Source organism: Streptomyces dryopteridis (assembly GCF_049606955.1).
Taxonomy (GTDB): Bacteria; Actinomycetota; Actinomycetes; order Streptomycetales; family Streptomycetaceae; genus Streptomyces.
Genome location: NZ_CP187113.1, coordinates 284,470 through 745,842 on the forward strand (window position 1 = coordinate 284,470; position 461,373 = coordinate 745,842).

The following is a 461,373-nucleotide window of genomic DNA, read 5'->3' on the forward strand; positions in this document are numbered from 1 at the left end:
GCCTGTCGCGGCACACCCACGGGTGGCTGACCGGGCACGCGGTGGCGGGCACGGTGCTGGTGCCGGCGACGGGTCTGCTGGAGCTGGCCCTGACCGCGGCCGAGCGCTCCGGGGCGGGCGGCGTCGAGGACCTGACGCTGGCCGCGCCGCTGGTCCTGCCCGAGCGGGACGGGGTGCTGGTGCAGGTCTCGGTGTCGGCCGCGGACGCGACCGGCGGACGGGAGCTGCGGGTGCACTCGCGGCCCGACGACGGGGACGCGGCCGGGGTGTGGACCCTGAACGCGCACGGTCGACTGGGCGCCGTCGACCCGGCTCCGGCGGCTTCGGCGGCCTGGCCGCCGGCCGGGGCGACCGAGGTGGACCTGACGGGCGCCTACGAGCGCCTGGAGGCCATCGAGTACGCGTACGGCGAGCCGTTCCGCAACCTGCGGCGGCTGTGGACGGGTTCGGCCGGGGAGCTGTTCGCGGAGGTGTCGCCCGGTGAGGCGATCCGTTCCCAGACGCAGTCCTTCACAGTGCACCCGGCGCTGTTGGACGCGGCGCTGCACTCCCTGCTGCCGGGCGTGGCCGCCGCCGAGGGTCGGGCCTGGCTGCCCTTCTCCTGGTCCGGGGTCGCGGCCTCGGCCTCGGGCGCGGGTTCGCTGCGGGTGCGGCTGGTGCCGGAGGGTTCCGGTGACCCGGAGTCCCCGGTGTACGCGCTGGAGGTGACGGACGGCATCGGCGCGCCGGTGCTGTCGGTGGCGGCGCTGGCCCTGCGTCCCCTGTCGATCGAGGCCCTGCGGGCCGCGTCGGGCGGGGTCGCGGACGGCCTGTTCGGGGTGGACTGGACGCCGCTGCCGGCGGCGGGCGCGGTCGACACCTCCGGGTGGGCGGCGTTCGGCGGGGAGCGGGAGGCGGCCCGGTTCGGGCTCGGCCTGTCGCACGCCGGACCGGAGGCCCTGGCCGGGGCGCTGGACGCGGGTTCGGCGCTGCCGCCCGTGGTGGTGCTGGAGGCCGCCGACGCGGGGGCCGCGAGCGGCGCGGACCTGCCGGAGCGGGCCCGGGCGAGCGTGCACGGCGTGTTGGCGACGGTGCGCGGCTGGCTGGCCGAGGAGCGGTTCGAGGGCTCCCGGTTGGTGGTCGTGACCCGGGGCGCGGTGGCCGCGGCCGCCGGGGACCCGGTGCCGGGCGTGGCGCAGGCTCCCGTGTGGGGTCTGTTGCGGGCCGCGCAGACGGAGAACCCGGGCCGGCTGGTCCTCGTGGACCTGGACGCCGAGGGCACGCTCCCGGTGGGGGCGGTGCTCGGCGAGGAGCCGCAGCTCGCGGTGCGCGCCGGCTCCGTGCTGGCGCCGCGACTGGCGCGGACGGAGCCGCCGGCCCCGGACGCGGCGGGCCCCGACTGGGGCACCGGCACGGTCCTGGTGACGGGTGCGACGGGTGCGCTGGGCGCGGTCCTGGCCCGGCACCTGGTGCGCGAGCAGGGGGTCAGGGACCTGCTGTTGGTGAGCCGTCGGGGTGCCGAGGCGCCCGGGGCGGCCGAGCTGACGGCCGAGCTGACCGAGGCGGGTGCCCGGGTGCGGGTGGCCGCGTGCGACGTGACCGACCGGGAGCGGGTGGCGGCCCTGTTGGCCGAGGTGCCCGCGGACCGTCCGGTGACGGCCGTGGTGCACACCGCGGGCGTGTTGGACGACACGACGGTGGCCTCGCTGACCCCGGAGCGCCTGGACGGGGTGCTGCGACCGAAGCTGGACGCGGCCTGGCATCTGCACGAGGCCACGGCCGGCCTGGATCTCAAGGCATTCGTGCTGTACTCGTCCGTGGCGGGGCTGTTGGGGACGGCGGGGCAGGCCAACTACGCGGCCGGCAACACCTTCCTGGACGCGTTGGCCGCGCACCGTCGGGCCCTGGGCCTGGCCGGCACCTCGCTGGCCTGGGGTCTGTGGGCCGAGAGCAGTGACCTCAGCGGTCACCTGGCCGAGGCCGACCTGCGGCGACTGGCCCGTTCGGGTCTGCGGCCGCTGGCCACGGACGACGCGATGGCGTTGTTCGACGCGGCGCCCGCGACGGGCCGCGCGGTGCTCGCCGTGACCCGGTGGGACACCGCGGGGCTGCGGAACTCGGGCGAGCCGATCCCGGCGCTGTTGCGGGGGATGGTGCGTCCGGCGCCGAAGCGGGCCGGGGCGGCGCAGGCCGCGGCCGAGACCGGGCCGGGTCTGGCGGAGCGACTGGCCGGGCTGCGGCCGGCGGACCGGGACCGGATGCTGCTGGACCTCGTGCGGTCCTCGGTGGCCGGGGTGCTCGGGCACGCCGACCCCTCCGAGATCGGGGCGGACCGGGCGCTTCAGGAGTTGGGCTTCGACTCGCTGACGGCGGTGGAGCTGCGCAACCACCTGATGAAGGCCACCGGGCTGCGACTGCCGGCGACGCTGGCCTTCGACCACCCGACGCCGGGCGCCCTCGCCGAGTACGTGCGGGAGCGGTTGGGCGTGGTGGAGACCGCTCCCGACGAGGCGCTGCTGTCCGAACTGGCGCGGATGCGGCCGGGGCTGGAGGAGGCGGCCGGCGACGAGGGTTCGCGGGAGCGGATCGCGGCCCGGTTGCGGGAGCTGTTGGCGGCCGTGAGCGCGGCCGGTGCGGCGGTCGCCGTGGCGGAGCAGGTCGAGGACGACCTGGACGAGGCCACGGACGAGGAGCTGTTCGCGCTCCTGGACGAGCTCGACTGATCCCGGCGGGTCCGGGGTGGGGCGGCGGCCCGAGGGCGTGCCGCCGCCCCGCCCCGGACTTCAGGGCCGGGCCATTGACCACGTGTGTGAAGGGGAGTTGGAGAGAGATCATGGCGGACGAGGACAAGCTCAGGGACTACCTCAAGCGGGCCATCGCCGACGCGCGGGACGCCCGCCGGCAATTGCGGGAGGTCGAGGACCGGGCGAACGAGCCGATCGCGATCGTGGGCATGGCCTGCCGGTACCCGGGCGGAGTCGGTTCGCCCGAGGAATTGTGGAAGCTGGTCACGGAGGGCACCGACGCGGTGTCCGGGTTCCCGGAGAACCGCGGTTGGGACCTGGAGAACCTGTACGACCCGGACCCGGACCGGGCGGGCACCTCCTACGGTCGCGAGGGCGGGTTCCTGCACGACGCGGACGGTTTTGACGCCGAGTTCTTCGGGCTGGCCCCGCGCGAGGCGCTGGCGGCCGACCCGCAGCAGCGGCTGTTGTTGCAGACGGCGTGGGAGACGCTGGAGAGCGCCGGGGTGGACCCGCACGCGCTGCGGGGTTCGCGCACCGGCGTGTTCACCGGTGTCATGTACAACGACTACGGATCGCGGCCGCACCTGCCCTCGGAGGGTTTCGAGGGCTACCTGTTCAGCGGCAGCGCGGGCAGCATCGCCTCGGGCCGGCTGTCGTACACCTACGGGTTCGAGGGTCCGGCGGTGACGGTGGACACGGCGTGCTCCTCCTCGCTGGTGGCCCTGCACCTGGCGGCGAACGCGCTGCGCAACGGCGAGTGCGACCTCGCGCTGGCCGGCGGGGCGACGGTCATGTCGACCCCGGTGGCCTTCGTGGAGTTCTCGCGGCTGCGCGGTCTGGCCGCCGACGGCCGCTGCCGGTCCTTCTCGGCCGAGGCGGACGGCGTGGGCTGGGCCGAGGGCGTGGGCCTGCTCCTGGTGGAGCGGCTCTCGGACGCGCGGCGCAACGGGCACGAGGTGCTGGCGGTGCTGCGCGGCAGCGCGATCAACCAGGACGGCGCGAGCAACGGCCTGACCGCCCCGAACGGTCCGGCGCAGGAGCGGGTGATCCGGCAGGCGCTGGAGAACGCGCGGCTGGCGCCGGCGGACGTGGACACGGTGGAGGCGCACGGCACCGGCACCCGTCTGGGCGACCCGATCGAGGCCCAGGCCCTGCTGGCCACCTACGGCCAGGACCGGCCGGCGGACCGTCCCCTGTACCTCGGTTCGCTGAAGTCGAACATCGGGCACGCGCAGGCCGCGGCCGGCGTCGGCGGCGTGATCAAGATGGTGGAGGCGATCCGGCACGGGATCCTGCCGCGCACCCTGCACGCCGAGAACCCGTCCCCGATGGTGGACTGGGAGGCCGGCGCGGTGGAGCTGCTGACCGAGGAGCGGGCCTGGCCCGAGACGGGCCGGCCGCGTCGCGCGGGCGTGTCCTCCTTCGGTTTCGGCGGCACGAACGCGCACGTGATCGTGGAGCAGGCGCCCGTCGAGGAGCCGGCCGAGGAGTCGGCGGAGGGCTCCGGCCCGGCGCCGGTCGCGGAGCCGGCCGTGGCGGGCCCGGTGGCGTGGACCCTGTCGGGGCGGACCCCGGAGGCGGTGGCGGCGCAGGCCGCGCGGCTCGCGGAGCACGTCGCGCGGTACCCGGAGCACAGCGCCCGGGACCTCGCGTTCAGCCTGGCGACCACCCGCGCCCACCACCCGCACCGCACCACGCTGACGGGCGAGTCGCGGGAGCGGTTGGCCGAGCGGCTGACGGCCCTGGCGGGCGAGTCGGCCCCGGCCACCGGGACGCCGACGGGCGGCAAGTTGGCCTACGTGTTCACGGGTCAGGGTGCGCAGCGGATCGAGATGGGCACCCGCCTCGCCGCCACCAACCCCGTCTTCAAAAAACACTACGACGAAGCCATCGACGCCCTCGACCCCCACCTCGACAAACCCCTCCGCCACGTCATCCACACCGGCGAAGCCCTCGACGACACCCAATACACCCAACCCGCACTCTTCGCCCTCGAAGTCGCCCTCTACCGACTCCTCCACCACTGGGGCATCCGACCCGACTACCTCACCGGCCACTCCATCGGAGAAATCGCCGCCGCCCACTGCGCCGACATCCTCACCCTCCACGACGCCGCCACCCTCGTCACCACCCGCGCACGACTCATGCAGACCATGCCCACCCACGGCACCATGATCGCCGTCCAAGCCCCCGAAAACACCCTCCTCCCCCACCTCCAAAACCACACCCACCACCTCACCATCGCCGCCCTCAACTCCCCCACCAACACCGTCATCAGCGGCGACACCACCACCGCCCACACCATCGCCAAAACCCTCAACGACCAAGGCATCAAAACCCGCCAACTCAACGTCTCCCACGCATTCCACTCCCCCCACATGGACGGAATGCTCCCCACCCTCCACACCACCGCCAACACCCTCACCTACCACCACCCCACCACCCCCCTCATCTCCACCCTCACCGGCAAACCCGCCACCGACACCGACCACCGCACCCCCACCTACTGGACCGACCAACTCCGCCACACCGTCCGCTTCCACGACGCGGTGACCGCGTTGGAGGCCGAGGGCGTGGACACCTTCCTGGAGGTCGGACCGGACGCGGTGCTCAGCGGTCTGGTCGCCACGGGCACCGGGCAGCCGGACCGGACGGTCGCGATCCCGCTGATGCGGGCCGGTCGGGACGAGGCCGAGACGGTGACGGCGGCCCTGGGCGCGCTCCACGACCGCGGCCACGCCGTGGACTGGGCGAAGGTGCACGAGGGCACCGGCGCGCGCCGGGTCCCGCTGCCCACCTACGCCTTCCGGACCCGTTCGTACTGGTTGGAGTCGAGCGCGCCCGAGGCCCCGGTCGCGGCCCGCCCGGCCCTGACCCACACGGTCTGGGAGCCGGCGAAGGTCACGGTCGGCACGGCGGGGCCGGCGCACTGGGCGGCCTGGGGCACGGACGTGCCCGCGCAGGACCTGTCCCTGGCCGACGCGGCCACGCTGGCCGGGACCATCGCGTCGGGCGTCCGGGTGGACGCCGTGGTGCGTCGCCTGGCCCCCGGGGCGGGCGCGGCGCACGCGGCGCTGGAGCTGGTGCGCCGGGTGCAGGAGTCACACGAGCTGGCGGAGCGGCCGCTGTTCGTGCTGCTGGACGGCGGCACGACCGCCGGCGGCGCGGTGGACCCGGACACGGCCGCCGCGTGGGCGCTGCTGGCCTCGGCGCAGACCGAGTCGGCGGGCCGGATCCTGCTGGTGGACGCGGACGCCTCGGTGACCGGCCCCGAACTGCTCGCGGTGCTGGCCACCGGGCAGAACCGGGCGGCGGTCCGGCACGGGCGGATCCTGCTGCCCCGGGTGACGGGGGTGCGCGAGCCCGCGTCCGGGTCGGCCCCGGAGTGGGACCCGAAGGGCACGGTGCTGGTCACCGGCGGCACCGGTGAGCTGGGGGCGACGATCGCCCGGCACCTGGTGTCCGAGCACGGCGTCCGGCACCTGGTGCTGGCGGGGCGGGCCGGCGCGGACGCGCCGGGGGCTCCGGAGCTGCGGGAGGAACTGACCGCCCTGGGCGCCTCGGTCGAGGTGCGGGCGGTGGACGTGGCCGACCGCGCGGCGCTCGCCGACGCGCTGGCCGCGGTCCCCGCCGAGCACCCGCTGACCGGCGTGGTGCACGCGGCCGGGGTCCTCGACAACGGGCTGCTGGCGAACCTCACCCCGGAGCGGCTGGACGCGGTGCTCGCCGCGAAGGCGGAGGGCGCCCGGAACCTGGACGAGCTGACCCGGGACGCGGACCTGGCGGCCTTCGTGCTGCTGTCCTCGACCACCGGCACCTTCGGCTCGCCCGGCCAGGCCAACCACGCGGCCGCGAACGCCTTCCTGGACGCGCTGGCCGTGCGCCGCGCCGCCGAGGGGCTGCCCGCGACCTCCGTGGCCTGGGCCCTGTGGCGGGACAGCGCGCGGGGCGCCGCGCTCGGGGCGGCCGAGACGGCCCGCTTCGAACGGGACGGGTTCCGTTCGGTCTCGCACGAGGAGGGTCTGGGGCTGCTGGACCGGGCCCTGGCCGCCGGGCTGCCGCACGTGCTGGTCGGCGCGCCGACCACGCCGGTGGCGGTGCTGAGCGTGCCGGCGCTGGAGGAGGACGGGCCGGCGGCGCGTCCGGTGACCCTGGGCGAGCGGCTGGCGGAGCTGTCGCCGGCCGAGCGCGAGGAGCACGCGGTGGAGCTGGTGTGCACCGAGGCCGCGCTGACCCTGGGGCACTCCTCGGCGGCCGAGGTGCCGGCCGAACGCCCCTTCCACGAGATGGGCTTCAACTCGCTGACGGCGGTCGAGCTGCGCAACCGGCTCGGCATCGTGGCCGGGATCACCCTGCCCATCACGATCGTCTTCGACTACCCGACCCCGGCCGACCTCGCCGCCCACCTGCTGGTCGTCACGGCCCCGGTCGCCCCGGACCCGGCGGCGGCGGTGCTGGCCGAACTGGACCGGATCGAGGACTCGTTGGCGGTGGCGAGCATCACCGACGAGTCCGTGCGGGCCTCGGTCTCGGGCCGGCTGCGGACCCTGTTGAACCGGCTCGGCGAGAGCGAGCCGGCGGCGGAGGCATCCGGGCTGCTGCTCGCGGAGGCGTCCACGGACGAGCTGTTCGACTTCATCGACAACGAGCTGGGGCGCGAACTCGGCTGATCGCGGCCCGGGGCCGGTCCGTCGCCCGACGGACCGGCCCCGGGCTCCGCACCACCAGCGTCACCCTTTTCCACACCTCACCCATGGAGAGACTGATCCCGCATGTCCGATGACCCGTCCAAGGAACAGAAGCTCGTCAACTACCTGAAGTGGGTCACCGAGGACCTTCGGAAGGCCCGTGACCGGATCACCGAACTGGAGGCGGTGGACGAGGAGCCGGTGGCCATCGTCGGCATGGCCTGCCGCTTCCCCGGCGGGGTCACCTCGCCCGACGGCCTGTGGCGACTGGTGCGCGAGGGCGGCGACGGCATCGGGCCCTTCCCCTCGGACCGCGGCTGGGACCTGGAGGGTCTGTACGACCCGGACCCCGAGGCCCTGGGCACCAGCTACACCCGCGAGGGCGGGTTCCTGGAGGGCGCGGCCCTCTTCGACGCCGGGTTCTTCGGGATCTCCCCGCGCGAGGCGAAGGCCATGGACCCGCAGCAGCGGGTGCTGCTGGAGACCGCGTGGGAGGCGCTGGAGGACGCGGGGATCACCCCGGCCTCCCTCAAGGGCAGCCGCACGGGCGTGTTCGCGGGTGTGGTGGAGCAGAGCTACCTGGGCCTGGAGGGCCCGGAGGAGCTCGAGGGCCACCTGATGACGGGCCGGTTGAGCAGCGTGGCCTCGGGCCGCATCTCGTACGCGCTGGGTCTGGAGGGCCCGGCCCTGTCCGTGGACACGGCGTGCTCCTCCTCGCTGGTGGCCCTGCACCTGGCGGCGCAGTCGGTGCGGCGCGGGGAGTCCACGCTGGCGCTGGCCGGCGGCTCCACGGTGACAGCGACCCCGGGCGGGTTCGTGGACTTCTCCCGGCAGCGCGGCCTGGCCCCCGACGGCCGCATCAAGTCCTTCTCGTCCACCGCCGACGGCACCGCCTGGTCCGAGGGCGTGGGCGTGCTCGTCGTGGAGCGGCTCTCCGACGCGCGCAGGAACGGGCACACGGTGCTCGCGGTGCTGCGCGGCTCCGCCGTCAACCAGGACGGCGCGAGCAACGGCCTGACCGCCCCCAACGGCCCCTCGCAGGAGCGGGTGATCCGGCAGGCGCTGGAGAACGCGCGGCTGACCACCGCCGACGTGGACGTGGTCGAGGCGCACGGCACCGGCACCCGGCTCGGCGACCCGATCGAGGCCCAGGCCCTGATCGCCACCTACGGGCAGAACCGGCCCGAGGAGCGCCCGCTGTACCTGGGCTCGCTGAAGTCGAACATCGGCCACACGGTCGCGGCGGCCGGCGTGGGCGGCGTGATCAAGATGGTGCAGGCCATGCGGCACGGGGTGCTCCCGCGCACCCTGCACGTCTCGGAGCCCACCCCGATGGTGGACTGGTCGGCGGGTTCGGTGGAGCTGCTGACCGAGGAACGGACCTGGACCACCCGGCCCGACACCCCGCGTCGCGCGGCCGTGTCCGCGTTCGGCGTGAGCGGCACCAACGCGCACGTGATCCTGGAGCAGGCACCGGCCGAGCCGGTGTCCGAGGAGCCGGCCGCCCCGGTCACCGTGACCGGCCCGGTGCCGGTGCTGCTGTCCGGGAAGTCGCCGGAGGCGGTGGCGGCGCAGGCCGCGCGGCTCGCGGAGCACGTCGCGGACCACCCCGGGCAGTCGGTCCGGGAGATCGCCTACAGCCTGGCGACCACCCGCACCCACCACGCGCACCGGACCGCGTTGGCGGCCGAGGACCGGGAGGAGCTGGCCGGTCTGCTGACCGGTGTCACCGCCGAGGACGCGGGCACGCCGACGGCCGGGAAGCTCGCGTTCCTGTTCACGGGTCAGGGTGCGCAGCGGATCGAGATGGGCACCCGCCTCGCCGCCACCAACCCCGTCTTCAAAAAACACTACGACGAAGCCATCGACGCCCTCGACCCCCACCTCGACAAACCCCTCCGCCACGTCATCCACACCGGCGAAGCACTCGACGACACCCAATACACCCAACCCGCACTCTTCGCCCTCGAAGTCGCCCTCTACCGACTCCTCCACCACTGGGGCATCCGACCCGACTACCTCACCGGCCACTCCATCGGAGAAATCGCCGCGGCCCACTGCGCCGACATCCTCACCCTCCACGACGCCGCCACCCTCGTCACCACCCGCGCACGACTCATGCAGACCATGCCCACCCACGGCACCATGATCGCCGTCCAAGCCCCCGAGAACACCCTCCTCCCCCACCTCCAAAACCACACCCACCACCTCACCATCGCCGCCCTCAACTCCCCCACCAACACCGTCATCAGCGGCGACACCACCACCGCCCACACCATCGCCAAAACCCTCAACGACCAAGGCATCAAAACCCGCCAACTCAACGTCTCCCACGCATTCCACTCCCCCCACATGGACGGAATGCTCCCCACCCTCCACACCACCGCCAACACCCTCACCTACCACCACCCCACCACCCCCCTCATCTCCACCCTCACCGGCAAACCCGCCACCGACACCGACCACCGCACCCCCACCTACTGGACCGACCAACTCCGCCACACCGTCCGCTTCCACGACGCGGTCGAGACCCTGCGGGGTCTGGGCGTGACCCGGTTCGTGGAGATCGGTCCGGACGCGGTGCTCACGGCCCTGACCCGGGACGCCCTGGGCTCCGAGGTCGCCGCGATCGCCCCGCTGCGGCGCGAGCGCGACGAGGCCGAGACCACGGCCCAGGCCCTGGGCGCCCTGCACACGGCCGGGGTGGCCGTGGACTGGGAGAAGGTCTTCGAGGGCACCGGCGCCGGCCGGGTCCCGCTGCCCACCTACGCCTTCCGTGCCGAGCGGCACTGGCTGGACACCGACGCCCGCGCGGCCGCCGCCGACGCGGCCGGCCTGGGCCTGGGCGAGGCCGGGCACCCGCTGCTGGGCGGCGTGGTCGACCTCGGCGAGGAGGGGCTGCTGCTCACCGGCCGGCTCTCCCGCCACACCACCTCCCGGCCGGCCGGTCCCGTGCCGCCGGCGGTGCTCGTGGAACTCGCGGTCCGGGCCGCCGACGAGGCGCACGGCGCGAGCCTGCTCTCCCTGGACGTGGCGGCCCCGCTGGTGCTGCCCGCCGAGGGCGGCCTGCACCTGCAGGCGCGGGTCTCCGGCGAGGACGCGGACGGCCGGCGCGAGCTGGTGCTGCGCACCCGCCCCGAGGACGCGGACGTGGCCTGGAGCGTGCACGCCCGCGGCCTGGTCGGCCCCGTGGCCCCGGCGGCCGGCGGCCGCGCCGACCTCGACGCCTTCACGGCCCTCGCGGCCCTCGCGCCCGCCGACGGCGACGGCGAGCAGGACCCGATCGCCCGCGTGCTGACCGCCCTGGCCCGCCCGGCCGAGGGCTCCGGCGGCGAGGTGCTGGCCGAGCTGACCCTGCCCGAGGAGTTCGACGCCGAGGCCGACCGCTTCGCCCTGCACCCGCTGCTGCTCGACGGCGCCCTGCACGCCCTGGCCGCCGAGGTCGGTCCCGGTCTCGTGCCCACCGCCTGGCGCGGGGTGCGGGTGCACGCGGCCGGCGCCCGCATCCTGCGGGCCCGCCTGCGTCCCGTCACGGACTCCGACGCGCCCGCCGACACCTGGACCGTGGAACTGACCGACCCCACCGGCCGACCGGTGGCCGACGTGGCCGCCGTGACCCTGCGGGCCGCCGACCCGGCCGCGCCCGCCGCCGTCGCCGACCGCGACCACGAGGCCCTGTTCCACCTGGACTGGCAGCCGCGCCCGGTGCCCGAGGGCGGGGTCCTGCCCGCCGGCGCCTCGGTGGAGGCCCTGGCCTCCGCGTCCGGGGTCGACCCGGTGGCCGCGCTGCACGAGGTGGCCGACCGCGCCCTGGCCCTGGCCCAGGACCGGCTCGCCGACGAGGACCCCGAGCGGGGCCCGCTGGTGGTGCTGACCTCGGGCGCCGTGGCCACGACGGTCGGCGAGGCCGTCACCGACCCGGCCGCGACCGCCGCGTGGGGTCTGCTGCGTTCCGCGCAGTCCGAGGCCCCGGGCCGGATCGTCCTGGTGGACGCCCCGGCCGACACCGACCCGGCCCTCGTGGCCGCCGCCGTCGCCGGCGGGGAGCCGCAGCTCGCGATCCGCGGCGAGCGGGTCCTGGTGCCGCGCCTGTCGCGCTCCCGGCGCCCCGAGCCGACCGCGTCCGCGCCGCTGTCCTTCCGCGCCGAGGGCACGGTCCTGATCACCGGCGGCACCGGCTCGCTGGGCTCCCTGTTCGCCCGGCACCTGGTGACCGAGCACGGGGTCCGGCACCTGCTGCTGGTCTCCCGGCGCGGCGAGGGCGCCCCCGGCGTCGCCGAGCTGACCGCCGAACTGGCTGCCCTGGGCGCCGAGGTGACGGTCCGCGCGGCCGACGTCTCGGACCGCGCGAGCCTCGCCGGGGTGCTGGCCTCGGTGCCGGCCGCGCACCCGCTGACCGCCGTGGTGCACACGGCGGGCGTGCTGGACGACGGCCTGGTCCCGGACCTGACCCCGGAGCGACTGGCCGGGGTGCTGGTGCCGAAGGCCGACGCGGCCTGGCACCTGCACGAGCTGACCGCCGACGCGGACCTCACCGCGTTCGTGCTGTTCTCCTCGGTGGCCTCCCTCGTGGGCGGTCCCGGTCAGGGCAACTACTCGGCCGCGAACGCCGCCCTCGACGGCCTGGCCGCGGTGCGCGCCGCCGCCGGGCTGCCCGCGACCTCCATCGCCTGGGGCCTGTGGGCCGAGGCGACCGGGTTGACCGGTGAGCTCAGCGAGGCCGACCTCGCCCGCATCGCCCGCACCGGTCTGCTGCCGGTGGCCAACGCGCAGGGCCCGGCCCTGTTCGACCTGGCGCTGCGCGCGGGCCGACCGGACGCCATCGCGACCCCGCTGGACTTCGACGTGCTGCGCGAACAGGAGCGCCCCGGCGTCGTGTTCGCCTCCCTGGTGCGGCGACCGGCGCGACCGGCGGCCCGGGTGGACGCGGCGGAGGCCCGCACCCTGGCCGAGCTGCTGGCCGAGCTGGCGCCGGCCGAGCGTCCCGCGCTGGTGCGGGAGACGGTCCTCACGCAGGTCGCCGGGGTGCTCGGGCACGCCGACACCTCCGGCATCACGGCCGATCTGCCGCTGGCGCAGCTCGGGTTGGACTCGCTGACCTCCGTGGAGCTGCGCAACCGGCTGGCGGAGCGGACCGGGCTGCGCCTGCCCGCCACCCTCGTCTTCGACCACCCGACCCCGGACGCGCTGGCCGCGTACCTGACGGCGGAGCTGTCCCCGGACGCGGAGGGCTCGGGCCCCGCGCCGACGGTGGACTACGCGGCGGACATCCGGCTGGACGAGGAGATCCGACCGGCCGCCGAGGTGGTGCGGGTCGTCACCGACCCCGACGTGGTGCTGCTGACGGGCGCGAGCGGCTTCCTCGGCGCGTTCCTGCTGCGGGACCTGATGCGCGACACCCGCGCCGAGATCCACGTCCTGGTGCGCGGCGCCGACGACAAGGCCGCCGAGGAGCGGCTGCGGGACAGCCTGCGCTGGTACCGGGTGTGGGACGAGATCGACCCGGCCCGGCTGCGGGTGCACGCCGGTGACCTGGCGCGGCCCCGACTGGGTCTGTCGGAGGAGCTCTTCGACGAACTGGCGCGGACGGTGGACGTGGTCCACCACGCGGGGGCGACGGTGCACTGGCTGCACCCGTACGCGAGCCTGCGGGAGGCCAACGTGCGCGGCACGGAGGAGATCCTGCGGCTGGCCGCGCGCCACCGGACGGTGCCGGTGCACTACGTGTCCACGGTCGGCGTCTTCGACGGGGCGGTGACCCCGGGCGTGCCGCTGCTGACCACCGACCCGACCGGTCCGGCCGAGGCGCTGCCCAGCGGCTACCTCCAGAGCAAGTGGGTGGCCGAGCAGGTCATCGGGATCGCGAAGGACCGCGGCCTGCCGGTGTCGATCTTCCGAGTGGACGTGATCTCCGGCGACCAGGTCAACGGGGCCTGCCAGACCCGGGACTTCGTCTGGCTGACCCTGAAGGGTCTGATCCAGTCGGGCGGGGTGCCGCAGGGGGTCGGCGGCCGGTTCCACCTGCTGCCGGTGGACTACGTCAGCGCCGCGATCACCACGATCGCGCGTCAGGCCGAGGCGGACGGCGGGGTCTTCCACCTGTTCAACGCCGACTCGGTGGAGCTGACGGAGGCGGTGGAGCGGCTGCGGGCCCTCGGGTACGCGCTGCGCGACACCGACCGCGAGGCGTGGGACGCGGGGGTGCGGGCCGACAAGGGCAACGCGCTGCTGCCGCTGCTGCACGCGTTCGAGATGATGACCTCGGACACCGACGGGTTCTACCCGGCGATCGACACGGGCACCACGGAGGCGGCCCTGGTCGGCACCGGCGTGGCCTGCCCGCCGCTGACGACCGAACTGTTCGCGAAGTACGTGAGGTTCTTCGTCGAGGAGGGGCACTTCCCGCCGGCGGCGGTGTGACCCGCGGCCGGGCCCGGTCCGGCGGCATGTGAACGGGCGGTGGCCCCCTCCCCGATCGGGGAGGGGGCCACCGCCCTTTCGTCGTCCGTGCCGGGGTGCCCGACGGGTCAGCGGACCTCGCCGTTCCAGCGCCAGCCGTTCCGTCGGGGCAGGTCGGGCAGGGCGACGCGGCCGGTGCACCACAGGAGGGTGTCGGTGGGCGCGTGGCCGGTGGGGGCGTCGGGGAAGAGGCGGGAGACGACGGGGGCGGCCAGCTCGTCGGGGATGCTCCAGTCGAGGTCCAGGCCGCGGGCGATGTCCCGGCCGTGGACGAGGAGTTCGAGGGCGCCCATGGCGGCGAAACCGGTGCGGTCGGAGTGGCCGTAGGGGTGCCAGGCGCGGACCTCCTCGGGGGTGGTGTCCACGGTGGTCGCCAGCAGGGTGCCGGCGATGCGGATCCCTTCGAGGGCGGCGGGCGCGGGGGCCTGGGAGTCGATCGAGCCGAACAGGGTGATGTACCGGTCGGTGGGCCGGGCGATGAGGAGTCCGGCGTATCCCACGACGCCCAGGGCGATGTGCGAGAGGGTTTCGCGGGCGCTCCACTGGAGGTCTCCGGCGGTGCCGGACCAGTTCCGGTCGGCGCCCTTCTCCAGGGCTGCGGTGCTTTCTTCTGCGGCGGTGCGCACGAGTTCGGACCAGGAAATAGTCATGGCACAGATGGTGCCACAGGCAATTCCCCCGGGCCGCCGCACTCATTTTCCGGTAACAGGCCGGTAATCGAGCCCGAAGGGAAAGAGAGGATTCACGATTACCGACCGATGGGCGCCTGCGGCCGGATCACCTCCGAGCTTTCAGTACTGTTCCCTTTGCCAAGAGGAATTGTCACGAGATTCACGACAAGGATTCCTCCGAACAGCGATCGAGGAGCCGCCCGTGCCCGCCGTAAACGACCTGAAGTCCTTGCTGGAAGCCGTTCGTGAGATCGTGCCGGCACTGCGCGAGAACGGACCCGCCGGCGAGGAGCGACGGTGGCTCCCCCAGGAGAACCTGGACCTGCTGGAGAAGGCGGGCGTGTTCCGGATGGCCGTGCCGAAGCGGTTCGGCGGCCTGGACCTGTCCGTCGCGGAGCAGTCGAAGGTGATCGCGGAGATCGCTCGCGGCTGTCCGACCACCGCCTGGGTGACCATGGTCTGGACGACCAGCGCGTGGACCACGACCCTGTTCCCCGACCGGACCCAGGAAGAGGTCTTCGCGCCCGGCGCGGTCCGGATCTCCAGCGCCTTCGCCCCCACCGGCACGGTGCGCGAGGTCGAGGGCGGGTGGATCCTGAACGGCACCTGGCGGTTCAACACCGGCACCCCCGGGGCCGAGTGGGACCTCACCGCGGCCATGGTGGAGCGCGCCGACGGCGTCCACCAGGAGGTCGTGGCGATCGTCCCGATCGGCGAGCTGAGCCTGGCCGATGACTGGCACGTGTCATCGGGCGCGGCCACGGGCTCCGTCACCACCACCGCCAAGGACGTGTTCGTCCCCGCCCACCGCGTGATCGACTTCGACGAGGCCGTGGCCTCCGCGACCGGGGACCGCTCCAACACCGGCGCGACCGGCCGTGAGTACGGGCTGATGAGCTACATCGCCTCGGTCTGCGCGTCCGCGTTCGTGGGCAGCGCCAAGGGCGCCCTGGAACTGTTCCTCGACCGGCTCCCCGGTCGCGGGATCACGTACACCGACTGGACCGACCAGAAGCTGCACCCGCTCACGCAGATCCAGGTGGCCACCGCCGCCAACAAGATCGACGCGGCCGAGGCCCTGTTCGAGAAGTCGCTGGCGCTGATCCAGGAGCGGGCCGACGCGGGCGGGCAGCTCACGGACACCGAGAAGGCCGTCGTGCGCGGGCGCACCGGTTTCATCGTGCTGCTCGCGAAGGAGGCCGTGCAGATCCTCTTCGACGCGAGCGGCGGCTCGGTGATCCGTCGCGATGTGCACATGCAGCGTTTCCACCGCGACGTCCAGGGCTTCTCGCTGCACGCGCTGCTCCAGTCGGACGCGAATCTCGAGGTCCAGGGTCGCGTTCTGGTCGGGCTGGAACCCGGCACCCACTACCTCTGATCCATCGGCGGCGGGAATCGCGGGCGACGGCCGGGGTTTTCCGGTGTCGCCCGTCCCGCAATGCCCCGGAGCACCTCGCGCGACATCTTTTCTTCTCTCTTCACGGAGGAATCCTCATGAGTGACACCCGCACCCCGGTGACGGTCGTCGGCCTCGGTCTGATGGGACAGGCGCTGGCCGCCGCGTTCCTCAACGGCGGCCACGCCACCACCGTGTGGAACCGGACGCCGGGCAAGGCCGACGAGCTCGTGGCCCGGGGCGCGGTCCCGGCCGCCGACCCGGCCGCCGCGGTGGCCGCCGCCGACCTGCTCGTGGTGTGCCTGTCGACCTACGACAACGTGCGCGAGGTGCTCGGTGGCCTCGGCGAGGGGCTGCGCGGCAAGACCGTCGTCAACCTCACCTCCGGTTCCTCCGACCAGGGTCGCGAGACCGCGGTCTGGGCCGCCGAGCAGGGCGCCGAATACCTCGACGGCGCCATCATGATCACCCCGCCCGGGATCGGCTCCGAGACCTCGGTGCTCTTCTACGCCGGTGACGAGGCCGTGTTCAAGAAGCACGAGTCGGCCCTCGGCCTGCTGGGCGGCGGCACCACCTACCTCGGCGCCGACCACGGCATGCCGGCCCTGTACGACGTGTCCCTGCTCGGCCTGATGTGGGGCACGCTGAACAGCTTCCTGCACGGCGTGGCCGTGGTGGAGACCGCGAAGGTCGGGGCTCAGCAGTTCCTGCCGTGGGCGCACATGTGGCTGGACGCGATCAAGACGTTCACCGCCGACTACGCGGCGCAGATCGACGCGGGCGACGAGAGGTTCCCCGCCAACGACGCCACGCTGGAGACCCACCTGGAGGCCCTCAAGCACCTGGTGCACGAGAGCGAGGCCCTCGGGATCAACTCCGATCTGCCCAAGTACTCGCAGGGGCTGATGGAGGGCGTCATCGCCCAGGGTCACGCCAAGAACAGCTACGCGGCCGTGCTGAAGGCGTTCCGCAAGCCCTCCGCCTGATCGCACACCGCACGACACCGTGCCCGGCCGTCCACATGGGACGGCCGGGCTTCCTCGAGGCCCACCGCCCGGTGGGCCTCCTCGCCACCACAACGGGGGAGACGAGAATGAAGATGACGAGCAGAAACACCTCACGGCGCGGGGTCCTGAAGTTCGCCGGCGCCGGCCTTCTGACGGGCGCGCTGGGCATCTCCGGCGCCGGGGTCGCGCGGGCCGCGGAAGACGTCCTCTGGGACGCCGTCGTCGTCGGCGCGGGCTACGCCGGGGTCACGGCCGCCCGCGAGCTGGCGGCGCGCGGCCTGAACACGGTGATCCTCGAGGCCCGTGACCGGGTCGGCGGCCGGATCCACACGAGCGATTTCGCGGGCACGCAGGTCGAGCTGGGCGGCGGCTGGTTCGGCCCCGGGCAGCACCTCGTGGAGCGCGAGCTGGCCCGCTACCACATCGCGACCACCCCGGACGTCTCGCCCACCGTGGCCGTGATGCCGGGTACGAACGGGTTCACCCAGGGCGCCCCGGCGGACGTGTTCAGCCGACTGGGCGCGCTGTTCACCGAGTTCTACCGGGGTTCGGAGGTGTGGTTCGAGCGCCCCTCGGACCCGCTGTTCCGCGCGGACCTGCTCCGTGACGTGGACCGGCTGTCGCTGGCCGACCGAATAGGCCAGATGACCCTGTCGCCGGTCGAGCACGGCTGGGTGGCCGGGTCCACGGCGCCGTTCGCGGGCGGGAACGCGGGCGGCGGGTTCACCGGGCTCGCCCAGTGGTACCAGTTGGCGGGCGGCACCTACGACGCCTTCCACGCGACGATGAGCCTGAAGCCGGCCGGCGGCATGATCTCGGTGCTCCAGGCCATGCTGAACGAGTCCCGGGTGCCGGTGCGGTTGAACTCCGCCGTCACCGCCGTCACGCAGAGCACCACGGGCCTGACCTCGGTCCGCACCGCCGACGGCCGCACCCACCGCGCGCGCGTGGTCGTCATGGCGACCCCGGTGAACACCTGGCGCACCGTCGACTTCCGGCCCGGCCTGCCGACCGCCCACGCGGACGCCAGCCGCGAGGGCGTCGGCGTGCCGCACGCCACGAAGCTGTGGCTGCGGGTGCGCGGCGGTTCCGAGGCGGTCTACGCGCAGGACGTCGAATCGGGCCCGATCCAGATGCTGATGCCGCAGCAGCAGCTGTCCGACGGCCGCATGTACGTGGCCTTCTCCTCGCCCGGCCTCGACGTGACGAACCAGGCCGCGGTGGCCGCGGCCGTCCACGCCCTGATCCCCGGTGGCACCCTGGTCGGGTACCGGGTCACCGAGTGGGCCAAGGACCCGTGGGCCAAGGGTGGTTGGGGTCTGCGTCGGCCGGGTCAGCTGCTGCGTCAGCTGCCGGCGGTGCAGCAGCCGCACGGGCACGTGGTCTTCGCCGGTTCGGACATCGCCAGCGGCTGGTACGGGGCCTTCGTCGAGGGCGCCCTGGAGTCCGGTTTCCGGGCCGCCGACCAGGCCCTGGCCCTGGCCGGCTGAGCGGTCCCGACGGACCGACGCCCCGGATCGCGTGACGGCGCCCGGTGACCCGCTCGGGTCACCGGGCGCTGTCAGTGGCCCCGCCTACTGTCGTGGACATCGCTCGGGAAGCCGATCAAGGGGAGCCGCCGCATGTCCGCGCAGAAGATCAAGCACAAGGTCAACCACGTCGCCCTGGTCGTGGACTCCTCCGGGTCCATGCGGCCGCACGAGTCCCAACTGGTGCGCGTGGTGGACGAGTTCGTCAAGGGTCTGAAGGCCGAGTCGGACAGCCTGGGGCACGAGACCCGGATCAGCCTGTACTCCTTCGACCACCACGTCGAGAACCTGGTGTGGGACATGGACGTGAAGCACCTGCCGTCCATGCGCGGGCTGTACCGGGTGAACAACGGGGCGACGGCCCTCATCGAGGCATCGGTGAAGTCCCTGGAGGACCTCGGGCACATCTGGGAGGAGTACGGCGAGCACAGCTTCCTCCAGATCGTCGTCACGGACGGCGAGGAGAACGCCTCCGGCGGGGACCGGCGGCACGACGGGGACATGGCGATCCTGGGGCCCTGGCTGGAGCGGATCACGGCCAAGCTGGGCGCCCTGCCGGAGCACTGGACCTCGGCGATCCTCGTCCCCAACTCCCTGGCCAAGCGCACGGCGCAGAACTACGGGTTCCCGGCCGGCAACATCGCGGTCTGGGACGCCGATTCGCACCAGGGCGTCGAGGAGGCGATCGGCACCGTCCGGGCCGCGGCCACGGGCTTCCTGCGGGGCCGCGAGCAGGGCGTGCGGGGCACGAAGAACCTGTTCGCGGTCGGTCAGGACCTGTCGGTGGACGACGTGCGGGCCACCCTGGAGCCGGTGCCGGTGGACCGCTACCGGCTGCTGAAGGTGGACCGGGAGATCGCGATCCGCGAGTTCGTCGACTCCCACCCGGGTGTGACGTACCAGCGGGGCTCCTGCTACTACCGGCTCGGTTCGCGGGTGGCGGTGCAGGCGGACAAGGAGGTCGTGGTGGTCGAGAAGGACACCGACCGCGCGTACACCGGCGACGCGGCCCGTGACCTGCTGTTCGGCACGGGGGTGCGGGGCACGGTCGCGGTGAAGGCGGGCCACAACCCGAAGCTGGAGGTCTACGTGCAGAGCCGGTCGGTGAACCGCAAGCTGAAGGCCGACACCCGTCTGCTGATCATGATGTGAGCGCGCGGGCGCGACGGGGCCTCACGGACTCTGTCGCAGGGCCGCCAGCTCGACGTCGACGGCGCCGCGCACCAGCTCCCGCGCGTGCTCGATCCGCGTCCCACCGCTGAGCCAGCGCATGCTGAGCCCCTCCAGCAGGCCGGTGAGGCGTTCCGCCGAGGCCGCCAGCGCGGAGGCCGGGGCGGTGGGGTGCACGTTGCCCAGCAGGGCGGCGACCTCCTGCACCCACACCAGGGTGGCCCGGGCCAGGTCCTCGCGCAGGACCTCGTCGAAGACGGCGCTGGCCCGCAGTTCACCCCAGGCCGTGCTGTTCTCCCGCACCTCCGCGGTGTCCTGCAACTCCAGCAGGAGGGTCTCCTCCAGCTCCTCGCGCGCGCTCGCGGGCGGCGCGCCCGGAGCGCGGGCGGTGGTGTACCGCTCGGCGCGGTCGCTGATGAACTCCAGGGTCCGGCGCAGCACCCCGGTGCGGTCCTTGAAGTGGTAGTAGACGAGGGCGGTGGACACCCCGGCCTCGGCCGCGAGCTCCTCCACCCGCAGCCCGCGCACCCCGCGCCGGGCGATGACCCGGGCGGCCGCTTCCAGGATCAGGGTGCTGCGGGATGCCATGGCGGCACTCTACCGGGCCGGGGCCCTGGGCTCAGATGCGGCCGACGACCTTGCGGGCGCGGACCCGGACGACCACGCGCGTGTCGTCGTCCTTGGAGGCCGGGTTGAAGTCGGCGTAGTCCTTGCCGGTGTACTTCCGGGACAGCGCGTCGATCAGCTCGGGGCCGCCCTCGGTGGTCATCTCCACCGTGCCGCGCACCTCGGCGTAGGTGTAGGGGGCGGCGGGCGGGTTGATCAGCACGGTCACCCGCGGGTCGCGGCGCAGGTTGGTCTCCTTGCGGCGGCCGACGGTGGTGGAGAACAGCAGGTCCTCGCCGTCGCGGGTGATCCAGACGACGGAGAGCTGCGGGCTGCCGTCGGGCTGGATCGTGGCGACGGTGGCGAAGGGGTGTTCGTCGTCGATGTACTGCTTGAGTGCGTCGGAGAGCACGACACGGGCTCCAAATCGTTGACGGGAAAACCATCTGTCTCTTCCGCCACCGTAGGCCACCGGGACCGCCCGATCACCGCCGCGCGCCACCCGGACGGGGGGCGGCCGGTCGCACGGGGCGCACGACCGGAGCGCGCGGGCGGGCACGAGCGCCCGCGCGCTCCGGTGGGCACCCTTGAGCCGTGCGGAACGGGGTAGGCGCCGCCGGGGCCCGGCACCCGTCGGGCCCGGTCCCGCACGAAGGGAACCCGTCATGAACCGCACCCGCCCGATCCGCGCCCGTGTCCTGGGCACGATGGCCGCCGCCTTCCTCGCGGCCGGCCCCCTGCTGGTCTCCGCCCCCGCGTGGGCCGCGAACGACGCCGACCGCGCCTTCGTGGTCGAGGTCCACCAGGGCAACCTCTTCGAGATCCAGGCCGGTCAGGACGCCGCGAAGCGCGGCGGCACCGACTGCGTACGCCAGGCCGGCGCCAGGATCGCCGCCGACCACCGCAAGCTCGACGCCGACGTGACGGCCCTGGCCCGCAAGATCGACGTCACCTTGCCCACCACCCCCTCGGACCAGGCCCGGGACACCCTGACCGAGCTCCGCGACACCGACGGCGCCGGCTACGACGCGCTCTGGGTCTCCACCCAGGTCACGGCGCACGAGGACACCCTCAAGGCCATCGACGCCCGCGTGGCCGCGAACACCGACCCGGCCGTGACGGCCGCCGCGAAGAAGGCCCGCCCGGTGGTGGCCGCCCACCTCGCCATGCTGGACAACGGCGCCTGCACCCCGATGAACATGCCCAGCGCCCCGGCCATGCAGCATTGACTCACGCCGCACCAAATCAAGACGCTACACGGCCCGTCGCCGCACGTCGGCGGAGGCGGGCTGATCGTCGTTCACGGGGTGGGCTCAGGGGTCCTCGGAGGTCGGGGTCACGAGGTGGGGGCCGTTGTTGCGGACGTTGTTGACCTCGGTGGAGACCGGGGTGACCGTGAGGCGGCCCGCCCCCGGGGTGCGCAGGAGGGCGCGCAGGGCCGCCGGGTCCGCGGGGTTCGGGTCGAGCCACTCGGCGTAGTCGGCCGGGTCCAGGGCCAGGGGCATGCGGGGGTGAACGCGGCCGGCGCGGTCGGTGGCCTCGGTGGTGATGATCGTGGCCGTGGTCAGCCAGGCGGCCGGGTCCCCGTCGTCGGGGACGGAGGGGTCGCGCCAGAACTCGTACAGTCCGGCCATCGCCAGTACCCCCGCGCCCTCGGGGCGGATGAAGTACGGCCGTTTGTGGGCCTTGACGGAGCCCTCGGCGGGCACGGTCACCCATTCGTAGAAGCCGTCGGCGGGCAGCAGGCAGCGGCGGCGGGCGAAGGCGCGGCGGAAGGCGGGCTTCTCGTGCACCGTCTCCACCCGCGCGTTGATCATCCGCGCGCCCACCGAGGGGTCCTTGGCCCACGAGGGCACCAGTCCCCACCGTACCGACCGCAGCCGGCGGGCCGGCTCGCCGGTGTCCCGGTCGGCCCGCTCCAGGACCGCCCACACCGGGTCGGTCGGGGCCACGTTCCACGAGGGTCCGGGGGCCTGGTCCCGGAGCTCGGGTTCGGCGGCGAAGAGGCCCGCGAGGTCCTCGGGGGCGCGGGAGGAGGCGTATCGACCGCACATCCTTCCACTGTGCCGGCCGGGGCGGCCCGGCGCCGGGTGGGCGGGCCGGGCGGGCGGCCGTCGCGCCGACTTCCGTTCGGGATACTTAGGTTAGGCTAAGCTGACTGCGCACGGACGCGCCGTCGTTCGACGCGCGCCGGCGGGGAGGGGGACGAGAAGAGCATGGACCTGCCCACGCCTCGCCCGCGCCCCGTGTTCGACGCCTCCATCCCGCCACGCCCGCACGCCCGATGGGCCCTCGTCACCCCCCGCGCGGCCCTGCCGATCCACGCCGTGCGCGGCCGCTCCACCGAGCCCTCGTCGCACGGCGCCCGCGGGAATCCGTGAACACCACGAGAGAACGGAAGAACATGACCGTACGGGTCTCGGCGGCCGGTACCGGCGGCCACGCCGGCGGGGAACCGCGCCTCCCCCTTCTCACGCGTCCCGACCTCGCGACCGCCCCGGGCGATCTGCCCTGGCCGGCGGAGCTCCAAGGGCGCACGGTCGTGGTCAAGTTCGGCGGCAACGCCATGGTGGACCCCGCCCTCCACCGCACCTTCGCCCAGGACGTGGTGGAGCTGTGGCAGGCGGGCCTGCACCCCGTCGTCGTGCACGGCGGCGGGCCGCAGATCAGCGCCCTGCTCGACCGACTGGGCCTGGAGACCCGGTTCGAGGCCGGATTGCGGGTCACCACGCCCGAGATCATGGACGTGGTCCGGATGGTGCTGACCGGCCGGGTGCAGCGCGAGCTGGTCGGGGCCATCAACGCCCACGGGCCCTTCGCGGTGGGCCTCTCGGGCGAGGACGCGCACACCATGACCGCCGTCCGCAGGCCCGCGTGGGTGGACGGCCGGCCGGTGGACATCGGACTGGTCGGCGACATCGTCGGGGTGGAGACGGGCATGCTCCGCGGCCTGCTGGAACAGGGCCGCATCCCCGTGGTCTCCCCCGTCGCGCACGGCGCGGACGGCGAGGTCTACAACGTCAACGCCGACCTCGCGGCCTCGGCCCTCGCCGTGGCCCTGGGCGCGGACCGGCTGGTGGTCATGACCGACGTGGAGGGCCTGTACGCGGACTGGCCGCGCAGCACGGAGGTCGTCGAGCGACTGACCGCCGACCGGCTGGACGCCCTGCTGCCGACGCTGTCGAGCGGGATGCTGCCCAAGATGGAGGGCTGCCTGAAGGCGGTGCGCGGAGGTGTCGGACGGGCCCGGGTCATCGACGGGCGGGTGCCCCACGCGTTGCTGCGCGGGGTGCTCTCCGAGGAGGGTCCGGGCACCACGGTGGTGGCGCAGGAGAGCCGGACCGTCGAACTGGCCGCCGGTTCCTGAGATGTGACGGTGCGCCAGGGCCTCCGTCGCCGGTTCGCGCTCCGGCGGCGGGGGCCTCTCGCTGCCTTCGGGCCTCGCTACATGGCGCGGGCCAGCACCCGCGCCCCGCGTCCCGGGAGCAGGGTCCGGGTCCAGGCGGTCGGGGCCTCGTGGGGGCGTTCGCCGGTGAAGCCGTGTCGCAGGAAGAGTCGGCCGCTGCCCGTGGTCGCGGTGAACAGGGTGGTCAGGGAACGGGCGCGGGCGCGGGCGAAGGCCGCGTGCAGGAGTCGTGCGCCCATGCCCGAGCCCTGGCGGTGCGGGGCGACGCAGAAGTTGTACAGCACTCCCGCGTCCCCGTATTCGCCGAGCGCCAGGCAGCCTTCGAGCCGGCCGTCCGGGCCGTGGGCGAGGAGGAACTCGTGGGCGTGCGCGAGGTAGAGGGACAGGGGGCGTTCGCGCAGGGCGCCCGCGCGGGCGAAGGGGCGGGACAGGGCGGCGACGGCGGGCCCGTCCGTGCGGCGCGCGGGGCGCAGGGTGAACGCGAACTCCTGGGTTCGGCTCGGCGATTCGGGAGTTCGGGGCAGCAGCGTGGCCGTGGTCACGGGGTTCCTTCCTCGGTGCACCGTTGCCGGGCGTGGGGGGGGTGTCGGTCGAACTCCCGGGTGGGGCCGCGGGCTCGTCCACCCCGAGGACCGATCGAACTTAGGGTACCCTTACTTACCCGAATGCTCCAACCACCACCCCCCGCGCGACCCCCTACGCGCAGGCTCGGCCCGGGTATTCCCCGGTCTGCGGCGCCCCGCTGCCGATCATCAGGCGCAGGACCTCGCCGAGCGCCGGTTCGTCCAGGTCCACCGGCACGTTGTACTCCAGGTCGAACACGAGGGTCTCCCCCGCGTCGGCGTGCCAGACCACCCAGCTCGGGGGTACGTCGGTCGCGATCACGGCTTTCCCGCCTCCCATGACTGTCGCCCGTCCACCCAGGTGGACAGGACCTCGATGTCCGCGATCCGGGAGGTCTCCACCCGGCGCGGGTCGTCCCCGAGGACGACGAGATCGGCCCGCTTGCCCGGGGCGAGGCCGCCGATCTCGTCCTCCCGGTGACAGGCGTGGGCCCCCGCCGCGGTGTAGGCGTACAGGGCCTCGTCCACGGTGATCGCCTCGTCCGGCCCGATCGACGCGCCGGAGGCCGAGGCCCGTTCCACCATGAACTGGACGCCCCGCAGGGGCGCGCCGTCGGTGACGGGCCGGTCGGAGCTGCCGACCAGCGCGATCCCGTGGTCCAGGAAGGCCCGACCCCGGTACATCCAGCCCGCGCGTTCCTCGCCCATCACCCGCGCGTAGTCGTCCCCGAAGGAGTGCAGGAAGGTGGGTTGGACCACGGCGGCCACGCCGAGGGCGGCGAACCTGGGGAGTTGGTCGGGGCGGATCAGCCCGGCGTGTTCGATCCGGTGCCGCGCCCCGGGGCGGGGTCGCAGCCGCTGGGCCCGTTCCAGCGCGTCGAGCGCGAGGTCGGCGGCGCGGTCCCCGATGGCGTGGACGGCGAGCTGCCAGCCGGCGAGGTGGCCGTCCACGATGAGTTCGGTCAGGGCCTCCGGGTCGTCCTGCAACTGCCCGGTCCCCCCGGTGCCCTCGTAGGGGGCGGTGAGGGCGGCGGTGCGGGCCATCATGCCGCCGTCGGTGTAGATCTTGAGCGCGCCCAGGGAGAGCCACGCGTCGCCGAAGCCGGTGCGCATCCCCAGGTCCAGGGCGCGGCGCAGGCCGTCGCGGTGGTGGGCGGCGCGCGGGCGGAGCGTGTCCCCGGCGGCCATGAGCCGCACGCGCAGCGGCAGTCGGCCCTCGTCCCGCAGTCGCTGGTAGGCCCCGATCTCGACCGGGCTGTGGCCGAGCAGGCCGCCGCCGACCCCGGCCTCGGCGACCGCCGTCACCCCTTCGGCGAGGCAGGCGCGGGCGGCGCGTTCCACGGCGTCGGCGATGTCGGCCTGCGCGTAGGGCAGGCGCAGGGCGCGCGCCGCCGTCATGGCGCCCTCGGCCAGGAAGCCGTCCCGGTGCGGGAGGTCGGCGGGCAGCAGGTCCAGGACGGCGGTGTTGACGACGCAGCCGTGGCCGGAGTCGTGCACGAGGAAGACCTTGCGGCCGTGGGCGACGGATTCGAGTTCGGCCGCGGTCAGGTGCCGGCCCAGGGCCCGCTGGTCGTAGCCCATGACGTCCACCCAGTCGCCGGGCGCGCCGGCGTTGGCGGTGGCGCGGGAGACGACCGCGAGCACGTCCTCGACGCGGGTGCAGGGGGCGACGCTCGGGGCGTTCGCCTTCAGCCCGGTCCAGGCCAGGTGGACGTGGCTGTCGATGAACCCGGGGAGCACGGTGGCCCCGTCCAGGTCGACGACCTCGCGGGCGGGCAGGGAGGTCACCGCCTCGTCCAGGCCCACGATCCGGCCGCGCCAGACGCCCAGGTCACGGGCGACCGGGCGGTCGGGATCCATGGTGATGATGTTGGCGTTCGTCAGCCGTGTGCACAGCATGGCCGGGTCCGGTCAGCCGTCGACGGCCTCGGCGAGGGAACGGGGGCGCAGGTCGGTCCAGTGGGTCTCGACGTACTCCAGGCATGCCTCGCGGGTGGTCTCGGCGAGGGCGACGGTCCAGCCGCCGGGGACCTCGGCGAAGGCGGGCCAGAGGGAGTGCTGCCCCTCGTCGTTCACCAGGACCAGGAAGCGGCCGTCGGCGTCGTCGAACGGGTTGGTGCTCATGCGGGGGTTCCTCCTGGAGCCTGCGGAGCGCGGGGTGTCACGCGCGGCGCACGGATCGGGAATGGGATCTGGCAAGGGGATCTGGCAACGAAAGCGGCTCAACACTTAGGTTAGGCTCCCCTAATTGTAGACCCTACTGGTTTTCCCTCCGCCCTCACAAGGAGACTTCGATGCGCGCATCCGCGCGGGACCGCGCCTCTGCCCCCGCGTACCGGCGAGGAGTTCGGCCGTGACCGAGAACCCCTTCGCCCCCTTCCTCCCGGACCCGACCGCCGAGCCCGGCACCGACGCCTTCTGGGCCGCCGCCCCGGGGCCGGTGTCCGTGCCGGCCGCCGACGGCGGCTGGCGCACCCTGTTCCTGTGGCGCGGCGCGCCGGCCGCGATCGAGTTCGAGGGCCGGTCCGAGCTCACGGCGATGCTCCGGTGGGGGGAGACGGACTGCTGGTACGCCGTGGTCCCCATGCCGCCGCGGCTGCGGATCACCTACCGCTTCCGGGCCGAGGGGCTGACGTACGCCGACCCGTTCAACCCGGTCGGGGTCGGCGGTGAACGCTCCCTCGCCGCCACCCCCGACGCGCCCCCGCAGCCGCACTGGCCGGTGGTGGGCCCCGAGGACGTGCTGCCCCTGCCGCGCGTCCGGGTCCGCTGGACCTCGGCCCGGCTCGGCGGGCGGCGCACCGTGCGGGTGCACCCGGTGGCGGGCGGCGGGCCGGTGGTGCTGCTGCTCGACGGGGACGACTGGCTGCACCTGCACCCGGCGGTGACCGCGTTCGACGCGGCCGCGGCCGCCGGTGAGCTGCCCCCGGTGACGCTGGTGTTCGTGCCGGCCAAGGACCGCGACGCCGAGTTCGGGTGCCGGCCGGAGCTGTGGGAGGCGATCCGGGACGAGCTGCTGCCGCTGGTCGCGCAGAGCGGGGCGCCGGTCGACACCGACCGGGTCGTGGTCGCCGGGCAGAGCCTGGGCGGGCTCAGCGCCCTGTACGCGGCCCTGGAGTTCCCGGGGCTGCTCTCCGGGGTGGCCTGCCAGTCGGGCTCGTTCTGGTGGACCCCGAACGCCGCCGAGCTGCCGGACCCCTTGGGCGGACCGGTCGGCGGCGCCCTGGCCGCCCGGCTGGCCCGGCGGCCCGACCTCTCCGGTCTGCGCGTGGCCTTCGACCTCGGCGAGCACGAGCCGCGGATGCACCCGCACGGCGAACTCGTGGAGTCCCTGACCGAGAAGGCCGGCGCCACCGTCCGGGTCTCCCGCTCCCCCGCCGGGCACGACCGGGCCGGCTGGCGGCACGCCCTGCTCCGGGACGTGGCCTGGGCCCTCGACGCGTAGGCGCCGACGCGGGAAGCGCGAAGAGACGCAAAGAGAGAGGGGGCCGGGCCCGGACGCGAGCGTCCGGACCCGGCCCCCTCTCGTTCACGGGGTCACCGGCGGCGGGCCGTCAGCGGGTGACCGCCAGGGCGTACGCCTCGTCGGAGGCCAACAGCCCCCGGTGGGTGCCCTCCGCCGCGACCACGCCCTCGTCGAGCACGAGGACCCGGTCGGCGGCGTCGAGCAGCGCGGGGCTGCTCGTGATCACGACGGTGGTGCGGCCCCGGCGCAGGTCCGCGACCCGGCGCGCCACGAGCTGTTCGGTGACGGCGTCCACGGCCGTGGTCGGGTCGCGCAGCACCAGCACCTCGGTGTCGGCGGCCAGGGCGCGGGCCAGGGAGAGCCGCTGGCGCTGCCCCCCGGAGAGGTTCGCCCCCCGGTCGCGGACCTCGTGGTCCAGTCCCTCGCGGTGCAGGGCGACCACGTCGGTGAGCATGGACGCCTCCACGGCCTCCGCGAGCAGGGCGCTGGTGCCCGAGGGGTCGATGTTGGACCGCAGCGTGCCCGCGAAGATCTCCCCGTCGTACGGGTTGACCAGCATGTGCTCGCGGACCGCGGCCACCGACAGCTCCGTGAGCCGCCGTTCGCCGACCCGCACCTCGCCCTCGTACGCCTCCGGCGGCACCGACAGGGCCAGGATCGAGGCGAGTTCCGCCGCCGCCCTCGGCTGGTAGGCGGCGATGGCCGTGAACTGCCCGGCCGGGACCTCGAACCGCACCCCGCGCAGGGATCCGTAGCGCACCCCGTCCACGGCGAGGCCCGCGCCCGGGGCCGGGTGCTCCTCGCCGCCCTCGGCCACCGGCGGCGCGGACAGCACCAGGGCCATCCGCTCCGCCGAGGCGCGCGCCATCATCACGTACTTCGGCATGTCCGAGAACAGCCGCAGCGGCTCCATGATGAACTGCGCCAGGCCCACGGCCATGACCAGTTCGCCGATGCCGATGCGCCCCTCGAAGGCCAGCCACCCGGCCGTCAGGGTGACGGCCGCCGCCAGGGTCGCGTTCAGGGCCAGGGCGGTGCCCGCGTAGACCCCGTTGACCCGCGCGACCACCACCGACTGGTCCCGGGCCTCGGCACTGACCTTCCGGTACGAGCGGAAGGCCGCGTGGTTGCCGCCGAAGCCGTGCAGCGGGCGCAGGCCGGTGATCAGGTCGGCGACCTTCGCCCCGGCCCGCGCCACCCGGGCCTGCTGTTCCTTGGTGCTGCTGCCGATCCGCTTGGACAGCACGCTCAGCACCGACAGGATCGCGACGGTGCCGACCATGACCAGCAGGCCGAGCCGCAGGTCGGCCAGGCCGAGCGCGATCGCGGCGATCAGCACCGCTACCGAGGAGCTGATCAGCATGGGCACGACCTCGACGATGTCGGCGGTCTGGTCGGCGTCCTCGGTGGCGATGGTCAGCACCTCGCCGGACTTCAGCCCGGTGTCCCGGGCCACCGGTTGCAGGCCGCAGGCCGCGACCCGCACCCGCCACCGGTGGGCCTCGGTGGTGTTGGCCTTCTGCAGGATGCGCATCCCGAACCGCCACGACAGGGACACCGTCGTGATGATCACGGCCAGCGCCCCGATCGCCAGGGCCAGGGAGAGGGGGCTCCGGTCCCGCAGCGTGTGGTCGACGATCAGACCGAGCGCGATGGGGAAGGAGGTCTCGGCGGCCTGGTACAGGCCCATGAGGACGGTGCCCCCCGCCATCGCGCCGGCGTTGCGGCGGATGGCGGTGCGCAGGATGTCCGATCCCGGCCGGGGGGATCGCTGGGGGTCAGGAGTTGTCATCGATGTGGCGCGCAATCGCTTCCGGGGTGCGGAGGGTGAACAGGTCGCGGATGGTGATCAGGGGACCGAACTCCCGGCGCAGGAGTCCGACCAGACGTACGGCCAGCATGGAGTGTCCGCCCAGCGAGAGGAAGTCGCCCACGGCGCTCACCTCGTCCTCGTCCAGGTCCAGGGTCTCCGCGAAGTACTCGCAGACCACGGTCTCGGTCTCGGTCTCCGGGCCGCGCTCGCCGTCGGTGAGCAGGGCGCCGAGCGGCTTGGGCTCGGGCAGGGCCTTGGTGTCGGCCTTGCCGTTCACGGTGAGCGGGATGGCGTCGACCTCGGCGTAGTGCGTCGGGCGCAGGAAGTCCGGCAGGCCCGCGCCCACCTCGGCGGCCACGGTCGCCAGGTCGGCCCCGTCCAGGACGAGGTAGGCGGCCAGTCGGTGGGCGCCGTCGACCTGGGGGTCGGGCTGGGCGACGGCGGCCGTGAAGCGCACCGCGGGGTGCGCGACGAACGCGGCCTCGACCTCGCCGAGCTCGACCCGGTGGCCCCGGATCTTGACCTGCTGGTCGGTGCGGCCCAGGTACGTGAGGTTGCCGTCGGGGCGCCGGATCACGAGGTCGCCGGTGCGGTACATGCGCTCGCCGGGGGCCCCGAACGGGGAGGCCACGAACCGGTGGGCGGTCTGGGCGCTCTGCCCCAGGTAGCCGCGGGCGATGCCGACGCCCGAGACGTACAGCTCGCCGGGGGCGCCGTCCGGCAGCGGTCGCAGCCACGGGTCGAGCACGAACACCTCGGTGTTGTCGATGGGCACGCCCACCACCGGGTCCTCGCATTCGAAGGTGCCGACGCCGAGGGTGTTGATGGTGTACTCGGTGGGCCCGTACAGGTTGTAGCCGACCGTGCCCTCCGTGTCGGCGAGGCGCCGCCACAGGGTGGGGGTGACGGCCTCGCCGCCGAGCAGCACCAGCGCGGGGCGCCGGGCGGGGTCGTCGAGGAGTCCCTCGGCGACGAGCTGCTGGGCGTAGGTGGGGGTCACGTTGATCACGTCGATCCCGTGCTCCGCGCAGTACTCGACCAGGCGCGGGGCGTCGCGGCGCAGTTCCTCGTCGCAGATGTGCACCTCGTGGCCGTCGGCGAGCCACAGCAGCTCCTCCCACGACATGTCGAAGGCGAAGGAGACGGTGTGGGCGATGCGGAAGACCCGGTCGCCGTGTTCGGCCAGCACCGGCTCGAAGATCCGGCGCTGGTGGTTGATCAGCATGTTGGTGAGGCCCGCGTACTCGGTCACCACGCCCTTGGGGCGGCCGGTGGATCCGGAGGTGTAGATGGTGTAGGCGGGGTGTCGCAGCCGGTCCGGGTCGCCGGGGGCGAAGGTGGTGACCGGCGCGGCCGGGGGCAGCGGGCGGTCCAGTTCGATCAGGTCGCCGGTGAGGCGGTGGGAGACACCGCTGACGGTGAGGATCAGGTCCGGGCGGGCGTCCTCGACGATGGCGGCGATCCGCTCGTCCGGGTGGTCCAGTTCCAGCGGCACGTACGCGGCCCCGGTGCGCAGCACGGCGAACAGGGCGACGATCCACTCCGGGGTGCGGGGGACGGCCAGGCCGACGGTCCGTTCGGGGCGCACGCCCCGGGCCGCGAGCACCCCGGCCAGGGCCCGGCTGCGGTCGCGGAGTTCGCCGAAGGTCATGGCGCGGCCGTGGGAGACGAGGGCGGTGCGCTCGGGGAAGCGGTCCGCCGCGCGGTCGAAGCGGTCCACGACGGTGTCGGTGCCGATCTCGGTGCGGTCCTCGGGGGCGGCGGGCCGGCCGAGGCCCGGCAGGGCGCCCAGCGGGCCGTCGGCGTCGGCGAGGGCCTCCAGGACGCGCACGTAGTCGTCGAGGAGGAGGCGGGCGCGGTCGGCGTCCCCGTGGCGGTGCTCCAGCTTGATCGTGAGCCGGTCGCCGGGGGTGACCACCCAGGTGAACGGGTAGTGCGTGGAGTCGTCGGCCTTGACGGCGGTGATGCCGTGGCGGGCGTTCATGCGGCCGAAGGCGTCCATGTCCAGGAAGTTCTGGAGCACGAACAGGTTGTCGAAGAGGGCTTCGTGGCCGGCGGCGCGCTGGATCTCGCCGAGGCCGAGGTGTTCGTGTTCCATGGCCTCGACCCGGGCGGACTGCACCCGCGCCAGGTACTCCCCGACGGTGTCCCGGGCCCCGGCCCTGGTCCAGGTGGGCACGGTGTTGAGGAGCACGCCGACGATCTCGGACAGGCCCTCGCCGTCGCGGCCGGAGACGGTGACGCCGAACACGGCGTCGGAGCGGCCGGTGTGGGCGCCCAGGAACAGGCCGAAGGCGCCGGTGAGCACGGAGTTCAGGGTGACCCCGTGCCGCTTGGCGGCGTCCCGCAGGCGGGTGGAGCGGTCGGTGGAGAGGGTGAGCACGCGGGCGGGCGGCAGGTCCTCGGTGAGGACGGGGGCCGGGCCGGCGAGCAGGGTGGGGCCGGGGAGTTCAGCGAGGTGTTCGGCCCAGAAGCGCTCCGAGAGGGCCTGGTCCTTGGCGGCGAGCCGGCGGGCGTGGTCCTCGAAGCGGGGCTCGGCCTCCGCGTGGGAGGGCCGTTCGCCGGCGAGGACGGCCTCGTAGGCGGCGAACAGGTCGCGCAGCACGATCTCGCGGGACCAGCCGTCCCACAGCAGCAGGTGGTAGCTGAGCAGCAGCCCGTCACGGTCGTCGGGCAGCCGGACCACGGTCAGGCGGACCAGCGGCGGCGCGGTCAGGTCGAAGCCGGTGTTGCGGTCGCGCACGCGCAGCGCCTCGACCTCGGAGGCGTCGGCGACCTCGACGGTGTGCACGTCGACGCGCCGGCCGGCCTTGAGGGTCTGCACGGGGTCGCCGTCCTCGCCGGTGGCGAAGCCGGCGCCGACCACGGGGTGGCGGGCGATGACCGCGGCCATGGCCTCGGCGAGGGCGGCGGTGTCCAGGCGGCGGTCGAAGGCGAACCAGTTCTGCGCCACGTAGTGCCCGGTGGAGCCGGCCAGTTGGGCCTGGAAGTACAGGCCGCGCTGGAGCGGGGTGACGGGGGCGACGCGCTCGGCGGTGACGGCCGCGTCCGCGACGGTCTCCAGGGCGCGCAGCCAGTGGGCGGTGATCTCGTCGGGGATCTCCTCGGCGAGGGTGAACTCGGCGTGCAGGGCGCCGGTGGCCCGGTCGGTCCAGGCGTTGACCTCGACGGCGTAGGGGCTGCCCTGGTCGCCGCCGGTGATCCGCGGGACCTCGGACTCCGAGCCGCGGCCCAGGTAGTTGAAGAGGACCTGGGGGCGGGCGGTCAGCAGGGGCGCCGTCTGCGGGTTGAGGTAGCGCAGTCGGCCGTAGCCCACGTGCCCGGCGTCGTCGGTCCGGCGGGCGGTGAGCTCGCGGGCGGCGGCGACGGGGTCGGTGTGGGCGCCGAGCCGGACGGGGGCGATGGCGGTGAACCAGCCGACCGTGCGGGTGTAGTCGTGGTGTTCGGCCTCGGGGACGCGTCCGTGCCGTTCCAGTTCGACGGCGAGGTCGGCGGGTTCGGCCTGGATCCGGGTGAGGGCCGCGCGCAGGGCGCCGCAGAGGAGTTCGGTCAGGTCGAGGCCGAGGGCGGCGGGCGCGGTGCGGGTCACCAGGTCGGCGACGAGCGGCGGCAGCACGACGGTCCGCTCGCGCGGGGCGCCGACGGCGGGCAGCAGCGGCGGGGCCTGGAGGGTGTGGATCCAGTGCCCGAGGTCGGCGGTGTCTGCTCCGGCCCGCAGGGCGAGGGCCTCGGCGTACTCGGCGTAGGAGGTGGTCGGCGGGGCGATCTCCTCTCCGCGCAGGGCGGCGGCGATGTCGTCCAGCAGGATCAGCCAGGAGACGGCGTCGACCGCGAGGTGGTGCGCGGTGATCACGAGGGTGTCGGCGGCGGGCAGGTGGGTGAGGACGAGCAGCCGGCCGGTCTCGGGGTCGAGGTGGTCGGCGGCCGCGTCGGCCGCGGCCTGGGCGTCGCCGGTGTCGGCGCGCAGGACGAGGGTCTCGCGGGCCGGTCCGACGTTCAGGGTCCACACGCCGTGCTCGGTGCGCAGGCGGGTGCGCAGGGCCGGGTGGGCGGCGGCCAGGGCGTCGGCGGCCCGGCGGACCTCGGCGGTGGTCGTGCCCGGGGCCAGTTCCGTGGTCCTGGCCTGCGCGAACCGGGCGAGGGAGCCGCCCAGGGCGCGCTGGCGCAGGATGATCGGGGTGGGTTGGACGGGTCCGTCGGCGCGGCGCGCGGGCGCGGTCGCGGGGGCGGTGGCCTGGCTGGTGGCGGGCAGGTGCTCGGCGAGGGCCCGGGGGGTCTTGCGCAGGAACACCTCGCGCGGGGAGATCGCCAGGCCGAGCGCGCGGGCGCGGTTGACCAGGGTGATCGCGACGATGCTGTCGCCGCCGGCCGCGAAGAAGTCGGTGTCGGCGTGGGCCCCGGGCTCGCCCAGGACCTCGGCGAAGACGCCGACGAGCGCGGGCACGGCGGACCCGGCAGCCGCGGGGACGCCGGGCCCGGTGCTGTCGGGCGCGGTGCTGTCGGGCAGGGTCTCGTCCTCGGCGGCGCGCGCGGCCAGGGCCTTGCGGTCCAGCTTGCCGTTGACGGTGAGCGGCAGGGCGTCGGTGGTCAGGACCCGGCCGGGGACCATGTGCACGGGCAGCCGGGCGGCCAGGCGCACGGGCAGGTCGGCGGGGGCCCGGCCCACGACGTGGGCGACGAGGTGGTCGCCGCTGTCGGCGACCGTGACGGCCGCGTCGACGATCCCGTCGAGTTCCCGGATCGCGGCCTCGACCTCGCCGAGTTCGATGCGGAAGCCCTTGAGCTGCACCTGGTCGTCGGCGCGGCCGACGAACTCCAGCTCCCCGTCGAGGGTGCGCACGGCGAGGTCGCCCGTGTGGTACATGCGGGAGCCGTCGTCGGCGAAGGGGTTGGCGACGAAGCGGCCGGCGGTCAGGCCGGGGCGGCCCAGGTAGCCGAGGGCCAGTTGGTCGCCGGTGACGTAGATGGCGCCGACCCGGCCCGGGGCGACCGGGCGCAGTGCGTCGTCGAGGAGGTGGGTGACCAGGCCGGGGATGGGTCCGCCGATGGGGCTGACGTCGCCGCCGGCGAAGTCCTCGGCGGTCAGCACCCGGTGGGTGACGTGCACGGTGGTCTCGGTGATCCCGTACATGTTGACCAGTTCGGGGGTGTCGACGCCGTGGCGTTCCACCCAGCCGCGCAGCCGACCCAGGTCCAGGGCCTCGCCGCCGAAGATCACGCGGCGCAGGGCGGGCAGCGGTTCGCCGGCGTGCCGGTCGGCCTCGATGAACCGGTTGAAGGCGGAGGGGGTCTGGTTGAGGACGGTGACCCCGCGCTCGCGGACCAGGCGGTGGAAGTCCACCGGGGAGCGGGTCAGCGCGTAGTCGGGGACCAGCAGTTCCGCCCCGTGGACGAGGGCGCCCCACAGTTCCCAGACCGCGAAGTCGAAGGAGTAGGAGTGGAACTGGACCCACACGTCGTGCGGGCCGAACTCCATGTCCGGGCGGGTGTTGGCGAGGAGGGTGACCACGCTGGAGTGCGGCACGACCACGCCCTTGGGGCGGCCGGTGGAGCCGGAGGTGTAGATGACGTACGCCGGGTCCTCCCAGGCCGCGGCGGGCGCGGGTGCCTGGGCGTCCGCCGTGGGGAGGTCCTCGCCCTGGACCAGGACGCGGGCGGCGACGCCGGCGCGGTCCAGCAGGGCGGTGAAGCGTTCGCGCTGGTCGGGGGCGACCACGACGACCTGCGGGGCGGAGTCGGCGAGCACGTACTCCAGGCGCTCGTCGGGGTAGGCCATGTCGAGCGGCACGTAGGCGCCGCCGGCGCTGACGACGGCCACGAGCGCGACGACCTGCTCGATGGTGCGGGGGACGGCGACGGCCACCCGGCGGCCCGGGCGGACCCCGGCCGCGCGCAGGGCGCCGGCCAGGGCGTCCTTGGCCTCGGCGAGTTCGCCGTAGGTCAGCGAGCGGCTGCCGCCGTCGAGGGCGCACTGGGTGACGGCGGTCGCGGCCGGCCGGCGGGCGGCGGCCTCGTCGAAGAGTTCGGCGAGGGTGGTCGGGGCGATCGGGTCGGGGGTGCGGACGGAGCGCGCGGCGAGTTCGGCCGCGGGGGTGTCGGGGTGGGTCAGCAGGCCGGCGAGGATCCGGGTGAAGCGGTCGAGGAGGTCCCGGGCGGTGCTCTCCCGGAGCAGGGCGGAGTCGTGGATGAGGTTGAAGCTAGGGCGGCCGTCGGGGTCGCGTTCGACCACGAGGGTCAGCGGGTAGTGCGGGGCGCCCTCGTTGACGAGGTCGCCGATCACGAGGCTGTCCCCGGGCCGGCGCAGGGCGTCGAGGTCGGTGGCCACGTCGAAGACCACCAGGGTGTCGAAGAGCGAGCCGACGCCGGCCCGGCGGCCGATGCGGGCCAGCGAGACGTGCTGGTGCGGCAGGACGGCGCCCTGGTGTTCGCGGACGGCGGCCAGGAGTTCGCGGCCGGTGTCCCGGTCGGTCCAGCGGGCGCGCAGCGGGACGGTGTTGATGAACAGGCCGACCATCTCCCCGATGCCCGGCACGTCGGCGTCGCGGCCGGAGACGGTGGAGCCGAAGACCACGTCGCGGGAGCCCAGGACGCCGCCCAGGGTCAGGGCCCAGGCGCTGTGCACGGCGACGCTCAGCGGCACGCCGGCGGCGCGGACGGCCGCGTCGAGGTCCTCGACGCCGGTGTCGGCGAGGTCGGCGGTGGTGTCGGCGAAGCGGTCCGAGGGGGTGTGGCCGGGGGCGACGAGGGAGGGGCCGGGCAGGTCGGCGAGTTCGGCGCCCCAGACCCGGTCGCTCTCCTCGGCGTCGCGGCCGGCGAGCCAGGTCACGTAGTCGGGGAAGCCGCCGCGCGGGTGGACGGTGCCGGGCGCGTGGTACTCGGCGAGCAGGGTGCGCAGCATCGGCGGCACGGACCAGCCGTCGGCGATGACGTGGTGGACGGTCTGCACCAGCACGTGGCGGTCGGGGGCGGTGTCGCGGAACAGGGTGAACCGCATCAGGGGGCCCGCGGCCAGGTCGAAGCCGGCGCGGCGGTCGCGTTCGGCGTGCTCGCGGATCTCGGTCTCGGTGACGCCGGGGCGGTCGAGCACGGTGAAGGGCGCGGTGACGCCGCTCTCCAGGACGGAGACCACCCGGCCGTCGGCGAGCGCCGTGAAGCGGGCCGCGAGGTTGGGGTAGAGGGCGAACAGGCGGGTCGCGGCGGCGGCGAGCCGCTCGGCGTCGAGGGCGCCCTCCAGCGTCAGCAGCTGTTGTTCGACGTAGCTGCCGGCGGAGTCCTCGTCGAAGACCGAGTGGAAGTACAGGCCCTCCTGGAGCGGGGTCAGGGGCAGCACGGCGCGCAGCTCGGGCCCGTCCAGGGCGTCCACGTCGGCCTGGGTGAGCGGCACGAGCGGGAAGTCGCCGGGCGTGTGGCCGCCCTCCTCCAGCGCGGCCAGCGCGGCGAGGGCCGCGCGGAAGTGGCCGCCGAGGGTGTCGATGTCCGCGTCGGTGAACATGCCCTCAGGCCAGGAGATCGTGGTGACGAGTTCGAAGGCGCCGCCGGCGGCGGGTTCGGCGATCGCGTTGAACTCCAGGGCGCGCTGGAGCCGCATGCGGGGGTCGCGCTTCTCGCCGAGCTGGCCGGTGGCCCCGGAGAGCTGCCAGTCGCCGGCGGCGCCGGCGTCGAAGCGGCCCAGGTAGTTGAAGAGCACCTGGGGGGCGGGGGTGTGGAACGCGGCGCCGGTCAGGTGGCGCAGGACGCCGTAGGAGAGGCCGTTGCCGGGGACGCGGGCGAGGTCCTCCTTGACCGCCTTGAGGGCGGCGGCGAGGTACGCGGGGTCGGTGAGGTCGGCGGCGGTGCCGGGGTCGACGGTCACCGGGAAGAGGGTGGTGAACCAGCCGACGGTGCGCGAGAGGTCCGGTTCGAGGCCGGCGCCGGCCGTGACGTGCCGGCCCTCGCGGCCGTGGCCCTCCAGTTCGACGTGGGCGAAGCTCTGTTCCTGTCCGCGGTCGCGGCGCCAGCGGGCGAGGGCGACGGCCAGCGCGGTCAGCAGCACGTCGTTGACGCCCGCGTGGAACTTGGCGGGGATCTCGCCGAGCAGGGCGGCGGTGACGGCGGCGTCGGCGGTGACGGTGGTGTGTCGTTCCCGCGCCACGGTGTCCTCGGGGGACAGCGGGCGGCGGCCGAGCAGGGCGTCGGGGCCGGGCAGCGGGCGGGACCAGTGGGCGCGGTCGGCCTCGAAGTCGGTGGTTTCGAGGAGCTGGGTCCAGCGGCGGAAGGAGGTGCCGACGGGGGCGGGTTCGACGGGGGCGCCCTCGCGGTGCCGGCGCCAACCGGCGGCGAGGTCTTCCATCAGCACGCGCCAGGACACGCCGTCGATGACCACGTGGTGGGCGACGAGGACGAGTTGGCGGGCCTCCCGGCGCCAGACGGCGCGCAGCATGACGCCGGCGTCGGGGTCCAGGCCCTCGCTCGCGAGGTCCACGCAGGCGTCGAGCGGGAGCCCGCTCTCCTGCCAGTGGGCGCGGGCCTCGTCGGCGGCGGGGATCTCGAAGCCCCAGTGCTCGCCGCGCACGAGGCGGGCGCGCAGCATGTCGTGGCGGGCCACGAGGGCGGTCAGGAGGGTGTCGAGGGCGTCGGCGGTGAGGTCCTCGGGGGTGTTGACCACGACGGACTGCACGAAGCCGTCGACGGCGTCGGTGGCCTCGCCGAGCCACCGCAGGATGGGCGAGCCGGTGACGGGGCCGGTGGGGACGTCCTCGTGGTCCACGCGACCCGCGTCCTCGCGGCTCGCGACGGCGGCCAGGGAGCCCAGGACACTGTGGGCGAAGATCTGTCCGGCGGTGACGTACAGGCCCTTCTCGCGCAGGGCGCTGAGCAGGGAGATGGCGAGGATGCTGTCGCCGCCGAGCTGGAAGAAGTCCTGCTCGACGCCGACCTCCGCCAGGCGGAGCACGGCGGCGGCGGCCGCGCACACGTCGCGTTCGGCGTCGGTGGCGGGTCGGACGAGAGTGCCGGTGACGATCTCGGGCTCGGGCAGGGCGCGCCGGTCCAGCTTGCCGTTGGGGGTGAGCGGGAACTCGGTCATGACCACGAGGTGGGCGGGCACCATGTACTCGACCATGTGCTCGACGGCCCATGTCTTGACCTGCTCGGCCCGCAGGTCGGGGGCGTCGGCGGCGGGGATCACGTAGCCGACGAGGTAGGTGCCGCCGGCGCTGTTCTTCTTGGCGACGACGCAGGTGTGTCGGACCCCGGGGTGTTCGGCGAGTCCGGCCTCGACGTCCTCCAGCTCCAGGCGCATGCCGCGGATCTTGACCTGGTTGTCGGCGCGGCCGAGGAAGTCCAGGGAGCCGTCGGGGGCGAAGCGGGCCAGGTCGCCGGTGCGGTAGAGCCGGGAGCCGTCGGCGGAGAAGGGGTCGGCCACGAACCGGGAGGCGGTCAGGCCGGGGGCGTTGACGTAGCCGCGGCCCAACAGGAAGCCGCCGACGTAGAGTTCACCGCCGACGCCGACGGGGACCGGGCGCAGTTCGTCGTCGAGCACGTACAGGCGGGTGTTGGGGTTGGCCTTGCCGATGGAGGTGGAGAGCCGTTCGGCCGCGCCGCGGTAGACGACGTGGGAGACGCCGATCGTGGTCTCGGCCGGGCCGTAGCCGTGGTACATCGGGACGCCGTCGAGCTTGACGCGGAAGCGCTCGTACAGCTCGGGGGTGAGGACCTCGCCGCCGCACCAGACGTGGCGCAGGCTGTCGAGGCGACCGGAGTCGCCGGCCATCTCCAGCAGGACGTCCAGCATGGAGGAGACGAGGTAGGTGAAGGTGACGCGCTGTTCGGCGATGACGCCGAGCAGGTGGTGCGGGTCGCGTTCGCCGCCGGGGCGCAGGACGACGAGGCGGCCGCCGCAGACGAGGGGGAGGAACACCTCGTTGATGGATATGTCGAAGGAGAGCGGGGCCTTGAACAGGGAGGCGTCGTCGTGGCCGAAGCCGAGGATCTCGTCGACCTGCCACAGCAGGCGTTCGCTGATGGCCTCGTGGCGGATCATGGCGCCCTTGGGGCGGCCGGTGGAGCCGGAGGTGAAGATGACGTAGGCCAGCGAGGTGCCGTGCACGCCGATCCCGGTGGGGTCGGTGGGGCGGGCGGCGTGGGCCCAGTGGTCGAGGTCGACGGCGACGGCGGGGGGTTCGGTGTCCTCGTGCGCGCCGGTGCGGTTGAGCTGGAGGACGACGCGGGCGTCCTTGACGACCACGGCGCGGCGGGCGGCGGGCCACTGCGGGTCGAGCGGCACGAAGGCGCCGCCGGCCTGGAGCACGGCGAGCAGGCCGAGGACCATCTCGGCGGAGCGGTCCAGGGAGATGCCGACGACCTGTTCGGCGGTCAGGCCGCGCGCGACGAGTTCGTGGGCGAGTTGGCGGGAGGTCTCGGCGGCCTCGCGGTAGGTGAGCGAGCGCCGCTCGTCGACGATGGCGATCGCGTCCGGCCGCAGGCGGGCCTGTTCGGCGAACATCTCCACGATGCTCGGCCGGACGCGATCGGCGTGGGTGTCGTTCCAGCGGGCCAGGGTGTCGAGTCGTTCGGCCGCGTCGGACGGGCCGATGGTCGAGACGGGCCGGTCGGGGAAGTCCGTGAGGTCGTCCAGCGCGCGCTGCGCGTCGGTGGGGTCGACGCCCTCGGGGACGGTGATGCCGATGCCGTCACCGGCGCCGGTTTCGGTGATCTCCCAACCGAGCGGCGCGCGGCCGCCGTTGTCGACCCAGGCGATCAGGTCGACGAACAGCGTGCCGGGGGCGAGGTCGAGGCCCTCCGGGCTCTGCCCCGTCGCCCAGTACGCCAGGCCGTGGGCACAGGCCCCGGCGAGGGTCCGGTCGGAGTGGCCCCCCGTGCGCCGGCGCACGTCGGCCAGGCGCGTGGGGGAAATCAGCACGAGACGAGCGCTCGGTTCCATCATCGATGACTCAACACCCTTCCAAGGTACGAAGGCTAGCCTAACTTAATTTAGGCTTACCTAACTACCCTCTCTCCAGGCCCTCCAGAGCCGCGCGTAACGCCCGCCCAGGGCCACCAGCTCCTCGTGCGTGCCCTCTTCGACCACCCGGCCCGCGTCCAGCACGGCGATCCGGTCCGCGGCCATGGCCTGGGTCAGCCGGTGGGCCACGAACAGCGTGGTCCGACCGGCGCACGCGGCGCGCACGGCCCGTTCCAGTTCGGCCGCGCCCTCGCTGCCCGCCTCGGCGGTGGACTCGTCGAGCACCACCACGGGAGCGCGACCCAGGACCAGGCGGGCCAGGGCGATCTGGGCCACCTTGGTGCCGTCCAGCCGCTCCCCACCCTCCCCCACGTCCGTGTACAGGCCCTCGGGCAACGCCTCCACCCAGTCGCCGGCGCCCACGAGTTCGAGCGCGGCGAGCAGTTCGGCGTCCTCGGCCTTCGGCGCGGCCAGCCGCAGGTCCTCGGCCAGCGGGCCGGAGAACACGTGCGTCTCCTGGGTCAGGAAGCTCACCAGCTCGCGGGCCCCGACCTCGTCGAGGTCGGCGAGGTCCGTCGAGCCCACCGAGACCGAGCCGGTCCCGGGTCGCTCGATGCCCGCGATGATCGCGGCCAGGGTGGTCTTGCCCGCCCCGGTCGCGCCGACCAGCGCGAGCGAACCCCCGGCCGGGATGCTCAGGTTGACCTCCCGCAGCACCGGGTCCCGCGAGCCGGGGTAGGTGAACGACAGCCCCTTGACCGTCACCGCGTGCGAGTCCCCGGCGAGCGGGCCGCTCTTGTCCTCGCCCACCAGGCGCTCCTCGGTGGACTCCGAGACCACGCCGACCAGGCGGGTCAGGCTCGCGCCGGACTTCTGTGCCTCGTCGAAGGTGAACATGATCGCGCCCAGCGGCGTGAACAGCCGGTGGAAGACCAGCGGGGCGGCCGCGACCTCGCCGAGGGTGGCCGATCCGGTCTCCAACAGGGCGTAGCCGACCAGGAGGATCAGGACCAGGCCGATGAACTCGGCCCGGTTCTCCCGGCCGACGAAGCGCCCGAAGAAGCGGAACACCTCGATGCCGAGGTCCTTGACCCGCCGCGAGTCGGCGTCGACCTTCTCGCGGAACCTGTCCTCCAGCCGGTACGCGCGCACCGTCTCGATGCCGTTCAGGCCGCTGATCAGCGCCTGGGCGCGGTCGGCCTGGGCGGCCCGCTGGGTGCGGTACAGCGGCGCGGACCGGGGCAGGTACCAGCGCAGGGCGAGGGCGTAGGCGGGCAGCGCGCAGGCGCCCGCCAGACCCAGCCGCCAGTCGAGGCCGAACATGCCGATCGTGGCCACGGCCACCAGCACGCCGGCCGAGAACACGGTGGGGATGGCGGAGCGGATGCCCTTGGACAGGACGGCGACGTCGTCGCCGACCCGGGAGAGCACGTCGCCCCGGCCCACCTGTTCGACCCGGGCGATCGGCATGGCCAGCACCGCGCGCACCGCGCCCTCGCGCAGTCGCGCGAGCAGGTCGGCGCCGAGCCGGCCGATCAGGTACGTGGACACGGCGGTGGCCGCCGCGCCGAGCAGCGCGGCGGCCACCATCAGCGTGCCGATCGTGATGAGCGTGGAGCTCGCCCCGCCCCCGGTCACCTCGTCGACCACGCGGCCGAGGAGGAGGACCGGGAGCATCTGCAGCGCCGCCCCGGCCACCGTGCTGAACACGGTGGCCGCGGTCAGCCACGGGGTGGCGCGGCAGTGTGCCGCGACCCATCCCGCCGCCTCACGGCCCGACGTGGTGCGCAGGGTCGCCGGGGTGACGCTCGTGTTCGTGGTGCTCACACCTAGCCGACCGACTTGACGAGCTCGTCGATGGCGTAGGGCATGGACAGCAGGGTGGCCTGGGAGAGGGCCGCGCCGGCCGCCGGGCCCTCGCTGTCGAGCAGGTAGGAGACCTTGTTGTCCTTGGCGACCTTCAGGTTGGCGAAGAGGTCGAACTTCTTCAGCGCGTCCGTGTCGGCCTTGTCGTTGATGACGAAGACGCGGTCGACGTCGACGAGGTCCATGCGCTCGGGCGAGAGCTGGGTGTAGAACTTGTCACCGGCGATCTTGTCGATCTCGGTCTGGCCCTTGAAGCCCATGCCGCTCAGCAGCTGGCCGCGCACGTCGGTGGTGGTGAAGGGGGCGACGGAGTCCTTGTACCAGGACAGGGCGACGGCGGTCTGGTTCGCGAACTCGGGGTGCGCCTTCTTGACCGCGGCGAGCTTGTCGTCGATGCCCTTGATCATCGTCCGACCCTCGTCGGCCTTGCCGAGCGCCGTGGCGATGTGCAGGGCGTTGTCCTGCCACTTCGCGCTGAAGGGCTCCTTCTCGGCCTTGGTGCGGCCGACGGTCGGGGCGATCTTCGAGAGCTTGTCGTAACCGGCCTGGTCGATCTCGGAATAGACCGCGATGATCAGGTCGGGGCGCAGGGCCGCGATCTTCTCGAAGTTGGGGCCGGCGTCACCGTTGTTCATGATGACCTCGGGCTTGGTGTCGCCCCACTTGTCCTTCACCCAGGGCCACTGGGTGTTGATGTCGGGGCTGGTGCCCGCAGGGTTCGGGTACTGGTCGACCATGCCGACCGGCTTGACGCCGAAGGCCAGGATGGTCTGGTCGTCGGTGTAGCCCACGGAGACGACGCGCTTGGGCGCCTCCTTGACCGTGGTGGATCCGAACGCGTGCTCCACGGTGACCGGGAAGGCGCCGGAGGCCGCGGGGGCCTTGGCGGCGTCGTCCTTCTTGGTCGACTCCGAGTCGCCGGAACCGCAACCGGCGAGGAGACCCACGCCGAGGGCCGCGGCGGACACCGTGGCCGCCACCCGCCGCCAGGGCTTCATACGGGTCGTTCGATCGAGGAGCATCCGGAAATCCCTTGCTTTCATGCCGTCACTGCGGGCCCCTGTGGGCAGGATGACCGTACCCGAGGGAAGTGAGGTAAGCCTACCCTAAGTTGAATCGCGTACCGTTCAGCCGGTCGCGTCCCGCACGTGATTGCGCCCGATCGGCACCACGAGCGGCCGGTCCCCGACCGGATCCTCGATCACCCGGGCCTTCAACCCGAAGGCCGTCAACAGGAGTTCGGGGGTTACCACCTCGCGCGGGTGCCCCTGCGCCAGGATCGAACCGTCCTTCATCACGATCAGGTTGTCGCTGTAGCGGACGGCCAGGTTGAGGTCGTGGAGCACCATCACCACGGTGCGCCCCGACTCGTGGAGGTCGTCCACCAGGTCGAGCACGTCCACGGCGTGCGCGAGGTCCAGATAGGTGGTGGGCTCGTCCAGCAGCAGCAGGTCGGTCCCCTGCGCCAGGGTCATGGAGATCCAGACCCGCTGCCGTTGCCCGCCGGAGAGGGAGTCCACCGCCCGGTCGGCCAGGTCGGCGACCCCGGTCATGGCCAGGGCCCGTTCCACGACGGAGGCGTCGTCGGAGGACCACTGCCGCAGCCAGCCCTGGTGCGGGTGCCGGCCCCGGGCCACCAGGTCGGCCACGGTCAGCCCCTCCGGGGCCACCGGCGTCTGCGGCAGCAGGCCGAGCTTCTTGGCCACGTCCCGGGTCTTGAGCCGGGCCACGTCGGCCCCGTCGAGCACGACCGAGCCCCGGGAGGGCTTCAGCAGCCGCGCCAGGGTCCGCAACAGCGTGGACTTGCCGCAGCCGTTGGGGCCGATGATGGTGGTGATCACCCCGGGCGGGACGGACACGTCCAGACCGTCGATGACGGTCCGTTCCCCGTACCCGACGCTCACCCCCCGGGCGGCCAGGCGCGACCCGGCCGTCTCGGACGGCGTCCCGGTGACCGGCTGGGTGACTGACTGAGCGACCAAGGCCCCCCCTAGTGTTTAGGCTTGCCTAACCTTTCTACCATCTAGCGGCGATTGGCCCGCACCAGCAGGTACACCAGGAACGGCCCGCCGATCGCGGCCGTCACCACGCCCACGGGCAGGGTGACCGGCAGCGCGGTCCGGGCCACGAGGTCCGAGCCGATCAGCAGCGCCGCGCCCGTGGCGGCGGAGGCGACGAACGGCGGGGTCGGGGACCCGGTCAACCGCATCGCGACCTGCGGGGCCACCAGGGCCACGAAGGGCACCGGCCCGGCCGCGCTGACCGCCATGCCGGCCAACAGCACCGCGCACAGCAGCAGCACCGCCCGCACCAGCCCGTAGCGCACCCCCAGACCCGCGGCCACGTCGTCGCCGAAATGCAGGGGCTTGAACTGGAAGGCCACGCAGCCCACGACCACCAGCAGGGCCAGGGTCCCCCACAGCGCCGTCCACACCTCGTCCCAGGACCGGCCGTCCAGGGACCCGACCAACCATGCCTGGGCCCGGGCCACGTCCCGGATGTCGGCGGTGACCAGCAGCCAGGTGGTGACGGCCTGCATGACCGCGCTCACCGAGATGCCGATGAGGATGAGCCGGAACCCGTCCACCCCGCGCCGCCAGGCCATGAAGTACACCAGCAGGCCGGTCCCCAGACCGCCCGCCAGGGCCGCCGCCGGCAGCCCGACCGAGTTCACGATCGCGCCGGCCGTACCGCCCGAGACGGTGACCAGGAACACCGCGACCGCGCTCGCCCCGCCCGTGACCCCCAGAATGTCCGGACTGGCCAGCGGATTGCGCGCGATGGACTGGGTGAGCGCCCCCGAGACCCCGAGCGCGACCCCCACGACGAGGCCGGCCAGGGCCCGCGGCATCCGCAGGTCCATGATCACGAACTGGTCGACCTGCTCGCCGAAGCCGAACAGGGTCGAGACCACCTGCGACAGGCTCAGGGGGAAGTCCCCCAGCGCGATCGACAGGCAGAAGAGCAGGAAGGCCACCGCCGTGATCACCAGGGTGGTGAACACGACGCGGGGCCGCCACACGAAGGACACGCCGCCTAGGCGCACGCCCGGCGTCGTCCGGGACTTCGTCACTGTTGCGTTCATGCGCTCTTGAACTTCCCCCGCCAGACCAGGATCGCGAAGAACGGCGCGCCCAACAGGGCCACCAGAACTCCCGCGTCCAACTCACCCGGGCGCACCACCAGGCGCCCGGCCACGTCGCACACCAGCAGCACCACCGCGCCGAGCAGGCCCGCGTACGGCACCAGCCAGCGGTAGTCGGGCCCGGCCAGGTACCGCGCCACGTGGGCCACCATCAGCCCCAGGAAGGCCATCGGGCCGCACGCCGCCGTCGCCGCCCCGGCCAGCAGGGTGATGGCGACGATGCCGGTGATCCGCATCCGCGTGATGTTCACGCCCAGGCCCCGGGCCACGTCCTCGCCCAGGTTGAGCAGGTTGACGGCCGGCAGGGTGGTGGCCGCGAGCAGCAGGCCGACGCCGACGAACACGCTCACCGGGCCGATCACCCCGAAGGGCACCCCGGCCACCGAGCCCGCGTTCCAGAACCGCAGCGCGTTGAGCGCCGCCTTGTCCGAGAGGGCGACGGCCGTGGTCATCGCCATCAGGAACACGGTCACCCCCTGGCCGGCCAGGGCCAGGGTCAGCGGGTTGCCGGCCCCCCGTCCGATGCTCGACAGCCCGAAGACCACGACCCCGGCGAGCCCGGCGCCGAGGAAGGCGAACCACACGTACTGGAAGGGGTCGGTGAACCCGAACAGGGAGATCGCGGCCACCACGGCGAACGAGGCCCCGGTGTTCACCCCCAACAGTCCGGTGTCGGCTATCGGGTTGCGGGTGTAGCCCTGGATCAGGGCGCCGCCCACCCCCAGCGCGATGCCCGCCACGATCGCCAGCACCGTCCGGGGCAGCCGCACCGTGTGCACGATCAGCCGGATCTCGGTCAGCTGCCGGTCGGCGTCGGGGGCCGCGAACAGGCCGCGCCACACCTCCGCCGGGCTCAGCCCGCGCGCGCCCACGGCCACGGAGACCACCGCGGCCAGCGCCAGCACGAGCAGGATCACCCCGAGCCCCACCAGCCGGCGCCGCCGCGCCCGGGCGATCAGGGCCTGGGCGGGACGGCCGGCGGGCCCGGCGGGCGCGGGCGGCACGCTCGCGACGGGGGGCGGGCCGGCGACCGGCCGGCTGAGGTCTGGGGGCACGGGGGGTTCCTTTCTCACTGCGTGCGCGGACACACCGCTGCCGTGCGCGCGGGGTGCGAACACCTCGCGGGCACGGCAGTGGGGCCCGAAGTACGGGTCAGCGCAGGCCGCCGCCGACGCCCTGGGCGACGGCGTCCGGCACGGCCTTGAGACCGCGGTCGAGTATGGAGTCCAGGATCTCACCCACCCGGATGGCGGTGTTCGACAGGAGGGAGGAGGTGATGCCGTGCGTGTGCTCGGTCCCGCCCTGGAGGTAGATCCCGCAGCGCAGCGCGGCGTCGGTGGTCACCCGGTAGTCGCGCTCGACCCGGGCCCGGCCCAGCTCGTCGCGCTCCACCCGGTCCGCCAGAGCGCCGAGCAGGCCCAGGCCGTCGGCCTGGAGGTAGCCGGTGGCGCAGACGACCACGTCGGCGTCGAGGCTGCTCTCCTCGCCCGTGACCAGGGACTTGACGGTGGCGCGGACCGCGTCGCCGCTCTCCTCGACCTCGGTGAGGCGCGAGACGTTCAGGAAGCGCAGGCGCTCGGTGCCGAGCACCTTCTCCTGGTACGACTGGCGGTACAGGTCGTCGATGAGGTCGATGTCCACCACGGAGTAGTTGGTGTTGCCGTGGTAGTCCATCAGGCGCCGCTTCACGTCGTCCGGGGCGGTGAAGTACTCGTCCACGGCCTGCGGGTCGAAGATGCGGTTGGCGAAGGCGCTGTCGTCGGCCGGGCTGTAGCCGTAGCGCGAGAAGACGGCGCAGACCTCGGCCTCGGGGAAGCGGCGGTGCAGGTAGGCGACGTTCTCGGCGGCGCTCTGCCCGGCGCCCACGACCACGAAGCGGGTGGGGTCGGTGCCCTCCAGGGCGTCGACCTTCCGCAGCAGGTCGGAGTTGTGCCAGACCCGCTCGGAGCGCTCGACGCCCTCGGGCATCACCGGGCGCAGGCCGGTGCCCATGACGAGGTTGCGGGCCCGGTGCACGACGACCTCGTCGCCGCAGCGGGAGGTCACGTCCAGGTACTCGACCACGCCGTCGCGCACGACGGGCTCGATCGAGACGACCCGGTGGCCGTAGGAGACCATGTCGTCGACCTTGGCCGCGGCCCACTCGAAGTAGTCGTGGAACTCGACCCGGAGCGGGAACAGGTTCTTGTGGTTGACGAAGTCGATCAGCCGCCCCTTGCTCTGCAGGTAGCAGAGGAAGCTGTACTCGCTGGTCGGGTTCCGCAGCGTCACGAGGTCCTTCATGAAGGACACTTGCATCGTGGCGTCGTCGATGAGCATGCCCCGGTGCCACCCGAAGCTCGGCTGCTGCTCGAAGAAGTGAGCGGTGACCGCCTCCTCCCGTCCGACGGTCGCGTTGTGCTCGCTCAGCGCGATCGCCATGGCGACGTTCGACGGGCCGAAGCCGATACCGATCAGGTCGTGGATCAGTGGTGCGTCGCCAGGAAGAGCCTGTGACATGTCACTCCCATTCGTGCAGGACGACCGCCGCGAAGGCGTCGCGTCAGGGGGCGGGAAAAAAGGGGTGCCCAGGCACACCGGGGACCGGCAGCCAAGCGGAACTTAGGTAAAGCTAACCTGATCTGGACCGACTGTCGACCGGGCAATCCGGACAAACTGCCCGCAACTCCTTCAATTGACCCCCGAATCAGGCTCATTGCATCGTTAGGTAAGGCTTGCTTTACTAAGCCCTGGTCATTGCACTCTTCGAGGAGGAACCTTTATGCGGGTCGTCATGTTCGGCTATCAGACCTGGGGCCATCGCACCCTGAAGGCCCTCTTGGACTCCGAGCACGACGTCGTGATGGTCGTGACCCACCCCAAGAGCGAGCACGCCTACGAGAAGATCTGGAGCGACTCCGTGGCCGAGCTGGCCGAGGAGCACGGGGTCCCGGTCGTCATCCGCAACCGCCCCGACGACGAGGAGCTGTTCCAGCGCCTGAAGGAGGCCGCGCCGGACATCATCGTCGCCAACAACTGGCGCACCTGGATCCCGCCGCACATCTACGGGCTCCCCAAGCACGGCACCCTCAACATCCACGACTCGCTGCTGCCGAAGTACGCCGGCTTCTCCCCGCTGATCTGGGCGCTGATCAACGGCGAACCCGAAGTGGGCGTCACCGCGCACATGATGGACGAGGTCCTCGACGCCGGCGACATCGTCGACCAGCGCGCCGTGCCCGTCGGCCCCACCGACACCACCACCGACCTCTTCCACAAGACGGTCGACCTCATCGCCCCGGTCACCATCGGCGCCCTCGCCCGGATCGCCGCCGGCGAGACCGAGTTCACCAAGCAGGACCGCTCGCGGGCCAGCTTCTTCCACAAGCGCGCCGAAGAGGACATCCGCATCGACTGGAGCTGGGACGCCGAGGTCCTGGAGCGCCTGGTCCGCGCCCAGTCCGCGCCCTACCCCGCCGCCTTCACCTTCCACAAGGGCAAGCGGCTGGAGGTGCTCGCGGCCGTGGTCTCCGAGGGCGTCTACGGCGGCACCCCCGGCCGGATCTTCTACCGCGAGGGCGAGGGCGTCGTGATCGTCGCCGGCGCCGACGCCCGCACCGGCCGCAACCACGGCCTGGCCATCACCCGCGTCCGCACCGAGGACGGCACCGAACTCCCCGCCGCCGAGTACTTCCGGTCCATGGGCGGCTACCTCACCGCGCGCCCCTGAATCCGCTCCGTGCGCGCCCGCGCGATCACTCCTCCCGCGCGGCGCGCACGGCCCTCCCGGGCGTCCGGGGCGGGCGCGGCGTACCGTCGGACGTGACACGTCGTCGGCGACCGGGCCGGCGACCCGGGCGCGGAGCGGTGGGGGTGGCGGGCATGGACGCGTTGTCGTTCCGCAGCGGGAGCCTGGCGGCGACGGAGGAGTTCCTGACGACGGCCTACACGCCGATGCGGATCGGCGGCCGGCCCCAGGACACCCGGGCCGCGGTGGAACGGCGCACGGTCGGCGGACTCACCCTGGACACGCTGGACTTCGGCTACACGATGTCCTTCGACGCGAACCCGCTGGAGCGGGTCACGTTGGTCGGCGTCGACCGCGGGGTGCACACCAGCGGTGAATCCGCGTGCGGCCCCGGGGAGACCCTGCTGGTGACCCTGCCGGGCCGGCCGTACGCGGGCGAGGTCCGGGAGGCCGCGTACACGATCGCGATGTTCGACACCGAGCTGCTGACCCGCGCCGCCGGCGGCGATGCCGAGCACCCCGTCCGACTCACCGGCCAGACCCCGACCTCGGCGGCCGGCCACGGCCTGCTGCACGCGACGCTGGGACACGTCCGGCACGTGCTCACCCGCTGCCCCCCGATCGACGAACACCCCCTGATGGTGTCCGCCCTCCTCGACCACCTGGCGGCCGTCACCCTGGCCACCCTCCCCCACACCGGGCCCGACCGGGCCGAACCCACCCGCCTGGACTCCCGCGACGCCGACAGCGACACCCTGCGCCGCGCCATGGCCTTCATCGAGGACAACGCGCACCGCGAGATCGGCCTGGCCGACATCGCCGCCGCCGTCCCGGTCACCGCCCGAGCCGTCCAGTACGCCTTCGCCCGGCACGCGGACACCACTCCCCTGGCGCACCTGCGCTCGGTCCGACTGGCCCGGGCGCACGCGGAGTTGAAGGCGGCCGAGCCCGGCACCACCACGGTCACCGAGATCGCCGCCCGCTGGGGCTTCGCCCACCCGGGCCGCTTCGCCACCCTCCACCGCCACACCTACGGCACCCCCCCGGCCACCCTCCTCCGCACCCCCCACCCCTGACCGGGGGGACCCTGCACCGGCAACTCACCCCGCGAACACCCGGCCCCAATCCACGTCCGCCGGCGGCACGAAGAAATACCCGCCCCCAGGTGCCGTCCCGGCGCCTGCCCATGATGCGCTCTTGGCCTCTATCGAATCCCGGTCCCGCAAGCCGGTGGCCAACCTCATCCGCCGCACCGCGAGACAGCCCCCGCCCACCGCCCACTCCGGCTCCCCGTCCCCCGCCCGGACGAGCACACGGGACTCCCACTCCTCCCGCTGATCGATCCCGGGATTCCCGTGCCCTTCGGCGAAATGGAACGGATTCCCGGCGATGACATTCCCGCCAACGGTCCCAGGCGCAGATCGAGCTCCTTCGACGCTCCAGCGCAGCCGCCATCCAACCAGTTGCCGCGACAGCTGTCGCACGGCTTTCAGCGGCCTCTCCCGGGAATCACTCCCGAGGTGCACCAAGAGATCTCCATGCGTCAGATCACGACCGTACAGGTCCCCGGGGAACGCGGGCATGTCCACAAGCCGTTGTGGACGCTCCCCCGAGCTGCGAACAGGTCGCCCAGCTCACGGCCTCGACCATTCGTCAGGTCGAAAACAGCCGCCGCCGCCTGGTATCGCTCGGGGACACGGCCCATCGGCACTGGCTTCCGAGGGGCGCGATCGGTTATGGATGATACGGCAGATCAAAGCCGGACCTGCGGGCCGCGCTTTCGTATACGGAAATCATCTCCGCGAGAGTGTCGATGATCTCCTGCAGGGGGAATCGCGCCTCTTGCAGGTTTTCGACAGCAAGACAGTCGCTCAACTCACGCACCGTCTCCTGGAGGATTTTCAGCGAATCCCCCTGAATCGCCACAGCCGGATGATTCCTTCCGGGAACTTGAATCACGGAATAATTCCCAAAAATTTCCAGAATCCTACCTGCGCGAACTTCTTCTTGACTCACCGGCCCCCCTGAGGGTGAAACACATACGGCTCCGTCTCAACGGGAGGGCTTGTGAAGACATCTTGCCGCCTACCCTTGCCCAGGGTCACATCCGCTTTCGGAAGAGGGCTCGAAATCCCACTCCTGAGTCGACTTTTCATCCCGGTGATCACACAGTCCCAGTCGGATTCGGCATCGTAGCCCTTGGGATTGGCAGCGGCTCGCGGCCCTCTTGCCCGACTTCCCACGGGTGAGGCTCTCCGGGGACTGCGCCGTGGCCCCTCCGACCGTGACGGACACCCGTCGGACCGTTGCGTGACAGGAACACCACGTCCTCCCCCAAGGCAGCCCCACAGAGCCCGACCGTCACTCCTGGCGGGCAGCGACACGGTAGTCATCCACGGCGAAGATCACGGATCTTTTGCGGACACCGCATCCGCGATCACGGCCGGAAAGCCACTGGACACGGCGGGGCCTCGACGGAGGGGTGGCCCGAATCGGAGGGGGTGCCCCGCGAGCTCCACGGCTGGTGATCCACACGCCTGGGGGGACAAGTGACGACGCGGTGTCGCGTCGGGGGTTGTGGGCTTCGCGGGCCTCGTTTCGACCGGTAACCACCCTCCTCCGCGCCGCACTTGACTCCGCCCCGGTCGTTCAGCGGGTTCGGCCTCGGGGTTTCAGGTGGGTCGGGGGGAGGGCCGGGGCCGGGATCGGGGGGCCGGCGTAGCCCTTGACCTCGCCGAAGCGGGTGCCGTTCGTCCAGTCCTCGCGGGCCTGGGCGATCTCCTCGTGGGAGCGGCCGATCCAGTTCCAGAACATGACGATCTCCTCCTCGAAGGGTTCGCCGCCCAGGAGCATCAGGGAGGAGTCGGACGCGGCGCGCAGGGGGAGGTCCGTGCGGCCGCAGCCCAGGTAGAGCATCGAGCCGGGGAGGACCGGGACGCCGTCCACGTGGGCCTCGCCGCCCATAGAGAGGATCGCGTACTCGAAGTCGGGCTCCAGGGGGAGGCGGAGTTCCGCGCCCGCCGTGAGGGTGAGGTCGGCGCCGATCAGGGGGCTGTAGGTGGTGCCGGGGGAGGTGGCCGTGTCCAGGGTGCCGAGGATGACGGTGGCGTCGAGGCCGGGGGCGGTGACGCGGGGCAGTTCGGCGTGGTGCTGGAAGTGCGGGTCCACGTGGCGGTGCGCGTCGGGCAGGGCCACCCACAGTTGGGCGCCGTGCAGGAGGCGGGAGTGTTCGCGGGGGCTCTCCTCGGAGTGGCTGATGCCGTGTCCCGAGGTCATCAGGCCGAGTTCGCGGGGGCGGACGGTCTGGAGGCTGCCGACGCTGTCGCGGTGCAGGACCTCGCCGTCGTGGAGCCAGCTGACCGTCTGGAGGCCCTGGTGGGGGTGGGGGGCGACCTGCATGCCGGGTTCGTCGGCGATGTCGTCGGGGCCGTAGTGGTCGACGAAGCACCAGGCGCCGACCATGCGACGGCCGAGGTTGGGGAGCAGGCGGCGGACCTCGGTGCCCTCGCCGAGGGTGACGGTGCGGGGGCTGAGGAGTTCGCGGACGGGTTCGGCCACGACGAAGCCCCGCCCGCCGCAGGTGGCGAGGGCGGGTTGGCGATCAAGGTTGCTCATGGCGTCCACGGTAGTCCTCCGGGGCGTGGAGGCACCCGGTGCGCGGTCCGGAATGTTCCGGGTCGGGCGGGTGTTGTGACGGTGTCGATCCACGGCACCGGGAGAGGAGACCCCCATGACCACCCCCACCCCCTTCGTCGCGCCCCTGGGCGACGCCGGTGACTCCGGGTACCACGAGCGGGGCACGGCGGCGGAGCGCTGGGAGAGGGCCCGGCTGTTCTTCGAGGCCAAGGAGTACGTGACGGCGGCGACGCTGCTGGAGCGGCTGGCCGAGGAGGCGCCTGAGCTGCTCGACGTGCGCCTGCTGTTGGCCCGCGCGCACTACCACTCGGCGCGGTTGGGGCCGGCCGAGCGGGAGCTGCGGGCGCTGCTGGAGCGGTGGCCGGTGGAGGAGTACGCGCAGTTGCTGTTGGGGCGGACGCTGCAACGGCAGGGGCGGGCGGCGGAGGCCGCGCCGTACCTGCGGCTGGCGGCGGCGATGGCCGGGGAGTTCCCCGAGGACTGAGGGGGACCGGGGCCGAGGTCCGCGGCGCCGGGCGCGCGCGACACCGCGCCCGGCCGTCCCCGGGTCGGCGTGGCGGGGGTGGGGCCGGGGCTCGGCTAGCCTGGGCACGGTGAACGCTCTGCCCCCGCTGACCACCCCGTTCGGCTCCTTCGCGCCGACCCGCTTCCCCGAGGACCCGCGCGATCGGCTCCGGGCCTGGGACGCCGCCGACGAGTACCTTCTGCGCCATCTGGCCGAGGGGACGGGCGAGCGGCCGCCGGTGCCCTTGGAGGGGCGGCGGATCGTGGTGCTCGGGGACCGCTGGGGGGCGCTGACGACGGCGCTGGCCGGGTACGGTCCGACGCAGCTGACCGAGTCGTACCTGACCCGGCGGGCCACGGAGGCGAACCTGCTGCGGGCGGGCGCGGAGCCGGGCTCGGTGACCCTGTTGACGACCCCGGACGAGACGCCGCCGGCCGGGGTGGACGCGCTGCTGGTGCGGGTGCCCAAGAGCCTGGCGTTGCTGGAGGACCTGCTGGCGCGGGTGGCGCCCCGGCTGGCGCCGGACGCGGTGGTGGTGGGCACCGGCATGGTCAAGGAGATCCACACCTCCACCCTGGAGGTGTTCGAGCGGCTGCTCGGGCCGACCCGCACCTCCCTGGCCGAGCGCAAGGCGCGGTTGATCTTCACGGTGCCGGCCGGGCCCGCGGCGGATCCGGCGCGGGCCGAGCGGGTGGCGGCCGCGGCCGCCGCGCGCCCGGTGCGACGGCGGCTGGACCGGGACGCGGGTCCGGGGTCGGGGTTGACGGCGGTGGGGCACGCGGGGGTGTTCTGCGCGGACCGGCTCGACATCGGCACGCGGTTCCTCCTCAAGCACCTGCCGACCGGGGTGCCGGCGGGTTCGGCGGTGGCCGACCTGGGGTGCGGCAACGGGATCGTGGGCACGGCGGCGGCGAAGGCCAACCCGGGGGTGTCGGTGCTGTTCGCCGACGAGTCCTATCCGGCGGTGGCCTCGGCGCGGCTGACGTGGGCGGAGAACGGGGGCGAGGGGTTCGGTTCGGCCCGGTTCCTGGTCGGGGACGGGCTCGCGGAGGTGGCGGCGGGCTCGCTGGACCTCGTGCTGAACAATCCGCCGTTCCATTCGCACCAGGCGACGACGGACGCGACGGCGGCGCGGATGTTCGCGCAGGCGCGGCGGGCGCTGCGGCCGGGCGGGGAGCTGTGGGTGGTGGGCAACCGGCACCTGGGGTACCACGTGCGGCTGCGGCGGATGTTCGGCAATTGCGAGTTGGTGGCGAGCGATCCGAAGTTCGTGGTGTTGCGGGCGGTCCGCCGAGGCTGACGCGGGGCCCGCGCACCTCATGTGACCAGCCGGTACGTCCTACACTCTGCCGCGTGAGCGAGCAGGCGCGGGGGCAGCGGACGGGGCGGTATCGGCGCGAGGAGTTGGCGCGGCTGGCCGGGGTGCGGGCGCGGAACCTGCGCTACTACCAGGAGCGCGGGTTGTTGCCCGCGCCGCGCCGGGAGGGCCGGTACGCCTGGTACTCGGACGAGCACCTGGCCCGGTTGCGGTTGATCGACCGGTTGTTGGCGCGCGGGTACACGGTGAACGCGATCGCGGAGCTGTTGGACGCCTCGGCGCGGGACGACGGGCTGGGGCGGTTGCTGGGCCTGGAGCGGGAGTTGACCCGGGACTGGGTGCGCGAGGAGCCCGTGGTGATGACGCGGGAGGAGCTGCGGGACCTGTTCGGACCCTTGGCCTCTCCTCAACACACGGCGCGCGCTGCCGAGTTGGGCTATCTGACGGTGGACGGGGAGGTGGTGACGCACCACAGCCGCCGGTTGTTGGAGGCGACGGCGGCGCTCGTGCGCGAGGGGGTGCCGCTGACGGAGGTGTTGGACGCCGCCGAGTTCGTGCAGGAACAGGCGGCGGTGCTCGCGGATCGGTTCGTGTCCTTGTTCCGGGCGCACGTGATCGGACCGGAGGGACTGGGGCGGGTTTCGGCCGGCCGGGTGCGTGAACTCGGGGCGGCGGTGGCGGCGTTGCGTCCGGTGGCGGGTGAGGTGGTGAGCGCGGAATTCGCACGTGCCATGGCCCGTCGGGTGGACGAGGAGGTCGCGGAGCTGCTCGGGGAGGGGCCTGGGGAGGGCTCCGCGGAGATCGACCAGTAGGCCGAAAGGCGGCGGTCCCACAACCTTGCCAACCCCCATTGGCACTCTTACATTCAACTCGTCGGTAACAACGACGGTAACACCGGCGGTAACACGCTCAGACCTTTCACAACGGTGCACAACCGACATACAAGGGGACACCCGGTGGATCAGTCACAGCAGTTATCGGGCACCGGCGGCGGAGCGGGCGGTCCCTCCGGCGCCGACGACGACACCGGCAAGGTGCGGTGGCGGCGGTTCGCCGTCCTGACGGTCCCCGCCGTCGCCGTCACCGCCGGTCTCGGCATCGCCCTCGCCCAGGGCGCGCTCGCCGCCTCCTTCGCCGTCTCGGGCCAGCAGTTCAAAGTCTCGGCCAAGAGCCTGGAGGGCGAGGGCTTCGCCCAGTACGGCAGCGTGGACGCCAACGCGCGGGGCGAGCTGCTCCCCGTCGCGGTCACGGCGATCCGCGAGGCCAAGCTGAACAGCCTCTGCCAGTCGGTGGTCACCACCCTGCCGGTCATCGGCGACATCTCGCTCAACCTCACCGCGGGCACCAAGAACCCGGTGGAGGCGAGCAACCTCTTCGTGGACGCCACCCAGCTCTCGGGCAACGCGGAGTTCAAGAACATCGAGATCGGTCGGGACGCGTCCACCCTCGACAAGGGCCCGACCGAGGCGCAGGGGATGCAGGACCTGTTCTCCCAGCAGGCCGACACCGTGAAGATCAACGATCTCCAGCAGGTGGCCTGGGCCACGAACGCCGGCACCTTCAAGCTCACCGGTCTCAACATGAAGATCACCAAGGGCAAGAAGGAGTGCTTCTGAGATGACGGCGACGGCCCTGTCCCCGCGGGCGAGGTTCCGGCGCTGGCGACGGAGCCGGCCCTTCTGGGGCGGGCTGCTCGCCGTCCTCGCCGGGGCCGAGATCTGCGCCATCCCCCTCGCGCCCCTGAAGGTCATGCTCCAGCAGGGGGTCGCGGGCATCCCGTCCGTCCTGCTGGGGCTGGTCCTGATCGTGCTGGGCCTGTCGGCCTGGTTCACGCCGCAGTCCCGCACCCTCGCCGGGGTCCTGGCCACACTGGTCGCGACCGCCACGCTCGTGTTGTCCAACCTCGGCGGGTTCTTCATCGGCACGTTGCTCGGCATCATCGGCGGCGGTCTGATCTTCGCCTGGCAGCCACGGCGCCGCCCGGCGGCCAAGACCCCGCCGCACCCCTCCCCCACGGAATCACCCGATCCCCAAGGAGTGCACCCATGAGCCGCACGCGTACCACCGTCCTCCTCGGCCTCGCGGCCGCCGGCGCCCTCGCCCTCTCCTCCGGTTCGGCCACCGCCGGATCCTTACCCCTCGCCGGCTCCACCACCGTCACCCCGGCCGGTCACGCCTTCAAGGCGACGCTGAGCGGCAAGGCCACCTTCAAGGCCGGCAGCGTCACCGTCACCTGCAACGTCTCCACCTCCACCGGCACGGTCCCGGCCGCCCCCGGCAACAGCAACCCCGCCGGCCCGGTCTCCTCCCCGATCACCGCCCCCACCTACACCTCCTGCACCACGAGCATGGCGGGGGTGAGCGCCACCGTCACCACCACCGGCGCCTGGTCGGTCTCCATGCAGAACGGCTCCCCCATCACCGCCACCATGACGGTGCCCACGGCCGGCCTCAAGGTCGTCACCAGCGGCCTCGCCAGCTGTACGGTCACCGCCGCCCCCACCGGTCCCGCCGGCGCCCCCGGCACCTGGACCAACGGCGCCCCGCCGAAGCTGACCTTCACCAACGTCTCGGTGCCGGTCACCGTCACCGGCGGCTTCGGCTGCCCGACCACCGCCACGAGCTCCACGTTCAACGCGGTGTACACGGTCGCCGACACCACCAACCCGGCGCAGCAGATCACCGTCGGTCCCTGACCCGACCGCGCCGCCGCACGGCGGCGCACCCCCGGGGGCCGTCGGCCCGGGCCCTCCCGCCCGGGCCGGCGGCCCCCGGCTCGTCCGAACCCTCCCCCCGCCCCGATCCGCTGCCGTAGCGTGGACTGTTCGCCGTGACCGAGGTGGGGGTGGTGGGGGATGCCCGACGACGAGCACGAGCCCGAACACGACGAGCACGGGCCCGAGCGCCCGGTGGACCTCACGGCCCGGACCGCGCGGATCGCGGCCCGGGCCGTCGCCCCCGGCGTCGGGGGCCCCGAGCGCCCGGACGCGGTGCTGTGGTGGAACACCGACCCGGCCGAGGAACCCCGCCCGCGCGCGGCCTGGCTGCCCCGCGCGATCCGGCCCCGCGAGTGCCGCGCCCCCGCCCCGGGCCTGCCGTTCGTCGGGCGCACCGGGGACGTGGTCGAACTGGCCTCGGCCCTCGCCTCGGCCCGCTCCGGGACCTGGGTGGTGACCGGTCCGCGCGGGGTCGGCAAGAGCGAGCTGCTGCGGCACACCCTGGCGGGCCTGCGGGCCGACCCGCGCGGTCGGCCCGACGCGGTCCTCCACGTGGACCTCGCCGAATTCGGCTCCGACGAGCCGCCCGCCGCGGTCCACCGGGCCCTGGGGCGGCTGCTGCGCGACCTGGGGCTGCCCGCCGGCGCCGTCCCGCAGGAGCCCGAGGGCCGCGCGCGCGTGTTCCGCGAGGTCCTGACCGCGCTGACGGCGCACGGGCTGCGCGTGCTGATCGCCCTGGACCACGCGGGCGAGCCCGGGGACCTCGCCCCGCTGCTGCCCCCGCCCGACACCGCCCTCGCGCTGATCGCGGGCCGCGAACCCGCCCTCGCCTCGCTGGCCGACCGGACCGGGGACGGGCGCCTGGTGCTGGGCCGGCTCTCCGAGGCCGACGCCGCCGAACTCGTGCGCGCCGCCGCCCGCGCCGCCTCGGGCGAGACCCCGGGCGGCCCCGTGGACGAACTCGCCCGCCGCCGCGCGCCCGACGCGGGGGTCGTGGCCCGGGTGGTGGCCGCGAGCGCGGGCCTGCCCGCCGCCCTGCGCCTGCGCGCCGGCAGCGGCACCGTCGGCGGCGCCCCGCGGACCGCCGGTCCGGACGGGGCGGGCGAGACGCCCACCGGACCGCTCGCCGACCGCGCCGTGCACGCCGCCCTCGACGTGGCCCGGGCCCGGCTCGGGCACGACGGCGCCCGACTGCTGCGGCTGCTCACCCTGGCCGACGGCCGGGGTCTGGTCCTGGCCGAGGTGACGGCGCTGTGGGGCGAGGACGCCGAACCCGCCTGGGCCGGGCGGGCGTTGGCGGATCTGGTGCGCGCCGGACTCGTCGAGCACCGACCGGCCGGCACCGTGGGCACCGAGGAGCGCTGGCTGCTGCCGCACCCCTGGGCGGACCGGGTGGCCGAGGAGGCGCAGCGCCGGGCCCGGGAGGACGGGCGGGCCGTCGCGTGGCGTCGACTCGGCCTCCACCGGGCCGGGTTGGCGGGCCAGGCGGTATCGGTGGCCGAGGCCCTGGACCGGGGGGACGCTCCCCCGCCGACCCCCGATTTCGAGCATCCCACGGAAGCCCTGGCCTGGTTGGAGGAGCACGAACGGGAGATCGTCGCGGGCGCGCACCGGTCGACGGAGCTGCGCTTGGCGGGCCCGGCCGAGGTGGCCCGTGACCTGCTGGAGCTGTGCGAGACGCTGCGGCCGTGGTTCGCGCGGCGCGCCGCCCACGGGGCCTGGGCCCGGCTGGCCTCGCTGACCGCGATGGTGGCCACGGCGGCCGGGGACCCCGGGGCGGAGGCCCGCGCCCTGCACCTGCTCGCCGACTGCTGCCTTGACCGCGCGCTGTGGGATCGCGCCGAGGGCCTGTACGCGGGGGTCCTCGACCGCGCGGCCGCCCTCGTCGACCCCGCGGCCCGGGCCCGGGCCCTGGACGGGCGGGGCCGGGCCCTGAGCGGCGCGGGCCGGACGGAGGAGGCCGAGCGGGCCCTGCGCGCCGCCGTCGCCGCGTACGGGCGGGCGGGTCGAACGGAGGAGGCGGCCGAGGCATGGCGGCACCTGGGGCTGTTGGCGGCCGGGCGGGGGAAGGGCCGGCAGGCGCTGTCCGCCCTGGAACGCTCGACGCGTGCGGCGACCGCCGCGGGGGACCGGCGGGCCCTGGCCGCGGCCTCGGGCGATCTGGGGCTCGCGCTGCTGCTGTCGCGGCGCCCGGCGGAGTCCCTGGCCCGGCACGTGACGGCGCGCGAGCTGTGCCGCGCGGTCGGGGACCGGGCCGGCGAGGGGCGCGAACTGACCGGCGAGGGCTGCGCGTTACGGGCCCTGGGGCGGACCGGGGAGGCCCTCGAACGGTTCGCGGAGGCCGCGGCGGTGCTGCGGTCATCGGGGGACGCGTTCGCCGAACACCTGGCGCGCGGGGATCTCGCGCCGCTGCTGCGGCAGACGGGCCGGCCCGAGGAGGCCCTGGAGGCCGGGGCCCGGGTGACGGCCTTCCACGAACGGATCGGCGCGGACCGCTTCCTCGGGATCGCCCTCCTCGCGGAGGGCTCGGGGCTGCTGGCCCGCGAACGCCCCGCCGAGGCCCTGCCCCTGCTGGAACGGGCGGTGGCCCTGTTGGCGGCGCTGCCGGACGCGCGGGCCGAGGAGGGCGAGGCCCAGGGGGCGCTGGCCCAGGCCCTGCGCGGGGTGGGGCGGCACGCGGAGGCCCTCGACGCGCACGCCCGTGACCTGGCCCTGGCACGGGCGCGCCGAGACCGGCCGACGGAGACGGCGGCCCTGCGCGGCCAGGGGATCACGCTGCGGGAACTGGGCCGGGAACGGGAGGCGTTCACCGCCCTGCGCAAGTCCTCGGCGGCCGGCGGCCCGGTGCTCGGCGCCGAGGGCACCTTCCCGCAGGCGGGCCCGGCGGGGGCCGTCCCGCGGGGGGCGTGGCGCTCGTTGGCCCGGTGGTACGCGGCGTTGACGGTGGCGTTCGCGGCCCTCGCGGTGGGGATGCGGATCTGGCCGGGCCCGGCGGGCACCCCGTTCTTCTGGATCTCGGCGGGCAGCGCCCTGTTGTCGCTGTCGGCGGTCTGGGGCTTCGGCCGCTTCGCCCCGGAGCGCGGCCTGGCACGCCTGGATCTGGCGAACTTCGGCTGGGGGGTGTTGGCCTTCGTCTGGATGCTGCTGTCGTGGCTGGTGCCGATCGGGGTGGTGGTGTCGCTGTTCACGGAGACGGGGTTCTGGGACCGGCCGGGGCGGGCGGCGACGCTGATCGTGCTGTTCGTGGCGCTGAACGCGGCCGTGTACCACGTGGGGCAGCGGGGCCGGGCGCTGCTGCTCCCGGGCCTGTGAGGGCCGGCGGGCGCGGCCGGGGCGGGCCGGCCCCGGCCCGCCCCGGTCAGCCGGCGCCGCCCGCCTCGGCCGCCTCCTCGTCGCGGAGGCGTTCCAGCAGCCGCAGCCAGATCTCGCTGAGGGTGGGGAACGCGGGCACGGCGTGCCACAGCCGGGCGAGGGGGACCTCTCCGACGACGGCGACGGTGGCGGCGTGGACGAGTTCGGCGGCGCCGGGGCCCACGAACGTGGCGCCCACCAGCACGCCCCGGTCGAGGTCCACGAGGATCCGGGCCCGGCCCCGGTAGCCCTCGGCGTGCAGTCCCGCGCCGGCCACGGCGCCGAGGTCGTGGTCGACGGCGCGCACCCGCAGTCCGGCCCGGCGGGCCTCGGCGAGGGAGGGTCCGACGGCGGCGGCCTCGGGGTCGGTGAAGACGACCTGGGGCACGGCCCGGGTGTCGGCGGTCGCGGTGTAGGGACCCCAGGGGGTCTCGTCGACGGGTGCGCCGTTGCCGTCGGAGCGCGCGCGGGCGGCGATGGCGGCGCCCGCGATCCGGGCCTGGTACTTGCCCTGGTGGGTGAGGAGCGCCCGGTGGTTCACGTCGCCGACGGCGTACAGCCAGTCGTGGCCGGGGACGCGGCAGGACTCGTCCACGTCGATCCAGGCGCCGGGTTCGAGGCCGACGGTGTCGAGCCCGATGTCCTCGGTGCGGGGCAGTCGGCCGGTGGCCATGAGGAGTTCGTCCCCGGTGACGGTCTCGCCGCCGGTGAGGACCGCGGTGACGGGGCCGGTGGAGCCGTCGCGGACCACGGCCTCCACGTCGACCCCGGTGCGGACCTCCGCGCCGGCCTCGCGCAGGGCCTCGGCGACGAGTTCGCCGGCGAACTCCTCCATCCGCGGCAGCAGCCGCGGGCCGCGGGCCAGCACGGTGACCCGGGAGCCCAGGCCCTGCCAGGCGGTGGCCATCTCCACGGCGACCACCGAGCCGCCGACCACGATCAGGTGCCCGGGGGCGCCCTGCGCGGAGGTGGCCTCGCGGCTGGTCCACGGGCGGGCCCCGGACAGGCCCGGGAGGTCGGGGAGCAGGGCGCGGCTGCCGGTGGCCACGATCACCGCGTGCTTGGCGGTCAGGACGTGGTGTTCGCCCTCGGGGCCGGTGACGCTGACCTTGCGGATGCCGTACAGGCGGCCGTGGCCCCGGTAGAGGTGCACGTCGACGGAGTCGATCCAGGAGACCTGTCCGTCGTCCTTCCAGTGGCTCACCCACTCGTCCCGGCGGGCCAGCACGGCCTCGGTGTCCAGGGGGCCGGTCACGGCGCCGGCGAGGCCGGGCACGCGGCGGGCGTCGGCCCGCGCGAGCACCGGGCGTAGCAGCGCCTTGCTGGGGATGCAGGCCCAGTAGGAGCATTCGCCCCCGACCAGTTCGCTCTCCACCAGGGCCGTCCTCAGGCCCGCGGCCCGGGTCCGGTCGGCCGCGTTCTCGCCCGCCGGTCCCCCGCCGAGCACCACCACGTCGTACTCCACCGCTTCGGTCATGTGTCCCAGTCTGACCCGGAAGGGCGGCGCGTATGCGCCGGCGCACCGCCCGACCGGCCGGTTTCCGTACCCGGGGGCGGAAACCGGAAGGCGGGCGGCGCGCCGGTGCGGGGCCGGGGCGGGGTCAGGCCCCGGGGGTCTCGGCCTGGCCTTGGGCGGCCTCGGCGGCGATCTTGGCGCGGACCTCGTCCATGTCCAGGGCGCGGGCCTGGCCGATGACGTCCTCCAGCGCGTTGGCGGGGAGGGCGCCGGGCTGGGCGAAGATCGCGACGCGGTCGCGGACGATCATGAGGGTGGGGATGGAGCGGATCTCGAAGGCCGCGGCCAGCTCGGGCTGGGCCTCGGTGTCGACCTTCGCGAAGACCAGGTCGGGGTGCTCGGCGGAGGCCTTCTCGTAGACCGGGCCGAACTGCCGGCAGGGCCCGCACCATTCGGCCCAGAAGTCGATCAACACGAACGGGTTCTCGCTGACCGTCGTGTCGAAGTTCTCCTTGGTGAGTTCCACGGTTGCCACGTTTTCCGACCTCCTGAAGGGTGTGCGTGCCGGGATCAACGATCGGGGGGCCCGTTCCATTCCAGGCACGTGCCGGATCGGTTCAGAACGGGTGCGCGGGCGCGGTGGCGCGCAGGGTGGTCCAGCGCAGTTCGGTGAAGGCGTCGAGGTTGGCCTCGCCGCCGAAGCGGGCGCCGGTGCCGGAGGCGCCCAGGCCGCCGAAGGGGGCGACGGCCTCGTCGTTGACGGTCTGGTCGTTGACGTGGGCGATGCCGGTGGGGATGCGGTCGGCGAGTGCGAGGCCGCGGGCGGCGTCGGCGGTGACGATGCCCAACGAGAGGCCGTAGGGGCCGGCGCTCGCGAGGGCCACGGCCTCGTCCTCGGTCTCGAAGGGGCGCACGGGGGCGACCGGGCCGAAGACCTCCTCGGTCCAGGCCGGGGTGTCCTCGCCGCAGCCGGCCAGGACGGTGGGCCGGTGGAAGAGGGTGTCGTCCTCGTGGACGCCGCCGGCGACGGCCTTGGCCCCGTGTTCGAGGCTGCGGGTGACCAGGGAGCGGACCCGGTCGAGCTGGCGGCGGTCGATGAGGGGGCCGAGGTGGACGCGGTCGCGGTAGGGGTCGCCGACCGCGAGGGCCTCGGCGCGGGCGGCGAGGCGTTCCACGTACTCGTCGTACCGGGAGGCGTGGACGAGGTGCCGGCCGGCGGTCATGCAGATCTGGCCCTGGTGGAAGAAGCTGCCCCAACTGGCCTGGGCGACGGCGGCCTCCAGGTCGGCGTCGGCGAGGACGAGGAGGGCGGAGTTGCCGCCGAGTTCGAGGTGGGCGCGGGTGAGGGTGCGGCCGGCGAGTTCGCCGACGGTGCGGCCGACGGCGGTGGAGCCGGTGAAGGAGACCACGCGGACGGCGGGGTCGGTGACGAGGGCCGCGCCGACGGCGCCGTCCCCGGGCAGGACCGTCAGGAGGCCCGGGGGCAGTCCGGCGGCCTCGAACACGGCGGCGAGGGCGAGGCCGCCGCAGACGGCGGTGCGCGGGTCGGGTTTGAGCAGGACGGCGTTGCCGAGGGCCAGGGCGGGGGCGACGGAGCGGATGGCGAGGATCAGGGGGGCGTTGAAGGGGGCGATGACCCCGACGACGCCGGCGGGGCGGCGTTCGGTGAAGGAGTGGCGGGCGCTCTCGCTGCGCAGCACCTGGCCGGTGGGGCGGGAGGCGAGGGCGGCGGCCTCGTGGCACTCCTGGACGGCGACGTGGAGTTCGAAGTCGGCCTTGCCGGGTATGGAGCCGGATTCGCGGACGAGCCAGGTGCGCAGTTCGTCGGCGTGTTCCTCGAAGAGGGCGGCGGCGCGGCGCAGGACGGCGGCGCGGGCGATGTGGCCGGCGGCGGCCCAGGCGGGTTGCGCCTCGGCGGCGCGGGCGGCGGCCGGGGCCACGTCGGCGGGGGCGGCGTGCTCGATCTCGGCGAGGGCGTCCCCGGTGGCGGGTTCGAGGACGGCGGCCCGGCCGCCGCCGAGGGGGCCGGGGCCGTGGTCGGGGCGGCGGCGGGTGGGGTCGATCAGGGGCATGGCGCGACCTCCGGGGGCGGGACACGGGGTGGGGGGCAGCCGATCGGCCGGATCATCGTGCCAGAGCGGACCGTGCGAACCAGATCGGTTATCGGGCATATGCGCTCGCCGTGCTGACCGAATTCCGCCCCGGAAACGTCAGGTCCCGATCGGGTCCGGAGCGATCCGGCCAGCGCGTGTGCTCAGTAGGTGACGTGGATCCGGCGGGCGGGGCCGTCCACGCGCACCAGGCCGCCGACCGGGATGACGAGTTGTGGGTCGGTGTGGCCGAGGTCCACGTCGAAGACGGCGGGCGCGGTGGGCGCGTACGCCTCCAACACCCGCTCCACGGCCGCCCGTTGGTCGGCGCGGTAGCGGGCCCGGGTCTCGGCGTCGGGCAGGTGGTCGAGGCTGCGGGCCTTGGCGCGGCCGACGAGGACGGCGGCGAAGCGGGCGAGCAGTCCGCGTTCGCCGAGGTTGCGGAGCATCCGGAACACCTCCTCGGCCGGGGGGAGTTCCTCGGAGGTCTCCACGAACAGGACCTCGCCGTCGCGGTCCGTGTCGCGCGGGCCGGTGCGGGCGGCGGCGAGCATCCAGGTGAGGATCTCCAGGTTCCCGCCCCAGGCCCGGCCCTCGACCACCCGGTCCGCGTTGCGCCAGGTCCAGCCCCCGGCCGGTTCGGTCTCGGGTTCGGCCTCGAAGGTCGCGGGATCGTCCCAGGGGCGGTCGAGGTCGCGGAAGGACTCGGCGGGGGTGAGTTCGAAGGGGCCGGTGTCGAAGAGGGCGGCCCGCGCGGAGGCGGCGGTGAGCGGGTGCAGGGCGCCGGGGCGGCCGAACTCGGTCATGACACTGGCCCCGTGGTAGGCGACCATGCCGAGCGAGCGCAGGAACAGCAGCAGGTTGGTGTTGTCGCTGTAGCCGAAGAAGGGCTTGGGGTGGGCGCGCAGGAGCTCGGCGTCCAGGTGCGGGATCACGGTGATCTGGTCGTCGCCGCCGATGGTCGCGATCACCGCCTTCACCTCGGGGTCGGCGAACGCGGCGTGCAGGTCGGCGGCGCGGGCGGCGGCGCTCGCGCCCGGGGTCCGGGTGGTGGGGTACTCGCGCACGACCAGCCCGAACTCCTCCCGCAGCCGCCGCAGCCCCAGTTCGTGGGGGCGCGGCAGCAGGCCGGCCAGGCCCGAGGAGGGCGAGAGCACGGCGACGGTGTCCCCGGGCCGCGGCTTGGGCGGGTGCCGCACGGGAGGGTGCTCGGTGTGGTCGGCGTCCATGCGGTCATCGTAGGTTCCGGCCCACCCGGCCGCCCGGGCGGGCCGGCGGGGTCGGAGCGACGGCGTCAGGGCGACGGCGTCGGGCCGGCGGGGTCAGCGTTCGAGGACCAGCGCGATCCCTTGGCCGACGCCCACGCACAGGGCCGCCAGGCCGACCCCGGAGCCGGCGGCGGCGAGCCGGTGCGCGACCGTGCCCGCCAGGCGTGCGCCGGAGGCCCCGAGGGGGTGACCGAGCGCGATGGCCCCGCCCCAGGGGTTGAGGAGTTTCGGGTCGAGTTCCGGCCACGCCTCCAGGCAGCCCAGGGCCTGCGCGGCGAATGCCTCGTTGAGTTCCACGGTGGTCAGCTCGCGGATCCCCCGGCCGGCGCGGGCCAGGGCCTTGGCGACGGCGTCGACGGGGCCGAGGCCGAAGAGGTGGGGCTCGATGCCGGTGACGGCGGAGGCCCGGATCCGGGCCAGGGGTTCGCGGCCGGTCGTGGCGAGCCCGGCCTCGTCGGTCAACAGCAGGGCGGCGGCCCCGTCGTTGAGGGGGGAGGCGTTGCCGGCGGTGACGGTGCCGGTGCCGTCCTCTCGGAAGGCCGGGCGGAGCCGGGCCAGGGCGGCGGCGGTGGTGTCGGGGCGCACGGACTCGTCGCGGTCGAGGGCGACGCGGGGGACGGGCACGAGCTCGGCGTCGAACCGGCCCTCGGCGTGGGCGGCGGCGGCCTTGCGGTGGCTGTCGAGGGCGAAGGCGTCCTGGGCCTCGCGGGTGATGCCGTGGCGGGCGGCGATCAGTTCGGCGCCCTCGCCCAGGGGGACGGTCCACTCGGGGGGCAGGGCGGGGTTGGTCATCCGCCAGCCGAGGGTGGTGGACCACATCTGCTGGTGGCCGGCCGGGTGCGGCCGCTCGGGCTTCCGCACCACCCACGGGGCGCGGCTCATCGACTCGACCCCGCCCGCGACGGCCACCGAGGCGTCGCCGACGGCGATGGCACGGGCCGCCTGGATCACGGCCTCCAGGCCGGAGCCACAGAGCCGGTTCACGGTCACCCCGGGGACCGTCACGGGCAGCCCGGCCAGCAGCACCGCCATCCGGGCCACGTCCCGGTTGTCCTCGCCGGCGCCGTTGGCGTCGCCGAAGTACACGTCGTCCACGCGGGCCGGGTCGAGGGCGGGGCTGCGGTCGATCAGGGACCGCAGGACGTGGGCGGCGAGGTCGTCGGGGCGCACCCCGGCGAGCGCCCCGCCGTACCGGCCGATCGGGGTCCGTACGGCGTCCACCACGTACACGTCTCGGATGCTGCTCACAGGGGGGTCTCTCCCGGGTCCGGCTCCGACGGGTCGACCGCGTGGCGGGGCGCCCGGGTCCGGCCGCACGGCGGGGCCGGTCCGCGCGCGCCGTCGCGGCGGAGGAGCGCCCGGTGGGGCGCGTCCGCAGTGTCCGTCCGATGATCGCGGCCTGTCAACGCCCGCCGGTTCCGGGCCCCGGCCGGGGGCGGGGTCCGGCCGGGTCGGGCCTCAGGTGGTCTCGCGGGGCACGGCCCGGGCCTTGCTCAGCTCGTGCCGGCCGGGCTCGGTCTCGGGTCGCGAGACGGCCTGGTCGACGACGGCGGCGAGGTGGTCGCCGCTGGGGACCTCCAGGCGGACGGTGCTGAGCCGGGGGCGCAGCATGCGGCCGATCATGAGGTCGTCGGCGCCCATCACGGCGACGTCCTCGGGGACCCGCAGCCCCTCGTCGGCGAGGGCGCGCATGAGGACCATGGCGTACTCGTCGTTGTAGGCGAAGACGGCGTCCAGCTTGGACTCCCGCCAGCGGGCGGCCAGCTCGGCCCCCGACTCCTCGGTGTAGGACATCGGCAGCGGCAGCACGGTCACCCCGGTGACCCCCTGTTCGGCGGCCTGGCGGGCGGCCGAGCGGGCGCCGGCGAGCCGGGGCGCGGAGAACAGTTCCAGGCCGTTCTCGCGGGGCACGACCACCCCGATGCGGCGGCGGCCGCGTTCGATCAGGTGGGCCACGGCGCGCAGGCCCACCTCGGACTGGTCCATGAGGAGGGCGTGGGCGCCCTCCACGGGCTCCTGCCCGAGGGTGAGCACGGCGCGGGCGCCGGCCCGCTTGAGGGTGGCGACGTTGTCCGCGTCGAGGGTGATCTCGCCGAGTGCGATCACCGCCACGGGACGCAGTTCGGCCCAGGCGCGGGCGGCCTGGTTGCCGGAGAGCCCGAGGCTGCCGTACTGGACCACGGTGTAGTCCAGGCGGCGCAGGGACCACTGGAGTTCGTTGAGGAAGGTGCTGTAGAGGGGTCCGACGGGGACGTGCGAGGTGGGCATGAGCACGATCCGGGTGTGGCCGGCGCGCAGGGTGCGGGCGGCCGCGTGCGGCACGTATCCGAGTTCCTCGGCGGCCTCGCGGACCTTGCGCCGGGTGGGCTCGCTGATGCGTACGGCGGAGGCGTTGTTGAGGACGTAGCTGACCGTGGCCCGGGAGACGCCCGCGAGCCGGGCCACGTCGGCGCTCGTCGGCGCGGCTCCGACGACGGGCGGCGGCGGGGCCGGGGGCGCGGCGGCGAGGGACCCGCCGAGGGTCGGGCCGGGGGGGCCTGGGGGCGCGGGGCTGCGGTCGGACGCGGTGGAGTCCTCGGGTCCGGTCGGCCGTTGTGGGGGGTGCGGTGACTGTGACATTGCCTCGGCATCTTTCCAGACCGTTCGGCCCGTGGGGCCGGCAGATGGCCTGAAAGGAATGCGAGAGTGGGGTTACACGATTCATTGGCACGTGTAATCGAACCGGGGGACGCCCGTGGCCTCGAATGCCCGGTCGACGCCGTGCCCGGTCCGGCCCCACCGCGGCGCCCGACGGCCGCCGGACCGGGCCCCGGGCGGACGCGCCGTCCGATCCGGCGCCGCCCGCACGCCGCGTCCCCCCGGCCGGCCCGCACCCCGCGAACCCGACCGCGCGCCGGGCGAGTCGCGCGCCCCGCCGACGCGCGGACCCCGGGGACGCCTCCCCACACGGCGACCACCCCTCCCCGACACCGACCGCGCCTCGAACGGCGGGCCGCCGCGAACACGAATACGCGCCGGACAAGTCACGCGCCCCGCCGGCGCACGAGATCGGCGACCGCCCTCCCAGGCACCGGCCGCGCCCCGAGCGGCGGGGCGGCACGGAACACGGGTTCCTGCCGGGTGGGTCGCGTCCCATCGGCGCACGAGATCCCGGGCACGGCGGCCCCTCCACAGCGACCGCCCTCCCAGGCACCGGCCGCACCCCGAGCGGCGGGAGGGCACGAACACGAGTACGCACCGGGGGAGCCGCACGTCCCATCGAGGCGTGGGATCCCGGGCACGGCGGCTCCTGCACGGCTACCGGCCTCCCAAGCACCGACCGTGCCCCGAGCGGCGGGGGGCGCGGACGCGAGATCGCGCCAGGTGCGTCGCACGTCCCATCGGGGCGCGGGATCCCGGGCACGGCGGCCCCTCCACTGCGACCGGTCTCTCAGGAGCCGGCAGCACCCCGGGCGACGACGGGCGCGAACACGAGCTCGCGCCGGGTGGGTCGCACATCCCGTCGGCGCACGGGGGTGTCCCGGGCACGCCGGCCCCAGCACGGCGGCCGACCTCACAGGCGCCGGCGGCACCCCCGGGCGGCGGGTGGGCGGGGAGCATCGGCGTGGCGCTGCGGGCCCGGTCCCGCGTGTCGGGGCGTTCCGCGGCTCAGGACGCGGCAACCGGTCCGGGAGGGCTCGCCGGGGCGCGGATCGACGGCCCCACGCGGACGTACGCGATGGGCGCCGGCGCCGGAACGGGCCGCGCCCCGGCCCCGGCGACTGCAAACGCGCGGGGCAGGCGCTCGTCCTCGCCGACTGGCGCCCGGGGCCGAGCCGGCCAGGCGGCGCGCGCCGCCCGTTCGCACCCTCCACACCCCCTCGGGCGCCGCGCACGCGATCTCTCGGGTGCCGCCCCCGATGGCCGCCGGCTTCGGCGCCGAGGCCGGCAGCGCCCGGCCACTGCCGAGCGGGGCCCGGCGCGGGTCGTGGCGGGGCTGGGCGCTGGCCGTGGTGAGGCAGGGACTTGGCGGGCGCGGTGGGACCCAGCGAGCGTGGTGGGGCCGGACGCAGGCTCGATGGGCGTGATGGGGCAGCCTGGCACGGGCCGTGGTGGAGCTGCGGGCGGACGTGGTGGGGCGGGGCCCGGCGGGCGTGGCGGGACGGGCCCGGCGCGCGCGGTGGCGAGGCCGGGCGCAGGCCCGGTGGGCGTGATGGGCGGGCCCGGCGCGAGCGTGGTGGGACCGGGCGCGGGCCCGGTGGGGCGGGGCCCGGTGGGGCGGGGCCCGGTGGGGCGGGGCCCGGTGGGCGTGGTGGGGCGGGCGGGGGCGGTGGGGTGGCGCTCGGTGGGTGCGGGGTCCGTGGGGTGGGGTGTGTGGGGTGCGCGGTGTGGTGTGTTTGGGGCCCGTGTGGCGGGGCTCGGACTCGTCAATGGTTCTACGTCGATCGCCCGGACGGGTTCCGTTCGGCGCGCGCCCTCCACGCCGAGGCGAGCGCGCAACCCGGCGGGCCGGTCCCGGGCGGACTCCCCCGCACGGCCCGTCGCCCTCGCCCCGGGCACCGTCAACGCGCCCCCGCCGGGCGTGAGGCGAGGCCGTCCGTCGCCGATCGCGCGCCCGTTCCGGCCGCTTCCGCGCGCCGCCGGCCGCGCCCCGGGCCCGTCGTCGGACCCCCGTCCGCGTGACCGTGGCCGAACCTCGATCCGCCGAACGGGTGGGGGCGAGCGGGCCGGTGGAGTCTTCAGCCTGTCGGCCCGTCCCCGGCCGCCGGCGGCCCACGCGCGCGGGCGCACGCCCCCGGTCGCCCTCGCGTGCCCGCTACCCTCGGCCGCATGACGGCCCTCTCGCGCACCGCCCACGACGGTTTCCCCGATCCCCGTGAACCCGAGCCCCTGCCCGGACAGTTCGGGCCGCACGCCACGGTGGAGGCCGATCCCTCCCGGATCGGTCCCGTGCGCACCTCGTACGCGCCCGATCACGACGGGGACCCGGATCCCGGCGAGATCGTGTGGACCTTCGTGCCCTTTGAAGAGAACGACGGGCGCGGCAAGGACCGGCCGGTGCTGGTGGTGGCCCGCGAGGAGAGCGGGGGCACGGTGTTGGCCGTGCAGTTGTCGAGCAAGCGGCACGACGCCGACCGCGAGTGGGTGCCGATCGGCTCCGGGCCCTGGGACCGGGCGGGGCGCGAGTCCTGGGTGGACGTGGACCGGGTGTTGCGGCTGCACGAATCGGGGATGCGGCGCGAGGCATGCGCGCTGGACCGGGCCCGGTTCTCGCTCGTGGTGGAGCGGCTGCGGGAGCGCTACGGCTGGCGTTGAACCCCGCCCGGCCCACCGAGGCCCGTGCCGAGGCCCGTGCCGAAAGCCGCGTCGAAGGGGGCGCGGACGGCCGGGTCGCGGTCCAGGATCGCGAACACCACGTGGTCGAAGGCGTGGGCGAAGCGGCCCGTGAGGTGGGTGTGCCAGGCGGCGGCCACCGCGGCCGGGTCGTTGCGGAAGACCCCGCAGCCCCAGGCGCCGAGGACCAGGCGGCGGTGGCCGTGCCGGGCGGCGACCTCCAGGACCCGTTCGGCCCGCCGGACCAGGGCGGCGGGGATCTCGGGGGCGCGGTCGGGTTCGGCCCGGCGGACGGTGCCCGCGTTCGGGGCGGGCGAGGTGAGGAAGGAGACCCGGAAGGGGTGTTCCAGGAGCCGGCCCCGGTCGTCGCGGAACACCGGCACGCCCGGGGAGTGGATCACCCGGTCGGTGTAGAAGGTGCTCGCTCCGGCCCGGTGGACCTCGTAGAACTCCCGGGCCGTCAGCAGCGTCTCGTACAGGGCGGAGGCCCGGCACAGGGCCTCTTCCTGGGCCTTGGCCCCGTTGACGTAGCCGCCGCCGGGGTTGCGGGCGGAGGCGAAGGCGAGGACGGCGACCGAGCCGTCCGGGGAGCCGGCGAGACGGCGGGCCGCGACCGTGGAGCTCTCGCCCGTCACCTCGAAACGGGTCGGGGTTCGCGCCGCCGCACCCGGCGCGTCCGCCGGTCGGCCCAATTCTCCTGGTTCGACCGATTCCGGCCCATATATTCTGGTCTGCGCCAGGGCTTCCGCCAGGGCGTCGGCCAGATCCACCGGCCGGCCGGACGGTGACCGGTACCCGCCGGTGGCCACGATCTTCGCGTTCTCCCTCGCCAGGGCCTTGAGTCTGCCGCTCATCGGATCATCCTGACGGGGCGGGTTTCGGCCGGCAAAGGAGTTTCGGGCGAGTTCCGCGATTCGTCCCCCGAGGACGGCGGGTAGGGAGGGTTGGCCAACCCACGGCACGCGACTGGAGACGAGGATCCCGTCATGGCCCAGGACCCACCGCACGCCCCCGTCCCACCGGCCCCGCACCCTCCGAGGATCACCGAACCGGAGGCCGAGGACCTCCTGCACGGCATCTGTTTCAAGACCGGCCCCCCGCGCCTGGTCGGCGCCGAACTGGAATGGCTGGTCTGGGACCCCGCGAACCCCCACGTCCCGCCCTCGGCCGAGCGGCTCGCCGCCGCGCACGCCGCCGCCGGGGCCCTGCCGCTGCGCTCCGCGCTGACCGTGGAACCGGGCGGTCAGCTCGAACTCAGCTCGTCGCCCGCGACCTCCCCCGCCGCCTGCGTGGCCGAACTGGACGCGGACCTGACGGCCGTGCGCGCCGCCCTCGCGCCCCTGGGGCTCACCTTGGTGGGGCGCGGCCTGGACCCCCGGCCGACCCCCCGCTACCTGCGCTCGCCGCGCTACGACGCGATGGAGCGCTACTTCGACCGGATCGGTTCGGCCGGGCACTCGATGATGTGCGGTTCGGCCTCGGTGCAGGTCTGCGTGGACGCCGGGCACGAGGCGGACGGCCCCCTGGGGCACCGGCGCCGCTGGGAGCTGGCGCACCTGCTGGGCGCCGTGCTCGTGGCCGCGTTCGCGAACTCGCCGGGTGCCCCCTCGGGGCCCTACGCGGGCTGGCGCAGCGCCCGCCAGGGCCTGTGGGCCGACCTGGACCCGGCCCGGTCGCTGGCCCCGGACCCGGCCGAGGACCCGCGCCGGGCCTGGCCGCGTTCGGTCCTGGACACGCACGTGATGTGCGTGCGCCGGGACGAGACCGGGAGCGGGGCCGGAGCCGACGGGGCCGGGGCCGACGGGGCCGGCGCGTGGGAGGTGCCGGAGAAGCTGAGCTTCCGGGACTGGCTGCGCGGCGGCGACGCCGGCCGGCCCGCCCGCCGCGAGGACCTCGACTACCACCTGACCACCCTGTTCCCCCCGGTCCGGCCGCGCGGCGGGCACCTGGAGCTGCGGATGATCGACGCGCAGCCCGGCGCCGACGGCTGGATGGTGCCGATCCTGGTGGTGCACGCCCTGTTCGACGACCCGGAGGCCGGCGAGACGGCCTGGCGGGTGGTGCGCGGGCTCGCCGAGCGGTCCGGGCCGGAACCGGCCCCGCGCAACGAGCTGTGGCGGGCGGCGGCGCGGCTGGGGCCCGCCGATCCGGAGCTGCGGTCGGCGGCGCGGGCCTGCTTCCGGGCCGCCGAGGAGGCGCTGCCCCGGCTCGGGGTGCCCGAGCCGCTGCGGGCCCGCGTCGCGGAGTTCACCGAACGGTACGTGGCCCGAGGGCGATGTCCGGCCGATGACGAGACCGATCCGTGGCGCCCCGTCGGCGCCGACGCGCGGGAAGCGGGGCAGCCGTGACCGAGACCGACCGCCCCTCCCCCGCGAACCCCGTGAACCCCGTGACCCCCGCGACCCCGCCGAACCCGACGGCCGCGCCCCCTTCCCCGCCCACGGCCCCCGCCGCGCCGGCGCCCGGCTCACGCGAGCACGCCGCAGCCGAGCTGATCGCCGCCCGTGAGCGCACCGCGGCCCTGACCGACGCCGTCCCCGACCCCGACCTGGTCGCCCAGCACTCCCCCCTGATGTCGCCGCTGGTCTGGGACCTGGCGCACATCGGGAACATGGAGGAGCTGTGGCTGCTGCGCCGGGTCGCCGGCCGGTCCGCGCTCCAGCCCGAGCTGGACCCCCTCTACGACGCGTTCGAGCACCCGCGCGCCGAACGCCCCAAGCTGCCGCTGCTGCCGCCGAAGGAGGCCCGCGCGTACACCGCCGAGGTGCGCGGCCGGGTCCTGGACCTCGTGACGAGCGCCCCCTGGGAGGGCTCGGAGCTGCTGGCCGACGGTTTCGTCTTCGGGATGATCGCCCAGCACGAACAGCAGCACGATGAGACCATGTTGATCACCCATCAGCTGCGGCAGGGGCCGCCCGCGCTGGCGGACCCCGCGCCCGCCGTCGCACCCCCGGGACCCCCGCTGCGGGCCGAGGTGCTGGTGCCGGGCGGCCCGTTCACGATGGGCACCTCCACCGATCCCTGGTCCCTGGACAACGAGCGCCCGGCCCACGTGCGGGAGGTCGCGCCCTTCCATCTCGACACCACCCCGGTCACGAACGCGGCCTACCTGGCGTTCATGGCCGACGGGGGGTACGAGGACCCGCGCTGGTGGCTGCCGGCCGGCTGGGAGCAGATCCGGGCGCACGGGATCACCGCCCCGCTGTTCTGGCACCGCGAGGGCGGCCAGTGGCTGCGGCGCCGGTTCGGGCGGGTGGAGCCGGTGCCGGCCGAGGAGCCGGTGGTGCACGTCAGTTGGTACGAGGCCGACGCCTGGGCCCGGTGGGCGGGCCGGCGGCTGCCGACGGAGGCCGAGTGGGAGAAGGCCGCGCGGCAGGACCCGGCGGACGGGAGCGTGCGCCGGTGGCCGTGGGGGGAGGCCGAGCCCACGCCCGAACGCGCGAACCTGGGCCAGCGGCTGCTCCGGCCGCTGCCGGTGGGCAGCCTGCCGGCGGGGGCGTCCCCGCTGGGCGTGCACCAGTTGATCGGCGACGTGTGGGAGTGGACGGCGAGCGATTTCACCCCGTACCCGGGGTTCCGGCCGTTCCCGTACCGCGAGTACTCCGAGGTGTTCTTCGGCCCCGAGCACAAGGTGTTGCGGGGCGGTTCCTTCGGGGTGGCGCCGGTGGCCTGCCGGGGCACGTTCCGCAACTGGGACCTGCCGGTGCGCCGCCAGATCTTCGCCGGGTTCCGCACCGCGAGGGACGTCTGATGTGCCGTCATATCGCTTATGTGGGGCCTGCGTTGACCATCGGACGGTTGGTGTTCGAGCCGCCGCACGGGTTGCTGCGCCAGTCGTGGGCGCCGCGCCGGCAGCGGCACGGCACGGTCAACGCCGACGGCTTCGGCCTCGGCTGGTACGCGCCGGGGGACCCGCGCCCGGCCCGCTACCGGCGGGCGACCCCGATCTGGGGCGACGAGGGCGCGGCGGACCTGGCGCGGGTGGTGCGCACGCACGGGCTGCTGGCCGCCGTGCGGGACGCGACCCGGCCGGGCGCGGACGGGGAGGCGGCGGCCGCGCCGTTCGCGGCCGACGCCTGGCTGTTCAGTCACAACGGGATGTTGCCGGGGTGGCCGGAGGGGCCGGCGGTGGAGCTCGCGGCCCGGGTGCTGCCGGCGCGGGCCCTGTGGGAGTCGGCGGCCCGGACCGATTCGGCCCTGGTGTGGGCTCTGGTGCTGGAGCGGCTGCGGGCCGGTCGGGAGCCGGGCGCGGCGCTGGTGGAGACGGTCGCGGAGCTGGCGCGGGCGGCGCCCGGCGCCCGGCTCAACCTGCTGCTCACCGACGGGGTCCGGATCCACGCCACGGCGTGGGGGGACTCGCTGTGGTGGCGTGCGGGGCCGGAGCCGGGCGGCACGGTGGTGGCCTCCGAACCTTTCGACGACGAACCCGGCTGGCGGGAGGTCCCGGACCGCACCCTGGTCACGGCGGACCCGGCCGGCGCGGTATTGACGGCTTTCGAGGAGAGTGTCCGGTGAGCGAGTTCAGTCTGACGAGGACCCTGGACGAGGACGCGGCCGAGCGCGCGCTGCGCGCCGACGTGGCCGAGGGGCTGACCGGGGCGGTGAAGTCGCTGCCGCCGAAGTGGTTCTACGACGCGCGGGGCAGCGAGCTGTTCGAGGAGATCACGCGGCTGCCGGAGTACTACCCGACGCGGGCGGAGCGGGAGATCCTGCGGGCGCGGGCCGGGGAGATCGCGCGGGCGAGCGGGGCCCGGACCCTGGTGGAGCTGGGTTCGGGGTCCTCGGAGAAGACCCGGCACCTGATCGAGGCGCTGCCCGAGTTGTCGGTGTACGTGCCGGTGGACGTGAGCGAGAGCGCCCTGTTGGGGGCGGCGGAGGTGCTGCGCGCGGAGCATCCGGGGCTGCGGGTGGCGGCGTTGTCGGCGGACTTCACGGCCCCGTTGACGCTGCCTCGGACACCGGGGCCCCGGCTGGTGGTGTTCCTGGGCGGCACGATCGGGAACCTGGCGCCGCGGGAGCGGGCGGGGTTCCTGCGGTCGGTGCGGGCGATGCTCGCGCCGGGGGACGCGCTGTTGTTGGGCACAGACCTGGTCAAGGACGAGGCGACGCTGGTGGCCGCGTACGACGACGCGGCCGGGGTCACGGCGGAGTTCGACCGGAACGTGCTGGCGGTGGTGAACCGTGAGCTGGACGCCGACTTCCCGCTCGACGCCTTCGCGCACGTGGCGGTGTGGAACGCCGACCGGGAGTGGATCGAGATGCGGCTGCGGGCCCGGCGGGCCCTGTCGGTGAAGGTCCGGGCCCTGGACCTGGTGGTGTCCTTCGCGGCCGGGGAGGAGATCCTGACGGAGATCTCGGCGAAGTTCCGTCAGGAGGGGGTGCGAGCGGAACTGGCTGCGGCGGGGCTTGAGTTGACGCACTGGTGGACGGACACGGCGGGCCGCTTCGCGTTGTCCTTGGCCGTGGCGGGCGAGGAGCCGGCGCCGGCCGCCTGAGGCCGGCTGGGGGGCCCGTTCCGCGCGGGCCGCGTCCGACCCGGGTCGGCCTCCCCCAGGGGGACGCCGGCCCGGGTCAGGGCGGTGCGGGCGGTGTGGGCCAGGGCCCGGCGGTCGACGTGCCGGCCGGGGGGTATCGCGGGCAGGACGCGCAGTTCGGCGCGGATGCCCCGAGCGCGGGCGACCCGCCACAGCGAGGCGGTGAGCGGGTCGTCGCCGACGAACGCGGGGGCCGCGGCGCGCCCCCCGTCGGGGCGCAGGTAGCGGACGGTGAGGGGGCGTACGGGAACCCCGGCGTCAAGGGCGGCCTGGAAGGGGGCGCGGCGGAACCGGCCGCCCGTCCGACCGCACCAGGTGCTGCCCTCGGGGAAGACGAGGACGCGGTCGCCGGCGCGCAGGGCGGCGGTGAGCGCGGCGACGGTGGCGGGCAGGGCGCGGATCCGGTCGCGGTCCACGAACAGGGTGCCGGCGCGGGCGGCGAGGCCGCCCAGGACCGGCCAGGCGCCGATCTCGCTCTTGGCGAGGACGCGGCCGGGGGCGACGGCGGCGATCAGGGGGATGTCGAGCCAGGAGACGTGGTTGGCGACGAGGAGCGTGCCGCCGCCCGGGGCGTTCGGGTCGACGCGGAACGCGCTGGGGTCGGGCAGGTCGGGGCGGACGCCGACGGCGCGGAGCACGGCGCGGGCGAAGGCGGTGGTGAGGCGGTGCCGGCGGGCGGCGGGCAGGGCGCGGGTGGGGGCGGCGCCGAGGATCCCGACGAGGATCACGAGGGCGAGGGCGGCGAGGCGCAGCACGGCCCGCGCGAGCCCGGCCCGGTCGCGCTCCCGGCCCGCGCGGGTCTCGTCGGGGCCGGTCTCGGGGGCGGTCTCGTCGGGGCCGGGGACGGCGCAGGCGGCGGGGGTGCAGGGCGCGGTGGGCAGCCAGACGCTCACGGGTCTCACTCCGCCGGCGCCAGGGAGAGGAAGTGGCGCAGGTAGCGGGGGTTGGTGCGCCGCAGGGAGAGCAGCACGAAGAGGTCGGCGCAGTCGAACTCGGGGTCGTGGGCGGGTTCCCCGCAGACCCAGGCGCCCAGTCGCAGGTAGCCGCGCAGCAGGGCGGGCAGGGCGTTCCGGCCGGCGCCGGCGGGGGTGACGTGGGCGGGGTCGGGGGTCCAGGGGCGGTGCGGGGTGACGCGGTGTTCGGCGGGGGCGAGGGCCTGGGCGAGGGTGGTGGCGCGGGCGTCGGCGGCGAGCCGGCCGCCGTCGGCCAGTGGCACGGAGCAGCAGCCGGCGAGCCAGGTGTGGCCGCCGCGTTCCATGTAGCGGGCGAGGCCGGCCCAGATGAGGGCGATGACGGCGCCGTCGCGGTGGTCGGGGTGGACGCAGGAGCGGCCGACCTCCACGAGCTCGGAGCGGATCGGGGCGAGGGCGGAGAGGTCGAACTCGGTCTCGGAGTAGAGCCGGCCGGCCGCGGCGGCCCGTTCGGGCGGCAGGATCCGGTAGGTGCCGACAACCTGGCCGCTGTGGCGTTCCAGCACCACGAGGTGGTCGCAGTGGGCGTCGAACTCGTCGCTGTCGAGTCCGGGTTCGGGGCCGTCGAGGCGGGCGCCGTACTCGCCGGCGAAGACCTGGTGGCGCAGGCGTTGGGCGGCCCGGACCTCGTCGGCGTCGCGGGCGAGGCGGACGGTGTAGGCGGGGGGTTCGGCGGGGCCGGTGGGGGCGAGGGCCCGCAGGGGGGTGCGGGGGCGGGGGACGGCGGCCGGGTCGACGATCGGGAGCGGGGCGACGGTCATGGCGTCTCCAGGTGCGCGCGGCGGGAGGCCGCTCCCGGGTGTGCGGGGGCGGCATCTCGTTTCTTCCGTGCGGTGCTGGAATCGACGTGACCGGTCGGCGACGGGGCGGTGTGGGGATGCCCAATGGTGGGTTCCGGCCGGCGGGCCGTCCGGGGACGGTGGGGGTCCGGGGGCGCGCGGGGCCGCGTGGGGTTCGGGGCACGCCTTCCGGGCCCGCGGCCGCCCGCCCGCGCCGGAAGGGGGAGGGGACGGCGGGGGCGGGCGGGGGCCGCCGGGCGGGGGGGCCGCGGCGGCGGGACCGGGCGCGCGGGTGGTCGGCGGGCGCGCCCGGGGTCGTGCGGGTGGGCTCAGCGGTCGGAGTTGAGCACGTCGGAGATGGCGGTGGAGGCGGTGCGGCCGGCCTCCTTGGGGTCCTTGCCGCCGAGGACGGCGGTCATGAACGGCTTGACGGGGTTCTTGGCCTCGACCTCGGCCCAGCGGGCGGAGTTGGGGGTGGCGCGGCCCTGGGCGGCGCCGGGTGCCATGGCGGAGACGCCGGGGTTGTCCTTGACGAGGTGGGCGAGGGTGTTCTTGTTGGGGACGTAGCTCATCTCGTGGGCGAGGTCGGTCTGCCACTTCTCGCTGATGAGGGAGCTGACGAGGTCGATGGCCCCGGCGCGGTTGCCGGTCCGCTCGGGGATGATCAGGTCGGAGCCGCCGGTGAACACGGCGCCGGCCTTGTCGGCGGCCTTGCCGGGGATCGGGAACACGCCGAGGCGGCCCTTGAGGGCGGGATTGGCCTCCTCGATCTCGCCGATCGCGCCGGGGGTGGCGATGATCTGCCCGATCCCGCCCTTGGCGAAGACCTCGGCCTGGGGCGGGGTCTCCTCGTCGGCGCCCTTGGGTCCCTTGCCGAGGGCCTGGAGCTGCTTGTAGAAGTCCATGGCGGCGGCGGAGGCGTCGCTGTCGAGGCCGGCGACCCACTTGCCGCCGGTCTCGGTGGCGAAGTCGCCGCCCTCGTCCCACAGGAACCCGGCGTAGACGTACCAGTTCTGGCCGGGGAGGTAGATGCCCTGGGTGTCGCCCTTGTTGATCTTCTCGGTGGCGGCGATCCACTCGGCCCGGGTCTTGGGCGGGGTCTTGACGCCGGCCTCCTCGAAGATCTGCTTGTCGTAGACGACGACGCGGTTGGCCGCGTACCAGGGCACGCCGAACTGGGCGCCGTTGAGCTGGCCGGGGTCGGCCAGACCCCGGAGCCAGTCCCGGCCGCCCCATTTGCCCAGGGATTCGAGGGTGAGTTCGGTCAGGCCGCCGGTCTCGATGTACTGGGCGACCTGGGTGTTGCCGACCTCGATGACGTCGGCGGTCTCCTTGGACTCCCCCTTGAGGACGGCGTTGACCTTGGCGCCGATGCCGGTCCACTCCTGGATCTTCACCTGGAGGTCGTAGTCCGGGTGCTCCTCCTCGAAGCTCTTGGTGAAGCGCGCGACGAACTCGTCCGAGGCGCTGCCCTTCATCAGCCAGAGGGTGACCGTCCGGCGGCCACCCGGGGCGTCGTCGCCCCCGAACGGGTTGCAACCGGTCACGGTCGCCGCGGTCACGGCCACGAAGGCCGTGCTCACGGCAAGCAAGCGCATCTTCACGAAGGTCACCTTCTGGGGGGCGTTCTCAGATGGCTTGAAATTGGCATAGACCAATAGGTCGGTCAAGGGTCTTTCGCCGGGGATTGTCTTCGCAAAACCCCCGAACCACCACGACCCGCACACCAGTTGCGCACATCTGTGCCACATTCCCCACCCCCCGTTTCACCAAGTGAACCGGACCAATCGCATGATAGGTGACCAACCGTCACCAAGGGGCGCCCCACTCGCCACCCACGATCCATACCGGTCGGGCGGCCGAAAATGCCGCCTCCCCCTCCCCCGGACACCGATTCCGGCCACCCCCGGGCACGCCGATACGGGGCCGCCGACCGCGCGATGCGCGCCGTCGACGACCCCGCCGCCGCCCGCCCGGACCCGACCCCGGGCCCGGCCCCGGGCTCAGTCCTCCGCGTCGAGCCGGAAGCCCACCTTCATGCCCACCTGGAAGTGCGCGACCCGCCCGTCCTCGATGTGCCCCCGGACCTCCGTGATCTCGAACCAGTCCAGCCCCCGCAGCTTCTCCGCCGCCCGCGCGATCCCGTTGCGCACGGCCTGGTCCACCCCCTCGGGGGAGCTCCCGACGATCTCCGTCACCCGGTACACGTGGTCTGCCATGGGACTGCCTCCTCGCTCCGCCGTCCCCTCCACAGTGCCCCCGGGCCCCCGCGCCCGCGAGTCGGGAATCCCGCGCGCCCGTACGCGTTGACCCGAACATGAGCCCTCGCACGCGCCCCGCCGACGAACCCTTCCTGCACGGTCGGGTCTCCCTCCTCGACCGCTCTCGCACCCGCGTCGGCGAGGAACCCGGCCGGGCCCTGCGCGACACCGTGGCCGCCGCCCGCGCCGCCGACGACCTCGGCTACCACCGGTTCTGGGTCGCCGAGCACCACTCCGTGCCCGGGGTCGCCGGCTCCGCCCCCACCGTGCTGGCCGCCGCCGTGGCCGCCGCCACCCGCGGCATCCGGGTGGGCACCGGCGGGGTCATGCTCCCCAACCACTCCCCGTTCGTCGTCGCCGAACAGTTCGGCGTCCTCGAATCCCTCTTCACGGGCCGGATCGACGTGGGCGTGGGCCGCTCGGTGGGCTTCACCGAGGGGGTCCGGCGCGCCCTGGGGCACGACCGCGAGGACGCCGACCGCTTCGAGGAGCAGCTCGCCGAACTCCTCGACTGGTTCGACGGCACCCGCGCCGCCCACCCCGGCGTGCACGCCCGGCCCGCCGAGGGCCTGCGCCCGCCCGTGTTCGTGCTGGCCACCGGCGAGGGCGCGGGCATCGCCGCCCGCGCCGGCCTGCCCCTGGTCGTCGGCGACCTGCGCCGGCGGGCGCGGGTCGCGGAGATCGTGGAGCGCTACCGCGAGGAGTTCAAGCCCGGGCCCCGTGCCGAGCACCCCCACGTCGTGATCTCCGGGACCGTCGCCATCGCCGACACCGAGGCCGCCGCCCACCGGATCCTCGCCCCTGAGGCCCGCTCCACCGCGTACGCGGCCGCCCGGGGCGAGTTCCCGCCGCTGATCCCGGCCGAGGAGGTCGACCCGTCCACGATGGGCCGAAAGGAGCGCGAACGCTACGAGGACGCCCTCACCGGCCACATCGTCGGCACCGAGACGGAGGTGGCCGCCGCGCTGGAACGCGCGGTCGCGGACACCGGGGCGGACGAGCTGCTGATCACCACCAGCGCCCACGACCGCGCCGCCCTCGCCGACAGCACCGCCCGCCTGGCCCGCCTGCTCGGCCTGCGCCCTCGCACCCCGACCCCGGCCGCGGGCGCACCGGCCGTTCACTAAAATGGGGCGAATGCGCCCCGAGCACCCCGTACCCGCCCACCCCGCCGACCGCGACCCCTTCATCAGGATCCTCGGGGCCCGCGAGCACAACCTGCGCGGCGTGGACGTGGCGATACCCCGCGACGCGCTCACCGTCTGCACCGGGGTCTCCGGCTCGGGCAAGTCCTCCCTGGCCTTCGCCACCCTGTACGCCGAGGCCCAACGCCGATACTTCGAGTCCGTCGCCCCCTACGCCCGCCGGCTCATCCACCAGGTGGGCGCCCCCAAGGTCGGCGACGTGACGGGGCTGCCGCCCGCCGTCTCCCTCGAACAGCGCCGCTCCCAACCGGGCTCCCGCTCCTCGGTCGGCACCGTCACCATGCTCTCCAACAGCCTGCGCATGCTGCTCTCCCGCGCCGGCTCCTACCCCGAGGGCGCGGCCCGCCTCGACTCCGACGCCTTCTCCCCCAACACCCCCGAGGGCGCCTGCCCGCACTGCCAGGGCCTGGGCCGCGTGCACCGCACCACCGAGGAACTGATGGTGCCCGACCCGTCGTTGAGCATCCGTCAGGGCGCCATCGCGGCCTGGCCGGGGGCCTGGCAGGGCAAGAACCTGCGCGACGTGCTCGACGCCCTCGGGCACGACGTGGACCGCCCCTGGCTCGAACTCCCGGCCGCCGAACGGGAGTGGATCCTGTTCACCGACGAACGCCCGGTGGTCACCGTGCACCCCGTGCGGGACGCCGACCGCATCAACCGGCCCTACCAGGGCACCTACACCAGCGCCCGCGCCTGGGTGCTCAAGACCTTCGCCGACACCCGCAGCGCGAGCCTGCGGGCCCGCGCCGAGTCCTTCCTCGTGGACGCGCCCTGCCCCGTGTGCGCCGGCGCCCGGCTGCGCCCCGAGGCCCTCGCCGTGACCTTCGCCGGACACGACGTGGCCGCCCTCGCCGCGCTGCCGCTGGCCGAACTCGACCCGCTGCTCGCGGACGCGGAGGGCGAACCGCACCCGAACGGGCTCACCGGGGCGGCCGCCGAGGCGGCCCGACTGCTCTTGGCCGATCTGCGGGCCCGGATCGCACCCTGTCTGGAACTGGGTCTCGGACACCTCTCGACCGATCGCCCCGCGCCGACCCTGTCCGCCGGGGAACTCCAACGCCTGCGTCTGGCCGCGCAGTTGCGCTCGGGCCTGTACGGGGTGGTGTACGTGCTGGACGAGCCCTCGGCCGGTCTGCACCCCGCCGACACCGAGGCCCTGCTCGGGGTCCTGGACCGGCTGCGGGCGGCCGGGAACACGGTGGTCGTGGTGGAGCACCAGCGGGCGGTGGTACGGCGGGCCGACTGGCTGGTGGAACTGGGACCGGGCGCCGGCGAGCACGGCGGACGGATCCTGTGGGCGGGCCCCCCGGAGGGCCTGGCCGGCGTGCCGGACTCCCCCACCGCCCGGTTCCTGGACCCGCACCCGCCGGCCCGCCGCGCCGCCGACCGCCGGAAGCCGCGCGGCGCGGTGCGCCTGTCCGACGTGCGCCTGCTGAACCTGGACGGGGTGGACGTGGACTTCCCGCTGGGGGTGTTCACGGCCGTCACCGGGGTCTCGGGCTCCGGGAAGTCCACCCTGGTCGGACGGGCCCTCGCGGAGGAGGTCGCGGCGCGCGCGGAGGACCCCGGATTCCCGGTGCGGCGCACGGTACGGGTGGACCAGAAGCCCATCGGCCGCACCCCCCGCTCCAACCTCGCCACGTACACCGGCCTGTTCGACGTGGTGCGCCGACTCTTCGCCGGCACCGAGGAGGCCCGGGAGCGCGGCTGGAAGGCCGGCCGCTTCTCGTTCAACGTGCCCGGCGGACGCTGCGAGACCTGCCAGGGCGAGGGCTTCGTCTCGGTGGAGCTGCTGTTCCTGCCGACCACCTACGCGCCCTGCCCGGACTGCGCCGGCAGCCGCTACTCCCCCGAGACCCTCACCGTGCGGTGGCGGGGCCGCACCATCGCCGAGGTGCTGGACCTGACGGTGGAGGCGGCGGCGGAGTTCCTGGCCGGGGAACCGGCGGCGGCGCGCGCCCTGCGGGCCCTGGAGGGCGTCGGACTGGGCTACCTGCGGCTGGGACAGCCGGCCACGGAGCTGTCCGGCGGTGAGGCCCAACGGGTGAAACTGGCCTCGGAGCTGCGGCGCTCGGCCCGCGAACACACCCTGTACCTGCTGGACGAACCGACCACGGGACTGCATCCGGCGGACGTGGCGGTGCTCGCGGACCGGCTGCACTCCCTGGTGGACGCCGGGCACACGGTGGTCGTGGTGGAGCACGACATGTCGGTGGCGGCGGGTGCCGACTGGGTGGTGGACCTCGGACCGGGCGGCGGCGCGGCCGGCGGCCGGGTGGTGGCCGAGGGCCGCCCGGAGGACGTGGCCCGCACCCCGGGCAGCCGCACGGCCCCCCACCTCTCCCGCGCCCTGCGCGGGGAGCTCTGAGCCGGCGGGGTCAGCCCCGCGGCTCGGCTCGGAGTCGCTCGACGAAGGCGCGCAGGACCTCGGGCCGGCGGTCATCCAGCACCGACTTGGCCTCGGCCCGGAGCTCGGGCGGGGTGGTCGGGGCGCCGATCAGTCGGGCGATCGCCACCGCGTCGTCCTGGTACCGGAGCTTGGGGTGCTCGACGTGACGGAAGTGGTTCGCCGAGCGCCCTTCGCGGAACACCGCCAGCGCACCGCGCTCCACGCCTCGGTCGTCGTGCTTCCGGGCGAGGGAGAGGGCCCGGGCGGCCCACACGTGGTCGTCGTCGGACTGCTGCTTGGGGTACTCGACGTCCAGGAACCGGCGCAGCGCCTCCGGGGTGCCGACGGCCAGGGCGGCCTCGGCCGCCTGCGTGACCCCGCGGTCGCCGGCCTTGCGCGCCGCGTCGAGGATCCGCTCGACCTCGGCGCGGTCCGCGCCCGGGTCACGGGTGACGACGCCGGTCGGGGCCGGTGCCGGGCCGAAGGCCGCCGCCGGGCCGGCGAGGAGGACCACGGGCGCCAACACGGCGACCGCGGCGGTCAGGAGGGTACGGGTACGGGTCTTCACAACGCGTTCCTTTCGCGAACCGATCATGTGATCGTTCGCAAGGTATGCGGCGCCACCGACAGCCGATCCGAGGCCCGATCCGAAACCCTCACAGGCCCTTCGACCCGGAAGAAAGCCCAGGTCGCAGGCGGGTGCGGGCCTTCCGGCCGACCCGCCCCGACCCCACCCTCACGCGTCCCCCGGCAGCAGGTGTTGGGGGGTTTCGCGGAAGGTCCAGACGCCGGCGGTGCGGGTGAGGGTCCACAGGACGTCGAAGCGGTCGGGCCAGTCCGCGGGGAGGCCGACGGCCCGGTCCGCGCCGAGGGCGCGCACGAGTTTGGGCAGGGCGGGCCGGTCCCAGCAGATCAGGACGGGGCCCTTCGCGGCGAGGGCGGCGGCGGCCGTCTCGCGTTCCCGGCCGGGTCCGTCCGGGCCGCGCAGGGGCAGGCGCAGGGCGCCGGCCAAGGGGGTGAGGGTCTGTCGGCAGCGGGGCAGGCCGCCGGCGGCGAACAGGGCGGTGGGGCGGGGCGGGCGGCCGGCGCGGGCGGGGGCGAAGAGTTCGGGCAGGGCCTCGGCCCGGCGCCGGCCGCGCGAGGCGAGCGAGCCCGCGTCCTCCTCCCCGTCGTCGCCCTCGCCCACGTCCCCGGGGACGGGTTCCTCGGCGTTGCGCAGCAGCAGGACCACCGCGTCGGGGGCGGCGGCGGGGCCGGGCGCGGGGTGGGTGGGGGCGTCCTCGGCCGCGCAGCCGGCGAGGAGCAGCGGGGCGAGGGCCGCCAGCAGGGTGCGGCGGCTGGGGGCGGGGGCCGGGGCGGGTGGCTGGCGCATGGGGCCCACTGTCGCCCACGGTCGGCGGGGCGGGCGGGTGCGGCGCGGCGGGGCGGGCGGGGGTGGCCCGGTCGGAGCAGTGTCGGACGCGCCGGTGCCCACCGGGGAGGCGTCCGGTGGGCACGGCGGGCCGGGGGCCGGGGAGCTTGGGCAGGGGGTCGCTCAGCGGCCTCCGGTCTTGCGCAGCGCCCGCAGCCACTCGCGGTTCATGGTGGTGATGGAGGTGAGCGGGATGCCCTTGGGGCAGGCGGTGGCGCACTCGCCGGTGAGGGTGCAGCCGCCGAAGCCCTCGGCGTCCATGGTGGCGACCATGTCCAGGACCCGGGTCTCGCGTTCGGGCGAGCCCTGCGGCAGCACGTTCAGGTGGTTGACCTTGGCGGAGGTGAACAGCATCGCGGAGCCGTTGGGGCAGGCCGCGACGCAGGCTCCGCAGCCGATGCACTCGGCGTGTTCGAAGGCGAGGTCGGCGTCGGCCTTGGGGACGGCCGTGGCGTGGGCCTCGGGTGCGGAGCCGGTGGGGGCGGTGATGTAGCCGCCGGATCCGATGACCCGGTCGAAGGCGCCGCGGTCGACGACGAGGTCGCGGACCACGGGGAAGGCGGCGGCGCGCCAGGGTTCCACGTCGATGGTGTCGCCGTCGGCGAAGGAGCGCATGTGGAGCTGGCAGGTGGTGGTGCGCTCGGGTCCGTGGGCGTCGCCGTTGATGACGAGGCTGCACGCTCCGCAGATGCCCTCGCGGCAGTCGTGGTCGAAGGCCACGGGGTCCTCGCCGCGCAGGATGAGGTCCTCGTTGAGGGTGTCCAGCATCTCCAGGAAGGACATGTCCTCGGAGATCCCGTCCACGGGGTAGGTGGTCATGGCGCCGGGGGCGTCGGGGCCGGTCTGGCGCCAGACGCGCAGGGTGAGCCTCATGCGTAGCTCCGCTGGGTGGGGTGGACGTACTCGAAGACGAGGTCTTCGCGGTGCAGGACGGGGGCGGCGCCGGTGTCGGTGAACTCCCAGGCGGCCGCGTAGGCGAACTCCTCGTCGCGGCGGGCGGCCTCGCCGTCGGGGGTCTGGGACTCCTCGCGGAAGTGGCCGCCGCAGGATTCGGCGCGGTGCAGGGCGTCGAGGCACATCAGCTCGGCGAGTTCGAGGTAGTCGACGATCCGGTTGGCCTTCTCCAGCGACTGGTTGAACTGCTCGCCGGTGCCGGGGACCTTGATCCGGCGCCAGAACTCGGCGCGGATCTCGGGGATCCGGGCGAGTGCGGTGCGCAACCCCTCGTCGGTGCGGGCCATGCCGCAGTGCTCCCACATGAGCTCGCCGATCTCGCGGTGGAAGCTGTCGGGGGTGCGGTCGCCGTCGACGGCGAGGAGGCGGGCGATGCGGTCGCGGGTCTCGGTGACGGCGGCGGCGACCTCGGGGTGGTCGGCGTCGGGGGTGTCGTGGCCGGGGTGGCGGGCGAGGTAGTCGTTGATGGTGGCGGGGAGCACGAAGTAGCCGTCGGCGAGGCCCTGCATGAGGGCGGAGGCGCCGAGGCGGTTGGCGCCGTGGTCGGAGAAGTTGGCCTCGCCGATGGCGAACAGGCCGGGGACGCTGGTCTGCAGGTCGTAGTCCACCCACAGGCCGCCCATCGTGTAGTGGACGGCGGGGTAGATCCGCATGGGGACCTCGTACGGGTTCTCGGCGGTGATCCGCTCGTACATGTCGAAGAGGTTGCCGTACTTCTCGGCGACCTTCTCGCGGCCCATGCGGCGGATGGCGTCGGCGAAGTCGAGGTAGACGCCCTGGCCGCCGGGTCCGACGCCGCGGCCCTCGTCGCAGACGTTCTTGGCGGCGCGGGAGGCGATGTCGCGGGGGACGAGGTTGCCGAAGGAGGGGTAGATCCGCTCCAGGTAGTAGTCGCGTTCGTCCTCGGGGATCTCGGCGGCGGGCCGGGTGTCGCCGTGGGCCTTGGGGACCCAGATCCGGCCGTCGTTGCGCAGGGACTCGCTCATCAGGGTGAGCTTGGACTGGTGGTCGCCGGTGCGCGGGATGCAGGTGGGGTGGATCTGGGTGAAGCAGGGGTTGCCGAACCAGGCGCCGCGCCGGTGGGCCCGCCAGACGGCGGTGGCGTTGGAGTTCATGGCGTTGGTGGAGAGGTAGAAGACGTTGCCGTAGCCGCCGGTGGCGAGGACGACGGCGTCGGCGAAGTGGGTGCCGATCTCGCCGGTGATCAGGTCGCGGGCGACGATGCCGCGGGCCCGGCCGTCCACGACGATCAGGTCGAGCATCTCGGTGCGGGCGTGCATCTCGACGTTGCCGGCGGCGATCTGTCGGGAGAGGGCCTGGTAGGCGCCGAGGAGGAGTTGCTGGCCGGTCTGGCCGCGGGCGTAGAAGGTGCGGGAGACCTGGACGCCGCCGAAGGAACGGGTGTCGAGGAGGCCGCCGTACTCGCGGGCGAAGGGGACGCCCTGGGCCACGCACTGGTCGATGATCTGGACGGAGATCTCGGCGAGGCGGTGCACGTTGGACTCGCGGGCCCGGAAGTCGCCGCCCTTGACGGTGTCGTAGAAGAGGCGGTGCACGGAGTCGCCGTCGTTGCGGTAGTTCTTGGCGGCGTTGATGCCGCCCTGCGCGGCGATGGAGTGGGCGCGGCGCGGGGAGTCGGAGAAGCAGAACTGGACCACGTGGTAGCCCTGTTCGGCGAGGGTGGCGCCGGCGGAGCCGCCGGCGAGTCCGGTGCCGACGACGATGACGGTGTGCTTGCGTCGGTTGGCGGGGTTGACGAGTTTGGCCTCGAAGCGGCGGCGGTTCCAGCGTTCGGCGACGGGTCCTTCGGGGGCCTTGGTGTCGCGGGCGGGTTCGCCCACGGTGTAGTCGGCGTAGGGCGGCCGGGGGGTCTCGGTCGCGAGGGTGGTGCGGTTCTCGGGCATGGTCAGTTCACCACTCCGGTCATGACGCCGACGGGCACGGCGACGAAGCCGGTGAAGAGGACGAGGGCGAGGGCGTTGGCGGCGAGGCCGAGCGCCTTCTCGCGGCGGGCGTGGCCGGCGCCGAGGCTGTGCGCGGCGCTGCGGAAGCCGTGGCGCACGTGCAGGCCGAGGGCGGCCATGGCCACGAGGTAGATGGTGTTGCCGTACCAGGTGGAGAAGGTGGCGAGGACGTTCTCGTAGGGGTGGCCGGCCCAGGCGCGTTCGTTGACCGTGAGGGTGGTCAGGTCGAGCAGGTGCCAGACGATGAACAGGCCGAGGATGACTCCGCCCCAGCGCATGGTGCGGGTGGCGTAGCTCGCGCGCGGGCGTTTGTGGGCGTAGCGCACGGGGCGGGCGCGGATGTCGCGGCGGCTGAGCTGGTACGCGCAGACGCCGTGGGCGACGACGGCGACCACGAGCACCACACGGACGATCCACAGGGCCCACTCGTGGTGCAGGAAGGGCGCGCCGAGGGTGCGCAGCCAGTGGGCGTAGCCGTTGAACTCCTCGGCGCCGAAGAAGATCTTGAGGTTGCCGAGCATGTGCAGCACCAGGTAGCCGAGCATGATCAGCCCGGACACCGCCATCACGGCCTTCTTGCCGAGCGTGGAGTCCCAGAGGGTGCGGGGGAGGGACGGTTTTCGGGGCGTCCGGGTTGCCAATGCCATGTTCTCGACCGTAGGGACGAAGGTCCCGAAAGGTCCAAGACATGATGGTGCTCATGTTGATAGGCCCTGCCTATGCAGGGCCTCTACGCTGGGAGGATGCAGTTCCAACAGTTGGTGTATTTCGTCGCCGTGGCCGAGACCCGACACTTCACGCGGGCGGCGGAGCGGGTGCACGTGGCGCAGCCCTCGCTGTCGCAGCAGATCAAGGCGCTGGAGCGGGAGCTGGGGGCGGAGCTGTTCCGGCGGGCCCGGGGGAACATCGCGTTGACGGACGCGGGCGAGGCGCTGTTGCCGTTGGCGCGCCGGATCCTGGCGGACGCGGACACGGCCCGGTTGGAGGTGCAGGAGCTGGCGCTGTTGCGGCGCGGTCGGGTGCGCCTGGGGGCGACGCCGAGCCTGTGCACGGGGCTGGTGCCGGAGGTGTTGCGGGCCTTCCACGCCGCGCATCCGGGGATCCGGCTGATCGTGCAGGAGAGCGGGTCGCGGGACCTGGTGCGGGAGCTGGCGCGGGGCGAGCTGGACCTGGCGCTGATCACGTTGCCGTTGCCGCCGGCGGCGCCGGCGTTGACCACGGTGGTGTTGTTGACGGAGGACCTGGTGGTGATCTCCTCGGCGGACCGGCCGGCGCCGGGCGGGGGCCGGCCGCTGACGGTGGCGGGGCTGCGGGAGGAGTCGCTGGTGATGTTCCGGCACGGCTACGACCTGCGGGAGATGACGGTGACGGCCTGTCGGGCGGCCGGGTTCGAGCCCTCGTTCACGGTGGAGGGCGGGGAGATGGACGCGGTGGTCGGGTTCGTGCGGGCCGGGCTGGGGGTGGCGGTGGTGCCGGAGATGGTGGCGGAGCGGGCCGGGTCGGGGGTGCGGACGACCCCGTTGGCGGGGGCGCCGCTGCGGCGCACGGTGGCCTTGGCGCACCGTACGGACGTCGCCCCGCCCCGGGCGGCGCGCGAGCTGCGCCGGATGCTGCTGGGCGGGGGCCTGGTGCGGGGCGCCGGGGGCTGAGGCGGGTAGGGGCGGGCGTGGGTCGTTCAGGGGCGGGCGGCGGCGGTCAGGGCAGAGGGTGTCAGGGCGGGGGTGAGGCCGCAGGCGAGCAGGTCGAAGGCCCGGTCGGCGGCGGCGTGGGCGAGGGGGGCGGCCTCGTCGGCGGTGCGTCCGGCGCGGATCAGCTCCCACGCGGCCCGGCCCAGTTCGTGCCGGGTGGTGATCAGGTGCAGGGCGCCGAGCCGGGCCACGAGGGGGTCGGCGCCCTCGGCGCCGAGGGCGTCGGCGAGCAGGTCCACCTCGCGGGTGGTGTAGCGGGCCATGCCCTCGGCGAGTTCGGGGGTGGCGTGCAGCAGTTCCATGTAGGCCAGCACGCCGGGGTGGTCGCAGAGGCCGGTGATGGGGTCGCGCGCGTCGAGGCCGGCCCGGTGGGCCAGGCGCAGGGCGGTCACGGGGTCCTGTCCGGCGGGGCGTTCGCGGACCAGGCGGGCGGCCTCGTCCTGGTGGTCGGCGAACCGGTCCAGGACCAGGTCCTCCTTGGTGGGGAAGTAGCGGAACAGGGTGGGTTTGGAAACCTCGGCGGCCCGCGCCACGTCGGCCACCGACACCTCGGCGAACCCGCGCTCCAGGAAGAGTTCCAGGGCGGTGCTCGCCAGCCGCGCGCGGGTGCGCGCCTTCTTCGTCTCGCGCAGCGATCCCTCCGCCGCGCCCGCGTTCTCGTCGCTCGTGGTCACCCCGCGAGCTTAACCCCACTCGTTCCCGGGTCACTTTCATTACCCGGTTGCATTTTTTACCGGGTTGCGTTTTCATTGAGGTCGAAGGGCGACGGACACGGCGGAGGCATGCGATGAGGAAGAACGGCACCGTGAGGAAGAACGGCACCGTCCCGGCGGGGCGGGCGAACCCCGAGGTCCTGGTGGTCGGCGCCGGGCCGACGGGATTGACCCTGGCCTCGGCCCTCGCGGCGAACGGGGTGCCGGTCCGGGTCCTGGACGCGCGGTCGGGGCCCCACCGGGAGTCGCGGGGCAAGGGGCTGCACGAGGACACCCTGGCCCTGCTGGACTCCCTGGGCGCGGGCGAGCGGGTGCGGGCCGCCGGGCGGCGCGGGATCACGCTGCGCAAGTACTTCGACGGCGAGTTCGTCGCGGACACCGAGGTGCCGGACGGCCTGGTGATCGGTCAGTGGCGCCTGGAGGAGGCGCTGCGCGGGCACCTGGCGGGGCTGGGGGTCTCGGTGGAGTACGGCAGGGCGGTGACGGAGCTGTGGTCGGACGTGTCCGGCGGCGGGGTGCGGGACTCCTCGGGGGAGGTCGTGACCTTCCGCTATCTCGCGGGCTGCGACGGCGGCCGCAGCGCGGTGCGCCGACTGACGGGCATCGCCCTCGACGGGGTGACGGCGGACGCGGCGGAGATGTCGGTGGGCGACGTCCGGGCTCCCGGCCTGGACCGGGACCATTGGCACCAGTGGTTCACCTCGGCGGGCGAGGGCGTCCTGATGTGCCCGATACCGGGGACGGAGATGTTCCAGATCCAGACCGGTGTCGAACACGACGAGGGGGGCGTGCTGCGGCCGGTCTCCCTCGCCTTCCTCCAGAAGCGTCTGGACCGGTGCGCGGGCCCGACGGGGATCCGGCTGTCGGATCCGACCTGGCTCTCCTCGTGGCGCCCGAACCTGCGGCGGGCCCGCTCGCTGCGTCGCGGACCGGTCTTCCTCGCGGGGGACGCGGCGCACGTGCACCCGATCGCGGGCGGTCAGGGGATGCGGGCGGGCCTCGCGGACGCCGTGGCCTTGGCCGACGCCCTGGCCGAGGCGCTGCGGGCCGGCGACCGGACGGCGGCCGGGGCCGCCGAGGACCGTTACGAGGCGGCCCGGTCCCCCGCCGCGGACGAACTCCTGCGGGACACCGCGGCCCGGCACGCCCGCGTCATGCGGGCGGTGCGTCGACCGGGCCGGGGCACGGAGGTGGGCCTGACCCCCGCGTGACCCCCGCGGCCGGGGCCGGGGTGGGCGCTGGGGCGGGGTGCCCGGGGCGTGGTCCGTGGCGGCGGACCAGGCCCGGCGGCGGGATCAGCTCGCGTCGCTGAGGCTGAGGGTGTGGATGCGGTCGGGGGCCCCGGGGCGGGCGTAGTACCAGCCCTGGGCCGTGTCGCAGCCAAGGGCCCGCAGTTGCGCGGCCTGCACCCCGGTCTCCACGCCCTCCACGGTGACGGCCAGCGAGAGGCTGTGGGCCAGGGCGACGATCCCTTCCACGATCTTCAGGTCCACCGGGTCGGCGGGCTGGCGCTGCATCCCCTGGGTGAAGGAGCGGTCCAGTTTGAGCACGCTGACCGGCAGCCGGCGCAGGTTGGCCAGGTTGGAGTAGCCGGTCCCGAAGTCGTCGAGGGCGATGTCCACGCCGAGGTCGGCGAGTCGGCGCAGCGGTTCGAGGAGGGCGTCGTCGGCCCCGATCAGGGCGGACTCGGTCAGCTCCAGGCAGAGGGATCCGGGTTCGAGTCCCTCCTGTTCGAGCACGGCGACGGTGTCGGCCACCAGTCCGGGGTGGTGGAGCTGGGTGGGCGAGAGGTTCACGTTGACCCGCAGCGCGCCGCCGTGGTCGCTCTGCCAGATCCGCGCCTGGCGCACCGACTCCTCCAGCACCCACCGGCCCAGCGGCACGATGAGGCCGGTGCGTTCGGCGAGCGGGATGAACCGGTCCGGGCCGAGCACCCCGTGCTGGGGGTGGGACCACCGCACGAGGGCCTCGGCCCCGCGCACCGTCCCGTCGTGCAGGTGCACCAGCGGCTGGTACTCGATGAAGAACTCGCCCCGTTCGAGGGCGGCGGGAAGGGCGGTGGTCAGGCCGTGCCGGGTGATGGCTCGGGCGTCGGCCTCCGCGTCGGCGAACTCGAAGCGGTTGCCGCCGGCGGCCTTGGCCCGGTACATGGTGATGTCGGCGCTGCGCAGCACCTCGGCCGGGGTCCGCTCCCCCGCCGGGCCCTCCACGATCCCGATGCTGCCGCGCACGGTGAGTTCCCTGCCCTCCAGCCGGATCGGGGTGGAGAGGGCGCCGAGGATCCGCAACGCGAGTTCGGTGACCTCGTGCTCGGTGTCGGTGCCGGTGGTCAGGGCCACGAACTCGTCGCCGCCGAGCCGCGCCACGACCTCGCCGGGCCCGGTGGTGCAGCTCTGCAAGCGGTCGGCGACCTCCACCAGCAGGCGGTCCCCCGCCGAGTGCCCGAGGCTGTCGTTGACGGCCTTGAAGCCGTCGAGGTCGAGGTAGCACAGCCCGAACCGGCCCTTGCCCGCGAGCGCCTTCTCCAGGCGTTCGAAGAACAGGGTGCGGTTGGGCAGGCCGGTGAGGGCGTCGTGGGTGGCCTCGTAGCGCAACCGCAGGTTGAGCAGCCGGCGTTCGGTGGTGTCCTCCATGAGGGCGAGCTGGTACTGCGGCAGGCCCTCGGGGTCGCGCAGCAGGGAGACGGTGAGGTTCGTCCACAGGACGGTGCCGTCGCGCCGGTAGTAGGGCTTCTCGGCCCGGTAGTGCTCCCGTTCGCCCCGGACCAGTTCCTCGTACATCCGCCACACGGTCGGCGCGTCGTCGGGGTGGCCCCACTCGCTGATGTTGTGGCCCCGCAGGTGGTGTTCCAGGCCGCCGAACATCCGCAGCAGGGTGTCGTTGACCTCCAGGATGTTCCCCTGGAGGTCGGCGATCCCGATGCCGACGGCGGCGCCCTCGAACACCGCCCGGAACCGGGCCTCGCTGGCGTGCAGGGCCTGTTGGGCGTCGCTGCGGGCGGTGAGGGCCGAACGGGCGATGGCCTCCTGTTCCCGCAGGGTGCGCTCACGCAGGGCGCGGGCGAAGCCGGCGGCGATCCCGTGCTGCAGGCGCGCGCAGCGGGCCCGGTACTCCTCCGCCTCCTCGGTGCCCGCGCCCTCGGGGCCGCAGTACAGCACGAGGTAGGACTCGACCACGCCGAGGGTGCCCGAGAGCACCTCGGGGTCGGTGCAGTGCAGGTCGACGAGTCCGGCCCCGACCCCGTGGGCGACGGTGGGGTCGAAGGGGCGGGCGTACAGGGCGCGGCTCAGCACGCGGGCCGGTCCGAGCAGGTGCTCCTCGAATTCCGCGCGGGTGAGCGAGGTGGCGGTGGCGGGGAAGATCGCGCGGCTCCAGATGCGGGCGAACCGGGCGATCCGGTCCTCCGTCCCCGCCCGGTGCGCGGGAGTGTGGGCGCCCCCGTCGGGCGCCCGGGCCGGGAGTCTCACGCGAGGCGTCCCACGCCGGCGAATCCGGAGGAGCCGTAGGGGTCCTCGGGGCGCGGTTCCGTGTCGCCCTCGGGGGTCTCGGGTCGCCAGAGCGGCATCGGGACCACGCCCGGGTCGAGCAGCTCGAACCCGTCGAAGAAACGTGTCACCTCGGCCTTGGAGCGCATGATCAGGGGGTTCTTGATCTCGCGGTAGACGCCCACGGTGCCGCCCGCGACCTCCTGGGGCAGCGGGATGCCCTCGTAGGAGGCGTGGGTGAGGATCAGCATGCTGCCGGGGGCGAGGGCGGCGCGGAGTTCGGCGACGGCCTCGTAGGGGTCGTCGGAGTCCTCGACGAAGTGCAGGACGGCGACGAGCAGCAGGGCCACCGGGCGGGAGAGGTCGAGCAGTCCGGTGGTCTCCGGGCTGTCCAGGATCTCCCGGGGCTTGCGGAGGTCGCCGGCGAGGATGGTGGCGTCGGCGGCCCCGTCGAGCACGGCACGGCTGTGCGCGACGGCCACCGGGTCGTGGTCCACGTAGACCACGCGGGCCTCGGGGGTGGCGGCGCGGGCGACCTCGTGGACGTTGCCGAAGGTGGGGATACCGGAGCCGATGTCGAGGAACTGCGTGATGCCCTCGGCGGCGGCGTGTCGGACCGCGCGGCGCATGAACGCGCGGTTCGCCTGCATCACCTTGGGCAGGCCCGGCATGAATTCCATGGCCCGTCGCGCCGCTTCGCGATCGACCTCGAAATTGTGCGATCCGCCCAGATAGTAATCATAGATGCGGGACACGCTGGGCACCGATATGTCGATGCCGGCAGGGGCCCAGTCGGGGCGCTCCATCGAGGTCTCCAAGACGTAGTCCGACCGGGTGCCGGAACCGCCCCCGGTGTGCTGTGGTGCCGAATGTACTGATCATCCGACGACCGGGCGAGCAAAAGCGGAAATCACCGATCCGTTCTTGGTCACACGGCAAAGCGAAGTGCTCGACTCGCGTCACTTCGTGATCGGTCAGGATCAAACTCTGGCGTGAATGCGCGGGTCCGCGAACGGCCGCGTTCGATTTTGGCTCAAACCTCCCCCTCCCCAAGATCCCCCGTTCAGGCGAACCGTACGCGATCCCCCCGCGCGCGGGCGTACGCGGGCCCATGCTCCCCGGGTGAACAGACCCCTTGCCCGGCGCCTGATGGTGGCCCCGGTCCTGCTGTGGGTCGCCTTGGGCGCGACTCCGGCCGCGGCCTCGGGCGGCTGCGCGACGGCATCGATCACGGTGGAGACGGGCGACGTCTCGGTCTCCCTCGTCGCGGCCGGCGGCCACGGCGGACACTGCTGCGGACACCACGGGCGCCCGGGCCGACCCCACGGCGGACACGGGCACCACCCGTGCGAGCCGCCCCCGCCCTGCCCGCCGAAACCGTCGCCCACCCCGACGCCCACGCCCACACCGACCCCCACCCCCAAGCCGACCCCGAAGCCGACCCCGACACCCACGCCCACCCCGAAGCCGACCCCCACCCCGAAACCGACCCCGAAGCCGAAACCACCGCCGAAGCCCACGCCCCCGCCCGCCCCGACCCCGCGCCCCACCCCACCGCCCCGGCCCCTCGTGGCCCCGGCGCCGCCGCCCCCGCCGGTCGTGGTCCGACGCGCCCCGGCTCCGCCGCCCGCGCCGGAGCCCACGCCCACCCCGACCCTCGCTCCGCGCCCCGCCGCCCGGCCGGTCGCGCTGCCCCACTACCGGCCGCCGGCCCGCCGCAAACCGGCCGAACACCACATCTCACCCCTCACCTTCACCCTGCTCACCGCCGCCCCCGCCGTGTTCGCGATCGTCGCGCTCCGGCCGCGGTAGACCCACCGACCCACCGATTTGGGAGTCATGTTGTCGGAATGGCTCGTCCTGTCCCTCGCGATGGCCGCCGCCTGTGTCGTGGTCCTGACCATCGCGTTCCTCAGCAACCGCAGACTGCGCGAGGACGACGACCCCAGTGAGACCCCCGACGTCATCGAGTACATGACGATGATGATCGGCGTGATCTACGCGATCGTGCTGGGCCTGGCGATCGCCGGCGTCTGGGAGGGCCGCGGGGCCGCCCAGGAGTACGTGCGCGCCGAGGCCCAGGCCCTGCACGAGGTGAGCGCCCGCGCCCAGGTGTATCCCTCGGACGTGCGGGCCCGGATCCGCACCGACGTGGACACCTACGTGACCTACGTCGTGAACACCGAATGGAAGGAGATGGCCGAAAAGGGTCGGCTCAGCGACAAGGGGACCGCGCTCCTGGAGAAGATCCGGCGCGACGTCACCGACTACCAGCCGGCCAACGACCACGAGGGCCAGGCATACCAGCCGCTCGTCGACCAGGTCGCCATCGCCGACGACGCCCGTTCCGGACGCGCCGCGAGCGCCTCGGACACCATGCCCGGGGTGGTGTGGTTCGGGCTGATCATCGGGGCCCTCATCACGGTCGGCATGATCTTCACCCTGCAGATCCGCCGCACCTTCCGCGAGATGCTGCTCGCGGGCCTGTTCAGCGCCCTGATCGCGTTCCTGCTGTTCCTGATCTGGGACTTCGACGCCCCCTTCGGCCGGGGCCTGGCGGCCACCGCCGAACCCTTCCTCACCCAGTTCCCGCACCTCGGCCTGGACTGAGCCCCGGGCCACGAGCCCACCCGCGCGCCCGCGTCCACACGCGGCGGGCCGAACCGGGGAGCCACCCCGTGCGCCTCCCCGGTTCGGCCCACACCCGTGACCCGTTCGCCCGACCCTGATCGCGGGTGACGGGCCGCGCGCCTAGCGTGACGCACGTCGAGGCGACCGCCCCCTCACACGGGATCCCCCTTCCGTGGCGGCCCCTCGGGGATGCGGAGTGCTCATCATGGGTGCGATACACACCTCTGCCCGGACCCTGTTCGTCCTCGGCGCCGCCGGCGCCGCCCTCCTGGCCGGCTCGCTCGGGGCCCACGCCGCCGACGCCCGCCCACCCGGCCCCGGCGCCCCCGCCGCGCCGATCACCTCCTTCGGCTTCGCCCTCAGCCCCTCCACGGTCGCCCCCGGCGGTGCGGTGGTGCTCTCGGTGACCGGCTGCAACGCCGCCTCCGCCACCGTGAGTTCCGGGGTCTTCGACTCCGTGAGCATTCCGCGCGGGCGCACCGCCCGGGTCACGGTGGACCGGGACGCCCGGCGCGGCGCCCAGTACTCGGTCTCCTTCACCTGCAACGGGGAGACGGGTTCCGCCGCCCTCACCATCGCGGGCGGCACCACCACCCTGCCCACCACCGCCTCCACCGCCGTGGCCCGCGGGGTCCGGGGCGGCCTCGGCGGCAGCGTGGCGGGCATGGACACCACCACCATCGGCGCCGGGATCGGCCTCTCCCTGGCCGGGGCCGCCGGCCTGGCCTTCGCCGCCCGTCGTCGGGCCGCCCGCCGGCACTGACGGCGCGTCACGCCCGACCCCGGCGGCATCCGCCCCGGTCCCGCCCGCACCCGGGTGGGACCGGGGCCGCCACCCGTTCGCCCCTCCCCCCTCGCCGAGCCCGGTCGGCGCCCTTAGCGTGCGAGCAGTAGGGCGTGACCAGGGGCGGGGACACGGATCGCGGGTCGGGACCCCCGCGCCGGGAAGGGAGAGCCATGATCGAGGAGGAGTGGGGGCAGCGCAGACGCCGGCCCTCGCCTTGGGGCGCCATCGCGTTGGTGCTGCTCACCGGGGTCGCCTTGATCCGCAACGGGGCGACGCAGGAGGAGGGGCCGCCGCAGCCGACGGCGGCCTCGGCGGTCGGCGGCGGGGTGAAGGCCCCGCCGCGCGCGTCCGCCGCGCCGCGCGCCCCGGACGAGGCCGGGCGGGAGTCGGCGGGCCCGGAGGGGGCCGTGCCGGCGCTGGACCACTCCTCGGTGCAGCGGGTGCGGATCCCCTCGATTCGCGTGGACGCGCCGGTGATGACGGTGGGTCTGGACGCCGAGGGCTGGATCGACGCGCCGCCCGCCCAGGACCCCAACCTCGCCGGCTGGTACCTCAACGGCGTCTCCCCCGGCCAGAAGGGCACCTCCGTGCTGGTCGGGCACGTGGACACCGAACGCGGCCCGGCGGTCTTCTACGGGCTGGGCTCCCTCGCCAAGGGCAGCCGGATCGAGGTGGACCGCTACGACGGGCGCACGGCGGTCTTCGAGGTGTACGGGGTGGAGGTCTTCGCCAAGGACGACTTCCCCGGCGCGCGGGTCTACGGGGACACCGGGGGCGCCGAGTTGCGCGTGATCACGTGCGGCGGCGGCTACACCCGCTCCAAGGGGTACGACGGCAACGTGGTGGCCTTCGCCCGCATGGTCGAATCCCGCTGAGCCGCCGCGGCCCCGCCGAACCGTGACGGTCGGCGGGGCCGCGCGGGCGTTCAGACCGGCAGCGGGGTGGTCCGGTCCGGCAGCACGGTGCGGTAGCCGCGCGCGAGCACGGCCGGCAGGTAGGACTCCAGGGCGCGCACGCTCTGGCTGCGGTCCCCGCCCGCGTCGTGGTTGAGGACGATCACGCCCGGCCCGACCCCACCGAGCACCCGGGAGACGATGGTCCCGGTGCCGGGCTCCTTCCAGTCCAGGGTGTCCACGGTCCAGGCCAGGGGCTCCATGTCGAGTTCGGAGCCGAGTTCGAACGCGGCCCGGTTCCAGGCCCCGTAGGGCGCGCGGAACCACTGCGGGGGCGCGCCGACGGCCTTGTCCACCACCTCGCTGGTGTGGCTCATCTCGCGGGCCAGCGCGGGGCGGGAGAGCTTGGGGATGAGCGGGTGGCTCCAGGTGTGGTTGCCGATGACGTGGCCCTCGGCGACCATCCGCTTGAGCAGGTCGGGGTGTTCGACGGCCATCTCCCCGCAGACGAAGAACATGGCGTGCGAGCGGTACCGGGCGAGGGTGTCGAGGATGGCGGGGGTGTAGCGGGGGTCGGGGCCGTCGTCGAAGGTGAGGACGACCCCCGCGCCGACCGCCGCGGTGTGCGGCAGGGATTCGACGGGGCGGGTGCGGACGGGGGCGCGGGCGGGTTTCGCGGCGCGGGCCGGGGGTTCGCCGGTGAGGGGGCGCAGCCGGTAGTCGGTCATGGTGTTGGGGGGCAGGCCGGCCCGCCCGGGGGCTCCCGCGGCCGGTCCCGCCGCGCCGGCGCCGGCCGCGCCGGTCCCCGTCGTCCCGGAACCGCCGCCGGTGCCGCCGGGGGTGCCCGACTCGCCTTGGACGGCCAGGCCGGCCGCCGCGGCGACTCCGAGGAATACGGCGCCGCGCAGCAGGACGCGCCGCCCTACTGTCGGTTCGTCAGTTTTCATTATTACTACGTATCAATGAGATCGGGCCGATTGTCGAGAGGCGCGGTGACACCTCCTCCGACCTGGCCTGATCCCACCCTGATGGGTGAAAAACGCGAGGGGCGGGCGGGACCTCACCGGTCCCACCCGCCCCTCGCGTTCCCCTTCGCTCAGCCGCGCCGCACCAGGGGGAAGGGCAGGGTCTCGCGGATGGTGAGCCCGGTGAGGAACATGACCAGCCGGTCCACGCCGATGCCGAGCCCGCCGGTGGGCGGCATCGCGTACTCCAGGGCGTCGAGGAAGTCCTCGTCGAGCTCCATGGCCTCCGGGTCGCCGCCGGCGGCGAGCAGGGACTGGGCGGTGAGCCGGCGCCGCTGTTCGACGGGGTCGGTGAGCTCCGAGTAGGCGGTGCCCAGTTCGGTGCCGAAGGCCACGAGGTCCCAGCGTTCGGCCAGCCGGGGGTCCTTGCGGTGTTGGCGGGTCAGCGGCGAGACCTCGGTGGGGAAGTCCTTGTAGAAGGTGGGCAGGGTGGTGCGCTCCTCGACCAGGCGCTCGTACATCTCCAGCACCACGTCGCCCCGGCCGTTCTCCGGGGTGTGCGGGACCCCGGCCCGGTCGCAGAGCCGGCGCAGCTCGTGCTCGGGGGTGTCGGCGGTGACCTCCTCGCCGAGGGCCTCGCCGATCGCCCCGTACACCGTCTTGACCGGCCAGGGCCCGGAGATGTCGTACTCCTTCACGCGTCCGTCGGGGCCGGCCTTGCGGGCGATCGGCCGGCCGAAGGCGGCGGTGGAGGCGCCCTGGATGAGTTCGCGGGTGAGGTCGAGCATCACGTCGTAGTCGGCGAATGCCTGGTACGCCTCCAGCATCGTGAACTCGGGGTTGTGCTTGTAGGAGACGCCCTCGTTGCGGAAGGTGCGGCCCATCTCGAAGACCTTCTCCATGCCGCCGACGCAGAGCCGTTTGAGGTACAGCTCGGGGGCGATCCGCAGGTACAGGTCGAGGTCGTAGGCGTTGATGTGGGTGCGGAAGGGGCGGGCGTTGGCGCCGCCGTGGATCTGCTGGAGCATCGGGGTCTCGACCTCCAGGTAGCCGCGCTCCAGCAGCCCCTGGCGCAGGGCCTGGACGGCGGTGGAGCGGGCCCGGACCACCTCGCGGGCCTCGGGGCCGGCGACGAGGTCGAGGTAGCGGCGCCGGACCCGGGCCTCCGGGTCGGCCAGGCCCTTGCGCTTGTCGGGCAGCGGGCGCAGGCACTTGCCGGTGAGCTGCCAGTCCTTCACGAGCAGGGAGAGCTCCCCGGTGCGGCTGGCGGCGATCTCGCCGGTGGCCACGACGTGGTCGCCGAAGTCGAGGCGGGAGGTGAAGGCGTCGAGGGTCTCCCGGCCCGACTCCTCGCGGGTCAGCATCAGCTGGAGGTCCCCGGACCAGTCCCGGAGCACGGCGAAGACCACGCCGCCGAGGTCGCGGACGAGCATCACGCGGCCGGCGAGGGTGGCGCTCTCCCCGGTGCGGGCGCCGGGCGGGTAGCCGGGGTGGGCGGCGCGCAGGGCCGCGACGGTGTGGGTGCGGGCGGGGATGCCCACGGGGTAGGGGTCGACGCCCTCGGCGATCAGCCGGTCGAGCTTGCGGTGCCGGACCAGGACCTGTTCGGGCATCCGGGGGGCACCGGCGGCTCCGGAGGCCCCGACCCGTTCCAGGCCGAGGGAGTCGATGGCCGGCAGGTGGGCGGTGTTGACGGGGGCGACCAGGCCGCGCGGGCGGGCGTTGCCGCGCAGTTTGCGCAGGCTGGGCACGGAGACGAAGCCCTCGGCGATGCCGGAGGCCAGGCTGACCCGGGCCAGCGAGCCGGCGTCCTGGTAGCACAGGAAACGGGGGTACCAGTCGGGCCCGTACTTGACGTTGGAGCGGTACAGGGCCTCCAGCTGCCACCAGCGGGAGAAGAACAGGAGCAGTTTGCGCCAGAGCTTCAGCACCGGGCCGGCGCCGATCCGGCCGCCCTCCTCGAAGGCGGAGCGGAAGACCGCGAAGTTCAGGGAGATCCGGCGCACGCCCAGGCGGGGGGCGGCCGCGCACAGTTCGGCGACCATGAACTCCATCACCCCGTTGGGTGCCTTGCGGTCGCGGCGCATGAGGTCGAGGGAGATGCCGTCCTTGCCCCAGGGCACGAAGGACAGCAGGGCGATGAGCTCGCCGTCCGCGTCGAATGCCTCGACGAGCAGGCAGTCTCCGTCGGCGGGGTCGCCGAGCCGGTCCAGGGCCATGGAGAAGCCGCGTTCGGTCTCGGTGTCGCGCCAGGTGTCGGCCCGTTCGATGATCCGGCGCATCTCCTCCTCGTCGAGGGTGGAATGGCGGCGGATGAGGGTGGTGGCCCCGGTGCGGCGGACCCGGTTGACGGCCTGGCGGGTGACGCGCATCTCGCGGCCGTCGAGGTCGAAGCGGGCCACGTCCAAGATGGCCTCGTCGCCCAGTTGCAGGGCGCTGAGCCCGGAGCGGGCGTAGGCGGTGGCGCCCTCCTCGGAGGCGCCTATGACGGCGGGTTGCCAGCCGTAGCGGCGGGCCACGGCCAGCCAGGCGTCCACGGCCGGGGTCCAGGCCCCGGGGTCGCCGACCGGGTCGCCGCTGGCGAGGGCCACGCCGGCCTCGACGCGATAGGTGACGGCGGCCTTGCCGTTCGGGGCGAAGACCACGGCCTTGTCGCGGCGGGTGGCGAAGTAGCCGAGGGAGTCGTTGCCCCCGTAGGCGGCCAGCAGGGCGCGGATGCGGGGTTCCTCGTCGTCGTGGAGGGCCGCGGTCAGGCGCTGGGAGCGGAAGAGGGTGGCGGCGGCGTTCAGCAGGGCGAGGGCGCCGAGGAGGCCGCACAGGAAGTACAGGGCGCGCGGGGGGTGGCCGTCGAACTGTCGGGCCGAGAAGAGCCCGCCGAAGACCTGTTTGGCGGCCCAGTCGAGCCGTTGTCCGTGCGGCAGGTCGCCGGGGAAGAGGGCGACCAGTCCCCAGCCGACGAGGACGGCGGCGAGCAGCCCGAGGCCGAGCACGAGCAGGGCCCGCCACAGGGCGCCGGGGCGGGAGGCGGCGTAGAACTCCTTGCGCGCCAGGACCAGCAGGGTGATCGCGCCGATCGCGACCACGAGGGAGGGGATCGACCACCAGTAGTCCTGGATCTGGACCACGATGAGCACGTCCACGAGGACGATCAGCCCCAGGTAGACCACGACGATCCACCACGCGACCTTCTTGCGGGTGGCGAGGGCGGCGGCGAGCAGGAAGAGGAAGACGGCGTAGGCCAGGTTAGGGCTGACCGGCACGATGACCAGGTCGAAGAAGCGCACCACGGGTTGCAGGAGCCGGCGCAGTCCGGGGGAGAGCGCGAGCAGGACGCAGAACAGGCCGAGGGTGCCGAAGAAGCCCGCGAAGCCGTCGGGCACGCGGGCCAGGAAGCGGTTGCGCGTGCCCTGGGTCCGGTCCTGCGCCGTGATGACACTCATGGTTGGCACTGTAGGGACGCCGGGCCGCTCGCGCGCGCCGAAGGGATAGCCTCGTACCCGTGAGCGAAAAGCGGAGCACGGCATTCGAACGGGGCACGGACGGGCCCAAGGTGATCCTGGTGGGCCTGGACGGCTCGGACAGCTCGTTCCGGGCGGCGGCGTACGCGGCGGGCTTGGCGCGGCGGCAGAACGCCCTGCTGGCGGTGGTGTACGTGCAGCCGGTGCTCTCGGGCGGGGTGGCGCTGGGCGCGCCGGTGGCCGACACCACGGAGGAGATCGCCGAGGGGCTGATGGCGGAGATCCGGGCCACGGCGGAGCGGCTGCGGGGCACGTACGACGTGCGCTGGGAGTTCCACACCTTCCGGGGCGACCCCTTCACGGGGCTGGCGACGGCGGCGGACGAGTTGCGGGCGGACGCGGTGGTGGTGGGGGCCTCGGAGCGGGCCGGGCACCGGCTGGTGGGTTCGGTGGCGGTGCGCCTGGTGAAGGCGGGCCGCTGGCCGGTGACGGTGGTGCCGTAGCGGCCGGGCCGTCACCGGGGCGGGGCGGGGTCAGCGGCCCATGGTGAGGCCGTCCTTCGCGGCGCCGCGGCCGAGGACGGCCTCGGAGATCGCGTCGCGGGTGTCGCGGTAGTCGGCGCGGTCGGGGTCGGCGGCGAGGGCGGCGGGCAGGTTGACGATCTCCCCGGCCTCGTTGTCGGAGAGCGTGGGGATGTACTCGGCCTTGGTGACCCGCCAGCGCTGTCCGGGGGCGGCGGGCGGGGCGAAGGTGAAGCGGGCGGTGGAGCCCTGGTTGCCGCGCGGGTCGAAGGCGCCCGTGTGGTTGGACATCCGGCCGGCGAGCTGGTCGCCCATGCCGTAGACGATCCAGGTGCCGTTGACCTTCTCGTACGCCTGGGGGACGTGGGCGTGGGTGCCCAGGATCATGTCCACGTCGGGGCGGCCGGCGGTGGCGGCGGCGGTCAGTTCGCGGCCGAGGGCGAGCTGGGTCTCGTCGGCCTCGGTCTCCCATTCGCTGCCCCAGTGCAGGCTGACGAGGACCACGTCGGCGCCGGCCTTCCGGGCGGCGCGGGCGTCGGCGAGGATCTTGTCCTTGCGCATGGTGTTGACGGCCCAGGGCTGTCCCTCGGGGAGGGGGTAGCCGTTGGTGTCGTAGGTGTAGGCCAGATGGGCGACGGTGGCGGTGCCGGCGCGGTAGGTGGCCGGTTTCGCGGCCTCGGCGGCGGTGCGGGCGGAGCCGGCGTGGCCGAGGCCGGCCTTGTCGAAGGCGTCGAGGGTGCGGCGGATGCCGTCGGCGCCGTCGTCGAGGGTGTGGTTGGAGGCGGTGGAGCAGCCGTCGTAGCCGGTGGCCTTGAGTCCGGCGGCGATCTGGGGCGGGGAGACGAAGGCCGGGTAGCCGGTGAAGGGGCCGTCGGCGTCGCCGTAGACGGTCTCCATGTGGCACAGGGCCAGGTCGGCGCCCTCGATGAGGGGTTTGACCTCGCTGTACATGGGGGCGAAGTCGTAGCCCTCGCCGCCCGCGGCGGCGCGGGCGCGGGCGATGGTGGAGTCGTGGGGCAGCACGTCCCCGCTCGCCACGAGGGTGAAGCCGCGGGCGGCGGGGGGTGTGGGCGAGGCGGCGGGCGCGCCGGAGGGGCCGAGTCGGGCGGGGGCGCCGGCGCCGGAGCAGCCGGCGAGGAGGCCGCCGGCGAGCAGGGCGCAGGCGACGCCGAGCGCTGTGCGACGGACGGTGCGGACGGGGCCCGTGCAGCTGACGGGGCGTGTGGACGCCTCACTCGTTCGGGGGGTCGCACGGACCTCCGGGTCACGGCTCGTCATCCTCGCACCTTCCGTTCGCCTCGCGGGAGGTCACACCCGGCTCCGGGCGGATCATCACACGATCTCATTGACGTTTCGTCATCTCGCAATTCATCCGTCACGAGGCCCCGAGTCAAGGAACGGATCCGTGGCACCGGCGGAATCCCACCCGATGGCCCCACCCGCCCGGCGCGCACGGCGCACACGCTCCGCGCTCCCCCGCCGGCCCCCGCCCACCGCGCGCCGGACGACCGTTCACCGCGTCGGGGCGCCCGTTCGTCGCGCGCGCGAGCCGCCCGCCGGATCGCGCGGGCGCTTGGGCGCAGGAACCGGCCCGGACGGTTCCGGGCGGGCCCGGGGCGTATCAGGGTGTCCCCCGGCGGACGATCCGGTCCGCGTCGATCACGGAAGGAGCCCCCGGTGCCCCCCTCCCCCCTCTTCGCACTCTCCCCCGCCTCCGCGTCCGCCCCCACCCCCGGCCCTCCCGACGAGGACGCCGTGGCCCGGCTCCAGCGCGAGCACGGCCGGGCCCTGTTCGGGTTCCTCCTCGGCCTCACGGCCGGCGACTCCCAGCGCGCCGAGGACCTGGTCCAGGAGACCCTGGTGCGGGCCTGGCAGCACCCCGAGGTCTGGGACACGGCCCACGGCTCGATGCGCCCCTGGCTGTTCACGGTGGCCCGACGGCTGGCCATCGACGCCCGCCGGGCCCGGCTGTCCCGCCCCCACGAGGTGGAGCCGGACGGCTGGGAGCACACCCCGATGCCCGGGGACGGGGCGGGCCGTTCGGTGACCGTCATCGACGTGCGGCGCGCCTTGGGCGGCCTGGGGCCGGAGCACCGGGCGGTCCTGGTGCAGGTCTACTTCCGGGACCGTTCGGTGGCGGAGGCCGCCGCCGAGCTGGGCATCCCGGCCGGCACCGTCAAATCCCGCACCCACTACGCGCTGCGCGCGCTCCGCCGCGACCTGCCCGGCTACGGACCCGCCGCCTGAGGGCCACGCGCGGCGAGCGGACGAGCGAGCGGTGGCACGTGTGAACGGACCGACCGGTCGAATCCGGTCGCACCCGGAAGCAGCCGGAGGACACCCGGGGGAAGAAGGGTGGGAATCGGTCAAATTCCGTGAACGCGCCCCGGCGTGCGGACACTGCCGGAAGTCTCGTCCCCGACGGCGCGTGGGCCCAAACCCCACGCGGCACACGGCCGGCGCGACGCCGGGCAGGCACGGGAGAAGGTGGATCGGGTGCGGCCCGAGAGCTCGAACGGCACCGACGGCGGGAACGGCACCCGGGGGGACGGACCCGCCGTCCCCATGGCCTGGCTGTACGCCGAGTACATCGCGGACGAGCTGCTGCGCACCGGTCGGCTGATCCCGGCCGGGAGCGTGGAGTTCCGCGCCGGTCGCGACACCCTCGCCCTGACCGTCTACCTCTCGGACGTGGCGGGGGAACTGTCCGGCATCCGTGTGGTCTCCCAACTGGACGAGTGGCTCTCGCTGACCGCCTACGGGCACCCGTGGCGGGACTGGGTGGAGACCCGCTTCCTGGAACTGCGGGAGGCGGAGCGCTCGCGCGGGGTGCCCGATCCCGACCTCGCCCTCGCCGAGACCGCCTGGCGCTGGCTGGACCGCACCGAACTCCTCGCCACCGATCTGGGCCCGGACACCGATCCCGACCCCACCCGCGCCCTCCTCGACGAGGTGATCGACCCGACCGGGATCGGCGCGGTGGACGAGAGCGCCCGGGTGTGGACCCCGGCCTGGCAACTCGGCCTGCCGCTCGGGCACCTCGCGATGCACCTGTTCTGAGCGGGTGCTCCCACCGGGGCCGGGTCAGGGCTCGCGCGGCACGCCCTCGGGTTCGGCGACGAGGCGGGCGAAATCGGCCTCGTTGCGCTCGGCCCGCCGCACGTACCGGCGCGCGATCACCCACACCAGCGGGTACACCGCCAGACCCAACACCGGCCACACCCACGCCTCACCGCCGGAGGCCCACACGAACAGCGGGGGCAGCGCGAGCACGGGCAGGCCGAGCGCGGCCAAGGCGATGAGCGCCGCCCTCAGTTGACCGCGCATCAGCGCGCGCACGTACGTGGCGCCGAGCGCGGTCTGCTCGGAGATCTCCGAACGCGCCGGCGCCGGTCCGCCCGCCCCACCGCGCGCCCCTCGCGGCACCCCGGTCACCACCTCGCGCCGGGGCCCGGGCCCGGCGGCGGCGGACGCGTCGGGGGACCGGGCGTCGGGGGGATCTGCGGGCACCGGCGCAGTCTACTGTCGGGTCTCGGCCGCGCCGGCCGGTAACGGCCGGTGGGCTCACTTCAGGAGCCGGGACATCCGGCGGTCCGCCAGGAGCCGGCCGCCGGTCTGGCAGGTGGGGCAGTACTGGAGCGAGGAGTCCGCGAAGGACACCTCGCGCACGGTGTCCCCGCACACCGGGCAGGGCTCGCCGGTGCGTCCGTGCACCCGCATGCCGCCGCGCTTCTCGGCCTTCAGCTCCCCCGCCGCGTGGCCCCGGGCCCGTTCCACCGCCGTGCGCAGGGTGCCGACCAGCGCCTCGTACAGGCCCGCCACCTCCTCCTCGGTCAGCGCCCCGGCCGTCTTGTACGGGGAGAGCCGGGCGGCGTGCAGCACCTCGTCGCTGTAGGCGTTGCCGACGCCGGCCAGCACGCTCTGGTCGCGCAACACCCCCTTGAGCCGGCCGCGTCCGCCGGTGAGCAGCGCGGCGAAGGCGGGGAGGTCGAAGCCGGGGGCCAGCGGGTCGGGGCCGAGCCGGGCGATGCCGGGCACGAGCGCGGGATCGCGCACGACGTACACGGCCAGCCCTTTGCGGGTGCCGGCCTCCGTCAGGTCGAAGCCGCTGTCGTCGTCCAGCGTGAGCCGGAACGCGAGCGGGCCCGTGCCGGGCCGGGGGGTCGCCAGGGCGGACATCCGGTCGTGGGTGCGCAGCCAGCCGGCCCGGGCGAGGTGGGTGATCAGGTGCAGGTCCCCGAAGGGCAGGTCGAGGAATTTCCCGTGCCGGACCGGGCGTCCGGCGGGCAGCCCGATCAGGGCCTCGACGGGCGGGTCGAAGGTCTTGAGGGCCTGGATCGCGCAGACCCGGACGCCCGCCGCCGATCGGCCGGCCAGCCGATCGGCCAGGTGCTCGGCGAGGGCCTCGACCTCGGGGAGTTCCGGCATGGCTCCAGCCTGCCGGGGATCGGCCCGCCCCGCGACCGGGCGCCGGGCGAAACGCTCGTGACCGGTCAGCGCCGGTCCGGTTCCCCGGTCGGCCGCTCCAGCGTGAACTCGCACCACACGCACTTGCCGGAGCCGCGCGCTTCCACACCCCACGCGTCGGAGATCCGGTCCACCAGGGCCAGCCCGCGGCCCGAGACCCCGGACTCCCCGGCCTCCCGACGGCGCGGCAGGGCGCTGGAGCGGTCCTCGACCTCGACCCGCAGGCGCCGTCCCGCCCCGGCCAGGGTGCGCAGGGTGACGATCGCGGGGCCCTCGGTGTGCACGAGCGCGTTGACGATGAGTTCGTCGGCGACGAGTTCGATCTCGTCGGCCCGTTCCCGCGCGCCCCAGGCCCGGACCGCCGCGCCGATCATGTGCCGGGCGGCGACCAGGCCCTCAGGGTCGCCGGGGGCCACGTGTTGGCGCAGCCTGCCGTGGGTGCCGGTGGTCTCCTCGGGGTCGCGGCGCAGGAGCAGCAGGGCCATGTCGTCGTCGCCGCCGCGTTCGTCGAGGGTGGCGCACAGCCGGTCGGCGAGGAGGTCGAGGTCGGTGGGGCCGGTGCGGACGAGGTGCACGAGCCGGTCGATGCCCTCGTCGAGGTCGGCGCCGGGGTGTTCGACGAGGCCGTCGGTGCAGAGCACGAGGGTGGCGCCGGGGTCGAGTTCGACGGTCGTGACGGGGTACTCGGCCCGGCCGAAGCGGGCGGAGAGCCCCAGCGGCATGCCGCCGGCGACGGGGAGCCGGCCGCAGTCCCCGTCGGGGCCGCGCACCAGTGGGTCGAGGTGGCCGGCCCGGACCAGTTGGAGCACTCCGGTGCCGAGGTCGACCTCGGCGTACAGGCAGGTCGCGAAGCGGTCGGTGTCGAGTTCGTCGAGGAAGACGGAGGCGCGGGCGATGACGGTGGCCGGTGCGTGGCCTTCGGCGGCGTAGGCGCGCAGCACGATGCGCAGCTGCCCCATGACGGCGGCGGCGTGCGTGTCGTGGCCCTGGACGTCGCCGATGACGGCGCCCACCCGACCGCCGGGCAGCGGGATCACGTCGTACCAGTCGCCGCCGATGTCCCGGCCCATCCGGGCCGAGCGGTAGCGGACGGCGATCCGGGCGCCGGCCACGTCGGGGATGCGGCGCGGCAGCATGGCCTGCTGGAGGCCCTCGGCGATCTCGTGTTCCTGTTCGAGGAGCATCGCGCGCTGGAGGCTCTGGGCGATGCTGCTGCCGAGGGCGACGAGCAGGTTGCGTTCCTCCTGGGTGAAGCCGTCCTTGTCGCGGTAGAGCAGCCCGATCGCGCCGATCGGGCGGGCCTGGGCGATCAGCGGGAGGTAGGCGGCGGCCGAGATCCGCATGCCCTTGATCCGGGCCCACAGTTCGGGGTAGTCGGCGGCGAACTCGGCCGCCGAGTCGATGAAGGCGGGTTCGAGGGAGCGGACCACGGCGCTCATGGGGTAGGGCTCGTCGATCCGGGTGTAGCGGGTGCCGGGGACGAAGCTGCCGGCGGGCCCCTCGGCGACGAGGTGGATCCGGCCGGCCTCGACCAGGCCCATGACCATGCCCATGGAGCCCAGCCGTTCCAGGCCGCGGTGGTCGCCGAGGGCGTCGATCACGTCGCGGACGGTGCGGGCGTGGGCGAGGGCCGCGGTGGTGGCCTCGACCACGGAGGTCTGCCGGCGGCGTTCCTCGTCGAGGCCGAGGCGTTCGGCGGAGTGGCCGAGCTCCTCGGTGGCGTCCCGGACGATCCCGATGACCCGGTAGGGCCGGCCGGCCTCGTCGCGCAGGACCCGGCCCTGGGTGTGGGTCCAGCGCAGGGTCTCGTCGCGGCAGCGGATCCGGAAGTACGCGCCGTACTCGCCGCCGGCGCCCCTGAGGGCCTCCGCGACGAGGGCGTCGAGTCGGCCGGCCTCGGCGGTGGGCAGCCGGGCGGCCAGGGACTCGGGCCGGCCGTCGTACTCCTCGGGCCGGGCGTCGAAGACGGCGAGACCGGCCGCGTCCATGTGCATCCGGCCGCTGAGCAGGTCCCAGTCGAAGCTGCCCATGCGGTTGAGCGAGAGGGAGAGGTCCGGGCGGGCCGGCCAGTCCTCGGGCGGCGAAGCGGCGCTCGACACCGCTCCACCATGACACACGGGGTCCTCAGGCGCTCTCCAGTGCGAACCCGTCGCCGGCGGGGGCCTCGGGGAGGTAGGGGGCGTAGGGGTCGCTGGGCACGGCGGGCTCGCCGGGCCCGAAGGCGTCGGGCCCGTAAGGGTCACCGGGGCCGAAGGGGTCGGGGAAGAGGGGGCCCGGGTCGAACGGGGCGAAGGGGTCCGGGGGCGGCGCGTCGGGGACGAAGGGCTCCGGGGCGGGGGGTTCGGGGGCGGGGGCCTCGGGGCGGGGCGGCTCGACGTTCGGCTTCGTACGCGGTTCGGTGCGGCGCTCGGACTCGGGTTCGCCGGGCGGCGGCGTGCCCCCGCAGGGCCCGGCGGCGGGCGGGGCCATCCGGGTGAGTCCGTCGGCGGTCGGCGAGGGGCAGGGCAGGGCGGGGGCGTCCCCGCCGGGGTGCTCGGGGTAGGGGTCGGTGGGGCTGTGGGCGGGGGGCGCGGCCGGGGTGCGGTCGCGGGCGCCGCCGTCGCCGACCCGGCGTTCGAGCCAGGTGTTGTCGCCGAGGTCGGCGAGGATCAGGCTGCGGCGGGGGTCGACGGTGGGTTCGATGACGACGACCTGCTCGGGCCGGTAGCCGGTCCAGGGTTCGCCGCGTTCGATCGGGGTGCCGCGCGGGGCGCGGGGCGGTTGGAGGGGGTTGCCGCAGGCGCAGCGGACCCGGGGCAGGCCGTGGGCGTCCACGAGGACGGCGCTGCCGGCCTGGAGGACGGCCTGGTAGGGCACGGCGTGTCGGCCCTCGCGCAGTCGGTGGTCGGTGACGCGCACGTCGGTGCGCAGGACCACGGGGGTCAGGCCGCGCAGGAAGGCGGCGGGGTCCCGGGTGTCGAGGTCGGCGGCGGCGGCGAAGGCGGCGGCGGTGTCACGGTCGGCCGTGAGCTTGCGCAGTTGGGCCTCGACGTCGCAGGAGGCGCGGCCCCGGGTGGCGCCGAAGAGTCCGGGGGTGGCGCCGCCGAGGGTGCGGATCCCGCGTCCGGTGGTGTTGGGCACGGGTGCTTGGAGGGGGGCCGATTCGCCGAGGGCGGAGCCGGGGGCGGTGAAGGGCTCGGGGCCGACCTCGCCGACGGGCCGCAGGTGCACCTCGCGGCTCTCGGCGTCGGGGCGGACCCCTGCCTCGGGCGCGCCGCAGGCGGCGGCGACGAGGCCGACGAGGGTCAGCAGGGCGGCGCGGGAGCCGGGGCGGCGCCGGCCGGCCCGGCGGTGGTTCGGGTTCGGAACGTCCACGTGCGGCTCTCCCTTTCGCCCGCTGGTTGCCTCCTGTCTGCCGGACGCCCGGGCGGGTCGCAAGCGGCGCGGGTGCGTTCGGCGGAGGGGCTGACCCGGAAGAGTGTTGAACATGTTCAGAACACTGCGTAGGCTGAGCCCCGTCGCCTGAACGCGTTCAACGACGGGGGAGGTTCGGCGACCTCCGGTACGGGCCCGAGCGGCCCGCGCCGGGGCCCCGCGGAGCGAAGGAGTCCGCCCCATGACCCGCATCACCGGCGCCGGTCGCCCCGTGCCCACCTATCCGGAGCGCGGCGCCACGGCCCGCACCCCGCTCCCCTCCGGCTACCACCACCTGCGCCGGCGCACGCGCCTGGGCGCCGGTCGGGCGGTGTTCGAGGCCGCCGGGACGGCGTTGACCACGTACGCGATGCACCGGGCCATGGGCATGGCGATCGAGGCGGACCACGCGGCGGCCCGGCCGGGCGGACGGGTCGGGGTGGGCCTGCGGATCGGCCCGGTGGGCCTGTACGCCCCGACCGAGGTGGTCTGGACGGCCTACGAGCCGCGCCGGATCGGCTTCGCCTACGGTTCGCTGCCGGGGCACCCCGAGTGCGGCGAGGAGGCTTTCGTGGTGAGCCTGGCCGCCGACGACACGGTCTGGTTCGAGGTGCTGGCGTTCAGCCGGCCCGCGGCGTGGTGGACCCGGCTCGCGGGCCCGCTCGTCCCCTTCTTCCAGCGCCGGTACGCGGCGCACTGCGGCCGGGTGCTCCGACGGCTGGCACGCCAGGGCGCGGCCGACGCGGCGGTCGAGGCGCGCACCTCCCCCGCCCCGAAGGACCGCCGGGTGCGCTCGGCCTGACGCACCCTCACCCCCGACCGCGCACCACACGGGCCGGGGGCGTCGGCGCGAACTCCCCTCAGCCGGCCGCGTGTTCGGCCAGCAGCGCCGCTTCGCGCTCGGCCGGCACACCCTTGCGGGGCCGGTCCGGGCGCTGCGGCGGCGGGCCGGGGAGCGAGCGCATCCAGGCCCAGGTGTCGGCGACCGTCTCGCCGATCGAGCGGCAGCTCAGCCCGCTGTCGAGGGCGCGCGTCACGTCCGCGCCGAACATCCCGTCGGCCAACTCGCCCTCGGGCAGCCAGATCGGGAGCTCGGTCCACGGTTCGATGCCGGCCGCGGCTATCGCCTCGGGCCCGATCCAACGCCACTCGGGCCGGGCACCGGTGGCCTCGGCGCAGGCGTCGAGGAATTGGCCCATGGTGGCGTGCCCGTGCGGGCCGACCAGGTCGTAGGGGCCGCCGGCGACCTTCGGCCCGGCCGTCAGGATCCAGTCGGCGAGGTCGCGCACGTCGATGTACTGCAACGGCTGGTCCGGCCGGCCCGGGGCCAGGGTGGGGCCGCCGCGCGAGACCCGCTCCAGCCACCACGCCAGGCGGCCCACGTTCTCGTACGGGCCGAGGATCAGGCCGGCGCGGGCGAGGACGGCCCGGTCGCCGAAGGACTCCAGGACGGCCAGTTCGGCGCCCCGCTTGTCGGGGGCGTAGTCCACCGAGTCGGCGCCCGGGTCGCCCTCGACCACGGGGTGCTCCTCCCCCAGCCCCGGGGTCACCGGCCAGGAGTACACGGAGCGGGTGGAGACGTACACGTACCGCTCGGCCCGGTCCGCGAGCAGTCGGGCGGACTCGCGGACGGCCTTGGGCGCGAAGCCCCAGGTGTCGACGACGAGGTCCCAGCGGTCGGGCGCGGCGGCGAGCGCGGCCAGGCCGTCGGGGGCCTCGCGGTCGCCGATGAGGACGCGCACGCCCTCGGGTGCGGGGTGCCGGCCGCGGTGGAAGACCGTCACGTCCCAGTTCAGGGCCATCGCCGCCTCGGCGACGGCGCGTCCGACGAATTCGGTACCGCCCAGGATGAGGAGTTTCATGCGCCCACCTTGGGTGCCCGGGGCGACGACGGGAAGACGTGATCGCTCTCCGCGATCACGCTCACGGCGTACCCGGCCGGGTCACGGGGCGTCCTGCCCGGGCGCGAACGTCGGTACGGTCCCGTCGCGTCCTCGCGACGGGACCGTCGTCACCGCGTGGTCGGCCGGGGGTTCTAGTCGATGCCGCGCAGGATGTGCGACTCGTTCGGGTCGTCCTCGTATCCGGCGAGCCGGATCGGGGCGAGCCGCGACCAGACCTCCAGGCTGCCGAGCTGCCCGTGACGGGTCCGGGGATGCCGGTGCCGCGTGTCGGGCCGCTCGGTGGGTGGGGTCTCGGGATGGGTCAGTTCAGGTGTCACCGCGCACTCCTTTGTGTCGCGTAACCCGTCGGGCGAACCGCGCCGGGCCCGGCCCGCGGGGCCGGGAGAGGTGAAGGGGAACCGGTCGCGGTGGCGCCGTTGTGCACACGGAGCGTGGCCTTGGTGGGGCCGTCCGTGGCCTTCAGCGTACACATATGAGCGGGGTGCCGCTCGATGGGAAGGCAAAAACACCGCCGTGGCGCGGTAATTTCGGGGTGTTCTCTTCGTTTCGCCACGGCGTGGCACGCCCGCGCACGCAGAACCATCCGATCACGATCACGCGCTGTCGCGCACGCCGGGAGAAACGCGAAGGGCCGTCCGCGACGCCGCGAAGCGTCACGAACGGCCCGATAAGCCGCGAAAAAAGCGGAGACGTTCACCCGTCCCTCACGGGTGGCTCACCATTTGCCGGGGGCATAGTCCTTCAGGAAGACGCCGTACAGGTCCTCGCCCAGCTCGCCGCGCACGATCGGGTCGTAGACCCGGGCCGCGCCGTCGACCAGGTCGAGGGGGGCGTGGAAGCCCTCCTCCGCCAGACGGATCTTGTCCGGGTGGGGCCGCTCGTCGGTGATCCAGCCGGTGTCCACGGCGGTCATCAGGATCCGGTCCTGCTCGAACATCTCCTGGGCGCTGGTGCGCGTGAGCATGTTCAGGGCCGCCTTGGCCATGTTGGTGTGCGGGTGCCCGGCGCCCTTGTAGCCGCGGCTGAAGACGCCCTCCATCGCGGAGACGTTGACGATGTAGCGGCGCTCGGCCGGGGATGCCTTCATCGCGGCGCGCAGCCGGCTGATCAGGATGAACGGGGCGGTGGAGTTGCAGAGCTGCACCTCCAGCAGCTCGACCGCGTCCACCTCGTCCACCGTCTGCACCCAGCTGTTGCTGTCGTGCAGGTCGGGCACGAGCCCGCCGGCGTCGATGGCGGTGCCGGCCGCGATCCGCTCCAGGGAGGCGGAGCCGGAGACCAGGGCCAGATCGGTGACGTCCTGCGCGCTGAGCTTCTCGCCGTGCCCGGTCGGCAGGGCCGCGACCCGCTCCACGGCGCCGGAGCCGAAGGTGCCGATGACCTCGGCGGCGGGCAGCTCGCCGGCCGGCAGCGGGGCCGACTCGGCGGCGACCAGCTCGCTGTAGGCGCCCGGGGAGCGGCGCACGGTCTGGGCGGCGTTGTTGACGAGGATGTCGAGCGGGCCCTCGGCGGCCACCGAGTCGGCGAGCGCGACGACCTGCGCCGGGTCGCGCAGGTCGATGCCGACGATCTTCAGCCGGTGCAGCCACTCGTGGCTGTCGGGCATCGCCTTGAACCGGCGGATCGCGTCGTTGGGGAAGCGGGTGGTGATGGTGGTGTGGGCGCCGTCGCGCAGCAGCCGCAGGCCGATGTACATGCCGATCTTGGCCCGGCCGCCGGTCAGCAGCGCGCGGCGACCGGTCAGGTCGGTGCGGGCCTCGCGGCGGGCGCGGTTGAAGGCCGCGCAGTCCTGGCAGAGCTGGTGGTAGAAGGCGTCGACCTCGACGTAGCGCGTCTTGCACACGTAGCAGGAGCGGGGCCGCTGGAGTATCCCGGCGATCGGGCCCTTGGTGGCCGTGGTGAGCGCCAGGCCCTGGGTCTCGTCGTCGATGCGTTCGGCGGAGCCGGTGGCGGTGGCCTCGGTGACGTTCTTGTCGTGCATGGTCTTCGCGGCCCGGCGCTCCTGCCGGCGGCGCTGCTTCACCGTCCGGTAGATCCCGGCGGTGGCGCGGCGCACGGCGATCGCGTCGGGGTGGTCCACGTCGATCGTGTCGAGTTCGTCGAGGACGGCGAGGCAGACGGCGAGCCGTTCGGGGTCGATGCCGGGACCGAGGTCCGCCCCGGTCGCGTCCCCTCCGGCGGTCACGGGGGCCGCCGCGTCGGGCGTCGCGTCCGCGTCCGCGCCCACGGGCTGGTCTTCGGTCACCGTCATGGCTGCTGCGTTCCTCGGCTCGGGTTTCGACCCGCGCGCGCCCGTGCGGGCGGCCGGCGGGAGGGGCTCGCGTGAAGTCCCCAAAGGCGGAACTTTACGGAGGGGGCGTGTCGGGAACCAAACCGGCGCCGTGCGCCTCACTCACGGCGACCCCTTCGTCACGATAAGGAGGGAACGTGAACACGCGTACCCGCAGGAATCTGTTCGGACTCGTGGGCCTGGCCGGCTGGGCGGCCGGGGCGGTCGTCGCGTCCGCGCTGATACCGGCGAGCGTCCCGCTGCCGGGGGCGGGCACCGGGCGGGCCGGGGCGCTCACGGCCCTCGGCGCCCGCGGAACCCCCGGGGCGCCGCGTCCGGCGGGCCTGGACGGGAAGGCCGGCGCGCCCGATCCCGGGACCGGGGCGGGCACGGCCCTGCGGCTGCTGCGCGAGGGCAACGAGCGCTACGCGACCGGCCGACAGCGGCACCCGCACGAGGACGGGCCCCGCCGGCGGGCGCTGGCGGGCGGTCCGCAGCGGCCGTTCGCGGTGGTGCTGGGCTGCGTGGACTCGCGGGTCCCGCCCGAGCACGTCTTCGACGTGGGCCTGGGCGATCTGGTGTGCGTGCGCACAGCCGGGCACGCGGTGGACGAGGCGGTGCTCGGCAGCGTCGAGTTCGGGATCACCGAGCTGGGCGCCCCGCTCGTGGTGGTGCTGGGGCACGAACGGTGCGGTGCCGTCTCGGCGGCGGTGGCCCGGGTCCGTGACGGCACGCGGGTGGGCGGGCACACGGGCCGGGTGGTGGAGGCGCTGGCGCCGGCGGCCCGGGCGGCGCGCGGCACCGACGGGGAAGGGGACGGGGACGGGGAGGGGTGGGTGGACCGGGCGGTGCGGGAGAACGTGGACCGGACCTGCGCGCGGCTGCGCGCCGACCGGGGCTTCGCCGGGGCCCGGGTGGTCGGGGCGCGCTTCGACCTGGACACGGGCCGGGTGACGTTCACGGGCTGAGCCGGGGCGGTGGGGCGCGACCGACGCGAGCCGGTCGCGCCCCCCTCGCCGAACGGGTGGATCGGGCGGCGGGCGGACGGCTCAGATGCCGACGCCGTGCCCGCGCAGATAGGAGAGCGGGTTCACGTCGGAGCCGTAGCCGGGACCGGTGCGGATCTCGAAGTGCAGGTGGGGGCCGGTGACGTTGCCGGTGGCCCCGGAGCGGCCGAGTCGTTGGCCGGCGCTCACGCTCTGGCCGGAGCCGATGGACAGGGCCGAGAGGTGGGCGTACTGGGAGTAGCGGCCGTCGGCGTGCCGGATGACGACCTGGTAGCCGTAGGCGTCGGACCAGCCGGCGGTGACCACGGTGCCGGGGCCCACGGCGCGGACGGTGGTGCCGGTGGGGACCGGGAAGTCCACGCCGGTGTGGTAGCCGCTGGACCAGTGGGAGCCGGAGACCTTGTAGCCGGTGCCGATGGACTCGTCGGCGACCGGGCTGACCCAGCCGGCGGAGCTGCCGCCCTGCGGCTTGACCTGCTCCTTCGTCGGGGTGGCGCGGGGGGTCGCGCTCTTGGTGGCGGTGGGGCTGGGCTTCGCCTTGGGCGTCGCGCTCGCGGAGGGGCTCGGGGTGGAGCTCGGGCTCGGGGTCGCGGAGGGGGTGGGCTTGGCCCCGCTCCCGGTACCCGTGCCGGTGCCGGGCTTGGCCCCGGTGCCGCCCTTGCCGGGGCTCGCGCCCCCGTCCTTGACGTTGCCGCCGATGGTGACCCGCAGGGTGAGCCGCTGGCCCGGGAAGATCAGGTTCGGGTCGGCGCCGACCGTGGACCGGTTGGTCTCGTACAGGGCCTGCCAGCCGCCCTCGACCCGCTGGTCCACGGCGATGGCGGAGAGGGAGTCGCCGGGGGCCACGACGTACGGGTTGGGCAGCACCGTGGTGTCGGTGGGGGTGGGCGTGGCGGTCTTGCGGGGCGCCGGCTCCTCGCGGAGGGTCACCTTGGGCTTGGGCGTGGGCGTGGCGCTCGCGCGCGGACTCGCGCTCGCGGAGGGTTTGGCCGACGGCGTGGCCTTGGGCGTGCCGGCTCCGACCTGGGTGCGTCCCTCCAGATCGGGCGCGGGGCCGCCGCGCGCGAGGCCGGCCTTCTTGGAGCAGATCGGCCAGGCCCCGGGACCCTGCCCCTTGAGGACTTTCTCGGCGACGGCGACCTGTTGGGACTTGGTGGCCAGGTCGGCGCGGGCGGCGTAGACGGTGCCGCCGTACTCGCGCCAGGTGCTCTGGGTGAACTGGAGGCCGCCGTAGAAGCCGTTGCCGGAGTTGATCTGCCAGTTGTTGTCGGATTCGCAGGAGGCCACGGCGTCCCACGTGTCGATCGTGGCCGCTCCGGCGCTTCCGGCGGCGACGAACGGCAGGGCGAGGCCCGCGCCGGACGCCGTGACGGCCAGGGCCGCACGGTTGGTCGCACCGGTCTGTGGGCGGCGGTGCCGACCCCGTTCACCCATGGGTTCCCCCTCGACAGTCGCGGACAACCGGTCAAGCTAACGTCAGAGCCGGAGCATGACAAGGGGAACAACAGAGCGCACGGATGCGGAAGTTGACACTCGGGAGCGCGTGACTCGACGTTCGCACCCTTTGTCGGAGTAACGTGCCGCTTGTCCCCCGCAATCGAGGCACTCGGAGCACGAGCATGAGCAGCAAGGCCCAGATCGGCGTCACCGGGCTGGCGGTGATGGGCAGCAACCTGGCCCGCAACTTCGCCCGCAACGGATTCACCGTCGCCGTCCACAACCGCACCGCGGCCAAGACCAAGGCCCTGGTGGAGGAATTCGGCCACGAGGGCGCCTTCGTCCCGGCCGAGTCCGCCGAGGAGTTCGTGGCCTCGCTGGAGCGGCCCCGTCGACTGGTCGTCATGGTGAAGGCCGGGGAGGCCACCGACGCCGTGATCGAGGAGTTCGCCCCGCTGTTGGAGGAGGGCGACGTCATTATCGACGGCGGCAACGCCCACTTCGCCGACACCCGGCGCCGCGAGCGCGAACTGCGCGAGCGCGGCCTGCACTTCGTGGGCGTGGGCATCTCGGGCGGCGAGGAGGGCGCGCTGCTCGGCCCGAGCATCATGCCGGGCGGCTCGTCCGAGTCCTGGACCTCGCTGGGCCCGATGCTGGAGCGGATCGCGGCGAAGGCCGAGGACGGCACCCCGTGCACCTCGCACGTGGGGCCCGACGGCGCCGGACACTTCGTCAAGATGGTGCACAACGGCATCGAGTACGCCGACATGCAGCTCATCGCCGAGGCGTACCACCTGCTGCGCGAGGTCGCGGGCTACGACCCGGCGCGGATCGCCGAGACCTTCCGCACCTGGAACCGGGGCCGGTTGGACTCGTACCTGATCGAGATCACCGCCGAGGTCCTCGCGCACGTGGACCCCGAGACCGGCCGCCCGTTCGTGGACGTGGTCGCCGACGCCGCCGAGCAGAAGGGCACCGGCCGCTGGACGGTGCAGATCGCCCTCGACCTCGGCGTCCCGGTCTCCGGCATCGCCGAGGCCGTCTTCGCCCGTTCCGTCTCGGGCCACACCGCGCTGCGCGCCGCCTCCCACGACCTGCCCGGCCCCACCCCGGCCGCCCTCTCGGGCGCCGAGGCGGACGCCTTCGCGGAGCGGGTGGAGCAGGCCCTGTACGCGTCGAAGATCGTCTCCTACACCCAGGGCTTCCACCAGATCCGCGCGGGCAGCGAGGAGTACGACTGGAACGTGGACCCGGGCGCCATCGCCTCGCTGTGGCGCGGCGGGTGCATCATTCGCGCGGCGTTCCTCGACCGCATCAAGGCCGCCTACGACGCCCGTCCCGACCTGCCGAGCCTGCTCGCGGACGAGGGCTTCGCCCGGGAGATCGGCTCGGCCCAGGACGCGTGGCGCGAGGTCCTGGCCACGGCCGTGGTCCGGGGCGTGCCGGTGCCGGCCTTCGCGGCCTCGCTCGCGTACTACGACGCGCTGCGCACCGAGCGGCTGCCGGCGGCGCTGACCCAGGGCCAGCGCGACTACTTCGGCGCCCACACCTACCGGCGCGTGGACCGCGAGGGCTCGTACCACACCCGCTGGAGCCAGGACCGCACGGAAGTCCGCACCGACACGGCCTGACCGACCCCGAGCCGGCCCGACGGAAGCCGGGCCGGCCGGCGCTCGTGCTAGCCGGCTCGCCCGAGGGGGCCGGGCTGGGGCACGGGCGCGGGGCCGGGCGGCGGCGGGACGGGGTCGGGCTCCGGCACCGGCCCCGGCGGGGTCGGCGTCGGGTCCGGCCACGGGCCCGGTCCCGGTACGGGATCGGGCGCCGGGCCGGGGACGGGTCCGGGCGGGGCCGGCACGGGATCGGGTCCGGTCGGCGGGGGCTGGGTCGATTCGATGTCTCGCACCATGCGTCCCACCTTCCCCCGATCCCGGGCACTACGCGCGCCCGGCCGCGACGGCCCTCACCAGAGCGAGGGATCCCCCGCGAGCTGCGCCTTCGCCGCCGCGACCACCTCGGGGGGCGCGGCGGGCGCCAGGTCCGGGTGCTTCTCGGCCCAGGCGGCGGCGTAGGGGCACAGCGGCACGACGGGCACGCCCTCCCGCGCCGCCAGGTCGTACAGGAACCGCACGAGCGAACCCGCGATCCCCCGCCCCTCGTGCCCGGGCTCGACGACGGTGTGCACGACGACGACCGCCCCCGCCCCGGGTTCCGCCGTGCGGGTGAAGCAGGCGATGTGGCCGACGACCACGGCCTCGTCCACGGCCCACAACCGGCCGGCGGCCCGCTCGTCCCTGATGGTGACCGACATCGGCCCCGCCCTCCCTCGGCTCAGACGGCGGCGACCGCGTGGGGCGAACGCCGCTGCTCGGTGTCGGGAACCGGCGCGGAGGGGTCCGCGCCGAGTTCCACGATCCGATTGTCCGCGTCCACGTGCACGACGCGCGGCACGAGCGCACGCGCCTCGGCGTCCTCGACCTGCGCGTAACTGATGAGGATCACGAGGTCCCCGGGGTGCACGAGGTGGGCCGCGGCCCCGTTGATCCCGATCACCCCGGACCCCCGCTCCCCCTCGATGACGTAGGTCTCCAGCCGGGCCCCGTTGGTGATGTCCACGATGTGGACAAGCTCCCCGGGCAACAGATCGGCGGCCTCGAGCAACTCGACGTCCACGGTGACGGACCCGACGTAATGCAGATCGGCCTGGGTCACGGTGGCCCGATGAATCTTCGACTTGAACATGGTGCGCAGCACGAGATCACTCCCAAAAGACGGCTCCCTGCCCGCTTTTGCGGGTCAAGGGCGTCCCGCACTCTACACCGACGTTCGATGGCGCCGAAGGGCCATGGGATCAGGGGGTGGTGTCCCAGCGGTGCTTGATTTTGCCCTCCGGGCCGAAGACGTCCAGCAGGTATCCGTTCTTCGGGGCGATCAGGCCCTCGCTCTTGAGAAAGCGGATGAGTGAACGGTCCAATTCCTCGAAGTTCTCGCCCCTGGCCTCTCGACTCCGGACGATGACGAGGGGGTCGCCGTCGGGGGTGACGCGGGTCTCGACGCTGTACACGTCGGTCTGCCCGCCGGACTTCTTGTACCGCTCGGCCGGCGCCGCTCCCTCGGCCGGCGCGGCCGTGGGCGTGACGATGGGGCCGGGCCTGCCGGACGAGGAGTCGGGGCGGTCGGCCTCGTCGTCCGAGGAACAACCCGCCAAGGCCAGAATTCCCGCACCCACGAGAATCCCGGCACGGCCTGCTCGCAGGACCATGGACACCCCTCTTCGATCACGCGAGGAATTCGACGACGGCGCGAGATGTCGGCGGGCACGGCCCGCCGACACGCGCGGAGGAATTCATCGTAATTCAGGCACCGGTGCGTGACGAGTGGTCACTTTTCCTTGTCGGGACGGCAATTCGTCCCGCCGGCGGACCACTTGTCCGTGGCTCGGCCTCGCCGGGCGCCGCTGTGGGCAACCTTCGCTCAGGTGTGTTGGGGGAGGCCCTTGAGGCGGATGAAGACCGTGGCCGGGTCGAGGCCGGCCAGGGTGAGGAGGTCTCCGAGTTCGGCGGCGGCCGTGGGGCCCTGGGCGGTGGGGCGGGGGGTGCCGATGCCGACGAAGGTGGCCGCCGGGGTGCCGGGGGCGGGGATCCGGAACGAGGTCCACACGCGGCCCACCTGGCGGATCAGGACCGGGCGGTGCCAGGCCATGAAGCAGGGCATCCGGCTGCCGCGGGCTCGGACCAGGACAGGGCCGGGCCAGAGGTCGTCGGGGAGGCCGGAGACGATCGTGACCGCCTTCGCGCAGGGGGCCTGGGGGTTGCCGAACTCGCCGGTGAGTTCCCAGACGCCGTCCTCGTAGGTGGCGTCGAGGCCGGCCTCGGACAGGGCGCGACGGGCCTGACCGACCGGGTCGGCGACGGCGTCGGCACGGGCCACCAGGGCGCTCACGTCGGCCGGGGTGAGCACGGGGGCGCCGTGCCGGGCGGCGGGCAGGCACAGGTCGGCGGCGTCGGCGGGTTCGGCGCGGGCGGCGGCCGGGCGGGCGGCCTGCCACAGGGCGCGGGCCTGGGGGCCGGCCTCGGGACCCTCGATGTCGGTGTGGAGGGCGAGGAGGGCGGTGTGGGCGGCGATCACGGCGTCGACGCGGGCCCGGTCCGAGTCGGGGACGGGGAGGGCGGCGAGGGCGTGCACGAGGTCCGCGCCCAGGGCGTGCCAGTCGCGGTCGGTCTCCTCCCAGAGGCCGCCGGCGAGCAGGCGCAGGTAGAGGGTGCCGGTGAGGAGGGTCGCGGGCAGGGCCCAGGGGCCGGGCGCGGGGTCGTCGCCCGAGGTCGGGGCGGGGGCGGTGAGGTGGTGGATCAGGTCGGTCAGCCAGGCCCGGCCGGCCTCGCGGTCGGCGTCGCCGACGACCGGGGGCGTGGTGGGCGCGCGGTGGCCGTCGAGGAGGTCGGCCAGGTCCGCGCCGAGCACGCGGCGGCGGGCGGTGTGGTCCGGGATCGGGGCCGCCGGGTCGGCGGTGCGGTCTTCGAGGAGGAGGAGCAGTTCCCGGGCGAAGCGACGGCCGGCCTCGGGGTCGGTGCCGAGCCGGTCGGCGGTGTGCGCGGCGATCGGGTGCGATCCGCCGGCCGCGGGCTCCGCCGTGGGCGCCGGAGGCGCCGTGACCGCCGCGGCCGGGGCTTGGGCGGCGTCGGCCGCGTTCCCGGCGGGGGCCGGGGCCGGGGCCGGGGCGGGGGGCGTCACGGGCGCGGGGGCCGTCACGGCGGGTGCCGGGGCCGGGGCGGTGCGGGCGTCGAGCGCGGGGGCCGTCACGGCGGCGACGGGGGTCGTCGGCTCGGGGGCCTTCGACACGGGTGCCGGGGCGGGGGCCAGCACGGTGGGCGTCACGGGCGCGGGGGGCGTCACGACGGGGGTCGGGGCCTCGAGGGTGGAGGCCGTCGTTGCGGGCTTCGGGGCCGGGGCGGCAGCGGTGACGGGCGTGGGTGCCGAGGGCGTCGGGGCCGGGGCGACGGGTGTCTGGGGGCCGGGTGCCGGTCGTGTCGCGGCGGGGGGTGTGGGCGCCGGCGCCGGGGGTGTGGGGCGGGAGTGGGGGGTCGGGGTGTCGAGGGGGGTGGGGGTGGAGGTGACCAGGGTGGCGTCGGCGAGCAGGCCGATCGCGCGGATCCGGGTGCCGGCCGCGGGCTCGGGTTCGGGCAGGCTCAGGGCGGCCGTGCGCTGGGGCGCGGGGATCGCGCCGAGGGTGCGCCAGGTGTCGGGGGTGCCTGCCGCGACGGCGTCCGCGATCTCGATCTCGATCTCGGCGTCGGCGGGCCGGGGGCCGAGGACGATCTCCGCGTGCCCGTCCCGCACGCGGGCGGCGAGCAGGGTGACGGGGGCTTCGCCGCCGGCGGGGCGGTCGGCGGGCGCGGCCGGGTCGGCCGGGGCGGCGGGCCCGTCGCCGGTGTCGACGACGAGGGCGCACGTGCCGGCCGGGGCGGGGGCGAGGCGGACCTCGGGGCCGGTGGGGGTGGTGTCGGGGGCGGCGCAGTGGAGTTCGACGAGGGCTTCGGCGAGGCCGCGCAGGTGCTCGGCCCACCAGGGCGCGAGGGCGACGGTGTCGGGGAGGGTTTCCAGCCAGTCGGCGAGGTCGGCGAGGAGGGGGTGGGAGGCACCGTCGTCGGTGGCGAGGAGCGTGCGGGGGGCGCCGTCGGGGCCGATCGCGACGCGGCAGGCGGCGTCGCCCAGGAGCAGGGTGAGGTGGGGGCGGAAGGCGCCGGGGCCGGCGGCGCGGCCGTGCAGGTGGGCTCCGTCGGGGCGGGCCGGGGCGGCGGCGTCGGGGCCGACGTCGCCGAGGAGGGCCACGTGGGCGCCGAGGGCGCGGGCGAGGTGGGTCGTCGGCGTGGGCCGGTCGGCGTCGGGTCCGAGGACGAGGAGGTGCCGCAGCTGTGCCCCGCCGGTCTCCTCGGGCCACCGCGCCACCAGATCTGCGGTGGTGGTGACGGACTGGATGGACACGATCGCGGTCGCGGTCACGCCGCCACCTCCGGGAGGGTGCGGGCCGCGCCCGTGGGACGCGGCGGGTACGGGTCTGGGGTGACGGCCGCGGGTCCGGGGCTCGGCGGGAGGGCCGAGCGGGCGCGCGGGCCGGGGCCGGCGGGACGGTCCGGGCGGGCGCGGGTGGGGGCGGGGCGCGGGAGGGCGTGAACCCGAGGTCGGGCCCTGTCCCCGGCCCGTTCCGGTCCCACCGTCGTCACCCGCATCACGTCGCCTTCCCGCTCTCTCGTGCCGAGGTTACCCCGACCCGTGAGGGTGAGGACGCGGGCGTAGGGTGGACGTGCGGCCGGTCCGTGCGGGCCGGTGCCGACGGAGCGCGGGAGGGTTCGTGACGGAGCGGAAGCCGCCGGGTGTGAGTCCGGAGTTCTGGGCCGATCGTCAGATCCGGGAGGCCGACGAGCGCGGCGATTTCCGGAGTCTTCCGGGCTTCGGCAAGCCCTTGGCCTCGCTGGACGCGCCGTACGACGAGATGTGGTGGATCCGGGACAAGTTGCGGCGGGAGGGTTTCTCGCCGCTGCCGCCGGCGATCGCGTTGCGCAAGGACGCGGAGGACGCGTTGGCGGCGGCGCTCGCTGCCCCGTCGGAGCGGCGGGTGCGGGAGATCCTGACCGAGGTGAACGAGCGGATCGCGGTGGCGCTGCGGCGACCGCCGCAGGGGCCGCCGTTGCGGTTGTCGGTGTTCGACGTGGACGCGGTGGTGGCGGACTGGCGGGAGCGGCGCGCTGGGTGAGCGCGCCGCTCGCGGGCGGGTGGTGCGGCGCGCTCAGACGAGGTGCCGGCCGCCGTCCACGGTGAGGCTCTCGCCGGTGGTGTAGCGGGCGTCGACGAGGTGGAGGGCGGCCTCGGCCACGTCCTCGGGGGTGCCGACGCGGCGCAGCGGGGTGTTGGCCTCGATCCAGTCGCGGGAGCCGTTCCACGCCTCTTCCTCGCCGGCGTACCAGGGGGTGTCGATGAGGCCGGGGGCGAGGGCGTTGACGCGGATCTCGGGGCCGAGTCGGGAGGCGAGCAGTCGGGTCATGTGGTCGAGGGCGGCCTTGCTGACGGCGTAGGGGATCGAGCTGCCCATGGCGCGCCGGCCGGAGACCGAGGTGATGTTGAGGACGCTGCCGTCGCCGCTCGCCCGCAGGTGGGGGACGGCCGCGACGGTGGTCTGCCAGGTGCCGATGACGTTCACGTCGAGGATGTCGCGCCACACGTCGGCGTCGGCGGCGTCGAGGTCGTCGAGGGGGATGAAGCGGGTGGTGCCGGCGTTGTTGACGAGCACGTCGAGGCGGCCGTGGTGGGCGACGGCGTCGGCGACGAGGGCGCGGGCGGCGTCGGGGTCGGAGACGTCGGCGGGGATGTGGACGGCGTCGGGGAGTTCGGCGGCGAGTCGGGCGCCGGCCTCGTGGCTGCGGGCGGAGTTGACCACGACCTTGAGGCCGGCGGCGGCGAAGCGGCGGGCGATGGCGGCGCCGATGCCGGACGAGGATCCGGTGACGAGCGCCACACGCTTTTCGGTCATGTCTGCCTCCCCTGAGCGGCCCCCGGCGGGCCGCGCCCCGCGAGCATACCTCCACCCAACGGAATCGTTTTTCCGCATGACGGAATAATAGGGGGTGGTGTCAAAGAGTCGCCCCGGTCGTCACCCCCGCGAAGGGTGACGGCCCGAGACCTCCCTCCCCTCTCCCCCGTCACCCCACCGCCGACCGCGGGCGGGAGGGCCGGCGCGAACCGGTGTCCCCGTTCCTCCGACCGGCCGCGCGCCGGTCCGACGATCCGATCGACCGCCCCTCGCGCACCACCCGTCACACGGTGCGAGCATGCGCGCACCGACAGCGAGCCGGCCGGAGCGTCCGCCCCGGCCGGGACGAGAGGGAGGCCCGTGACACCCCAGTCGACCGACACGGCGAGCACGCGACGTTCCGGACCCGCCCCGAAGGACCGCGTCAGACCGGTGGTCCCGGGCCCCGCGAGCCCCGCCGGCGCCGACCGCGGGACCCGGGCCGGGCGTCCCGCGCGCACCGACCCCGAACTGCTGCTCGCCGCCTCCGTCCTGCTCGCCGACGCCGCCCTCTCCGCCCGTCGCGCCGCCGCCGAACTCACCGGCGCCCTGACCGGCCCGCGCGCCCTGCTCGCCGCCCTGCGCGATCCCGCGTGGGCCGTCGGCGCCGCGTTCTCCTGCGCCCGCGCCCTCAGCAACCCGGCCGGTCTCGGCTTCGGCGCCAACGGCGGGGCGGTCGGCGAACTGGCCCGCGCGGTCGGGAACGTGACCCGACGGCGACCGGCGGCCGTGGCCATGGCCGTGGACGCGTTCGCGCTGCGGATCCGGGCGGCCGCCGCCGACCACCCCAACCTGGAGTCCCCGCACGCCCGTCGGCTGACCGACGCGATGACCGCCGGCGACCGCCTGGAGGCCCTGCGCGCGCTGGCCGCGCTCGTCGAACGCCTCGGCGTGACCCGCGCGCTGACCACCGTCAGCCCCGTGATCATGGAGCTGTGCGCCCTGCTGGGCCTCCTCGACGAGAACCCCGTCAACGACGCCTTCTCCTGGGTCACCCTCGCCGGCGGCATCCCCACCACCGACCCCTTCCTCGGCCTGCCCAGCTCCCTGCTGGGCTTCCTCAACCCCGGCCCCGGCCGCGCCGAACGCACCGACCCGGACCCGATCCTGGCCAAGGTGCTGGCCGGCTCCCGCAACGACGTGGTCAGCTACGTCAACGACATCGGCGCCCTCGGCAACCACGGGCTGGTGCTGCTGCGCGAGGTGGAGTGCGCGGACGGCGTGACCCGATGGGTGCTGCTGCTGCCCGGCACCAGCTTCGCCCTGCTCAGCAACAGCACCCCCCAGGACCTCGTCGGCGCCTTCGACGGCTGCCTGCGCACCGACACCACCTACACCCGGGCCGCCCGCAAGCTGCTGCGCCGGGCCGGGGTGCCCGCCGGCGCCGAGGTCATGTTCGTGGGCCACAGCCTGGGCGGGCTCACCGCCATGAACCTGGCCTCCGACCCCGAGGTCGCCGCCGAGTACCGGATCACGCACGTCATCGCCGTGGGCTCCCCCATCGACGGCAAACGGCCCGCCGACCACACCACCCGCGTCATCAGCCTCGTCAACAACCACGACGTGATCCCGATGCTCGACGGCCGCGGCCCCGCCTCCCCCCACGACCTGCCGGCCGGCTGGGTGGAGCTGGCCTGGCTCGACGAGTCCTACGACTACCCGCTCTCCCACGCCCCGCAGGCGTACTCCGACACCCTGCGCGGGGAGATGGCCCGGCACCGCGACACCACCAACGACCTGATCCGGCTGTACGACGGCGAGATCGTCGGCAACCAGACCTATCTGCTGCGCGACAAGTGAGCTGAGGGAGAGAACCACCGATGAGCAGCACCGCCGAGCACCCGACCGCCGACGCGGGCCCGGCAGCCACCGCCCCCACCCGGCCGCCCGCCCCCGCGTGGCCCTGGGAGCACCTGGCGGCCGGGGCGCGGATGGTCGCCGAGCGGCTGCCCTGGGCGGAGGCCCCGGCCCGCGCCCTGGGCCTGCCCGCGCTCTCGCCGCGCGCCCTCAGCCGTGAGCTGCCCGCGCCGGCGGGGCGGGCGCGGGCCGGGCGGCCCGTGAGCCTGCGGACCCCGGCGGGGAGCTTCGTGGTGACGGCGGACGCCGACGAGGGCGGCCGGCTGCTCGCGGACGCGGCGGCGGCCGGGGCCCTGGGGCCGGCGGTGGCGGTGACGGCGGCGGGGCGCCGGCGGGGCCTGTCGGCGCACGCCGCGCCGCCGGCCGGAGCGGACCGGGAGGTCTCGGACCCGGCGTGGGCGCCGTGGTTCGCGGCGCACGCGCGGGCGCTGTCGGCGGCGCGGCTGGGGGACGCCACGGTGGGGTGGGAGGCGTGGCGCGCGGAGGCGCACCGGCTCGCGCGGCGGCTGGTGGTGGGCGAGGCGGCGGCCGAGGACACCCTGCTGACGCACGTGGTGTTCGCGGCGGCGGCCGACCTCGGGCACCGGGGCGGCCCGGACCGGGCGGCGGCCCTGCGCCGTCGCCTCACCCCGTACCTCACGAGCGGGGACCCGGCGGAACTGCCGCGCACGGCGCACCTGTTGGCCCTGGTCTCGGAGGCCGCGGCGGGCACCGCCTGGCAGGCCCTCGGCCTGCTCGCCGGCGGGCACGGCCGGGCCGAGGACACGGCCGGGGCGCGAGGGCTGGTGGAACGGGCGCTGCTCTGGTGGCCCCCGCTCGACGGGGTCGCGCACCCGGTGCGCACGGCGTTCCCGTGGGGCGAGGTGGTGATCCCGGCGGGCGCGGAGGTGCTGCACCGCCCGGGGCGGCCGGTGGGCACGGACCCGGCCGCGGTGCGCGTGGCCCACGGGGCCGCCGATCCCGCCTCGACGGCCCTGTGCGGCGGGCCGGAGCCGTGCGCGGCGGCCGGGATCGCGGTCGGCGTGGCCGCCGAACTGGTGCGCGCGGTGGCCGCCCGCACCCGCCCGTTGGCCGTCTCCCCGGCCCTGGACCCGCGGCGACCGCCGACCCTGCTGGACCCGGCCGATCTCGTCCTCGCCCTGCCCGACCGGGAGCCCCCGGTCGAGGCGGTGGGGCCCGAGGGCTCGGCCGAGGCGCTGTCCGCCGGGTCGGCCGCTCCCCCGGCCCGTTCCCTGGCCCTGTCGCCGGCGGCCCACGGCATCCTGGCGCGGGCCGAGGCCGAGCGGTTGGAGCGGCACGCGGACCGGCTCGCGGCCTGCGCCGAACACCCGGGCTGGAGCGCCGACGAGGCCGGGGAGCGGGCACGCCTGGCGCTCCTGGACCACGCGGTCCGCTGCTCCCGCGCCGCCGAGGACGTGCGCCGCGCGGCCCACCGCCTCACCGACTGACCGTCCGCCCGCGGTGGGGCGGCCCCTCGCCCCACCTCGTCCCCGACCCGCCGTCCCGCTCTCCCCCGCCCGCCCCGCGACCGATGGGTGCCACCGCCGTGCCGACGCTCCCCCCGCCCCCACCGCCCGACCGGGCGGCCGTCCTCGCCGGTCTGGGCGGCTACGCCCCGCCGCGCGCGGTGACCAACGACGAGCTGTGCGGGGGCCGTTCGCTCGGCGACGAGTGGATCCGGACCCGGATCGGGGTCGAGAGCCGGTTCGTCGCCGACGGGGAGGCCACCGTGGACCTCGGGGTCCGGGCCGGCCGCCGGGCCCTGCGGGCCGCCGGGGTGGACTGGGTGGACGCCGTGGCGTACGGGGCGGGACCGGCCTGGGGCTCGACGACGCTGGTCTGGCCCGCCGTGCGCGCGTACGCGACGGCGGGGCCCTGGGACTCCCCGACCTGGCCCTGAGGAACCCGCCCGCGCCCCGGGCCCCGACCCCGGGCCCGGGCCACCGCTCCCCGGCTCCGGCCCCGGTCCCGCCGGCTCACCAGTAGGGCGTCTCCCGTCGGTCCCGGTCCACCATCTCCTGCAACCGCGCCCGCACCAGCGCGCAGTGCTCCGTGGCCACGCGGGCTCGCGCGCCCCGGCCGGCCGGGCTCGCCGGGGCCGGGATCCGCGGCCCGACGGTGACCCGCCATTTCGCGGGCAGCGGCACCGGGGAGGTCACCGGGAAATAGGGCAGGTCGAATAGGCGGGCCAGCAGCGGGACTTCGCCGAACTTCGGATACGTCTCCTCCGCGCCGATGACGGAGACCGGAATGACGGGCGCGCCGGCCGCAATCGCGGTGACCGCGAATCCGGGGCTGAAGGGGCGCAGCCGATAGCGTTCGCGAAAGGGCTTCTCCAATCCGGACACCCCTTCGGGAAACACCCCGACGAGTTCACCGGCGGTCAGGTGTTCCCACCCCAGGGTGGGCTCCAGCGGGATGGCCCCGTGCCGCCTGGCGTACGCGCCGAGCACCGGGAAGCGGAAGGCGATCGGGGCGGCCGGCACGCGCACGGTCCGCCCCAGCCCCCGCGCCAACACCTTGAGCAGCACGAAGGCGTCCAGTCCCCAGGCCCCGGAGTGGTTCGCGACGAGGAGCGCGGGCCCCTCGGACGGCACGTGCTCCAGCCCCCGCACCTCCAACCGGAACCAGTCGGCGACCAACCAGTCCAACAGCCGGTCCCACGCGCCCTCGCCCGCCTCCCCCACCAGCCGGCGCATTTCGCGGAGTTCCGCGCCCGCCACGTCGATGACCTCGAACACGCTGTCCGACACGACCACTCCATTCCTCGATCCGACCCATTCCGCGCGTCGATCACGTCAATCGCCCGCGCGCCGACGGGTTTTGAGGTGTTCCACCGCCGTGGTAGTTATTTGAGCACGCACCGGAGCCGTTTCCGCACCGTGCGTGATCGTTCGTTCTTTCGTCTTGTCAGTCCCGTTCCGTCCACCCGCTCACCGGGAGTACCGCCGTGACCACCACCACGCCCGAATCCGTCCGCACCCTGCTCGGGCAACTCCTCGTGACGCGTTTCGAGGTGCCCGCCGACGAGGTGCGGGACGCGGCGCCGATGGCGGAGTTCCTGGTGGACTCGCTGTTGGTGGTGGAGATGGCCATCGCCGTGCACGACGAGTTCGGGGTGAAGGTCGAGGAGGAGGAGCTGCGGGGCACGACCCTGGCCGAGTTCGCCGCGGTGGTCGAGGACCGCCGGTCACGCGCGTGACCGGCCGCGCGCGGCCCGCGGTGCGCGGGGCCGGGCCGGCCCGCGACTGAAGGACGGGCGGCGCCCGGTCGGGACACTCCCGCCGACCGGGCGCCGCCGCCCCGTGCGCCCCCCGCTCGCCCCGTCGGGCCGCCGCCTCGCCCGTCCCCCGCTGCTCCCCGGTCCCCCGTGTCACGGATCGCGGGGCGTTCGGCGCGCCACGCCGCGCGAACCCTTCGCGGCGGGCCCGTTCGGCGTCATCATGCCCTCCGTCGCACAGGGAGCGACGAGCCGCTGATCCAAGGGGGGACGAGGATGACGGAGCACGGGGGGCCGGCCGGTGGCCGGGGGCGCGGGGTCGTGGAGGGCGCGTTCGCGGTGCTGGAGGCGCTGCGGCGGACCGGGGAAGAGGCGGGGGTGACGGAGTTGGCGGAGGCGTGCGGGGTGCCGAAGGGCAGCGTGCACCGCTTGCTGGACCAACTGGTCGCGGTGGGGGCCGTGGAGCGTTGGGGCAGCCGGTACCGGGTGGGGCCGGAGCTGTACCGGATCGGGCAGGCATGGCAGCCGCACCCGGGGCTGCGGGCGGCGGCGCGCCTGCCCTCGCACCGGCTGCGGGCGGCGACGGGCGCGAGCGTGGTGGTGACGGTGCTGCACGAGGACCTGGCGTTGACGGTGGCCTCGGTGCCGGGCGCGGGCGAGGTGCTGGTGCCGGTGCGCAACGGGGCCGGGTTCCCCTTGGAGACGGCGGCCGGCCGGGCGCTGTGCGGGCCGCGCGGGGACGGGCCGACCTGGGATCGCGGCGGGCTGGTGCCGGGGGTGAGCTGCGTGGCGCTGCCGGTGCGGACGGCGGGGGCCCGGCTGCCGGTGGCGGCGGTCGCGGCGGTGCTGCCGGAGCGCGCCGTGTCGGGCGCCGGCGAGGGCGCGGGCGGCGCGGAACGGGTGGTGCGGGCGGTGGCCGAGGCCGCGGCGGCGGTGGCCCGGGGGCTGGCGCGTCCGGTCCGGGAGCCCACCGGGCTGCCCCGGGGCCTGCTGCGCTGACCGGCGGCCGGGCGGCGGGACGCGCGGCCCCGGGCCGCGGGCTCTACGCGCGTTCCACTGGGCGGAACGCGCGTGGACCGGGCCACGAGAGCGCGGGCACAGTGGGGTCGTGCCGGAGGAACACCGGCGCGGCGGGGCCGGGAGGGACCCGGGGCCGTCTCCACACGATCGACGGGGGACACGTCATCATGAACGAGACCACGCGGGGCAGCCGGGGCGACCGTTTCGTCCGACTCGGGGCGCGGGGCGCGGCGGCGGGGCTGCTGGCGCTGGGGGTGCTGGCCGGGTTCGCGGGCACGGCGTCGGCGGAGCCGATCGACTACGTGCGGATCGAGCTGCTGGACCTGACCTGCCACCAGCAGAGCGAGGGCGACCACGACGAGGCGTACCTGAAGATCACCGACGCGAACGGCAACCAGGTCAAGGTGTGGCCGGGGTCCGCCAAGTACCAGACGATGGGCGTGAACTACGTGCGCTCGCTGGCCGACGGGAACGGCAACAACGCGCTGGTGCTCGGCAAGCAGCAGGCCCGGACGCTGACCCTGTGGGACTACGACTCGACCAGCTCGGACGACAAGCTGGGCTCGACCCTGGTGACGGGCAGCGAGTTCGGCGGGGAGACGCAGTACCGCTCGCTGGAGGGTTCGGGCGGGGTGTACACGATCGCGTACCGCGTGATCGACATCTGAGCCCGGACCGCGGCGCCCCGCCCCGCTCCGTCCGACGGGGTGGTGCGGGGCGTCGCGGCGGGGGGCGTCGCGGCGCGGGTGCGGCTCAGCCGAGCAGGGCGTAAACGGTGGAGGCGGTGGCCGCGGGTTCGGTCGCGCCGTCGGGGGTCATCACCACGTCGGCGAAGGCGATCCGCTTGCCCAGCTTGGTGACGGTCACCTCGATCCGCACGTCGACGCCGAGCACCGGGCGTTGGAAGCTGGTGGACTGCTGGACGGTGGTCATCGGCCCGTAGCCGCCGCGCGCCGCGGAGATGGCGAGGACGGTGGCGGTGTCGGCGGCGGCCATCAGGGCCTGGCCGGACAGGCCGCCGCCGTCCCGGGCCAGGCGGTCGGACCAGGGCAGCAGGACCCGCAGTCGGTCGGGGGCCACCTCGGTCACTTTCAGGTCCAGGTCCTGGACCCACGGGGCGAAGTTGGCGGCGAGGATCTGTTCGGCTTCGGCAGGGGTGAGCGTCACCCGGCCGATTCTGGCGGCCGGGCGGGCCGGGGACAACACCCCGGGGGCGCGTGATCGTCCCACGCGCCCCCGGGGGCCGGTTCAGGGCCGGACGCCTCAGCGCCGGTTCAGAGCCGGTTCAGAGCCGGGCGGCCAGCTCGGTGCCCTGCTTCACGGCGCGCTTGGCGTCGAGTTCGGCGGCCACGTCGGCGCCGCCGATGAGGTGGGCGCGGATCCCGGCGGCGGTGAGGGCCTCGTACAGCTCGCGGCGCGGCTCCTGCCCGGTGCACAGGACGACGTGGTCGACGGGCAGCACGCGGGATTCGCCGGCGACGGTGACGTGCAGGCCCTCGTCGTCGATCCGGTCGTAGCGGGCGCCGGCGACGGTGACCACGCCCCGGTGCTTGATCTCGGCGCGGTGGATCCAGCCGGTGGTGGTGCCCAGGCCCGCGCCGACCTTGGTCTCCTTGCGCTGGAGCAGGTGCACGCGGCGGGGCGGGGCGGGCCGGTCGGCGGGGGCGAGGCCGCCGCGCGCGGTGTAGCCGGTGTCCACGCCCCAGTGCCGGGCCCAGACCTCGGGGTCGCGGGCCGCGTCCTCGCCGCTGTCGGTGAGGAACTCGGCCACGTCGAAGCCGATGCCGCCGGCGCCGAGGATCGCGACGCTCTCGCCGACCGGCGCGCCGTCGCGGAGCACGTCGAGGTAGCCGAGGGTCTTGGGGTGGTCCACGCCGGGCAGGTCGGGGACGCGGGGGACGACGCCGGTGGCCACGACCACCTCGTCGTAGGCGGCGAGGTCGGCGGGCTCGGCGCGGGTGTTCAGGCGCACCTCGACGCCGAGGGTGTCGAGCCGGTTGGAGAAGTAGCGGATGGTCTCGGCGAACTCCTCCTTGCCGGGGATGCGGCGGGCCACGTCGAGCTGTCCGCCGAGGTGTCCGGCGGCCTCGAAGAGGGTGACGGCGTGCCCGCGTTCGGCGGCGGCGCTCGCGCAGGCCATGCCGGCGGGGCCGGCGCCCACGACGGCGACCCGCTTGGCGGTGCGGGTGGGGCCGAGGACGAGTTCGGTCTCGTGGCAGGCGCGCGGGTTGACCAGGCAGCTGGTGATCTTGCCGCTGAAGGTGTGGTCGAGGCACGCCTGGTTGCAGCCGATGCAGGTGTTGATGGTCTCGGGGGCTCCGGCGGCGGCCTTGGCCACGAACTCGGCGTCGGCGAGGAAGGGGCGGGCCAGGGAGACGAGGTCGGCGCGGCCGTCGGCGAGGACGGACTCGGCGACCTCGGGGGTGTTGATGCGGTTGGAGGTGACGAGGGGGATGGACACGGCGCCGCGCAGCTTCTTCGTGACCCAGGTCCAGGCGGCGCGGGGCACGGAGGTGGCGATGGTGGGGATGCGGGCCTCGTGCCAGCCGATGCCGGTGTTGATGATGGTGGCGCCGGCGGCCTCGATCTCCTTGGCGAGGGCCACGACCTCCTCGGGGCTGGACCCGCCGGGCACGAGGTCGATCATGGAGAGCCGGTAGATCAGCACGAACTCGGGGCCGACGGCCTCGCGGACCCGGCGCACGATCTCCAGCGGGAAACGGGTCCGGTTCTCGTACGAGCCGCCCCAGCGGTCGGTGCGCCGGTTGGTGGCGGCGGCGATGAACTCGTTGATCAGGTAGCCCTCGGAGCCCATGATCTCGACGCCGTCGTACCCGGCGGAGCGGGCCAGGCGGGCGGCGCGCACGAAGGACCCGATGGTCTCCTCGACCTCCGCGTCGGTCAGCTCGTGCGGGGTGAAGGGGCTGATCGGGGCCTTGATCGCGGAGGGGGCGACGAGGTCCTCGTGGTAGGCGTAGCGGCCGAAGTGCAGCAGCTGGAGGGCGATCAGGCCGCCCTCGGCGTGCACGGCGTCGGTGACGACGCGGTGCTCGGCGGACTCCTCCTCGGTGGTGATCCGGGCGCCGCCGGGAAAGGGCCGGCCTCGGTCGTCGGGGGACACGCCGCCGGTCACGATGAGCCCGACCCCGCCGCGCGCGCGTTCGGCGTAGAAGGCGGCGAGCCGCTCGAAGCCGCCGGCGTGCTCTTCGAGGCCGGTGTGCATGGAGCCCATGATCACGCGGTTGGGGAGGGTGACGTGGCCCAGGTCCAACGGGCGCAGCAGGTGCGGATAGCGGGTGCCGTCGGCGGCGGTGGACCGGATCGGGGCAGTCATGGGGGCGCCTCCTCGCGCGGGGGTGGTGCCTCGTTTGTACCGAGCGCCATCGCCTTTTGCAACTAGGTGCACAACCGTGTCGGGGGCCCGGCAACCACTCCCACCAGCCCTTACACGGGACCAAAGCCCTCCGCATCCAGGGCCTGTGGCGGAGTTCACGGGTCAAGGGATGGCAAAACATGAAGGAATGTCCGATTTCAGCGCCGCGCGCCGCCCCCGCTCCCCGCACGCCCGCCGCGGGGCCCTGACCCTGGCGACCGTGTGCACGGCCCTCCTCCTGACCGCGTGCGGCGGCGGCGCGACGGCCCCCGCCGCCAAGGCGACCACTCCCCCGTCCACGACCCCGGCCGCGACCCCGTCCGCCCCCGAACCGGACCCCACCCGCGCGGCGGCCCCGGCGGCGGCCCTCCTGCCGGGCGCGGCCCGCACGGTCCGCCCGACCCTCGCCCCGAAGAACGGCGAGACGGTCGGCGTCGGCCAGCCCATCGCGCTGGTCTTCGAGAACACGAAGGTCCCGCAGGAACTGCGGGCCGGCATCGAGGGCCGCCTGAAGGTCACCACGTCCGCGGGGGTGATCGGCGCGTGGCACTGGGCGGAGGCCAAGGGCAACACCCACCTGCACTACCGCCCCAAGGAGTACTGGCCCACGGGCACGAAGGTGACGGTGGAGGCGAAGCTGGCGGGCGTCCGCCTGAACACCTCGACGGCCGCCCTGGGCGACCGCACCCTCACGTTCACGGTGGGCCCCTCGATGGTCAACAAGGTCGACCTGGCCAAGCACACCCTGACGGCGATCCGCGACGGCAAGGTGCTGCGCGAGATCCCGGTCAGCGGCGGCGAGGACCGGTTCAAGACCCGCGAGGGCATCAAGACCATCCTGGAGAAAGAGGGCACGGTCCTGATGGACTCCCTCACCATCGGCATCCCCCGCACCAGCCCGGACGGCTTCTTCGGCCGCTACGAGTGGAGCATGCGCGAGACCATCAGCGGCGAATACGTCCACGCGGCCCCGGACAACGCCGAATCCTTCGGCAAGGCCAACGTCAGCCACGGCTGCATCGGCATGTCGGTCGCGGACGCCAAGTGGCTCTACGAACAGAGCACGAAGGGCGACGTCATCGAGGTCACGGGCACCACGGGCAAACCCATGGACCCCTTCGGCAACGGCTACGGCGACTGGAACCTGACCTGGACCGAATGGCTGGCAGGCAGCACCCTGGGCGCCTCCCGCGACTGAGCGCGCCCTCATGCTCACACGACGGCCATAGCATTCATCTGCGCTACCACGCCCTCACACACCCAAACCGCCAGCTCTCAATTGAGCAAACCACTCCTCGAATCCACACCAAAGCGGTCCCATCAGGCCGAAACCTGATGGGACCCGTCCGCTGCCTCACCGCCCGGATGGATCCCGCGCGGTGAGGCAGCAACCACTAGACCGATCTATTAGCCATGCGGCCTCATCTGGCGAAATGTTTCGCGCATGGCCGGACTCAAATGATCGACGATCTCATGCCCTGGGCTACCGGGAAATGGAAGCCGCCACAGAAATGAAGTCACGATTACCTTGTTCGCCTCCTTATCTTCACGCCGAAACCAGTCGTCCAGGAAACCAAGGAAGCCTCTCCAGTCCAAGGCGCCAGGGTCATCCGAAATGAACGATTCAATCACCTCGGGGACGAGATCCCAGAACAGTGCATGCGCGAAAATCTGACCGTCATGGTTGTACAGGTGAGCCTGATACAAGTCATCCAGCAACGGAAACTCGGAGACCAATTCACGCACCAGCCGCACGTCGCCCGTCAAGAGCAGGAATCCAAGCCCGCATAGGTACGGAAGTCGCTATAATTTCCGGCATGCGCATCGTCGATAGCCGCCACCAAGCTCGTCAAAATTTGCCGATCCCTGTCATTCAATTCAATCACCTGATTCTTCACACCCTTACCCATGTTCATTTTAGCCCCTCCCAGAATCTTTACGAGCCCACCCCGGATTTGCCTGGTGCTGGCGACGTGGTCCGCGCCATTGACCTTCTCTCCACCCAAGGCCTCATGATTCGCCGCGGCGAAGGAAGTTCCGTCACCGATAGCGTCAGGCGCGCCCCATCCGTGGAACAGTCCATCAATCCTGTTCTGAAGAAGTGGGTTATCCGCCACGATAATGCTCTTACCGGCATTATGCACCAGTACAGCAGCATCACCAGCGATCACATAGTACGTGTGGGTGTCGCCGACAGTCAGATTGTGAACCGTCGCATTTCGAACAGTCCAGCGCTCTACCGAACCGACCTGGACGTGAGTACCCGCGCTCGTCCTCAGCCAGTTTCCGGACCGAAGATCCTTGGCCTCGACCCACTTCGAAAGCTCAGGAACCCAAAAAGGATGTGCGCTCGTACTGGTGATTGCCTGATCGTGTGCCCCGCCGCCGGCATTTCCATCAAGGGTGATTCGCACCAAATCCTTGACGCCTTGGCCCTTTATCTCGGCCGTAACCGTCGCGACCCGGGTTTCCCCCGTCGCCTCATTCGTGGCGAGGACCTGATCACCTACCTCCACTTCCTCAATCGGCACGGCAGTACCATCAGCCATCAGAACCAAAGTTCCAGGCACGAAGCTGTTAACGCGACAGCCGGCTACCGTTTCGCCACTCTTCCCGGCGCCGCTGGAACCGCTCGATCCACCGTTGCTTCTAGAGGACGCCCCCGAGGTTCCACCTGTAGCTTTAGCCCCACCGGATGACTTCCCTCCGGCACTCCCCTTCGAGAGATTTACCTTAGAACCACCACTCTTTCCCTTGGTCTCCCTCTGGGACGACGCCTTCGAGTTCGAGGTGGCCTGGGACTTCTTCTGGACGGGGTTGCCCGTCTTCTTCTTCAGGTCGACGGCCTTTGCTGCCGTCGCTTTCTTCTCAGCCTCGGCGGCTTTTTTCTTTGCCTCTTGAGCTGCCTTCTTTTTGGCTTCCTCGAGCTGCTTCTTCTTCTTTTCGAGAGCAAGCTTCTCGGCCTGTTTGGCCGTCTTGAGGATTTGTTCGGCCTTGGCCTTCGCCGTCTTCCAGGCACTGATCGCGGCCATGGTGCGTTTGACGACGCCCCAGATCTTGCCCGCGATCTTGATCGCCTTGAACACCCCGACGTTGTCGAGGATCAGCCCGCCGCAGGCCCACATGTCGCCGCCGGCGCAGGCCATCATGTCGTTCCAGCCGATGAACTCCTTGAACACCGCCCAGGCGACCGACATGATCACGTCGCTGAGGGAGCGGTTCGCGTCGACCTGGGCTTGGGCGACCTGCGCCGCCGTCAGGCCCATGCCCGCCAACGCCGCGCCCAGTTCCGAGGCCGTCAACGCGACCGAGAGGCCCGTGGGGTCGGCGAGGGTGACCGGGTTGTTGTGGGCGTAGGCGTAGCCGTTGGACTGCATCGGGTCGAGCAGGTCCAGGACCGGGTCCGCGGAGAGGAAGCGGCCGACCTCCGGGTCGTACAGGCGGGCGCCGAGCTGGGTGAAGCCCGAGGCCTTGCCGTTCTCAGCGCCGAGGAAGCCGGCCTTGGTCTGCGTCTGGGCGCCGACCGTGCCCGCGGTGCGCTCGTTGCCGAAGGGATCCTGCTTGCGGATCCGCACGCGCATGTTGTCGTTGAGTTCGACTTCCGCGTACTGGCTGCCCTGGTGGTCGCCCACCATCGCGACGAGGATCGACCCGCCGTCGCCCGACGCGTAGCGCATGACCGCGCCGCCCGGGGCCGGGTAGGTGCGTCGGCTGTCCACCAGGACGCCACCGCGTTGGACCGTGACCTCGGACTCGCCCAGGCTCAGCGTCGCCTGATTGCCCGTGATGGACAGCAGCTTCTGACCGGACGGCCCGTAGATGTAGCGGGTGTCGCGCTGCGGCTCCCACTTCTGGGTGGGTGCGGTGGTCGAGCACGCGGCCAGGACGGCCCGGGTGCTGTTCGCCGTGCCCGCGTCCTTCGTGGCCAGGCACATCTTGGACGTCGGGTGCGAGATCCGCCCGTCCGCGTGGCGCTGGAGCTGCTGCGCCGCCGAGCCGTTGCACTTCTGGATCTGGAACATCGAGCCGGCGGTGTTGCCGGTCGGGACGGCACACCAGGTGCCGTGCATGTTCAGCGTGCCCAGGTTCGCGTCCGGCTGCCCCGGGACCGGGGTGAAGGACCAGTCCTGGGCGGGGGTGCCGTTGCAGGTGTAGAGCTGCAGCAGCCCTCCGGCCGCCATCCCGCCGGCCACCAGGTCCAGGCACTTGCCCGCCGCGCCCACGTACGGGGTGCGGCCCTTGCTGCCCTCGCCGATGATGCGTTCGACCTGACCGTCCCAGGTCCAGGTCAGTTCCTGCTTGTCGCCGTTGTCCAGCGAGGTGATCGACTTGGTCTCGCCGGTCTTCTCGTAGAGACGCTCGGCCTCGGCCTTGATCTGCGTGCCCGTCGGGGTGACGAACTGCTTCGTGACCTTGGTGAGGTGGCGCGGCGCCGAGCCCTTGCCGTCGCCGTAGGTGTAGTCGGTGGTGGTGTCCTTCTTGGTGTCACCGCCGAGGTCCTTCTCGACCTTCTGGAGGCGGTTGCCGAGGAGGTCGTAGGAGTACTCGTGCCAGTAGCCCGAGGCATCCTTGCCCGCGGCGACCGTGGAGCTCTGCGGGCCGCCAGAGCAGGCGCCCTGGTCCTTGGCGGTCCATGCCTGACGGAGCTGGCCCAGCGGGTCGTACGCGAAGCACTGCCGCTCCTCGATGCCCGTCGCGTGCTCACGGATCGAGGTGACGTTGCCGGCGTCGTCGTAACCATAGGAGCGCTTCGAGACCAGGTTGCCCGAGACGACGGAGCCGTCGCCGGTCTGCTCTCGGTAGACCTGCTGGTCCTTCAGCTCACCGCTGGCCTCGTCGTAGCTCGCCTGGGTCCACACCCGGTAGGGGCGGGCGCCCAGGGTCGAGCGGAGGATCTGGCCGTGCGGGGAGTAGACCGTCTCGGCGCCGTACCAGTCCTTGCCCGAGATGGAGAGCGGCATGCCCTCCTCGTCGTAACGGACGTGCAGCGTCTCGGCGTCCAGCTTGCCGATGGCGGGGAGGTCGGTCTGCTCGACCTCACCGTCCTCGCCGTAGACCGACGAGTAGCTGTACGAGGACTTCAGGCCCCACTGGTCGGCCAGGCCCTTGGGGAGGGTCAGCGTCGTGGCGGTGGGCTGGTAGTCGTCCGTGTAGCCGTTGACGGACTGGGTGTACGCCTCACCGTCGGTGTAGCGGGTGGCGGTGGCCGGCAGGCCCTTGCCGCCCTTGACGGTGTCGTAGGTGAACTGGCCGAGCAGCTTGCCGGTCGGGCCGTCGAGACGGGACTCCTTCGGGCGGGACAGCTCGTCGTAGCCGGTCCACGTGGTGATACCGCGGGAGTTGCTCGTCGTCAGCGGACGGTCGAGGTGGTCGTACGTGAAGCGGGTGGTGCCGGCCTCCGGGTCGGAGGAGAAGGTCATCCGGCCGCGCTGGTCGTACTGCCAGCTCCAGCCGACTCCCGGCGCCGCCGAGTTCTCGGCCAGGATCATCTGGCCGTCCTTGTCGTACTGGTACCGCATGGACGTGAACGACTTGCGGTCGGCGTCCGTGTAGGTGTCGACCCGCTGGCTGCGGCCTTGGGCATCGGTGTAGATCTTGTAGGCGACGCCGCCCTCGGGGTTGATGAGGGTGGAGTGGTCGGCGCCGTACTCGTAGCGCACCGCGCGCTTGGGGTGGTCGACGCCGTTGAGTACCGGCATCTCCTCCAGGACGCGGCCCATCCCGTCGTGCGTGTAGCGCGTCGAGTTGGGGATGACCGAGTCCGCGAGGGGCGTGAACAGCTCGCCCTGCGGGGTGCCCTCGGCGAGGTAGGCGTCGTTGGTGCGCCAGACGTCACCGGAGCTGTTGTAGAAGGTGTCCGTGATCAGTCGACCGCCGCCCGAGGCCACGGTCTGCACCTGGCGTTCGCGGCCGAGGCCGTCGTACAGGGTGACGGACTTCTCGATCCGCTTGCCCTTGCCGCGCATCTCGGTCGAGACGTGCGGGGGCTTGCCCACCGGGGTGACGTACGTGGCCTTGAAGTCGGGCGTCTTGCCGGTACCCGGCTCGCGGCCGGGGGCCCAGCCCTCGATCACGCGGCCCAGCGGATCGAAGACCGCCCGGCTGACGTGGCCGTTGGGGTCGGTGGTCCGGTGCGCCGTGGCGCGGCCCGGGTCGATCTCCTGGATCTGCTGGTGGCCGAGTGTGTTGCGCTCGATCGTCTTGAACGCCTGGCCCGTGGCGGGCTCGAACGTCGTGGTCGAGGCGCGGCCGTCCGGGTCGGTGTTCTTGACCACGCGACCGATGGCGTCGAACGCGGTGGTGCCGTTCGACTGGTAGCCCGAGCCGTCTCCCTTGAGGCTCCAGCTCTCCGTGGCCAGGGCGCGGCCCGTCGCGGCGAGGGTCGTGCCGAAGGCCGTGCCGTCGTAGGCCACGCGGGTCGCGGAGCTGAGGGAGCGGAGGTCGCCGAAGTTCGCCGCCGCGCACGTGGTGGGGCTGATGAAGGTCTGCTTGGTCAGGCCGATGATATTGCGGCCCGTGTGGTGCAGGTACTCCAGCTTCGTGCAGGACTCGTCACCGGTCTTGCCGGTGTCGCCGAGCGATTCGACCTGCGTGGGCAGGCCGTGCACGGTGTCGTACGTCGTCTTGGTTTCGAGGACGCGTTCGGTGCGCTTGTCGTCGCCCGTGCCGGAGGATTTGGTGTACGCGATGTTGCGCGGTTCCGTGATCCGCCATGCCTTGAGGTCCGTGAGGCCGTCGTCGCGGACCCGCTTGGCGAGTTCCTGGGCCGCCGGGTACGTGACCGAGCGGGTGTTCCAGTCGGTGTCGGCCTTGTCGGCCGAGGTGTAGGTCAGCTCTTCCGCCACGCGGCCCGCGAAGGGTTCGCGGTCCTTGGCGATCTCGTTGCCGGCGATGTCCTTGACGGACACGTCGTCGCCGAGGCCCTGGAAGTAGCGGGTGACCGCCTTGGTCTTCTTCGCGCCGATCTCCGGGCTGTCGGAGCCGGTGATGACCGCGGTGCTCGCGAAGCCGGCGAAGTGCGAGTAGGTGCGCTTCGACTTCTTCGTGAACTCCTGCTGCGCCAGGCGCCAGGCCGCGTCGCGGTACTGGTACTCGGTGCGGTTGGCGTACGCGCCGTCGACGTTGGGGAGTTCCTCGATCGACTCGACCACGTACTTGTGGAACCAGTCGATCTCCTCGGCCTCCGGGTCCGGGTGCCAGTAGACCGGGTAGCACAGGCGGTTGTTCGCCTTCAGTGCCGCCGTGTCCTTCTTGCCGGGCAGGCCCTCACCGGTCGCGCATTGGCCTTGGGCCGCGCGGTAGTTGACGACGGTCTCGCCGCCGTACTCGTTGATGACGCGGCCGATGCGCAGGCGCGAGAAGCCCGGGGTGGGGTCGTTCGCCCCGCGCTGGACGCGGTTGGGCATGTCGTGCAGGTTGTGCTCGAACCGGATCGGGTTGAGCGTCGCCTTGTCGTCGGCGGTGCCCTTGGGGCCGTAGCCGGTGCGGTTGATCGACTCCAGCCACAGCGCCGTGTTCGGGCCCGTCTTCAGGACCGGGAAGCTGTGCTCCAGGGTGTACTCGTCGACCTTGTGGCGGACGGGCAGGCCCTGGACGCGCTGGATGGAGGTGGTGACCTTCGCCAGGCGCTTGCGGGTGAAGAACGCGGGACCCGCGTTCCAGCACTTCTCCTTGCCGCCCTTGCACTGGAGGTCGGCCGGGGTGTCGTACCAGATGCGGTACTTGCCGGGGTCCTTCGAGGTGAAGTTGGCCTCGGTGCAGTCGACGCCGTCCTCGGCGAAGCAGCGCTCGGCGACGGTGAAGTCGACGCGGGCCGGGGCCTGGACGGTGAAGAGGTTGTCCTTGCGCTGGCCGTACTCGATGTGGGTGAGCCAGCCGCCGCGGTCGTAGGAGACCGGGGCCTTGAAGTTGAAGTTCCGCGCGTAGTTGTTGGTCTCCTTCTGCCACCACAGGCTCATGGCGTTGCCGTGGATGTCCTCGACGTAGTCGAGGTTCCAGCGCCAGCCCTGGGTGCAGAAGGAACCGGCCCAGTTGCCCGCCTTGTAGCAGGGCTCACCGGGGTGGTTGCCGTAGACCGGGACGGTCAGCACCGAGTTGGTGGTCGGCTTGCCGCTGGTCCAGCCGGGCAGCTTGTGCCGGCCGAAGTGGTAGCGGGTGCCGTCCTTGGTGGTGACGACCCAGTACTCGCCGTCCGCGTCGCCGTTGCCGAGGGAGGTGTCCTTCAGCAGTTCGATCCGGGAGCCGTCGCCGTTGGCGGTGGTCCAGGTCTTCTTGGCGGCGTCGTAGACGAGCTCGACGGTGGCGCCGCCGAGGGTCATCGTGGCGTTCTCGGAGCCGAAGCAGAGGTCCGCGGTCTTGTGGGTCTTGTTGTTGGACCCGGGCTTCTGGGAGTCCTCGCGGCAGCTCGCGTACGTGCGCGTGATGGAGCCGGCGTTGTAGTCCCAGCCGTCGCCGACCCAGGATGCCTGGTTGTTGGCGGCGGAGGTGCGGCCGTCGGCGGTCTGCGAGGAGTAGTTGAGGCCGACCTTCGGGATCAGACCGCCGGAGGTCTCCGGGATCTGGAGCTGGTAGCCGTAGGTGAAGGCGCCGGAGGAGGCGCCGGCGGACCAGGATCCGGAGGAGGAGAGCGGGGTCGCGGTGAAGTCGCCGGTGGCCGAGGCGCCGGTGTCCAGGACACCGAGAGTGGTCGGTCCGGCGCGCGGGGCGGCGGGCGCCTCGCGCTGCGGCTTCACGAAGGAGACCGGACGGGCGGACGCCGCCTTCGCCGCGGCCTCCTCGGCGGCGCGGGCCGCGTCCTCGGCAGCGGTCTTCGCGTCCTTGTCGCCCTTGGCTTCGCTCTCGCCGGGCTTCGTCTCCTCGGCCTTGGCGGCGTCGTCCTTCTTCTCGACCGGCGGGGCCGGCGGGGTCCAGGCGGCGACGGCCTCGGGGCCGATCAGGGTGGCGACGGAGACGGTGCCCTTGACCACGCGCCGGTTGGGCGCGTTCTTCGCCACGGGCGAGCGGGTGGGCGCGGCCGCCACGGGGACGACCTCGGTGCGCGAGGTCAGCCGCTCGGCGGCGGTGCCGGCGCCCTGGGCGCGGCCGTCGGTGTCGACGGAGTACTCGGCGCCGGAGGCGCAGTCGCCGCTGTCGGGCGAGGTGAGCACGCACTCGGGGAGGGTGGTGAGGCCGAAGCGGTCCGCGGCCTGCGGTCCGTAGAGGTCGTTGAAGGCCGTGGTGTCCACGGTCAGCGCGACCTTGGCCTCGGGGTCGGCCGTGGCGGGCGGGGTGATCTGCATGATCATGCCCGCGAGTTCGGCCTTCTGGGAGGCGTCGTAGCCCGCCAGGTCGACCTTCCACTTGCCCGCGAGGGGTGCCGGGTCGGCGCCCTCGGGGACGCCGATGGCGATCGGGAGGTCGGCGACGGGCACGGTGTCCCCGGGCTTGGCCCCGCCGAGGTCGACGGTGCCGGTGCCCTGCTTCCACGGCGTGACGGCGGTCGGCTCGTAGGGGACGACGGGGACCTCGTCGGCCGTGGTCAGGTCCTTCTCGGCCTGCTTGTCCTGGCCGAGCGGCTTGCGGTCCGGGAGGTCCGGGAGGTCGACCTGCCGGCTGAGACCGTCGCCGGGCACGGCGTACGCCGATCCGCCGAGGGCTCCGACCGTGAGGGCCATGGACAACAACACGACGAGTCCGGAGCGGCGGTGCCGCTGCCGTCGTCTCGAGGACTCGGTCATGGGCGGGCCTCCTTGGCCCGCCCATGACCGAGGAAATGAAGCACGCATCTGCGTCGACTCCCACCCAAGGTGCTCAGTGATGAAGAGAGGTGAAGAACGCGGGCACCGGTCGTGAACAGCGCGACCGGCGCGCGCGAGGGAACTGTGCGACGGGTGGGACGGATGAGACAACTGGGGTTAAAAATGACCTAAGTCCCGATCGGAGTGATCTGCATCACCCCGCACCTGCTGTCAAGATCACATAAGGCGAACATGTGAGAAGAAACGGGCAAAATTGCACATACGCTCCTTTCTCGGCAAACGGCGGCCAGAATGTCGACTTGGCGTTTCGTCACCTGAAACCGGGTCAGGACTGTAAATTTTTGGCAACGATTCGCTTTTTGGATCACCAAGTTCCCGCGTGTGATCGTGTGCGCGCCCTGCACCCCGCTGTCGACCGGACGGGGTCGTGTGTGCTGCCCCAATCGCTCAGGTCACCCCGGGAGTAGGCCGACATGCCCCCACCGCCCATCCTCAGAACCCTCGTTCGCACGCGTGCGAACCTCATCGCCCTCGCCGCCGTCGTCGCGGCCTCGCTCGTCGCGGGCCTGCTGGCCTGGTGGCCGGCGGCCGGGAAGACGACCGTCACCGCCGAGTCCGCCGCCGACGCCACCCCCGCGCACACCGGCCCCCACACCGAGGACTCCGCCCTCGTCGAGGCCGAACGCACGGGCAAGGACGTGGCCGTGGAGACGGCCACCGACGCCACCACCCTCACCTGGGCCCAGCCCGACGGGAAGTTGCGCTCCACCATCTCCGCCGCCCCCGTCCGCGCGCGGACCGCGCAGGGCACCTGGGCGCCGGTGGACAACACCCTGCGGCAGGACGCCAAGACCGGCGGCCCGCTGAGCGTGCGACCCGTCAACGTGCCGGTCCCGGTGCGCTTCTCCGCCGGTTCCGACGCGAAGGACACCGCCGAGTCCGTGCTCGCCGAGGTGGACGTGGACGGGCACACCCTCACGTACACCTGGCCCGGCGCCCTGCCGAAGCCCGTGCTAGACGGCGCCCGCGCCCTCTACCCCGAGGTGCTGCCGGGCGTCGACCTCATGCTGGTCGCGCGCGACGAGGGCGGGTTCGCCCAACTCCTCGTCGTCAAGGACCGCGAGGCCGCGAAGAACGAGGCCCTGACGGAGCTCTCGTACGGGCTGCGCTCGAAGACCGCCAAGTTCTCGCACAAGGCCGACGAGCAGCGCGTCGCCGTGCTCGACGCGAAGTCGGGGCAGGAGATCGCCTCCCTGCCGACCCCCTTCGCCTGGGACTCGGCGGGCAAGGACCCCGAGGACAAGAACGCGAAGATCCGCACCGCGACGAAGACCTCCGCCGACGTGCTCCGCCTGTCCGGACTCACCGGCATCGAACCCGGCGCCCGCCAGGCCCCGATGGGCATCGAGCTGAGCGCGGACGGCGAGAGCGACACCCGGATCCGCCTCGACGTGGCCGGCAGCGAACTGCTCACCGACCCCGCCACCACCTTCCCCGTGTTCGTCGACCCGACGCTGACCAGCGGCTGGCAGGCCTGGACGGTGGCGTACCGGCCGTACCCGAACACGAGCTTCTTCAACGGCACCAACTTCAACACCGGCACCTCCGAAGCCCGGGTGGGCTACGAGAGCGAGACCCGGGGCACCGCTCGCTCCTTCTGGCGCATGGGCGTGTCCACGAACATCAAGGGCGCCAAGATCAGCTCGGCCACCTTCCGGGTGCTCAACACGCACTCCTGGTCCTGTGACAAGCGCACCTTCGAGCTGTACGGCACGGGCGCCATCTCCTCCGGCACCACGTGGAACAAGCAGCCGGCCTGGGAGACCTCCCTCGGCTCCAAGGAATTCGCGCACGGCCGCCCCGGGACCTGTCCCGACGCCTGGGTCCCGTGGGACGTGAAGAAGGTCGTGCAGAGCGCCGCCGACAAGGGCGCGGGCAACATCACCCTCGGCATGCGCACCACCGTCGCCAAGGAGAACGCCCGTGACGCCTACACCTGGCGCAAGTTCAAGGCGACCTCGGCCGAGCTGACCATCGTCTACAACCGTCCCCCGAACATGCCGGTGAACCGCGCCATGGCCCCGGGCGGCACCTGCAAGCCCGAGCCCCAGGGCCTGACCGTGGCCAAGGGCCGGCTCGTGGTCTCGGCCACCGCGACCGACCCCGACAACAACCTCAAGGGCCTGCGCTTCCGGTTCTGGAAGGTCGGCGCCCCCATCACGGGCGGCACCCTCGTCACCAACCTCAGCTCGGGCAAGGCCACCTTCCCGATCGAGTCGACCAGTCTCGCCGACAAGACCACCTACGCCTGGGACGTGCGCTCCGAGGACGCCGACGGGGCCTCCTCGCACTACAGCGAGGCGTGCATCTTCACCGTGGACAACTCCACCCCGGACACCCCCATCGTGACGAGCCCCGTCTGGAAGCCCGCCACCCCGGACGGTGCGACCTGGTCCACCGTGCGCTTCGGCGGCACCGGGCCGATCACCTTCCACAGCCCCGGCGCGGCCAAGTTCACGTACGCCTTCGGCGGCGTGTTCCCGATGGAGATCAAGGCCACCAACGGCTCGGCCACCGTGCCCGGACTCAAGCCCCCGCACGCCGGCCCGCAGACCCTGCAGGTGCACGCGTACAGCGCCGTCGGCAACCGCAGCAAGCCGGCCGACCACCACTTCTACGTGCCCCCGCGGGAGGCCGCCGACGGCCCCGGCGACATCACGGGCGACGGCATCTCCGACATCCTGATGATCGACGAGAAGGGCGACCTGCGCAGCTTCCCGGGTGACCGGGAGGGCGAGCTCAACGACTCGCTGGCCGCGTCCTACGACAACGCCGGCAACCAGAACCCCAAGGGCCACTGGTTCGACCCGGCCACCGGCAAGGTCGCGCTGATCTCGCACCACTCCGACACCTACCCCGGCGACGGCCAGACCGACCTGTTCTCGCGCGCCCCCGACGGCCGCTTCTGGGTGTACCCGGGTGACGGCTACGGCAGCTTCAACGTGGACAAGCGCCAAGAGGTCCGCGTCCCCTCCCAGGTCCCGAAGCCGTCCGAGTGGACTCAGATCCTCGCCACCGGCGACATCGACGGCGACAAACGCCCGGACCTGTTCCTGCGCACCGGCAAGTCCCTGTGGATGCTGCACGGCTACACCGGCGGCGCGTTCAAGTCGGCCACGCTGATGGAGAACACGGTGTGGAGCTCGGACCTGCGCGAACTGGTCTCCATCGCCGACATCGACCTCGACGGCACCCCCGACCTGCTGTGGCGCAGCCCCGGCAGCGGCAAGCTGTACCTGCGGCACGGCAAGCCGGGCAAGGTCGCGGGCAGCGCGGACATCAAGTCTCTGTCTCTGGCCGGCGAGTCCCGGGAGGGGTTCGACGCGCAGTACGGCACCAACTGGACGGCCGCCAACATCACCGGTCTGATCAGCGTGCCGGACCTGAACGGCGACCGGATCCCGGACCTGTGGATACGCAGCGGCCCCAACAAGGACATCCGCGTGTACCACCCGTCGAAGACGGACACCGGCGGGGCCAGGCGCACGGTCCTCACCGGTGACTGGTCGAAGGTGAAGGCGTTCGGCTAGCGCCGACCGGTCGACGCACGGGGCCCCGTGCCGCATCCCGCGAGGGGTGGGGCACGGGGCCCTTCGGCGTCTCCACCCCTGCGAGGGCGTACTCCTGGCGCCGGCCCGCGGCGGGCACCGCGCACGGAGTCCGCGGGGGGGGGTGCCGCGGGCGGCCGGGGCCGGCCGTTCCGACCCACCGGGCCGCACCGGGTCCGCGGGCCGGGGCACAGGGGGCACGAGCCGCCTCGGCGGCCCAGGGGACGATCGGGAGCGCGCCGGGCGAACCTCGAGCGCCCAGGCGGCAAGGCCGACCGCCCTGTCCCTGCCCCGTCCGCGACGGCCGGGGGTGGCGGGCTCGGCGCAGGGGCTCATGCCCGACGGTGGCGGCGCTCACAGGCAGGGGGCCCTGAGCAGGCGACACCGCGACGCGCGCCCCGCCCCGACCCACCGCCCCGTCCCCCGTCCCCTCCCCCGGGCACGCCGGAACGCCCGGCCGGCTGGGGGCCGGGCGGGCGTTCGGGGTGGGGTGGGTGGGGCGGGTGGGGCCGGTGGGCCCGGTGGGTCAGGCGCGGTGGAGGCGGACGGTGACGATCTGGAAGGGGCGCAGGGTCAGTTCGACCTCGCCCGTCGCCGTGCGCGCGCCGACGGCGGTGCCGGTCAGCGGGCGTTCCAGGATGTCGGACTCCACGGCCTCGGTGATCTCGAAGCCGGGGGTCAGCAGGCCCGTGGCCCGGCCGCCGCGGGACTCGTACAGGCGGACGACGACGTCGCCGCTGCGGTCCTCGGCGAGCTTGACGGCCTCGACGACGATGGCGTCGTCGTCGACGGTGACCAGCGGGGCCACCGGGTTGGCGCCGCGCACGACGCGTTCCGGCAGGTTGACGAAGTGGCCCTCGCGGACCGCGTCGCCGACCGTGGCGCCCGGGGCCAGCGAGTAGCGCAGGGTGTGGGTGCCCTGGTCGGTCTCGGGGTCGGGGTAGCGGGGGGCGCGCAGCAGGGAGAGGCGGATCGTCGTGGTCTGGCCGCCGTCGGCCCGCATGTCGCGGGTGACGTCGTGGCCGTAGGTGGAGTCGTTGACGACGGCGACGCCCCAGCCGGGCTCTTCGGCGTGGATCCAGCGGTGGGCGCAGATCTCGAACTTGGCCGCTTCCCACGAGGTGTTGGTGTGGGTGGCGCGGAAGACGTGTCCGAACTGGGTCTCGGAGGCGGAGCGTTCGGCCTTGACGTCGAGGGGGAAGGACGCCTTGAGGAACTTCTCGGTCTCCTGCCAGTCGACGTCGGTGACGATGTCGACGGTGCGGGCGCCGGCCGCGAGGGTGAGGGTCTGGGTGACGGTGGAGCCGTCGCCGAAGCCTCGGACCACGCGGACCTCGGCGGCCTCCTCGTCGGCACGCACCAGGTCCAGGCTGTCGAGGTCGACGAGGTCGGTGACCTTGTTGCGGTAGAACTCGTCGATGTCCCAGGCGTCCCACATGTTGGGGAAGTCGGGGTGGATCTGGAGCAGGTTGGCGGCCTGGCCGGGGGCCACGGACTCGCGGCCGGCGATCAGGTCGCGGGCCGAGACGATCAGGCCGCGGGCGTCGATCTCCACACGGATGAGCTCGTTGTCCAGGACGTGGCCGCCGTCGGCGCGCGGGGTGACCGTGACCGGGGCGGGCGCCGGGGCGACGGGGGCGGCGCCGCCGGCGGGGATGCCGCGGCGGGCATGCGGGGCGCAGTTGAAGACGAGGTCGGTGTCGCCGGCGCCGGCGAGCGCGGTCTGGGCGGCGACGGTGATCGCCTCCAGTTCGGCGCGCAGGGCGGCGTAGGTCTCGCGGGCCTCGCGGTGCACCCAGGCGATGGAGGAGCCGGGGAGGATGTCGTGGAACTGGTGGAGGAGGACGACCTTCCAGATCCGCTCGATGTCCTCGTAGGGGTAGCCGAAGCCGGGCACGCGGGTGGCGGCGGTGGCGGCCCACAGTTCGGCCTCGCGGAGCAGGGACTCGCTGTGGCGGTTGCCCTGCTTGGTCTTGGCCTGGGAGGTGTAGGTGCCCCGGTGCAGTTCGAGGTAGAGCTCGCCGGCCCAGACGGGGGCGTCGGTGTACTCGGCGTGGGCCTTCTCGAAGAAGGCGTCGGGGCGCTCGATCTCGACGCGGGGGGAGCCTTCGAGGTCGCGCTGGCGCTTGGCGCGGGCGAGCTGCTCGCGGGTGGGGCCGCCACCGCCGTCGCCCCAGCCGAAGGGGGCCAGGGAGCGGCTGCCGCGGCCCTTCTCCTGGTAGTTGCGGGCGGCGTGGGCCATCTGGGCGCCGCCGAGGTCGGAGTTGTAGGTGTCGACGGGCGGGAAGTGGGTGAAGACGCGGGTGCCGTCGATGCCCTCCCACCAGAAGGTGTGGTGCGGGAACTTGTTCACCTGCGACCAGGAGATCTTCTGGGTGAGGAACCACTTGTTGCCGGCGAGCTTGACGATCTGCGGCATGGCGGCGGTGTAGCCGAAGGAGTCGGGCAGCCAGACCTCGTTGGTCTCGATGCCGAACTCTTCCATGAAGAACTTCTTGCCGTACAGGAACTGGCGGGCCATGGCCTCGCCGCCGACCATGTTGGTGTCGGATTCGACCCACATGCCGCCGACGGGCACGAACTGGCCGTCGGCGATCTTCTTCTTGACGCGTTCGAAGAGTTCGGGGCGGTGTTCCTTGACCCAGGCGAGCTGCTGGGCCTGGGACATGGCGAAGATGAACTCGGGGTTCTCGTCCATGAGGTTGACCATGTTGGACGAGGTGCGGGAGACCTTGCGGACGGTCTCGCGCAGCGGCCACAGCCAGGCGGAGTCGATGTGGGCGTGGCCGACGGCGCTGATGCGGTGCGCGGAGGCGTTGGCGGGGGCGGCGAGGACCTCGGCGAGTTCGGCGCGGGCGGCGGCCGCGGAGCCGGCGACGTCGGTGAGGTCGACGGCGTCGAGGGCCTTGTCGATGGCGCGCAGGATGTCGTAGCGGCGCGCGTCGGTCTCGGCGAGCTCGATCATCATGTCGTAGAGGACTTCGAGGTCCTGGACGAGTTCCCAGACCTCGGTCTCGAAGACGGCGAGGTCCATGCGGGCGAGCCGGTAGAGGGGTTCGTCGCCGCAGGTCTGCTTGTCGCCCTCGTAGGTGACGGAGTGGTCGACGAGGATCGGGTTGGAGGCGCCCTCGATGTACCACTCGATGGTCTCGCCGCCCTCGACGGGGTCGCCGACGCGGACCCAGTCGTTGTAGGGGTTGAGTGCCTTGATCTCGGTGCCGTCGGCGCGGTGGACGAGGCCCTCGCACTGGAAGCCGGGCATCATGCGGTCGAAGCCGAGGTCGAGGACGGCCTCGACGGTGCGGCCGGCCCAGTCGGCGGGGACGGTGCCGGTGACCTTGAACCAGGTGGTGCCCCAGGCGGGGCCCCACTTCTCGCCGATCGCGCAGGGCTCGTACGTCGCGGCCAGTCCCTCGGTGACGGGGACGGGTTCGCCGGGGGCTTCCCAGCGGGCGAGGGTGAGGGGGACGGAGCGCCCGTGGACGGCGGGCTTGATGCGCTCCTTGAGGACGCGGCGGAGACGGTGTTCGGTGATGCTGCGGTCGTCATGCATGACGGCTGCTCCAGGAGAGGGGTCGTGCGGGTGTGGGGTGCGCGGATCGGGTCCGGACGGGAGGTCCGGGGGGGGCCGCCGCCCGGGAGGCGGGCGGCGGCCGGAACGGGGGCTCAGGTCTTGATGGCGCCTTCGCCGACGCCCTTGAAGAAGAAGCGTTGGAGGGCGAAGAAGAGCAGCATCATCGGGATGAGCGCGGCCATGGCGCCGGCGGCGATGAGCCGCTGGTCGTTGACGGTGGTGGCGCCGGCGAGGGTCTTCAGGCCGAGTTGGAGGGTGTAGTTGTCGCTGTCGGTGAGGACCAGGAGGGGCCAGAGGAAGTCGTCCCAGGCGCCCATGAAGCTGGTGATGCAGACGACGGCGAGGGCGCCCTTGGCGGCGGGGAGGAAGACCCGGGTGAAGCGGGTCCATTCGTTGGCGCCGTCGAGGACGGCGGCCTCCTCGACCTCCTTGGGGACGGACAGGAACGCGGCCCGCATGATCATGATGTTGAGGACGGAGACGGCGCCGGGGAGCCAGACGCCGATCAGGGTGTCCACCAGGCCCATTTCGCGGACCGTGAGGAACATCGAGATCATCACGGACTCGAAGGGGAACATCAGGGTCGCCACCAGGACGGTGAAGACGACCTTGCGGCCCTTCCACGCGGCCCGGGAGAGGGCGTAGCCGCCCATCGCCGCGAACAGCATGTTCGAGGTGATGGCCAGGGCCGCGACGATGAGGGTGTTGCCGACGTAGTCCAAGAGGGGGAAGGACTCGGCGACGCGGAAGAAGTTGTCGAGGGTGGGCTGCGAGGGGAGGAAGCCCTCGTAGACGTTCTCGTGCCGGCCCCGGATCGAGGTGAGGAACTGCCAGACGATGGGGCCGAGCATGACGACGAGCATCAGGCACAGGACCGCGTAGCGGCCGATCCGGCCGATGAGTCGGCGGCGTTTGTCCGCTCCGGCGGCGTTGCCGGTCGCGTTGCCGAGGGAGCCCAGGGTGGTCAACTCTCGTCTCCCTTCGAAAGACGGCGGCCCAGGAGGCTGAAGATCAGCGTCAGGAGGAACAGCAGCATCGAGATGGCGGCCGCGTAGCCGGTCTCACCGGTGAAGCCGAGGCCCACCTGGCGGATGAGGAACGGCAGGGTGCGGGCTCCGCCGCCGGGGCCGCCGCTCTCGCCGCCGAGGATGTAGATCTCGGTGAACACGCGGAGGGCGGAGATGGCGGAGAGGGTGCCCACCAGCAGCATCATCGGCTTCACCTGGGGGACGGTGATGCTGAAGAAGCGGCGGACGGGGCCGGCCCCGTCGAGGGCCGCGGCCTCGTAGAGGGAGGTCGAGACGTTCCCGAGGGCGGCGAGGTAGAAGACCATGTAGTAGCCGAGGCCCTTCCAGATGGTCACGATCATCGCCGAGACGAGCAGCATGGTGCTGTCGGTGAGGAACGGGATCGGCTCGCTGATGATGCTGAGCTTCTGGAAGACGGTGTTGACCAGGCCGTCGGAGCGGAGCACCCACTGCCAGATCAGGCCGACGACGACGGCCGAGGCGATGACGGGGGTGTAGAACGCGGAGCGGAAGAACCCGATGCCGGGGATCTTCGTCTGGACCAGCACCGCGAGGGCCAGCGGCAGGAAGACCAGCGCGGGCACCACGACGAGGAGGTAGAGGACGCTGTTGCCGGTGGCGACCCAGAAGTCGGCGTCACCCAGGGCCCGGGCGTAGTTGTCGAAGCCGACGAACCCGCCGCCGCGGAGGATCTGGGCGTCCGTGAAGGACAGGATGACGGTGTTGATGAACGGCCAGAGGCTGAACAGCGTCACCATCACGAGGCCGGGGAGCAGGAAGAGGTAGGGGGTCCACCACTTGCGGTGGCGCAGTCCCGTGTCCGCTTCCATGGCCGCCTTGGCCTGCTTGCGTCGCTTCTTCTCCCGGCGGTCGCCCGCCGGGCCGGCCGCGTCGGCGCGGCCGGTCGCCGGCGCGGGGCCGGCGGTGGGGGCGGAGCCCCGCGCGGCCGACGAGTCGGCGGTCGCGCGGAGTTCCGATCCTGCGGTGGTGGTCATGAGGTCTCCGGATTCCCTGGGGCGGCAACCGTCACTTCTTGGCGGCGGTGGCCAGCACCTTGTTGGCGGCCTCCTGGGCGTTCTTCACCGCGGTCTTGGCGTCGATCTCGCCGGTGATGGCGCGCTGCATCTCCTTGATGACCACGTCGCCGACCTGGTTGGACCACTCGACGGGGGTGTTCGCGTCGAGGGCGGCGGTCTTCAGCTGCTCGGCGCCGACGGCGCGGGCCAGGGTCTCGGCGTCCGTGCCGTCACCGCGGTCGGAGAAGAAGGGGTCGGCCAGGCCCTTGGCGTTGGACGGGTAGATGGTGGCGTTCTTCGCGAACTCGACCTGGTTGGGGCCGTTGGTGACCCACTGGGCGAAGGCGTTCGCGGCGTCGAGGTGCTTGGTGTTCTTCTTGATGCCGAGGGACTGCGAGTAGATGCCGATGTGGCCGAGCTCGCCGGTGACGGCGCCCGCGACCTGGGTCTTCTTGTAGATCTCGGGGGAGTTCTGCTTGACGTCCTTGACGAAGCCCGGGGAGCCCGGGCCGAAGACGATCTTGCCGCCGCCGTACTGCTGGGCCAGGTCGTCGGTCTTGAGCAGGGACTCCTTCGGCATGGCGCCCATGTCGTAGAGCTTCTTCATCCGCTCGACCCAGGCGACGGCCTTCTCGCCCTCGAAGGTGAACGCGTCCTTCTTGTCGTTCAGGATGGGGATGCCCATCTTCTGCCAGTCCCCGGGCAGCCGGCCCTTGGGGTCGGCCATGAACGCGGAGAACTTGCCCTCGGACTTGGTCGCGATCTGCTCGGCGTAGTCGAAGAACTGCTCCACGCTGGTCGGCGGCTTCTTCGGGTCGAGGCCGACCTTCTCGAAGAGCTCGGTGTTGTACGTCAGGATCTCGGGGGTGACGTACCAGGGGTAGGAGTAGACGCCCTCCTTGCCGGGGAGCTTGAACTGCTCCCAGGCGCCCGGGACGTAGTCCTTGCCGGTGCCCTTGTCGATCTTGGAGACGTCGTACAGCATGCCCCGGTCGCCGAGGAGCTGGAAGGAGTCGGTGGAGAGGTTGATGACGTCGGGCAGGGCGCCGGCCTGCGCGTCGGCCGTCAGCTTCTCGTTGTAGCCGTCGCCGGGGACGTCCTCCCACTTGACCTTGACGTCCGGGTGCTCCTTCTCGAAGGCGTCGATGACTCCCTGCACGTAGTTCGTGAACGTGGGCTTGAGTTGGAGGGTGCGGAAGGTGATCTCACCCGCGATCTTGCCGTCGCTCTTCGCCTCGTCCACCTCCCCCGCGCCGCCGCTCACGCCACATGCCGAGAGGACGAACATCGATCCGGCCGCCAGGGTGGCGATCGCAATCCGGGTCACGTTCGAACGAGTCATCGTTGCCGCCTTTGGAGAGTTCCGGCCTCACTGCCGGAGAGCGGTGCCCACGCTGGCCCGAAATCAAAGGCCCGTCAACGTGCCCAAAGTCCCACCGGCACTGGGTACATACGTCCCGAATCCGGACGGCAGGGCTCGGAGTGGCCCCAAAGTCATCCGTCAACACCCGCTCTGACCTGCACTGATGCGCTTTAGTCACAACCTCTTTGAAGCAGATGTCATTTTGATAACGAACCTGTTTGCGTGTCAGAGGTTGACGGGCGCACGGGCGAAGAGGAAAACTGTCACTAATGCGCTTTACCGCGCACACCGCGAAACCGCTTTACCCCTCCTGCCAACCCCACCCACACGGATCGTCCGGCACGTACCGCCGGTGAAAGAGGGATTGACAGCCGTGGCTGAGATCACGTTCAAGCAGACGAGCCTGACCTACCCGGGCGCCGAACGACCCACCGTGAAGGCCCTGGACCTGGAGATCGCCGACGGCGAGTTCCTCGTGCTCGTCGGCCCTTCGGGCTGTGGCAAGTCCACCACCCTGCGCATGCTCGCCGGCCTGGAGGAAGTCACCTCCGGCAGCATCCACATCGGCGGCCGCGACGTCACGCACCTGGCCCCCAAGGACCGGGACATCTCCATGGTGTTCCAGAACTACGCCCTGTACCCGCACATGTCGGTGGCGCAGAACATGGGCTTCGCGCTGAAGATCGCGAAGGTCGACAAGGAGACCATCCGCAAGAAGGTCGAGGAGGCCGCGAAGATCCTCGACCTCACGGAGTACCTGGACCGCAAGCCCAAGGCCCTCTCCGGCGGTCAGCGCCAGCGCGTGGCCATGGGCCGCGCGATCGTCCGCGAACCGCAGGCGTTCCTCATGGACGAGCCGCTGTCGAACCTCGACGCCAAGCTCCGCGTCCAGACCCGCGCCGAGATCGCCAACCTCCAGCGCCGCCTGGGCACCACCACCGTCTACGTCACCCACGACCAGGTCGAGGCCATGACCATGGGCGACCGGGTGGCCGTGCTCGCCGACGGCATCCTGCAGCAGTGCGACTCCCCGCGCACCATGTACGACCGCCCGGCGAACAAGTTCGTGGCCGGCTTCATCGGCTCCCCCGCCATGAACCTGCTGACCGTGCCGCTGCACGAGGACGGGATCCGCTTCGGCGGCACCACGCTGAAGATCAGCCGCGCCGCCCGCGAGGCCGCCGGCGGCGACACCGTCACCCTCGGCATCCGCCCCGAGCACCTGGACTTCCACGCCGCGCACAGCGACAAGGGCCTCCCGGTGACCTTCTACGCGGTGGAGGAGCTGGGCTCCGACGGCTACGCCTACGGCAACGTCCCGCTCTCCGAGGGCGACGAGCAGCCGCTGACCGTGCGCACCTTCGGGCGCGAGGACGGGCTGCGCGGCAAGACCATCCGCGTCATCCCGCGCCAGGACGAGCTGCACCTCTTCCACTCCGAGACCGGCGAGCGCCTCCCCGACTGATCCCCGCGACCGACCGCGAGGTTCATCGCCCCGGCCGGCGTCCCACCCCTTCACCGGGGCGGGGCGCCGGCCGGCGGCGTATCGCGGTGCCGGCGTCGTGACGGGAGCGCCGGATCCCGTGATCGGGCAGGCCACATGACGGACCGTCGGCCGGCCCGGGGGCCCCGGGTCCGCACGCCGCCGGACACGCCGACGGGGCCGGTGCCGGCGGGCCCGGGAGGCCCGTGGGCACCGGCCCCGCGGTGGAGGGGTCGGGCGTTCGGTGAGGGGGGATCAGGCGCGGATCGGGACCACGGCCACCGGGCACAGGCCGTGCTGGAGCACCGCGTTGGCGACCGAGCCCATCATCAGGGAGTTCGCGCGCAGCCAGCGGCGGTGCCGGCCGACGACCACCAGCTCGGCGTCACGGGAGGCTGTGACCAGCCGACCGGCGGGGTCGCCGGGGGCCACCACGCACTCGACGGTCACGTCCGGGTAGCCCCGGGTCATGAACCGCTGGAGGCGGGTGCGCTGGTTCTCGGCGAGGTCGCGGGCCGCGTCCGGGGCCTCGGGGCCCGCGCCGGGCGGGAAGCCGCCGCCGCGCTCGGCGACGAGGGAACCGACCAGGGTGAGCGCGGTCAGCGGCACCAGGTGGGTGGAGACGACCTGGAGCACCGCGCCCCGGCGCCGGGCCTCGGCGAAGGCGAAGTCGATCACGTCGTCGGTGGTCTCGTCGGGGGCGAGCCCTAGCACCACGCGCCGTTCGGCCTTCGGGTCACGGTCGCCCTCGGCGTCCAGACGGGCCGCGTGCGGCACGACCACGACGGGGCACGGGGCCTGGATCGCGCACACCCGGCTGTTGGAGCCGAGCAGCAGGGCGGCGAACCCGCCGAGCCCGCGCGAGCCCATGACCAGCAGTTGCGCGTCGGCGCCCAGCTCCGAGAGGGTGGCGGCGGGGCTGCCGTCCCGGGAGACGTAGGTGATCTCCGGCAGGTCCTCGCGACCGGCGAGCCGGGAGCGGACCAGGCCGAGGACCGGGTCGGAGTCCGGGACCGGGGGCGGCACCAGCGCCTCGCGCGGGGCCATCACCCGGGGATGCTCGGGCCGCACGTGCACCACGTGCACGCCGACCCCGCGTTCGCGGGCCGTGTCCAGGGCCCAGTCGAGGGTCTTGAGACTGTGCTCCGAGCCGTCCACCGCGGCCAGGACCGGATTGGTGTTCATGCCTCCAGCCTCACCCCACCGGACCGGCCCCGACAGGGGTCGAAGGTCCCCCCGGGTCCCGGGTGGTCCCGAGCTCACTTCATCCGGTAGCTGACCTTCTCGGCGAGCTTGCCGTCGGCGAAGCAGAAGCGGTAGACGGTCTCGGCCGTACCCTCGCTGTCGAGGTCGGCCGTGTACCAGGAGCAGGTGGAGCCGGCGGGCTGGGCCGGGCCGTCCTGCTTGAACGCCTCCTTCATGAAGCTGTCGCCGGAGGGCAGCTTGGCGCGGACCTCGGACTCGGTCTGGCCGACCCGGGCCGCCTCGTACACCTTGGGGTCGATCATCACCTTGTCCATGCTGTCCATCAGCTTCCCGAAGCCGAGGACGGCCGCGATCGCCGCCGCGACACCCAGCACCAGCATGACGCCGCAGCCGATCAGACAACCCTTGCGCGCAGCCACTTCTCTTCTTCCTCCCACGCGAGCCGTACGGGCCGGTCGGCCCGTCGTGCTTCGACTCTCGTCGATCGGGGGGTGACGGCGCTGTCCTCGAAAGTCGCGTCAGGTCGCTACCAAGGTCGTTCGTGGTCGGACCGGGCCATCCCGGTATACAGGGGGTGAGCCCGACTGTTGGGACACGGAGAGAGGAAACCCCCTGTGACCACACGTACCGAACCCTTGATCGTCGTCGGAGTCGACGGCTCCCAGCACTCCCGCCAGGCCCTGCGCTGGGCCGTCGAGCACGCCCGCTCGCTCGGTGGTCGGGTGCACGCCGTGGTGGGCTGGGAGTGGAACCGCAACCCCTTCGCCCTGGGCGCGGCCGCCGACCGGACCTCCGCGAACGAGTTGGTGACGATAGAGGACGCGGCCGGGCAGCGGCTGGCCGAGACCGTGGAGGAGACCCTCGGGGCGGAGCCCGGGGTGCGGGTGTGCCGGCGGGTGTTGCAGGGGCCCGCGGCGCAGGTGTTGATCGAGGCGGCGCGGGACGCGGAGGTGCTGGTGGTGGGCACGCGCGGGTACGGCGGCATCAAGGGCGCGTTGTTGGGCTCGGTGAGCCAGCAGGTGGTGCAGTACGCGCCGTGCTCGGTGGTCGTGGTCCGCGACCGGGCGGAGCGGGCCGCCGCCTGACCCGCCCGACCCCCGTGCGCGCGGCGCGCACGGGGGTCGGGCGGGTGTTCAGGCCAGGTCGGAGGGGTCGGTGTTGGCGCCGCAGAGGACGACGACCACGTTCTCGCCCGGCGCCCGCGGCAGGGCCCGCAGTCCGGCGAGGGCGGCGGCGGCCCCGTTCTCGACCACGATCCGGTGTTCGTCCCACAGGTCGCGGCGGGCGGCGACGATGGCCTCGTCGGTGACCAACAGGGCGGTCACGTCCGGGTGTCGGGCCGCGTCCAGGGCGTCCTGGGAGACCTTGAAGGCGCCGAGGGAGTCGGCGGCGACCCCGCTCACGGCGGTGGGGGTGGGCACGCCGGCGGCCAGCGAGGTGCCGAGGCTGGGGCAGTTCTCGGGTTCCACGGCGATCACGCGGATGCCGTGCTCGCGGGCGGCGGTGGCCACCCCCGCGAAGAGTCCGCCGCCGCCGACGGCGACCACGAGGGCGTCCACCTCGGGCAGGGCCGCGCGGATCTCGTCCACGAGGGTGCCGGCGCCGGCGGCGACGAGCGGGTGGTCGTAGGCGTGGGCGGCCAGGGCGCCGGATTCGGCGGCGAATGCCTGGCAGGCGGCGAGGGCCTCGGGGTACTGGGCGCCGACCACCCGCACCTCGGCCCCGTAGGACCGCAGGCGTTCCCGCTTCACCTCGGGGGAGGACTCGGGCACGAAGACGGTGGCGCGGACGCCGAGGTCGCGGGCGGCCCAGGCGCAGGCCGTGCCGGCGTTGCCGCCGGAGGCGATGGTGACCCCGGCCTCGGGCACGAGTCCGGCCTCGTGATGGGCGCGCAGGAAGTTGCGCAGGCCCTGGGCCTTGAAGCTGCCGGTGTGCTGGTGCAGTTCGAGGGCGTACCAGAGGCCGTCGCCGGCGGACACGACGGAGACGGGGCGGATCGCGCCGGCGTTGCGGCGGGCGGCGGCGCGGACGGTCTCGGCGTCGAGGGTCGCGGCCAGGACGGGGGCGGCGGGCCGGTCGGTGGTGCGGATGTCGCTCACGGCGGTTCGTGCTCCTTCGCGGACGGGTCGGTCGGGTACGGGTACTGCCGGGCAGGGCTCAGGGGCGCGGGGCGGGCGTGGCTCCGTGCGGGCGGCCGGCCTCGGCGATCAGGGCGCGCAGGGCGTCGCGGTACACGTCGGGGTCGGTGAGTCGGGGCAGGTAGGCCCCGAGGTCGGCGGTGAGGGCCGGGAAGCGTTCCGGGTCGAGGCCGGCGAGGACGGCGCGGGAGGTCTCGCGGGCGCGGGCCGGGTCGCGGTGGTCGACGAAGGCGGCGCTGCCGAGGGTGAGGAGGTACATGCGGCGGTAGCAGGCCATGGCCTCGGCGGGGCTCATGCCGAGGGCGAGGCTTTCGGCGAGGGCGGGTTCGACGAGGCGTTCCAGGAGGCGCAGGCCCATCCAGGGGCGGCCGCCGCGCAGGGCGAGCAGGCCGGCGTGGTCGGCGAGCAGGTCGTGCAGGGCGGTGAAGCGGGCCTCGGCGGCCTCGGCCCAAGGGGTGCCGGGCGGGATCTCGGGGAGGCGTTCGGCGAGTTGCTCCACGCACAGGTCGAGCAGGCCGTCGACGTCCCCGCAGCGGCGTTGGACGGTGGCGTGGGAGACGCCGAGGCGGGCGGCGACAACCCGGAAGCTGAGTCGGTGGGGGCCTTCCTCGTCGATGACGCGCAGGGCGGTCTCGGCGATGAGCGCGGGGGTGGCGCGGTCGGTGGCGGGGGAGCTGCGCGGCATGCGATACACCGTATCAGCCGGTGTATCGGATCTGCCGGGTCCGCGTCGGGCGTCTCGAACTCCGGGACGGACCCGCCGCCCGACCCGCCGCCCGACCCGCCGTCCGGCCCACCGCCCGTCACCCGCACGGACGCTCGTACCGCCACCCGTCGTGGTGATTGTCGGCTGATGGGACGGGTGGCGCGTTGACCCTGTGTGACGGGGCGGGTGCACTGGGGACGCCCGCGCGTTCAGCGGCCGCACCGACGGCCGGCGCGAGCGTTCGCCGGGCACCGGGGGTGTCGGCCGGACCGCACGAGCCGGCCCGCACCCCCGGCGCCCCGTACCGGCGCCGCACCCCGGGCCGGGCGGGCGGGGAGCGCGCGCACCGGCGGCCCGGACGACGCCACGCGCACCTCCCCCACGCCAAGGAGTCCCGCCGTGTCGCCTCGTCCGCGCCGCCCACGCGCGCTCGTCGGCCTGCTCAGCGCCGCCGCGCTCGCCGCCGGCCTGCTGCCCGCCGCCCCGGCCCTCGCCGAACCCACGGCCACCTCGGACCTCCCGCTGGCCCTGCGCCCGCCGCAGGGGTGGAACAACTGGGCGCACTACATGTGCGAGATCGACGAGGCCACCGTCGTCGCCAACGCCGACGCCCTGGTCTCCACCGGGCTCGCGGCCAAGGGCTACGACACCGTCACCGTCGACGACTGTTGGACCACCAAGAGCCGCGACGCGAACGGGGACCTCGTCACCGACGGCGCGAAGTTCCCGCGCGGCATGGCCTGGCTGGGCCGGTACCTGCACGGCAAGGGGCTGAGGTTCGGCATCTACCAGGACGCCGGGCACCTGACCTGCGAGCGCTACCCCGGCAGCGGCACCCCGGTGGGCGGCGGTCCCGACAACTTCGACCGCGACGCCCGGCTGTTCGCCTCCTGGGAGGTGGACTACGTGAAGATGGACGGCTGCAACGTGTGGGTGCCGCCGGGGCAGACCAAGGAGCAGGCGTACCGGGACGCGTACACGAAGGTCGCGCGGGCCCTGAAGGCCACCGGCCGGCCGATGGTGCTCTCCGCGTCCGCCCCCGCCTACTTCCAGGCCGGGGAGTACGGCGGGCCCGACTGGCACAAGGTGATCGGCTGGGTCCGCGAGACCGGTCAACTGTGGCGCGAGGGCCGCGACATCAAGGTGTACGCGCCGAAGGCCCCCGACACCTCCCGCTGGGCCTCGGTCCTCGGCAACTACGGCTACAACCGCTGGCTCGCCCGCCACTCCGGTCCCGGCAACTGGAACGACCCCGACTTCCTGCTGGCCGGCGCGCCCGGGCTGACCGAGGAGGAGGGCCGCAGCCAGGTGGCGCTGTGGGCCATGATGGCGGCCCCGTTCATCCTCTCCTCCGACGTGACGAAGCTGAGCGCGGCGGGGCTGGCCGCCCTGAAGAACGACGATCTGCTGGCCCTGGACCAGGACCCCCTGGGCCGGCAGGCCGCGGTGATCTCCTCCGACGGCACCCTCGACGTGCTGGCCCGGCCGCTGTCCGGCGGGGAGCGGGCGGTGGCCGTGCTCAACCGGTCGAACTCGGCGAAGGAGGTCGGCGTGCCGCTGACCGACATCGGGCTGTCGGGGTGCGCGGTCGCCGCGAAGGACCTGTGGACGGGGGCCACGACCCGGGTGGAGACCCGGCTGAGCGCGAAGGTCCCGGCCCACGGCACGGCGGTGTGGCGCCTGACCGGGCTCAACTGCGGGAAGGCCGTGCCCACCGGGCAGATCGTGGGCGCGGGCGTGACCTGCGTGGACGGCCGGCACCCGGGCGAGGCGGGCACGGCCGCGATGAGCGCGTGCGCGGGCACCTCCGACCAGCGGTGGCAGGTCCGCGCCGACGGCAGCCTGCGGCTGCTCGGATCCTGCCTGACGGCGGGCGAGGCCGGCGCGGTGACCCTGGCGGCCTGCGCGCCGGGCCTGCCGGGGCAGCGGTGGACGTACCGGCGTGACGGGGCGCTGGTGGAGCGGGTCGACGGGCGGTGCCTGGAGGCCCCCGCGCCGGTGAAGGCGCCGGCGGCGCCGGGCCCGTTGCGGCTGGTGCCCTGCGGGGACCACGTGACGGCGCAGACCTGGTCCCTCCCGGTCTGAGCCGCCGATGCCCACACGCGCGCACACCTCCCGCAGGTCCGTCCTCGCCCTGCTCGCGGCGGCCCTGCCGGGCCTGTTCGCGGCCGGGCCCGCGGCGGCCGAACCCGCCCCGCCGGGGCCGGGCGCCCCGGTGGGCCCCGGCGCTCCGATCGGGCCGCGCGGCGGCCGGCCGGGCGGCCGGAACCTCTTCGACGCGGAGCCGGCCCGCGCCGCGCTGCGCCGGCTGCTGCCCCGGCACGCCGCGCAGTTCGCCCTCACCGTCAGCCCGGACGGCCCGGCCGACGGGTACGCGATCGGCGGGGTCCGGGGCCGGATCACGGTGCGGGCCGCGACCGGCGCCGGGCTGCTGGCGGGGGTCGGGCACTACCTGCGCTCGGTGGCGGGGGTGGACATCGGCTGGCCCGGGGACAGCCTGGGCGCGCTGCCGAAGTTCCTGCCGCCGCCGGAGCGGCCGGTGGAGCGGACCGCCTTGGTGCCGCACCGCTACGCCCTCAACGACACCGACGCCGGGTACGCCGGGCCCTACCGTTCCTTCGCCGATCACGAACGCGAGATCGACCTGCTGGCCCTGCACGGGATCAACGAGGTGTTCGTGCAGGTCGGCTCCGAACTCCCGCTGTACCGGGCGCTGCGGGGCTTCGGGTACGCGGACGAGGAGCTGCTGGCCTGGATCCCGACGCCGGGCCGGCAGAGCTGGTGGCTGTTGCAGAACCTGAGCGGTTTCGGCGGGCCGGTGACGGAGCGGTTGATGACGGAGCGGGCCGCGGTGGGCCGGCGGGTCGCCGACCGGCTGCGGGAGCTGGGCATGACCCCCGTGCTGCCGGGCTGGTTCGGGACCGTGCCACCCCGGTTCGCCGCCCTCAACCCGGGCAACACGGTGGTCCCGCAGGGCGATTGGGCCGGGTTCGCCCGGCCGGACTGGCTGGACCCCACCTCCCCGGCCTTCGCCCCGCTGGCCGCCGCGTACTACGCGGAGCAGCGGGAGCTGTTCGGGGACAGCGGCATGTACCGGATGAGTCCGCTGCACGAGGGCGGCCGGGTGGGCTCCGTGGACGTGACGGCGGCGGCCCGGGCCGTGCAGCGGGCCCTGGACGACGCGCACCCGGGCGCGCTGTGGGCGGTGCTGGGCTGGGAGGACGATCCGAGCCCGGCCCTGCTCGCGGGGGTGGACACCGAGCGGCTGCTGATCCTGGACGGGCTGGCCGACCGCTACGACGGGCTGGACCGGGAACGGGAGTGGGGCGGCGCCCCGTACGCCTTCGGGTCGATCGTGAACTTCGGCGGGCACACCACCCTCGGCGCGAACACCGGGGTGTGGACCTCCCGGTTCCCGGCCTGGGCCCGCTCCCCCGGGCTGCGCGGCATCGCGTGGCTGCCGGAGGCCGGCGGCACCGACCCGGCGGCCTTCGCCCTGTTCACCGAGTTGGCGTGGACCCGGGAGGTGGACGGGCCGGGCTGGTTCGCGGCCTGGGCCGACCGCCGCTACGGCGGGCCGGACCCGCACGCGCGGGCGGCGTGGGAGGCCCTGCGCACGGGCCCGTACGGGACGCCCTCGGGCACCTGGTCGGAGACCCAGGAGGGGCTGTTCACGGCCCGGCCCTCGCTGACGGCGGCGAAGGCCGCGTACTGGAGCCCGACGGCGATGCGCTACCGGCCGGAGACGGTGCGGCGGGCCCTGGACGAGCTGCTGCGGGTGGCGCCGGCGCTGCGCGGGAGTTCGGCGTACCGCTTCGACCTGGTCAACACGGCCCGGCAGGTGCTCGCCGACCACTCGCGGGTGCTGCTGCCCCGGATCCGGGCCGCGTACGAGGCGAAGGACGCGGGCGCCCTGCGGGCCGCGATCGAGCGCTGGCAGGAGGCGGAGCGGCTGTTGGAGGCGGTGGTGGAGACCGAGCCCGCGTTCTCGTTCGGGGCGTGGACGGCGGCGGCCCGCGCCTGGGGGCACACGGAGGCCGAACGGGTCCGGTACGAGTACGACGTGCGCTCCCTGTTGACCGTGTGGGGTCCCGAACGGGGCTCGGAGCGGGGCCGGTTGCACGACTACGGCAACCGCGAGTGGGCCGGGCTGCTCGGCGAGTTCCACGCGCCGCGCTGGCGGGACTTCCTGGCCGGGCTGGAGGAGTCCCTGCGCACGGGCACCCCGCCGAAGGCCATCGCCTGGCACGCGCGGGAGGAGGCGTGGGCGCGGCGGCGGACCGAGCACCCGACGGGGCCGCGCGGGGACGCGTACGAGCGGGCGCGGGCGGTCGCGCGGGCGGTGGCGGCCGACCCGGGGCCCTGACCGGGCCGAACCCGAATCATCCGCGCACACGTGCGAGGTGTCCGTCGTTCGGGTGGCGCGGGGCCGGAGGACCGCTCGGGGCGGGCCGGTCCGGGTTCCCTGGTGCCGGGGGGGCGCCCCGCCCGCCCCGGCCGGTCCGACCCGGCCCGCCCTTCCCGTCGTCCCGTCAGGAGTGCCGTCGTGATGACCCCGTGTGAATCCCCCGCCGTCCCGCCGGTCGACGGGGCCGAGCCCCTGTCCGGTCGGTCGCCGTCCTGGCCCGGGGTGGTGGAACTGCGCAAGCGCGCGGGCGGCGACCTGCGCGCCCAGGCCGCCGCCCACGCCCGCCGCACGGCCACCCGCGCGGCCCTGATGCCGCGCCTCTAGAGCGGTCGTGACGCCAGGGCCCGCAGGTGGTCCCGCAGGGGCCCGGGCGGCCGGGGCGAGGGGGCCGGTGGGGCGCTTGCGCGAGTCCGCCGGTTGACGTGACGGGGCGCGAGGGTGCGGGGAGGATGGGGTGATGGATTCCTTCGGCGACGTGCCCGCCCCCTCGTCCGTTCCCCTGCCCGACGCCCTCGACCCCTACCCCGCCTCGCCCGCGTACGACGGTGGGTTCCTCGACGTGGGGGACGGGCAGCGGGTCGCGTGGGAGTGTTCGGGGAATCCGGCCGGGGTGCCGTTGTTGGTCGTGCACGGGGGGCCGGGGTCGGGTGGTGGGGTGGGGGCGCCGGCGCGGCCCGGGCCGTGCGATCCGGCGCGGTACCGGGTGATCCGTTTCGACCAGCGGGGCTGCGGGCTGAGCACCCCGCACGCCTCGGATCCGGGCACGGACCTGTCGGTGAACACCACGGGGCGGCTGGTGGCGGACATGGAGCGGCTGCGCGAGGAGACGGGGGTCCGACGGTGGGTGCTGTTCGGCGGGTCCTGGGGGTCGACGCTGATCCTGGCGTACGCGGTGCGGTATCCGGAGCGGGTGCGGGCGATCGTGCTGCACGGGGTGACCACCACCCGGCGTTCGGAGATCGACTGGTTGTACCGGGGGGTCGCGCGGTTCCGGCCGGAGGCGTGGGAGCGGTTCGTGGCGGCCTCGGGTCCGGCGGGGGCGGCGGCGGTCGCGGCGGGCGGGCATCCGGTGGCGGCGTACGCGGCGTTGGTCTCGGACCCGGATCCGCGGGTGCGGGAGCGGGCGGTGCGGGCGTGGTGCGCGTGGGAGGACGCGGTGTTGGCGGAGGAGACGGAGGCGGGCGGCGGGGTCGCGCCGACGGTGTACACGGACCGGGCGGTGCGGGACCGGGCGGCGTTCGTGCGGATCTGCGCCCACTACTTCGCGCACGGCGCCTGGCTGGAGGAGGGGGAACTGTTGCGGGACGCGGGGCGCTTGGCGGGGGTGCCGGGGGTGTTGACGCAGGGTCGGCGGGATCTGGCGGGGCCGCCGGACACGGCGTGGGCGCTGGCGCGGGCGTGGCCGGGCGCGGAGTTGCGGATGGTGGAGGGCGGCGGGCACCTGGCGACGGAGGAGTCGCGGCGGTGGGTGCGGGCGGCCCTGGACCGGTTCGCCGAGGCGCCCTGAGGCGGGGTGCCCCGGGGCGGGTCAGCCCTTCGTGACGTTGACGACGACGGAGTGCCAGCCGGTGGCGCCGTCGGGGACGGTGCCGACGCGGTCGCCGGTCTGGACGGCGCCGGTGCGGTCGATGGAGCGGGCCTCCAGGGTGTGGCCGCCGGGCGTGGCGTCCCACCACCAGACCCATTGGCGCCAGGTGTCCAGGCCGTCCTCGGCGCCGAGCTTGGCCCGCCGCCAGGGGCCGCCGTCGACCCTGACCTCCACGGCCTCGATCCCCCGGTGCTGGGCCCAGGCGACGCCGGCGACGGGGACCCGGCCGGGTTTGAGGTCGGCGAAGGGGCGGGGGGTGTCGATGCGGGTCTCGGTCTTGATCGGGCCGCGGGGGGACCAGGAACGTTTGACCCAGTAGGCGTCAAAGGCGTCGAAGGTGGTCAGGCGCAGTTCGCGGAGCCATTTGCAGGCCGAGACGTAGCCGTAGAGGCCGGGGACGACCATGCGGACGGGGAAGCCGTGCTCGAAGGGGAGCGGGGCGCCGTTCATGCCGACGGCGAGGAGGGCGTCGCGGCCGTCCATGACGGTCTCGACGGGGCTGCCGAGGGTCATGCCGTCGACGGAGCGGGCCACGAGCTGGTCGGCTCGTCCACCCTGCGAGGGGGGTTTCACCCCGGCCTCGCGCAGCAGGTCGGCGAGGGGCACGCCGAGCCAGCGGGCGTTGCCGATGTAGGGGCCGCCGACCTCGTTGGAGACGCAGGTGAGGGTGATGTCGCGTTCGACGAGGGGGCGGGCGAGGAGTTCGTCGAGGGTGAGGGTGAGGGGGCGGGTGACGCCGTCGCCGAGGATCGTCAGCCGCCAGGTGCGGGCGTCGACCTTGGGGACCACGAGGGCGGTGTCCACCCGGTAGAAGTCGCGGGCGGGGGTGGTGAAGGGGCCCACGCCGGGGATCCTCAGGTCGGCGCCGGCGGGGACGGGGCCGGCGGGCGAGGCGGGGGCGGGCAGGCGCAGGGTGTCGCGGGAGGCGATGGCGCCGCCCGCGTCGAGGGCGGACAGGCGCCGGCCGAGGAGGCCGCCGGCGGCGGAGACGAGGACGGTGGCGCCCAGGGCCCGGTGGAAGCCGCGCCGGTCCATGACCCAGGCGCCGGCGGGCCGGCCGTAGGGGGCGGGGCGGCGGAGCATCGTGGTCAGCAGGGCGAGGACGCCAGCGGCCACGGCGCCGGCGAGCAGGGAGGGCAGGGCGTCGGTGACGCCGGCCCCGGGTCGGCCGACGGCGATGCCGGCGCCGACCAGGCCGATCAGGGCGGCGAGGGCGATGCCGGGGCGGGGGCGGCGGACGGCGAGGAGCCCGGCGAGGGCGCCGACGGCGGCGAGGGCGAGGAGGATCCCGCCGAGGAGGACGGGTTTGTCGGCCGTGCCGAAGGTGCGCACCGCCCAGTCCTTGACCCCGATGGGGGTGGCGTCGATGAGGGCGCCGCCGACGGCGGTGATCGGTCCGGCCTGGGGGCGGATGGCGGGGGCGAGGAGTTCGCCCGCGCAGATGCCGGCGAAGGCGGCGGCGAGGCCGGCGAGCAGGGCGCGCCAACGGGTGCCGCGGGGGTTCGCGGCGCGTTGGCGGGCGGCTTCGGCCGCGTCGGCGCGGGCGTTCGCGCGTTCCGGGTCCGGGGTGTCGTCGTGCACTGTCTCGTTCTCCACATGAGGGGTTCGGAGCGAGCGGGCCGGCGGATGGGCTCGTGGGGCGGGGGGTTCCGGAGGGCCTGGGGACGATCATGTCCTAGGTCCGTCCGTTTCGGGACCTTCGCTGCGCATGTGGGCTACATAAAGCCGATAGCTTGTGAATGCATTCACAAGATCTTGACGGAGAAGATCTTGGCTACCGCGAAGGTGCATGTCATGGCCACTCTGCTCGACCGACCCACCAGCCCCATCAGCGCCGACGAGGTGTCGCGGCCCGCGGCGCTGGACGGCCGGGCGGCCCGCGCCACGCTCGCCGCCCTGCGCGTGCTCGTCGCCTGGACCTTCCTGTGGCCCTTCCTCGACAAGCTGTTCGGCCTCGGCTTCGCCACCAAGGCCGGCAAGTCGGTCCTCGACGGCGCCTCGCCCACCGCCGGCTTCCTCCTGCACGGAACCAAGGGTCCGTTCGCCCACAGCCTCGACTCGGTCGCCGGCGCCTGGTGGCTGGACCTGCTCTTCATGACCGGCCTGCTCGGCATCGGCCTGGCCTTCCTGCTCGGCATCGGCATGCGGATCGCCGCCGTCTCGAATGCCCTGATGATGGCCTTCATGTATCTGGTCAGCCTGTGGCCCGACACCAACCCGATCACCGACAGCCACTGGATGATCGCCCTGGCCGGCGCCGCCCTGGTCGTCACCCGCGCCGGCGACATGTACGGCTTCGGCAAGGTCTGGCGCCAGTCGCCCCTCGTCCGCCGCTTCCCGGTGCTCGCCTGATCCGCCCGCCCGCCCCCTCGCCCGACCGTCGCAATCCCGAACGGGCGTCCGAGCAGGGCACGTCGAAGCGCCCGTCCCGTGTGAAACGGGGCGGGCGCTTCGGTGTGTACGCACCCGCCCGGCCCCGCCGCCCCCCGTACATTGACCGGACACCCCGCCCGGCACCCGTTCCCCCGCCGGCGCGCGGGGACCGTCGCGTCCGAACCGGGAAGCGGGAGCCGGCACCGTGGAACTGACCAGCACCTCGTTCCTCGTCACCCTGATCGTGGTCACCGCCCTGGCGATGCTCGCCACGCTGCTGCTGTGGAACCGGCTGCCGCGCCCGGCCTGGCTGCGCTGGCCCGGACGCGTGGTCCTGCTCGTCCTGTGCCAGGCCGGCGCCATCGCCGCCGTCGCCACCTGGATCAACGGCGGCTACGGCCTGTACTCCTCCTGGGACGACCTGCTCGGCCGGAACGCCACGGACTCCTCCGTGATGACCGGCCCCCCGCCCGGCCGGGCCCGGTTCACCGCCGGCAGCGCGGGCACCGAGGGCACCTACTTCCGCGGGCCCCGCTCCCACCTCGCCGGTCAGGTCCTGGTCTGGACCCCGCCCGAGTACGACGCCCCCGGCGCCGACAAGACCCGCTTCCCCGTGCTGGTGCTGCTGCACGGCCACCCCGGCTCCCCGCAGTCCTGGATCGAGGCCGGCCAGATGCCGGGCGCCCTGCGCGAACTCGTCCAGCTCGGCGCCTCGCACCCCTTCATCCTCGTGATGCCCGAGATCTACCCCGGCGGGGTCAACACCGACTGCTCCGACCTGCCCGGCCGCAAGGTCGCCACCTGGCTCGCCGAGGACGTGCCGGCCCTGGTCGCCCGCGACTTCCGCACCCTGCCCGGCCCGCGCGGCTGGGGCCTGCTCGGCGTCTCCACCGGCGGCTACTGCGCCGCGAAACTGCCCCTGCAGTACCCCAAGGTCTTCGGCGCCGGCGCCGCCCTCGACCCCGACCCGCTCGCGGGCGACGCCGACGTGCTGCCCGACGCCGACGTCCGCACCCGCAACAGCCCGTTGTGGCTCGTGCGCCACACGAAGGCCGACGTGGCCCTCTTCCTCGCCACCTCCGCCCAGGACCGCGACAGCCCGCCCTACCGGCTGGAGCAGTTCGCCGAGGCCGCGGCCGGCACCGAGACCCGGGTGAAGACCCTGGTCCGGCCCACCGGCGGACACAACTTCCAGACCTGGGCCGGCATGTACCCGGAGGCCATCGGCTGGCTCTCCGCCGAACTCGCCGCCCCCACCACCGGCCCTCTCAAGCCTTCCTGACGGAGCGTCCGCTCAGGCCGCCGCCGAGCCCATCGGTCCCCACGGGTCCAGGGGCACCGCCCCGATCCGGTACCCGCGCTGGTCCAGCAGGTGCCCGCTGAGCTTCACCGGCCACAGGGTGATCGCCCGGTCCGTGATCGCGATCTGCGGGGCCCGCTCGGCCACCCGCGCCTCGAACCGGTGCGCGTCCTCCACCGACCGCACCCAGCCCACGATCAGCAGGTTGTCCCGCCCGGTCACCGCCGCGCACAGACGCACCTCGCGCATGCCCGTGATCGCCCCGGCCGCCTCCGTCAACGCCAACGGCGGGGCCTGCGCCCACAGCAGCGCCGCCACCGGCCACTCCGACAAGGGCCGCGCCACCTCGCAGCGGGCCTGGAGCCGGCCCGTGCCGAACAGCCGGTTCACCCGCCGCCGGATCGTGTCCGGGGCCGCGCCCAGCCGCTCGGCGAGCGCCGCGTACGAGACCCGCGCGTCCACCGACAGCTCGGTGCTGATCGCCCGGTCCAGCTCCCCCACCGTGCCCGGGGAGAACGACCGGGTCGCCGGGTGCGGGGCGCGCGCCGCCAGCCGGCGCACCTGCTCCTGGCTGAGCGAACGGAAGCGCCAGCGGCTGCCCTCGGCGTGGATGGTGCCCGCCAGGTGGGTCCGGCTCGCCACGATGTCGGGCATGGCGCCCAGCGTGAGCGTCACCCACCGCGACAGGGTCGGCAGATCCGCCGCGTGCACGGTCAACAGCAGGTCCCGCGCCCCCGTCACGTGCTCCACCGTCAGCACGAACGGCTGCGCCGCCAGCTCCTCCGCCGCCCGCAGCAGCCCGCCGTTGGCGCAGTCCACCTCGATGAACGCGATGCACCCGGCCCCGAACTCCACCATCGCCGGCCCCGGGTAGCACGTCACCCAGGCCGCACCGGCCTCGTGCAGCCGCTGCCAACGCCGGGCCACCGTGCCCGCGTCCACCCCGAGCACCGGGGCCAGCGCGCTCCACGGGGCCCGGGGCGAGATCTGCAGCGCGTGCACCAGGGCCTGGTCCAACGCGTCCAGCGTCAGCGAAGGCCCGGCCTGCGGCGTGACGGTGCGCGATTCCTGCACCCACTCCACCCCTCTGCGGTTTTCCGGCGTATTCACCGGTTCAAGCCGATTCCGCCCCCAGTGTGACACCCAGATCACCCGGATTGCCCCGGTCTTTGGGCCTTCCCTTGCTCTGCTCCCCCTTTCCCTTCACATGTCAGGAGGTGTCCGCATCATGTCGATCGCGGAACGTGCCGTGGAACTCCAGGACGAGCTGGTCCGGCTCCGTCGGGAACTGCACGAGGAGCCCGAGCTGGGCCTGGAGCTGCCCCGCACCCAGGAGAAGGTGCTGCGCGCCCTCGACGGGCTGCCGCTGGAGATCACCCTCGGCAAGAAGCTGAACTCCGTCACCGCCGTACTGCGCGGCTCCCTCCCCGGCGGCGCCGTGCTGCTGCGCGGGGACATGGACGCCCTGCCCGTCCGCGAGGACAGCGGCGAGTCCTTCGCCTCGAAGATCGACGGCCGGATGCACGGCTGCGGCCACGACCTGCACACCGCCGGTCTCGTCGGCGCCGCCCACCTGCTCGCCGAACGCCGCGAGAGCCTCCACGGCGACGTGGTCCTCATGTTCCAGCCCGGCGAGGAGGGCTTCAACGGCGCCGGCGCCATGATCGAGGAGGGCGTGCTCGACGCGGCCGGCAAGAAGCTCGACGCCGCCTACGCCCTCCACGTCACCAGCAGCATGCTGCCCTCCGGCATGATCACCGGCCGCCCCGGCCCCGCCATGGCCGCCTCCGACGCCTTCAGCGTGAAGCTGACCGGGCGCGGCGGGCACGGCTCGGCCCCGCACTCCGCGAAGGACCCGGTGCCGGCGATCTGCGAGATGGTCACCGCCATCCAGGCGTACGTGACCCGCACCTTCGACATCTTCGACCCGGTGGTCGTCACGGTGGGCACCCTGCACGCGGGCACCCAGGAGAACGTGATCCCCGAGCACGCCGAGTTCCGCGCCACCGTGCGGTCCTACTCCGCGAAGAACCAGGAGCGGCTGCTCACCGACCTGCCCCGGCTGGCCAAGGGCATCGCCTCGGCGCACGGCCTGGACGTGGAGGCCCACTACCAGGTCCTCTACCCGGTCACGATCAACGACCACGACGAGACCCACTTCATGATGCGGGCCGCCGGCGAGCTGTTCGGCGACGAGGTGCCGGTCATGCCGCAGCCGCTGAGCGGTTCGGAGGACTTCTCCCTGGTGCTGCGCGAGGCGCCCGGCGCCATGCTGTTCGTCGGCGCCACCCCGCCCGACCTGGACCCGACGAGCGCGCCGATGAACCACTCGCCGCAGTGCCGGTTCGACGACGCGGTGCTGCACCGGCAGGCCGCCCTGCTCGCCGACGTGGCCGTCAAGCGACTCTCGGCGACCGCGCCGCCGATCGCGGACTGAGGGGGAGGGCGCACGTGAACACCACCTCCGACCCGACCTCCGCCCCCGCGGGGGCCCAGGACACCCCGGCGGGCGGCGCGAAACTCGGCGCCGTGGTCGGCCTGCTCGTCTTCTTCGAGCTGACCAGCGGCATCCTCCAGGGCAGTGTGCTGCCCCTGATCCCGGGCATCCGCGACGACCTGTCGATCTCGACCGGCAACGCGCTGTGGATCACCGCCACCCAGTTCCTGTTCGCCGCCGTGTGCGTCCCCGTCTTCGGCCGGCTCGGCGACCTGTACGGGCACCGGCGGATGCTGCGGATCTCGTTGGTCTCCATCGCGGTCGGCTGCGTGCTGTGCGCCCTCGCCCCGAACCTGACCGTCTTCCTCCTCGGCCGCGCCCTGCTCGGCCCGCTGGCCGCGCTGCTGCCGTTGGAGATCGGACTGGTCCGGGACCGGCTCGGGGTGGCCGAGGGGCGTCGGGCGGTCAGCTGGCTGGTGGGTGCGCTCACCCTCGGCTCGGTGCTGGGCACCGCCGCGACCGGGCCGCTGCACTCGGCGCTGGGCGGCGATGTCCGCTCCACCCTGTGGGTGCTGGCCGTGATCGCGGTGGGCTGCGCGCTGCTGTCCTTCTTCCCCCGCATCCCCGAGACGCGGGTGCTGGCCCCGGGCCGGATGGACTGGACGGGTTCGGCGCTGCTCGGGCTCGGCCTGGTCTCGCTGCTGGGGATCTGCTCCCAGGGCAACAGCCTGGGCTGGAACTCGCCGGTGGTGCTCGGCGGGCTGGTGCTGGCCGTGACCATGCTGACGGCGTGGGTGCGGGTCTCGCTGCGCAACCCGAACGCGCTGGTGGACGTGCGGGCCATGGCGAACCGGGCGGTGGCCCCGCACTACGTGTCCGGGTTCGTGCTCGGCGCGACCCTGCTGGGCGGGCAGGCCGTGGCCGTGGCCTTCCTGGACGCGCGGCCGGAGGCGGCCGGGTACGGGTTCGGGCTGGCCGCGTGGGAGATCAGCCTGTGGATGGCGGTGCCGATGGTGCTGGCCTTCGCGACCGCCTCCACCTCCTCCTCCGTGGCCCGGATCATGGGCTACCGCAACATGCTGGTGCTGGCGTTCTCGCTGATCGCGGGCGGCTTCGGGATCCAGATCGCGGGCACCGGCACGGTGGGCCTGTGGGCCACCGGGTACGCGGTGGCCGGCGCGGGCTTCGGCCTGGCGCTGGGCGGGCTGCCCACGGTGATCGTGGAGGCCAGCGCCCGGGACCGGGCGGCGAGCGCGACCGCGATCTACAACAACCTCAAGACGGTCGGCGGCAGTGTCGCCGGCGCCGCCTCGGCCACCCTGTTCGCGACCTTCCTGGTGGCGGGCACGCAGATCCCGGCGCTCACCTCGTACCTGATCATCTGGGGGTTCTGCGCGGCGCTGGGCCTGGTGTCGGTGGTGTTGACCCGCAGGTCGAACACCGGCCGCTGAGTCCCTTCGTCCCGCGAGCCCGCACGGCGCGGTCGGCCCCTTCCCGGGGTCGGCCGCGCCGTGCGCGTTCCCCGTTCAGCGCCCCTTGCCCAGCCGGACCGGCAGGGCGCGGACCCCGTTGCCGATGAAGCTGGGCTGGGGCACGAGGTCCGCCTCGGCGACCGCGAGGTCGAGGTCGGGGAAGCGGGTGAAGAGGGCTTCGAGGGCGGTGACGGCCTCCAGTCGGGCCAGGGGTGCGCCGAGGCAGAAGTGGGCGCCGTGCCCGAAGGAGAGGTGGCGGGGGCCCTCGGGGCGGGTGAGGTCGAAGCGGTCGGCGTCGGGGCCGTGGGCGGCCGGGTCGCGGCCGGCGGCGGTGTACCCGGCGAGGACGGGGGTGCCGGCGGGGATGAGCCGGCCGTCGAGTTCGAGGTCGCGGGTGGGGTAGCGGAACGGAAACCAGCTGACGGGTCCGTCCAGGCGCAGGGTCTCCTCGACCACCGCGTCCCAGCCCGCCTCGCCGGCGCGGACGAGGGCGAGCTGCGCGGGGTGGGCGCGCAGCAACCGGACGGCGTTCACGATCAGGTTCATGGTGGTCTCGTGGCCGGCCACGAGCATCAGCCTCATGGTGCCGATGAGTTCGGCCTCGGTGAGCCGGTCGCCGTCGTGTTCGCGGGCGGCGATGAGGGCGCTGGTGAGGTCCTCGCCGGGGGCGGCGCGGCGGGTCGCGGCGATGGTGCCCATGAGGGCGACGAGTTCGCGGACGGCGGCCATGGCCTCGGCCGGGGTGGTGTCGGTGGCGACGATCACCGTGTGGGACAGCTCGTGCAGCCGGCCCCGGTGTTCGGGGTCCACGCCGAGCAGTTCGCAGATCACGCCCATGGGCAGCGGGAGGGCGAAGCCGGCGTGCAGGTCGACGACGCCGTCCTCGGCGCGGTCGGCCTCCTCGGCGAGCGCGTCGAGGAGTTGGTGGGTGAGTTCGCGCACCCGGGGCCGCAGGCGTTCGACCTGGCGGGCGGAGAAGGCGTTGCCGACCAGGGCGCGCAGCCGGCGGTGGTCGGGGCCGTCGGCGGTGTGCATGCCCTGGGCGTCGGCGAACACGCGCAGCGGCCAGTCCTTGGGGACGGTGCCGTCGTGCAGGACGGGGCAGTGGCGGGAGTCCTTGGCCACGTGCGGGTGGGCGAGGAGGGTGCGCAGGGCCTCGTGGCCGAGGACGGCGACGGCGGGCACGCCGCCGGGCAGGACCACGTCGGCCACGGGTCCGTGCTCGCGCAGCAGGCGGGCGTTGAGCTCGTGCGGGCGGCCGCCCCGCGGGTCGACGACGTGCGGGGCGGGTTCGGGGCTGGTCACGCCGGTACTCCTGGGGTCGCGGGCGCTGTCGTGGCCAACACTGCGGGGCGCGGGGCCCGTTGTTCAAGGGTTCGGCGGGGTCAGTGGCCCTCGACCACGGGTCGGCGGCGTTCGACGAGGGCCTCGAAGCCGTCGAGGACGCAGGTCAGGCCGAAGGTCCAGGCGTGTTCGGCGCCGTAGGCGGAGCCGTGGGCCTCGCCGGCGGCGCGGCCGACGCGTTCGGAGATCGGGTGGGCGCCGGGGGGCACGAGGCGGGCGAGGACGGGGGCGACGGCGGCCCACCACTGCGCGTCGGTGACGGGGGCGGCGCGGCGTTCGGCCTCGACGCGCAGTTCGGTGCCGACGGTGCGTTCGACGAAGCCGAGGAGGTGGGCGAGGGCGGCGTCCTGTTCGACGTCGGTCAGGCCCAGGTCCTCGAAGGCGGCGAGTTCGTGTTCGTAGGCGGCCATGACCCCGGGGCCGAGCGGGGGGCGGGTGAGGCCGAGGCCGGCGATCCAGGGGTGGGCGCGGAGCAGGGCGCGGCGTTCCTCGGCGACGGCGGTGACGCGGGCGCGCCAGGGGGTGTCGGGGTCCTGGGGGGTGCGGTCGGCGGTGCGCAGGGTGCGGTCGAGGAGGAGGTCGACGAGGTCGGCCTTGCCGGGGACGTAGGTGTAGAGGGTCATGGGGGTGACGCCGAGGCGGCCGGCGAGGGCGCGCATGGTGAGGGCGTCGATGCCGTCGGTGTCGGCGAGGGCGAGGGCGGCGTCGAGGACCTCGTCGAGGGTGAAGCGGCGGCCGGGGCCGCGGGCGGCGCGGGGGGCGGGGGCTCCGGGGTCGCGCCAGAGCAGTTCCACGGTGTGAGCGGGATCTCCGCCGTTCTTCTCCGGGCCGGTGACCACGGGTTTCTCCTCGTCTCGGGGTCGCGTCCGGCGACCGTCGCAATAAATTCCGTACGCAGTAGACTGTACTACGTATACAATTCTCTTCCGCCCCCTCCCCGTCCACCCTGCTCCGAGGAGCCCCTTTGCGCATCACGTCGACCACGACCGCGCTGACCGTCGCCGATCCCGAGGTCTCCGCCGAGTTCCTCGTGCGCCACCTCGGCTTCACGGTGGCCATGGCCGCCGACGGATTCGTCTCGCTGACCCACCCCGACGGGCCCTCCGTCGTCTACCACCGCACGGGCCTGGAGGTGCTCCCCGCCGATCTGCGCGACCGCCCGGCCGACGGCGTGATCCTGGCCTTCACGGTGCCCGACCTGCCGGCCGCCGCCGAGCGCCTGGAGCGGGACGGGGTGGTGTTCACCCTGCCGCCGCGCGTGGAGCCCTGGGGCGAGCGGCTGCTGCTGATCACCGACCCGAACGGGGTGGTGATCGAACTGCTCGACTGGATCACCGAGGACTCCTCCCCCACCCCGGACTCCTTCGCGACGGCCGACCACGGGGTGGGGCAGGTCCCCGCCGACGACCACCAGGTGATCCGCGTCCGCGGCGCCCGGGAGAACAACCTCGCCGAGGTTTCGGTGGACATCCCCAAGCGCCGGCTGACGGTGTTCACCGGCGTGTCCGGCTCCGGCAAGTCCTCCCTGGTCTTCGGGACCATCGCGGCCGAGTCCCAGCGCCTGATCAACGAGACGTACACGGCCTTCGTGCAGTCCTTCATGCCGAACCTGAACCGGCCCGACGTGGACGGCCTGCACAACCTGAGCGCCGCGATCGTCGTGGACCAGGAGCGGATGGCGGCCAACTCCCGTTCCACCGTGGGCACCGCCACCGACGCCGCCACCATGCTGCGGATCGTCTTCAGCCGGCTGGGCACCCCGCACGCCGGCACCTCCTCGGCGTACAGCTTCAACACCCCCGAGGGCATGTGCCCGCGCTGCGAGGGCCTCGGGCACGTCTCCGAGATCGACGAGGACGCCCTCGTGGACCGCGAACTCTCCCTGGACCAGGGGGCGGTGCTGGTGCCCGGGTTCGCCGTCGGCACCTGGTACTGGCAGGTGGTGGTCGGCTCGGGCTTCTTCGACCCGGCGCTCCCGCTGAAGGAGTACACCGAGGCGCAGTGGCACGACCTGCTCCACAAGGAGACCACCAAGGTCAAGGTCGGCACCACCAACCTCACCTACGAGGGGATCCTGACCCGGGTGCGGCGCACGATCCTCGCCAAGGACCGCGACGCCCTCCAACCGCACCTGCGGGCCTTCGTGGACCGGGCCGTGGTCTTCGCCACGTGCCCCGACTGCGCCGGCGCCCGGCTCTCGCCGGCGGCCCTGGCCTCGCGGATCGACGGGCTGAACATCGCCGAGTGCTCGGCCCTCCAGATCGACGAACTCGCCCGCCGGCTGGAGGGCGTGAGCGACGCGCGGGTCGCCCCGCTCCTGACGGGCCTGCGCGAACTGCTGGACTCCCTCGTGGAGCTCGGCCTGGGCTACCTCAGCCTGGACCGGCCCGCCGGCACCCTCTCCGGCGGGGAGGCCCAGCGCGTCAAGACCGTCCGCCACCTCGGCTCGGCCCTCACCGACGTGACCTACGTCTTCGACGAGCCCACCACCGGCCTGCACCCGCACGACATCCAGCGGATGAACGGGCTGCTGCTGCGGCTGCGCGACAAGGGGAACACGGTCCTCGTGGTCGAGCACAAGCCCGAGGTCATCGCGATCGCCGACCACGTCGTGGACCTCGGCCCCGGCGCGGGCACCGCCGGCGGGCACGTCACCTACAGCGGCGACCTCGCCGGGCTGCGGGCCTCCGACACCCTCACCGGCCGGCACCTCGGCCACCGTGCCCACCCGCGCGCCGAGGTCCGCTCCCCGCGCGGACACCTGTCGATCAAGGAGGCGCGGCTGCACAACCTCAAGGACGTCAGCGTGGACGTGCCGCTGGGCGTGCTGACGGTGGTCACCGGGGTCGCGGGCTCCGGCAAGTCCTCCCTGATCCACGGCCACCTCGCCGGCCGCGAGGGGGTGGTGATCGCCGACCAGTCCCCCATCCGCGGCTCCCGCCGCTCCAACCCGGCCACCTACAGCGGGCTCCTGAACCCGATCCGCACCGCCTTCGCCAAGGCCAACGGCGTCAAGGCCGCCCTGTTCAGCGCCAACTCCGAGGGCGCCTGCGGCAGCTGCAACGGGCTCGGGCTGATCTGGACGGACCTGGCGATGACCGCCGGGGTGGCCTCGGTGTGCGAGGAGTGCGAGGGCCGGCGCTTCACCCCCCGGGTGCTGGAGTACCGGCTGCGCGGGAAGAACATCGCCGAGGTGCTGGACCTGCCGGTGGCCGAGGCCCTGGAGTTCTTCCCGACCGGGCAGGCCCACACGATCCTGAACCGGCTCGACGCGGTGGGCCTGTCCTACCTGCGGCTCGGCCAGCCCCTCAACACCCTCTCGGGCGGGGAGCGCCAGCGCCTCAAGCTCGCGATCAACATGGCGGAGAAGGAGTCCGTGTACATCCTCGACGAGCCGACCACCGGCCTGCACCTGGCCGACGTGGACAAGCTGCTGGCCCTGCTGGACCGGCTCGTGGACGCCGGGAACTCGGTGATCGTCATCGAGCACCACCAGGCCGTGATGGCGCACGCGGACTGGCTGATCGACGTGGGCCCCGGCGGCGGCCACGCGGGCGGCCGGGTCGTGTTCGAGGGCACCCCGGCCCGCCTGATCGCCGAGGCCGACACCCTCACCGCCCGCCACCTGCGCCGCTACGTGGGCGCGGAGGACTGACCGGCCCACCGGCGAGCGCGGCGGCGGGTCAGCCGAGCCGCAGCTCCGTGCCCGCCGGCGGCGGGGCGAAGAACCGGGCCACCCGCCCGGCGTCCACCTCCGCCAGGCTCGCCGGCGACCAGCGCGGGGAGCGGTCCTTGTCCACGACCTGCGCGCGGATCCCCTCCACCAGGTCCGGTTCGGTCAGCGCCGCCACCGACACCCCGTACTCCCGCTCCAGGGCCCGCTCCAGACGGTCCAGGCCGCGGGCCCGGCGCAGGGACTCCAGGGTGACCTTCAGTGCCACCGGGGAGCGGGTCAGCAGGGTGTCGGCGGCGGCCGCCGCCTCCGGGTCCCCGTGCGCCCGCAGCGCGGCCACGATCCCCTCGACGGTGTCCGCGTCGTGGCAGGCGTCGATCCACACGGCCCGTTCCTTGGCCTCCCGCGCCTCCCCCGCGTCCACCGGCCGCGCGTGCCGGGCCACGGCCTCGGCGGCGGGCAGCTCGGCGAGGTCGGCGCGGAGCGCGTCGAGTTCCCCGGCCGGCACGAGGTGGTCGGCGAGCCCGCAGCGGATCGCCTCGGCGGCGCCCACCGCGCGCCCGGTCAGCGCCAGGTGCGTGCCGAGCCCGCCCGGGGCCCGCCGGCCCAGCAGCCAGGTGCCTCCCACGTCGGGCACGAACCCGATCCCGGTCTCCGGCATCGCGATCCGGGAGCGTTCGGTGACGACCCGCACCGAGCCGTGCGCCGAGACCCCCACCCCGCCGCCCATCACGATGCCGTCCATCAGCGCCACGTACGGCTTGGGATAGCGGGCGATGTACGCGTTGAGCCGGTACTCGTCGGCCCAGAACGCCGCCGAGGCGCCCCCGCCGGCCTTCGCGTCGTCGTGGATGGCGCGGATGTCGCCGCCGGCGCACAGCCCGCGCTCCCCGGCCCCGTCGACCACCACGTGCGTCACCCGCGGATCCGACTCCCAGGCCCGCAGCGCCTCGGTGAGCGCCCGCACCATCGGGTGCGTCAACGCGTTCAGGGCCCGGGGCCGGTTCAGCGTGAGCCGCCCGGCCCGCCCCTCGACCCGTGCCGACACCTCGTCCATGAGCCCGCGCCCCGCTTCCGCCGTGACCGCCGCCGGCCCGCCGCGCCGACGGGCCCGCGATCACCGTACCCCGCCCGTCGCGCCTCTCGGCGGGCCCGCCAAGGCGGCCCTACGGTGACGGGCATGGCACGTGTGGTGATGATGCTGTCCGTCTCCCTGGACGGGTACATGGCCGGACCGAACGGCGAGATCGACTGGCACATGGTCGACGAGGAGACGCACGACCGGATCAACGCCCGGCTCGCGGCGTGCTCGGCGTTCCTCATGGGCCGGGTCTCGCAGGACATGATGGAGGAGTACTGGCCGACGGCCGACGCCGACCCGGACGCCGACCGGGTCACGGTCGAGTTCGCGGAGATCTGGCGCGAGAAGCCCAAGCACGTGTACTCCCGCACCCGCCCGCCGGGCCCCGGCCCCTGGAACAGCACCTGGCGCTCGCGCGTGGACCCGGCGGAGGTCCGCGCCCTCAAGGCGCGCTCCGAGGGGGACCTGGCCATCGGCGGCGCCGAACTCGCGGGCGAGTTCCTGCGCCTGGGCCTGCTCGACGCCTGCCTGCTCTACGTCAACCCGATCCTGCTCGGCGGCGGAAAGCCCCTGTTCCCGGCCCTGACCGGCCGGATCCCGCTGCGGACCTCGCCGGCGGTCACCCTCGGCAACGGGGTGGTGGAACTCCACCACGAGATCCTGCACCCCGACACCCCCGCGACCCGACACCCCTGATCCCGGGGCCGGTTGACCGCACGCACGGCCCGGGAGTTACGGTGCGGGGCGCGACCGCGCACGCGGTCCCCCACCGCGCCCCCGACCGCCCCAGGACCTCTCGTGACGCATTCGATCAGACCACCGCTCCCCGGTGACCCGGCGCGGATCGCCGGCCGGCGCGTGGTGGGCCGGCTCGGCGCCGGCGGCATGGGCACGGTGTACGCCGTGCTCGACGACGACGGCCGCCGGCTGGCCGTGAAGACGGTCCACCCCCAGTTCGCGGCCGACCCCGAGTTCCGGAGCCGGTTCCGGCGCGAGGTCGCGGTGCTGCGCCGGGTCTCCGGGCCCTGCCTGGTGCCGTTCGTGGACGCCGACCCCGACGCCGAGGTGCCGTGGCTGGTCACCGAATACGCGCCCGGCGAGACCCTCGACGGATGGCTCGCCGCCCACGGGCCGCTGACCGGGGCCCGGTTGGCGCTGTTCGCGGCGGGCACGGCGGCGGCGCTGGCGGCCGTGCACGCGGCCGGGGTGGTGCACCGGGACCTCAAGCCCGCCAACGTGATCCTCTCTCCCGAGGGCCCGCGCGTGCTGGACTTCGGCATCGCGCACGTCACCGGCGGCACCGCCGTGACCCGCACCGGGTTCACCACCGGCACCCCCGGCTGGATCAGCCCGGAGCAGTACCGCGACGGGCTGAGCACCGCCCGCGGGGACGTGTTCGCGTGGGGCGCCCTGATCGCGCACGCCGCGCACGGCCGGCCCGTCTTCGGGGTCGGCGCGCCCGACGCCGTCGCCTTCCGGGTGCTCGGCGGGGAACCGGACCTGGACGGGGTGCCGGCCGAACTGCGCGAGCTGGTCGCGGCCTGCCTGGCCAAGGACCCGGCCGACCGCCCCGACATGGCCGAGGCGGCCCGCCGCACCCTGACCCTCGCCGCGAACGCCGGCACCACCACCCTCCCGGTCCCGGGAAGCCACCCGACCGACCCGACCGACCACGAGGACGCCGTCCGCGACGCGACGCACACCGCCGACACCGAGGCCGGGGCGCGGCCCGCGACCGTCGTGGACTCCCCCGCCCCCGGCCCCGCCCCGGCGGTCGCCGCCTTCGCCGACCTGCCCACGGCCGGCTGGGCGATACCCGTGCCCGAGGACCCGGCCTGGACCGCCCCGCCCGCCGCCCCCGCGACACCCGCCCGCGCCGGCCGGAACCGGATCGCGCGGGTGCTCGTGGTCTGCGCGGTGCTGGGCGCGCTGATCGGCGGCGGCGCGGCCCTGCTGCCGGGCCTGTTCGGCCCCAAGGGAACGGACGGGAGCACGGACGGCGGCGCCGACCGGGCCCGGGGCCCGGCGTCCTCCGCGCCCGCCGCCCCCGGCCCCTCCGCCTCCGCCTCCGGCGGGAGCGGGACCCCGGGTCCGGCCCTGACGAAGACGACCGAGCACACGCTGGCGCCGTGGGAGGCCGGGCAGGAGCTCTCGGCCGGGATCACGGTGGCCTCGACCCGACCGGGGTCCTGCTGGACCACCGCCCTGCGCACCGCCCGCCCCGACGCCTGGCGGTGCGGCAGTGACAGCGAGATCCTCGATCCCTGTTTCTCCTCCTTCCCCGACGGCCTGCTGGAGAAGAACACCGCCGTCCTGTGCCTGGGCTCCGACCCGCGCTCGGTGGTCCGGCTCGACCTCACCGAACCGCTGCCCGCCGACTCCTTCCGACTGCCCGACGACGGCACCCCGACCGCGATCGTCGCCATCGAACTGGCCGACGGCACCACCTGCTCGAACGTGGTCGGCAAGTCCACGGACCTGGCCGCGAAACGCCTGGACTACCTCTGCGAGGGCGAGGGCAAGGTGTACGGCGGTCTCGACACGAGCAAGCCGGTGTGGACGGTGAACCACCAGGCCAAGGGCGCCGCCAGCGCCGTCACCACCCCCGTGCGCGCCGTCTACCGCTGAGCCCGCGTCAACCCGTCGCCGCGTCCCGCCACCGGCCGCCTCCCGCCACGCCGTCCCGGCGCGTCGCCCTCGTGACCCCGGGGCGACGCCCGGGCTTGGTAGCGTCCCTCGCCCAGGGTGGTCGGCGGGCGCGGTCCCACGACCCGGACCGCGCCCTGCCGCCCCGCTCCCCCCACCACGCGAGAGGCAAGCATGTCCCAGACGATTCGCCGGGCCGTGATCCCCGCAGCGGGCCTCGGGTCCCGGCTGCTGCCCCTGACCAAGGCCGTGCCCAAGGAGATGCTGCCGGTGGGCGACCGGCCGGTGATCGAGCACACCGTGCGCGAACTGGTCGCCTCCGGCATCACCGACATCACCATCGTCGTGTCCGGCGGCAAGAGCCTGATCCAGGAGCACTTCCGGCCCAATCCCGGGCTCGTCGACCAGCTCCGGCTCGACGGGAAGGCCGAGTACGCCGACGCCGTCGAGGAGGTCGCCGAACTCGCCCATCAGGGGCACATCACCTATCTGTACCAGCAGGGCCCGTACGGCAACGGCACCCCGGTGCTGAACGCGGCGCGCGGCATCGACGAGCCGATGCTCGTGCTGTGGCCGGACGACGTGTTCGTGGCCGAGGTGCCGCGCGCCCAGCAGTTGATCCGCGCCTACGAGCAGACCGCGAGCCCCGTGCTGGCCCTGATGCCGATGGACCCGGAGCACGCGATGCGCTACGGCGTGCCGACCGTGCAGGAGGACCTCGGGGACGGGCTGCTGCGGATCAACGGGCTGGTGGAGAAGCCCAAGCCGGAGGACGCGCCGAGCCATTTCGCGGCCATCGGCGGGTACGTGATCACCCCGGCGATCGTGGAGGAGGTGCGGCAGCAGACCCTGCGCTGGCGCGAGCACCGGCAGGGCGAGGTGTACCTGACCGACGCGATCAACGCGTACGCGCACCGGCGGGCGGTGTACGGGCAGGTCATCCAGGGCCGCTGGTACGACACCGGCAACCCGAGCGGCTACCTGGTGGCCCAGTTCGCGCACGCCCTGACCCACCCGGAGTACGGGCCGCACCTGCGCCGGCTGGTCGCGGGCGACGACTCGGGCAGCACCACGGTCTGAGCGGGCCGCCCCGGACGCCCCGCGTCGCCGCGCCTGCCGCGCTCAGGGCAGGAAGCGGAACGCGGGGTCGTCCGAGCCGCGCACCAGGTAGCTCGTCAACTCCCGACCGGCGCGCGGCTCGTCGGCCGGGGACGCGGGCGCCGGCAGCCGCAGCGCGCGGTACAGCTCCGCCCGGTGCACGGCGAACGCGGCCTCCGTGGCCTCCCCGAACCGCCGGGCCCGCGCGGGCAGCACCCCGTACACGACCAGGGGCGCGACGAGCAGCCCCGCCGGGATCGCCCACCACGTGAAGGGCCACATGCCGGCGGCGAACACCAACCCCCACAGCAGGGCGGCCGTCGCCTGGTCCAGGGCCGCGCGGGCCCGCTCGGCCGCGAGCAGCACGGGTTCGGGCAGCACCGACGCGAACACCGGCCACACGACGACGGAGTCGAGCCCGTACCGGTCGGCGATCCGCCGCTCGGCGGCCCGGATCTGATTGCCGAGCCGGGTCGGGACCACGTACAGCGGGTCGACCGGGCGGCGCCGACGTTCCCGTTCGCACCGTTGGTAGTGGGCGAGCGCGGAGCGCGGGGCGTTGCGGGCCCGCACGGCCCCCATCGCCCGCTGCCAGTCGGTGTCGGCCTGCCCTGCCCTGCGCGCGGCGCCCGCGGCGAGGGCCTCACCGCCGATCCGCCACAGCGGGCCCGTGCCGGTCAGGAAGCGCAGCAGGGGGGTGGCGAGGGCCAGGGCGAGGAGCCCGGCGCCGGCGAGGAGGAGCACGCCGGCGACGGCGAGGAGCACGACGAGGGGGGCGCCGGCCTTCTCCGACCACGCGGTGACGGCCCGCACCCGGTCGAGGTCGCCGTCCGTCCAGAGCACGAGACCGGCGCAGCACAGCAGGAACACCATGGGTTGGAGGGCGAGGGCGAGCCAGCGTTCGAGGGCGCGGGGCCCCAGGAAGCCGAGCACCTGTTCGAGCACGGGGTACTCCTGTCAGGTCGGGGCGCGGGTCCGGGCGCGGGTAGGTTCAGGGGCCGGCCGTCCGGGTCAGGCCGGGTGTGGCGCACGCCTCGCAGGCCGCCGGGACCGGGGTGGCCGCGTCGGGGCGGTACCAGAGCTCTGGGCAGGCCCCGCACTTCCAGACCGAGACGGGGTCGACCACGCCCGCCTCGCCCAGGGGTCCGCCCCGGGCGTCGTCCTTGTGGATCCGTTCGGCGGCCGGGCGGTAGGAGGGGGCGTCGGCGAGGACGTCGGCGAGGTACGCGCGGGTGCCCCGGTGGCGGTGGAACAGGGCGGTGAGGCGTTCGGCGCCGGCCTCGTCGGGCGGGTCGGCGAGGAGGACTTCGAGTTCGGCGGTGAACGCGGCGGTGTGGGGGCCGAGCAGCTTGGCGAGGTGGGGGGTCGCCTTGTGGGCGGCGGCGTACACGCCGGGCACGTCCGTGCTCATGGCGTCTCCTTTCGGGGGGCGGCCGGTTCGAGGCCGCCGACGTGCAGGTGGGTCGCCCAGACGGAGGGCCGGTCGGGCAGGTTCCAGCGCAGGTCGAGAACGGCCTCGTACAGGGCGGCGGCGGCCACGCCGGGCCCTTCGGCGGCGACCGCCCCGTGGACCCGGCGCACCACGGGCAGGGCGGGTTCGCCGAGCAGGGGCCACAGGGTGCCGACGACCTGCCGGAAGCCGGCGAGGCGGAAACCGGAGGCCAGGTGGACGGCCTCGTCGGGGTTGCGGCGGCCGGGGGCGGCGGTGGAGCAGGCGGCGAGGAAGGCGAACTCGGCGTCGGTCGGGCGCAGGGTCGAGATGGCGGTCACGTCGAAGGGGCGGGTGGCGTGGTCGGCGAGCCGCAGTCGGCCGGCCGCCGGGTCGGCGGGGTCGGTGTCGGCGTGACAGGCGAAGTGGACGCGTCCGGCACCGGTCAGGGCCGCCTCGACCCGGTCGCGGGTGGCGTCGGGGCCGATGAGGCGGTCCACGGGGCCGGGGGCGAGGGCCGCGACGGTCTCCGCCTCCCGTTCGGTGTCGGGGTGCGGGGCGTCGGCGGGGACGCCCCGCGCGGTGGCGGTGGCGACCACGAGGGTGCGGGCCGGGCCGGCGTCCGGCCGGGGGCGGGCGGGTGCGCGGACGAGGGAGTCGAGGGTGGGGGTGTAGGAGGAGACGACGCGGTCGGGGACGGTCAGCGGGGCCTCGCCGAAGCGGGTGTCGTGGTGGCCGGCGGCGTGCAGGGGAAGGGTGGTGAGGGCCCCGGCGGGACACCACCAGACGCGGGGGCGGTCCGTGAGGGGGCCGTCGGCGGGGGTGTGGTGGCCGAGGGCGTCGAGGACGGGTCCGGCGGCGGCGTCCCAGAGGTCGGCGAGGATCCCGTGGATCGCGGCCTCGGCGGCGGGGTCCTCGGGGGTGTCGGGGTCGAGGGCCGCGTCGAGGGAGGCGGTGAGGAGGGCGGTGCGGTCGTCGACGAACCCGGGCGTGAGGAGGGGCAGGGGGACGACCTCGGGGGGCCGGCCGGCGCGCAGGAGGACGGCGTCGGAGCGGAACTCGGAGACGTTGACGACGACGGCGGCGCCGGTGGGTCCGGTGGCGGCGGCGAGGGTGTCGAGGTCGGGTGGGGCGAGGAACCCGGGGAGGGCGGCCTCGGTGCGGATCCGGGTGATGGTCTGCGCGATCCGGGCCTCGATCCACTGGCGCAGGTGGACGGGGTCCTCGGGCAGGTCGGGTTCGTCGAGGAGTACGCCGGGGGCGGGGCGGGCGGGGGTCCGGCGGTCGCCGGTCGCGTCGGCCGGGGGCGCGTCGGGGGTCTCGGTCTCGGCCAGGGCGCGGCGCAGGGTCCGCAGGCGGGCGGCGAGGTGGGGGGCGAGGGTGTCGACCTCGGCGAGGTCGGCGCGGCCGTCGAGGGCCTGGCGCAGCACGACCCCGCGTCCGCGTTCGAAGAGCAGCACCCCTTCGGTGACCCGGTCGGCGTTGAGGCAGCAGGCGAGGGCGTCGGAGGCCAGGCCGCGCAGGGCGGTGAGCCGGTGTTCGCGGTCGGCGCGGCGCAGGGCGGCCGGGGCGATCCGCAGGAGGTGTTCGACGGCCTGGGCGTACGCGTCGGCGGCCTCGGCCCACAGCCCGCGCCGGGCGGCGTTGCGGCCGATGGCGGCCCGGGCCGCGGCCACCAGGGGGGCCGGGGCCCGGTCGTGGGCGGCGGCGGCCCGCAGGGCGGCGGCGGCCTCGGCCCGGTCGGGCGCGCCGTCCCGACCGGCGGATTCGGCGATCCCGGCGAGCAGGAGGTGGGCGTCGGCCACCGCGAGGTGGGCGGCGGCGTGGGCCGCGGCGTCGGGGCGCACGTGGTCCAGGGCGGTCCGGGCGGCGGCCAGGGCCTCGGCGGCGTCCGCCGCGGATCCGGTGCGGGCCGCGCGGGCGCGGAGGGTGTCGCAGCGGACGAGGTGGGCGAGGGCCGCCGGGGCGGGAATGCTCTCGTCCAGTCCGATCCGGGCGAGGGCGGCCAGGGTGTCGTCGGCGGCGGTCAGGGCCGCGTCCTCCTGTGCGGGGTCGCCGCCGAGTTCGGCGCGGACCTGGAGGAAGCGGGCGTGGTCGGCCCGGATGCCGGCCTCCTCGGGGCTGCCGGGGTCGAGGGAACGCAGGGCGGCTTCGGAGGCGGTGACGGCGCCGTCGACGTCGGCCGGGTCCCGGGTGCGGACGTACCGGCTGTACCGGGCGACGGCCAGGTGCGCGTGGACCAGGCCACCGGCCGCCGGATGCGTCGTGGGCAGTCGGCGGGCGTTCTCGATGACGGTGACGGCTTCGTCCAGGTCCGCCCGGTGCCCCAGCCTCTCGTACCGCACGCGCAGGCAGTGGCCGAGGGTGGACATCGCCTGGACGAGGTCGGGGTGGGGGTTGGCTGTCATGACGGCGACGGCCTGCCGGTAGTGGTGGATCGCGGCCTCCAGGTCCTCGGGCGTCCCGCGCCATTCGGTGCGCAGGCGTCGGGCCCGGGCCTGGTCGAGGTGGAAGGGGCCGAGGTGGGGATGTCGGTCGCCGGCTGCGGCGAGGATCTCGTCGCCCACCTCGATGGCCCGGTCCAGGTCGGTGACGGGCTTGCCCAGTCGCAGGCCGCCGACGAGGGCCTGGGCGTACACGTGGCGCACCGCGAGATGGGAGGGATCGGCGGCCAGGACGAGGGCGTCGGCATCGCGGGCCAGGCGGACCAGTTCCGTGAGGTCCTCGGTGTGGCCGTGGCGGTCGAAGCGGGCGCCGTGGGCGCGGGCGCGGTGGGAGAGGTGGGCGGCGTGGCTGTGGCAGCGCCACGGGGGCCCGGTGTCCAGGAGCCGGGAGGTCTCCAGGGCCGCGTCCAGCATCCGTTCGGAGTCCTCGGGATGGTGCTCCAGTGCGTCGAGGAGCCTGAGGGTCACGCAGCAGGCGGGGGCGCGGTGGACGAAGTGGACGGCGATCTCGGGGTGGATCCGGTCGGGTGCGCGCACGGCCACGGCGCCCAGCCGCATCTCCATCGTCATCATCGCCTCCGCCCCGAGGTCCTTCGATCCCAGGGCGTTGTACCGAAGCCACCACACCACGCCGGCGACGAGCGAGGCGTCCAAATCGTCGAAGGGCACGGGCAGGAGCCGCTCGACCCTCTCCAGCGCCTCGGTGACGCGGGGTTCGAGGAGCGGACCCCGGGTCAGCGCCGCGGGTTCCGGCCAGAGCCGGGTCGCGAGCTCCTTCAAACAGGAGACCGTGCCCGCCAAATCGGTGGTGTGTCCCGGTGCGTGCTCGTCCATGCGTACCGCCCCCCGTCCGCGTTTCCCCGGCCCTTCCCTACCCAGCGGGGGGCGGCGGAATCGCGCCGGCGGCCCCGGCCCCGCGCACAGGGGGTCGGGGCCGCCGGAGGGTGGGGGGTGGTCAGGCGGAGCCGCGGGCTCCGGGCTTGAAGCCGTGGTTCCGGGCGCCGACGACGACGGCCAGGGAGACCAGGGAGAGGGCGAGCAGGGCCCAGGGGAAGGCGGCGGGTCCGGTGGATTCGAGCAGGATCCCGCCGACCACGCCGCCGCCGGCGACGGCGAGGTTGAAGACGGTGACGAGCATGGACTGGGCCACGTCGGCGCCGTCCCCGGCGGCGTCGGCGATGGCGGTCTGGAGCAGGGTGGGGGCGCCGCCGAAGGTGAGGCCCCAGGCGATCACGCCGATGACGGCGGCGACGGGCGATTCGTGGCCGATGCCCAGGACGAGGGCGGCGACGGCGAGGCCGGCGAGGCTGGCGACGGTCAGGGCGCGCAGCTTGCGGTCGACGAAGAGGCCGGTGAACCAGACGCCGACGATGGCGGTGGCGCCGAAGACGAGGAGCAGCACGTCGACGCGGGCGCCGAGGCCGGCCTCCTTCAGGAAGGGGGAGATGTAGGTGTAGAGGATGTTGTGGGCGAGGATCCACAGGAAGATCACGCCGAGTACGGGGCGGATGCCGGGGGTGGTGAAGATGGCCCGGATGGGCAGGCGTTGGGCGGCGGCCTGGCCGGGGAAGTCGGGCACGAGGGCGCGGACCCAGACGATCAGCAGCAGGGCGACCGCGGACATGATCCAGAACACGCCCTGCCAGTCGAAGACGGTGCCGAGCCAGGTGCCGAGCGGGACGCCGAGGGTGAGGGCGATGGGCTGGCCGACTCCGACCACGGCCAGGGCCCGGCCCTGGAGGTGCTCGGGGACGAGCCGGCGGGCGTAGCCGGCGAGGAGGCCCCAGATGACGCCGGAGGCCATGCCGGCGATGAAGCGGGCGCCGAGGGTGAGGGCGTAGTTCGTGGACAGGGCGGTGACGGTGTTGAACACGAACAGGCCGGCGACGGCGGCGAGGAGCAGGGGGCGCCGGTTCACGCTGCGGGTGGCCGCGATCACGGGGATGGCGGCGACGACGGAGCCGATGGCGTAGAGGGTGACGAGCTGGCCCGCGAGTCCTTCGGAGACCTGGAGCCCCTCGCCGATCCGGGGCAGGAGTCCGGCGGGCATCGTCTCGGTCATGATGGCGAGGAAGCCGGCGGCGGTGAAGGCCAGCAGCTTCAGGACGGGGAGCCGTTCCGGTGCCGGTGCCGCCTCGTCGGTGGGCCGGTCGGTGGTCTGACTGCCTGTGGTGGTCACGTGTCTCTCCAGGGTGACGCGTCGGCCGTGGTGCGGGGCCGGCGCGGCGGGTGCGGGTGGATCTGCGGGTGAGGGGCGCGCGGTTCGCGCGGGGTTCGAGCCGATCGCGAGCGGCCGGTGGTGGGATCAGTGGGACGAGAGCAGAGACCCCTGTCCGTGGATCTTGTCGGTGATGCCGTTGCTGCGCAGGGCGTGCCAGTACAGGACGGTGTTGTTGCCGATCACGGGCTTGCCGAGCCAGTGTTCGGCCTCGGCGGCGACGTCCTTGATGGCGACGTTGGTGCCGACCTGGACGATGGCCTCGATGTCGGGGCCGTCGATCTCGCGCAGGACGGAGCGCAGTTCGCTCTGGGAGACGTGCGAGATCCTCGCGGGGCTGGGCACGCCGAGGCCCTGGATGCGGACCACGTCGTAGCCGCTGTCCTTGAAGAAGCGGCTGACGGAGTCGTCGCCGACCGGCAGGTAGGGGGTGATGACGGCGATCCGGCGGGCGTCGTAGGCGGTGAGGGCCGCGGAGATGGCGTCGGGGCTGGTGATCACGGGGAGGCCGTCGGCGGCCTCGCGCAGGTTCGCCAGGACGCGGGCGTGGGAGTCGGGGCCGTCCCAGTAGCTCTCGGGGGAGACGCCGATGACGACGGTGTCGGGGTTGCAGCTGACCACCGAGCGGATGGCGGGGTGGGTGGAGTTGCGGATGCTGTGCATGACGTGGTCGAAGCCGGGTTCGTCGACCATGGAGTCGTCGCCGATGAGCATGCGTCCGGTGTGGTTGGTGACCTGGTGCGGGCGCAGGTCCTCCATCTCCGGCTGGGCGGAGGTGTTGGTGGAGGGCAGGACGATGCCGACCTTGAGGCGCGGGCCGAGGGAGTCGGTCATGGTGGGTGCCTTTCGTGAGGTGGTGCGGGAGGGGTTCAGGTGCCGGGGGCCGGCGGGGCCTGGGGGGCGAGGTAGCCGGGGATCTTCACGAGTCGGTGCTCGCGGCCGGTGATCTCGCGGGCGACGACGCGTTCGTGCCAGTTCTCGGGGTCCACGGCCTCCAGGGCGACGGAGACGGCGTCGGGGTCGGCGCCGAGCCGGCGGACGATCACGTCGGTGATGTCGGCGGCGAGTCGGGCGCGGGTCGTGTCGGTGAGGGGGACGGGGAAGTGGGTGATGTCCACGTGGGGCACGGTCGGCTCCGGGGTGGGTGGGGGGTGGGTGACGGGACGCGGGCGGTCAGTCCCGGGTCGCGGGGGCGGCGCCGACGGCGGCGCGCAGGGCCGCGGCGAGTTCGCCGACCCCGTGTTCCCGCAGGACGGAGTAGTGGTCGCCGGTGAGTTCGCGGATGTCGACGGTGGCCGCGTCCCGGCCCTCGCCGCTCTCGATGAAGGAGTACTCGTCGCCGGTGGCCTTGAAGACGGTGACGGGGGCGGTGACGCGGCGTTCGCGCCATTCGCGGAAGTCGTAGTCGAAGGCGTAGGTCTCGGCGACGACGCGGGTGATGCGGCGTACCAGGGCCTCGTCGAGACCCGGGATCCGGGCGACGACGAAGGCGACGAAGCTGTCCTCGTCACGGGTGGCGGCGAGGCAGTCGGCGACCTGCGGTCCGGTGACGGTGCCGGCGAAGACGGAGTGGAGGATGGTGACGTAGGCGGGGTTGGTCCACTCGGCGGCGCGGCCGTGGCGTTCGGCGTCGGCGGCGCGGACCTTCGGGTTGCCGGGGCAGATCAGCAGCAGGTGTTCGACGCTCTCGCCGAGCTGTTCGAGCTGCCAGGCGGTCTCGAAGGCGACGCGGGCGCCGAAGGAGTAGCCCCAGAGCCGGTAGGGGCCGGCGGGTTGGATCCGGCGGATCTCGGCCACGTCGGCGGCGGCCATCTCCTGGACCGTGGGGTGGGGGGTCTCGCCCGGGTTGATGCCGTGGGCCTGGATGCCGTAGAAGGCGCCGCCGAGGGCGCTCTCGCGGCCGAGCAGGCGCAGGTTCATCGGGTAGCCGCCCAGGCCGGGCCAGGCGAACACGGGCCGGGCGGGATCGGCCGTCGGGTCCTCGGCGGGGGCGCCGGGGTGGAGCAGGAGCAGCCGGGAGCCGCCGGTCTCGGCGCCGCCGACGGCGTCGGCGATCCGGGCGGCCAGCGCCGCGAGCCGGGGGGCCTCGAAGATCACCTGGAGCGGGAGGCGGATCCCGTGGTCGCGGTTGACGCGGTTGACGAGGGCCACGGCGGTCAGGGAGTTGCCGCCGGCCTCGAAGAAGTCGTCGTCGGCGGAGACGTCCTCGTACTTGAGGGCCTTGCCCCAGACCTCGGCGAGCCGGGTCTGGTACGGGCCGGCGGGGGCGACCCAGGGGCGGCCGGAGCCGGCGGCGCGGATCCGGTCACTGGCGGCGAGGTTTTTGGCGTCGACCTTGCCGTTGGCGGTGAGCGGCAGCTCGTCGAGGATGACCACCCGGTTGGGGATCATGTAGTCGGGCAGGAAGGACGCGAGTTCGTCCTTGATGATCTCGGCCGGGCCGCGGGTGTGCACGGCGTCCTCGTTCATGCCCTCGTCGGCGATCTGCCCGGGGGTGACCTTGCCGCCGAGGAAGAAGTACGAGGGGCCCGGCGCCACGCCCCGGTCGGCGAGGATCTCGTCGATCCGGCGGGCGGCGGGGAGCGGGTTGCCGCTCTTGGAGCTGTAGCCGGAGGACATGAAACCCAGGCCCAGGCCGTTGCGCTGGAGGTGGTGCAGGGTGGTGCCCATGGCGATGTGGTCGAGCCAGGGTTCGGGCGCGCGGGAGATCGCGGTGATGCCGAACGAGGCTCGGTCGTACACCAGTTGGTTGATGGCGATGACGTGCTTGCGGGCGATCAGCGCGTCCGAGAGGTGTTCGAGCCGGCCCTCGGTCCAGCGGTAGTGGCCGGCGGGCAGGTCGGCGATCCGGTCCGGGTGGGACTGGAGGTAGAGCTCGGTGTGGGTGGGCCGGGGGGTGCCGTCGTGGGCGTGGATCTCGAAGGTGCCGAGGTAGTGGTCCTCGGCGGCCACGTCGAGACGGTCCTTGACGGCCGGGTCGAAGGAGTGGGCGCGGATGTCGAGCCCGTGGGCGGGGAGGGTCTCCTCGAACACGCCCAGCATGTGGCCGGCCTCGAATTCGAGGACCTCCAGGACGTTGTTGGCGTAGACCGACTCGATGGCGCGTCTCTTGCCGAGGAAGTGGACGCGCAGCAGGGGCGGGGCGCCGGCGGGACGGGGCGCGGGGTCGGCGACGCGCACGAGGCTGTGGTCGGAGGGGTGGTGGTAGTGCAGGCCGGCGGGGACGCCGGGGATGCCGTCGACCTCCAGGTAGAGCTGGGTGGCGTAGAGGGCGCCGGGCGAGGCGTAGGAGTACTTGGGCAGGAGGCGTTCCTCACTGCGGACCGGGCCGAAGCGGCGCAGGATCGTGCCGAGCCGGTCGAGGTCGAGGTCGGCGGGGTCCAGGGGCGCGGCCGGGGTGAGTTCGCGCGGGGCGAGCAGGGCGTGCAGGTCGGCGCGGGTGACGGGGCCGCCGTCGTAGAAGCGGTAGGTCTTGCGGGCGAAGATCTCGCGGCGCAGGGCGGGGTCGGCCTCGCGGCCGGGCAGGGGCAGGGCGGTCCGGCCGGCGAGTTCCTCGGGGTCGCGGGCGCCGGCCTCGGCGAGCTGGGCCTTGACCTGGACCTTGCTGGACTTGGACTGGTGGTGTCCGCCGTGGTTGCCCTGGTCCATGAGGGCGGCCTCGCGGGGGTTGAGCTCGACGGCGGCCACCAGGCTCCGGAATCCGGTGCGCGGGTCGTCCACGACGACGGCGGCGGCGCGGCGGACCCAGGTGTGCTCCTCGACAGCCACGGAGATCTCGTCGAGTTCGACGCGGTAGCCGCGGAGCTTGATCTGGTTGTCGGCGCGGCCGACGCAGGTGATGGTGCCGTCGGGGTTCCAGTGGGCGAGGTCGCCGGTGCGGTACAGGCGTTCGGTGGGCACGAACGGGGAGGGGAGGAACCGCTCCTCGGTGAGGTCGGGCCGGCCGAGGTAGCCGCGGGCGAGTTGGACCCCGCCGATGTACAGCTCTCCGGTGGTGCCGATGTCGACGGGGCGGTGTTCCTCGTCGAGGATGAAGCAGGTGGTGTTGTCGACGGGCACGCCGATCGGGACGGTGCCGTTGCCCTCGGGGCCGTCGTCGCCGCGCAGTTCGTCGGGGTCGACGAGGCAGGCGGTGGCGTTGATGGTGGTCTCGGTGGGCCCGTAGAGGTTGACGAGGTCGGTGCCGGGCAGCTCGGCGAGCAGGGTGCGGGCCAGCCGGCGGGAGAGCGGTTCGCCGCCGGAGAACACCCGGGTCAGGGTGCGGGCGGTGCCGAGGCGTTCGGTGTCCACGAGGGCCTGGAGCAGGGTGGGCACGGCCTGGAGGGCGGTGACGCCGAGGCGTTCGACGGTGTCGAGGAGGGCCTCGGGGTCGCGGTGGATGCCGGGGGCGCCGACGACCACGGTGGCGCCGGCGGCGGGCGCGAGGATCTCCCACTGGGCGGCGTCGAAGCTCATCGGGGTCTTCTGCAGGATCCGTACGTGCTCGCCGAGGTGGCCGAACGCCTGCATCCAGCGGAGCTGGGAGACGATGCTGCGGTGTTCGATCATCACCCCCTTGGGCTTGCCGGTGGAGCCGGAGGTGTAGATGACGTAGGCGAGCGAGTCGGGGCGCGGGCCGCGGGCCGGGTGTTCGACGCGGTCCGGGGCGGGCGCGGTGCCCGCCGCCTCGTTCCCCCCGAGGCGGCAGGGCGCGGCCGATCCGGCCGGGGCGTGATCGGGCCCGCGGTCGAGGTCGGAGAAGGTGACGATCCGGGTGCCGCGCGGCACGAGTCGGTGGAGCGCGGCCCGCAGGTGGTCCTGGGTGACGACGATCCCGGCGCCGCTGGACTCGATCATGTACCGGATCCGGTCCTCGGGGTATTCCGGGGACAGCGGCAGGTAGGCGGCGCCGGCGGCGAGGATGCCCCAGGCTCCGGTGACGAGTTCGGCGGAGGGTTCGGTGTAGAGGCCGACGGGCGTGTCGACGGCCACCCCGGTCGCGTGCAGGTGGTCGGCGAGGCGGGCGGCCTCGGCCGCGAGCTCGCGGAAGGTGAGCCGCCGGTCGGCGGTGACGACGGCCGCGGCCTCGGGCCGGGCGGTGACCTGCTGGTCGAGCAGACCGGGCAGGCAGGCGCCGCTCTCGTGGCGCACGTTGCGGGTAGGTACGGCGAACTGGACGGTTGCCAAGGTGTTCCCCCATAAGAAACCGACACCTGCGCGGCGGGCGGGTCCTTCCCGCCGCCGCGGCTCGGCGTTGCTCCCCGGGCGGTCGGGGAGTCCGGGACGCGTCACCGATGGTGGTCTCGAACTCCCGTTCCCTGATTGGTCATTCAGGTCCGGAACGGGCTCATCGGTGGTGGGCGTCGCATCGACGGTTCAGAGGTAACCACACCTTCGATCCGACGGTGAAGGGCGGTCCATGCAAATTTAACAATCGTTCCAGAACTGCTAACCTCGCGTCATGTCTCCTCGCCCTCGCAGCTTCGACCTCAACCAGGCGTTGGACGCGGCCATGGCCACGTTCTGGGACAAGGGGTACGCCGACACCTCCGCCCAGGACCTCGTGGACAGCACGGGACTGGGTCGCGGCAGCCTCTACCACGCCTTCGACAGCAAGCACGGCCTCTTCGAGGCGGCCCTGCGCCGCTACGACACCGAGTGGACCGGCCCGCTCGTGGCGCGGCTGGAGCGGGGCGAGGGGCCGGCCCGCGAGCGGATCCGCGCGGTGCTGCTCGGCGTGGTGGAACAGGAGAGCGCGCCGACCCCCGAGCACCGGGGCTGCCTGGTCATCAACTCCGCGATGGAGCTGGCCGGTCGGGATCCGGAGGTCACCGAGATGGTCCGGGCCGCCTTCGCCCGGATCACCGCCGCCTTCGCCGTGTGCGTGGAGCAGGGCCGCGCCGACGGCAGCCTGGAGGCCGACCTCGACCCCGTCAAACAGGCCCGCTACTACCTCAACTCCATGTACGGGCTGCGGGTGTTGGGCAAGGTCACCGACCGGGAGGCGATGGTCGACATCGTGGACCGGATCCTGCCCCCGGCCGACGCCTGAGCCCCGCGCGGATCGACATCGGGACGCAACGCGCCCGTCACGAACCCGCCACGCGCGCGCCTTCCAGCCGCAGCAGGTTCTCCAGCAGCCCCGGGAAACGCTCGCCGAACTCGGACCGCAGCCGCAGCGCCATGCCTGTCCCGGTGGCCCGTTGCACGATCAGCCCGGCCTCCCGCAGCACCTTCCAGTGATACGAACGGGTGGACTTGGTGCCGGGCATCTCCAGCGCCGAACAGGCCAGTTCGACGCCGGGATCGGCGGCCAGGCGCACCACGACCCCGCGCCGGTGCCGGTCCGCCAGGGCCGCGTAGACGGCGTCGAGGCCCACCGCGTCGAGGTCCGGGTGCGAGAGCTGCACGACCATGCGCGACCTTTCATCGGGACGTCACACGCCCATCGTTGCGGGCGTCACCGCCACACCCCTAGGCTAGCCGGTACGAGAATTTTCGAACCACTCGCGGAGGAAGCCCGCGAGCCTCCCCACCCCGTTCGCACCCGCACCGCACGCGCACCAGGGAGTCACCATGTCCTCGTCCACCACCCCCCGCCCCGTCGTCGCCGTCCTCGGCACCGGCACCATCGGCGCCCCCGTCGCCCGCAACCTCGCCCGCGCCGGCTTCACCGTGCGCGCCTGGAACCGCACCGCCGCCAAGGCCGAGGCCCTCGCCGCCGACGGGGTCACCCCGCTCGCCGACCCCGCCGAGGCCGTCCGCGGGGCGCAGGTCGTGCTCACCGTCCTCACCGACGGCCCCCGCGTGCTGGAGGCCATCGAGGCCGCCGCCCCCGCCCCCGGCACGATCTGGGTGCAGCTCAGCACCGTCGGCGACGCGGTGGACGCGCTGGCCGCACACGCCGAGAAGGCCGGCCTGGTCTTCGTGGACGCCCCCGTGCAGGGCACCAAGCAGCCCGCCGAACTGGGCAAGCTCGTCGTCCTCGCGGCCGCCGCCCCCACCGCGCGCCCCACCGTCGAACCCCTCTTCGACGTGATCGGGCAGCGCACCGTCTGGGTCGGCGAGGACGGCCGCGAGGGCTCCGCCAGCCGCCTGAAGCTGGTCCTCAACACCTGGATCATCGCCCTGACCCACGGCGTCGGCGAGGCCCTGTCCCTGGCCGAGGGCCTGAACGTGGACCCGCGCCACTTCGTCGACGTGATCACCGGCGGCCCCACCGACAACGGCTACTTCCAGCTCAAGTCCGCCGCCGTGCTCAGCGGCGAGCTCGCGCCCAGCTTCACGGTGGACAACGCCGAGAAGGACGCCCGCCTCGTGGTCGAGGCGGCCGAGCGGGTCGGCCTGCGCCTGGACGTCACCGAGGCCGGCCGCGAGCGCTTCCGCCGCGCCTCGGAGCGCGGTCACGGCGGCGAGGACATGGCGGCCGGCTACTTCGCCAGCTTCGACGCGTAACCCCCACCCCCACCGCCCAGCCCCGACCCGCCCCGCCGACGAAAGGCCGAGCCCGTGAGCACCGACCGACACACGAGCGTCCTCATCGTCGGCGGCGGCGCCGTCGGACTGCTCCTCGCCTGCGAACTGGCCGCGCGAGGGGTCGACACCACCGTGGTGGAGGAACTGCCCGCCGTCCGGGACGTGCCCCGCGCCGGCACCCTGCACGCCCGCACCGTGCAGACCCTGCTGCGCCGGGGCCACCTGCGCCTGAACGGGACCGGCCGGCTCGACGAGCACCAGCGCTTCGGCTTCCACTTCGGCGGCCTGTCCGTGCTGGAGATCGACGCGCCCACCGCCGAGGGCCCGCCCATCGTCAACCGCTCCCAGGCCGACCTGGAGCACCTCTTCGAGGCGGGCGCGACACGCTCGGGCGCCAGGGTGTGGCGCGGGGCGCGGGTGGTGGACCTGGTCGAGGAGGCGGCCGGGGTCACCGTCTCGGTGCTGGCCGCCGACGGCGCCGCGCACACGCTGACGGCGGACTGGGTGGTGGGCTGCGACGGGGCCCGGGGCACCGTGCGCGAACGGGCCGGGATCACCTCGACCACCACCGAGCCCACGTTCGCCGCCGCCCTCGGCATGGTGCGGCTGCTCGACCCGGCGTCCGCGCCGGGCGGCTGGGCCCGGGGGCCCGGCGGCGGCACCCTGGTGAACGTGAACCCGTACGGGCACAGCCGGGTCATCGCCCACGACTTCACGAGGCCGCTGCCCGACCGGCGGCGACCGGTGACCCTGGGCGAGCTGCGGGCGAGCACGGCCCGGGTACTGGGCCGCGACCTCCCGATGACCGACCTCGCGCACGCCGCCCGCTACAGCGACTTCACCCGGCTGGCCGACGGCTACCGCTCCCCCGGGCACGGCCGGGTGCTGCTCGCGGGTGACGCGGCACACGTGCACGCGCCGCTCGGCGGACAGGGGCTGAACACGGGCCTCCAGGACGCCGTGAACCTGGGCTGGAAACTGGCGCTGGTGGCCCGGGGCGCCGCCCCCGCCGAGCTGCTCGACACCTACACGGCCGAGCGCCGGCCGGTCGCGGCGGCCGTCGTGGCCAACACCCGGGCGCAGGCCGCCGTGATGGATCCCCGCCCGGAGCGGGCCCCGGCGCGCGCGAGCGTGCGCCGTTACCTGGGCGACGAGGAGGCGCTGCGGGCCACGGCGGCCGAGGTCAGCGGGCAGTCGATCACGTTGCCGCCGACGGCGCCCGGGGCCGGACCGGACCTCGGCGCGGGGTGGTTCCTGCCCAACCACACCCTGGCCACGGCCGAGGGCCCGCGCACCGTGGCCGAACTGCTCACGGCCGGCCGACCCCTGCTGCTCTTCGTGCCGGCGGTGGGCGAGGGCCTCGCCGACACCGCCCTGGCCTGGGGCGACCGGCTGGACCCGGTGCCGGTGGCAGACGATCCGGCGCTCGGCTGGAACGCGGTGCTGTGCCGCCCGGACGGCTACACGGCCTGGTCCTCCCCCACCGGCACCCGCCCCGACCTCGGCGCCCTGACCCGGGCCCTCACCCACTGGCTGGGCCCCCTCCGCCACCCCGCCCACCTCGGCGAACGAACCTGACGGCCCGTCGCCCCGACCCGCGGGGGGTGCGGTAGATTGCGCCGGCGAATGATCCACTCGGGTGACGGCGCCACGGGGGCGCCGGGCCCTGAGAGACGGTGACACGGGGGCACGCATGGGTGGCGACGGGGCGCGGGAACGGCGCCGGCAGACCGATCTGATCGACTCCTGGCGGGCCGTGGAACTCTTCGCCCCGCCCGTGATCCCGGCCCGTCCCCGGCGCCCGCGCCCCGGGGACGGGCAGGTCGTGGACCTGGTGCCGGCCCCGGGCGGCCGGCTGCCCGGGCTGCCGTGGGCGGCCGGGCACCCGGTGACGGGCGCCGGGCGCGCCCCGCGCGGGCGGATGTGGCGGCACGAGGTGTACGGCGGGGTCTTCGACCTGGAGCGGCTGCGGCTGGCGATGGTCGCGAGTCTGCCGACCGGCACGGACCCGGACTCGGGGGCGCCGGCCCTGGACCTGGAGCTGACCGGGCAGAGCGCCATGTTCGCGCTGGTGCTGGACGAGCACGGGCGTCCGGTGGAGGGCACCTCGGTCATCTCGGCGGCGGGCTGGGCGGCGGGCCGGCTCTTCGACCCGGGTCCGGGCGCGCCGGGGTGGCTGGACGGGTTCGAGGACCTGGACGAGGCGTTCGGGACGGCCGTCGACGATCTGACGGCCGCGCCGCTCTGGTACGAACGCCCCGCACCGGCCACACCGGCCGGAGCGCCCGAACCGGCCGGTGCGGGGAGCGGCGAGGGGGCGGGCGGGGGCTGGCAGGGACTGCTCGCGGAGATCCTCGGCGGCGCGGCGGTGGCGGCGGTGGGCATGTTGTTCGGCGGGGTGGCCGGGGCCCTGGTGCAGGGCGCGGCGGAGCCGTTGGTGCGGCGGGCCGCCGACTGGGCGGCGGCCCGCCGCCGACCCGCCGGTCCCGCCCCGTCCCCCTCCCCCGGCGCGGGGGCGGGAGCGCCCGCCCCGGCCGCGGCCCCGGCGGCCGAGGAGGTGCCGGTCGAGGGCTCCGGGGCCCGGCCCGTCGCGTTCGCCGACCTCGTGGCGCTCTCCGCGCAGATCGCCGAGCTCTGCGGGGTCACGGAGCTGTTGGCCCCGCGCACCGTCCGGGTGCGCAGCACCCTCGTGCGGCGCCCCGTGAAGCGGCCGGGGCCGACGCCGGAGGCCCCGTTCCTCAACAGTCTGCTGCCCTCGGACCTGGGGCGGGTCCGGGACGCGGTGGCGGCGGACGGGGCGGGCGCGGCGCTCGGCGCGTACCTGACCCCGGGCGCGGACGTGCGCCGGGCGGACCGGGTGGACCTGCGGGCGGAGCCGGGCGTGGTGTTGGCGGGGGTGGCACCGGGGCTGGTGCCCGCCGGGCGGTGGCCCACCGCGCCGCGGTTCCCGCTGGTCCTGGGGCAGCAGTTCGCCGTGGACCGGATGCTCGCCGACCTGTCGGGGCCGGCCGGTGGGGGCCTGTTCTCGGTGAACGGGCCGCCGGGCACCGGCAAGACCACGATGTTGCGCGATCTGATCGCGGCGCTGGTGGTGGAGCGGGCGGGGGTGCTCGCCGGGTTCGACGATCCGCGCCGGGGTTTCACGGGGACGCCCTGGAAGGGACGGGATCCGCAGGGGTACCCGAGGACCGTGCGGGGTCTCGATCCGCGGCTCGCGGGCTTCGAGATGGTGGTGGCCTCGTCCAACAACGGGGCGGTGCGCAACATCACGGCCGAACTCCCGGCCCGGGGCGCGCTCGCGGAGCCCTGGCGGTCGGAGACGGACCACTTCGCCGATCTCGCGGGGGCGCTGCTCGGCGGGGAGCCGGCCTGGGGGCTGATCGCGGCGGTGCTCGGCAACAGGGGCAACCGGCGCGAGTTCGTCCAACGGTTCTGGTGGGGCCGGTTGCCGGCCGAGGAGGCCGAGGCCCGCGAGGAGGCCGGCGCGCCGCCGCTGGTGGGCATGGAGTCCTGGCTGCGGGCCCGCCGGGAGCCCGCCGACGGGCCGCCGGAGCGGGAACCGGGCACGCCGGAGGTGCTGCCGTGGGCCGAGGCCGTGGCCGCCTTCCGGGCGGCGCTGGCGGAGGTGGAGCGGCGACGGGAGCCCCGGCTGCGGTGGGAGCGGCTGCTGGCCGAGGCGGAGTCGGGGCGGGAGGCGGCGCTCGCCCCGACTGCGCAGGCGCTGGCGCGCGCCGAGGAGCGGGTGCGGGAGGCCGAGCGGGCTCATCGTCGGACCGCGGCGGAGGTCACGGACCGGGTGGCGCAGGTCCGGGTGGCCGAGGAGGCCCACGCGCGGGCGGGGGCGACCGTGCCGCGGGCCCGGCTGTCGGTGGAGGAGGCGCGCGCCGATCTGTCGGGGGCCCGTCGGGTGGCCGAGGACCACCGCAGGCTGATCGGGCGGCTGACCGCACTGCTGGAGGAGCCCGAGCCGGCCGGGCGGGGGCTGCGGGGCGGGCTGCGCCGCTTGTTGCGGAGTCCGGCCGAGCGGGAGGCCGAGTCGCGGGCGGCGGCGGCCGAACGGGCCGGCCTGCTGGACCGGATCGACGCCGGGCACGCCGCCCTGGAGACCGCGCTCGCGCGGGTGCGCGCGGCGGCGGCGCTGGAGTCCGCGGCGCTGGAGGCGGCGGCCCGGGACGGGGCCGCGGTGGACGCGGCGCGGGTGCGGGTGGTGGCGGCGCGGGCGGCCGAGACCGCGGCCCGTCGCGAACGGGAGCGGAGCGCGACGACGGTGGGGCTCGCCCACGAGGCGCGGGCGCGGGAGGCGGCGGAACACGAGCGGGCCCGGGCGGCGCTGCGGGCGCGGCGGGCCGAGCTGATCGCGGCGGCCGGGGCGCTGCCCTCGCTGCCGCTGGGTTGGGAGGACCTGTCGGAGGCGGAGCGGGAGTCCGGTTCGCCGTGGACGGACGAGGACTGGGGCGCGGCGCGCTCCGAGCTGTTCCTGCGCGCCCTGGACCTGCACCGTTCCTTCGTCGCGGCCAACGCCGCGGTGGTGTGGGGCAATCTGCGGGTGCTGGTGGAGGCGTTGGAGGGCCGGGACCGCGCGTATCCGGCGGAGCAGGTGCTGCGGGCCTGGCAGACCCTGTTCCTGCTGGTCCCGGTGGTGTCCACGACCTTCTCCTCGGTGGGTGCCATGTTCGCGCGGCTGGGGCGGGAGTCGCTGGGCTGGGTGTTGGTGGACGAGGCGGGGCAGGCGGCCCCGCAGGCGGCGGTGGGGGCCTTGTGGCGGGCCCGGCGGGCGGTGCTGGTGGGTGATCCGCTCCAGTTGGAGCCCGTGGTGACGATGCCGGTCGGGTTGCAGCGCCGGTTGCTCGCGGCGCACGGCGTGGGCGCGGAGTGGCTGCCCTCGGCGGGCTCCGCGCAGTCCCTGGCCGACCGCGTGAACCGGTACGGGACCCTGCTGCCGGCGCCCGCCGAGGAGGACGGGCGAGTGTGGGTGGGGGCGCCGCTGCGGGTGCACCGGCGGTGCGAGGAGCCGATGTTCACGATCGCCAACGAGGTCGCGTACGGGGGGATGATGGTGCACGGGACGGCGTCCGCGCCGTTCCCGGACGAGGAGCGCGACGGGCTGTTGCCGAGCCGCTGGCTGGACACCGGCGATCCCGGGCGGGACCCGGACGCGCCGTGGGGCGAACGGGACCGCAAGGCGTTCGTGTTCGTCCTCGACCATCTGCGCCGGGCGGGGGTGGCGCCGGAGCGGATCCGGATCATCGCCCCGTTCCGGGCCCTGGTCAAGGAGTGCGTGGCGGTGTGCGCGGAGCGGCCGGAGTGGACCTGGGAGCTGCGGGAGGAGCACTGCGCGACCGTGCACCGGGCCCAGGGCAAGGAGTCGGACGTGGTGGTGCTGGTGCTGGGCGGGAACCGGCCCGGGGCCCGGCGGTGGGCGGCGGGCGACCCGCGTCTGGTGAACGTGGCGGCGAGCCGGGCCAAACGGCGGTTGTACGTGATCGGGGAGCGCGCGTTGTGGGCTCCGCTGGCCCATTTCGACGTGCTCGCGGGCCGTTTGGAGGTCTTCGAGCACGTGCGCGACCGGGAGACCTGGGGTCCGGTGGGACACTGAGCGGGGGCGGCTCCGTCGGGGCCGGCCCCGGCTTCTACAGTGCTGTAGATTCCTGCGTGGCCGGCCCGGCCGGACCCACCCCACTCCTCGGCGTCGAGAGGCCCCTCCCGTGTTCGGTATCAGTGAGTTCGCGATCCTCGCCCTCGTCGTCGTCCTGATCTTCGGCGCCAAGAAGCTGCCCGAGCTGGCGCGTTCGCTGGGCAAGTCGGCCCGGATCCTGAAGTCCGAGGCGAAGGCGATGAAGGCGGACGGGTCGAAGGGCCCGGCGGCCGGCGCGGCCGGCGGCGCGGGCTCCCCGGTGATCGAGGGCGTGGTCGTCGACGGCCCCGCCGCGCGTCCCCGCGAGGACGGCCGCGGGGCCTGACGGCACTGCCCGCGCACGGCCCGCCCGGGACTTCAGTCGGCGCGCGGGCCCGGTCCGGGGGCGTGGGCGCGCGCCAGGTCGCGTTCGAGGGCGTCGAGGGCGACCCGGACCTCGGCGATCCGGTCGGCGAGCGCGGGCCCGCCATCGGCGCCGCCGACCGCGGCTTCGGCGGTGCCGTCGGCCCGCTCCCCCGTCCGTTCGCGGCGGCGTCGGTCCTCGGCGTGCGCCTCCTCCAGCGAGCCGAGGACCACCCCTATCAGCACGTTGACGAGCACGAACGAGGACAGCAGCACGTAGCTGCCGTAGTAGAGCAGGCTCCAGCGGGAGATCTCCAGGCCGGCGCGGACGGCGTCCCCGATGCCGTCGAGGGTGACGAGCAGGAACAGGGTGAGGGCGGCCCGCCCGACGGAGCCGAAGTGCTCGGGTTCCCGTTCCCCGAAGCAGACCCAGCCCACCATCGCGTACACGTACACCACGAGCCCGCCCACCAACAGGAACCCGGCCGTGCCCGGCAGGCTGCGACCGACCGCGACGAGCACGATCCGCAGTCGGGGCAGGAACCTGGCCGTGCGCAGGACGCGGGCCAGGCGCAGCAGCCGCAGCACGGTGGCGTTCTCGCGGACGAAGGGCAGGAAGGCGCAGACCACGACGGCGAGGTCGAAGAGGTTCCACGGGTCGCGCGCGAAGGCCCGCGGGCGGTCGGCGTGGGCGCCGAGGCGGAGCAGGATCTCGATCACGAAGAAGGCCAGGCAGGCGTGTTCGGCGATCCGTAGCGGGCCCGACCAGGCGGCGACGAGGCCGCTGTAGGTCTCGGCGCCCAGCAGCAGCGCGTTGACGAGGATCACGCCCAGTACGAGGAGGGCGAACCAGCGGGCCTCGGTCAGGAGCCGACACCGGCCGGCCAGACGTGCGCGGACCCCTGACGCGGACCCGGCCGGCGGTGCGGACGCGGGTGCCTCCGGTTCCCTCGGATGCTCGGACATCGCGGCTTCTCGCTCCCTCGGATCGTCGACCCTCCGTCAATCCGCGCCCCCACCGGGCCGGTTGACATGATGATCACTTCGGAAGCACTTCTACAACACTGTAGAGTGACGCGGGTCGAGCACCCCCATCGCACGACACGGGCGGGGTCGGACACTCTCCCCCGGAGCGATCCGACCCCGCCCGACCCACGACTACTTCGCGGCGTCCAACTCCGCCAGGGCCCGCGCCCAGCGCGGGTACTTCAGGGCGGCGAGATCGGCGACGGTCCGCACCCCGAACGCCTCCTCCAGCAGGGCGCCCTGCCGGTCGGACACCCCCTTGAGGGCGGAGACCGGCGCCGCGAGCACCTCCGCCGCGCTCTTGTCGGCCCAGCCCTTGTCGAGCACCCCACCCAGATCGATCGACGCCATCACGAACTCCTCCCCGAGAACCGCTTGTATCTACACGTCTGTAGAAGCATAGGGGCGGAATTCCGTACTCCGCTCCCGTTCCCGCGAGTTCGGCCGAAACCCCCGGCCGGCGGCCCGCCCCTCAGCCGCGTCCCGCGCCCAGGAACGCGAGCAGGTCCAGCGGGCCCGCCGCCCCGCCGGCCGCCCCGCGGTGCAGGTCGCGGACGGTGCGGGCGGCGGCCCGGGTGACGGTGTCCACGCCCGCGCGGCGTTCGAACCAGTGCCAGTCCCCGTGCGCGTTGACCTCCAGGAACACCGGCTCCCCGGCGTCGTCGAGGAAGTCGAAGGCGCCGTAGCGCAGGCCCCAGGACGCGGCCAGGGCCCGGGTCGCGGCGGCCGCGGCGGGCGGCACGGGCACCGCGCGGACCGTGACCCGCTCGGGCCGGTGCCAGATGTCCCCGGGATCGTCCTTGGTCACCTCGAAGGCGTGCAGTTCCCCGCCGGTGAGGTACACCCGGTGCTCGGTGTCGTGGTCCACGTGCTCCTGGAGCACCACCGGGGTGCCCGGGGGCAGGCCCAACGGCTCGCGCAGCCCGTCGCGGTCCGTGATCCGGGGCAGGTACCAGGCCAGCCGGCCGGGCGCGGGCTCGACCACGTGCCGGTCGAGGACCTTGAGCACGTACCGGCGCGCGGGCAGCCGGGCGGCGGCGGCCGCCGGGTCGGTGGTGACCAGCCCCCGGGGGACGCGGACGCCGAGTTCCCGGGCCCGCGCGGCCTGGGCCAGGGGTCCGGGGTCGGTGGCGCCGAGGGCCTGGGGCGCGGCGAGCGCGAGTTCACGGGCCAGCACCCCCCACGCGTCGCGGTAGGCCATCGGGCCGCCGCCGTCGCCGGTGGGGTCGGCGACGGGGGCGGCGCGGGCGGAGAAGTGCCGCAGCCACACCACGGTGGGCCGCAGGGACCGGCCGGCCAGTCGCAGGGTGCCGTCCGCCCGCCCGGGGTCGAGTTCGAGGGCGGGCAGGTCGTCGGCGTCGAGCCGGCGCACGGGCACGCCGATGCCGTGCAGCAGGGCGGTGACCTCGCGGGCCTCGCGGTCGCCGCGCCTGCCGAGGAAGAGCACGCAGGGTTCGGGCACCGGGGCTCAGCCGTGCCGGCCGGTGAACAGGGATTCCGCGACGGCGAACAGGCGCAGGGCCTTCTCGGCGCGGCGGTCGGGTCCGGTGGCGCGCAGGCGGGTGAGGAGTTCGAGGCCGATGGCGGCCTGGTCGGCGAGGAGGTCGAGGAGTTCCACGTCGGCCATCTCGCGGACCTCGTGGACCCCCCGGTCGAGGACCTCCAGGACGCCGATGCAGGCGTCGTCGCCGAACAGGGGCGCGGCCATGATGCTGTTGGGGACGTAGCCGGTGGACTCGGCGGCGTCCCCGGCGAAGTGCTTGGACTCGCGCAGGTCGTCGACGAGCATCGTCTGGCCGGAGGCCACGACCCAGCCGGCGATGCCGGTGCCGGCGGGGAAGCGGGTGCCGACGAGACGGTCGTCGCCCTCGCCGGCGACGGCCTCGAAGACGAGCTCGCCGGTGTCGGGGTCGACGAGGAAGATCGAGGAGGCGGCGGCGCCGAAGGCGTGCCGGGCGACCTCCACGATGGACCGGAGCAGACGCCGCTCGGTGGGTGTGGCGTCGTCAGCGGGCAGTGTCATGCGCACCTCCGTATCTGCCGGTCATGTTCCCGGCGCAGAGGAACAGGACCGTCTTGAGCTGGAACGGTGTGAGCCAGGGGTGCTTGCCGAGGATCAGCGCGCACAGGCCCGCGATGTGCGGGGCGGCGAAACTGTTGCCGGTGGAACGGATGGTGCCGCCGCCGGGCCAGGCCACGGGCACGCGGACGCCCCGGGCGTGGAACTCCACCGGCGGGGAGGGGTTGTAGTAGTAGGTCATCGGGTCGTCCTCGTCGTGGCTGGCGACGGAGATGACGGAGGAGAAGGACCAGGGGTAGCTGGGGACCGGCCGGTTGTGCGCGGAGACCACCAGGGCGCAGCGGCGGAAGTAGGCGCGGTCGACGAGTTCGTGGAGGCGGGCGGTGAGGGCGGGGCGGGTGGTGGCGAGGCTGAGGTTGACCACGTCGAAGCCCTCCTCCACCGCCCAGTCGAGGCCGGCGAGGAGGGCGGGTCCGCTGCCGGACTTGCCGTCGGTGAGGACCTGCACGGAGGAGATGGACGCCTCGGGGGCCAGGGAGCGGATCACGCCGGCGCAGGCGGTGCCGTGGCCCGCGCGGTCGGTGGGTTCGCAGGGCACCACCTCGACCTCGCCGGCCTCGTTCTCCACGACGGTCATGGCCCGGTCCACGGCGCCGACCAGGGGGTGGTCCCCCTGCACGCCGCTGTCGACGACGCACACCCGGACCCCGGCGCCGGTGCCGCTCCCCCAGGCCCAGTCGGGCGAGATCTCGGGCAGGGGGACGGCGGCGAACTCCTCCAGGGTCCCGGCCCGGGTCATGGCGCCCCAGGCCGGGACTCCGGGCACGAAGGCCCGGGTCGTGCGCCGCCACGGCGGGTCGGTCACGGTCGCTCCTCTCGTTCGGCGGTGTCGGTGAGCCAGGCGCGGACGGTGTCGGCGGGTCGGCCGGCCTCCTTGCGGAGGTACGCGGCCAGGGCCGCCTCGGCGGTCCGTCGGGCCCGGTCGGGGTGCCCGGCGGCGTGCAGGGCGAGGGCGGTCTCGAAGCGGACCTCGCCGACGAGGCAGGGGTCGTCGGTGCGCGTCAGGGTCTCCAGGGCCAGCTCGGCGGCGCGGACGGCGCCGGCGGTGTCGCCGGCGAGGGCGTCGACGCGGGCCCGCAGGGCGAGGCGGACGGCGCGGGTGCGGGTGTCGGCGGGGGTGTCGGGTCCGGGGTCGGCGAGGACGGCGGTCGCCCGGGGGCCGAGGGGTTCGGCGGCGCGCAGGCGTTCGCGGGTCTCGTACAGGCGCAGGGTGCCGGCGGTGCCGGCCTGGCCGAGGGCGGTGAGGGCGTCGGCGGCGGCGGCGTAGTGGCGGGCGGCCCGGGGGTGGGCGCCGGCGAGGGATTCGACGAGGCCGGCGGTCTGGTCGGCGGCGGGGCCGCCGAGGGTGAGGCCGAGGTCGACGGCGTGCCGGCGGGCCAGGTGCACGTCGGAGCGGGCGCGGGCCACGTGCCCGCTGAGGGCGAGGTGGCGGGCGCGGGTGAGGAGGACGGGCACGAGGAGGGCGCGGTCCTGGTCGAAGCGGGCCACGAGGTCCTCGCACAGGGCGACGGCGGCGCCGAGCGGGGTCGGGGACCACTGGGTGAGTTCGCAGATGGAGGCGAGGATGCGGTGTTCCTCGTAGGGGTCGCCGAGCCGGCGGGCGCGGGTGAGGGCGGCGCGCATCGCGGTCTCGGCGGCGCCCGCGCGGCCTTCGGCGAGGGCGCGCAGGGAGACGAGCTGGTGCAGTCGGCACCAGCCGAGGTCGTCGTCGGGGGCGGGCTCGGGGTCGGGGCCGGGCTCGGGGTCGCCGGAGCGCAGGGCGATGAGGCGGCGTTGGACGGCGCGGGTGTCGCGGCCGGTCGGGTCGGTGGAGCCGCGGTGGGCGCCCTCGGTGACGGCGGCGCGGGCCCGTTCCCAGCGGCCCAGGGCCGCGTGGGCGTCGGAGACGCGGACGGCGAGGACCCGGTGTTCGGGGTCGTGCTCGGGGGTGAGGTCCCGGCCGCGTTCCATGAGGGAGACGGCGGCGGGCAGGTCACGGCGGTGCAGGGCGCGCAGGCCGGTGTCCACGAGGGCGCGGGCGGCGCGGGTGGTGAGGGCGGGCAGTCGCGGGTCGGCGGGGTCGGCCTCGGCCAGCAGGCGGCGGGCCGCTTCGAGGTGGTGGACGAGGTCGTCCTCGGCGGCCGGGCCCCGGGCTCCGGCGGGGCCGGCGAGCCGGTCGGCGAGGGTGGCGTGCCAGTGGGCCCGGCGGGCCTTGGAGGTCATCTCGTAGAGGGTGTCGCGGGCCAGGGCGCGGGTGAAGCGGTAGCTGCCGGGCGGCCCGTGGGGGTGGATGACGCGGCCGGTGACGAGGCGTCGGAGGGTGGCGTCGAGGGCGGGGCCGGCCAGGGCGGGTTCGTCGTCGGCGAGGGCGCGCACGTCCTCGGCGGTGAAGGTGCCGCCGGCGCCGGCGGCCCGTTCCAGGAGGGCTCGTTCGACGGCGGGGAGCCGGTCGAGGCGGGCGGTGAGCAGGACCCGGATGGTGGTGGGGACCCCGCGGGCGGCGGGGCCCCGGTCGGCGGGGTGTTCGAGGAGGAGTTCCGCGAAGAGCGGGTTGCCCTCGGATTCGCGGACCACGCGGGCGAGTTCGGCCTCGGTGCGCACGGCGGTCGCCTCCTGCCCGGCCACGTCGGCGCTCTCGGCGCCGGCGGTGTGGGCGGCGAGGAGGGTGACGAGGTGGGCGGTGTGCGCGCGGCCGAGGGGGGCCAGGCGCAGGGTGTCGGGCGCGGCGGGGGCGTCCGGGCCGCCGGGGGGTTCGGGTCGGGGTTCGTCGCGGGCGGCGGTCAGCAGCAGCAGGGCGGTGTCGGTCTCGGCGGCGAGGTCGGCGACCGTGTCGAGGAGGGGGCCCCGGGCCCAGTGGGCGTCGTCGAGGACCAGGACGAGGGGGCCGCGCCGGCCCAGGGCGGCCAGCAGCCTGCGGAAGGCCCAGCCGGTCTCGTCGACGCTGACCGGCAGTCCCTCCTCGGGCCGCAGGTCCAGGGCGACGTCCAGGGCGGCGCGGGCGCGGGTCAGGTCGGGCGCGGCGCAGGCGGGGGTGTCCTCGGTGAGGGCGCGCAGGGCCTCGGGGGGCCCGCCGGGCAGGGTGCGGACGGCGTCGGCGAGGGGACGGTGGGCCAGGCCGGCGCCGTGCGGGCGGCAGGTGCCGCGCAGGACGGTGGTGTCGGCGAGGCGGGGGTCGGCGAGGAAGGCGCGCAGCAGGCGGGACTTGCCGATGCCGGTGGGCCCGGTGACGGCCAGCAGCCGGCCCCGGCGGCCGGTGCGCACCTCGCGCAACGCCTCGTGCAGGGCGGCGAGTTCGTGTTCGCGGCCGACGAGGGGCACGGGGTCGGGGAGCCGGTCGGCCTCGTCGGCGTCCAGGACCCGCCAGGCGGGCACGGGTTCGCGTTTGCCCTTGAGGGTCAGGGGGGCGACGGCCTCGACGCGGATCCGGGTGCCGACGAGTCGGGCGGTCTCGTCGCCGATCAGGATCTCGTGGGCGGCGGCGTGGGACTGGAGGCGGGCGGCGGTGTTGACCACGTCGCCGACGACGCGGGCGGCGCCGCCGAGGGCCCCGGCGACGACGGCCTCGCCGCTGGCGATCCCGCAGTGCGTGTCCAGGCGCACGGGGCCGGTGTCGAGGGCGGCGACGGCGTCCCGCAGGGCGCAGGCCGCGCGGACCGCGCGCAGGGCGTCGTCCTCGTGGGCGGCGAAGGCCCCGAAGACGGCCATGACGGCGTCGCCGATGAACTTCTCGACCACCCCGCCGGCCTCGGTGACGGCGGTGGTGCAGGCCGTGTAGTAGCGGTCCATGGTGCGCCGCAGGGCCTCGGGGTCGTGGGTCTCGGCGAGGGCGGTGGAGCCGACGAGGTCGACGAAGAGGGCGGTGACGATCCTGCGGCTGTCCGAGGCGGGCGCCCCCGCGACGAGCGGGGTGCCGCACTCGGGACAGAACCGGGCTCCCGGCGGCACCGTCGCACGACAACCACCGCACCGGGGCGTCTCGTTCACAGGAGTTTGAGGTCCTGACCCTCCACGTCTCCGGCGGCCGCGTCGAGGCGGCCCTTGACCGAGTTGAGGACCTGGACCTCCATCTCGCTCAACTCGGACAGGACGGTGCGCTGTTCGGAGGCCAGCAGGTCCACGGGGTGGCCTGCCTCGCGCAGGGCGCGCAGGGCGTCGAAGGTCATGACTACCGGGACCTCGTTTCCGTAGGGGGGCCAGTCGAACGGGACGCCGACCGGTCCGATGGAGCCGTCCGCGACCTCCCACCGGTCCCGGTTCCGCTCGGGGGCGGCGGGCAGCGGCGGCCAGGTGCCCTGGACGAGGGCGCCCTGGGCGTAGAGTCGCGCGATCATTTCCGTGCGGTTGGCGGCGCCCGTCCTCCGAAGCATGTTGCACAAATGCGCCGCCACCGTGTGCGGGCTTATGCAGAGATCCTTGGCGATGCGCCGGTTCGAGGAACCGGCGGCCACGAGCGATGCGATCCGAATCTCGCGTCGGGTCAAATCGCTTGCGCTTGGTGCGGCGTTCGAAGCGTGGACCTGCACGCGTAATTCGTCACCCACGGCAGTCAGAGTAGCCCCGGGCAAGGATCCGGACAAGAAGTCGATTTACATGAAAGGACCCTGACCAATTCCGGTCATCGCGCCGCCCCCTCTGCCCCGGTTCCGGTCCTTTCGGGTGACCGGATCCGGCCGCTCCGGCGTGCGCGGGGGCACGGCGGCCGCGGATCGCGGCGCCCCGCGCACCGCCGTCCGCCCCCGCGGGCCGCGGCTCGCCCCGACCCGGTCGAGGCATAGTCGATTGAGGGATAGGAAGGGGGTTCCGCCCGGAGCAGCCTTGCGGGGTGCACCAACCGGTGATGCAGTCCCCCTCTCCCAAGGAGTGACGTATGTCCGAGCCCCTGGAAGCCCTGCGCCGCGCCGGCACCCCCGTGGACCTGCTGTCCGAGTCCGAGCGTGAGGTGTTCTCCTCCCTGACCCCGGACGAGGTGGCCGTCCTCGGTTCGATCCAGGCCCGGCTGAGCGCCGTCTCCGCGGCCGTCGAGGGCCAGGTGGCGGACTCGAACACCAACGTCGTCTGCTGATCGAGCCCCGCGTGCGCGCGTCCGGTCCGGCGGCCCGCCCGGGTCCGCCGGACCGGACGCCGGCGCGCGCGGGCACCGCCGGACCCGAAGATCAGCGACACGCGCAGCGAGAAGGGCCGTCGATGGACCGAGTCAGCAGGTACCTGGTGCTCAGCGAGCGCGAGTACGCCGACGACACCGGCGTACGGGTGCGCCTGGCGTACAGCACGCGCACCGCGCGCGTGGTCGCCGTGGACCCCGCCGCCGCGCGCGCCCTGGCCGCCGGCGACCCGAGCGCGCTGGCCCCCGCGTGGACGGCCCCGCTGCGCGCCGCCGAACTCCTCGTGCCGGCCGGGCAGGACGAGCTGACGGCCGTCCTCGACCGCAACCGGCGGGCCTCCGCCGACCGCTCGGCCGTGCACATCGCCCTGCTGCCCACCTCCTACTGCAACATGGGCTGCGCCTACTGCGGGCAGGAGCACACCCGCGGCGGGCTCACCGCGAACCACCGCGACCGGATCCGGGACCGGGTGCTGCGCGCCATCGCCGCCCCCGCCACCCGCGCCGCGCGCGTGGACTGGTTCGGGGCCGAACCGCTGATGGGCTACGCCGTCATCCGCGACCTCGCGCCCCGGTTCGTGGCCGCCGCCGAGGAGCGGGGGGTCGCCTGGTCCTCGGTCCTGGTCACCAACGGCTCGCTGCTCACCCGCCGGAAACTCGACGTGCTGCTGCGCGACTGCCGGGTCACCCAATTCGAGATCACCCTGGACGGGCCGCCGGAGATTCACGACGCGCACCGCCCGCTGAAAAGCGGCGGGGGCTCGTTCTGGAAAATCGTGCGGACCGTCCGCGAGGTTCTCGACGACCCCGCCTCGCGCTCCGCGCATTTCACGTTCCGCACGAATGTGGACACCCACAACCAGGAGCACGTGCCCCGCTATCTGGAACTGATGGCCGAGCTGGGATTCGCCCGCCCGAACGTGTCCTTCTCGATCGTCCCGGTGCACTCCTGGGGCAACGACGTCTCCGCGATCGAGGTGACCCGGGCCGCGTTCGCCGAGCGGGAGCTGGGCTGGTTCCGGTTGCTGCTGCGGCACGGGCTGGGCGTGCACGTGCTGCCGAACCAGGTCAAGAAGGTGGTGTGCCCGGCCACCACCCGGTCCTCGGAGATCGTCAGCGGCACCGGCAACGTCTTCTCGTGCAGCGAGCACCCGCTGGTGCCCGAGGCCGAACGGGACCTGCCGCTGGTGCACATCGAGCGCGCCGGACCGGAGGTCCTGCGCCCGGTGGGGCCCTACGACGACTGGAACGACACGATCGAACGCGGCGGGGTCGGCTGCACGGGCTGCGTGTTCCTGCCCACCTGCGGGGGCTCCTGCCCCAAGGCGTGGGAGGAGGGCCACCCGCCCTGCCCCAGCTACAAGTTCAACGTGCAGGGCCGGCTGGACCTGATCGCGGCGCGCGGGGGCCTGACCCCCACCGGCGGGCCGCTCGCGGTGCCCGCCGGGACCCCCTCGTGACGGGCGGGCCGCGCCGGCTGCTGTTGGGCGTGTGCGGCTCGGGCAACGTGCTGGCCCTGCCGCAGTACCTGATGGCGCTGCGGCTGGAACTGGGCGCGGCCTTCGAGCCCCGGGTGGTGATGACCCGAGCGGCCACCGGAATCCTGCCGCTCGCCACGATGCGGCTGTTGTGCCCGGACGTGTACACCGACGGCGAGGACGAGTTGACGGTGGGGCACGTGGCGCTGGCCGCGTGGGCCGAACGCGTGGTGGTGCTGCCCGCGACCGCCAACACCCTGGGGCAGGCGGCGCAGGGCCTGGGGGCGGGGCTGTTGGCCTCGACCCTGCTCGCGCACGAGAACCCGGTGCTGTTCTTCCCGAGCATGAACCGGCGCATGTGGGAGCGGCCTCCGGTGCGCCGGAACGTGGCCCGGCTGCGGGCCGACGGACACGCCGTGATCGACCCGGTGGACGCGCCGGCCTGGCAGATCTCCACCCGTGACCTGCGGCCCAATCTGGGGCTGCCGCCGCCGAAGACGGTGGTCGCGGTGATCGACGAGTTCCTGCGGGCGCCGGTCGGCCCGGTGGGCGGATGAGCGGCACGAGCACACGAGGACGGGAGGGGACGTGACGGGACCCGGGGGCCGGCGGTGGGCGGGCGCGCTCACCGGCGGGCCGATGGCGGTGCGCGGGTTCCGGCTGCTGCTGGCCGGTCAACTCTCCTCCACCGTAGGCGACTTCTGCTACGCGGTGGCGCTGCCCTGGCTGATCCTGTCGGGAGACGGCGGGCCGGTGCTGCTCGGCACGGTGCTGGCCTGCTACGGCATCCCCCGGGTGGTGACCATTCCGCTGGGCGGGGTGATCGCGGACCGGTTCGGGGGCCGGCGGGTGATGCTGGTGGCCGACGTGGTGCGGGCGGTCGCGGTGGGTCTGCTGGCCGCGCTCACCCTGACGGGCACCCCGACCCTGGCGCAGCTCGCGCCGATCGCGGTGGTCCTCGGCTCCTGCTCCGGGGTGTTCGTGCCCGCCTCGTACACGCTGCTGCCGGCGTTGCTGCCCAAGGAGGACCTGGGGCGGGGCAACGCGCTGTCCACGATGGTCAACCAGGCCGGCGGGCTGCTCGGCCCGACCCTGGGCGGGGCCCTGGTGGCGGGGGTCGGGGCGGGCTGGGCGCTGGTGGTGGACGCCGTGTCCTTCCTGGTGTCGGCGGTGGTGCTGGCGCGGATCCGGACCCGGGCGGAGGCGCCGCGGGAGTCGGGGCCGGCCGGCGGGGCGGAGGAGCCGGCCCCGGCGGGGCCGACGTTCCGGGAGCTGTTGCGCCGGGGGCGGCTGCTGCACGTGGTGCTCGTGGTGGCCCTGGTGTGCAATCTCGCGTTCAACGGGACCATCGAGGTGGCCCTGCCCGCGCTGGCCCGGCAGGGGATGGGGGCCACCGGGTACGGCGTGCTGCTGACCTGTCTGAGCCTGGGCGGGCTGGCCGGTTCGCTGGTGGCGGCCCGGAGCCGGCCGGTGGACTCGCCCGCCTACCTGTTCGCGGGGCTCGCGGTGGTGATGGGCGTGGCCCTGGGCGCCGTGCCGTACGCCGGGGGGCTGGTGGGGGCGGCGGTGTGCGTGTGCGTGTACGCGGTGGCGAGCGGCTGGCAGAACATCGTCGTGGTCACCATGCTCCAGGTGTGGACCCCGCCGGCGTTGATCGGGCGGGTGATGAGCCTGGTGATGCTGGCGGTGATGGGAACCTTCCCGATCTCGGTGGCCGTGGCCGGGTTCGGGGTGCGCCGGTTGGGCGCGGAGCCCTTCTTCCCGGTCGCGGGCGCGGCGATCGCGCTGGCGGTGCTGGGGGCGTTGACGCAGAAGGCGTTCCGGGGGCACCGGGCCGGCACCGAGTACGCCTCCCCCGCGCCGGTGCCGGTCCCGGCCGTCGGCCTGGACCCTCACGAGGACACCCGCGCGGATCCGCGCGAGGACATCCGTCAGGACAGCAGTCAGGAGTCGCCGCGATGAGCGTGTTCGTTCCGTTGGGCCTGCCGCCGAGGACCGTGCGGGGCCGGGAGCCGGGGCGGGGCGTCCGGGATGCCTCGTACCTGCTGGTCAACCCGCCGATCACCGATCCGACCTCGCCCTACCACTCCATCCCGTACCTGGTGGGGGCGGCGCGGGAGGCCGGGCACGGGGTGTACGGCTGTGTGGACGCCAATCTGGACGCCTTCGAGTACCTCGCGGACCCGGCGAGGTTCGGCGCGGCCCTGGAGCGGGCGCGGGCGCTGCGCGCGGAGGTCGAGGCGCGGGCCGGGGCGCCGCTGCGGCACGACGAGATCCGCTACCGGCAGGCCCTGGCGGCGGAGGGGTTGACGGCTCACTCGGCGCGGGACGCGATCGGGGTGTTCAAGGATCCGGAGCTGTTCTACCACCCGCCGACGTACGCGCAGGCGGTGGCGGTGATGAGCCGGTGGTGGGAGCTGTTGGCGCTGGAGATGCCGGTGGGGGTGGCGGACGGGTTCTCGATGCGGGCGAAGTCCACGGTCAACCTGTGCAGCACGGCCGACCTCGCGGACCCGGAGGTGGTGGCCGCCGTGGCGGGCCCCTTCGAGGAGTACTTCGCGCGGGAGTTCCTGCCCCGGTTGCGGGAGCGGTCGTGGGCGGTGGTGGGCCTGTCGGTGAACTACACCAGTCAGTTGCCGGTGGCGCTGCGGATGGCGCGGCTGGTGCGGGAGGCGTTGCCGGAGACGGTGATCGTGTTCGGGGGCACCGAGACGGGTGACGTGGTGAAGTACGCGGCGGATCCGGCGGCGCCCTGGCGGGTGTTCGCGGACGCCGACCTGATCGTGCCGGGCGAGGGCGAGACGGCGCTGATCGGGATCCTGGACGCGGTGGCGGCGGGCGCGAGCCGACAGGATGCGGCCTTCGACGCGGTGGGCGGGGTGATGACGCGGACCCGGCCGGCGCCGGAGATCGCGTACGGCAGCGTGGCCTCGCTCGCGGGTCCGGCGTACGACGTGTGGGAGTGGGAGCGGTACTGGGCGCCGGAGCCGGTGATCCTCTACAGCCCGACCCGGGGCTGCTACTGGAACAAGTGCACGTTCTGCGACTACGGCCTCAACACCGACCGGCCCACCTCGCCCTCGCGGGAGCGTCCGGTGGCGGCCGTGCTGGAGGACCTGCGGGCGGCGGCGAAGCACGGGCGAACGGTGTACTTCGCGGTGGACGCGATGTCCCCGCGCTACCTACGGACGCTGGCGGCGGCCCTCGCCGACTCGGGGCTGGACCTGCGCTGGTCGGCGGAGCTGCGGTTGGAGCGGACCTTCCCGGAGCGTTCGGTGGGCGAGCTGCTGTCGGCCTCGGGGTGCGTGGCGGTGTCCTTCGGCTACGAGTCGGGCACCCAGCGGGTGCTGGACCTGATCGACAAGGGGGTGCGGATCGGGTCGGTGCCGGAGGTGCTGGCCGAGCTGGCCCGCAACGGGATCGCGGCCCAGATGATGGGCTTCACCGGCTTCCCCACCGAGACGGAGGCCGAGGCGCGGGCCACGTACGAGTTCCTCCAGGACCACGAGAAGCTGTGGACGACGGCCGGCATCGGGGTGTTCTCGCTGACGCCCGGGTCGATCGTCGCGAAGGACCCGGAGCGGTTCGGGGTGGAGCTGTTGCCGCAGTCGGTCTCCGACGACATCCGCAGGTACGTGCCCTGGCGGGACCGGGCCACCGGCGAGGTGCACTGGCCGGAGCCGACGGATCCGCGGATCCCGCAGGAGTACGTGGCGAGCACCCGCAAGACCACCTTCGACCGGCCCTTCGTGGGCGGCATCGACTCAGCGCACAGTCTCCTCTACTACGCGCGTTTCGGTCGGGGGCTGATGCCGGAGCGGGCCGGGGACGGTCCGGCGCGGGAGGAGGAGCCGCGGGTGCGGCTGGTCGAGGAGCCGGTGGTGACGGTGCCGTTCGCGTCGGCGCGGGCGCTGACGGGGGTGCCGGAGCTGATGGCCGAGGTGAGCCGGCGCAGCAAGGGGCACCTGGACACGACCTCGGCGGCGTTCGGCGACTGGCTGGCGGCGCCGGGGGCCTCGACCCCCGGGGCCACGTCGGTGCTGGTGCTGGCGCACGGGGAGCTGGTGGAGCTGCCCCCGGGGGTGGACTTCACGGCGGACACCCCGCTGACCCGGGCGCTGCGACTGATGCTGACGACGCAGGCCCGCGTCTGAGGACCGGGCCGCCGAGCGCGCGGGGCCGCCCACGGAGGTGTCCGTGGGCGGCCCCGCGCGCGTTCGGTGGTGCGGCCGGCTCAGACCGGTTCGGGCTGGGCGGTGCGGCGCGGGCCGGGCACGTCGGCGACGCCCGGGGCGGCCCCGGGGCCCGCGTCCGTTCCGGTGCCCGGGTCCTCCGCGCGGGCCCAGGCGCGGGTGACGAGCGTGTAGTGCGCGATCACGGAGGCCGTGGCCAGCACCATCAGCGGCCCGAACACCCAGGGCAGGCCGGCCATCGTGGCGCCCAGGAAGCGGTAGGCGAGCAGCAGGGCCGTGAAGACGACCGTGCCATGGACGACGAGCCGGATGCCGGCGCGGGTCCAGCCGCGGTCGTGGGCGCGCAGTCCGGCCTCGATGGTGAGGGTGAAGACCACGCCGGCGATGATGTCGGCGCCGTAGTGATAGCCGAAGCCGAGGGTCGCGCCGAGGGTGGCGACCAGCCAGAACGCGCCGGCGAACCGCAGCAGGCGGGGGCCCTTGCGGGAGTGGACGAAGATCGCGGTGGACCAGGCGGTGTGCAGGCTGGGCATGCAGTTGCGCGGGGTGAACTCGTCGAAGGGCATGTGCTGCGGGTTGAGATACGGCGGCGGCGTGTGCGGCCAGAGGTTGGCGACGGCCCACTGTCCGCCGTCGGCCCCGTAGGCGAAGATCGGCCCGACCACCGGGTAGATCATGTAGATGCCGGGGCCGAGCAGCCCGATGACGAGGAAGGTCCGCACGAGGTGGTGCGTGGGGAAGCGGCGGTCACGGGCCACGTGCCGCAGCTGGTACAGGGCCACGGCCACGGCGGCGACCGCGAGCTGCACGTACACCCAGTCCAGCACGTGCGCGGCGACCGGCCCGCCGGCCTGGACCAGCCGGCCCATGGCCCACCCGGGGTCGCCCAGCGCGCGGTCGGCGGCGGCGATGTACTGGTCGAGCACCTCGGGGCGGGTCTTGGAGGTGATGAACAGCCAGGTGTAGCCGGTCTTGCGGCCGGTCACGAGCAGCAGGCCGAGGCCGACGCCCTTGAGGAGCAGGGCGCGTTCGCGGCCGGTGCGCCGGACCAGGGCGAAGACCCCGAGTCCGAGGGTGACCCACAGGGCGCCGTTGCCGAACATCATCTGGGCGCCGACCAGGGCCCGGACCCCCCAGAACACGAGGTCGATGCCGATGGCCGCGCCGATCGCGAGGAACCGCTGTCGCCAGGTCAGCACCACGAGGGTGAGCGCCATGGCGGCGTACAGCAGCGGACCCGACTGGGGGGCGAAGATCACCTCCCGGGCCTGGACGGTGATCGGACCCGGCACCTCGTAGTGGCGGGCGATGACCTCCAGGGCGATCAGGAAGCCGAGCCCCACCGCGGCCACGCCGCCCCACAGGAGCCGTGAGCGACGGGTCGGGGAGGGGCCGGCGCCGTCGCCGGGCCGCGTGCGCGGTCGCGATATCGTTGATGTCAATTTTCTGCCGTTTTGTTGTATATAAAGGCAATCTCCGTAAGACCGAACATATTATCGGAGTGAACAGAGGGCATCGTGCGGTCGGGGGGCCTTCCGGCGGGAGCGACCGCCCCGCCCCCGAGGGCGCGCCGGGTGAGGGGTTCCTTCCGGGGGTCGGATACGGCCGACCCGGACCACCGGAACCCCCGCGTCCGGCACCGGAACACGCACCGGACCCCCGCACCGACCCCCGCCACCCGCGCGCCGACCCACGCGCGCCCCGCGCGAACCGACCGTGACCGACGCCACGTCCGCCCCGGGCCGCCCGCCCACCGGCCAATGCCCTCGGCGCACCCCGCTCCGGCCCCTCGGTACACGCGAAACCCACGGGATTCGAAAATGTCCGGAAAACCTCGGGGCCCACCCGTCTCCCCCGGTGCTCCGTTGAGCGGCGTCGACCTGCGACCCATACTGCGCGCACCGGCCCCGCACACCGGGCCCTCGTTCCTCGACTCGATCCCCTGGGGGAGACTTGCGCGAACGCACACGCCGGTTACGCGTCACGGGCTTGGCGGCCACGGCCGCCGCCGCGGCCCTGACCGCGGGCATGATCGGCCCCGCCCACGCCCTCGGCCCACGCCCCACCACCCCGGCCACCGCGTCCGACACCGGGCCCGCGCGGACCGCGAACACCGGACGGGCCCAACGGGTCCTCCTCGTCACCGGCGACCGGGTCACCGTCGCCGCCGACGGCCGCGTCCTGCGCTTCGAGCCCGCCAAGGGCCGCGAGAAGATCCCCGTGCGGATCGAACGGACCGCCGGCCGGACCCTCGTGACCCCCGCCGACGCCCGCGCCCTGATCACCGCCGGCACCCTCGACGAGCGCCTCTTCGACGTGGCCGGCCTCGCCGACCCGAAGCTACGGGCGCGCCACGGCGACGGGCTGCGGCTGATCGTCCGCTACGACGGCCCCGCCCGCGCGGCCCGCGCCGCCCTGCGCACCACCGGCGCCCGCGTCGAGCGCGCCCTGCCCGGCATCGACGCCGAGGCCCTCGGCCTCACCCCGGCCGCCGGCGCCGCGCTCTGGGAGGCCCTCACCGACCCCGCCAGCGGCGCCACCCGCTCCGCCGCCCCCGGCATCGCCCGGATCTGGCTCGACGGCGTCCGCCGGGCGAGCCTCGACAAGAGCACCCGTCAGATCGGCGCCGACAAGGCATGGCAGGCCGGGTTCGACGGGGCGGGCACGAAGATCGCCGTCCTCGACACCGGCGTCGACAAGACCCACCCCGACCTCAAGGACCGCGTCCTGGCGGAGGAGAACTTCTCCACCTCCCCCGACGCCGTCGACCGCTACGGGCACGGCACCCACGTCGCCTCCATCGCCGCCGGCTCCGGCGCCGCGTCCGGCGGCACCTACCGGGGCGTGGCACCCGGTGCGAAGCTGCTCAGCGGCAAGGTCCTCGACGACGATGGCTACGGCGACGACTCCGGCATCATCGCCGGCATGGAATGGGCCGCCGCCCAAGGCGCCGACGTGGTCAACCTCAGCCTCGGCGGCCGGGACACCCCCGGCGCCGACCCGCTGGAGACGGCCGTGAACACGCTGACCGCCGAGAAGGGCGTCCTCTTCGCCATCGCGGCCGGCAACGAGGGCGGCGATGCCACGGTCGGCTCCCCCGGCACCGCGGACGCCGCCCTCACCGTCGGCGCCGTCGACTCCGAGGACCGCCTCGCGCCCTTCTCCAGCCGGGGCCCCCGGCCCGAGGACGGCGCCGTCAAACCCGACCTGACCGCCCCCGGCGTGGACATCGCGGCGGCCGCCGCCCCCGGCAGCGTCATCGACACCGACCCCTCCGTCCCCCACCCCGCCCCCGGCTATCTGCGCATCAGCGGCACCTCCATGGCCACCCCGCACGTCGCGGGCGCCGCCGCGATCCTCAAGCAGCGGTTCCCGGCCTGGAAGCCCGCCGACCTCAAGGGCGCGCTGACCGCGTCCACGAAGCCCGGCGCCGGCTCCGTCTACGCCCAGGGCACCGGGCGCGTCCAGGTCGACAAGGCCCTCGGGCAGTCCGTCGTCGCCGACCGCCCGTCGGTCTTCCTCGGCACCCAGACCTGGCCGCACGAGGACGATGAGCCGCTCACCGGCAAGGTCGGCTACCGCAACCTCGGCGACACCGACGTCACCCTCGACCTGACCGTCGCGGGCACCGACGCCCAGGGCCGCCCCACCCCGACCGGCCTCTTCACCCTCGGCGCGACCAGGGTGACCGTGCCCGCCGGCGGCACCGCCGAGGTCGACCTCACCGCCGACACCCGGCTCGGCACCGCCGACGGCGTGTACTCCGCCCACGTCACCGCCACCGGCGGCGGCCAGAGCGTCCGCTCGGGCGCGGCCGTCGACCGCGAGGTCGAGTCCTACGACCTCACCGTCAAGACCCTCGACCGCCGGGGCGAACCCACCGACGTCTACGCGCACAGCCTCTCCGGGCTCTCCGGCGCCGCCGAGAACGTCCGCCTGAGCATCGACGGCGGGAACGGCACCCGGACCGTCCGCGTCCCCAAGGGCTCCTACTCCCTGGACGGGGCCGTCTTCCAGGACCCGGCCGACGGCGTCGAGGCCGGCATCGACTGGCTGGTCCGCCCCCGACTGGAGATCAACGGGCCCACCACCGTCGTCCAGGACGCCCGCACCGCCAAGCCCGTGGAACTCACCGTCCCCGGCCTGAAGAACCCCGACCTCGCCGTGCCCCTGTACGAACGGCGCACCGCGAACGGCTCCATGGGCTCCGGCTGGCTCCTGACGGACGGCCTCGCCGGCTTCCGCACCGCCCACGCCGGCCCCGAGGTCACCGACGGCTCCGTCCTCCAGTCCTGGAACGCGACCTTCCTCAAGGACCCCCGGACCCAGTACTCCCTCTCCTTCGGCGGCACGGTCCGCAGGCTCGCCACCGGCTGGGTCAAACACGTCCGGGCCCGGGACCTGGCCACCGTGGAGGTCGCTCTCGGCGCGTCCGTCGCCGACCGCACGGTCTACGCCGACCTGATGCCCGGCCTCCCCGGCTCCGCCCTCGGCGGCTTCAGCCTCTCCGCTCCCCAACCCGCCCTCGGCACCCGCACCTTCCTCGTCTCCACCGCCGACGGCGTCACCTGGCGCCAGTACGCCGAACAGTGGGGCGCGCCCGACGCCCAAGGCCGACCCACCGTCGAGACCGCGCACATCTCGCTCGGCTCCGACCGCTACGCCCCGGGCCGCACCCACCGCGAACGGGTGGGCACCGGCGTCTTCGGCCCGGTCCTGGCCGAGGGCACCGGCATCCTCCGCACCGCGCCCGACCCGGACACCGGCGAGCAGTCCCTTCTCGGCGTCGTCCCCCTGTTCGGCGACGGCGACGGCCGCGCCGGCTCGGTCGCTGGTGCCAAGGCCCGCACCATCCTGTACCGCGACGGGGTCAAGGTCGCCGAGAACGACGACCCGCTGACCGGCGCCGTCCCGATCCCGGTCACCTCACAGGACGCGGCCTACCGCCTGACCACCTCGGTCGAGTACCCGAGCACGACCACCGCCGTCTCCACCCGCGTCGAGACCGGATTCTCGTTCCGCTCGAAGCGGGTCTCCGAACTCACGACACTGCCGGCCTCCACCGTCCGCTTCGCGGCCCCGCTCGACCTCCGCTCCCGCGCCGAGGCCGACCGCCGGCTCCGCATCCCGGTCACGGTCCAGGGCTCGGCCGCCAGCCGCAACCTCAAGTCCCTCCGCGTCCAGGTCAGTCACGACGCCGGCAGGACCTGGAAGTCCGTCCCGGTGATCGACGGCCACATCACGGTCCACAACCCGCCGAAGGGCAAGGGCATCTCGCTGCGCGCCGAGATCACCGACAAACAGCACAACACCTCGACCCTGACCCTCCACAACGCCTACCTCACGAAGTAACCGCCCCCGAACACCCCCGCCCCCGGCCTCCACGAAGGAGCCCGGGGGCGGGGGTGTCGCGCGAACGCGCGAGAAAACCGAAAAGCCCGCAACGAATGAATTCGTTGCGGGCTCCGACCTGCGTTGTCACGCTGGTCGGGACGACAGGATTTGAACCTGCGACCCCTTGACCCCCAGTCAAGTGCGCTACCAAGCTGCGCCACGTCCCGGTGCTCGTTCACCTGGGCTTTTCTTCCCGGGCGGCCGTGCATGAAGAACATTACCGTACGTCGAGGGGTGCGTGTGCACCCCTCGTGGACGGAGGGTGTGGGCGATGGGTGAGCGGGATCGGGACGCGGCGGGGCGGGCGCGGAGCGCGCGGCCTCGGGACGGGCTGGGGCGGCCGTTGCCGTACGGGGCCGAGGGTGTGGCGCGGCAGCCGGAGGGGGTGGTGCGGACGCCGGAGGGGACGTTGCGGGAGGCCCGCCGGTTGTTGGCGGCGGGGATGCCGTTCCACGCGCACGAGGTGTTCGAGGACGCGTGGAAGTCGGGGCCACCGGAGGCCGCCGGGTTGTGGCAGGGGCTGGCGCAGGTCGCGGTGGGGCTGACGCACGCGGCCCGGGGGAACGCGGTGGGCGGGGCGCGGCTGCTGCGGCGGGGGGCCGCGCGGGTGGCGGGGGCCTCGGGGCCCCGGCACGGGGTGGACGTGGCGGCCGTCGCGCGGTGGGCGCGGGCGCTGGCGGACCGGGTGGAGGCGGAGCCGGGGCGGGCGGTGGATCCCGTGCGGGAGGTGCCGCCGCTGCCCGGCGGCTGAGGCCGGGCGGCGGCGTCGGTCAGGCCGCGGGCTGGAGCAGGTCCCAGCGGCCGCCGTAGAGGTCCTCGAAGACGGCGACGGTGCCGTAGGGCTCGTGGCGGGGGTCCTCCAGGAAGCGGACGCCGCCGGCGAGCATCCGCGCGTGGTCGGCGGCGAAGTCGTCGGTGTGCAGGAACCAGCCGACCCCGCCGCCGGCCTGGTCTCCGACGCGGGCGGCGCGGGCCTCGGTGTCGGCGCGGCCGAGGACGAGCGCGGACTCGACGGCGCCGGGCGGGCGGACCACGATCCAGCGGGAGCCGTCGGGCCGCGGGGTGTCCTCGACGAGGTCGAAGCCGAGGGGACCGGTGAAGAAGGCGAGGGCCTCGTCGTACTCGCGGACGAGGAAGGTGATGAGGGCGATACGGGCTGACATGGGCCCATCCTCCCTCATGGGCCGTGCGGGCCTTCGAGGAGGACGACGTCCAGGCGGCGGGGGCCGTGCACGCCCTCGACCCGGTCGAGTTCGATGTCGCTGGTGGCGGAGGGGCCGGAGGTCCAGGTCTGGGCGCGGGTGGGGTCGAGGTGGGGCAGGGCCAGGGGGACGGAGTCGACGACCTGGTCGGGGACGCGGACCACGCAGATGTGGTGGTCGGGGACGAGGGCGGCGCGGCGGCGCCCTTGGCCGGGGCCGCCGTCGGTGATCAGGGTGCCGGTCTCGGCGATGGCGAGGGCGCAGTCGGTGAGGACGCTGTCGACGGCGTCGAGGGCGGCGACCGGCATCGCCGGGTCGTCGGGGACGCGGCGCAGCTCGGGGTCGAGGGCGGCGGTCCAGGCGGCGGGGACGCCCTCGGGCACGAGGAGGGAGCGGGCGCCCCGGGCGGTGAGGAGGGCGGCGACGAGGGCGGGCAGGCCGGCGGGGTCGGTGCGGTGGACGTGGGCCCGGTACTCGGTGAGGTTGGCGGCGAGGAGGTCGACGCGTTCGGCGGGGGTGCGGTCGGGGCCGTGCCGGTCGCGGTAGGGGCGGGGCAGGGCCGCGTACTCGGCGTCGATCTCCTCGGGGCGGGCGGGGCCGGGGCCGCCGGCGTGGGCGTTGGCGCGGCGGATGCGGGCCAGGACGCGGTCCTTGGTGGTCACGGGCGGGGCTCCCCGGGCTCGGTGGCGGGTTCGGGGCGGGCGGGGCGGGCGGCCCACCAGTCGCGGAAGGTGACGGCGGGGATCTCGGGCAGGTCGCGGCCGTCGGTCCAGGCCCGGCCGGGGCCGGGGAGGCGGCGGCGGGGGGCGAAGCGGCGGGCGCGGGTCAGCAGGCGGGCGCCGGCGCCGAAGAGGCGGGGGTGGTCGAGGACGACGCGGGCGGCGCGCAGGGCGGCCCGTTCGGCGGCGTGCCCGGCGGCGGGTCGGACCCGGCCCCGGACGCCCTCGCGGACGGTCTCGCCGCCTTCGGCGACGCGGGCGCGCAGGGTGAGGAGGATCTCGGGGATGTCGATGGCGACGGGGCAGACCTCGTAGCAGGCGCCGCAGAGGGTGGAGGCGAAGGGGAGGGAGGCGTCGGAGGGGGTGTCGGTGCCGCGCAGTTGGGGGCCGAGGATCGCGCCGATGGGGCCGGGGTAGACGGAGCCGTAGGCGTGGCCGCCGGCGCGTTCGTAGACGGGGCAGACGTTGAGGCAGGCGGAGCAGCGGATGCAGCGCAGGGCGGCGCGGCCCTCGGGGTCGGCGAGGGTGTCGGTGCGGCCGTTGTCGAGGAGGACGAGGTGGAAGTCGCGGGGTCCGTCGTCGGCGGTGGTGCCGGTCCACAGGGTGGTGTACGGGTTCATCCGCTCGGCGGTGGAGGAGCGCGGCAGGAGTTGGAGGAAGACCTCCAGGTCGCGGAAGGTGGGCAGGAGCTTCTCCACGCCGACCACGGAGATGAGGGTCTCGGGGAGGGTGAGGCACATGCGGCCGTTGCCCTCGGATTCGAGGACGACGAGGGTGCCGGTCTCGGCGATGGCGAAGTTGGCGCCGGAGATCGCGACCTTGGCGCGCAGGAACTTCTCGCGCAGGTGCAGTCGGGCCGCCTCGGCGAGGGCGGCGGGTTCGTCGGTGAGGTCCTCGGGGGCGGGGCGGCCGTGCTCGGCCATGCGCTCGGCGAAGATCTCGCGGATCTGGGCGCGGTTGCGGTGGATGGCGGGGACGAGGATGTGGGAGGGCCGGTCGTCGCCGAGTTGGACGATGAGTTCGGCCAGGTCGGTCTCGGTGGCGGTGATCCCGGCCTCTTCGAGGGCCTCGTTGAGGCCGATCTCCTGGGTGGCCATGGATTTGACCTTGACCACCTCGCGCTCGCCGGTGGCGCGGACGAGGTCGGTGACGATGCGGTTGGCCTCGGCGGCGTCGGCGGCCCAGTGCACGGTGCCGCCGGCGGCGGTGACGGCGGCCTCCAGGCGCAGCAGGTAGTGGTCGAGCCGGCGCAGGGTGTGGTCCTTGATCGCGCGGGCGGCCTCGCGGAGCTCCTCCCAGTCCTCCAGTTCGGCCACGGCGGCGGCGCGGCGGGCGCGGATGGTGTGGGTGGCGTGGCGCAGGTTGGCGCGCAGCACGGGATCGTGGACGGCGGTGCGGGCCGCGTCGGGGAAGGCGGGCATGCCGAGGTCGACGCCGGTCACGGGCGGTCCCCTTCCGGTGCGCGTGAGGCGAGGATCTCGGCGAGGTGGCGGGTGCGCGGCCCGTCGCCGGCGCGGCGCAGGACCCCGTCGAGGTGCAGCAGGCAGGAGCTGTCGGCGCCGCACAGCACCTCGGCGCCCGTGGCCCGCGCGGCCTCGGCCTTGTCGCGTCCCATGGCCACGGACACGTCGGGGTTCTTCACGGCGAAGGTGCCGCCGAATCCGCAGCACTCCTCGGCCCCGGGCAGTTCGACCAGGCGCAGCCCGTCGACGGCTTCGAGGAGCCGGCGGGGGCGGTCGCCGAGGCCGAGTTGGCGGGCGCCGTGGCAGGAGGGGTGGTAGGTGACGGTGTGCGGGTAGTGGGCGCCGACGTCGGTGACCCCCAGCACGTCGACCAGGAACTCCGTCAGCTCCCACACCCGGGGCACGAGGTCGGCGACGGCCTCGACCAGTCCGTCGTCGCGGCCCTCGGCTGCTGCGCGGGCCGCGACCCGGGGGTAGTGCAGGCGGATCATCGCGGCGCAGGAGCCGGACGGGGTGACCACGTGCGGGTGTCCGGCGAGGGCGGCCACGGTGCGACGGACCAGGGGTTCGGCCTGGTCGCGCAGGCCGGAGTTCCAGGCGGGTTGGCCGCAACAACTCTGGCCGACGGGGAAGTCGACGGCGACCCCGAGCCGCTCCAGCAGGTGCGTGGTGGCAATGCCGGCCTCGGGCCGCAGGGCGTCGTTGACGCAGGTCACGAACAGGGCTGCGCGCATGATGGGCACAATAGCCGGGTGAAGAAGTTCTCTGTCATCGGCATCGGCGCGGGCGACCCCGATCACCTGACCCTCCAAGCGGTCAAGGCGATCGGGGCCGCCGACGCGTTCCTCATCCTGGAGAAGGGCGAGGAGAAGGCGGATCTGACCGATCTGCGGCGCACCCTCCTGGCCGAGCACGCGCGGCCCGGGCACCGGCTGGTCGAGGGCGTGGACCCGGACCGGGACCGGACCCCGGAGAAGTACGCGCCGACGGTGGACGGCTGGCGCAGCGCGCGGGCGGTGCTCTTCGAGCGGTTCCTCGACGAGGAGCTCGCGGACGGGGAGACGGGGGCGTTCCTGGTGTGGGGCGACCCCTCGTTGTACGACTCGACGCTGGCGATCCTGGAGGAGGTGGCGGCGGCGGGCCGGGTCGAGTTCACGTACTCGGTGGTGCCGGGCGTCTCCAGCGTGTCGGCGTTGTTGGCGCGGCACCGCACGACGTTGAACCGGGTGGGCCGGCCGGTGCAGATCACGACGGGCCGGCGGCTGGCCGAGGGCTGGCCGGCCGACGCGGACGACGTGGTGGTGATGCTGGACGCCCGGCACGCCTTCACCCACCACCTCGACCAGGACGCGTACATCTACTGGGGCGCGTACGTGGGCACCCCGGACGAGATCCTCGTCCAGGGGCCCCTGGCCGAGGTGGCCGGGGAGATCGAGCGGGTGCGGGCGGGGGCGCGGGCCCGCAAGGGGTGGATCATGGACACCTACCTGCTGCGGCGCCCCTGAGGCCCGTGCCGCCCGCGGCCCCGGCCCGACGGCGCGAGCGGCGGGGCGGTCAGCGGGCGGCGGCCTTGGCCAGCAGGGGCGGGAGTTCGGCGGCCAGGCGTTCGTACTCCTCGGGCCGGTTGTAGACCTGCCCGCAGACGCGGATCCCGCCGCCGCCCGGTCGGGGCCACACCAGCACCCGGATCCGCAGGCTCGCCGCGATCTCCTCGCGCAGTTCGCGGGCGGTGTCGTGGTCCTCGGCGAGGCCCGGGGGCAGCAGCACGGAGGCCATCGCGAGCCCGGGGTCGCCGGGCAGGGCGGTGAATCCGGGCAGGTCGGCGAGGAGCTCGGCCCCGTACCGGGCGAGGGCCGCGTTGTGGGCGCGGACCCGGGCGGCGCCGAGGGAGTCGAGGAGGTCCAGGCCCTCGGCGGCGGCGAGCCAGCCGGTGGGGTCGACGGTGGCGCGGGATTCGACGGCGCGCGGGAAGCCGGCCGCGTCGTCCCAGGAGGGCACCAGGGCGCGGATCCGGGGGCGCAGGTCGGGGGCGACGCAGAGCAGGGCGGTGCCGGGCGGGGCCCAGCCCCATTTGTGCAGGTTGCCGAACCACACGTCGGCGCCGAGGCCGAGCGGGTCAGGGAGCATGCCGGGCGCGTGGGCCCCGTCGACCACGGTGCGGACCCCGCGCTCGCGCAGGTCGGCGATCAGCTCGGGGCCGGCCAGGAGGCGGGCGGTGGGCGAGGTGACGTGGTCGATCAGCACGATCCGGGTGCGGGGGGTGAGGGCCGCCAGGATCCGCTCGCGGACGGCGTGCGCGTCGGGCAGCCGCGGGTCGAGGGGCACGGTGGTGACGCGGGCGCGCCGGGCGGCGGCCTCGATGACGGTGCCGTAGCCGTGGTCGGTGACGAGGATCTCGTCCTCGGCGGCCAGGGGGGTGAGGGCGTCGAGGGCAAGGTTGGCGGCCTCGGTGGCGTTGGAGACGAAGGAGAGGCCCTCGGGGTCGGCGGCCGGGCCGAGGTGGCGGGCGACGCGGGCGCGGGCGGCGGCGAGCCGGTCGGGGAGGTCGCGGAAGAAGAGGTCGGGGTCGGCGTCGAGTTCGGCGAGGAGGGCGGCGCGCGCCCGGCTCACGGGCCGGGGGACGGCCCCGTAGGAGCCGTGGTTGAGGTGGGCGAGGTCGGGGGCGAGGCGGAAGAGCTCGGGGCCGCCGGGGAAGGGGGCGGGCGCGGGTCGGGGCGCGGGGGCGGGGTCGGGCGTCACCATCGGGGTCTCCTGTTCGTGACGGTCGCGCGCGTGACGGTGTCGTGCGTGACGGTGCGTCATGGCGCCGTGCGCGGGGCGGCGGTGCTGGCCGGGTCGGGACGGCCTCGTCGGCCGGTGCCCTGCCCGGGGGCGGCGCGGGACAAACCGTGACGGGCCTCACGGGGGCCTGCCCCACCCCCGGCACGGGACCCCGCCCCACCTCGAAGCGGGGTGCGGACCGGCCGGCCGGGGGCGGGGTCGGCGCGGGATTCTGTGATCACCGGCCGAGCGGGGGAGCAGACCTCCGGGGCCGGTCCGACGTCCTGCCGCACCCGAGGAGTTCGCCCGTGCACGAGCGCCCGCAGTCCCGCCCGATCGCAGTCTCCCCCGGCACCGCGCGCCGGTTCCGCCGGCGCGGCCGGTCGGCCGTGGCCGCCGTCCTGGCCGGGGCCGCCCTGCTGGGGGTGGCGGGCACGGCCCCGGCCCTCGCCGCCGCCCCGAGCGCCCCGGCCGCCCCGAGCGTCGCCCCGGGCGCGGACGCGGAGGTGTCGGCGCGCCTCGCCGAGCTGGTGCGGGTGGGGAAGGTGCCGGCCGCGCTGGCGGCGGTGCGGGGGCCCGCCGGCCGGGACCGGTCGTACGCGGCGGGGGTCGCGGACCTGGCGACGGGGGCGCCGGCGCCCGCCGAGGGGCGGGTGCGGATCGGCAGCAACACCAAGACCTTCGTGTCCGTGGTGGTGTTGAAGTTGGTGGGCGAGGGCCGGGTGCGGCTGGACGCGCCGGTGGAGCGGTACCTGCCGGGGCTGCTGCGCGGGGAGGGGATCGACGGGCGGCGGATCACCGTGCGGCAGTTGCTCCAGCACACCAGCGGGCTGCCGGAGTACGTGGACCCGGCCGACGTGCTGGGCGATCTGACCAAGGGGCACACTCCCGAGGAGCTCCTCGCCAAGTCCCTCGCCAAGCAGGCCGAGTTCGCGCCGGGCACCGACTGGGGGTACAGCAACACCAACTACCTCGTCGCCGGGATGCTCGTGGAGCGGGTGACGGGCCGGTCGATCGGGGAGGAGGTGACCCGTCGGGTGATCGAGCCGCTGCGGCTGCGGAACACCTCCTTCCCGCGCGCCGAGCAGTTCGGGATCCCGGGGGCGCACCCGAAGGGCTACATGAAGCTCGACGCCGGGGCGCCCGTGGACGTGACGGAGCTGAACACCACGTGGGCCGGGGCGGCGGGCGCGATGATCTCGACCACCGCCGACCTGAACCGCTTCTTCTCGGCCCTGGTCGAGGGCCGCGTGCTCGCCCCGGCGCTGCTGCGCGAGATGCGCCGGACCGTGCCGGCCGCGGAGATCGGGCCGGGGGCGGGGTACGGCCTGGGCCTGGTGAGCACGCCCACGAGCTGCGGGAAGACCCTGTGGGGGCACGGCGGCAGCATCCCCGGCTACGGCACCGAGGGCGGGGTGACCGCGGACGGGCGCGCCGCGCACGTGGCCGTCACCCTGCGGCCGGGGGACGACCCGGTGGTCACCGAACGGGCCCACGCCCTGATCGACGCGGCCGTCTGCCGCTGAACCCGCACCGCTCCCCCGCCGCTCCCCCGCACCGCCCGGGCGCTACGGCCGGGCGGCCGGGGGGCGCATGGTCTGGCGGTGGGTGGGGGCGGCGCCGAGGGAGGCCAGCCAGTCGTCGAGCCGGTCCATGCTCGGCGGGTCGAGGACCTCGGGGTCGACGGTGGTGCGGATCTGGTGCGGGACGCCGGAGGCGAGCAGCAGCCGCAGGGAGCGTTCGGCGGAGGCCGCCGCGTGTCCGACGCCGGTGATCCGCTCGTAGCGGCTCGGCACGGCCTTCACGTCGAAGCCGACCCAGTCCACGAGGCCCTCGTCGAGGAGCCGGGCCAGCCGGCGGGGGAAGGCCCCGCCGGTGTGCAGTCCGGTGGCCAGGCCCAGGGCGCGGGCCTCGCGCAGGGCCTCGGGCAGGGCCCGCTGGAGCAGGGGTTCGCCGCCGGAGAGGACCACGCCGTCCAGGAGGCCGGAGCGGCGCGCGAGGTGGCCGAGGACCTCGTCCCAGGCGACCGCGCCGGGGGCGCGGGCGTCGAGGAGGTCGGGGTTGTGGCAGTAGCCGCAGCGCCAGGGGCAGCCCTGGCAGAAGACGGTGGTCACCAGTCGGCCGGGCCAGTCGCAGGTGGACAGTCGGGTCCAGCCGCCGATCCGCAGGGCGCGGGCGGCGGTGGCGCTGACGGGGGTGGTCATCGCGCCGGGGTCGCGGGGGCGGCGGCGACGCGGGCGGCGGCGGTGTCCACGTCGAAGTGGACGCGTTCGGCGTGTTCGCCGCGCTTGCCGATGTTGAAGGAGGAGACGGGGCGGTGGTAGCCCATGACCCGGGTCCACACCTCGCAGGCGGCCCCGCAGCGCTCGCAGCTCTCGTGTTCGCCGGCGAGGTAGCCGTGGTCGGGGCAGATGGAGAAGGTGGGGGTGATGGTGAGGTAGGGCAGGCGGAAGTTCTCCAGCGAGCGGCGCACCAGGCGGCGGCACGCCTCGGTGGTGGGGATCCGTTCGGACATGTACAGGTGCAGGACGGTGCCGCCGGTGTACTTGCCCTGGAGCTCGTCCTGGCGTTCCAGCGCCTCGAAGGGGTCGTCGGTCCAGCCGACGGGGAGCTGGCTGGAGTTGGTGTAGTACGGGTTGGTCTCGGTGCCGGCCTGGAGGATGTCGGGGTGGCGGCGCCGGTCCTCCTTGGCGAAGCGGTAGGTGGTGCCCTCGGCGGGGGTGGCCTCCAGGTTGTAGAGGTGGCCGGTGCGCTCCTGGAACTCGACCATGCGGGCGCGGACCCGGTCGAGGAGGCGGACGGCGAGGGCGTGGCCGTCGTGGGTGGTGATGTCCTCGCGGTCGGCGGTGAAGTTGCGGATCATCTCGTTGATCCCGTTCACGCCGATGGTGGAGAAGTGGTTGCGCAGGGTGCCGAGGTAGCGGCGGGTGTAGGGGAAGAGTCCGCCGTCGATCAGGTCCTGGACGGTGACCCGCTTGAGTTCGAGGCTGTCCTTGGCGAGTTCGCACAGGTGGTCCACGGCGGCCATCAGGGCGTCCTCGTCGCCGGCGTGCCGGTATCCGAGGCGGGCGCAGTTGAGGGTGACCACGCCGAGGGAGCCGGTCTGTTCGGCGCTGCCGAAGAGGCCGTTGCCGCGCTTGAGGAGTTCGGTGAGGTCGAGCTGGAGCCGGCAGCACATGGAGCGGATCATGTTCGGCGAGAGCTCGGAGTTGATGAAGTTCTGGAAGTAGGGCAGGCCGTACTTCGCGGTCATCGCGAAGAGCCGTTCGGCGTTCTCGCTCTCCCAGGGGAAGTCCCGGGTGATGTTGTAGGTGGGGATGGGGAAGGTGAAGACGCGGCCGGTGGCGTCGCCCTCGGTCATGACCTCGATGTAGGCGCGGTTGATCAGGTCCATCTCGGCCTGGAGCTCGCCGTAGGTGAACCCGCACTCCTCGCCGCCGATCACGGGGACCTGGTCGCGCAGGTCCTCGGGGCAGGTCCAGTCGAAGGTGAGGTTGGTGAACGGGGTCTGGGTGCCCCAGCGCGAGGGCACGTTCAGGTTGTGCACCAGCTCCTGAATACACTGCCTGACCTGCGCGTATTCCAGGGAGTCGAGGCGGACGTAGGGCGCGAGGTAGGTGTCGAAGGAGGAGAACGCCTGGGCGCCGGCCCATTCGTTCTGGAGGGTGCCGAGGAAGTTCACGATCTGTCCGACGGCGGAGGACAGGTGCTTGGGCGGGGCGGAGTCGATCTGGCCGGGGACCCCGTTGAAGCCCTCGGTGAGCAGGGTGCGCAAGGACCAGCCGGCGCAGTAGCCGGAGAGCATGTCCAGGTCGTGGATGTGCAGGTCGCCCTCGCGGTGGGCGGCGGCGACGGCGGGCGGGTAGACCTGCTCCAGCCAGTAGTTCGCGGTGACCTTGCCGGCGGTGTTGAGGATCAGCCCGCCGAGCGAGTAGCCCTGGTTGGCGTTGGCGTTCACCCGCCAGTCACGGCGGTCCAGGTACTCGGTGACGGTTTCGACGGCGTCGACGGTGCTCACGGCAGCCCTCCCACGAGGCTTCGCACGGATGTGGTGTGGCGCCGGCAGGTGTCGGACTCGTGGGCGGGCCCCGGGTGGGGCGGGCTCACTCACCGTTGCGGGGCAGTCCCGGTCTCTCACCTGGGTTCCCTCTTGCGTCGGTCGGGGCGCGCATGGTGTTGGCCCCGCCGAACCGGCAGGGCCAACACTACATATGGATGCGAGTGGTCCGTGCAACCACTACATATTGGGTGACCTTGGTCCTTGGGTCAGGGACCTCAGTCCCGGGCGCTGCCGGCGGCGTAGTACTGGAGGTCCTGCGTGGTGCTCGCCCGTTCCACCGGCCAGGGCAGGTCCACGCGGGGACCGGGACGTCCGTCGCGGGTCAGGGCGGCCTCGCTGGTGCCGGCGCGCAGGGGCACGGTGCGGGCCCGCAGGCCGGCCTCGGTGCGGGCGGTGTCGCGGGCGCCGCCGGTCGTGACGGAGACCTGGGCGGGGGCGGTGAGGAAGGAGAGGACCTCGACGGTGTCGCGGGCCGGGGCGCTGCCCTTGCGCAGGCTCATCAGCAAGGGCTGGCCGAGGGGGCCGGCGGCGCCGGCGAACTGGATCCGGGAGGTGAGGTAGAGCACGTCCCGGGTGATCCTCGGCGCCTCGCCGGTCTTGAACCAGGTGAGGTAGTAGGAGCTGATGTCGAGGTACACGTGACCGTTGTGCAGGGACGGGGAGACGTGGCTGCCCTCGGAGTAGTCGTTCCAGGTGGTGATCTGCACCCAGTCGGCGCCGTCCTCGATGGCGCGGGTCCAGGTCTCGCGGAGGGTGGCGGTGTTGCCGGCCTCGTCGTAGACCCCCTGGTTGGGGCGGGCGTCCTGCACGGAGACGGGCTGCATCCAGATCTTGCCCAGGGCGCGGGCACGGGAGACGTCGCGGGCGGCGCCCTCCTGCCCGGTGTAGCTGCGGCTGCCCCATTCGGAGAAGCCGAAGCTGATCGGGGCGAAGGCGGCGTGGTGGGCGTCGAAGTTCAGGAACAGCGGCACGAGGGCGACCTGGGTGCCGTACCGGGTGCGCAGTTCGGCGATCACGGCGCGCCACCAGTCCACACCCTTGGCCTCGGCCTTGAACGGCGAGACCACGAGCCGGCCGTCGGCGAGCCGGTGGGCGGCCGGGGAGCGGCCGAGTTCGGCGAGGGCCTTGGCGAGGACCTTGGGGTCGTCGGTGCGCAGCGAGGTCATGTCGGGCATCAGCATGATCCGGAAGGCGGGGTCCACGGCCTGGGCGGCGGCCATCAGCTCCTCGGAGCGTTCCCGGTTCTTGCCGGTCAGGGAGAGCAGGTCGAGGGTGAAGCCGTCGAGTCCGGCGGCGCGGGCGGTGCGGATCTCCTGACGCAGGTTGGCGCCTTCCCAGTCCCCGCCGGCGTGCGGGACCACGGGCAGCGGACGGTCCCTCAGCAGGCCGCCGTAGCGGGCGTGTTTGCCGTCCTCGCCTCGGGCGGTGAGGTAGTTGCGGGTGTAGTAGTCGCCGTCGGCGCTCGCGTTGTCCAGGGAGAGCGGGTACGGGGTGAAGTAGTGGGCGAAGACGAGCTTGCCGCCGCGTTCCCGGCCGGCGGCGCGCAGGGCGGCCGGGTCGGGGAGGTCGAAGGGGAGCACGCCGGGGCGGGTCCTGGCCTCGGTCTCGGCGCGTCGTTCGCGTTCGGCCTCGGCGGCCGCGTCCTCGGCGGAGGCCCGGGGCGGCTCGGCGCTCGGGGCGGGGTCCGGGTTCGCGTCCTCCTCGCCGGGGTCGGGGCGGGCGTTCCCGTCAGGGTCGGGCTCGGTGTCGGGGGCGCGTTCGACCGCGGCGCCGGGGGCGGCGACGGGCCGGCGGCTCTCGCCCGCGCCCGCCGTGAGGGGTTCCCACACGAGTCCGGCGAGGACGCCGGCGACGACGAGGAGCGCGGCCAGTCCGGCGAGCAGCGGCAGCCGGGAACGGCGCGCGCGCCGCGCGCCCTTCGCGCCCCGGCCGCCTCTTCGATGTCGGGTGGGTCCTGTGTCGCGTCCGGTGGCCATCGCGTCCTCCCGCAGGTGCCTGGGGCCGTTCGATCGACCAGCAGTACAGCCGATCCGCGGGGCCCCGGACAACCGTTCGCCCGAACCGGTGCCCCGGCACGTACGTCACCGACACCACAGGGGCTACGTCCGCCCCTCCGCCCGCTCCGGTGTCGGGGCGGGCGGAGGGGCCGGGGGCGGGGAGGGGAACGCGGAGGCCGGGGAGGGGTCCGCGCGGGGTACGGGGCGCGTCGGGCCGGTGGCGTGCGCCGCGTCGACGTCTATACGCGCTCCGTCATTCGCGCGATCCGGCTCAGACCCGGTCGGCGGCGATCAGCAGGTACTGGAAGCTGCCTCCCTTGTAGGCGTCGAGGAATGCCTGTTCGACCCCGGTGGTCAGGCCCGGCACCTGAGCGCGCATCTCCCAGTACGGGATGGTCGCCTCGGTGAGGTCCACCACGCAGTTGGGGACCAGGCGGTTGGCGGCCAGCTCTCGGAAGTAGGTGCTGCGGGGGTGGATGTCGCAGATGTAGTGGGCGTTGATCTCGCTGACGGCGCGGGAGGGCAGCCCGTAGGCGTCGTTGTGGCAGCCGGTGATGGTGACGTAGCGGCCGCCGCGCCTGAGCAGCCGGGCGTGTTCTTTGAAGAGCAGGCCCAGTTCGACGTACATGGTGCTCTCGTTGTTCCAGATCGCGCTCATCGAGCCGGTCTCGAATCCGGTGTCCAGCATGTTCTTGAAGTGGAAGGAGACCTGGTCCGCCACCCCGCGCTCGGCGGCCTGCGCGTTGGCGAAGGCGACCTGGGACTCGCTGATGGAGATGCCGTCGACCCGGCAGCCGTAGCGGAGGTTGGCGACGAAGCTGCCGCCGCCCCGGCCGCAGCCGGCGTCCATCACGCGGTCCCGGGGGCCGAGCGGACCGAGGTGGTCGGCCAGCAGGTCGGCCTGCGCGCACTCCAGGCGGTGCAGTTCGCGCACGGCCCGCTCCTCGCGGCCCGCCTCCGGGCCCTCCAGCACGCTCCAGTCCGGCTCCCCGATGCCGTAGTGGTGGTGGAAGGTGCCGTCGACCTCGCCGAGCCGGATGTTGACCGGGTTCTTCTCCCGGTTCCAGTAGTCGGCCACGGACCGCTGGTAGAGGCTGCTGAGGACGCGGGCTCCCGGAGCTTCCTGGGAGATGGTCATGGCGGGTTTCCTTCCCTGGGTGAGGGGTGGGGCTGGGGCGGGGGGGCTTCGGGGCGGCCCGCGCTCAGGCGCGGCCGGTGGAGATCTCGACGTTCTCCAGCACCCCGATGGCGTCGGGGACGAGGATGGCGGCCGAGTAGTAGGAGCTGACCAGGTACGACATCACCGACTTGTGGTCGATGCCCATGCAGCGGACGTTGAGGCCGGGTTCGAGCTGCTCGGGGATGAGGGCCGGGCGCAGCCCGACGACCCCCTCGTTCTCCTCGCCGGTGCGCAGCGCCAGGATCGAGCTGGTGTGGCCGTCGACGATCGGGATCTTCCCGCAGGGCAGCAGCGGCACCCCGCGCCAGGCGGGCACGGAGCGGCCGTGGACCTCGACGCCGTCCACGGTCAGGCCGCGTTTGTTGCACTCGCGGAAGAAGGCGGCGATGGCCTTGGGGTGGGCGAGGAGGAAGCGGGTGCCGCGCCGCATGGACAGCAGGTCGTCCAGGTCGTCGGGGGTGGGCGGGCCGGACCAGGTCGAGACGCGCTGGCCGAACTCGGCGTTGTGCAGCAGGCCGAACTCGCGGTTGTTGAGGAGTTCGGACTCCTGACGTTCTTTCATGGCCTCGACGGTGAGGCGCAGTTGTTGTTCGAACTGGTTCATCGGGTCGTTGTAGAGGTCGGCGACCCGGGTGTGGATCTGGAGCACGGTCTGGGCGAGGCTGAGTTCGTACTCGCGGGGGCTGAGGTCGTAGTCCACGAAGGTGCCCGGAAGCACGGCCTCGCCGACGTGCCCGGCGCTCAGCGCGATGGCGGCCTCGCCCCGTTTGTTGACGGGCAGCCGGCTGTGGGCCACGTACTCGTCGAGGTGCCGGCGCAGGGCCGGGGAGCGTTCCAGGACCTCCTGGAAGGCCCGCCAGCGCAGCACCATGACGGTGCCGGCGCACGCGGCGCGCACGGAGTACTGCCAGCGCGGGTCGGGGACGCCGAGGGCGTCGTCGCCGAGCTGGTCCCCGTCGGTGGCCACGCCCAGCAGTTCGGGGGCCCCGTACTTGCCGGTGGAGCGCTTCTCCAGCCGGCCGTGGGCGATGAGGAAGACCTCCTCCACCGGGGCGCCGGCCTCGACCACCACGTCCCCGGCGCGCAGGTCGCGCTGGACGAAGCGGGCGGCGAGCTCCTCCAGCACCCCGAGGTCGCCGAAGCCCTTCAGGGTGGGCAGTTCGAGGAGGGTGGGGGCGAGGATGCGCACGTCATCGGCGCCGCTCTGCACGAACGAGACCCGGCCGCGGCCGATGGCGTGGGAGAGCCGGCGGTTGACCCGGTAGGTGCCGGCGGAGACCTCGACCCAGGGCAGCATGCGCAGCAGCCAGCGGGAGCTGATGCCCTGCATCTGGGGGACGGACTTGGTGGTGGTGGCCAGGTTGCGGGCGGCTGCGGTGCTGAGACTGAGCCGGGCTTCGGCGGCCGGTGCGGCGGCGGCCGAGGGCTCCGGGGACGGCGCCTCGGTGGTCATGCGGTTCCTCCTGCGTGGGACTCGCGGAGCGGTGCGGTGCGGGGTTCGCGACGCAGCCCACGGTGCGGCCCGGACGCGGGCTCGCGCCGGCGGGGCGGACCACCGGGGATGTTGAAAGACCCGGCGGGGTTGAACGGGTGCACACACGTTCGACCGTCCGGGCCCGCTTTCAACGCACCCCGATTTTCAACACCGGCGGCCGGGGCCGACCCTGGCGCCCGGGGAGGTCCGCACCGCTCCATGGGGAGGTGTGCCGAGTGCAGGAGGAGCGATGCAGCACCCCGAGTTCGCGGAGCGATGGCTCACCCCCTTCCGGGACGATCCCGTCCTCACCCCCGGCCCCGCGCTGCGGGCCCTGCTGGCGGGCGGCACCCGCCTGGGCGGCGGGGTCCCGGCCCCGCCCCGGGCCCCCGAGCGGCCCGCGCCGCCCCCGGAGCCGCCCGCGGCCGACCGGGCCGTCGGACAGCGGCCGGCGCCCGAACGGCCCGCGCCCTCCCCCGGCGGGATCGTCGTCCCCGAGCTGTACTGCCCGGACGCCGTGCGGGAGGACCCGGGGCTGGTCCGGGCCGTGGACGACGGGATCGTGGCCTGGGCCGAGGAGATCGGCATCTACGAAGGGCGGCGGGAACGACTGCGATCGAGCGGTTTCGGCCGGTTGATGGTCCTGGCCCACCCGGACTGCTCCGATCCGGACCGGCTGCTGGCCGCCGCCAAGTGCGCGGTGGCCGAGTGGTCGGTGGACGACCACTGGGTCGACGAGGGCGAGGACACCGACCCCGCCCTGATCACCCTGCGCACCTCACTGGCGCACGCGGCGGTGGACCCGGTGCGGATGCCGCCCCGGTACCAGGCCCGCTTCGAGGAGACGGTCACCCGGGAGCCGGTGCTGCGCGCCTTCCGATCGGCCCTCGACCACCTGGGCTCCTTCGCCACGCCCACCCAGGTGGCCCGCCTGCGGCACGAACTGGCCTGCATGTTCGTCGGCTACGGGCAGGAGGCCCAGTGGCGGATGTCGGGCCGGCGGCCACCGGTGTGGGAGTACCTGATGCACCGGTACCAGAACGCCTTCTTCCCGTGCATGGTCCTCACCGACCCGGTCGGCGGCTACGAGCTGCCCGCGCACGAGTTCGCCGACCCCCGGGTGCGGCGCACCTACCTGTACGCGGGGATGGCCGCCGTGCTCCTCAACGACCTCTACTCGATGGGGCAGGAGGATCCGGGCGACAGCAACCTGCCCGTCCTGATCGCCCTTGAGGACGGGGTGGACCTCCAGGAGGCCGTGAACCGGGCCGCCGCGATCCACGACGAGATCATGCGCGCCATCGAACGCGAGTCGGCGGCCCTGACCGCCCTCGGCTCCCCCATGCTCGGACGGTTCCTGAACGGCGTGTGGAACTGGATGGGCGGATCCAAGCGGTGGCACGCCACGAGCCGCCGCTACCACGACGTGGCGGAGCGGTAGGTCCGGTCAGGGACCCGGACCGACGCGGGGACGGCGCAGGAGCGGCCCGTCCCCGGGTGCCGCCCGCCGCGCGGTCGCGCCCCGAGGCCCCCTCCCCCGCACCCGGACCGGGCCCTGCCCGCCGGGCGGGGGCCGGGACCCGGGCGCGGCCCGCGCCGGCGGGGCCGTGCGGGGCCCCGCCGGACGTGCCCCCGAGGAGGGGCGACCGCCCCCGGTCCGTCGCGACCGGGGGCGGTTCGACGTGCGCCCTCGCCGTGCCCCGCCTCAGCCCCGGCCCGGTGCGGGCCTGAGCTCGGCCGCCGCTCGGACCAGCAGGGCGTGCACCGTGCGGTTGCCCCGGACGCTGTGCAGTCGGCCGCGCATCCGGCGCAGCGCGTCCTCGACCCGGGCGGACTCCACGTGCGGGACGAGGTCGAGGAGTTCGTGCCAGGTGGCGCACGCCCGCTCCACATGGCCCTGGTCCAGCAGCAGTTCGGCCAGGCGGGCGCGGGTGACGGCCTGGGCGCGGCGTTCGGTGTCGGGGCGGTGCCGCAGGGAGGCGGCGAGCGCGGTGACGGCCCCGGGGGTGTCGCCGAGGGCGGCGAGGGCCTCGGCCTGTTGGTGGGCCAGGGCCGCCTGGTGGTATTCGCCGATCGCCGAGGACTGGCCGGCGGAACGTTCCAGCAGGCGTTGGGCGGTGCTCAGGTGGGTGAGGGCCGTGCGCCGGTCGCCGCACCCGGCCTCGGCGACGGCGAGCTGTCCGGTGACGAACGCGGCCATGATGGCGGGCAGTCGGGCGGATTCGCGCGCGGCGGCCTCGGCGAGTTCGAGGGACTGGCGGTGGTGCCCGAGGTGGTGCGCCTGCACGCTCATGGCGCGCAACACCGGGGCGTAGACCTGCGGGTCCCCGGCCTCCTGGCCCAGGCGCAGCGCGACCCGGTAGTAGTCCTGGGCGGTGCCGTGTCGGTTGGAGTCGAAGCAGAGGAAGCCCGCCGTGTAGGCGAGGCGGCCGGTGGCCCCCAGGAGCCGGTGGCGGACGGCGGGTTGGGCCTCGGCCCGCAGCCACGGGGAGACGGTGGTGGCCAGGTAGCGGATCAGCGCGGGCCGGGCCAGACCGCTGCCGAACATGCCGTCGGCGTTGCGGAACACGGGCAGCACGGCGTCGATGGCCTGGACGTGCTCCGGGCCGATCCGGGCCCGGGGCGGGGTGGGCGCGCCCGGGGCGGGGCGGTCCCGGCCGGGGTCGGGGAAGAGCTCGGGGTGCTCCGGGCGGTCGAGGTCGACGGGGGGCCGCCAGGCGCTGGAGTAGACGGCGGGGACGCGGGGGCGGGCGCGCCGGGCGGGCCGGGCGGGCCGGGCGGCGTCCTCGGTCGGGGTGCTGAGCGAGCCGAGCAGGCGCAGGCCCGGGGAGTGCTCGACCGGGGAGCCGGGGCCGGCCTCGGGTGCGGGGCGGGTCGCGGGGGCCGCGCCGGCGCGGGCGCCGGGCTCCGGGACGGCGGGCAGGGGGGCGGGCGGGGCGGGTCGGGTGGGCCGGGGTCTGATCAGGCCGGTGTCGGCGGGGGTGATCCGGCGGCCGATGCGGCGGGCGAGGGCTTCGGCGACGACGGCCACGACGTGGGCGGGGGGCCTGGTGCCGGCGAGCCAGTGGGCCACGGAGGTGCGGTCGTAGCGGAGGGTGAGGCCGGCCTCGGCGCCCACGGCGTTGACCGCGCGGGCGAAGTTCTGGCCGCTCCAGCGGGCGTCGGCGAGCAGGGTGCGGAGTTGACCGTTCGGTTCGCGATGGGGCATCAGAACCCATTTCGATCGTACTGGTGTGCAGTGTTTCAACACCGAGCGACATTCAACAGAGCAGCGGGACGCGGCTGGTACCACACCGTGCCGTCCTGCCCCTAACTAAGAGAAGTGCGCACGAGCACGGTCGGCCACACCGGCCGAAAACCGGCGTGCGGAAGCGTGCTTCCCGCGCCCGGCGCGGATTCGGGAGCCCCTGCGCTCCCCCCGCTCCCCCGCTCCCGCCGCGCACCCGTCGTCATCCGTCCTGACCCCGTCGAATCCGTTTGCGAGGGAGGTGCGTGTCCCCATGACCTCATCCGTGCGAGACCACGACGACCGGAAGGTCGCCGTGACCCTGGAGCGGTCCCGGCTCGCGGTCGAACCGGTGATGCGGCGCGCGATGGGCGCCCTGCCCATCGGCGTGCGGACCATCGCCGAGTACCACCTGGGCTGGCGCGACCACACCGGTGCGCCCGTCCCCGCCCGAACGGCCGGAAAATCGATTCGCCCGGCCCTGGTGCTGGCCGCGGCCCGTGCCGTCGGCGGCCGGCCCGAGGAGGCGGTACGGGCGGCCGCGGCCACCGAGCTCGTGCACGACTTCACCCTGCTGCACGACGACGTGATCGACCACGACCCCACCCGGCGCCACCGCGCCACCGCCTGGACGGTGTTCGGGACCGCCGAGACCATCGTCGCCGGCGACGCCATGGCGGCCGCCGCCGTCCGTCTCGTGGCCGACCGCCCCGAGGCCGTGCGCCGGCTCTCCGACTGCGTGATCGAACTGTGCGAGGGCCAGTACGAGGACTGCTCCTTCGAGGACCGCGACACCGTGACCGTGCCCGAGTGCCTGGCCATGGCCGAGGGCAAGACCGGCGCCCTGCTCGGCGCCTGCTGCGCCCTCGGCGGGGTCTACGGCGGCGCCTCCGACGGGGTGATCGGCGCCCTGGACGTGTTCGGGCGCGGCATCGGGATCGGTTTCCAGCTCATCGACGACCTGCTGGGCATCTGGGGCGACCCCCGGGTGACCGGGAAACCGGTCGGCGCCGACCTCGCCGCCCGCAAGAAGTCCCTGCCGGTGGTCGCCGCCCTGGTCTCGGGCACCGAGGCCGGGGCCGAACTCGCCGCCCTGTACGGCGGCGACCGGCCGCTGGGGCCCGCCGCCGTGGCCCGGGCCGCCCGACTCGTCGAACGCGCCGGCGGCCGGGACTGGGCGCAGGAGCAGGCATCGCTCCGGGCCGCCGAGGCCCTGGAGGCCCTGGCCGCGGCCGTGCCCGATCCGGCGGCCACCGCCGAACTGGTGTCCCTGTGCGAGCTGATCACCCGCCGGGACCGCTGAACCGCGCGGCGCCGGGTGCCGCCGACACCCCCGGCCCCGCGCGCCCATCCGGGCCCCGTCCCGCCCCTGAAAGCCCTCCTAGCCCGTCCCGCGAACCCGCCCGGCGCCCCCGTCCCGCCGGGCGGCCCTCGCGGCCACGCCCTCGAAAGGCCGTCCCATGCACACCCCAGACCTGCCGGGTGCCGACGTCGGTGCCCCCCTTCCCTCGGCACCCGGCAGCCCGTGCCCGGATCCCGCGCACGTCCTCGCCGAGGTCGGCGATCCGGCCCGGCTGCGCCGGCTGCCCGCCGAGCGGTTGCCGGAACTCGCCGCGCGGTTGCGCGCGTTCCTCGTGGAGCAGGTGTCGGCCACCGGCGGACATCTCGGCGCGAGCCTGGGCACCGTGGAGCTGTCCATCGCCCTGCACCGGGTCTTCGACTCCCCGCGCGACGCGATCCTCTTCGACACCGGGCACCAGGCTTACGCCCACAAGGTGCTCACCGGGCGCGCGGCCGGCTTCGAGAAGCTGCGGGCGCGCGGCGGGATGTCCGGCTACCCCAGCCGCGCCGAGTCCCCGCACGACTGGATCGAGAACTCGCACGCCTCCACCGCCCCCGGCTACGCCGACGGCCTCGCCAAGGCATTCGCCCTGCGCGGGTCGGCCGGCGCGGGCCGCCGAGTGGTCGCGGTCCTCGGGGACGGCGCCCTGGGCGGCGGGGTGGCCCTCGAAGCCCTCAACTGCGTCGGCGCGGGCTCCCGCCCGGTCGTGGTGGTCCTCAACGACAACGGGCGCTCCTACGACCCGACCGTGGGCGGCCTCGCCCGGCACCTGGCCGAACTGCGCTCCCGGCCCCCCGCCTCGGACGCGGGCCCGGTGCGGCCGGAATACGTGTTCGAGACCCTCGGGTTCACCTGCCTGGGGCCCGTGCCCGGCCACGATCCGATCGCCCTGGAGGAGGCGCTGCGCACGGCGGCGGCCATCGCGGGCCCGGTCCTCGTGCACGTGGTCACCGCCAAGGGGCACGGCTATCCGCCCGCCGAACACGACGAGGACGACCGGATGCACGCGGTCGGGGTCATCGACCCGCTCTCCGGCCGGCCCGTCGCCGCCCCCGCCGCCACCTGGACCGACGTGTTCGGCGCCGAACTCCTCGACCTCGCCGGCCGGCGTCCCGACCTGGTCGCGATCACCGCCGCGATGCGGCTGCCCACCGGCCTCGGCCCGTTCTCCGAGCGCCACCCCGACCGCTGCTTCGACGTGGGCATCGCCGAACAGCTCGCCGTCACCTCGGCGGCCGGCCTGGCCATGGGCGGACTGCACCCGGTGGTCTGCGTGTACGCCACGTTCCTGGGGCGGGCCTGCGATCAGGTGCTGATGGACGTGGCCCTGCACCGGCTGCCGGTCACCTTCGTCCTCGACCGGGCCGGGGTGACCGGCCCGGACGGGCCCAGCCACCACGGCATGTGGGACCTGGCCCTGCTCTCCGGGGTGCCCGGCATGCGGGTGGCCGCGCCCCGCGACCCGGCCCGCCTGCGCGAGGAACTGGCCGAGGCCGTGGCCCACGGCGAGGGACCCACCGCCGTCCGCTACCCCAAGGCCGCCGCCGGCCCCGACCTGACCGCCCTCGACCGGCTCGCCGACGGCACCGACGTGCTGGCCCGGCCGGCCGCCGGCCGACGCTCGGACGTGCTGCTCGTCGCGGTCGGGGCCACCGCCCCGGCCGTCCTCGACGCGGCCGCCGACCTGACCGCCGAGGGCCTGGGCGTGACCGTCGTCGACCCCCGCTGGGTGCTGCCGATCGGCCCCTCGGTGCGCTCGCTGGCGCTGCGGCACCGGCTCGTGGTCTGCGTGGAGGACGGGCTGCGCTCCGGCGGGGTCGGCTCCCTGCTCGCGCAGGAGTGCGCGGACGCCGCCGACCCGGGCGGGCCCGCGCCCCGCGTCCTGGCCCTGGGCCTGCCCACCGCCTTCCTCGCGCACGCGGGCCGGCCCGAACTCCTCGCCGAACACGGCCTGACCGGCCCCGGCATCGCCGCCTCCGTGCGGGCCGCGCTGCCCGCCCGCCCCGTCCGTCGCCCCAAGGCGCCCACGCCCCGGATCTCGCCCGAGAACACGGCCGCGCCCGAGGTTCCCAGCACGTCGAGGAGGTGGGGCGCGTGAGCCCCGTCGACCTGCCCCTGCCCGTCCCCCGGTCCGGGCCCGGCTCCGGGCCCCCGGCCGGGCCGAACGATCCCGCGCGCCCGGGGCCCGTCCGGATCGGACCGGCGCCCCGGCGACGCACCCGGGCCCTGCGGGTGGGCTCGGTCACGGTGGGCGGGGACGCCCCGGTGAGCGTGCAGTCCATGGCCACCACCCCCACGGCGGACGTGGAGGCCACGCTGCGGCAGATCGCCGAGCTGACCGCCGCCGGCTGCCAGATCGTGCGGGTGGCGGTGCCCTCGCAGGACGACGCCGACGCGCTGCCCGCCATCGCCCGCCAGTCCCGGATCCCGGTGATCGCCGACGTCCACTTCCAGCCCAAGTACGTGTTCGCCGCCATCGACGCGGGCTGCGCGGCGGTCCGCGTCAACCCCGGCAACATCAAGCGCTTCGACGACAAGGTGAAGGAGATCGCGCGCGCCGCCGGCGCGGCCGGCGTCCCGATCCGGATCGGCGTCAACGCGGGCTCCCTCGACGAGCGGCTGCTCGCCAGGTACGGCCGCGTCACCCCCGAGGCCCTGGTGGAATCGGCGCTGTGGGAGGCATCGCTGTTCGAGGAGCACGGCTTCGGGGACCTGAAGATCTCCGTCAAGCACCACGACCCCGGGGTCATGATCGCCGCCTACCGGCAGCTCGCGGCGGCCTGCGACTATCCGCTGCACCTCGGGGTCACCGAGGCCGGCCCGCTGCTCCAGGGCACCGTGAAATCCGCCGTGGCCTTCGGGGTGCTGCTCGACGAGGGCATCGGCGACACCATCCGGGTCTCCCTGTCCGCCCCGCCCGTCGAGGAGGTCAAGGCCGGCATCCAGATCCTGGAGTCCGCCGGGCTGCGACCGCGCCGGCTGGAGATCGTCTCCTGCCCCTCCTGCGGCCGGGCGCAGGTGGACGTGTACCGGCTGACCGAGCAGGTCTCGGCCGCCTTCGACGGGTTCCCGCACCCGCTGCGGGTGGCCGTCATGGGCTGCGTGGTCAACGGGCCCGGCGAGGCCCGCGAGGCCGACATCGGGGTCTCCTCCGGCAACGGCAAGGGGCAGATCTTCGTCCGGGGCGAGGTGGTCAGGACCGTCCCCGAGTCCCGGATCGTCGACACCCTGCTGGAGGAGGCCCTGCGGCTCGCGGCGGACGGGGAACTCCCCGACTGACCGCGTGCGCGCCCCGCACCCGGCGCGCCCCTCCCCCGTGCCCCCTTCGTTTCCCTCCCTCTCACACCGACACCCTCCGAGGAGAGCCCCCGCATGTCCGTCGAACCCGCCGCTCCCGTCGACCCCGCCGAGGCCGTGATCGAGGCCGTCGCCCGCCAGGCCCTCGGCACCGAGGCGGCCCGCCAACTGGCCACCACCACCAAGTCCGCCCCGCAGATGCAGGGCATCAGCTCCCGCTGGCTGCTGCGGATCCTGCCCTGGGTGGAGACCGGCGGCGGCACCTACCGTGTCAACCGCACGGCGAGCCACAGCGCCGGCGACGACCGGATCCGCTTCGTCAAGACCGGCTCCGACCTGCGGGTCGTGCCCCAACACCTGCGCCGGCTCGGGATGCTCCGGCACTTCCCGGACGACGAGGTGATCGCGGCCATCGCCGCCCGTTTCACCAAGGAGGAGTTCCGGCCGGGGGACACGGTGGTCCGCGCCGGGGACCCCGTGGACAAGATCCACCTCATCGCGCACGGCCGCGTGGAGCGGATCGGACGGGGCGCCTACGGCAACGACCTCGACCTCGGGATCCTCTCCGACGGGGACTACTTCGGCCACCACCCCGCCCCCGACGCCCGCTGGGAGCACACCGTCCGGGCCCAGACCCACCTGGTCACGATGTCCTACAACCGCTCCGACTGGGCCGCGGCCCTGGCCGGCTCCGAGGCCCTGCGCCGGCACGCCGAACGCTATCTGGAGGCCGAACGCACGGCGCGGCGCGGCAGCGAGGCGGTGGACCTGTCGGCCGGACACGTCGGTGAGGCCCGGCTGCCGGGCACCTTCGTGGACTACGAGGTGGAACCGCGGGAGTACGAACTGAGCGCGGCCCAGACCGTGCTGCGCGTGCACACCCGCGTCGCCGACCTGTACAACAAGCCGATGAACCAGTCGGAGGAACAACTCCGGCTCACCATCGAGGCGTTGAAGGAGCGTCAGGAGAGCGAGCTGATCAACAACCCGGAGTTCGGGCTGTTGCACAACGCCGAGTACGAGCAGCGGCTCTACACCCGCACCGGTCCGCCCACCCCCGACGACCTCGACGAGCTGCTCAGCCGGCGGCGCGGCCCCCAGTACCTGCTGGCGCACCCGCGCGCCATCGCCGCCTTCGGCCGCGAGTGCAGCCGGCGCGGGATCTACCCCGAGCCGATGGACTTCCAGGGCCACCGGGTGCCGACCTGGCGCGGCATCCCCATGCTGCCCTGCAACAAGATCCCCGTCACCGCCGAGCGCACCAGCTCGATCCTGTGCCTGCGCACCGGCGAGGACAACGAGGGGGTCATCGGCCTGCACCAGACCGGCCTGCCCGACGAGTACCGGCCGGGGCTGTCCGTCCGCTTCATGAACATCAACGAGCAGGCGATCATCTCCTACCTCGTGAGCACCTACTACTCGGCGGCCATCCTGGTCCCGGACGCGGTCGGGGTGCTGGAGGACGTCGAGGTCTCCCGCTTCCACGACTGACCGACCCGGAGCCGTTCCCGTGCATCCCACCGCCCCGCCCGCCGCACCCGGAACCGGGACGACCGGCGCCGACACCCACACCCGGGCCGACGCCCCGTCCGCGTTCACCCTGCCCGCCTTCTACGTCCCGCACCCGGCCCGTCTCAACCCCCACCTGGAGCGGGCCAGGGCCCACACCCTGGAGTGGGCCGAGTCCCTGGGCATGCTCGCCGGGTCGGGCGTGTGGGACCGCGCCGACCTCGCCGCCCACGACTACGGCCTGTTGTGCGCCTACACCCACCCCGACTGCGACGCGCGGACCCTGTCGCTGATCACCGACTGGTACACCTGGGTGTTCTTCTTCGACGACTGGTTCCTGGCACTGTTCAAACGCGTCCCGGACCGCGCCGCCGCCCGCGCCGCCCTCGACCGGCTCGACCTGTTCATGCCCACCACCCCGGGGACCCCGGTCCCCGAGCCGAGCAACCCGACCGAGGCGGGACTCGCGGACCTGTGGCGGCGCACCGTGCCCGCGCACGGCCCCGACTGGGTCGAGCGCTTCGCCGACACCACCCGCAACCTCCTGCTGGAGTCCCTGTGGGAACTGGACAACATCTCGCTGGGCCGGGTCGCCAACCCGGTGGAGTACGTGGAGCAGCGCCGCAAGGTCGGCGGCGCACCCTGGTCGGCCTGCCTGGTGGAGCACGCGGTGGGCGCCGAGGTGCCCGCCGCCGTGGCCCACACCCGGCCGCTGCGGGTGCTGCGGGACACCTTCTCCGACGGGGTGCACCTGCGCAACGACCTGTTCAGTTACACCCGGGAGGTCACCCAGGAGGGGGAACTCAGCAACGGGGTCCTGGTGTTGGAGAGGTTCTTCGGCTGCTCCACCCAGGAGGCCGCCGACCGGCTGAACGACCTGTTGACCTCCCGGCTCCAACAGTTCGAGCACACCGCGCTCACCGAGGTCCCGGCCCTCGCGCTGGCCGAGGGCCTGGGGCCGGCCGACACCGCCGCCCTGCTCGCCTACGCCCACGGGCTCCAGGACTGGCAGTCCGGGGGCCACGAGTGGCACATCCGCTCCAGCCGCTACACGAGCCCGACCGCCGCCGAACCGACCGTCGGCCCCTTCGGCGGCACGGCCGGCCTGCCCCGGAACTTCCTCGGCTCCGTCCTGCCCGGCCTCGCCCCGCTGCTGCGGCGGCACTCCCACACGCCGTTCCATCCCGTGGGCCCCACCGTGGTCCCGCCGTTCCGGGTGCCGTACACCACCACCTTCAACCCCCACCTGGACGGGGCGCGGGCCCGGTTGATCGACTGGGACCGCGAGATGGGCTTCTTCGACGAGGGCCTGTGGTGGGAGTCGAAGGCCGCCGGGTACGACTTCGCGCTCTGCTCGGCGGGTATCGTCCCGGGGGCCGGACCGGAGGAACTCGACCGGAACGCCGCCTGGCTCAGCTGGGGCACCTACGCCGACGACTACTACCCGATCCGGTTCGGCGCGACCCGCGACCGGGTCGGGGCCGCCCTCCAGAACGAGCGGCTCTTCACCCTGATGGACCTCGACCTCGCCGAACCGGCCTGCGGGCCGCCCGTCAACCCCCTCGAACGCGCCCTCGCGGACCTGTGGCGGCGCACGGCCGGGCCCTTGGACGGACCGGGCCGCCGGGTCTTTCGCGACGGGGTCCGGGTGATGCTCGACAGCTGGCTGTGGGAACTCGACAACCAGCTCCTGCACCGGGTCCCCGATCCGGTGGACTACCTGGAGATGCGCCGGCTCACCTTCGGCTCCTCCCTCACCAGCTCCGCCGGCCGGCTCGTCACCCTGAGGTCCGTGCCGGAGGCCATGCTGGAGACCTCGACCCTGGCGGCCCTGGAGGCGGCGGCCTTCGACGTCGCGGCCCTCTGCAACGACGTGCACTCCTACCAGAAGGAGGTGGAGTACGAGGGAGAGCTGCACAACATGATCCTCGTCGTGCAGAACTTCTTCTCCTGCGACTATCCGACGGCGCTGTCCGTGGTGAATGATCTGCAGACGGCCCGCGTCGAGCAGTTCCGACACCTCGGCACACACGAACTCCCTTTGCTCTACGAGGACTTGAACCTGGACTCCACGGCGCGGGCGGCGCTGGACGCGTACGTGGCCGACCTCGGACGGTGGCTGGCCGCGATCGAGAACTGGCACCTGCGCACGAAGCGCTACCGCGAGGAGGACCTGATCCGGCACCGCCGCGAACAGTTCGGACACGACCGCCCCGACCTCGCCCGACCCCTCCCCCGGAACCAGACGAACCTTTTGCCCTCCGGGCCGCCAATCCCCTGGCCTCGCAAGGGATTTGACGGATAATCATCGATACGCGGCCGGAAAAACACTTCCGGCCGGCCGGCGCCACGCATGCATGGGGGGCATCGTGCCGATACGGGACGCACACACGATCAACGGATCGAGAACGGACACCACCACGAGCGACACGACGATCGTGCTCCGCACGGTCACCCTGCCCCGGGGCACCCGGGTCACCGCCCTGCCGACCACCTCCGACGAGCTCTCCGCGCTCCTCGCCACCGTCCGACGCGGCCGGGTCGTCACCGTCACCGGCCGCTCCCGCGAGGCCCGCGGCCTGCTGGTCCGCGAGGTCGGCCGCCGCCTCGCCTCGAACTTCTGCGACGGGACCACCACCGTCACCCTCGAACACCCCTGCACCAAGGCCGAGTTCACCCACACCCTGAGCGATCTCACCGCGCCCGGCGATCCCGGGCCGACGCTCCCCGCGGCGCCCGAGGCCGCGTTCCGGCTCGCCGAACGGGACATGCTGCTCGTCCTCGACGGCACCGAGAACCTCACCGAGGACGCGGTGGGCTGGCTGCGCCGGCTGCTCGACGTGGCCCCCGGGGTCCGGGTCCTGGCCGCCGGGCCCCGACCGATGGCGGTGGCGGAGGAACGGGTGCACGTACTGCGCCCCGGCGCGGCCGGAGCCTGATCCCACCGACCGCGACCACGCCCGCACACGACCGCGCCCCGGCCGGGGGAAGTCCTCCGGCCGGGGCGCGGTGCGCGTGCGGTGGGGCGTGGCTCAGCCGAGCAGGCCGAGGGCCTGGTTCAGGGTGGCGGAGGGACGCATCACGGCGCGGGCCTTGGTGACGTCCGGCTGGTAGTAGCCGCCGATGTCGGCCGGGGAGCCCTGGACCGCGATCAGCTCGTCCACGATGACCTGCTCCTGCTCGCCGAGGGCCTTGGCCAGCGACTCGAAGGCAGCGGCCAGCTCGGCGTCCGCGTCCTGGCCGGCGAGCTCGCGGGCCCAGTACAGGGCGAGGTAGAAGTGGCTGCCGCGGTTGTCGATGCCGCCGAGACGGCGCGAGGGGGACTTGTCCTCGTTGAGGAAGGTCCCGGTGGCGCGGTCGAGGGTGTCGGCCAGCACCTGGGCGCGGGCGTTGCCGGTGGTGACGGCGAGGTGCTCGAAGGAGACGGCCAGGGCGAGGAACTCGCCGAGGGAGTCCCAGCGGAGGTAGTTCTCCTTGACGAGCTGCTGCACGTGCTTGGGGGCGGAGCCGCCGGCGCCGGTCTCGAAGAGGCCGCCGCCGTTCATGAGCGGGACCACGGAGAGCATCTTGGCGCTGGTGCCCAGCTCCAGGATCGGGAAGAGGTCCGTCAGGTAGTCGCGCAGGACGTTGCCGGTGACGGAGATGGTGTTCTCGCCGCGGCGGATCCGCTCGACCGAGAGCTTGGTGGCCTCGATCGGGGAGAGGATCCGGATGTCCAGGCCCTCGGTGTCGTGCTCGCCGAGGTAGGTCTCGACCTTGGCGATGAGCTGCGCGTCGTGGGCGCGGTCGGCGTCGAGCCAGAAGACGGCCGGGTCGCCGGTGGCGCGGGCGCGGGTGACGGCGAGCTTGACCCAGTCGCGGATCGGGGCGTCCTTGGTCTGGCAGGCGCGGAAGACGTCGCCCTCGGCGACCTCCTGCTCCAGGACGGTGTCGCCGGCGGTGTTGACGAGGCGGACGGTGCCGGCGGCGGCGATCTCGAAGGTCTTGTCGTGGGAGCCGTACTCCTCGGCCTTCTGCGCCATCAGGCCGACGTTGGGCACGGAGCCCATGGTGGCCGGGTCGTAGGCGCCGTGGGCGCGGCAGTCCTCGATGACGGCCTGGTAGACGCCGGCGTAGGAGCTGTCGGGGAGGACGGCGAGGGTGTCGGCCTCGTTGCCGTCGGGGCCCCACATGTGGCCGGAGGTGCGGATCATGGCCGGCATGGAGGCGTCGACGATGACGTCGCTGGGGACGTGCAGGTTGGTGATGCCCTTGTCGGAGTCGACCATGGCGAGGGCGGGGCCCTCGGTGAGCTCGGCCTCGAACGCGGCCTTGATCTCGGCGCCGAGGTGGGGCACGGAGTCGAGGCCGGCGAGGATGGTGCCGAGGCCGTCGTTCGGGGAGAGGCCCGCGGCGGTCAGGGCGTCGCCGTACTTGGCGAAGGTGTTGGGGAAGAAGGCGCGGACCACGTGGCCGAAGACGATGGGGTCGGAGACCTTCATCATGGTGGCCTTGAGGTGCACGGAGAAGAGGACGTCCTCCTGCTTGGCGCGGGCGATCTGCGCGGTGAGGAAGGTGCGCAGGGCGGCCACGTGCAGGACGGAGGCGTCGACGACCTCGCCTGCGAGGACGGGTACGGACTCGCGCAGGACGGTGACGGCGCCGTCCGCGGCGACGTGCTCGATGCGCAGGGTGTCGTCGGCGGCGATGACGGTGGACTTCTCGGTGGAGCGGAAGTCGTTCTCGCCCATCGTGGCGACGTTGGTCTTGGAATCGGCGGACCAGGCGCCCATGCGGTGCGGGTGGGCCTTGGCGTAGTTCTTGACCGAGGCGGGGGCGCGGCGGTCGGAGTTGCCCTCGCGCAGAACCGGGTTGACGGCCGAGCCCTTGACCTTGTCGTAACGGGCGCGGATCTCGCGCTCCTCGTCGGTCTTGGGGTCGTCCGGGTAGGCCGGAAGGGCGTAGCCCTGGGCCTGGAGCTCGGCGACGGCGGCCTTGAGCTGCGGGATCGAGGCCGAGATGTTCGGGAGCTTGATGATGTTGGCGGCCGGGGTCTTGGCCAGTTCGCCGAGTTCGGCGAGGGCGTCGTCGACGCGCTGGGCCTCGTCGAGGTATTCGGGGAACTGGGAGATGATCCGACCGGCCAGCGAGATGTCGCGGGTCTCCACGCGCACACCCGCCGTGGCGGCGTACGCCTGCACCACGGGCAGGAACGAATGGGTCGCCAGGGCCGGGGCCTCGTCAGTGTGCGTATAGATGATGGTCGAGTCAGTCACCGGTGTGCTCCGCTCCACGTCTCCATGTCCAACATTGCTTGACATCAAGATATCCCGTGATCGGGTGTGCTCGACCAGGCCCGTGCCCGAACCGGGAGGAGACGCGCGTCACTGTCGGTGTTCGCGCGGGCCTCCGGACGCACGGACGCGCCGCACCCGGCGGGGGGTGCGGCGCGTCGACGCGGTGCGCGGGGCGTGGGCCCCGGGTCCTCGTGACCTAGTAGACGGCGGGGGCGGCCTTGGGGTCCGGGCCGTACTGGTTGGGGTTGCGCTGGCCCTCGGTGGCGAGCAGCACGATCAGCCAGATGCCGCCGATCAGCGGGATGAGGGCGATGAGGATCCACCAGCCGGACTTGCCGGTGTCGTGGAGCCGGCGGACGGCGACGCCGAGGCCGGGGAGGAGCACGGCCAGCGAGTAGAGGCCGCCGATGATGGAGCCGGTGCCGAGCGCGTAGTCGATGATCGCGAGCACGATGGAGATGCCGAGGTTGACCAGGAAGAAGATCCAGTACTCCTGGCGGCGGGCCCGGCCGCTGAAAACGGCGTACTTCTTCAGCACGTCGAGGTATATGTTCACGCGTCCCCCTGGGAGTGCGGTGGTTCCGGCCCCGGCGAGTTGACGTGGCCGGGGCAGAATTTATGCCCCCCTTATAAGGGGGGCAAGCATCCGGAGGGGACCGTTGCAAGGCTGTGATTCAGGCCGAACACCCGCCGCTTTACGGCCTGTTCGACAATCCGTGCCGCGTCGTCACGCGATGGTGGGGTAAAGGGGATCGACCGTGACATTGCCCGCGCCGCGCACCCAACGGCGCCGTTCCGGAACACTCCGGGCGGCGCCGTCGAGGCCGACCCGCGACGGGGGGCGGGGCTACTGCTTCGGCATCAGCACGGTGTCGACGATGTACACGGTCGCGTTGGCGGTCTTCACGTTGCCGCAGACCACGGCGGAGGTGTCGTTGACCTTGTACGCCTCGCCGGAGCCGGCGGTGGTGACGGTGCCCTTCTCCAGGGTCGGGAAGGTGCCCTTCTCCAGGTCCTTCGGGGTCAGGCGCTGCCCGACCACGTGGTAGGTGAGGATCTTGGTGAGCATGGCCTTGTCGGCGAGGACCTTGTCGAGGTCGGCCTTCGGGATCTTCGCGAAGGCGTCGTTGGTGGGCGCGAAGACGGTGATGTCCTTGGCGTTGTTGAGGGTGTCCACCAGGCCCGCCTGCTTGACGGCGGTCACCAGCGTGGACAGCGCCGGGTTGTTGGACGCGGCGGTGGCCACCGGGTCCTTGGCCATGCCGTCGAAGCTGCCCGCGCCGTCCTTCGGGACGCCCGCGCAGGCCGGCCCGAAGGGCGCGTCCGCCTGCGCCATCGGGTCGGAGGCACCCGCGGCCGGGTCGGAGGCGGGGGCGCTGCCGGCGGGGGCCGCCTGACCGGCGGGGGCCTTCTCCTGCGAACAGCCCGTCAGGGCGAGGGGCAGCAGGATCGCGGCGGAGGCGGCGAGCAGGGCGGAACGGCGGAGCGGCGCGAACATGAGGGAGTCCTTCGGGGTCGGTGGCGAGCGGGGACCGGGCCGGTCCACGCCTCCGAGCGGTTCGTCCTCGTGCGGCCGGTCGGCCGGCGGGTCCCGCTCGGTGCGTGCTCACCGGTACTTCGCCCCCGGGTGCCGTCCGGATGGGTCCGGCCGTCCGATTCCCCCGATGGGGTGATCCCGGAGCGCCGGGACCCATCCGGACGCGCCTCGGCTCCGAAGGTGGGGGTGTCGAACAGAGAGGACCTTCCCGGATGCGGCAGCCCCTTCCCTTCACCGGCCGTGGACGGCCGGCAGGGGAACCCGACCCCCTTCCCGGCCTGATCGAACAGACGGCGCGCGGCGACCAGGACGCGTTCGCGCGTCTCTACGACGCCGTCGCCGGAGCCGTGCTGGGGGTGGTCACCCGTGTGGTACGGGACCGCGCCCAGTCGGAGGAGGTCGCCCAGGAGGTGATGATCGACGTGTGGCGACAGGCCGCCCGCTACCGGGCCGACAAGGGTTCCGTCATGGGCTGGGTGCTGACCATCGCGCACCGTCGCGCCGTGGACCGGGTGCGCTCGGCGCAGGCCGCGACGGCCCGTGAGCACGACAACGCCGTACGGGAGACCTCGCGTCCCTTCGACGAGGTCACCGAGCAGGTGGAGGCGCGGTTCGAGAGCGAACAGGTGCGCCGCTGCCTGCGCGGTCTGACCGAACTGCAGCGTCAGGCCGTCACCCTCGCCTACTACCAGGGCCTCACCTACCGTGAGGTGGCCGAGACCCTGCGGGCCCCGCTGCCCACCGTCAAGACCCGACTCCGCGACGGCCTGATCCGCCTGCGCGACTGCATGGGGGTGTCCGCGTGAACCTCGACGACCTCGCGACCCGGGAGCCCGACTCCTGGGACCATCCGTTCGCCCTGTCCGGCGCCTACGCGCTGCACGCCCTCGACCCGGCCGAACACGAGCGCTTCGAGGCGCACGTGGCCACGTGCGCGGCGTGCGCGCTGGAGGTGCGGGAGTTCACCGAGGCCGCGGCCCGGCTCGGGGCGGCCGCCGGCGTGACCCCGCCCCCGCGGATGCGGGAGGCCGTCCTCGCCCGTGTGGACGGGGTCCGGCAGTTGCCGCCCGAGGTGCCGCCCGCCCCGCCGGAGCCCGAACCGACACCGGCGCCCGCGTCCCGCACCGCCGGCCCGAGCGGCCCCGCCGACACCGACCCGCCGACCCCGCCCGGCGACACCTCCCCCCGCGGCACGTCCGCCGGGGCGCCCACCGGCACGTCCGCCGGTCCGGACCCGGCCGCGACCCCGCCGACCACGGGCTCCTCGGTCCGCCGCCGTCGCTGGCCGACGTTCGCGCTGGCCGCCTCCCTCACCGGCACGGTGGCCCTGGGCGGCGCCGCCTGGTGGCAGTTCGAGGAGGCCGACCGGGCCCGGGACGAGGTTCGCGCGGCCCGCGGCGAGCTGCGGGAATCGGCGGAGCTGCGCGAGGTGCTGGGCGCGCCGGACGCCCGGACGGCGGTGGGTCCGGCCGGCGGCGGGGCGACGGCGACCCTGGTGGCCTCGGCCGCCCGGGACCGGGCCGCGCTCCTGGTCTCCGGCCTGACCCCGGCCCCCCAGGGGCGCGTGTACCAGCTCTGGTACGCCGACGGCGGCCGGATGCGACCGGCCGGCACCTTCGACCGTGACGGAGCGGTGGTGCTGAGCGGGGCCACGGGCGGGGCCACGGCCGTGGGGATCACCCTGGAACCGGCCGGCGGCTCGCCCGCGCCGACCACGAACCCGCTGATGGTGATGAAACTCCCGGCCTGAGCACCCCACCGGCCGCCGCGGACCGCCGGACCGCGTCGCAGGTCGGTGCGGCACGACGCCCGGGGGCGGGCACCCCGCACGGGGGTGCCCGCCCCCGGGCGTGTCCGTCGGTGGGCGCTCGGCGGTCAGCGGCGCCGCTCGCGGCGCACCGCGTCGGCCGCCTCGCCGGCCATCTCCTGGGCCTTGCCCTTGAGCTGTTCGCCCTTGCCCCGGACCTTCATGCCGGTGTCGCCGGTGGCGTCGCCGATCTTCTCCTGCACCTTGCCCTTGAGCTGCCGGCCCTTGCCCTTGGCCTTCTCCTTGCCCATGGCCTCACACCCGACCTCTCGTGCCTCACACGCGGAACCTCCGCACCGCGCGACTACCCGCCCCCTCACGGTTCACGCGTCAGTGGGTCAGTGGGTCACCGGGTCAGCGGGTCAGCGGCGTCCGCCGGGAAGCAGGGAGGGGTTGAGGCGGGCGAAGCCCTCCTGCCGTTCGTACGGGTAGTAGGGGTACGGGGCGGGCCGGTGGGAGACGGCGTCGAGGCGGGCCACCTGCTCGGGGGCGAGGGTCCAGCCGACCGCCCCGAGGTTCTGCCGCAGCTGCTCCTCGGTCCGCGCCCCGATGATCACGGAGCTGACGGTGGGCCGGGTGAGGAGCCAGTTGAGGGCGATCTGCGGGACGGTGCGGCCGGTCTCGGCGGAGATCTCGTCGAGCACGTCGACCACGTCGTACAGCAGCTCGTCGGGGACGGGCGGGGCGTGTTCGGCGGTGGCGTGCAGGCGGCTGTCGGCGGGCAGCGGGACCCCGCGCCGCAGCCGGCCGGTGAGCCGGCCCCAGCCCAGCGGGCTCCACACCAGGGCCCCGACGCCCTGGTCGTGGCCGAGGGGCAGCAGCTCCCACTCGTAGTCGCGGCCGACGAGGGAGTAGTGGACCTGGTGGGCGATGTAGCGGGGCAGGCCGGCCAGGTCGGCGACGGACAGGGACTTCATCAGCTGCCAACCGGCGAAGTTGGAGGCTCCCACGTGCCGCACCTTGCCCTGGTCGACGAGGGTCCCCAGCGCGCCGAGGACCTCCTCGACCGGGGTGCCGGCGTCGAAGGCGTGCAATTGGAAGAGGTCGATGCGGTCGGTGTCGAGGCGGCGCAGGGCGTCCTCGACCACGCGGATCAGCCTGGGTCCGGCGGTGCCGTACTCCTCCCGGCCGGGGCCCAGCGGCAGGCCGGCCTTGGTGGAGATCAGCACCCGGTCGCGCCGGCCCTTGATCGCGGCGCCGAGCACGGTCTCGGAGTTCCCGTCCGAGTAGACGTCGGCGGTGTCGAAGAGGGTGACTCCGGCGTCGAGGGCCACGTCGACCATGCGCCGGGCCTCGGTGACGCCGGTGTCGCCCCAGGCTCCGAAGAGCGGGCCGCTGCCGCCGAAGGTGCCCGCACCGAAGGACAGCACGGGGACCTCGAAGTCGGACGCGCCGAGCGTGCGGTGTTCCATGACCTGCTCCCCCACAGCCATTAACGGGCCCCTTGACCCGTTAAGATGGGCCCACCGTACCACCGTGGTGCGCTCTAATGGAACCGGAGACCCGTTATGACGGCCGATGTCCCGCCCGACCCGACCGCCGACCCCACCCCGGACCCGGCCGGTGCCCCCGGCAGCCGACGTCCGGGAGGTCGCACCGCGCGCGTCCGGGCCGCCGTCCTGCGCGCCACCGGCGACCTGCTCGCCGAGGGCGGCCTCGACCGCCTCGACCCGGCCGAGGTCGCCCGTCGCGCCGAGGTCGGCAAGACCACCGTCTACCGCCGCTGGTCCTCCCCCACCGGACTCGTCACGGACCTGCTGGCCGAGATGGCCGAGACCTCCCTCCCCCGCACGAGCACCGGCAGTCTGGACGCCGACCTGGCCGCCAACGCCGACCTCGTCGCCCGCACCCTCTCCGACCCCCGCCAAGGCCCCCTGTTCCGCGCCGTCATCGCGGCCGCCTCGACCGACCCGGGGACGGCCGCCGCCCTGCGTCGCTTCTACGCGGTCCGCGTCGCCGAATGGGCCGGCTGCGTCACCGACGCCGTCGCCCGGGGCGAACTGCCCGCCGACACCGACCCGGAGGAGGTGGTCCGCGCCGTCTCCGCGCCCCTCTACTACCGACTCCTGACCACCGACCTCCCGTTGGACGCCGACACCGCGACCCGCGCCGCCCGCGCCGCCGCGACCGCCGCCCGGGCCGGCACCTACGCCCGCACGAGCCCCTGACCGGCACAACCCACCACCGTCACAAGGGCGTTCACCTCACCCACCACCCCGGACCCACCCCCACGATCGGGGTCCGGAGGCCGCCGCTACGATCATGCCCACGATGTCCCCGGATGTCCGTCCGGCGGGCATCTGTGCCGGACCCCACCACGAGCACGCAACCACAGGGGGGCGCGGAGTGCCCAGGGCCGTCCGCGACACGAACGCGACAGCACACCGTCCGAGGCAGGGGAAGCCCGAGGACGCCGGCGGGCGGATGCCGCTCAAGGAGCACATGCGCGAACTGCGCGACCGGCTGCTGAAATCGGTGATCGCGGTCGTCGCCGTCACCGTCCTCACCACGCTGGAATACCGCCGGATCATGGCCTTCCTGCTGCGACCGCTGCTCACCTCGGTCGGCTGCACCGACACGATCACCACCCGCGCCGACGGCCGGCCCTGCGCGCAGGTCACGACCGAGGGACTCGTCGGCCCGTTCTCCGTCGCCCTGCAAGTGGGCGTCTCGGCGGGCATCGTGCTGTCCGCGCCGATCTGGCTCTACCAGGTCTGGGCCTTCGTCGCCCCCGCCCTGCACGCGAAGGAGAAGAAGTACGCCCTCGGCTTCGTCGCCGCCGGCGCCCCCCTCTTCGGCCTCGGCGCCTGGCTCGCGTACCGGATCCTCCCGGCGACCGCGCACATCGCCCTCCAGTTCACCCCCGACAACGTCCAGAACCTCCTGCCGGTGGCCAAGTACCTGGACCTGGTGACACGGATGACGGTCGTCTTCGGCCTGGCCTTCGAACTGCCCCTGCTGCTCGTGCTGCTGAACCTGACGGGCATCCTCAGCGCCCGCCGGCTGGCCGGCTGGTGGCGGGGGATGGTCATGGGCATCACCGTCTTCGCGGCCTTCGCGACCCCGGGCGGCGACCCGCCGTCGATGCTGGCCCTGGCCGTCCCGATCCTGCTCCTCTACCTCCTGGCCCTGGCCGTCTGCGCCCTGGTGGACCACCACCGCCACCGCCACACCCCACCCACCCCCACCCCCGACACCCCCTCCCCCCTCCCCACCCCCCAGGACATCACCTGACCCCGCCCCACCCACCCCGAAACGGACCCCCCGTGCCCGCCGACCTCCGCCCATCCGCGCCCCTGCCCCCGTTCCCGCTCCGCCCCGGCGACCCCCGCCGCATCGGCCCCTACCGCGTCGTCGGGCGCCTGGGCACCGGCGGAATGGGCACCGTGTACGCCGGCCTCGACGCCACCGGCCGCCGGGTCGCCGTGAAGGCGGTACATCCGGCGCAGGCCGAGGACCCCGAATTCCGGGCCCGGTTCCGCCGTGAGGTACGTGTCTCGGCCCGCGTCCAGGGTCCCTGTCTGGTGCCGCTCCTCGCCGCCGACCCCGAGGCCGAGATTCCCTGGTTGGCGACCGCCTACGTGCCCGGCCGCACCCTTGCCGGGCACCTGGCCGAACACGGCCCGCTCACCGGCGCCACCCTGCACGCGTTCGCCGCCGGCACGGCGCATGCCCTGACGGCCATCCACGCGGCCGGCGTCATCCACCGGGACCTGACCCCCCGCAACGTGATCCTCACCCCCGGCGGCCCCCGCGTGCTGGACTTCGGTATCGCCCACGCCACGGACGGAACCTCCGTCACCCGCACCGGTTTCATGACCGGCACCCCGGGCTGGATCAGCCCCGAGCACTACCGCACGGGCACCTCGGGGCCCGAAGGGGATCTGTTCGCCTGGGCCCTGCTAGTCGCTCACGCGGCCGGTTGCAGACCCCCCTTCGGCACGGGGGCCCCGGACGCCGTCGCCTTCCGCGTGCTGTCCTCCGAACCCGACCTCGACGGAGTGCCGCCGGACCTTCGGGAACTGCTCGCGTCGGCCCTGGCGAAGAACCCCGCCGACCGACCCACGGCGCGGGCCGCGGAGGACCACTGCACCTCCGTGCTCGCCCGACAGACCACCCAGGTCACACCTGCGCGCGACTCCTCCGGACACGACGGGTTCCCGGCCCTGATGCGCCTCGCCTGGGACCTCCCCGGTCCTCCCGATCCGGCCTGGCATCGCCGCACCCGACGCTCGACCCGACGCGTCGCTCTCCTCACCCTCGTCGCCGCATCGGTCATCGGCGCCGTCACGGGCGCCGCCGTCGCCTTTCAAGGGCGTCACTCGGCACCGCCCACCGCCGCCCACGTCACGCCGGACCCCGCGCCCTCACGGACGACGACCCATCCCGCTCGGCCGAACCCTGCCCTCGTCCCTGATCCCGTGGCCTCGCCCACCAAGGCGGCGTCGCCCCGTCCCACTCCCGGCTACACCACCGCTCCCGTCGAGGAAGCCGTCGACATTCCGACGGTCGCACCGGAATCCGGACCGTGGCCTGGACCGTCCGGGCTCGGCGCGGCTCGTGTCCCCAGCACCGATCGGGCCGAGATCCGAGTGGCCACGGATGCCGTCCACCGCCTGTTCGGCGAATGGAACGGCAACTCCCGGCTCGTGTACGACCCTCGATACATCAACGACGCCAACACCAGCATCGGGTTCGCGCCCGCCGAAGCGGCCGCGTACATCTGGGCGATCAAACCGGAATGGGACTCGGCGACCCGTGAGGAGTGGGCCGCCACGGCCGATGCCGTCGCCTGCGAGGCGCTCACCGAGGAAACCCTCTCGGGACGCGCCTGGCACTATCAGCGCTACGCGGTGGCGGTGCTCGACGCCGATGGGCGGGCCGACTTCCTTCGACAGGGGACGGTCGGCTCCTGTTCCGCGTGACGTGCTCCGGTCCCGGAACGCGGAAGAGCCCGTGATGGAAGAGTTCCATCACGGGCTCCGACCTGCGTTTGCACGCTGGTCGGGACGACAGGATTTGAACCTGCGACCCCTTGACCCCCAGTCAAGTGCGCTACCAAGCTGCGCCACGTCCCGATACTCGTTGACCTGGGGTTTCCCCTGGCCGAACGCGCATGAGAACGATACCGCACTTCCGGGGGTGATCGCGCACGCCTTTTGTCGGGGTCCGGTCAGGTGGGGCCGGTCAGGTCGGGGTGGGCGGCCCTGAGGGTGGGGCGGGCGGCCTGGCGCCAGGAGTCCGCGAGGATCGCGCGCAGCTCCGCCACGTCCTCCAGGGCGGCGAGCCGGACCCGCAGCCAGTCGTAGTGGTCGTCGTGGCCGGGGCGGACGAAGAACTTGTCGGGTTCGGCCTCGATCAGTTCGCCGCGCTCCTCCTTCGGGCACTTCACGCCGATCGACGCGTCGTCGGCGGCGAGGGCCGCGAAGATGCGGCCCGAGACCCGGAAGGTCGGCATCCCCCACGAGGTCTTCTCCGTCGTCTCCGGCAGGGACAGGGCCAGGGTCCGCACGTCGCCGGCCGTCACCCGTTTCCTCACGGTGTCCCGCCTCCCTCCGTCGCGCGCCCGCGCTCCCCGTCATCCTCCCGCCGCGCCAGCAGCTCCACCAGTTCGGCGGCGCAGTCCTTGATCAGGGCCAGGCCCTCGGTGCCCCAGCGGCGCGGGACCACGTCCACGGCGCAGACCGTGCCCAGCACCATGCCCGTGGCGCGGTCGGTGACCGGCGCCCCCAGGTAGGAGCGGATGCCGTGGTCGCCGACGACGGGGTTGCAGCCGTAGCGGGCGAACTCGCGCACGTCCTCCAGGACCAGCGCCCGCCCCCGGACCACCACGTGCGGGCACCAGCCGCGGTCCCGGCCCAGCTCTCGGGCCGGATAGGCGCACGGGGCGGCGCCCGGAGCGCGGTGCAGGCCCGCGAAGCGCTGCCCCCGCTCCCCCACGAAGTTCACGCCCGCGTACGGGGTGGTCGTGGCGCGCGCGATCCGGCGCGCGAACGCGTCCAGCGTCGGGTCCGGGTCCCCGCTCAGTCCGAGGGCCCGCAGCCGGGCCACCCGCGCCGGAGCCCCCGGGTCGCCCGGGGTGAGGAGCAGGTGCCCGAGGTGCCCGGCGGGCTGCCGGGGGATGCGGATCGGGTCCGAGGTGGTCGTCACGGTGGTTCCCCCCGAGGGTCGTGGACGGTGGCGGGCAGGGTCAGCAGGTGCCGGACGAGGGCCACGAGCGTCGCGGTCGCGGAGCCGGCACGGCGGGCGTCGCAGGTGACCACCGGGATTCCCGGGTCGAGGTCGAGCGCGCCGCGGATCTCGTCGATCCCGTAGCGGTGCGCGTCCTCGAACTCGTTCACGGCGATCAGGAACGGGATCTCCCGCTTCTCGAAGAAGTCGACGGCGGGGAAGCAGTCGGCCAGCCGCCGCGTGTCGGCGACCACGATCGCGCCCAGCGCCCCCGCGCACAGCTCCTCCCACAGGAACCAGAACCGCTGCTGGCCGGGGGTCCCGAACAGGTAGAGGACCAGAGAGCCCGTCGGGTCGGCCGTGCGGGGCACCGAGAGGGTGATCCGCCCGAAGTCGAGGGCGACGGTGGTCGTGGCCTTGCGTTCGATGCCGTCGAGGGGGTCCTCTTCGGCGCTCGCGCAGCTCAACACCTCCTCGGTGCTGAGCGGCGGGATCTCGCTGACGGAGCCGACGAGGGTGGTCTTGCCCGCCCCGAAGCCGCCCGCCACCAGGATCTTCAGCGTGGTCGGGCGCGACGGCGGGCCGGGGTGCGGGTCGGCGTACGGGGCGGCGTAGGGGGCGGGGTGCGGAACGGGGTACGGGGCGTGGGGGCCACCGGGGGCCCGGTCGTCGATCACAGCTTCCTGCGCAGTCCGTCGAGGACCGCGAGCAGCAGCCGCTGATCGGCGCCGGTCACGGGCCCCGGGTAATGGGGGGCTCGGGCGCTCACCGCGCCCTGGTCGAGGAGGTCGGCGAGGATCACCTTGGTCACGACGGCGGGCAGCGCCAGCCGGCCCGCGACCTCGGCGACGGGGATGCCGTCGGGACGCGCCGCGCACAGCCGCAGCGCGAGGGCGTGCTCGGGGCCGAGGCCGAACCGGGGTCGGATCCCGGTGGCGGTGATCAGGGAGAGCAGGTCGAGGGGGACGGAGGGGCGGGTGCGGCCGCCGCTCGCCGTGTAGGGGCGCATCAGCCGGCCGGCGGCCTCGTCGTACCAGGGCGCGTCGCCCGGTCGGGCCGGGGCGGATGGGACGGGGGTGGGACCGGGGAGGGTCATCGGGTCGAACGGTCGGGGCCGGCGGGGGCGCCGCCCTGGTCCGGCACCACGGCCTCGCCCTGCGGGTCGAGGGGACGGCGCGGGGGCGCGGCGAGATAGGGACGCACGCTCTTGACCAGCATGGCCATCTCGTAGCCCAGCACCCCCGCGTCGGCCTCCCGGTCGGCGAGGACCGCGAGGCAGGTGCCGGCGCCGGCGGCGGAGACGAACAACAGCAGGGAGTCCAGTTCCACGACCACCTGCCGCACCTCGGCGGCCTGCCCGAAGCGGTGCCCGGCGCTGCGGCCGAGGGCGTGCAGGCCGGAGGCGAGGGCGGCGAGGTGGTCGGCGCTGTCGGGATCGAGGCCGTGCACGCAGGTCACCAGGCCGTCGGCGGTGAGAAGGACGGCGCTGCGGGTGAACGGGACCCGCTGCACGAGGCCGCCGAGCAGCCAGTCGAGGTCGGAGAGCCGCGGGGTGGGGTGGGCGCTGGTCGCCACGTCGCCTGCCATGGGGCACCGCTCTTTCGGGGGAGGTGAGGGGTGAGGGAGTGGAGGTGGGGGTGGGGGTGGGCCGCCGGCGGGCCCGGTCAGGGGCGCCGGTGCTCGGCCGGGGGCCCGACCGGTTCCGGGACGGAGCGGGGCAGGGGGGCCGCGGGACCCTCCGGGCCGCCGGCCAGCGCCTGGCCGGGCGGGCGGGGATCCGGAGGCGGGTTCGGGTTCGGGTGGGGGTGGGGGTGCGGGTGCGGGTGGGGGTCCGCGGGGCGGGTCTGGGCGCGACCGAAGCCGCGTTGGAACGCGGCCATCAGGTGCGGGTCGGCCGCCGGGGCCTCGGCGGCGGGCGGCGCGGGGACCCGGCCGGCGCCGTGCCCCACGCCGAGGGCCTCCTCGGCCGTGCGCCCGCCCCGACGCGGCAGCGGGGGTCGGGCCCCGCCCGGGGCCTCGGGCGGGGGCGGGGTGGGCCCGGAGGACGGCGAGGGGGTGCGGCGCCGCTCGGGGAGCGGCGGGACGGGGGCCGGGCCGGGGACGGGCGCGGAGGCGGGGGCGGGAGACGGGAGGGTGAGGAAACGGAAGGGGTCCGGGGAGGGCGCCGGGGCGGGATGGACGCCGGGGGCGTGTGTGGCGACGGGTGCGGGGGCGGGTGTGGAGGTGGGAGTCGGTGCGGCGGCGGGGATGGATCCGAGCGCGTGCGCGGTGGCCCCGTGCGCCGCCCACCCGTTCCGGGCCTCGGCACCGCCCGCCGGCTCGCCGGTGGCGTCCGGCTCGGTGCCGGCGGTGGCGGTACCGGCACCCGTGAGGAGGCCGGCCTCCGTGCCGAGGAGGGCCCCCGGGAGCACGACGGCCGCCCGAACCCCGCCGTACAGGTTGGGCCCGAGTTCGACGGCGATCCCGTGCCGTCGGGCCAGGGTCGCGACGACGAACAGCCCGATCCGGCCGTCGGCGAGCAGGTCGCGCACGTCGACGGTGTCCGGGTCGGCGAGGAGCGCGTTCAGGTGCCGGCGTTCCTCGTCGGGCATGCCGAGCCCCCGGTCCTCGACCTCGACGGCCAGGCCCGCCGTGACGGTCTCGGCCCGTACCAGGACGTCGGTGTCGGGGGCGGAGAACACGGTCGCGTTCTCCACCAGCTCGGCGAGCAGGTGGACCACGTCGGCGACCGCGTGCCCGCGCACGAGCCCGCCGGCCGGCGGGACGACGGTGACGCGCGTGTACTGCTCGACCTCCGCGACCGCCGACCGCATCACCTCGCTGAGGTCGACGGGCCGCGTCCACTGCCGTCGGGAGGCCGCCCCGCCGAGGACGGCGAGGTTCTCGGCGTGCCGGCGGATCCGGGTGGCGAGGTGGTCCACGTGGAACAGCTCCCGGAGCAGGTCCGGGTCCTCGACGGTGTCCTCCAGCGTGTCGAGGAGCGAGATCTCCCGGTGCACGAGGGATTGCAGCCGACGCGCGAGGTTGACGAACACCTCGACGCGTCGGTCGTCGCGGGCGTCACCGACCCGGTGCCCGGCCACCCTGCGCACGGCGGCCTGGGCGTGCTCGCGGGAGCGCCGCATGTCCTCGGCGAGCCCGTCGAACGGATCGGCCGACCCGCTCCGCACTCGACCCGACCGGCCGGGGCCGGCGGAGACGGTCGGGGCGGGGTGCGGTCCGGCGGGGTCGTCCGCGGAGCCGCCGGGCACGATCCGGTCGGTGACGGCGTTCAGCTCGGCCCGCCCCCGCGCCCCGACCCGCCGCAGCTCCTCGCACCGGGTGTGGATCATCCGCCCGGTGCGACGGGCCCCGAGGAGGGCGGCGACGAGCGCGCCGACCACCAGCAGGCCGCACCCGGCGAGGAGCGGCCCGAGCCGCTCGTCACGGGCCCCGTGACCACCCCCGAGCTGGAGCGTGAACATCACGGCGGCGGCCCCGCTGAGGGCGCAGGCGAGCACGGGCAGCACGGCCGCGCGGGTGAGCTGGGACGCGGGCCCCCGCCTCGGGGGCGCGGGCGGCGCGGCGTGTCTGGACGGGACGTGGCGGGCGGCGCGGAGGTGGGACATCGGCGTCCTCGTACGGGGCGGGACCCGGCCCGGGACGGGCCAGGTGTTGATCACCGGGTACCCACGCTAGACCGCGCGCTCCCCCCGGCGAACGGCACTCGGGGAACTTCGCCGACCTGCTTCCACCTCCGGAACGAGCGCTCGCACACCCGCCCGAATCACCCCTCACGCCCCCCGGGAGCGAGCCCGCCGGGGGCGGTGGGGGTGGGGTGGGGTGACGCGCTTGGCGGCGGCGGCGCGGAGGAGGAGGCCCGGGGGGGCGGGGTGCGTTCCCGTCTTCGGCTGGGTACGTGGCCGGGCTGGCCGCCTGCCGGCGGCGGGTAGGTCAAAAACGTTTCCCGGCAGCGGCCGGGAGGGGACCCGGGGTGGGGCACGTCGCCGCCTGCGGGCAGGTTCAGGGCCAGGGTGGCCGCCTGCCGGCGGCGGGTAGGTCAAAGGCTTTTCCCAGGGGCGGCGGAGGGGGCGCGGGGTTGGGGCCGTGGCCGTGCTGCGGTCCGCACGGGGCCCGGGCAGGTCCACGCCATACGAGAAGCCCGGAGGCGGCTGACGTGATCGCCGCCATGCACTCCGACCGTGCGTGGCCGCAGGACCACCGCGCCCACCGGCCCGTCCCGGGCGGCTGCGGGCCTCTCGTGCCCACCGAACCACGGTCACGGGACGCGCTTGCCCGGCCCGATCCCGACCGGGGGCCCGTCGGGCCCCACCACACCCCACCCGCACCCGGGCAGCCACCGAAACCCCGCGCCCCTCCCGGCCGCCGCCGGGAAACGCCTTTGACCTGCCCGCCGCCGCCAGGCGGCCACCCCGGCCACGACCGCGCCCGCACCCGGGCACGCACCGCACCCCGGTCTCCTCCCCGCCGCCGCCGGGAAACGCTTTTGACCTGCCCGCCGCCGGCAGGCGGCCAGCCCGGCCACGACCGCGCCCGCAGACGGCCACGCACCGCACCCCGTCTCCACTCCCACCCGCACCCCCCACCCCCCGATCGGGTGGTTCTCCGGCTCCGGGCGGAGGTGGGTGGGGGGCTCGGGCGGGGGGCTTGGGTGGGGATTCGTGTGGAGTGGAATCCTCCGGGGGCGATACGCGTTGCCGATGAGAGGGAAGACACGCCCCGAACCCTGTCCGGCCACGATTCACCTGGAGGCGCCTTGACCGGCCCCAGTTCCTTGCGTCCTCGGCTTCGCGAGTTGCGGTCCGCCGCGTTCGGAGCGGATCCGTCCGGGGCCCGGTTGGACCGGATCCTGCGGTCTCCGAACTTCGTCGACGGCTCGTTCCGGAATCCGGCCGGGGCCCGGCATCGGCCGTCCGGCAGCAGTCTGCCCGCGTTGGCGAAGGTGTACTTCGACAAGGAGCGCAGGCTGCGGCGTGCGCCCGTCGGGCCGATGCCCGTGTACCCGACGACCGTCGCGGATCTGGCGCGGCCCGCCGTGAGCGGGTTGCGGATGACGTGGATGGGGCACTCCACGGTGCTCGTCGAGATCGACGGGGCGCGGGTGCTGTTCGATCCGGTGTGGGGCGAGCGGTGTTCGCCGTTCCCGTTCGCGGGGCCCCGGCGGCTGCATCCGGCGCCGGTGCCGTTGGCGGCGCTCGGTGCGGTGGACGCGGTGGTGATCTCGCACGATCACTACGACCACCTGGACATGCCGACGATCAAGGCGTTGACGCACACGGGGACGGTGTTCGCCGTGCCCTTGGGCGTGGGGGCGCACTTGGAGCGGTGGGGGGTGCCGGCGGACCGGTTGCGGGAGTTGGACTGGAACGAGAGCACCGAGGTGGCGGGGGTGACGTTGACGGCGACGCCGGCGCGGCACTTCTGCGGGCGGGGCCTGCGCAACGAGCAGCACACGTTGTGGGCGTCGTGGGTGGCGGCCGGTCCGGAGCACCGGGTGTTCCACAGCGGGGACACGGGCTACTTCGCGGGCTTCGCGGAGATCGGGGCGGAGCACGGGCCGTTCGACGCGACGATGATCCAGATCGGCGCGTACTCGGAGCACTGGCCGGACATCCACATGACGCCGGAGGAGGGTCTGCGGGCCCATCTGGACCTGCAGGGGCAGGACGCGTCGCGGGGTCTGATGCTGCCGATCCACTGGGCGACGTTCAACCTGGCGCCGCACCCGTGGGACGAGCCGGGCGAGGGCAGTGTGACGGCGGCGGAGCGGGTGGGCGCGGGGTTGGCGCTGCCGGTGCCGGGGCAGCCGTTCGAGCCGGGGTCGAAGACGGTGCCGGTGGACCCGTGGTGGCGGGCGTTCGCGGTGCCGGGCTCGGGGTCGCGGCCGCCGGTGGGGGTGGGCGCGGGGGTGGCGCCGGGGGTCGGCGTGGCCGTGTCGGAGCGGGTCGACGAGCCGGTGGCGCGGGCCTGAGGTCTCCGGCGGGGGTTCACCTCCCGCCGTCCCCTCCGCCCGGCAGGCGGCGGAGGGGTCGGCGGCGGTGGTCAGAGGGGCAGCAGGTCGGGGCGCTTGGCCTCGACGTGGTCCCCGGAGGATTCGCCGCGCAGGCGGCGGCCGATCCACGGGACGAGGTGCTCGCGTGCCCAGTGGATGTTGTCGCGGGTGACTTCGGCGGTTCCGCGCGGGGGTACCGGGGGCCAGGGCTGGTCGGGGTCGGCGGGCACGGGCAGGCCGAGGACCTGGGCGGCGCGCAGGGCGACGCGGGTGTGGCCCTCGGGTGAGAGGTGCAGCCGGTCGGCGTCCCAGGCCCGGCGGTCCTGTACGGACTTCAGGGACCACAGGTCGAGCACGGGGCAGCCGTAACGGTCGGCGACGGCGCGCACGTGCGCGTTGTAGGTGGCCACCTTGCCGCGCAGGTGCTTGAGCACGGGCATGGTGCGGGTGTCGAAGCCGGTGGTGATGAGCACGGTGCCCACCGAGCCGGCGAGGTCGGCGACGGCCGCCTCGAAGCGTTCGGCGGTGGCGTCGGGGTCGCTGCCGGGGCGGATGATGTCGTTGCCGCCGGCGCAGAAGGACACCAGGTCCGGGGCGAGTTCCTTGGCCCGGGGCACCTGCTCGGCCACGATCTGGTCGAGCAGGCGGCCGCGCACCGCGAGGTTGGCGTAGCGGAAGTCGTCCTCGTCGCGCCGGTCCCCCAGGAGCACGGCGAGCCGGTCGGCCCAGCCCACGTAGGCGTCTCCCGGTCCCGGGTCCCCGACGCCCTCGGTGAAGCTGTCGCCGATCGCCACGTACGAGCCGATGCCCTGAGTCCGGTTGGTCGTCAGCCGGTTGATCGTCGTTGTCGTGTAATCGCCTGTCACGTCGGCCCATCCTTCACCGTGACCGGCGACCTACGCGACCGTAGCCAGGGCTTGACGGACCGTGATTCATGCCACCCGGCTGGTATGGAATAACCCGGAATAAAAGAAACGTGAGGCCGGAGCCCCAGGGGGATCCGGCCTCACGGTGTTCCGGGGTGCCCGGCGCGCGGTGGAGTGTGTCAGGTCGCGCGCCCGGGGGCGGGGTGCGTCAGATGCCGACGCCCTTGGCCCGCAGGTAGGAGAGCGGGTTGATGTCGGAGCCGTAGCCGGGGCCGGTGCGGATCTCGAAGTGGAGGTGGGCGCCGGTGACGTTGCCGGTGGCGCCGGAGAGGCCGATGCGCTCGCCCGCCGAGACGCTCTCGCCGGCGGAGACGGAGAGCGAGGAGAGGTGGGCGTACTGGGAGTAGCGGCCGTCGGCGTGACGGATGACGACCTCGTTGCCGTAGGCGCCGCCCCAGCCGGCGGAGACGACGGTGCCGGCGCCGACGGCGCGGACGGAGGTGCCGGAGCCGACGGCGAAGTCGACGCCGGTGTGGTAGCCGCTGGACCACATGCCGCCGCCCGCGCGGTAGGCGGTGGTGACGGTGGCGTTGACGGGGGCGACGAAGCCGCCGCCGGTGCTCGGGGTGTCGTCCTCGTCCGAGGTGCCGGAGCCCTGGGAGCCGCCGCCCTGGCCGGAGCCCGAGCCGGTCTTGCCCGAGCCGGTCTCGCCGGTCGCGGTCTTGCCCGAGCCGCCCTGGGACGTGGACTTCGACTTGGACTTCGACTTGGCCTTCGGGGCCGGGGTCTCGGTGTCGTCCGACTCGTCGGTGTCGGCGGCGCGCGGGGCGGCCTGGCGCTCGGCGGGGGCCTCGCCGCGGACGCCGATGCTGAGCTTGAGGCCCGGGTGGATCATGGCCGGGTCGGCGCCGACGGCCTCGCGGTTGTCGGCGTAGAGCTTCTGCCAGCCGCCGTCGACGTGCTGTTCCTCGGCGATCTTCGCGAGCCAGTCGCCGGACTCGACCGTGTAGGTGGAGGAGTCGGCGCGGGTCTCGACGCGCTGGGTGGGGACGGCGCTCTGGGCCGCGACCCGGACGACGGGGGTCGCCTGGGTCTGCGAGGTGGTCTGGGCCGGGAGCGCGGTGGTGGGGACGGCGCTGTGCGCGGCCGGGGCGGCGGCCTGGGCCCCGCTCGCGCCGAACAGCGGGAGCGCGAGGGCCGCGCCTCCGGTGCCGGCGACGGCCAGCCCGCGACGTATCGGGCGGGGCTTGGGGCGGCGGTGCTTACCCGTTCCGGGCATGAAGCGTTCCTCTCCGGCGCCTGCGAGGTGAGCTGTCGGGTTCGGGCGGGAGCTGCCCGGCCTGGGCTCGCGCGACCGGTGGGTCGCGGCGGGCGTCGGCTTCACCCCGAGCCGTTTCGCCGATCGGATGGATCGGGTGGACGGCGACTTACCTGGTTCCCCCGCTCCTGCCGTGCGCGAGTGTGGTCGGGTGCGTATTTTCCGGGCGGCGGCAGGATTCGGCGGTCCGCTCGGATGGGTGCTGACCGTAATCGAGGGGGGCGGGACAAACAAGCCGTGAATTCGCGTCAGGAATGAACGGAAGGGGGCGGGGGGTAAAACGGAGTCGACGGGAGTCCCTTGCGATGCGGCAACCACCGCCCTCATGAGGGAATTCGGTGGTGCGGATCACGCGTCGCGGGTCGCCGTATGATCTGCCTCACTTCGGGGGCGGAATCTGACGCGTACTCATGGAAACCCGTGGCCAACTAGTGTATTTCGGACACAGACCACCGCGCAGCGGCGCGGTGACGCACGGGAGGAGCCTCGGTTGACCCAGGGAATATCGGAGACGCCCGCCATCGAGCCCGAACTGTCCGGTGTGCGCAATTTCCGGGACGTGAAAGGACTTCCGACGCGGGACGGACGACACGTCAAACCGGGGCTTCTGTATCGAAGCGGGCATCTCGCCCACGCGACGGCGGAGGACACCGCCTTTCTCGCCGGTCTCGGGCTGCACACCGTCTTCGACTTCCGCAACGAGGCCGACATCGCGCTCGAAGGGCCCGACGTGCCGCTGCCCGGGGTGCGGAACCTGAACCTGCCGCTGTCCGACCCGGCCGACGGGCGCGAGTTCTGGGCCATGGTGCGGGCCGGGGACCTGCCCGCCCTGCGCGCGAACCTCGGCGACGGCGAGGCCGCCGCCCGCATGGTCTTCAACTACCGCACGATGATCGGCGAGCGGACCGCCGAGCACGGCACGGTGCTGCGCGCGCTGGCCGACGACCACGTCCCGGCCCTCATGCACTGCGCGGCCGGCAAGGACCGGGCCGGGGTGTCCGTGGCCGTCGCCCTGCTCGCCCTCGGCGTGGAGCGGGACGCGATCGTCGCCGACTACCTGGAGTCCAACGCCCCGCACCGCCGCTACCGGGTGGTGGCCGCCGACGGGGCCGAACAGCGGCGGGACCCCGAGATCACGGCGTTGCTCTCGCCGTTCTTCGAGGCCCGCGCCGAGTACCTGACCGCCGCCTTCGACGCCATCGAGGAGACCTGGGGCGACGTGGACGCCTACCTCGTGCGGGGGCTGGGGCTCGCCCCCGAGCGCCGTGAGCGACTGCGGGAGCGCTTCCTCGCCGGGTGAGGGATCAGCGGCCCAGGGCCGCCTGTTTGACCAGGGTCCGCCCGAAGTCCCAGATCAGCGAGCCGCCGCCGTGCGCCTCGTCCATCACGGAACGGAAGGCGGACACGAACCGGTCCGCGTCCGCCTCGTCGAGCACCAGCGGCGGGATCAGCTTGATCACCTCCAGGTGGTCCCCGGACACCTGGGTCAGGATGTGGTGCCGGTGCAGCAGGGGGCCGACGACGAGCTGCGCGAACAGGCCCTTGCGGGCGGCCTGGAGCACGCTCCAGCGGGTCCGCAGCCCCAGGGAGGCCGGCCGGCCGAACTCGATGCCGATCATCAGGCCCCGGCCGCGGACCTCGTGCAGCAGCTCGTACTCGGGCACCAGCGCGGCCAGCCGGCCGCGCAGCAGGTCGCCGACGCGCCGCGCGTTGCCCACGAGGTCCTCGCGCTCCAGCACGTCGAGCACCGCCAGCCCCGCCGCCATGGCCTGCGCGTTGCCCCCGAAGCTCGCCGAGTGCACCAGCACCCGGTCCATCGAGGAGTAGACCTTCCGGAAGATCCAGTCCTTGCCCAGGGTCGCGCCCACCGGCACGTAACCGCCGGAGAGGGTCTTGGCCACGCACACCAGGTCCGGCTCCACCCCCTCCTCGTGCTGGTACGCCCAGAAGTCCCCGGTGCGTCCCAGGCCCGTCTGCACCTCGTCGGCGATCAGGAGGGCCTTGTGCCGGCGCAGCAGCTCCTGGGCGGCCCGCAGCCACCCGGGCGGGGGCGTCAGAACCCCCTTGCCCTGGATCGGCTCCACGATCAGGGCGGCCACGTCGCCCCGGCGCAGTTCGCGTTCGAGGGCGGCCAGGTCGCCGAGCGGGATCGCGGTGTCGGGCAGCAGCGGGCCGAAGCCGTCCCGGAAGCCCGCCTCGCCGTTGACGGAGAGGGCGCCCACGGTCAGCCCGTGGAAGGCGTGGTCGCAGTGCAGGACGCGGTCCCGGCCGGTGGCGTGGCGGGCGAACTTCAGGGCCGTCTCCACCGCCTCGGTGCCGCTGTTGCCGAAGAACACCCGGTCCAGGTGGGGGGTGTGGGCCAGCAGGCGCTCGGCGAGCAGTCCGGGCAGCGGGGAACAGTCGAAGCGGGTCAGGTCGGGCAGGTCGGCGTCGATGACCTGGTGCAGGGCCGCGCGGACCGTCGGATGGTGCCGGCCCACGCCCATCACCCCGAATCCGGCCAGCATGTCGAGGTGGTCGACGCCGTCGGCGTCCCAGAAGTGCGCGCCGGCGGCCCGTTCGTAGTGCCGGTCGAAACCGAGGGTGTGGAGCATCCTCGGCAATTGCGGGTTCAGGTGACGGGCGTGCAGTTCGTAGCGTTCCGGGCCGCGTTCCGCGAGCAGCCGGGCCAGGTCGAAGCCGGGGGCGCCGGCCCCCTTCGGCGAATGTCCGGCGGGGGGACGCCGGTCCTCGGATGTGGTCACGTGCGTCTCCTTGCCGTCCTCTTTATCGGAGGCGGTGGATTTCCGCGCGATTTTCGGGAAAAACGCGCGTGGTGTGAGCATTCTGTGAATGGCGCGTCGGAGTTCGTGTGCCGGCGGGGGAAACGGGGAATGGGCGGCGGCCCGGCGCTGATCGCGCCGGGCCCCGCCCCCGTCGTCGCCGGGCCGGTCAGGACCGGTTGCCGCCCACGGTCTCGCGGGCGGCGCGCAGCGATTCCTTGAGGGAGCCCATGGTGGCGAGGACGGCCGTCGGCTCGTAGCCGCAGTGGGCCATGCAGTTCGCGCACCGCGGGTCCTTGCCCCGCCCGTACTTGCTCCAGTCCGTCTCCTCCACCAGCTCGCGGTAGGTGGGGACGTAGCCGTCGCTCATCAGGTAGCAGGGTCGCTGCCAGCCGAAGAGGGAGTAGTTCGGGATCGCCCACGCCGTGCAGTCGAAGTCCGCGCGGCCCTCCAGGAAGTCGAGGAAGAGCGGGGAGTGGTTGAGCCGCCAGCGGCGGCGGTTGCCGCCCGCGAACGCCTTGCGGAAGAGCTCGCGGGTCTGCTCCACGCCGAGGAAGTGCTCCTGGTCGGGGGCCTTCTCGTAGGCGTAGGCGGGCGAGATCATCATCTCGTCCACCTGGAGCTCGTCGTTGAGGAAGTTCAGCACCTCGATGATGGTCTGGGGGGTGTCGGTGTTGAAGAAGGTCGAGTTGGTGGTGACCCGGAAGCCGCGCCGCTTGGCCTCCTTGATGGCGGCCACGGCCTCGTCGAACACGCCCTCCTTGGCCACCGACTCGTCGTGCCGCTCGCGCAGCCCGTCGATGTGGACGGCAAAGGCGAAGTAGGGCGAGGGGCGGAACTTGTCGAGCTTCTTGCGCAGGAGCATCGCGTTGGTGCAGAGGAAGACGTACTTGCGGCGGGCCACCAGTTGGCGCACGATCTCGTGGATCTGCGGGTGCATCAGGGGCTCGCCGCCCGCGATGGACACCATGGGGGCCCCTGATTCCAGGACGGCGCCGACGGCCTGGGCCACCGGCATCCGCTGCTTGAGCACCCCCGCCGGATGCTGGATCTTGCCGCAGCCCTCGCACTTGAGGTTGCAGGCGAAGAGCGGCTCCAACTCGACGATCAGCGGGAACTTCTCCCGCTTGCGGAGCTTCTGTTCGAAGAGATAGGTCCCGACCCTGATGGTTTGTCGCAGCGGCATGGCCATCTGGCTCACCTCCTGGGGAGCAGCGAAGAACGGTGCCAGTCGAAGAACGCGGGCAGTGCGGAACGCAGGGCGCGAAAGGCCGATACTCCCCCGGTGAGGGTCCCGGGGCGCAGGAGTTCGTGGCCGGGGGCGTCCACGATCACCCGGACGGCGGCAACGCGCCGGGACGGGACGGTCGCGCCGGCCCCGCCGGGGTCGCCGGCGGTGGTGGGCAGGGCGCGGGCGGTGGCCAGGGTGACGGCCGATTCCATGTCCACGCCGGCGGCGCCGCCGGCGCGCAGCGCGTCCCGTTCCCGGCCCCGGACCACGTGGTCGGTGCCGAGCAGGGGGCCGCGGTGGACGGTGTGACGGGGCAGCAGGCGGGCGAGGTCCTCGGCGAGGGCGTCGGGGTCCGCGCAGGGGGTGTGGTCGGTCGGTGTGCCGGTCCGGTCGGCGACGATGAGGTCGCCGGGGCGCATCCCGGGGCGCAGGCCGGCGCAGAAGCCGGTGGCGAGGACGGCGGCCCCGCGCAGGGTGGGGGTGCCCAGGGCGCGGGTGACGGCGCGGCGGGCGGCCTCGGGGCCCATGCCGGTGCGCAGCAGGGCGACCGGTGCGCCGGGGGGCGGTCGGCGGGCCGGGCTCCGGGCCAGGGCGAGGCGTTCCACGCCGAGGGCGCAGACGAGGAGGAGGGGCGGGTGGTCCCGGGTCATCGGGGGGCCTCCGGGAGGGGCCGTGGGTCGCCGGGGTGGCCGTGGACGTAGCGGCCGAGGGCCGTGATGGGGAAGACCTGCCGGTACAGGTGGTAGTTGATGGAGAAGTCCCAGGGGAACCCGGTGCCGGTGAAGTGGGGTTCGTCCCAGGTGCCGTCGGGGTGTTGGGTGCGCACGAGGTGCTCCACGCCGCGGACGGTGGCCTTGTTCTCGCGTTCGCCGGCGGCGAGGAGGGCCATGAGGGCCCAGGCGGTCTGGGAGGGGGTGGAGGCGCCGCGGCCGATCCAGGCGGGGTCGCGGTAGGAGCGCTGGTCCTCGCCCCAGCCGCCGTCCTCGTTCTGGACGCTCTCCAGCCAGGCGACGGCGCGGCGGATCGCGGAGTGGTCGCGGGGGATGCCGGCGGCGACGAGGGCGGGGAGCACGGAGCCGGTGCCGTACACGTAGTTGGTGCCCCAGCGGCCGAACCAGGCGCCGTTGTCCTCCTGTTCCCTCAGCAGCCAGGCGACGCCGCGTCGGGTGCGGGGGTCGTGGGCGCGGCCCTCGGTGGCGAGCATCTCGACCACGTGGGCGGTGACGTCGGCGGACGGCGGGTCGATGACCTCGCCGAAGTCGCAGAAGGGGAGCCGGTTGGGGAAGGGGCTGGTGTTGTCGGCGTCGAAGGCTCCCCAGGCTCCGTTGGCGGACTGCATGCCGAGGGTCCAGGAGACGCCGCGGGAGATGGCGCCCTCGACGCGTTGGGGGTCGGGGTGGCGGACCCGGCGCAGGGCGAGGACGACCTCGGCGGTGTCGTCGATGTCGGGGTAGTTGTCGTTGTGGAACTCGAAGGCCCAGCCGCCGGGGGCCAGGCCCGGGCGGCGCACGGCCCAGTCGCCGGGTTTGGTGATCTCCTCGTCGAGCATCCAGTCGGTGGCCTTGACGAGGGCGGGGTGGTCGGGGGCGAGGCCGGCGTCGGCGAGGGCCACGGCGGCCAGGCAGGTGTCCCAGACCGGGGACTGGCATGCCTCGATCATGCGGGCGCCGTCGGCGCGGTGGACGGCGAAGCGTTCCAGCGATTCCAGGCCCGCGCGCATCACGGGGTGGTCCAGGTCGTAGCCGAGCAGGTGCAGGGCGATGATCGAGTAGACGGCGGGGGGTTGGATGCCGCCCCAGCAGCCGTCGTTCTCCTGGCGTTCGACGATCCACCGGCCGGCGGCGGCCATGGCGGCCTTCCGGATGCGGGTGGGGGCGACGCGGTGGTAGGCGCGCAGGGCGCGGTCCATGCGTTGGAAGGCGCCGCGCCAGGTGGTGAGGGGTGCGGGGGCCTTGGCGGGGGCCGGGTCGCGGGCGTCGGTGTGGAGTTCGTCGAGGGCGAAGGGGGCGGGGCGGACGGGGCGCAGGGCGGAGACGACCGTCAGGGGGACGATGGTCTGGCGGGCCCAGCAGCCGAAGTCGTAGATGTTCAGGGGGGCCCAGGAGGGCAGGAAGAGGAGTTCGGGCGGGACCTGGGGCAGGTCGTCCCAGCGCCACCAGCCGAAGAGGGCGAGCCAGATGCGGGTGAAGACGCGGGCCTCGGCGATTCCCCCGTGGGCGCGGATCCAGGCGGAGGCGCGGGACATGTGGGGGGCGTCGGGGGCGTCTCCGGCGAGGCGGAGGGCGACGTATGCCTCGATGGTGGCGGAGAGTTCGGGCGGGCCGTCGTGGAAGGTGGCCCAGGTGCCGTCGGGGCGTTGTTCGCCGCGGATGAAGAGGCCGGCGGCGTGGGTGATCGCGGGGTCGGAGCGGCCGAGGAAGCGGCGCAGGAGGAGGTCCTCGGCGTCCATGGTGACGTTGGTCTGGAGGTCGCCCTTCCACCAGCCGGCCTCGTCCTGGCGGCCGAGGAGTTCGTGGACGGCCCGGTCCAGGGCGGTGCGTACGGGGTCCTGGTCCCGGGGTGGGGCGGTGGGTGCGGTGCGCTGTTCCTCGCCGGGTGGTTCGGGCTGGTTTCCGCTGTCCGGTTCGGCGCCGGGTGCGCCGTCCGTCGTCGCTGTCATGGCTTCCCCTCGACGTTGCAGTGTCCTCTGCTGTGCTGGGGTGGCCGTCGGCCGGGCGGCGCCCCTGGCAGGGGGCGCCGCCGGTCGGCGACTGTCGCGTCATATGCGCGATCGGGTCCGTCCCTGGAACCGTGCGTGGTGGATCACCTCTTGCGGACGACGACGAAGTCGGCGAGCGCGGCCAGTTGCTCGCGCACGCGGGGGTCCATGTCGATCTCGTCGAGGGCGGCCAGGGCGCGGGTGTGCTGGCGGCGGGCCTCGTCCTCGGTCCAGGCCCGGCCGCCGGCCTCCTCGATGAGGGCGGCGCGGGCGGCGAACTCGGCTTCGGAGAAGTTCTCGAAGTCGTTGCTCTTGGCGTCGGCGGCCAGGAGCGCGCCGAGGCGGTCGGAGGCCGGTCCGCCGGCGGCGAGGGCCGCGACGACGGGGAGGGACTTCTTGCGCTGGCGCAGGTCGGACCAGGTCTGCTTGCCGGTGGACTCGGGGTCGCCCCAGATGCCGAGGAGGTCGTCGACGGCCTGGAAGGCGAGGCCGAGGTGGTGGCCGTACTCCTCCAGTTTGTCGGCGGTGCGGTCGTCGGCCCCGCCGAGGACGGCTCCGATGGAGACGGCGCAGGCCAGGAGGGCGCCGGTCTTGTTGCCCTCCATCTCCAGGCATTCCTCGACGGTGACGCTCTCGCGGTGCTCGTAGGAGATGTCCTGGGCCTGGCCGTCGATGAGCTTGCGGGTGGCGGTGGTCAGCCGGCGGGTGGCGCGGCCGGCCTCGACGGTGCCGAGTTCCAGGAGGAGTTCGCCGGCGAGCGCGAACAGGGCGTCGCCGACGAGGATGGCCTGGGCCGGTCCGTGTACCTTCCACACGGTGTCACGATGCCGGCGCTGCTCGTCGCCGTCCATGAGGTCGTCGTGGAGCAGGGAGAAGTTGTGGACGAGTTCCACCGCGACGGCGCCGGGGACGCCGGTCTCGGCGGAGGCTCCGGCGACCTCGGCCGACAGGAGGGCGAGGGCGGGGCGGACGGCCTTGCCCCCGTCGCCGTCGGCGGGCCGGCCCTGGGCGTCGATCCAGCCGAAGTGGTAGGCGGCGACGGTGTCCATGGGGGCGGCGAGTCGGGAGACGGCCTCGCGCAGGACGGGGGTGGACAGGGTGCGGCCCCGCTCCAGGAGGGCGAGGACGTCCACCCGCTCCGCGCTCGGCGCGGCCGGACTCGCGTGTCCGACCGCCGGGTTGCCCGGGTTCAATGGCTCTCCTCTGGTTCCTGTGCGTGAGGTGCCGAGGTCGGCACCGGCCGTGCTGATGGTCGTCATGTGGTCTCCCGCAGGGGGTGCGTGTGCGGGCGGCCCTGGGCGGCGAGGGCCGCGGCGGCGGCCTCGATGCCGCTGCGGACGGCGCCTTCCATGGTCGCGGGCCACCCGGTGGCGGTCCACGCGCCGGCCAGGAAGAGGCCCGGGAGGTCGGTTCTGGTTCCCGGTCGGAGCCGGCCGACCCCGGGGGTGGGGGCGAAGGTGGCGGCGCGTTCCCGGGTGACGAAGAAGTCGCGGACCTTGGCCCCGCGGGCGGCGGGCAGCAGCCGTTGCAGTTCGGGGAGGTAGCGCTCGCGCAGGACGGAGACGGGTTCGTCGATGTCCTCGCGGGCGTCGGACTGGGACAGGGCGAGGTACTGGCCGCCGGCGGGTCCGGCGTCGGGCAGGCCGGATGCCTCGGTGCGGTCGAAGACCCATTGGACGCGGCTGCCGAGCGCGGTGAAGAAGGGCCGGCGGACCACCTTGCGGTCGTAGACCACGTGCACGTTGAGGATGGGCGCGGTGTCGATGTCCAGGAGCCGGCCGGGGTCGGGGAGGGCGTCGGGGGGCAGCAGGTCGTGGGTCTCGCGTTGGGGGACGGCGAGGACGACGGTCTCGGCGTCGAGGTGGGCGCTGTCGGTGTCGACGCGCCAGGTGCCGTCGGGGAGCCGGGAGAGGGTGGTGGCCTTGGCGCGGGTCTCGACGCGGACCCCGGCCTTCTCCAGGGCGGCGCGGGCGCGGGTGTCGTGGAGTTCGCCGAGGGGGACGGCGGCCCAGCCGATGTCGGCGGCGCCGGGTTCGGAGAGGAGTCCGGTGCGGAAGACCTTGGCGGCCAGGGCGAGGGAGACCCGGTCGGCGGTCGCGTTGAGGGTGGCGACGCCGACGAGGTCCCACAGGGCGGCGACGGTGCGGGGGGACTGGCCGTGTCGGCGCAGCCAGGTCGCGAAGTCGAGTCCGTCGAGGGCGGGGTCGGCGGGGTCCAGGGCGCGCAGGGCGAGGGCGGCGCGGGCCACGGAGGCCCGTTCGCGCAGGTTCAGGTGGGGGTAGCGGGCCAGGGAGCCGGCGAGGTGCAGGGGGACGGGCAGGGCGGTGCGGCGCAGTCGGCCCAGTCGGGGGCGGTCGCCGCCCACGTCGAGGACGGGCACGTCGAGGCGGTCCTGGAGGGGGGCCAGGGCGGTGGCGTCGACGCGGTCGAGGAACCACCGGTAGGCGGTGCAGCAGCGGAGGTAGACGTGTTGGCCGTTGTCCACCGTGAGGTCGCCGCGCCGGAAGGAGAAGGCGAGTCCGCCGAGGCGGGGGCGGCCTTCGAGGAGGGTGACCCGCTGTCCGTGGTCGGCGAGTTCGAGGGCGGCGGTGACGCCGGCGAGGCCGCCGCCGACGACGACGGCGCGTCGGCCGGGGGGCGTCTCACGGGGCGGGGTCGGGGCGGCGGGCATCAGGTGCGCCTCCGGGCGGTGCGGCGGGAGACGTTGCGGGCGTCGAGTCCGGACAGGCCGCGGACGGCGACGTATGCCTTCTCGCGGGCCGGGAGCGAGACCCGGCCGCGGAGCACGGCCTCGGGTTCGCGTTCGATGCGGTCCAGCAGCCGGCGGTAGATGCCGGCCATGGCGGCGACGCAGGCCCCGCTGCGCCGGTCGAGCAGCGGCAGCAGCCGGTAGCCCTCGACGAACAGGGCGCGGGCGCGGCGCACTTCGTGGTGGACGAGGCCGGCGAAGTCGGCGCCGGGGGGCATCCGGTCGCTGCCGAAGCCGTCCTGGCAGCCGAATTTGGCGAGGTCCTCGGCGGGCAGGTACACGCGTCCGCCGGCGGCGTCCTCGCGGACGTCGCGGAGGATGTTGGTGAGTTGCAGGCCCAGGCCCAGGGTGTCGGCGTAGTGGGCGGCGCGGTGGGCGTCGGGGGCGCCGGGGGCGGTGCCGAAGACGCCGAGGGAGAGCCGGCCGATGGCGCCGGCTACGCAGCGGCAGTAGGTCTTCAGGTCGTCCCAGGTCTCGTAGGTCTCGCCGCGCACGTCCATGAGGACGCCGTCGATGAGTTCGTCGAGGCCGCCGAGGGGGATGGGGAAGCGGCGGGCGGCGTGGGCGAGGGCGACGGCGACCGGGTCGGTGTCGTCCTCCTCGACCTCGTCGGCCCGGATCCGGCCGAGGAGGGCGCGGGTCTCCTCCAGGCGGGCGAGTTTGACCTCGGGGGCGAGGGTGCCGTCGCCGATGTCGTCCACGCGCCGGGAGAAGGCGTACAGGGCGGACATGGCCTGCCGTTTGTCGGTGGGCAGGAGGCGGATGCCATAGGCGAAGTTGCGCGCCTGGGCGCCGGTGACGGCCTCGCAGTAGCCGTAGGCGGCGATCACCGGGGCGGACGGGACCTGCTGGGGTCCGGCGGGCGGGTGCGTGGGGCCCTCCACGGTCGGGCTCACCCCTTTCTCGGCGCTGAGCGCAGGACGGCGGCCACCTCGCGGAGCAGGCCGGGCTTGGTGGGTTTGGGGGCGCCGGGCAGCACGTCGAACCCGGCGGCGGCGATCGCGTCGAGCGCGGCGTGGCCTCCTCCCACGAAACCCGCGAGCAGCAGCCGGAGTCTGCCGTGCACGCTACCCACGAGGGGGGTGCCTTCATTCAGCAGGGCGCGTGCGCGTGCGCATTCGAAGGCGATGAGGGCGCGGACGGACGCGCCGGCGGTCGGGGCGGCGAGGGCGTTCTCGGTGACGTGGAAGCGGTCGAGGTCCTCGGCGGGCAGGTAGATCCGGTCGCGGCGGAGGTCCTCGGCCACGTCCTGGAGGTGTTCGACGATCTGCAGGGCGGTACAGATCAGGTCGGAGAGGCGGACCCGTTCGGGGGTGAGGGTGTCGGTGAGGCCGAGGACGAGTCGGCCGACGGGGTCGGCGGACAGGGCGCAGTAGGCGCGCAGGTCCTCGTGGGTCTCGTAGCGGCGGACCCGCTGGTCCTGTCGGTTGGCCTCGATCAGGGCCCGGAAGGGTTCGGGGCCGAGGTGGTGGGCGGCGACGACGGGGCGCAGCGCGGCCACCAGGGGGTGGAGGGGCCGGCCCGCGGGCTCGAAGACCCGGTCGAGGTCGGCTTCGAGGGCGTCGAGGAGGGCGAGGCGGGCGCCGGCGGTGTCGGCGTCGCTGCCGGTGGGGTCGCCGGCGGCGGTGTGGACGTCGGGGCGTCCGAGGAGGGCGGCGTCGGGGCCGTCGGGGGCGAGGTCGCCGTCGCCGATGTCGTCGACGAGGCGGGCGTAGCCGTAGACGGTGGTGAGGCCGGTGCGCCAGGCGCGCGGGAGGAAGGCGGGGGCGACGGGGAAGTTCTCGGCGGCGGCCTTGTCGAGGGTGGCGCGGGTCGCGTCGACGAGGGGGCGCCCGGGGGGCGCGGTCACCGGCGGCCGCCCGGGGAGGGGACGGCCGGAGTGCCTGGGGGCCGGAGAATTCCCGTAGCCATTGCCGTCACATCTCCCGTTCTACACTGCCGACCCAATACATCCTATTTCGGACACGCGGGCGGGGTTCACCCGGGGTGGGGAACGCCGCCCACCTGCGGGGAAGCTCTCCGCTCGCCACGAGTGAAGGACCGGTCCAGCTTACGTCGTACAACGGCCCGGAGGCCGCGCGGGTGCTCGGTGCGTCCCGGGATGTCGCGCGCCCGGCGGCCCCGAACGTGCCGGGGCCCCCGGCACGCGTGGTGTCGGGGGCCCCGGATCCGGTCGCGCGCGGCGGGCCGCGTCAGCGGGAGGTCTCCTTCTCGTAGGCGGAGACGACCTCCTCGGTGGGCCCGTCCATCAGCAGTTCGCCCTTCTCCAGCCACAGCACCCGGTCGCAGGTGTCGCGGATGGACTTGTTGCTGTGGCTGACGAGGAAGACGGTGCCGGCCTCCTTGCGCAGTTCGCGGATCCGCTGCTCGGAGCGGATCTGGAACTTGCGGTCGCCGGTGGCCAGGGCCTCGTCGATCATGAGGACGTCGTGGTCCTTGGCGGCGGCGATGGAGAAGCGCAGGCGGGCGGCCATGCCGGAGGAGTAGGTCCGCATCGGCAGGGAGATGAAGTCGCCCTTCTCGTTGATGCCCGAGAAGTCGACGATCTCCTGGTAGCGCTCGCGGATCTGCTCGCGGCTCATGCCCATGGCCAGGCCGCCGAGCATCACGTTGCGCTCGCCGGTCAGGTCGTTCATGAGGGCCGCGTTCACGCCGAGCAGGGAGGGCTGCCCGTCGGTGTAGACCTTGCCCGACTCGCAGGGCAGCAGGCCGGCGATGGCGCGCAGCAGGGTGGACTTGCCGGATCCGTTGGAGCCGATCAGGCCGATGGCCTCGCCCCGGTAGGCGGTGAAGGACACGCCGCGCACGGCGTGCACCTTGCGCACGCCCCGGGTGCTCTCGCCCTTCTTGCCCTTGAGGATCTTGGTGAGGGCGGCGGTGGCGCTGCCCTTGCCGGCGCCGCCGGTGTTGACGCGGTAGACGATGTGCACGTCGTCGGCGATGACGGTGGGGACCTTCGCGTCGACGCCGGTGGGGGTCTCGTTCTCAGCCACGGCCGTACCGCTCCTCGGACTTCCAGAAGTACACGAACCCGCCGAGGCCGATCACGACGGCCCAGCCGACGGCGAAGGCCCACACGTGCGGGGGCAGGTACTGCGAGCCGTACTCGTCGATCATCGCGAACCGGATCAGGTCCATGTAGACGGAGATCGGGTTCCACTGGAGCACGTTGCCGATCCAGCTCGGGTAGTCCTTCATGAAGGCCGAGATCGGGAACATGACGCCGGAGGCGTACATCCAGGTGCGCATCACGAAGGGCATGAGCTGGGCGAGGTCGGGGGTCTTGGACCCGAGCCGCGCCATGATCATGGCCAGACCGGTGTTGAACACGAACTGCAGGGCCAGGGCCGGGAACACCAGCAGCCAGGACCAGGTGGGCAGCGAGCCGAAGCCGACGGCCACCACCACGACCACGATCATCGAGTACAGCAGCTGGCCGAGCTGCTGGAGCGCGAAGGAGATCGGCAGCGAGGCGCGCGGGAAGTGCAGGGCCCGCACGAGCCCCAGGTTGCCGGAGATGGCGCGGACGCCGGCCATCACCGAGCTCTGGGAGAAGGTGAAGACGAAGATGCCGATCACCAGGAACGGGATGTAGACGTGTCGGGGCATCCCCCGGTCGGCCTTGAGGATCAGCCCGAAGATCAGGAAGTAGACCACCGCGTTGAGCAGGGGGGTCGCGACCTGCCAGACCTGGCCCAGTTTGGCCTGGCTGTACTGCGCCATCAGCTTGGCCCGGGAGAAGGCCGTGATGAAGTGGCGTCGGCCCCACAGTTCACGGATGTAGGCGGGCAGGGTGGGGCGGGCGCCGCTCACCGAGAGTCCGTACTTGGCGGCGAGCTGCGCGGGGGTCAGTCCCGCGTCGGCGGCCGGCGGCGCGCTCATGGTGAGCTCGTCGCCTCGTGTCGTGTCACTCAACTGTCGAGACTTTCGTGTTCCGGATGCGGCAGGGGAGGCATCACGCGGACCGGGCACCGGGCCCGGCCCCTCGCCCGCGCACGGTGTGCCGCGCGGGGCGAGGGGTCGGATCCGGACGGAGTCGGGGTCAGATCACGGGGGGTCTGCCCAACCTGGTCAGTCTCCAGACGGTACGCCACCGCATGGGGCGACGGGCACCGCAGGGGGTCCGCCAGCCCTCGGAGAAACCCCCGAACCAGGCGCGCAGGGCGGGACCGGAGGGCCGGCGGGCCAGCGTGAGCAGCAGCCAGACGCCGACGTAGACGGGGACCAGGGGGGCGGGGAGGTTGCGCCGGGCCAACCAGACCCGGTTGCGGGCCACGAGCCGGTTGTAGACCGCGTGCCGGGTGGGCGAGGTCGCCGGGTGCAGCAGCACCATGTCCGCGCGGTAGTCGATGGACCAGCCGGCGTCCAGCGCCCGCCAGGCCAGGTCGGTCTCCTCGTGCGCGTAGAAGAACTCGGCGGGCAGCGGGCCCACCTCGGCGATCACGGCGGTGCGCACGGCACTGGCCCCGCCGAGGAAGGTGGTGACGGCGGAGGAGCGCAAGGGGTCGGCGGCCCGCAGCCGGGGCACGTGCCGGCGCTGGGTGACGCCGGTGTCGGGGTCGGCGATCCGGAAGCTGACGATGCCCAGCCGGGGGTCGCGCGCGAACGCCTCCCGCAGCAGTTCACCGGTGTCCTCGCGTTCCAGCAGCCCGTCGTCGTCGAGGAAGAGGATCGCGTCCACGTCCCGGCCGGCCGGCCCGAACGCCTCGATGCCGACGTTGCGGCCGCCGGGGATGCCCAGGTTCTCGGGGAGTTCCACCCCGCGCACCCCCGCCGGCAGGTCGGGCAGGGCCACGCCCTGGCCGACCACGACCACCTCGATGGCCTCGCCGTGCTGGCGGGCCACCGAGTCGAGGAGCAGCTTCAGCTCGTCGGGCCGGGTGCCCATGGTGATGACGACGGCGCCCAGCCGCACCCCGCTCACCGGAGCCTGCTGGAGACGAGCACCGACAGCAGGTGCAGCACGGTCTGGAGCAGGGCGATGCCCGCCAGGACCGCGACGCCGAGCCGGGAGAAGAACAGGTCGTCGCGGACCGCGTCCACCACCGCCAGCAGCAGGATCAGCAGCGATGCCTCGATGCCGAGCACCAGCCGGTGGAACTTCAGGGCGGCGGCGGCCCGGCGGGCCAGGGCCATGCCGGAGGAGCGCGGCTCGGCCGCCGCCTCCTTCACCGGCGCCATGCCGGTGGCCGCGCGGGCCACCGACACCAGGTCCGTCTCGGCCTTGATGAGGATCGCGCCGACGGCCGCCAGGGTGCCGAGGAAGGCCCACAGCCAGTCGACGCGGCCCTCCCCCCACGGGTCGGCGGCGCGCAGGCCGAAGCCCACGAGGACGGCCGCGTCGCAGAAGTAGGCCGCGACCCGGTCCACGTAGACGCCGACCGGGGAGAACTGCTGCCGCCAGCGGGCGATCTCCCCGTCCACGCAGTCCAGGAGCAGGTACAGCTGCACCATGAGCACGCCGAGCACGGCGCCCCAGACGCCCGGCACGAGCAGCGCCGGGGCGGCCAGCGCGCCGGCCAGGGTCATCACGTACGTGAGCTGGTTCGGCGTGATCCTTGTGTTCACCAGGTACCGGTCGACCCGCAGCGAGATCTCGCGCATGTAGAGCCTGCCGGCCCAGTGCTCGCCGCTGCGCCGGTCCTTGACGCCCGCCGGGTGCACGACGGGCCTCAGTTCAGCTACGGAGGGTCTTGACATAGTCGGAGTAGGCGTCCCTGATCTCGGCTGCGGACAGGTTGAGGTGCTCCAGGACGGTGAACCGTCCCGGGCGGGTCTGGGGTGCGTACTCCACGGCGGCGACGAACTCGTCGACGCTGAAGCCGATCTCGGTGGGCACGACCGGCAGCGCGTGCCGGCGGAGCACCTCCGTGAACGTGCCGGCGGTCTCGCCGGCCCCGCGCAGGTGCATGGCGAAGGCCGCGCCGATGCCGACCTGTTCGCCGTGGAGGGCGGACCGCTTGGGGTAGAGCAGGTCGAAGGCGTGGCTGATCTCGTGGCAGGCGCCGGAGGACGGGCGGGAGTCGCCGCTGATCGACATGGCGATCCCGGACAGCACCAGCGCCTCGGCGAGGACCGTGAGGAACTCGTCGTCCCCGCAGCCGCCCGGGTGCCGCAGCACGGACTCGCCCGCCGTGCGGGCCATGGCCGCGGCCAGGCCGTCGACGTTCTCGCCGGTGATCCGGTGCGACAGCTCCCAGTCGGCCACGGCCGAGATGTTGGAGATGATGTCGCCGACCCCGGCCCGGATGAACCGGGCCGGCGCCTCGCGGATCACGTCGAGGTCGATGACCATCGCGATGGGGGTGGGCACCCCGTAGGAGCCGCGGCCGTTGTCGTTGTCCAGGATGGACACCGGCGAGCAGAGCCCGTCGTGCGAGAGGTTGGTCGCGACCGCGACCATCGGCAGCCCGACCCGCGCGGCGGCGTACTTCGCCACGTCGATGATCTTGCCGCCGCCGAGCCCCACCACCGCGTCGTACCGGCTGCCCTTTATCCGGTCGGCCAGCTCGACCGCCGAGTCGATGGTGCCGTCGCCGACGGCGTACCAGTCGGCGAACGGCAGCGCCGGCTCCAGGCGGGCGCGCAGGGCCTTGCCGGAGCCGCCGCTGACGGCCACGGCGAGCTTGCCGGAGGCGGAGATCCGCTGGTCGGCGAGGAGCTCGGGGAGCTTGTCCAACGCCCCCGGGCGGATGTCGACGACGACCGGGGAGGGGATCAGCCGGGTCAGTACTGGCACGCGATCTCCCGGCCCTTGGCGAGGTCGTCGTGGTTGTCGATCTCCACCCAGGTGACCTCGCCGATGGGCTCCACGTCCACCCGGAAGCCGCGGTCGACGAGCTCCTGGTAGCCGTCCTCGTAGTAGAGGTCGGGGTCGCGCTCGAAGGTGGCCTTCAGCGCGTCGGCCAGCTCCTCGGCGGCGGCCGGCTCGATCAGGGTGACGCCGATGTACTCGCCGGTCGCGGTCGCCGGGTCCATGAGCTTGGTGATCCGGCGGACCCCCGCGCCCTCCTCCGTGATGACCTTCATCTCCTCGTCGGCGAGGTGCTTGACCGTGTCGAGGGCGAGGATGATCCTCTTGTCGCCGCCGCGCGCCGCCAGCAGGGTCTTCTCCACCGAGACCGGGTGCACGGTGTCGCCGTTGGCGAGGATCACACCGCGCCCCAGGACCTCACGGGCGCACCACAGGGAGTAGGCGTTGTTCCACTCCTCGGCCTTGTCGTTGTCGATGAGGGTCAGCTTCAGGCCGTACTTGGCCTCCAGCGCGGCCTGCCGCTCGTACACGGCCTCCTTGCGGTAGCCGACCACGATCGCGACCTCGGTCAGCCCGACCTCGGCGAAGTTGCCCAGGGTCAGGTCGAGGACGGTCAGGCTCTCCTCGTCCCCCTCCGGGCCGACCGGCACGAGGGCCTTGGGGAGGGTGTCGGTGTAGGGGCGCAGACGGCGCCCGGCACCGGCGGCGAGGACAAGGCCGATCATGCTGGTTCTCCTTCGTCGTGTACGGCGGGTGCTCCGGCGGAGACCCAGAAGCGGATGCTCTCGACGAGCCCCACGAGTGCCACGTATCCGGCCAGGACGGCGAGCGCCCGGGTGAAGCCCGCGCCGCCGGAGGCGAACACGGCGGCGAGGACCGCGACCGCGAGGACCCGCCCTTCGTGGCCGCCGATCGCGAAGACCAGGGCGCGGGGGGGCGCCCCGGCGTCGCCGCGAATGCGATAGACCGTGTCGTAGTGATGGTAGGCGACCGCCGCGACCAGTCCGAAAGCCGCCGGGACGGCGCCCGGCAGCTCGGAGCGGACCGCGAGGATCAGGTAGGTGGTGTACTCGGCGGCCCGCAGCACGGGCGGCACCAGCCAGTCCAACGAGCCGGTGAGCGGCCGGGCCACGGCCGCGCCGGAGAAGATCGCGTAGACCAGGGCCGCGATCAGGACCTGGCGGCTGCCGAAGGGGTAGAGCAGGGCGGCGGAGATCAGGGCGGCGGCGCCGAGCAGGGCGGCGGCCGGGCCGATGGCCCCGGGGGTGGCGCGACCGAGGAAGCGGGCGACGAGGCCGGCGATCGGGCCGGAGTCGGCGAGGTCGGCCAGGGCCCGGGCGGCGCGGTCGGTGCGGGCCGCCTTGCGGGTCAGCGAGCGCAGTACCCGGCCGGCGGTGGTGTAGGCGGCGCCGAAGGCGCAGCCCACGAGCAGGGCCCAGAAGGTGATCCGGGGGGTGGTGAACGCGGTGAGCAGGGCGATCAGCGCCCAGCGTTCGCCGATCGGCAGGATGATCATGCGCCGGATCCAGACCGTCCAGCCGACGCTGTCGAGGCGGTCGGAGAGGGCGGCGGTGGGGCTGCTGTTGCCGGTGGCGTCGTGGTTGGCCTCGTTGAAGGCGAAGTCCACGACGTGCCGGCAGGTCATGAGGACCATCGCGCCGAGCGCGAGCGGCCACACGTCGTCCCCGCCGCGGGCCGCGCCGAGCGCGAGACCCGCGTAGAAGGAGTACTCCTTGGCCCGGTCGAAGGTGGCGTCCAGCCAGGCGCCGAGGGTGGAGTACTTCAGGGCGTAGCGGGCGAGCTGCCCGTCGGCGCAGTCGAGCACGAAGGACAGCATCAGCAGCACGCCGGCGGCGACGAAGCCGAGACGTTCGCCGGTGGCGGCGCAGCCGGCCGCGAGCAGGGCCGTGAGCAGGGAGGCGGTGGTGACCTGGTTGGGGGTCAGGCCGCGGCGGGCGCACCAGCGGGCCACGTACTTGGAGTACGGGCTGATGCAGAAGGTGGTGAAGAACCCGTCGCGGGCCTTGACCGCGCTGTTCAGGCGGACCCGCTCCTCGTCGACGGCGGCCACGGCGGCGTCCGCGCGGGCCCGGTCGGCGGCGTCGGCGGGGACCTCGGCGACGAGGCTGCCCAGCTCCGGGCGGTGCAGTCGGGCGCCGGCGGTCTCGACCCCGGCGGCCACGGCCGTCAGGTCCACCGGGGCGGAGTCGGGGGTCGCGGCGAGGGCCGCGCGCAGGGCCGGGCGGGCGCCGGCGCGGGCGGTGAGGGCGCCGGGGACGGCTGCGGCGTCGAACCGGGGGTCGGTGAGGCCCAGCCGGAGGCTGTGGGTGTGACCGACGAAACGGCTGTCGACGAGGGCGACCCGGTCGGCCTCGGGGATCGCGGCCTCGGCGGTCACGGCCTCGGCGTGGTCACGGGCGCCGCGGACCTCGAACCCGAGCGACCGCAGTTCGTCCGCGAGCGGGGATCCGGGGACCGGCGGACCGGTGAGGATGGCGGTCGGCAGACGAACTCACTCCTTGGGACGGGCGCCCACCCGAGAACGACGGGCGCCGGGGCGCGGCACGTCGGCAGAGGCTATCCGATGTGGGGAATGCCGGATTCACCACCCGTTCGGCCGCCGGTCGCCGGGGCGTGGGGCGCAGGACGGGCGCCGGTCGACGGGGCGCCCGTCGTGGGGGACGCGGGGAGGGGGCCGGCCGGTTCCCGGGGCTCGCGCGGCGGATCGCGGGCGGCCCGGGAGGCGGGACGGACGGGGCGCGGCGCGGGACCTTCGGCCGGGCGGGCGGGGGGTGGTGAGCTGTTACGGTGAGGGGGACCCGTGCGCACGTCCGTGCGCCCGCCCCGTGTTCGATCGCGAACCGGCGGCGCGGGGGTCGTGACGAGCCGGCGCCGGCGCGGTCCCCCATTCGGTCGGGGGCGCGGACGGCCGAACAGGGAAGAGGTGGGGTTGATGACCGTGCAGCAGGTCGCCGCCGTGTGCGGTGACATCCGGATCATCCCCGTTTCCTTCCGGGGCTCCGGCCAGGTCTGATTCCGCGCGGTCCCCTCCGTCGCGGCAGCGACCCGTCGGCCGGAACCCCTCTCTTCCAAGGGTTCACGTTGACCGACAACACCCGCTCCACCGATTCCTCCTTCTCCGACGCCTTCACCGAGGCGTTCCTCTCCCTGCACGCCGGGCTGCCCCGGCAGTCCCCCGGCTCCGAGGCCACCTCGCGCCGGCTGCTGTCCCTGTGCGGTGACCTCCCCGAGCGTCCGCGCGTCCTGGACCTGGGCTGCGGCCCCGGTCACGGCGCGCTGTTCCTGGCCGCCGAGGCCGGCGCCGAGGTGACCGCCGTCGACCTGAACGAGGGCTTCCTCGACGAGCTGCGCGCGTCCGCCGACGAACGCGGCCTGTCCGGGCGGATCCACCCGGTCCGCGCCGACATCGGCGACCTGCCCTTTCCCGACGGCTCCTTCGACCTGGTGTGGGCCGAGGGCTCGGCCTATCTGATCGGGTTCGACCGGGCGCTGGCCGAGTGGCGTCGGCTGCTCGCGCCGGGCGGCGCGCTCGTGCTCACCGAGTGCGAGTGGACCGCCGACGAGCCCTCCGCCGGGGCCCGGGCCTTCTGGGACGCGAACGCGTCCCTGCGCTCGCGGGCCCGGAACCTGGCGGCGGCGCAGGCCGCCGGCTGGCGGGTCCTGGACACCCACCTGCTGCCCGACACCGACTGGGACGAGTACTACGGTCCGCTGGGCGTCCGCGCCGAGCGGACGGCGGCCGCGCACGCGGCCGATCCGACCGGCGTGCCCGAGGGGGCCCGGGCGGCCCTGGCCTCGACCTTCGAGGAGATCGAGGTGCGGAGCCGGCACGGGCACGAGTACGGCTACACCGGCTACGTGCTGCGGCCGGTGACGGCCGGCACCGCGACGGACCCGCGCACCGCGCGCTGGACCGTGTCGGCGGAGACCCCCGCGGACCGCGCCGGGGTGTACGCCGTCAACCTCGCGGCCTTCGACACCCCCCTGGAGGCGGATCTCGTGGACGCGCTGCGCGCTGACGCGGACGCCTGGGTGCCGGGGCTGTCGATCGTGGCGCGGGACGGCTCCGACGGGGACCGGGTGGTGGCGCACGCGCTGCTGACCCGGGGCACCGTGGGCGGTTCCCCCGTGCTGACCCTGGCGCCCGTGGCCACCGATCCCGGGCTGCAGCGCTCGGGCGCGGGCGGCGCGGTGATCGCGGCGGCCCTGGCCGAGGCCCGTCGGCGGGGCGAGAGCCTGGTGACGGTGCTCGGGCACCCGGACTACTACCCGCGCTTCGGGTTCCTGCCGGCCTCCCGGTTCGGGATCGCGGCGCCGTTCGAGGTGCCGGACGAGGCGATCATGGTGCTGGTGCTGGACCCGGAGGCCGCGCTGCCCACCGGGACCATCGGCTACCCGGCCCCCTTCGGCGTCTGAGCCGACGGGGTGCGGGACCCGGCCGCGCGGCCGGGTCCCGTGCCCCGCGCGCCGGGTGCATACCACGGGGCGCGCGGCGGGGGCGCGGGGATGCCCGAAGTGCGGACGAGCCGGATTCGTGGGGCAGACTGAAGGTCGAAGTCCGATTGCGAAGGATGGGTATGCCGATCACACCAGCCACCGCCGACGGTCCCGTCGTCGCCGGTTCCGAGTCCTCCGTCACCGTCACCGACGGGGACGCGGCGATCATGCTCGAACTGGTCGACGAGTCGGGCACCACGATCGGCACGGCGGAGAAGTTGGCCGCGCACCAGGCGCCGGGGCAGCTGCACCGGGCGTTCTCGGTGTTCCTCTTCGACGAGCAAGGCCGGATGCTGCTCCAGCAGCGGGCCTTGGGCAAGTACCACTCCCCCGGCGTGTGGTCCAACACCTGCTGCGGGCACCCCTACCCGGGCGAGTCCCCGTTCGCGGCGGCGGCCCGGCGCACCCACGAGGAGCTGGGGCTGTCGCCTTCGCTGATGGCGGAGGCCGGCACGGTCCGCTACAACCACCCCGACCCGGCCTCGGGCCTGGTGGAGCAGGAGTTCAACCACCTGTTCGTGGGGCTGGCGCAGGTGACGCCCACCCCGGATCCGCGGGAGGTGGCCTCGACCGTGTTCGTGACGGCGAAGGAGCTCGACGAGCGGCACGAGCGGGACCCGTTCTCGGCGTGGTTCATGACGGTGCTGGACGCGGCGCGGCCGGCGATCCGCGAGCTGACGGGCGACGCGGCCGGCTGGTAGGCGGCCGCCCGGCACCGGGGCGCGCACGGGTCAGTGGACCGGCGGCGGGGTGAGCGGCAGGGCCGCCCAGATCACCTTGCCGCCGGTCGCCGTGTGTTCCACGTCGCAGACCCCGCCGGCCTCCAGGGTGATCTCCCGGACCAGCAGCAGGCCCCGACCGCCGGTCTGGCCGAAATCCGCCTGCACGGCCTTGGGGCGGTAGGGGTGCTCGTCCTCGACGGCGACCCGGACCCACTCCGGGCCGACGGAGACCTCGACGGCGACCTCAGGGGAGAGCAGCGCGGCGTGCCGGACCGCGTTCGTCACGAGTTCGGAGACGATCAACAGCAGGCCGTAAAGGAGATCCTCACCGGCCGTCGGCGCTTGGCGTCCGAGCAGTTCACGCACGGCGCGCCGGGACCGGGGAACGGATTCCTCGGTGGCCGGCGCGGTGAATCTCCAGGCGTTCTCGTACCAGGGCACGGGTGGGGGCGCGTCCTCGGTTCTGCCGGCCTCCGGTGGTGCGCTGCTGCCGTCCATGGCCCGTCCCCCGCTCTGCGTGGCGATCGTCTTCACGCGCCAAGACTGCGGAAGAGCATGGTCCGGACCGGCCGGGTGACCGGAAAAGGACCGCGATCGGGCATATTTCTTTCGAATGTGCCCGTGCGCGGTCCGGTTCCGATCGGGGTGTCCGGCGTGACCCTCGGGATCAGGCCGGGCCGGCCGACGGGGGCGGGGACGTGGGCGGCGGGGTGCCCCCGGGGCCCCGGGGATCGCCCTTGACGGTGCTCGTGGGCGGCGCGGCCGCGGGCGGGGAGTCCCCGACCATGCCGAGGATACGGCGGGCGCCCACCCCCAGGGCCACCAGGCTCAGGCCGTCGAAGAGCAGCCCGAGCGAGAAGAAGGTGCCGATCACGTACTGGCTGCTGCTCGGCCAGCTCCACAGCACCAGGATGCCGAGCAGCACCCCGAACGCGCCCTGCACGAGGGTGAGGCCGAAGTGCGGCCCCCGCACCACCAGCCCGCCGGCCAGCCGGAAGGCGCCGGCCGTCAGGAAGAGCAGGGCCGCGAACATGGTCAGGGCCTCGGCACTGGCCAGCGGACGGCGCAGGATCACGAACCCGGCCGCCAGGTTGATCGCGGCCACGATCACGGCCAGCCAGAAGTAGTTGCTCTTGCGCGACTGCACGGCCTGGAGCAGCCCGACCACGCCGCCCGCGAGCAGCAGCCAGCCGAAGAGGAACATCGAGGTCAGGGTGGCGAACCCGACGTAGACCAGGCCGACGAGACCGGCCAGCACCAGCAGCACGCCGAGGAAGGCGAGCCAGCCGAAGCTGCGGCCGAGTTTCCTGCGGTTCGGGGCCGGGTCGCCCGGCGCGGGCCCCGCGGGATCGGTCCGTTCCTTGCGGTCACCACGCATGAACCTGCCACCTCCCAGTACCCCCCGGGACGTATGGACCGATCATAGGATTCACCGCATGGACGCGCAGCTTCACCTCTCCGCGGCCGGTGCCGTGGCCACCGTGACCGTCTCCCACCCGGCCCGCCGCAACGCCATGACCCGCGCCATGTGGCGCCGGCTGCCCGAACTCCTCGACCGGGTCGCGGCCGACCCCGAGATCGCCGTGCTGGTGCTGACCGGCGCGGGCGACACCTTCTGCGCCGGCGCCGACATCACCGACCTGCGCGAGGTCGAGACCGGCGGCCCCGAGGACCCGCGCGTGCTCGCCGTCCGGGCAGAGGAGGCCCTGGCCGCGTTCCCCAAGCCGACCCTGGCCGTGATCCGGGGCCACTGCGTGGGCGGCGGCTGCCAACTGGCCGTCGCCTGCGACCTGCGGTTCGCGGCCGAGGACGCCCGCTTCGGGGTCACCCCGGCCCGCCTCGGCGTGGTCTACCCCGCCTCCACCACCCGCCGCCTGGCCGCCCTCGTCGGGCCCGCCACCACCAAGTGGCTGCTGTACTCGGGCGAGTCCATGGACGGGGCCCGCGCCCTGCGCACCGGCCTGGTGGACGAACTGTTGCCGGCCGAGGCCCTCGACGCCCGGGTCGCCGCGTTCACCGCGACCCTCGCCGCCCGCTCCCGGCTCACCCAGGCGGCCGTCAAGGAGTTCCTGGCGGCCGACGCCGACCCGGCCGGGCTCGCGGCGCGCGAGGCCGCGTGGACCCGGGAGGCCGACCGGGTCGGGGAGACGGCGGAGGGCGTCGCCGCGTTCCTCGACCGCCGCGCCCCCCGTTTCCCCTGGCCCGCCGACTCCTGAGCGGGCCCGGCCCCGCCCGGTGCGCTGGGTAGGATCGGGGCATCATGTCTGCAACCCTCGTCGCCAAGGAGCTGGCCGCCGGTCACGGTGAGCGCTCCCTCTTCTCCGGTCTGGATCTCGTCGTCGCCCCCGGGGACGTGATCGGCCTCGTCGGTGTCAACGGCGCCGGCAAGTCCACCCTGCTGCGGCTGCTCGCCGGCCTCGACACCCCCGAGGACGGCGAGCTGCGGCTGTCGCCGCCGACCGCCACCGTCGGACACCTGCCCCAGGAGCCCGAGCGGCGGCCCGGCGAGTCCGTGCGCGAGTTCCTCGCCCGGCGCACCGGGGTCGCGGCCGCGCAGGCCGCGCTGGACGAGGCCACCCAGGGCCTCGTGGACGGCACCCCGGGCGCCGACGACGCCTACGCCGCGGCCCTGGACCGCTGGCTGGACCTGGGCGGCGCCGACCTCGACGAACGGGCCGAGGAGGTCGCCGCCGACCTCGGGCTCGCCGTCAACCTGGACCTGGAGATGACGGCCCTGTCCGGCGGGCAGGCCGCCCGCGCGGGCCTGGCCTCCCTGCTGCTGTCCCGCTACGACGTGTTCCTGCTCGACGAACCCACCAACGACCTCGACCTCGACGGGCTGGAGCGGCTGGAGGGCTTCGTCAAGGGGCTGCGCGCCGGCACCGTCGTGATCAGCCACGACCGCGAGTTCCTCGCCCGGACCGTGACCCGCGTGCTGGAGCTGGACCTCGCGCAGCAGACCGTCAACCTGTACGGCGGCGGCTACGACTCCTACCTCGACGAACGCGACCGGGCCCGCCGGCACGCCCGGGAGGAGTTCGAGGAGTACTCCGACAAGCGCTCCGCCCTGGAGGGCCGGGCGCAGATGCAGCGCAACTGGATGGACAAGGGCGTGCGCAACGCCCGCCGCAAGTCCTCCGACAACGACAAGATCGGCCGCAACCTGCGCGGGGAGACCAGCGAGAAGCAGGCGTCGAAGGCGCGGCAGACCCAGCGGGCCATCGAGCGGCTGGAGGTGGTGGAGGAGCCGCGCAAGGAGTGGGAGCTGCGGATGGAGATCGCCGCCGCGCCCCGTTCGGGTTCGGTGGTGGCGGTGCTGCGCCAGGCGGCCCTCACGCGCGGGGAGTTCGCGTTCGGTCCGGTGAGCCTCCAGGTGGACTGGGCGGACCGGATCGCGGTCACGGGCGCGAACGGGGCCGGCAAGTCCACGTTCCTGTCGGTGCTGTTGGGCCGGACCCCGGTGGACTCGGGCGCGGCGGAGCTGGGTTCGGGGGTGCTGGTCGGCGAGGTGGACCAGGCGCGCGGGCTGTTCCTCGGCGAGGAGAGCCTGCTGGAGGCGTTCTGCGCGGCGGTCCCGGAGACCGAACCGGCCGAGGTGCGGACCCTGTTGGCGAAGTTCGGGCTGAAGGCGGCGCACGTGCTGCGGCCGGCGGCCACCCTCTCCCCCGGCGAGCGGACCCGGGCGGCGCTGGCCCTGTTGCAGGGGCGCGGGGTGAACCTGCTGGTGCTGGACGAGCCGACGAACCACCTGGACCTGCCGGCCATCGAGCAGTTGGAGTCGGCGCTCGACGCCTACGAGGGCACCCTGCTGCTGGTCACGCACGACCGGCGGATGCTGGAGCGGGTCCGGGTGACCCGCCGGCTGCGGGTGGCCGACGGGCGGGTCACGGAGGAGTAGCCGCCGCGCCGGCCGCCCGCCGGCCGCCCGTCAGCGGGCCTCGGGCGGGCGGCGGTCGCGGGCCATCTTCCGGGCCACGAAGGAGCGCGGGAGGTGGCGGACGGCGAAGGCGTACGCCTTGTAGTGCCGGCCGGTAACCGAGAGCGGCCGGCGCCGGGCGAGGTCCTTGAGGGCCTGGGCCACCACGTCGTCCGCGTCGAGCCAGACGGCGTCGCGCAGGGCGCTGACGTCCATGCCCGCGCGTTCCTGGAACTCGGTCCGGGTGAACCCGGGCGCGACGGCCAGCACCCGCACCCCGTAGGGGGCCAGGTCCACGCGCAGGGACTCGCTGAAGGCCGTCAGCCATGCCTTGGCCGCGCCGTAGGTGCCGGTGGGCAGCAGGCCGGCGACGGAGCCGATGTTGACGATCGCGCCCCGGCGGCGTTCGCGCAGCCCGGGCACGAGGGCGTGGGTCAGCCGCAGCGGGACCTTGACGAGGAGGTCCAGCATGCGCTCCTCCTCGGCCACGTCGTTGTACGGGAAGGGGCGGGGCAGGCCGAAGCCCGCGTTGTTGACGAGCACGTCCACGGGGTGTTCGGGGTCGGTCAGCCGGCGCTCGACCTCGGCGAGGGCGGCGGGGTCGAGGAGGTCGGCCACGAGGACCTCGCTCTCGGTGCCGTGGCGTTCGGCGAGTTCGGCGGCCAGCTCGGTGAGCCGGTCCTTGTCGCGGGCGACGAGCACGAGGGAGCAGCCCTTGGCGGCCAGGCCCCGGGCGAAGGCGGCGCCCAGCCCGGCGCTCGCGCCGGTGACGAGGGCTGTGGTGGTGCGGTGGTTCACGGCGGTGCTCTCGTTCCTTCGGTGGCGTGCGGTGGTTCAGGGGGTGTCGGAGCGGGCGGCCCGGGCGCTCGGGAACTCGGCGGTGACGGGCGAGCCGTAGGCGCGGGCGACGGCGACCAGGAAGCGGGTGTCCTGGGCGAGGGCGGCGGCCTCGGGGTCCGGGGTCGGGTCGGGGGCGAGGCCGGTGGGCAGGGCGCCGGGCTCCGCGACGGGCCCGTCCCCGGCGAGCAGGGCCCGACGGGCGTCGGCGAGCACGCAGGCGAGGGCGGCGGCCTCGACGAGTTCGGCGGGGACCCCGGCGGCGCGCACGTGGGCGCGGGCCCGGTCGGGGGCGTCGGCGGGCACGTGTTCGCCGAGGACGAGCATCGCGTCCCGGGTCTCGATGACCTTGCGGTAGCCGAGCAGGGTGCGGGGCACGGGCGGCCAGAGGGATTCGCCGAGTCGGCCGCCCCGGCCCCGGGTGAGCGCCACGTGCGGGACGGCGCCGACGAGGTCGTGCCACAGCGGCCACAGCCGCCAGGCGGTGGTGGTGCCGGCCCAGGAGTGGCGTCCGGTGTGCGCGAGGGGCACGACGAGGGCGGCTGCGCGCAGCAGGGCGTGCAGGTTCATCACGAGCGCCAGGTAGGGAAGCGGCCACACCACCCCGAACAGGCCCTTGAGGAGGTAGGCGAACCAGAACGCGCCCGCCAGGGCCGTGCCGAGGCCGAACAGGCGCAGGCCCAGGGCGAGGCCGGGGCTCTCGGTGCGCCGGCTGTAGCGCCAGCAGACGAACACGCAGGCGGTGTTGGCGGTGAGGTGGCACAGGATCAGGACGATCCAGTAGGTCATGGAGGGCACGGGCTCGCCCGGCCCGGCCATGGTGTGGGTGCCGTGGCCGGGGACGGCGGTGTCCAGGGTGACGAGGGCGGTGAGCAGCACGCCGGTGGAGATCCAGCCGACGGTGCGGGCCCGGCCGCCGCGGGTGGTGCCGACCACGAAGCAGAACACGGCGCCGGCGGAGAGCACCCCGCTGAGGTTGCGGATCAGGCCGACGAGGTGGGAGTGGCCGGGGTCGCGGGTGGCCCAGGCCACGAGGTCGGGCAGGTTGAGGGTCATCGCGGCGGCGGCGGTGGCCACGGCGAAGAGCAGGCCGCGCTGGTCGGGCGAGCGGACGGCGGCCGGGGCGCGGAGCAGGACCGCGAGCCACAGCAGGACGACGGCGGGCACGGCGAGGGCGTCGCCGAGGGCGACGAGCTGTTCGGTCACCGCGGGCCGCCGGAGCCGTGCGGGCGGACGCCGAGGGCGGATTCGAGCCGTTGCAGGGTGTCACGCGGGGTGCCGTGCGGGTGCAGCCCGGAGCGGGTGCGGATCATGCTCGCGAGCATCTCCGCCTCCTGCTCCTGCCGGGTGGTGTAGTTGGTGCGGCCCCGGACGACGGGCACGGCGTCCGCGTCGTCCTGGTCCTCGCCGGAGAGCCCGTGGTGCCCGAAGAGGATATGCCCGAGTTCGTGCAGGACGATGTGCTCGCGGTGCGGGAGCGAGGTGTTGGCCTCGTAGAACACGTAGTCGGCTCCGGCGGTGCCCACCCACAGGCCGCAGACGCCGCTCTCCGCGGCCTCCTTGGGCAGCGGGTGGAGTCGGATGGGGCGGCCGCGCTGTTCGGCGACGCGGGCGCACAGGTCGTCCAGCGAGAAGGGACGGGAGAGGTCCAGGCGGGCGAGGACGGTCTCGCACCGTCGGCGCAGGGTCTGGTGCCGGAAGGGCATGGGGTCCCTCTTCAGGGCCTGTCTCGGGCAGCGTCGATAGGCGGGGGCGGTGGACGGCATGGGCTCCTGGGCCTTCGATGCGGCCTGAGGAGCGGGTTCCCCAGGGAGGCGACGGACAGGGCCCATCCGTCACGGGACGAACGGGCGTTCCCCCATGCCTACCGACGGGGCCCAGCGGCACGCAAGGCGGGAGCCGGTCGGGGGCGGGGATTCGGCCACGTTGCCGACGGGCCCGGACCGTCGTGCTTCGGCCGGCGGCGGCCGGGCCGGCGCACCGGGTGGCGGGGGGTCGGGAACCGCTCCGGGCCCGGGCGCGGCGGACCGGCCGAGGGGTGCGGGGGCCCGGCCGGCGCGGGCGGCAGCACGGGGAATCCGTCAGGTCGGGGCCGTCGCGGGCCTGCCGGGACGGGCGGGGACGGGGGCCGGATTCGACCGAATCGGCGCGTCCCCGCCGGTCGACGGCGGCGGGCGGGCCCGGGTGCGCCGGCGGGGCCGCCGCGCGTCGGGACGTGGGTCAGCGGGCGCGGCGGCCCCGGTCGCCCTGGCCGTCGGTCAGGCCGGCCCGGCGCAGGGCGTCGGCCATGGCGCTGTTGGCGGGGGCGGCGCCCTGCCCGGCGCGCCCGCCCTGGTTGCCCTGGTTGCCGCGTCCGCCCTGACCGGCGCGCCCGCCCTGACCGCCCTGGCCGGCGCCGGGGCGGCCCCGGCCCGCCTGGTCGCGGTCGCGGCGCCCGCCGCCCTGGCCGCCCTGACCGGCGCGTTCGCCTTGGCCGGCGCGTTCGCCGCCGCGCGGGCGCGGGGCACGGCCGCCGGCCTCGGCCTCGTCGTCCAGGCGCAGGGTCAGCGAGATCCGCTTGCGCGGCACGTCCACGTCGAGGACCTTGACGCGGACCACGTCGCCGGGCTTGACGACCTCGCGCGGGTCCTTGACGAAGGTGCGCGAGAGCGCGGAGACGTGCACGAGGCCGTCCTGGTGCACGCCGACGTCCACGAACGCGCCGAACGCGGCCACGTTGGTGACGACCCCCTCCAGGATCATGCCGCTCGCGAGGTCGCCGATCTTCTCCACGCCCTCCTTGAAGGTGGCGGTGCGGAACGCGGGGCGCGGGTCGCGGCCCGGCTTCTCCAGCTCGCGCAGGATGTCGGTGACGGTGGGCAGGCCGAACGCCTCCGTGACGAACTGTTCGGGCCGCAGGGAGCGCAGCACGGCGGTGTTGCCGAGGAGTCCGGCCGGGTCGGAGCCGGCGGCCTTCCCGAGGGCCCGGACCACGGGGTAGGACTCGGGGTGCACGCCGGAGGTGTCCAGCGGGTCGTCGCCGCCGCGGATCCGCAGGAAGCCGGCGCACTGCTCGTATGCCTTGGGGCCGAGGCGGGCGACCTTCTTGAGGGCCTTGCGGTCGCGGAAGGGGCCGTGTTCGTCGCGGTGGGCCACGATGTTCTCGGCGAGGCCCCCGCTGATGCCGGAGACCCGGGCGAGGAGGGGCGCGGAGGCGGTGTTGACGTCCACGCCGACGCCGTTGACGCAGTCCTCGACGACCGCGTCGAGGGAGCGGGAGAGCTTGCTCTCGGGCAGGTCGTGCTGGTACTGGCCGACGCCGATGGACTTGGGGTCGATCTTGACGAGTTCGGCGAGGGGGTCCTGGAGGCGGCGGGCGATGGAGACGGCGCCGCGCAGGGACACGTCCATCGTGGGCAGTTCCTGGGAGGCGAACGCGGAGGCCGAGTACACGGAGGCGCCGGCCTCGGAGACCATCACCTTGGTGAGCTTCAGCTCGGGGCGGCGGGCGATGAGGTCGGCGGCGAGCTTGTCGGTCTCGCGGGAGGCGGTGCCGTTGCCGATGGCGAGGAGTTCGACCGCGTGCCGCTCGGCGAGCCCGGCGAGGGTGTCGAGGGCCTGGTCCCAGCGGTTGGCGGGGACGTGGGGGTGGATCACCTCGGTGGCGACGACCTTGCCGGTGGCGTCGACGACGGCGACCTTGACCCCGGTGCGGAAGCCCGGGTCGAGGCCGAGGGTGGCGCGGGTGCCGGCCGGGGCGGCGAGCAGCAGGTCGCGGAGGTTGGCGGCGAACACGCGGACCGCCTCGTCCTCGGCGGCCTGGCGCAGTCGCAGCCGCAGGTCGGATTCGAGGTGCACGAGGATCTTGGTGCGCCAGGCCCAGCGGACGGTGTCGGCGAGCCAGCGGTCCCCGGGGCGGCCCCGGTCGGCGACGCCGAAGCGGCGGGCGACGACGTTCTCGTAGGTGGAGGGGCCGGGGGTGTCGCCCGGTTCCTCGGGTTCGAAGGTGAGGCCGAGCACGTCCTCCTTCTCGCCGCGCAGCATGGCCAGGACTCGGTGGGAGGGCAGGGCGGTGAAGGGTTCGGCGAAGTCGAAGTAGTCGGCGAACTTGGCGCCGCCCTCTTCCCGGCCCTCGCGGACCTTGGCGACGAGCCGGCCGCGGCCCCACATGCGTTCGCGGAGGTCGCCGATGAGGTCGGCGTCCTCGGCGAAGCGTTCGGTGAGGATGGCGCGGGCCCCGTCGAGGGCGGCGGCGGGATCGGCGACGCCCTCGGGGCCGGTGACGTACGCGGCGGCGGCGGCCTGCGGGTCGGTGCCGGGATCGGCGAGGAGGCGTTCGGCCAGCGGTTCGAGGCCGGCCTCGCGGGCGATCTGGGCCTTGGTGCGCCGCTTGGGCTTGAACGGGAGGTAGATGTCCTCCAGCCGGGCCTTGGTGTCGGCGGCCTCGATGCGGGCACGCAGCGCGTCGTCGAGCCTGCCCTGTTCGCGGACCGACTCCAGGATCGCGGCCCGTCGGTCCTCCAACTCGCGCAGGTAGCGCAGGCGCTCCTCCAGGGTGCGCAGTTGGGCGTCGTCGAGCGTCTCGGTCGCTTCCTTGCGGTAGCGCGCGATGAAGGGGACGGTGGCGCCCCCGTCGAGGAGCTCGACGGCGGCCTTGACCTGCCGTTCGCGTACGCCGAGCTCTTCGGCGATCCTGCCTTCGATGGACGTGGTCGTGGTCACGGTCGTCCCGCCTGCCTTCGTCAGCCCTCGCGCGCCGTGTCCCCGTGGGGCGGCGTGGCGCGCTCCGGCGTGCTTCGTGGTGCTCGCTGTCCGGTCCCGCCGCCGGCCCGGGGGTCGGCGGGGGTTGCCCATTGTGGCAGGTGGTCGCGGCGGCGTCGGGATCGTGCGCGGAGGGCCGCGTGGGGGACGGTTTTCGGCCGGCCCGGGTGCGGAGGGGCCGGTTCCGTGGTGACCGCTGAGCCGCGTGTGTCGTCCGAATGGCGATCACGTGACAGGGGGCCCTGTGGACCTGACGCGGCGGATGTCGCTGAATACGGTCGTCGCACACCACGGCCACCCCCTATCCCGATGGAGTCACACGTGTACCGCAGAGTCATCGCCCCGAGCGTTCTCGCCGCCTCCCTGCTGCTGGTGATCCCGGCGTCGGCGGCCACGTACGGTCCGGGCGCCCCGGGCATCGGCGATCCCTACTATCCGGGTTCCGGCAACGGCGGCTACGACGTCTCCCACTACGACCTGCGGCTGAAGTACCAGCCCACCACCGACCTGCTGGAGGGCACGGCCACGCTGGTGGCGAAGGCCACCCAGGACCTGTCCCGGTTCAACCTGGACTTCGGCCTGAAGGTCAACCAGATCACCGTCAACGGCAAGCCGGCCCGGTTCACCACCTCCGGCACCCGCGAGGTCTCCGTGACCCCGGCCTCGCCGGTGGCGAAGGACAAGCCGCTGAACGTGGTCGTCACCTACGCGGGCAAGCCCAGCGAGTTCAAGGAGGACGGCTGGAGCGCCTGGCACCGCACCCCGGACGGGGGCGTGGCCGCGCAGGAGCCGGACTCGGCCGCCTGGTGGTTCCCGAGCAACGACCACCCCCTGGACAAGGCCACCTTCGACGTCTCGGTCAACGTGCCGGACGGCACCCAGGCCATCAGCAACGGCACCCTCCAGTCCACCTCCTCCCGCCTGGGCTGGACCCGGTACAACTGGCGCTCGAACAAGCCGCAGGCCACCTACCTGGCCACGCTGGCGGTCGGCAGGTTCGACATCACCACGGACACCACGGCGAGCGGGCTGCCGATCGTCAACGCGTACAGCAAGGACCTGGGCGACAACGCGGGCGCGGCCCGCGCGAGCCTGGAGCGGACCGGCGAGGTCGCGGAGTGGCTGGAGGGCCACTTCGGCCCGTACCCGTTCAACGCGCTCGGCGGGTACGTGCCGAACGTGACGGCCGGGTTCGCGCTGGAGACCCAGACCCGCCCGTTCTACGGCCCGCGCCAGTTCAACAACGGCGCCAACGTGCAGGTGGTCGTGCACGAGCTGGCCCACCAGTGGTACGGCGACAGCGTGTCGGTGGACGGCTGGAAGGACATCTGGCTGAACGAGGGCTTCGCCCGCTACGCGCAGTGGCTGTGGTCGGAGAAGGAGGGCGAGGGCACGGCGCAGGAGCTGTCCGACTGGGCGTACTCCACCCGCCCGGCCGAGGACCCGTTCTGGCAGGTCAAGCCGGGTGACCCGGGCCCGGACAACCAGTTCCACCTCGCGGTCTACGACCGGGGCGCGATCGCGGTGCAGGCCCTGCGCAACGAGGTCGGCGACAAGGCGTTCTTCGAGATCCTCAAGGGCTGGCCGACCGAGCGGAAGTACGGCAACGCCAAGGTCTCCGACTTCGTGAAGTACGCGGAGAAGGTCTCCGGCAAGAAGGTCGGCCCGGTGCTCGACACCTGGCTGTACCAGGCGGGCAAGCCCGCCGCGCCGACCGCCCCGAAGCCGGTGGCCAAGCCGGCCAAGCCCGGCAAGCAGAAGCCGGGGGCCGTGAACTCCGCGCCCGAGCGGGCCCGTTCGGCGGCGCCGGTCGCGCCGAAGGCCGAGCCCAGGTCGTGGAAGAGGATCGCGGCCACCGACACCGTGCACGAGACCGGCGGCCACGCCGGGCACGGCCACTGAGCGGGCGGCGGGACGCGGGCCTCGTCTCCCCCGTCCCGCCGCCGACCCCGGGCCCCCGAGGCCCGGCGCGCGCCCCGTCCACCGAGGGGACGACGGGGCGCGCGGCGCGGTCCGGGGCGGGCAGGTCCGGTGATCATCTGCCCGCCCCGGCCGCGCAAGGAATTCTTGTCATGGGTGTTACTTAGAAGTAACTCTCTCTGATCCAATGGCGGCCGTCGCTTCGGTTCCTCTCCCTCGGAGGCTCAGAAACCCATGCCGTCCCTTCCCACGCGCCGCGCCCTGGCCGCCTCGCTCGCGCTCGCCGCGTCGCTCGCGACCTCCGCCCTCGGTACCCAGCAGGCCGCCGCCGCGACCGGGACCGAGGCCGCCGCCGCGCCCCGGCTGAGCGTGCTGACGTACAACGTGTTCCTGATGAGCAAGAACCTGTACCCCAACTGGGGCCAGGACCACCGGGCGGCGGAGATCCCGAAGGCGCCGTTCTTCTCCGGGCACGACGTGGTGGTCCTCCAGGAGGCGTTCGACAACTCCTCCTCGGACGCGCTGAAGGCCAACGCGGCCGGCCGCTACCCCTACCAGACCCCGGTGGTGGGCCGCTCCAAGAGCGGCTGGGACGCCACCGGCGGCAGCTACACGGCGAGCACCCCCGAGGACGGCGGGGTGACCGTGCTGTCGAAGTGGCCGATCACGCGCAAGGAGCAGTGGGTCTACAAGGACGCCTGCGGGGCCGACTGGTGGTCCAACAAGGGCTTCGCGTACGTCGAGTTGAACGTGAACGGCGCGAAGGTGCACGCGGTGGGCACCCACGCGCAGTCCACCGACCCCGGCTGCTCGGCGGGCGAGGCCGCGCAGATGCGCTCGCGGCAGTTCAAGGCCATCGACGCGTTCCTCGACGCCAAGAACATCCCGGCCGGCGAGCAGGTGATCGTCGCGGGCGACATGAACGTGGACACCCGCACCCCCGAGTACGCGACGATGCTCGCCGACGCCGACCTCGTGGCCCCCGACAGCCGCACCGGCCACCCGCACTCCTTCGACACCGCCCTGAACTCCATCGCGCACGAGCGCTACCCGAACGACCCGCGCGAGGACCTCGACCACGTGCTGTACCGCCGCGCCAACGCCCGACCGGCGAACTGGGAGAACACGGTGCTCAAGGAGGAGTCGGCGCCGTGGACGGTGTCGAGCTGGGGCACCTCGTACACGTACACGAACCTTTCGGACCACTACCCCGTCGTGGGCCGCTGACCGCGTCCCGCGCCACTCCCGCCGGCCCCCGCGCGTTCCCGCGCGCGGGGGCCGGCGTGCTTCACATCTTCGGTGCGACAGCAATACTGTTACGCCCCAGGACGTGGATCACCGCAAGGGAGGCACCGCCCATGACCGACCCCGGGCCGCCGCCCACCGCCGACCCCGGGCCCCGGGCCCCGGACGCGCTCTCCCTCACCGTGGACGAGCTGGCCGCCCGCGCCGGCGTCACCGTGCGCACCGTGCGCTTCTACGGCACCCGCGGCCTGCTGCCGCCACCCGCGATCGGCCCGCGCCGCGTCGGCCGCTACGGACCCGAACACCTCTCCCGGCTGGCCCTGATCGAGGAACTCCAACACCAGGGCATGACCCTGTCCGCGATCGAACGCTACCTCGACGCCCTGCCCCCCGACCTGACCGCCCACGACCTGGCCATCCACCGGGCCCTGGTGGCCGCGTGGGCCCCCGACTCCCCCGCCGAGCTCTCCCGCGCCGACCTCGAACGCCGCGCCGGCCGCGCCCTGTCCGACACCGACCTCGACCGGCTCACCGCCATGAACGTCGTCTCCCGCGCCCCGGACGGCCCGGACTTCCGGGTGGACCCGGGCCTGCTGCGGCTCGGCGTGGCCCTGCTGGACGTGCCCATCGGCCACGACACGATCCTGCGGGCCCGCGACGTGCTCATGGAACAGGCCCGCGCCACCGCGCACGAACTGACCCGCCTCTTCCGCGACGAGGTGTGGAGCCCCTTCACCCGCGACGAGGACGACCCGGAGCGGGTGGAATCGATGAAGGCGCTCTCCGCCCACATGCGCCCCCTGGTCGCCCAGGCCCTGATGACGGCGTTCCAACGCTCCCTCTCCGACGAACTCCGCACGGCCTTCACCGACTCCGTATAGGTTGATCCGCGTCAATTCGGGTCGGGGGGACGGCATGACGGAATCGAAACGGTCCGAGCGGGACTGGGACCGGGCACGACGCGAGGCATACGAGCAGGCGCTGGTCCCGTTCCGGGACGTCTTCGGCCGACTCCGCACGGTGGAACTGGCACCCCTCGCCCCGTCGCGAACCGGACCCCGCCGCGCGCGGGACACCCCGGCGGCCGAGTGGGGCATCGCGGCGGCGAAGGTCGCCGCCTTCTTCGCGGTGGGCGCGGTGATCGCCGCGGCCGCCGAACCCGCGACGTTCAAGACGGTCAAGGCATTCGCCACGGCGTCGACCGGCCGACGCACCAACACCCTGACGGGCATCGCCGCCTACAACGCGGTCATCGCCGCCATGGGGGGCGGGGCCAGGTCCGCCGGGGGCGGCGGGATGGAGAAGGGCGCGGCCCTGATGGCGGCCATCAAGCGCGCGGCCGAGACGGCGGGGTCCCACGTGGCCCACGAAGGAGCCTCGCGGACCACCCTGGCGACGCACCGGGGCGTGCGGGCGGCCCGCAACGCGTCGCGGGCCCGGCTCCGTGCGCTGGAGCAGGCCCTGGGGCGGCTCACCGAGGCCATGACCGCCCGAACGCCCGAGCTGGCCTCGGCCGTGGAGCGGTCGCCGCACTGGAGCGACCACACGGCGGGATCACGACTGCTCGCGTTGGAGTCGTTCTTCCTCGCGGTGGCGATCGCCCGGGTGATGGCCGCCCGGGCCGACGAGAGGACCGGTGACCGTCCGGAGGAACCCGACTCCACGCGGCTGGTCGCCGAGGTCGACGAAGCGCTCGCCTTGTTGGACTCGGGTGCCTATACCGCCCTGGCCGGGATGACACCGGCGGAGTTCGACGCCTGGATGGCGGGCGAGGACGGTACGGCCCCGTTGCTCCGGCTGGATCCCAACGGCTGAGGGCACCGGATCCCGCGCCGGTCGGCCCCCGGGTGGGGGACCGGCCGGCGCGGGGTGGGTCAGGACGACGGGGCGTCGGTGAAGGTCTCGCCGCGTTCCGCCTTCGCCACCAGCAGGGCCGGCGGGGCGAAGCGCTCGCCATACGCGGCGGCGAGTTCGCGGGCACGGGCCGTGAAGCCGGGCAGCCCGCCCGCGTACCCGTTGACGTACTGGAGGACGCCGCCGGTCCACGCCGGGAACCCGATGCCCATGATGGAGCCGATGTTCGCGTCGGCGACGGAGGTGAGCACTCCCTCCTCCACGCAGCGGATCGTGTCGAGGGCCTCCGCGAAGAGCATCCGCTCCTTCATGTCCTCGAAGGGGATGGTGCGCGGCTCCTTGCCGAAGTGCTCGCGCAGTCCGGGCCAGAGCGCGCCGCGCCTGCCGGTCTCGTCGTAGTCGTAGAAGCCCGCGCCGCCGCTGCGGCCGGTGCGGCCGAACTCGTCGACCATGCGGTCGATGACGGCGTCGGCGGGGTGCTCGGGCCAGGGCCGGCCCTCCGCCTCGAATGCCTTGCGGGTCTCGTCGCGGATCTTGCGCGGGAGGGTGAGGGTCAGCTCGTCCATCAGGGAGAGGACCTTGGCGGGGTAGCCGGCCTGGGCCGCGGCCTGTTCGACGGAGGCGGGTTCCAGGCCCTCGCCGATCATCGCGACGCCCTCGTTGAGGAACTGGCCGATGACGCGCGAGGTGAAGAAGCCCCGGCTGTCGTTGACGACGATCGGGGTCTTGCCGATCTGCCGCACGAGGTCGAAGGCGCGGGCCACCGCCTCGTCGCCGGTGCGTTCGCCCTTGACGATCTCCACGAGCGGCATCTTGTCCACCGGGGAGAAGAAGTGCAGGCCGATGAAGTCCTCGGGGCGGGTGACCCCCTCGGCGAGGTCGGTGATGGGGAGGGTGGAGGTGTTGGAGCACAGCAGGGCGTCGGGGGCGAGGAGGTCCTGGACCTCGCGGAAGACGCGGTGCTTGAGGCCGGTGTCCTCGAAGACGGCTTCGATGACGGCGTCGCAGCCGGCCACGTCGGCGGGGTCGGCGGTGGGGGTGATGCGGGCGAGGAGCGCGTCACGGTCGGCGGCGGTGACCCGGCCCTTGGCGACGGCCTTGTCGAGGATCTTCGCGGAGTACGCCTTGCCGCGTTCGGCGGCCTCGACGCTGACGTCCTTGAGGACGACCTCGATGCCCGCCTTCGCGCAGGAGTAGGCGATGCCGGCGCCCATCATGCCCGCGCCGAGGACGGCGGCTCGGGTGACGGTGCGGCGCGGCACGTCGGCGGGGCGGCTGCGGCCGGCGTTGACGGCCTGGAGGTCGAAGAAGAACGCCTGGATCATGTTCTTCGCGGTCTGGCCGGTGACCAGTTCGGTGAAGTAGCGGGCCTCGATGGTCAGGGCGGTCTCGAAGTCGACCTGCGAGCCCTCGACGGCGCAGGCCAGGATGTTGCGGGGGGCCGGGTAGGGGGCGCCGTTGAGCTGCTTCTTGAGGTTGGCGGGGAAGGCCGGCAGGTTCGCGGCGAAGCGGGGGTTGGCGGGGGTGCCGCCGGGGATGCGGTAGCCGGGCCGGTCCCAGGGCTGGGCGGACTCGGGGTTGGCGTCGACGAAGGCGCGGGCCTTGGCCAGCATCTCCTCGGGGGTGGCGGCGAGTTCGTGGACGAGGCCGTTGTCCAGGGCGCGCTTCGGGGAGTAGCGGGTGCCCTGGAGGAGCACCTTCAGCAGGGCGTCGGCGATGCCCATGAGGCGGACCGTGCGCGTGACGCCGCCGCCGGCGGGCAGCAGGCCGAGGGTGACCTCGGGCAGGCCGATCCGGGAGCCGGGCGCGTCGAGGGCGATCCGGTGGTGGGCGGAGAGGGCGATCTCGTAGCCGCCGCCGAGGGCCGCGCCGTTGATCGCGGCGACCACGGGCACGCCGAGGGTCTCGATGACGCGCAGGGACCGCTTGATGGCGGTGCCGGTGTCGAAGGCGAGGGCGGCGTCCTCGGGGCGCAGCCGGATCATGTCCTTGAGGTCGCCGCCGGCGAAGAAGGTCTTCTTCGCGGAGGTCCAGATGACGCCTCGGATGGTGTCGCGTTCGGCGAGGGCGCGTTCGGCGATCGCGGCGACGGAGTCCTTGAACGCCTGGTTCATGGTGTTCGCGGACTGGTCGGGGTCGTCGAGGGTGAGGGTGACGACGCCGCTGTCGTCCTGGTCCCAGCGGATCGTGGTCGACTGGCTCATGCGGGCTCTGCTTTCGTGTCGGTGGGGCCGGGGGCCGGGGGCGTGGGTGCGGGGACCCGGGTCACAGGCGTTCGACGACGGTGGCGATGCCCATGCCGCCGCCGACGCACAGGGTGGCCAGCCCGTACCGCTGGTCGCGGCGTTCCAGTTCGTCCACGAGGGTGCCGAGGATCATGGCCCCGGTGGCTCCGAGGGGGTGTCCGAGGGCGATGGCGCCGCCGTTGACGTTGATCCGGTCGAGGCCGAGGCCCATGTCCTTGGCGAAGCGCAGGACCACGCCCGCGAACGCCTCGTTGATCTCGACCAGGTCGATGTCGTCGATGGTGAGCCCGGCCTTGGCGAGGGCCTTGCGGGTGGCGGGGGCCGGGCCGGTGAGCATGATGGTGGGCTCGGAGCCGGAGACGGCGGCGGAGACGATCCGGGCCCGGGGGCGCAGTCCGGCGCGTTCGCCGGCCTCGCGGGAGCCGATGGCGACGAGGGCGGCGCCGTCGACGATGCCGGAGGAGTTGCCGGCGTGGTGCACGTGGTCGATGGCCTCGACCCAGTGGTACTTCTGGAGGGCGACGGCGTCGAAGCCGCCGAGGTCGCCGATGTCGGCGAAGGAGGGCTTGAGGGAGGCCAGGGAGTCGGCGGTGGTGCCGGGCCGCATGTGCTCGTCGTGGTCGAGGACGACGAGGCCGTTGCGGTCGCGGACGGGCACCACGGACTTCGCGAACCGGCCCTCCTTCCAGGCGGTCGCGGCCCGCTCCTGGGACAGGGCCGCGTACTCGTCCACGTCGCGGCGGGAGAAGCCCTCGATGGTGGCGATGAGGTCGGCGCCGATGCCCTGCGGGACGAAGCCGGTGTCGAAGTTGGTCATCGGATCGGCGAACCAGGCTCCCCCGTCGGAGGCCATCGGCACCCGGGACATGGACTCGACCCCGCCCGCGAGGACCAGGTCCTCCCAGCCGGAACGGATCTTGGCGGCGGCCGTGTTGACGGCTTCGAGGCCGGAGGCACAGAAGCGGTTCTCCTGCACGCCGGCCACCGTGTCGGGCAGGCCGGCGGCGATGGCGGCGATCCGGGCGATGTCGGAGCCCTGGTCGCCGACGGGTCCGACGACGCCGAGCACGATGTCGTCGATCGCGGCGGGGTCGAGGCCGGGGTTGCGCTCCTGCAGGGCGTGGATCAGGCCGACGACGAGGTCGATGGGCTTGGTGCCGTGCAGGGCGCCGTTGGCCTTGCCTCGGCCGCGCGGGGTGCGGAGGGCGTCGTAGACGTACGCTTCGGGACTCAACTCTTCCAGCCTTTCGACGGGTTCGTGCGGGGTGCGGGTGCGAGGGCGCAGTGGGGCGGGGCGGGGCGGGCGGGTGCTCAGTCGAGGAGGGAGCGGCCGATGATCTCCTTCATGATCTCGGTGGTGCCGCCGTAGATCGTCTGGATCCGCCCGTCGACGAAGGCGCGCGCCACCCGGTACTCGCTCATGTAGCCGTATCCGCCGTGCAGTTGGAGGCAGCGGTCGGCGACGCGCTTTTGCAGTTCGGTGGCCCACCACTTGGCCATGGAGGCGTGGACGTGGTCGAGTTCGCCGGCCACGTGGTCGGTGACGCAGCGGTCGAGGAAGGCGCGGGTGACGGCGGCCTCGGTGGCCATCTCGGCGATCTCGAAGCGGATGTGCTGGAGCTTGGCCAGCGGCCGGCCGAAGGCTTCGCGTTCCTTCACGTACCGGGTGGTGATCTCCACGAGGTGTTCGGCGGCGGCGATCGCGGCCACCGCGATGGCCATCCGTTCCTGCGGGAGGTTGGTGACGAGGTGCAGGAACGCGCCGTTCTCGGTGCCGAGGAGGTTCTCCTTGGGCAGGCGCACGTCCTGGAAGAAGAGTTCGGCGGTGTCCTGGGCCTTCTGGCCGATCTTGTCGAGGTTGCGGCCCCGGGTGAAGCCGGGGGTGTCCCGTTCGACGACGAACAGCGAGAGGCCGTGCGCCCCGCCCTCGGGGGTGGTGCGGGCGGCCACGATCACGAGGTCGGCGAGGATCCCGTTGGAGATGAAGGTCTTGGAGCCGTTCAACAGCCAGTGGTCGCCGCGGTCCTCGGCGCTGGTGCGGATGCCCTGGAGGTCGGAGCCGGCGCCGGGTTCGGTCATCGCGACGGCCGAGATCAGCTCCCCGGAGCAGAACCCGGGCAGCCAGCGGGCCTTCTGCTCGGGGGTGCCGAGGGAGGTGAGGTAGGGGCCGACGATGTCGTTGTGCAGGCCGATGGCCAGGCCCGGGGCGCCGGCGCGGGTGAATTCCTCGGCCAGCACCACCCCGTAGCGGAAGTCGGGGTTTCCGCCGCCCCCGTACTCCTCGGGCACGGCGAGCCCGAGCAGCCCCTGCCGGCCGGCGGCGAGCCACACCTCGCGGGAGACGATCCCGTCCCGCTCCCAGCGGTCGTAGTGCGGCAGCACCTCCTTGGCGAGGAAGGCGCGGACGGTGTCCCGGAACGCCTCGTGGTCGGCGTCGAACAGCCGGCGTCTCATGACGTGGGGGTCCCTTCGGAGGGGTCGGGGAGCAGTCCCGGCACGCCCCAGTCCCGGGCCACCTCCGCGCCGTGCGCGCCCGGCAGGGCGGGGCCGCCGGTGAGGGTCGCGGGGGTGGCGGAGAACCGGGGGGCGGGGGCGGGCTGGACGATGCCGGCGTGCTCGGTGAAGGTGCCCCGGGCCGCCAGGTGCGGGTGTTCGGGGGCCTCGCGCAGGGAGAGGACGGGCGCGACGCAGGCGTCGCTGCCGGCGAACACCTCCGTCCACTCGGCGCGGGTACGGGAGGCGAACGCCCCGGCGACGGCCTCGCGCAGTTCGCCCCACGCGGCGAGGTCCTTGCGGGCGGGGGCCCGGTCGGCGATGCCGAGGAGTTCGGTGAAGGTGTCGTAGAACCGCTGCTCCAGGGCGCCGACGGCCATGTACAGCCCGTCGGAGGTCGCGTAGGTGCCGTAGAAGGGGCAGCCGCCGTCCAGGAGGTTCGCGCCCCGCCGGTCCTGCCAGCCGCCGGCGGCGACCATGCCGTGGATCATGGCGGTGAGGTGGGCGGTGCCGTCCACGATGGCGGCGTCCACGACCTGTCCGGTGCCGCCGGGCAGGCCCGCGTGGCGCAGCGCGGCGAGGATCCCGACGACGAGGTAGAGGGAGCCGCCCGCGTAGTCGCCGACGAGGTTGGCGGGGACGGCCGGCGGCCGGTCGGGGTCGCCGATCATGCCGAGGGCCCCGGTGACGGCGATGTAGGAGATGTCGTGCCCGGCCGTGTGGGCCAGCGGCCCGTGCTGGCCCCAGCCCGTCATCCGGCCGTAGACCAGGCGCGGGTTGCGGGCCAGGCACGGCTCGGGGCCGACCCCGAGCCGCTCGGCCACCCCGGGCCGGAAGCCCTCGATGAGCACGTCGGCCCGTTCCACCAGGTCCAGGACCCGGGCGGGGCCGTCGGCGGCCTTCAGGTCGAGGAGGACGGAGCGTTTGCCGCGGTTGGTGACGTCGTGCGCGGGATCGATCGCGAGTCCCGCCGGGCCGGGCCGGTCCACGCGCACCACGTCCGCCCCGAGGTCGGCCAGGAGCATCGCCGCGAAGGGCCCGGGGCCGATCCCGGCCAGTTCGACCACGCGGACGCCGGCGAGCGGGCCGGTGGGCGGGGTGGTCGGTGCGTGCGCGGTGTCTGCCATCGGGCCCCCAGGGTGTGGCGGTGCGGTGCGGCTGTGTGACACAACTGATGTAACACCAGGGATGCTAGGAACGTGGCCCGGCGAACACAAGCCCCGGGAGCCGCGATCGGCGAGTCGGGGGCGCGTGCGCCGGCGTGCGAACGGGACGCGTAAGGTGCACGGTCACGAACGCCGAACCGGGGCACACGCGCGGTCGGGAGGGCACCCGACGCCGCGTCACGGCGACACCCGCGTGCCGCGCCGCGCCCGCCGCCGGAGCCCCCGCGCCCACCGTCCGCTCGACCACAGGAGCCGCATGAGCACGCGATCGCACCCCCAAGGGGCCCCGGCCCGCACCTACGACCTCGTCCTGTTCGGCGCCACCGGCTTCGTCGGCGAACTGACCGCCCGTCGGCTGGCCGAACAGGTCCCGGAAGGCTGTCGCTGGGCCCTGGCCGGGCGCGATGTGAGCAAGCTCCGGGCCGTGCGGGAACGGCTGGCGGAGCTGCGGCCGGAGGCGGCGAAGGTGCCGTTGATCCGGGCCGAGGCCGGCAACCGCGCGGACATGACCGAACTGGCCATGTCCACCCGCGTGCTGGCCAGCACCGTCGGCCCCTACCTCTGGTACGGCACGGACCTGGTGGCCGCGTGCGCGGACGCGGGCACCGACTACCTCGACCTGACGGGCGAGCCCGAGTTCGTGGACCGGATGTACGTGGAGCACGACGCGCGGGCGCGCGAGACCGGCGCGCGCCTGGTCCACGCGTGCGGTTTCGACTCCGTCCCGGCCGACCTCGGCGTCCTGTACACGGTGGGGCACCTGCCGGAGGGGGTGCCGCTGCGGATCGACGGGTTCATGTGGTCCGACGCGCGGATCTCGGGCGGCACCCTCGCCTCGGCCCTGAGCGCCTTCGGGCGGGGCGCGCAGACCCTGCGGGCGGCGCGGGCCAGAGCGGCGGCGGAACGGGACCGGTCGGAGCCCGGGGACCGGGTGGTCCGGGCCCCGCTGGGCGCCCCCCGCTTCCACCCCGTGACGGGCACCTGGGCGCTCCCGCTGCCCTCCCTCGACCCGCGGATCGTGGCCCGGTCGGCGGCGGCCGACCCCCGCTACGGGCCGGATTTCCGCTACCGGCACTTCGCGTCGGTGCCGAACCTGGCGGCGGCCCTCGGCGGGACGGCGGCCGTGGGCGCCGTCGTCGGGCTGGCCCAGCTCCCGCCGGCCCGGCGGCTGCTGTCCTCGCTGTGGGAGCCGGGGCGCGGTCCCGACGAGGCCCGTCGGGCCCGCAGCCGGTTCACGGTCCGGTTCGTCGGCGAGGGCGGCGGCCGGCGGGTCCTGACGGAGGTCTCGGGCGGTGACCCGGGCTACGAGGAGACGGCCGTGATGCTGGCCCAGTCGGCCCTGTGCCTGGCCTTCGACCCGCTGCCCGTCCGCTCCGGCCAGCTCACCCCGGCCACGGCGATGGGCTCCCACCTGCTGGACCGACTCCGCACGGCGGGCGTCCGCTTCCGCGTCGCGCACCAAGACTAGGTCGAGGCCGCCTTCAGAGCTCGGCGGCAGAGCGCGTCGGCTCGGCGGGTGGTCTCCGGGAGGCGGTAGTGGGGGCTGAGGGCCAGGGTGAGGGCGCAGGCGTTGTCCAGGTCGACCCGGTGGCCGACCGAGACGAAGACGGGTTTGACGCCCGCCCGGGTCCGCAGCGCCCGCCCGACCTCCTCCCCCGCGTCCGTCCGCAGCGGGCTGTGCGCTCCGCGTTCGGGGGCGGGGTCCTCGTGGTGGAAGGTGAAGGGGTTCTTCGCGACGCCGATGGTGGGCAGCCCGGTGACCACGCCGACGTGGCAGGCGAGGCCGAAGCCGCGCGGGTGGGCGAGCCCGTAGCCGTCGCAGACGACCAGGTCGGGGCGGACCCGCAGGGCCTCCAGGGCCCGCAGCAGGGTGGGCAGCTCACGGAAGGCGAGGAGGCCCGGGACGTACGGGAAGGAGACGGCGCCGACCGCCGTGGCCTCCTCCACCACCTCCAGGGTGTGTCCGTCGAGGACGACGACGGCCGCGGCGACGAGGTCGCGCTCGTCGTCGTAGGCCACGTCCACGCCGGCGACCAGGCCGCCGCCGGGCGCGGGTCCCCTCTCGTCGAGGACCACGCGGTCGCGCAGCGCGTCCTGTATCGCGCGGGCCTCCGCCTCGTCGGCGGGGCCGGTCATGTCGCTCATGATCGTGGAGGGTAGTCGCTCGCGGCGCGGGTCCGGTCGGCCGGTCGGACGCGGGCGGGGGCCGGGAATCGGTCGTACCGCCGGCGCCGTGCGCCGGGCGGATCGGCGTGCGCCTCCCCCGGACCTTCGGACACCCGGTGTACCCGGAGGAACACACAGATGAATTTCGGCCATTCGGTGACGCAGCTCACGCCATCGGGCGTGCACGCGCGGGCCCCTTTCGACGTCTCTCCTGGTGCCGGGCGGATCCCCTCCACTCCCGGCCCGTCCGTCGCAAGGGAGCGAGCCTTGATCACTGTCATCGAGCAGGCCGTACAGGCCCGGCTGGTCGCCACCGCGCCGAAGGTCGACACCGTTCCTGTCACCCTCGGCTACGACCGTTCCGACCCGTACGCGGTCCGGATGTCCTTCCCCGCGCCGGCCACCCTGGAGGGGGTCGAGGTGGCGTGGACCTTCGCCCGGGAACTGCTGGAGGTCGGGCTGGAGCGGCCGGCGGGCGCGGGCGACGTGCGGGTGCGCCCGTACGACGCGCGCCGCACCGTCGTGGAGTTCCACGCCCCCGAGGGGGTCGCGATCATCCTGATGGACGGCGCCGACCTGCGCGGTTTCCTGGACCGCGCCGCGACCGTGGTCCCGCCCGGCCTGGAGCACCACTACCTGGACCTGGACGGGGAGCTGGCCGCCCTGCTCCGCGACTCGAACTGACCCCCCGGCCCCCCTCCTGCCCACACCCCCGCCCGCGCCGCCGTACCCGTCCGCCCCCGATCGTCCGCCCCGCGCCCTGCCGAAGGCGCCGCGCGGGCCCGGGGGCCACCGCGCCCGATAAATCGTTTGCGGTCCCCGCGCGCCCCGGCGTAGCGTCGTCGACGTCACATTGCCGTCGATCGGAGCAGGACGTTGCTCGTCTGAGGTCGGGACATCGCGTCGCCCACCCTCCTCGCCCCGCCGTCGCCCCGCGCCGCTCCCCCTGACGGGAGCCGGGTCCGACCGCGAGCGGCGTACCCCCGCTCGACCGGCCGTGCGCCTTCGCCGCGCATCCGCCCCGTCGAGACCGGGCACCTTCCGGGACCCACCGTCCCGCACGCGATGTTCCCCCACGTTGCCGCAGATCCGTCACGCAACCTGGAGGACCTCCATGAGTACCGCCCCCCTTTTCGTCACCTGCTCCGACCTCCGTTTCGAGTGGCCGGACGGCACCCCCGCCCTCGACGGCCTCGACCTGGCCTTCGGCCCCGGCCGCACCGGCCTGATCGGTGTCAACGGGTCCGGGAAATCAACCCTGTTGAAGCTGATCGCCGGCCGGCTGCGGCCCGCCGCGGGCAAGGTCACCGTCCGCGGCGAGGTGGGCTACCTGCCGCAGGACCTGACCTTGGACACCACCCTGCGGGTGGACCAGGCCCTCGGCGTCGACCGGACCCGGGCCGCCCTCCTCGCGATCGAGGCGGGCGAGGCCACGGAGGAGAACTTCGCCCTCGTGGGCGACGACTGGGACGTCGAGGAGCGCGCCCTGGCCACCCTCGCCCAGCTGGGCCTGGGAGCTCTCGACCTGGACCGCACGGTCGGTGAACTCTCCGGCGGCGAGTCGGTGTTGCTCGGCCTGGCCGCGCTCTTCCTCGCCCGGCCCGACGTGCTGCTGCTGGACGAGCCGACCAACAACCTGGACCTCGCGGCCCGCCGCCGGCTGCACGAGGCGGTCGCCGCCTGGCCCGGGGTGATGGTCGTCGTCAGCCACGACCTGACGCTGCTGGACTCGGTGGACCGGATCGCCGAACTGCGCGACGGCGAGGTCCGCGTGTACGGCGGCAACTTCTCCGACTACCGGGAGACGATCGCGATCGAGCAGGAGGCGGCCGAGCGCACGGTCCGCAACGCCGAGGCGGACGTGCAACGCCAGAAGCGCGAACTGATCGAAGCCCGGCAGAAGTTGGCGCGCCGCAAGGCGTACGGACAGAAGATGTACGAGACCAAGCGCGAGCCGAAGATCGTGATGGGCGCGCGCAAGCGCGCGGCCCAGGAGTCGGCGGGCAAACACCGCACGATGCACGAGGACCGGCTCTCGGACGCGCGCGAGCGGCTGGAGCAGGCCGAGGACGCCGTGCGCGTGGACAAGGAGATCCGGGTGGCCCTGCCCGACACCCGCGTCCCGCCCGGCCGGCGCGTGTTCACCCTGCGCGACCTGCGCCCCGCCCACGGCCCGGCCCTGCCGGGCGAGTGGGAGGTGCGCGGCCCGGAGCGGATCGCGCTGATCGGCCGGAACGGCTCGGGCAAGACCACGCTGCTGCGGACCGTGGCGGGGCTGGTCGAGCCGGCGGCCGGCGAGGCCACGACCTGGGTGCCGACCCGGTACCTGCCGCAGCGGCTGGACGCGGCGGTGCTGGACGACGGGCTGTCCGTGGTGCAGCAGGTGGCGCGCGAGGCCCCGGAGGCCGACAACAACACCGTCCGGGCGCGGCTGGCGCACTTCCTGTTCCGGGGCGCGCGGGCGGACCGGCCGGTGGGCACGCTCTCGGGCGGGGAACGGTTCCGGGCGGCGCTGGCGGCGCTGCTGCTGGCCGAGCCGGCGCCGCGGCTGCTGATGCTGGACGAGCCGACGAACAACCTCGACCTGTCCAGCGTGCGGCGGCTGACCGAGGCCCTGCACGCGTACGAGGGGGCCATGGTCGTGGTCAGTCACGATCTGCCGTTCCTGCGGTCGATCGGGATCACCCGGTGGCTGCTCTTGGACGAGGAGGGGCTGCGGGACATCGCGCCGGAGGAGGTGGAGTCCGGGATCGACGGCTCCTGAAGGCCCCGCGCCGACCGCTTCCCGCACGGTCGGCGCCTCGGGCGCGCCCCGGGGCCGCCCGTCAAGCGCGGACTGACGCATCACCCGCCGATGTGAGCCACTTCACGGGACGTATCGGGACGGAAGTCCTCCCCTTTCCACCCCTCGGACCTGGGGTCATAACGTCATGTAACGGGACGTTCGGCCCGGTGGGTGTTTGCGCTTCTTCACGCCGCGCTTAACCTACGGGTTCGTAGGCTACGGAACCGTAGGTAATTCGCTTTGTCCCCAGGAGCACCCGTGACGATCACCTCTCCCCACCTCGGCAGCTCGGAGGCGTGGACCGACGCCAAGCTGCTGTTCGCGCTGGAAGAGGTGGTGGAGAAGGAACTGAACCGCCACCTGAAGGTCACGAAGGACTGGATGCCGCACGACTACGTGCCGTGGGGCGACGGGCGGAACTTCCCCCGGTTCTTCGACGACGGGGAGGCGTGGCTGCCCGAGCAGTCGAAGGTCACCGACATCGGGCGGATCGCCCTGGTCGTCAACCTGCTGACCGAGGACAACCTGCCCAGCTACCACCACGAGATCGCCTCCCTGTTCGGTCGGGACGGCGCCTGGGGCACCTGGGTGCACCGGTGGACGGCCGAGGAGGGCCGTCACGGCATCGTGATGCGCGACTACCTGCTGGCCTCCCGCGCGGTGGACCCGGACAAGCTCGAAGAGTTCCGGATGGCCCACATGTCGGAGGGCTTCGAGTCGGACAACCGGCACTCGATGCTGCACTCGGTGGCGTACGTGGCCTTCCAGGAACTCGCCACCCGCATCTCGCACCGCAACACGGGCCACCAGTCCGGCGACCCGGTCTGCGACCGGATGCTGGCGCGGATCGCGCAGGACGAGAACCTGCACATGGTGTTCTACCGCAACCTGCTCGGCGCGGCCTTCGAGCTCGCCCCCGACCTCACGATGCAGGCCGTCCGCGACGTGGTCGTCGGCTTCCGGATGCCCGGTCACGGCATGCCCGGCTTCGAGCGGGCCGCCGCGCAGATGGCGATCGGCGGGATCTACAACCTGCGCATCCACCACGACGACGTGCTGAGCCCGGTGCTGCGGTTCCTGAAGGTCATGGAGATCGACGGGCTCGGCCCGGACGGGCAGCGGGCCCAGGAGGAACTTGGCCTGTTCATGAACGGCCTGGACTCCGAGGCCGCGAAGTTCGACGAGCGGCTCGCCGCCCGCGCCGCCCGCAAGGCGGCCCGCCAGGGCTGAGGCACGCCCGTGCACGGCCCGGATCCCGCCGCGCGGGGCCCGGGCCGTCAGCGTCGGGGGCGCAGGGCCCGCCGCTCCCGTTCGGAGAGCCCGCCCCACACCCCGAAGCGCTCGTCGTGCTCCAGCGCGTACTCCAGGCACGCGGCCCGCGCCTCGCAGCGCCCGCACAGGGCCTTCGCCTGCCGCACCGAGTTCCCGGGCTCGGGATAGAAGAACTCCGCGCCGGTCTGCGCGCACAGCGCGGTCTCGAAGGGGTCGCGGGTGTCGGGGAGCGTGTTGGTCGCCATGCCCCGATGCTGGACGGCCCGCGTGAACACATCGTCAACGTCCCATGGACGCGCTCGTCCGGACTGGCGCGTCGCTATCCGGCCTCGGGCTCCGGCGGGGCCTTGCGGGCGCGGCTCGGTTGGACGCGCTTGGGTTCGCCCGGCATCTTCGGGTGGTCCGGGGGGTAGGGCAGGTCGCCCAGGCCCCGGCCGTGGTGGTCCTCGTCCGCGAGGGCCAGCGCCGCGGTCAGGTCGAAGGCGTGCTCGTCCATGTCGGCGTGCAGGTCGCCCACGTCGGCGTAGCGGTCCGGCATGGTGACCACGTCGAAGTCGGCCGGGGCCACCGTGTCGAGCTCCTCCCAGCGCAGCGGGGCGGAGACCGGGGCGTGCGGGCGGGGGCGCACGGAGTAGGCGGAGGCGATGGTCCGGTCGCGGGCCGTCTGGTTGTAGTCCACGAAGATCCGCTCCCCGCGTTCCTCCTTCCACCAGGCGGTGGTGACCTCCTCGGGCATGCGCCGTTCGAGCTCCCGGCCGATCGCGATCGCGCAGCGTCTGACCTCGGTGAACGTCCAGCGGGGGGCGATGGGGACGAACACGTGCAGTCCCCGGCCGCCGCTGGTCTTCGGCCAGCCGCGCAATCCGAGCCCGTCGAGGACCTCGCGCAGGGCGTGGGCGGCGGTGACGGCGTGGTGGAAGTCGGTGCCGGGTTGGGGGTCGAGGTCGATGCGCAGCTCGTCGGGGTGGTCGGTGTCGGCACGCCGGACGGGCCAGGGGTGGAAGGTGAGGGTGCCGAGGTTGGCGGCCCACAGGACGGCGGCCGGGCCGGTGGGGCAGATCTCGTCGGCGGTGCGGCCGCTGGGGAAGGCGATGTGCGCGGTGGGGATCCAGTCGGGCAGGTTCTTGGGCGCCCGCTTCTGGAAGAAGGACTCGCCGTCGACGCCGTCGGGGAAGCGCTCCAGGGTGGTGGGGCGCTCGCGCAGGGCGCGGGTGATGCCGGGGCCGACGGCCAGGTAGTAGCGGGCGAGGTCGCCCTTGGTGATCCCGCGTTCGGGGAAGTAGACCTTGTCGGGGTGGGACAGGCGGACGGTGCGCCCGTCCACCTCCAGTTCGATCGCGCCGGCGGCAGCCATGTCTGCCACGGTAGGCGGGTCCCGACGGGCCCGCACACCGGGCGGGGCCGGGCCGGGGGTCTCAGAATGCGGGGTATGGACCTGCCGGTGATGCCGCCCGTGAAGCCGATGCTGTGCAAGCCCGCCGCCCGGATCCCGCCGGGGATGCAGTACGAGGCGAAGTGGGACGGGTTCCGGGCGCTGGTGTTCCGGGACGGGGACGAGGTGGAGATCGGCTCGCGCACGGGCAAGTCCCTGGTGCGGTACTTCCCCGAGCTGGTGGAGGCGTTCCGGCGGGTGCTGCCGCCGCGCTACGTGCTGGACGGGGAGATCGTGGTGGTGCGGGACGGGCGTCTGGACTTCGACCGGCTCTCGGAGCGGATCCATCCGGCGGCCTCCCGGGTGAGGCTGCTGGCCGGGACCACCCCGGCCTCGTTCGTGGCCTTCGACCTGCTGGCCCTGGGCGAGGTCTCGCTGCTGGAGGCCCCGCTCGCCGAACGTCGGGCCGCCCTGGTCACCGCTTTGTCCACCGCCACGCCTCCCGTGCACACCGCCCCGGCGACCACCGATCCGGAGCTGGCCGGCGAGTGGTTCGAGCGGTTCGAGGGCGCCGGTCTGGACGGGATCGTGGCGAAGCCGCTCGATCAGCCCTACCGGCCCGACGCCCGGGTCCTGTTCAAGGTCAAACACGAACGTACGGCGGATGTCGTCGTCGCGGGTTTCCGTTTCCACAAGAGCGGTCCGATCGTCGGATCATTGCTGCTGGGGCTGTACGACGAGCACGGCGCGCTCCAGCACGTCGGGGTCTGCGCCGCGTTCACCGCGAAGGTCCGGGCCGAGCTCGTCACGGAACTCGCGCCGCTGCGGATGGACGAGGACCCCTCGGCGCACCCGTGGGCCGCCTGGTCGGACCCGGCCGCCCACGAGGGGGCCCGGCTGCCCGGCGGGCAGAGTCGCTGGACCGGCAAGAAGGACCTGTCCTGGGTGCCGTTGCGGCCCGAGCGGGTCTGCGAGGTGGCCTACGAGCACATGGAGGGCGACCGGTTCCGGCACACGGCTCGGTTCCGGCGCTGGCGCCCCGACCGCGCCCCCGCCTCCTGCGACTACGGGCAGCTGGAGGAGGTGCCCCGCTACGACCTGGCGGAGGTGCTGGGACAGGGCGCGGGTCCCGGCTGAGGGGCGCCGGCGGGTCGGTCGGCTCACCCGTTCGGGGCCGGCCGGGTCAGGTCGGCGCGCGGGTTCACCCCCGGTGGTTTGACAAACGGCCTTGCCGAATCGGCAAATGGTGTCATGTCTCCCGCACCGGCCCACCCGCCCGAGCGGCCCGCCCGGGCCGCCGGACCGCCGGCGCCCGGCGAGGCCGCCGCTCAGGAGTCGCCCGACGTCGAACTCGGCCGGGTGCTCACCGCCGTCGGCCCGCGCCTGCGCGCCCTGCGCAAACGACGCGGCGCCACCCTGGCCCAGCTCGCCGAGAGCACCGGCATCTCCGTCTCCACCCTCTCCCGGCTGGAGTCGGGCCGGCGCAAGCCGACCCTGGAGCTGCTGCTGCCGCTCTCGCGCGCCCACCGCGTGCCCCTGGACGAGCTGGTCGGGGCGCCCGACACCCGGGACCCGCGGATCCGCCCGACCTCCTTCGTGCGCAACGGCACCACCTACCTGCCGCTGACCCGCACCCCCATGGGCGGGGTGCAGGCGTTCAAGCACGTCTCGCCGCCCACCCCCTACCCCGCGTGCGGACCCGTCCCGGAGCTGCGGGTGCACGAGGGGTACGAGTGGTTGTACGTGCTCTCGGGTCGGCTGCGGCTGCTGTTGGGCGCGCACGATCTCGAACTGGGCGCGGGCGAGGCCGCCGAGTTCGACACCCGTACCCCGCACGCCTTCTGGAATCCCGGCCCGGGCCCGGCCGAGTTCCTGTCGCTGTTCGGCCCCCAGGGCGAACGCGTCCACGTCCGGGCCCGCCCCACGACCACCGACGCCGGCGCCGAGGCCGGCGCGCGAAAGGACCTCCCGTGACCAGCCCCGCACCCCTGTCCCCCGAGCCCGCCGGCCGTCCCCGGGTGATACCCCGGCCGCACGCGATCGTGGGCGTGGGCCTGATCGTCCTCGACCCCGCCACCGGGCACGTGCTGCTCGGCCGGGCGCACGACGGGAACTGGGAGCTGCCCGGCGGGAAGGTGGACCCGGGCGAGGACTTCGAGACGGCCGCCGCGCGGGAGCTGGCGGAGGAGACCGCGCTGCGGGTGGATCCGGCGGACGTGCGGCTGCTGGCCGTGCAGCTCGCGGCGGCCCCCGGCCTGTCGGAGACCCGGTTGACGGGGGCCGCGGTCACCGAGGCGGCCGAGGGGGTGGCGACCGTCACCGAACCGCACAAGATCACCCGGTGGGCGTGGTTCGCGCCGGAGGAGATCCCCTCCGCGCTGTACCCGCCGTCCGCGGCCGTCCTGGGCCACTGGCGCCCCGACCTGCCGACGCTCCCCCCGGTCCCCTCCCACGACTACCCGACCGGGCGGGCCTGAGCCTCAGCGCAGGTAGCCGAGGCCGGGGTGCGCGGCGGTGTAGCCGTCGACGAGGCGGCGGGCCACGGCCACCGAGTCCACCAGCGGGTGCAGGGCGAAGGCCGCGACCGCGTCCCCGCGCGATCCGCTGCCGGCCGCCGCCAGCACCCGCCGTTCCACCGCCTTGACCGCCGTGACCAGCGCCGCCGCGTGGTCGGCGAGGGGTGCGGCGGCCATCGGCCGGGCTCCGTTGGCGTCGACCAGGCAGGGCAGTTCGACGACGGCCTCCGGGTCGAGGCCGGGCAGGGCGCCGGCGCCGCGCACGTTGAGGATCAGCGTGGCCCGCGCGTCGCCGGCGATGGCGCGCATCAGGTCCAGGGCCACGCGTTCGTAGCCGCCGGATTCGAGGTCGGCGCCGGCCCGTTCGCCGGCGCCGGCCGCCTCCCGGTTCTCGGCCATGTACGTGGCCTCGCGTTCGGCCCGGGTCCGGTCCCACGCCGTCCACGCGGCCCCCGGCGCGCCGGCCCCGGTCGCGCCCACCTCGGCGTAGAAGGCGCTCTGTTGGCGTTCCAGGAACGCGCCCCGGGTGAGTTCGACCTCCTGGTAGGCGCGGACCGTCTCGCGGTTGAAGTAGTAGTAGTGCAGGTACTCGTTGGGGACGGCGCCCAGGGCCCGCAGCCAGTCGGCGCCGAACAGCCGGCCCTCCTCGAAGGAGTCGGCGGTCTTGGGGTCGTCGAGCAGCGCGGGCAGCAGGTCGCGGCCGTCGACCCACAGGGCCCGGGCCCACCCGAGGTGGTTCAGGCCCGCGTAGTCGATGCGGGCCCGGTCCGGACAGACCCCGGCGAGGTGGGCGAGGCGCCGGCCGAGCCCGACCGGGGAGTCGCAGATGCCGATGACGCGGTCGCCGAGGGTCTCGGCCATGGCCTCGGTGACGAGGCCGGCCGGGTTGGTGAAGTTGATGACCCAGGCGTCGGGTGCCACCCGGGCGATCCGGCGGGCCAGTTCGCGGACCACGGGCACGGTGCGCAGCCCGTAGGCGACCCCGCCGGCCCCGACCGTCTCCTGGCCCAGGACCCCTTCGGCGAGGGCCACGCGTTCGTCGGCGGCGCGACCGGCGAGGCCGCCGACGCGGATCGCGGAGAACACGAAGTCGGCGCCGCGCAGGGCCTCGTCGAGGTCGGTCTCGACGCGCAGCGCGGGGGCGTCCGGGACGCCCTCGGCCTGGTCGGCGAGGACCCGGGCGACGGCGGCGAGCCGGCGCGGGTCGGTGTCGTACAGGACGCACTCGGTGACGCGGCGTCCGCCGTCGCGCGCCGCGTCGAGCAGCGCCCCGTGCACGAGGGGGACGCGGAATCCGCCGCCGCCCAGGATCGTCAACCGCACCGCGGCCGCCTTTCGTGTGGTCCGTTTCGGCCCGGCCCCGGCGAGCGCGTCGCGGGGTGCCACGATCGGCGACATTCGGCCGCCGGCCGCTCCCAGTCTGCCCGGGGTCCGGGCGCCGGGCGGGCCGCGCCGCGCGCGGGCCCGCCGGGCGGGAGGGTCACGAGACGGGTGGGACCGCCCGCAGTCGCGGGCCCGGGACGTATCCGGGCTCGACGGGCGCGTACGGGCCGCCGTCGGCGGGCAGGCCCTGCGGAGTGGAGAGCACCAGTGTGATCCGGGTCAGGCCCATGGCGTCGAGCATGGGGCCGGATTCGGACACCAGCCGACATCTGCTGCGCTGCCGGCTCGCCTCCGGGTGGCGCACCCCGCGCAGGGCCCCGTCGTCCTCGGCGGCCTCCGCGCCGTGGGTGCTGAGCCAGTGCGGCACCCCGTAGCGGTAGGCGGCCTCCATGAAGGGGTCGCGGGCCACCTCCTGGCGGATGCTGCACAGCGCCTCGTCGTCCGGGCTCTCCGCGAGCGCGCTCGCGAACCGGGCCAGCAGGGGCACGCACCAGGCGGGCTCGTGGTCGTCGAGGACGGCCGCCGCGTCGGGGTGGAAGAGCACGAACCGCAGGAAGTTGTCGTCGGGCAGGGCCGAGGGGTGGGGGCGGACGCCGGCGAAGAGCCGGTCGAAGGCCGAGTTGGTCAGGGCCACGTCCCACCGGTGGTCCACCAGGAAGCTGGGGTGCGGCATGGCCTCCATCAGGGCCGCGTAGTCGCGCAGGTAGTCGCGCTGGCCCGGGTCCGTCGGCAGCCGGGTGCCCTCGTCGGCCCGCCAGGTGGGCGGCGGATCGCGGTCCACCATCACCCGGAACAGCCAGAAGCACTCCCGCTCGCTCATCTCCAGGGCCTCGGCCAGGGAGAGCAGCTTGCGATCGGTCCATTCCTTGACCAGGCCGCGCTCCCAGTTCCCGTACGCGCGCACGCTGATCCGCAGCCGGGCCGCCATGTCCTCCTGGCTCAGCCCGAGTTCCTCCCGCCGTCGGCGCAGGATCTCCTTGCGGCGCTCCGACCGCACCGCCCCGCGCGCCGATTCCTCGGCCGCAAGGCTCTCCTCTCCGGCCCGAATCAGGCCATCGGACGGGCCCACCGCTGCGAGATGTGGCACCGAGAGCTCCCCCTTCTCGCGGTCTGGATCTTCATTTCCGTGTTGGTGATCCTGCTACCCGTTTCATTCGAGTGTCAACTATTGTGGCAATTCCAGCCTCAGGTCAGCTCAATCACGCCACAGCTGTGGCAAGTTCTAGTCCCATCAAGGGGAAGCGGTTAGCCTCCAAAGGCCGACCACGTGTCCGACCCGACCCCGCGTGATCTAGGAGAACCACTGGTGACAGACGGCTTCCCGGCTCCCGTCGCGGTGGCCACCGTGCCGCTGGCGACCATCGTCGAGCGCGTGGCCGACCTCGCCGTCCGGCTCGGCCGCGACCGGGACGAGGTCCTGGACGCGCGCCGGCTCTCCGCCGCCTCCGGAGTCCCCGTCGAGGTCGTGGCCCTGCTCCTGGACGGCCGGCCCGCCGGCGAACCCGACCTCCAGGCGCGCTTCCTCCAACGGCTGGACCTGCTGCGCACCACCCGCGTGAAACCCAACGGCCGACGCTACACCCAGCAGGAGATCGCCGACGGGGCGGGGATGTCACGCCAGCAGGCCGGCGCGCTGATCAACGGCGACCGCCGGCCGACGATGGAACACTGCGACGCGATCCAGCGGTTCTTCGGCGTGCACGCCGGGTTCCTCACCGCCCACGACGCCGACGCCCTCCAGGACGCCCTGGTCCGCGCCGAGGGCCGACTGCTCCAGGACTTCGCCGGCCGGGAACGCGAACGGGACCGCGACCGACGCGCCGACGCCCCCGACCCCGCGTCCGAGACCCCCGCCGCCGAACCGGTCCTCCCGGAGGCCGCCGAACCGGACGCCGCCGCCGACGACCCGCTGGAACGGCTGCTGGAGAACCACGGCGTGCGCGGCATCGCCTGGCGCGCCGCCCGACTGCCCACCGACAAGCACCGGGCCAAGGTCACCGAATGGCTCGACATGCTGTTGGAGAGCGTCAACCCCGGCGAGGGCCGGGAGGGCTGAGCCCGAACGCCGGACCGGCCCGCCGACACGAGGTCGACGGGCCGGTCGGGGCACGGGCCACTCAGTCGGCGATCCCGGAGGCCAGGGCCAGCTTCGGGAACAGGTCCGCGAACGGGCCGGCCGAGTCCACCCCGTCCCGCCCGTACGGGGCGTCGAAGCTCCACACCAGGAACAACAGGAACACGATCAGCGCGCTGAACAACCCGGCGAGCAGCAACTCGCGCCCGGACCGCCGGATCTGCAGCGTGAAGATCAGCCCGATCGTGACCAGGGCCCCGGCCAGCAGACCGAACCACACCACGCTGGGCAGCGTGGACTCCGAGCCCTGGCTGCGGCCGTGCCGGGCCGCGTCCGCCGCCGCGATCCGGTCCAGGAGCGGCTGGTAGGACTGCGCCTGCAACTCGTCGCCGAGCTTCTGGTGCGTGACGTCCTTGCGCAGGGTGTCGAGCAGCACCCCGCCCTCCTCCGACGGCGCCTCCCCGGCCACCAGGCGCGGCCAGTCCACCCGCACGGTGTGCGTCACATAGGCGTCCACCTCGCCCCGGATCCGGTCCCGGACCTCCGCCGGGTACACGTCCGCGCGCTGCGTCACCTCGTACAGCGACTGGGCCTCGTCGCGCACGCTGTCGTCGGCCGCGCCGCGCGCCTCCCACACCCCGGCGATGGCCAGGCCCAGCACGATCGCGTAGACCACGCCGACCATCATCACCATGTACTCGATCACGTCGGGCGTCTCACTGGTGTCCTCGTCCGCCGCGACCCGGCGGTGCCGGATCACGGTGAACGCGAGGACGGCGGCGCACACGAGCGCCATGGCGACGGCCAGTACCAGCCATTCGGACACGAGGGAACTCCCCTGGGGGTGGTGGTTCGGGTGGGCGAAGTCCTAGGAGGCCGCGCCGGCACGGCCCTTGGAACGGGGACGGAGCGCTGCCGCCGCCAACACGGCCGGGGTGGTGACCACGACCATCGTCGTCACCGTCGACAGCCCGGCCCGCCGCCGGTCCCCGCCCGCCGGGGCCCGATAAGGCCGGAACGGGAACCGCCCCGAGGCCGCACGGGCCGCGGGAGCCGCGCCCGGCGCGGGCGGCGCCCCGGCGGCGGAGGCGGCCGGCCCCTCGGGCTCGGCGGCGGGCTCGGCGGGCGTGGGCACGGGCGCGGAGGGCGCGGGCGCCGCCGTCGGCTCCGGCGCGCCCGGCGCGCGGGGGCGGCGCCCGGCGCGGACGGGACCCCGGGCGCGCCCGGCAGCGCCGGCAGGCCGCCGACCACGGCCCCGGGCCCGATCCCGGCCCCCGGGACCCCGGGGCGCGGCCGGCCCGGCCCCGAGTGCACCGGGGGCACCCCGGGATGCAGCACGGTGGCCCCGCCGGGGGCGCCGACCCAGATCGAGGGCGGCCCCGACGGGCGGGCCCCGGTCCGGGGGGTGCACAGGTCCACGTGGGCCCCGGCGGCCCCGTCCGGGCCGTCCGCGACCCCGACGTGCCCGGTGAGCGGGCACAGTCCCGCCACCAGTCCGACACCCGCGAGATACTGCCAACCGGACACGGCGTGCCCTCCCGTCGCGTTCCGCTCCATCGCACCGGCTCGTGCGAGCCGACTCGTCGCGCCCCGGCGTGCGCGCGGCGCACGGGGTCACGGCCGGGAAACGATCACGGCGGCGAATCGATACGCCCGAGTGGCCGCAATACTCCTGCCGCACGCCCCGGTTCCCCCACCGGACTCCCCCGCCCACCACCCCACTCGAACCGGCGTACGCCCCCGCGAACCGCACTCCGCCGGCGGCCGGCATAGGGTCGAACCGTTTCCGTTCTCGGCCGAAAGGCGCCCGCCCCGCATGTCGCCGCGCGCCCCCGCCCCACCCCTCGCCCCCGGAGGCCCGAGCCGTCCCCTGCTCCTCTCCTCCCGCCCCTGGCGGGCCTGGGCCCGGCTGGCACTGAGCCTCCTGATCGGCCTGCCGACCCTGCTCGCCCTGGCGCTCCTGCTGTCGGTCGGGCTGCCGCTCGCCCCCGTCGGCCTCGGGCTGCCGCTGCTGCTCGGGGCGGCACTGCTGGGCCGGCCCCTGGGCGCGCTGGAACGCCGGCGCCTGCGCCGCGCCCGACCCGACGACCCCGTGCTCCCCGACCCGCATCCGCCGCTCCCGCCCGACACCCCCCTCCCGACCCGGCTCCGGCGCAGGCTGCGGGAGCGTGCGACCTGGCGGGAACTGGCCCACGCCGTGCTGTCCGCCGTGCTGTTGGCCCCGGCGGGCGGGGTCCTGTTGTGCGCGGTGGCGTTCTGGCTGCTGCTCCTGCCCGGGCCGCTGATCGTGTGGGCCCTGGCCCCGGAGACGGTGATGCTGTGGCCCGGGCACGTGACGAGCCCGGCGGAGGCGGTGGCCGGCTCCGCCGTCGCGCTCGTGGGCCTGGCCTCGTGCGCGTACCTGGGGTCCTGGCTGGCCGAGCTCCAGGTCGGCGCCGCGCGCGCCCTCCTCGGCCCCCGCCCCCGGGACCTCGCCCTGCGCGAACTGGCCGGATCCAGGGACCGGTTGGCGCACTCCTTCGAGGCCGAACGACGACGGATCGAACGCGACCTGCACGACGGCGCCCAACAGCGCCTCGTCGTCCTCGGCATGACCCTGGGCCTGGCCGCCCGGGAACTGCGCGGGGTGGAGCGGGCGCGCGACGCGGCCGAGTTGGTGGAGCGGGCCCGCGCCGAGGCCAAGGAGGCGCTGGCCCAGTTGCGGGACCTGGTGCGGGGCATCCACCCCCGGGTGCTGACCGAGCACGGGCTGGCCGCCGCGCTGCGCGAGGTCGCGGCCCGGCACCCGGCCCCCGTGGACCTCCGCTTGGACCTGCCCGAGGCACCGGACCTGCCCGAGCGGGTGGCCGCGGCCGCCTACTTCGCCGGGGTGGAGGCCCTCGCCAACGCCGCCAAGCACGCCCCGGGCGCGCCCGTGCGGATGCGCGGCGCGCTGGTCCCCGGAGCCCCGGCGGCCGATCCGACCCTCGTGGTGTCCGTGACCGATCTCGGCCCCGGCGGGGCCGACACCACCCGGGTCGGGGGCGGGCTCGCCGGCCTCGCGGACCGACTGGCCGTGGTCGGCGGCGTCCTGACCGTGTCGAGCCCGCCGGGTGGGCCGACCCTCGTCCGCTGGGAGATACCGTGCCCCTCCGTCTGATCCTCGCCGAGGACTCCGTGCTGCTGCGGGCCGGGCTCGTCGAACTCCTCACGCGCGGCGGCCACCGCGTCCTGGCCGCCGCGGCCGATGCCGAGGGGCTCCGGGAGGCGGTGGCCCGGGAACGGCCGGACCTGGTCGTCACCGACGTGCGGATGCCGCCGGACTTCGCCGACGAGGGCCTGCGCGCGGCCCTGGCGCTGCGCGCCGCCGACCCCGCCCTGCCGGTGCTCGTCCTCTCCCAGTACGTGGCGGGCGCCTACGCGGCCCGCCTGTTCGCCGAGGCCGCGGGCGGCGGGGGTGGGCTCGGGTACCTGTTGAAGGACCGGATCGGGGACGTGGACGAGTTCCTCGACGCGGTGGACTCGGTGGCCGCCGGCCGCACGGTCGTGGACCCGGAGGTGGTCCGGGTCCTGGTGCGCGGGGCCGCCGACGGCGGCGGTCCGGTGGGCCGCCTGACCCCGCGCGAACGGGAGGTGCTGGGCCTGATGGCCCAGGGCCTGAACAACCAGGCGCTCGCGTCCCGCCTGTCGGTGACGGAGGCCGCCGTCGTCAAGCACGCGGGGAACATCTTCGCGAAACTCGACCTCGACCCGACCGAGGGCAACCGGCGGGTGCTCGCCGTCCTCACCCACCTGCGCGCGACGGGCCACCTGCACTGACCGCGCGCCCCCCGTCGATCGCCGGCGCGGGCACCGGCCCGTCAGGCCCGCGCGCCGTCCACCCCCACAGCGCGAGCAGCACCGGCACCGCCAGGTAGCCCCAGCGTCCGGTGGGCGCGCCCAGGAACGCGACGGCGAGCCCGAGGGCCAGGCGCAGCGCCGCCGCGCCCGGGTCCCGGGGCGGCCGGAGCACGAGGGACAGGCCGACCGCGAGGGCCCCGCACGCCACCAGGCCCGCGGCGAGCCACCAGCCGCCCGGCAGCGCCTGCGCGAGCAGCCGGCCCGGCATCGGACTGCTCGCGGGGGTCGCCACGACGGCCCGGCCGGTGGGGAACTCCACGACCTGACGCCACAGTTCGCCGGGGGCGAGCAGGGCGGCGGGCGCCACCAGCGCCGCCGTGCCCAGCATCGCGCTCGCCCCGCACCGGGCCGCCGCCCGCCGGCCGCCCGTCGCCGCCGCCAGGGCGAGGGCCACCGGCAGGACGGGCCACAGGATCCACTTCGTCGCGCACACCACCGCCAGCGCGAGCCCGGCCCGCCCCGGCCGCCCCGCTCCGACGGCCGCGAGCGCGAACACGCACAGCCCGATCGAGGGCAGGTCCACCCCGCTGACGGTCATCGGCAGGGCGACCAGGGGCGAGGCCACGAGTGCGAGCGCCCACCCCCGACCGTCCCCGCCCACCGTCGGGCCCCGCCCTCCGGGCCGCTCCCCCGGTCCGGGCGGCCGCCCGGCGGCGAGGAACCCGGCGAAGAACACGGCCGCGCACCAGAGCCGGGCGTCGCCGAGCACCCGTGCCACCGTCGCCCACGGCTCGCCGAGCCCACCGCCGTCCCCGAACAGGGCGCGCGGCAGGCCGAACAGGGCCACGGCCGGCAGGTACGGGGTGTACTCCGCCACGCTCACGGGATCGGGCAGCCAGGGGGTGCCGCCCGCGACGGTCAGCACCCCGGCGCGTTCGATCACCGCGACCTCGCTCTGCCCCTGTCCGGTGGCCACCAGCCACAGCATCGGCACGAGCACCGCCCCGGTCAGCGCCGCGGGCAGCACCGCGCGCGGGATCCGGTGCGCGCAGGCGGCGGCGAGCAGGTATCCGGACCCGGCGCACAGGCCCCAGAGCCGGTGCGGGCCGAGGGAGGAGAACAGCGGGAAGGAGAGGGCCCAGGCGGCGCACAGGAGCCAGGGCCACGCGACGGACCCGGGCCCACCGGCCGCCGCCCGACCGAGCCGCCCGGCGACCGGGCCGGGGCGTCGCGGGGAACGGAACGGGGAGCGGGGCGGGCGGGGGCGGGCCGCGGTCGGCCGGTGCGGGGGCATGTCCCCATTCCAGCCGCCGGCCCGCGCCGGGTCAGCGGACCTGGGCGGAGACCTCGTGGTCGGGTTTCCCCTACCCTCCTGGCTCCCCGGACACGCCCGAGGGCCGGGCCTCGCGTCGTGGTGACGCGGGACCCGGCCCTCGGTGCCGGTGTCGCGGTGGGGCGGGTGTCAGCCCTGGTCGGGGGCGCCGCCGAAGCGCTCCCGGTAGCCCTCCAGGTCCTCGTCGGCGATCTTCGCGAAGAGCACCGGCGGGACGGTGAACGGGGTGCCGGCCGGCACCGACGCCAGGGCGCGGGCCTCGTCGGCGGTGACCCAGGTCGCGGTGTCCTCGGGCAGCGCGAACGCGGAGCGCATCGCGGCGGCCGAGGAGGGGATCAGCGGCTCGGAGACCACCGCGTACAGGTGGATGAGGTTCATCGCGGTGCGCAGGGTCAGCGCGGCGGCCTCGGGGTCGGTCTTGATCTCCAGCCAGGGGGCCTTCTCCTCCAGGTAGGAGTTGCCCGCCGACCACAGGGCGCGCAGCGAGGCGGCGGCCTTGCGGAACTGGAGGCCCTCCACGTGGCCCTCGTACTCGGCCAGCAGGCCGGCGATCTGCTCGCCGAGGCGCTTCTCGGCCTCGCCGGCGGGGCTGCCGGCGGGGACCTCGTCGCCGAACCGCTTGCGGCTGAAGGACAGCACGCGGTTGACGAAGTTGCCGAGGGTGTCGGCGAGGTCCTTGTTGACGGTGGCCGCGAAGTGCTCCCACGTGAACGAGGAGTCGTCGGACTCGGGCGCGTTGGCGATCAGGAAGTAGCGCCAGTAGTCGGCCGGCAGCAGTTCCAGGGCCTGGTCGGTGAAGACGCCGCGCTTCTGCGAGGTGGAGAACTTGCCGCCGTAGAAGGTGAGCCAGTTGAATGCCTTGACGTAGTCGACCATCTTCCACGGCTCGCGCACGCCCAGCTCGGTGGCCGGGAACATGACGGTGTGGAAGGGGACGTTGTCCTTGGCCATGAACTCGGTGTAGCGCACGTCCTCGGCCTGGTACCACCAGGACTTCCAGTCGCGGCTCTCGCCGTCGGCGGCGGCGTCGGCCCATTCCTTCGTCGCGCCGATGTACTCGATCGGGGCGTCGAACCAGACGTAGAAGACCTTGCCCTCGGCGGCCAGCTCGGGCCAGGTGTCGGCCGGGACGGGCACGCCCCAGTCGAGGTCACGGGTGATGGCGCGGTCGTGCAGGCCCTCGGTGAGCCACTTGCGGGCGATGGAGGAGGCGAGCTGCGGCCACTCCTCCTCGTGCTCGGAGACCCACGCCTCGACCTCGTGCTGCAGCTTGGACTGGAGCAGGAAGAGGTGCTTGGTCTCGCGGACCTCCAGGTCGGTGGAGCCGCTGATCGCGGAGCGGGGCTCGATCAGGTCGGTGGGGTCCAGGACGCGGGTGCAGTTCTCGCACTGGTCGCCGCGGGCCTTGTCGTAGCCGCAGTGCGGGCAGGTGCCCTCGACGTAGCGGTCGGGCAGGAAGCGCTCGTCGACCGGCGAGTACACCTGGCGGATCGCGCGCTCCTCGATGAAGCCGTTCTCCTGCAGGCGGCGCGCGAAGTGCTGGGTGATCTCGACGTTCTGCCGCGAGGAGCTGCGGCCGAAGTGGTCGAAGGAGAGCGCGAAGCCGTCGTACACGGCCTTCTGCGCGTCGTGGGCCTGGGCGCAGAACTCCTGCACGGAGACGCCGGCGGCCTTCGCGGCGAGTTCGGCGGGGGTGCCGTGCTCGTCGGTGGCGCAGATGTAGAGGACGTCGTGGCCGCGCTGGCGGAGGTACCGGGAGTACACATCCGCGGGAAGCATCGACCCGACCATGTTGCCCAGGTGCTTGATCCCGTTGATGTAGGGAAGCGCGCTGGTGATCAGGTGACGAGCCATCCTGGGATGCTCCATTCCATCGGTGCTGTTTTCCAAAGATCCGGGCCATCATATCGACCCCGACCCGACCCCCCGACCGGATATGGGGGCGGGGGGGGCGGGCCGGGGCCGGTGGGCCGGCCGGGCGTCGGGTCAGTCCCGGCCGCCGCCCATCGCGTCGAGCGCGGTGATCCGGGAGCCGCCGTCGAGTTCGGCGGTCAGCAGGGTGCCCTTGCGGCCGGCCGCGGGCGCGGGTCCGGCGGCGGGAGCGGCCAGGGAGCGGCCGGTGGCCTCGGCCTTCACCGTGCCGACGGCCGCGATGGAGGTGACCTCGCGGCTGCCGGCGGCGAGCAGCCACCACTTGCCGGAGGGGGACTTCCAGGTGGTGTCGGCCAGGATGTGCTGCCCGAACCGGCCGCAGGCGGCGGTGTCGGTGGCCCGCAGCAGGTCGCGGGTGGGTCCGCCGGCGGGGGTGAAGCGGACGATCACGTCGCCGGGGCCGCTCCAGCCGCTGGCCCGGGTGCAGGTCCACAGGGCCTTGCCGGCGTTCTCGGGGAGTTCGGTCTCGGCGAAGTCCCAGATGTTCACGGCGCGCACGGCGCCGCCGCGCAGGTCCCGCAGTCCGCACGCGGCGGCGGCCCACCGGGCCCGGCCGACGGGACCGGTGGCCTCGCGGGGTTGTTTCGCGGGGGTGGCGCCGGTGGGCAGCGGGGTGTGGGTGAGGTGGACCGGGGAGAGGGAGCCGAGGTCGGCGAGGAGGAAGGAGTGCTTCTCGACGATCCGGCGCGAGGAGGTCAGCTCCAGGGTGGGCCACGCGGCGCAGGCGCCGGAGGGGGTGGGGGTGTCGACGGCGGGGGTGAGCCCGTCGCCGCCGACGCTCACCGGGCGGGCCGGGGCCTCGGGGCGCAGCAGGTCGCGGACGGCGGCGTTGGCGATCCAGGGGGCCAGCAGGTAGCGGGCCTTGCCGCCTGTGCGGGAGACGACGAGGGCGGCGGCGGTGGTGACGTTGGCCTCGTCGGTGCGGGCGAACTCCAGGGTGGGGCCGGCGACGGCCGCGGGTTCGCGGGTGCCGGTGCGCAGGGCGAGGGCGGCGGCGGGGCCGTCGGCGGTGACGGGTTCGCTGTAGCGGACCACGCGGTCCTCGTCCCGCATGAGGACGACGGCGCGGCCGTCGACGTTGCCCGCGAACAGCAGCTGCGGGGGGCTGCCGGGCGGGTCGGTGGGGGTGGTGGGGGTGGCGCTGACGCTGACGGTGTCGGCGCGCAGGCCCCAGCCGCCCAGGGCGCGGGCGAGGAGTTCGTGGTCCTCGGCGCGGGCCCCGCGCGCGGGCCAGGCCGTGAAGTCCACGCGGGCGGTGTCGGACCAGGCGGCGGCGGAGGTGCGGACCAGCCGGTCGGGGTCGAGGGCCCCGACGGCCGCGGTGGAGGCGGCCGGGCCGGCGAGGGGGGTGATGACGGCGCCGGCGCCGCCGAGGAGGCCCGCGGTGAGGGTGGCCGCCACGAGGATCCCGCCCCAGCCGGCGGCGTGTCGGCGGCGCCGTCGGCGGAGCAGGTCGGTGGGGCGGGTCTTGACCACGCAGGCGTCGAACTCGGGTCCGCCGGTCAGGTCCTTGCCGGGGTGCAGGGCCTTGGCCTCGCGGACCGCCTCGGCGGGATCCCGGACGCCGACGGCCGCCAGCAGGGCCAGCACGTCGAGTTCCGAGACCCCGTCGAGACGGCGCAGCACGAACGCGGCGCGCACCGGCGGATCGGCCTCGGCGAGGTCGGGGCCGAGGAGCACGGCGTCGGCCGGTCCGGCGGGGGGCCACAGGCGCAGCCCCCACACGTAGGGGGCGACGGGCCAGGGCCGGCGGGCCCGGCGGCCCCGGGCGAACACGGCGCGCAGAACGCGGACCCGGGCCGCCGCGAGCGGGTCGGGGACCCCGTCGGGGCCGGGCGGGCCCTCGTCGCCGCGGAACAGCCCGGCGAAGGGGGACCGGGGCAGGGCCCGCTGGACGGCCTTGTGCGCGGTCAGGACGCGGGAGTGGCGTCCGAGGTCGTCGGGGAGGGTCAGGTAGGCGAGTCTGACGAGTTCGGGATAGTGCTCGACGAGGGTCGCCTCGGCCCGTTCCATGACGTCGGACCGAAAACGCGATGGCTTGCTCACCCTCCGTCAAACGAGTGATTCCTCGGATGGTCACACGCGGAAAAGGATCCGGTGGGACCGATGAGTTCGAGGATGATCGACGGTCGTAGGGGGTGGGTGGGCCCGCACGGGCCCCCGCGGCCCCCGCCGTCGTTCCCGAGACCCGAGGACTTCCCGACATGCGCACTCTCATCAGCACCGCCTTCATCTCCCTCGACGGGGTCGTGGAGGCCCCCGGCGGCGAGCCCGGGTACCGGAACTCGGGCTGGACCTTCAAGCACACCGAGTTCCTGCCCGAGGCGTTCGAGATCAAGGGCCGCGAACAGGGCGAGGCGGCGGCGATGCTGCTGGGCCGCACCAGCTACGAGGCATTCGCGCCGGTGTGGCCGGACATGGCGGACTTCGCCGAGTACAAGGGGATGCCGAAGTACGTGGTGTCGACGACCCTCTCCGAGGGCGACCTGGTGACGAACTGGGGCGAGACCACGATCCTGCGCTCGGTGGCGGAGGTCGCGACCCTGAAGGAGACGGAGGGCGGCCCGATCATCGTGCACGGCAGCGCGACCCTGAACCACGCCCTCTCGGACGCGGGCCTGATCGACCGCTACCACCTGCTGGTCTTCCCGCTCCTCCTCGGCGCCGGCAAGCGCCTGTTCAGCACGACGGACAAGGAGGTCCAAAAGCTCCGCCTGGTGGAATCCGAGACCTACGCCAACGGCCTCCAGAAAAACGTCCTCGACGTGCTCCGCTGACCCCCGGGTCCTCGGACGCCGAAGGACCGCGACTCCCGGAAGTCGGGGCCCTGCGCGCCGTACCGCGGCCGTGGCCAACCGACGCCTCCTGAACTCCGGCCTTCGGTGGCGAACAACCGATGATCGACTCGGGCGTGAACGAAATCCGGCATCCACCCAAGGTAATCGCGCCATTACTGAGAGCACATGATCGTCGAGGGTCGGACGCGCTCTAGGCTCCCGGCTCAGACGGGCCCGTGGGGTCGGTCGGTTCGCGCGTGGCGAGTTGCGAGGGAGAGTCCGGATGAGCGGGAAGTTCGACGTCGGCGCGGCGAGCGGGCAGTGGCTGGAGCGCTGGCGGGCCGGGTGGACGGGCGCCGACTCCGCCGTCGGGACGGCGGGTGCGGGCCGGCGGCGGAAGACCCCGCCCGTCAGGCTCCTGTCGGGGGTGTGGGCGCATGCCGCCGCCCGGGCCGAGCAGGGCTTGGAGCTCACCGCGTGGGAGAAATCGATCCTCGCACCGCTGCAGGACGTGCTGGGTGTGGAGCACGTGGCCGCGATGGGTCGCGTCTACCGCGAGGAGCGCGCCAAGGGTGCGATCCCCTCCCTCCCGGAGGTCCTCGCGTCCCGTCCGCTGGACCAGGGCTTCGACCTGCCCGAGTACCACAAGGCCCTGGGCGAGCTGCTGCCGGTGATCCTCGCGCAGCCCAACGTGTCGATTCAGGACGTGTCGGCGCTGGTGTCCGGGAAGGTCGTCGATCCGCCGGAGTTCACCGCCGCGCTGGCCGAGTACGGGTTCGGCGTCACCGGCTTCTCGGGCCCGGACACCACTCCCGAGGAGGCGTCGCGGACCACCTTCGGTGTCCGGCCGACCGGGTCCTACCGGACGCGCATGGAGTGGGTGGAGTTCGAGTGCATCGAGGCGGTCGGTGACCAGGGCGGCGGCAAGGACGAGATCTACTGGACGGCCGCCTCCAACGCCCACGGCTACCACCACACCACCCGAACCCGCGAGACCGGTTCGGTCAAATCCGGTCACGTCTACCCCATTCACGGCGACCAGGAGACCGGCAGCATGGCGTTCTTCGACGCCACGCTGAACGAGGAGAACGGCTGTCTGTCGTTCCTCATCACCCTCTGGGAGGCCGACGACTCGGGTGCCGAGTGGTACACCGAGTTGGGCAAGGCCCTCAACCAGATCGTCGACACGATGCAGCTGTCGGCGGACTTCGCCGGCCTGTTCCCGGGCACCGACCTCTACGGGGCGATCTACGAGGGGCTCTCCTTCCTGGCCGAGATCTGGGAGCACCTGCGCAACAAGGACGACCTGGTCCTCTCCCGCGGCATCGCCCTGAGCCTGGGCGACCTCAGCCTCCTGGAGTACAGCTGGAACGGGAAGATGACCGTCGACTTCGACGCCACCTCCAGCGGCATGGGCCACTTCTCCCTCACCACCCAGAAGACCGGGGACAGCATCCCCGTCTTCGACGGCGGCCGGCCCGTCGAGCCCAACTGGCCGGGCCTGCGGGGCACCGACTTCGTCGCCGATCTGGACGCCGCCTGCAACGTGCCGGGCAGCCCCGACGACGTGTACCTGTTCAAGGGCGACCGCTACCTCCGCTACAACACCGCCGACGAGAAGATCGTCTCCGGCCCCCGGCCGATCGCCGCCGGATGGCCGGGCCTTCAGGGCACCGACTTCACCGGCCGCATCGGCGCCGCCTACACCGTGCCGGGCAGCGCCTCCGACCTCTACCTGTTCAGCGGCACCCAGTACGTCCGCTACAACGTCAAGAGAGAGAAGATCGCCTTCGGACCCGACTCCCTCTCCTCCGCATGGCCAGGCCTGAACGAGCTCACCTACCTCTTCGGCCTCAGCGCGGCGTGCCCGGTCCCCGGCCACCCCACCGATGTCTACCTCTTCCAGGGCTCCTACTACGTGCGGTACAACGCCGTCGACAACCACCCCGTGGGCCCCGTGAAGACCATCGCCGACAACTGGTCGGACACCAACGGCACCGCCTTCACCCTGGGTGTCGACGCCGCCTGCGCCGTCCCCCACAGCAGCACCGAGGTGTACCTGTTCACCGGGCCCGCCTACATGAAGCACAAGATCTGACCCCGACCCCGCGACCCCGCGACCCCGAAGAGCCTTCCAACTCTCCGCATCGGAGCACCACATGCCCACCTGGAACACCGAGGGCTCAGGCGACCCCGACCTCGCCGTCAGCGACCTCACCTTCGCCCCCGAGACCCCCGTCAAGGGCAAGGACCTGACTCTGACCGTGACCGGCACCCTCAAGCGCGCCATCACCAGCGGCACGCTGAACACCAAGATGAAGTACGGGATCGTGACCGTGCTCGCCGAGTCCGTCCCGCTCGGCCACACCGGAACCGGCCCGTTCACCGCACAGCAGGTCATCCACCTGCCCGAGGACGCGCCCAGCGGCTCCTACACGGCCCACGTCACCGTGCTGGACGACAACGGCTCCGAACTCGCCGCCCTGTACGCCGACCTCCGACTCTGAGACCTGGTCGGCCGGGCCACCGCCGGGCCGGCAGGGGGATTCGTTTCCCGTTCCCCCGTCGGCCCGGATCCGGCGCGGGGCCTATTCGGTTTTGATGGCCGTGAGCATGTCGAGCTCGGCGGCGTTGCGGGCGGGCCAGGCGGCGGCCAGGACGCCGACGGCGGCGGCGCCGAGGAGGAAGAGGGCGAGGCGGCCGACGGGGAAGAGGTAGGCGTAGTGGCCGTACATGCCGTCGGCGAAGGTGGTGCCGACGGCCCAGGCGAGGAACGCGCCGATGCCGGTGCCGAGGACGGCGCCGAAGAGGGAGATGACCACGGCCTCCAGGCGGATCATGTTCCGCACGCGGGGCCGGTCGAGGCCGATGGCGCGGAGCATGCCGATCTCCTGGGTCCGTTCGTACACCGACATGGCGAGGGTGTTGACGATGCCGAGGACGGAGATGACCAGCGCCATGCCCATGAGCCCGTACATGACGTTCAGCATCGTGTCGAGGCTGCCGGCCATCTCCGCGCGCATCTGTTCCTTGGTCGCGACCTTCATGGCGGGGCTGTTGCCGAGCGCGTCCAGGATGCTCTTCTCGGCGGCCTTGGACGCGCCGCCCTCGGTCTTCACGAGGATCTCGCTGACGCCCGTGTCACCGCTGTGCGCGGCGTAGGTGCGGAGGTCGAGCATGAAGTGGACGTAGGGGCGCGGGTCGCGGTGGATCCCGGCGACGGTCAGTGTGGCCTTGGCGTCACCGGCGAAGGTGGCCTCGAAGGTGGAGCCGACGGTGAGGTCGTTGCTCGCGGCAGCGGCCTCGGTGACGAGGACCTTGTCCCCGCCGAAGTCCTTCAGGTCGCCGTGCACCATGTCCACGGTCGTCACGTCGCCGATGGTGTCGGGGTCGACGGTCTCGGTCACCTGGCCCTTGTCGCCGATGCGGAAGGACCCGCTGCTCTTGGGCGAGACGGTCGTGATGCCGGGGGCCTTGGCCAGTGCGGTGAGCACGGACGGGTCCAGGGCGTTGAGTCGGCCGGCCATGGTGACCCGGTAGTCGGCCTTGACGTTGTCGGTGCTCATCTTGCCGATCGCGGTGCCGAGGGCGACGCCGAGGATCGACAGGGTGGAGACCATGGTGAGGCCGACGGCGAGGGAGGCGGCGGTGGCGGAGGTGCGGCGGGGGTTGCGGGCCGCGTTGAGGGCGGAGAGCTTGCCCGCCGTGCCGAAGAGACGTTCCAGCGGTCGGCGGACCACGGCGAGCAGGGGGCGGGCGAGCGCCGGGAGGGCCACGATCAGGCCGATGAGGAGGAAGAAGGCCCCCGCCGCGATGACGAAGCGGCCGTTGTCCTCACCGACCGCGACTCCCGCCCCGCAGACGCCGAGTCCGAGCAGCGCGAGGCTGCCGCCGAGCGCGGTGCGGAGCACCAGGGACTTGGCGGTGGCGGGCAGGTGGGCGCTGCCGAGGGCGGCGACCGGCGGGATCTTGGCGGTCTGTCGCGCGGGCAGCCAGGCGGCGATCAGGGTGACGATCAGGCCGATGACGACGGCGGCGATCACGGTGGAGGGGGCCACCACGAGCTCACCGCGGGGGATCTTCACGCCCACGGCGGCCATCGCGGAGTCCAGGCCGGCGGCGAGGCCGATGCCCGAGACGAGGCCGATCGCGGAGCCGATCACACCGACCACGCCGGCCTCGGCCAGGACCGCGCGCTTGACCTGGCCCCGGGTGGCGCCGACGGCGCGCAGCAGGGCGAGTTCGCGGGTGCGCTGGGTGACGAGCATGGTGAAGGTGTTGTGGATCAGGAACACGCCGACGAACAGGGCGATCCCGGCGAAGGCCAGCAGCATCTGGTTGAGGTTGGCCATCTCCTTCTCGGCCGCCGCGACGTGCTTGCCGGCGAGGACGGAGCCGGTCTCGGCCTTGGTGTCCTTGTCGAGCAGGGGCTTGATCGCCGCGAGGAGCTTCCGCGGGTCCGTGCCGGCCTTCGCGGTCACGGAGACCTCGGCGTGGAAGCCGGGCTCCAGGTGGCGCTGTTGGGCGGTGGCGGTGTCGAAGAGGATCAGCGAGCCGCCGTCGTGGACCTTGGGGTCGGTGGTGGTGAACACGCCGGAGACGGTGGCCTCCGTGACGGGCCCGTTGCCCGCGACCCGCACCGTGTCGCCCGGCTTGTAAGCGCCCTGGGCGGCGGTGTCCTTGTCGAGGGCGACCTGGCCGGGGCCCGTGGGGGCGGCGCCGGCGGTGAAGGTGTGGGCGGGGTCCTTGCCGTCGGGGCCGGGGGCGAAGTTCGAACCCCGGTGGTCGTTCTCGCCGATCAGCTTCCCGTCACGGTCGCCGACGGCGGCGAAACCGAAGACGCGGGGCGCGACCCGGTCCACGCCCGGCAGCGCCGCGATCGCGTCCACGGTCTTCCGGTCGATGCCGGGGGCGGCCTTCTTGCCGGTGTACATGGCCTCGGGGCCGTCGTGGGTGACGACGACGGCGAGCGCGCGGTACGCCTCCTCGTAGCGGCCGGCCTTGGCCTTGGAGATGGTGTCGGTGTAGGTGAGGGTGCCGGAGACGAAGGCGACGCCGAGGGTGACCGCGAGGAGGGTCATCAACAGGCGTGCCTTGTGCGCGAGCACGTTGCGCAGGGCGGTACGGAACATGAGGGTCTTTCTTCAGGGGGTGGGAAACGTTGTCGCGGGGCTGCCCTGCGTGGGCCGGCTCGTGCGTCCGTCGGCGTCGACGGTGGGTCCGTACGGAGCCGGAGGAGAAGGTGTCCGGTCGCCCCGGCCGTACACCTCCGAGTCGTTCACGGCGCGCGCGGCGACCGCCCGGGACGGCGCCGGCGGCGCGGGAGGTGAGGCAGGACGGGACATGGCCATGAAGGGGTCTCCTGTGAAGGCGGCACGGGTGTCGCCCCGCGGCGGATCCGAACCGGGGCCGTGCCACGAGAAGGGCACACTCACCATCCTGGACGCGCGGCCAGCCGAAAGGATCAGGCCGAAAGATGGAGCGCGCTACCCCTCTCGTCGCCTCCCCGGGACCTCCGCCCTCAACCGCGGGTAGCACCCCGATGCCCAAGGACCCCCAACCCCTCGCCACCGCGGAACGCACCCGCGCGGTCGGCCGGCCAGGTCGCGAACCGGCCAATACCCGAATGACTGCGCAATGGAGTGGATCAGTCACATACGGTGGCGCCCGAAGGGTCAGGGCAGATCATTCGACACAGGCAGGGGAGACGTCAGATGCAGGAGAAGCGGTTGAAGTCCTGGGGCAACAACCAGGCCGGGCAGCTGGGGGACGGCACCTGGACCGACTTCCGCACCACGGCGACGACGGTGCTCGGGCTCACCAGCGCCGAGGTGGTGAAGATCGACGCGGGCGGGATGGGATCGCGGAACGGGCACGGCCTGGCCCTGCTGACCGACCGCACCGTGCAGTCCTGGGGTTCCAACAACGCGGGACAACTTGGTGACGGCAGCGTGTTCGGCCACAACGCCCCGGGCCAGGTCGTGAACCTGTCCGACGCCACCGACATCGCCGCGGGCGGCGCCCACTCCCTGGCCCTCCTCGCCGACAAGAGCGTGGTGGCCTGGGGGCGCAACGATCACGGGCAGCTCGGCAACGGCACCAACGCCGACAGCAGCGTGCCGCTCCGGGTCGAGGGCCTGACCGGGGTGATCGCGATCGCGGCCGGCCTGAGCCACAGCCTGGCGCTGCGCGAGGACGGCACCGTCTGGGCCTGGGGACACAACACCAACGGGCAGCTCGGCGACGGGTCCTCCACGACCAGGAACGTGCCGTCCCAGGTGGGCGGCCTGACCGGGGTGAGTCTGATCGCCGCCGGCGGCCACCACAACCTGGCCCTGGTGGGCCCGGCCGGGAACGGCGGCGTGCTGATGGCCTGGGGCCACAACGCCAACGGCCAACTCGGCGACAACAGCACCGTCTCCCGCTTCACGCCGGTCAAGACCCAGGACACCTGGAGCGGCGAGGTCACCCGGATCGCCGCCGGCGCCGGCCACAGCCTGGCCGTGACCGGCCCGGACAACACCCTCCACGCCTGGGGGCGCAACGAGTCCGGCCAGCTGGGCGACGGCACCACCGAGCACCGCGCCGGCCCGGTCCGGGTCCCCGGCCTCACCGGTGTCCGTCTGATCGCCGCCGGCCGCGAACACACCGTCACCCTCCTCGGCGACAACACGGTCCGTTCCTGGGGCGCCAACGCCTCTGGCCAACTCGGCAACGGCACCACCACCGACAGCGATTCCCCGGTGACGACGCTGACCGCGCTGACCGGCGTCGACAAGATCGCCGCATCCGTGGGCGGCGACTTCAGCCTGGCCAACTAGCAGGCAGGGCGGAGAACACGTCCCCACGCCCGCCCCGGCACCGCGCCGGGGCGGAGTCACACCCGGTCACGGGCTTCCGCTGCCGCCTCCCGGTCGCCGACCGCTGCCGGGCGGCGTCGGGCCCGGGGGCGGGGGCGGGTCGTGGCCGGATACGGGCTCTGGTGGCGGTGCCGAAACGATCTTAGGGTCGCAAGGCCGGAAGGGCCCGGGCGCACCACGCGACCGGTGTTCTTCTTCTCGGCAGAGCGGAGAACCTCCCATGGCCTCGCGGCTGTACGTGACGCTTCGTGACGACTTCCTCTGGTCGGTGGACGTGGCCGGCGGTCATGCCGCGCGCCTCCCCGATCTCGACGGGATGTACGCCGACGACATCACCGCGATCGCGTCACACGCCAAGACCTCCCGGCTCTTCTGCGCCGCCGGCCCGACGTTCCACGTGCTCGACGTCAGCGGGCCCCGGCCGGCCCTTCTCCACGTCGAGGAGATCGGCAAGGTCGACGACGGGCTCTCCTCCGTGCTCGCCGGGTTCGCCACCGACGACCAGGACGACGCCAACCTCGTCGCCTTCACCTACTCCCCGCCCATGCCCCCCTTCCGCGAGAACCCCGGCCGCCCCGCCCTCGCCGGCGCGCTCCTTCAGTACACGCTGCCGGACCTGGTCTACGCGCGGACGCGGAGCCTCGACGGCCTCGGCCGGCACCTCGCCCTCGCGCCCGGCGGTCACCTCGCCTGCGTCACCCTCCACGACAGCACCCGCGCCCGCCTCCTCCAACTCAAGAGCGGCGCGCAGTTCACCAGCGTCGAACTCGGCGCCCAAGGCGGCCGGGCCGCGGTCTCCCTCACCGGCGACACCGCCTACGTCACCCTCCCCGAGGGCATCGCCGTCATCGACACCGCGAACGCCGAGGTCACCGAGACCTGGGCGTACCCGGCCGTCGACCTGGCCGCCTCCTCCAGCGGACTGTGGCTCTACGCCATCACCGCGACACCGACCCTGAGGCGGATCTTCCTCCCCGCGGGCTTCGACTCCGCCGAGTCCATCCCCCTCCCGATCCCCGAGGACTGGTCCCTCTTCCCCGGGGCCCGGGTCACCGTCAGCCCCGACGACGAACACCTCGCCGTCCAGACCACGCCCACGACTCTGATCGTCATCGACACCCAGACCGGAGAACCCGTCTCCACCGTCACCTTCCCCCACCCCGTCACCGGCCTCGCCTTCGCCTGAGCCCGGACAACGCAAAAGCCGGTCAGGGCGACTTCGCGTCTTCCTGACCGGCTCTGTTGGTCCGATGACCAGTGTGTCCGAGGGGGGACTTGAACCCCCACGCCCGATAAAGGGCACTAGCACCTCAAGCTAGCGCGTCTGCCATTCCGCCACCCGGACCGGGTGCGTCCCTCGCGGTTGCCCGCGGCGACACGGAGAACTCTACCAAGAGCTCGGAGCGCCTTTCACCAGGGTTTTCCCGCCCGGGACGTCCACGTGGCCGTACAGGCCGATGGCGAGGACCTCGCACACAAGGGGGACACAGTCCGAGGGCGAAGCGCTCGGCGGAACAGTCGTCCGCTCGGCGAACCGGGGGCCCGTGACGTGCCGGTCGGCCGACCGCGGTGCGGCCGCCGGCGCGCGCCACAAATCCGCGGACACCGTTCATGGCGTCCCACAGCCTCGCGGGACACTACCGATGAGGACCACCACGAGAGAGGACGAGGATGAAGACTTCCCGGTACAAACGGCCGTCACGCCCGCACCGGCCGAAGGTAGGGCCGTGATGCGCCGCACACCGTCCGCCAAGGTCGCCAGTGCCGGGGTGACCCATACCAAGCAGGCCGTCGAGGACGAGCTGGACTGGTTGTTCCGCGAACAGCCCACCGAGGACTACGGCATCGACGCGCACGCCGAGGTCGTCGACGGCGAGGACGTCCGAGGCCGACTGTTGGCATTACAGATCAAGAGCGGGATGAGCTGGTTCCGGGAGACGGCGCCTGGGGGCTGGTGGTTCCGGCCGGACCCGGAGCACGTGACCTACTGGCTCAACCACTCGCTGCCGGTGGCGGTCGTGCTGTACCACCCGGAGACCCAGCGCTGCCATTGGCAGCTGGTGAATGGTCGGACACTCCTGAAGGCCACGTCGGGCGGCTGGAAGCTGTTGGTTCCGGAGGCACAAGTACTGGACGCCGACGCGGCGGACCCGCTCCGCGAGGCTGCCGAGGGCGACCCGTACGTCCTGCGTGTCCGCCAGTTGCAACTGGCGAAGCCCTGGATGGAGCTGCTGGCCGGCGGCAAGCGCCTGGTGGTGGACATCGAGGAATGGGTCAACAAGTCGTCCGGTCGCGGCTCCGTCTCACTGGGCTTGGACAACGAGGACGGCCGGAAGCCCGAGGAGCTGGCGAACTGGGGCGTGTTCCTCGGCTTGGCGAGCTACGCGGAGGTGGTACCGGGGCTGTTCGCGTGGGCGGACGTACACGTGCACGAGGAAACCTACGACGACGCGGAGTACGACGAGTACGAGACGGAGTGCGTCTTCCACGACAAGGAAGGTGACCACTTCGTGAGTGAGACCTTCGAAGAGTGGCGCGGCAGCAGGTTGGCGCAGGGCTTGCGGCCCTACGCGAATAGCGCCGATGAGGTGGACTTCTGGCGGCTGGAGCTCACGCTCAACGAGCTGGGCAGGGCGTTCTTGGTGGTGGACAGGTTCGGGAGGGAGGGCGGGACGTTGCTGACACTGCACGAACCGTAATGCGCACCCCACATCGCGAGGAGGGGTCGGAACGTGGTGGCGGTGGTCCGAACACGCACGGCCTGTCGGGATGGACCTGACCTCACGAAGGCTTCGTGCGCGTCCTCGCCTTGCCATCGCCGCACGGCCTGTTTCCCGAACAACACAATGAACCCCGGACCCAAATGGGTTCGGGGTTCATCGGTACCGCTGTTGTGTCCGAGGGGGGACTTGAACCCCCACGCCCGATAAAGGGCACTAGCACCTCAAGCTAGCGCGTCTGCCATTCCGCCACCCGGACCGGGTGCGTCCCTCGCGGTTGCCCGCGGCGACATGGAAAACCATACCAGGCCCCGCAGGTGCTCCACGACAGCGTTTTGGCCGGTCAGCCGTTCTCTCCGGCGCGGTTGCCCTCCAGCCAGTCGGCATTCGTCTGCCAGGCGTACAGGGTGGTGCCGTCCGTGTACGCGTAGTAGCGCTCGCAGCGGGCCGCGGCCTTGGACTCGGCGCCCTTGGGGAACCACTTCGCCTCGATCTCGGGCTTGGCGGCGGTCTTGTTCTTCTCCAGCGCCTTGCAGCCCTCGGGGAGCTTGGCGTCGGCGAGCTTGGCCTTCAGGAGACGCTCGCCGCCGGTGGTCTTCATCGCGTACTCGACGTCGCTCGCGGTGTCGGGCAGCCAGCGCGGCACGGAGGGGCGGGCCGACTTCGCCGCGCTGCCGCTGGCGTAGGTGGAGCTCTCGTCGTGCCGGTTCTCGTACCACTCGGAGGCGGCCGGGATCGCGATGGCGGCGGCGATGCCGAGGCCGGCGACGGCGCCGACGGTGATCAGGACGGCGGACTTCGTGCTCATGTGGTGTTTGCTCCCGAACGCGGTGGTTTCGACAAGATCCATCCTGCCGTCCGGTCCGCCCCGTTTCCGTCCACCTCGTGGACCTTTTCCGTGTACCTCTCAGGTCGTACGAAACCCCCACCCGGCCCCGAGGCGGACTCGGGGCGGCATGGGGGTTTCGAGGTGCGGTGCGGGTCAGGGGGCGGTGATGACCTGGCCCGCGTACGAGAGGTTGCCGCCGAAGCCGAACAGCAGCACCTTGCCGCCGGAGGGGATCTCGCCGCGCTGGAGCAGCTTGGACAGGGCGAGCGGGATGCTGGCGGCCGAGGTGTTGCCGGAGTCGACGACGTCGCGGGCGACGACGGCGTTCACGGCGCCGATGCGGGCGGCCAGCGGTTCGATGATCCGCAGGTTGGCCTGGTGCAGCACCACCGCGTCCAGTTCCTCCGGGCTGGTGCCCGAGCGCTCGCAGACCTGCCGGGCCAGGGCGGGCAGCCGGCTGGTGGTCCAGCGGTAGACGGCCTGGCCCTCCTGGGCGAAGACCGGCGGGCAGCCCTCGATGCGCACGGCGTGGCCCATCTCGGGGACGGAGCCCCACAGCACCGGGCCGATGCCCGCGGGGGCCTCGCCCTCGTTCGCGACGACCACGGCCGCGCCGGCGCCGTCGCCGGTGAGCACGCAGGTGGTGCGGTCGGTCCAGTCGGTGATGTCCGTCATCCGGTCCGCGCCGATGACCAGGGCCCGGCGGGCGGCGCCGGCGCGGATCGCGTGGTCGACGGTGGCCAGGGCGTGGGTGAAGCCGGCGCAGACCACGTTGAGGTCGAGGACGGCGGGGGCGGCGCCCATGCCGAGACGGGCGGCGACCCGGGCGGCGGTGTTCGGGGAGCGGTGCACGGCCGTGGAGGTGGCGACGACGACGAGGTCGATGTCGTCGGGGTCGAGGCCGGCGCCCGCGAGGGCCTTCCCGGCGGCCTGGGCCGCGAGTTCGTCCACCGGCTCCTCGGGACCGGCGACGTGGCGGGTCTTGATGCCCACGCGACTGCGGATCCACTCGTCATTGGTGTCGACGAGGCCGGCGAGGTCGTCGTTGGTCAGGACCCTGGCGGGCTGGTAGTGCCCCAGTGCCACCACACGCGAACCGGTCACGGGCGTTCTCCCCCTTGTTCGGCGGTTACGGACGACAGGGTGACCCAGCTTTGCCTGCTACCAGCCGGTACGCGGGCACGGGACCCGACAGGGAATACCCCCGCGAGTTTGGAGGAACCGGCCGACCTCGCCCCGCCCCGGCCGGGTGGCTTCCGGTTCGCGCAGAATGAGAGGGAACACGATATCGGCGGGAACGGGAAGAGGCGATCGCGGGATGGGACGGGTCACCGAGCGGCGGCGGGTCACGCGGGTGCGGGGCGGCCGGCCGGTGGGGGCGCGCAGCGACACGCTCGCGGTGGAGGAGCCGCTGGAGATACGGCTCGACGGGCGTTCGCTGGCCGTGACCATGCGTTCCCCGGGGGACGATTTCGCGTTGGCCGTGGGGTTCCTGGTGAGCGAGGGGATCGTGGGGTCGGCGGCGGACGTGGGGGCGGTGACCTACTGCGAGGGCCGGGACGAGGACGGGGCGAACACGTACAACGTGGTGAACGTGCGGCTCGCGCCCGGGGTGCCGGTGCCGGCGGGGGCCTTGGAGCGGGCCGAGCGCTTCGGCGTGGTGAGCTCCTCGTGCGGGTTGTGCGGGAAGACGAGCCTGGCGGCGGTGCGGACGGCGACCCGGTTCCCGGGGCTGCCGGGGGCGGATCCGGTGCGGGTCTCCCCCGAGGTGCTGGCCGGGTTGCCGGATCGGCTGCGGGCCGTGCAGAAGGTGTTCTCGGCGACGGGCGGGGCGCACGCGGCGGCGCTGTGTTCGGCCGAGGGGGAGCTGTTGGAGGTCGCCGAGGACGTGGGGCGGCACAACGCGGTGGACAAGGTGATCGGGCGGGCCGCGCGGGCCGGGCTGCTGCCCTTGCGGGGGCGGGTGCTGCTGGTGTCCAGCCGGGCCTCGTTCGAGCTGGCGCAGAAGGCCGTGATGGCGGGGATCCCGGTGTTGGCGGCGGTGTCGGCGCCCTCGTCTCTGGCGGTGGACCTGGCGGCGGAGTCGGGGTTGACGCTGATCGGGTTCCTGCGAGGCGAGGACATGAACGTGTACGCGGGCGAGGAGCGACTGCTGTGGTCGCCCGAGGATTCACCGGCCGGGGTGGGCGCGCGGGGCGCGGCGGGCTGAGTCCGGGCCCGGTGGGGCGGAACGGACCCGGCGCCGTCAGCGGCGGCCCCGGGTCCGGTTCTTGCGGGTGCGGGCGCGGGCGCTCGTGGTCTCGGTCTCGGGCGGGTCGATGCGGTGCTCGGCGAGGGCTTCGGGGAGGGGGGCCGCGCCGGGGCCGCCGGCGCGGGCCCAGTCGGCGACGGTGTCGGTGAGGTCGGTGTCGAGGACCCCGCCGAGCCAGACGGCGCGGGCGCCGGCCCGGCGGGCGGCGGCGCTGGGTTGGACGACGAGCACGTTGGCCTCGGCGCAGGGGCCAAGGCAGTCGGTGACGCGCAGGGCGGGGGTGGGGGCGCCGTCGGGGGCGGTGGGCGCGGTGGTGGCGGCGCGGAGCCGGGCGAGTTGGTCCTCGTGGTCGGTGCCGGGGCGTTTGCGCGCGGTACCGCAGCAGCAGCCCCGGCACACGACGAGGGTGCAGGGGCGCGGGGCGCTGGGGCGTGTCCATGTCACGGTGCGCACGCTACCGGGCACCGGGCGGAGCCGGGCCGGTGGGTGACGAGAGGTGCGCCACACCGGGTCTCAGGCGGTGCCGGGGACTCCCGCCGGGGTGGTGGGGGCGGTGGCCGGGGGCGCGTCCTCGACGGGGTCGGCGGCGCGGCGGCGGGCGATGACGGCGCAGACCATGAGCTGCATCTGGTGGAAGAGCATCAGCGGCAGGATGGCGAGGGCCGCCTGGGAGCCGAAGAGGACCCCGGCCATCGGGAGGCCGGCGGCGAGGCTCTTCTTGGAGCCGGCGAACTGGATGGCGATGGAGTCGGCGCGGTCGAAGCCGAGACGGCGGGCGCCGTACCAGGTGAGGCAGAGCATGATCGCGAGGAGTACGGCCTCGACGAGCAGGAGCAGGCCCAGGCGGCCGGCGCTGACCTGGTGCCAGACCCCGGCGACCATGCCGGCGCTGAAGGCCGTGTAGACGATCAGCAGGATCGAGCCCCGGTCCACGTAGCCGAGGATCTTCTTGTGGCGGGTGAGGAAGGGGGCGACGCGGGAGCGGCAGAGCTGGCCGAGGAGGAAGGGCAGCAGGAGCTGGAGGCCGATCTTGACCAGGGCGTCGGCCTGGAAGCCCCCGGTGTCGGCGCCGAGGAGGAGGGCGACGAGGAGGGGGGTGAGGACGATGCCGATGAGGCTGGAGAAGGAGCCGGCGCAGATCGCGGCGGGGACGTTGCCCCGGGCGATGGAGGTGAAGGCGATGGAGGACTGGATGGTGGAGGGGACCAGGCAGAGGAAGAGCAGTCCGGCGTGGAGCTGGGGGGTGAGGACGGTGGGGACCAGCCCGCGGGCGGCCAGGCCGAGCAGTGGGAAGGCCACGAAGGTGCAGGCGAGCACGGTCAGGTGGAGCCGCCAGTGGCGCAGTCCGGTCATGGCCTCGCGGGTGGACAGCCGGGCGCCGTAGAGGAAGAAGAGCAGGGCGACGGCGGCGGTGGCCAGTCCGTCGGCGAGGTCGGCCGGGGTTCCGCTCGCGGGGAACAGGGCGGCGAGGCCGACGGTGCCGAGGAGGGCGAGGACGTAGGGGTCCAGCGGGAGCCGGAGTCTGCGGAGGGCGGGCGGCATGGGCACGGGGTCGGGCCTTCGGGTCGGTTTCGGGGACGGGGCGGGCACGGCCGGGGCCGGTCCGCGCGGGGGCGTGGGGGGTGTGTGACGCGTGGTGCGTGTGGGGCGCAGGGGGTGATGTTCGTCGTCCTTCCATCCTCGCCCGGGGGTCGGCCATCGGGAAACCCGCACACCGCACTGACTGTCATCGTGTTCTGTGATGGCCTGCGGGGGCCGGGCGTGGTTGGCTGGGGTCCATGTACGACCCCGTTCACCTGCGGACCTTCCTCGCGGTCGCGCAGACGCTGAGTTTCACCCAGGCCGCCGGGCGGCTCGGGGTGGGGCAGTCCACCGTGAGTCAGCACGTGCGCCGGCTGGAGCAGGCGACGGGGCGGCCGTTGTTCGCGCGCGACACCCATCGGGTGGCGCTGACGGAGGACGGGGAGGCCCTGTTGGGGTTCGCGCGGACGATCCTGCAGGCGCACGAGCGGGCGGCGGAGTTCTTCGCGGGTTCGCGGGTGCGGGGCCGGCTGCGGTTCGGGGCCTCGGAGGACTTCGTGCTGACCCGGTTGCCGGAGATCCTGGAGGGGTTTCGGCGGCGGCATCCGGAGGTGGAGCTGGAGCTGACGGTGGAGCTGTCGGGCACCCTGCACGAGCGGCTGGCGGAGGGGCGGCTGGACCTGGTGCTCGCCAAGCGGCGCGGGCCGGGGGACGAGCGGGGCCGGTTGGTGTGGCGGGACCGGATGGTGTGGATCGGGGCGGAGGGGGTGCGGGTGGATCCGGAGCGGCCGGTGCCGTTGATCGCGTTCCCGCCGCCCGGGTTGACCCGGGCCCGGGCGCTGGAGGTGTTGGAGCGGGAGGGGCGGGCGTGGCGGATCGCGTGCACGAGTCCGAGCCTGAACGGGTTGCTGGCGGCGGCGCGGGCCGGGCTGGGGGTGATGGCGCACACGCGGGGGTTGATCCCGCCGGGGCTGGTGCGGGTCTCGGGCCTGCCGGAGCTGGGGCCGGTGGAGTTCGCGCTGGTGCGGGGCGGGGTGGGGGACGGACGTGGGGAGGGCGCGGCGGCGGCCGAGGCCCTGGCGGAGGCGATCCTCGCGGGCGCGGACCGGTTGAGTCGGGGCGCGGGCGGGGGCTGAGGGACGGGTAGGGGCTGAGGGACGGGCTCGGGTCTGACCGGAAAGCCCCGGCCGGCGGATGCGGGTGGGGCGGCTCGTGGTGTCGGCGGCGGGGCGGGGGCTGCGGGTTCGCGTGCGGGGTGCGTGGGGGCCGCGTGCGCGAGTCGTGCGCTCTTCGGCGAAGGGGCCGCGCGGGCGGCCCGAGCTGGGGTAGCGTCGCGCCTCGCCGGCGCGAAGAGGAGGGGACCGTGCGCGAGTTCACCACGCCCACCGTGCTCCCGCACCCCCCGGTCGGGGGGTTGGCGGACGTCGTGTTCGAGCGTGCCCGGCGGGATCCGGAGCGGGTGGTGTTGTGGCGGCCGGCGGCGGGCGGGTGGCGGGAACTGACCGCCCGGGGGTTCGCCGACGAGGTGACGGACCTGGCACGCGGGTTGTTGGCGCGGGAGGTGCGGTTCGGGGACCGGGTGGGGTTGATGGCGCGGACCCGCTGGGAGTGGACCCTGTTCGATTTCGCCCTGTGGGCGATCGGGGCGGTGCCGGTGCCCCTGTACCCGAACTCCTCGGCCGAGCAGGCCCGGTGGATCCTGGCGGACGCGGGGTGTTCGGCCTGTGTGGTGGAGGACGAGGACCAGGCGATGACGGTGGGCTCGGTGGTGGACGGGTTGCCCCGGTTGCGCGCGCTGTGGCAGATCGATCCGGGGCCGGCGGACCGGCGGCCGGGGGCGGTGGCGGAGTTGACGGCGGCGGGGGCCTCGGTGGATCCGGCGGTGGTGTGGCGGCACCGGGAGGCGGTGCGGGCGGAGACCGAGGCGACGGTGATCCACACTTCGGGGACCACGGGTCCGCCGCGCGGGTGCGTGCTGACCCACGCGAACCTGATGTTCGAGGCGGACACGTTGGTGGCGCGGTGGGGCGAGGCGTTCGGGGGGAGCGGGCGGGAGCCCGCGTCGACCCTGCTGTTCCTGCCGGCGGCGCACGTGTTCGGGCGGGTGGCGCAGGTGGCGGCGGTGCGGGGCGGGGTGCGGTTCGGGCACGCGCCGAACACGTCGGCGGCGGCCTTGGCGCCGGCTCTGGCGGCCTTGCGGCCGACCTTCCTGCCGGCGGTGCCGCACCTGTTCGAGAAGGTGTTCGCGGGGGCCCGGCGGGAGGCGGAGTCGCGGGGGCGGGGCGCGGCCTTCGATCGGGCGGTGGACACGGCGGTGCGGTACGCGCGGGCGCGGGAGGAGCGGGCGTTCGGGGTGGGGCCGGGGCCGTCGGCGGGGCTGCGGATGGAGCACCGGGTGTTCGAGCGGGTGGTGTACGGGCCGCTGCGGGAGACCTTGGGCGGGCGGGTGCGGTCCGCGATGTCGGGGGGCTCCGCGATGCCCCGGCGGTTGGGGCTGTTCTTCGAGGGGGCCGGGATCACGGTCTTCGAGGGGTACGGGCTGACGGAGTCGACGGGCGCGGCCACGGCGAATCCGCCGGGCGCGGTGCGGTACGGGACGGTGGGTCCGCCGGTGCCGGGGACCTCGGTGCACGTGGCGGGGGACGGGGAGGTGTGGCTGCGGGGTCCGCACGTGTTCGCGGGGCACCTGGACGGGGAGCGGGGGGTGGTGGGGCCGGGCGGGGAGGGGTGGTTCGCGACCGGGGACCTGGGGAGTCTGGACGAGGAGGGGTATCTGACGCTGACGGGGCGCAAGAAGGACATCCTGGTGACCTCGAACGGGAAGAACGTGGCGCCGGCGGTGTTGGAGGAGCGGGTGCGGGCGCATCCGTTGGTGCACCAGTGTCTGGTGTCGGGGAACGACCGTCCCTATGTGGTGGCGTTGGTGACCCTGGACGCGGACGCGGTGGCGCACTGGTTGTCGATGCGGGGGCGGTCGCGGGTCTCGGCGGCGGAGGCGGCGCGGGACGCGGCACTGTCGGCGGAGTTGACGGCGGAGGTGCGGCGGGCGGTGGTGGCGGCGAACGCGCTGGTGTCGCGGGCGGAGGGGATCCGGCGGTTCCGGGTGGTCGCGCGGCCGTTCACGGAGGAGGGCGGGTTGTTGACGCCCTCGCTCAAGCCGCGTCGGCGGGCGATCGAGGAGGCGTACGCGCGGGAGATCGCCGAGCTGTACGCGCGGTGACGCCGGCGGGCGGGCAAACGTGGCGGGGCCGGCGTGAACCCGCTCTTGACCGGCGCGTGAGAAGTTCTTGACGGTTCGTCAGTTCCTGCTCAGAATGCGGGAATTCCGACCGGAGGAGAGTTCTCGTGTCGCGTTCCCTTCGCACCCTGGCACTGACGGCGGCCGGCCTCGCGCTCGTCACCGCCTGCAATTCCGCCGCGAACACCTCCGCTCCGGGCGGCCCCGCCGGCGGTGCGACCCGGGGGGTGACCGCGGACGCGATCAAGGTCGGCGGGATCGTCTCGATGACCACGGCCAGTGGGTACAGCAAGAAGGACACCGACCTCGGGGCCCGGGCCCGGTTCCTCAGAGCCAACGCCGAGGGCGGGGTCGCGGGGCGGCGGATCGACTACATCGGCGCCGAGGACGACGGGCAGGACCCGGCGAAGAACCTGGCCGCCGCCCGCAAGCTGGTGCAGCAGGACGGGGTGTTCGCCGTGGCCCCGATGAGCTCGGTGACCTTCTCCGGCGCCGACTTCCTGCAGCAGCGGAAGGTGCCCACCTTCGGCTGGGGCACCCTGCCCGCCTTCTGCGGTCCGCGGTACGCGTACGGGTTCAACGGGTGTCTGGTGCCCAGTCCGGGCGGGTCGATCAACCAGACCTGGCCGGAGGGGATCGCGCAGGTGCTCGGCGGGGCGAAGGGCAAACGGGTCGCGGTGATCGCCAACGACTCCGACGCGGGCAAGTTCGGGATCAAGACCTTCTCGCAGGGGTTCGCGGCGGCCGGCTTCGAGGTGTCCTACGCCAAGCCGAGCGTGCCCGGCACGGCCGTGCCCAGCGACTGGTCGGCGTACGTCAAGGACCTCCTCGGCGGCGACGGCGCCGCCCCGCCGGACGCGATCGTCTCCGTGATGCAGACCCCGTACAACATCGGCCTGTTCACCGCGCTGAAGCGGGCCGGGTACCGGGGGGTGTTGAGCGACCCGACCGACTACGACCCGGGGCTGCTCGCCAAGGACGCCACCCGGCAGGCGCTGGACGGGGTGCACGTGCTGCTCCAGTTCGAGCCCTTCGAGTCCGAGGCGCCCGCGATGAAGGCGTTCAAGGCCGACATCCGGGCGGCGGCCGGCAAGGACGTGCCGCTGAACATGCACATGATGACCGGCTACATGTCGGCGGACCTCTTCCTCGCCATCGCCGCCAAGGCCGGCAAGGACCTCACCGTCGACTCCTTCCAGGCCGCCGCGGCCGGCTTCTCCGACCGCGACACCCTCGTCGGCGCCCGCGAGTTCCCCAAGGGGCAGAAGGACAGCTTCGGGTGCGGCGCCCTCGTGCAACTCACGGGCGGCTCCTACCGGGTCTCGGTGCCCTTCACCTGCCGGCGACCCATCCCCTTCAAGTAGGCCGCCGGCATGGGGGACCTGCTCGTCTTCGTGCTCAGCGGTCTGGTCTCCGGGGCCCTGTACGCGCTCCTGGCCACCGGCCTGGTGCTCTCCTACTCGGCCTCCGGACTCTTCAACTTCGCCCACGGCGCCACCGCCTACCTGTGCGCCCTCGCCTTCCACGAACTGCGCTCCGGGCTCGGCCTGCCCGCCGTGCCCGCCGCCCTCCTCGTCGTCCTCGTGCTCGCCCCGGGCCTGGGCTGGGCCCTGGACGCCCTGATGTTCCGCAAACTGGCCCGGGTCGGGCAGAGCGCGCAGATCGTGGCCACCATCGGCCTGCTGGTGGCCCTGCCCGCCGCCGGGCTGTGGCTGGTGGACCTGCTGACCTCCGCCGGGGTGCCGCTGCGCCCGGCCGAGAACCAGTTCGGACTGCCCGGCCTCGGCCCGAGCCCCGCCGTGTCCTGGCAACTCGGCGCGGGCATCGGCGTGGACTCCGACCAGGTGGTCACCTGGGTGCTCACGGCGCTGGTGGCCCTCGGCCTGTGGGTGCTCATGCGGCACACCGCGCTCGGACTGCGGCTGCGCGCCACCGTCGACAACCGCACCCTGACCGAACTGCGCGGGATCGACGCCGACCGGCTCTCCTCCCTCGCCTGGATGATCTCCTCCGGCCTCGCCGGGCTCGCCGGGGTGCTCGCGACCCCGCTGCTGGGCCTGTCGGCGCACGACTTCACCCTGTTCCTGTTCGTGTCGGCCACGGCCGCCGTGCTCGGCCGGTTCTCCTCCGTGCCCGTCGCGTTCGCCGCCGGCCTCGGCCTGGGCGTCGTGCAGAACCTCGTCGCCGGCTACGCCTCGGCCGCCGAACGGATCACCGGACTGCGCACCGCCGTCCCCTTCCTGATCCTCTTCGCCGGACTGCTGCTGCTGACCCGGCGCGGCCGACCGGCCGGCACGGCGGGCACCGACGCGCCTCCGCCGGACCACCTCGCCGGGGCCTCCTGGGGACGCCGCTGGGGCCCGTGGGCGGCGGCCGCGGTCGTGACCTGCGCGGCCCTGTACACCGTGACCACCCCGTTCTGGAGCGGGCTGATCGCGCAGGGACTGGCGGTCTCCCTGGTCTTCCTCTCCTTCACCGTGGTCACCGGGCTCGGGGCGATGGTCTCCCTCGCGCAGGCCGGGTTCGTGACGGCGGCGGCCCTGACCGCCGGGGCCCTGATGGCCCGGGGCTGGCCCTTCGCGGCGGCCCTGGCGGCGGGGACCTGCGTGGCGGCGGCGCTGGGCGCGCTGGTGGCCCTGCCCGCGCTGCGGCTGGGCGGCCGGGCCCTGGCCCTGGCCACCCTCGCCCTGGCCTTCCTCGCCGACCAGGTCCTGTTCCAACTCGGATGGCTGCGCAACGGGGACGCCGGTTGGCCGATCCCGCGCCCGGTCCTGGGCCCGATCGACCTGGGCGACGACCGGGCCTTCGGGGTGGCCCTGGTGCTCGTGGTCGCGGCGGTCGCGGCGGCCCTGACCCGGTTGCGCGGCTCGGCGACGGGACGGGCGATGCTCGCGGTGCGCTCCTCGGAGGCGGCGGCCGCCGCGTCCGGGATCTCCGTGGTGCGGGTGAAACTGCTGCTGTTCACGCTGTCGGCCGGGCTCGCGGGCTTCGGCGGGGTGCTCTACGCCTCCTACAACACCCGCGTCACGGCCACCGACTTCACGGCCGTGACGGGGCTGGTGTGGCTGGCCGTGGTGGTCGCGGCGGGGGTGCGGCGTCCGCAGTACGCGGTGGTGGCCGGGCTGGTGTACGCGCTGATGCCCCGGCTCATGGCGGACTGGGTGACGGACTCCGCGCACCTGCCCGTGGTGCTGTTCGGGCTCGCCGGCCTGGCCCTGGCCAACGATCCGGACGGCTACTGCGCGGCCCTCTCCGTGCGCCGGGCCCGCCGCCGGGCGGAGCGGACGGAGCGGGCGGACGCCGAGCCCGCGCCGGCGCCCGAGCCCGTACCGGTGCCCGGGGCCCCGGCGACGCCCGTGCGCGCCGAGGACCGGCCCACCGGCCCGACGCGCGGGCCCGAAGCCGACACCGACGCCGACACCGAGGCGGTGCCCGCGCTGGAGTTGCGCGGGATCCGGGCCGGGCACGGCGGCGGCGAGGTGCTGCACGGCGTGGACCTGACGGTCCGCGCGGGCCGGGTGCTGGCCGTGCTCGGCCCCAACGGCGCCGGCAAGAGCACCGCGTGCGCCGTCGCCGCCGGGATCCTGGCCCCGGCCGACGGCCGGATCCTCGTGCACGGCCGGGACGCGACCGCCGACCGCGCGGTGCGGCGGGCCCGGCGCGGGGTGCTGCTCGCCCCCGAGGGCCGGGGGGTGTTCCCGGCGCTGACGGTGGACGAGAACCTGGCGCTGCGGCTGTCGCCGGCCGAACGGGACGCCGTGCGCGACCGGTTCGGGCGGCTCGCCGAACGACGCGGGGTCCTGGCCGGATCCCTGTCCGGCGGTGAACAGCAGCTCCTCGCGCTGGCCCCGCTGCTGCTGCGTCCGCCGGCCGTGCTGATCGCCGACGAACCCTCGCTGGGGCTCGCGCCCCGGATCGTGGAGGAGGTGCACGGATTGCTGGTCGAACTGCGGGACGCGGGCACGGCGCTGCTGCTCGTGGAGGAGAAGGCGGTGGAGACCCTGGGCATCGCCGACACGGTGGCCTACCTGTCCGAGGGCCGCGTCTCGTGGTGCGGGCCGCGCGCCGAGGTGGACGCCGACCGGCTGACCGATGCCTACCTCGGGATCGGCTCGTGAGCGCGGGCGCGCCCGCCGGGGCGCCGCCGGTGCTCGCGGCCCGGGGAGTGGGGGTGTCCTTCGGCGGGGTGCGGGCGCTGACCGGGGTGGACGTGGAGGTGCGGGCCGGCGAGGTGTGCGGGCTGATCGGGCCGAACGGGGCCGGCAAGACCACCCTGTTCGACGTGCTCTCGGGGATCCGGCGGCCCGACCGGGGACGGCTGGAGCTGGACGGCCGGGACGTGACCCGCCGCTCCCCGGTGTGGCGGGCCCGGCACGGGGTGCGGCGCACCTTCCAGCGGCAGCAGCTCTTCGGACAGCTCTCCGTGGCCGACCACCTGCTGGTGGCCCAGGACTGGCGCGGACGGGGCGGGCTCGGCGGAGCGGGCCGGCGGGAGCGGGCGCGGCGGCGCGAGCGGGTCGGGCAGGTGCTGGAGCTGTGCGGGATCGCCGACCTGGCCGGGGCCCCGGCGGCCGGGCTGCCGCTGGGCCGGGCCCGGCTGGTGGAGCTGGCGCGGGCGGTGGCCGACCGGCCCCGGGCACTGCTGCTGGACGAACCGGCCTCGGGGATGTCCGCGCCGGAGCGGGACCGGCTCGGCGGGGTGATCGGGCGGCTGGCCCGGGAGGAGGGGTGCGCGGTGCTGCTGGTGGAGCACCACGTGTCCTTCGTGATGGAGCGCTGCGCGCGGGTGGTGGTGCTGGACCTGGGCACGGTCCTCGCCGAGGGCGACCCGGCGACGGTCCGCGCCGACCCCCTGGTCCGGGAGGCGTACCTGGGCGGCGGCTGACCGGACGAACCGGGTACGGAGCGGGGCGGGGCCGGGGGTGCGGGTGGGGTCCTTCGGCCCTGTCGGCGGGCGGGGCGGCCGGCTACGGTCGTGCGGAACGTCGTCGTCCGTGTCCGTCCCGTCGAAAGTGTCGTCCCTTCCGTGAACCACACACAGTCCGCCGGTTGGGGCCGGGGATGGCGGGGCGGGGACACCGACCGCTCGCCCCGTCACACGGCCGCGCACGAGGCGCGCGTGCTGCACCCCGGACCGGGGCGGCCGGTCAGCCAGAGCGAGCTGGACCAGGGCATCGAGCGGTTCGTGGGCCAGAGCGCGATGCACGGGTGGATCGTGGTGCACCGGATGCCGGGCAGCGCGGTGCTGAGCCGGACCACGGCGGCGAACACGGCGTCGGCGGTGGGCGTGGGCTTCCTGGTGGCCGGCCCGATGGGCGCGGCGGCCGGGGCGGCGGGCTCGGCGGCCCACGTGGAGCGGGCGCAGATCTGGGGGGATCTCGCGGACGGCGCGATCTACTCCCGCACGATCTGGGGCACCCGCTGACCCTCCCCGAGGGACCCGATCACTCGTTCGAGTGAGTTCGGCCGGGTGGCGGGAATACGTCTTCCGGGACGCCGGTTGTCGCCGAATGCGGGCCGCGGCGGGTACAGCGTCGCGGCGCGTCCCACCAGCACCGGACGACTTCGAGGAACGACACCACCGTGACACAGGTCCCCACCATCACCCTCAACAACGGCGTCACCATGCCGCAGCTCGGTTACGGCGTCTGGCAGGTGCCGGACGACGAGGCGGAATCCGCCGTGGGCACGGCCCTGGAGGCCGGGTACCGCAGCATCGACACCGCCGCGATCTACGGCAACGAAGAGGGCACCGGGCGCGCGCTGGCCAAGTCCGGCCTGGCCCGCGAGGAGCTGTTCGTCACCACCAAGCTGTGGAACGGCCCCTCGCGCACGTGGACCCGCGAGGACACCCTGCGCGCCTTCGACGAGTCCCTGGACAAGCTCGGCCTGGATTACGTGGACCTCTACCTGATCCACTGGCCGCGCCCGGTCCGCGACGACTTCCTGACCATCTGGAAGACCTTCGGCGAGATCGCCGCGAGCGGACGCGCCAAGGCCGTCGGCGTCTCCAACTTCCGGATCGCCGACCTCGACCGGCTGAAGGAGGTCGGCGATCTGGTGCCGGCCGTCAACCAGATCGAACTGCACCCGCTGTTCCCGCAGGCCGAACTGCGGGCCGCGCACGCCGAGCGGGGCATCGCCACCGAGGCGTGGTCCCCGCTGGGCCAGGGCAAGGAGCTCCTCGGCCTGCCCGAGGTCGCGGCCATCGCCGAGCGGCACGGCCGCACCCCCGCGCAGGTGGTGCTGGCCTGGCACCTGGCGCTGGGCAACGTGGTCATCCCCAAGTCCGTGACCCCCTCGCGGATCGCCGAGAACCTCGACGTGTTCGGCTTCACCCTCGCCCCCGAGGAGATCGCGGCGCTCACCGCGCTCGGCGACTCCCCCGCCGGCCGTCGGATCGGGCCGGACCCTGCCCACTTCGACGTCTGACGGGCCCGGCACCGTGACGACGGGGGGACGTCCGGTCCTCGTGCGCAACGCGGGCACGGGGCTGGTGCTGGAGGTGGAACGGGGCAACCGGCTGCGCACCGGCGCGCCGGCCCGACCGCCGGGCGCCGACCAGCGATGGCTGCTGACGCCGGTCCACCCGGGCGCGGGGGTGTACCACCTGCTGCGCCCGGAGGACGGGCGCCGGCTGGACGTGGCGGGTGCCTCGACCGAGCCCGGGGCCCGCGTGCAACTGTGGCGGGCCAACGGCTTCGGGGCCCAGGAGTGGCTGGTCGAGGAGCACCTCGACCAGCCGGGGGTGGTCTCGCTCGTGGCCACGATCAGCGGGCTCCCGCTGGACGTGGACGAGGAGGGCCGGCCCCGACAGGCGGAGGAGAGCGACTCCCCCACCCAGGGCTGGCACCTGGACCCGCTGCCCGAGTGACCGCCCGCCCCGGGCCGACCGACCCGGCCGGCCCGGGGCGGCGCCGGTCGGTGTCCGGGCCCGCGACGGGGCCGGGCGACCGAGCGGCACGCCCGGGGCCGGCGGGTCAGTGCGCGCCGTGCGCCGGGGCCAGGGCCTCGATGCGCTCCGCGAGGGCGAAGTCCGTCTCGGTGACCGCGTCGCCCGCGCTGTGGGTGTTCACCGCCACCCGCACCGTGTCGTAGCCGAGGGTCAGTTCGGCGTGGTGGTCCAGTTCGTTCTGCACGGCGCAGATGTGCGCCACCAACGCGCTCGCCGCCTGATGCCCGGCCAGCCGGTAGGTCCGCGTGATCCGGTCCTCCGTCCCGGCCCAGCCCGGCAGTTCGCGCAGCCGGTCCTCGATGTCCTTCCGCGACAACGGTTCGATCGACATCGTTCTCCCTTCGACGTGCCGTCCAGGTTCCCACAGCGGGGTCCGCCGCGCCCCGCTCGTGCGCGGGCGCGCCGGAAAACGGACTGGGAGACTCGGCGGACGGCCCCGTACGGTCGTGGCATGACCACCTTCACGCAGTCCACGCCCGTCCGACCGACCGGATCGGGCGTCGGGGAGCTGTTGCGGGAGTGGCGCCGGCGGCGGGGCCTGAGCCAGCTCGAACTGGCCCTGCGCGCCGACTCGGCGGCCCGACACATCAGTTTCGTGGAGACCGGCCGCTCCCGCCCCAGCGAGACCATGATCATGCGGCTGGCGGACCAATTGGACGTGCCGGTCCGGGACCGCAACGTGCTGCTGGTGGCCGCCGGTTACGCCCCCGTCTACCACGAGAGCTCCTGGGACGCCCCGGACCACGCCGACCTGCGGGCCTCCCTGGAGCGGCTGTTGACCGCCTACGAGCCCTATCCGGCGCTGGTGGTCGACGGCTCGTACACCGTGCTCGCCGCCAACCGGGGCATCGGGCTCCTGATCGACGGGCTGCCCGAACGCCTGGTGGCCCCGCCGTTGAACGCGCTGCGCCTGGCCCTGCACCCGGAGGGCCTGGCGAGCCGCACCCTGAACCTCGCCGAATGGCGCGAGCACCTGCTGGAGCAGATCCGGCGGCAGATCTCGCAGACCGGCTCGCCCGTCCTGGCCGAACTCCACGAGGAGGTGGCCGGCTACCCGCCGCCCGCCCACCCGGCCGCGCCGCCCGCCGCCGACGCCGACGTTGCCGGCGTCGACCGGAGCCTCCCGGGGCCGAGCAGCCCGTGCGTGGCCCTGCCGCTGCGGATGTCGGTACGGGGGCGGGAGCTGTCGTTCATCTCCTCCATCGCCACCTTCAACACCCCGCTGTCCGTCACGGTCGCCGAACTCGCCGTCGAGACCTTCCTGCCCGCCGATCCCGAAACCGCCGACCACCTGCGGGAGTTGCTGGGCTGAGCGCGGCCGCCGGGCCGGAGTGCGCCGGTCCGGCGGCCGTCCCCCTCATGGTGCGGCCCGCACCCCGCCCGGCGCGATGACCTCCGGGGTAACGGCCCGGCGCGAGGCGGCCCGGCGCTCGCGCAACGGGTCGGGTCGGCCCCGGCGCAGCAGGTCCAGCACGAGCAGGCGGCGGGCGTGGTGCTGCGGACCGGGCTCCAGGCCCTCCGCCAGCCGGCGCACCTGGGCCCGCACCAGCGCCGCGTCCGCCGGACCGCACCGCCGCCCGTCCGTCCCCTCCCCGCCGCCCTCCCCGGCCCGCGCCCCGGTCGGGTCCGCGCGCCAGCGGGCCGGCAGGTCCGGATCGTGCGCCAGCGCCCCGCCCATCCCGATCAGCGCCGCGCCCGCACCGAGCACCCGGCCGGCCTGCCGCGGGCAGTCGATCCCACCGGTCGCCATCAGCGGCAGCGGGGCCGCCGGCGCGATCCGCTCCCGCAGCCCCCGCGCCCCGTCCGCCTCCGCGTCCCACCGCGAGCCCGCCGGCAGGACCAGTTCCACCAGGTCCACGCCCAGGGCGGCCAGCAGCGACAGCAGCACCCCGAGCTCCGCCGGGTCCGGCCCGCGACCGGGCCCGGCCGGCGCGTCCAGCTTCACGCCGACGCCGAACCGGGGCGAGACCGCCGCCCGGATCCCCCGCACCACCTCGGTCAGGGCCCGGGCCCGCACCGCCGGCGGCCCGGCCGGCCCCGCCCCGGGCCCGCAGTGGAGTCGGTGCCCGAGCGACGCCGGCAGTTGCACCCCGTCGAACCCGGCCTCCTCGGCCCGCACGGCGGCCGCCGCGAAGCCCGCGACCGGCCCGGCCGGATCCCGTTCGGCCGGCTCCCCCGCGCCCCGCGCCGTGCCGCGCGCCCCGGTCCGGCCCTCCGCGCGGCGGGCCGCCCGTCCGCGTTCCCAGTCGGGTCGGATCCCGGCGCCGCGCGCCGGGGCGTCCAGCTGCATCCAGATCCGGGCCCCCTCGGCGTGCGCGGCCCGCGCCCACCGCCGGTAGGGCTCGATCGGCGCGTCGGGGCCCAGGACGGGCGCGCCGGGGGGTGTGGGGCCCTCCCCCGCGACCAGGACCCGGCCGGTGACCAGCAGCCCCGCGCCGCCCGCCGCCCACCGCGCGTACAGCCGCTCCAGGCGGGGGCCGGGCAGCCCGTCGGGGGCGGGCAGGCCCTCGGCGAGGGCCGCCTTGACGATCCGGTTGGGCAGCTCGGCGCCGCCCGGCAGGCGCAACGGCGCGAACAGGTCCGGGTGTGCGTCGAACGCCATCGCAGTCCCCCACGGGCACGGGTCGGGCCGGGGCCCGAGGAACGGTGGACCGCGTCGTCCGCGAGCGCGTCACGGGCCGCGGCCGGGGACGCGCGGGGCCGCGCGGTGCCCCACGATAACGGGCGCACCACACCCCCGCGCCAGGGGTCGGAAGGGCAAACACCGCGCCCCGACCCCCGGGTCGGGGATCGGGGCGCGCGCGGGCGTGCCGCGAGCTCAGTCGAGGGTGATCCCGGCCTGCTCGGCGGCAGCGCGGACGGTCTGCTCCAGCAGCACGGCGATGGTCATCGGGCCGACGCCGCCGGGGACCGGGGTGATGAGCGAGGCGCGCTCGGCGGCGGAGGCGAAGTGCACGTCGCCGACGTTGCCGACGTTGTAGCCGGCGTCCAGGACCACGGCCCCGGGCTTGATGTCCTCGCCCCGGATGAACTCGGCCTTGCCGACCGCCGCGACCAGCACGTCGGCCTGGCGCACGATCGAGGGCAAGTCGACGGTGCGGGAGTGACAGTAGGTGACGGTGGCGTTGCGCTCCAGCAGCAGCATCCCGGCGGGCTTGCCGAGGATCGCGCTGCGGCCGACGACGACGGCGTGCTTGCCGGTCAGGTCCACCTCGTACTCCTCCAGCAGCCGCATGATGCCGCCGGGGGTGCAGGAGACGAACCCGGGCAGGCCGAAGCCCATCGCGGCGAAGGAGTGCATGGTGACCCCGTCCACGTCCTTGTGCGGGGCGATGGCCTCGAAGGCGGCCCGCTCGTCGATGTGGTGCGGCACCGGGTGCTGGAGCAGGATCCCGCTGATCTCCGGGTCCTCGGAGAGGGCGGTGAGGGCGGCGACGAGCTCCTCGGTGGTGGTCTCGGCGGGCAGCTCCACGTGCCGGGAGGTGATGCCGGCCTTGGCGCAGCGGTTCTGCTTCATCCGCACGTAGGTGACGGAGGCGGGGTCCTCGCCGACCAGGACGGTGGCCAGGCAGGGCGCGGTGCCGGTGGCCTCGGTGACGCGGGCGGCGTCGGCGGCGGTGCGGGCGGTGATGCGGGCGGCGAGCGCGGTGCCGTCCATGAGGCGGGCGGTCTGGGAGGTCGTCACGGGGTCTCCTGGCGTCGGGAACGTCGCGTCGTGCGCGGTGATCTCGGTGGCGGTTCGCCCAGGCGCGCGGCACTCTCCGCGTCCCGCTCGGTGGCGGGCGCGCGGCGGGCCGCTCCCCGGTGGTGATCCACCCAAGCGCCAGTCACGGCCCACGGCCACTGTAGACGACCGTCCCCGCCCGCCCGCGGGCCCCCGCACGGGCGGGCCGGAATCCGATGGAGCCGATCCCCACAACCTGGGATGATCACGACATGAGCCCCACTTTCGATCATCTCGTCGCCGAGGCCGAATCCGTTTCCGTGGCCGGCTGGGACTTCTCCTGGCTCGACGGCCGCGCCACCGAGCAGCGCCCCTCCTGGGGCTATCAGCGCCTGCTGGGCGAGCGGCTGGCCGGTGTGCACTCCGTGCTGGACGTGCAGACCGGCGGCGGGGAGGTGCTGGCGGGCGCCGGCCCGCTGCCGCGCCTGACCGTCGCCACCGAGTCCTGGCCGCCGAACGTGGCCAAGGCCACCGCGCTGCTGCACCCGCTGGGCGGGGTCGTCGTGGCCGATCCCGACGAGCCGCCGCTGCCGTTCGCGGACTCCGCCTTCGACCTGGTGTCCAGTCGGCACCCGGTGACCGTGTGGTGGGACGAGATCTTCCGGGTGCTGCGCCCGGGCGGCACCTACTTCTCGCAGCAGGTCGGACCGGCGAGCGTCTTCGAGCTGGTGGAGTACTTCCTGGGCCCGCAGCCCGAGCGGGTGCGCCGGGCCCGGCACCCCGAGGACGCGGTGGCCGGCGCGCAGAAGGCCGGGCTGGAGGTGGTGGACCTGCGCTCGGAGCGGCTGCGCACCGAGTTCCACGACATCGGCGCGGTGATCTACTTCCTGCGCAAGGTGATCTGGATGGTGCCCGGTTTCACCGTCGCCCAGTACCGGGACCGGCTGCTGGAGCTGCACGAACTCATCGAACGGGAGGGCCCGTTCGTGGCCCACACGGCCCGTTTCCTGATCGAGGCGCGTCGCCCGGCGTGACCGGTTCGCGACGCGACTTCGAGTCGATCGCGGTACGGACGGGCGAAACGACGGCCGGGCCGGCACCCTGGAGGATGGCGTCGGCCCGGTGGTTCCCCGGGACCGACGTGGTGCAGGTCACTCAATTCAGCGCGTAACGAATCGACTCGGGCTCGCGATGAATCCCCCGGTGTCCTCGTGCGGCCCGGAATACCGACCCCCCTCGGGTCTGTTTCCCGAGTTCGCGCGATGATGTCCCGCCCGTCCTTGTCTGTTCGCAACGAGAGGCTCCTTGTGTCGCTCAGCCCGTCCCGTACGTTCCCTCCGGAGATCGCCGATTCCGAGGCCCTGGTCGCTCTCGTCGAGCACGGCCGCGAGCAGGGTCACATCAACGGTGACGACGTGCGTACCGCCTTCGAGGCCGGTCGCATCCCGGTGGACCAGTGGAAGCGGGTCCTGCGCAGCCTGAACCAGGTCCTGGACGAGGAGGGCGTCGCGCTGCACGTGAGCGCCGCCCCCGCGACCAAGGCCGCCGCGAAGAAGCCCCGCAAGGCCGCGGCCCCGGCTCGCACGGTGACCAAGAAGGCGGCGGCGCCCACCCGCACCGCCGCCGGCGCTTCCTCGGTGACCACCCGTTCCACGGTCACCAGGACCGCGACCGCCCCGGTGGCCGCCGCGGCGGCGATATCTGCCGATTCCGCGGAGTCCGCCGAGGCCCCGGCCGCGCCGAAGAAGCGCGTGGCCAAGAAGACCACCGCGAAGAAGACCGCGGCCAAGAAGACGGCCGCCAAGAAGACCACCGCGAAGGACGCCGATCCCGGCGAGAACGGGGAGATCGAGGAGAACGAGGTCTTCGAGGACCTCGCCGAGGAGGCCGAGGAGGAGCCCGCCAAGGGCCCCCAGGGCTTCGTGCTGTCCGACGATGACGACGACGACGCGCCGGCGCAGACCGTCATGGTCGCCGGTGCCACCGCCGACCCGGTCAAGGACTACCTGAAGCTGATCGGCAAGGTGCCCCTGCTCAACGCCGAGCAGGAGGTGGAGCTGGCCAAGCGGATCGAGGCCGGTCTCTTCTCCGAGTACAAGCTGGAGGAGGAGTCCGACCACGAGGCGATGTTCAAGCGCGAGCTGGAGATCCTCGTCGAGGACGGGCGTCGGGCCAAGAACCACCTGCTGGAGGCCAACCTCCGCCTCGTGGTCTCGCTGGCCAAGCGCTACACCGGCCGCGGCATGCTCTTCCTGGACCTGATCCAGGAGGGCAACGTCGGCCTGATCCGCGCGGTCGAGAAGTTCGACTACACCAAGGGCTTCAAGTTCTCCACGTACGCCACGTGGTGGATCCGGCAGGCGATCACCCGTGCCATGGCCGACCAGTCGCGGACCATCCGCATCCCGGTCCACATGGTCGAGATCATCAACAAGCTGGCCCGCGTGCAGCGCCAGATGCTCCAGGACCTCGGGCGCGAGCCCACCCCGGAGGAGCTGGGCAAGGAACTCGACATGACCCCCGAGAAGGTCATCGAGGTCCAGAAGTACGGGCGCGAGCCGATCTCCCTGCACACCCCGCTGGGTGAGGAGGGCGACAGCGAGTTCGGTGACCTCATCGAGGACTCCGAGGCGGTCGTCCCGGCCGACGCGGTCTCCTTCACCTTCCTCCAGGAGCAGCTCCAGTCCATCCTGGGCACGCTCTCGGAGCGCGAGGCGGGCGTGGTCTCCATGCGCTACGGCCTCAACGACGGCCAGCCCAAGACGCTGGACGAGATCGGTCGGGTCTACGGGGTCACCCGGGAGCGGATCCGGCAGATCGAGTCCAAGACCATGTCGAAGCTGCGCCACCCGTCCCGCTCCCAGGTGCTGCGCGACTACCTGGACTGATCGGGCCCGCGTCCCGCGAGGGGCGCGGCATCACGCGCGAACGGGGTCGGCCCCCGCGAAAACCCCTGGAGGGGCTTTTCGCGGGGGCCGACCCCGTCGTCGTGCGCCGCGCGGGCCGCTCAGTCGGCGGCGCGGGGCCCGCGGGCCTTCTTGCGGCCCGCCATGACGGCGTACACGAGGACCCCGCCGAAGAGGAAGAGCACGCCCTGGTAGACGGCGGCGTAGCCGGAGCCGGCCACCAGCCACATCGAGAAGCCGAACGCGAGCACCGCCAGGACGGCGTCCCGCGCCAATCGGCCCCGGTCCACCTCGTCCCCCCGCCCGGTGGCCAGGAAGAAGATCTGGGCGGCGGTGGAGAGCAGGTAGGGGACGGTGGCGGTGAAGGTGGTGACCAGCACGAGCATCTCGAAGACGCCCTCGGAGCCGGCCGTGTAGTTGTAGACGGTCAGCGCCGAGGCCAGCACCAGGGTGACGAGCACGCCGACCACCGGGACCCCGCGCCGCTTGGTCTCGAAGACCTTCGGGAAGAGCCCGTCCTTGGCCGCCGCGTACGGGGTCTGGGCGCTGAGCAGGGTCCAGCCGTTGAGGGCGCCGATCATGGAGACGACGGCGGCGCAGGCCACGAGGGTGCCGCCCCAGGTGCCGCCGAACATGGCGTTGACGGCGTCGGTGAAGGGGGCCGTGGAGTCCACGAGCCGGTCGTGGGCGACGAGGCCGAACACGGCCACTGTGCCCAGCAGGTAGACGAGGGCGGCGCCGAGGGTGCCGAGGATGGTGGCGCGGCCGACGTTGCGGCGCGGGTCGCGGACCTCGCCGGCGCTGACGGCGGCGGATTCCACGCCGAGGTAGCTGAACAGCAGGATCGCGGCGGCGGCGGAGACCGCGCCGATCGGGCTCTGGTCGCTCGCGCGGAAGGGCCCGAGGTTGGCCGGGTCGAAGAAGAACAGCCCGCCGACGGCCACGAGCAGCAGCGGGGCGAACTTCAGGGCGGTGGCCACGAGCTGCACGGCGCCCACGTAGCGGGTGCCGGCGAGGTTGGCGAGGGCGGGCAGCAGCTGCACGGCGAGGGCGCCCAGGCACATGGACCAGGCGTGCGCGCCGACGGCGGGGAAGAGCACGGCGAGGTAGCCGACGGCGGCGACGGCCAGGGCCGCGTTGGAGACCCAGGTGGTGATCCAGTAGCTCCACGCGGCGAGGAAGCCGGCGAAGTCGCCGAACGCGGCGCGGGCGTACACGTAGGGGCCGCCGGTCTGCGGGAGGCGGGCGGAGAGCCGGCCGAAGACCAGGGCGAGGGCGATCGCGCCGAGGGTGAGGACGCCGAAGGCGACGAGGCTGATGGTGCCGAAGGGGGCCACGGAGGCCGGCAGCAGGAAGATGCCGCCGCCGATGATGTTGCCCATGACCAGGCAGATCGCGGTCGGCAGGCCGAAGCGGCGGGCGTGCGGGCCGCCCTGGTCGGCGTCGGTGCGGGGGGCCTCGGGGTGGGAGGGCCCGCCGTCGGCGGGGGTGGCGGGGCCGGCGGTCGGCTCGGCCCGCGGTGCGGGTGACTGGTCGTCTCGGGTGGTGCTCACGGGTCCGGGGCCCCCGGGGGTGTTTCACATGGCGGACAGGTGGACACATCGTCCGTTACGCCCGAAGTGTGCGCCAAATCATCGACTTTCGTCCGCCGGGAGGGGGTCGTGGAAGGAAGGGTTCCGCCGTTCGGGGGATCCCGCCGGGGATCCTTCGGGCGGGATCGGCGGCTCGGACAAGGCGGCGCACTCGGCGATCCAGCGGGCGAGGGTCGCGTGCACGGCCTCGGCCCCGACCAGCTCGTGCTCCCCCGGCTCGGGCACGGGCTCGCTCAGGCTCGTGGGCCACATCAGGAAGGGCCGGCTCTGGGCGCCGCCGAGGCCGCCGTGCGAGCCGATCTGCTCCTCGAAGGCGTGCACGGTGCCCAGGGCCGGGTCGTGGGCCGAGTTGACCATGATGTCGGCGACGTGCGGGAAGCCGTCGGTGCGCCGGACCGCTTCGAGGGCGCCGGGGCCGAAGGGCGCGAGCAGGGCGCGGGCGGCCTCGGTGTCCGTCAGCCGGGCGGACCGGTCCCCGACCAGGACCTCGCCGTCGACGAGCAGGAACCCGATGCCGGGGTGCCCGGCGAGGGTGTCGAGGAGGCCGGGGTGGGCGCGCCGGATCCAGTCCCGGTCGGCGCGGCCGGGGAGTTCGGGGAAGGTGATCAGGCCCAGGTTGCCGGAGGCCAGCACCACGGGTTCGCCGCCCGCGTCGGGTGCCCGTTCGCCCTCCTCGGGTTCGACGGGGCGGTGCAGGGCGGCCAGCACCTCGGCCCTGGCCTCGGCCCCGCTGCGGGTGCCCCGGGCCTTGCGGGAGACGGGCAGGCCGCAGCCGACCCGGACCAGGTCGCGCAGGGTGAGGCCGTAGGTGCCGAGGAAGGTGGCGCCGGGGCTCTGGCCGTGGTCGGACAGGAGCACGATCCGGTACGGGCGGGCGGCGGTGTCGGCGACGCGGGTGAGGAGGGCGAGGCTGCGGTCGAGGCGGGCGAGGACCTTGTCGGTGTCGCGGCCGGTGGGCCCGGAGTGGTGGGCGACCTCGTCGTAGCCGACGAGGTCGGCGTAGACGGCGGCGCGGCCGGCGAGCAGGTCGCCGATGACGGCGGCGACCACCACGTCCCGTTCCACCACCGTCGCGAAGGCCCGGATCAGCGGGTAGAGCCCGCCGCGCGAGACCCGGGGTCGTTCGCGGCGGATCCTGGCCCGCAGGCCCTGGCCGAGTTCCCGGAACACCTCGGCGACCAGCGAGAGCACGGTGCGGACGGCGTTGGCGGGGTCGGAGAAGTAGGTGAAGTAGCCGGCGCGGGAGCGGGTGGCCCGGCCCCGGCGGGCGGAGACGGACAGCACCAGGGCCACCTCGCGGGCCCCGCCGGCGAACAGGTTGCCCCGGGAGGCGCCGTCCACGGCGAGCAGCCCGCGCCGGCCGGTGCGGTGCACGGCGCGGCGTTGCAGGAGGGCGGCGCTGCCGGGCCGGTTGCAGACCACGACCCGGCCGGTGTCCTTCTCGTACCAGCGGAAGGCGGGCACGTCGTGGTTGGAACCGTGCAGGATGCCGAGCTGGCTGGCGCCGGTCTGGCTGGACCAGTCGGTGCGCCAGGGCGCGATCCGGTGGCTGCGCTCCAGCAGGCCGGCGGCGGTGGGCATCAGGCCCCGGTCGACGGCGGAGCGCAGCACGGCGTGGCCGACGCCGTCGAGCTGGAGGAAGAGCAGGCCGGGGGTGGACTCGTCGGCGCCGGGCAGTCCGGCGCGGCGCCGTCTGCGGCGGGTGCGGTCGGCGAGCCGGTGCAGCCGGCGCCGGTATGCCTCGTCGTCGCGGACCGCGAGCGCGCCGCCGGTGGCGGAGGCCACGGCCGACATGGCGGCGGCGACCACGACGGCGGTCTGCGGGGCGGCCTCGCCGCGTCCGTCGGGGATCAGGCCGAGGGCGATCAGCAGCAGCGAGCCGTTGAGGAAGAACACGAGCAGGGCCAGGACCAGGGCGGGCACGAGCAGCAGGGCCCGCACCAGGACCGGCCAGACCAGGGCACTGAGCAGGCCGAAGGCCCCGGCGCCCCAGGCCGCCGTGAGGGCGACCCGGGTGAGGCTGTCGCCCGCGTCGCCCTGGAGGCGGAAGTCGGGCAGGAGCGCGGCCAGCACGAGCAGGGTCAGGGTGGAGGCGGCCCACACCGTGAGCACCCGGAAGAGCGCGGCGCCCGCCGCCCGCCATCGTTGCCGCCGCACATCCCACCGTCCGCGTCCACCGTGGTCCCCGACCTGCCAGGCTGCCACAGTCGACGCGCGGACGACGAGCGCGCGGGCCCCGGCGCGCGGGGGCGCGGGAGGGCTCAGGGCGCGGGGTCGGGCTCCTCGGGGCGGACGGTCTCCAGGCGGATGCCGCGCCGGGCGCACTCCGCCGTGAACTCCTCCACCGAGCGCACGATCCGGGCCAGGACCCGGCGGCTGGGGGTGACGAAGAGGTCGATCTGTCCGGCGTCCACGTCGGCCCACAGGCCGCGGTGGTCGGGGCTCATGCCCCAGCCGAGGAGCTGTCGGGTGATCACGTACCCCTGGTCGGCGGCCCACCGGTCGCAGAGGGCCTGCTGGGTGCGGGGGTCGGAGAGGGGGTCTTCGTCGGCGGCGGCCGGCGGGGTCAGACTGGCGAGGGCCGCCACGCGCAGCTCGTCCATGGCGCCCGACCCTACTCCGTTCGGGGGGGGCGCAGGAGGGGCGGCCCGGCCGGAAAATGGCCGGAGTAGGTGCCTCCGCCCGTGGTCGGGGGCCGAAGGGGCGGCGGTCACCTGGGCCGATCCGGGCCTTGGCCGATCCGCACGACACGCCGAGGAACGCCCTCGCCGACCGACACCGATCATCATCGATCGATCGTCCGGGGGAACATGAACACAGCGAGAGCACGAACGAGCGTCCGAGCACCGTTTCCGATCGTCCCCGATCGTCGGTGCGGGAGCGGGAGGTGACCAGGGTGTCGGTGGAGATCACGTGGTGGGGGCACGCGACGTGCGCGGTGGTGGACTCCGGGGTGCGGGTGCTCACCGACCCGCTGTTCGCGGCCCGGCTCGCCCACCTGCGCCGCCGCCGGGGCGCCCCGCCCCCGCCCGGGGCGGCCGTCGCCGACCTCGTGCTCCTGTCCCACCTGCACGCCGACCACCTGCACCCGCCCTCCCTCGCCCGGCTCGCCCCCGGCACCCTCGTCCTCGCCCCGCGCGGAACGGCGCGGGCCGTGCCCGGCCTGGCCCGGGTGCTGCGGGCACGGGGGGCGGAGCTGCGGGAGGTGGTGGCGGGCGAGGAGACGGAGGTGCGCGACCTGCGGGTGCGGGCCGTGCCCGCCCACCACGACGGCCGCAGGCTGCCGGTCGGGCCGCAGCGGATCTCGCCCCTGGGCTTCGTCGTCACCGGCTCGGCCCGCACCTGGTTCGCGGGCGACACCGCCGCCTTCGAGGACCCCGCCGGGGTCCTGGGACCGGTGGACGTGGCCCTGGTGCCGGTCGGCGGCTGGGGCCCCCGGCTCGGACCGGGCCACCTCGACCCCCACCGCGCCGCCGCGCTCGTGGCCGCGCTGGGCCCGGAGCTGGCGGTGCCGATCCACTGGGGCACGTACTGGCCGATCGGCCTCGACGCCGTCCGCCCGCACGAGTTCCACGGCCCGGGCGAGGAGTTCCGGCGGCTGACCGCCGCCCTGGCCCCCCGGGTCGCGGTGCGGGTGGTCGAGCAGGGCCGCGGGACGGTGTGGCCGTGAGGGTCGCCGAGTGGACCCTGCGGATCGCCGAGGTCACCCCCACCGAGAGCACCCAGCAGGCGGTGGGCTACCCGGCCCTGTTCCTGCTCGTCGCGATCGGGGCGCTCGTGCCGGTCATCCCCACCGGGGCCCTGGTCAGCACGGCCGCCGTGGTCGCCCTGCACCACTCCTCGCCCCTGCTCGGCCTCGCGGCGGTCGCGGTGGTCTCCACCCTCGCGGCGTTCGCGGGCGACCTCACCCTGTACTGGCTCGGCCGGCGCGGAGTCGCCTCCCGCAAGGGCTCCCGCCTGCTGGAGGGCCTGCGACGACGGGCGGGCGCGGAGCGCATCGCGCAGGCCGAGGAACGGCTGCGCAGCCACGGGGTGACGGTGCTGGTGCTCTCCCGGCTGGTGCCGGCGGGCCGGATCCCCGTCATGGTCGCCTGCCTGCTGGCCCGCATGCCCACGGCCCGCTTCGCGCGCGGCAACCTGCCCGCGTGCGCGGCGTGGGCGGCCACCTACGGGGTGATCGGCCTGGTCGGCGGCAGCGTCTTCGCGGAGCCCTGGCAGGGCGTGGCCCTGGCCGTGGGGCTCACGGTGGCCGTCTCGGTGGCCCCGGCCCTGTGGCGCCGGCTGCGGGGCGGCGAGCCGGAGGCGGACAGCGGCTGAACGCGCTCAGCGCCCGTCCCGCCGGAGGTCGTCGAGCACCTCCGACCAGGCCCCCAGCCCCGCGCCGACGGCGGGCAGGTCGAGCGGGTCGGGCGCGCCCAGGGCCCGGGCCCGACCGCCCGGGTCGGCCCCCAGCAGCAGTCCGGTGGACAGCCGCACGCGCAGCGCGCCCAGGTCGTCGCCGAACCGGTGCCCGCCCGGGGTGGGCACGCCCAGCCGGTCCCCGAGCCAGTCCTCCAGCTCCATCGCGTCCGTCACCCCCCGGCGGGCCAGGGTCGCGCGGAAGGGGCCCAGGTCCGCGTACAGGTGCCGGCCGCAGCGCGGCGGGCGGGCGAGCGCGCCCGCCCGGGTCAGCAGCCGGTGGGCGGCGCCCCCCAGCACCCCGTACAGCCGGGCCGCGTCCACGGCCCGGCGGCGGACCTCGGGCGGATCGTCGAGGGCGAACGCGGCCACCTCCGCGACCGGCCCGGCCGGCCCGTGCCCCATCGCCGTCAGCACGTCCAGGGTCCGGGCCCGCGCGGACCCGGCGGGGAACCGGGCCACGGCCACCGGCCAACCGGCCGGCATCACCGCTCCCCCGAGCCCCACCAGCACCACGGTCCGCTCGGGGACCAGACTCGCCGGCGACACCGTCAGCCGATGCGGCCCGAACAGGGTGTCCCGCCAGGTCTCGTCGCTGATCACGAACAGGTCCGCGTCCGCCGCCGCCTCGCACGTCTCGCGCAGGGCCTCCGGCGGGGCCACCGTGGCCGTCGGATCATCGGCCGGGGACAGCACGAGCACCCGCGGCCGGCCCCCCTCGTCCCGGATCCGCCGCACGGTCTCCAGCAGGGCGAAGGGATCCGGGATCCCCCCGCACTCGGCGGGCGTGGCCACGTGATGGACCCGCCGTCCCAACATCCGGATCTGCGGCGCCCACCACGCCGGGGACGGCCGCGGCACCAGCACCTCCCCCGAGGTGGCGCCGAGCAACGCCAACAACAACGCGGGCGCCCCGGGCCCCACCGCGATCCGGTCCGCCGTCGTCGACAACCCGCGCCGCTCGAAGTACCCGGCCGCCGCCGTCCGCAGGGCCAGGCCCCCGCCCGGCGGCTCCGGGGTGATCCGGGTCCGCGCCGCGTCCGCCAGGATCTCCACGAGCGCGGGCAGCGCCGGCAGCCCCGCCTCGGGGGCGGGCGGCCCGTACCGCACCGGCCCGTGGCCCTCGGGAGCACCCTCCACCACGACCGCCGCCTCTCCGCCCGGGACGAAACCTTCGCCCTTTATAGCCCGATACCTCCCACCCCACCTCTCGCGCACACCACATCTCATATCCCGATACGCGATTCTCAGCATGTGAATGATCCCCTACGGTGGAACCACGTCAACCGGGCGAGGTCGAGGAGGACCACCGCATGAGCACCGACGCCGTCTACACCCACGGGCACCACGAATCCGTCCTGCGCTCCCACCAGTGGCGCACCGCCGAGAACTCGGCCGCCTACCTCCTCCCCGACCTGCGCCCCGGCGCCCGCGTCCTGGACGTGGGCTGCGGGCCGGGCACCATCACCGCCGACTTCGCGCACCTGGTCGGCCCCGAGGGCTCGGTCGTCGGCGTCGACGCCTCGGCCGAGGTCGTCGAGAAGGCGCGGGCCGCGGCGGCGGAGCGCGGGGCGCGCAACGCGGAGTTCGCCACGGGCGACGTGTACGCCCTGGACTTCCCCGACGACTCCTTCGACGTGGTCCACGCCCACCAGGTCCTCCAGCACCTGTCCGACCCGGTCGCGGCACTGCGCGAGATGCGCCGGGTCACCCGCCCCGGCGGCGTGGTCGCGGCCCGCGACGCCGACTACGCGGCGATGACCTGGTACCCGGCGGTCCCGGACCTGGACCACTGGCTGAAGGTCTACGAATCGGTGGCGCGCGCCAACGGCGGCGAACCCGACGCGGGCCGCCGCGTCACGGCCTGGGCCCGCGAGGCCGGCTTCACCGACATCCGCTCCACGGCCACGTCCTGGTGCTTCGCCCGGCCCGACGAGATCGCCTGGTGGTCCGGCCTCTGGGCGGACCGCACCACCCAGTCCGACTACGCGGCCAAGGCCGTGGCCACGGGCCACGCCACCCCCGAGGACCTCCAGTCCATCGCCACGGCCTGGCACACATGGGGCGCGTCCCCGGACGCGTGGTTCTCGGTCCTGAACGGCGAAATCCGCTGCGTGGCCTAGCCGGCGGGCGGGGGGGCGGGACGGGCGGGGGCGGGACGGGTCGGTTCGTGGCGCGGTGAGTGGCCGTCTGCGGGTTGGTTCGTGGCCGGGGTGGCCGCCTGCCGGCGGCGGGCAGGTCAACGGCGTTTCCCGGAGGCGGCGGGGAGGGGACCGGGGCGGGGGCCGCGTCGCCGTCTGCGGGCCGGTACGCGGCCGGGGTGGCCGCCTGCCGGCGGCGGGCAGGTCAACGGCCTTTCCCGGGGGCGGCGGGGAGGGACCGGGGCGGGGGCCGCGTCGCCGTCTGCGGGTTGGTGCGTGGCAGGGGTGGCCGCCTGCCGGCGGCGGGTAGGTCAAAAGCTTTTCCCAGGGGCGGCGGAGGGGGCAGCGGGCTGGGGTCCGGGGCCGTTCGCCGGTTCGCTCGGGGTCGGGGTTGGTCCACGGCAGGCGAGAGGCCCGGGGGCGGCTGACGTGGTCCGCCCCATGAACTGCGACCGTGCGCCCCGCCACCCGCCGCACCCACCAGGCATTCTCGGGCCGTGCGGGCCCGTCGTGCGCCACAAGCCCCGGCCGCCTGACACCTGGCGGGCCTGACTGCGACCGGCCCGGCGTGTCGCCACGTCGGGCAGCCGTCTGACACCTGGCGGGCCCGGCTGAGGCCGGGCTGGTGTGCCCCACGGGGCGGCCGTCTGACACCTGGCGGGTCTGACTGAGTTCCACCCGGCGTGTCGCCACGTCGAGCGGCCGTCTGGCGCGTGGGCGTCCCCGGGCAGGGCGGGCCTGGTGCGCTACCGCGCGCTTCAGCCGTCTGACGCATGGGCGTCCCGGGCGCGGCGGGCCTGGTGCGCTGCCACATGCCTCTGCCGTCTGACGCGTGGGCGTCCCGGGCGCGGTGGGCCTGGTGCGCCAGCACATGCCCCAGCCGTCTGGCGCATGGGCGTCCCTGGCTCGGCCGGGCCTGGTGCGTTTCCACGGGCCGACCCGCAGGTAGGGGACGGGCTTGGGCGCGGCCGGTCCCTCCGCCCGGCACGTTTCTTTCCGGATTGGGGGCGGTGCCGGCAGAACGGTTGGCTTGCGTCGGCGGGGACGGGGTCAAGGGTGGCGCGCAGCGCCATCGCGCAGCGACGCGACCGAAGGGAGCGCCCTTGAAGCCGTCCCCGACGACGCGAGACGATCGGGCTGACGGGAACGACCCGACACCACACCAGCCACCCACCACACCACCCACGGCCCGCACCCGGCCGACGGCACCCACCCCACACCGCCTCCCCCAACCTACGGCCGCATGCGGAAGTCGTAGCGGGCCGGCAGGGGGTGGTCCGTGAGCTCCGACCAGACCTCGTGCAGTATTTCCTCCCCTTCCCGCAGGTCCGGGACTTCGAAGCCGTCGTCGAAGAGGCGTTTCGCCGCCGCCGCGTGGCCTTCCGCCGCCAGGAGGCGCGCGGCCAGGAGGCGGAAGCGGCCGTGGTCGCGGATCGCGGGGCAGAGGCGTTCCCAGACGGCGCGCGCGCCGGCGGGGCGGCCGGCGGCGAGAAGGACGGTCATCGCCTCGCGGCCGAGGGCGGATTCGGCGGGGGCCCAGTCGGCGTCGCCCCGGCTCTCGTCCATGAGGTCGGCGAACGCCTGCTCGTAGAGCGCCGAGGCGCGCCCGAGGTCGCCGAGGGCGTGTTCGGCGACGGCGAGGCAGCGCAGCAGGGGCCAGCGGGAGGGGGCGAGGGCCAGGCCGCGTTCCCAGCTGCGGACGGCCTGGGCGCGGTCTCCGGCGTGCCATTGGGCCACGCCGAGGTGGTACTCGGTCAGCGGATCGGCGGAGGCGGTCTCCAGCATGTCCCGCCAGTGGCCGGCGACGAGGGTGGGCCCGGGCGGGAGGGGCCGCCTGGGGCGCGGCAGGGAGCCGGCCCGCCAGAGTTCGAGCCAGGGCCGCTGTTCCTCTCCCAGATCCTCCTCGTCGAACGGGGTGCCGGGCAGGTCGAGTCGTCCGCGCAGCACTTCGAGGGCGCCCCAGCCGGAGCCCCGGGTGAGGGCTTCGCCGGGGTCGGTGTCGGCGTGCGGGAGCCACGCGGCGTGGGCGCGGGCGAGGTGGTCGCGGGGCAGGGCGGCTTCGAGGGCTTCGGCGGCGACGCCGGCGGCGGCGTCCCAGTCCTCGCCGTGCACGAGCGCCGGATCGCAGGCGAGGGGGCCGTACGCCTCGGTCCAGGTGATCTGCGCGCCGCCTTCGAGGCGTACGTGTTCGAGCTGGGTGCGGGCGAGACCGGCCTGGATCTCGGCGTAGCCGGGGCCGCCGTGCGGGCTGAGCCATTCCTGCCACCGTCGACCGCCGGGGCCGTTGCCCCAGAGGAAGAGCTTGCGGCCCCGGAGGGTGTCGGTGGAGGTCTGGGCGAGTCCGCGGCCGGTGCCGTCGAGGGCGGCGATCCAGGGGCGGGCGCCGCGCGGCAGGTCGTAGAAGTAGTCGGCGGGGTGGCCGGAGCGTTCGGGGTAGGTGCGGTCGACGTCTTCCCAGGCGGGGACGGGCACGTGCCGCAGGGACCGGTCGTAGCCGAAGTGCCAGGCGTGGTCGGCGGGGGCGAGGACCCGGGTGTCGGGGGTCTCGGGCACGGCGGTGTTGGACCACCAGTACAGGGGCCGGGTGCGTTCGTGGGGGTTGCGGACGCGGACGTTGGCGTAGAGGAACGCGGAGTCCTCGGGGAGCCAGAGGTCGACTTGGAAGGGGAGGTCCCGCAGGCGTTCCCATTCCCACAGGCGCAGCATGGTGCCGCCGTCGGGCGCGGGTACGAGGGCCGCGTGGAGGGGAGCGCACGAGAGGGTGGTGTGGCCGGTGGTGCCGATGTTCCATTCGATGCCGCCCGCGTACCAGGCCCCGTTGAGGGCGAACGCTGCGGGCTGGAACACCGGGTTGCGGTGCAGCAGTTCGCGACCCTCCGGCGTCCCGTCGAGGGCGACGAGGGAAACGATCCGGCCGCCGAGTTCGGGCAGGACGGTGGCCCTCAGCTGCTCGTTCTCCAGCACGATCGCGGTGAACTCCCGTTCCGTGCGCTCGCGTCCGTAGCCGTCGAGGACACGGACGGGCAACAGAGAGCGCAACGGCGGTGCCCACTCCATCTGGTAGGCCATGTCCGGCGGGATCCCCTCACGGGCCCTGGGGTCGAGCACGTGCGGGTCCGGCAGCGGGTGCAGGGGCGGGAGGGGGTTCTCCGGACCGAGGGGGGCGGCCGGGAGGGTGAGGGTGGTGCGACGGACGACTGTGGCCATGAGGGCATGGAACACTCCGATCCGTGCGCTGCACAGGGGTTCCGTGGATCAGGGCCGGTCAGGATTGCGCAAAACGCCCCCGACCTGGGCCGCGGGCCCCGCTCCGCACGCGCGTCCGGTCGGTGACGACCCGCCGGCTCCCCCTCCACGCCTCCTCCACGCCCTCTCGTCAGGAGTTCGCGGGCTCGGGGCGCATCTCGGCGGTGAGGGCCCAGCGTTCGTGATCGCGCCAGGCGCCGTCGACGAAGAGGAAGTCCGGGGAGAGCCCCTCCAGACGGAACCCGTGCCGGCGGACGAGGGCGCGGGAGGCGTCGTTGCCGGGCCTGATGTTGGCCTCCAGCCGGTGCAGGCCGAGACCACCCCCGTCGGGCCCCGCGAAGGCGTGCCGCAGCAGCAGGCCGAAGCCCTCCCCGAAGCGGCCGGTGCCGGCGGCGGGCGGGAAGGCGCCATAGCCGAGGGCGCCGCACTGGAAGGCGCCGCGCACGATGTTGTTGACGTTGACGAAGCCGACGAGGGCGCCGTCGCTCCGGTCCCGCAGCAGGAATCCGGCGCGGGTCTCGCCGGCCACGAGCGGGCCGGCCCACGCGGCGAAGGTCTCGGCGTCGACGGGCGGCGCGAGCCAGGTGCCGTGCAGGGAACGGGCGGCCCGGGCGGCGGCGGTGAACTCGGCGGAGTCCTCGGCGCGCAGCGCGTGCAGGGTGGTGCGGGGGCCGGTGGCGAGCGGGAAGGCGTCGGACATGGGATCGAGCCTACGAAAGGGCTGGTGCGGCATGATCGTCGCCATGACCACGCGAACGAACGGAACACCGGCCCACGACGCGGCCCACGCCCCGGCGGACGGCGTCGAGGGCGATCGGCTGACGCGCGTGACCGCGCCGGAGGGGGTGGCCCCGGGGAACGGGTACGCCCATGTGGTCTGGGGCACCGGGCGGTTCGCGGCGATCTCCGGGCAGTGCGCGTTCGACGAGTCGGGCGCGGTGGTGGGCGTGGGCGATCCGGCGGCGCAGGCGGAACGGGTCTTCGAGAACCTGCGGCGGTGCCTGGCGGCGGCGGGCGCCGACTTCCGCGACGTCATCAAGCTCACGTACTTCCTGACGGACATGGCGCACCTGCCGGCGGTACGCGCGGCGCGGGACGCGGCGCTGCCGGCGGGGGTGACGCCGGCGTCATCGGCGGTGCGGGTGGCGGGGCTGGTACGGCCGGAACTGCTGCTGGAGGTGGAGGCCCTGGCCCTCCTCCCGGACCCCCCACGCCCGACCCCGTGACCACGCGGGCCGGTGGCACGCGGGGCCCGTGAAGCGACCCGCCCCGTGACCACCACACAGAACCGCGCCGCGCAGCCCCACGGCCGCCCGACCCCGTGACCACCTGCCCCCGTGACCACGCAGGCTCATAGCCGCGCGTACCCACGCCCGCCCGGCCCCGCGCCCGCGCCAGCCCAGCGCCCCAGCCCAGCCCCGCGCCCCCGCGACCCGTGCCCACGCGCCCCCGGCCTCGCGCAGTGGGTCGTCTCAGCCTCGGTGCAGCCAGACGCGGAGGGGGCCCAGGACGCGGAAGCCGGCGGCGAGGGCCGGGGGAAGTGCGTCGCCGGACTCGTACCCGACCAGGGGCACTCCGGGCCGGTGTCGGGCGGCCCAGCCCAGGACCGCGTCCCACGCGGCCCGTTCCCCGCGCGCGGCGCCGCCGCCCTCCATGTCCTCCATGTCGTTCCCGGGGCCCGTGAAGAGGTTGCTCACGCCGAGCACCCCGGCGGCGTGGTGGAGGACGGCGCCCGCGCGGACGCGGCCCTCGGGGTCGTGCTCGGCGAGCACGGCGACGTCCGGGTGCGCGAGCAGCCCGGGTCGGAACGGGGACGGCGCGGCCTCGGAACCGGCGCCGCCGTCGGAGCCCTCGGGGCCGCGCCACGCCCGTTCCCACGTCGCGAGTTCGGGCGCGGTCCGGACCCGCGACCAACCGGCCCGGCGCCCGTCCCGTGCGCCGCCCCGTGCGGGGGCCGGGTGGTGGATCCACCGGGCGTCGAAGAGGACGTCGAAGCCGGCCGCCGTGAGGTCGAGGTCCGCGTGGGAGTCCTTGACCGAGGTCCGCGCGAGGTCGCGCGCGGGCCCGCCGCCCGCGCCGAGGGCCGCCAGGACCCGCCCCAGCGGCAGGCCCGGGTCGAGGGTGACGGCGTCCGGGTAGAGCGGCGGGGCCGGGCGCAGGCCGTGCCAGACCCCGGCGGTGGTGCGGGTGGGCACGTCGTGGGTGGCGCACACGGCCGCGCACCACGCGGTGTTGTTGTGGATCGCGGCCCTGAGCAGGGCCCGGTCGGTGGGGTGGGGGGTGTGGACGTCGTTCACGCCCCGAAGGCTGCGGGGCGGGCCGGGGCCCGCGCAACGGGTTTTCGCGCACGCCCCGACCGACCGGGGCCCGGCCGACCGGCCCCACCCCGCCCCACCCCACTCCGCCACACCCCCTGCCGTCAGCGGTGGAAGCCCAGCAGGCCGTGGAGTGCCGCGCCGCCCGCGCTTTCGGGCAGGGCGCGGCCGGTGGCGGTGGGCTTGGGGGCCGGGCCGGCGGGGCAGGTGCCGTCGGTGGCGCGGCCGGTGGTGAGGTAGTCGGCGAGTTTGCGGTCGAGGCAGGTGTTGCCGCTGAGGGTGATGCCGTGGTTGCCGCCGCCCTCTTCGAGGACGAGTGCCGAGCCCGCGAGTTTGGCGTGCAGGGTGCGGGCGCCGCCGACGGGGGTGGCGGCGTCCTCGGTGGCCTGGAACAACAGGGCGGGCGGCAGTTTGTCGTTGGTGACGTCGGGTGCGGGGGCCGGGTCGAGGGGCCAGAACGCGCAGGGCGCGTTGTACCAGGCGTTGTTCCAGGTCATGAAGGGCGCCTTGGCGTGGGTGGTCCACATGTCGCGGCGCCAGGTCGCCCAGTCGGTGGGCCAGCCGGCGTCGCGGCAGGAGACGGCCGTGTACACGCTGTAGCTGTTGCCGGCGCCGGCCTCGACGGCGCCGAAGCGGCGGTACGCGGCGACGAGGGGCGCGGTCTCGCCGCGCGCGGAGTAGGCGGCGAAGGCGCCGGCGAGGGCCGGCCAGTACCCGTCGTAGTAGCCGCCGGGCAGGAAGGTGTCCTCCAGTTCCGCGGGTCCGACGACGCCTTCGGCGGGGTCGCGGCGCAGTTCGGAGCGCATCGTGTACCAGCGGCGTTCGACCTCGGCGGGGTCGGTGCCGAGGCGGTAGGTGGCGTCGTTGCGGGCGATCCACGCCATCAGGGCCTTGTGGCGGGCGTCGAAGGCCACGTCCTGGGCGAGGTTGTCCTCGTACCAGACGCCGGTGGGGTCGACGACGGAGTCGAGGACGAGGCGGTGCACGCGCTCGGGGTACAGCTTGGCGTAGACGGCGCCGAGGTAGGTGCCGTAGGAGTAGCCGAGGTAGCTGAGCCTGGGCGCGCCGAGGGCCGTGCGGAGCACGTCGAGGTCGCGGGCGGCGGAGACGGTGTCGATGTACGGGAGCAGGTCGGCGTGCCGGGCGGCGCAGCCTTCCGCGAAGTCCTTGGCACGGTCGAGGTTGGCCTTCTCGTCGGCGGCATCCCAGGGCACGCTGTCGGGGCGCACGGGGGCGAAGTGGTCGTCGACGCAGTTGAGGGCGGGGGTGCTCGCGCCGACCCCGCGCGGGTCGAAGCCGATCACGTCGTAGCGGGCCGCGACGTCCCGGGGCAGGGAGGCGGCGACGTGGCCGGCGAGGGCGCGGCCGCTGCCGCCGGGGCCACCGGGGTTGACGAGGAGGGGGCCCTCGAAGCGGGCGGCGGGCGCGGTGTGGGGGACGCGGGTGAGGGCGAGGGAGATGCTGCGGCCCTCGGGGTGCCGGTGGTCGAGGGGGACGGCGAGGGTGGCGCACTGGAGGGTGGGGTACCGGTCGGTCCGGCAGTCGGTCCAGCGCAGGGCGGGGGCGCGGGTGGGCGTGGGGGCGCCGTCGGCGGGGGGTGCGGCGCCGAGCAGGCCGCCGGCGAGGAGGCAGGCGGCGAGCGCGGCGAGCCCGTTGCGGCCGACCCGCCCGGCGCGGCGGGTACGCCGTGCACGGGCGGTCCGGACGCTCCGCGAGCCTTCGGGCGTCTCCGTGAGCACACCGCTCGGGGCGCCGACGACCTGCGGAGTGCCGGCGACCTGCGGGGTAGCGGCGGCTTGCGGAGTGCAGGCGGCTTGCGGAGTGCCGGCGGCCTGCCGGGCGCTCGGGGTGGGTGCGCTGCTGGGGGTGTGCGGGGCGGGTGTGGGGGGCGTCTGGGGCATGCGGGTCCTCCCGGCCGGGGGTTCTGGGCGGAATCGTCCCGGACCGGAGGGGCGAATAGTGGGATTGTGCGGTCGATTGGCCCGATGAGGTGACGCCGTGTCGCCCGCGCGGTCCTGCGGACCCCCGTTCGAGGTGGGCGCCGGGTCGGGCGCGGCGTCGGCGCGGCGTCGGGCCGGGTGGGGTGGTCGCGCCCTTGGGCTCGCCCCCGGGTGTGAGCCGAACGGCCCGGAATTGACGCCTCCGTGGCCCTCGGTGCGTCGTGCGCCCCCCGAATGGACGGCGCGCGGGGGGCCCGCGTGCGGGGTCCGGGGGGTCCGGGGGCACGTCGGGCCCGCGTGCTCCGGGCCGAACGGCGTGCCGGGCGCGTCGGGTTCGGCGCGGCGACGGTCGGCGGGCGGCCCCGGGCGGATTTTGGGCGGCCGGTCGGAAGGTGGTTGGCTGACCGCGCAAGAGCGATCACGAGTGCTGGAGGAACAGGTATGGCGCAGGTCGAGGCCACCACGGAGCGGATCATCGCGGCCGACGCGGAGACGGTGTTCGACACCCTGGCGGACTACAGCGGGACCCGCGGCAAGCTGCTTCCCGCGCACTTCAGCGAGTACGAGGTGCGCGAGGGCGGCGACGGTGAGGGCACCCTCGTGCACTGGAAGCTCCAGGCGACGAGCAAGCGGGTGCGGGACTGCCTGCTGGAGGTGACGGAGCCGACGGACGGTCAGCTGGTGGAGAAGGACCGCAACTCCTCGATGGTGACCACGTGGACGGTCACGCCGGCCGGGGAGGGCCGTTCCAAGGCCGTCGTGACCACGGTGTGGGAGGGCGCGGGCGGCATCGGCGGCTTCTTCGAGCGGACCTTCGCCCCCAAGGGCCTGGGGCGGATCTACGACGCGTTCCTGACCAACCTGGCCGCCGAGGTGGAGTCGGGCGCGGACTCGGACGCGACGACCGGCACGGGCACGGCCTGAGCCACCGTGCCGGGGCGCGGAGCCGCCCCGGCGGGGTCGGTGATCCCGCCGGGGGCCGGCCCGCCGATCCGCCGCCTCGTCACCCCATCGCTCCCGTCGTCCCGATGCCTCCCGGCCCATCGGCATCCCGTGCACCCCACGCCCGGGCCTCGGTCCCCGCACCCGGACCGCTTCGTCGCCCCGAGGCCGCGGGGCGTGGCATGGGCGACGGGGGCATCGGGGACGTCGGCCCGGAAGCCCGGCCCGGGGCCGGGCGGGGCGTGCCCTCCCGGGCCTCCCGGCCAGGCCGGGAGGCGTTCCGGGACTCCGGCCGGCCGCCTCCGCGGGTGATCCGCAAGAGCCCCGCCGTCAGGCCGCCTTGGACACATGACGCCGCGCCACGCCGGTCCGGTCCGGCCCTGCCCGCAGGCGCACGCCTTCCGAGCGCCGGCCGGGTCGGTGCGCGGCTCGCCCGGAAACCGCCGCACCTTGCGCCCACGAGCCGGCGCCGCCGTAACGGCCTGAGGCCGTGCCGACATGACGGCGCGACGGCGCGACGGCGCGAACCCTCCGTGCCGCACCACCCCTTTCCCCCTTGGCCCCATCCCGACCCGCCCCATCCCGGCCCATCCCGCTCCGCGCAATCCGCGCGTCCCGGACCGGCCCGTGCCTCTACGCCGCACCCCGGCCATCCGAAGGTCACACGGGAAAGGACCTTCGCCGAGGATCCCTCACTGTGTGTCACTGATAAGACTGTGGTGAGGCGGGCTTTCGTCATCTCTTGACCCGGGAGACGGCGGAGGTCCAGGTCCGTCGGCCCGATCGATCACCGTGTCCTCGCTCCCCACACGCTCACCCGCTCGGACGCGCCGTCAGGCAGGTCCGAGGGCCCTCCGCCGCGCACCACGGAAGGAGGGGTTTCCACCCTGCGGTCGCACTCCGCAGTCCTGAGAGGGCTCCCAGCCATGGGCTTCTTCCGTCGTTCCGAGAGTTCCGCCGCCCTGGACAGCCTCCGGGCCGTCCGGGACGCCGGAGAGGGCGCGCCGCACGTGCAGATCTGCGCGCACACCGACGACGATCTGTACTTCATGACCCCGGACCTGCTCCAGTCCGTCCGGGCAGGCACGCCCATGGTCACCGTGTACCTCACCACCGGCGAGAGCGACGGCCTGAATCTGGCCTCCGACGATCCGGCCCGCAAGACGGCCACCCCCGACTTCCCCGGCTACACGGCGGCCCGTCAGCACGGCATCCGCGCCGCCTACGCGGCCATGGTCACGGGGAACCGGCGTGCGGAGTGGACCCGGGCCACGCTCGGGACCGGCACCAAGGTCACCGCCGAGGTCAACACCCTCGAAGGCGGGCGGATCACCCTCGTGTTCCTGAATCTGCGCACGAGCACCGCCCTGCCGAACGAGCGGCTGCTGAACCTCTGGCACGAGTCGATCCCCGACATCGGGGCCCTGCGCCCCGCGGACAGCCCGATCCCGCGGCGTGCGGACGGACGCAGGATGACGCGTGCCGGGCTGATCACCTTCCTCGCCGACCTCCTCGACGTCGTGCGCCCCTCGGTCGTCCGGGTGATGAACCCGGACTCCGAGCGCACCGCCTACCGGGCCGAGACCGACACCGTCACCCCCTGCGACAACAGCGACCACACGGCGGCGGCCCTGTTCGGCCTCGCCGCACTGCGCGTCCACGAGACACGCGACACCGCCCACCGGCCCTACGTCGAGAGCTACGTCGGCTACTGCAACAAGCTCCAGCCCGACAACCTCAGCCCCGCCGCGGCCACCGAGAAGTTCCACTACCTCGCCGTCTACGGCGGCGAGGACGGACACGACTGCCTCAAGGGCCCCGCCGAGTGCGGCGACCGCCCCTTGGGCAACCGCGCCTTCAACCGCTACTACGGCCAGAGCACCACCCACCGCTGGCAGGGCACCACCACCTGGCTCCGCCTCCGCGGAGACAACCGCCTCACCGCCTTCGCCGTCCTCGGCGGCCGCCCCGTCGTCTGGACCCAGAACACCCCCGGCGGCGACACCTGGACCGGCCCCGAACCCCTCGGCACATGGCCCGCCGACGACACGGGACGCTGCCTGCCGCGCCTGGACACCACCGTCGACGCCCAGGGCCGCATCCACGTGTTCGCCGTCCGCCACCACATCGACGCCGACCCCGAGAACCACCGCCGCGAGGTCCTGCACCTCCACCAGACCTCCCCCGACGGCGACTTCGGGACCTGGACCGTCCTCGGCAGCCCCCACGACCGGGCCAACGCCATCCGCCGCCGCGCCCTGGGCATGCCCGTCGCCGTCACCACCGCCGAAGGCACACCACAAGTCCTGCTCCGCAACTTCGGCACCGGCCTCAGCGCCCGCACCGCCCTCACCGAGGACACCTTCGGCCCCTGGACCGACCTCGCCGGCGGCAGCCTCGAAGGCGCGAGCGCCATCACCACCCGCGACGGCCGCACCGAGGTCTACGCCACCACCCGCACCGGCATGCTCCGCTGGCACCGCACCCCCGGACACACCACCTTCACCCGCGACTACGCCACCCGACTCCCCCGCCCCGCCGGACCCGTCGCCCTCGTCGAACAACCCGACGGCACCCTGATCATGTTCTCCCGCCAACCCGCCACCGGCTGGCTCCTCGCCCACCGCCAAACCAGCCCCCGCGGGCCCTGGGACCCCATGCCCGAACTCCTCGACACCACCCCCGGCCAAGGACCCATCGCCACATCCGTCACCCCCGACGGCACCGCCGTCGTCCTCGTCCAACGACGCGACGACGGCACCCTCGCCCACAGCCTGCAACCCCTCGACGGAACCGACTTCAGCACCATGTGGACCCCGCTGGCCTCGGACCTCTTCGTCCATGTCCAGGCCGTCGTCCACGACGCCGAGGGCCGGCCCGTCATCGCCACCCTCGACCACGGGACCCGGCTGCGCCTGCACGTTCTGCAGCCTTCCCGCGTCCTGTCGGGCGCCGGGGCCTGAGGGCCCCGACCCGGACCCGGGGCGACGCGCGCCGCCGTCGGGCGGCGTGGGTCGGGCCGGATCCTCACGGGACGGCCTAGGGTGGGGCCGGGCCCGTTGGGGTCCGGCCCGCGCCCGTGTGGGTGTGGTGTGCCCGCGCGTGTTTTTCGGGGGGCTCGTTGAAGATTCTCGTCTCCGCCGACATGGAGGGCGCGACCGGGGTCACCTGGCCCGCCGACGTGCTGCCGGGCACCCCGCAGTGGGAGCGCTGTCGGGGGATGTTCACCTCGGACGTGAACGCGGCCGTGCTCGGGTTCCTCGACGGCGGCGCCGACGAGGTGGTGGTCAACGAGGCGCACTGGACGATGCGGAACCTGCTGCTGGAGCGGCTCGACGAGCGGGTCCGGATGCTGACCGGCCGGCACAAGACCCTGTCCATGGTGGAGGGGGTACAGCACGGGGACGTGGACGGGATCGCCTTCGTCGGCTACCACACGGGCGCCGGCGCGGAGGGGGTCCTGGCCCACACCTATCTCGCGAACTCGATCACCGGCGTGTGGTTGAACGGCCGGCCGGCGAGCGAGGGCGTGTTGAACGCGGCGGTGGCCGCCGAGTACGGGGTGCCGGTGGTGTTGGTCACGGGCGACGACCTGACCTGCGTGGACGCGGCGGGGTACGCGCCGGCGGCGCGGACGGTGGCGGTGAAGGAGTACGTGTCGCGGTACGCGGCGGTGTGCCACACCCCCGCCCGTACCGCCGCCGACATCAGGGCGGCGGCGAAGGCGGCGACGGCGCTCGCGGTGCGGCACGAGCCGGTGGCGGCGGGGCCGTTCGCGGTGGAGGTGGAGTTCGACGCGGCGCATCTGGCGGCGGCCGCGACGGTGGTGCCGGGGGTGGCGGTGACCGGGGTGCGTCGGGTGCGGTACGAGAGCCCGAGCATGTTCGAGGGTATTCGCACGTTCAAGGCGGTCACCACGATCGTCTCCGCGGCGGTGGAGGAGCAGTATGGCTGAGTCGACGCGCCCGTCCCCGGCTTCGGCCCCGTCCCCGGAGGCCGTGTCTCCGGAGGCCGTGTCTCCGGAGGCCGTGTCCCAGGAGGCCGTGTCCCCGGAGGCCGGGACGCCGGTGGACGCGCGGGCCCTGGACGAGGTGGTGTCGTTCACCTCGGACCTGATCCGGATGGACACCTCCAACCGGGGCGGCGGCGACTGCCGGGAGCGGCCGGCCGCCGAGTACGTGGCGGCGCGGCTCGCGGAGGCCGGGCTGGAGCCGGTGGTGCTGGAGCGGACTCCGGGGCGGGCCAACGTGGTGGCGCGCATCGCGGGCACGGATCCGACGGCGGAGGCCCTGCTCGTGCACGGGCACCTGGACGTGGTGCCGGCCGAGGCGGCCGACTGGAGCGTGCACCCGTTCTCGGGCGAGGTGGTCGACGGGGTGGTGTGGGGGCGCGGCGCCGTCGACATGAAGAACACGGACGCGATGGTCCTGGCCGTGGTGCGGGCCTGGGCGCGGGCCGGGGTCCGGCCCCGTCGGGACGTGGTGTTGGCGTTCACGGCCGACGAGGAGGACAGCGCGGTCGACGGTTCGGGTTTCCTCGCCGATCACCACCGGGAGCTGTTCGAGGGGTGCACGGAGGGCATCGGCGAGTCGGGGGCGTTCACCGTGCATCCGGCGCCGGGCCGGGTCCTGTACCCGATCGCGGCCGGTGAACGGGGCACGGCCTGGCTGCGGTTGACGGCCACGGGGGTCACCGGGCACGGCTCGAAGCCGAACCGGGCGAACGCGGTGAGCCGGCTGGCGGCGGCCGTGGCCCGGATCGGGGAGCACCGGTGGCCGGTGCGGTTGACGAACACGGTGGTGGCCTGTCTGCGGGAACTGGCCGCGCTGGAGGGGGTGTCGGTGGATCCGCGGGGGCCGGGCTTCGATCTGGACGGCACCCTGGAGCGGTTGGGGCCGGCCTCTGCCCTGGTGGCGGCGACCCTGCGCAACAGCGCCAATCCGACGATGCTCAGCGCGGGCTACAAGGTGAACGTGATCCCGGGGCAGGCCACGGCGTACGTGGACGGGCGGACCCTGCCGGGTGGCGAGGAGGAGTTCCGGGCCACTTTGGACGAGTTGACCGGGCCGGACGTGACCTGGGAGTTCCACCACCGCGAGGTGGCGTTGGAGGCGCCGGTGGACGGGCCGACCTTCGCGGTGTTGCGGGAGGCGGTGGAGCACTTCGCGCCCGAGGGGCACGTGGTGCCGTTCTGCATGGGCGGGGGCACCGACGCGAAGCAGTTCTCGCGGCTGGGGATCGTCGGGTACGGGTTCTCCCCGCTGCGGCTGCCGCCCGGTTTCGACTACTGGGCCCTGTTCCACGGGGTCGACGAGCGGGTGCCGGTGGACGCGCTGCACTTCGGCACGCACGTCCTGGACCGCGCCCTGCGGGCCCTGTGATGCGCGGCGCCGGCGCCCCGCGCACCGAGCCGTACGGGACCTGGGCCTCGCCGATCACCGCCGCCCTCGCGGCCGAGGTGGACGGCGCCCCCGACTTCCTGGGCGCGGTGGGCGACGAGGTGTGGTGGACCGAGCCCCGGCCGGCCGAGGGCGGCCGGCGGGCCCTGGTGCGGCTGCGTCCGGCGGGCGGCGGCCCGGCGCGGACGGTGCTGCCGGCGCCGTGGAACGTGCGCTCCGGGTACACCGAGTACGGGGGCCTGCCGTGGGCGGCCGCCGCCCGGGAGGCGGGGCCGTTGCTGGTGTTCGCGCACCACGGCGACCAGCGGCTGTACGCGTGGGAGCCGGACCGGCCGGAGGCGGGCCCGCCGCGTCCGCTGACCCCGGAGCACGGGCCGACCGGGCCGGGCGGGCGGCCCTCGCGGTACGTGGAGCCGGTGTTGCGGGCCCGGCCCGACGGCGGGCACGAGGTGTGGTGCGCGCGCGAGGAGTTCACCGGGCCGGGCCCGGGGGACGTGCGGCGCGCCCTGGTCGCGGTGCCGGTGGACGGGTCGGCGGCGGGGGATCCGGGGGCGGTGACGGAACTGACCGACGACCGGTGGCGGTTCACCACGGGCCCGGTGCCGTCCGCCGACGGGTCCCGGCTGGCGCGCCTGGTGTGGGAGCACCCGGACATGCCGTGGGACGCGACGCGCGTGCTGGTGTCGACGGTGGACCCGGTGACGGGTCGGCCGGGCCGGGAGCGGCCGGTGCCGGGGCCGGCGCGGGAGTCGGTGGCGCAGGCGCTGTGGTGCGCGGACGGGTCCCTGGCGTTGCTCGGGGACCGTTCGGGCTGGTGGAACCCGGTGTTCGTGGACGTGTCGGGCGGGGCGGCGGACCGCACGCCCTGCGGGCGGCCGGAGGAGTTCGGCGGGCCCCTGTGGCAGCCGGGTCGGCGGTGGGCGGCGGCCCTGGCCGACGGGACGCTCGCGGTGCTGCACGGGGTGGGACGGTCGGTGCCGGGGTTGTTGGACCCGGTGACGGGTGATCTCGCGGACGCGGCGGGCCCGTGGACCCACTGGGCGCCGACGCTCGCGGTCTCCGGGCCCCGGGTGTACGGGGTGGCGGCCGGGCCCCGGTCGGCGCCGGAGGTGGTCGAGTGGGACACGGCGAGCGGCCACGCCCGGGCCCTGACCGGCGGGCCGGACCGGTCGGCGGACGGACCGGCGAACGGACCGGCGGACCGGTCGGCGGGCGGGCCGGTGGATCCGGTGTGGTTCCCGGAGCCGCAGCGGCGGGTGTTCCGGGGTCCGGCGGGCCGGGAGGTGCACGCCTTGCTGTACCCGCCGCACCATCCGGCCCGCCGGGCGCCGGCCGGGGAGGCCCCGCCGTTGGTGGTGTGGGCGCACGGCGGGCCCACGGACCACGTGGCGCCGGTGCTGGACGTGGACGTGGCCTACTTCACCTCGCGGGGTTTCGCGGTGGTGGAGGTCAACTACGGGGGGTCCACCGGCTACGGGCGGGCCTACCGGGAGCGCCTGCGGGAGGGCTGGGGGGTGGTGGACGTGGAGGACTGCGCGGCCGTGGCCCGGGCCCTGGCGGCGGAGGGCACGGTGGATCCGGCCCGGGTGGCGATCCGGGGCGGCAGCGCGGGCGGGTGGACGGCCGCGGCGGCGCTGGCCTCGGGGGACGGGGTGTTCGCGTGCGGGACGCTGCGGTACCCGGTGTTGGACCTGGAGGGGTTCGCGGCGCAGACCCACGACCTGGAGAGCCGTTACCCGGAGGGGCTGGTGGGCCCGGGGCCGGTGTCGGCGGCGCGGTCGCGGGAGCGGTCGCCGGTGGCGCGGGCGGATCGGGTGACGGCCCCGTTCCTGTTGTTGCAGGGTTCGCTGGACGCGGTGTGCCCGCCGGCCCAGGCGCGGCGGTTCCTGGCGGCGATGGCGGGCCGGTCGGTGCCGCACGCGTACCTGGAGTTCCCGGGCGAGGGGCACGGCTTCCGGCGGGCCGAGACCCTGACCCGGGCCCTGGAGGCGGAACTCGCCCTGTACACACGGGTGTTCGCCCTGGAGCGGCCGACCGACGACCCACCGCCGCTGGAGTGGCGCGACTGAACCCCTCGACCGCGGCCGGTCCGGTCACGGGCCGGCGCAGTCACGGGCCGGTCAGGTGCCCGCCGGGGCGGTGGGCAGGGCTCGCAGGGCGCGGGCCGCGTCGGCGGCGAGCCGGGGGTGGGCCAAGGCTCGGGTGAGGACCTCGCGGGCGGCGGGGTCGGCGAGTTCGGCCAGGCCCAGCACGCAGGCCGTCGCGATCCGGTGGTAGGGGTCGTGGGGGGCGAGCCGGCGGTCGAGCACGGCGATCAGGGCGGGGGCGGCCTCGGGGGCCCGCAGCCGGACCAGGAGCCGCACGGGGTGCAGGGCGTAGGCCACGCGCAGCTCGTTGCGGGCGAGGGCGGCGGCGGCCCGGCCGGTGCGCGGGTCGCCGAGGTGGGCGAGGGCGTCGGCGGCGGCGGCCCCGCGTTCGGGGTCGCGGTGGTTGAGGAAGAGCACCAGCGGTTCGAAGGCGCGCGGATCGGCGGCGAGCCCGAGGCGGTGCGCGGCGAGTTCACGGGCCCACAGGGGCAGGCCGCTCTCGGTGAGGGCGGCGGCCAGCGCGTCGGGTCCGGCGGCGGTCAACCGCCCTCGCAGGGCCTCGCCTTGGGGTCCGGCCTCCTCGCGCCAGCGCGCCGCCACGTCCATGCGTCGACCCTAGCGGCCGGCGGCTCCCGGTGTGGGGCGTACGTCACAACGGGTCGCGGCGACGGCCCTCTGGCGGTCCCGGGGCGGGGCCGTTACGCTGCCAGCACGTGTCGTCCTCCGGGCTCCCACCTCACGGGTCCGGGGCGAGCGGCGCGGTCGGCCTGGTGACGCGGCCGCCGCGCACGCGCGATGTCCGGTCGCGCTCTTCGACGTGATCCACGGGACTGGGTCGGTCGTTCCTCCCGGACGTCCTCCATCGCGGGGTTCGCGGTGCGCCGGTCCGCCGTGCGGACGGTCCCGTGCTCGTCGCCCCCGTGCCCGTGCCCGCAATCCCCTGTGCTCGCGATCCCCCCTGCCCGCAATCCCCCGTGCCCGTCGTACCCGCGCTCGCGATCCCGCGTGCCCGTCGTACCCCGTGTCCGCCCCCCGCCCCCTGCGCCGCGCCCCTCGTCCGGCGCGTCGCCGGGCCCCTCGCCGTGCCCCGGTTCCCTCGCCGCGGGCCCGGCCCCCTCTTCGCCCTCGTGGCGCCGCAGTCGTCACCCTTCCTCCCTCGTCTGGAGTCCGCGATGGACCGTCCCTCCACTCCCACTCCCCCGCCCGCCGTTCCCGCGTCCACGTCCGTGCCCGTGCCCGATCCCGCCGCCGCTCCCGTGCTGCCCGTGGTCGGGGTGGTGGGGCTGGGCACGATGGGCACCGGGCTGGTCGAGGTGCTGGCCCTGTCGGGCCGCACGGTGATCGGTTTCGACGTCGACGAGGCGGCCGGTCCCCGGGCGCGGGCCGCGTTGTCGGCGGCCCTGGACCGCGCGGTGGCCAAGGGACGTCTGACCGATCCGGAGCGGGCGGCGGCGCTGGCCCGGTTCGGGTGGGGGGCGGAGCTGTCGGCGGTGGCCGGCGCGGACCTCGTGATCGAGGTGGTGCCGGAGGACGCCGAGCTGAAGGCGTCGGTGGTGGCGGCCCTGGACGGGCTGCTGCGGCCGGACGCGATCGTGGCCACGGGCACGAACGCGCTGTCGGTGACCCGGCTGGCGGCCGGTTCGCTGCGGCCCGAGCGGGTCGTGGGGCTGCACTTCTTCCACCCGGCGCCCGCGATGCGGCTGGTGGAGGTGGTCTCCTCGGTCCTGACGGCGCCGCCGGCGGTCGCGGCCGTCACCGAACTGGCCCGGTCCCTGGGCAAGGAGCCGGTGGCGGTCGGGGACCGGCCCGGGTTCGTCGCGGACGGGCTGCTGTTCGGGTACCTGAACCAGGCGGCGGCCATGTACGAGTCGCGCTACGCCTCGCGCGAGGACGTGGACGCGGCGATGCGCCTGGGCTGCGGGCTGCCGATGGGGCCACTCGCCCTGCTGGACCTGATCGGCGTGGACACCGCGCGCACGGTGCTGGAGGCCATGTACGCGGCGTCCGGGGACCGACTGCACGCCCCGGCCCCGATCCTGGGGCAGCTCACGGCGGCCGGGTTGACCGGCCGGAAGGCGGGTCGCGGGTTCTACACGTACGCGGCGCCGGGCAGCGCGGAGGTGGTGCCGGACGGGTCGGCGCCCGCGGCGGGCGGCGGGGCGGGCGGCCGGTCGGTGTCCTCGGTGGGGGTGGCCGGGTCGGGCACGATGGCGGGCGGGATCGCGCAGGTCTTCGCGCAGGCCGGGTTCTCGGTGGTGTTGGCGGCGCGGTCGGCGGAGAAGGCCGAGCGGGCCAAGGCGGCGATCGGGAAGTCCCTGGACCGGGCCGTGTCGCGGGGCAGGCTGACGCCGGAGGCGGCGGCCGGGACCTTGGCGCGGATCACCCCGGCCGGGTCCCTGGACGCGTTCGCCGAGGTGGACCTGGCGGTGGAGGCGGTGGCGGAGGACCTGGCGGTCAAGCAGGAGCTGTTCCGGACCCTGGACGAGGTCTGCAAGCCGGGCGCGGTGCTGGCCACGACCACCTCCTCGCTGCCCGTGATCGCGTGCGCTCGGGCCACCTCGCGGCCGCAGGACGTCATCGGGATGCACTTCTTCAACCCGGCGCCGGCTATGAAGCTGGTGGAGGTGGTGCGGACGGTGCTGACGGCGGACTCCGCGCACGCGACCGTGCGGGAGGTGTGCGGGCGGATCCGCAAGCACGCCGTGGACTGCGGGGACCGGGCCGGGTTCATCGTCAACGCGCTGCTGTTCCCGTACCTGAACAACGCGATCAAGATGGTGGAGCAGCACTACGCCTCCCCGGACGAGATCGACGCGGCGATGAAGCTGGGCGGCGGCTACCCGATGGGCCCGTTCGAGCTGTTGGACGTGGTGGGCCTGGACGTGTCGCTGGCCATCGAGAAGGTGCTGCACCAGGAGTTCCGGGAGCCGGGGCTGGCCCCGTCGCCGCTGCTGGAGCACCTGGTGGCCGCCGGGTGCCTGGGCCGGAAGACCGGTCGCGGATTCCGTGAGCACGCCCGCCGCTGATCGGCGGACCCCCGACCCGGACGCGTGGGGAGGGCTGCTCGGGCCCGTCGCACCCTCACGGCGGGCCGCCGCGGAGCGGGATCCGGGCGCTGCCCGGAGCGACGCGGACGAGCACCGTGCGGGCCCTCCCCCGCGTCCGACCACCCGCCGGGCTCCGGCCGGCCGGAGCCCGGGGCCGGCCGGTTCCGGGGCGCCGTCCCAGCCCTCGGAATCCGTTGCGCGGTCCGCCGGGTCCATGGAGTACGTTCCCTCTATGCCCCAGCCCCAGCCCGCCTCGGCCCGCACCGCCGCCCGTGCCGCCTCCCCCGCCGCCCCCGTGTCCGCCCCGACCGCCGAGACGCCCGAGAGCGCGGGCGGCAAGGCCGCGGCGCAGCGCCTGCGGATGCGGCGGGAGCTGGCCGCGGCGGCGATGGAGCTGTTCGCGACGAAGGGGTACGAGGGGACCACGGTCGACGAGATCGCGGCGGCCGCCGGGGTGGCCCGCCGGACCTTCTTCCGGCACTTCCGCTCCAAGGAAGAGGCGATCTTCCCCGATCACGACGACACCCTGATCCGCGCCGAGGCCGTGCTGGACGCGGCGCCGGCCCACGAGCACCCGTTGGACACGGTGTGCCGGGGGATCAAGGAGGTCATGAAGATGTACGCGGCCTCGCCGGCGGTGTCGGTGGAGCGCTACCGGCTGACCCGGGAGGTGCCAGCGCTGCGGGAGCGGGAGATCGCCTCGGTGGCCCGCTACGAGCGGCTGTTCACCCGCTACCTGCTGGCCCATTTCGACGAGCACGAGCACCACGACGACACCAACGACGATCCGCTGCTCGCGGAGGTCGCGGCCTCGGCCGTGGTGACGGCCCACAACCACGTGCTGCGGCGCTGGCTGCGGGCCGGCGGGCAGGGGGACGTGGAGAACCAGCTCGACCACGCCTTCGGGATCGTCCGCAAGACCTTCAAGACGGGCATCGGCGTGGGCCGGGCCACCGGCCTGCTGCGGCCGGGGGCCGGCGCCACGATCGGGGCGGCCGGGCCGGCCGTCTCCCCCGACCAGGTGGTCGCGCGGACCGAGGGCGAGGTGCTCGTGACGGTCGCGCGGACCGACGCCCCGCTCGACGAGGTGATGCGCACGATCCAGGCGGCGCTGATGGAGCACCGCGAGAACGCCCGCGCGGCCGACTGAACGACGCGCCCGCGCACCCACCCACCCACCCACAGCAGCGCACGAGGGCCCCGCCGGGCCCGGTGACCGCCCCCGCGGCCCGGACCCCGTCGGGGCCCTCGCGCGTGCCCGGGGGCTTGTCGGCCACGCCGGCCCGTTCGCGGCACCCGGTGCCACCTTCGGGGCTTCCCGAGGCCCCACCCCCGGCCCATACGTCCCGGCGGCCGGATGCGCCGTGCCGAGCCCCGACGCCCGGGCCGACGTCACGTGCGTCACATCCCTCACCCCGGCCCCCACCTGGCCTTCCGGCCGCTCCCCGGCCTCGGAGCCGTCGCGCGCCCCATTTGTTCCTACTCGTCGGTAACTCTGATCGATCATCGCTCAGATGCGCGGCCCAATCGCCAGATGAGAGAAACTTTTGGCACCGAGTGCCTTGTCGGTCGACATGGCGTGCCATACGTTGAAGGCGTCCGGAAGTCCCCGCGACCCCCGCCCCACCGGGCGGAGGACGCGCCCCGGACGCCTGCGTCACAGGCACCGCGCGCCCCACCCCGGGCGCCGCCGCACCACCGCCGCCATCCGTCCGCGACCGGCGCGGTCCGCCCTCACGGCCCGCGCCGCCGAACGCCCCCGGCACACCCGAGACCACACCCTCAGCGCTCTCCGCACACCCCCGCACCGCCCGCACGCCCCGGCCCCGAGCCGCGCGGCGCGCCCCCACGAACCCTCATCCGCAGCGCGACCCCTCGTCCCGCGCTCCCGCAGGAGGCACCACCGTGAAGGACATCCTCGACGCGATCCAGTCGCAGTCCGCCTCGTCGGCAGACTTCGCGGCCCTGGCGCTGCCCGAGTCCTACCGCGCCGTCACCGTCCACAAGGACGAGACGGAGATGTTCGACGGGCTCCCCACCCGCGAGAAGGACCCCCGCAAGTCCCTCCACCTCGACCAGGTCCCGGTCCCCGAACTCGGCCCCGGCGAGGCCCTGGTGGCCGTCATGGCCTCCTCCGTGAACTACAACTCGGTCTGGACCTCGATCTTCGAGCCCCTCTCCACCTTCGGCTTCCTGGAGCGCTACGGCCGGGTCTCCGAGCTCACGAAGCGGCACGATCTGCCGTATCACGTGATCGGTTCGGACCTGGCCGGTGTGGTGTTGCGGACCGGTCCCGGGGTGAACGCCTGGCGGCCGGGCGACGAGGTGGTCGCGCACTGCCTGTCCGTGGAGCTGGAGTCCTCCGACGGCCACAACGACACCATGCTCGACCCCGAACAACGCATCTGGGGCTTCGAGACCAACTTCGGCGGCCTCGCCGAGATCGCCCTGGTCAAGTCCAACCAACTCATGCCCAAACCCGCCCACCTCTCCTGGGAAGAGGCCGCGGCCCCCGGCCTGGTCAACTCCACCGCCTACCGCCAACTCGTCTCCCGCAACGGCGCCGGCATGAAACAAGGCGACAACGTCCTCATCTGGGGCGCCTCCGGCGGCCTCGGCTCCTACGCCACCCAAATGGCCCTCGCCGGCGGAGCCCACCCCATCTGCGTCGTCTCCTCACCCCAAAAAGCCGCGATCTGCCGCGCCATGGGCGCCGAAGCCGTCATCGACCGCACCGCCGAGGACTACCGCTTCTGGAAGGACGAACACACCCAGGACCCCAAGGAATGGAAACGCCTCGGGGCCCGGATCCGCGAGTTCACCGGCGGCGAGGACGTCGACATCGTCTTCGAACACCCCGGCCGCGAGACCTTCGGCGCCTCCGTCTACGTCACCCGCAAGGGCGGCACCATCACCACCTGCGCCTCCACCAGCGGCTACCTCCACGAATACGACAACCGCTACCTGTGGATGTCCCTCAAACGCATCATCGGCTCCCACTTCGCCAACTACCGCGAAGCCTGGGAAGCCAACCGCCTCATCGCCAAGGCCAGGATCCACCCCACCCTCTCCAAGACCTACACCCTCGCCGACACCGGACAAGCCGCCCACGACGTCCACCGCAACGTCCACCAAGGCAAAGTCGGCGTCCTCTGCCTCGCCCCCGAAGAAGGACTCGGCGTCCGCGACCACGAAACCCGCGCCCGCCACATCGACGCCATCAACCGCTTCCGCGGCATCTGAACCGCACCACCTCACCTCATCGCACCGGCCGCACGGCCAAGGGGACAGGGAACCCGGAGATGACAGAGCGCCAGAAGGACCGTCCGTGGCTCATGCGGACGTACGCCGGCCACTCCACGGCCGAGGCGTCCAACGAGCTGTACCGCCGCAACCTCGCCAAGGGCCAGACCGGTCTGTCGGTGGCCTTCGACCTCCCCACCCAGACCGGCTACGACCCCGACCACGTGCTCGCGCGCGGCGAGGTCGGCCGGGTCGGGGTGCCGGTCTCGCACCTCGGGGACATGCGGCGGTTGTTCCGGGACATCCCGCTGGAACGCATGAACACCTCCATGACGATCAACGCCACCGCCATGTGGCTGCTGGCGCTGTACCAGGTGACCGCCGAGGAGCAGGGGGCCGACGTCTCGCTGCTCCAGGGCACCACCCAGAACGACATCGTCAAGGAGTACCTGTCGCGGGGCACGCACGTCTTCCCGCCCGGCCCCTCCCTGCGCCTGACCACCGACATGATCGCGTACACGGTCACCCACATGCCCAAGTGGAACCCGATCAACATCTGCAGCTACCACCTCCAGGAGGCCGGGGCCACCCCGGTGCAGGAGATCGCGTACGCCATGTCCACCGCGATCGCCGTGCTCGACGCGGTCCGTGACGGCGGGCAGGTCCCGGCCGAGCGCTTCGGCGAGGTCGTCGCCCGCATCTCCTTCTTCGTCAACGCGGGCGTCCGCTTCATCGAGGAGATGTGCAAGATGCGCGCCTTCGGCCGCATCTGGGACCGGATCACCCGGGAGCGGTACGGCATCGAGGACGCCCGCCAACGCCGGTTCCGCTACGGCGTGCAGGTCAACTCCCTGGGGCTGACCGAGGCGCAGCCGGAGAACAACGTCCAGCGGATCGTGCTGGAGATGCTGGCCGTCACCCTCTCCAAGGACGCTCGCGCCCGCGCCGTCCAACTGCCCGCCTGGAACGAGGCCCTGGGCCTGCCCCGACCCTGGGACCAGCAGTGGAGCCTGCGCATCCAGCAGGTCCTGGCGCACGAGAGCGACCTGCTGGAGTACGAGGACATCTTCGCCGGCTCGCACGTGATCGAGGCCAAGGTCGACGCCCTGGTCGAGGAGTGCCTCGCCGAGATCGGGCGGATCCAGGAGATGGGCGGGGCCATGGCCGCCGTCGAGTCCGGCTACCTCAAGTCGCGGCTCGTCGGCAGCCACGCCGAGCGCCGGGCCCGGATCGAGGCCGGCGAGGACAAGATCGTCGGCGTCAACTGCTTCGAGCAGACCGAGCCGAACCCGCTCACCGCCGACCTCGACGCCGCGATCATGACCGTGGACGCGGGGGTCGAGGCCGGGGTGATCGACTCGATCGGCCGGTGGAAGGCCGAACGACAGGAGTCCACCGACCGGCAGGGCGGCGGCGACCCCTTCCTCTTCCCCAGCGTCGGCCAGGCCCTGGACCGGCTGCGGGAGGCCGCCGCGGACCCCGCCGAGAACCTCATGGAGGCCACCTTGGAGTGCGTCCGCGCCGGTGTCACCACCGGCGAGTGGGCCGGGGCGCTGCGCGAGGTCTTCGGCGAGTTCCGGGCCCCCACCGGGGTGTCCTCCGCCCCCGTCGCCGTGCCCGCCGAGGCCGGCACCCCGCTCGCGGAGGTCCGGGCCAAGGTGGACCGCACCGCCGCCGACCTCGGGGTGGGCCGGCTGCGGCTGCTCGTGGGCAAGCCGGGGCTGGACGGGCACTCCAACGGCGCCGAGCAGATCGCCGTGCGGGCCCGCGACGCCGGGTTCGAGGTGATCTACCAGGGCATCCGGCTCACCCCCGAGCAGATCGCGACGGCGGCCCTCGCGGAGGATGTGCACTGCGTGGGGCTGTCGATCCTCTCCGGCTCCCACAGCGCCCTGGTGCCCGACGTGCTGGAGCGGCTGCGGGCGGCCGGCGCCGGGGAGGTCCCCGTGATCGTCGGCGGGATCATCCCGCAGGCCGACGGCGAGGAGTTGCGCGCCGCCGGCGTGGCCGCCGTCTTCACCCCGAAGGACTTCGGAATCACGGAGATCATCGGCCGTATCGTCGACGAGATCCGCACCGCCAACAAGCTCGACCCCGTGGAGGTCCCCGCATGACCAGCGCCACCCCCGCCCCCGTGAACCGCCTGCGCCCGCGCCGGTCCTGTCTCGCGGTGCCGGGCTCCAACCCCCGCTTCCTGGAGAAGGCCCAGGGGCTCGACGCCGACCAGGTCTTCCTGGACCTGGAGGACGCGTGCGCCCCGCTCGCGAAGGAGGGCGCGCGGCACACCATCGTCGAGGCGCTGAACCAGGGCGACTGGGGCTCCAAGACCCGTGTCGTGCGCGTCAACGACTGGACCACGCACTGGACCTACCGCGACGTGATCACCGTCGTGGAGGGCGCGGGCCAGAACCTCGACTGCATCATGCTCCCCAAGGTGCAGGACGCGAACCAGGTCGTGGCCCTGGACACCCTGCTGACCCAGATCGAGAAGACCATGGGCTTCGAGGTCGGCCGGATCGGCATCGAGGCGCAGATCGAGAACGCCAAGGGCCTGATCAACGTGGACGCCATCGCGGCGGCCTCGCCCCGGGTGGAGACGATCATCTTCGGCCCGGCCGACTTCATGGCCTCCATCAACATGAAGTCCCTCGTGGTCGGCATGCAGCCGCCCGGCTACCCGGCCGACGCCTACCACTACATCCTGATGCGCATCCTGATGGCCGCCCGCGCCCACGACCTCCAGGCCATCGACGGCCCCTTCCTCCAGATCCGCGACGTGGACGCGTTCCGCGAGGTCGCCGGGCGCGCCGCGGCCCTGGGCTTCGACGGCAAGTGGGTGCTGCACCCCGGGCAGGTCGAGGCCGCCAACGAGGTCTTCTCGCCCTCGCAGGAGGACTACGACCACGCCGAGCTGATCCTCGACGCCTACGCCTGGTGCACCTCGGAGGCCGGCGGCCGCAAGGGTTCGGCGATGCTCGGCGACGAGATGATCGACGAGGCCAGCCGCAAGATGGCGCTGGTCATCGCGGGCAAGGGCCGGGCGGCGGGCATGGAGCGGACCACCAAGTTCGAGATCCCGGAGGACTGAGGGCGATGCAGTTCGGACGCACCTACGAGGAGTTCGAGGTCGGGGCGGTGTACAAGCACTGGCCCGGGAAGACCGTCACGGAGTACGACGACCACCTCTTCTGCCTGCTGACCATGAACCACCACCCGCTGCACCTGGACTCCCACTACGCCGAGTCCTCCACGGACTTCGGGCGGAACGTGGTGGTCGGCAACTACGTGTACTCGCTGCTGCTGGGCATGTCGGTACCGGACGTGTCGGGCAAGGCGATCGCGAACCTGGAGATCGAGTCGCTGCGGCACGTGGCGCCCACGTTCCACGGGGACACGATCTACGGCGAGACCGAGGTCCTGGACAAGACGCCCTCGCGGTCCAAGAGCGACCGGGGCGTGGTGTACGTGGAGACCAAGGGCTACAAGCAGGACGGCACCCTCGTCTGCGTCTTCCGGCGCAAGGTGATGGTCCCGAACGAGACGTACGTCAAGGAGCGCGGCGGCGAGCAGCCGGGCCGCCCGGTGCCGAGGGAACAGGGGAAGTAAGCCATGGCACGACTCGCTCAGACCGCCGGCCTCACCGAGGTGCAGCGGGAGATCCTCAAGACCGTCCGCGAGTTCGTCGACAAGGAGATCCTCCCGGTCGCGACGGAGCTGGAGCACCGCGACGAGTACCCGCAGGCCATCGTGGACGGCCTGAAGGACCTCGGACTGTTCGGGCTGATGATCCCCGAGGAGTACGGGGGTCTGGGCGAGTCGCTGCTCACCTACGCGCTGTGCGTGGAGGAGCTGGCGCGGGGCTGGATGTCGGTGTCCGGCATCGTGAACACGCACTTCATCGTGGCGTACATGCTCAAGCAGCACGGCACCGAGGAGCAGAAGTCGCACTTCCTGCCGCGGATGGCGACGGGCGAGGTGCGCGGGGCGTTCTCGATGTCGGAGCCGGGGCTCGGTTCGGATGTGTCGGCCATCACGTCGAAGGCCGTGCGCGAGGACGACGGGTACGTGTTGAACGGCCAGAAGATGTGGCTGACCAACGGCGGCTCGTCCACGCTCGTGGCGGTGCTGGTGAGAAGTGACGAAGGCCACCCCGAGGGCACCGCGCCGCACAAGTCGATGACGACCTTCCTGGTGGAGAAGGAGCCGGGGTTCGGGGAGGTGCGGCCGGGCCTGACCATCCCGGGGAAGATCGACAAGATGGGGTACAAGGGCGTCGACACCACCGAACTGATCATGGACGGCCTGCGGATCCCGGCGGACCGCGTGCTCGGCGGGGTCACCGGCCGAGGTTTTTACCAGATGATGGACGGGGTCGAGGTGGGCCGCGTGAACGTCGCGGCGCGTGGCTGCGGGGTCGCGCAGCGTGCGTTCGAACTCGGCGTCTCCTACGCGCAGCAGCGTCACACGTTCGGGAAGCCGATCGCGCAGCACCAGGCGATCCAGTTCAAGCTCGCCGAGATGGCCACCAAGGTCGAAGCGGCTCATGCGATGATGGTCAATGCAGCACGCAAAAAGGACAGCGGGGAACGAAACGACCTGGAAGCGGGGATGGCCAAGTACCTCGCCTCCGAATACTGCAAGGAGGTGGTCGAGGACGCCTTCCGCATCCACGGTGGTTACGGCTTCTCCAAGGAGTACGAGATCGAACGCCTCTACCGCGAGGCACCGATGCTCCTGATCGGTGAGGGAACCGCCGAAATCCAGAAAATGATCATCGGGCGACGACTGCTGGAAGAGTACCGACTCCAAGGTTGATACGTCCGCTTTTGACCGGATCTGACCAGGGTCACGGGACGGAGGCGGCGCGATTTGCCACGGGATGACGGCCATCGACTCGGTTGCCGGCTTGCCCAGTTGTCGCGCGCAACCGATAGCATTCCAGTAAAGCCGCCGTCCCGTCCCCCCGTTTGCGGCGCGGCAATCACCCGCTACGAAGGTCATCCATGCCCCACAGCCAAACCTCTGCACCTCGCGGCCGTGTCCGCCTCGCGCGCGGAGCATCGCCGTGGCTTCTGCCGACCGTCGCCACCGCGGCCCTGAGCCTGGCCAAGGCTCGCCGGTCCGGGCGCTGGGCCGCGGCGGCCGTGCCCACCACCGCTCTGGCGGCGGGCATGTTGTGGTTCTTCCGCGACCCCGAGCGCGAGATCGCGCAGGGTCGGGTCATCTCCCCCGCCGACGGCGTGGTGCAGAGCATCATGCCGTGGAAGGACGGACGGACCCGCGTCGCGATCTTCATGAGCCCGCTCAACGTTCACGTCAACCGCGCGCCGCTCGCCGGCACCGTGACCTCCGTGGAGCACGTCCCGGGCGGCTTCGTCCCGGCGTTCAACAAGGAGAGCGAGAACAACGAGCGGGTGGTGTGGCACTTCGACACCGAGCTCGGCGACATCGAGATGGTGCAGATCGCCGGCGCCGTCGCCCGTCGCATCGTTCCGTACGTCCCCGCCGGCACCAAGGTCGAGCAGGGCGAACGCATCGGCCTGATCCGCTTCGGCTCGCGCGTCGACATCTATCTCCCCGAGGGCGTCGAAGTCGCGGTCGAGGTCGGACAGGCCACCACCGCGGGGGTGACCCGAATTGACCGTGACTGACCCCGACACTCCGCGCGCGGGCTGGGTGCCCGAGGCCGAGGAGGAGCCCGGCGACGGCGAGGACATGCCGTTGTCGCTGAGGTTGTCGATAGCGGACACCCTCACCCTGGGCAACGCCACCTGCGGCTTCATGGCGGTGTACTTCACCACCACCGGCATCCTCATCCCGCACCTCACCGGCAGTGACGAGTCGGGCATGGCCCGTCACAGCGCGGCGACCGCGGTGATACTGATGCTGCTCGCGGCGGTCTTCGACCTCTTCGACGGCATCGTCGCCCGCAAGCTGCGCAGCTCCCCGATGGGCGCCGAGCTGGACAACCTCTCGGACCTGATCAGCTTCGGGCTGGCCCCCGCGTACTTCGTGCTCGTCTACGGCCTCGTCGCCAACGACGCGCACGAACGGGTCTCCGCCCTCGCGGCCATCGTGGTGCTCCTCGCCGTCGTGCTCAGACTCGCGAGATTCAGCATCGTGACCATGAAGGACGGCATGTTCCAGGGCATGCCGAGCCCCTTCGGCGCGCTGACGGTCGTCTCGATCGTGCTGCTGGAGCTGCCCTTCGTGCCCACCCTCCTCGCGATCATCGGGGTGGCCTGGCTGATGGTGAGCCGGGTCGAGTACCCCAAGCCGCGCGGAGTGCTGGCGGTGGCCATGCTGAGCTGGATCGTCAGCGCCATGGGGTTGCTCGCCGCCTGGGCCTTCGATGCCCCCGGCGGCCAGCTGCTCCTGCAGACCGGCTGCGCCCTGCAGATCGTGCTCGCGGCGACGATCCCGCTGTTCGCGACCACCCGCCGGGTCAACACGATCCGGCACAACCGGCGCGAGGCCCGCGCCGGCCAGGTCCCCTAGGGAACCGCCCTCGTCGAACCGAGGCCCCCGGACGCCGAACAAGCGTCCGGGGGCCTCGTGCGTGCCGCCCACCACGTGCGCGGACGCGGCCTCGATGTCGCGAAACCGCCGGCCGTACGTCGCCCGACCCGGGATCCTGGAGTCATGCACACCGACACCGAGCGCTGCGTCCGGGCCGTGCGGTCCAAGGACCCGCGGTTCGACGGCTGGTTCTTCACCGCCGTGCGGACCACCGGGATCTACTGCCGGCCGAGCTGCCCGGCGGTCACCCCCAAGCCCGAGAACATGAGCTTCCTGCCCAGCGCCGCCGCCTGCCGGCAGGCCGGCTACCGCGCCTGCAAGCGCTGCCGGCCCGACACCACCCCCGGCTCCCCCGAGTGGAACGCCCGCGCCGACGTGGTGGCCCGCGCCATGCGCCTGATCCAGGACGGGGTCGTCGACCGCGAGGGCGTGCCGGGCCTGGCCCGCCGGCTCGGCTACTCCACCCGCCAGATCGAACGGCAGCTCGGCGCCGAGCTGGGCGCCGGCCCGCTGGCCCTGGCCCGTGCCCAGCGCGCCCAGACCGCCCGCCTGCTGGTGGAGACCACGGCGCTGCCGATGGCCGACGTGGCCTTCGCCGCCGGCTTCTCCTCCATCCGCACCTTCAACGACACCGTCCGGGAGGTGTTCGCGCTGGCCCCCGGAGAGCTCCGCGAACGCGCCGCGCGCCGGGCCCCCGGCCACGACTCCCCCGGGGCCGCCCCCGGCACCCTCGCCCTGCGGCTGCCGTTCCGCGCCCCCCTCACCCCCGACAACCTCTTCGGGCACCTGGCGGCCACCGCCGTGCCCGGGGTCGAGGAATGGCGCGACGGCGCCTACCGACGCACCCTGCGGCTGCCCTACGGCACCGGGATCGTGGCCCTGGCGCCCCGACCCGACCACGTGGACTGCCGGCTGGCCCTGACCGACCTGCGGGACCTGAACACCGCGATCAGTCGCTGCCGCCGCATGCTGGACCTGGACGCGGACCCCGAGGCGGTGGACGAGCTGCTGTCCCGGGACCCGCTGCTGGCCCCGCTGGTCGCCAAGGCCCCGGGCCGACGGGTCCCGCGCACGGTGGACGCCGCCGAGTTCGCGCTGCGCGCCGTCCTGGGCCAACAGGTGTCCACGGCCGCGGCCCGCACCCACGCCGGCCGGCTCGCCGCCGCCTACGGGGAGCCCCTCGTCGACGTGCACCCCGAGGGCGGCCTGAACCGGCTCTTCCCCGACCCGGCGGCCTTGGCCGACCTCGACCCCGAGGCCCTGGCCCTGCCGCGCAGCAGGCGCGCCACCGTCACCACGCTGATCGCGGAGTTGGCGGGCGGCTCGCTCGCCCTCGACGTGGACAGCGACTGGGACGAGGCACGGGCCCGGCTGCTGGCCCTGCCGGGCTTCGGCCCGTGGACGGTGGAGGTGATCGCGATGCGGGCCCTCGGCGACCCCGACGCCTTCATCCCCACCGACCTCGGGGTGCGCAAGGCGGCCGGCGCCCTGGGCCTGCCCACCGGCCCGGCCGCGCTGACCGCGCGGGCCGCGGCCTGGCGGCCCTGGCGCGCGTACGCCGTCCAACACCTGTGGGCCACCGACTCCCACCCGATCAACCACCTGCCGGCGTGAACGCCGGACCGACCGAGCGTTCCGACCGTCCGAGGAGAGACACAGACATGACCAGCGACGCACGACTCGTGACGCACGCCGTGGTGGACAGCCCCTACGGCGAGCTGACCCTGGTGGCCCGGGACGGGGTCCTCTCGGGCCTCTACATGACCGAACAGCGCCACCGCCCCGAGCCGGAGACCTTCGGCGAACGGGTCTCGGCCCTGGAGGAGCCCTTCGCGGAGGTTCGGCGGCAGCTCGCCCTGTACTTCGCCGGCGAGCTCACCGAGTTCGACGTGCCGGTGCGGCTGGAGGGCACCGAGTTCCAGAAGAGCGTGTGGGCCCAGCTGCTGCGGATCCCCTACGGCGAGACCTGGTCCTACGGGGAGCTCGCCGAACGCCTCGGCAACCCGAAGGCGTCCCGGGCCGTCGGCCTGGCCAACGGCAAGAACCCGATCAGCATCATCGTCCCCTGCCACCGGGTGATCGGGTCCTCGGGCTCGATGACCGGCTACGGCGGCGGGCTCGCCCGCAAGGAACGCCTGCTGGCCTTCGAATCGGGCGCCCTGACGCTCTGAGGGCGGCGGCACGCCGTTGCGGGCCCCGCCGGGGACGGCGGGGCCCGCACGGGGCGCTCAGACCACGTTGAGGGGCACCAGCAGCGCGAACGCGGCGCCCGCGTCCACCGCGTGCCCGAACTGCGACGGGTGCTGCACCGGCGCCGCCAGCAACACCAGCGACCGCTGCCCGTCCGCGGCCCGCACCCAGTCCTCCGGAGCGCCCAGGGTGCCCTGGTACCAGCCCGCGCAGGCCCCCGGGCCGGACAGCACCAGCAGGTCCTCGGCGAGCCGGTACTCGGCCATCCAGTCGTCGGCGGGGACCGCCCAGCCCTCGAAGTCCGAGAACAACGACCAGCCGCCGTCGCGTATGGCCGCGTCGAGGATCCAGACGGGCTGCCCGTCCTCGGTCACCTCGTCGCCCGCCAGCCGCTCGGTGGTGAAGTGCACCAGCGGCAGGGCGTCGGGGCCGTCGGCGGTGCCGGGCCAGGCGTACATCTCCAGCGGAGCGCTCATGCCTGCGGCCTCCCGTCGGCCAGTTCCGCGGCGCCGGCGCCCTCGACCCGCACCCGGTTCGCCTCGGTGATCCGCAGCCCCAGCCCACCGGGCAGGTACGCGGTCAACTCGGCCGGCTCCACGAGCCGCCAGGAGATCAGCTCCTCCTCCTGCAGCTTGATCGCGTCGAGCTGCTCGGCGCTCAGCACCCCGCCGTCGTACACCCAGCCGACCAGCGGCGGGCGCCCGGCGCCGGTGCTGTAGTCCACGGCGAGCAGCCGGCCGAGCGGCAGGTCGAGGCCGATCTCCTCCAGCGTCTCGCGCCGCGCGGCCTCCCGGGGCGTCTCGCCCCGGTCCGACTCCACGGTCCCGCCGGGCAGTGCCCAGCCCTCGCGGTAGTTGGGTTCGACGAGCAGGAGACGCCCCCGTTCGTCACGGAACAGGGCGGCGGCGCCGGCGAGCACCCGAGGCAGGCTCGCGATGTAAGTGGCGTACTCAGAGCTGGTCACGGCCCCACCCTAACGGCGCAACGGGGGCGGCTGTCGATCATCCGAACGGCCCGTCCACCGATCGGACGGCAGAATGACTACAAGGGTGGACAAATATCGTCTCTCGCGAGAGACGAAGTTTGTCTATTCTCATAGACTGGCGTGGTGAAGAAGCGAGATCTCCTCCGCACGCTCCGGGCCATCGCCTCGGAGAAGGGCGTTGATCTCGTCTGGGCACGCACCGGTGGGTCACACGAGATCTGGACACTCCGAACGACCCGGCTGGTCGTGCCACGACACAATGAGATCGCCGAAGGCACGGCCCGAAGCATCATCAGGGCCGCGAAGGGAGCGTGACCGACGACCGGCGGGCCGACGCCCTCGGCGCGCCGCCGGTCCCGATCACCGGTCCCGCACGAGCGGACGATCGGGAAGGAGAGACATGGAGAGATACCGGGCAGTCGCTCGACATGAGGGAAAGTGGTGGTCGGTCTCGTTCGAGAACCTCCCGCCCGGCTACGGCGGGGCCACGCAAGGCCGCACTTGGGCCGAAGCCGAGCGCATGGCCCACGAAGCGGTGGCGCTGCTGCTCGACGTGCCGGAGGACTCGTTCGAGTTGGTGATGCGCCCGGCCGACCCCGAACTCGCGTCGGCCATCACGGAGGCCGAACAGGCGCGCGCGGAAGCGGAAAACGCGGCCGCTCGGGCGCGCACGGCACTGATCGCGGCAGCCCGCACGCTCACGGGCACCGTGAGCGTGCGGGACGCGGGGGCAATGCTGGGTGTGTCGCACCAGCAAGTCGCCAAGCTCGCCCCGAAAAGTCCGATTTCCCAATCCTTGCCGAAAACCCGGCACTCCTGACACGCATCCCGGCTCGGCCCGTCTGTTCCCCGTACACGTGGGGGCCCGATTGGACTGCCGAACTGGTTCGACAGTCCAGCCGATCCCAACTGCGCACGAGGCCCTCAGGGGGCCGGGGGTGGGGAGCTCGGCGGGTCTTCCGGGGGGCGGGTGCGGGATTCGGCGGCTCGGCGCAGGCGGGGGTGGCGGGCCGGGCCGGCCTCCGTGATCGCGTCGCCGACCATCGCGCGGACCGCGTCCCGCAGGCCGTGCAGGGCGTGGTGGCGGGCCGGGCCGGCGCCGGGGTCCTCGCGGAGCTCCTTCACCAGCGCCCAGCACAGCAGCAGCATGACCACCACGAAGGGCAGGGCCACCAGGATCGTCGCGGTCTGGAGGGACTTCAGGCCGCCGGCGACCAGGAGCCCGGCGGCCACGGCCGCCATCAGCACGCCCCAGGTGACCACGAGCCAGGTCGGCGGGTGCAGGGAGCCCCGGCTGGTGAGCGAGCCCATGACCAGGGAGGCCGAGTCGGCGCTGGTCACGAAGTACGTCATCACCAGCAGCATCGCCAGCCAGGAGGTGACCGGGCCCAGCGGCAGGGCGTCGAGCATCGCGAAGAGGCTGGCCTCGGCGCCGTTCTTGACGGCCCCGGCGAGGTCGGCGGCGCCGGTGGAGTCGAGGCGGATCGCCGTGCCGCCCATCACGCAGAACCAGACCACGGTGGCGCCGGAGGGCACCAGCAGCACGCCGACGAGGAACTCGCGGATGGTGCGGCCCCGCGAGATGCGGGCGATGAAGGTGCCGACGAACGGCGCCCAGGACAGCCACCACGCCCAGTAGAAGATCGTCCACGCGCCGAGCCAGCTCTGGTCGGTGAAGGCGCCGGTGCGGCTGGCCATCGGGAGCAGTTCGTGGAGGTAGCTGCCGACGCTGGAGGGGATCACGTCGAGGATGTAGACGGTGGGGCCGAGCAGGAACACGAACAGCATCAGGGCGCCGGCGAGCACGATGTTGATGGTGCTGAGCCATTTCACGCCCTTGTGCAGGCCGGAGAAGGCCGAGAGCACGAAGGCGGCGGACAGCGAGCCGATGATGATCAGTTCGAGGGCCTTGGAGTCCTCGACGCCGGTGGTGATGTTGAGGCCCTCGGCGACCTGGAGGGCGCCCAGGCCCAGGCTGGTGGCGGTGCCGAAGACGGTGGCGAAGACGGCGAGGAGGTCGATGGCCTTGCCGGGGGCGCCGTCGGCGCGGCGGGCGCCGATCAGGGGGACGAAGGCGGAGCTGAGGCGGTTGCCGCGGCCCTTGCGGAAGGTCGCGTAGGCGAGGGCGAGGCCGGCGATGCCGTAGATGGCCCAGGGGGTGAGCGTCCAGTGGAAGAAGGAGTACTCCAGGGCGGCGCGGGCCGCGTCCCCGGTGCCGGGGGCCGCGCCGCTGGCGGGCGGCGGGGTGAGGTAGTGGGTGAGGGGTTCGCCGACGCCGTAGAACATCAGGCCGATGCCCATGCCGGCGCTGAACATCATCGCGATCCAGGCGAGGTTCCCGAACTCGGGTTCGGCGTCGTCGGCGCCGAGCCGGACCCGGCCGAAGCGGCTGAGGGCGAGGAAGACGCACATGACGAGGAACACGTCGGCGGCGATCACGAACAGCCAGGCGAAATTGGTGAGGACCCAGTTCAGGGCGGTGCCGGAGACCGAGTCGAAGGACTTCTGGCCGAAGGCCGCCCAGGCGACCACGCCGAGCACCGCGACCACTCCGATCACGACCACGGTCCGGTCGGGGCTGTCGTCCTCCGGGGCGTCGGGGCGGGGTGGATCGAGTGTTTCCGTGCTCATGCGACCCAACTATGGGATGTAAATCACCATTTTTACGCATGCCGCGCCGCGTGTCGGAGCGGTGTGACCCAGGGCACCCATGGGCATAGGAGGATCCTCCGGATAGGCTCGGGGGTGGCGCGACTGCACTGTTCGATAGCAAGGGATCAGCAAGGTGACGGACGGAGCAGTACATGAGACCGCGCGCGTGCTCATCGCCGCGGACAAGTTCAAGGGCTCGCTCACGGCCGTACAGGTCGCCGAGCGGGTGACGGCGGGCCTGCGCGCCGCCGTACCCGGCGTGGAGGTCGAGACCCTCCCCGTCGCGGACGGCGGCGACGGAACCGTCGCGGCCGCCGTGGCGGCCGGTTTCGAACGCCGTGAGGTCCGGGTCGCCGGCCCGATCGGCGAGGAGGTCACGGCCGCCTACGCCCTGCGCGACGGCACCGCCGTGGTCGAGATGGCCGAGGCCAGCGGCCTGCAGCTGCTGCCCAAGGGCGTCTTCGCGGCCCTCACCGCGACCACGCACGGCTCGGGCGAGGTCCTGAAGGCCGCGCTGGACGCCGGGGCGCGCACGATCGTGTTCGGTGTGGGCGGCAGCGCCACCACCGACGGCGGCGCCGGCATGCTCACGGCGCTCGGCGCCCGCTTCCTCAAGGCCGACGGCACCCCCGTGGGCCCGGGCGGCGGCGGCCTGGCGGAGCTGGCCACGGCCGACCTGTCCGGCGTGGACCCGCGGTTCGCCGAGGTCGAGTTCGTGCTCGCCAGCGACGTGGACAACCCGCTGACCGGCCCGAAGGGCGCCCCGGCGGTCTACGGCCCGCAGAAGGGCGCCTCGCCCGAGGACGTGGCCACCCTGGACGCGGCCCTCGCCCACTACGCCGAGGTGCTCTCCGAGTCCATCGGCGGGAAGGCCCTGGAACTGGCGGCCTCGCCGGGCGCGGGCGGCGCGGGCGGCATCGGCTACGGCGCGCTGCTGCTCGGGGCGAGCTTCCGGCCCGGCATCGAGCTGATGCTGGAGGTGCTCGGCTTCGCCGAGGCCCTGGAGCGGGCCGACGTGGTCATCACCGGCGAGGGCTCCCTGGACGAGCAGACCCTGCACGGGAAGGCGCCGGCCGGTGTGGCGGCGGCGGCCCGGGCGGCCGGCAAGGAGGTCGTCGCGGTGTGCGGCCGGCTCGCGCTGGAGCAGGACACCCTCAAGGCGGCCGGCATCCGTCGCGCCTACCCGCTGACCGAGATCGAGCCCGACACGGCGAAGTGCATCGCCAACGCGGGCCCGCTCCTGGAAGAGGTGGCCCGCAACATCGCGGCCGACCTCCTCTGACCCCGCGGAACCCACACCCCGGCCCGGCCCCCTCCCCCCGCGAGAGGCGACCGGGCCGGTGGCGTCTCGCGGGGCCGCCGGGGCTCAGGTGCGGGTGAGGGGGGCCCAGGGGCCGAGGGTGAAGCCGCTGTGGGAGGTGGCTCGGACCTCCAGGGCCGAGGCGCCCGCGAAGTGGGCCGGAAGGAGCAGTTCGCGGCGGTCCGCCGCCCGGGCCAGTACCCGGCGCCGGGTGGCCGCCGCCTGAGCGGGGTCCTGGCAGAAGCAGCTGTTGTGCTCGGGGGCGAGGATCTGCACGGGGCTGTGCACGAGGTCCCCGACGAACACCGCCCGCTCCCCGCCCGACTCCAGCCGCAGCACGGCCGAGCCCGGGGTGTGCCCGGGGGCCGGTTCCAGGGTCAGGTGCTCGTCGATCCGCAGTTCCTCCTCCCACAGGTCGACCAGGCCATCGCGCAGCACGGGGGCCACGCTGTCCTCGTGGATCAGCCGGTCCTCGACCCGCCGGCCGCCCGCGTAGCCGCCGGCCGGGCCGAAGAACGCCTCGTCGGCGGCCGGGATCAGGTAGCGGGCGTGGGGGAAGGAGGGGGCCCAGGCGCCGTTCTCGGCGCGGGTGTTCCAGCCGACGTGGTCGCCGTGCAGGTGGGTGTTGACCACGACGTCCACGTCCTCGGCCCGCACCCCGGCCCCGGCGAGCGCGGCGAGCAGGTCCCCCTCGCGGTGGTGGAAGGCCGGGGAGTCGGGGCGTTCGCGGCCCGCGCCGACCCCGGGGTCGACGACGACGGTGCGGCCGGCGCTGCGCAGCACCCAGGTCTGGAGGGCGAGGACGGCGAGGTCCCGCTCCGGGTCCCAGTGGTCGGGGGCGAGGTCTGCGGCGTGGGCCCGCCACAGGGCGGGGTCGGCGTCGGGGACCAGGCCGGCGGCCTGGTCGAAGGTGCCCTGCCATTCGCGGACCCGGATCACCTCGACTTCTCCGAGGGTGAAGCGGTCGGTGGCGGTCGGCCGGTCGGCGAGGGTCTGTCGGTGCGTCATGTGCTCACCGTAGGCGGGGTGAGCGCGTCATTCGATGCGCTGTCAGCTCATCGCGATACGCGTCCGGCTCACCGACCCGGCCGCCGGCCCGGCCGTTAGGGTGCCGTCATGGACGTGGTGAGCGAGGCTTTGGCGGCGGTGCGGCTCGGGACCCCGCGGGCCACCTGGATCGAGCGGAGCGGTCGGTGGGCCGTGCGCTTGGCCGCGTACGACGGGGTGGGCTTCCACGCCGTGCTGCGCGGCTCCTGCCGGGTGGCGCTGGACGGGGCCGAGCCCGTGGAACTGGGGCCCGGTGACGTGGTGTTGGTGCCGCACGGGAGCGCGCACGTGCTGGCCGATCACGGCGCGGACCGCGCGGCGATGGCGCGGGCGGTGCCGTTCACGGGTTCGCCCGTGCCCACCGGGCCGGGCGCGCCGCCGCTCGTGCGCGATCCGGGGGCGACGGAGTTGTTGTGCGGGAAGTACCGGCTCGACCGGGCCCGCGTGCACCCGTTCCTGGTCGGGCTGCCCGAGCTCGTGCACCTGCCGGCCGAGCGGGTCGCGGCCCATCCCCAACTCGGTCTCGCCATGGGCCTGTTGCGGGCCGAGATCGAGGATCGGCGGCCGGGGGCGCAGGCCGCGCTGACCGGGCTGCTGGACCTGCTGCTGGTGTACCTGCTGCGGGCCCGGCCGGTCGCGGAGGCGCCGACCGGCGGGTGGGACGCGGCGCTGGCCGATCCGGTGGTCTCCGTCGCGTTGCGGGTGCTGCACGCGGATCCGGCCGCGTCGTGGACGGCGGAGTCCCTGGCGCGGGCGGCCGGGGTCTCGCGGGCCACGTTGACGCGCCGGTTCACGGCCGGGGTGGGTCGGCCGCCGATGGCCTACCTGACCTGGTGGCGGTTGACCTCGGGGGCGCTGCGGCTGCGCACGTCGACGGAGCCGTTGGCGGCGGTGGCCCGGGCGGTGGGCTACGGCGGCCCGTACGCGTTCTCGCACGCCTTCACCCGCGAGTTCGGCGTCACCCCCGGCCGGTACCGGGCCCGTGCGGCGGCGGCCGGCGGGGAGGACCTGGCCGCCTGAGCGCTCAGGCGCGGGCCGGCTCGGGGGCTTCGAGGGCGGCGAGCACGTCGGCGGTGGTGACGACCCGCGCGAACCGGCCGCCGTGCAGGTTGACGGCGGTGGCGCGGGCGAGTTCGGCGGCGGGGGCGACGACCCCGTCGGGGCCGGCGAGGTCGAAGGTGTGGGTGGCGTCGAGGGGGACGAGGACCCGGTGTCCGAGGTTGCCGCCGACGCGGGCGGTGGTCTCGACGCACATGTTGGTCTGGATGCCGATGACGACGATCTGGTCGATGCCCTCGGCGCCGAGCCAGGCGTGCAGGTCGGGGGTGCCGTGGAAGGCCGAGTTGACGGTCTTGCGGACCTCCAGGACGGCGTGTTCGGCGCGGTCGGCGACGACCTGCTTCCAGGCGTGTCCGGGCTGGTCGGGGCCGAGGATCGTGCCGGCCGGGGAGGTGTGGCGGACCAGGACGATCGGCCGGCCGGCGGCCTGCCAGGCGTCCATGAGGGCGCCGATGTTGGCTTCGGCCTCGGGGTTGTCGCGGGGGCCCCAGAACTCGGCGTTCTCGAAGGCGCGTTGCACGTCCACGACGATCAGGGCGGCGTTGGGGGCGATGGTGGGGAGCGGGGTGTTCCGTGTGGTGGTCATGGGTTCATCCTGGGCTCCCGACGGGGGGCCGTCCCAGGGCCGGGGCCGCCGCGAATCGATGGGATCGCGCCGGCGTGGCCGTGGCGCAGCGGTCTCTGGTAGACCGGTGGCATGCGTACCGTCGCCGTTCTCGTGCAGCCCGGGGCCCGGGCCTTCGACCTCGCCGTGATCGGGGAGGTGTGGGGCCGGCACATCGCCGGGTCCTCCCTGCCGGTGTTCGAACTGGGCCGGTGCGCGGCCGGGCCCGAACCGGTGGCGTTGCCGGGCGGGTTGAGCATGACCCCGGACCGGGACCTGGAGTGGCTGGTGTCGGCGGACCTGGTGGTGGTGCCGGGTCTGGCCGATCCGGCCACGCCGACCCCGGAGCCGTTGCTCGCGGCCCTGCGGGCGGCGCACGCGCGCGGGACGCCGGTGGCCGCGTTGTGTGCGGGCGCGTTCGTGCTGGCGCGGGCGGGGTTGTTGGACGGGCGGCGGGCGGTGACGCACTGGTGGTTGGCGGATCGGCTGGCGGCCGAGTGGCCGGCCGCGGAGGTGGTGTCGGACGCCCTGTTCGTGCACGACGACGGGGTGTGGACCTCGGCGGGGGTGGCGGCCGGCATCGACCTGTGTCTGCACCTGGTGCGGGAGGCGCACGGTTCGGAGCCGGCGGCGACGCTCGCGCGGGCGATGGTGACCGGGCCGTTCCGGGCCGGCGGGGACGCGCAGGTCCTGGACCTGCCGGTGCCGGTGGCGGACCGGACGGCGCGGGTCCTGGGCGCGGTGCGGGCGCGGGCCCTGGAGCGGTTGCACGAGCCCTTGTCGGTGGGGGTGTTGGCCGGCTGGGCGGGGATGTCCCCGCGCGCGTTCACCCGGCATTTCGCGGCGGCCACCGGCACCACCCCGCACGAGTGGCTGCTGCGCCGCCGGTTGGACGAGGCGCGGCGGTTGTTGGAGCGCACGGACCATCCGGTGCCGGAGGTGGCCCGACGGGCCGGTTTCGGGAGCGAGGTGACGATGCGGCAGCATTTCGCGGCCCGTTTCGGCTGCTCGCCCCGCGAGCATCGGCGGACGCACGCGGGGCGGGTCCGGTCGGGGTCGGGCGGTCAGTGAGGCCGGTCCTCCGGGCGGGCGGTGGGGCCGCCCCGGTGGGGGCCCGGTGGGTGGTGCGGGGCGCCGGGCGGGAGGGCGGCCAGGCAGTCCTCGGAGCAGGCGCGCACCAGCAGGGGCAGCACGTCGGTCGCGACGGTCAGGGAGGTCCAGGCGCTGACGGCGCGCTCCGGGTCCACGGGGCCGGCGCAGACGGAGCAGGGCCGGTCGGGGGCCGCCTCGGGGTCGGGCACGGAACTGGGTCGCAGCCACGGGAACGGGGCCTGGATCTTGGTGTTGCCGAACAGGGCGCGGGTGCTGACGGTGGATTCGACGAGCCGGGCGCAGCGGGTGATCTCGTAGGGGAACCAGTGCAGCCGGTAGGAGGTGTAGGGGGTGAACGCCTCCAGGGCGGTCATGCCGCCGATCTCGGCGGGCAGGCGCACGAGGTTGCTGCCGTAGAGCACGAGGTGGCGGACGCGGGTGAGGGCGCCGATGCTCGCGGGGAGGGTGATGATCTCGCGGCGTTCGCCGGGGGTGAGGGAGCCGAGGGGGGCGAATTCCTCGCGGCCGTCGGCGGCGGCCTCCTCGACGAGGTCGAGGAGGCGCAGCCAGCCCCGGGCGCGGGTGTCCTGGGGTTCGGTGTGGAAGCCGACGCGGGCCCGGGGGTCGGTGCCGGCGGCGAGGCAGCGGCAGGGGTCCTGGGCGGGGCCCTCGTCGCGGCGCGCGGCGCGTCCGGCGAGCCAACCGGTCAGGAATCGGGGGACCTTGGTGTCCATGACGGTCACTTTAAGGTGGTGGCGCGTTCCGCCCCAAGTCCCGTTTTCCGGACGTGTGGTGGGTCAGCGGCGGGGGTCAGCGGCGGCCGTGGGTCGAGCCGTGGCGCAGCCGGCGCCAGACGGCCTTGGCGGCGTTGTGTCCGGACATGCCGTGGACTCCGGGGCCGGGCGGGGTGGCGGAGGAGCAGAGGAAGACGGCGGGGTGGGGGGTGCTGTAGGGGAAGGCGGTGAGTTTGGGGCGCAGCAGCAGGCTGAGGCCGGCGGCGGAGCCGCAGGCGATGTCCCCGCCGACGTAGTTGGGGTTGCGGGCGGCGAGTTCGGGCGGGCCGGCGGTGGCGCGGGCGAGGACCAGGTCGCGGAATCCGGGTGCGAAGCGCTCCAGTTGGCGTTCGACGGCGTCGGTGAGGTCGCCTTCCCAGCCGTTGGGGACGTGCCCGTAGGCCCAGAACACGTGCTTGCCCTCGGGGGCGCGGCCGGGGTCGGCGAGGGTGGGTTGGGCGGTGATGAGGAAGGGGTGTTCGGGGGCGGCGCCGCCGGTGGCCGCGTCGAGGGCGCGGCCGATGTCGCGGGCGTGGGGGCCGATCTGGACGGTGCCGGCGCGGCGGGCGGGTTCGGCGGTCCACGGGACGGGCCCGGACAGGGCGTAGTCGATCTTGAAGGCGGCGGCGCCGTGCCGGTGGCCCTGGTAGGCGTTGCCGAGGCGGGCGATCCGGGCCAGGGCGCCGGGCGAGGTGTCGAAGACGTAGGCGCGGGCCGGGGGCAGGTCGTCGAGGCGTTTGACCTCGAAGTCGGTGTGCACGGTCCCGCCGAGTTCGCGCAGGTGGGCGGCGAGGGCGTCGGAGATGGCCTGGGAGCCGCCCTTGGCGATGGGCCAGCCGACGGCGTGCGCGGCCAGCGCGAAGACGAGGCCGACGCCGCTGGTGGCGATCCCGCCGAGGGGGGCCATGACGTGGGCGACGAGACCGGCGAACAGGGCCTTGGCGGGTTCGTCGCGGAAGCGTCGGCTCAGCCAGGTGGAGGGTTGCATCGCGGTGGCGCCGAACCGGGCCAGCAGTGCGGGGTCCCGGGGCAGGGCGGTGCTCGGCAGGGCGGTGAAATCGCGCAGGAGGGCGTCGAACCGGCCGAGGTAGGGGGCGACGAGCCGGCGGTAGGCGCCCGCGTCGCGGGGGCCGAGGGAGGCGGCGGTCTCGGCGGCGGAGCGGGAGAGCACGGCGGCGGTGCCGTCGTCGAAGGGGTGGGCCATGGGCAGCGGGTGGTGGACCCATTCCAGGCCGTGTCGGGCGAGCGGCAGCTCGTTGAAGACGGGCGAGGCGATGCCGAGGGGGTGCACGGCCGAACAGGGGTCGTGCCGGAACCCGGGGAGGGTGAGTTCCTCGGTGCGGGCTCCGCCGCCCACCGTGCCGGCCGCTTCGAAGACGGCGACGGAGAAGCCGCGGCGGGCGAGTTCGACGGCGGCGGTCAGCCCGTTGGGCCCCGCTCCCACCACGACCGCGTCGAGAATCGAGGGCACCTGGACTCCTTCGTCGGTTGTTCGGGCGCGCTGGCCGTGCGGCCGGGCCCCCAGGATAGGGCGGCGGCGGGAGCGCTCCGCGCGCCCGGGTCGGGTCGGGCCGGGCGCGCGGGTCGGGGGGTGTGCTCAGGCGGGGCCGCGCAGGAGGCCCAGGACGGTGTCGACGGTGGCCCGGTCCCGGCCGACCACGAAGGGCAGGGCGTTGTCGCGGTCCACCCGGAAGGGGTCTCCCGCGACGGTGCCCTGGGCGCCGCCCGCCTCGGCGACGAGCAGCAGGCCGGCGGCGTGGTCCCAGGCGGAGGGCCAGGTCCAGGCGACGGCCTCGCCCTCGCCGCGGGCCAGGCGCAGGTACTCCAGGCCGGCGGAGCCGCAGGCGCGGGCGCGGACCCCGGGGACGTCGAGGCGGGCCAGGGCCCGTCGGTCGTCCTCGTTCGTGTAGAGGGGGTGGGCGGTGGCGACCCGCAGGTCGGCCCCGGGCTCGGGGGCGCCGCAGTCGAGTCGGACGCCGTCGAGGAAGGCGCCGCCGCCGCGCAGGGCGTGGGCCATGGTGTTCTCGGCGGGGGCGTGGGTGAGGGAGAGCAGGATCTCGCCCCGGTGGGCGAGGGCCACGAGGGTGCAGAACTCGGTCTCGCCGGCGACGAACTGGCGGGTGCCGTCCACGGGGTCGACGATCCACACGGGGGCGTCGCCGCGCAGGGCCGCGTAGGCGGAGGGGTCGGCGGCGACGGCCTCCTCCCCCACCACGACGGAGCCGGGCAGCAGGGCGGTCAGCGATTCGGTGAGACGGCGTTCGGCCTCGCGGTCGGCGTCGGTGACCAGGTCGTGCGGGCCGGCCTTCTGGTCCACCTGGTCGGCGGTGAGGGTCCGGAACCGGGGGAGGATCTCGGCCGCGGCGGCGGCCCGCACGGCGGTGTCGGCCTGCGCCAGGAGGGTGCGCAGGGTCGCGTCGGGAAGTTCGTCGGTCATGCCCCCATCCCATCACGCCCGCGCACGCCCCCCGGGCGGCCGGTCGCCCCGCCGGCCGTCAGCCCGTGAGCGCGGGGATGACGTGTTCTCCGTAGGCGTCGACGACGGCCTCGCGGGCGTCGTGCATGTCGTAGACCGCGAACTGGTCCACCCCGAGGTCGCGCAGGACGCGGAGCTTGTCCACGTGCGCCTCGACGGGGCCCAGCAGGCAGAAGCGGTCGACGATCTCGTCGGGCACGAAGTCGGCGGAGGGGTTCCCTGCCCGGCCGTGGTGGCTGTAGTCGTAGCCCTGGCGGGCCTTGACGTACTCGGTGAGGGCGTCGGGGACCATGCCTGAGTGTTCCCCGTACCGGCTCACCAGGTCGGCGACGTGGTTGCCGACCATGCCGCCGAACCAGCGGCACTGGTCGCGGGCGTGCGCGAGGGCGCCGGCGGAGTCGTCGGCGGTGACGTACGCGGGGGCGGCCACGCAGATGGTGATCGCGTCGGGGTCCCGGCCGGCGGCCTTCGCGGCCTCGCGGACGGCCTTGACCATCCATTCCGTGAGGTACGGGTCGGCGAGTTGCAGGATGAACCCGTCGGCCCGTTGCCCGGCCAGGGCCAGCGCCTTGGGCCCGTACGCGGCCATCCAGACCGGCAGCCGGCCCTCGCGGATCCACGGGATGCGGACGGCGTTGCCGTCGACGACGGCCTCGCGGCCCTCGGCGAGGTCGCGGATGGCGTCGATGGCCTCGCCGAGCCGGGCCAGGGTGTTGGGGGCGCGGCCGGCGACCCGCATGGCCGAGTCGCCGCGGCCGATGCCGCAGACGGTGCGGTTGCCGTACATGTCGTTGAGGGTGGCGAAGGTGGAGGCGGTCACCTCCCAGGTGCGGGTGCCCGGGTTGGTGACCATGGGGCCGACCCGCAGGTTCCGCGTCTCGGCGAGGATCCGGCTGTAGATGACGAAGGGCTCCTGCCACAGGACGGCGGAGTCGAAGGTCCAGCCGTAGCGGAAGCCGGCGCGCTCGGCCCGGCGCATCAGGTCGACCACCTGGGAGGCGGGCGGGTCGGTTTGCAGGACGAGTCCGAAGTCCATGGCGCCTCTCAGAGGTACTGGCAGGTGGATCGGGGGACGAAGGCGCCGTGGCCGGCGCGTCCGGTGTAGCGGCGGCCGTCGAGGACGAGTTCGCCGCGGGAGAGGACGGTGTCGACGCGTCCGGTGATCCGTCTGCCCTCGTACGCCGAGTAGTCCACGTTCATGTGGTGGGTCTCGGCGGACAGGACCTGCTCGACGTGCGGGTCGTAGATCACCACGTCGGCGTCGGCGCCGGGGGCGAGGGTGCCCTTGCGGGGGTAAAGGCCGAACATGCGGGCCGGGGCCGCGCAGGCGATCTCGATCCAGCGGCGGCGGCCGATGTGCCCGTCGACGACGGCCTGGTGCAGGAGGTCCATGCGGTTCTCGACCCCGGGGAGCCCGTTGGGGATCTTGGAGAAGTCGCCGCGGCCGAGTTCCTTCTGGCCGGTGAAGCAGAACGGGCAGTGGTCGGTGGAGACGACCTGGAGGTCGTCGGTGCGCAGGCCGCGCCAGAGGGCTGCCTGGTGTTCGCGGGGGCGCAGGGGGGTGGAGCAGACGTACTTGGCGCCCTCGAAGTCGGGTTCGGCGAGGTTGTCGGTGGAGAGGAAGAGGTACTGCGGGCAGGTCTCGCCGAAGACGGGCAGGCCCTTGTCGCGGGCGGCGGTGAGTTCGGCGACGGCCTCCTCGGCGGAGACGTGCACGACGTAGAGGGGCGAGCCGGCGACCTGGGCGAGTTTGATCGCGCGGTGGGTGGCCTCGGCCTCCAGCAGGGCCTTGCGGACCTCGCCGTGGTACCGGGGGTCGGTCTCGCCGCGGGCGAGGGCCTGTTCGACGAGCACGTCGATGGCGATGCCGTTCTCGGCGTGCATCATGATCAGCCCGCCGTTGGCGGCGCCGCGTTGCATGGCGCGCAGGATCTGCCCGTCGTCGCTGTAGAACACGCCGGGGTAGGCCATGAACAGCTTGAAGGAGGTGATGCCCTCCTCCACCAGCAGGTCCATCTCCTTGAGGGTGCCCTCGTTGACGTCGGAGAGGATCATGTGGAAGGCGTAGTCGACGGCGCAGTTGCCGTCGGCCTTGGCGTACCAGGTGTCGAGTCCCTCGCGCAGGGGGCGGCCGACGCTCTGGACGGCGAAGTCCACGATGGTGGTGGTGCCGCCCCAGGCGGCGGCCCGGGTGCCGGTCTCGAAGGTGTCGGAGGCGGAGGTGCCGCCGAAGGGCAGTTCCATGTGGGTGTGGGCGTCGACGCCGCCCGGGATCACGTACTTGCCGGTGGCGTCCAGGGTGCGGTCGGCGGTCCAGGCGAGGGCGGCGGCCGAGCCGGAGGCGGCCAGCGCGGCGATCTTGCCGCCCTCGATGAGCACGTCGGCGTGGATCTCGTCGGAGGCGGTGACGACGAGGCCGCCGCGGATGAGGGTGCGGGCGTACCGGGTCACGTCGGTTCCTCTCGGGCGGTCGCGCGCAGGGCGGCCCCGAGGGTCTCGGCGCCCTCCTCGGCCTCGGTGACGGTGAGGGACAGGGGCGGGGCGATCCGGAGCACGCTGGTGTCGTGGCCGCCGCCCTTGCCGAGCAGCAGGCCGTTCGCACGCGCGTGTTCGAGGACGGCGGCGGCCCGCGCGGGGTCCGCGGGTCCGGCGGCGTCGGTGAGTTCGATGCCGATCATCAGGCCCCGGCCGCGCACCTCGCGGACCCCGGGGACGCCGGCGGCGACGGCCCGCAGTCGTTCGATGAGCAGACCGCCGACGCGGCGGGCGTTGCCCTGGAGGTCGTGTTCGAGGAGGTGGCCGAGGTTGGCGAGGCCGGCGGCCATGGTGACGGGGGAACCGCCGAAGGTGGAGATGGAGTTGGCGTCGAGTCCGTTCATGATCTCGGCGCGGGCGATGACCCCGCCGATGGACATGCCGTTGCCGATGCCCTTGGCGAAGGTGACGATGTCGGGCGGCCCGGAGCGGTCGTGGGCCTGCCAGCCCCAGAAGTGGTCGCCGGTGCGGCCCCAGCCGGTCTGCACCTCGTCGCTGATCCACAGGATGCCGTGCTCGTCGAGGACCTCGCGGAAGGCGGCGAACAGGCCGTCGGGCGGGGCGGTGAACCCGCCGACGCCCTGCACGGGTTCGGCGATCAGGGCGGCGACCCCGGCGCGGGCGTGGCCGAGGACGTCGCGCAGGTCGGCGACGGCGGCGGCGGTGAACGCGGCGTCGTCGAGGTGCGCGAAGGGGCCCCGGGTGCGCACCGAACCGTGCACGTAGTGGGTTTGCAGCGGGGACAGGGAGGTCGGGGACCAGCCCTGGTTGCCGGTGATGCCCACGGTGGAGAAGGAGCGGCCGTGGTAGCTGTTGCGCATGGCGAGCACCTGGTTGGAGCGGCGGTGCGCGGTGGCGAGCAGCAGGGCGGTGTCGTTGGCCTCGGTGCCGGAGGTGGTGAAGAAGACGCGGGCGTCGGGGATGCCGGAGAGGGCGGCGATCCGTTCGGCCAGCTCGATCATGGGCCGGTTGAGGTAGAGGGTGGAGGAGTGGACGATGCGGGCGGCCTGTTCGGCGACGGCCTTGGTGACCTCGGGCAGGGCGTGGGCGGTCATCGTGGTGAGGATGCCGCCGAAGAAGTCGAGGTAGCGGTTGCCCTCGGCGTCCCAGACGTGCCGGCCCTCGCCGTGGGTGAGTTCGAGGGGGCGGTCGTAGTAGAGGGCGAGCCAGTCGGGCAGGACGGCGCGGTGCCGGGCGAGGAGGGGGGTCGGGTCGGTCACGGGCGCACCAGCCCACCGTAGGCGTCGGGGCGGCGGTCGCGGTAGAAGGCCCACTGGGTGCGGACCTCGCCGATGAGGTCGAAGTCGAGGTCGCGGACGAGGAGTTCCTCCTCCTTGTCGCCGGCCGGGTCGCCGACGAACTGTCCGCGCGGGTCCACGAAGTAGCTGGTGCCGTAGAAGTCGTTGTCCCCGTACTCCTCGCGGCCGACGCGGTTGATGGCGGCGACGAAGTACTCGTTGGCGACGGCGGCGGCGGGCTGTTCGAGCTGCCACAGGTGGGAGGACAGGCCGCGGCTGGTGGCGGAGGGGTTGTAGACGAGTTGGGCGCCGGCCAGGCCCAGTTCGCGCCAGCCCTCGGGGAAGTGCCGGTCGTAGCAGATGTACACGCCGACCTTGCCGACGGCCGTGTCGAACACGGGCCAGCCGAGGTTTCCGGGTCGGAAGTAGTACTTCTCCCAGAAGCCGTGGATCTGCGGGATGTGGTGCTTGCGGTACTTGCCGAGGTAGCTGCCGTCGGCGTCGATGACGGCGGCGGTGTTGTAGTAGTGGCCCTCCTCCTCGATCTCGAAGATCGGGACGACGATCACCATGCCGGTCTCGCGGGCGAGGGCCTTCATCCGGGTGACGGTGGGGCCGTCGGGGACCGGTTCGGCCCACCGGTAGTGCTCCGGTTCCTGGACCTGGCAGAAGTAGGGGGCGTTGAAGACTTCCTGGAACCCGATGACCTTGGCACCCTGAGCGGCGGCCCGGCGGGCGTGCTCCTCGTGCTTGGCGATCATCGACTCGGTGTCACCGGTCCAGGTGGCCTGGACCAGCGCGGCGCGGACGAGGTGGGCCATGAGTGCTCCTTGGGCGGGCATGCGGCCTCGGATGCTCTACGCACGTAGACGAGGTGCGTAGGGATGTAGAACCTAGGGCGCCGGATCCCGTGGGGCAAGACCACCGCGCGGGGTTCGGACAGTCGACCGGAGTCGATCAAGGACCGGTCGAATTCGGACACGCTCGAACCCGCGCGCGACAGGACCGGAACCCGCCGTTCAGCGGACGAGGGGGCCGGCACCCGCCCCCGGACGTGCGCGGACCCCCGCCCACCGGCCCGAACGGGGGCGCGGCGCACAAGGGTCGGCGCGGGATCGGCCGGTGGCGTGCGATCAGTCGACGGCGCGGATCGCGATGCCCGTGTGCGGGCGCTTGCCGCCCCGGGCCAGGGTGGACGGCAGGTCCAGCATCACGAACTGCCAGCCGTACTTGCGGCGGATCAGCCGGCGCAGCGCCTTCATCTCCGCCGGCCCGGTCAGCAGCCGGGCCGTCCCGGTCACCTCCGGGGCGCCCTCGGCCACGTTCCCGCGCAGATCGCACGGGCGGACCGTGACGGCCGGGTTCCGGCTCAGCCGCTTGACCTTCCACGAGTCGCTGCGCGTCCACACGAACAGCTCCTCCCCCTCGGCCGCCGCCCACACGGGGGTGGCGACGGGGGTGCCGTCCTTGCGGTACGTGGTGAGGCTGACGTAGCGGGCCCGGCCGAGCTCGGGGAGTGTGGTCATGGCCGCAGCATACGGAAGGGGCGCCCCGTCACCCCGCCGGGACCGGCGCGGCGGGGCGGGCGTGGGTGAGGGTCTCCCAGGCCACGAACAGGTCGTCCGTGCCGGCCGGTCGCATGGACTCCACCAGCGCGCGGGTGTGCGGCAGTCGGGTGCCGACGGACTCGTAGTGGGCCAGCGCCACTTCGAGGTCCGGGCCCATGGTGCGTTCCACCGTCCCCCCGCACAGCCACTCCGGCGCGGCCTCGCCGGACTGGAGCCGGGAGTGGAACTCCAGGGCGGCGGTGATCCGTTCGGCCTCCTCGCCCCACAGGTCGACGCCCTGGAGCCGGGCGGTCTCGGCGATGTGGGCGGTGGCGGCCAGCGAGTAGCCGACGTGCATGAGGTTGCGGCAGGTCTCCTGGGCCACGCCGTCGGCGTAGGTGCCCTGGCCGAACCAGTAGCCGCGGATCTTCTCGGGTGTGTCGAGGGGGGTGTGGGAGGGGGCCTTGGGGTGCGGGCCGTCCTTGGCGAGGTAGAAGTAGGCGGGGACGCGGTCGCGGAAGCGCCGGAGCGCGTCGGCGAAGGCATCGTGGTCCTCCAGGAAGACCGCGATGGAGATGGTGGCGTCGGTCATGGCCAGTTCCCAGTTGCCGTTGAACCCGGGGACCTGGTGGCGGACGGTGGGCAGGTACGCCTTGCGCAGCATCCACTTGAACCGCTGCACGCGAGCCCCGTCCCAGTTGGGGTACCCGGAGTGCACGAGTTCGGCGGCCCGGGCCCAGGTGGCGCCCGCCCAGGCGGCCTGGAGCCCGGAGTTGTCCTCGGTGTGCCGCTTGAGGGTCGCGGACCAGGCGTCCATGATCTCGACGGCCTTGCGCACGTGCGCGGGCTTCCCGGTGACCTGCCAGAGCACCGCGTGGGTGTAGGCGGCCAGCGCGTCCTCGCGTTCGTCGAGGCAGGCACGGGGGCCGGCGTTGAAGGGGCAGGGCACCGTCTCGGCCGGGTGCGGGACGTAGTCGAGGGCGGCGTAGCGGCTCGCGGCGGCGGCCTTGTGGGCACTCGCCCACGGTTCCTGCCCGGCGGCGACCCGGGCCCGGGCCTGGATCAACCCCGCCTGGTCGACGACCACACCGGGGTGGTGGAAGACCGGGGCGGAGGGGTCCTGGGAGTGGGCACGGCTGGACGGGGCGGCGCAGGCGGCGAGGAGCAGCCCGCCGGCCAGGAGGGAGCCGAGGAAGCCGAGGCCGAGGCGCTTGGAGGTGTTCGGTGCTGACACGCCCTCAGCTTCCCCCGGCGCACGCCCCGCGCATCGGACCTTGGGCCGTTCGGCGGCGCGGTGGGACCCCGGTTCCCCCGATCACCCGGGGCGGTCGGGGTACCCGGGGGCTCGAAGGGGTGGGGCTCTCAGGCGGGCACCGCGAGCGGCACGGGTTCGCAGCGCGCGAGCACCTCGTCCAGCGAGAGGTCGAGGGCGCCGGCGAGGGCGGCGACGGTGAAGAAGGCGGGGGTGGGGGCCCGGCCGGTCTCGATCTTGCGGAGGGTCTCGGGGGAGAGCCCGGCGGCGGCGGCCACCTCGACCATGCTGCGCTCGCCGCGCGCCAGGCGCAGCAGGGCGCCGAGGCGTTCGCCGCGGGCGCGCTCTTCGGGGCTGAGAGGGGTGCGGACCATGCGCCCATTCTAATACCGGCCCCGGGCGACCGCACCCATTCTCATACCGGTATTGTTGTTGGCATGGTGCATCTGAAGACGGACTCCGAGATCACGTCCATGCGCGCGGCCGGCCGCGTCGTGGCCCGAGCGTTGGCGGCGGTACGGGCCGAGGCCCGGGTCGGGGTCACCCCGCGACGCCTGGACGAGGTGGCCCGCGCGGTCCTCGACGAGGCGGGCGCGGGCTCCCCGTTCCTGAACTACCGCCCCCGCTTCGCCCCCACCCCCTTCCCCGCCACCCTCTGCGTCTCGGTCAACGACGCGATCGTGCACGGCATCCCCGACGAGGTCCCGCTGCGCGACGGCGACCTGGTCAGCGCCGACTTCGGCGCGACCCTGGGCGGCTGGGTGGGCGACTCCGCGATCAGCTTCACGGTGGGCACGGCCCGCCCCGAGGACACCCGGCTGATCGAGACCGCCGAACTGGCCCTGGCCGCCGGAATCGCCAAGGCCCGGCCCGGCAACCGGATCGGCGACATCGCGCACGCGATCGGCACCGTGTGCCGGTCCGCCGGCTACGGCATCCCCGACGGCTTCGGCGGGCACGGCGTGGGCCGGCACATGCACGAGGACCCGGGCGTGCCCAACGAGGGCCGGCCCGGGCGCGGCATGGTGCTGCGCCCGGGCATGGTGCTGGCGATCGAGCCGATGCTGATCGCCGGCGGCACCGACGACTACGCCCCGGACCCGGACGGCTGGACCCTGCGCACGGTGGACGGCAGCCGGGCCGCGCACGCCGAGCACACGGTGGCGGTCACGGCGAAGGGGCCCCGGATCCTGACCGCCCTCTGACCCGCCGCCCGGGCCCGCCGCCCGGCGCCTCGCTAGGGGCGGCCGGCGGGGCGGACCACCATGGCGGATCCGCCGCCCCGCCGGACCTTCTCGGCGGCGGCCAGCCATCGCCCGTCGGGCAGCCGTTCCACGCCGGTCGCGGCCCCGATCTCGGGGTTCTGCCGGAATCCCTGCCCCAGGGCCTCCAGTTCGGCCTTGAGGGGGCTGTTCCACAGGCCGGGTTCGAGCTCCGTGGTGGCCTGGTTGCGCTGGCTGGCGCGGGGCGCGGCGATGGCGTCCACCAGGGGCAGGCCGCGGTCGAGCCGGCCGGTGAGGGTCTGGAGCACGGTGGTGATGATGGTGGCGCCGCCCGGGGAGCCGACCGCGAGGATCGGCTCGCCATCCTCCAGGACGATGGTCGGGGCCATGGACGAGCGGGGGCGCTTGCCGGGGCCGGGCAGGTTGGGGTCGGGGACGCCGGGCGCGGCCGGGGCGAAGGAGAAGTCGGTCAGTTCGTTGTTGAGCAGGAAGCCCCGGCCGGGGACGGTGATGCCGCTGCCGCCGGTGGACTCGATGGTGAGGGTGTAGGAGACCACGTTGCCCCAGCGGTCGGCGACCGTGAGGTGGGTGGTGTTCTCGCCCTCGTAGGTGGTGGGCGCGGCCTTGCCCGCGGCGCCGCAGGGCACCGGCCGGCGCGGGTCGCCGGGGGCGAGGGGGCTGGTGAGGGCCTTGTCGGGGCGGATCAGGCAGCCCCGGCTGTCGGCGTAGCGCTGGGAGAGCAGTTCGCGGGTGGGCACGTCGGTGAAGGCCGGGTCGCCGACCCAGCGGCCCCGGTCGGCGAAGGAGATCCGGGATGCCTCGATGAACCGGTGCAGGTACTGGCTCTGGGAGAGGGCGCCGAGGTCGGAGCGTTCGAGGATGTTGAGGGCCTCGCCGACGGTGGTGCCGCCGGAGGAGGACGGGGCCATGGAGGCGATGGTCAGGCCCCGGTACCGGGTGGTGGTGGGGGCCTGGGTCTTGGTGCGGTAGCGGGCGAGGTCCCCGGTGGTGAGGTCGCCGGGGCGGATCCTGCGGGTCGCGGCCGGGTCCGCGGGGGGCTTGCGGACGGCGCGCACGATGTCCTCGGCGAGCGGGCCCCGGTACAGGGCGCCGACGCCCTTGCGGCGCAGTTCGGCGTAGGTGGCGGCCAGGTCGGGGTTCTTGAAGGTGCTGCCGACCACCGGCAGGTTCCCGCCGGGCAGGAAGAGCTTGGCGGTGGCCGGGAAGTCCTTGAAGCGGGCCTGGTTGGCCTCGGTCTGCGAGCGGAAGGTGGCGTCGACGGTGAAGCCGTCGCGGGCCAGTTTCTCGGCGGGCCCCAGCAGTCGGGACAGCGGCCGGCTGCCCCAGGCGTCGAGGGCGGTGCGCCAGGTGGCGGGGGTGCCGGGGACGCCGACGCCGAGGCCGCTGGTCTGGCCCTCCTCGAAGGGGATGGGCTGCCCGTTCTCCTGGAAGAGGGTGGGGCCGGCGGTGGCGGGGGCGGTCTCGCGGCCGTCCACGGTGTGCACGCGCCCGGAGTCGGCGTCGTAGTAGACGAGGTAGCCGCCGCCTCCGATGCCGGCCGAGTAGGGCTCGGTGACGCCGAGGGCGGCGGCGGTGGCCACGGCCGCGTCGATCGCGTTGCCGCCCTCGCGCAGCACGGCGATGCCGGCGGCGGAGGCGTCGGCGTCGACGCTGGCGACGGCTCCGCCCCAGCCGACCGCGACCGGGGTCTTGGCGGGGGCGGGGGCCGGCCGGTCGGGGCCGGCGGCCGCGGCGGGCAGCGGGCCCGCCGCGCCGGCGACCAGGGCGCCGGTCACGGCGAGGAGGAGTAACGGGCGGGGGACGGGGCGTGCGCGCATCCGGGACCTCCGGGTCTGGCCCGGGGCTCGCCCGGGCGGGGCGGGGGCAGCCTATCCGGGCCGGGCCCGTCCGTCAGGACGGCGGGGGCAGGGTGAGGGGCAGACGGGTGAGGCCGTTGATGAAGTGGGAGACGATCCGGCGGGGCGGGCCGGCGGGTTCGGGGAGGGCGGGCAGGGCGCGCCATTCCTCGTGCAGGATCCGCAGTTGGAGGCGGGCGGCGTGGGCGCCGACGCAGACGTGCGGTCCGTCGCCGAAGGCGAGGTGGGGGTTGGGGGTGCGGGCGAGGTCGAGGCGGTCGGGGTCGGGGAACGCGCGTTCGTCGCGGTGGGCGGCGGCGTGGAAGACGACGACCTTGTCGCCGGCGGCGATGGGCCGGCCCGCGAGGTGGGTGTCGACGGCGGCGGTGCGGCGCATGGAGAGCACGGGCGGGTGCCAGCGCAGCAGTTCCTCGACGGCGTCGGCCACGTCCACCCGGCCTGCGCGCAGGGCGCGGGCTTGGTCGGGGTGGTCGGCGAGGGCGGCGAAGCCGCCGGGGGCGGCGGAGCGGACGGTGTCGTTGCCGGCGACGGTGAGCAGGAAGAACCACATCTCCAGTTCGCCTTCGGCGGTGTCGGCGTGGGCGAGTTCCGTCATCAGGTCCTCGCCGGGCCGGCGGCGTTTGTGGGCGGCGAGGTCGCGGGCGTAGGCGAACATGTCGCCGAGCAGGGCGGGCGAGCGCGGGTTCAGCGGGCGGCCGGCGGCGTCGCGCGGCGGGTCGGGCACCTCGTCGGGGTCCTGGTAGCCGATGACGCGGACGGTCCAGTGGTACAGCAGCTCGCGGTCGGCGGCGGGCACCCCCATCAGGTCGGCGAGGCCCAGCAGGGCGTACTCGTCGGTGATCGCGCGGACCACGTCGACCGCGCCGCCCTCGTCGGCGGCGCGGACCCGGGCCCCGTCGATCAGGACGCGGGCCCGGTCGCGGGCGCGGTCGGCGAGGCGGGCGATCCGGCGGGGGGTGAAGGCGCCGGCGAGCATCCGGCGCAGCCGGCCGTGTTCGGGCGGGTCCTGGTTGAGCAGGGCGCGACGCAGGTAGGGCAGGTCGGCGGGATCGGGGTCGCGGATCTGGGTGGCGCCGAGGCGGGAGGAGTACGCGCGGTGGTCGCGCAGGACGCGGGTGACGTCGGCGTGCCGGGTGACGGCGTGGAAGCCGGGGCCGGCAGGCCAGCCGAGCACCTCGGGTTCCTCCTGCCAGGCCACGGGGTGGTGGTCGCGCAGGATCCGGTAGCTCGGGTAGGGGACGGCCTCGGCGTAGATCCGGGGGTCGAACACGTCGGGCACGGGCGGCGCGGTCGGCGCGGGCGCGGGGTCCATGGGCGTCACGGTGGCCCGCCGGCCGGGGCGGGCGCAAGGAGGCGTCCGGCGCGTCGGCCCGGCCCGGTCAGCCGCCGGACCTCGGCAGGTCGCAGGGGGCGGCGGGCCAGGTGGTGTCGGGGCCGCGCACGGCGACGGAGGCGCGGCCGGCGCGGTCGACGGCGGTGGCCACCGTGCACACGATCTGTCGGCGGGCGGTCGCGTCGAGGGAGCCGACGGCGTACGGGAGGTCGGCGATCCAGTCGGCGTCGACGCCGGTCCCGGCGGCGGCGCGGACCGCGGGCGGGCGCGGGGCGCGGGAGCCGGCGAGGCCGCCGTCGGGCCCGGGGTCCTCGGCGTGGTACTCGGGCACCTCGCTGCCCAGGCCCACCCGGCGGGCGTCCGGGCCGGGGCCGCGCAGCAGCAGTTCCAGGTAGCGGGTGGGGTCGGTGGCGCGTCCCTCGGGGACGGGGATCGGCACGAGTCCGCCGTGCCCGTCCGTCCAGTGCAGCAGTCCGGGTCCGAGGTCGCCGGTGGTGTGGACGATGGCGCCGCGTCCGGCGGGCACGGGGCCGGTGGTGTCGACGGCGCAGCCGGCCGTCGCGAGCGGCAGGAGGCAGGCGAGGAGGCAGAGCGGGGCGCGCCGGCGGGCGGGGGTGGGGCGCGGGGCGGTCACGGGCGGGGCTCCCGGGGCAGCAGGAGGGTCAGGACGGCGCCGCCGTCGGGGTGGTTGGCGGCGTGCACGGTGCCGCCGTGGAGGTGGGCGTTCTCGCGGGTGATGGCCAGGCCGAGGCCGCTGCCGGCGGAGCGGGTGCGGGCCGCGTCGCCCTTGGTGAAGCGGTCGAAGACGCGCGGGAGGACCGCGTCGGGGATGCCGGGCCCGCTGTCGCGGACCTCGACGCTCAGCCAGGGGCCCGGGGCCGGGTCGGCGGGGGCGCCGGGGGGCGGTCCGGGGTGCGGGGCGGCGGTGACGGTGACGGGGCCGCCGCCGTGTTTGAGGGCGTTGCCGACGAGGTTGGCGAGGATCACGTCGAACCGGCGCGGGTCGAGCCGGACCCGCAGGTCCTCGGGGACGTGCGCGGTGACGAGTTCGGGGCCCCAGTGGCGCAGGCGGAGGGTCTGGGTGACGGCCTCGGCGAGGTCCACGTCGTCGGGGATCAGCTCGGCGGCGCGGGCGTCGAAGCGGGAGATCTCCATGAGGTCCTCCACGAGGACGGCGAGTTTGCCGGTCTCGGCGCTGATCAGTCGCACGGCCTGGGCGGTGTCGGGGTCGAGTTGTTCGGCGTCCTCGTCGAGGACCTCGGTGACGGCGAGCATCCCGGCGAGCGGGGTGCGCAGTTCGTGGGAGACGTCGGCGGCGAAGCGGCGGGCCCGGGCCTCGGCCTCGCGCAGTTCGCGCACGGAGTGCTCCAGGGCGCCGGCGGTGTCGTTGAAGGTGCGGGCGAGGCCGGCGAGTTCGTCGGAGCCGGTGACCTGGGCGCGGGTGTCGAGCCGGCCGGCGCCCAGGGCGCGGGCGGCGGCGCGCAGGTCGCGGACGGGGCGCAGGACGCTGCGGGCGGCGAGGAGGGCGGGGATCAGGGAGAGGACGAGGGCGGGGACGGCCCCGTTGCGGGCGGCGCCCAGGAGCAGGCCGATCGTGTTCTCTTCGGAGTCCAGGGGCATCACGGCGTAGAAGACGATGCCGGTGGGACGCAGGTGGCCCTGGTGGCGGAAGAAGGCGGGGACGGCGATGAGGAGTTCGGGGGTGCCGTCGGCGGCCTCGACCCGGCGGAAGGTGGTCTCGGGGTCCTCGCGCATGGCGGCGCGCAGGGCGTCGTCCACGAGGGGGCTGCCGGCGGGGCTGCCGTCGGAGGCGAAGCGCTGGTCGCCGTACTCGACGTACACGTCCCAAGGGCGGGGTTTGCCGCGCCGGCCCAGGTCCTGGGCGTAGCTCCGCAGCAGCCCGGGGTCGGGCGGGAGGGGGACGCCGAGTTCGTCGACGAGGTCGCGCAGGGTGGCGCTCGCGGTGTCCTGGGTCTGTTGCAGGACGGCGCGGCGGGCCTCGCGGAAGGTGAGGGCGGCGGTGCAGACGGCGCTGACGACGGCCACGAGGAGGAAGGCGGCGATCAGGCGGGAGCGCAGGCCGAGGGGGGAGGTGCGGGGCACGGCGGGGTCCGGGGCGCCTTACAGGGGGCCGAAGCGGTAGCCGAAGCCGCGGACGGTCTGCACGTAGCGGGGGCTGCCCTCGGCGTCCTCGATCTTGCCGCGCAGTCGGCGGACGCAGGCGTCCACGAGGCGGACGTCGGCGTGGTAGCTGTGGCCCCAGACGTGTTCGAGGAGCTGTTGCCGGCTGAAGACCTGTTCGGGGTGGGCGGAGAGGTGCAGCAGCAGTTTCAGTTCGCTGGGGGCCAGCGGGAGCCGCTCGCCGGCGCGGGTGACGGTGAGGCCGGCGCGGTCGAGGACGAGGTCGCCGTGGTGTTCGGCGCCGGCGCGGGGGTGCGGGTCGCCGATGCGCCGCAGCACGGCCTTGACCCGGGCCTCGACGACCTCGGTGCGGGCGGGTTTGACGATGTAGTCGTCGGCGCCCGCCTCCAGGCCGATGACCATGTCGAAGTCGTCGCCGCGCGCGGTGAGCATGATGATCGGGACCTGGCTGTCCGCGCGGATCCGCCGGCAGACGCGCACCCCGTCCAGGCCGGGCAGCATGAGGTCGAGGAGGACGAGGTCGGGGCGGAGGCCGGGCAGCAGTTCGAGTCCGGCCTCGCCGGTCGCGGCGGCGCTCACCTCGTGCCCGCGCCTGCGCAGGCCGAGGGCGACCCCTTCGCGCACGGAGGGGTCGTCCTCGATCAGCAGTATGCGTGGCATCGGTTCAGTGTCCCAGGAGTGTGGTGATCGGTCCTCGTCCGTTCGGCCGACCCGTCCCGTCAGCGCCGGAGCAGCTTGCGCCGCAGTGTCGCCAGCGGCCCGGTCAGCTCCGTGATGCGCAGGGGGACGGCCATGAGGACGACGACGAGGGCGATCACGGCGGTTCCCGTCGCGGCGGCGGCGATGTCGCCCAGCGGGTCGACGGCGCGGGCCGCCGCGTGGCCGGCCGCGGCGGCGGGCACGCAGGCCACGAACATCCGCAGGTGGGTGCGGGCGGTGGTGGCTCGGCGTTCCTTGCGGCTGCCGGCCCGGGGCCCGAGCCGGCGGGCCAGGGCCCCGCCGGTGACGAGGAGGCCGGCCACGAAGGACAGCGAGGAGGCGGCGGCCATGCCGGTGACGGCCCAGCGGGCGGGCAGGGCGTGGTAGGCGGCGATGGACAGGGCCGCGTTGGTGCCGGCGATGACGAGGTTGAGGAAGAAGGGGGTGCGGGTGTCGGAGAGGGCGTAGAAGCCCCGGGCGAGCACGTACTGGGCGGAGAAGGCCACCAGTCCGGGGGCGTAGGCGATGAGCATGCCGGCCATCACGTGCACGTCGTCGGGGCCGGTGCGGCCGTAGCCGAAGACGGCGCCGATCACCCAGGGGGCGAGGGCCACGAAGATCGCGGCGGCCGGGACGATGGCGGCGGCCGAGGTGCGCAGCACGTAGGACACGTCGCCCCGGATGCGGGTGGTGTCCCCGTCGGCGGCGGCCTCGCTCATGCGGGGCATGAGGGCGGTGATCAGGGAGACGGTGACGATGCCCTGGGGCACGATCCACAGTTGGTAGGCGTTGCTGAGGGCGGTGTAGCCGGCGCCGCCCGCGACCCCTTCGGCCACGGCCTGGGCGCCGGTGCTGGTGGACAGGCGGGTGACGACCCAGTAGGCGATCTGGTTGGTGAGGACGAGCAGCACGAGCCAGCCGGCGTTGCGCAGCGGGCGGGCCAGGCCGCTGCCGCGCCAGTCGAACCGGGGCCGCCAGCGGAACCCGGAGGCGCGCAGGGAGGGGATCAGGGCGAGGGCCTGGACGAGGATGCCGGCGGTGGTGCCGTAGCCGAGGAGTTCGGTGTCGGAGGCCGACAGGCCCTTGGCGGGGTCGTGCGCGAGGTAGAGGAAGAGCCCGAAGACGGCGATGACGACGATGTTGTTGAGGACGGGCGTCCACATCATCGCGGCGAACCGGCCGCGCGCGTTGAGGACCTGTCCGAGCAGGGTGAACAGGCCGTAGAAGAGGATCTGCGGCAGGCAGTAGCGGGCCAGCGCGATGGTGGTCTCGGCCTGGGTGCCGGTGTAGTCGGTGTAGGCGCCGACGACGGCGGGCGCGGCCACCACCGCCACGGCGGTGAGCAGGACCAGGGCGGCGGTGCACACGGTCAGCAGCCGGTCGGTGTAGGCGGCGCCGCCGTCGGCGTGGCTCTTGGCGGCGCGCACCAGCTCGGGCACGAACACGGCGTTGAGGGCGCCGCCGATGAGGAGGGTGTAGATGATGTTGGGGACGGTGTTGGCGACGGCGTAGCTGTCGCCGAGCAGGCCGGTGCCGAGGGCGGCGACGACCACGGCGGAGCGGACGAAGCCGGTGGCGCGCGAGACCATCGAGCCGGCGGCCATCACGGCGCCGTTGCGCAGGGTGGAGGACTTCTTCTTCCCCGCCGGCGCGTCCTCGGGCGGAGCGGGTGAGGCGGTCGGGGCGGGTGGGGCAGTCGGGGCGGGTGGGGCGGTCGGGGCGGGGCCGGTGCGGGCGGCGGGCACGGCGGGCAGCGGACGGGTCTCGACCACGGCCGCGGGCGCCCCGGGGGCGACAGCGGCGACCGGCACGCCCACGGGCTCCGGCCGGGGCACGGGAACCTGCGCGGGCACGAGGACCTGCGCGGGCGCGAAGGGCTGCGCGGGCACGGGGGCCTGCGCGGGCATCGCCGCGGGTTGCGCGGGCATCGGCGCCGGTTGCGCGGGCGGCCGGACGTCGTACGCGGCCCAGTCCACCGTCTCCACCCGCGCCGCGTGGTACGTGGCGTGGGTGGGGTAGGTGGGCGGGAAGGGGTGCACGGATTCCACCGGGTAGGTGGGGTGCGGGTAGGCGGAGGCGTCGGTCCACCCGCTGTACCCCCCGTAGCCGACGTGCCCGGAGTGCGGCACGTGGGTGTCCCAGCCGGGCACGTCGGCCCAGCCGCGCGGGCCGTGACCGGGGTCGGTCGCGTGGGGCATGGGGTCGGCGGAGAGCGGGGCGGTGCCCAGGCCCAGCGGGTCGAGGGGGTCGATCACGGGTCCGGCCGGGAGCGGTTCGGGGTGTCCGTGCAGGGCCCCGCAGCCGGGCCAGTGGGGTGCCGCGTCCGGTCGCCAGGGGTCACCGGGGTACGCGGCGGAGCCGCTCGGCGGGAGGCTCACCGGCGCGCCGGGCAGGCCCGGGGGGCCCGGTAGCGGGTGTGGTCGACGTGTCCGTCCATGGGGGACGCTCCCGTTCACCGAGGGTTGCGACGGCCTGCCCATCGGTGCCGAGCTCTCAACGCATCAGCCCGAACGCGCGCACGCCGGGGTCGAGTGTGGAGAGTACTTGAGTGAGGGCCCACGGGGCCCGTCGGCCGCCCGCCATGAGACGACGTCACGGGAAATGTGACCGTTCGACACCGGAACGGCTGCGTTGTACATCACATCCCGAATCGAACTATTTTCCGCCGATTCTGCAACCCAATCCCTCCCGGGCGGGTCTGTGCTGTCAGACGATCATTCATCTCGGAGGGTTCCGTTGAGCCGCATACCCCGTTCCCCCATCTCGCGCCGCCCGGTCCGGCGGGTGGCCCTCGCGGGCACCGCCGCCGTCCTGGCCGCCGCACTCGCCGCCTGCGGCGGCGCCGACTCGGGGGGCTCGGACGCGAAGGGCGGGGCGGGGGACGCGCCGAAGACCCCGATGGCGATCTCCGTCAACCTCACGGGCGACGCCGCCAAGCCGGGCGAACCCGTCAAGGTCACCCTGACGGAGGGTCGACTGGCCCAGGTGAAGGTGACCGACGCCAAGGGCGCGGAACTCCCCGGGAAGATAGCGAACGACGGCCGCACCTGGACCTCGGAACGCAACGCGGCCCCCGGCACCACCTACACGGTCACCGCCCAGGACACCCACAGCCGCGACGCCAAGGCCACGTTCGGCACGGCGAAGGCCGACAAGGTGAACAAGCTCAGCATCTACCCGGGCAAGGACACCACCGTCGGCGTGGCCCAGCCGATCTCCCTGGTCTTCGACAACCCGGTCAAGAACAAGGCCGACGTCGAGAAGCACCTGAAGGTGACCACCGACAACAACACCGAGGGCTCCTGGGGCTGGTTCAAGGACTACTCGGGCAACGACCGCGTGGACTGGCGCCCGAAGGACTACTGGAAGTCCGGGACCAAGGTCAAGGTCGAGATGAACCTCAACGGCGTGGACTCGGGCAGCGGCGGCGGCTACTTCGTCCGCGACTACGACACGAGCTTCGCCATCGGGAAGGACCGCCGCATGAAGGTGGACCTGGACGCCAAGGAGATGACGGTCACCCAGGACGGCGAGGTCGTCCAGACCATCCCCGTCTCGGCGGGCACGCCCGGCGGCAAGAAGGCGTCCTGGTCCGGAAAGATGGTGCTCATGTCCAAGGAGGGCACCATCCGCATGGACTCGCAGACCGTGGGCCTGGGCGACTCCTACGACAAGATGGTCGACTACTCGATGCGGGTCACCTGGTCCGGCATGTACGTCCACGCCGCCCCGTGGAACGCGGGCGTCTTCGGCGTGGCCAACACCAGCTCCGGCTGCGTGGGCATGAGCGACGCGAACGCGGCAGAACTCTTCGCGGCCGCACAGATCGGCGACCTGGTCGAGGTGGTCGGCGAAGGCTCCAAGGGCCAGGCCGAGATCGGCAACGGCTACGGCGAGTGGAACCTGAGCTGGCCCGAATGGCAATCGAAGAGCGCCCTGACGAACACCCCACAGAACGGCTGACGAGCACCTCGCGCTGAGGGCCGGTCCCGATCGGGGCCGGCCCTCAGCGGCGCCCGTGCCGCCCTCCGCCCAAGGAAACGTGTCACGCCCGGGGCCCCTTCGCGCTTCAAGGGGGTGACGCGACGCCGTCGGCGGCGCCAGGGTGAAGGAGTGCGCATGGATCCTGCTGTCGTCACGGCGGCACTGCTCACGGCCGGGACCGTCGGCGCCCGCGTGCTGTTCCGGTGGATCGCCGAGCGCGCGGCGGTTCGCAGGACGGAGCTCGTCCAGGCGGGCCTGTCCGAACGGGTCCGCGCCCTCCCGGCGGGCAGCCGCCTGGTCGAGCGGGACGGGGGCCGCCGGGTGGAGATCGAAGTGGGCCGCACCACCCCGCCCGGGATCGGGGCGACGTGACCGAGATCCCCACCAAGGCCCCCGCGGTCCGGGCCCACATCATCCCCAGGCCCCGGCCGCGCGAGGACTTCGACGCGTTCTACCGCCGGGAGATGACGGCCGTCACCGTCCATCTGATGTACCGGGGCGCGAGCGCGTACGAGGCCGCCGACGCGGCCCACGAGGCGTTCATACCGTTACTGCCGCAGCGATGGCGCACGATCGAGCACCCGCGCGCATACCTGCGCAAGGTGGCCTGGACCCAGTACCTGCGCCAGGCGCGCCACCGGGAAGAGCCCGAGGACCCGGTGCCCGACCGCCCGGGCGGCACCTGCCCGATCGACGAGGTGATCCTCACCGACACCCAACGCCGCGTCCTGCGCGCGGTCCGCTCGTTGCCGCCGGCTCAGCGCGAGGTGATCGCCTGGACGCTCGACGGATTCTCCTACGCGGAGATCGCGAAGTTCACGGGCAAGACGGAACCGGCCCTCAGAACCAACGCGAAACGCGGACGCGACCGGCTGCGGCGGCTGCTGGCCGAATCCGGCATCGTCGGACACTCCGAAGGAAGGTCCTCCGATGCGTGAAGACATCACGCCCACCGACCTCGACGCCCTGCTCCTCGACCACGCGCGCGGCCTCCACGAAGCGGTCGGAACCGCACTGGACCTCAACGCGGGCTTGGCCCACCTGGCCTTCGCTCCGGACCCCACCCCACGACGGCGCTCGGTTCCGAACCCGAGCACCGGTACCGCCCCGGCCCCCCGAGGACTGGACCCGACCGAGTTCGTGTACGCGACACGCGCGGAACTCCCCGAGATCAACCAGGCCATCGTGACGGTGGCCCGACACCTCCGACTGCAAAGCTCGCACATCAGGCTGATCGCCAACCGGTTCAACGCTCTCGACAACGCCTTCCGGCTGGAATTCGGCAGCACTCGGTACCGTTCGACCGCCGTCGGACTCCTGTTGATCGCCGGTCGTCTGCGGGTGCTGGCCCGACAGTTCGAGTACCGAGCCGAGCTCAGCCGCGACGACGTACTGGAGGAGCTCGACCGGTTCGCGGCCGAGCTCATGGACATCGCGGGCATGCTGTCCGCGAACCCCCTGGTCCGACGCGATCCGACCCGGCCGTGGACGGAATGGACGGCCACGCTCACCGCGGCGTCCCGCGTCCTGGCGGAGCTCCGCGACGACGTCGCGCGGATCTTCGACGGGTCCGACGAACTGCACAGCGCGCCCGCCGGGCCGTGATCCCCCGAACGAATCGTTACCCGGGCGTAACTTACCGATGGGTTACCCCTGGTAAGGCTCCGAGGTTACCGTCTGGTCACTTTGGCCCCGGCGCAGCGAGGAGTCCCCATGGCACGCAGATCCGGCGCGAGGACCCGTACCACCGTGATCGCCGCGGGGGTCGCCCTCGCGGCCGTCGGGGGTCTGGGCCTGTCCCCCCATCAGGCCCAGGCCGCCCCGGCCGCCTCGTCCGGGGCCGCCGGGCCCGGGTTGTCGTTCCACGACATCCCCGGCTCCGGCGGGATCACCCTCAAGGGCAACGTGACCGTGCCCGCCGGCGCCCGGCCCGGGCAGCGGTTCCCGCTCGTCGTGCTGCCCACCAGTTGGGGCATGCCGCAGGTCGAGTACCTGGCCCAGGCCCGCAAGCTCGCCGACGACGGGTACGTCGTGGTCGGCTACACCTCGCGCGGGTTCTGGCTCTCGGGCGGGGAGATCGAGGTGGCGGGCGAACCCGACACCGCCGACGCCTCCGCCGTCATCGACTGGGCCCTGGCCCACTCCCCCGCCGACCCGGAGCGGATCGGCATGGGCGGGGTCAGCTACGGCGCCGGGATCAGTCTGCTGAGCGCGGCCCGGGATCCCCGGGTCAAGGCCGTGGTGGCGCTCAGCGGGTGGGCCGACCTGATCGAGTCGATCTACTCCGGCCGCACCCAGCACCTCCAGGCCGCCGCCATGCTCGGCGCGGCCGGCGCGATCACCGGGCGGCCGGGGCCGGAGTTGCGGCGGACCCTGACCGATTTCCTCGGCTCCCACCTCGACCGCGAGGCCGACATGATCGCGTGGGGCAAGAAGCGTTCGGCCGCCGAGAAGGTCGACGCGCTCAACGCCAACGGCACCGCCGTCTTCCTCGGCAACGCCTGGGGCGACACCATCTTCCCGCCCAACCAGTACGCCGACTTCTTCACCAAGCTGACCGGGCCCAAGCGGCTGGAGTTCCGGCCCGGGGACCACGCCACCGCCGAGGGCACGGGGCTGCTCGGGCTGCCCAACGACACCTGGACCAACGCCCACCGCTGGTTCGACCGGTACCTCAAGGGCGCGGCCAACGGGGTGGACGCCGAGGCGCCCGTGCAGCTGAAGTCCCGCTCCGAGGACGGCTACGAGGGCTACCCGAGCTGGCAGGCGGTGGGCGCGAACGGCAGTGAGCGGCTGGCCCTGTCCGACTCCGAGCACCTGTTCACGGGGGTGGACTCGGGCGCGAACGGCGGGGTGATCTTCCTGTCCAGCGTGCTCGACCAGTTCGTCAAGGCCCCGCCCGTCGCCTCGATCCCGCTGCTGCCCCGGTCCTTCGCGGCCGTGTGGCAGTCGGAGCGGTACGAGGAGGCGCGCCGGGTGCGGGGCGTCACCCGGCTGCACACCACCGTCACCCCCACCCGGGGGGACGGGACCTTCGTGGCCTACCTGTACGACGTGGGCCCGCTCGGGGTGGGCAAGCTCGTCACCAACGCCCCGTACACCTTCCACGACCGGACCCCGAACACTCCCTTCACCGTCGATCTGGACCTGTTCGCCACGGCGTACGACGTGCCCGCCGGGCACCGCCTCGCCCTCGTGATCGACTCGGTCGACCCCCTCTACATCGAGCACAACCCCGCGGGCGCGCAGCTGACCTTCTCCTCGCCTAGGTCCGACCCCTCCTGGGTCTCGGTGCCCTTGCGCGAGCAGTGATCACGGCCGGGCGCCCGGCGGGGATCCGTCAGGGGGCGCCCGGGGTCGGGCCGGCGGGTCCGATCGGGGCGACGGTGGCGGCGTGGACCTTCGGGTTGCGCCGCTGCCGGCGGGCCATCCGGACCGCGAACCAGGACAGGAGCATGCACATGCCGATGTAGATCGGCGAGATGATCATGACGACGGGGATGAACGGCAGGTCGTAGTCGAGGTTGGACGCGATGAGTTTGCCGGCGTGCAGGAACTCCTCGTACGTGATCAGGAAGCCCAGCGAGGTGTCCTTGAGCGCCACCACGAGCTGGCTGATGATCGCCGGCAGCATGGCCCGCACCCCCTGGGGGGCCAGCACGTAGGTCATCACCTGCGTCTTGCGCATGCCCAGCGCGTACGCGGCCTCCCGCTGGCCCCGGTCCACCGTGACGATGCCGGTGCGGAAGACCTCGGCCAGCACCGAGCCGTTGTACAGGGTCAGGCCGGTGACCAGGGCGGGCAGCGGCTGCACCTTCAGCGCCACGAACACGAAGAAGATCATCACCAGCACCGGCATGGCCCGGAAGAACTCCACGAGCGCCGTCGCCACCCACCGCACCGGCCGGTGGTCCGAGAGCCGGCCGCAGGCCAGCACCGCGCCGAGGACCAGGGAGAGCACGGAGGCCAGCGCGAATGCCTTCAGCGTGTTGCCCAGGCCCCGCAGCAGCAGTTCCTGGATGCCCTTGTAGGTGAACGGGCTCCACTTGGCGGCGCTGAACTGCCCGGTGTGGAACAGCAGCCACACCACCCACACCACGATCGCCACGATCACGACGGTGGACAGCACCCCGTACATCAGGTGCCGGCGGACGGCCTTGGGGCCGGGGATGTCGTAGAGGGCGGAGGACTCCAGGTCCCCGTGCAAGGTGTGCGCGCTCATCGGGCGACTCCCCAACGCTTCTCCAGCACGGTGAAGAGCGCGCTGATGGACAGGGTGATGATCAGGTAGCCCAGGGCGATCCAGACGAAGGTCCACACGATGCCGTAGCCGAGCTCGTTGAGGGTCTTGTAGGTGCCGAGCAGTTCGGTGACGCTGAACGCGCCGGCGATCGCCGAGTTCTTGGCCAACGCGATCAGCGTGGAGCCGATCGGCGGGATCACGGACCGGAACGCCTGCGGCAGCACCACCGAGCCCAGGGTCTGCCGGAAGGACATGCCCAGGCTGCGGGCCGCCTCCCCCTGCCCCTTGGGCACGGTGTTGATGCCCGAGCGCAGCACCTCGCAGATGAAGGCCGAGGTGTAGCAGCCCAGGGCCAGCACCGCGAACACCTTGAACGGCAGCACCAGCCCGAACCGGGGCAGGCCCAGCAGCACCGCGAAGAAGAGCAGGGTCAGCGGGGTGTTGCGCAGCACGGTCACCCACACCGTGCCGAAGACCCGGAAGGAGCCCACCGGGGCCACCCGGAAGGCGGCCATCAGGAAGCCCAGGACCATGGCCAGCACCCCCGCGTACACGGTGAGTTCGAGGGTGCCGAGGAATCCCTCGCCGTAGAGGGAGAAGTTGTCGGTCAGTACGTGCATGGCGGCTCGGTGCTCCTGATCAGCTCGCCGGGTACCGGTCGATGGGCGGGGGCTGTGGGGCGGGCACCCCGGACAGGCCCAGGGTCACGTCGTAGGCGCGCAGCCAGTCCCCGTCCTTCTCCCGGGCCGCCAGCGCGTCGTCGATCGCGAACCGCAGCGCGTTGTCCGAGCGCCGCACCCCGATCCCGTACGGCTCCTCCGAGAAGGGCCGGCCCACCACCTTCAGCTCCTGGGGCACCTTCGCGGCGTAGCCCTGGAGGATGGTGTCGTCCGTGGACACCGCGTCCACCTGGAACGTCAGCAGGTTGTCCACGCACACCGAGTACGTGTCGTAGGCCACCAGGATCGCCCGCGGGTAGTCCTTCTGGAGGCGCTGGAACGGGGTGGAGCCGGCCGCCGAGCAGACCTTGCGGCCGGCGAGGTCCTGCGGCCCGCGGATGTCCTCCTCGTCCTTGCGCACCAGCAGCGACTGCCCGGCCAGGTAGTAGGGGCCGGCGAAACCGACCTGCTTCTTGCGGTTGGCGTTGATCGTGTACGTGCCCACGTAGTAGTCGATCTGGCCGTTCTGCAACGCGGTCTCGCGGTTGGCGGAGGCCACGGTGCGGAACTCGATCGCATCGCGGGGGAAGCCGAGGGAGGCCGCGACCATCGTCGCGATCTCGATGTCGAAACCGGAGTACCGGCCGCTCGCGGGGTCCTTCTCCCCCATGTACGGCTGGTCCTCCTTGGCGCCGACGATCAGCCGGCCCCGGGCCTTGGCGCGGCTCCAGGTCGGCGAGTCGGGAAGAGCGAACGCCGTGTCGACGGAGTACTTCGGCAGGTCCTCGGGCTGCGGGCCCTTGACCGGCGGACTGCCCTCCCGACCGCAGCCGGCCGCGAACACGGACACCAGCAGCAGCACCAGCAGGGCGAGGGAACGGACGCGGAAGGGGGTGCGCGGACGCATCGGGCCGCCCTCTCAGTGCTTGAGGATCTTGGAGAGGAAGTCCTTGGCCCGCTCGCTCTCGGGGGCCGTGAAGAACTCCTCGGGCGTGCGGTCCTCGACGATCGCGCCGTCGGCCATGAACACCACGCGGTTGGCGGCCGAGCGGGCGAAGCCCATCTCGTGGGTGACCACGACCATGGTCATGCCCTCCGCCGCGAGCTGCCGCATCACCTCCAGCACCTCGTTGATCATCTCCGGGTCCAGGGCCGAGGTCGGCTCGTCGAAGAGCAGCGCCTGCGGGTCCATCGCCAGGGCGCGGGCGATCGCCACCCGCTGCTGTTGGCCGCCGGAGAGCTGCGCCGGGTACTTCTCGGCCTGCGAGGCCAGGCCCACCCGCTCCAGGAGTTCGCGCGAGCGCCGGTCGGCCTCCTCCCGCTTGCGGCCCCGGACCTTGATCTGGGCCAGGGAGACGTTGGCGAGGACCGTCTTGTGCGCGAACAGGTTGAAGGACTGGAAGACCATCCCCACCTCGGCCCGCAGCCCCGCCAGGTCCTTGCCCTCGGCGGGCAGCGGCCGGCCGGCCAGGGTGATGGTGCCGGACTCGATCGTCTCCAGCCGGTTGATCGCCCGGCACAGGGTGGACTTCCCGGAGCCGGACGGGCCGATGACGACGACCACCTCCCCGCGCCCGACGGTGAGGTTCACGTCCCGCAGCACGTGCAGGTCCCCGTAGTGCTTGTTGACGTTCCGCAGCTCGATCAACGGATCGACGGCCATGCGCTGCCCTGCCCCCTGGTCGGAGTGTCGAGGTCAGCGCAAACTATCCACGCGGAGAAGGGCAGTTCCCCGCGACACGCCCGAAACCGCCCAAAGCCATCCGCACCGGGGAAGGCGGGCCCGGAGGGGAGCCGCTCAGCCCTCGGCGGCCTCCCCGTGCGCCTGCCCCAGTTCCGGGGACCCCGTGAAGGCCCACGAGATCCCGGACTCCACCACGTTCAACTCCCGCCCGGAGGCCAGCCGGATCACCGGCTGCCCGTCGGGGCGGATCTCCCAGGCCGCGCCGGGCACGGTGCGCACGACGACGGTGCCCAGGTACAGGCCCGCGTCGTTGCCGAGCCACGGCACCAGCTCCGGATCCCGGCGCCAGCGCGGCACGAGCTGGTCCAGGGCCTCCAAGGAGGCGGGCGAACCGTCGAGTTCGAGTCCGGCGCGGCGGGCCTGGGCGCGCAACAGCTCGCACTCGGCGAACAGTTCCGCCACGCCCTCCGGGTCCCGCGCGAGGGCGTCCGCGAGGGCGTCCCCGGGCCGGTCCTCGGATCGGTGGAACAACTTGTCCAGGAAACGGATGCTCATGGTGCCCAGACTGGCAGCCGGCCGGTCCGGGGGCCACGGGGCGCGGCAGGCCGATCCCGCTTTGCCGGAGCTTGGCCGGCGGGCGGGCCGGCCGGCCGGGTCGGGAGGGTCAGGGGGGGTCAGGGGGGGTCAGGGGGCGAGGTCGAGGTCCACGACCACCGGGGCGTGGTCGGAGGCGCCCTTGCCCTTGCGCTCGTCGCGGTCGACGTAGGCGTCGGTGACGGCGGCGGCGAAGGCGGGGTTGCCGTAGACGAGGTCGATGCGCATGCCCCGGTTCTTGGGGAAGGCGAGCTGGCGGTAGTCCCAGAAGGTGTAGGGGCGGTCGTACTTCAGGGCGCGGGGCGGCACGTCGCTCAGGCCGACGGCCCGCAGCGCGGCCAGGGCCTCGCGTTCGGCGGGGGTGACGTGGGTCAGGCCGGCGAAGACGGCCGGGTCCCACACGTCCTCGTCGGTGGGGGCCACGTTGAAGTCGCCGAGCACCGCGAAGGGGCGGGCGCCGGCGGCGTCCTCGGCCACGGCCTCGGTGAGGGCCTTGAACCACTCCAGCTTGTAGCCGTAGTGGTCGTGGTCGACCTCGCGGCCGTTGGGCACGTACACCGACCAGACCCGGACCCCGCCGCAGGTCGCGGAGATCGCCCGGGGTTCCTGGGTCCCGTCGTAGTCGGGGCCGCCGGGCAGGCCGGTGACCACGTCCGCCAGGCCGACCCGGGAGATCAGCGCGACGCCGTTCCAGCGGCCGGTGGCGTGCACGGCCGATTCGTAGCCCAGCTCGCGCAGCTCGGCATGGGGGAACTGCTCGGCGGAGCACTTGGTCTCCTGCACGCACAGGACGTCCGTGCCGGAGCTCTCCAGCCAGGCGAGGAGGCGGGGCAGCCGGGCGGTGACGGAGTTGACGTTGAAGGTGGCGATACGCATGCCGCCAACCTATCGCCCGGCGCCGACAGCGGCGCTCAGCCGGCCACCGTCTCGCCGGGCGCGTAGCGGGCGTGCTCGGCGCCGCCGCCCAGGTTGGTGAGCAGTCCGTCGTAGATGGGGCGGGCCAGGTCGGAGAGGTAGGCGTCGTGCACGTCGACGGCGCGGCGGGGCCCCACCTCGCGGACGTAGTCGATCACGTCGGAGACCCGGCTCCACGGGGCGTGCACGGGCAGCAGCAGGGTGTCCACGGGGGCGTCCGGGACGGTCAGCGCGTCGCCGGGGTGGAAGACCCCCTCGACGAGGTAGCCGACGTTGCCGACGCGCGGCAGGTCGGGGTGGATCACGGCGTGCAGTTCGCCGTAGACCCGTACGTCGAAGCCGGCGGCGGTGAAGGCGTCGCCGTGGCCGACCCGGTGCACGCGGCCCGGGTAGGCGGCCGCGAGCTTCTCGGCGACCGCCCCCAGGGTCCACAGTTCGGTCCCGGGGCGTGCGTCGAGTGCGGCGCGCAGCCGGCCCTCCTCGAAGTGGTCGGGGTGCTCGTGGGTGACGAGCAGCACGTCGGCGCCGAGACCGGCGTCCGCCTCGCTGAAGGCGCCGGGGTCGACGACCAGGACGCGCCCGTCCTTCTCCAGGCGGACACAGGAGTGCGACTGCTTCACGATCTTCATGCCGGCAGGGTACCCGGGGCGGGGTGACGGCCAGGCCGTCTCTTCCGGATCTAGGGCACGCTGGTGGCGACGAGGTACACGCGGGGTTTGGCGGGGTTGGTCAGGTCCACGGTGATGTCGTGGTCGGGGCGCGGGTCTGCCTGTTCCACGTTGACCCCGAACCACTTGCTCTTGGGGGCCCACTTCCACTTCGCGATCTGGGAGTCGCGGGCGGAGATCGCGCTGCCGGGGGTGAGGGCGGCGCGGCGGGTGCCGTAGCTGCCGAGGAAGGTGTCCAGGGCGGCGGGGGTGGTGCTGAACTGGACGTAGAGCCTGCTGGTGCGCCAGTTGTTGGTCTCCAGGAAGCCGACGTTGGTGGACCAGTCGGGGATGGGGACCTCGTAGATGCTCTGCTGGACCCGGGAGGGCCAGCCGGAGCGGAGCTGGGCGACGGCGGCCTTGGCCGCCTTGTCCTTGCCGCTGTCGCGGCTCTGCCGGGCCGAGACCAGCAGGTAGCCGGCGGGGACCCCGATCAGCAGCACGATGATGATCGCGGTGATCCACCGGCGGCGCACCACGTGCCGGCGGCTCTCGACGGGGGCCCCGGGGGGCGGGCCGCCGGGGGTTCCGGGCTCGGTGTGCTGCGCGGGCGGGCTGGGCGGGGTCACGAGCGTTCCTGTTCCTGGGGGCGGGCCACGGCCACGCCGAACGGGCCCTTGCGTCCGGCCCGGGCGTAGCGCTCGTGTCGTTCGACACGGCGCCGGTTGGCCCGGCGGAAGCGGCGGGCGACCAGTCGCGCGAGGTCGGCGGCTCCGACCATACCCGCCTCGGGTCCCAGTTCGGCACGGGCGATCCGCGCCTCGGGACGGTAGCCCCGGCCGGTGAGGTGGCGGCGGAAGGCGTCGCGGGCGGGGCCGATGAGCAGTTCGTCGGCGGCGCTGACCCCACCGCCCACCACGAAGCAGGAGGGGTCGAGGGCGGCGGCGAGGTTGGCCAGGCCCACGCCGAGCCACTGGCCGATGTCGTCGAGCAGCTCCACGCACATCGGGTCGCCCTCGCGGGCCATCTCGGTGATGAGGGGGCCGGTGATGTCGGCGATGCGGCCGCCGGTCCGGGCGAGGATGTCGGAGGCGACGGGCGAGTCGGCGGCGGCCAGTTCGCGGGCCTCGCGGACCAGGGCGTTGCCGGAGCTGTACTGCTCCCAGCAGCCGCGGTTGCCGCAGGGGCAGCGGTGTCCGGCGGGGACGACCTGCATGTGGCCGAACTCGCCGGCGACCCCGTACTTGCCGCGTTTGACGCGGCCGTCCTCCAGGATGGCCCCGCCGATGCCGGTGCCGAGGGTGATCATGACGAGGTGGTCCTCGCCGCGGCCGGCGCCGAAGCGCCATTCGGCCCAGGCGGCGGTGTTCGCGTCGTTGTCGACCATGACGGGGACGGCGAGGCGGTCCTGGAGGGCGTCGCGCAGGGGTTCGTCGCGCCAGGCGAGGTGGGGGGCGAACAGGACCCGGGAGCGGTCGGCGTCGACCCAGCCGGCGGCGCCGATGCCCACCGCGTGCACGTCGTGCCGGTCGGAGAGGTCGAGGACGAGTTCGACGATGGTGTCCTCGACCACCTTGGGGCTCTTGGACTTGTCGGGGGTCTCGGTGCGGATCTTCTCCAGGATGACCCCGTCGGCGTCGACGACGCCGGCCATGACCTTGGTGCCGCCGATGTCGATGCCGACGGTGGGCACCCGGGGGGCGGTCAGGACGCTGCGGCGTTCCCGGCTGCCGACCGCGCGGATGGTGGACCGGGGGCCGAGGGTGAATTCCCGGTAGGTGCTCATCGTGTCGCCGCCTCGCCGTTCGCGTTCCCACCGGTCGCGGGGGTCTCTCGGGGGGTGTCCGCCGATTCTGCCGGCCGCTCCAGCTCGTGCCCGAGCTCCTCCAGTTCCGACCCGCCGGCCATCTGGCGGGTGAGTTCGTCGAGGGTGACGGAGTCGCGGGTGTGGCTGCCGGCCATGGTGCCGCGCTTGAGGAGGACGAAGCGGTCCCCGACGAGGTGGGCGTGGTGCGGGTTGTGGGTGATGAGGACGACGCCCAGGCCCGCGTCGCGGGCGGCGGCCACGTACTTGAGGACCACCCCGGACTGTTTGACGCCGAGGGCGGCGGTGGGTTCGTCCAGGACGAGGACCTTGGCGCCGAAGTGGACGGCGCGGGCGATGGCCACGCACTGGCGTTCGCCGCCGGAGAGGGTGCCGATGGGCTGGTCGACGTCGCGCAGGTCGATGCCCATGCGCAGCAGTTCGGCGCGGGTGGTCTCGCGCATCAGGTCCACGTCGAGGCGGCGGAAGGGGCCGCGGCCCTTGGTGGGCTCGGAGCCGAGGAAGAAGTTGCGCCAGACCGGCATGAGGGGCACGACGGCGAGGTCCTGGTAGACGGTGGCGATGCCCCGGTCGAGGGCGTCGCGCGGGTTGACCAGGTGGGTCTCCTCGCCCTCGATGGCGAAGGTGCCCGCGTCGTGGCGGTGCAGACCGGCGATGATCTTGATGAGGGTGGACTTGCCGGCACCGTTGTCCCCGAGGACGCAGGTGATCTCGCCGGCGGAGACCTGGAGGGAGACCCCTTCGAGGGCCCGGATGTTGCCGTAGTACTTGCTGACCCCGGTCAGCTCGATCAGCGCGGTCACGCCCTGGCCTCCGCCCGCTTGCGCACCCATGCGTTCAACAGGGTGGCGAGCAGCAGCATGCCTCCCAGGAAGAACTTGAACCAGTCGGGGTTCCACTGGGCGTAGACGATGCCGTTGCTCGCCATGCCGAAGATGAACGCGCCGACCGCGGAGCCGATGGCGGAGCCGTAGCCGCCGGTCATCAGGCAGCCGCCGATGACGGCGGCGATGATGTAGAGGAACTCGTTGCCGACGCCCTCGCCGGACTGGACCACGTCGAAGCTGAACAGGATGTGCTGGCCGGCGATCCAGGCGCACAGGGCCACGCCCATGTACAGCCCGACGCGGGTTTTGACCACGGGGACGCCGACGGCGCGGGCCGCGTCGGCGCCGCCGCCGACCGCGAAGATCCAGTTGCCGGCGCGGGTGCGCAGCAGGATCCAGGTGGCGACGGCCACGAGCACCAGCCACCACAGGATGGTGACCTTGAGGGTGACGGAGCCGATGGTGAGCTGGGAGGCGAAGACGGCGCGGGCGGAGGCGAAGCCCTCCATGTCGCCGATGCCCTTGGTGGAGACCGAGCCGCTGATGAGTTTGGTGAGGCCCAGGTTCAGGCCGGTCAGCATGAGGAAGGTGCCGAGCGTGATGATGAAGCTGGGCAGTTTGGTGCGGGTCAGCAGGAAGCCGTTGAAGAGGCCGATGGCGAGGGTGACGAGCAGCGAGACGAGCACGCCGACCCAGACGTTGGCGGTCAGCTGGTAGCTGAACATCGAGCTGAACAGGGCGGAGCTGGTGACCATCACGCCGGCGGAGAGGTCGAACTCGCCGCCGATCATGAGCAGGGCCACGGGCACGGCCATGATGCCGATGGTGGAGGCCGAGTAGAGGATCGTGCTGAGGCTGGAGGCGCGCAGGAAGCTGTCGGCCGCGAAGGAGAAGACGAGGAAGACGGCGAGGGCGCCGACGACCGCGCCGAGCTCCGGGCGGCCGAGGAGTCGGCGGGCCAGGGAGGCGGGGGCGAGGCGTTCGTCGGCCGGGCGGGGCCGGGTCGGCGCGTCGGCGGGGGCGGGCGCGGGGGCGGTCATCGGGTCACCCGCTTGATGAACTCCTCCAGGGGCGCGGCCTGCTCCTTGGTGATGATCTGCGGGCCGGTCAGCACGGGCCGGCCGCCGCCGAGGGTGTTGCGGTTGTAGCGGTACAGCCAGAGCAGGTCCACGGCCTCGTAGCCCTGGAGGTAGGGCTGTTGGTCCACGGCGAAGCCGAGTTCGCCGGCCTTGAGGGCGCGGGCCACGGACTCGTTGAGGTCGAAGGTGTCGATCTCGGCGGAGCTGCCGGCGGCCTGCTTGGCCTTGACGGCGGTGGGGGCGAAGGGGGCGCCGAGGGTGACGACGGCGTCGACGTCGGGGTCGGCCTGGAGCTTGGCCTGGATCGCGGACTGGACGGAGGGCATGTTGGTGCCCTCGACGTACAGGTTCTCCATGGTGCCGGTGAAGGTCTTCTTCGCGCCGGCGCAGCGCTGCTCGTGGCCCACGTTGCCCTGTTCGTGCAGGACGCAGATGGCCTTCTTCCTGCCGCGTTCGCCCAGTTCGGTGCCGACGGCCTCGCCGGCGATCTCCTCGTCCTGCCCGATGTGGGTGAGGGCGCCGTACTCCTTGGACTGGGCGGAGCCCGAGTTCACGGTGACGACGGGGATGCCGGCCTTGACGGCCTTGGCGAGGACGTCCTTGAGGGCCTCGGGCTTGGCGAGGGAGACGATCAGTCCGTCGACCTTGCGGTCGATGGCGTTCTGGACGTACTGGGCCTGGGTCTGGGCCTGGTCGTCGTGGGCGTAGGTGAACTCCACGTTGTCCTTGGCGGCGGCCTCCTTGGCGCCCTTCTGGACGATGTCCCAGAAGGTGTCGCCGTCGCCGGCGTGGGTGACCATCGCGAAGTTCATGCGGGGGGTGGAGACCGCGGGTCGGCCGCCCTCGGCCGCTTCCTTGGCCCGCTCCTCGGCGCGCTTGCCGCCCGTGCTGCTGCACCCGGCGAGCGCGGCTCCCAGTACGACCGCGAGCAGCGCGGCCGTCGTGCGCGCTCCTGTCCGAACCCATGCCACGTGTCGGCGCCTTTCCTCATACCCGCTGTCCGAAAATCACCCATGATGAATGGGGCATTCCGGCTTCAGCCGTCCAGTATCCGGTACGGACGGCCGTGCCTGCGGATCGGGGCGCGCCGGGCCCCGGTGCAGGGAGGGCTCCGGACGGGCGAATTCCGGCAAGGTCGCGACGGCAGACCCCCGGGGTGCGGCCGGGGGTGTGGTCCGGATCACGTCACCAGCGGACCGGGAGGGTGGTGGTGCCGCGGATGAGGCTGCCGGTGATCCAGGTCAGGGGCGGGCCGTCGGGGTCGAGGGCGAGGCCGGGGAAGCGTTCGAGGAGGGCGGTGAAGGCGATCCTGGCCTCCAGCCGGGCCAGCGGGGCGCCGACGCAGAAGTGGATCCCGTGCCCGAACGCGAGGTGGGGGCGGGCGGGGCGGTGGACGTCGAAGACCTCGGGGTCCTCCCACCGGTCGCCGTCGCGGTCGCTGCCCGCGAGGGAGACGAGGACGGAGTCGCCGGCGGACATCGACACCCCGCCGAATTCGAGGTCCCGGTCCACCCAGCGGTAGGTGGCGTTCTCCACGGGCCCGTCCCAGCGGAGCACCTCCTCGATCGCGGCCGGGAGCAGCCCCTCGGGGTCGGCGCGGACGGCCGCGAGCTGCTCGGGGTGGGTGAGCAGGGCGCGGGTGCCGTTGGCGATGAGGTTGACCGTGGTCTCGTGGCCGGCGACGAGCAGGAGGAAGGCCATGCCGACGAGTTCGTCGGGCGAGAGCCGGTCGCCGTCCTCGTCGCGGGTGCGGATGAGGTCGCTCAGCAGGTCCTCGCCGGGGGCCTCGGACTTCTCGGCGATGAGCGCGCCGAGGTAGGCGGTCATCTCCACGAGGGTCTGGTGGTGGTGTTCGGCGTCGCGGGGGTCGACGGCCGCCTGGGACCAGGTCCGGAACCGGTCCCGGTCGAGGTCGGGGACGCCGAGCAGCTCGCAGATCACGGTCATGGGCAGCGGGAAGGCGAACCGGGCGACGAGGTCGTCCCGGCGCTCGGGGTTGCGCGCCAGGTCGTCGAGGAGTTCTCCGGTGATCTTCTCGATCCGGGGGCGCAGGGCCTCGACGCGGCGGGTGGTGAAGACGCCGGAGACGAGTCTGCGCAGCCTCGTGTGGTGCGGGGGGTCGAGTTCGAGGAGGTTGCGGTTGGAGGCGGTGGCCGGCGCGCCCGCGTGGTAGTCCCCGGGCGGGGCCTTGACGAACGCGGGGTCGGTGAGGGCCGCGCGCGCCTCCTCGTGGCCGATGACGAGCCACTGCCGGGTGCCGTCGACGGAGCCGACCGGGTGGACCGGGCCCTCGGCCGCGAGCTGCGCGTAGGTGGGATAGGGGTCGGCGAAGAAGGTCTGGGGCGCCGAGCCGAAGTCGATGCGGTTCATCTCCTCACGGTACGTAACCCGGCGCGCCTGACCAGCCGTTTTCGGACGCCGTTCGAAGCCCTCAGGAGGCCGCGGCCCGGCGGCCCCAGGCGGTCCCGAGGAGGACGAGCACGGCGCCGAGGATGCCGAGGGGGCCGACCTCGTCGCCGGCCAGGGTGAGGCCGACGGCGGCCGCGAAGAGGGGTTCGGTGCCCATCAGCAGGCTGACCCGGGAGGCGGAGGTGCGGCGCACGGCCCACATCTGCACGAAGAAGGCGTAGAGGGTGCAGCACAGGGAGAGGAAGACGAGCCCGGCCCAGTCGGCCGCGTCGAAGGCGGCGGCGGCCGTCCAGGGCGCGAGGCCGGCGCCGGGGACGGCGAAGAGCGCGGTGAACAGCAGCAGCGAGGTGCCGAGCTGCACGGTGGTCAGGGAGAGGTCGTCCGCGCCGCGCAGGCTCGTGGCCCGGCTCATCAGGAGCACGTGCACGGTGCGGGCGCAGGCGGCGGCGAGGATCAGCAGGTCGCCCAGGCCCGGGGCGGTGAACCCGCCGGACTGGGTGAGCAGCGCGACACCGAGGACGGAGAGGAGGGCGGCGGCGAGGAAGGCCGGGGAGGGGACGGTGCGGCGCAGGGCGCTCTCGGCGAGCGGGGTCAGGATCATCGTGAGGCTGATGATCAGCCCGGCGTTGGTGGCGGAGGTGTGCACCACCCCGTAGGTCTCCAGGACGAAGATCACGGCGAGGACGAGGCCGAGGAGGGCGGCGGTGCGCAGTTGCGCGGGGCGCAGGGCCCGCAGTCCGCGTCGTCCGACGATCAGCAGCACGGGGAGGACGAGGCCGAAGCGGAGCACGAGCACGGCGAGGACGGTGGCGCCCGTGGTGACGCCCTTGGCTGCGAGGAAGCTGGCGCCCCAGAAGAGGGCGGCCAGGAGCACGGGGAGGTCCGCGAGCCAGAGCGGGCGGGCGGTGGGGGTGGTGGTGCGGGTGGCGCTGAGCGAGGACACCGGTGACGTCTCCTGGGCGGCGTGCTGGGAGGGGAGACGGCGGTGGCTCACCCCGGACGCCGGTCACCGTAACCGGGTGATCGTCGGCGGCTCGGGGAATTCCACGGAGCGGACCCGGAACCGGCGCGTCCGCGTGCGCTCGCGTGCGCGCTCGCCCGCGCGTGCACGCGTTCTCTTTGTTTCCGGGTACGCGAACGGCGGGCCGGTGGTGCTGTCCGTCCGGCCCGCCGTGCTTCCCGCCCGGCGCGTGTCGCGGCGCCCGCGGGTCCCCGGGGGTGTCGGCCCCCGGGGTCGTTCGCGTGGTGATGCGGGCCCGGCGCGGACGCCGGGCCCCTCAGGCGTGCTGTCAGCCGCCCAGTTCCTGGTGGCGCGCGGTGAGCGCGGCGGCGCCGCCCTCGGTCAGCGAGCCGTACAGGCGCAGGCGGGAGAAGCCGCCGTCCGGGAAGATGTCGATGCGCACGTGGGTGCCGACGGCCGGGGCGTCGAGGACGAACCGGTGGTTGGTGTCGGGCTGCAGGCGGGTGCGGGGCAGGAACTCCTCCCACTCGCCCTCCTCGCCGGTCTTGATCGACAGCGAGGCCCAGCCGGCCGAGTTGCCCTTGAGGTACGCGGTGTCGATCTCGACGGCGCGGATCTCGGACTCGGCGACGAGCTGGTAGCGGATCCAGTCGTTGCCGTTGTCACGGCGACGGGCGGTCTCCCAGCCGTCGTCCATCTTGCGGGAGCGGCCCGGGTTGATGGTGTTGGTCGGCGGGGAGTAGAAGCGGTTGGAGGCGTCCTGGACGGCGCCGCCGTTCTCCAGCGCGACCACGTCGAAGGAGCCGAGCGCGGCGAGCCACTTCGGGTCGGGCAGCACCTCGCCGTAGACGCGCAGGCGGGCGATGCCGCCGTCGGGGTGCTGGTTGACGCGCAGGTGGGTGAAGCGCTGCTCCACGTCGACCGCGAAGCCGTTGGCGGCGTGGCCGCCGACGGGGGTGCGGGGGACGAGGACGGTCCACTTCACGTCGTCGCCGAGGAGTTCCTCGGGGGTCGGGGCGCCCTCGACGGAGGTGCCCTCGATGGAGACGGCCTGCGGCATGTTGCCGCGGAAGTGGGCGGTGTCCACGACGATGCCGCGGATGACGCCGGGGGCGCCGAGGCGGACCAGGGCCCAGTCGTGGTCCTCGGGGGTGGGCCAGGGCTGGGTGGCCGAGACGCCGCGGCGGCGGCGGGTCTCCCAGCCGTCCATGACCTTGCCCTTGTGCCCGAAGTCCTCCGGGTCGAAGTGGGCGGCCTCGGAGATGAGCAGGTTCTCCCGCTGCGCGAAGAACTCGTCGTTGGCGGCGATCACGCCGGCGCCGAGCTGCCGGTCGGCGAGGTTCGCGTACTGGGTGAAGGGGAAGTCGGCGGTGCGGTAGTCGGCGTACGGGTCACCGCCTCCGTACGGGTTCGCGTTGCCGGTGAAGGATTCAATCGCCGTCACAGTCAGTTCGTCCTTTCGAGGAGTCGGCCGGTGGGCTCGGTGGGCGTGCCGTGGTCGGCGATCTTCGTGCCGCGCAGCCAGGTGGACTTCACGACGCCGTGCAGGGTCTTGCCCGCGTACGCCGTGACCTGGTTGCGGTGGTGGAGTTCGACCGGGTCCACGGTGAAGGTCTCTTCGGGGGCGAGCACGGCGAAGTCGGCGTCGCGGCCGGCCTCGATCGCGCCCTTGTCCGCCAGGCCCGTGAGGGCGGCGGGGGCCGCGGACATCCAGCGGACCACGTCCTCCAGGGAGTGGCCGCGCTTGCGGGCCTCGGTCCAGATGGCGGGCAGGCCCAGCTGGAGGGAGGAGATGCCGCCCCAGGCGGTGGCGAAGTCGTCGGTCTTCAGGTCCGCGGTGGACGGGGAGTGGTCCGAGACGATGCAGTCGATGGTGCCGTCGGCGAGCGCGGCCCACAGCAGGTCCTGGTTGGCGGACTCGCGGATGGGCGGGCAGCACTTGAACTCACTGGCGCCGTCGGGGACTTCCTCGGCGGTCAGGGTGAGGTAGTGCGGGCAGGACTCGACGGTGACGGCGACGCCCTCGGCCTTCGCGGCGGCGATCAGGGGCAGCGCGTCGGAGGAGGACAGGTGCAGCACGTGGACGCGCGCGCCGATCCGCTTGGCCTGGGTGATGAGGTTCTGGATGGCCGTGTTCTCGGCGTCCCGGGGGCGGGAGGCGAGGAAGTCCGTGTACTTGGGGCCGGGGACGTGCGGGGCCGAGTCCAGGTGGTGCGGGTCCTCGGCGTGCACGATCATCAGGCCGCCGAAGTCGGTGATCTCGGCCAGCGAGGTCGCCAGCTGCTCCTGGTCGAGCTCGGGGAACTCGTCCACGCCGGAGGGCGACAGGAAGCACTTGAAGCCGAAGACGCCGGCCTCGTGCAGGGGGCGCAGGTCCTTGACGTTGTCCGGCAGGGCGCCGCCCCAGAAGCCGACGTCCACGTGGGCCTTGGCGCGGGCCACTTCCTGCTTGACGCGCAGGTTGTCCACGGTGGTGGTGGGCGGCAGGGAGTTCAGGGGCATGTCCACGATGGTGGTGACGCCACCGGCGGCCGCGGCGCGGGTGGCGGTCCAGAAGCCCTCCCACTCGGTGCGCCCGGGGTCGTTCACGTGCACGTGGGAGTCGACCAGGCCGGGCAGCAGGACGTCGTCGCCGAAGTCCTCCAGACGGGCACCGGCGGGCACCTCGGCCTCGTGCGGCAACACGGCCACGATCTTCCCGGCGGCGACGGCGACGGATGCGGCGCGCGTGCCCTCGGGGGTGATGACGCGCGTCGAGCGCAGTACCAGTTCCACGGCCGTCTCGGACACCCGGAACCTCCCCATCTTCATTCCACAGAGCGAAATTCAACGTTCTGTTGACGGAGTCTTCACCCCGTCCCGCGCCCCGTCAAGAGCCGCCGGCGGGACCGCCGACCCCCGGAGGCACCGATTGGAGGTTTCCACAGGATGGAATTAAGATTTCGCTCTACAGAATGTAGCTACTGCCACGGGAGGCTCGGCAGGCAACCCCCCAAGGTCGTCAACCACCCGGACAAACCCGCTCTGACCGGCGGTGACGGTCCCGCCCCCGGCACTGGGGCGATTGCGGACCGCCGGGTAGGCTGCTTCCTTGCCTGCCAGCACCGAAAGGACCGCGCCGTGCCGACGTCCAGCGCCAGCACCACCGACGCTTCCGCCAGAACCCCCGCCACCGGCGGCGTCCAGTCCCTTGAGCGCGCCTTCGATCTGCTCGAACGAATGGCCGATGCGGGCGGCGAGGTCGGGCTCAGCGAGCTCTCCGCCACCAGCGGACTGCCGCTGCCCACCATCCACCGCCTGATGCGCACCCTGGTGGCCTGCGGCTACGTGCGCCAGCAGCCCAACCGACGGTACTCCCTCGGGCCCCGCCTGATCCGCCTCGGGGAGTCCGCGTCGCGCCTCCTGGGCACCTGGGCCCGGCCCTATCTGTCCCGTCTGGTCGAGGAGACCGGCGAGACCGCGAACATGGCACTCCTCGACGGCGACGAGATCGTCTACGTCGCGCAGGTGCCCTCCAAGCACTCCATGCGCATGTTCACCGAGGTCGGCCGCCGCGTGCTGCCGCACTCCACCGGCGTCGGCAAGGCCCTCCTGGCCTACACCCCCGCCGACGAGGTCCGCGCCCTCCTCTCCCGCACCGGCATGCCGGCCGCGACCGAGAAGACCATCACCACCCCCGAGGGCTTCCTCGACGCCCTGGAGCAGGTCCGTCGCGCCGGCTACGCCGTCGACGACAACGAGCAGGAGATAGGGGTCCGCTGCCTCGCGGTCTCCGTCCCCAACTCGCCCACCGCCGCCGCCATCTCGATCTCCGGCCCGGCCGGCCGGGTCACCGAGGCCGCGACGGAGACCATCGTGCCCATCCTCCAGGGGATCGCCGCCGAACTCTCGGTGGCCCTCGCCAACCAGAACCCGGCGTAGGCCGCAGGAACACGCACGAGAAGGAGGGGCCGCCCGGCGACACGCCGGACGGCCCCTCCTTCGTCACGCGCCCCGGCCGCCGCTCACACGGCGGCGCCCGCCGTCAGCCGACCGTCCACCATCGTGGCCACCGCGTCCATCCGGTCCAGATGCGCCCGGTCGTGCGTGACCAGCACCGTCGCCGTCCCCCGCTCCCGGGTCAGGGCCACCAGCAGCTCCAGCACGGCCGCGCCCCGCTCGTGGTCCAGGGCGCTCGTCGGCTCGTCCACCAACAACACCTCCGGCTCGTTCATCAGCGCCCGCGCGATGTTGATCCGCTGCCGCTGACCGCCCGAGAGCTGGTGCGGGCGCTTGCCCGCCTTGTCCGCCAGGCCCACCGCGTCGAGCAGCTCCAGCGCCCGGGCCCGCGCCTCCTTCACCGACCGGCCCGCCACGTGCGCCATCACCTGCAACTGCTCGGCCGCCGTCAGCGACGCCGGCAGGTTCGGCTGCTGGAACACGATCCCGATGTGGTCCCGCCGCAGCGCCGACTTCTCCGCCGCCGACAGCCCGGCCGTGTCCCGACCGGCCACCACCACCCGCCCCGCGTCCGCGGTGACCAGCGTCGCCGCCACCGCCAGCAGGCTCGACTTGCCCGAACCCGAGGGCCCCACCACCGCCGTCAACGACCCGGCCGGTACCTCCAGCCGCACCGCGTCCAGGGCCGTCAGCCGGGACTCGCCGTCCGGGTAGGTCAGCGTCACGTCGTGCAGAAGAAGACTCATCGGGCACTCCCGAGCGCGGTCAGCGGGTCGACGGCGGTGATCCGCCGGATGGACAGGGCGGCCCCGAGAGCGCCCAGGGCGATGATGACCAGGGCCGGCACCAGCACGGTCGCCGCGTCCAACACGAACGGCACGTCCGAACCGCTGATCAGCACCCCCAGCGCGGCCGCGATCAGGGTGCCCGCGCCGGTGCCGATCACCAGCATCACCACGGCCTGCCCCAACGCGTCCTTCAACAGGTACGGGGTCGAGGCGCCCAGCGCCTTCAACACCGCCACGTCCCCGCTGCGCTGGATCGTCCACACCGTGAAGAAGGCCCCTATGACCAGCGCCGAGATCGCGAACAGGAACCCGCGCATCAACTGCAGCGAGCCGTTCTCCGCCTGGTAGGACCCTATGGCGCCGAGCGCCTCGTCCACGGTCCCCGACCGCGTGCCCGTCGCCGCGTCCCCGGCCGCCCAGTCCACCCCCGAACCGTCCAGGGCGATCACGGTGGCCAGGGTGTCGATCGAGGTCCCCGGATTGCCGATCCGCTGCCAGTCCGTGAGGTCCGCCCACACCACCGGGGTGTGGCTGTACGAGGCCGTCCCCGAGACCGCGCCCACCGTCAGCTCCAACGGCCCGAGCTTCAACCGCCCGCCCGCGCCGATCCCGCCCAGTTCCTTGGCGGCCTTCTCCGACAGGATCACCTCGCCCTGCCGCAGCCCGGCCGGCGCGACCTTCCCCCCGGGCTCCACCCCGAACACCGACACCCCGGCCGTCCGCTCACCGCTGACCGCGTTCGTGGTGCGGATCCCGATCGGCTCCGCGAGCCGCACCCCGGGCCTCTCCCGCCACCCCAGCCACGCCTTCTCGCCGATCTGCGAGTTCGTGAACGACACCTGTTGATCGGCCCCCGGATCCGCGAACGCGATCCGCGAGGCCGGCAACCCGGTGATCGCCGAGATGTTCTCCCGGGCCAACCCGGCCGTCAGTCCCGACAACAGGCCGACCAACAACGTGATCAGCACGACGACAGCGCCCATCAGGGCGAACCGCCCCTTGGCGAACCGTAGGTCTCTCCATGCGACGAACATGCACCCCACCTTGGTCTTCCGTGTGGACACAAGGCATCGCGCCACGGTAGCGATCCTCGCGCCGAAGGACGCACCCACACATCAATCCTTCGATTGACCGCTCCCGGGACCACCGCCCATACGCTGGTCGCACCATGTCCACGCGCAGCCACCACCCCGAGATCCCCGACCGCTCCCTCACCCCGGTCTCCCGGATCCTGCGCCTGTGCCTGCACGCCCTCCTCCTCGGCCTGCTCGCCCTGGCCGCCGTCCGCTCCCTCGGCTCCCCCGCCGTCCTCACCGGCTGCGTCCTCCTCGCCGCCGTCTACACGGCCGGCGTCAACGCACCCTCCGTGCACCGCTCCACCCGCGCCGGCGCCCTGTGGCTCGCGGCCCTGGCCGCCGCCTGGATCCTGCTGCTGGCGGTCTCCCCCGACGGGCTGTGGATCGCGTTCCCCCTGTACTTCCTCCAACTGCACCTGCTGCCCCTGCGCTGGGCCGTCGCGGCGGTGACCGCCACCGCCTGCGCCGCCATCGCCGGCTTCCTCGCCCACAGCGCCGCCGTCACCCCCGGCGCCTTCCTCGGCCCGCTGCTGGGCGCGGCCGTCGCCGTCGCCACCGTCCTCGGCTACCAGGCCCTGTACCGGGAGAGCGAACGCCGCCGCGAACTCATCGAGGAACTCATCGCCACCCGCGCCGAACTCGCCGCCGCCGAACGCGACGCGGGCGTCCTCGCCGAACGCGAACGCCTCGCCCGCGAGATCCACGACACCCTCGCCCAGGGCCTCTCCTCCATCCAGCTGCTGCTCCGCGCCGCCGAACGCACCCTGCCCGCCGACGCCCCCGCCCTCCCCCACATCGACCGGGCCCGGACCGCCGCGCAGGAGAACCTGGCCGAGGCCCGCCGCTTCGTGCGCGCCCTCACCCCGCCCGACCTGGAACACGGCTCGCTGGCCGGCGCCCTGGAACGCCTGTGCGGATCGGCCCCGGGCCCCCGCGTGCGCTTCTCCCTGACCGGCGCCCCGACCCCGCTGCCCACCCCGTACGAGGTGGCCCTGCTGCGGATCGCGCAGTCCGCGCTGGCGAACGTGGTCCGGCACGCGGGAGCCGACCGGGCGGAGATCACCCTCACCTTCATGGACGCCTCGGTCACCCTCGACATCGTGGACGACGGCGCCGGCTTCGACCCGTCCGCCACCCCGGGCACCCCCACGGGCGGCTTCGGCCTGCCCGCGATGCGGGCCCGCGCCGAATCCCTCGGCGGGCTCCTCACCGTCGAGTCCGCCCCCGGCCAGGGCACCGCCGTGGCCGTCACCCTGCCCCTCCCGGAGGTGCCCGCGTGACCGTCCGTCTCCTCCTCGCCGACGACCACCCGGTGGTCCGCGCCGGCCTGCGCGCCGTCCTGGACACCGAACCGGACTTCACGGTCGTCGCCGAGGCGGCGACCGCCGAACGCGCCGTGGAACTGGTCACGGCCGGCGTCCCGCAGGTCGACGTGGTCCTCATGGACCTCCAGTTCAAGGGCGGCATGCACGGCTCGACCGCGACCGCCGCGATCACCGCGCTCCCCGACGGCCCCCGCGTGCTGATCCTCACCACCTACGACACCGACGCCGACATCCTGGCCGCGGTGGAGGCGGGCGCCTCGGGCTACCTCCTCAAGGACGCCCCGCCCGAGGAACTCGCGGCGGCGGTCCGCACGGCGGCGGCAGGCCAATCCGCCCTGGCCCCGGCGGTGGCCCACCGTCTGATGGACCGCATGCGCACCCCGGCCGAGGCCCTGACCAAACGCGAACTGGAAGTCCTCCAACTGGTCGCGGACGGCCTGTCCAACCAACAGATCTCCAAGGCCCTCTTCCTGAGCCAGGCCACGGTCAAGAGCCACCTGGTCCACATCTACGCCAAACTCGGCGTCGACTCCCGCACCTCGGCAGTAGCCACAGCCACCACCCGCCGCCTCATCCGCACCCCGTAGCCACGCGCGGGGGTGCGGACGGCGGGATGGGGTGGGCTTGTCGGGCGGGGTTCGGTCGGGTGGGGCCGGGGTGGCCGCCTGCCGGCGGCGGGCAGGTCAAAAGCTTTTCCCAGGGGCGGCGGAGGGGGCAGCGGGCCGGGGTCCGTAGCCGTGCGCCGGGTCCGTCTCGGCCGGGGTTGGTCCGCGACGAGCCGAGGGGTCCGGGACGGCCGGCGTGGTCCGCCCCATGAACTGCCACCGTGCGCCCCGCCACCCACCGCACCCAGCAGCCGGTCTCGGACGCGTGCGGGCCCGTCGTGCCATCCCGAACACCGGCCGCCTGACACCTGACGGGCCTGGCCGCGTCCCGCCCGGCGTGTCGCCACGTCGAGCGGCCGTCTGACACCTGGCGGGCCCGACTGCGTCCTACCCGGCGTGTCGCCGCGTCGGGCAGCCGTCTGGCGCATGGGCGTCCCAGGCTCGGCTGGGCGTGGTGCGCTTCCACATGCCCCAGCCGTCTGGCGCATGGGCGTCCCGGGCTCGGCCGGGCCTGGTGCGTTTCCACGGGGCGGGTCGCAGGCAGGGGACGGGCTTGGGCACAGGTGGCCCCCCCGCCCGGCACGTTTCTTTCGGATTGGGGGCGGTGCCGGCAGAGCGGTTGGCTTGCGCCGGTGGGGACGGGGTCAAGGGTGGCGCGCAGCGCCATCGCGCAGCGACGCGACCGAAGGGAGCGCCCTTGAAGCCGTCCCCACCGGTGAAAGACGATCGAGCTGACGGGAGCGACCCGACACCACACCAGCCACCCACCACACCACCAACCCACCCACACCCCGCCGCCGGCGCCCACCCCGCACCCACCGCACCGCCCGCACCCGTACCCGGCGCCCCGCACCCACCCGCCCCACCCCCGCCCCCCCTCACGCCACCCAGCCGGGCCGGTCCAGTGTCGGGGTGAGGGGGACGCCTTCGTGGAAGGCCCCGGCCAGGCGGCGGACGGCTTCGCGGAGGAGGGGGGCGGGTTGGGTGTACGGGATGCGCAGGCGGTGTTCGAAGGTGCCCGGGTCCATGCCGAAGCGGTTGCCGCGGACCAGGAAGACGCCGGCCGCGGCCGCGCGTTCGGCGAGGGCCGAGCCGACCGGTTCGCCGATGTCGACCCAGAGCGAGAGGCCGCCCGGGGGCAGCTTCCAGGACCATTCCGGGAGGTGGCGTTCGAGTTCGGCGACCAGGACGGCCCGGCGTTCGCGGAGCAGGTCCAGGCGTTCGGGGAGGGTCGCGTCGAGGGTGGCCAGGAGCGGCAGGGCCATGAGTTGTTCGAGGACCGAGCCGGTCATGTCGCGGGCGACGCGGATCCCGGCGAGTTCGGCGACGAGTTTGGTCGTGGTCCGGATCCAGCCGACGCGGAGTCCGCCCCAGTGGCTCTTGCTGAGCCCGCCGACGCTGATCACGTGTTCTGCCCGGCCGCGTCCGACGAGGGCGGCCGGGGTGGCCGGGGGCACGGCGTCCAGGGCCATGTCGGTGATGGTCTCGTCCACGACGAGCATCGAGCCGAGGTCGCGGGTGGTCTCGACGAGGGTGATCCGGTCCTCGGTCGGCATCAGCAGGCCGGTGGGGTTCTGGAAGTCGGGGATCGAGTACACGAGCCGGGGCACGGCCTGTCGCAGGGTGGCGCGGGCGATCTCCATGTCCCAGCCCTCCTCCGAGACCGCGATGGGGACCGTGCGCGCGCCGGCCCGGCGGAGGGCGTCGAGGGCGTTGGCGTAGGTGGGGTTCTCGGCGGCGACCCGGTCGCCGGGGCGGCAGAACAGGTCGGTGACCAGGGTCATCGCCTGTTGCGCCCCGGAGGTGACGAGGATCTGTTCGGCCCGGGTGGGCAGGCCGCGGGCGGTATAGCGCTCGGCGATCGCGGCGCGGAGTTCGGGCAGGCCGAAGGGGTGGTAGCCGGGGTGGCGCAGGGCCTCGGGGAGGCGGGTGCGGGCGTATTCGAGGGCGTGGTCGACGGCGGTGACGAGTCCGGGTTCGGGTTCGGCCATCGCGGCCATGCTCATGTCGATCTCGCCGAGGGCGCGCGGGTCGGTGCCACCGGCCGGGTCGCCGGTCGCGGCCGCGGTGGGCTCGCCGGCGTCGACGCGGCCGAGGTGGGCGCCGGCGCGGGCGTGGGTGCCGTGTTCGAGGCCGAAGCCGGGGGCCCCGGCGGCGCCGTGGATCCCGCCGTGGTGCGGGGAGTTCCGACCGTCGGGCAGTTCGATCCAGGTGCCCGCGCCGCGCCGGCTGCGGGCCCAGCCGCTCTCGCGCAGCAGGTCGTAGGCGGAGGTGACGGTGACGCGGGAGACTCCGAGCTGTTCGGCGAGGTCGCGTTCGGCGGGGAGTCGGGTGTGCAGGCCGATCCGGCCGTCGAGCACGAGGGTGCGGACGGCGTCGGCGAGGTGCCGGTATCCGGGCCGGGCGCGGACGGCCTCCGGGAGCAGCGCGGTGAGGCGCCGTCCGGAGAGCGTGCTGTCCACGGTGCGGACGATCTGTGGGCCTGCCATGCCAACC

General features: G+C 74.1%; 362 protein-coding genes, 4 tRNA genes, 3 pseudogenes and 1 riboswitch (1 of these 370 only partly in view). Of the genes and pseudogenes, 160 read left to right on the forward strand and 209 right to left on the reverse strand.

Features of this window, described 5'->3' with window-relative positions; genetic code table 11:
• The 3 genes from ACN20G_RS01170 to ACN20G_RS01180 form a co-directional block, all read left to right on the forward strand.
• Positions 1-2,702, forward strand: partial view of an SDR family NAD(P)-dependent oxidoreductase gene (locus ACN20G_RS01170; RefSeq protein WP_424210806.1) — the final stretch only. The gene continues 11,062 nt to the left of window position 1, outside the view; the window shows 2,702 of its 13,764 coding nt (coding positions 11,063-13,764); its start codon lies off the left edge, out of view; it ends in the stop codon at positions 2,700-2,702.
• 107 nt (positions 2,703-2,809) lie between these two features.
• Complete coding sequence (locus ACN20G_RS01175) at positions 2,810-7,396, forward strand: type I polyketide synthase (protein ID WP_424215319.1); 4,587 nt, start codon at positions 2,810-2,812, stop codon at positions 7,394-7,396.
• Positions 7,397-7,498: 102 nt separating this feature from the next.
• Positions 7,499-13,834 (forward strand): thioester reductase domain-containing protein, encoded by a 6,336-nt coding sequence (locus ACN20G_RS01180; RefSeq protein WP_424210807.1) that lies wholly within the window; start codon positions 7,499-7,501, stop codon positions 13,832-13,834.
• 107 nt (positions 13,835-13,941) lie between these two features.
• Here ACN20G_RS01180 and ACN20G_RS01185 read toward each other — a convergent pair whose 3' ends face one another.
• A complete protein-coding gene (locus ACN20G_RS01185) occupies positions 13,942-14,523 on the reverse strand; it encodes a maleylpyruvate isomerase N-terminal domain-containing protein (RefSeq protein ID WP_424210808.1) in 582 nt (193 codons plus the stop codon).
• A gap of 223 nt (positions 14,524-14,746) precedes the next feature.
• Between ACN20G_RS01185 and ACN20G_RS01190 the strand changes: the two genes are divergently transcribed.
• The 4 genes from ACN20G_RS01190 (at position 14,747) to ACN20G_RS01205 (ending at position 19,628) form a co-directional block, all read left to right on the forward strand.
• Positions 14,747-15,922 carry an acyl-CoA dehydrogenase family protein gene (locus ACN20G_RS01190; RefSeq protein WP_424210809.1) on the forward strand — a complete coding sequence of 392 codons (1,176 nt, stop codon included), beginning with the start codon at positions 14,747-14,749 and terminating at the stop codon, positions 15,920-15,922.
• Between the two features lie 116 nt (positions 15,923-16,038).
• Positions 16,039-16,926 carry an NAD(P)-dependent oxidoreductase gene (locus ACN20G_RS01195; RefSeq protein WP_424210810.1) on the forward strand — a complete coding sequence of 296 codons (888 nt, stop codon included), beginning with the start codon at positions 16,039-16,041 and terminating at the stop codon, positions 16,924-16,926.
• A 113-nt stretch (positions 16,927-17,039) separates the two neighbouring features.
• The gene (locus ACN20G_RS01200) at positions 17,040-18,437 is read left to right on the forward strand and encodes a flavin monoamine oxidase family protein (RefSeq protein WP_424210811.1); all 1,398 of its coding nucleotides are present in this window, start codon (positions 17,040-17,042) and stop codon (positions 18,435-18,437) included.
• Positions 18,438-18,569: 132 nt separating this feature from the next.
• Complete coding sequence (locus ACN20G_RS01205; RefSeq protein WP_424210812.1) at positions 18,570-19,628, forward strand: VWA domain-containing protein; 1,059 nt, start codon at positions 18,570-18,572, stop codon at positions 19,626-19,628.
• Between the two features lie 21 nt (positions 19,629-19,649).
• On the opposite strand, the gene ACN20G_RS01210 is transcribed toward ACN20G_RS01205, so the two are convergent.
• Both ACN20G_RS01210 and ACN20G_RS01215 read right to left on the reverse strand, forming a co-directional pair.
• Entirely contained in the window at positions 19,650-20,234 is a 585-nt protein-coding gene (locus ACN20G_RS01210) for a TetR/AcrR family transcriptional regulator (RefSeq protein WP_424210813.1), read from the reverse strand.
• Between the two features lie 31 nt (positions 20,235-20,265).
• A complete protein-coding gene (locus ACN20G_RS01215) occupies positions 20,266-20,664 on the reverse strand; it encodes a PPOX class F420-dependent oxidoreductase (RefSeq protein WP_424210814.1) in 399 nt (132 codons plus the stop codon).
• Between the two features lie 253 nt (positions 20,665-20,917).
• Between ACN20G_RS01215 and ACN20G_RS01220 the strand changes: the two genes are divergently transcribed.
• On the forward strand, positions 20,918-21,481 hold the full coding sequence (locus ACN20G_RS01220) for a DUF4142 domain-containing protein (protein ID WP_424210815.1): 564 nt from the start codon (positions 20,918-20,920) through the stop codon (positions 21,479-21,481).
• An 84-nt stretch (positions 21,482-21,565) separates the two neighbouring features.
• Here the strand turns inward: ACN20G_RS01220 and ACN20G_RS01225 are convergent, their stop codons facing one another.
• A complete protein-coding gene (locus ACN20G_RS01225; RefSeq protein ID WP_424210816.1) occupies positions 21,566-22,306 on the reverse strand; it encodes an SOS response-associated peptidase in 741 nt (246 codons plus the stop codon).
• A gap of 162 nt (positions 22,307-22,468) precedes the next feature.
• Between ACN20G_RS01225 and ACN20G_RS01230 the strand changes: the two genes are divergently transcribed.
• The gene (locus ACN20G_RS01230; RefSeq protein ID WP_424210817.1) at positions 22,469-22,633 is read left to right on the forward strand and encodes a hypothetical protein; all 165 of its coding nucleotides are present in this window, start codon (positions 22,469-22,471) and stop codon (positions 22,631-22,633) included.
• Positions 22,634-22,818: 185 nt separating this feature from the next.
• Complete coding sequence (argB, locus tag ACN20G_RS01235; protein WP_424215320.1) at positions 22,819-23,619, forward strand: acetylglutamate kinase; 801 nt, start codon at positions 22,819-22,821, stop codon at positions 23,617-23,619.
• A 77-nt stretch (positions 23,620-23,696) separates the two neighbouring features.
• Here argB and ACN20G_RS01240 read toward each other — a convergent pair whose 3' ends face one another.
• From ACN20G_RS01240 to ACN20G_RS01255, 4 genes are all read right to left on the reverse strand, one after another.
• A complete protein-coding gene (locus tag ACN20G_RS01240; RefSeq protein ID WP_424210818.1) occupies positions 23,697-24,200 on the reverse strand; it encodes a GNAT family N-acetyltransferase in 504 nt (167 codons plus the stop codon).
• A gap of 154 nt (positions 24,201-24,354) precedes the next feature.
• Positions 24,355-24,543, reverse strand: coding sequence for a hypothetical protein (locus ACN20G_RS01245; protein WP_424210819.1), 189 nt, complete (start codon positions 24,541-24,543; stop codon positions 24,355-24,357).
• Complete coding sequence (locus ACN20G_RS01250; protein WP_424210820.1) at positions 24,540-26,120, reverse strand: amidohydrolase; 1,581 nt, start codon at positions 26,118-26,120, stop codon at positions 24,540-24,542. Before ACN20G_RS01250 ends, ACN20G_RS01245 begins: the two co-directional genes overlap by 4 nt.
• Before the next feature lie 12 nt (positions 26,121-26,132).
• Positions 26,133-26,345, reverse strand: a complete 213-nt coding sequence (locus tag ACN20G_RS01255; protein WP_424210821.1) for an MbtH family protein — start codon at positions 26,343-26,345, stop codon at positions 26,133-26,135.
• 229 nt (positions 26,346-26,574) lie between these two features.
• Here ACN20G_RS01255 and ACN20G_RS01260 point away from each other — a divergent pair, with 229 nt between their 5' ends.
• The gene (locus ACN20G_RS01260; protein ID WP_424210822.1) at positions 26,575-27,666 is read left to right on the forward strand and encodes an alpha/beta hydrolase-fold protein; all 1,092 of its coding nucleotides are present in this window, start codon (positions 26,575-26,577) and stop codon (positions 27,664-27,666) included.
• A 109-nt stretch (positions 27,667-27,775) separates the two neighbouring features.
• On the opposite strand, the gene ACN20G_RS01265 is transcribed toward ACN20G_RS01260, so the two are convergent.
• The 8 genes from ACN20G_RS01265 to ACN20G_RS01300 all read right to left on the reverse strand — a co-directional run bounded on the left by ACN20G_RS01265 (position 27,776) and on the right by ACN20G_RS01300 (position 47,952).
• Positions 27,776-29,479, reverse strand: a complete 1,704-nt coding sequence (locus ACN20G_RS01265; protein ID WP_424210823.1) for an ABC transporter ATP-binding protein — start codon at positions 29,477-29,479, stop codon at positions 27,776-27,778.
• Complete coding sequence (locus ACN20G_RS01270) at positions 29,466-40,424, reverse strand: amino acid adenylation domain-containing protein (RefSeq protein WP_424210824.1); 10,959 nt, start codon at positions 40,422-40,424, stop codon at positions 29,466-29,468. Before ACN20G_RS01270 ends, ACN20G_RS01265 begins: the two co-directional genes overlap by 14 nt.
• A gap of 57 nt (positions 40,425-40,481) precedes the next feature.
• The gene (locus ACN20G_RS01275) at positions 40,482-42,269 is read right to left on the reverse strand and encodes an ABC transporter ATP-binding protein (protein WP_424210825.1); all 1,788 of its coding nucleotides are present in this window, start codon (positions 42,267-42,269) and stop codon (positions 40,482-40,484) included.
• A gap of 2 nt (positions 42,270-42,271) precedes the next feature.
• Complete coding sequence (locus ACN20G_RS01280; protein ID WP_424210826.1) at positions 42,272-43,330, reverse strand: iron-siderophore ABC transporter substrate-binding protein; 1,059 nt, start codon at positions 43,328-43,330, stop codon at positions 42,272-42,274.
• Positions 43,331-43,435: 105 nt separating this feature from the next.
• Positions 43,436-44,290 carry an ABC transporter ATP-binding protein gene (locus ACN20G_RS01285; protein WP_424210827.1) on the reverse strand — a complete coding sequence of 285 codons (855 nt, stop codon included), beginning with the start codon at positions 44,288-44,290 and terminating at the stop codon, positions 43,436-43,438.
• A 41-nt stretch (positions 44,291-44,331) separates the two neighbouring features.
• Complete coding sequence (locus ACN20G_RS01290; protein WP_424210828.1) at positions 44,332-45,393, reverse strand: FecCD family ABC transporter permease; 1,062 nt, start codon at positions 45,391-45,393, stop codon at positions 44,332-44,334.
• Positions 45,390-46,412: a FecCD family ABC transporter permease gene (locus ACN20G_RS01295; RefSeq protein WP_424215321.1), complete on the reverse strand. Its 1,023-nt coding sequence runs from the start codon at positions 46,410-46,412 to the stop codon at positions 45,390-45,392. Before ACN20G_RS01295 ends, ACN20G_RS01290 begins: the two co-directional genes overlap by 4 nt.
• A gap of 193 nt (positions 46,413-46,605) precedes the next feature.
• Complete coding sequence (locus tag ACN20G_RS01300; protein ID WP_424210829.1) at positions 46,606-47,952, reverse strand: lysine N(6)-hydroxylase/L-ornithine N(5)-oxygenase family protein; 1,347 nt, start codon at positions 47,950-47,952, stop codon at positions 46,606-46,608.
• A gap of 262 nt (positions 47,953-48,214) precedes the next feature.
• On the opposite strand from ACN20G_RS01300, the gene ACN20G_RS01305 reads away from it, so the two are divergent.
• Positions 48,215-49,162, forward strand: a complete 948-nt coding sequence (locus tag ACN20G_RS01305; protein ID WP_424210830.1) for a methionyl-tRNA formyltransferase — start codon at positions 48,215-48,217, stop codon at positions 49,160-49,162.
• A 152-nt stretch (positions 49,163-49,314) separates the two neighbouring features.
• The gene (locus ACN20G_RS01310; RefSeq protein ID WP_424210831.1) at positions 49,315-50,256 is read left to right on the forward strand and encodes a helix-turn-helix transcriptional regulator; all 942 of its coding nucleotides are present in this window, start codon (positions 49,315-49,317) and stop codon (positions 50,254-50,256) included.
• Between the two features lie 24 nt (positions 50,257-50,280).
• Here the strand turns inward: ACN20G_RS01310 and ACN20G_RS01315 are convergent.
• The 3 genes and pseudogenes from ACN20G_RS01315 to ACN20G_RS01325 form a co-directional block, all read right to left on the reverse strand.
• Positions 50,281-50,775 (reverse strand): annotated as a pseudogene (locus tag ACN20G_RS01315) (hypothetical protein); the annotation flags it as partial.
• A gap of 139 nt (positions 50,776-50,914) precedes the next feature.
• Positions 50,915-51,196, reverse strand: coding sequence for a DUF6959 family protein (locus tag ACN20G_RS01320; RefSeq protein ID WP_424210832.1), 282 nt, complete (start codon positions 51,194-51,196; stop codon positions 50,915-50,917).
• Between the two features lie 633 nt (positions 51,197-51,829).
• Positions 51,830-52,795 carry a pirin family protein gene (locus ACN20G_RS01325; RefSeq protein ID WP_424210833.1) on the reverse strand — a complete coding sequence of 322 codons (966 nt, stop codon included), beginning with the start codon at positions 52,793-52,795 and terminating at the stop codon, positions 51,830-51,832.
• Between the two features lie 115 nt (positions 52,796-52,910).
• Between ACN20G_RS01325 and ACN20G_RS01330 the strand changes: the two genes are divergently transcribed.
• From ACN20G_RS01330 to ACN20G_RS01360, 7 genes are all read left to right on the forward strand, one after another.
• Positions 52,911-53,300 (forward strand): tetratricopeptide repeat protein, encoded by a 390-nt coding sequence (locus ACN20G_RS01330; RefSeq protein ID WP_424210834.1) that lies wholly within the window; start codon positions 52,911-52,913, stop codon positions 53,298-53,300.
• 127 nt (positions 53,301-53,427) lie between these two features.
• Positions 53,428-54,621 (forward strand): methyltransferase, encoded by a 1,194-nt coding sequence (locus ACN20G_RS01335; protein WP_424215322.1) that lies wholly within the window; start codon positions 53,428-53,430, stop codon positions 54,619-54,621.
• 53 nt (positions 54,622-54,674) lie between these two features.
• Positions 54,675-55,451, forward strand: coding sequence for a MerR family transcriptional regulator (locus tag ACN20G_RS01340; RefSeq protein WP_424210835.1), 777 nt, complete (start codon positions 54,675-54,677; stop codon positions 55,449-55,451).
• Between the two features lie 222 nt (positions 55,452-55,673).
• Positions 55,674-56,255, forward strand: a complete 582-nt coding sequence (locus ACN20G_RS01345) for a DUF6230 family protein (RefSeq protein WP_424215323.1) — start codon at positions 55,674-55,676, stop codon at positions 56,253-56,255.
• Between the two features lies 1 nt (position 56,256).
• Entirely contained in the window at positions 56,257-56,688 is a 432-nt protein-coding gene (locus tag ACN20G_RS01350; RefSeq protein WP_424210836.1) for a DUF6114 domain-containing protein, read from the forward strand.
• On the forward strand, positions 56,685-57,335 hold the full coding sequence (locus ACN20G_RS01355; protein WP_424210837.1) for a hypothetical protein: 651 nt from the start codon (positions 56,685-56,687) through the stop codon (positions 57,333-57,335). The genes ACN20G_RS01350 and ACN20G_RS01355 overlap by 4 nt, the downstream gene beginning before the upstream one ends.
• A 159-nt stretch (positions 57,336-57,494) precedes the next feature.
• Positions 57,495-60,668, forward strand: a complete 3,174-nt coding sequence (locus ACN20G_RS01360) for a hypothetical protein (protein WP_424210838.1) — start codon at positions 57,495-57,497, stop codon at positions 60,666-60,668.
• 46 nt (positions 60,669-60,714) lie between these two features.
• Here the strand turns inward: ACN20G_RS01360 and ACN20G_RS01365 are convergent, their stop codons facing one another.
• From ACN20G_RS01365 to ACN20G_RS01390, 6 genes are all read right to left on the reverse strand, one after another.
• Entirely contained in the window at positions 60,715-62,184 is a 1,470-nt protein-coding gene (locus tag ACN20G_RS01365) for a dihydrolipoyl dehydrogenase family protein (RefSeq protein WP_424210839.1), read from the reverse strand.
• A gap of 124 nt (positions 62,185-62,308) precedes the next feature.
• Positions 62,309-62,698, reverse strand: a complete 390-nt coding sequence (gene trxA / locus ACN20G_RS01370; RefSeq protein ID WP_424210840.1) for a thioredoxin — start codon at positions 62,696-62,698, stop codon at positions 62,309-62,311.
• Positions 62,699-62,780: 82 nt separating this feature from the next.
• On the reverse strand, positions 62,781-64,235 hold the full coding sequence (locus ACN20G_RS01375; protein ID WP_424210841.1) for an aldehyde dehydrogenase family protein: 1,455 nt from the start codon (positions 64,233-64,235) through the stop codon (positions 62,781-62,783).
• A 182-nt stretch (positions 64,236-64,417) separates the two neighbouring features.
• Entirely contained in the window at positions 64,418-65,482 is a 1,065-nt protein-coding gene (locus tag ACN20G_RS01380) for a S66 family peptidase (protein WP_424210842.1), read from the reverse strand.
• A 93-nt stretch (positions 65,483-65,575) separates the two neighbouring features.
• Positions 65,576-66,769 (reverse strand): thiolase family protein, encoded by a 1,194-nt coding sequence (locus ACN20G_RS01385; protein ID WP_424210843.1) that lies wholly within the window; start codon positions 66,767-66,769, stop codon positions 65,576-65,578.
• A gap of 210 nt (positions 66,770-66,979) precedes the next feature.
• Positions 66,980-68,140, reverse strand: a complete 1,161-nt coding sequence (locus ACN20G_RS01390; protein WP_424210844.1) for a LacI family DNA-binding transcriptional regulator — start codon at positions 68,138-68,140, stop codon at positions 66,980-66,982.
• Between the two features lie 2,190 nt (positions 68,141-70,330).
• Between ACN20G_RS01390 and ACN20G_RS01395 the strand changes: the two genes are divergently transcribed.
• A complete protein-coding gene (locus ACN20G_RS01395) occupies positions 70,331-70,816 on the forward strand; it encodes a type II toxin-antitoxin system PemK/MazF family toxin (protein WP_424210845.1) in 486 nt (161 codons plus the stop codon).
• Here the strand turns inward: ACN20G_RS01395 and ACN20G_RS01400 are convergent.
• Positions 70,801-71,688, reverse strand: a complete 888-nt coding sequence (locus ACN20G_RS01400) for a TIGR02452 family protein (protein WP_424210846.1) — start codon at positions 71,686-71,688, stop codon at positions 70,801-70,803. The two genes, ACN20G_RS01395 and ACN20G_RS01400, sit on opposite strands and share 16 nt — an antisense overlap.
• 132 nt (positions 71,689-71,820) lie before the next feature.
• Here ACN20G_RS01400 and egtA point away from each other — a divergent pair, with 132 nt between their 5' ends.
• The 4 genes from egtA to egtD are packed head-to-tail and all read left to right on the forward strand — an operon-like array spanning position 71,821 to position 76,329.
• Positions 71,821-73,182, forward strand: coding sequence for an ergothioneine biosynthesis glutamate--cysteine ligase EgtA (egtA, locus tag ACN20G_RS01405; RefSeq protein ID WP_424210847.1), 1,362 nt, complete (start codon positions 71,821-71,823; stop codon positions 73,180-73,182).
• Positions 73,183-73,223: 41 nt separating this feature from the next.
• Complete coding sequence (gene egtB, locus ACN20G_RS01410) at positions 73,224-74,585, forward strand: ergothioneine biosynthesis protein EgtB (RefSeq protein ID WP_424215324.1); 1,362 nt, start codon at positions 73,224-73,226, stop codon at positions 74,583-74,585.
• The gene (gene egtC / locus ACN20G_RS01415; protein ID WP_424210848.1) at positions 74,585-75,349 is read left to right on the forward strand and encodes an ergothioneine biosynthesis protein EgtC; all 765 of its coding nucleotides are present in this window, start codon (positions 74,585-74,587) and stop codon (positions 75,347-75,349) included. The genes egtB and egtC overlap by 1 nt, the downstream gene beginning before the upstream one ends.
• Positions 75,346-76,329 (forward strand): L-histidine N(alpha)-methyltransferase, encoded by a 984-nt coding sequence (egtD, locus tag ACN20G_RS01420; protein WP_424210849.1) that lies wholly within the window; start codon positions 75,346-75,348, stop codon positions 76,327-76,329. Before egtC ends, egtD begins: the two co-directional genes overlap by 4 nt.
• A gap of 326 nt (positions 76,330-76,655) precedes the next feature.
• Here egtD and ACN20G_RS01425 read toward each other — a convergent pair.
• From ACN20G_RS01425 to ACN20G_RS01440, 4 genes and pseudogenes are all read right to left on the reverse strand, one after another.
• Positions 76,656-77,270, reverse strand: a pseudogene (locus ACN20G_RS01425) (lysophospholipid acyltransferase family protein); the annotation flags it as partial.
• On the reverse strand, positions 77,267-78,100 hold the full coding sequence (locus ACN20G_RS01430; protein WP_424210850.1) for a GNAT family N-acetyltransferase: 834 nt from the start codon (positions 78,098-78,100) through the stop codon (positions 77,267-77,269). The gene ACN20G_RS01430 and the pseudogene ACN20G_RS01425, both read right to left, overlap by 4 nt.
• A gap of 347 nt (positions 78,101-78,447) precedes the next feature.
• Positions 78,448-79,716: an extracellular solute-binding protein gene (locus tag ACN20G_RS01435; protein WP_424215325.1), complete on the reverse strand. Its 1,269-nt coding sequence runs from the start codon at positions 79,714-79,716 to the stop codon at positions 78,448-78,450.
• Positions 79,717-80,121: 405 nt separating this feature from the next.
• Complete coding sequence (locus ACN20G_RS01440) at positions 80,122-80,337, reverse strand: dodecin (RefSeq protein WP_424210851.1); 216 nt, start codon at positions 80,335-80,337, stop codon at positions 80,122-80,124.
• A 98-nt stretch (positions 80,338-80,435) separates the two neighbouring features.
• Here ACN20G_RS01440 and ACN20G_RS01445 point away from each other — a divergent pair, with 98 nt between their 5' ends.
• Together ACN20G_RS01445 and ACN20G_RS01450 are read left to right on the forward strand one after the other, a co-directional pair.
• Positions 80,436-81,506 (forward strand): MsnO8 family LLM class oxidoreductase, encoded by a 1,071-nt coding sequence (locus ACN20G_RS01445; protein WP_424210852.1) that lies wholly within the window; start codon positions 80,436-80,438, stop codon positions 81,504-81,506.
• A 10-nt stretch (positions 81,507-81,516) separates the two neighbouring features.
• Positions 81,517-83,952, forward strand: a complete 2,436-nt coding sequence (locus tag ACN20G_RS01450; protein ID WP_424210853.1) for an ATP-binding cassette domain-containing protein — start codon at positions 81,517-81,519, stop codon at positions 83,950-83,952.
• 10 nt (positions 83,953-83,962) lie between these two features.
• Here ACN20G_RS01450 and ACN20G_RS01455 read toward each other — a convergent pair whose 3' ends face one another.
• From ACN20G_RS01455 to ACN20G_RS01475, 5 genes are all read right to left on the reverse strand, one after another.
• Positions 83,963-84,541, reverse strand: a complete 579-nt coding sequence (locus ACN20G_RS01455) for a hypothetical protein (RefSeq protein ID WP_424210854.1) — start codon at positions 84,539-84,541, stop codon at positions 83,963-83,965.
• Between the two features lie 168 nt (positions 84,542-84,709).
• The gene (locus tag ACN20G_RS01460) at positions 84,710-85,345 is read right to left on the reverse strand and encodes a hypothetical protein (RefSeq protein ID WP_424210855.1); all 636 of its coding nucleotides are present in this window, start codon (positions 85,343-85,345) and stop codon (positions 84,710-84,712) included.
• Between the two features lie 162 nt (positions 85,346-85,507).
• Positions 85,508-86,257, reverse strand: coding sequence for a succinate dehydrogenase/fumarate reductase iron-sulfur subunit (locus ACN20G_RS01465; protein ID WP_424210856.1), 750 nt, complete (start codon positions 86,255-86,257; stop codon positions 85,508-85,510).
• Positions 86,254-88,242: a fumarate reductase/succinate dehydrogenase flavoprotein subunit gene (locus ACN20G_RS01470; protein WP_424210857.1), complete on the reverse strand. Its 1,989-nt coding sequence runs from the start codon at positions 88,240-88,242 to the stop codon at positions 86,254-86,256. Before ACN20G_RS01470 ends, ACN20G_RS01465 begins: the two co-directional genes overlap by 4 nt.
• A gap of 2 nt (positions 88,243-88,244) precedes the next feature.
• Positions 88,245-88,949, reverse strand: a complete 705-nt coding sequence (locus ACN20G_RS01475; RefSeq protein WP_424210858.1) for a succinate dehydrogenase — start codon at positions 88,947-88,949, stop codon at positions 88,245-88,247.
• Between the two features lie 96 nt (positions 88,950-89,045).
• Here ACN20G_RS01475 and ACN20G_RS01480 point away from each other — a divergent pair, with 96 nt between their 5' ends.
• Complete coding sequence (locus tag ACN20G_RS01480) at positions 89,046-89,951, forward strand: LysR family transcriptional regulator (protein WP_424210859.1); 906 nt, start codon at positions 89,046-89,048, stop codon at positions 89,949-89,951.
• Positions 89,952-89,977: 26 nt separating this feature from the next.
• On the opposite strand, the gene ACN20G_RS01485 is transcribed toward ACN20G_RS01480, so the two are convergent.
• Positions 89,978-90,664, reverse strand: a complete 687-nt coding sequence (locus ACN20G_RS01485) for a TetR/AcrR family transcriptional regulator (RefSeq protein ID WP_424210860.1) — start codon at positions 90,662-90,664, stop codon at positions 89,978-89,980.
• 131 nt (positions 90,665-90,795) lie between these two features.
• Here ACN20G_RS01485 and ACN20G_RS01490 point away from each other — a divergent pair, with 131 nt between their 5' ends.
• Positions 90,796-91,914: an FAD-dependent monooxygenase gene (locus tag ACN20G_RS01490; RefSeq protein ID WP_424210861.1), complete on the forward strand. Its 1,119-nt coding sequence runs from the start codon at positions 90,796-90,798 to the stop codon at positions 91,912-91,914.
• 84 nt (positions 91,915-91,998) lie between these two features.
• Here the strand turns inward: ACN20G_RS01490 and ACN20G_RS01495 are convergent, their stop codons facing one another.
• A complete protein-coding gene (locus ACN20G_RS01495; protein ID WP_424210862.1) occupies positions 91,999-94,170 on the reverse strand; it encodes a putative bifunctional diguanylate cyclase/phosphodiesterase in 2,172 nt (723 codons plus the stop codon).
• Positions 94,167-94,994 (reverse strand): SAM-dependent methyltransferase, encoded by an 828-nt coding sequence (locus ACN20G_RS01500; RefSeq protein WP_424210863.1) that lies wholly within the window; start codon positions 94,992-94,994, stop codon positions 94,167-94,169. The genes ACN20G_RS01495 and ACN20G_RS01500 overlap by 4 nt, the downstream gene beginning before the upstream one ends.
• 316 nt (positions 94,995-95,310) lie before the next feature.
• Between ACN20G_RS01500 and ACN20G_RS01505 the strand changes: the two genes are divergently transcribed.
• The 4 genes from ACN20G_RS01505 (at position 95,311) to ACN20G_RS01520 (ending at position 98,481) form a co-directional block, all read left to right on the forward strand.
• Complete coding sequence (locus ACN20G_RS01505) at positions 95,311-96,000, forward strand: hypothetical protein (RefSeq protein ID WP_424210864.1); 690 nt, start codon at positions 95,311-95,313, stop codon at positions 95,998-96,000.
• Between the two features lie 30 nt (positions 96,001-96,030).
• On the forward strand, positions 96,031-96,798 hold the full coding sequence (locus tag ACN20G_RS01510) for a DUF4239 domain-containing protein (RefSeq protein ID WP_424215326.1): 768 nt from the start codon (positions 96,031-96,033) through the stop codon (positions 96,796-96,798).
• A gap of 226 nt (positions 96,799-97,024) precedes the next feature.
• On the forward strand, positions 97,025-97,582 hold the full coding sequence (locus ACN20G_RS01515) for a hypothetical protein (protein ID WP_424210865.1): 558 nt from the start codon (positions 97,025-97,027) through the stop codon (positions 97,580-97,582).
• A gap of 194 nt (positions 97,583-97,776) precedes the next feature.
• Positions 97,777-98,481 carry a class F sortase gene (locus tag ACN20G_RS01520; protein ID WP_424210866.1) on the forward strand — a complete coding sequence of 235 codons (705 nt, stop codon included), beginning with the start codon at positions 97,777-97,779 and terminating at the stop codon, positions 98,479-98,481.
• 50 nt (positions 98,482-98,531) lie between these two features.
• On the opposite strand, the gene ACN20G_RS01525 is transcribed toward ACN20G_RS01520, so the two are convergent.
• Positions 98,532-99,446 (reverse strand): polysaccharide deacetylase family protein, encoded by a 915-nt coding sequence (locus ACN20G_RS01525; RefSeq protein ID WP_424210867.1) that lies wholly within the window; start codon positions 99,444-99,446, stop codon positions 98,532-98,534.
• Positions 99,447-99,595: 149 nt separating this feature from the next.
• On the reverse strand, positions 99,596-102,904 hold the full coding sequence (gene lysX / locus ACN20G_RS01530; protein WP_424210868.1) for a bifunctional lysylphosphatidylglycerol synthetase/lysine--tRNA ligase LysX: 3,309 nt from the start codon (positions 102,902-102,904) through the stop codon (positions 99,596-99,598).
• 59 nt (positions 102,905-102,963) lie between these two features.
• Between lysX and ACN20G_RS01535 the strand changes: the two genes are divergently transcribed.
• On the forward strand, positions 102,964-103,425 hold the full coding sequence (locus ACN20G_RS01535) for a universal stress protein (RefSeq protein WP_424210869.1): 462 nt from the start codon (positions 102,964-102,966) through the stop codon (positions 103,423-103,425).
• Positions 103,426-103,455: 30 nt separating this feature from the next.
• Here the strand turns inward: ACN20G_RS01535 and ACN20G_RS01540 are convergent, their stop codons facing one another.
• A complete protein-coding gene (locus ACN20G_RS01540) occupies positions 103,456-104,721 on the reverse strand; it encodes a CapA family protein (RefSeq protein ID WP_424210870.1) in 1,266 nt (421 codons plus the stop codon).
• Between the two features lie 399 nt (positions 104,722-105,120).
• On the opposite strand from ACN20G_RS01540, the gene ACN20G_RS01545 reads away from it, so the two are divergent.
• Together ACN20G_RS01545 and ACN20G_RS01550 are read left to right on the forward strand one after the other, a co-directional pair.
• Positions 105,121-105,690, forward strand: a complete 570-nt coding sequence (locus ACN20G_RS01545) for a sigma-70 family RNA polymerase sigma factor (protein WP_424210871.1) — start codon at positions 105,121-105,123, stop codon at positions 105,688-105,690.
• 318 nt (positions 105,691-106,008) lie between these two features.
• Positions 106,009-106,503, forward strand: coding sequence for a hypothetical protein (locus ACN20G_RS01550; RefSeq protein ID WP_424215327.1), 495 nt, complete (start codon positions 106,009-106,011; stop codon positions 106,501-106,503).
• Between the two features lie 24 nt (positions 106,504-106,527).
• Here ACN20G_RS01550 and ACN20G_RS01555 read toward each other — a convergent pair whose 3' ends face one another.
• From ACN20G_RS01555 to ACN20G_RS01570, 4 genes are all read right to left on the reverse strand, one after another.
• Positions 106,528-106,953 (reverse strand): hypothetical protein, encoded by a 426-nt coding sequence (locus ACN20G_RS01555; RefSeq protein ID WP_424210872.1) that lies wholly within the window; start codon positions 106,951-106,953, stop codon positions 106,528-106,530.
• A gap of 54 nt (positions 106,954-107,007) precedes the next feature.
• The gene (locus tag ACN20G_RS01560) at positions 107,008-107,871 is read right to left on the reverse strand and encodes an Fpg/Nei family DNA glycosylase (protein WP_424210873.1); all 864 of its coding nucleotides are present in this window, start codon (positions 107,869-107,871) and stop codon (positions 107,008-107,010) included.
• 65 nt (positions 107,872-107,936) lie between these two features.
• Positions 107,937-110,009: a SpoIIE family protein phosphatase gene (locus ACN20G_RS01565; protein WP_424210874.1), complete on the reverse strand. Its 2,073-nt coding sequence runs from the start codon at positions 110,007-110,009 to the stop codon at positions 107,937-107,939.
• Between the two features lie 25 nt (positions 110,010-110,034).
• Positions 110,035-111,264, reverse strand: a complete 1,230-nt coding sequence (locus ACN20G_RS01570; protein WP_424210875.1) for a DUF6777 domain-containing protein — start codon at positions 111,262-111,264, stop codon at positions 110,035-110,037.
• A gap of 241 nt (positions 111,265-111,505) precedes the next feature.
• Here ACN20G_RS01570 and ACN20G_RS01575 point away from each other — a divergent pair, with 241 nt between their 5' ends.
• A complete protein-coding gene (locus ACN20G_RS01575) occupies positions 111,506-112,105 on the forward strand; it encodes a DUF1990 family protein (RefSeq protein ID WP_424210876.1) in 600 nt (199 codons plus the stop codon).
• Between the two features lie 58 nt (positions 112,106-112,163).
• Here the strand turns inward: ACN20G_RS01575 and ACN20G_RS01580 are convergent, their stop codons facing one another.
• The 3 genes from ACN20G_RS01580 to ACN20G_RS01590 all read right to left on the reverse strand — a co-directional run bounded on the left by ACN20G_RS01580 (position 112,164) and on the right by ACN20G_RS01590 (position 115,458).
• Positions 112,164-113,165 (reverse strand): SDR family oxidoreductase, encoded by a 1,002-nt coding sequence (locus ACN20G_RS01580; RefSeq protein ID WP_424210877.1) that lies wholly within the window; start codon positions 113,163-113,165, stop codon positions 112,164-112,166.
• 173 nt (positions 113,166-113,338) lie between these two features.
• Complete coding sequence (locus ACN20G_RS01585) at positions 113,339-113,524, reverse strand: hypothetical protein (RefSeq protein ID WP_424210878.1); 186 nt, start codon at positions 113,522-113,524, stop codon at positions 113,339-113,341.
• Positions 113,525-113,922: 398 nt separating this feature from the next.
• Entirely contained in the window at positions 113,923-115,458 is a 1,536-nt protein-coding gene (locus ACN20G_RS01590) for an SDR family NAD(P)-dependent oxidoreductase (protein WP_424210879.1), read from the reverse strand.
• A 176-nt stretch (positions 115,459-115,634) separates the two neighbouring features.
• Between ACN20G_RS01590 and ACN20G_RS01595 the strand changes: the two genes are divergently transcribed.
• On the forward strand, positions 115,635-116,444 hold the full coding sequence (locus ACN20G_RS01595; protein WP_424210880.1) for a carbonic anhydrase: 810 nt from the start codon (positions 115,635-115,637) through the stop codon (positions 116,442-116,444).
• Positions 116,445-116,525: 81 nt separating this feature from the next.
• Here the strand turns inward: ACN20G_RS01595 and ACN20G_RS01600 are convergent, their stop codons facing one another.
• Positions 116,526-117,917, reverse strand: a complete 1,392-nt coding sequence (locus ACN20G_RS01600; protein WP_424210881.1) for a transglycosylase family protein — start codon at positions 117,915-117,917, stop codon at positions 116,526-116,528.
• A gap of 185 nt (positions 117,918-118,102) precedes the next feature.
• Here ACN20G_RS01600 and gndA point away from each other — a divergent pair, with 185 nt between their 5' ends.
• Positions 118,103-119,551, forward strand: coding sequence for an NADP-dependent phosphogluconate dehydrogenase (gndA, locus tag ACN20G_RS01605; protein WP_424210882.1), 1,449 nt, complete (start codon positions 118,103-118,105; stop codon positions 119,549-119,551).
• A gap of 329 nt (positions 119,552-119,880) precedes the next feature.
• Here the strand turns inward: gndA and ACN20G_RS01610 are convergent, their stop codons facing one another.
• From ACN20G_RS01610 to ACN20G_RS01625, 4 genes are all read right to left on the reverse strand, one after another.
• Entirely contained in the window at positions 119,881-120,228 is a 348-nt protein-coding gene (locus ACN20G_RS01610; protein WP_424210883.1) for a GNAT family N-acetyltransferase, read from the reverse strand.
• 20 nt (positions 120,229-120,248) lie between these two features.
• Entirely contained in the window at positions 120,249-120,671 is a 423-nt protein-coding gene (gene panD / locus ACN20G_RS01615; RefSeq protein ID WP_424210884.1) for an aspartate 1-decarboxylase, read from the reverse strand.
• A 97-nt stretch (positions 120,672-120,768) separates the two neighbouring features.
• The gene (locus ACN20G_RS01620; RefSeq protein WP_424210885.1) at positions 120,769-121,146 is read right to left on the reverse strand and encodes a hypothetical protein; all 378 of its coding nucleotides are present in this window, start codon (positions 121,144-121,146) and stop codon (positions 120,769-120,771) included.
• Positions 121,147-121,391: 245 nt separating this feature from the next.
• Positions 121,392-123,917 (reverse strand): hypothetical protein, encoded by a 2,526-nt coding sequence (locus tag ACN20G_RS01625; protein ID WP_424210886.1) that lies wholly within the window; start codon positions 123,915-123,917, stop codon positions 121,392-121,394.
• A gap of 349 nt (positions 123,918-124,266) precedes the next feature.
• Between ACN20G_RS01625 and ACN20G_RS01630 the strand changes: the two genes are divergently transcribed.
• Positions 124,267-124,668, forward strand: a complete 402-nt coding sequence (locus ACN20G_RS01630) for a DUF1992 domain-containing protein (protein ID WP_424210887.1) — start codon at positions 124,267-124,269, stop codon at positions 124,666-124,668.
• Between the two features lie 33 nt (positions 124,669-124,701).
• Here ACN20G_RS01630 and ACN20G_RS01635 read toward each other — a convergent pair whose 3' ends face one another.
• The gene (locus ACN20G_RS01635; protein ID WP_424210888.1) at positions 124,702-125,442 is read right to left on the reverse strand and encodes an SDR family NAD(P)-dependent oxidoreductase; all 741 of its coding nucleotides are present in this window, start codon (positions 125,440-125,442) and stop codon (positions 124,702-124,704) included.
• Between the two features lie 360 nt (positions 125,443-125,802).
• Here ACN20G_RS01635 and ACN20G_RS01640 point away from each other — a divergent pair, with 360 nt between their 5' ends.
• The 3 genes from ACN20G_RS01640 to ACN20G_RS01650 all read left to right on the forward strand — a co-directional run bounded on the left by ACN20G_RS01640 (position 125,803) and on the right by ACN20G_RS01650 (position 129,238).
• Positions 125,803-127,281 carry a lipase family protein gene (locus ACN20G_RS01640; protein ID WP_424210889.1) on the forward strand — a complete coding sequence of 493 codons (1,479 nt, stop codon included), beginning with the start codon at positions 125,803-125,805 and terminating at the stop codon, positions 127,279-127,281.
• A gap of 20 nt (positions 127,282-127,301) precedes the next feature.
• Positions 127,302-128,786, forward strand: coding sequence for a hypothetical protein (locus ACN20G_RS01645; protein ID WP_424210890.1), 1,485 nt, complete (start codon positions 127,302-127,304; stop codon positions 128,784-128,786).
• 98 nt (positions 128,787-128,884) lie between these two features.
• Positions 128,885-129,238 (forward strand): hypothetical protein, encoded by a 354-nt coding sequence (locus tag ACN20G_RS01650; protein ID WP_424210891.1) that lies wholly within the window; start codon positions 128,885-128,887, stop codon positions 129,236-129,238.
• A gap of 76 nt (positions 129,239-129,314) precedes the next feature.
• Here ACN20G_RS01650 and ACN20G_RS01655 read toward each other — a convergent pair whose 3' ends face one another.
• The gene (locus ACN20G_RS01655; RefSeq protein ID WP_424210892.1) at positions 129,315-130,091 is read right to left on the reverse strand and encodes a lysophospholipid acyltransferase family protein; all 777 of its coding nucleotides are present in this window, start codon (positions 130,089-130,091) and stop codon (positions 129,315-129,317) included.
• Positions 130,092-130,288: 197 nt separating this feature from the next.
• On the opposite strand from ACN20G_RS01655, the gene ACN20G_RS01660 reads away from it, so the two are divergent.
• The 3 genes from ACN20G_RS01660 (at position 130,289) to ACN20G_RS01670 (ending at position 132,246) form a co-directional block, all read left to right on the forward strand.
• Entirely contained in the window at positions 130,289-130,540 is a 252-nt protein-coding gene (locus tag ACN20G_RS01660) for an acyl carrier protein (RefSeq protein WP_424210893.1), read from the forward strand.
• 294 nt (positions 130,541-130,834) lie between these two features.
• A complete protein-coding gene (locus tag ACN20G_RS01665; RefSeq protein ID WP_424210894.1) occupies positions 130,835-131,557 on the forward strand; it encodes a helix-turn-helix domain-containing protein in 723 nt (240 codons plus the stop codon).
• A gap of 188 nt (positions 131,558-131,745) precedes the next feature.
• Positions 131,746-132,246, forward strand: coding sequence for a hypothetical protein (locus ACN20G_RS01670; protein ID WP_424210895.1), 501 nt, complete (start codon positions 131,746-131,748; stop codon positions 132,244-132,246).
• Between the two features lie 85 nt (positions 132,247-132,331).
• Here the strand turns inward: ACN20G_RS01670 and ACN20G_RS01675 are convergent, their stop codons facing one another.
• A complete protein-coding gene (locus ACN20G_RS01675) occupies positions 132,332-132,745 on the reverse strand; it encodes a PaaI family thioesterase (RefSeq protein WP_424210896.1) in 414 nt (137 codons plus the stop codon).
• Positions 132,746-132,863: 118 nt separating this feature from the next.
• Positions 132,864-134,912, reverse strand: a complete 2,049-nt coding sequence (locus ACN20G_RS01680; protein ID WP_424210897.1) for an FAD-dependent oxidoreductase — start codon at positions 134,910-134,912, stop codon at positions 132,864-132,866.
• A 187-nt stretch (positions 134,913-135,099) separates the two neighbouring features.
• On the opposite strand from ACN20G_RS01680, the gene ACN20G_RS01685 reads away from it, so the two are divergent.
• Positions 135,100-136,149, forward strand: coding sequence for a L,D-transpeptidase (locus ACN20G_RS01685; RefSeq protein ID WP_424210898.1), 1,050 nt, complete (start codon positions 135,100-135,102; stop codon positions 136,147-136,149).
• 209 nt (positions 136,150-136,358) lie between these two features.
• On the opposite strand, the gene ACN20G_RS01690 is transcribed toward ACN20G_RS01685, so the two are convergent.
• Complete coding sequence (locus ACN20G_RS01690; RefSeq protein WP_424210899.1) at positions 136,359-136,718, reverse strand: hypothetical protein; 360 nt, start codon at positions 136,716-136,718, stop codon at positions 136,359-136,361.
• A complete protein-coding gene (locus ACN20G_RS01695) occupies positions 136,715-144,667 on the reverse strand; it encodes a polymorphic toxin-type HINT domain-containing protein (RefSeq protein WP_424210900.1) in 7,953 nt (2,650 codons plus the stop codon). The genes ACN20G_RS01690 and ACN20G_RS01695 overlap by 4 nt, the downstream gene beginning before the upstream one ends.
• Before the next feature lie 494 nt (positions 144,668-145,161).
• Between ACN20G_RS01695 and ACN20G_RS01700 the strand changes: the two genes are divergently transcribed.
• On the forward strand, positions 145,162-148,278 hold the full coding sequence (locus ACN20G_RS01700; protein WP_424210901.1) for an FG-GAP-like repeat-containing protein: 3,117 nt from the start codon (positions 145,162-145,164) through the stop codon (positions 148,276-148,278).
• Between the two features lie 544 nt (positions 148,279-148,822).
• On the opposite strand, the gene ACN20G_RS01705 is transcribed toward ACN20G_RS01700, so the two are convergent.
• The 4 genes from ACN20G_RS01705 to ACN20G_RS01720 all read right to left on the reverse strand — a co-directional run bounded on the left by ACN20G_RS01705 (position 148,823) and on the right by ACN20G_RS01720 (position 155,256).
• Positions 148,823-151,849 carry an alpha-mannosidase gene (locus tag ACN20G_RS01705; protein WP_424210902.1) on the reverse strand — a complete coding sequence of 1,009 codons (3,027 nt, stop codon included), beginning with the start codon at positions 151,847-151,849 and terminating at the stop codon, positions 148,823-148,825.
• Between the two features lie 113 nt (positions 151,850-151,962).
• Positions 151,963-152,838, reverse strand: coding sequence for a carbohydrate ABC transporter permease (locus ACN20G_RS01710; RefSeq protein ID WP_424210903.1), 876 nt, complete (start codon positions 152,836-152,838; stop codon positions 151,963-151,965).
• A complete protein-coding gene (locus ACN20G_RS01715; RefSeq protein WP_424210904.1) occupies positions 152,835-153,893 on the reverse strand; it encodes a carbohydrate ABC transporter permease in 1,059 nt (352 codons plus the stop codon). The genes ACN20G_RS01710 and ACN20G_RS01715 overlap by 4 nt, the downstream gene beginning before the upstream one ends.
• A 31-nt stretch (positions 153,894-153,924) precedes the next feature.
• Positions 153,925-155,256, reverse strand: coding sequence for an ABC transporter substrate-binding protein (locus ACN20G_RS01720; RefSeq protein ID WP_424210905.1), 1,332 nt, complete (start codon positions 155,254-155,256; stop codon positions 153,925-153,927).
• 394 nt (positions 155,257-155,650) lie between these two features.
• Between ACN20G_RS01720 and ACN20G_RS01725 the strand changes: the two genes are divergently transcribed.
• A complete protein-coding gene (locus ACN20G_RS01725) occupies positions 155,651-156,742 on the forward strand; it encodes an ABC transporter ATP-binding protein (RefSeq protein ID WP_424210906.1) in 1,092 nt (363 codons plus the stop codon).
• 273 nt (positions 156,743-157,015) lie between these two features.
• Here ACN20G_RS01725 and ACN20G_RS01730 read toward each other — a convergent pair whose 3' ends face one another.
• Together ACN20G_RS01730 and ACN20G_RS01735 are read right to left on the reverse strand one after the other, a co-directional pair.
• Entirely contained in the window at positions 157,016-157,945 is a 930-nt protein-coding gene (locus tag ACN20G_RS01730) for a universal stress protein (RefSeq protein ID WP_424210907.1), read from the reverse strand.
• Positions 157,946-158,019: 74 nt separating this feature from the next.
• On the reverse strand, positions 158,020-158,385 hold the full coding sequence (locus ACN20G_RS01735) for a hypothetical protein (protein ID WP_424210908.1): 366 nt from the start codon (positions 158,383-158,385) through the stop codon (positions 158,020-158,022).
• Between the two features lie 195 nt (positions 158,386-158,580).
• On the opposite strand from ACN20G_RS01735, the gene ACN20G_RS01740 reads away from it, so the two are divergent.
• Positions 158,581-159,051, forward strand: coding sequence for a universal stress protein (locus ACN20G_RS01740; RefSeq protein ID WP_424210909.1), 471 nt, complete (start codon positions 158,581-158,583; stop codon positions 159,049-159,051).
• Between the two features lie 48 nt (positions 159,052-159,099).
• On the opposite strand, the gene ACN20G_RS01745 is transcribed toward ACN20G_RS01740, so the two are convergent.
• Both ACN20G_RS01745 and ACN20G_RS01750 read right to left on the reverse strand, forming a co-directional pair.
• Positions 159,100-160,056: a serine/threonine dehydratase gene (locus ACN20G_RS01745; protein WP_424215328.1), complete on the reverse strand. Its 957-nt coding sequence runs from the start codon at positions 160,054-160,056 to the stop codon at positions 159,100-159,102.
• A 67-nt stretch (positions 160,057-160,123) separates the two neighbouring features.
• Positions 160,124-160,789 (reverse strand): TetR/AcrR family transcriptional regulator, encoded by a 666-nt coding sequence (locus tag ACN20G_RS01750; RefSeq protein ID WP_424210910.1) that lies wholly within the window; start codon positions 160,787-160,789, stop codon positions 160,124-160,126.
• Positions 160,790-161,209: 420 nt separating this feature from the next.
• Here ACN20G_RS01750 and ACN20G_RS01755 point away from each other — a divergent pair, with 420 nt between their 5' ends.
• From ACN20G_RS01755 to ACN20G_RS01770, 4 genes are all read left to right on the forward strand, one after another.
• Positions 161,210-162,895 (forward strand): ricin-type beta-trefoil lectin domain protein, encoded by a 1,686-nt coding sequence (locus tag ACN20G_RS01755; RefSeq protein WP_424210911.1) that lies wholly within the window; start codon positions 161,210-161,212, stop codon positions 162,893-162,895.
• Between the two features lie 7 nt (positions 162,896-162,902).
• A complete protein-coding gene (locus ACN20G_RS01760; protein ID WP_424210912.1) occupies positions 162,903-165,176 on the forward strand; it encodes an alpha-N-acetylglucosaminidase in 2,274 nt (757 codons plus the stop codon).
• A gap of 183 nt (positions 165,177-165,359) precedes the next feature.
• Entirely contained in the window at positions 165,360-165,542 is a 183-nt protein-coding gene (locus ACN20G_RS01765; protein WP_424210913.1) for a hypothetical protein, read from the forward strand.
• A gap of 133 nt (positions 165,543-165,675) precedes the next feature.
• The gene (locus tag ACN20G_RS01770) at positions 165,676-166,725 is read left to right on the forward strand and encodes an alpha/beta fold hydrolase (RefSeq protein WP_424210914.1); all 1,050 of its coding nucleotides are present in this window, start codon (positions 165,676-165,678) and stop codon (positions 166,723-166,725) included.
• A gap of 21 nt (positions 166,726-166,746) precedes the next feature.
• Here the strand turns inward: ACN20G_RS01770 and ACN20G_RS01775 are convergent, their stop codons facing one another.
• On the reverse strand, positions 166,747-168,282 hold the full coding sequence (locus tag ACN20G_RS01775; RefSeq protein ID WP_424215329.1) for a molybdopterin-dependent oxidoreductase: 1,536 nt from the start codon (positions 168,280-168,282) through the stop codon (positions 166,747-166,749).
• A gap of 318 nt (positions 168,283-168,600) precedes the next feature.
• Here ACN20G_RS01775 and ACN20G_RS01780 point away from each other — a divergent pair, with 318 nt between their 5' ends.
• Positions 168,601-169,158, forward strand: coding sequence for a hypothetical protein (locus ACN20G_RS01780; protein ID WP_424210915.1), 558 nt, complete (start codon positions 168,601-168,603; stop codon positions 169,156-169,158).
• Positions 169,159-169,384: 226 nt separating this feature from the next.
• Positions 169,385-170,461 carry an alpha/beta hydrolase gene (locus ACN20G_RS01785; protein ID WP_424210916.1) on the forward strand — a complete coding sequence of 359 codons (1,077 nt, stop codon included), beginning with the start codon at positions 169,385-169,387 and terminating at the stop codon, positions 170,459-170,461.
• A 12-nt stretch (positions 170,462-170,473) separates the two neighbouring features.
• Here ACN20G_RS01785 and ACN20G_RS01790 read toward each other — a convergent pair whose 3' ends face one another.
• The gene (locus tag ACN20G_RS01790; protein WP_424210917.1) at positions 170,474-171,553 is read right to left on the reverse strand and encodes an Lrp/AsnC family transcriptional regulator; all 1,080 of its coding nucleotides are present in this window, start codon (positions 171,551-171,553) and stop codon (positions 170,474-170,476) included.
• 154 nt (positions 171,554-171,707) lie between these two features.
• Between ACN20G_RS01790 and ACN20G_RS01795 the strand changes: the two genes are divergently transcribed.
• The gene (locus tag ACN20G_RS01795) at positions 171,708-172,916 is read left to right on the forward strand and encodes a M20 metallopeptidase family protein (RefSeq protein WP_424210918.1); all 1,209 of its coding nucleotides are present in this window, start codon (positions 171,708-171,710) and stop codon (positions 172,914-172,916) included.
• Positions 172,917-172,930: 14 nt separating this feature from the next.
• On the forward strand, positions 172,931-174,367 hold the full coding sequence (locus ACN20G_RS01800; RefSeq protein WP_424210919.1) for an MFS transporter: 1,437 nt from the start codon (positions 172,931-172,933) through the stop codon (positions 174,365-174,367).
• A gap of 75 nt (positions 174,368-174,442) precedes the next feature.
• On the opposite strand, the gene ACN20G_RS01805 is transcribed toward ACN20G_RS01800, so the two are convergent.
• Together ACN20G_RS01805 and ACN20G_RS01810 are read right to left on the reverse strand one after the other, a co-directional pair.
• Complete coding sequence (locus ACN20G_RS01805) at positions 174,443-175,693, reverse strand: cytochrome P450 family protein (protein WP_424210920.1); 1,251 nt, start codon at positions 175,691-175,693, stop codon at positions 174,443-174,445.
• 80 nt (positions 175,694-175,773) lie between these two features.
• Positions 175,774-176,571 carry a TetR/AcrR family transcriptional regulator gene (locus tag ACN20G_RS01810; RefSeq protein WP_424210921.1) on the reverse strand — a complete coding sequence of 266 codons (798 nt, stop codon included), beginning with the start codon at positions 176,569-176,571 and terminating at the stop codon, positions 175,774-175,776.
• Positions 176,572-176,696: 125 nt separating this feature from the next.
• Between ACN20G_RS01810 and ACN20G_RS01815 the strand changes: the two genes are divergently transcribed.
• On the forward strand, positions 176,697-179,387 hold the full coding sequence (locus ACN20G_RS01815; RefSeq protein WP_424210922.1) for an ATP-binding cassette domain-containing protein: 2,691 nt from the start codon (positions 176,697-176,699) through the stop codon (positions 179,385-179,387).
• Between the two features lie 28 nt (positions 179,388-179,415).
• On the opposite strand, the gene ACN20G_RS01820 is transcribed toward ACN20G_RS01815, so the two are convergent.
• Positions 179,416-180,462 (reverse strand): enoyl-CoA hydratase/isomerase family protein, encoded by a 1,047-nt coding sequence (locus ACN20G_RS01820; protein ID WP_424210923.1) that lies wholly within the window; start codon positions 180,460-180,462, stop codon positions 179,416-179,418.
• A 123-nt stretch (positions 180,463-180,585) separates the two neighbouring features.
• On the opposite strand from ACN20G_RS01820, the gene ACN20G_RS01825 reads away from it, so the two are divergent.
• From ACN20G_RS01825 to ACN20G_RS01835, 3 genes are all read left to right on the forward strand, one after another.
• Positions 180,586-181,182 carry a dihydrofolate reductase family protein gene (locus ACN20G_RS01825; protein ID WP_424210924.1) on the forward strand — a complete coding sequence of 199 codons (597 nt, stop codon included), beginning with the start codon at positions 180,586-180,588 and terminating at the stop codon, positions 181,180-181,182.
• A gap of 102 nt (positions 181,183-181,284) precedes the next feature.
• The gene (locus ACN20G_RS01830; protein ID WP_424210925.1) at positions 181,285-183,114 is read left to right on the forward strand and encodes a serine/threonine-protein kinase; all 1,830 of its coding nucleotides are present in this window, start codon (positions 181,285-181,287) and stop codon (positions 183,112-183,114) included.
• Positions 183,115-183,306: 192 nt separating this feature from the next.
• Positions 183,307-184,212, forward strand: coding sequence for a UTP--glucose-1-phosphate uridylyltransferase (locus ACN20G_RS01835; protein ID WP_424210926.1), 906 nt, complete (start codon positions 183,307-183,309; stop codon positions 184,210-184,212).
• A gap of 42 nt (positions 184,213-184,254) precedes the next feature.
• On the opposite strand, the gene ACN20G_RS01840 is transcribed toward ACN20G_RS01835, so the two are convergent.
• The 7 genes from ACN20G_RS01840 to ACN20G_RS01870 all read right to left on the reverse strand — a co-directional run bounded on the left by ACN20G_RS01840 (position 184,255) and on the right by ACN20G_RS01870 (position 195,487).
• Positions 184,255-185,175, reverse strand: coding sequence for a hypothetical protein (locus tag ACN20G_RS01840; protein ID WP_424210927.1), 921 nt, complete (start codon positions 185,173-185,175; stop codon positions 184,255-184,257).
• A gap of 46 nt (positions 185,176-185,221) precedes the next feature.
• Positions 185,222-185,641, reverse strand: coding sequence for a hypothetical protein (locus ACN20G_RS01845; RefSeq protein WP_424210928.1), 420 nt, complete (start codon positions 185,639-185,641; stop codon positions 185,222-185,224).
• Positions 185,638-188,937, reverse strand: coding sequence for a CHAT domain-containing protein (locus ACN20G_RS01850; protein WP_424210929.1), 3,300 nt, complete (start codon positions 188,935-188,937; stop codon positions 185,638-185,640). The genes ACN20G_RS01845 and ACN20G_RS01850 overlap by 4 nt, the downstream gene beginning before the upstream one ends.
• Positions 188,938-189,058: 121 nt before the next feature.
• Entirely contained in the window at positions 189,059-190,282 is a 1,224-nt protein-coding gene (locus ACN20G_RS01855; RefSeq protein ID WP_424210930.1) for an MFS transporter, read from the reverse strand.
• Between the two features lie 126 nt (positions 190,283-190,408).
• Positions 190,409-191,155 (reverse strand): maleate cis-trans isomerase family protein, encoded by a 747-nt coding sequence (locus ACN20G_RS01860; RefSeq protein WP_424210931.1) that lies wholly within the window; start codon positions 191,153-191,155, stop codon positions 190,409-190,411.
• A 35-nt stretch (positions 191,156-191,190) separates the two neighbouring features.
• Entirely contained in the window at positions 191,191-191,439 is a 249-nt protein-coding gene (locus tag ACN20G_RS01865; protein WP_424210932.1) for a tautomerase family protein, read from the reverse strand.
• Between the two features lie 55 nt (positions 191,440-191,494).
• Positions 191,495-195,487, reverse strand: coding sequence for an amino acid adenylation domain-containing protein (locus ACN20G_RS01870; RefSeq protein ID WP_424210933.1), 3,993 nt, complete (start codon positions 195,485-195,487; stop codon positions 191,495-191,497).
• 274 nt (positions 195,488-195,761) lie between these two features.
• Here ACN20G_RS01870 and ACN20G_RS01875 point away from each other — a divergent pair, with 274 nt between their 5' ends.
• Positions 195,762-196,352 (forward strand): TetR/AcrR family transcriptional regulator, encoded by a 591-nt coding sequence (locus ACN20G_RS01875; protein WP_424210934.1) that lies wholly within the window; start codon positions 195,762-195,764, stop codon positions 196,350-196,352.
• Between the two features lie 37 nt (positions 196,353-196,389).
• Here ACN20G_RS01875 and ACN20G_RS01880 read toward each other — a convergent pair whose 3' ends face one another.
• The gene (locus tag ACN20G_RS01880; protein WP_424210935.1) at positions 196,390-196,716 is read right to left on the reverse strand and encodes an ArsR/SmtB family transcription factor; all 327 of its coding nucleotides are present in this window, start codon (positions 196,714-196,716) and stop codon (positions 196,390-196,392) included.
• Positions 196,717-196,876: 160 nt separating this feature from the next.
• Here ACN20G_RS01880 and ACN20G_RS01885 point away from each other — a divergent pair, with 160 nt between their 5' ends.
• From ACN20G_RS01885 to tatA, 4 genes are all read left to right on the forward strand, one after another.
• The gene (locus tag ACN20G_RS01885; protein WP_424210936.1) at positions 196,877-197,755 is read left to right on the forward strand and encodes an NAD(P)-dependent oxidoreductase; all 879 of its coding nucleotides are present in this window, start codon (positions 196,877-196,879) and stop codon (positions 197,753-197,755) included.
• A 54-nt stretch (positions 197,756-197,809) separates the two neighbouring features.
• Positions 197,810-199,354 (forward strand): FAD-dependent monooxygenase, encoded by a 1,545-nt coding sequence (locus ACN20G_RS01890; RefSeq protein ID WP_424210937.1) that lies wholly within the window; start codon positions 197,810-197,812, stop codon positions 199,352-199,354.
• A gap of 115 nt (positions 199,355-199,469) precedes the next feature.
• Positions 199,470-203,372: an AAA domain-containing protein gene (locus ACN20G_RS01895; protein ID WP_424210938.1), complete on the forward strand. Its 3,903-nt coding sequence runs from the start codon at positions 199,470-199,472 to the stop codon at positions 203,370-203,372.
• A gap of 109 nt (positions 203,373-203,481) precedes the next feature.
• The gene (gene tatA, locus ACN20G_RS01900; protein ID WP_424210939.1) at positions 203,482-203,736 is read left to right on the forward strand and encodes a Sec-independent protein translocase subunit TatA; all 255 of its coding nucleotides are present in this window, start codon (positions 203,482-203,484) and stop codon (positions 203,734-203,736) included.
• Between the two features lie 32 nt (positions 203,737-203,768).
• Here the strand turns inward: tatA and ACN20G_RS01905 are convergent, their stop codons facing one another.
• From ACN20G_RS01905 to ACN20G_RS01940, 8 genes and pseudogenes are all read right to left on the reverse strand, one after another.
• The gene (locus ACN20G_RS01905; protein ID WP_424210940.1) at positions 203,769-204,719 is read right to left on the reverse strand and encodes an ion transporter; all 951 of its coding nucleotides are present in this window, start codon (positions 204,717-204,719) and stop codon (positions 203,769-203,771) included.
• Positions 204,720-204,911: 192 nt separating this feature from the next.
• Positions 204,912-205,130: a hypothetical protein gene (locus ACN20G_RS01910; protein WP_424210941.1), complete on the reverse strand. Its 219-nt coding sequence runs from the start codon at positions 205,128-205,130 to the stop codon at positions 204,912-204,914.
• Positions 205,131-205,251: 121 nt separating this feature from the next.
• Positions 205,252-206,241 carry a hypothetical protein gene (locus ACN20G_RS01915; protein ID WP_424210942.1) on the reverse strand — a complete coding sequence of 330 codons (990 nt, stop codon included), beginning with the start codon at positions 206,239-206,241 and terminating at the stop codon, positions 205,252-205,254.
• A gap of 6 nt (positions 206,242-206,247) precedes the next feature.
• Positions 206,248-206,802 (reverse strand): GAF domain-containing protein, encoded by a 555-nt coding sequence (locus tag ACN20G_RS01920; protein WP_424210943.1) that lies wholly within the window; start codon positions 206,800-206,802, stop codon positions 206,248-206,250.
• Positions 206,786-207,664, reverse strand: a complete 879-nt coding sequence (locus ACN20G_RS01925; RefSeq protein WP_424210944.1) for a S8 family serine peptidase — start codon at positions 207,662-207,664, stop codon at positions 206,786-206,788. Before ACN20G_RS01925 ends, ACN20G_RS01920 begins: the two co-directional genes overlap by 17 nt.
• Entirely contained in the window at positions 207,661-210,783 is a 3,123-nt protein-coding gene (locus ACN20G_RS01930) for an AAA family ATPase (protein ID WP_424210945.1), read from the reverse strand. Before ACN20G_RS01930 ends, ACN20G_RS01925 begins: the two co-directional genes overlap by 4 nt.
• Before the next feature lie 35 nt (positions 210,784-210,818).
• Positions 210,819-211,169 carry an aroma-sacti cluster domain-containing protein gene (locus ACN20G_RS01935; RefSeq protein ID WP_424215330.1) on the reverse strand — a complete coding sequence of 117 codons (351 nt, stop codon included), beginning with the start codon at positions 211,167-211,169 and terminating at the stop codon, positions 210,819-210,821.
• A 6-nt stretch (positions 211,170-211,175) separates the two neighbouring features.
• A pseudogene (locus ACN20G_RS01940) lies at positions 211,176-211,379 on the reverse strand (response regulator transcription factor); the annotation flags it as partial.
• Between the two features lie 326 nt (positions 211,380-211,705).
• On the opposite strand from ACN20G_RS01940, the gene ACN20G_RS01945 reads away from it, so the two are divergent.
• The 5 genes from ACN20G_RS01945 to ACN20G_RS01965 all read left to right on the forward strand — a co-directional run bounded on the left by ACN20G_RS01945 (position 211,706) and on the right by ACN20G_RS01965 (position 217,571).
• Positions 211,706-211,900 carry an aroma-sacti cluster domain-containing protein gene (locus tag ACN20G_RS01945; RefSeq protein WP_424210946.1) on the forward strand — a complete coding sequence of 65 codons (195 nt, stop codon included), beginning with the start codon at positions 211,706-211,708 and terminating at the stop codon, positions 211,898-211,900.
• 122 nt (positions 211,901-212,022) lie between these two features.
• Entirely contained in the window at positions 212,023-213,399 is a 1,377-nt protein-coding gene (locus ACN20G_RS01950) for a radical SAM protein (protein ID WP_424210947.1), read from the forward strand.
• A complete protein-coding gene (locus ACN20G_RS01955) occupies positions 213,396-213,974 on the forward strand; it encodes a flavoprotein (protein ID WP_424210948.1) in 579 nt (192 codons plus the stop codon). The genes ACN20G_RS01950 and ACN20G_RS01955 overlap by 4 nt, the downstream gene beginning before the upstream one ends.
• A gap of 31 nt (positions 213,975-214,005) precedes the next feature.
• The gene (locus tag ACN20G_RS01960; protein ID WP_424210949.1) at positions 214,006-215,379 is read left to right on the forward strand and encodes an MFS transporter; all 1,374 of its coding nucleotides are present in this window, start codon (positions 214,006-214,008) and stop codon (positions 215,377-215,379) included.
• Positions 215,376-217,571: a B12-binding domain-containing radical SAM protein gene (locus ACN20G_RS01965; RefSeq protein WP_424210950.1), complete on the forward strand. Its 2,196-nt coding sequence runs from the start codon at positions 215,376-215,378 to the stop codon at positions 217,569-217,571. Before ACN20G_RS01960 ends, ACN20G_RS01965 begins: the two co-directional genes overlap by 4 nt.
• Positions 217,572-217,651: 80 nt before the next feature.
• Here the strand turns inward: ACN20G_RS01965 and ACN20G_RS01970 are convergent, their stop codons facing one another.
• On the reverse strand, positions 217,652-218,962 hold the full coding sequence (locus tag ACN20G_RS01970) for a phosphatase PAP2 family protein (RefSeq protein ID WP_424210951.1): 1,311 nt from the start codon (positions 218,960-218,962) through the stop codon (positions 217,652-217,654).
• Between the two features lie 601 nt (positions 218,963-219,563).
• Here ACN20G_RS01970 and ACN20G_RS01975 point away from each other — a divergent pair.
• On the forward strand, positions 219,564-222,962 hold the full coding sequence (locus ACN20G_RS01975) for a S8 family peptidase (protein ID WP_424210952.1): 3,399 nt from the start codon (positions 219,564-219,566) through the stop codon (positions 222,960-222,962).
• Positions 222,963-223,094: 132 nt separating this feature from the next.
• Here the strand turns inward: ACN20G_RS01975 and ACN20G_RS01980 are convergent.
• A tRNA-Pro gene (locus ACN20G_RS01980) sits at positions 223,095-223,171 on the reverse strand.
• Between the two features lie 104 nt (positions 223,172-223,275).
• On the opposite strand from ACN20G_RS01980, the gene ACN20G_RS01985 reads away from it, so the two are divergent.
• Positions 223,276-223,755, forward strand: a complete 480-nt coding sequence (locus ACN20G_RS01985; protein WP_424210953.1) for a DUF309 domain-containing protein — start codon at positions 223,276-223,278, stop codon at positions 223,753-223,755.
• A 19-nt stretch (positions 223,756-223,774) separates the two neighbouring features.
• Here ACN20G_RS01985 and ACN20G_RS01990 read toward each other — a convergent pair whose 3' ends face one another.
• Genes ACN20G_RS01990 through ACN20G_RS02005 form a run of 4 tightly spaced genes read right to left on the reverse strand, consistent with a single transcriptional unit; the run spans position 223,775 to position 227,122 of the window.
• Positions 223,775-224,167 (reverse strand): VOC family protein, encoded by a 393-nt coding sequence (locus ACN20G_RS01990; protein ID WP_424210954.1) that lies wholly within the window; start codon positions 224,165-224,167, stop codon positions 223,775-223,777.
• 14 nt (positions 224,168-224,181) lie between these two features.
• On the reverse strand, positions 224,182-224,868 hold the full coding sequence (locus tag ACN20G_RS01995; RefSeq protein ID WP_424210955.1) for a LutC/YkgG family protein: 687 nt from the start codon (positions 224,866-224,868) through the stop codon (positions 224,182-224,184).
• Positions 224,865-226,367: a LutB/LldF family L-lactate oxidation iron-sulfur protein gene (locus ACN20G_RS02000; RefSeq protein WP_424210956.1), complete on the reverse strand. Its 1,503-nt coding sequence runs from the start codon at positions 226,365-226,367 to the stop codon at positions 224,865-224,867. The genes ACN20G_RS01995 and ACN20G_RS02000 overlap by 4 nt, the downstream gene beginning before the upstream one ends.
• On the reverse strand, positions 226,364-227,122 hold the full coding sequence (locus ACN20G_RS02005; RefSeq protein ID WP_424210957.1) for a (Fe-S)-binding protein: 759 nt from the start codon (positions 227,120-227,122) through the stop codon (positions 226,364-226,366). The genes ACN20G_RS02000 and ACN20G_RS02005 overlap by 4 nt, the downstream gene beginning before the upstream one ends.
• Positions 227,123-227,140: 18 nt before the next feature.
• On the opposite strand from ACN20G_RS02005, the gene cobF reads away from it, so the two are divergent.
• On the forward strand, positions 227,141-227,893 hold the full coding sequence (gene cobF, locus ACN20G_RS02010; protein WP_424210958.1) for a precorrin-6A synthase (deacetylating): 753 nt from the start codon (positions 227,141-227,143) through the stop codon (positions 227,891-227,893).
• Between the two features lie 49 nt (positions 227,894-227,942).
• Here cobF and ACN20G_RS02015 read toward each other — a convergent pair whose 3' ends face one another.
• Positions 227,943-229,130 (reverse strand): aminotransferase class V-fold PLP-dependent enzyme, encoded by a 1,188-nt coding sequence (locus ACN20G_RS02015; RefSeq protein WP_424210959.1) that lies wholly within the window; start codon positions 229,128-229,130, stop codon positions 227,943-227,945.
• Between the two features lie 326 nt (positions 229,131-229,456).
• Here ACN20G_RS02015 and ACN20G_RS02020 point away from each other — a divergent pair, with 326 nt between their 5' ends.
• Positions 229,457-230,674 carry a serine hydrolase domain-containing protein gene (locus ACN20G_RS02020; RefSeq protein ID WP_424210960.1) on the forward strand — a complete coding sequence of 406 codons (1,218 nt, stop codon included), beginning with the start codon at positions 229,457-229,459 and terminating at the stop codon, positions 230,672-230,674.
• 42 nt (positions 230,675-230,716) lie between these two features.
• Here ACN20G_RS02020 and ACN20G_RS02025 read toward each other — a convergent pair whose 3' ends face one another.
• The 5 genes from ACN20G_RS02025 to ACN20G_RS02045 form a co-directional block, all read right to left on the reverse strand.
• Positions 230,717-231,352: an anaerobic ribonucleoside-triphosphate reductase activating protein gene (locus ACN20G_RS02025; RefSeq protein ID WP_424210961.1), complete on the reverse strand. Its 636-nt coding sequence runs from the start codon at positions 231,350-231,352 to the stop codon at positions 230,717-230,719.
• Entirely contained in the window at positions 231,349-233,166 is a 1,818-nt protein-coding gene (locus ACN20G_RS02030) for a ribonucleoside triphosphate reductase (protein ID WP_424210962.1), read from the reverse strand. The genes ACN20G_RS02025 and ACN20G_RS02030 overlap by 4 nt, the downstream gene beginning before the upstream one ends.
• A 26-nt stretch (positions 233,167-233,192) precedes the next feature.
• A riboswitch (cobalamin riboswitch) is annotated at positions 233,193-233,358 on the reverse strand.
• Between the two features lie 65 nt (positions 233,359-233,423).
• Positions 233,424-235,184: an endo-1,3-alpha-glucanase family glycosylhydrolase gene (locus ACN20G_RS02035; RefSeq protein ID WP_424210963.1), complete on the reverse strand. Its 1,761-nt coding sequence runs from the start codon at positions 235,182-235,184 to the stop codon at positions 233,424-233,426.
• A gap of 292 nt (positions 235,185-235,476) precedes the next feature.
• Positions 235,477-236,343 (reverse strand): geranyl diphosphate 2-C-methyltransferase, encoded by an 867-nt coding sequence (locus tag ACN20G_RS02040; protein ID WP_424210964.1) that lies wholly within the window; start codon positions 236,341-236,343, stop codon positions 235,477-235,479.
• A gap of 64 nt (positions 236,344-236,407) precedes the next feature.
• Positions 236,408-237,838, reverse strand: a complete 1,431-nt coding sequence (locus ACN20G_RS02045; protein WP_424210965.1) for a family 2B encapsulin nanocompartment shell protein — start codon at positions 237,836-237,838, stop codon at positions 236,408-236,410.
• Positions 237,839-238,109: 271 nt separating this feature from the next.
• Here ACN20G_RS02045 and ACN20G_RS02050 point away from each other — a divergent pair, with 271 nt between their 5' ends.
• Complete coding sequence (locus tag ACN20G_RS02050) at positions 238,110-239,300, forward strand: family 2 encapsulin nanocompartment cargo protein terpene cyclase (protein WP_424210966.1); 1,191 nt, start codon at positions 238,110-238,112, stop codon at positions 239,298-239,300.
• A gap of 264 nt (positions 239,301-239,564) precedes the next feature.
• Here the strand turns inward: ACN20G_RS02050 and ACN20G_RS02055 are convergent, their stop codons facing one another.
• On the reverse strand, positions 239,565-241,067 hold the full coding sequence (locus tag ACN20G_RS02055; RefSeq protein ID WP_424210967.1) for a tetratricopeptide repeat protein: 1,503 nt from the start codon (positions 241,065-241,067) through the stop codon (positions 239,565-239,567).
• Between the two features lie 292 nt (positions 241,068-241,359).
• On the opposite strand from ACN20G_RS02055, the gene ACN20G_RS02060 reads away from it, so the two are divergent.
• The 6 genes from ACN20G_RS02060 to ACN20G_RS02085 all read left to right on the forward strand — a co-directional run bounded on the left by ACN20G_RS02060 (position 241,360) and on the right by ACN20G_RS02085 (position 250,172).
• Positions 241,360-242,388 (forward strand): polyprenyl synthetase family protein, encoded by a 1,029-nt coding sequence (locus tag ACN20G_RS02060; RefSeq protein ID WP_424210968.1) that lies wholly within the window; start codon positions 241,360-241,362, stop codon positions 242,386-242,388.
• Positions 242,389-242,545: 157 nt separating this feature from the next.
• Complete coding sequence (locus ACN20G_RS02065) at positions 242,546-244,525, forward strand: 1-deoxy-D-xylulose-5-phosphate synthase (protein WP_424210969.1); 1,980 nt, start codon at positions 242,546-242,548, stop codon at positions 244,523-244,525.
• Between the two features lie 95 nt (positions 244,526-244,620).
• Positions 244,621-245,706, forward strand: coding sequence for a flavodoxin-dependent (E)-4-hydroxy-3-methylbut-2-enyl-diphosphate synthase (ispG, locus tag ACN20G_RS02070; protein ID WP_424215331.1), 1,086 nt, complete (start codon positions 244,621-244,623; stop codon positions 245,704-245,706).
• A 93-nt stretch (positions 245,707-245,799) separates the two neighbouring features.
• Positions 245,800-247,215, forward strand: a complete 1,416-nt coding sequence (locus tag ACN20G_RS02075; RefSeq protein WP_424210970.1) for a family 2B encapsulin nanocompartment shell protein — start codon at positions 245,800-245,802, stop codon at positions 247,213-247,215.
• A gap of 109 nt (positions 247,216-247,324) precedes the next feature.
• A complete protein-coding gene (locus ACN20G_RS02080; protein ID WP_424215332.1) occupies positions 247,325-249,538 on the forward strand; it encodes a terpene synthase family protein in 2,214 nt (737 codons plus the stop codon).
• Between the two features lie 64 nt (positions 249,539-249,602).
• A complete protein-coding gene (locus tag ACN20G_RS02085) occupies positions 249,603-250,172 on the forward strand; it encodes a hypothetical protein (protein ID WP_424210971.1) in 570 nt (189 codons plus the stop codon).
• A gap of 93 nt (positions 250,173-250,265) precedes the next feature.
• On the opposite strand, the gene ACN20G_RS02090 is transcribed toward ACN20G_RS02085, so the two are convergent.
• The 3 genes from ACN20G_RS02090 to ACN20G_RS02100 all read right to left on the reverse strand — a co-directional run bounded on the left by ACN20G_RS02090 (position 250,266) and on the right by ACN20G_RS02100 (position 254,007).
• Complete coding sequence (locus ACN20G_RS02090) at positions 250,266-252,488, reverse strand: NADP-dependent isocitrate dehydrogenase (RefSeq protein ID WP_424210972.1); 2,223 nt, start codon at positions 252,486-252,488, stop codon at positions 250,266-250,268.
• A 217-nt stretch (positions 252,489-252,705) separates the two neighbouring features.
• Positions 252,706-253,065 carry a DUF805 domain-containing protein gene (locus ACN20G_RS02095; protein ID WP_424210973.1) on the reverse strand — a complete coding sequence of 120 codons (360 nt, stop codon included), beginning with the start codon at positions 253,063-253,065 and terminating at the stop codon, positions 252,706-252,708.
• Between the two features lie 291 nt (positions 253,066-253,356).
• On the reverse strand, positions 253,357-254,007 hold the full coding sequence (locus tag ACN20G_RS02100) for a fasciclin domain-containing protein (protein ID WP_424210974.1): 651 nt from the start codon (positions 254,005-254,007) through the stop codon (positions 253,357-253,359).
• Between the two features lie 251 nt (positions 254,008-254,258).
• Between ACN20G_RS02100 and sigK the strand changes: the two genes are divergently transcribed.
• Positions 254,259-254,852: an ECF RNA polymerase sigma factor SigK gene (gene sigK / locus ACN20G_RS02105; RefSeq protein WP_424210975.1), complete on the forward strand. Its 594-nt coding sequence runs from the start codon at positions 254,259-254,261 to the stop codon at positions 254,850-254,852.
• Positions 254,849-255,796: an anti-sigma factor gene (locus ACN20G_RS02110; RefSeq protein ID WP_424210976.1), complete on the forward strand. Its 948-nt coding sequence runs from the start codon at positions 254,849-254,851 to the stop codon at positions 255,794-255,796. The genes sigK and ACN20G_RS02110 overlap by 4 nt, the downstream gene beginning before the upstream one ends.
• 125 nt (positions 255,797-255,921) lie before the next feature.
• Here the strand turns inward: ACN20G_RS02110 and ACN20G_RS02115 are convergent, their stop codons facing one another.
• On the reverse strand, positions 255,922-256,104 hold the full coding sequence (locus tag ACN20G_RS02115; protein WP_424210977.1) for a CsbD family protein: 183 nt from the start codon (positions 256,102-256,104) through the stop codon (positions 255,922-255,924).
• Between the two features lie 111 nt (positions 256,105-256,215).
• Positions 256,216-257,265 carry an aldo/keto reductase gene (locus tag ACN20G_RS02120; RefSeq protein ID WP_424210978.1) on the reverse strand — a complete coding sequence of 350 codons (1,050 nt, stop codon included), beginning with the start codon at positions 257,263-257,265 and terminating at the stop codon, positions 256,216-256,218.
• A gap of 96 nt (positions 257,266-257,361) precedes the next feature.
• Here ACN20G_RS02120 and ACN20G_RS02125 point away from each other — a divergent pair, with 96 nt between their 5' ends.
• From ACN20G_RS02125 to ACN20G_RS02135, 3 genes are all read left to right on the forward strand, one after another.
• Complete coding sequence (locus ACN20G_RS02125; protein WP_424210979.1) at positions 257,362-258,021, forward strand: TetR/AcrR family transcriptional regulator C-terminal ligand-binding domain-containing protein; 660 nt, start codon at positions 257,362-257,364, stop codon at positions 258,019-258,021.
• A 256-nt stretch (positions 258,022-258,277) separates the two neighbouring features.
• On the forward strand, positions 258,278-259,087 hold the full coding sequence (tatC, locus tag ACN20G_RS02130; RefSeq protein ID WP_424210980.1) for a twin-arginine translocase subunit TatC: 810 nt from the start codon (positions 258,278-258,280) through the stop codon (positions 259,085-259,087).
• Between the two features lie 32 nt (positions 259,088-259,119).
• Entirely contained in the window at positions 259,120-260,778 is a 1,659-nt protein-coding gene (locus tag ACN20G_RS02135; RefSeq protein WP_424210981.1) for a protein kinase domain-containing protein, read from the forward strand.
• Positions 260,779-260,854: 76 nt separating this feature from the next.
• Here ACN20G_RS02135 and ACN20G_RS02140 read toward each other — a convergent pair.
• The 7 genes from ACN20G_RS02140 to ACN20G_RS02170 form a co-directional block, all read right to left on the reverse strand.
• Positions 260,855-260,931, reverse strand: a tRNA-Pro gene (locus tag ACN20G_RS02140).
• Between the two features lie 95 nt (positions 260,932-261,026).
• Entirely contained in the window at positions 261,027-261,392 is a 366-nt protein-coding gene (locus ACN20G_RS02145) for an MmcQ/YjbR family DNA-binding protein (protein WP_424210982.1), read from the reverse strand.
• A complete protein-coding gene (locus ACN20G_RS02150; protein ID WP_424210983.1) occupies positions 261,389-262,003 on the reverse strand; it encodes a GAF domain-containing protein in 615 nt (204 codons plus the stop codon). Before ACN20G_RS02150 ends, ACN20G_RS02145 begins: the two co-directional genes overlap by 4 nt.
• Positions 262,000-262,584 carry a GTP-binding protein gene (locus ACN20G_RS02155; protein WP_424215333.1) on the reverse strand — a complete coding sequence of 195 codons (585 nt, stop codon included), beginning with the start codon at positions 262,582-262,584 and terminating at the stop codon, positions 262,000-262,002. Before ACN20G_RS02155 ends, ACN20G_RS02150 begins: the two co-directional genes overlap by 4 nt.
• 113 nt (positions 262,585-262,697) lie before the next feature.
• Positions 262,698-263,120 carry a DUF742 domain-containing protein gene (locus ACN20G_RS02160; protein ID WP_424210984.1) on the reverse strand — a complete coding sequence of 141 codons (423 nt, stop codon included), beginning with the start codon at positions 263,118-263,120 and terminating at the stop codon, positions 262,698-262,700.
• Positions 263,117-263,611 (reverse strand): roadblock/LC7 domain-containing protein, encoded by a 495-nt coding sequence (locus tag ACN20G_RS02165; protein ID WP_424210985.1) that lies wholly within the window; start codon positions 263,609-263,611, stop codon positions 263,117-263,119. Before ACN20G_RS02165 ends, ACN20G_RS02160 begins: the two co-directional genes overlap by 4 nt.
• A 77-nt stretch (positions 263,612-263,688) precedes the next feature.
• Entirely contained in the window at positions 263,689-265,632 is a 1,944-nt protein-coding gene (locus ACN20G_RS02170; RefSeq protein WP_424210986.1) for an ATP-binding protein, read from the reverse strand.
• Positions 265,633-266,780: 1,148 nt separating this feature from the next.
• On the opposite strand from ACN20G_RS02170, the gene ACN20G_RS02175 reads away from it, so the two are divergent.
• The gene (locus tag ACN20G_RS02175; protein ID WP_424210987.1) at positions 266,781-267,995 is read left to right on the forward strand and encodes an MBL fold metallo-hydrolase; all 1,215 of its coding nucleotides are present in this window, start codon (positions 266,781-266,783) and stop codon (positions 267,993-267,995) included.
• A gap of 71 nt (positions 267,996-268,066) precedes the next feature.
• On the opposite strand, the gene ACN20G_RS02180 is transcribed toward ACN20G_RS02175, so the two are convergent.
• Positions 268,067-268,855 (reverse strand): SGNH/GDSL hydrolase family protein, encoded by a 789-nt coding sequence (locus ACN20G_RS02180; RefSeq protein WP_424215334.1) that lies wholly within the window; start codon positions 268,853-268,855, stop codon positions 268,067-268,069.
• A 235-nt stretch (positions 268,856-269,090) separates the two neighbouring features.
• Entirely contained in the window at positions 269,091-270,161 is a 1,071-nt protein-coding gene (locus ACN20G_RS02185; protein ID WP_424210988.1) for a M23 family metallopeptidase, read from the reverse strand.
• Between the two features lie 529 nt (positions 270,162-270,690).
• On the opposite strand from ACN20G_RS02185, the gene ACN20G_RS02190 reads away from it, so the two are divergent.
• The gene (locus ACN20G_RS02190) at positions 270,691-271,500 is read left to right on the forward strand and encodes a tyrosine-protein phosphatase (protein WP_424210989.1); all 810 of its coding nucleotides are present in this window, start codon (positions 270,691-270,693) and stop codon (positions 271,498-271,500) included.
• A gap of 4 nt (positions 271,501-271,504) precedes the next feature.
• Here ACN20G_RS02190 and ACN20G_RS02195 read toward each other — a convergent pair whose 3' ends face one another.
• The 15 genes from ACN20G_RS02195 to ACN20G_RS02265 form a co-directional block, all read right to left on the reverse strand.
• Positions 271,505-272,872, reverse strand: coding sequence for an aspartate aminotransferase family protein (locus ACN20G_RS02195; RefSeq protein WP_424215335.1), 1,368 nt, complete (start codon positions 272,870-272,872; stop codon positions 271,505-271,507).
• A 259-nt stretch (positions 272,873-273,131) separates the two neighbouring features.
• Positions 273,132-274,154 (reverse strand): adenosyl-hopene transferase HpnH, encoded by a 1,023-nt coding sequence (gene hpnH, locus ACN20G_RS02200; protein WP_424210990.1) that lies wholly within the window; start codon positions 274,152-274,154, stop codon positions 273,132-273,134.
• A 5-nt stretch (positions 274,155-274,159) separates the two neighbouring features.
• Entirely contained in the window at positions 274,160-274,843 is a 684-nt protein-coding gene (locus tag ACN20G_RS02205; RefSeq protein ID WP_424210991.1) for a 1-hydroxy-2-methyl-2-butenyl 4-diphosphate reductase, read from the reverse strand.
• Complete coding sequence (gene shc, locus ACN20G_RS02210; RefSeq protein WP_424210992.1) at positions 274,840-276,852, reverse strand: squalene--hopene cyclase; 2,013 nt, start codon at positions 276,850-276,852, stop codon at positions 274,840-274,842. Before shc ends, ACN20G_RS02205 begins: the two co-directional genes overlap by 4 nt.
• A gap of 143 nt (positions 276,853-276,995) precedes the next feature.
• On the reverse strand, positions 276,996-278,150 hold the full coding sequence (locus ACN20G_RS02215; RefSeq protein ID WP_424210993.1) for a polyprenyl synthetase family protein: 1,155 nt from the start codon (positions 278,148-278,150) through the stop codon (positions 276,996-276,998).
• On the reverse strand, positions 278,147-279,562 hold the full coding sequence (hpnE, locus tag ACN20G_RS02220) for a hydroxysqualene dehydroxylase HpnE (RefSeq protein WP_424210994.1): 1,416 nt from the start codon (positions 279,560-279,562) through the stop codon (positions 278,147-278,149). The genes ACN20G_RS02215 and hpnE overlap by 4 nt, the downstream gene beginning before the upstream one ends.
• Entirely contained in the window at positions 279,562-280,536 is a 975-nt protein-coding gene (gene hpnD, locus ACN20G_RS02225; RefSeq protein ID WP_424210995.1) for a presqualene diphosphate synthase HpnD, read from the reverse strand. The genes hpnE and hpnD overlap by 1 nt, the downstream gene beginning before the upstream one ends.
• Positions 280,533-281,489: a squalene synthase HpnC gene (hpnC, locus tag ACN20G_RS02230; RefSeq protein WP_424210996.1), complete on the reverse strand. Its 957-nt coding sequence runs from the start codon at positions 281,487-281,489 to the stop codon at positions 280,533-280,535. The genes hpnD and hpnC overlap by 4 nt, the downstream gene beginning before the upstream one ends.
• Positions 281,490-281,832: 343 nt before the next feature.
• On the reverse strand, positions 281,833-282,633 hold the full coding sequence (locus ACN20G_RS02235; RefSeq protein WP_424210997.1) for an ABC transporter ATP-binding protein: 801 nt from the start codon (positions 282,631-282,633) through the stop codon (positions 281,833-281,835).
• Positions 282,626-283,522 (reverse strand): ABC transporter permease, encoded by an 897-nt coding sequence (locus tag ACN20G_RS02240; RefSeq protein WP_424210998.1) that lies wholly within the window; start codon positions 283,520-283,522, stop codon positions 282,626-282,628. The genes ACN20G_RS02235 and ACN20G_RS02240 overlap by 8 nt, the downstream gene beginning before the upstream one ends.
• A 160-nt stretch (positions 283,523-283,682) precedes the next feature.
• On the reverse strand, positions 283,683-284,528 hold the full coding sequence (locus tag ACN20G_RS02245) for a glycosyltransferase family 2 protein (RefSeq protein ID WP_424215336.1): 846 nt from the start codon (positions 284,526-284,528) through the stop codon (positions 283,683-283,685).
• 32 nt (positions 284,529-284,560) lie between these two features.
• Positions 284,561-285,340, reverse strand: a complete 780-nt coding sequence (locus ACN20G_RS02250) for a CDP-alcohol phosphatidyltransferase family protein (protein ID WP_424210999.1) — start codon at positions 285,338-285,340, stop codon at positions 284,561-284,563.
• Positions 285,318-286,379 carry an iron-containing alcohol dehydrogenase family protein gene (locus ACN20G_RS02255; RefSeq protein ID WP_424211000.1) on the reverse strand — a complete coding sequence of 354 codons (1,062 nt, stop codon included), beginning with the start codon at positions 286,377-286,379 and terminating at the stop codon, positions 285,318-285,320. Before ACN20G_RS02255 ends, ACN20G_RS02250 begins: the two co-directional genes overlap by 23 nt.
• Positions 286,367-287,119 (reverse strand): sugar phosphate nucleotidyltransferase, encoded by a 753-nt coding sequence (locus tag ACN20G_RS02260; protein ID WP_424211001.1) that lies wholly within the window; start codon positions 287,117-287,119, stop codon positions 286,367-286,369. Before ACN20G_RS02260 ends, ACN20G_RS02255 begins: the two co-directional genes overlap by 13 nt.
• Complete coding sequence (locus ACN20G_RS02265) at positions 287,116-288,900, reverse strand: DUF5941 domain-containing protein (protein ID WP_424215337.1); 1,785 nt, start codon at positions 288,898-288,900, stop codon at positions 287,116-287,118. The genes ACN20G_RS02260 and ACN20G_RS02265 overlap by 4 nt, the downstream gene beginning before the upstream one ends.
• A gap of 596 nt (positions 288,901-289,496) precedes the next feature.
• On the opposite strand from ACN20G_RS02265, the gene ACN20G_RS02270 reads away from it, so the two are divergent.
• Positions 289,497-290,831, forward strand: coding sequence for a bifunctional class I SAM-dependent methyltransferase/N-acetyltransferase (locus ACN20G_RS02270; RefSeq protein ID WP_424211002.1), 1,335 nt, complete (start codon positions 289,497-289,499; stop codon positions 290,829-290,831).
• Positions 290,832-290,992: 161 nt separating this feature from the next.
• Positions 290,993-291,613 carry an isopentenyl-diphosphate Delta-isomerase gene (idi, locus tag ACN20G_RS02275; RefSeq protein WP_424211003.1) on the forward strand — a complete coding sequence of 207 codons (621 nt, stop codon included), beginning with the start codon at positions 290,993-290,995 and terminating at the stop codon, positions 291,611-291,613.
• A 30-nt stretch (positions 291,614-291,643) separates the two neighbouring features.
• Here idi and ACN20G_RS02280 read toward each other — a convergent pair whose 3' ends face one another.
• Positions 291,644-292,132: an ATP-binding protein gene (locus tag ACN20G_RS02280; RefSeq protein WP_424215338.1), complete on the reverse strand. Its 489-nt coding sequence runs from the start codon at positions 292,130-292,132 to the stop codon at positions 291,644-291,646.
• Positions 292,133-292,301: 169 nt separating this feature from the next.
• A complete protein-coding gene (locus tag ACN20G_RS02285; RefSeq protein WP_424211004.1) occupies positions 292,302-293,012 on the reverse strand; it encodes an HdeD family acid-resistance protein in 711 nt (236 codons plus the stop codon).
• Positions 293,013-293,070: 58 nt separating this feature from the next.
• Here ACN20G_RS02285 and ACN20G_RS02290 point away from each other — a divergent pair, with 58 nt between their 5' ends.
• Together ACN20G_RS02290 and ACN20G_RS02295 are read left to right on the forward strand one after the other, a co-directional pair.
• Positions 293,071-293,850: an enoyl-CoA hydratase/isomerase family protein gene (locus ACN20G_RS02290; protein WP_424211005.1), complete on the forward strand. Its 780-nt coding sequence runs from the start codon at positions 293,071-293,073 to the stop codon at positions 293,848-293,850.
• 44 nt (positions 293,851-293,894) lie between these two features.
• Complete coding sequence (locus tag ACN20G_RS02295; RefSeq protein ID WP_424211006.1) at positions 293,895-295,532, forward strand: ABC-F family ATP-binding cassette domain-containing protein; 1,638 nt, start codon at positions 293,895-293,897, stop codon at positions 295,530-295,532.
• Between the two features lie 30 nt (positions 295,533-295,562).
• Here the strand turns inward: ACN20G_RS02295 and ACN20G_RS02300 are convergent, their stop codons facing one another.
• The 4 genes from ACN20G_RS02300 to ACN20G_RS02315 all read right to left on the reverse strand — a co-directional run bounded on the left by ACN20G_RS02300 (position 295,563) and on the right by ACN20G_RS02315 (position 301,088).
• Complete coding sequence (locus ACN20G_RS02300; protein ID WP_424211007.1) at positions 295,563-296,348, reverse strand: SDR family NAD(P)-dependent oxidoreductase; 786 nt, start codon at positions 296,346-296,348, stop codon at positions 295,563-295,565.
• A 36-nt stretch (positions 296,349-296,384) separates the two neighbouring features.
• Positions 296,385-297,593, reverse strand: a complete 1,209-nt coding sequence (locus ACN20G_RS02305) for an MAB_1171c family putative transporter (RefSeq protein WP_424211008.1) — start codon at positions 297,591-297,593, stop codon at positions 296,385-296,387.
• A complete protein-coding gene (locus tag ACN20G_RS02310; protein ID WP_424211009.1) occupies positions 297,590-298,093 on the reverse strand; it encodes an ImmA/IrrE family metallo-endopeptidase in 504 nt (167 codons plus the stop codon). The genes ACN20G_RS02305 and ACN20G_RS02310 overlap by 4 nt, the downstream gene beginning before the upstream one ends.
• Before the next feature lie 514 nt (positions 298,094-298,607).
• Positions 298,608-301,088, reverse strand: a complete 2,481-nt coding sequence (locus ACN20G_RS02315; RefSeq protein ID WP_424211010.1) for a Tex family protein — start codon at positions 301,086-301,088, stop codon at positions 298,608-298,610.
• A gap of 360 nt (positions 301,089-301,448) precedes the next feature.
• Between ACN20G_RS02315 and ACN20G_RS02320 the strand changes: the two genes are divergently transcribed.
• The 4 genes from ACN20G_RS02320 (at position 301,449) to ACN20G_RS02335 (ending at position 306,107) form a co-directional block, all read left to right on the forward strand.
• Complete coding sequence (locus ACN20G_RS02320) at positions 301,449-303,029, forward strand: M1 family metallopeptidase (protein ID WP_424211011.1); 1,581 nt, start codon at positions 301,449-301,451, stop codon at positions 303,027-303,029.
• A gap of 252 nt (positions 303,030-303,281) precedes the next feature.
• The gene (sph, locus tag ACN20G_RS02325; RefSeq protein WP_424211012.1) at positions 303,282-304,274 is read left to right on the forward strand and encodes a sphingomyelin phosphodiesterase; all 993 of its coding nucleotides are present in this window, start codon (positions 303,282-303,284) and stop codon (positions 304,272-304,274) included.
• A 131-nt stretch (positions 304,275-304,405) separates the two neighbouring features.
• Entirely contained in the window at positions 304,406-305,173 is a 768-nt protein-coding gene (locus ACN20G_RS02330) for a MerR family transcriptional regulator (RefSeq protein WP_424211013.1), read from the forward strand.
• 34 nt (positions 305,174-305,207) lie between these two features.
• On the forward strand, positions 305,208-306,107 hold the full coding sequence (locus tag ACN20G_RS02335) for a hypothetical protein (protein WP_424211014.1): 900 nt from the start codon (positions 305,208-305,210) through the stop codon (positions 306,105-306,107).
• 59 nt (positions 306,108-306,166) lie between these two features.
• Here ACN20G_RS02335 and ACN20G_RS02340 read toward each other — a convergent pair whose 3' ends face one another.
• From ACN20G_RS02340 to ACN20G_RS02355, 4 genes are all read right to left on the reverse strand, one after another.
• On the reverse strand, positions 306,167-308,350 hold the full coding sequence (locus tag ACN20G_RS02340; RefSeq protein WP_424211015.1) for a 3-hydroxyacyl-CoA dehydrogenase NAD-binding domain-containing protein: 2,184 nt from the start codon (positions 308,348-308,350) through the stop codon (positions 306,167-306,169).
• 61 nt (positions 308,351-308,411) lie between these two features.
• Positions 308,412-309,626: an acetyl-CoA C-acetyltransferase gene (locus ACN20G_RS02345; protein ID WP_424211016.1), complete on the reverse strand. Its 1,215-nt coding sequence runs from the start codon at positions 309,624-309,626 to the stop codon at positions 308,412-308,414.
• A gap of 77 nt (positions 309,627-309,703) precedes the next feature.
• Entirely contained in the window at positions 309,704-310,846 is a 1,143-nt protein-coding gene (locus ACN20G_RS02350) for an acyl-CoA dehydrogenase family protein (protein ID WP_424211017.1), read from the reverse strand.
• Positions 310,843-312,012, reverse strand: coding sequence for a CaiB/BaiF CoA transferase family protein (locus tag ACN20G_RS02355; protein WP_424211018.1), 1,170 nt, complete (start codon positions 312,010-312,012; stop codon positions 310,843-310,845). Before ACN20G_RS02355 ends, ACN20G_RS02350 begins: the two co-directional genes overlap by 4 nt.
• Positions 312,013-312,307: 295 nt before the next feature.
• On the opposite strand from ACN20G_RS02355, the gene ACN20G_RS02360 reads away from it, so the two are divergent.
• Complete coding sequence (locus ACN20G_RS02360; RefSeq protein WP_424211019.1) at positions 312,308-313,519, forward strand: saccharopine dehydrogenase family protein; 1,212 nt, start codon at positions 312,308-312,310, stop codon at positions 313,517-313,519.
• Here the strand turns inward: ACN20G_RS02360 and ACN20G_RS02365 are convergent.
• A complete protein-coding gene (locus tag ACN20G_RS02365; protein WP_424211020.1) occupies positions 313,516-314,196 on the reverse strand; it encodes an endonuclease V in 681 nt (226 codons plus the stop codon). The two genes, ACN20G_RS02360 and ACN20G_RS02365, sit on opposite strands and share 4 nt — an antisense overlap.
• Positions 314,197-314,484: 288 nt before the next feature.
• Here ACN20G_RS02365 and ACN20G_RS02370 point away from each other — a divergent pair, with 288 nt between their 5' ends.
• The 3 genes from ACN20G_RS02370 (at position 314,485) to ACN20G_RS02380 (ending at position 318,232) form a co-directional block, all read left to right on the forward strand.
• Entirely contained in the window at positions 314,485-314,901 is a 417-nt protein-coding gene (locus ACN20G_RS02370) for an SsgA family sporulation/cell division regulator (protein WP_424211021.1), read from the forward strand.
• 430 nt (positions 314,902-315,331) lie between these two features.
• Complete coding sequence (locus ACN20G_RS02375; RefSeq protein ID WP_424211022.1) at positions 315,332-316,981, forward strand: ABC-F family ATP-binding cassette domain-containing protein; 1,650 nt, start codon at positions 315,332-315,334, stop codon at positions 316,979-316,981.
• A gap of 279 nt (positions 316,982-317,260) precedes the next feature.
• Entirely contained in the window at positions 317,261-318,232 is a 972-nt protein-coding gene (locus ACN20G_RS02380; protein WP_424211023.1) for an acyl-ACP desaturase, read from the forward strand.
• A gap of 47 nt (positions 318,233-318,279) precedes the next feature.
• Here the strand turns inward: ACN20G_RS02380 and ACN20G_RS02385 are convergent, their stop codons facing one another.
• Both ACN20G_RS02385 and ligD read right to left on the reverse strand, forming a co-directional pair.
• A complete protein-coding gene (locus ACN20G_RS02385; RefSeq protein ID WP_424211024.1) occupies positions 318,280-318,519 on the reverse strand; it encodes a WhiB family transcriptional regulator in 240 nt (79 codons plus the stop codon).
• Positions 318,520-318,593: 74 nt separating this feature from the next.
• Positions 318,594-319,628, reverse strand: coding sequence for a non-homologous end-joining DNA ligase (ligD, locus tag ACN20G_RS02390; RefSeq protein ID WP_424211025.1), 1,035 nt, complete (start codon positions 319,626-319,628; stop codon positions 318,594-318,596).
• Between the two features lie 75 nt (positions 319,629-319,703).
• On the opposite strand from ligD, the gene ACN20G_RS02395 reads away from it, so the two are divergent.
• The 3 genes from ACN20G_RS02395 to ACN20G_RS02405 all read left to right on the forward strand — a co-directional run bounded on the left by ACN20G_RS02395 (position 319,704) and on the right by ACN20G_RS02405 (position 322,123).
• Positions 319,704-320,783 carry an ATP-dependent DNA ligase gene (locus ACN20G_RS02395; RefSeq protein WP_424211026.1) on the forward strand — a complete coding sequence of 360 codons (1,080 nt, stop codon included), beginning with the start codon at positions 319,704-319,706 and terminating at the stop codon, positions 320,781-320,783.
• 114 nt (positions 320,784-320,897) lie between these two features.
• Positions 320,898-321,620: a helix-turn-helix domain-containing protein gene (locus tag ACN20G_RS02400; RefSeq protein WP_424211027.1), complete on the forward strand. Its 723-nt coding sequence runs from the start codon at positions 320,898-320,900 to the stop codon at positions 321,618-321,620.
• Entirely contained in the window at positions 321,617-322,123 is a 507-nt protein-coding gene (locus tag ACN20G_RS02405; protein WP_424211028.1) for a nucleotide triphosphate diphosphatase NUDT15, read from the forward strand. The genes ACN20G_RS02400 and ACN20G_RS02405 overlap by 4 nt, the downstream gene beginning before the upstream one ends.
• Before the next feature lie 3 nt (positions 322,124-322,126).
• Here ACN20G_RS02405 and ACN20G_RS02410 read toward each other — a convergent pair whose 3' ends face one another.
• Both ACN20G_RS02410 and ACN20G_RS02415 read right to left on the reverse strand, forming a co-directional pair.
• On the reverse strand, positions 322,127-323,485 hold the full coding sequence (locus ACN20G_RS02410; RefSeq protein ID WP_424211029.1) for a 6-phospho-beta-glucosidase: 1,359 nt from the start codon (positions 323,483-323,485) through the stop codon (positions 322,127-322,129).
• Between the two features lie 157 nt (positions 323,486-323,642).
• The gene (locus ACN20G_RS02415; RefSeq protein WP_424211030.1) at positions 323,643-324,632 is read right to left on the reverse strand and encodes a helix-turn-helix domain-containing protein; all 990 of its coding nucleotides are present in this window, start codon (positions 324,630-324,632) and stop codon (positions 323,643-323,645) included.
• A gap of 219 nt (positions 324,633-324,851) precedes the next feature.
• On the opposite strand from ACN20G_RS02415, the gene ACN20G_RS02420 reads away from it, so the two are divergent.
• A complete protein-coding gene (locus ACN20G_RS02420; protein ID WP_424211031.1) occupies positions 324,852-325,601 on the forward strand; it encodes a helix-turn-helix domain-containing protein in 750 nt (249 codons plus the stop codon).
• Positions 325,602-325,662: 61 nt separating this feature from the next.
• Here the strand turns inward: ACN20G_RS02420 and ACN20G_RS02425 are convergent, their stop codons facing one another.
• Both ACN20G_RS02425 and ACN20G_RS02430 read right to left on the reverse strand, forming a co-directional pair.
• Positions 325,663-326,445 carry a hypothetical protein gene (locus ACN20G_RS02425; RefSeq protein ID WP_424211032.1) on the reverse strand — a complete coding sequence of 261 codons (783 nt, stop codon included), beginning with the start codon at positions 326,443-326,445 and terminating at the stop codon, positions 325,663-325,665.
• 42 nt (positions 326,446-326,487) lie between these two features.
• Positions 326,488-326,754, reverse strand: a complete 267-nt coding sequence (locus ACN20G_RS02430) for a hypothetical protein (RefSeq protein ID WP_424211033.1) — start codon at positions 326,752-326,754, stop codon at positions 326,488-326,490.
• Positions 326,755-327,435: 681 nt separating this feature from the next.
• On the opposite strand from ACN20G_RS02430, the gene ACN20G_RS02435 reads away from it, so the two are divergent.
• The gene (locus tag ACN20G_RS02435) at positions 327,436-328,758 is read left to right on the forward strand and encodes a sensor domain-containing protein (protein ID WP_424211034.1); all 1,323 of its coding nucleotides are present in this window, start codon (positions 327,436-327,438) and stop codon (positions 328,756-328,758) included.
• Positions 328,758-329,417, forward strand: coding sequence for a response regulator (locus ACN20G_RS02440; RefSeq protein WP_424215339.1), 660 nt, complete (start codon positions 328,758-328,760; stop codon positions 329,415-329,417). Before ACN20G_RS02435 ends, ACN20G_RS02440 begins: the two co-directional genes overlap by 1 nt.
• Here the strand turns inward: ACN20G_RS02440 and ACN20G_RS02445 are convergent.
• From ACN20G_RS02445 to ACN20G_RS02455, 3 genes are all read right to left on the reverse strand, one after another.
• Positions 329,383-330,732, reverse strand: coding sequence for a hypothetical protein (locus ACN20G_RS02445; RefSeq protein WP_424211035.1), 1,350 nt, complete (start codon positions 330,730-330,732; stop codon positions 329,383-329,385). The two genes, ACN20G_RS02440 and ACN20G_RS02445, sit on opposite strands and share 35 nt — an antisense overlap.
• A 168-nt stretch (positions 330,733-330,900) precedes the next feature.
• Positions 330,901-332,625, reverse strand: a complete 1,725-nt coding sequence (gene metG / locus ACN20G_RS02450) for a methionine--tRNA ligase (protein ID WP_424211036.1) — start codon at positions 332,623-332,625, stop codon at positions 330,901-330,903.
• Between the two features lie 132 nt (positions 332,626-332,757).
• A complete protein-coding gene (locus ACN20G_RS02455; RefSeq protein ID WP_424211037.1) occupies positions 332,758-334,716 on the reverse strand; it encodes a hypothetical protein in 1,959 nt (652 codons plus the stop codon).
• A gap of 191 nt (positions 334,717-334,907) precedes the next feature.
• Between ACN20G_RS02455 and ACN20G_RS02460 the strand changes: the two genes are divergently transcribed.
• The 3 genes from ACN20G_RS02460 (at position 334,908) to ACN20G_RS02470 (ending at position 337,987) form a co-directional block, all read left to right on the forward strand.
• A complete protein-coding gene (locus ACN20G_RS02460; protein ID WP_424211038.1) occupies positions 334,908-335,480 on the forward strand; it encodes a dihydrofolate reductase family protein in 573 nt (190 codons plus the stop codon).
• 283 nt (positions 335,481-335,763) lie between these two features.
• A complete protein-coding gene (locus ACN20G_RS02465; RefSeq protein WP_424211039.1) occupies positions 335,764-337,578 on the forward strand; it encodes a hemopexin repeat-containing protein in 1,815 nt (604 codons plus the stop codon).
• Between the two features lie 61 nt (positions 337,579-337,639).
• On the forward strand, positions 337,640-337,987 hold the full coding sequence (locus ACN20G_RS02470) for an ML domain-containing protein (protein WP_424211040.1): 348 nt from the start codon (positions 337,640-337,642) through the stop codon (positions 337,985-337,987).
• A gap of 81 nt (positions 337,988-338,068) precedes the next feature.
• Here the strand turns inward: ACN20G_RS02470 and ACN20G_RS02475 are convergent, their stop codons facing one another.
• Complete coding sequence (locus ACN20G_RS02475; RefSeq protein WP_424211041.1) at positions 338,069-340,612, reverse strand: ABC transporter permease; 2,544 nt, start codon at positions 340,610-340,612, stop codon at positions 338,069-338,071.
• A gap of 582 nt (positions 340,613-341,194) precedes the next feature.
• Between ACN20G_RS02475 and ACN20G_RS02480 the strand changes: the two genes are divergently transcribed.
• The gene (locus tag ACN20G_RS02480) at positions 341,195-342,301 is read left to right on the forward strand and encodes an RCC1 domain-containing protein (RefSeq protein WP_424211042.1); all 1,107 of its coding nucleotides are present in this window, start codon (positions 341,195-341,197) and stop codon (positions 342,299-342,301) included.
• A 259-nt stretch (positions 342,302-342,560) separates the two neighbouring features.
• On the forward strand, positions 342,561-343,526 hold the full coding sequence (locus ACN20G_RS02485) for a hypothetical protein (RefSeq protein ID WP_424211043.1): 966 nt from the start codon (positions 342,561-342,563) through the stop codon (positions 343,524-343,526).
• A gap of 74 nt (positions 343,527-343,600) precedes the next feature.
• On the opposite strand, the gene ACN20G_RS02490 is transcribed toward ACN20G_RS02485, so the two are convergent.
• Positions 343,601-343,685 (reverse strand) — tRNA-Leu (locus tag ACN20G_RS02490).
• Between the two features lie 298 nt (positions 343,686-343,983).
• On the opposite strand from ACN20G_RS02490, the gene ACN20G_RS02495 reads away from it, so the two are divergent.
• Positions 343,984-345,039 (forward strand): DUF4365 domain-containing protein, encoded by a 1,056-nt coding sequence (locus ACN20G_RS02495; RefSeq protein WP_424211044.1) that lies wholly within the window; start codon positions 343,984-343,986, stop codon positions 345,037-345,039.
• A 195-nt stretch (positions 345,040-345,234) separates the two neighbouring features.
• On the opposite strand, the gene ACN20G_RS02500 is transcribed toward ACN20G_RS02495, so the two are convergent.
• The 3 genes from ACN20G_RS02500 to ACN20G_RS02510 all read right to left on the reverse strand — a co-directional run bounded on the left by ACN20G_RS02500 (position 345,235) and on the right by ACN20G_RS02510 (position 346,993).
• Positions 345,235-345,319, reverse strand: a tRNA-Leu gene (locus ACN20G_RS02500).
• 84 nt (positions 345,320-345,403) lie between these two features.
• Positions 345,404-345,868 (reverse strand): hypothetical protein, encoded by a 465-nt coding sequence (locus ACN20G_RS02505; RefSeq protein ID WP_424211045.1) that lies wholly within the window; start codon positions 345,866-345,868, stop codon positions 345,404-345,406.
• A gap of 174 nt (positions 345,869-346,042) precedes the next feature.
• The gene (locus tag ACN20G_RS02510) at positions 346,043-346,993 is read right to left on the reverse strand and encodes a beta-ketoacyl-ACP synthase III (RefSeq protein WP_424211046.1); all 951 of its coding nucleotides are present in this window, start codon (positions 346,991-346,993) and stop codon (positions 346,043-346,045) included.
• Positions 346,994-347,207: 214 nt separating this feature from the next.
• Here ACN20G_RS02510 and fdhD point away from each other — a divergent pair, with 214 nt between their 5' ends.
• A complete protein-coding gene (gene fdhD / locus ACN20G_RS02515; protein WP_424211047.1) occupies positions 347,208-348,098 on the forward strand; it encodes a formate dehydrogenase accessory sulfurtransferase FdhD in 891 nt (296 codons plus the stop codon).
• 36 nt (positions 348,099-348,134) lie between these two features.
• On the opposite strand, the gene ACN20G_RS02520 is transcribed toward fdhD, so the two are convergent.
• Both ACN20G_RS02520 and ACN20G_RS02525 read right to left on the reverse strand, forming a co-directional pair.
• Positions 348,135-348,584, reverse strand: a complete 450-nt coding sequence (locus ACN20G_RS02520) for a (2Fe-2S) ferredoxin domain-containing protein (protein ID WP_424211048.1) — start codon at positions 348,582-348,584, stop codon at positions 348,135-348,137.
• A gap of 69 nt (positions 348,585-348,653) precedes the next feature.
• Complete coding sequence (locus ACN20G_RS02525) at positions 348,654-349,682, reverse strand: bile acid:sodium symporter family protein (protein WP_424211049.1); 1,029 nt, start codon at positions 349,680-349,682, stop codon at positions 348,654-348,656.
• A 227-nt stretch (positions 349,683-349,909) separates the two neighbouring features.
• Between ACN20G_RS02525 and ACN20G_RS02530 the strand changes: the two genes are divergently transcribed.
• From ACN20G_RS02530 to ACN20G_RS02565, 8 genes are all read left to right on the forward strand, one after another.
• The gene (locus ACN20G_RS02530; RefSeq protein ID WP_424215340.1) at positions 349,910-350,797 is read left to right on the forward strand and encodes a LysR substrate-binding domain-containing protein; all 888 of its coding nucleotides are present in this window, start codon (positions 349,910-349,912) and stop codon (positions 350,795-350,797) included.
• A 227-nt stretch (positions 350,798-351,024) separates the two neighbouring features.
• Positions 351,025-352,881 (forward strand): AMP-dependent synthetase/ligase, encoded by a 1,857-nt coding sequence (locus ACN20G_RS02535; RefSeq protein ID WP_424211050.1) that lies wholly within the window; start codon positions 351,025-351,027, stop codon positions 352,879-352,881.
• A 125-nt stretch (positions 352,882-353,006) separates the two neighbouring features.
• Complete coding sequence (locus tag ACN20G_RS02540; protein WP_424211051.1) at positions 353,007-354,263, forward strand: ABC transporter substrate-binding protein; 1,257 nt, start codon at positions 353,007-353,009, stop codon at positions 354,261-354,263.
• A 9-nt stretch (positions 354,264-354,272) separates the two neighbouring features.
• Positions 354,273-357,017, forward strand: coding sequence for an ABC transporter permease subunit (locus tag ACN20G_RS02545; RefSeq protein WP_424211052.1), 2,745 nt, complete (start codon positions 354,273-354,275; stop codon positions 357,015-357,017).
• Positions 357,014-357,784, forward strand: a complete 771-nt coding sequence (locus ACN20G_RS02550; protein WP_424211053.1) for an ABC transporter ATP-binding protein — start codon at positions 357,014-357,016, stop codon at positions 357,782-357,784. The genes ACN20G_RS02545 and ACN20G_RS02550 overlap by 4 nt, the downstream gene beginning before the upstream one ends.
• 141 nt (positions 357,785-357,925) lie before the next feature.
• Positions 357,926-358,324, forward strand: a complete 399-nt coding sequence (locus tag ACN20G_RS02555; RefSeq protein ID WP_424211054.1) for a hypothetical protein — start codon at positions 357,926-357,928, stop codon at positions 358,322-358,324.
• Between the two features lie 158 nt (positions 358,325-358,482).
• Entirely contained in the window at positions 358,483-359,331 is an 849-nt protein-coding gene (locus ACN20G_RS02560; RefSeq protein WP_424211055.1) for an aldo/keto reductase, read from the forward strand.
• Positions 359,332-359,344: 13 nt separating this feature from the next.
• Complete coding sequence (locus ACN20G_RS02565; RefSeq protein ID WP_424211056.1) at positions 359,345-359,773, forward strand: RICIN domain-containing protein; 429 nt, start codon at positions 359,345-359,347, stop codon at positions 359,771-359,773.
• Positions 359,774-359,879: 106 nt separating this feature from the next.
• On the opposite strand, the gene ACN20G_RS02570 is transcribed toward ACN20G_RS02565, so the two are convergent.
• Positions 359,880-360,185, reverse strand: coding sequence for a 4a-hydroxytetrahydrobiopterin dehydratase (locus ACN20G_RS02570; RefSeq protein ID WP_424211057.1), 306 nt, complete (start codon positions 360,183-360,185; stop codon positions 359,880-359,882).
• A gap of 120 nt (positions 360,186-360,305) precedes the next feature.
• Here ACN20G_RS02570 and ACN20G_RS02575 point away from each other — a divergent pair, with 120 nt between their 5' ends.
• Positions 360,306-361,166, forward strand: a complete 861-nt coding sequence (locus ACN20G_RS02575; protein ID WP_424211058.1) for a helix-turn-helix domain-containing protein — start codon at positions 360,306-360,308, stop codon at positions 361,164-361,166.
• Between the two features lie 45 nt (positions 361,167-361,211).
• Here the strand turns inward: ACN20G_RS02575 and ACN20G_RS02580 are convergent, their stop codons facing one another.
• Positions 361,212-362,456 carry a 2,4-dienoyl-CoA reductase gene (locus tag ACN20G_RS02580; protein ID WP_424211059.1) on the reverse strand — a complete coding sequence of 415 codons (1,245 nt, stop codon included), beginning with the start codon at positions 362,454-362,456 and terminating at the stop codon, positions 361,212-361,214.
• Positions 362,457-362,672: 216 nt separating this feature from the next.
• Positions 362,673-363,512: a bifunctional 5,10-methylenetetrahydrofolate dehydrogenase/5,10-methenyltetrahydrofolate cyclohydrolase gene (locus tag ACN20G_RS02585; protein WP_424215341.1), complete on the reverse strand. Its 840-nt coding sequence runs from the start codon at positions 363,510-363,512 to the stop codon at positions 362,673-362,675.
• Positions 363,513-363,790: 278 nt separating this feature from the next.
• Between ACN20G_RS02585 and ACN20G_RS02590 the strand changes: the two genes are divergently transcribed.
• Both ACN20G_RS02590 and ACN20G_RS02595 read left to right on the forward strand, forming a co-directional pair.
• Positions 363,791-364,552: a class I SAM-dependent methyltransferase gene (locus ACN20G_RS02590; protein ID WP_424211060.1), complete on the forward strand. Its 762-nt coding sequence runs from the start codon at positions 363,791-363,793 to the stop codon at positions 364,550-364,552.
• A gap of 273 nt (positions 364,553-364,825) precedes the next feature.
• A complete protein-coding gene (locus ACN20G_RS02595) occupies positions 364,826-366,406 on the forward strand; it encodes an RNA polymerase sigma factor (RefSeq protein ID WP_424211061.1) in 1,581 nt (526 codons plus the stop codon).
• Positions 366,407-366,525: 119 nt separating this feature from the next.
• On the opposite strand, the gene ACN20G_RS02600 is transcribed toward ACN20G_RS02595, so the two are convergent.
• From ACN20G_RS02600 to ACN20G_RS02610, 3 genes are all read right to left on the reverse strand, one after another.
• The gene (locus tag ACN20G_RS02600) at positions 366,526-367,977 is read right to left on the reverse strand and encodes an amino acid permease (RefSeq protein ID WP_424211062.1); all 1,452 of its coding nucleotides are present in this window, start codon (positions 367,975-367,977) and stop codon (positions 366,526-366,528) included.
• A 78-nt stretch (positions 367,978-368,055) separates the two neighbouring features.
• The gene (locus ACN20G_RS02605) at positions 368,056-370,173 is read right to left on the reverse strand and encodes a phage holin family protein (RefSeq protein WP_424211063.1); all 2,118 of its coding nucleotides are present in this window, start codon (positions 370,171-370,173) and stop codon (positions 368,056-368,058) included.
• A gap of 104 nt (positions 370,174-370,277) precedes the next feature.
• Positions 370,278-370,619 carry a hypothetical protein gene (locus ACN20G_RS02610; RefSeq protein WP_424211064.1) on the reverse strand — a complete coding sequence of 114 codons (342 nt, stop codon included), beginning with the start codon at positions 370,617-370,619 and terminating at the stop codon, positions 370,278-370,280.
• A 293-nt stretch (positions 370,620-370,912) separates the two neighbouring features.
• Here ACN20G_RS02610 and ACN20G_RS02615 point away from each other — a divergent pair, with 293 nt between their 5' ends.
• Both ACN20G_RS02615 and ACN20G_RS02620 read left to right on the forward strand, forming a co-directional pair.
• Complete coding sequence (locus ACN20G_RS02615) at positions 370,913-371,686, forward strand: MBL fold metallo-hydrolase (protein WP_424215342.1); 774 nt, start codon at positions 370,913-370,915, stop codon at positions 371,684-371,686.
• The gene (locus ACN20G_RS02620) at positions 371,683-372,333 is read left to right on the forward strand and encodes a DedA family protein (RefSeq protein WP_424211065.1); all 651 of its coding nucleotides are present in this window, start codon (positions 371,683-371,685) and stop codon (positions 372,331-372,333) included. Before ACN20G_RS02615 ends, ACN20G_RS02620 begins: the two co-directional genes overlap by 4 nt.
• Before the next feature lie 6 nt (positions 372,334-372,339).
• On the opposite strand, the gene ACN20G_RS02625 is transcribed toward ACN20G_RS02620, so the two are convergent.
• Positions 372,340-373,557 (reverse strand): pyridoxal phosphate-dependent aminotransferase, encoded by a 1,218-nt coding sequence (locus ACN20G_RS02625; RefSeq protein WP_424211066.1) that lies wholly within the window; start codon positions 373,555-373,557, stop codon positions 372,340-372,342.
• Between the two features lie 170 nt (positions 373,558-373,727).
• Here ACN20G_RS02625 and ACN20G_RS02630 point away from each other — a divergent pair, with 170 nt between their 5' ends.
• Positions 373,728-374,537 (forward strand): methyltransferase domain-containing protein, encoded by an 810-nt coding sequence (locus ACN20G_RS02630; RefSeq protein ID WP_424211067.1) that lies wholly within the window; start codon positions 373,728-373,730, stop codon positions 374,535-374,537.
• 1,251 nt (positions 374,538-375,788) lie between these two features.
• Here ACN20G_RS02630 and ACN20G_RS02635 read toward each other — a convergent pair.
• Together ACN20G_RS02635 and ACN20G_RS02640 are read right to left on the reverse strand one after the other, a co-directional pair.
• Entirely contained in the window at positions 375,789-377,762 is a 1,974-nt protein-coding gene (locus tag ACN20G_RS02635) for a DUF5107 domain-containing protein (RefSeq protein ID WP_424211068.1), read from the reverse strand.
• A 169-nt stretch (positions 377,763-377,931) separates the two neighbouring features.
• Positions 377,932-378,501 carry a GNAT family N-acetyltransferase gene (locus tag ACN20G_RS02640; RefSeq protein ID WP_424211069.1) on the reverse strand — a complete coding sequence of 190 codons (570 nt, stop codon included), beginning with the start codon at positions 378,499-378,501 and terminating at the stop codon, positions 377,932-377,934.
• A gap of 43 nt (positions 378,502-378,544) precedes the next feature.
• On the opposite strand from ACN20G_RS02640, the gene ACN20G_RS02645 reads away from it, so the two are divergent.
• Positions 378,545-379,027: a RidA family protein gene (locus tag ACN20G_RS02645; protein ID WP_424211070.1), complete on the forward strand. Its 483-nt coding sequence runs from the start codon at positions 378,545-378,547 to the stop codon at positions 379,025-379,027.
• 246 nt (positions 379,028-379,273) lie between these two features.
• Here ACN20G_RS02645 and ACN20G_RS02650 read toward each other — a convergent pair whose 3' ends face one another.
• Positions 379,274-380,098, reverse strand: coding sequence for a hypothetical protein (locus ACN20G_RS02650; protein ID WP_424211071.1), 825 nt, complete (start codon positions 380,096-380,098; stop codon positions 379,274-379,276).
• 122 nt (positions 380,099-380,220) lie between these two features.
• Positions 380,221-382,017, reverse strand: coding sequence for an alpha/beta hydrolase (locus ACN20G_RS02655; RefSeq protein ID WP_424211072.1), 1,797 nt, complete (start codon positions 382,015-382,017; stop codon positions 380,221-380,223).
• A 480-nt stretch (positions 382,018-382,497) separates the two neighbouring features.
• Between ACN20G_RS02655 and ACN20G_RS02660 the strand changes: the two genes are divergently transcribed.
• The 5 genes from ACN20G_RS02660 (at position 382,498) to ACN20G_RS02680 (ending at position 390,466) form a co-directional block, all read left to right on the forward strand.
• Entirely contained in the window at positions 382,498-382,980 is a 483-nt protein-coding gene (locus ACN20G_RS02660; RefSeq protein WP_424211073.1) for an SRPBCC family protein, read from the forward strand.
• Between the two features lie 944 nt (positions 382,981-383,924).
• Positions 383,925-385,961 (forward strand): hypothetical protein, encoded by a 2,037-nt coding sequence (locus tag ACN20G_RS02665; RefSeq protein WP_424211074.1) that lies wholly within the window; start codon positions 383,925-383,927, stop codon positions 385,959-385,961.
• 158 nt (positions 385,962-386,119) lie between these two features.
• On the forward strand, positions 386,120-386,953 hold the full coding sequence (locus tag ACN20G_RS02670) for a M55 family metallopeptidase (protein ID WP_424211075.1): 834 nt from the start codon (positions 386,120-386,122) through the stop codon (positions 386,951-386,953).
• Entirely contained in the window at positions 386,946-388,379 is a 1,434-nt protein-coding gene (locus ACN20G_RS02675) for a M20/M25/M40 family metallo-hydrolase (protein ID WP_424211076.1), read from the forward strand. Before ACN20G_RS02670 ends, ACN20G_RS02675 begins: the two co-directional genes overlap by 8 nt.
• Positions 388,379-390,466, forward strand: a complete 2,088-nt coding sequence (locus tag ACN20G_RS02680) for an alpha/beta hydrolase family protein (RefSeq protein ID WP_424211077.1) — start codon at positions 388,379-388,381, stop codon at positions 390,464-390,466. Before ACN20G_RS02675 ends, ACN20G_RS02680 begins: the two co-directional genes overlap by 1 nt.
• A gap of 51 nt (positions 390,467-390,517) precedes the next feature.
• On the opposite strand, the gene ACN20G_RS02685 is transcribed toward ACN20G_RS02680, so the two are convergent.
• A complete protein-coding gene (locus ACN20G_RS02685; protein WP_424211078.1) occupies positions 390,518-391,090 on the reverse strand; it encodes a HEAT repeat domain-containing protein in 573 nt (190 codons plus the stop codon).
• Positions 391,091-391,656: 566 nt separating this feature from the next.
• Between ACN20G_RS02685 and ACN20G_RS02690 the strand changes: the two genes are divergently transcribed.
• The 11 genes from ACN20G_RS02690 (at position 391,657) to ACN20G_RS02740 (ending at position 405,464) form a co-directional block, all read left to right on the forward strand.
• The gene (locus ACN20G_RS02690; protein ID WP_424211079.1) at positions 391,657-393,510 is read left to right on the forward strand and encodes a 3-hydroxyacyl-CoA dehydrogenase family protein; all 1,854 of its coding nucleotides are present in this window, start codon (positions 391,657-391,659) and stop codon (positions 393,508-393,510) included.
• Positions 393,511-393,745: 235 nt separating this feature from the next.
• Complete coding sequence (locus ACN20G_RS02695; RefSeq protein ID WP_424211080.1) at positions 393,746-394,681, forward strand: TetR family transcriptional regulator; 936 nt, start codon at positions 393,746-393,748, stop codon at positions 394,679-394,681.
• Positions 394,682-395,436: 755 nt separating this feature from the next.
• A complete protein-coding gene (ccrA, locus tag ACN20G_RS02700) occupies positions 395,437-396,774 on the forward strand; it encodes a crotonyl-CoA carboxylase/reductase (protein WP_424211081.1) in 1,338 nt (445 codons plus the stop codon).
• 59 nt (positions 396,775-396,833) lie between these two features.
• Positions 396,834-398,888 (forward strand): protein meaA, encoded by a 2,055-nt coding sequence (locus ACN20G_RS02705; RefSeq protein ID WP_424211082.1) that lies wholly within the window; start codon positions 396,834-396,836, stop codon positions 398,886-398,888.
• Positions 398,885-399,862, forward strand: coding sequence for an HpcH/HpaI aldolase/citrate lyase family protein (locus ACN20G_RS02710; RefSeq protein ID WP_424211083.1), 978 nt, complete (start codon positions 398,885-398,887; stop codon positions 399,860-399,862). The genes ACN20G_RS02705 and ACN20G_RS02710 overlap by 4 nt, the downstream gene beginning before the upstream one ends.
• A gap of 5 nt (positions 399,863-399,867) precedes the next feature.
• A complete protein-coding gene (locus ACN20G_RS02715) occupies positions 399,868-400,380 on the forward strand; it encodes a MaoC family dehydratase (protein ID WP_424211084.1) in 513 nt (170 codons plus the stop codon).
• A gap of 3 nt (positions 400,381-400,383) precedes the next feature.
• Positions 400,384-401,589 (forward strand): acyl-CoA dehydrogenase family protein, encoded by a 1,206-nt coding sequence (locus ACN20G_RS02720; protein WP_424211085.1) that lies wholly within the window; start codon positions 400,384-400,386, stop codon positions 401,587-401,589.
• Between the two features lie 188 nt (positions 401,590-401,777).
• Positions 401,778-402,425, forward strand: coding sequence for a phosphatidylserine decarboxylase (locus tag ACN20G_RS02725; RefSeq protein ID WP_424211086.1), 648 nt, complete (start codon positions 401,778-401,780; stop codon positions 402,423-402,425).
• A 25-nt stretch (positions 402,426-402,450) separates the two neighbouring features.
• A complete protein-coding gene (pssA, locus tag ACN20G_RS02730) occupies positions 402,451-403,272 on the forward strand; it encodes a CDP-diacylglycerol--serine O-phosphatidyltransferase (protein WP_424215343.1) in 822 nt (273 codons plus the stop codon).
• A gap of 144 nt (positions 403,273-403,416) precedes the next feature.
• The gene (locus tag ACN20G_RS02735; RefSeq protein WP_424211087.1) at positions 403,417-404,907 is read left to right on the forward strand and encodes an AlkA N-terminal domain-containing protein; all 1,491 of its coding nucleotides are present in this window, start codon (positions 403,417-403,419) and stop codon (positions 404,905-404,907) included.
• A gap of 47 nt (positions 404,908-404,954) precedes the next feature.
• On the forward strand, positions 404,955-405,464 hold the full coding sequence (locus ACN20G_RS02740; RefSeq protein ID WP_424211088.1) for a methylated-DNA--[protein]-cysteine S-methyltransferase: 510 nt from the start codon (positions 404,955-404,957) through the stop codon (positions 405,462-405,464).
• Positions 405,465-405,521: 57 nt separating this feature from the next.
• On the opposite strand, the gene ACN20G_RS02745 is transcribed toward ACN20G_RS02740, so the two are convergent.
• Positions 405,522-405,959 carry a hypothetical protein gene (locus ACN20G_RS02745; protein ID WP_424211089.1) on the reverse strand — a complete coding sequence of 146 codons (438 nt, stop codon included), beginning with the start codon at positions 405,957-405,959 and terminating at the stop codon, positions 405,522-405,524.
• Positions 405,956-406,447: an NUDIX domain-containing protein gene (locus tag ACN20G_RS02750; protein ID WP_424211090.1), complete on the reverse strand. Its 492-nt coding sequence runs from the start codon at positions 406,445-406,447 to the stop codon at positions 405,956-405,958. Before ACN20G_RS02750 ends, ACN20G_RS02745 begins: the two co-directional genes overlap by 4 nt.
• A gap of 144 nt (positions 406,448-406,591) precedes the next feature.
• Here ACN20G_RS02750 and ACN20G_RS02755 point away from each other — a divergent pair, with 144 nt between their 5' ends.
• Positions 406,592-406,783 carry a type II toxin-antitoxin system HicA family toxin gene (locus tag ACN20G_RS02755; RefSeq protein WP_424211091.1) on the forward strand — a complete coding sequence of 64 codons (192 nt, stop codon included), beginning with the start codon at positions 406,592-406,594 and terminating at the stop codon, positions 406,781-406,783.
• An 85-nt stretch (positions 406,784-406,868) separates the two neighbouring features.
• Positions 406,869-407,288: a type II toxin-antitoxin system HicB family antitoxin gene (locus tag ACN20G_RS02760; RefSeq protein WP_424211092.1), complete on the forward strand. Its 420-nt coding sequence runs from the start codon at positions 406,869-406,871 to the stop codon at positions 407,286-407,288.
• 104 nt (positions 407,289-407,392) lie between these two features.
• Here the strand turns inward: ACN20G_RS02760 and ACN20G_RS02765 are convergent, their stop codons facing one another.
• Positions 407,393-409,099, reverse strand: coding sequence for a BCCT family transporter (locus tag ACN20G_RS02765; RefSeq protein ID WP_424211093.1), 1,707 nt, complete (start codon positions 409,097-409,099; stop codon positions 407,393-407,395).
• Between the two features lie 154 nt (positions 409,100-409,253).
• Here ACN20G_RS02765 and ACN20G_RS02770 point away from each other — a divergent pair, with 154 nt between their 5' ends.
• On the forward strand, positions 409,254-410,402 hold the full coding sequence (locus ACN20G_RS02770) for a glycerate kinase (RefSeq protein ID WP_424211094.1): 1,149 nt from the start codon (positions 409,254-409,256) through the stop codon (positions 410,400-410,402).
• A gap of 84 nt (positions 410,403-410,486) precedes the next feature.
• On the opposite strand, the gene ACN20G_RS02775 is transcribed toward ACN20G_RS02770, so the two are convergent.
• On the reverse strand, positions 410,487-411,428 hold the full coding sequence (locus ACN20G_RS02775) for an MBL fold metallo-hydrolase (protein WP_424211095.1): 942 nt from the start codon (positions 411,426-411,428) through the stop codon (positions 410,487-410,489).
• Positions 411,429-411,536: 108 nt separating this feature from the next.
• On the opposite strand from ACN20G_RS02775, the gene ACN20G_RS02780 reads away from it, so the two are divergent.
• The gene (locus ACN20G_RS02780) at positions 411,537-412,487 is read left to right on the forward strand and encodes a cupin domain-containing protein (protein WP_424211096.1); all 951 of its coding nucleotides are present in this window, start codon (positions 411,537-411,539) and stop codon (positions 412,485-412,487) included.
• A 4-nt stretch (positions 412,488-412,491) separates the two neighbouring features.
• Here ACN20G_RS02780 and ACN20G_RS02785 read toward each other — a convergent pair whose 3' ends face one another.
• Entirely contained in the window at positions 412,492-413,112 is a 621-nt protein-coding gene (locus ACN20G_RS02785) for a cysteine hydrolase family protein (protein WP_424211097.1), read from the reverse strand.
• A 111-nt stretch (positions 413,113-413,223) separates the two neighbouring features.
• Here ACN20G_RS02785 and ACN20G_RS02790 point away from each other — a divergent pair, with 111 nt between their 5' ends.
• Entirely contained in the window at positions 413,224-414,201 is a 978-nt protein-coding gene (locus tag ACN20G_RS02790) for a GlxA family transcriptional regulator (RefSeq protein ID WP_424211098.1), read from the forward strand.
• On the opposite strand, the gene ACN20G_RS02795 is transcribed toward ACN20G_RS02790, so the two are convergent.
• The 10 genes from ACN20G_RS02795 to ACN20G_RS02840 all read right to left on the reverse strand — a co-directional run bounded on the left by ACN20G_RS02795 (position 414,195) and on the right by ACN20G_RS02840 (position 424,417).
• The gene (locus ACN20G_RS02795) at positions 414,195-414,956 is read right to left on the reverse strand and encodes a leucine-rich repeat domain-containing protein (RefSeq protein WP_424211099.1); all 762 of its coding nucleotides are present in this window, start codon (positions 414,954-414,956) and stop codon (positions 414,195-414,197) included. The two genes, ACN20G_RS02790 and ACN20G_RS02795, sit on opposite strands and share 7 nt — an antisense overlap.
• 76 nt (positions 414,957-415,032) lie before the next feature.
• Complete coding sequence (locus tag ACN20G_RS02800; protein ID WP_424211100.1) at positions 415,033-416,466, reverse strand: phytoene desaturase family protein; 1,434 nt, start codon at positions 416,464-416,466, stop codon at positions 415,033-415,035.
• 126 nt (positions 416,467-416,592) lie between these two features.
• On the reverse strand, positions 416,593-417,432 hold the full coding sequence (locus tag ACN20G_RS02805) for an inositol monophosphatase family protein (RefSeq protein WP_424211101.1): 840 nt from the start codon (positions 417,430-417,432) through the stop codon (positions 416,593-416,595).
• Between the two features lie 58 nt (positions 417,433-417,490).
• Positions 417,491-418,507, reverse strand: a complete 1,017-nt coding sequence (locus ACN20G_RS02810) for a TIGR03842 family LLM class F420-dependent oxidoreductase (RefSeq protein WP_424211102.1) — start codon at positions 418,505-418,507, stop codon at positions 417,491-417,493.
• 8 nt (positions 418,508-418,515) lie between these two features.
• Positions 418,516-419,922, reverse strand: a complete 1,407-nt coding sequence (gene hydA, locus ACN20G_RS02815; protein WP_424211103.1) for a dihydropyrimidinase — start codon at positions 419,920-419,922, stop codon at positions 418,516-418,518.
• Positions 419,919-421,226, reverse strand: coding sequence for an aspartate aminotransferase family protein (locus ACN20G_RS02820; protein ID WP_424211104.1), 1,308 nt, complete (start codon positions 421,224-421,226; stop codon positions 419,919-419,921). Before ACN20G_RS02820 ends, hydA begins: the two co-directional genes overlap by 4 nt.
• Positions 421,223-422,065 carry a nitrilase-related carbon-nitrogen hydrolase gene (locus ACN20G_RS02825; protein WP_424211105.1) on the reverse strand — a complete coding sequence of 281 codons (843 nt, stop codon included), beginning with the start codon at positions 422,063-422,065 and terminating at the stop codon, positions 421,223-421,225. Before ACN20G_RS02825 ends, ACN20G_RS02820 begins: the two co-directional genes overlap by 4 nt.
• Positions 422,066-422,377: 312 nt before the next feature.
• On the reverse strand, positions 422,378-422,770 hold the full coding sequence (locus tag ACN20G_RS02830; RefSeq protein WP_424211106.1) for a PPOX class F420-dependent oxidoreductase: 393 nt from the start codon (positions 422,768-422,770) through the stop codon (positions 422,378-422,380).
• A 28-nt stretch (positions 422,771-422,798) separates the two neighbouring features.
• Positions 422,799-424,025: an alginate lyase family protein gene (locus ACN20G_RS02835; protein WP_424211107.1), complete on the reverse strand. Its 1,227-nt coding sequence runs from the start codon at positions 424,023-424,025 to the stop codon at positions 422,799-422,801.
• A 128-nt stretch (positions 424,026-424,153) separates the two neighbouring features.
• Complete coding sequence (locus ACN20G_RS02840; RefSeq protein WP_424211108.1) at positions 424,154-424,417, reverse strand: helix-turn-helix domain-containing protein; 264 nt, start codon at positions 424,415-424,417, stop codon at positions 424,154-424,156.
• 63 nt (positions 424,418-424,480) lie between these two features.
• Here ACN20G_RS02840 and map point away from each other — a divergent pair, with 63 nt between their 5' ends.
• The gene (gene map, locus ACN20G_RS02845) at positions 424,481-425,248 is read left to right on the forward strand and encodes a type I methionyl aminopeptidase (RefSeq protein WP_424211109.1); all 768 of its coding nucleotides are present in this window, start codon (positions 424,481-424,483) and stop codon (positions 425,246-425,248) included.
• 32 nt (positions 425,249-425,280) lie between these two features.
• On the opposite strand, the gene ggt is transcribed toward map, so the two are convergent.
• From ggt to murJ, 6 genes are all read right to left on the reverse strand, one after another.
• Entirely contained in the window at positions 425,281-427,104 is a 1,824-nt protein-coding gene (gene ggt, locus ACN20G_RS02850; RefSeq protein WP_424211110.1) for a gamma-glutamyltransferase, read from the reverse strand.
• Between the two features lie 73 nt (positions 427,105-427,177).
• Positions 427,178-428,455 carry a cytochrome P450 gene (locus tag ACN20G_RS02855; RefSeq protein ID WP_424211111.1) on the reverse strand — a complete coding sequence of 426 codons (1,278 nt, stop codon included), beginning with the start codon at positions 428,453-428,455 and terminating at the stop codon, positions 427,178-427,180.
• Positions 428,456-428,522: 67 nt separating this feature from the next.
• Positions 428,523-429,110, reverse strand: coding sequence for a hypothetical protein (locus tag ACN20G_RS02860; protein ID WP_424211112.1), 588 nt, complete (start codon positions 429,108-429,110; stop codon positions 428,523-428,525).
• Positions 429,107-430,579 (reverse strand): ATP-binding protein, encoded by a 1,473-nt coding sequence (locus ACN20G_RS02865; protein ID WP_424211113.1) that lies wholly within the window; start codon positions 430,577-430,579, stop codon positions 429,107-429,109. Before ACN20G_RS02865 ends, ACN20G_RS02860 begins: the two co-directional genes overlap by 4 nt.
• Before the next feature lie 18 nt (positions 430,580-430,597).
• Positions 430,598-431,278 (reverse strand): response regulator, encoded by a 681-nt coding sequence (locus ACN20G_RS02870; protein WP_424211114.1) that lies wholly within the window; start codon positions 431,276-431,278, stop codon positions 430,598-430,600.
• Between the two features lie 59 nt (positions 431,279-431,337).
• Complete coding sequence (gene murJ / locus ACN20G_RS02875) at positions 431,338-433,224, reverse strand: murein biosynthesis integral membrane protein MurJ (protein WP_424215344.1); 1,887 nt, start codon at positions 433,222-433,224, stop codon at positions 431,338-431,340.
• A gap of 829 nt (positions 433,225-434,053) precedes the next feature.
• Between murJ and ACN20G_RS02880 the strand changes: the two genes are divergently transcribed.
• From ACN20G_RS02880 to ACN20G_RS02900, 5 genes are all read left to right on the forward strand, one after another.
• Positions 434,054-435,280, forward strand: coding sequence for a L,D-transpeptidase (locus ACN20G_RS02880; protein ID WP_424211115.1), 1,227 nt, complete (start codon positions 434,054-434,056; stop codon positions 435,278-435,280).
• A 156-nt stretch (positions 435,281-435,436) separates the two neighbouring features.
• Positions 435,437-435,673, forward strand: a complete 237-nt coding sequence (locus ACN20G_RS02885; protein WP_424211116.1) for a hypothetical protein — start codon at positions 435,437-435,439, stop codon at positions 435,671-435,673.
• Positions 435,670-436,239 (forward strand): RNA polymerase sigma factor, encoded by a 570-nt coding sequence (locus ACN20G_RS02890; RefSeq protein WP_424211117.1) that lies wholly within the window; start codon positions 435,670-435,672, stop codon positions 436,237-436,239. Before ACN20G_RS02885 ends, ACN20G_RS02890 begins: the two co-directional genes overlap by 4 nt.
• The gene (locus tag ACN20G_RS02895; protein WP_424211118.1) at positions 436,232-436,906 is read left to right on the forward strand and encodes a hypothetical protein; all 675 of its coding nucleotides are present in this window, start codon (positions 436,232-436,234) and stop codon (positions 436,904-436,906) included. Before ACN20G_RS02890 ends, ACN20G_RS02895 begins: the two co-directional genes overlap by 8 nt.
• A 108-nt stretch (positions 436,907-437,014) precedes the next feature.
• Positions 437,015-438,613 carry a CocE/NonD family hydrolase gene (locus ACN20G_RS02900; RefSeq protein WP_424211119.1) on the forward strand — a complete coding sequence of 533 codons (1,599 nt, stop codon included), beginning with the start codon at positions 437,015-437,017 and terminating at the stop codon, positions 438,611-438,613.
• A gap of 28 nt (positions 438,614-438,641) precedes the next feature.
• On the opposite strand, the gene ACN20G_RS02905 is transcribed toward ACN20G_RS02900, so the two are convergent.
• The 16 genes from ACN20G_RS02905 to allB all read right to left on the reverse strand — a co-directional run bounded on the left by ACN20G_RS02905 (position 438,642) and on the right by allB (position 453,949).
• Entirely contained in the window at positions 438,642-439,523 is an 882-nt protein-coding gene (locus ACN20G_RS02905; RefSeq protein ID WP_424211120.1) for an amino acid ABC transporter permease, read from the reverse strand.
• A complete protein-coding gene (locus ACN20G_RS02910; RefSeq protein WP_424211121.1) occupies positions 439,520-440,164 on the reverse strand; it encodes an amino acid ABC transporter permease in 645 nt (214 codons plus the stop codon). Before ACN20G_RS02910 ends, ACN20G_RS02905 begins: the two co-directional genes overlap by 4 nt.
• Positions 440,165-440,183: 19 nt before the next feature.
• On the reverse strand, positions 440,184-441,110 hold the full coding sequence (locus tag ACN20G_RS02915; protein WP_424211122.1) for a glutamate ABC transporter substrate-binding protein: 927 nt from the start codon (positions 441,108-441,110) through the stop codon (positions 440,184-440,186).
• Positions 441,111-441,122: 12 nt separating this feature from the next.
• Complete coding sequence (locus ACN20G_RS02920; protein WP_424211123.1) at positions 441,123-441,866, reverse strand: amino acid ABC transporter ATP-binding protein; 744 nt, start codon at positions 441,864-441,866, stop codon at positions 441,123-441,125.
• Between the two features lie 135 nt (positions 441,867-442,001).
• Positions 442,002-442,442 carry a DUF6278 family protein gene (locus ACN20G_RS02925; protein WP_424211124.1) on the reverse strand — a complete coding sequence of 147 codons (441 nt, stop codon included), beginning with the start codon at positions 442,440-442,442 and terminating at the stop codon, positions 442,002-442,004.
• A 129-nt stretch (positions 442,443-442,571) separates the two neighbouring features.
• A complete protein-coding gene (locus ACN20G_RS02930) occupies positions 442,572-443,357 on the reverse strand; it encodes an exodeoxyribonuclease III (RefSeq protein WP_424211125.1) in 786 nt (261 codons plus the stop codon).
• A gap of 35 nt (positions 443,358-443,392) precedes the next feature.
• Positions 443,393-444,025 (reverse strand): MBL fold metallo-hydrolase, encoded by a 633-nt coding sequence (locus ACN20G_RS02935; RefSeq protein WP_424211126.1) that lies wholly within the window; start codon positions 444,023-444,025, stop codon positions 443,393-443,395.
• Between the two features lie 50 nt (positions 444,026-444,075).
• Positions 444,076-444,672, reverse strand: coding sequence for a hypothetical protein (locus tag ACN20G_RS02940; RefSeq protein WP_424211127.1), 597 nt, complete (start codon positions 444,670-444,672; stop codon positions 444,076-444,078).
• Entirely contained in the window at positions 444,669-445,829 is a 1,161-nt protein-coding gene (locus ACN20G_RS02945) for an ROK family glucokinase (RefSeq protein WP_424211128.1), read from the reverse strand. Before ACN20G_RS02945 ends, ACN20G_RS02940 begins: the two co-directional genes overlap by 4 nt.
• Positions 445,826-446,701: an ATP-binding cassette domain-containing protein gene (locus ACN20G_RS02950; protein ID WP_424211129.1), complete on the reverse strand. Its 876-nt coding sequence runs from the start codon at positions 446,699-446,701 to the stop codon at positions 445,826-445,828. The genes ACN20G_RS02945 and ACN20G_RS02950 overlap by 4 nt, the downstream gene beginning before the upstream one ends.
• A complete protein-coding gene (locus ACN20G_RS02955) occupies positions 446,668-447,735 on the reverse strand; it encodes an ABC transporter permease (protein WP_424211130.1) in 1,068 nt (355 codons plus the stop codon). The genes ACN20G_RS02950 and ACN20G_RS02955 overlap by 34 nt, the downstream gene beginning before the upstream one ends.
• Positions 447,732-448,745: a sugar ABC transporter substrate-binding protein gene (locus ACN20G_RS02960; RefSeq protein ID WP_424211131.1), complete on the reverse strand. Its 1,014-nt coding sequence runs from the start codon at positions 448,743-448,745 to the stop codon at positions 447,732-447,734. The genes ACN20G_RS02955 and ACN20G_RS02960 overlap by 4 nt, the downstream gene beginning before the upstream one ends.
• A gap of 214 nt (positions 448,746-448,959) precedes the next feature.
• Positions 448,960-450,144 (reverse strand): cytochrome P450 family protein, encoded by a 1,185-nt coding sequence (locus ACN20G_RS02965; protein ID WP_424211132.1) that lies wholly within the window; start codon positions 450,142-450,144, stop codon positions 448,960-448,962.
• A 61-nt stretch (positions 450,145-450,205) separates the two neighbouring features.
• Positions 450,206-451,126 carry a DMT family transporter gene (locus ACN20G_RS02970; RefSeq protein WP_424211133.1) on the reverse strand — a complete coding sequence of 307 codons (921 nt, stop codon included), beginning with the start codon at positions 451,124-451,126 and terminating at the stop codon, positions 450,206-450,208.
• 346 nt (positions 451,127-451,472) lie between these two features.
• Positions 451,473-452,588, reverse strand: coding sequence for an allantoicase (alc, locus tag ACN20G_RS02975; protein ID WP_424211134.1), 1,116 nt, complete (start codon positions 452,586-452,588; stop codon positions 451,473-451,475).
• A 2-nt stretch (positions 452,589-452,590) separates the two neighbouring features.
• The gene (allB, locus tag ACN20G_RS02980) at positions 452,591-453,949 is read right to left on the reverse strand and encodes an allantoinase AllB (protein ID WP_424215345.1); all 1,359 of its coding nucleotides are present in this window, start codon (positions 453,947-453,949) and stop codon (positions 452,591-452,593) included.
• A 315-nt stretch (positions 453,950-454,264) separates the two neighbouring features.
• Here allB and ACN20G_RS02985 point away from each other — a divergent pair, with 315 nt between their 5' ends.
• Positions 454,265-455,065 carry an IclR family transcriptional regulator gene (locus ACN20G_RS02985; protein ID WP_424211135.1) on the forward strand — a complete coding sequence of 267 codons (801 nt, stop codon included), beginning with the start codon at positions 454,265-454,267 and terminating at the stop codon, positions 455,063-455,065.
• An 83-nt stretch (positions 455,066-455,148) separates the two neighbouring features.
• Here the strand turns inward: ACN20G_RS02985 and ACN20G_RS02990 are convergent, their stop codons facing one another.
• Entirely contained in the window at positions 455,149-455,829 is a 681-nt protein-coding gene (locus ACN20G_RS02990) for an ABC transporter ATP-binding protein (RefSeq protein ID WP_424211136.1), read from the reverse strand.
• Positions 455,826-456,905, reverse strand: a complete 1,080-nt coding sequence (locus ACN20G_RS02995) for an ABC transporter permease (protein WP_424211137.1) — start codon at positions 456,903-456,905, stop codon at positions 455,826-455,828. Before ACN20G_RS02995 ends, ACN20G_RS02990 begins: the two co-directional genes overlap by 4 nt.
• Before the next feature lie 161 nt (positions 456,906-457,066).
• On the opposite strand from ACN20G_RS02995, the gene ACN20G_RS03000 reads away from it, so the two are divergent.
• Positions 457,067-458,227 carry a sensor histidine kinase gene (locus tag ACN20G_RS03000; protein WP_424215346.1) on the forward strand — a complete coding sequence of 387 codons (1,161 nt, stop codon included), beginning with the start codon at positions 457,067-457,069 and terminating at the stop codon, positions 458,225-458,227.
• Positions 458,224-458,859, forward strand: a complete 636-nt coding sequence (locus tag ACN20G_RS03005; protein WP_424211138.1) for a response regulator — start codon at positions 458,224-458,226, stop codon at positions 458,857-458,859. Before ACN20G_RS03000 ends, ACN20G_RS03005 begins: the two co-directional genes overlap by 4 nt.
• 896 nt (positions 458,860-459,755) lie before the next feature.
• Here ACN20G_RS03005 and ACN20G_RS03010 read toward each other — a convergent pair.
• A complete protein-coding gene (locus ACN20G_RS03010) occupies positions 459,756-461,366 on the reverse strand; it encodes a PLP-dependent aminotransferase family protein (protein ID WP_424211139.1) in 1,611 nt (536 codons plus the stop codon).
• Positions 461,367-461,373 lie beyond the last annotated feature (7 nt).

Bases quoted from the DNA above. Each gene is read 5' to 3' on its own strand.
- ACN20G_RS01945 (WP_424210946.1), top strand. From the start codon at position 211,706: ATGTCCGAGCCCCTGGAAGCCCTGCGCCGCGCCGGCACCCCCGTGGAC.
- ACN20G_RS01465 (WP_424210856.1), bottom strand. From the start codon at position 86,257: ATGAGGCTCACCCTGCGCGTCTGGCGCCAGACCGGCCCCGACGCCCCC.
- ACN20G_RS02635 (WP_424211068.1), bottom strand. From the start codon at position 377,762: ATGGCCACAGTCGTCCGTCGCACCACCCTCACCCTCCCGGCCGCCCCC.
- ACN20G_RS02795 (WP_424211099.1), bottom strand. From the start codon at position 414,956: ATGGACACCAAGGTCCCCCGATTCCTGACCGGTTGGCTCGCCGGACGC.
- ACN20G_RS02350 (WP_424211017.1), bottom strand. From the start codon at position 310,846: ATGAGACGCCGGCTGTTCGACGCCGACCACGAGGCGTTCCGGGACACC.
- ACN20G_RS02240 (WP_424210998.1), bottom strand. From the start codon at position 283,522: ATGAGCGCGCCGCCGGCCGCCGACGCGGGACTGACCCCCGCGCAGCTC.
- ACN20G_RS01685 (WP_424210898.1), top strand. From the start codon at position 135,100: ATGTCCGATTTCAGCGCCGCGCGCCGCCCCCGCTCCCCGCACGCCCGC.
- ACN20G_RS02735 (WP_424211087.1), top strand. From the start codon at position 403,417: ATGCACACCGACACCGAGCGCTGCGTCCGGGCCGTGCGGTCCAAGGAC.
- ACN20G_RS02720 (WP_424211085.1), top strand. From the start codon at position 400,384: ATGGCACGACTCGCTCAGACCGCCGGCCTCACCGAGGTGCAGCGGGAG.
- ACN20G_RS02470 (WP_424211040.1), top strand. From the start codon at position 337,640: ATGCCCACCTGGAACACCGAGGGCTCAGGCGACCCCGACCTCGCCGTC.
- ACN20G_RS02460 (WP_424211038.1), top strand. From the start codon at position 334,908: ATGCGCACTCTCATCAGCACCGCCTTCATCTCCCTCGACGGGGTCGTG.
- ACN20G_RS01520 (WP_424210866.1), top strand. From the start codon at position 97,777: ATGATCGAGGAGGAGTGGGGGCAGCGCAGACGCCGGCCCTCGCCTTGG.
- ACN20G_RS02205 (WP_424210991.1), bottom strand. From the start codon at position 274,843: ATGACCCGGGACCACCCGCCCCTCCTCCTCGTCTGCGCCCTCGGCGTG.
- ACN20G_RS01695 (WP_424210900.1), bottom strand. From the start codon at position 144,667: ATGACCGAGTCCTCGAGACGACGGCAGCGGCACCGCCGCTCCGGACTC.
- ACN20G_RS01270 (WP_424210824.1), bottom strand. From the start codon at position 40,424: ATGATGGAACCGAGCGCTCGTCTCGTGCTGATTTCCCCCACGCGCCTG.
- ACN20G_RS01290 (WP_424210828.1), bottom strand. From the start codon at position 45,393: ATGAACGCAACAGTGACGAAGTCCCGGACGACGCCGGGCGTGCGCCTA.
- ACN20G_RS02965 (WP_424211132.1), bottom strand. From the start codon at position 450,144: ATGAACCGCATCGACTTCGGCTCGGCGCCCCAGACCTTCTTCGCCGAC.
- ACN20G_RS02740 (WP_424211088.1), top strand. From the start codon at position 404,955: ATGACCAGCGACGCACGACTCGTGACGCACGCCGTGGTGGACAGCCCC.
- ACN20G_RS01705 (WP_424210902.1), bottom strand. From the start codon at position 151,849: ATGCATGACGACCGCAGCATCACCGAACACCGTCTCCGCCGCGTCCTC.
- ACN20G_RS01280 (WP_424210826.1), bottom strand. From the start codon at position 43,330: ATGCTCCTCGATCGAACGACCCGTATGAAGCCCTGGCGGCGGGTGGCG.
- ACN20G_RS01365 (WP_424210839.1), bottom strand. From the start codon at position 62,184: ATGACCGAAGCGGTGGAGTACGACGTGGTGGTGCTCGGCGGGGGACCG.
- ACN20G_RS02495 (WP_424211044.1), top strand. From the start codon at position 343,984: ATGAGGACCACCACGAGAGAGGACGAGGATGAAGACTTCCCGGTACAA.
- metG (WP_424211036.1), bottom strand. From the start codon at position 332,625: ATGGCTCGTCACCTGATCACCAGCGCGCTTCCCTACATCAACGGGATC.
- ACN20G_RS02545 (WP_424211052.1), top strand. From the start codon at position 354,273: ATGGGGGACCTGCTCGTCTTCGTGCTCAGCGGTCTGGTCTCCGGGGCC.
- ACN20G_RS01185 (WP_424210808.1), bottom strand. From the start codon at position 14,523: ATGACTATTTCCTGGTCCGAACTCGTGCGCACCGCCGCAGAAGAAAGC.
- ACN20G_RS01380 (WP_424210842.1), bottom strand. From the start codon at position 65,482: ATGGACGCCGACCACACCGAGCACCCTCCCGTGCGGCACCCGCCCAAG.
- ACN20G_RS01950 (WP_424210947.1), top strand. From the start codon at position 212,023: ATGGACCGAGTCAGCAGGTACCTGGTGCTCAGCGAGCGCGAGTACGCC.
- ACN20G_RS02290 (WP_424211005.1), top strand. From the start codon at position 293,071: ATGGACGCGCAGCTTCACCTCTCCGCGGCCGGTGCCGTGGCCACCGTG.
- ACN20G_RS01575 (WP_424210876.1), top strand. From the start codon at position 111,506: ATGACCCGCATCACCGGCGCCGGTCGCCCCGTGCCCACCTATCCGGAG.
- ACN20G_RS01560 (WP_424210873.1), bottom strand. From the start codon at position 107,871: ATGCCGGAACTCCCCGAGGTCGAGGCCCTCGCCGAGCACCTGGCCGAT.
- ACN20G_RS01540 (WP_424210870.1), bottom strand. From the start codon at position 104,721: ATGACGAGCCGTGACCCGGAGGTCCGTGCGACCCCCCGAACGAGTGAG.
- ACN20G_RS02385 (WP_424211024.1), bottom strand. From the start codon at position 318,519: ATGGCGACCAACACGCTCCCCGACACCCGCGACCCCTTCGAGACCGCG.
- ACN20G_RS01905 (WP_424210940.1), bottom strand. From the start codon at position 204,719: ATGTCCGAGCATCCGAGGGAACCGGAGGCACCCGCGTCCGCACCGCCG.
- ACN20G_RS01835 (WP_424210926.1), top strand. From the start codon at position 183,307: ATGTCCCAGACGATTCGCCGGGCCGTGATCCCCGCAGCGGGCCTCGGG.
- ACN20G_RS02115 (WP_424210977.1), bottom strand. From the start codon at position 256,104: ATGGGCAAGGAGAAGGCCAAGGGCAAGGGCCGGCAGCTCAAGGGCAAG.
- ACN20G_RS02025 (WP_424210961.1), bottom strand. From the start codon at position 231,352: ATGACCACCCCCGTCAGCGCCACCGCCGCCCGCGCCCTGCGGATCGGC.
- sigK (WP_424210975.1), top strand. From the start codon at position 254,259: ATGCGGCAGCCCCTTCCCTTCACCGGCCGTGGACGGCCGGCAGGGGAA.
- egtC (WP_424210848.1), top strand. From the start codon at position 74,585: ATGTGCCGTCATATCGCTTATGTGGGGCCTGCGTTGACCATCGGACGG.
- ACN20G_RS01920 (WP_424210943.1), bottom strand. From the start codon at position 206,802: ATGACACTGCCCGCTGACGACGCCACACCCACCGAGCGGCGTCTGCTC.
- ACN20G_RS01880 (WP_424210935.1), bottom strand. From the start codon at position 196,716: ATGGTCGTGCAGCTCTCGCACCCGGACCTCGACGCGGTGGGCCTCGAC.
- ACN20G_RS02215 (WP_424210993.1), bottom strand. From the start codon at position 278,150: ATGACGACCATCAGCACGGCCGGTGCCGACCTCGGCACCTCACGCACA.
- ACN20G_RS02645 (WP_424211070.1), top strand. From the start codon at position 378,545: ATGACCACGCGAACGAACGGAACACCGGCCCACGACGCGGCCCACGCC.
- ACN20G_RS02015 (WP_424210959.1), bottom strand. From the start codon at position 229,130: ATGGTGACGCCCGACCCCGCCCCCGCGCCCCGACCCGCGCCCGCCCCC.
- ACN20G_RS02910 (WP_424211121.1), bottom strand. From the start codon at position 440,164: ATGCACGTACTGACCGACAACTTCTCCCTCTACGGCGAGGGATTCCTC.
- ACN20G_RS02435 (WP_424211034.1), top strand. From the start codon at position 327,436: ATGTCGCCGCGCGCCCCCGCCCCACCCCTCGCCCCCGGAGGCCCGAGC.
- ACN20G_RS01475 (WP_424210858.1), bottom strand. From the start codon at position 88,949: ATGGCATTGGCAACCCGGACGCCCCGAAAACCGTCCCTCCCCCGCACC.
- ACN20G_RS02525 (WP_424211049.1), bottom strand. From the start codon at position 349,682: ATGCCGCCCGCCCTCCGCAGACTCCGGCTCCCGCTGGACCCCTACGTC.
- ACN20G_RS02990 (WP_424211136.1), bottom strand. From the start codon at position 455,829: ATGAGTCTTCTTCTGCACGACGTGACGCTGACCTACCCGGACGGCGAG.
- ACN20G_RS01645 (WP_424210890.1), top strand. From the start codon at position 127,302: ATGAGCAGCACCGCCGAGCACCCGACCGCCGACGCGGGCCCGGCAGCC.
- ACN20G_RS02640 (WP_424211069.1), bottom strand. From the start codon at position 378,501: ATGTCCGACGCCTTCCCGCTCGCCACCGGCCCCCGCACCACCCTGCAC.
- ACN20G_RS02870 (WP_424211114.1), bottom strand. From the start codon at position 431,278: ATGCCACGCATACTGCTGATCGAGGACGACCCCTCCGTGCGCGAAGGG.
- ACN20G_RS01440 (WP_424210851.1), bottom strand. From the start codon at position 80,337: ATGGCAGACCACGTGTACCGGGTGACGGAGATCGTCGGGAGCTCCCCC.
- ACN20G_RS01580 (WP_424210877.1), bottom strand. From the start codon at position 113,165: ATGAAACTCCTCATCCTGGGCGGTACCGAATTCGTCGGACGCGCCGTC.
- ACN20G_RS01310 (WP_424210831.1), top strand. From the start codon at position 49,315: ATGGACGCGTTGTCGTTCCGCAGCGGGAGCCTGGCGGCGACGGAGGAG.
- gndA (WP_424210882.1), top strand. From the start codon at position 118,103: ATGAGCAGCAAGGCCCAGATCGGCGTCACCGGGCTGGCGGTGATGGGC.
- ACN20G_RS02790 (WP_424211098.1), top strand. From the start codon at position 413,224: ATGCGTACCGTCGCCGTTCTCGTGCAGCCCGGGGCCCGGGCCTTCGAC.
- ACN20G_RS02310 (WP_424211009.1), bottom strand. From the start codon at position 298,093: ATGCCCTTCCGGCACCAGACCCTGCGCCGACGGTGCGAGACCGTCCTC.
- ACN20G_RS02895 (WP_424211118.1), top strand. From the start codon at position 436,232: ATGCGTGAAGACATCACGCCCACCGACCTCGACGCCCTGCTCCTCGAC.
- ACN20G_RS02285 (WP_424211004.1), bottom strand. From the start codon at position 293,012: ATGCGTGGTGACCGCAAGGAACGGACCGATCCCGCGGGGCCCGCGCCG.
- ACN20G_RS01300 (WP_424210829.1), bottom strand. From the start codon at position 47,952: ATGTCACAGGCTCTTCCTGGCGACGCACCACTGATCCACGACCTGATC.
- tatC (WP_424210980.1), top strand. From the start codon at position 258,278: ATGCCGCTCAAGGAGCACATGCGCGAACTGCGCGACCGGCTGCTGAAA.
- ACN20G_RS02575 (WP_424211058.1), top strand. From the start codon at position 360,306: ATGACCACCTTCACGCAGTCCACGCCCGTCCGACCGACCGGATCGGGC.
- ACN20G_RS01515 (WP_424210865.1), top strand. From the start codon at position 97,025: ATGGGTGCGATACACACCTCTGCCCGGACCCTGTTCGTCCTCGGCGCC.
- ACN20G_RS01220 (WP_424210815.1), top strand. From the start codon at position 20,918: ATGAACCGCACCCGCCCGATCCGCGCCCGTGTCCTGGGCACGATGGCC.
- ACN20G_RS02065 (WP_424210969.1), top strand. From the start codon at position 242,546: ATGCACACCCCAGACCTGCCGGGTGCCGACGTCGGTGCCCCCCTTCCC.
- ACN20G_RS03010 (WP_424211139.1), bottom strand. From the start codon at position 461,366: ATGGCAGGCCCACAGATCGTCCGCACCGTGGACAGCACGCTCTCCGGA.
- ACN20G_RS01990 (WP_424210954.1), bottom strand. From the start codon at position 224,167: ATGTCAGCCCGTATCGCCCTCATCACCTTCCTCGTCCGCGAGTACGAC.
- ACN20G_RS02050 (WP_424210966.1), top strand. From the start codon at position 238,110: ATGCAGCACCCCGAGTTCGCGGAGCGATGGCTCACCCCCTTCCGGGAC.
- ACN20G_RS02295 (WP_424211006.1), top strand. From the start codon at position 293,895: ATGTCTGCAACCCTCGTCGCCAAGGAGCTGGCCGCCGGTCACGGTGAG.
- ACN20G_RS02760 (WP_424211092.1), top strand. From the start codon at position 406,869: ATGGAGAGATACCGGGCAGTCGCTCGACATGAGGGAAAGTGGTGGTCG.
- ACN20G_RS02260 (WP_424211001.1), bottom strand. From the start codon at position 287,119: ATGATCGGCCTTGTCCTCGCCGCCGGTGCCGGGCGCCGTCTGCGCCCC.
- ACN20G_RS01795 (WP_424210918.1), top strand. From the start codon at position 171,708: ATGTCGATCGCGGAACGTGCCGTGGAACTCCAGGACGAGCTGGTCCGG.
- ACN20G_RS02165 (WP_424210985.1), bottom strand. From the start codon at position 263,611: ATGGCAGGCGACGTGGCGACCAGCGCCCACCCCACCCCGCGGCTCTCC.
- ACN20G_RS02505 (WP_424211045.1), bottom strand. From the start codon at position 345,868: ATGAGCACGAAGTCCGCCGTCCTGATCACCGTCGGCGCCGTCGCCGGC.
- ACN20G_RS02330 (WP_424211013.1), top strand. From the start codon at position 304,406: ATGACCGACCCCGGGCCGCCGCCCACCGCCGACCCCGGGCCCCGGGCC.
- ACN20G_RS02060 (WP_424210968.1), top strand. From the start codon at position 241,360: ATGACCTCATCCGTGCGAGACCACGACGACCGGAAGGTCGCCGTGACC.
- ACN20G_RS01480 (WP_424210859.1), top strand. From the start codon at position 89,046: ATGCAGTTCCAACAGTTGGTGTATTTCGTCGCCGTGGCCGAGACCCGA.
- ACN20G_RS01895 (WP_424210938.1), top strand. From the start codon at position 199,470: ATGGGTGGCGACGGGGCGCGGGAACGGCGCCGGCAGACCGATCTGATC.
- ACN20G_RS02695 (WP_424211080.1), top strand. From the start codon at position 393,746: ATGGAGTACGTTCCCTCTATGCCCCAGCCCCAGCCCGCCTCGGCCCGC.
- ACN20G_RS01395 (WP_424210845.1), top strand. From the start codon at position 70,331: ATGACGGCCCTCTCGCGCACCGCCCACGACGGTTTCCCCGATCCCCGT.
- ACN20G_RS02930 (WP_424211125.1), bottom strand. From the start codon at position 443,357: ATGCGTATCGCCACCTTCAACGTCAACTCCGTCACCGCCCGGCTGCCC.
- ACN20G_RS02785 (WP_424211097.1), bottom strand. From the start codon at position 413,112: ATGACCACCACACGGAACACCCCGCTCCCCACCATCGCCCCCAACGCC.
- ACN20G_RS02250 (WP_424210999.1), bottom strand. From the start codon at position 285,340: ATGTCAAGACCCTCCGTAGCTGAACTGAGGCCCGTCGTGCACCCGGCG.
- ACN20G_RS02570 (WP_424211057.1), bottom strand. From the start codon at position 360,185: ATGTCGATCGAACCGTTGTCGCGGAAGGACATCGAGGACCGGCTGCGC.
- ACN20G_RS02955 (WP_424211130.1), bottom strand. From the start codon at position 447,735: ATGACCGCCCCCGCGCCCGCCCCCGCCGACGCGCCGACCCGGCCCCGC.
- ACN20G_RS02690 (WP_424211079.1), top strand. From the start codon at position 391,657: ATGGACCGTCCCTCCACTCCCACTCCCCCGCCCGCCGTTCCCGCGTCC.
- ACN20G_RS02245 (WP_424215336.1), bottom strand. From the start codon at position 284,528: ATGGGCACCCGGCCCGACGAGCTGAAGCTGCTCCTCGACTCGGTGGCC.
- ACN20G_RS01375 (WP_424210841.1), bottom strand. From the start codon at position 64,235: ATGCCCCTGATCGACCCCACCCGCCGCCGCCCCGACCACGGCCCCGGC.
- ACN20G_RS02035 (WP_424210963.1), bottom strand. From the start codon at position 235,184: ATGGCCACCGGACGCGACACAGGACCCACCCGACATCGAAGAGGCGGC.
- ACN20G_RS02465 (WP_424211039.1), top strand. From the start codon at position 335,764: ATGAGCGGGAAGTTCGACGTCGGCGCGGCGAGCGGGCAGTGGCTGGAG.
- ACN20G_RS02905 (WP_424211120.1), bottom strand. From the start codon at position 439,523: ATGAGCGCGCACACCTTGCACGGGGACCTGGAGTCCTCCGCCCTCTAC.
- shc (WP_424210992.1), bottom strand. From the start codon at position 276,852: ATGACAGCGACGACGGACGGCGCACCCGGCGCCGAACCGGACAGCGGA.
- idi (WP_424211003.1), top strand. From the start codon at position 290,993: ATGCCGATCACACCAGCCACCGCCGACGGTCCCGTCGTCGCCGGTTCC.
- ACN20G_RS02705 (WP_424211082.1), top strand. From the start codon at position 396,834: ATGACAGAGCGCCAGAAGGACCGTCCGTGGCTCATGCGGACGTACGCC.
- ACN20G_RS01325 (WP_424210833.1), bottom strand. From the start codon at position 52,795: ATGAGCAACCTTGATCGCCAACCCGCCCTCGCCACCTGCGGCGGGCGG.
- ACN20G_RS01730 (WP_424210907.1), bottom strand. From the start codon at position 157,945: ATGAACACCAATCCGGTCCTGGCCGCGGTGGACGGCTCGGAGCACAGT.
- ACN20G_RS02660 (WP_424211073.1), top strand. From the start codon at position 382,498: ATGGCGCAGGTCGAGGCCACCACGGAGCGGATCATCGCGGCCGACGCG.
- ACN20G_RS01850 (WP_424210929.1), bottom strand. From the start codon at position 188,937: ATGGACGAGCACGCACCGGGACACACCACCGATTTGGCGGGCACGGTC.
- ACN20G_RS02055 (WP_424210967.1), bottom strand. From the start codon at position 241,067: ATGCCCCATCGCGAACCGAACGGTCAACTCCGCACCCTGCTCGCCGAC.
- ACN20G_RS02485 (WP_424211043.1), top strand. From the start codon at position 342,561: ATGGCCTCGCGGCTGTACGTGACGCTTCGTGACGACTTCCTCTGGTCG.
- ACN20G_RS02665 (WP_424211074.1), top strand. From the start codon at position 383,925: ATGGGCTTCTTCCGTCGTTCCGAGAGTTCCGCCGCCCTGGACAGCCTC.
- ACN20G_RS01590 (WP_424210879.1), bottom strand. From the start codon at position 115,458: ATGACGGTGACCGAAGACCAGCCCGTGGGCGCGGACGCGGACGCGACG.
- ACN20G_RS01225 (WP_424210816.1), bottom strand. From the start codon at position 22,306: ATGTGCGGTCGATACGCCTCCTCCCGCGCCCCCGAGGACCTCGCGGGC.
- ACN20G_RS02950 (WP_424211129.1), bottom strand. From the start codon at position 446,701: ATGGGTGCGCAAGCGGGCGGAGGCCAGGGCGTGACCGCGCTGATCGAG.
- ACN20G_RS01860 (WP_424210931.1), bottom strand. From the start codon at position 191,155: ATGACCGACTCCCTCGGCCCGCGCCTCAAGGTCGGCATCGTCCTGCCC.
- ACN20G_RS01885 (WP_424210936.1), top strand. From the start codon at position 196,877: ATGTCCTCGTCCACCACCCCCCGCCCCGTCGTCGCCGTCCTCGGCACC.
- ACN20G_RS01765 (WP_424210913.1), top strand. From the start codon at position 165,360: ATGACCCCGTGTGAATCCCCCGCCGTCCCGCCGGTCGACGGGGCCGAG.
- ACN20G_RS02715 (WP_424211084.1), top strand. From the start codon at position 399,868: ATGCAGTTCGGACGCACCTACGAGGAGTTCGAGGTCGGGGCGGTGTAC.
- ACN20G_RS01430 (WP_424210850.1), bottom strand. From the start codon at position 78,100: ATGACCGTCGCCCCGCTCCCGATCGTCGACCCGGCCGCCGTCCCCCGC.
- ACN20G_RS02395 (WP_424211026.1), top strand. From the start codon at position 319,704: ATGGACCTGCCGGTGATGCCGCCCGTGAAGCCGATGCTGTGCAAGCCC.
- ACN20G_RS02475 (WP_424211041.1), bottom strand. From the start codon at position 340,612: ATGTTCCGTACCGCCCTGCGCAACGTGCTCGCGCACAAGGCACGCCTG.
- sph (WP_424211012.1), top strand. From the start codon at position 303,282: ATGCCGTCCCTTCCCACGCGCCGCGCCCTGGCCGCCTCGCTCGCGCTC.
- hpnH (WP_424210990.1), bottom strand. From the start codon at position 274,154: ATGGCCATGCCGCTGCGACAAACCATCAGGGTCGGGACCTATCTCTTC.
- ACN20G_RS02400 (WP_424211027.1), top strand. From the start codon at position 320,898: ATGTCTCCCGCACCGGCCCACCCGCCCGAGCGGCCCGCCCGGGCCGCC.
- ACN20G_RS02630 (WP_424211067.1), top strand. From the start codon at position 373,728: ATGAGCACCGACGCCGTCTACACCCACGGGCACCACGAATCCGTCCTG.
- ACN20G_RS02280 (WP_424215338.1), bottom strand. From the start codon at position 292,132: ATGGACGGCAGCAGCGCACCACCGGAGGCCGGCAGAACCGAGGACGCG.
- ACN20G_RS02885 (WP_424211116.1), top strand. From the start codon at position 435,437: ATGGATCCTGCTGTCGTCACGGCGGCACTGCTCACGGCCGGGACCGTC.
- ACN20G_RS02365 (WP_424211020.1), bottom strand. From the start codon at position 314,196: ATGAGCGACATGACCGGCCCCGCCGACGAGGCGGAGGCCCGCGCGATA.
- ACN20G_RS02925 (WP_424211124.1), bottom strand. From the start codon at position 442,442: ATGAGCATCCGTTTCCTGGACAAGTTGTTCCACCGATCCGAGGACCGG.
- ACN20G_RS02045 (WP_424210965.1), bottom strand. From the start codon at position 237,838: ATGACCACCGAGGCGCCGTCCCCGGAGCCCTCGGCCGCCGCCGCACCG.
- murJ (WP_424215344.1), bottom strand. From the start codon at position 433,224: ATGCCCGCGCAGGCCCCCGTGCCCGCGCAGCCCTTCGCGCCCGCGCAG.
- ACN20G_RS01180 (WP_424210807.1), top strand. From the start codon at position 7,499: ATGTCCGATGACCCGTCCAAGGAACAGAAGCTCGTCAACTACCTGAAG.
- ACN20G_RS01820 (WP_424210923.1), bottom strand. From the start codon at position 180,462: ATGGACGAGGTGTCGGCACGGGTCGAGGGGCGGGCCGGGCGGCTCACG.
- ACN20G_RS02655 (WP_424211072.1), bottom strand. From the start codon at position 382,017: ATGCCCCAGACGCCCCCCACACCCGCCCCGCACACCCCCAGCAGCGCA.
- ACN20G_RS01610 (WP_424210883.1), bottom strand. From the start codon at position 120,228: ATGTCGGTCACCATCAGGGACGAGCGGGCCGCCGGCCGGTTGTGGGCC.
- ACN20G_RS01985 (WP_424210953.1), top strand. From the start codon at position 223,276: ATGGGTGAGCGGGATCGGGACGCGGCGGGGCGGGCGCGGAGCGCGCGG.
- ACN20G_RS02920 (WP_424211123.1), bottom strand. From the start codon at position 441,866: ATGGCCGTCGATCCGTTGATCGAGCTGCGGAACGTCAACAAGCACTAC.
- ACN20G_RS02360 (WP_424211019.1), top strand. From the start codon at position 312,308: ATGAGCACGCGATCGCACCCCCAAGGGGCCCCGGCCCGCACCTACGAC.
- ACN20G_RS01360 (WP_424210838.1), top strand. From the start codon at position 57,495: ATGCCCGACGACGAGCACGAGCCCGAACACGACGAGCACGGGCCCGAG.
- ACN20G_RS02855 (WP_424211111.1), bottom strand. From the start codon at position 428,455: ATGGACCCCGCGCCCGCGCCGACCGCGCCGCCCGTGCCCGACGTGTTC.
- ACN20G_RS01700 (WP_424210901.1), top strand. From the start codon at position 145,162: ATGCCCCCACCGCCCATCCTCAGAACCCTCGTTCGCACGCGTGCGAAC.
- allB (WP_424215345.1), bottom strand. From the start codon at position 453,949: ATGGGGAGGTTCCGGGTGTCCGAGACGGCCGTGGAACTGGTACTGCGC.
- ACN20G_RS02745 (WP_424211089.1), bottom strand. From the start codon at position 405,959: ATGAGCGCTCCGCTGGAGATGTACGCCTGGCCCGGCACCGCCGACGGC.
- ACN20G_RS02075 (WP_424210970.1), top strand. From the start codon at position 245,800: ATGTCCGTCGAACCCGCCGCTCCCGTCGACCCCGCCGAGGCCGTGATC.
- ACN20G_RS02100 (WP_424210974.1), bottom strand. From the start codon at position 254,007: ATGTTCGCGCCGCTCCGCCGTTCCGCCCTGCTCGCCGCCTCCGCCGCG.
- ACN20G_RS01195 (WP_424210810.1), top strand. From the start codon at position 16,039: ATGAGTGACACCCGCACCCCGGTGACGGTCGTCGGCCTCGGTCTGATG.
- ACN20G_RS01665 (WP_424210894.1), top strand. From the start codon at position 130,835: ATGACGGAGCACGGGGGGCCGGCCGGTGGCCGGGGGCGCGGGGTCGTG.
- ACN20G_RS02780 (WP_424211096.1), top strand. From the start codon at position 411,537: ATGGACGTGGTGAGCGAGGCTTTGGCGGCGGTGCGGCTCGGGACCCCG.
- ACN20G_RS02170 (WP_424210986.1), bottom strand. From the start codon at position 265,632: ATGTCCCACCTCCGCGCCGCCCGCCACGTCCCGTCCAGACACGCCGCG.
- ACN20G_RS02675 (WP_424211076.1), top strand. From the start codon at position 386,946: ATGGCTGAGTCGACGCGCCCGTCCCCGGCTTCGGCCCCGTCCCCGGAG.
- lysX (WP_424210868.1), bottom strand. From the start codon at position 102,904: ATGAGTGTCATCACGGCGCAGGACCGGACCCAGGGCACGCGCAACCGC.
- ACN20G_RS02995 (WP_424211137.1), bottom strand. From the start codon at position 456,905: ATGTTCGTCGCATGGAGAGACCTACGGTTCGCCAAGGGGCGGTTCGCC.
- ACN20G_RS01265 (WP_424210823.1), bottom strand. From the start codon at position 29,479: ATGACAACTCCTGACCCCCAGCGATCCCCCCGGCCGGGATCGGACATC.
- ACN20G_RS02825 (WP_424211105.1), bottom strand. From the start codon at position 422,065: ATGGCCCACCTCGTCCGCGCCGCGCTGGTCCAGGCCACCTGGACCGGT.
- ACN20G_RS01750 (WP_424210910.1), bottom strand. From the start codon at position 160,789: ATGCCGCGCAGCTCCCCCGCCACCGACCGCGCCACCCCCGCGCTCATC.
- ACN20G_RS02840 (WP_424211108.1), bottom strand. From the start codon at position 424,417: ATGGTCCGCACCCCTCTCAGCCCCGAAGAGCGCGCCCGCGGCGAACGC.
- ACN20G_RS01330 (WP_424210834.1), top strand. From the start codon at position 52,911: ATGACCACCCCCACCCCCTTCGTCGCGCCCCTGGGCGACGCCGGTGAC.
- ACN20G_RS02040 (WP_424210964.1), bottom strand. From the start codon at position 236,343: ATGACCATCTCCCAGGAAGCTCCGGGAGCCCGCGTCCTCAGCAGCCTC.
- ACN20G_RS01205 (WP_424210812.1), top strand. From the start codon at position 18,570: ATGTCCGCGCAGAAGATCAAGCACAAGGTCAACCACGTCGCCCTGGTC.
- ACN20G_RS01845 (WP_424210928.1), bottom strand. From the start codon at position 185,641: ATGAGCACGGACGTGCCCGGCGTGTACGCCGCCGCCCACAAGGCGACC.
- fdhD (WP_424211047.1), top strand. From the start codon at position 347,208: ATGGGACGGGTCACCGAGCGGCGGCGGGTCACGCGGGTGCGGGGCGGC.
- ACN20G_RS02610 (WP_424211064.1), bottom strand. From the start codon at position 370,619: ATGGACGAGCTGCGCGTGGCGGCCCTCGCCAGTCTGACCCCGCCGGCC.
- ACN20G_RS02355 (WP_424211018.1), bottom strand. From the start codon at position 312,012: ATGGCAGACACCGCGCACGCACCGACCACCCCGCCCACCGGCCCGCTC.
- ACN20G_RS02725 (WP_424211086.1), top strand. From the start codon at position 401,778: ATGCCCCACAGCCAAACCTCTGCACCTCGCGGCCGTGTCCGCCTCGCG.
- ACN20G_RS02680 (WP_424211077.1), top strand. From the start codon at position 388,379: ATGCGCGGCGCCGGCGCCCCGCGCACCGAGCCGTACGGGACCTGGGCC.
- ACN20G_RS01470 (WP_424210857.1), bottom strand. From the start codon at position 88,242: ATGCCCGAGAACCGCACCACCCTCGCGACCGAGACCCCCCGGCCGCCC.
- map (WP_424211109.1), top strand. From the start codon at position 424,481: ATGGTGCATCTGAAGACGGACTCCGAGATCACGTCCATGCGCGCGGCC.
- ACN20G_RS01400 (WP_424210846.1), bottom strand. From the start codon at position 71,688: ATGAGCGGCAGACTCAAGGCCCTGGCGAGGGAGAACGCGAAGATCGTG.
- ACN20G_RS01825 (WP_424210924.1), top strand. From the start codon at position 180,586: ATGGCACGTGTGGTGATGATGCTGTCCGTCTCCCTGGACGGGTACATG.
- ggt (WP_424211110.1), bottom strand. From the start codon at position 427,104: ATGCGCGCACGCCCCGTCCCCCGCCCGTTACTCCTCCTCGCCGTGACC.
- argB (WP_424215320.1), top strand. From the start codon at position 22,819: ATGGTGGACCCCGCCCTCCACCGCACCTTCGCCCAGGACGTGGTGGAG.
- ACN20G_RS02580 (WP_424211059.1), bottom strand. From the start codon at position 362,456: ATGGCGTTCGACGCACACCCGGACCTGTTCGCGCCGTTGCGCCTGCCG.
- ACN20G_RS01210 (WP_424210813.1), bottom strand. From the start codon at position 20,234: ATGGCATCCCGCAGCACCCTGATCCTGGAAGCGGCCGCCCGGGTCATC.
- ACN20G_RS01250 (WP_424210820.1), bottom strand. From the start codon at position 26,120: ATGCTGTGCACACGGCTGACGAACGCCAACATCATCACCATGGATCCC.
- ACN20G_RS02340 (WP_424211015.1), bottom strand. From the start codon at position 308,350: ATGAGCCAGTCGACCACGATCCGCTGGGACCAGGACGACAGCGGCGTC.
- ACN20G_RS01355 (WP_424210837.1), top strand. From the start codon at position 56,685: ATGAGCCGCACGCGTACCACCGTCCTCCTCGGCCTCGCGGCCGCCGGC.
- ACN20G_RS02480 (WP_424211042.1), top strand. From the start codon at position 341,195: ATGCAGGAGAAGCGGTTGAAGTCCTGGGGCAACAACCAGGCCGGGCAG.
- ACN20G_RS02375 (WP_424211022.1), top strand. From the start codon at position 315,332: ATGAGTACCGCCCCCCTTTTCGTCACCTGCTCCGACCTCCGTTTCGAG.
- ACN20G_RS01680 (WP_424210897.1), bottom strand. From the start codon at position 134,912: ATGACTGCCCCGATCCGGTCCACCGCCGCCGACGGCACCCGCTATCCG.
- ACN20G_RS02455 (WP_424211037.1), bottom strand. From the start codon at position 334,716: ATGGAACGGGCCGAGGCGACCCTCGTCGAGCACTATCCCGAACTCGTC.
- ACN20G_RS01670 (WP_424210895.1), top strand. From the start codon at position 131,746: ATGAACGAGACCACGCGGGGCAGCCGGGGCGACCGTTTCGTCCGACTC.
- ACN20G_RS01460 (WP_424210855.1), bottom strand. From the start codon at position 85,345: ATGCGCCAGCCACCCGCCCCGGCCCCCGCCCCCAGCCGCCGCACCCTG.
- ACN20G_RS02005 (WP_424210957.1), bottom strand. From the start codon at position 227,122: ATGCGCGCAGCCCTGTTCGTGACCTGCGTCAACGACGCCCTGCGGCCC.
- ACN20G_RS01255 (WP_424210821.1), bottom strand. From the start codon at position 26,345: ATGAGCACCAACCCGTTCGACGACGCCGACGGCCGCTTCCTGGTCCTG.
- ACN20G_RS01760 (WP_424210912.1), top strand. From the start codon at position 162,903: ATGCCCACACGCGCGCACACCTCCCGCAGGTCCGTCCTCGCCCTGCTC.
- ACN20G_RS01200 (WP_424210811.1), top strand. From the start codon at position 17,040: ATGACGAGCAGAAACACCTCACGGCGCGGGGTCCTGAAGTTCGCCGGC.
- ACN20G_RS01435 (WP_424215325.1), bottom strand. From the start codon at position 79,716: ATGCGCTTGCTTGCCGTGAGCACGGCCTTCGTGGCCGTGACCGCGGCG.
- ACN20G_RS01600 (WP_424210881.1), bottom strand. From the start codon at position 117,917: ATGGGTGAACGGGGTCGGCACCGCCGCCCACAGACCGGTGCGACCAAC.
- ACN20G_RS02590 (WP_424211060.1), top strand. From the start codon at position 363,791: ATGAGCCCCACTTTCGATCATCTCGTCGCCGAGGCCGAATCCGTTTCC.
- ACN20G_RS01875 (WP_424210934.1), top strand. From the start codon at position 195,762: ATGTCTCCTCGCCCTCGCAGCTTCGACCTCAACCAGGCGTTGGACGCG.
- ACN20G_RS02125 (WP_424210979.1), top strand. From the start codon at position 257,362: ATGACGGCCGATGTCCCGCCCGACCCGACCGCCGACCCCACCCCGGAC.
- ACN20G_RS02775 (WP_424211095.1), bottom strand. From the start codon at position 411,428: ATGACGCACCGACAGACCCTCGCCGACCGGCCGACCGCCACCGACCGC.
- ACN20G_RS02805 (WP_424211101.1), bottom strand. From the start codon at position 417,432: ATGACCGACGAACTTCCCGACGCGACCCTGCGCACCCTCCTGGCGCAG.
- ACN20G_RS01390 (WP_424210844.1), bottom strand. From the start codon at position 68,140: ATGTCACAGTCACCGCACCCCCCACAACGGCCGACCGGACCCGAGGAC.
- ACN20G_RS01715 (WP_424210904.1), bottom strand. From the start codon at position 153,893: ATGACCACCACCGCAGGATCGGAACTCCGCGCGACCGCCGACTCGTCG.
- hpnE (WP_424210994.1), bottom strand. From the start codon at position 279,562: ATGCCCGCCGCCCCGACCCCGCCCCGTGAGACGCCCCCCGGCCGACGC.
- ACN20G_RS01445 (WP_424210852.1), top strand. From the start codon at position 80,436: ATGAGCCCTCGCACGCGCCCCGCCGACGAACCCTTCCTGCACGGTCGG.
- ACN20G_RS02185 (WP_424210988.1), bottom strand. From the start codon at position 270,161: ATGCCCGGAACGGGTAAGCACCGCCGCCCCAAGCCCCGCCCGATACGT.
- ACN20G_RS02120 (WP_424210978.1), bottom strand. From the start codon at position 257,265: ATGGAACACCGCACGCTCGGCGCGTCCGACTTCGAGGTCCCCGTGCTG.
- ACN20G_RS02810 (WP_424211102.1), bottom strand. From the start codon at position 418,507: ATGGACTTCGGACTCGTCCTGCAAACCGACCCGCCCGCCTCCCAGGTG.
- ACN20G_RS01635 (WP_424210888.1), bottom strand. From the start codon at position 125,442: ATGACCGAAAAGCGTGTGGCGCTCGTCACCGGATCCTCGTCCGGCATC.
- ACN20G_RS02585 (WP_424215341.1), bottom strand. From the start codon at position 363,512: ATGGACGGCACCGCGCTCGCCGCCCGCATCACCGCCCGCACCGCCGCC.
- ACN20G_RS02710 (WP_424211083.1), top strand. From the start codon at position 398,885: ATGACCAGCGCCACCCCCGCCCCCGTGAACCGCCTGCGCCCGCGCCGG.
- ACN20G_RS01550 (WP_424215327.1), top strand. From the start codon at position 106,009: ATGGCCTGGCTGTACGCCGAGTACATCGCGGACGAGCTGCTGCGCACC.
- ACN20G_RS01965 (WP_424210950.1), top strand. From the start codon at position 215,376: ATGAGCGTGTTCGTTCCGTTGGGCCTGCCGCCGAGGACCGTGCGGGGC.
- ACN20G_RS01230 (WP_424210817.1), top strand. From the start codon at position 22,469: ATGGACCTGCCCACGCCTCGCCCGCGCCCCGTGTTCGACGCCTCCATC.
- ACN20G_RS02160 (WP_424210984.1), bottom strand. From the start codon at position 263,120: ATGACCCTCCCCGGTCCCACCCCCGTCCCATCCGCCCCGGCCCGACCG.
- ACN20G_RS02900 (WP_424211119.1), top strand. From the start codon at position 437,015: ATGGCACGCAGATCCGGCGCGAGGACCCGTACCACCGTGATCGCCGCG.
- ACN20G_RS02945 (WP_424211128.1), bottom strand. From the start codon at position 445,829: ATGAGCACCTACCGGGAATTCACCCTCGGCCCCCGGTCCACCATCCGC.
- ACN20G_RS01305 (WP_424210830.1), top strand. From the start codon at position 48,215: ATGCGGGTCGTCATGTTCGGCTATCAGACCTGGGGCCATCGCACCCTG.
- ACN20G_RS01450 (WP_424210853.1), top strand. From the start codon at position 81,517: ATGCGCCCCGAGCACCCCGTACCCGCCCACCCCGCCGACCGCGACCCC.
- egtA (WP_424210847.1), top strand. From the start codon at position 71,821: ATGGCCCAGGACCCACCGCACGCCCCCGTCCCACCGGCCCCGCACCCT.
- ACN20G_RS02445 (WP_424211035.1), bottom strand. From the start codon at position 330,732: ATGCCCCCGCACCGGCCGACCGCGGCCCGCCCCCGCCCGCCCCGCTCC.
- ACN20G_RS02935 (WP_424211126.1), bottom strand. From the start codon at position 444,025: ATGAAGATCGTGAAGCAGTCGCACTCCTGTGTCCGCCTGGAGAAGGAC.
- ACN20G_RS02335 (WP_424211014.1), top strand. From the start codon at position 305,208: ATGACGGAATCGAAACGGTCCGAGCGGGACTGGGACCGGGCACGACGC.
- ACN20G_RS02915 (WP_424211122.1), bottom strand. From the start codon at position 441,110: ATGCGTCCGCGCACCCCCTTCCGCGTCCGTTCCCTCGCCCTGCTGGTG.
- ACN20G_RS01910 (WP_424210941.1), bottom strand. From the start codon at position 205,130: ATGGCGTCGATCGATCTGGGTGGGGTGCTCGACAAGGGCTGGGCCGAC.
- ACN20G_RS02685 (WP_424211078.1), bottom strand. From the start codon at position 391,090: ATGGACGTGGCGGCGCGCTGGCGCGAGGAGGCCGGACCCCAAGGCGAG.
- ACN20G_RS02765 (WP_424211093.1), bottom strand. From the start codon at position 409,099: ATGAGCACGGAAACACTCGATCCACCCCGCCCCGACGCCCCGGAGGAC.
- ACN20G_RS01720 (WP_424210905.1), bottom strand. From the start codon at position 155,256: ATGACTCGTTCGAACGTGACCCGGATTGCGATCGCCACCCTGGCGGCC.
- ACN20G_RS01350 (WP_424210836.1), top strand. From the start codon at position 56,257: ATGACGGCGACGGCCCTGTCCCCGCGGGCGAGGTTCCGGCGCTGGCGA.
- ACN20G_RS02830 (WP_424211106.1), bottom strand. From the start codon at position 422,770: ATGACCACACTCCCCGAGCTCGGCCGGGCCCGCTACGTCAGCCTCACC.
- ligD (WP_424211025.1), bottom strand. From the start codon at position 319,628: ATGGCTGCCGCCGGCGCGATCGAACTGGAGGTGGACGGGCGCACCGTC.
- ACN20G_RS01770 (WP_424210914.1), top strand. From the start codon at position 165,676: ATGGATTCCTTCGGCGACGTGCCCGCCCCCTCGTCCGTTCCCCTGCCC.
- ACN20G_RS01500 (WP_424210863.1), bottom strand. From the start codon at position 94,994: ATGGAGCGCCCCGACTGGGCCCCTGCCGGCATCGACATATCGGTGCCC.
- ACN20G_RS01935 (WP_424215330.1), bottom strand. From the start codon at position 211,169: ATGATCGCGCGACTCTACGCCCAGGGCGCCCTCGTCCAGGGCACCTGG.
- ACN20G_RS01780 (WP_424210915.1), top strand. From the start codon at position 168,601: ATGGCCACTCTGCTCGACCGACCCACCAGCCCCATCAGCGCCGACGAG.
- ACN20G_RS01525 (WP_424210867.1), bottom strand. From the start codon at position 99,446: ATGAAAACTGACGAACCGACAGTAGGGCGGCGCGTCCTGCTGCGCGGC.